381 protein-coding genes, 7 pseudogenes and 1 riboswitch (1 of these 389 only partly in view) are annotated in these 461,373 nt (G+C 45.0%); of the genes and pseudogenes, 306 read left to right on the top strand and 82 right to left on the bottom strand.

Translation table 11 applies throughout. The features are described 5' to 3' along the window. The 5 genes from rsgA to FE296_RS33115 form a co-directional block, all read left to right on the top strand. Positions 1–28: the end of a ribosome small subunit-dependent GTPase A gene (gene rsgA / locus FE296_RS31965; RefSeq protein ID WP_150367645.1), read on the top strand. Its footprint begins 1,082 nt before the window's first position; only the last 28 of its 1,110 coding nucleotides appear in the window; its start codon lies off the left edge, out of view; its stop codon occupies positions 26–28. Positions 29–84: 56 nt separating this feature from the next. Next, positions 85–423 carry a L,D-transpeptidase gene (locus FE296_RS31960; RefSeq protein ID WP_076318547.1) on the top strand — a complete coding sequence of 113 codons (339 nt, stop codon included), beginning with the start codon at positions 85–87 and terminating at the stop codon, positions 421–423. A gap of 359 nt (positions 424–782) precedes the next feature. Then, positions 783–1,322 carry a GNAT family N-acetyltransferase gene (locus FE296_RS31955; protein ID WP_223869144.1) on the top strand — a complete coding sequence of 180 codons (540 nt, stop codon included), beginning with the start codon at positions 783–785 and terminating at the stop codon, positions 1,320–1,322. 169 nt (positions 1,323–1,491) lie between these two features. Beyond that, positions 1,492–2,967: an aldehyde dehydrogenase family protein gene (locus tag FE296_RS31950; RefSeq protein ID WP_150367643.1), complete on the top strand. Its 1,476-nt coding sequence runs from the start codon at positions 1,492–1,494 to the stop codon at positions 2,965–2,967. A 244-nt stretch (positions 2,968–3,211) separates the two neighbouring features. Continuing rightward, positions 3,212–3,364 (top strand): hypothetical protein, encoded by a 153-nt coding sequence (locus FE296_RS33115; protein ID WP_164783094.1) that lies wholly within the window; start codon positions 3,212–3,214, stop codon positions 3,362–3,364. A gap of 122 nt (positions 3,365–3,486) precedes the next feature. On the opposite strand, the gene FE296_RS33690 is transcribed toward FE296_RS33115, so the two are convergent. Then, positions 3,487–3,726 carry a hypothetical protein gene (locus FE296_RS33690; RefSeq protein ID WP_150367642.1) on the bottom strand — a complete coding sequence of 80 codons (240 nt, stop codon included), beginning with the start codon at positions 3,724–3,726 and terminating at the stop codon, positions 3,487–3,489. 422 nt (positions 3,727–4,148) lie between these two features. On the opposite strand from FE296_RS33690, the gene FE296_RS31940 reads away from it, so the two are divergent. The 11 genes from FE296_RS31940 to FE296_RS31890 all read left to right on the top strand — a co-directional run bounded on the left by FE296_RS31940 (position 4,149) and on the right by FE296_RS31890 (position 19,397). Beyond that, positions 4,149–4,469, top strand: a complete 321-nt coding sequence (locus FE296_RS31940) for a hypothetical protein (RefSeq protein WP_074094613.1) — start codon at positions 4,149–4,151, stop codon at positions 4,467–4,469. A 54-nt stretch (positions 4,470–4,523) separates the two neighbouring features. After that, positions 4,524–8,528 carry a type VII secretion protein EssC gene (gene essC, locus FE296_RS31935; RefSeq protein ID WP_150367641.1) on the top strand — a complete coding sequence of 1,335 codons (4,005 nt, stop codon included), beginning with the start codon at positions 4,524–4,526 and terminating at the stop codon, positions 8,526–8,528. A gap of 16 nt (positions 8,529–8,544) precedes the next feature. After that, complete coding sequence (locus tag FE296_RS31930; RefSeq protein WP_124114118.1) at positions 8,545–9,375, top strand: hypothetical protein; 831 nt, start codon at positions 8,545–8,547, stop codon at positions 9,373–9,375. 6 nt (positions 9,376–9,381) lie between these two features. Then, positions 9,382–9,930: a WXG100 family type VII secretion target gene (locus FE296_RS31925; RefSeq protein WP_017689072.1), complete on the top strand. Its 549-nt coding sequence runs from the start codon at positions 9,382–9,384 to the stop codon at positions 9,928–9,930. Positions 9,931–10,116: 186 nt separating this feature from the next. Beyond that, positions 10,117–10,392 carry a WXG100 family type VII secretion target gene (locus tag FE296_RS31920; RefSeq protein ID WP_017689071.1) on the top strand — a complete coding sequence of 92 codons (276 nt, stop codon included), beginning with the start codon at positions 10,117–10,119 and terminating at the stop codon, positions 10,390–10,392. 158 nt (positions 10,393–10,550) lie between these two features. Then, positions 10,551–12,626 (top strand): protein kinase family protein, encoded by a 2,076-nt coding sequence (locus tag FE296_RS31915; RefSeq protein WP_150367640.1) that lies wholly within the window; start codon positions 10,551–10,553, stop codon positions 12,624–12,626. Between the two features lie 35 nt (positions 12,627–12,661). After that, entirely contained in the window at positions 12,662–13,414 is a 753-nt protein-coding gene (locus FE296_RS31910) for a vWA domain-containing protein (protein WP_124114120.1), read from the top strand. Between the two features lie 10 nt (positions 13,415–13,424). After that, positions 13,425–14,267 (top strand): protein phosphatase 2C domain-containing protein, encoded by an 843-nt coding sequence (locus tag FE296_RS31905; protein WP_036609194.1) that lies wholly within the window; start codon positions 13,425–13,427, stop codon positions 14,265–14,267. 187 nt (positions 14,268–14,454) lie between these two features. Beyond that, complete coding sequence (locus tag FE296_RS31900) at positions 14,455–15,261, top strand: SDR family oxidoreductase (protein ID WP_124114122.1); 807 nt, start codon at positions 14,455–14,457, stop codon at positions 15,259–15,261. A gap of 152 nt (positions 15,262–15,413) precedes the next feature. Beyond that, positions 15,414–17,933, top strand: a complete 2,520-nt coding sequence (hrpB, locus tag FE296_RS31895; protein WP_150367639.1) for an ATP-dependent helicase HrpB — start codon at positions 15,414–15,416, stop codon at positions 17,931–17,933. 858 nt (positions 17,934–18,791) lie between these two features. Beyond that, positions 18,792–19,397: a general stress protein gene (locus FE296_RS31890; RefSeq protein ID WP_017689064.1), complete on the top strand. Its 606-nt coding sequence runs from the start codon at positions 18,792–18,794 to the stop codon at positions 19,395–19,397. Positions 19,398–19,574: 177 nt separating this feature from the next. Here the strand turns inward: FE296_RS31890 and FE296_RS31885 are convergent, their stop codons facing one another. Beyond that, positions 19,575–19,967 (bottom strand): YidH family protein, encoded by a 393-nt coding sequence (locus tag FE296_RS31885; protein WP_223869120.1) that lies wholly within the window; start codon positions 19,965–19,967, stop codon positions 19,575–19,577. Between the two features lie 72 nt (positions 19,968–20,039). Between FE296_RS31885 and FE296_RS31880 the strand changes: the two genes are divergently transcribed. The 7 genes from FE296_RS31880 to FE296_RS31850 all read left to right on the top strand — a co-directional run bounded on the left by FE296_RS31880 (position 20,040) and on the right by FE296_RS31850 (position 26,121). Beyond that, on the top strand, positions 20,040–21,188 hold the full coding sequence (locus tag FE296_RS31880) for an acyltransferase (protein ID WP_190945695.1): 1,149 nt from the start codon (positions 20,040–20,042) through the stop codon (positions 21,186–21,188). Between the two features lie 194 nt (positions 21,189–21,382). After that, positions 21,383–21,757, top strand: a complete 375-nt coding sequence (locus FE296_RS31875) for a replication termination protein (protein WP_036609188.1) — start codon at positions 21,383–21,385, stop codon at positions 21,755–21,757. A gap of 2 nt (positions 21,758–21,759) precedes the next feature. Continuing rightward, positions 21,760–22,767 (top strand): Gfo/Idh/MocA family protein, encoded by a 1,008-nt coding sequence (locus tag FE296_RS31870; RefSeq protein WP_150367637.1) that lies wholly within the window; start codon positions 21,760–21,762, stop codon positions 22,765–22,767. A 261-nt stretch (positions 22,768–23,028) separates the two neighbouring features. Then, positions 23,029–23,469 carry a ribonuclease gene (locus FE296_RS31865; RefSeq protein ID WP_124114126.1) on the top strand — a complete coding sequence of 147 codons (441 nt, stop codon included), beginning with the start codon at positions 23,029–23,031 and terminating at the stop codon, positions 23,467–23,469. A gap of 14 nt (positions 23,470–23,483) precedes the next feature. Further along, complete coding sequence (locus FE296_RS31860) at positions 23,484–23,759, top strand: barstar family protein (protein WP_150367636.1); 276 nt, start codon at positions 23,484–23,486, stop codon at positions 23,757–23,759. A gap of 245 nt (positions 23,760–24,004) precedes the next feature. Then, positions 24,005–25,294, top strand: a complete 1,290-nt coding sequence (locus tag FE296_RS31855) for an MFS transporter (RefSeq protein WP_150367635.1) — start codon at positions 24,005–24,007, stop codon at positions 25,292–25,294. Between the two features lie 32 nt (positions 25,295–25,326). Next, the gene (locus FE296_RS31850) at positions 25,327–26,121 is read left to right on the top strand and encodes an ArsR/SmtB family transcription factor (RefSeq protein WP_223869119.1); all 795 of its coding nucleotides are present in this window, start codon (positions 25,327–25,329) and stop codon (positions 26,119–26,121) included. 188 nt (positions 26,122–26,309) lie between these two features. Here the strand turns inward: FE296_RS31850 and FE296_RS31845 are convergent, their stop codons facing one another. Further along, positions 26,310–26,876 carry a TraR/DksA C4-type zinc finger protein gene (locus FE296_RS31845; RefSeq protein WP_150367633.1) on the bottom strand — a complete coding sequence of 189 codons (567 nt, stop codon included), beginning with the start codon at positions 26,874–26,876 and terminating at the stop codon, positions 26,310–26,312. Between the two features lie 199 nt (positions 26,877–27,075). Here FE296_RS31845 and FE296_RS31840 point away from each other — a divergent pair, with 199 nt between their 5' ends. The 4 genes from FE296_RS31840 (at position 27,076) to FE296_RS31825 (ending at position 29,556) form a co-directional block, all read left to right on the top strand. Further along, the gene (locus FE296_RS31840; protein ID WP_017689054.1) at positions 27,076–27,453 is read left to right on the top strand and encodes a DivIVA domain-containing protein; all 378 of its coding nucleotides are present in this window, start codon (positions 27,076–27,078) and stop codon (positions 27,451–27,453) included. Positions 27,454–27,495: 42 nt separating this feature from the next. Beyond that, positions 27,496–27,930, top strand: a complete 435-nt coding sequence (locus FE296_RS31835) for an Rrf2 family transcriptional regulator (RefSeq protein WP_150367632.1) — start codon at positions 27,496–27,498, stop codon at positions 27,928–27,930. Between the two features lie 36 nt (positions 27,931–27,966). After that, entirely contained in the window at positions 27,967–28,467 is a 501-nt protein-coding gene (locus tag FE296_RS31830) for a metallophosphoesterase family protein (RefSeq protein ID WP_150367631.1), read from the top strand. A gap of 885 nt (positions 28,468–29,352) precedes the next feature. Next, positions 29,353–29,556: an S-layer homology domain-containing protein gene (locus FE296_RS31825; protein ID WP_190945693.1), complete on the top strand. Its 204-nt coding sequence runs from the start codon at positions 29,353–29,355 to the stop codon at positions 29,554–29,556. 862 nt (positions 29,557–30,418) lie between these two features. Here FE296_RS31825 and FE296_RS31820 read toward each other — a convergent pair. The 7 genes from FE296_RS31820 to FE296_RS31790 all read right to left on the bottom strand — a co-directional run bounded on the left by FE296_RS31820 (position 30,419) and on the right by FE296_RS31790 (position 39,145). Beyond that, complete coding sequence (locus tag FE296_RS31820; protein WP_150367629.1) at positions 30,419–30,964, bottom strand: GerMN domain-containing protein; 546 nt, start codon at positions 30,962–30,964, stop codon at positions 30,419–30,421. Positions 30,965–30,995: 31 nt separating this feature from the next. Next, on the bottom strand, positions 30,996–32,333 hold the full coding sequence (locus tag FE296_RS31815; protein ID WP_223869118.1) for an N-acetylmuramoyl-L-alanine amidase family protein: 1,338 nt from the start codon (positions 32,331–32,333) through the stop codon (positions 30,996–30,998). A 691-nt stretch (positions 32,334–33,024) separates the two neighbouring features. Beyond that, a complete protein-coding gene (locus FE296_RS31810; RefSeq protein WP_150367628.1) occupies positions 33,025–33,390 on the bottom strand; it encodes a hypothetical protein in 366 nt (121 codons plus the stop codon). A 1,090-nt stretch (positions 33,391–34,480) separates the two neighbouring features. After that, entirely contained in the window at positions 34,481–34,768 is a 288-nt protein-coding gene (locus FE296_RS33110; RefSeq protein WP_190945691.1) for a hypothetical protein, read from the bottom strand. A 1,566-nt stretch (positions 34,769–36,334) separates the two neighbouring features. Next, entirely contained in the window at positions 36,335–36,712 is a 378-nt protein-coding gene (locus tag FE296_RS31800) for a hypothetical protein (protein ID WP_150367627.1), read from the bottom strand. 1,617 nt (positions 36,713–38,329) lie between these two features. Then, the gene (locus tag FE296_RS31795) at positions 38,330–38,710 is read right to left on the bottom strand and encodes a hypothetical protein (RefSeq protein WP_150367626.1); all 381 of its coding nucleotides are present in this window, start codon (positions 38,708–38,710) and stop codon (positions 38,330–38,332) included. 12 nt (positions 38,711–38,722) lie between these two features. Further along, positions 38,723–39,145 carry a hypothetical protein gene (locus FE296_RS31790; protein ID WP_150367625.1) on the bottom strand — a complete coding sequence of 141 codons (423 nt, stop codon included), beginning with the start codon at positions 39,143–39,145 and terminating at the stop codon, positions 38,723–38,725. A 1,036-nt stretch (positions 39,146–40,181) separates the two neighbouring features. Between FE296_RS31790 and FE296_RS31785 the strand changes: the two genes are divergently transcribed. The 3 genes from FE296_RS31785 (at position 40,182) to FE296_RS31775 (ending at position 43,649) form a co-directional block, all read left to right on the top strand. Next, a complete protein-coding gene (locus FE296_RS31785; protein WP_124115521.1) occupies positions 40,182–41,096 on the top strand; it encodes a sugar phosphate isomerase/epimerase family protein in 915 nt (304 codons plus the stop codon). After that, positions 41,093–42,265: a Gfo/Idh/MocA family protein gene (locus tag FE296_RS31780; RefSeq protein ID WP_150367624.1), complete on the top strand. Its 1,173-nt coding sequence runs from the start codon at positions 41,093–41,095 to the stop codon at positions 42,263–42,265. Before FE296_RS31785 ends, FE296_RS31780 begins: the two co-directional genes overlap by 4 nt. Positions 42,266–42,551: 286 nt before the next feature. After that, positions 42,552–43,649: a Gfo/Idh/MocA family protein gene (locus FE296_RS31775; protein ID WP_150367623.1), complete on the top strand. Its 1,098-nt coding sequence runs from the start codon at positions 42,552–42,554 to the stop codon at positions 43,647–43,649. A 303-nt stretch (positions 43,650–43,952) separates the two neighbouring features. Here the strand turns inward: FE296_RS31775 and FE296_RS33685 are convergent, their stop codons facing one another. Further along, complete coding sequence (locus FE296_RS33685) at positions 43,953–44,240, bottom strand: hypothetical protein (RefSeq protein WP_150367622.1); 288 nt, start codon at positions 44,238–44,240, stop codon at positions 43,953–43,955. 171 nt (positions 44,241–44,411) lie between these two features. Here FE296_RS33685 and FE296_RS31765 point away from each other — a divergent pair, with 171 nt between their 5' ends. Both FE296_RS31765 and FE296_RS31760 read left to right on the top strand, forming a co-directional pair. Continuing rightward, the gene (locus FE296_RS31765) at positions 44,412–44,615 is read left to right on the top strand and encodes a helix-turn-helix domain-containing protein (protein WP_024629424.1); all 204 of its coding nucleotides are present in this window, start codon (positions 44,412–44,414) and stop codon (positions 44,613–44,615) included. Between the two features lie 223 nt (positions 44,616–44,838). Beyond that, entirely contained in the window at positions 44,839–45,618 is a 780-nt protein-coding gene (locus FE296_RS31760; RefSeq protein ID WP_150367621.1) for an alpha/beta fold hydrolase, read from the top strand. 576 nt (positions 45,619–46,194) lie between these two features. On the opposite strand, the pseudogene FE296_RS33680 reads toward FE296_RS31760, so the two are convergent. Both FE296_RS33680 and FE296_RS34180 read right to left on the bottom strand, forming a co-directional pair. Beyond that, a pseudogene (locus FE296_RS33680) lies at positions 46,195–46,347 on the bottom strand (IS30 family transposase); the annotation flags it as partial. 196 nt (positions 46,348–46,543) lie between these two features. Further along, complete coding sequence (locus FE296_RS34180; protein ID WP_411860620.1) at positions 46,544–46,852, bottom strand: HTH domain-containing protein; 309 nt, start codon at positions 46,850–46,852, stop codon at positions 46,544–46,546. A gap of 823 nt (positions 46,853–47,675) precedes the next feature. Between FE296_RS34180 and FE296_RS31750 the strand changes: the two genes are divergently transcribed. From FE296_RS31750 to FE296_RS31635, 26 genes and pseudogenes are all read left to right on the top strand, one after another. Beyond that, positions 47,676–48,560, top strand: a complete 885-nt coding sequence (locus tag FE296_RS31750) for an ABC transporter ATP-binding protein (RefSeq protein WP_150367620.1) — start codon at positions 47,676–47,678, stop codon at positions 48,558–48,560. 3 nt (positions 48,561–48,563) lie between these two features. After that, positions 48,564–49,370, top strand: coding sequence for an ABC transporter permease subunit (locus FE296_RS31745; RefSeq protein ID WP_150367619.1), 807 nt, complete (start codon positions 48,564–48,566; stop codon positions 49,368–49,370). 16 nt (positions 49,371–49,386) lie between these two features. Next, the gene (locus FE296_RS31740) at positions 49,387–50,118 is read left to right on the top strand and encodes a thioesterase II family protein (protein WP_223869117.1); all 732 of its coding nucleotides are present in this window, start codon (positions 49,387–49,389) and stop codon (positions 50,116–50,118) included. Between the two features lie 23 nt (positions 50,119–50,141). Further along, positions 50,142–60,269, top strand: coding sequence for a non-ribosomal peptide synthetase (locus FE296_RS31735; RefSeq protein WP_150367617.1), 10,128 nt, complete (start codon positions 50,142–50,144; stop codon positions 60,267–60,269). A 17-nt stretch (positions 60,270–60,286) separates the two neighbouring features. Beyond that, the gene (locus tag FE296_RS31730; RefSeq protein WP_150367616.1) at positions 60,287–68,437 is read left to right on the top strand and encodes a non-ribosomal peptide synthetase; all 8,151 of its coding nucleotides are present in this window, start codon (positions 60,287–60,289) and stop codon (positions 68,435–68,437) included. A gap of 179 nt (positions 68,438–68,616) precedes the next feature. Further along, positions 68,617–68,787, top strand: coding sequence for a transposase (locus FE296_RS33675; protein ID WP_223869116.1), 171 nt, complete (start codon positions 68,617–68,619; stop codon positions 68,785–68,787). A gap of 27 nt (positions 68,788–68,814) precedes the next feature. Continuing rightward, a complete protein-coding gene (locus tag FE296_RS33670) occupies positions 68,815–69,063 on the top strand; it encodes a hypothetical protein (RefSeq protein ID WP_223869115.1) in 249 nt (82 codons plus the stop codon). After that, positions 69,053–69,163 (top strand): annotated as a pseudogene (locus FE296_RS34175) (hypothetical protein); the annotation flags it as partial. The gene FE296_RS33670 and the pseudogene FE296_RS34175, both read left to right, overlap by 11 nt. A gap of 142 nt (positions 69,164–69,305) precedes the next feature. Then, entirely contained in the window at positions 69,306–69,641 is a 336-nt protein-coding gene (locus tag FE296_RS33095; RefSeq protein WP_190945687.1) for a DDE-type integrase/transposase/recombinase, read from the top strand. Beyond that, the gene (locus FE296_RS34170; protein WP_150367731.1) at positions 69,586–69,765 is read left to right on the top strand and encodes an IS3 family transposase; all 180 of its coding nucleotides are present in this window, start codon (positions 69,586–69,588) and stop codon (positions 69,763–69,765) included. The genes FE296_RS33095 and FE296_RS34170 overlap by 56 nt, the downstream gene beginning before the upstream one ends. A gap of 212 nt (positions 69,766–69,977) precedes the next feature. Then, positions 69,978–71,098: pseudogene (locus tag FE296_RS31710) on the top strand (IS3 family transposase). Between the two features lie 215 nt (positions 71,099–71,313). After that, complete coding sequence (locus tag FE296_RS31705) at positions 71,314–71,958, top strand: HAD hydrolase-like protein (protein WP_124114138.1); 645 nt, start codon at positions 71,314–71,316, stop codon at positions 71,956–71,958. A gap of 204 nt (positions 71,959–72,162) precedes the next feature. Then, the gene (locus FE296_RS31700) at positions 72,163–72,567 is read left to right on the top strand and encodes a DUF4259 domain-containing protein (protein ID WP_124114139.1); all 405 of its coding nucleotides are present in this window, start codon (positions 72,163–72,165) and stop codon (positions 72,565–72,567) included. A 220-nt stretch (positions 72,568–72,787) separates the two neighbouring features. Next, complete coding sequence (locus tag FE296_RS31695) at positions 72,788–73,414, top strand: Type 1 glutamine amidotransferase-like domain-containing protein (RefSeq protein WP_150367613.1); 627 nt, start codon at positions 72,788–72,790, stop codon at positions 73,412–73,414. Positions 73,415–73,602: 188 nt separating this feature from the next. Beyond that, positions 73,603–74,397, top strand: a complete 795-nt coding sequence (locus FE296_RS31690; protein WP_150367612.1) for a Cof-type HAD-IIB family hydrolase — start codon at positions 73,603–73,605, stop codon at positions 74,395–74,397. 199 nt (positions 74,398–74,596) lie between these two features. Beyond that, entirely contained in the window at positions 74,597–75,358 is a 762-nt protein-coding gene (locus FE296_RS31685) for a nucleotidyltransferase domain-containing protein (RefSeq protein WP_150367611.1), read from the top strand. 205 nt (positions 75,359–75,563) lie between these two features. Further along, on the top strand, positions 75,564–76,196 hold the full coding sequence (locus FE296_RS31680) for a hypothetical protein (RefSeq protein WP_150367610.1): 633 nt from the start codon (positions 75,564–75,566) through the stop codon (positions 76,194–76,196). A gap of 112 nt (positions 76,197–76,308) precedes the next feature. Next, on the top strand, positions 76,309–76,710 hold the full coding sequence (locus FE296_RS31675; protein WP_150367609.1) for a GNAT family N-acetyltransferase: 402 nt from the start codon (positions 76,309–76,311) through the stop codon (positions 76,708–76,710). 121 nt (positions 76,711–76,831) lie between these two features. Beyond that, the gene (locus FE296_RS31670; RefSeq protein ID WP_150367608.1) at positions 76,832–77,233 is read left to right on the top strand and encodes an NUDIX hydrolase; all 402 of its coding nucleotides are present in this window, start codon (positions 76,832–76,834) and stop codon (positions 77,231–77,233) included. A gap of 529 nt (positions 77,234–77,762) precedes the next feature. After that, entirely contained in the window at positions 77,763–78,302 is a 540-nt protein-coding gene (locus tag FE296_RS31665) for a helicase (RefSeq protein WP_150367607.1), read from the top strand. Between the two features lie 61 nt (positions 78,303–78,363). Continuing rightward, positions 78,364–79,020 (top strand): DUF4367 domain-containing protein, encoded by a 657-nt coding sequence (locus tag FE296_RS31660; RefSeq protein ID WP_150367606.1) that lies wholly within the window; start codon positions 78,364–78,366, stop codon positions 79,018–79,020. 30 nt (positions 79,021–79,050) lie between these two features. Next, on the top strand, positions 79,051–79,533 hold the full coding sequence (locus tag FE296_RS31655; RefSeq protein ID WP_150367605.1) for a DinB family protein: 483 nt from the start codon (positions 79,051–79,053) through the stop codon (positions 79,531–79,533). A 54-nt stretch (positions 79,534–79,587) separates the two neighbouring features. Then, complete coding sequence (locus tag FE296_RS31650; RefSeq protein WP_124114157.1) at positions 79,588–80,127, top strand: phosphotransferase-like protein; 540 nt, start codon at positions 79,588–79,590, stop codon at positions 80,125–80,127. 115 nt (positions 80,128–80,242) lie between these two features. After that, the gene (locus FE296_RS31645; protein WP_150367604.1) at positions 80,243–80,722 is read left to right on the top strand and encodes a DinB family protein; all 480 of its coding nucleotides are present in this window, start codon (positions 80,243–80,245) and stop codon (positions 80,720–80,722) included. A gap of 87 nt (positions 80,723–80,809) precedes the next feature. Beyond that, positions 80,810–81,745 carry an acetamidase/formamidase family protein gene (locus FE296_RS31640; RefSeq protein WP_150367603.1) on the top strand — a complete coding sequence of 312 codons (936 nt, stop codon included), beginning with the start codon at positions 80,810–80,812 and terminating at the stop codon, positions 81,743–81,745. A 48-nt stretch (positions 81,746–81,793) separates the two neighbouring features. Further along, positions 81,794–82,375, top strand: coding sequence for an HAD-IA family hydrolase (locus FE296_RS31635; RefSeq protein WP_190945685.1), 582 nt, complete (start codon positions 81,794–81,796; stop codon positions 82,373–82,375). Positions 82,376–82,414: 39 nt separating this feature from the next. Here FE296_RS31635 and FE296_RS31630 read toward each other — a convergent pair whose 3' ends face one another. After that, positions 82,415–82,864 carry a DUF1569 domain-containing protein gene (locus tag FE296_RS31630; protein ID WP_150367601.1) on the bottom strand — a complete coding sequence of 150 codons (450 nt, stop codon included), beginning with the start codon at positions 82,862–82,864 and terminating at the stop codon, positions 82,415–82,417. A gap of 157 nt (positions 82,865–83,021) precedes the next feature. On the opposite strand from FE296_RS31630, the gene FE296_RS31625 reads away from it, so the two are divergent. The 8 genes from FE296_RS31625 to FE296_RS31590 all read left to right on the top strand — a co-directional run bounded on the left by FE296_RS31625 (position 83,022) and on the right by FE296_RS31590 (position 87,392). Next, complete coding sequence (locus FE296_RS31625; RefSeq protein ID WP_150367600.1) at positions 83,022–83,279, top strand: hypothetical protein; 258 nt, start codon at positions 83,022–83,024, stop codon at positions 83,277–83,279. Positions 83,280–83,392: 113 nt separating this feature from the next. Beyond that, positions 83,393–83,611, top strand: coding sequence for a hypothetical protein (locus tag FE296_RS31620; RefSeq protein ID WP_150367599.1), 219 nt, complete (start codon positions 83,393–83,395; stop codon positions 83,609–83,611). 2 nt (positions 83,612–83,613) lie between these two features. After that, positions 83,614–84,480, top strand: coding sequence for a methyltransferase domain-containing protein (locus FE296_RS31615; RefSeq protein WP_317889442.1), 867 nt, complete (start codon positions 83,614–83,616; stop codon positions 84,478–84,480). A gap of 90 nt (positions 84,481–84,570) precedes the next feature. Continuing rightward, positions 84,571–85,503, top strand: coding sequence for a hypothetical protein (locus FE296_RS31610; RefSeq protein ID WP_150367597.1), 933 nt, complete (start codon positions 84,571–84,573; stop codon positions 85,501–85,503). A gap of 187 nt (positions 85,504–85,690) precedes the next feature. Further along, a complete protein-coding gene (locus FE296_RS31605) occupies positions 85,691–86,137 on the top strand; it encodes a GNAT family N-acetyltransferase (RefSeq protein WP_150367596.1) in 447 nt (148 codons plus the stop codon). A gap of 44 nt (positions 86,138–86,181) precedes the next feature. Then, positions 86,182–86,505, top strand: a complete 324-nt coding sequence (locus tag FE296_RS31600) for a hypothetical protein (protein ID WP_150367595.1) — start codon at positions 86,182–86,184, stop codon at positions 86,503–86,505. A gap of 38 nt (positions 86,506–86,543) precedes the next feature. Continuing rightward, positions 86,544–87,068, top strand: a complete 525-nt coding sequence (locus FE296_RS31595) for a GNAT family N-acetyltransferase (RefSeq protein ID WP_150367594.1) — start codon at positions 86,544–86,546, stop codon at positions 87,066–87,068. Positions 87,069–87,116: 48 nt separating this feature from the next. After that, positions 87,117–87,392 (top strand): hypothetical protein, encoded by a 276-nt coding sequence (locus FE296_RS31590; protein WP_150367593.1) that lies wholly within the window; start codon positions 87,117–87,119, stop codon positions 87,390–87,392. 129 nt (positions 87,393–87,521) lie between these two features. Here FE296_RS31590 and FE296_RS31585 read toward each other — a convergent pair whose 3' ends face one another. Genes FE296_RS31585 through FE296_RS31575 form a run of 3 tightly spaced genes read right to left on the bottom strand, consistent with a single transcriptional unit; the run spans position 87,522 to position 91,886 of the window. Continuing rightward, positions 87,522–88,487, bottom strand: coding sequence for a sugar ABC transporter substrate-binding protein (locus FE296_RS31585; RefSeq protein WP_150367592.1), 966 nt, complete (start codon positions 88,485–88,487; stop codon positions 87,522–87,524). Beyond that, positions 88,480–90,069, bottom strand: a complete 1,590-nt coding sequence (locus FE296_RS31580) for a response regulator (protein ID WP_223869142.1) — start codon at positions 90,067–90,069, stop codon at positions 88,480–88,482. The genes FE296_RS31585 and FE296_RS31580 overlap by 8 nt, the downstream gene beginning before the upstream one ends. Before the next feature lie 5 nt (positions 90,070–90,074). Further along, positions 90,075–91,886, bottom strand: a complete 1,812-nt coding sequence (locus FE296_RS31575) for a cache domain-containing sensor histidine kinase (protein WP_150367590.1) — start codon at positions 91,884–91,886, stop codon at positions 90,075–90,077. 244 nt (positions 91,887–92,130) lie between these two features. On the opposite strand from FE296_RS31575, the gene FE296_RS31570 reads away from it, so the two are divergent. The 28 genes and pseudogenes from FE296_RS31570 to FE296_RS31435 all read left to right on the top strand — a co-directional run bounded on the left by FE296_RS31570 (position 92,131) and on the right by FE296_RS31435 (position 113,676). Further along, complete coding sequence (locus FE296_RS31570) at positions 92,131–93,153, top strand: ABC transporter substrate-binding protein (protein WP_150367589.1); 1,023 nt, start codon at positions 92,131–92,133, stop codon at positions 93,151–93,153. 85 nt (positions 93,154–93,238) lie between these two features. Continuing rightward, positions 93,239–94,750: a sugar ABC transporter ATP-binding protein gene (locus FE296_RS31565; RefSeq protein ID WP_150367588.1), complete on the top strand. Its 1,512-nt coding sequence runs from the start codon at positions 93,239–93,241 to the stop codon at positions 94,748–94,750. Positions 94,751–94,754: 4 nt separating this feature from the next. After that, complete coding sequence (locus FE296_RS31560; protein WP_083657362.1) at positions 94,755–95,798, top strand: ABC transporter permease; 1,044 nt, start codon at positions 94,755–94,757, stop codon at positions 95,796–95,798. Next, complete coding sequence (gene yjfF / locus FE296_RS31555) at positions 95,788–96,762, top strand: galactofuranose ABC transporter, permease protein YjfF (protein WP_150367587.1); 975 nt, start codon at positions 95,788–95,790, stop codon at positions 96,760–96,762. The genes FE296_RS31560 and yjfF overlap by 11 nt, the downstream gene beginning before the upstream one ends. Positions 96,763–96,870: 108 nt before the next feature. Continuing rightward, on the top strand, positions 96,871–97,926 hold the full coding sequence (locus tag FE296_RS31550; protein WP_150367586.1) for an ABC transporter substrate-binding protein: 1,056 nt from the start codon (positions 96,871–96,873) through the stop codon (positions 97,924–97,926). A 219-nt stretch (positions 97,927–98,145) separates the two neighbouring features. Next, the gene (locus FE296_RS31545; RefSeq protein WP_150367585.1) at positions 98,146–99,210 is read left to right on the top strand and encodes a polysaccharide deacetylase family protein; all 1,065 of its coding nucleotides are present in this window, start codon (positions 98,146–98,148) and stop codon (positions 99,208–99,210) included. Between the two features lie 188 nt (positions 99,211–99,398). Further along, positions 99,399–99,923, top strand: coding sequence for an AAA family ATPase (locus FE296_RS31540; protein WP_150367584.1), 525 nt, complete (start codon positions 99,399–99,401; stop codon positions 99,921–99,923). Positions 99,924–99,948: 25 nt separating this feature from the next. After that, positions 99,949–100,434, top strand: coding sequence for a GNAT family N-acetyltransferase (locus FE296_RS31535; RefSeq protein WP_223869114.1), 486 nt, complete (start codon positions 99,949–99,951; stop codon positions 100,432–100,434). Positions 100,435–100,446: 12 nt separating this feature from the next. Continuing rightward, positions 100,447–100,977, top strand: coding sequence for a P-loop nucleotide/nucleoside kinase family protein (locus FE296_RS31530; protein WP_150367582.1), 531 nt, complete (start codon positions 100,447–100,449; stop codon positions 100,975–100,977). Positions 100,978–101,050: 73 nt separating this feature from the next. Then, positions 101,051–101,593: a GNAT family N-acetyltransferase gene (locus tag FE296_RS31525; protein ID WP_124114179.1), complete on the top strand. Its 543-nt coding sequence runs from the start codon at positions 101,051–101,053 to the stop codon at positions 101,591–101,593. A gap of 138 nt (positions 101,594–101,731) precedes the next feature. Then, the gene (locus FE296_RS31520) at positions 101,732–102,199 is read left to right on the top strand and encodes a DUF2691 family protein (protein ID WP_124114180.1); all 468 of its coding nucleotides are present in this window, start codon (positions 101,732–101,734) and stop codon (positions 102,197–102,199) included. A 392-nt stretch (positions 102,200–102,591) separates the two neighbouring features. Beyond that, a pseudogene (locus FE296_RS31515) lies at positions 102,592–103,107 on the top strand (class I SAM-dependent methyltransferase); the annotation flags it as partial. A gap of 56 nt (positions 103,108–103,163) precedes the next feature. Next, on the top strand, positions 103,164–103,520 hold the full coding sequence (locus FE296_RS31510) for an NIPSNAP family protein (RefSeq protein ID WP_150367730.1): 357 nt from the start codon (positions 103,164–103,166) through the stop codon (positions 103,518–103,520). A gap of 25 nt (positions 103,521–103,545) precedes the next feature. Continuing rightward, the gene (locus FE296_RS31505) at positions 103,546–104,046 is read left to right on the top strand and encodes a GNAT family N-acetyltransferase (protein WP_124114181.1); all 501 of its coding nucleotides are present in this window, start codon (positions 103,546–103,548) and stop codon (positions 104,044–104,046) included. A gap of 33 nt (positions 104,047–104,079) precedes the next feature. Next, on the top strand, positions 104,080–104,589 hold the full coding sequence (locus tag FE296_RS31500) for a GNAT family N-acetyltransferase (protein WP_317889438.1): 510 nt from the start codon (positions 104,080–104,082) through the stop codon (positions 104,587–104,589). Beyond that, positions 104,586–105,113, top strand: coding sequence for a P-loop NTPase family protein (locus tag FE296_RS31495; RefSeq protein ID WP_150367580.1), 528 nt, complete (start codon positions 104,586–104,588; stop codon positions 105,111–105,113). The genes FE296_RS31500 and FE296_RS31495 overlap by 4 nt, the downstream gene beginning before the upstream one ends. 69 nt (positions 105,114–105,182) lie before the next feature. Beyond that, on the top strand, positions 105,183–105,617 hold the full coding sequence (locus tag FE296_RS31490) for a GNAT family N-acetyltransferase (protein WP_124114185.1): 435 nt from the start codon (positions 105,183–105,185) through the stop codon (positions 105,615–105,617). Positions 105,618–105,705: 88 nt separating this feature from the next. Next, the gene (locus tag FE296_RS31485) at positions 105,706–106,605 is read left to right on the top strand and encodes a serine hydrolase domain-containing protein (RefSeq protein ID WP_223869112.1); all 900 of its coding nucleotides are present in this window, start codon (positions 105,706–105,708) and stop codon (positions 106,603–106,605) included. Between the two features lie 20 nt (positions 106,606–106,625). Beyond that, a complete protein-coding gene (locus FE296_RS31480; RefSeq protein ID WP_150367579.1) occupies positions 106,626–107,093 on the top strand; it encodes an NUDIX domain-containing protein in 468 nt (155 codons plus the stop codon). A gap of 51 nt (positions 107,094–107,144) precedes the next feature. Further along, positions 107,145–107,678: a GNAT family N-acetyltransferase gene (locus FE296_RS31475; protein WP_150367578.1), complete on the top strand. Its 534-nt coding sequence runs from the start codon at positions 107,145–107,147 to the stop codon at positions 107,676–107,678. 137 nt (positions 107,679–107,815) lie between these two features. Then, complete coding sequence (locus FE296_RS31470; protein WP_223869111.1) at positions 107,816–108,310, top strand: hypothetical protein; 495 nt, start codon at positions 107,816–107,818, stop codon at positions 108,308–108,310. 48 nt (positions 108,311–108,358) lie between these two features. Further along, complete coding sequence (locus FE296_RS31465) at positions 108,359–109,387, top strand: alpha/beta fold hydrolase (protein ID WP_150367576.1); 1,029 nt, start codon at positions 108,359–108,361, stop codon at positions 109,385–109,387. 26 nt (positions 109,388–109,413) lie between these two features. Next, complete coding sequence (locus tag FE296_RS31460) at positions 109,414–109,830, top strand: hypothetical protein (protein ID WP_124114190.1); 417 nt, start codon at positions 109,414–109,416, stop codon at positions 109,828–109,830. Positions 109,831–110,037: 207 nt separating this feature from the next. Then, positions 110,038–111,225, top strand: a complete 1,188-nt coding sequence (locus FE296_RS31455) for a glycoside hydrolase family 5 protein (protein WP_150367575.1) — start codon at positions 110,038–110,040, stop codon at positions 111,223–111,225. Between the two features lie 203 nt (positions 111,226–111,428). Then, positions 111,429–111,968 carry a GNAT family N-acetyltransferase gene (locus FE296_RS31450; protein WP_124114192.1) on the top strand — a complete coding sequence of 180 codons (540 nt, stop codon included), beginning with the start codon at positions 111,429–111,431 and terminating at the stop codon, positions 111,966–111,968. A 177-nt stretch (positions 111,969–112,145) separates the two neighbouring features. Then, the gene (locus FE296_RS31445; RefSeq protein ID WP_124114193.1) at positions 112,146–112,421 is read left to right on the top strand and encodes a hypothetical protein; all 276 of its coding nucleotides are present in this window, start codon (positions 112,146–112,148) and stop codon (positions 112,419–112,421) included. A 17-nt stretch (positions 112,422–112,438) separates the two neighbouring features. Beyond that, positions 112,439–113,233 (top strand): phosphotransferase, encoded by a 795-nt coding sequence (locus FE296_RS31440; protein WP_124114194.1) that lies wholly within the window; start codon positions 112,439–112,441, stop codon positions 113,231–113,233. A gap of 20 nt (positions 113,234–113,253) precedes the next feature. Beyond that, positions 113,254–113,676 (top strand): DUF1801 domain-containing protein, encoded by a 423-nt coding sequence (locus FE296_RS31435; RefSeq protein WP_150367574.1) that lies wholly within the window; start codon positions 113,254–113,256, stop codon positions 113,674–113,676. A gap of 127 nt (positions 113,677–113,803) precedes the next feature. Here the strand turns inward: FE296_RS31435 and FE296_RS31430 are convergent, their stop codons facing one another. Continuing rightward, positions 113,804–116,068 (bottom strand): FAD-dependent oxidoreductase, encoded by a 2,265-nt coding sequence (locus tag FE296_RS31430; protein WP_150367573.1) that lies wholly within the window; start codon positions 116,066–116,068, stop codon positions 113,804–113,806. A gap of 153 nt (positions 116,069–116,221) precedes the next feature. On the opposite strand from FE296_RS31430, the gene FE296_RS31425 reads away from it, so the two are divergent. The 12 genes from FE296_RS31425 (at position 116,222) to FE296_RS31370 (ending at position 129,185) form a co-directional block, all read left to right on the top strand. Then, complete coding sequence (locus FE296_RS31425; protein ID WP_124114197.1) at positions 116,222–116,989, top strand: helix-turn-helix domain-containing protein; 768 nt, start codon at positions 116,222–116,224, stop codon at positions 116,987–116,989. A 194-nt stretch (positions 116,990–117,183) separates the two neighbouring features. Beyond that, complete coding sequence (locus FE296_RS31420) at positions 117,184–119,004, top strand: cache domain-containing sensor histidine kinase (protein ID WP_150367572.1); 1,821 nt, start codon at positions 117,184–117,186, stop codon at positions 119,002–119,004. A 23-nt stretch (positions 119,005–119,027) separates the two neighbouring features. Further along, positions 119,028–119,879, top strand: coding sequence for a response regulator transcription factor (locus tag FE296_RS31415; protein WP_124114199.1), 852 nt, complete (start codon positions 119,028–119,030; stop codon positions 119,877–119,879). Positions 119,880–120,047: 168 nt separating this feature from the next. Continuing rightward, the gene (locus FE296_RS31410; protein WP_124114200.1) at positions 120,048–121,364 is read left to right on the top strand and encodes an ABC transporter substrate-binding protein; all 1,317 of its coding nucleotides are present in this window, start codon (positions 120,048–120,050) and stop codon (positions 121,362–121,364) included. Positions 121,365–121,653: 289 nt separating this feature from the next. Beyond that, the gene (locus FE296_RS31405; protein WP_076249702.1) at positions 121,654–122,535 is read left to right on the top strand and encodes a carbohydrate ABC transporter permease; all 882 of its coding nucleotides are present in this window, start codon (positions 121,654–121,656) and stop codon (positions 122,533–122,535) included. Positions 122,536–122,608: 73 nt separating this feature from the next. Beyond that, positions 122,609–123,439: a carbohydrate ABC transporter permease gene (locus FE296_RS31400; protein WP_036671041.1), complete on the top strand. Its 831-nt coding sequence runs from the start codon at positions 122,609–122,611 to the stop codon at positions 123,437–123,439. 186 nt (positions 123,440–123,625) lie between these two features. Then, positions 123,626–124,174, top strand: coding sequence for a glutathione peroxidase (locus FE296_RS31395; RefSeq protein WP_124114201.1), 549 nt, complete (start codon positions 123,626–123,628; stop codon positions 124,172–124,174). 80 nt (positions 124,175–124,254) lie between these two features. Beyond that, on the top strand, positions 124,255–125,103 hold the full coding sequence (locus tag FE296_RS31390) for an AraC family transcriptional regulator (RefSeq protein ID WP_124115527.1): 849 nt from the start codon (positions 124,255–124,257) through the stop codon (positions 125,101–125,103). Between the two features lie 136 nt (positions 125,104–125,239). Continuing rightward, the gene (locus FE296_RS31385; protein ID WP_091017016.1) at positions 125,240–125,494 is read left to right on the top strand and encodes a hypothetical protein; all 255 of its coding nucleotides are present in this window, start codon (positions 125,240–125,242) and stop codon (positions 125,492–125,494) included. 146 nt (positions 125,495–125,640) lie between these two features. Beyond that, positions 125,641–126,240 (top strand): nitroreductase family protein, encoded by a 600-nt coding sequence (locus tag FE296_RS31380; protein ID WP_036670536.1) that lies wholly within the window; start codon positions 125,641–125,643, stop codon positions 126,238–126,240. A gap of 214 nt (positions 126,241–126,454) precedes the next feature. Beyond that, positions 126,455–128,086: an S-layer homology domain-containing protein gene (locus tag FE296_RS31375; protein ID WP_223869110.1), complete on the top strand. Its 1,632-nt coding sequence runs from the start codon at positions 126,455–126,457 to the stop codon at positions 128,084–128,086. A gap of 181 nt (positions 128,087–128,267) precedes the next feature. Further along, positions 128,268–129,185 (top strand): NAD(P)/FAD-dependent oxidoreductase, encoded by a 918-nt coding sequence (locus FE296_RS31370; RefSeq protein WP_150367571.1) that lies wholly within the window; start codon positions 128,268–128,270, stop codon positions 129,183–129,185. 120 nt (positions 129,186–129,305) lie between these two features. On the opposite strand, the gene FE296_RS31365 is transcribed toward FE296_RS31370, so the two are convergent. Next, a complete protein-coding gene (locus tag FE296_RS31365; protein ID WP_091017011.1) occupies positions 129,306–129,515 on the bottom strand; it encodes a hypothetical protein in 210 nt (69 codons plus the stop codon). Positions 129,516–129,765: 250 nt separating this feature from the next. Between FE296_RS31365 and FE296_RS31360 the strand changes: the two genes are divergently transcribed. The 5 genes from FE296_RS31360 (at position 129,766) to FE296_RS31340 (ending at position 132,896) form a co-directional block, all read left to right on the top strand. After that, on the top strand, positions 129,766–130,119 hold the full coding sequence (locus FE296_RS31360) for a DUF3243 domain-containing protein (RefSeq protein ID WP_124114203.1): 354 nt from the start codon (positions 129,766–129,768) through the stop codon (positions 130,117–130,119). A gap of 280 nt (positions 130,120–130,399) precedes the next feature. Then, positions 130,400–130,966, top strand: a complete 567-nt coding sequence (locus FE296_RS31355) for a hypothetical protein (protein WP_036609022.1) — start codon at positions 130,400–130,402, stop codon at positions 130,964–130,966. 156 nt (positions 130,967–131,122) lie between these two features. Next, on the top strand, positions 131,123–131,980 hold the full coding sequence (gene cyoE / locus FE296_RS31350; RefSeq protein WP_047842615.1) for a heme o synthase: 858 nt from the start codon (positions 131,123–131,125) through the stop codon (positions 131,978–131,980). Between the two features lie 196 nt (positions 131,981–132,176). Continuing rightward, the gene (locus tag FE296_RS31345; protein ID WP_150367570.1) at positions 132,177–132,659 is read left to right on the top strand and encodes a tetratricopeptide repeat protein; all 483 of its coding nucleotides are present in this window, start codon (positions 132,177–132,179) and stop codon (positions 132,657–132,659) included. Positions 132,660–132,689: 30 nt separating this feature from the next. Beyond that, positions 132,690–132,896 carry a hypothetical protein gene (locus FE296_RS31340; RefSeq protein ID WP_124114205.1) on the top strand — a complete coding sequence of 69 codons (207 nt, stop codon included), beginning with the start codon at positions 132,690–132,692 and terminating at the stop codon, positions 132,894–132,896. A 40-nt stretch (positions 132,897–132,936) separates the two neighbouring features. Here FE296_RS31340 and FE296_RS31335 read toward each other — a convergent pair whose 3' ends face one another. Next, on the bottom strand, positions 132,937–133,812 hold the full coding sequence (locus FE296_RS31335) for a LysR family transcriptional regulator (protein WP_150367569.1): 876 nt from the start codon (positions 133,810–133,812) through the stop codon (positions 132,937–132,939). Between the two features lie 165 nt (positions 133,813–133,977). On the opposite strand from FE296_RS31335, the gene FE296_RS31330 reads away from it, so the two are divergent. From FE296_RS31330 to FE296_RS33090, 5 genes and pseudogenes are all read left to right on the top strand, one after another. Next, entirely contained in the window at positions 133,978–134,925 is a 948-nt protein-coding gene (locus FE296_RS31330) for a DMT family transporter (protein WP_124114207.1), read from the top strand. Positions 134,926–135,131: 206 nt separating this feature from the next. Further along, positions 135,132–136,145 carry a LacI family DNA-binding transcriptional regulator gene (locus tag FE296_RS31325; protein WP_263364283.1) on the top strand — a complete coding sequence of 338 codons (1,014 nt, stop codon included), beginning with the start codon at positions 135,132–135,134 and terminating at the stop codon, positions 136,143–136,145. Positions 136,146–136,392: 247 nt separating this feature from the next. Then, positions 136,393–138,942, top strand: coding sequence for a beta-mannosidase (locus FE296_RS31320; RefSeq protein ID WP_150367567.1), 2,550 nt, complete (start codon positions 136,393–136,395; stop codon positions 138,940–138,942). A gap of 212 nt (positions 138,943–139,154) precedes the next feature. Continuing rightward, positions 139,155–139,307: pseudogene (locus FE296_RS31315) on the top strand (peptide-methionine (R)-S-oxide reductase); the annotation flags it as partial. A 319-nt stretch (positions 139,308–139,626) separates the two neighbouring features. After that, positions 139,627–139,773, top strand: coding sequence for a hypothetical protein (locus FE296_RS33090; protein WP_190945680.1), 147 nt, complete (start codon positions 139,627–139,629; stop codon positions 139,771–139,773). 134 nt (positions 139,774–139,907) lie between these two features. On the opposite strand, the gene FE296_RS31310 is transcribed toward FE296_RS33090, so the two are convergent. Further along, positions 139,908–140,579 carry a hypothetical protein gene (locus tag FE296_RS31310; RefSeq protein ID WP_150367566.1) on the bottom strand — a complete coding sequence of 224 codons (672 nt, stop codon included), beginning with the start codon at positions 140,577–140,579 and terminating at the stop codon, positions 139,908–139,910. Between the two features lie 44 nt (positions 140,580–140,623). After that, positions 140,624–141,145, bottom strand: a complete 522-nt coding sequence (locus tag FE296_RS31305) for a zinc metalloprotease (protein ID WP_124114211.1) — start codon at positions 141,143–141,145, stop codon at positions 140,624–140,626. 228 nt (positions 141,146–141,373) lie between these two features. Between FE296_RS31305 and FE296_RS31300 the strand changes: the two genes are divergently transcribed. The 5 genes from FE296_RS31300 (at position 141,374) to FE296_RS31280 (ending at position 145,420) form a co-directional block, all read left to right on the top strand. Beyond that, positions 141,374–142,051, top strand: a complete 678-nt coding sequence (locus FE296_RS31300; protein ID WP_091016984.1) for an SOS response-associated peptidase — start codon at positions 141,374–141,376, stop codon at positions 142,049–142,051. 205 nt (positions 142,052–142,256) lie between these two features. After that, positions 142,257–143,387, top strand: a complete 1,131-nt coding sequence (locus FE296_RS31295; RefSeq protein ID WP_124114212.1) for an NADH-dependent flavin oxidoreductase — start codon at positions 142,257–142,259, stop codon at positions 143,385–143,387. A gap of 137 nt (positions 143,388–143,524) precedes the next feature. Beyond that, on the top strand, positions 143,525–144,292 hold the full coding sequence (locus FE296_RS31290) for a DeoR/GlpR family DNA-binding transcription regulator (protein ID WP_124114213.1): 768 nt from the start codon (positions 143,525–143,527) through the stop codon (positions 144,290–144,292). A 20-nt stretch (positions 144,293–144,312) separates the two neighbouring features. After that, positions 144,313–144,771 carry an OsmC family protein gene (locus FE296_RS31285; protein WP_150367565.1) on the top strand — a complete coding sequence of 153 codons (459 nt, stop codon included), beginning with the start codon at positions 144,313–144,315 and terminating at the stop codon, positions 144,769–144,771. 58 nt (positions 144,772–144,829) lie between these two features. Then, positions 144,830–145,420: a DUF2062 domain-containing protein gene (locus tag FE296_RS31280; RefSeq protein WP_124114215.1), complete on the top strand. Its 591-nt coding sequence runs from the start codon at positions 144,830–144,832 to the stop codon at positions 145,418–145,420. On the opposite strand, the gene FE296_RS31275 is transcribed toward FE296_RS31280, so the two are convergent. Then, a complete protein-coding gene (locus FE296_RS31275; RefSeq protein ID WP_124114216.1) occupies positions 145,398–146,327 on the bottom strand; it encodes an AEC family transporter in 930 nt (309 codons plus the stop codon). The two genes, FE296_RS31280 and FE296_RS31275, sit on opposite strands and share 23 nt — an antisense overlap. Positions 146,328–146,541: 214 nt before the next feature. Between FE296_RS31275 and FE296_RS31270 the strand changes: the two genes are divergently transcribed. The 13 genes from FE296_RS31270 (at position 146,542) to FE296_RS31210 (ending at position 162,561) form a co-directional block, all read left to right on the top strand. Beyond that, on the top strand, positions 146,542–147,624 hold the full coding sequence (locus FE296_RS31270; protein ID WP_124114217.1) for a lactonase family protein: 1,083 nt from the start codon (positions 146,542–146,544) through the stop codon (positions 147,622–147,624). Between the two features lie 386 nt (positions 147,625–148,010). Further along, entirely contained in the window at positions 148,011–148,643 is a 633-nt protein-coding gene (gene hxlA / locus FE296_RS31265) for a 3-hexulose-6-phosphate synthase (RefSeq protein WP_036670570.1), read from the top strand. Positions 148,644–148,647: 4 nt separating this feature from the next. Further along, on the top strand, positions 148,648–149,211 hold the full coding sequence (gene hxlB, locus FE296_RS31260; RefSeq protein ID WP_124114218.1) for a 6-phospho-3-hexuloisomerase: 564 nt from the start codon (positions 148,648–148,650) through the stop codon (positions 149,209–149,211). Between the two features lie 267 nt (positions 149,212–149,478). Then, positions 149,479–149,838: a winged helix-turn-helix transcriptional regulator gene (locus tag FE296_RS31255; RefSeq protein WP_150367564.1), complete on the top strand. Its 360-nt coding sequence runs from the start codon at positions 149,479–149,481 to the stop codon at positions 149,836–149,838. A gap of 370 nt (positions 149,839–150,208) precedes the next feature. Then, positions 150,209–152,011, top strand: coding sequence for an oligoendopeptidase F (pepF, locus tag FE296_RS31250; RefSeq protein WP_150367563.1), 1,803 nt, complete (start codon positions 150,209–150,211; stop codon positions 152,009–152,011). Between the two features lie 111 nt (positions 152,012–152,122). Continuing rightward, a complete protein-coding gene (locus FE296_RS31245; protein ID WP_223869109.1) occupies positions 152,123–152,638 on the top strand; it encodes a DUF2500 domain-containing protein in 516 nt (171 codons plus the stop codon). Between the two features lie 235 nt (positions 152,639–152,873). After that, a complete protein-coding gene (locus FE296_RS31240; protein ID WP_150367562.1) occupies positions 152,874–154,367 on the top strand; it encodes a rhamnulokinase in 1,494 nt (497 codons plus the stop codon). A 1-nt stretch (position 154,368) separates the two neighbouring features. Then, a complete protein-coding gene (locus tag FE296_RS31235) occupies positions 154,369–155,130 on the top strand; it encodes a DeoR/GlpR family DNA-binding transcription regulator (protein WP_150367561.1) in 762 nt (253 codons plus the stop codon). Positions 155,131–155,359: 229 nt separating this feature from the next. Then, positions 155,360–156,088: a (Fe-S)-binding protein gene (locus FE296_RS31230; RefSeq protein WP_017688927.1), complete on the top strand. Its 729-nt coding sequence runs from the start codon at positions 155,360–155,362 to the stop codon at positions 156,086–156,088. Then, on the top strand, positions 156,085–157,605 hold the full coding sequence (locus tag FE296_RS31225; RefSeq protein ID WP_150367560.1) for a LutB/LldF family L-lactate oxidation iron-sulfur protein: 1,521 nt from the start codon (positions 156,085–156,087) through the stop codon (positions 157,603–157,605). Before FE296_RS31230 ends, FE296_RS31225 begins: the two co-directional genes overlap by 4 nt. Further along, a complete protein-coding gene (locus FE296_RS31220) occupies positions 157,595–158,320 on the top strand; it encodes a LutC/YkgG family protein (protein ID WP_150367559.1) in 726 nt (241 codons plus the stop codon). Before FE296_RS31225 ends, FE296_RS31220 begins: the two co-directional genes overlap by 11 nt. A 215-nt stretch (positions 158,321–158,535) precedes the next feature. Further along, positions 158,536–159,090, top strand: a complete 555-nt coding sequence (locus FE296_RS31215) for a glutathione peroxidase (RefSeq protein ID WP_150367558.1) — start codon at positions 158,536–158,538, stop codon at positions 159,088–159,090. Positions 159,091–159,387: 297 nt separating this feature from the next. Beyond that, positions 159,388–162,561 carry a bifunctional cytochrome P450/NADPH--P450 reductase gene (locus FE296_RS31210; protein ID WP_150367557.1) on the top strand — a complete coding sequence of 1,058 codons (3,174 nt, stop codon included), beginning with the start codon at positions 159,388–159,390 and terminating at the stop codon, positions 162,559–162,561. Positions 162,562–162,758: 197 nt separating this feature from the next. On the opposite strand, the gene FE296_RS31205 is transcribed toward FE296_RS31210, so the two are convergent. Continuing rightward, positions 162,759–163,181, bottom strand: coding sequence for a hypothetical protein (locus FE296_RS31205; protein ID WP_124114226.1), 423 nt, complete (start codon positions 163,179–163,181; stop codon positions 162,759–162,761). A 124-nt stretch (positions 163,182–163,305) separates the two neighbouring features. Here FE296_RS31205 and FE296_RS31200 point away from each other — a divergent pair, with 124 nt between their 5' ends. Further along, positions 163,306–163,650, top strand: coding sequence for a hypothetical protein (locus FE296_RS31200; RefSeq protein ID WP_150367556.1), 345 nt, complete (start codon positions 163,306–163,308; stop codon positions 163,648–163,650). A 165-nt stretch (positions 163,651–163,815) separates the two neighbouring features. Here the strand turns inward: FE296_RS31200 and FE296_RS31195 are convergent, their stop codons facing one another. The 7 genes from FE296_RS31195 to FE296_RS31165 form a co-directional block, all read right to left on the bottom strand. Then, positions 163,816–165,471, bottom strand: a complete 1,656-nt coding sequence (locus tag FE296_RS31195; protein ID WP_124114227.1) for an MGH1-like glycoside hydrolase domain-containing protein — start codon at positions 165,469–165,471, stop codon at positions 163,816–163,818. 29 nt (positions 165,472–165,500) lie between these two features. Beyond that, positions 165,501–166,829, bottom strand: a complete 1,329-nt coding sequence (locus FE296_RS31190) for an ABC transporter substrate-binding protein (protein ID WP_150367555.1) — start codon at positions 166,827–166,829, stop codon at positions 165,501–165,503. 38 nt (positions 166,830–166,867) lie between these two features. Further along, positions 166,868–167,707 carry a carbohydrate ABC transporter permease gene (locus FE296_RS31185; RefSeq protein WP_091017729.1) on the bottom strand — a complete coding sequence of 280 codons (840 nt, stop codon included), beginning with the start codon at positions 167,705–167,707 and terminating at the stop codon, positions 166,868–166,870. 5 nt (positions 167,708–167,712) lie between these two features. After that, a complete protein-coding gene (locus FE296_RS31180) occupies positions 167,713–168,627 on the bottom strand; it encodes a carbohydrate ABC transporter permease (protein ID WP_150367727.1) in 915 nt (304 codons plus the stop codon). 116 nt (positions 168,628–168,743) lie between these two features. Continuing rightward, positions 168,744–170,300, bottom strand: coding sequence for a response regulator (locus FE296_RS31175; RefSeq protein WP_150367554.1), 1,557 nt, complete (start codon positions 170,298–170,300; stop codon positions 168,744–168,746). Continuing rightward, complete coding sequence (locus tag FE296_RS31170; RefSeq protein WP_124114232.1) at positions 170,275–172,092, bottom strand: sensor histidine kinase; 1,818 nt, start codon at positions 172,090–172,092, stop codon at positions 170,275–170,277. Before FE296_RS31170 ends, FE296_RS31175 begins: the two co-directional genes overlap by 26 nt. Before the next feature lie 117 nt (positions 172,093–172,209). Continuing rightward, positions 172,210–173,499, bottom strand: coding sequence for a Gfo/Idh/MocA family oxidoreductase (locus FE296_RS31165; RefSeq protein ID WP_124114233.1), 1,290 nt, complete (start codon positions 173,497–173,499; stop codon positions 172,210–172,212). Between the two features lie 127 nt (positions 173,500–173,626). Between FE296_RS31165 and FE296_RS31160 the strand changes: the two genes are divergently transcribed. From FE296_RS31160 to infC, 17 genes are all read left to right on the top strand, one after another. Next, positions 173,627–174,529: an AraC family transcriptional regulator gene (locus FE296_RS31160; protein WP_150367553.1), complete on the top strand. Its 903-nt coding sequence runs from the start codon at positions 173,627–173,629 to the stop codon at positions 174,527–174,529. Further along, a complete protein-coding gene (locus FE296_RS31155; protein WP_124114235.1) occupies positions 174,526–174,972 on the top strand; it encodes a RidA family protein in 447 nt (148 codons plus the stop codon). Before FE296_RS31160 ends, FE296_RS31155 begins: the two co-directional genes overlap by 4 nt. A gap of 8 nt (positions 174,973–174,980) precedes the next feature. Beyond that, entirely contained in the window at positions 174,981–175,571 is a 591-nt protein-coding gene (locus FE296_RS31150; protein WP_124114236.1) for a GNAT family N-acetyltransferase, read from the top strand. A gap of 116 nt (positions 175,572–175,687) precedes the next feature. Further along, positions 175,688–175,840 (top strand): phosphotransferase family protein, encoded by a 153-nt coding sequence (locus FE296_RS34165; protein ID WP_150367552.1) that lies wholly within the window; start codon positions 175,688–175,690, stop codon positions 175,838–175,840. Positions 175,841–175,849: 9 nt separating this feature from the next. Continuing rightward, positions 175,850–176,107: a hypothetical protein gene (locus tag FE296_RS31140; RefSeq protein WP_150367551.1), complete on the top strand. Its 258-nt coding sequence runs from the start codon at positions 175,850–175,852 to the stop codon at positions 176,105–176,107. Between the two features lie 28 nt (positions 176,108–176,135). After that, on the top strand, positions 176,136–178,355 hold the full coding sequence (locus FE296_RS31135; protein WP_150367550.1) for a class I SAM-dependent methyltransferase: 2,220 nt from the start codon (positions 176,136–176,138) through the stop codon (positions 178,353–178,355). Continuing rightward, on the top strand, positions 178,355–178,930 hold the full coding sequence (locus tag FE296_RS31130; RefSeq protein ID WP_124114239.1) for a histidine phosphatase family protein: 576 nt from the start codon (positions 178,355–178,357) through the stop codon (positions 178,928–178,930). The genes FE296_RS31135 and FE296_RS31130 overlap by 1 nt, the downstream gene beginning before the upstream one ends. Before the next feature lie 130 nt (positions 178,931–179,060). Continuing rightward, positions 179,061–179,654 carry a 3'-5' exonuclease gene (locus FE296_RS31125; RefSeq protein ID WP_190945678.1) on the top strand — a complete coding sequence of 198 codons (594 nt, stop codon included), beginning with the start codon at positions 179,061–179,063 and terminating at the stop codon, positions 179,652–179,654. A 22-nt stretch (positions 179,655–179,676) separates the two neighbouring features. Then, complete coding sequence (locus FE296_RS31120) at positions 179,677–180,051, top strand: hypothetical protein (RefSeq protein ID WP_150367548.1); 375 nt, start codon at positions 179,677–179,679, stop codon at positions 180,049–180,051. 185 nt (positions 180,052–180,236) lie between these two features. Continuing rightward, positions 180,237–181,241 (top strand): ABC transporter substrate-binding protein, encoded by a 1,005-nt coding sequence (locus FE296_RS31115; RefSeq protein ID WP_150367547.1) that lies wholly within the window; start codon positions 180,237–180,239, stop codon positions 181,239–181,241. 302 nt (positions 181,242–181,543) lie between these two features. After that, positions 181,544–183,010: an AraC family transcriptional regulator gene (locus FE296_RS31110; protein ID WP_223869108.1), complete on the top strand. Its 1,467-nt coding sequence runs from the start codon at positions 181,544–181,546 to the stop codon at positions 183,008–183,010. A 777-nt stretch (positions 183,011–183,787) separates the two neighbouring features. Next, entirely contained in the window at positions 183,788–186,160 is a 2,373-nt protein-coding gene (locus FE296_RS31105; protein ID WP_190945676.1) for a putative PEP-binding protein, read from the top strand. Positions 186,161–186,275: 115 nt separating this feature from the next. Then, complete coding sequence (locus tag FE296_RS31100) at positions 186,276–188,213, top strand: LTA synthase family protein (protein ID WP_150367545.1); 1,938 nt, start codon at positions 186,276–186,278, stop codon at positions 188,211–188,213. Between the two features lie 235 nt (positions 188,214–188,448). Beyond that, a complete protein-coding gene (locus tag FE296_RS31095; protein WP_036670607.1) occupies positions 188,449–189,456 on the top strand; it encodes an LLM class flavin-dependent oxidoreductase in 1,008 nt (335 codons plus the stop codon). Between the two features lie 99 nt (positions 189,457–189,555). After that, the gene (locus FE296_RS31090; protein ID WP_150367544.1) at positions 189,556–190,308 is read left to right on the top strand and encodes a metallophosphoesterase family protein; all 753 of its coding nucleotides are present in this window, start codon (positions 189,556–189,558) and stop codon (positions 190,306–190,308) included. A gap of 484 nt (positions 190,309–190,792) precedes the next feature. After that, positions 190,793–191,725 carry a manganese-dependent inorganic pyrophosphatase gene (locus FE296_RS31085; RefSeq protein ID WP_076330830.1) on the top strand — a complete coding sequence of 311 codons (933 nt, stop codon included), beginning with the start codon at positions 190,793–190,795 and terminating at the stop codon, positions 191,723–191,725. Between the two features lie 119 nt (positions 191,726–191,844). Continuing rightward, entirely contained in the window at positions 191,845–192,336 is a 492-nt protein-coding gene (infC, locus tag FE296_RS31080) for a translation initiation factor IF-3 (RefSeq protein WP_124114248.1), read from the top strand. Positions 192,337–192,516: 180 nt separating this feature from the next. On the opposite strand, the gene FE296_RS31075 is transcribed toward infC, so the two are convergent. Beyond that, positions 192,517–193,341: a protein-glutamine gamma-glutamyltransferase gene (locus FE296_RS31075; protein ID WP_150367543.1), complete on the bottom strand. Its 825-nt coding sequence runs from the start codon at positions 193,339–193,341 to the stop codon at positions 192,517–192,519. Positions 193,342–193,613: 272 nt separating this feature from the next. Between FE296_RS31075 and FE296_RS31070 the strand changes: the two genes are divergently transcribed. Further along, the gene (locus tag FE296_RS31070) at positions 193,614–196,361 is read left to right on the top strand and encodes a PAS domain-containing hybrid sensor histidine kinase/response regulator (RefSeq protein WP_167483544.1); all 2,748 of its coding nucleotides are present in this window, start codon (positions 193,614–193,616) and stop codon (positions 196,359–196,361) included. A gap of 49 nt (positions 196,362–196,410) precedes the next feature. Here FE296_RS31070 and FE296_RS31065 read toward each other — a convergent pair whose 3' ends face one another. After that, complete coding sequence (locus FE296_RS31065) at positions 196,411–196,623, bottom strand: cation:proton antiporter regulatory subunit (protein WP_017688899.1); 213 nt, start codon at positions 196,621–196,623, stop codon at positions 196,411–196,413. A 118-nt stretch (positions 196,624–196,741) separates the two neighbouring features. Further along, positions 196,742–197,389 (bottom strand): DUF3153 domain-containing protein, encoded by a 648-nt coding sequence (locus FE296_RS31060; RefSeq protein WP_190945674.1) that lies wholly within the window; start codon positions 197,387–197,389, stop codon positions 196,742–196,744. A gap of 711 nt (positions 197,390–198,100) precedes the next feature. Here FE296_RS31060 and FE296_RS31055 point away from each other — a divergent pair. The 15 genes from FE296_RS31055 to FE296_RS30985 all read left to right on the top strand — a co-directional run bounded on the left by FE296_RS31055 (position 198,101) and on the right by FE296_RS30985 (position 218,750). Further along, on the top strand, positions 198,101–199,795 hold the full coding sequence (locus FE296_RS31055) for a M3 family oligoendopeptidase (protein ID WP_124114252.1): 1,695 nt from the start codon (positions 198,101–198,103) through the stop codon (positions 199,793–199,795). A 246-nt stretch (positions 199,796–200,041) separates the two neighbouring features. Further along, positions 200,042–201,193 carry an iron-containing alcohol dehydrogenase gene (locus FE296_RS31050; RefSeq protein WP_150367542.1) on the top strand — a complete coding sequence of 384 codons (1,152 nt, stop codon included), beginning with the start codon at positions 200,042–200,044 and terminating at the stop codon, positions 201,191–201,193. A gap of 564 nt (positions 201,194–201,757) precedes the next feature. After that, positions 201,758–202,927 carry a glucose-1-phosphate adenylyltransferase gene (locus FE296_RS31045; RefSeq protein ID WP_150367725.1) on the top strand — a complete coding sequence of 390 codons (1,170 nt, stop codon included), beginning with the start codon at positions 201,758–201,760 and terminating at the stop codon, positions 202,925–202,927. Between the two features lie 26 nt (positions 202,928–202,953). Next, positions 202,954–204,057: a glucose-1-phosphate adenylyltransferase subunit GlgD gene (glgD, locus tag FE296_RS31040; RefSeq protein WP_150367541.1), complete on the top strand. Its 1,104-nt coding sequence runs from the start codon at positions 202,954–202,956 to the stop codon at positions 204,055–204,057. 358 nt (positions 204,058–204,415) lie between these two features. Next, a complete protein-coding gene (locus FE296_RS31035) occupies positions 204,416–206,848 on the top strand; it encodes a glycogen/starch/alpha-glucan phosphorylase (RefSeq protein ID WP_124114255.1) in 2,433 nt (810 codons plus the stop codon). A gap of 264 nt (positions 206,849–207,112) precedes the next feature. Continuing rightward, complete coding sequence (locus tag FE296_RS31030; protein ID WP_150367540.1) at positions 207,113–207,982, top strand: effector binding domain-containing protein; 870 nt, start codon at positions 207,113–207,115, stop codon at positions 207,980–207,982. 42 nt (positions 207,983–208,024) lie between these two features. Beyond that, entirely contained in the window at positions 208,025–208,483 is a 459-nt protein-coding gene (locus FE296_RS31025; RefSeq protein WP_150367539.1) for a VanZ family protein, read from the top strand. Between the two features lie 308 nt (positions 208,484–208,791). Further along, entirely contained in the window at positions 208,792–210,504 is a 1,713-nt protein-coding gene (locus tag FE296_RS31020) for a glycoside hydrolase family 13 protein (RefSeq protein ID WP_411860612.1), read from the top strand. Between the two features lie 97 nt (positions 210,505–210,601). After that, complete coding sequence (locus FE296_RS31015; RefSeq protein WP_124114258.1) at positions 210,602–211,294, top strand: metal-dependent hydrolase; 693 nt, start codon at positions 210,602–210,604, stop codon at positions 211,292–211,294. A gap of 238 nt (positions 211,295–211,532) precedes the next feature. Then, positions 211,533–212,888 carry a C4-dicarboxylate transporter DctA gene (gene dctA, locus FE296_RS31010; protein ID WP_150367537.1) on the top strand — a complete coding sequence of 452 codons (1,356 nt, stop codon included), beginning with the start codon at positions 211,533–211,535 and terminating at the stop codon, positions 212,886–212,888. A 374-nt stretch (positions 212,889–213,262) separates the two neighbouring features. Continuing rightward, complete coding sequence (gene treC, locus FE296_RS31005; protein ID WP_150367536.1) at positions 213,263–214,984, top strand: alpha,alpha-phosphotrehalase; 1,722 nt, start codon at positions 213,263–213,265, stop codon at positions 214,982–214,984. Between the two features lie 28 nt (positions 214,985–215,012). Continuing rightward, positions 215,013–217,034, top strand: a complete 2,022-nt coding sequence (treP, locus tag FE296_RS31000) for a PTS system trehalose-specific EIIBC component (RefSeq protein WP_150367535.1) — start codon at positions 215,013–215,015, stop codon at positions 217,032–217,034. A gap of 224 nt (positions 217,035–217,258) precedes the next feature. Then, entirely contained in the window at positions 217,259–218,107 is an 849-nt protein-coding gene (locus FE296_RS30995) for a chemotaxis protein (protein WP_124114262.1), read from the top strand. An 84-nt stretch (positions 218,108–218,191) separates the two neighbouring features. Next, positions 218,192–218,470 carry a YkgJ family cysteine cluster protein gene (locus tag FE296_RS30990; protein ID WP_124114263.1) on the top strand — a complete coding sequence of 93 codons (279 nt, stop codon included), beginning with the start codon at positions 218,192–218,194 and terminating at the stop codon, positions 218,468–218,470. Positions 218,471–218,546: 76 nt separating this feature from the next. Then, positions 218,547–218,750, top strand: coding sequence for a hypothetical protein (locus tag FE296_RS30985; RefSeq protein WP_017688872.1), 204 nt, complete (start codon positions 218,547–218,549; stop codon positions 218,748–218,750). An 85-nt stretch (positions 218,751–218,835) separates the two neighbouring features. Here the strand turns inward: FE296_RS30985 and FE296_RS30980 are convergent, their stop codons facing one another. From FE296_RS30980 to FE296_RS30970, 3 genes are all read right to left on the bottom strand, one after another. Next, positions 218,836–219,195, bottom strand: coding sequence for an AbrB family transcriptional regulator (locus FE296_RS30980; protein ID WP_124114264.1), 360 nt, complete (start codon positions 219,193–219,195; stop codon positions 218,836–218,838). A 4-nt stretch (positions 219,196–219,199) separates the two neighbouring features. Next, entirely contained in the window at positions 219,200–220,510 is a 1,311-nt protein-coding gene (locus tag FE296_RS30975; RefSeq protein WP_150367534.1) for an MFS transporter, read from the bottom strand. A 77-nt stretch (positions 220,511–220,587) separates the two neighbouring features. Further along, positions 220,588–221,292 (bottom strand): O-methyltransferase, encoded by a 705-nt coding sequence (locus FE296_RS30970; RefSeq protein ID WP_124114266.1) that lies wholly within the window; start codon positions 221,290–221,292, stop codon positions 220,588–220,590. Positions 221,293–221,430: 138 nt separating this feature from the next. On the opposite strand from FE296_RS30970, the gene FE296_RS30965 reads away from it, so the two are divergent. Beyond that, on the top strand, positions 221,431–222,327 hold the full coding sequence (locus FE296_RS30965) for a LysR family transcriptional regulator (protein ID WP_124114267.1): 897 nt from the start codon (positions 221,431–221,433) through the stop codon (positions 222,325–222,327). Between the two features lie 116 nt (positions 222,328–222,443). On the opposite strand, the gene FE296_RS30960 is transcribed toward FE296_RS30965, so the two are convergent. Beyond that, on the bottom strand, positions 222,444–223,160 hold the full coding sequence (locus FE296_RS30960) for a YoaK family protein (protein ID WP_150367533.1): 717 nt from the start codon (positions 223,158–223,160) through the stop codon (positions 222,444–222,446). 84 nt (positions 223,161–223,244) lie between these two features. Then, the gene (locus FE296_RS30955; protein ID WP_150367724.1) at positions 223,245–224,123 is read right to left on the bottom strand and encodes an alpha/beta hydrolase family protein; all 879 of its coding nucleotides are present in this window, start codon (positions 224,121–224,123) and stop codon (positions 223,245–223,247) included. Positions 224,124–224,367: 244 nt separating this feature from the next. Between FE296_RS30955 and FE296_RS30950 the strand changes: the two genes are divergently transcribed. Both FE296_RS30950 and FE296_RS30945 read left to right on the top strand, forming a co-directional pair. Further along, positions 224,368–225,111, top strand: coding sequence for a GTP pyrophosphokinase (locus tag FE296_RS30950; RefSeq protein WP_124114270.1), 744 nt, complete (start codon positions 224,368–224,370; stop codon positions 225,109–225,111). 6 nt (positions 225,112–225,117) lie between these two features. Then, positions 225,118–226,353, top strand: a complete 1,236-nt coding sequence (locus FE296_RS30945) for a multidrug effflux MFS transporter (protein ID WP_124114271.1) — start codon at positions 225,118–225,120, stop codon at positions 226,351–226,353. Positions 226,354–226,445: 92 nt separating this feature from the next. On the opposite strand, the gene FE296_RS33085 is transcribed toward FE296_RS30945, so the two are convergent. Continuing rightward, positions 226,446–227,096, bottom strand: a complete 651-nt coding sequence (locus FE296_RS33085; protein WP_167483546.1) for a hypothetical protein — start codon at positions 227,094–227,096, stop codon at positions 226,446–226,448. A gap of 445 nt (positions 227,097–227,541) precedes the next feature. Between FE296_RS33085 and FE296_RS30935 the strand changes: the two genes are divergently transcribed. The 6 genes from FE296_RS30935 (at position 227,542) to FE296_RS30910 (ending at position 235,507) form a co-directional block, all read left to right on the top strand. Then, complete coding sequence (locus tag FE296_RS30935) at positions 227,542–228,534, top strand: iron-hydroxamate ABC transporter substrate-binding protein (protein WP_223869107.1); 993 nt, start codon at positions 227,542–227,544, stop codon at positions 228,532–228,534. 166 nt (positions 228,535–228,700) lie between these two features. After that, positions 228,701–229,321, top strand: a complete 621-nt coding sequence (locus FE296_RS30930) for a flavin reductase family protein (protein ID WP_124114273.1) — start codon at positions 228,701–228,703, stop codon at positions 229,319–229,321. Positions 229,322–229,560: 239 nt separating this feature from the next. Next, positions 229,561–230,715 carry a type III polyketide synthase gene (locus FE296_RS30925; RefSeq protein ID WP_124114274.1) on the top strand — a complete coding sequence of 385 codons (1,155 nt, stop codon included), beginning with the start codon at positions 229,561–229,563 and terminating at the stop codon, positions 230,713–230,715. 114 nt (positions 230,716–230,829) lie between these two features. After that, entirely contained in the window at positions 230,830–233,061 is a 2,232-nt protein-coding gene (locus FE296_RS30920; protein ID WP_150367532.1) for an MMPL family transporter, read from the top strand. Between the two features lie 191 nt (positions 233,062–233,252). Further along, positions 233,253–234,272, top strand: a complete 1,020-nt coding sequence (locus tag FE296_RS30915; protein ID WP_150367531.1) for a dienelactone hydrolase family protein — start codon at positions 233,253–233,255, stop codon at positions 234,270–234,272. Between the two features lie 62 nt (positions 234,273–234,334). Next, positions 234,335–235,507: a rhamnogalacturonan acetylesterase gene (locus FE296_RS30910; RefSeq protein ID WP_150367530.1), complete on the top strand. Its 1,173-nt coding sequence runs from the start codon at positions 234,335–234,337 to the stop codon at positions 235,505–235,507. Between the two features lie 129 nt (positions 235,508–235,636). Here FE296_RS30910 and mnhG read toward each other — a convergent pair whose 3' ends face one another. From mnhG to FE296_RS30880, 6 genes are read right to left on the bottom strand one after another with little or no spacing between them, the layout of a single operon-like run. Beyond that, entirely contained in the window at positions 235,637–236,029 is a 393-nt protein-coding gene (mnhG, locus tag FE296_RS30905) for a monovalent cation/H(+) antiporter subunit G (RefSeq protein ID WP_074094788.1), read from the bottom strand. After that, positions 236,013–236,297, bottom strand: coding sequence for a Na(+)/H(+) antiporter subunit F1 (locus FE296_RS30900; protein ID WP_017688855.1), 285 nt, complete (start codon positions 236,295–236,297; stop codon positions 236,013–236,015). Before FE296_RS30900 ends, mnhG begins: the two co-directional genes overlap by 17 nt. Continuing rightward, a complete protein-coding gene (locus tag FE296_RS30895; protein ID WP_124114279.1) occupies positions 236,297–236,773 on the bottom strand; it encodes a Na+/H+ antiporter subunit E in 477 nt (158 codons plus the stop codon). Before FE296_RS30895 ends, FE296_RS30900 begins: the two co-directional genes overlap by 1 nt. Positions 236,774–236,779: 6 nt before the next feature. Further along, the gene (locus FE296_RS30890) at positions 236,780–238,258 is read right to left on the bottom strand and encodes a Na+/H+ antiporter subunit D (RefSeq protein WP_124114280.1); all 1,479 of its coding nucleotides are present in this window, start codon (positions 238,256–238,258) and stop codon (positions 236,780–236,782) included. Beyond that, positions 238,251–238,589: a Na(+)/H(+) antiporter subunit C gene (locus FE296_RS30885; RefSeq protein WP_036670645.1), complete on the bottom strand. Its 339-nt coding sequence runs from the start codon at positions 238,587–238,589 to the stop codon at positions 238,251–238,253. Before FE296_RS30885 ends, FE296_RS30890 begins: the two co-directional genes overlap by 8 nt. A gap of 1 nt (position 238,590) precedes the next feature. Next, complete coding sequence (locus FE296_RS30880) at positions 238,591–241,545, bottom strand: Na+/H+ antiporter subunit A (protein ID WP_150367722.1); 2,955 nt, start codon at positions 241,543–241,545, stop codon at positions 238,591–238,593. A 301-nt stretch (positions 241,546–241,846) separates the two neighbouring features. On the opposite strand from FE296_RS30880, the gene FE296_RS33665 reads away from it, so the two are divergent. The 3 genes from FE296_RS33665 (at position 241,847) to FE296_RS30870 (ending at position 244,079) form a co-directional block, all read left to right on the top strand. After that, positions 241,847–242,350: a PDC sensor domain-containing protein gene (locus tag FE296_RS33665; protein ID WP_223869106.1), complete on the top strand. Its 504-nt coding sequence runs from the start codon at positions 241,847–241,849 to the stop codon at positions 242,348–242,350. Further along, the gene (locus FE296_RS30875) at positions 242,320–243,486 is read left to right on the top strand and encodes a GGDEF domain-containing protein (protein WP_223869105.1); all 1,167 of its coding nucleotides are present in this window, start codon (positions 242,320–242,322) and stop codon (positions 243,484–243,486) included. Before FE296_RS33665 ends, FE296_RS30875 begins: the two co-directional genes overlap by 31 nt. A gap of 71 nt (positions 243,487–243,557) precedes the next feature. Then, positions 243,558–244,079, top strand: coding sequence for a hypothetical protein (locus tag FE296_RS30870; protein WP_124114283.1), 522 nt, complete (start codon positions 243,558–243,560; stop codon positions 244,077–244,079). A gap of 102 nt (positions 244,080–244,181) precedes the next feature. Here the strand turns inward: FE296_RS30870 and FE296_RS30865 are convergent, their stop codons facing one another. After that, positions 244,182–245,321 (bottom strand): GGDEF domain-containing protein, encoded by a 1,140-nt coding sequence (locus FE296_RS30865; protein WP_150367529.1) that lies wholly within the window; start codon positions 245,319–245,321, stop codon positions 244,182–244,184. Between the two features lie 232 nt (positions 245,322–245,553). Between FE296_RS30865 and FE296_RS30860 the strand changes: the two genes are divergently transcribed. The 7 genes from FE296_RS30860 to FE296_RS30830 all read left to right on the top strand — a co-directional run bounded on the left by FE296_RS30860 (position 245,554) and on the right by FE296_RS30830 (position 257,409). Beyond that, positions 245,554–252,264, top strand: a complete 6,711-nt coding sequence (locus tag FE296_RS30860) for a DUF7507 domain-containing protein (RefSeq protein WP_150367528.1) — start codon at positions 245,554–245,556, stop codon at positions 252,262–252,264. Further along, entirely contained in the window at positions 252,261–253,952 is a 1,692-nt protein-coding gene (locus FE296_RS30855; protein ID WP_150367527.1) for a DUF11 domain-containing protein, read from the top strand. Before FE296_RS30860 ends, FE296_RS30855 begins: the two co-directional genes overlap by 4 nt. A 153-nt stretch (positions 253,953–254,105) precedes the next feature. Further along, positions 254,106–254,363 carry a YolD-like family protein gene (locus FE296_RS30850; protein ID WP_036608707.1) on the top strand — a complete coding sequence of 86 codons (258 nt, stop codon included), beginning with the start codon at positions 254,106–254,108 and terminating at the stop codon, positions 254,361–254,363. A 99-nt stretch (positions 254,364–254,462) separates the two neighbouring features. Then, positions 254,463–254,582 carry a hypothetical protein gene (locus tag FE296_RS30845; protein WP_017688846.1) on the top strand — a complete coding sequence of 40 codons (120 nt, stop codon included), beginning with the start codon at positions 254,463–254,465 and terminating at the stop codon, positions 254,580–254,582. A 156-nt stretch (positions 254,583–254,738) separates the two neighbouring features. Then, positions 254,739–255,242 (top strand): ferritin, encoded by a 504-nt coding sequence (locus FE296_RS30840; protein WP_017688845.1) that lies wholly within the window; start codon positions 254,739–254,741, stop codon positions 255,240–255,242. A gap of 470 nt (positions 255,243–255,712) precedes the next feature. Further along, complete coding sequence (locus FE296_RS30835) at positions 255,713–256,453, top strand: polysaccharide deacetylase family protein (RefSeq protein WP_124114291.1); 741 nt, start codon at positions 255,713–255,715, stop codon at positions 256,451–256,453. A 44-nt stretch (positions 256,454–256,497) separates the two neighbouring features. After that, positions 256,498–257,409, top strand: a complete 912-nt coding sequence (locus FE296_RS30830) for a hypothetical protein (protein WP_150367526.1) — start codon at positions 256,498–256,500, stop codon at positions 257,407–257,409. A 181-nt stretch (positions 257,410–257,590) separates the two neighbouring features. On the opposite strand, the gene FE296_RS30825 is transcribed toward FE296_RS30830, so the two are convergent. The 3 genes from FE296_RS30825 to desA all read right to left on the bottom strand — a co-directional run bounded on the left by FE296_RS30825 (position 257,591) and on the right by desA (position 260,481). Then, the gene (locus FE296_RS30825) at positions 257,591–258,190 is read right to left on the bottom strand and encodes a response regulator transcription factor (RefSeq protein ID WP_036608692.1); all 600 of its coding nucleotides are present in this window, start codon (positions 258,188–258,190) and stop codon (positions 257,591–257,593) included. Next, positions 258,187–259,335, bottom strand: a complete 1,149-nt coding sequence (locus tag FE296_RS30820) for a sensor histidine kinase (protein ID WP_124114294.1) — start codon at positions 259,333–259,335, stop codon at positions 258,187–258,189. The genes FE296_RS30825 and FE296_RS30820 overlap by 4 nt, the downstream gene beginning before the upstream one ends. An 87-nt stretch (positions 259,336–259,422) precedes the next feature. Further along, positions 259,423–260,481 carry a Delta(5) desaturase DesA gene (gene desA / locus FE296_RS30815; RefSeq protein WP_091016855.1) on the bottom strand — a complete coding sequence of 353 codons (1,059 nt, stop codon included), beginning with the start codon at positions 260,479–260,481 and terminating at the stop codon, positions 259,423–259,425. 372 nt (positions 260,482–260,853) lie between these two features. Between desA and FE296_RS30810 the strand changes: the two genes are divergently transcribed. The 10 genes from FE296_RS30810 to FE296_RS30765 all read left to right on the top strand — a co-directional run bounded on the left by FE296_RS30810 (position 260,854) and on the right by FE296_RS30765 (position 275,368). Then, positions 260,854–261,693 carry a YitT family protein gene (locus FE296_RS30810; RefSeq protein ID WP_062834072.1) on the top strand — a complete coding sequence of 280 codons (840 nt, stop codon included), beginning with the start codon at positions 260,854–260,856 and terminating at the stop codon, positions 261,691–261,693. A gap of 540 nt (positions 261,694–262,233) precedes the next feature. Beyond that, entirely contained in the window at positions 262,234–263,463 is a 1,230-nt protein-coding gene (locus tag FE296_RS30805; protein WP_150367525.1) for an ROK family transcriptional regulator, read from the top strand. 36 nt (positions 263,464–263,499) lie between these two features. Further along, positions 263,500–264,552, top strand: coding sequence for an ROK family protein (locus tag FE296_RS30800; protein ID WP_150367524.1), 1,053 nt, complete (start codon positions 263,500–263,502; stop codon positions 264,550–264,552). A 49-nt stretch (positions 264,553–264,601) separates the two neighbouring features. After that, complete coding sequence (locus tag FE296_RS30795; RefSeq protein WP_223869104.1) at positions 264,602–265,825, top strand: MFS transporter; 1,224 nt, start codon at positions 264,602–264,604, stop codon at positions 265,823–265,825. A gap of 20 nt (positions 265,826–265,845) precedes the next feature. Further along, a complete protein-coding gene (locus tag FE296_RS30790) occupies positions 265,846–268,089 on the top strand; it encodes a helix-turn-helix domain-containing protein (RefSeq protein ID WP_150367523.1) in 2,244 nt (747 codons plus the stop codon). A 574-nt stretch (positions 268,090–268,663) separates the two neighbouring features. Beyond that, positions 268,664–270,265 (top strand): extracellular solute-binding protein, encoded by a 1,602-nt coding sequence (locus FE296_RS30785; RefSeq protein ID WP_150367522.1) that lies wholly within the window; start codon positions 268,664–268,666, stop codon positions 270,263–270,265. Between the two features lie 111 nt (positions 270,266–270,376). Further along, entirely contained in the window at positions 270,377–271,279 is a 903-nt protein-coding gene (locus FE296_RS30780; protein ID WP_017688833.1) for an ABC transporter permease, read from the top strand. A 38-nt stretch (positions 271,280–271,317) separates the two neighbouring features. Further along, the gene (locus FE296_RS30775) at positions 271,318–272,190 is read left to right on the top strand and encodes a carbohydrate ABC transporter permease (RefSeq protein WP_124114304.1); all 873 of its coding nucleotides are present in this window, start codon (positions 271,318–271,320) and stop codon (positions 272,188–272,190) included. A gap of 204 nt (positions 272,191–272,394) precedes the next feature. Then, positions 272,395–274,113, top strand: coding sequence for a hypothetical protein (locus FE296_RS30770; protein ID WP_150367521.1), 1,719 nt, complete (start codon positions 272,395–272,397; stop codon positions 274,111–274,113). A 289-nt stretch (positions 274,114–274,402) separates the two neighbouring features. Next, a complete protein-coding gene (locus FE296_RS30765) occupies positions 274,403–275,368 on the top strand; it encodes a sugar phosphate isomerase/epimerase family protein (RefSeq protein WP_150367520.1) in 966 nt (321 codons plus the stop codon). Positions 275,369–275,501: 133 nt separating this feature from the next. On the opposite strand, the gene FE296_RS30760 is transcribed toward FE296_RS30765, so the two are convergent. The 4 genes from FE296_RS30760 to FE296_RS30745 all read right to left on the bottom strand — a co-directional run bounded on the left by FE296_RS30760 (position 275,502) and on the right by FE296_RS30745 (position 281,536). Continuing rightward, entirely contained in the window at positions 275,502–276,137 is a 636-nt protein-coding gene (locus FE296_RS30760; protein ID WP_105598402.1) for a response regulator, read from the bottom strand. Beyond that, complete coding sequence (locus FE296_RS30755) at positions 276,134–278,215, bottom strand: sensor histidine kinase (protein ID WP_190945667.1); 2,082 nt, start codon at positions 278,213–278,215, stop codon at positions 276,134–276,136. Before FE296_RS30755 ends, FE296_RS30760 begins: the two co-directional genes overlap by 4 nt. 387 nt (positions 278,216–278,602) lie before the next feature. Next, complete coding sequence (locus tag FE296_RS30750) at positions 278,603–280,642, bottom strand: serine hydrolase domain-containing protein (RefSeq protein ID WP_190945665.1); 2,040 nt, start codon at positions 280,640–280,642, stop codon at positions 278,603–278,605. Between the two features lie 309 nt (positions 280,643–280,951). Beyond that, on the bottom strand, positions 280,952–281,536 hold the full coding sequence (locus FE296_RS30745) for a P-loop nucleotide/nucleoside kinase family protein (protein WP_150367517.1): 585 nt from the start codon (positions 281,534–281,536) through the stop codon (positions 280,952–280,954). Between the two features lie 250 nt (positions 281,537–281,786). Between FE296_RS30745 and FE296_RS30740 the strand changes: the two genes are divergently transcribed. Both FE296_RS30740 and FE296_RS30735 read left to right on the top strand, forming a co-directional pair. After that, entirely contained in the window at positions 281,787–282,122 is a 336-nt protein-coding gene (locus tag FE296_RS30740; protein ID WP_190945664.1) for a PadR family transcriptional regulator, read from the top strand. Further along, positions 282,119–283,456: an FtsW/RodA/SpoVE family cell cycle protein gene (locus FE296_RS30735; RefSeq protein WP_190945662.1), complete on the top strand. Its 1,338-nt coding sequence runs from the start codon at positions 282,119–282,121 to the stop codon at positions 283,454–283,456. Before FE296_RS30740 ends, FE296_RS30735 begins: the two co-directional genes overlap by 4 nt. 43 nt (positions 283,457–283,499) lie before the next feature. Here FE296_RS30735 and FE296_RS30730 read toward each other — a convergent pair whose 3' ends face one another. Further along, positions 283,500–285,317 (bottom strand): ABC transporter substrate-binding protein, encoded by a 1,818-nt coding sequence (locus FE296_RS30730; protein ID WP_150367515.1) that lies wholly within the window; start codon positions 285,315–285,317, stop codon positions 283,500–283,502. A 135-nt stretch (positions 285,318–285,452) separates the two neighbouring features. Here FE296_RS30730 and FE296_RS30725 point away from each other — a divergent pair, with 135 nt between their 5' ends. The 3 genes from FE296_RS30725 (at position 285,453) to yidC (ending at position 288,339) form a co-directional block, all read left to right on the top strand. Then, entirely contained in the window at positions 285,453–287,072 is a 1,620-nt protein-coding gene (locus tag FE296_RS30725; RefSeq protein WP_150367514.1) for a DUF4153 domain-containing protein, read from the top strand. A gap of 92 nt (positions 287,073–287,164) precedes the next feature. Beyond that, positions 287,165–287,515: a hypothetical protein gene (locus tag FE296_RS30720; protein WP_190945660.1), complete on the top strand. Its 351-nt coding sequence runs from the start codon at positions 287,165–287,167 to the stop codon at positions 287,513–287,515. Continuing rightward, positions 287,452–288,339, top strand: coding sequence for a membrane protein insertase YidC (gene yidC / locus FE296_RS30715; protein WP_150367513.1), 888 nt, complete (start codon positions 287,452–287,454; stop codon positions 288,337–288,339). The genes FE296_RS30720 and yidC overlap by 64 nt, the downstream gene beginning before the upstream one ends. A 176-nt stretch (positions 288,340–288,515) precedes the next feature. Here the strand turns inward: yidC and FE296_RS30710 are convergent, their stop codons facing one another. Then, positions 288,516–289,625 carry a helix-turn-helix transcriptional regulator gene (locus FE296_RS30710; protein ID WP_150367512.1) on the bottom strand — a complete coding sequence of 370 codons (1,110 nt, stop codon included), beginning with the start codon at positions 289,623–289,625 and terminating at the stop codon, positions 288,516–288,518. 129 nt (positions 289,626–289,754) lie between these two features. Between FE296_RS30710 and FE296_RS30705 the strand changes: the two genes are divergently transcribed. The 13 genes from FE296_RS30705 to FE296_RS33080 all read left to right on the top strand — a co-directional run bounded on the left by FE296_RS30705 (position 289,755) and on the right by FE296_RS33080 (position 305,325). Further along, positions 289,755–290,462 (top strand): class I SAM-dependent methyltransferase, encoded by a 708-nt coding sequence (locus tag FE296_RS30705; protein ID WP_150367511.1) that lies wholly within the window; start codon positions 289,755–289,757, stop codon positions 290,460–290,462. Further along, a complete protein-coding gene (locus FE296_RS30700; protein WP_124114329.1) occupies positions 290,446–291,549 on the top strand; it encodes a saccharopine dehydrogenase family protein in 1,104 nt (367 codons plus the stop codon). The genes FE296_RS30705 and FE296_RS30700 overlap by 17 nt, the downstream gene beginning before the upstream one ends. Before the next feature lie 77 nt (positions 291,550–291,626). Continuing rightward, the gene (locus FE296_RS30695) at positions 291,627–291,920 is read left to right on the top strand and encodes a hypothetical protein (RefSeq protein WP_124114331.1); all 294 of its coding nucleotides are present in this window, start codon (positions 291,627–291,629) and stop codon (positions 291,918–291,920) included. Between the two features lie 78 nt (positions 291,921–291,998). After that, positions 291,999–293,291 carry an amidohydrolase gene (locus tag FE296_RS30690; protein ID WP_150367510.1) on the top strand — a complete coding sequence of 431 codons (1,293 nt, stop codon included), beginning with the start codon at positions 291,999–292,001 and terminating at the stop codon, positions 293,289–293,291. A gap of 192 nt (positions 293,292–293,483) precedes the next feature. Further along, positions 293,484–294,884, top strand: a complete 1,401-nt coding sequence (locus FE296_RS30685; RefSeq protein ID WP_150367509.1) for an Ig-like domain-containing protein — start codon at positions 293,484–293,486, stop codon at positions 294,882–294,884. A gap of 77 nt (positions 294,885–294,961) precedes the next feature. Then, entirely contained in the window at positions 294,962–296,899 is a 1,938-nt protein-coding gene (locus FE296_RS30680; RefSeq protein ID WP_150367508.1) for an S-layer homology domain-containing protein, read from the top strand. A gap of 196 nt (positions 296,900–297,095) precedes the next feature. Beyond that, positions 297,096–299,060 carry an ABC transporter ATP-binding protein/permease gene (locus tag FE296_RS30675; protein ID WP_150367507.1) on the top strand — a complete coding sequence of 655 codons (1,965 nt, stop codon included), beginning with the start codon at positions 297,096–297,098 and terminating at the stop codon, positions 299,058–299,060. 27 nt (positions 299,061–299,087) lie between these two features. Next, on the top strand, positions 299,088–299,756 hold the full coding sequence (locus FE296_RS30670; RefSeq protein ID WP_124114341.1) for a response regulator transcription factor: 669 nt from the start codon (positions 299,088–299,090) through the stop codon (positions 299,754–299,756). Next, positions 299,753–301,090 (top strand): sensor histidine kinase, encoded by a 1,338-nt coding sequence (locus FE296_RS30665; RefSeq protein WP_124114343.1) that lies wholly within the window; start codon positions 299,753–299,755, stop codon positions 301,088–301,090. Before FE296_RS30670 ends, FE296_RS30665 begins: the two co-directional genes overlap by 4 nt. 213 nt (positions 301,091–301,303) lie before the next feature. After that, positions 301,304–303,139: a UbiD family decarboxylase gene (locus FE296_RS30660; RefSeq protein WP_150367506.1), complete on the top strand. Its 1,836-nt coding sequence runs from the start codon at positions 301,304–301,306 to the stop codon at positions 303,137–303,139. Positions 303,140–303,422: 283 nt separating this feature from the next. Next, complete coding sequence (locus tag FE296_RS30655; protein WP_124114347.1) at positions 303,423–304,514, top strand: HD-GYP domain-containing protein; 1,092 nt, start codon at positions 303,423–303,425, stop codon at positions 304,512–304,514. Between the two features lie 161 nt (positions 304,515–304,675). Further along, on the top strand, positions 304,676–305,131 hold the full coding sequence (locus FE296_RS30650) for an SRPBCC family protein (protein ID WP_150367505.1): 456 nt from the start codon (positions 304,676–304,678) through the stop codon (positions 305,129–305,131). A 35-nt stretch (positions 305,132–305,166) separates the two neighbouring features. Continuing rightward, positions 305,167–305,325, top strand: a complete 159-nt coding sequence (locus FE296_RS33080) for a hypothetical protein (RefSeq protein ID WP_017688805.1) — start codon at positions 305,167–305,169, stop codon at positions 305,323–305,325. A gap of 1 nt (position 305,326) precedes the next feature. Here the strand turns inward: FE296_RS33080 and FE296_RS30645 are convergent, their stop codons facing one another. Further along, a complete protein-coding gene (locus FE296_RS30645; protein ID WP_150367504.1) occupies positions 305,327–306,547 on the bottom strand; it encodes an MFS transporter in 1,221 nt (406 codons plus the stop codon). 240 nt (positions 306,548–306,787) lie between these two features. Between FE296_RS30645 and FE296_RS30640 the strand changes: the two genes are divergently transcribed. Next, the gene (locus FE296_RS30640; protein ID WP_150367503.1) at positions 306,788–307,375 is read left to right on the top strand and encodes a TetR/AcrR family transcriptional regulator; all 588 of its coding nucleotides are present in this window, start codon (positions 306,788–306,790) and stop codon (positions 307,373–307,375) included. A 342-nt stretch (positions 307,376–307,717) separates the two neighbouring features. On the opposite strand, the gene FE296_RS34160 is transcribed toward FE296_RS30640, so the two are convergent. The 3 genes from FE296_RS34160 to FE296_RS30620 all read right to left on the bottom strand — a co-directional run bounded on the left by FE296_RS34160 (position 307,718) and on the right by FE296_RS30620 (position 309,197). Further along, positions 307,718–307,885 (bottom strand): transposase, encoded by a 168-nt coding sequence (locus FE296_RS34160; RefSeq protein WP_150367502.1) that lies wholly within the window; start codon positions 307,883–307,885, stop codon positions 307,718–307,720. Between the two features lie 31 nt (positions 307,886–307,916). After that, a complete protein-coding gene (locus FE296_RS30630) occupies positions 307,917–308,162 on the bottom strand; it encodes a transposase (protein WP_150367501.1) in 246 nt (81 codons plus the stop codon). Between the two features lie 198 nt (positions 308,163–308,360). After that, positions 308,361–309,197 (bottom strand): helix-turn-helix transcriptional regulator, encoded by an 837-nt coding sequence (locus FE296_RS30620; RefSeq protein WP_150367500.1) that lies wholly within the window; start codon positions 309,195–309,197, stop codon positions 308,361–308,363. A 140-nt stretch (positions 309,198–309,337) separates the two neighbouring features. Here FE296_RS30620 and FE296_RS30615 point away from each other — a divergent pair, with 140 nt between their 5' ends. Beyond that, positions 309,338–310,933 (top strand): GH35 family beta-galactosidase, encoded by a 1,596-nt coding sequence (locus tag FE296_RS30615; RefSeq protein ID WP_150367499.1) that lies wholly within the window; start codon positions 309,338–309,340, stop codon positions 310,931–310,933. Positions 310,934–311,001: 68 nt separating this feature from the next. Next, positions 311,002–312,900 carry a beta-glucoside-specific PTS transporter subunit IIABC gene (locus FE296_RS30610; RefSeq protein WP_150367498.1) on the top strand — a complete coding sequence of 633 codons (1,899 nt, stop codon included), beginning with the start codon at positions 311,002–311,004 and terminating at the stop codon, positions 312,898–312,900. A gap of 258 nt (positions 312,901–313,158) precedes the next feature. Here the strand turns inward: FE296_RS30610 and FE296_RS30605 are convergent, their stop codons facing one another. Continuing rightward, the gene (locus FE296_RS30605) at positions 313,159–314,388 is read right to left on the bottom strand and encodes a cytochrome P450 (protein WP_150367497.1); all 1,230 of its coding nucleotides are present in this window, start codon (positions 314,386–314,388) and stop codon (positions 313,159–313,161) included. A 638-nt stretch (positions 314,389–315,026) separates the two neighbouring features. On the opposite strand from FE296_RS30605, the gene FE296_RS30600 reads away from it, so the two are divergent. The 6 genes from FE296_RS30600 (at position 315,027) to FE296_RS30575 (ending at position 321,889) form a co-directional block, all read left to right on the top strand. Further along, complete coding sequence (locus tag FE296_RS30600; RefSeq protein ID WP_190945658.1) at positions 315,027–316,385, top strand: MFS transporter; 1,359 nt, start codon at positions 315,027–315,029, stop codon at positions 316,383–316,385. Between the two features lie 398 nt (positions 316,386–316,783). After that, positions 316,784–318,385 carry a response regulator transcription factor gene (locus FE296_RS30595; protein WP_150367495.1) on the top strand — a complete coding sequence of 534 codons (1,602 nt, stop codon included), beginning with the start codon at positions 316,784–316,786 and terminating at the stop codon, positions 318,383–318,385. Between the two features lie 758 nt (positions 318,386–319,143). Further along, positions 319,144–319,875, top strand: coding sequence for a sensor histidine kinase (locus FE296_RS33660; RefSeq protein WP_223869103.1), 732 nt, complete (start codon positions 319,144–319,146; stop codon positions 319,873–319,875). Between the two features lie 16 nt (positions 319,876–319,891). Beyond that, positions 319,892–320,542: a response regulator gene (locus tag FE296_RS30585; RefSeq protein ID WP_150367493.1), complete on the top strand. Its 651-nt coding sequence runs from the start codon at positions 319,892–319,894 to the stop codon at positions 320,540–320,542. 233 nt (positions 320,543–320,775) lie between these two features. Beyond that, the gene (locus FE296_RS30580; protein ID WP_150367492.1) at positions 320,776–321,000 is read left to right on the top strand and encodes a hypothetical protein; all 225 of its coding nucleotides are present in this window, start codon (positions 320,776–320,778) and stop codon (positions 320,998–321,000) included. Positions 321,001–321,013: 13 nt separating this feature from the next. Then, complete coding sequence (locus FE296_RS30575) at positions 321,014–321,889, top strand: DegV family protein (RefSeq protein ID WP_150367491.1); 876 nt, start codon at positions 321,014–321,016, stop codon at positions 321,887–321,889. Here FE296_RS30575 and FE296_RS30570 read toward each other — a convergent pair. Continuing rightward, positions 321,874–322,479, bottom strand: coding sequence for a TetR/AcrR family transcriptional regulator (locus tag FE296_RS30570; RefSeq protein ID WP_190945656.1), 606 nt, complete (start codon positions 322,477–322,479; stop codon positions 321,874–321,876). The two genes, FE296_RS30575 and FE296_RS30570, sit on opposite strands and share 16 nt — an antisense overlap. Positions 322,480–322,648: 169 nt before the next feature. Then, the gene (locus FE296_RS30565) at positions 322,649–324,331 is read right to left on the bottom strand and encodes a sensor histidine kinase (protein WP_190945654.1); all 1,683 of its coding nucleotides are present in this window, start codon (positions 324,329–324,331) and stop codon (positions 322,649–322,651) included. Between the two features lie 190 nt (positions 324,332–324,521). On the opposite strand from FE296_RS30565, the gene FE296_RS30560 reads away from it, so the two are divergent. From FE296_RS30560 to FE296_RS30530, 7 genes are all read left to right on the top strand, one after another. Further along, positions 324,522–326,165, top strand: coding sequence for a type 2 periplasmic-binding domain-containing protein (locus FE296_RS30560; RefSeq protein WP_150367488.1), 1,644 nt, complete (start codon positions 324,522–324,524; stop codon positions 326,163–326,165). A gap of 199 nt (positions 326,166–326,364) precedes the next feature. Beyond that, positions 326,365–326,940, top strand: coding sequence for an alpha-L-rhamnosidase C-terminal domain-containing protein (locus FE296_RS30555; RefSeq protein ID WP_190945652.1), 576 nt, complete (start codon positions 326,365–326,367; stop codon positions 326,938–326,940). 96 nt (positions 326,941–327,036) lie between these two features. Further along, positions 327,037–328,653, top strand: coding sequence for a methyl-accepting chemotaxis protein (locus FE296_RS30550; protein WP_150367486.1), 1,617 nt, complete (start codon positions 327,037–327,039; stop codon positions 328,651–328,653). Positions 328,654–328,932: 279 nt separating this feature from the next. Then, complete coding sequence (locus FE296_RS30545) at positions 328,933–329,235, top strand: cytochrome P450 (RefSeq protein WP_223869102.1); 303 nt, start codon at positions 328,933–328,935, stop codon at positions 329,233–329,235. A gap of 75 nt (positions 329,236–329,310) precedes the next feature. After that, a complete protein-coding gene (locus FE296_RS30540) occupies positions 329,311–329,565 on the top strand; it encodes an alpha-L-rhamnosidase N-terminal domain-containing protein (protein WP_150367484.1) in 255 nt (84 codons plus the stop codon). 494 nt (positions 329,566–330,059) lie between these two features. Continuing rightward, on the top strand, positions 330,060–331,043 hold the full coding sequence (locus tag FE296_RS30535) for an alpha/beta hydrolase (RefSeq protein WP_150367483.1): 984 nt from the start codon (positions 330,060–330,062) through the stop codon (positions 331,041–331,043). Between the two features lie 339 nt (positions 331,044–331,382). Further along, entirely contained in the window at positions 331,383–332,195 is an 813-nt protein-coding gene (locus FE296_RS30530; protein WP_263364309.1) for an SDR family NAD(P)-dependent oxidoreductase, read from the top strand. 93 nt (positions 332,196–332,288) lie between these two features. Here the strand turns inward: FE296_RS30530 and FE296_RS30525 are convergent, their stop codons facing one another. From FE296_RS30525 to FE296_RS30515, 3 genes are all read right to left on the bottom strand, one after another. Beyond that, positions 332,289–333,077 (bottom strand): nucleotidyltransferase domain-containing protein, encoded by a 789-nt coding sequence (locus FE296_RS30525; protein ID WP_150367481.1) that lies wholly within the window; start codon positions 333,075–333,077, stop codon positions 332,289–332,291. Between the two features lie 71 nt (positions 333,078–333,148). Continuing rightward, the gene (locus FE296_RS30520; protein WP_150367480.1) at positions 333,149–334,129 is read right to left on the bottom strand and encodes a cysteine peptidase family C39 domain-containing protein; all 981 of its coding nucleotides are present in this window, start codon (positions 334,127–334,129) and stop codon (positions 333,149–333,151) included. After that, complete coding sequence (locus tag FE296_RS30515) at positions 334,126–334,977, bottom strand: AraC family transcriptional regulator (protein WP_150367479.1); 852 nt, start codon at positions 334,975–334,977, stop codon at positions 334,126–334,128. Before FE296_RS30515 ends, FE296_RS30520 begins: the two co-directional genes overlap by 4 nt. 376 nt (positions 334,978–335,353) lie before the next feature. Here FE296_RS30515 and FE296_RS30510 point away from each other — a divergent pair, with 376 nt between their 5' ends. The 18 genes from FE296_RS30510 to FE296_RS33875 all read left to right on the top strand — a co-directional run bounded on the left by FE296_RS30510 (position 335,354) and on the right by FE296_RS33875 (position 356,116). After that, a complete protein-coding gene (locus tag FE296_RS30510) occupies positions 335,354–335,983 on the top strand; it encodes a class I SAM-dependent methyltransferase (protein ID WP_190945650.1) in 630 nt (209 codons plus the stop codon). After that, entirely contained in the window at positions 335,973–336,215 is a 243-nt protein-coding gene (locus FE296_RS30505) for an acyl carrier protein (protein WP_150367477.1), read from the top strand. Before FE296_RS30510 ends, FE296_RS30505 begins: the two co-directional genes overlap by 11 nt. Beyond that, positions 336,212–337,558, top strand: coding sequence for a hypothetical protein (locus tag FE296_RS30500; protein ID WP_150367476.1), 1,347 nt, complete (start codon positions 336,212–336,214; stop codon positions 337,556–337,558). Before FE296_RS30505 ends, FE296_RS30500 begins: the two co-directional genes overlap by 4 nt. 52 nt (positions 337,559–337,610) lie before the next feature. Then, positions 337,611–338,738, top strand: a complete 1,128-nt coding sequence (locus tag FE296_RS30495; protein ID WP_150367475.1) for a UDP-glucuronosyltransferase — start codon at positions 337,611–337,613, stop codon at positions 338,736–338,738. Between the two features lies 1 nt (position 338,739). After that, positions 338,740–339,843, top strand: coding sequence for a radical SAM protein (locus tag FE296_RS30490; RefSeq protein WP_150367474.1), 1,104 nt, complete (start codon positions 338,740–338,742; stop codon positions 339,841–339,843). A gap of 46 nt (positions 339,844–339,889) precedes the next feature. After that, positions 339,890–341,080 carry a radical SAM/SPASM domain-containing protein gene (locus FE296_RS30485; RefSeq protein ID WP_150367473.1) on the top strand — a complete coding sequence of 397 codons (1,191 nt, stop codon included), beginning with the start codon at positions 339,890–339,892 and terminating at the stop codon, positions 341,078–341,080. Further along, the gene (locus FE296_RS30480) at positions 341,077–342,117 is read left to right on the top strand and encodes a Gfo/Idh/MocA family protein (protein ID WP_150367472.1); all 1,041 of its coding nucleotides are present in this window, start codon (positions 341,077–341,079) and stop codon (positions 342,115–342,117) included. The genes FE296_RS30485 and FE296_RS30480 overlap by 4 nt, the downstream gene beginning before the upstream one ends. Further along, positions 342,114–342,884 carry a glucose-1-phosphate cytidylyltransferase gene (rfbF, locus tag FE296_RS30475; RefSeq protein WP_150367471.1) on the top strand — a complete coding sequence of 257 codons (771 nt, stop codon included), beginning with the start codon at positions 342,114–342,116 and terminating at the stop codon, positions 342,882–342,884. Before FE296_RS30480 ends, rfbF begins: the two co-directional genes overlap by 4 nt. 47 nt (positions 342,885–342,931) lie before the next feature. Then, on the top strand, positions 342,932–344,002 hold the full coding sequence (locus FE296_RS30470; protein ID WP_223869101.1) for an NAD-dependent epimerase/dehydratase family protein: 1,071 nt from the start codon (positions 342,932–342,934) through the stop codon (positions 344,000–344,002). Next, positions 343,999–345,321 (top strand): UDP-glucose dehydrogenase family protein, encoded by a 1,323-nt coding sequence (locus FE296_RS30465; protein ID WP_150367469.1) that lies wholly within the window; start codon positions 343,999–344,001, stop codon positions 345,319–345,321. The genes FE296_RS30470 and FE296_RS30465 overlap by 4 nt, the downstream gene beginning before the upstream one ends. Before the next feature lie 20 nt (positions 345,322–345,341). Beyond that, positions 345,342–345,551: a hypothetical protein gene (locus FE296_RS30460; protein WP_150367468.1), complete on the top strand. Its 210-nt coding sequence runs from the start codon at positions 345,342–345,344 to the stop codon at positions 345,549–345,551. Positions 345,552–346,184: 633 nt separating this feature from the next. Continuing rightward, positions 346,185–347,042 carry an ABC transporter permease gene (locus FE296_RS30455; protein ID WP_411860619.1) on the top strand — a complete coding sequence of 286 codons (858 nt, stop codon included), beginning with the start codon at positions 346,185–346,187 and terminating at the stop codon, positions 347,040–347,042. A gap of 16 nt (positions 347,043–347,058) precedes the next feature. Next, complete coding sequence (locus tag FE296_RS30450; protein ID WP_150367466.1) at positions 347,059–347,934, top strand: carbohydrate ABC transporter permease; 876 nt, start codon at positions 347,059–347,061, stop codon at positions 347,932–347,934. Between the two features lie 126 nt (positions 347,935–348,060). After that, positions 348,061–349,797: a type 2 periplasmic-binding domain-containing protein gene (locus tag FE296_RS30445; RefSeq protein WP_150367465.1), complete on the top strand. Its 1,737-nt coding sequence runs from the start codon at positions 348,061–348,063 to the stop codon at positions 349,795–349,797. A 904-nt stretch (positions 349,798–350,701) separates the two neighbouring features. Continuing rightward, on the top strand, positions 350,702–353,539 hold the full coding sequence (locus FE296_RS30440) for an alpha-L-rhamnosidase (RefSeq protein ID WP_190945648.1): 2,838 nt from the start codon (positions 350,702–350,704) through the stop codon (positions 353,537–353,539). A gap of 5 nt (positions 353,540–353,544) precedes the next feature. Next, on the top strand, positions 353,545–353,691 hold the full coding sequence (locus FE296_RS33075; RefSeq protein WP_190945646.1) for a hypothetical protein: 147 nt from the start codon (positions 353,545–353,547) through the stop codon (positions 353,689–353,691). Further along, complete coding sequence (locus FE296_RS30435) at positions 353,691–355,991, top strand: beta-glucosidase family protein (RefSeq protein WP_150367463.1); 2,301 nt, start codon at positions 353,691–353,693, stop codon at positions 355,989–355,991. The genes FE296_RS33075 and FE296_RS30435 overlap by 1 nt, the downstream gene beginning before the upstream one ends. Beyond that, complete coding sequence (locus FE296_RS33875; RefSeq protein WP_263364282.1) at positions 355,988–356,116, top strand: hypothetical protein; 129 nt, start codon at positions 355,988–355,990, stop codon at positions 356,114–356,116. Before FE296_RS30435 ends, FE296_RS33875 begins: the two co-directional genes overlap by 4 nt. A 456-nt stretch (positions 356,117–356,572) precedes the next feature. Here the strand turns inward: FE296_RS33875 and FE296_RS30430 are convergent, their stop codons facing one another. Then, on the bottom strand, positions 356,573–356,806 hold the full coding sequence (locus FE296_RS30430) for a hypothetical protein (RefSeq protein WP_150367462.1): 234 nt from the start codon (positions 356,804–356,806) through the stop codon (positions 356,573–356,575). A 443-nt stretch (positions 356,807–357,249) separates the two neighbouring features. Between FE296_RS30430 and FE296_RS30425 the strand changes: the two genes are divergently transcribed. Further along, the gene (locus FE296_RS30425; protein ID WP_150367461.1) at positions 357,250–359,679 is read left to right on the top strand and encodes a glycoside hydrolase family 2 TIM barrel-domain containing protein; all 2,430 of its coding nucleotides are present in this window, start codon (positions 357,250–357,252) and stop codon (positions 359,677–359,679) included. Between the two features lie 761 nt (positions 359,680–360,440). Further along, complete coding sequence (locus FE296_RS30420) at positions 360,441–363,083, top strand: beta-glucosidase (RefSeq protein ID WP_223869100.1); 2,643 nt, start codon at positions 360,441–360,443, stop codon at positions 363,081–363,083. 1,062 nt (positions 363,084–364,145) lie between these two features. Here FE296_RS30420 and FE296_RS30410 read toward each other — a convergent pair. Next, positions 364,146–364,717, bottom strand: a pseudogene (locus FE296_RS30410) (SDR family NAD(P)-dependent oxidoreductase); the annotation flags it as partial. 110 nt (positions 364,718–364,827) lie between these two features. Between FE296_RS30410 and FE296_RS30405 the strand changes: the two are divergent. The 3 genes from FE296_RS30405 (at position 364,828) to FE296_RS30395 (ending at position 366,730) form a co-directional block, all read left to right on the top strand. Next, positions 364,828–365,127 (top strand): TetR/AcrR family transcriptional regulator, encoded by a 300-nt coding sequence (locus FE296_RS30405; protein ID WP_150367459.1) that lies wholly within the window; start codon positions 364,828–364,830, stop codon positions 365,125–365,127. Positions 365,128–365,139: 12 nt separating this feature from the next. Beyond that, on the top strand, positions 365,140–365,499 hold the full coding sequence (locus FE296_RS30400) for a hypothetical protein (RefSeq protein WP_190945644.1): 360 nt from the start codon (positions 365,140–365,142) through the stop codon (positions 365,497–365,499). 262 nt (positions 365,500–365,761) lie between these two features. Then, positions 365,762–366,730, top strand: coding sequence for a D-2-hydroxyacid dehydrogenase family protein (locus FE296_RS30395; RefSeq protein ID WP_150367457.1), 969 nt, complete (start codon positions 365,762–365,764; stop codon positions 366,728–366,730). Between the two features lie 181 nt (positions 366,731–366,911). Here the strand turns inward: FE296_RS30395 and FE296_RS30390 are convergent, their stop codons facing one another. Beyond that, entirely contained in the window at positions 366,912–367,949 is a 1,038-nt protein-coding gene (locus FE296_RS30390) for a LacI family DNA-binding transcriptional regulator (RefSeq protein WP_150367456.1), read from the bottom strand. A 387-nt stretch (positions 367,950–368,336) separates the two neighbouring features. On the opposite strand from FE296_RS30390, the gene FE296_RS30385 reads away from it, so the two are divergent. The 13 genes from FE296_RS30385 to FE296_RS30325 all read left to right on the top strand — a co-directional run bounded on the left by FE296_RS30385 (position 368,337) and on the right by FE296_RS30325 (position 384,324). Then, positions 368,337–369,386, top strand: coding sequence for a 2,3-butanediol dehydrogenase (locus FE296_RS30385; RefSeq protein WP_124114359.1), 1,050 nt, complete (start codon positions 368,337–368,339; stop codon positions 369,384–369,386). Between the two features lie 181 nt (positions 369,387–369,567). Continuing rightward, positions 369,568–370,881 (top strand): hypothetical protein, encoded by a 1,314-nt coding sequence (locus FE296_RS30380; RefSeq protein ID WP_150367455.1) that lies wholly within the window; start codon positions 369,568–369,570, stop codon positions 370,879–370,881. A gap of 336 nt (positions 370,882–371,217) precedes the next feature. Continuing rightward, positions 371,218–372,321 carry an NADH:flavin oxidoreductase gene (locus tag FE296_RS30375; protein ID WP_150367454.1) on the top strand — a complete coding sequence of 368 codons (1,104 nt, stop codon included), beginning with the start codon at positions 371,218–371,220 and terminating at the stop codon, positions 372,319–372,321. Positions 372,322–372,722: 401 nt separating this feature from the next. Then, a complete protein-coding gene (gene nagZ, locus FE296_RS30370) occupies positions 372,723–374,051 on the top strand; it encodes a beta-N-acetylhexosaminidase (RefSeq protein ID WP_223869099.1) in 1,329 nt (442 codons plus the stop codon). 41 nt (positions 374,052–374,092) lie between these two features. Then, positions 374,093–374,797 (top strand): response regulator transcription factor, encoded by a 705-nt coding sequence (locus tag FE296_RS30365; protein WP_124114365.1) that lies wholly within the window; start codon positions 374,093–374,095, stop codon positions 374,795–374,797. After that, entirely contained in the window at positions 374,794–375,777 is a 984-nt protein-coding gene (locus tag FE296_RS30360; RefSeq protein ID WP_124114367.1) for a sensor histidine kinase, read from the top strand. The genes FE296_RS30365 and FE296_RS30360 overlap by 4 nt, the downstream gene beginning before the upstream one ends. 305 nt (positions 375,778–376,082) lie before the next feature. Further along, positions 376,083–376,853: an ABC transporter ATP-binding protein gene (locus tag FE296_RS30355; RefSeq protein ID WP_124114369.1), complete on the top strand. Its 771-nt coding sequence runs from the start codon at positions 376,083–376,085 to the stop codon at positions 376,851–376,853. Beyond that, positions 376,828–378,786, top strand: coding sequence for an FtsX-like permease family protein (locus FE296_RS30350; RefSeq protein ID WP_150367453.1), 1,959 nt, complete (start codon positions 376,828–376,830; stop codon positions 378,784–378,786). Before FE296_RS30355 ends, FE296_RS30350 begins: the two co-directional genes overlap by 26 nt. A gap of 173 nt (positions 378,787–378,959) precedes the next feature. Next, entirely contained in the window at positions 378,960–380,405 is a 1,446-nt protein-coding gene (locus FE296_RS30345) for a 4-hydroxyphenylacetate 3-hydroxylase family protein (RefSeq protein WP_150367452.1), read from the top strand. 234 nt (positions 380,406–380,639) lie between these two features. Next, entirely contained in the window at positions 380,640–381,347 is a 708-nt protein-coding gene (locus FE296_RS30340) for a response regulator transcription factor (protein WP_124114375.1), read from the top strand. Beyond that, positions 381,325–382,782: a sensor histidine kinase gene (locus tag FE296_RS30335; RefSeq protein ID WP_150367451.1), complete on the top strand. Its 1,458-nt coding sequence runs from the start codon at positions 381,325–381,327 to the stop codon at positions 382,780–382,782. Before FE296_RS30340 ends, FE296_RS30335 begins: the two co-directional genes overlap by 23 nt. Before the next feature lie 35 nt (positions 382,783–382,817). Continuing rightward, positions 382,818–383,897, top strand: coding sequence for an AI-2E family transporter (locus FE296_RS30330; RefSeq protein ID WP_124114378.1), 1,080 nt, complete (start codon positions 382,818–382,820; stop codon positions 383,895–383,897). A 28-nt stretch (positions 383,898–383,925) separates the two neighbouring features. After that, on the top strand, positions 383,926–384,324 hold the full coding sequence (locus tag FE296_RS30325) for an Asp23/Gls24 family envelope stress response protein (protein WP_124114380.1): 399 nt from the start codon (positions 383,926–383,928) through the stop codon (positions 384,322–384,324). Positions 384,325–384,402: 78 nt separating this feature from the next. Here FE296_RS30325 and FE296_RS30320 read toward each other — a convergent pair whose 3' ends face one another. After that, the gene (locus FE296_RS30320) at positions 384,403–385,242 is read right to left on the bottom strand and encodes an AraC family transcriptional regulator (RefSeq protein WP_223869098.1); all 840 of its coding nucleotides are present in this window, start codon (positions 385,240–385,242) and stop codon (positions 384,403–384,405) included. Between the two features lie 206 nt (positions 385,243–385,448). Here FE296_RS30320 and FE296_RS30315 point away from each other — a divergent pair, with 206 nt between their 5' ends. The 3 genes from FE296_RS30315 (at position 385,449) to FE296_RS30305 (ending at position 389,671) form a co-directional block, all read left to right on the top strand. Next, a complete protein-coding gene (locus FE296_RS30315) occupies positions 385,449–386,453 on the top strand; it encodes an aldo/keto reductase (RefSeq protein WP_150367449.1) in 1,005 nt (334 codons plus the stop codon). Positions 386,454–386,770: 317 nt separating this feature from the next. Further along, positions 386,771–388,312, top strand: coding sequence for an acetate--CoA ligase (locus FE296_RS30310; protein ID WP_150367718.1), 1,542 nt, complete (start codon positions 386,771–386,773; stop codon positions 388,310–388,312). A 114-nt stretch (positions 388,313–388,426) separates the two neighbouring features. Next, on the top strand, positions 388,427–389,671 hold the full coding sequence (locus FE296_RS30305; protein ID WP_150367448.1) for an aminopeptidase: 1,245 nt from the start codon (positions 388,427–388,429) through the stop codon (positions 389,669–389,671). A 308-nt stretch (positions 389,672–389,979) separates the two neighbouring features. Here FE296_RS30305 and FE296_RS30300 read toward each other — a convergent pair whose 3' ends face one another. Beyond that, positions 389,980–390,438, bottom strand: coding sequence for an AraC family transcriptional regulator (locus FE296_RS30300; RefSeq protein WP_150367447.1), 459 nt, complete (start codon positions 390,436–390,438; stop codon positions 389,980–389,982). Between the two features lie 165 nt (positions 390,439–390,603). On the opposite strand from FE296_RS30300, the gene FE296_RS30295 reads away from it, so the two are divergent. Then, positions 390,604–391,764, top strand: coding sequence for a leucine-rich repeat domain-containing protein (locus FE296_RS30295; RefSeq protein WP_150367446.1), 1,161 nt, complete (start codon positions 390,604–390,606; stop codon positions 391,762–391,764). 48 nt (positions 391,765–391,812) lie between these two features. Here FE296_RS30295 and FE296_RS30290 read toward each other — a convergent pair whose 3' ends face one another. Beyond that, a complete protein-coding gene (locus FE296_RS30290; RefSeq protein ID WP_091016769.1) occupies positions 391,813–392,445 on the bottom strand; it encodes a nitroreductase family protein in 633 nt (210 codons plus the stop codon). Positions 392,446–392,575: 130 nt separating this feature from the next. Between FE296_RS30290 and FE296_RS30285 the strand changes: the two genes are divergently transcribed. Then, positions 392,576–392,815, top strand: a complete 240-nt coding sequence (locus FE296_RS30285; protein WP_223869097.1) for a hypothetical protein — start codon at positions 392,576–392,578, stop codon at positions 392,813–392,815. 135 nt (positions 392,816–392,950) lie between these two features. Here FE296_RS30285 and FE296_RS30280 read toward each other — a convergent pair whose 3' ends face one another. Both FE296_RS30280 and FE296_RS30275 read right to left on the bottom strand, forming a co-directional pair. Continuing rightward, positions 392,951–393,724, bottom strand: a complete 774-nt coding sequence (locus FE296_RS30280; protein WP_150367445.1) for a M15 family metallopeptidase — start codon at positions 393,722–393,724, stop codon at positions 392,951–392,953. A gap of 462 nt (positions 393,725–394,186) precedes the next feature. Then, on the bottom strand, positions 394,187–394,549 hold the full coding sequence (locus FE296_RS30275) for an iron-sulfur cluster biosynthesis family protein (RefSeq protein ID WP_017688778.1): 363 nt from the start codon (positions 394,547–394,549) through the stop codon (positions 394,187–394,189). 168 nt (positions 394,550–394,717) lie between these two features. Between FE296_RS30275 and FE296_RS30270 the strand changes: the two genes are divergently transcribed. From FE296_RS30270 to FE296_RS30240, 8 genes and pseudogenes are all read left to right on the top strand, one after another. After that, complete coding sequence (locus tag FE296_RS30270; protein WP_124114392.1) at positions 394,718–395,302, top strand: TetR/AcrR family transcriptional regulator; 585 nt, start codon at positions 394,718–394,720, stop codon at positions 395,300–395,302. A gap of 131 nt (positions 395,303–395,433) precedes the next feature. Next, the gene (locus tag FE296_RS30265; protein WP_124114394.1) at positions 395,434–395,880 is read left to right on the top strand and encodes a nuclear transport factor 2 family protein; all 447 of its coding nucleotides are present in this window, start codon (positions 395,434–395,436) and stop codon (positions 395,878–395,880) included. After that, the gene (locus tag FE296_RS30260; RefSeq protein WP_190945642.1) at positions 395,870–396,730 is read left to right on the top strand and encodes an ergot alkaloid biosynthesis protein; all 861 of its coding nucleotides are present in this window, start codon (positions 395,870–395,872) and stop codon (positions 396,728–396,730) included. The genes FE296_RS30265 and FE296_RS30260 overlap by 11 nt, the downstream gene beginning before the upstream one ends. Before the next feature lie 221 nt (positions 396,731–396,951). Further along, the gene (locus FE296_RS30255; protein WP_150367444.1) at positions 396,952–397,926 is read left to right on the top strand and encodes an ABC transporter ATP-binding protein; all 975 of its coding nucleotides are present in this window, start codon (positions 396,952–396,954) and stop codon (positions 397,924–397,926) included. Further along, positions 397,919–399,433 (top strand): osmoprotectant update ABC transporter permease/substrate-binding subunit OpuFB, encoded by a 1,515-nt coding sequence (gene opuFB, locus FE296_RS30250; protein WP_150367443.1) that lies wholly within the window; start codon positions 397,919–397,921, stop codon positions 399,431–399,433. The genes FE296_RS30255 and opuFB overlap by 8 nt, the downstream gene beginning before the upstream one ends. A gap of 50 nt (positions 399,434–399,483) precedes the next feature. Beyond that, positions 399,484–400,830 (top strand): dihydrolipoyl dehydrogenase family protein, encoded by a 1,347-nt coding sequence (locus FE296_RS30245; RefSeq protein ID WP_150367717.1) that lies wholly within the window; start codon positions 399,484–399,486, stop codon positions 400,828–400,830. A 37-nt stretch (positions 400,831–400,867) separates the two neighbouring features. Further along, complete coding sequence (locus tag FE296_RS34000; protein ID WP_317889437.1) at positions 400,868–400,993, top strand: hypothetical protein; 126 nt, start codon at positions 400,868–400,870, stop codon at positions 400,991–400,993. 15 nt (positions 400,994–401,008) lie between these two features. Beyond that, a pseudogene (locus tag FE296_RS30240) lies at positions 401,009–401,488 on the top strand (DUF1349 domain-containing protein); the annotation flags it as partial. Positions 401,489–401,718: 230 nt separating this feature from the next. On the opposite strand, the gene FE296_RS30235 reads toward FE296_RS30240, so the two are convergent. Then, positions 401,719–402,192 carry an SET domain-containing protein gene (locus tag FE296_RS30235; RefSeq protein WP_150367442.1) on the bottom strand — a complete coding sequence of 158 codons (474 nt, stop codon included), beginning with the start codon at positions 402,190–402,192 and terminating at the stop codon, positions 401,719–401,721. A gap of 197 nt (positions 402,193–402,389) precedes the next feature. Here FE296_RS30235 and FE296_RS30230 point away from each other — a divergent pair, with 197 nt between their 5' ends. Then, positions 402,390–403,946 carry an ABC-F family ATP-binding cassette domain-containing protein gene (locus FE296_RS30230; protein WP_017688769.1) on the top strand — a complete coding sequence of 519 codons (1,557 nt, stop codon included), beginning with the start codon at positions 402,390–402,392 and terminating at the stop codon, positions 403,944–403,946. 449 nt (positions 403,947–404,395) lie between these two features. After that, entirely contained in the window at positions 404,396–409,621 is a 5,226-nt protein-coding gene (locus FE296_RS30225) for an S-layer homology domain-containing protein (RefSeq protein ID WP_150367441.1), read from the top strand. Positions 409,622–409,787: 166 nt separating this feature from the next. Here the strand turns inward: FE296_RS30225 and FE296_RS30220 are convergent, their stop codons facing one another. Further along, the gene (locus tag FE296_RS30220) at positions 409,788–410,348 is read right to left on the bottom strand and encodes an NAD(P)H oxidoreductase (RefSeq protein WP_150367440.1); all 561 of its coding nucleotides are present in this window, start codon (positions 410,346–410,348) and stop codon (positions 409,788–409,790) included. 194 nt (positions 410,349–410,542) lie between these two features. Between FE296_RS30220 and FE296_RS30215 the strand changes: the two genes are divergently transcribed. The 4 genes from FE296_RS30215 to FE296_RS30200 all read left to right on the top strand — a co-directional run bounded on the left by FE296_RS30215 (position 410,543) and on the right by FE296_RS30200 (position 415,746). Beyond that, a complete protein-coding gene (locus tag FE296_RS30215; protein ID WP_150367716.1) occupies positions 410,543–410,920 on the top strand; it encodes a winged helix-turn-helix transcriptional regulator in 378 nt (125 codons plus the stop codon). A gap of 219 nt (positions 410,921–411,139) precedes the next feature. Further along, positions 411,140–412,975, top strand: coding sequence for an assimilatory sulfite reductase (NADPH) flavoprotein subunit (locus FE296_RS30210; RefSeq protein ID WP_150367439.1), 1,836 nt, complete (start codon positions 411,140–411,142; stop codon positions 412,973–412,975). A gap of 53 nt (positions 412,976–413,028) precedes the next feature. Next, on the top strand, positions 413,029–414,750 hold the full coding sequence (gene cysI / locus FE296_RS30205) for an assimilatory sulfite reductase (NADPH) hemoprotein subunit (RefSeq protein WP_150367438.1): 1,722 nt from the start codon (positions 413,029–413,031) through the stop codon (positions 414,748–414,750). Between the two features lie 279 nt (positions 414,751–415,029). Continuing rightward, on the top strand, positions 415,030–415,746 hold the full coding sequence (locus FE296_RS30200; RefSeq protein ID WP_036608916.1) for a YebC/PmpR family DNA-binding transcriptional regulator: 717 nt from the start codon (positions 415,030–415,032) through the stop codon (positions 415,744–415,746). A gap of 86 nt (positions 415,747–415,832) precedes the next feature. On the opposite strand, the gene FE296_RS30195 is transcribed toward FE296_RS30200, so the two are convergent. The 4 genes from FE296_RS30195 to FE296_RS30180 all read right to left on the bottom strand — a co-directional run bounded on the left by FE296_RS30195 (position 415,833) and on the right by FE296_RS30180 (position 418,631). Next, positions 415,833–416,321 carry a DMT family transporter gene (locus tag FE296_RS30195; protein WP_150367437.1) on the bottom strand — a complete coding sequence of 163 codons (489 nt, stop codon included), beginning with the start codon at positions 416,319–416,321 and terminating at the stop codon, positions 415,833–415,835. 14 nt (positions 416,322–416,335) lie between these two features. Further along, positions 416,336–417,034 carry a Crp/Fnr family transcriptional regulator gene (locus tag FE296_RS30190; protein WP_124114410.1) on the bottom strand — a complete coding sequence of 233 codons (699 nt, stop codon included), beginning with the start codon at positions 417,032–417,034 and terminating at the stop codon, positions 416,336–416,338. Positions 417,035–417,079: 45 nt separating this feature from the next. Then, positions 417,080–417,505 (bottom strand): DMT family transporter, encoded by a 426-nt coding sequence (locus tag FE296_RS30185; protein WP_124114412.1) that lies wholly within the window; start codon positions 417,503–417,505, stop codon positions 417,080–417,082. A 328-nt stretch (positions 417,506–417,833) separates the two neighbouring features. Next, positions 417,834–418,631 (bottom strand): Nif3-like dinuclear metal center hexameric protein, encoded by a 798-nt coding sequence (locus tag FE296_RS30180; protein ID WP_124114414.1) that lies wholly within the window; start codon positions 418,629–418,631, stop codon positions 417,834–417,836. 259 nt (positions 418,632–418,890) lie between these two features. On the opposite strand from FE296_RS30180, the gene FE296_RS30175 reads away from it, so the two are divergent. The 19 genes from FE296_RS30175 to FE296_RS30085 all read left to right on the top strand — a co-directional run bounded on the left by FE296_RS30175 (position 418,891) and on the right by FE296_RS30085 (position 457,133). Next, the gene (locus FE296_RS30175; protein ID WP_150367436.1) at positions 418,891–419,487 is read left to right on the top strand and encodes a biliverdin-producing heme oxygenase; all 597 of its coding nucleotides are present in this window, start codon (positions 418,891–418,893) and stop codon (positions 419,485–419,487) included. Between the two features lie 278 nt (positions 419,488–419,765). Next, a complete protein-coding gene (locus FE296_RS30170) occupies positions 419,766–422,306 on the top strand; it encodes a diguanylate cyclase domain-containing protein (protein ID WP_150367435.1) in 2,541 nt (846 codons plus the stop codon). 210 nt (positions 422,307–422,516) lie between these two features. After that, positions 422,517–424,094, top strand: a complete 1,578-nt coding sequence (locus tag FE296_RS30165) for a TerB N-terminal domain-containing protein (protein ID WP_150367434.1) — start codon at positions 422,517–422,519, stop codon at positions 424,092–424,094. A 6-nt stretch (positions 424,095–424,100) separates the two neighbouring features. Next, entirely contained in the window at positions 424,101–425,444 is a 1,344-nt protein-coding gene (locus tag FE296_RS30160) for an ATP-binding protein (protein ID WP_150367433.1), read from the top strand. Continuing rightward, a complete protein-coding gene (locus tag FE296_RS30155) occupies positions 425,441–427,654 on the top strand; it encodes a DEAD/DEAH box helicase (RefSeq protein WP_124114423.1) in 2,214 nt (737 codons plus the stop codon). The genes FE296_RS30160 and FE296_RS30155 overlap by 4 nt, the downstream gene beginning before the upstream one ends. An 83-nt stretch (positions 427,655–427,737) precedes the next feature. Further along, positions 427,738–427,848, top strand: a riboswitch (purine riboswitch). A gap of 106 nt (positions 427,849–427,954) precedes the next feature. After that, positions 427,955–428,908 (top strand): EamA family transporter, encoded by a 954-nt coding sequence (locus tag FE296_RS30150; protein WP_150367432.1) that lies wholly within the window; start codon positions 427,955–427,957, stop codon positions 428,906–428,908. Between the two features lie 429 nt (positions 428,909–429,337). Further along, complete coding sequence (locus FE296_RS30145; protein ID WP_190945640.1) at positions 429,338–429,763, top strand: cupredoxin domain-containing protein; 426 nt, start codon at positions 429,338–429,340, stop codon at positions 429,761–429,763. A 96-nt stretch (positions 429,764–429,859) separates the two neighbouring features. Then, entirely contained in the window at positions 429,860–430,882 is a 1,023-nt protein-coding gene (locus FE296_RS30140) for an SDR family oxidoreductase (protein WP_150367430.1), read from the top strand. Between the two features lie 158 nt (positions 430,883–431,040). After that, positions 431,041–438,546 (top strand): fibronectin type III domain-containing protein, encoded by a 7,506-nt coding sequence (locus FE296_RS30135; RefSeq protein ID WP_150367429.1) that lies wholly within the window; start codon positions 431,041–431,043, stop codon positions 438,544–438,546. Positions 438,547–438,673: 127 nt separating this feature from the next. After that, entirely contained in the window at positions 438,674–439,384 is a 711-nt protein-coding gene (gene treR / locus FE296_RS30130; RefSeq protein ID WP_076249494.1) for a trehalose operon repressor, read from the top strand. Positions 439,385–439,557: 173 nt separating this feature from the next. Further along, complete coding sequence (locus FE296_RS30125; protein ID WP_150367428.1) at positions 439,558–442,896, top strand: DUF5107 domain-containing protein; 3,339 nt, start codon at positions 439,558–439,560, stop codon at positions 442,894–442,896. A 52-nt stretch (positions 442,897–442,948) separates the two neighbouring features. Then, positions 442,949–445,315, top strand: coding sequence for a beta-galactosidase (locus FE296_RS30120; RefSeq protein ID WP_150367427.1), 2,367 nt, complete (start codon positions 442,949–442,951; stop codon positions 445,313–445,315). A 356-nt stretch (positions 445,316–445,671) separates the two neighbouring features. Beyond that, positions 445,672–446,604 (top strand): glycoside hydrolase family 5 protein, encoded by a 933-nt coding sequence (locus FE296_RS30115; RefSeq protein WP_370739085.1) that lies wholly within the window; start codon positions 445,672–445,674, stop codon positions 446,602–446,604. A 179-nt stretch (positions 446,605–446,783) separates the two neighbouring features. Next, a complete protein-coding gene (locus FE296_RS30110) occupies positions 446,784–448,853 on the top strand; it encodes a bifunctional aldolase/short-chain dehydrogenase (protein ID WP_150367426.1) in 2,070 nt (689 codons plus the stop codon). A 19-nt stretch (positions 448,854–448,872) separates the two neighbouring features. Continuing rightward, positions 448,873–450,144 carry an L-rhamnose isomerase gene (gene rhaA / locus FE296_RS30105; protein WP_124114434.1) on the top strand — a complete coding sequence of 424 codons (1,272 nt, stop codon included), beginning with the start codon at positions 448,873–448,875 and terminating at the stop codon, positions 450,142–450,144. Between the two features lie 216 nt (positions 450,145–450,360). Beyond that, a complete protein-coding gene (locus FE296_RS30100; RefSeq protein WP_150367425.1) occupies positions 450,361–452,034 on the top strand; it encodes a ribonuclease J in 1,674 nt (557 codons plus the stop codon). 246 nt (positions 452,035–452,280) lie between these two features. Next, positions 452,281–453,264 (top strand): LacI family DNA-binding transcriptional regulator, encoded by a 984-nt coding sequence (locus FE296_RS30095; RefSeq protein ID WP_150367424.1) that lies wholly within the window; start codon positions 452,281–452,283, stop codon positions 453,262–453,264. A 384-nt stretch (positions 453,265–453,648) separates the two neighbouring features. After that, on the top strand, positions 453,649–455,124 hold the full coding sequence (locus FE296_RS30090; protein ID WP_150367423.1) for a glycoside hydrolase family 32 protein: 1,476 nt from the start codon (positions 453,649–453,651) through the stop codon (positions 455,122–455,124). A gap of 26 nt (positions 455,125–455,150) precedes the next feature. Continuing rightward, positions 455,151–457,133 carry a sucrose-specific PTS transporter subunit IIBC gene (locus FE296_RS30085; RefSeq protein ID WP_150367422.1) on the top strand — a complete coding sequence of 661 codons (1,983 nt, stop codon included), beginning with the start codon at positions 455,151–455,153 and terminating at the stop codon, positions 457,131–457,133. 184 nt (positions 457,134–457,317) lie between these two features. On the opposite strand, the gene FE296_RS30080 is transcribed toward FE296_RS30085, so the two are convergent. Both FE296_RS30080 and FE296_RS30075 read right to left on the bottom strand, forming a co-directional pair. Further along, entirely contained in the window at positions 457,318–458,217 is a 900-nt protein-coding gene (locus FE296_RS30080) for a manganese catalase family protein (RefSeq protein WP_076214846.1), read from the bottom strand. A gap of 131 nt (positions 458,218–458,348) precedes the next feature. Next, positions 458,349–460,076: a cellulase family glycosylhydrolase gene (locus FE296_RS30075; RefSeq protein WP_150367421.1), complete on the bottom strand. Its 1,728-nt coding sequence runs from the start codon at positions 460,074–460,076 to the stop codon at positions 458,349–458,351. A gap of 260 nt (positions 460,077–460,336) precedes the next feature. Here FE296_RS30075 and FE296_RS30070 point away from each other — a divergent pair, with 260 nt between their 5' ends. After that, entirely contained in the window at positions 460,337–461,167 is an 831-nt protein-coding gene (locus FE296_RS30070) for an amidohydrolase family protein (protein ID WP_150367420.1), read from the top strand. The last annotated feature ends 206 nt before the right edge of the window (positions 461,168–461,373 follow it).

The following is a 461,373-nucleotide window of genomic DNA, read 5'->3' as shown; positions in this document are numbered from 1 at the left end:
TAGTGTGAAAGAATGGGAGGAAGCCTGAAATCAGGCGGGCATCATCCGGTATCTTGCATAAGATAGGTCAGGAGGGATGTCATTATGCCAGATTACAGGATTATTGTAGATCTGTCTGACCACATGTTATATCTTCTGGATGGCAATCAGGTGATTAAGGGTTATCCCGTAGCCACCGGCAAGATGCTCACGCAGACTCCAAACGGGGAGTTCACTATTATTAACAAACAATCCAATCCAGGTGGGCCATTTGGTGTGTTGTGGATGGGGCTGTCTGCTCCCCATTATGGCATACACGGAACCAATGAGCCGTGGTCTATTGGCAAATCCGTCTCCCATGGTTGTATACGCATGTACAACTCGGATGTACTGGATTTGTCTTCCAAGGTATCTGTAGGCACTAGAGTAACGATCCGGCCGTAGGGCCGGATTTTACTTTATAAGAGGTAGTTCAAAAAGTCCACTTTTGATTACGAATCATGCATAGCGGCATCATCAGCATCGAATATGAAATTCAGCCGAAATAAGCGGGTGGCTTTCGAAGTATGTTTCCGAAGGAAACATTGTGGTTGCTCACGTAGCTCTATCTACGCTCCGCTACTCCATTTCTAGCTTCATTCCATCTTCACGGTACTGAAAACCAGACTTTTTGAACACGCATTATAAGGTCAAGAGTAACCGGGTAGCAAATAAGTTCATAATGGATGAATTTGGAATTATAGAAAGAAGAACATATAATATGGTAAAGTTGCGGCAGTTACGAGAGAAAGTGAGTGATAGCTATGCTGATCAGGCGGGCGCGTGAAGGGGATGCGCAAGGAATAGCCCATGTACATACAGAGAGTTGGAAAACAACGTATCAGGGAATTGTGCCCGACGATTTTTTGGATCATTTGACTATAGAATCAAGATTGTCCCAGTGGGAGAAGACCATTCGTTCTGGCGAAAAGGATCAGATCCTGGTGATAGCTGAACAGGATGATGGGAACATTGTCGGATTTGCTTGTGGGGGTAAGGAGCGTGAAGGCAAATTACCTTATGATGGAGAGTTGTACGCTATATATTTGCTGAAGGAAGTGCAGCAAACGGGGATAGGTGGGCAACTGGCGACACATGTCGTTCATCATCTGCAGACCCACAATATGAAACGTTTGATCATATGGGCTTTGGAGCGTAATTCAGCTTGTCGCTTCTATGAAAAGATGGGAGGCACTCCGGTCCAGACGCAGTCCATCCGCATTGGTGGTCTAGATCTGATCGAAGTTGGCTACGGATGGGAAGACTTGAGCCTCTTTGGAGAGAAGAGCCTGCCCGACTGTTGAAAGACGTCCAGATGGCGAGAGAATAGTGTGGGTTGTGTTGTTTCCTTAAGCTTAAAGAATGGAATAGCTAATTCAGGTCTGCACGTTTGCGTAATTCTGAACAAGGTTAATGATGTATTACACCGTTGTGCAAATGTGACATTTAATTTTGATCAGGAGGCGTATTCACATGACTTTAATGAACACTGAACATACAACATGGACGAAACAATATATTAATGGCCAATGGGTAGATGGCTCCGGTGAGAAAACAATGGAGAATATCAATCCTTATACGGGAGAAGTTATTGCCACATGGCGCTCTTCCAATAAAAAAGACATAGATAAGGCTTATGAGTCAGCTCAGAAAAATTCGATTGAATGGGCGAAGTCATTACCTGCTGCGAAAGAAGAGGTATTGCGTAAAGTTTCATCCCTGATGGCAGAGCGGAAAGATGAGATCATTCAACTGTTGATCACGGAATCCGGGAGTACCCGAATCAAATCGGAGGCGGAGTTTGCAGCGGCTAAACGGATTGTGGATGAAGCAGCATCTTTTCCTTATCGCATGAAAGGTGAGATTATTCCGTCAAATACTCCTGGCAAAGAGAACCGTGTGGTTCGAGAGCCGAAGGGAGTGATTGGTGTTATCGGGCCATGGAACTTCCCTTTGCATCTATGCCTGCGATCTGTAGCTCCAGCGATTGCTCTTGGTAATGGTGTAGTGATTAAACCAGCATCAGACACTCCAATTACGGCAGGTTGGCTCATTGCCGATTTGTTTGAACAGGCCGGTCTGCCTGAGGGCGTGCTGAATGTCGTTGCGGGAAGTGGCAGCGAGATCGGGGATTACTTTGTCGCTCATCCGGTTCCCAAAGTAATTTCATTTACGGGTTCCACCGAAGTTGGACAAGGGATCGGTAAACTGGCGGGTGAACATTTAAAAGAAACGGCACTGGAACTTGGCGGCAACAACGCCATGGTTGTGCTGGAAGATGCGGACATTGAACGTGCTGCCGAAGCGGCAGTCTTTGGCAAGTTTCTGCATCAGGGACAGATCTGCATGGCTCTGAATCGTATCATCGTGCATGCCGATATTTACGACCAATTCGTAGATTCATTTGTTGCCAAAACGAAGAATGTCCAGGCAGGTGATCCAGCGGATGCTAAAACACTCGTGGGTCCTCTCATTCGGGAAAAAGAGGTAGAACGATTGCTGGAGCTTGTGAACAAAACCAAGGCCGAAGGCGCACGGGTAATGCTCGGGGGGAACAGTAAAGGCAGCGTGCTGTCTCCTACTGTACTTGCCGATGTTAAACCTGAACAGGATATCGTGCAGCAGGAATTGTTTGGCCCAGTAGCAGTGATCATGAAGGCTCATGATGAGCAGGAAGCTGTACGTTTGGCGAATGATACTCCTTATGGACTTAGTGGTTCCGTATTCACTAAAGATCTGAATCGGGGATATCAGGTTGCCCAGCGCATTGAATCGGGTATGGTGCATGTAAATGATCAGTCTGTGAACGATGAAGCGCATGTGATGTTTGGCGGTGAAAAAGCTTCAGGGATTGGACGTTTCGGTGGTGATTGGGCCATTGAGAAGTTTACACGTACTCGTTGGATCAGCATTCAGCACCAATATCGGGAATATCCGGGAGTGAAATAAGTCGAAAAAGAGTGAACTAACAGGTGCATTTATGAATGAATAGAATGGGTAACAAAAAGATCGACAAATCATGCGAAAGTCCGTCTCCAGCTTGGTGGACGGGCTTTTTGCACAATTTTACACCTCAGCAAAATACGGCTTAATATAAGAACGGAAAAGCTGTTTGGGGCTGACGCTATCTGGTTATTTATGGATACACGGAAGAATCGATCCGTAAATCCAATGGCAAAGGGGCTTTAATTTCATGTCCATTGACCGCTTTATTCTGAGGAAACTGAATACCTGTCAGGAAGAACATACACGTGCCAATTTGGTTCGGCTGTTTGTCATTCGTATTCGTAAAGCCGAGATTGCGGAAGAACATGATGCCGCCTATGTCCTGAGCAAACTGCACTGAGTGATGGCCGATAATGATTGTGAGCCGCTGTTAACGTGTATACAACTCAAAAAAGGAAGCTTGTCTATAACGACAGCTTCCTTTTTCATGTCTTGTAATAAATGTGTCTGGGTTGACTCCTTTTAATATAAGGATAAAGCAAGGGAGTCGTTTTCACTTCGACTATGGAGAATGGCTTCTCCATTAATAATCTCAATACTAATTAAAGAATGCAGACATTTTTGAATGGCGCGTTTACCGTTGCTAATTTTATGCTCAAGAGCACTGCTAAGCAATCTTAATGTCTTCTGCATAGGTTGTTTGTTTTCTTGATTAAAATATACAGGGATTGATTTGTTTTGAAAGGTTATTAGGGTTCTCACTTGAAATCACCTCACGGTTGTTATTTCATACAGCTAATATTAAATTCCAATGCTTAAAATTACCTTAAAATCAGCTTATGAAAACATAAAGGTGGGTAATGTTTGAAAAGTGTTCACAATTCAATTGTGGGCGAAGGAATAAAAGTCCTGAAAAACGTAACTTAATTACCATTTAAATGGAACAAAAAACGATAATTTTCGTATCCTCGCAATATTTAATTGCATACCTGCCACGAAAGTTCTGAGTCGAATGTACGATATTTTAATATATACGTGGGTCATATGTAACAAAATTACAGGTGGTACATTGCAAACAGGGTGTTTATGTAAGAAAATAGGGATGATATAACGATTCATTCTCTTTTTTTTGATTTAATCTGACATTAGGACAATTTACATATGAGACCATGGGAGGGATTCGGATGATTCTAACCGTGTATTCCGGCCGCGAGGAAGGAGAATGGTTCGACATCGATGTTCCGGACGAATGTACCATTGAACATTTGAAGACATTACTCGGCGTTCGCATTTTTGGACAGGCACCGGGAGACGGCATTCAGTACATCCTTGAAGCCAAGTTTCCGGAAGGTCTGTGGTTCTCTCCGCAGAACGCACAGCAGTTAATGGAAACAGGGCTGCGACAAGGCAGTTGCGTACGTGTCCAGCGGGCTTTTTCAACGACTTCGGAAGAAGCGCCTGTATATGGAAGACGTTCATTGTTTCAACAGGACAGCAACGAATAGGGCTTTTGAACGTATACATTCATTATTGAACGAACTAAAGGAGGTCTTCTCTTCGTGAATGTGTTATATCAGCGTTCTCCAAGAATGACACCGGTTCTCAAGGAAGAGAGACTCGAAATACTCAGGCCTCCAACAGAACCGAGTAAACCCACGTTTTCCATGATATCCATTATTGTGCCGATCATGATGACCATGGTTAGCATTGGTTTCTACGTATATATCAATATGACCGGCAAAATGAATAACAGCAATTATATGATGTTTCAGATGATGACGGTCATGATGATGCTTACTTCTTACACCATTCCATTCTTCGTGTATCTGAGCAACAAGAAATCATATCGCAAAAAATTGGAAGAACGAAAAACAATGTATCTTGCCCAACTGGACAAACACCGGGAAGAACTGAAAGAAGCTCAGGCGGAGCAAGTGAAGAGCCTGTACGAGATTCATGGTGATCCGGGTGTGTGTCTTCAAGTGGTGAAGAACCGGAACAGTTCCTTGTGGGAGCGTTCACCAGAGGATGATGATTTCCTTCAGGTGCGCATTGGTACAGGGGAGATTCCATTCCGCATCAAACTTCAGGTTCCGCGGATTGATGGTTACGAGAAGGATGAGCTGATTGAAGCGGCCCATGAACTTGCGGCTGAATTCCAGACGGTACCGGATGCTTCCATTACATTGCCTTTGTTCCAATCGAAGGTTATGGGACTGGTCGGTGATCGGGAGGAAGTGCTTGCTTCCCTGCGAGTCATCATCTCACAACTGACGGTACGCCATTCCCCGGATGAACTGAAGCTTGCTGCTTTCTATGAAGAAAAGGACAGTAAGGAATGGGACTGGCTTCGCTGGATGCCCCATATCTGGGATGAAGACCAGGGACAACGCTATATGGCCGACAGGCACAGCGGTGCGCATCAATTGGCGGACAGCTTGTTTTCCGTGTTGAACCGGCGCCGTAACAATAAGGAAGACCGTTATAAGAAAAGCGTACAAACGCCATGTTACGTTGTGATTCTCTCCGATACGCAATTGATTGAAGAAGAACCGTTACTTCCGCTGCTGTTGGAGTCGGCTCAGGACATTGATGTATGCACCATCATACTGGCTAATCGCAAGGAGTCTCTACCGATGCATTGTCAGTTGATTATGGATGCCTCCAAAGGCAAAGGGGTGTATATCAAAAAAACAGAAGATGCGGATGTTATTCAACAAACGTACAAGCCTGATGTGATCTCGAAGGAGATGGCAGAGGCGCTTTCCCGTTATATGTCACCGATCCGGTTAAAGCGGTCATCTGCTTCAGATATCCCGCAAGTGCTTCCGTTATTCGATATGCTGAGTACATCACGCGTGGAAGATCTGGATGTGGTGTCCAGGTGGGGACAGACGAGATATCCTGACACGCTGCCCGTACCCATGGGTGTACGAGCTGGCGGCAAAAAAATAGCGATAAATCTGCATGACAAAATCGAACGTCAGGGTCATGGTCCACATGGTCTGATTGCAGGTACAACCGGTTCAGGTAAAAGTGAGGTCATCCAGTCCATCGTTGCTTCACTCGCTGCTGAATTCCATCCACATGATCTGGCCTTCATGTTGATTGACTATAAAGGTGGCGGAATGTCCAATACATTTGTTGATCTGCCTCATGTGGTAGGGACGATCACCAATCTGGATGGGAATCTGATCGAGCGGGCGAATATCTCACTTCGTGCCGAACTGGTCAGAAGGCAAAAAATATTAAATGATGCGGGAAACCTCCAGCATATTGATGAATATTACAAGATTTTGCGTTCCAGACATGAACAGCCACTTCCACATCTGGTTATTATCATTGACGAGTTTGCTCAATTGAAGCGGGATCAGCCGGAGTTCATGGATGAATTGATCAGTATAGCGGCGATTGGCCGGACACTTGGGGTTCATCTAATTCTGGCAACCCAAAAGCCGGCTGGTGTTGTGGATGATAAAATATGGAGTAATTCGCGCTTCCGGATCTGCCTTCGCGTACAGAGTGAGGGAGATAGCAGGGATATGATCAAGATTCCAAATGCTGCCTGGATTACAAAGCCTGGTCGTGGATATTTCCAGGTTGGTAGTGATGAAGTGTTTGAAGAAATGCAATTTGCCTGGAGTGGTGCACCTTATAACCAGCAAGAGGATTCAACAACGGTATTGCCTGTTATGGAAGTGCGCCTGAACGGTAAGCGGGAGCCTCTGTTAACTGGAGAGCGCAGAGCCGTTCTCAAAGGTGAAGATGTTCCGAAACAGCTTCAGGTATTTATTGATTATGTTGCGCAGTCTGCAGCGGATGCGGGTATCCGTCGTTTGCCAGGCCCATGGTTGCCACCTCTACCAGAGACACTGGAATGGGAAGGTCTTCAGGAATGGCAGGAAGAAGAGAAACGGGATCTGCTGCTTGATGGCGGGGCGAGTGGTCTGAAACCACTGGTTGGTTTGCTGGATGATCTCCCTAATCAGCGCCAACAGCCGCTCGCATTGCCTGTGGATCAAGGCCATTTGGTCGTGTACGGCATGCCAGGACTGGGCAAAACAACATTTGTTCAGACCTTGCTTATGTCTCTGGCCCGTTCCCACAGAACTGAGCCTTGGCATGGTTACATTATCGACATGGGTCGCATGATGAAGGACTTTGCAGCACTACCTCAGATCGGTGGCGTGATGATGGCTGAAGAGGAAGACCGGATCAAGCGGTTATTCCGCTATATTCTCAAGCTGTCAGCACAACGCAAAGATATCATCTCGGAGGCGGGTGTTAAAACGATTTCGGCGTACCGCCGTTCAGCTCACGCGGCAGTCCCGCAGGTTGTGGTCGTTATTGATGGTTATCTTTCATTCCGCAATGCCTATCCGGAAGAAAATGAACTTCTGGAGACGATCCTGCGTGAAGGCGGAAGTCTGGGTATCACCTTTGTGCTTACTGCGAATCGGGTAACAGATGTATTTGAAAAATTCAGAAGTAATATTCCCAATGCGGTTTCATTTGAGTTATCCGATCCAAGCGATTATTATTATGCCGTGGGGAGACCTTCCAAGGCACCAAGCCAACTTCCGCCAGGAAGAGGTCTGGTCAAAGGGCAAGTGCCCCCATTAATGTTCCAGGCGGCATTACCTTCTTCAGGGGCAGATGAGGGCAAGCGTTCATCGGCACTGCGCCGTACGATTGCTGAGATTCGCCAAGGCTGGACAGGGGAAGAAGCACCGCAGATTGCTCCACTTCCGGAAGAGATCAAACTGAAAGATCTGCTCATTCGGACAGGATCATATGGTCAAGCTTGGGATACATCGTCTGTAACTGTCCCTGTGGGATTGCTTACGGATGATCTGGAACCATTCGAGCTTAATCTGCGTGAAGGTCCGCATTTCATGGTAACGAGTCCGATGGAAGGCGGCAAAACGACATTTTTATTAACATGGATGTTATCACTGGCTTATCATGCTTCTCCGGAAGATGTGCAAATATACACAGTAGATATGCGTTATGGCTCAGGTGGGCTGGGGGAAATCAGCAGTTTGCCCCATGTCCGTGGACATGTATCGCGAGAAGAACAGCTTGCACCTGTCATTCAACAGTTGTACGATGAAGTTCTGAAAAGAGGCGAGATTTCCGGTGGACCGGAACTTGTGCTCGTCATCGACGATGCGGACACCTTGTCCAAGCAGCTAAACGATTTTAATGTAAAAGATCAATTGGGAGCGATTGTTCGTCAAGGAAGGGATCGCGGTGTACACGTGATTCTATCCGGGGTTCCAGCAGACTTCCCAACCTTTGGTTCTGACTGGGTAACGGATGTGAAGGCTTCCCAGAGCGGAATGCTGTTCGGGACTTTAGACCCTAACGATCTCTCGTTCTTCCGTATACCTTATTCCGAATCTGGAGGTAGTTCAGGTGGGCTGAAGGTACTGCCTCCGGGTCAAGGTTATTATGTAAAACGTAAATATTCCAGGGTTAAAGGTGCAGTTCCATGTGATGACAGCTGGAAAATGACCGATTGGATTTCTGAAATTCGTGACCGATGGCATGTTGTAGTTTGAGGGGAGGTGGCTCATAATGTTGACGGTTCATGATTCTAAGCAAAAGGTAGTCACGTTGCAAACAAAGGAACTTTTTTTCCTGGCTGGTATTCTCGGTTCAGACCGACTGCTTGGTGTGGAAGATCCGTTTCGCGGCTATATGGCGGAGGATATCGCGATGGAGTGGGAGCGTGTCAAAACCTCCCTGCTTGACAAAGGATATCTGATTCGGGATCAGGATACCGATGAGCTGATCATGACACCGACCGTTTTCTCCAGGGTAGCCATTGCCGGATTGTCCGACAGAGCTTGTTGGATTCGCTACACGATCAACGGCAAGTCGTATGAGAGTTATATACATTGCACGGATGAGCGGGTCGTTGAAGTTTCCCGTGTTGACGACGTACCGGACTCGTTCCGGCTCAGCGATCTGGGAAGTGTTCGTGAAGCCATTGATGTTCTGATAGAGCGGATGAAATGGAGCGGCCATTCTCCTGCGGAGAAACCGGCCCTAATGTGCTCCAAGAAAAAATTTTATGATGTCATGAATGAGCTCGAAAACAGCGGAGTACAGACCGTAGCAGCGGAACTCGAACAGGAGACAAGTGATCCTGAGGGCTCACTAGCACTGGCACGCTGTTTGGTGGGTAAGGAGTCAGACGGGGAGCTTAGGTTGCTTGTATGGAATGAAGACGGGTGGAAGTCGCAGTCGGCAGCATTTGCTGCTAGTTCGGTATCCAACTGGTTGTTCCGAATGAGCACTGCGGCTTCAGATGATTGGCTTGTTGCAGCACTGACGACTAGAGAACAGTTTCACGAGATGCTGCTGGACTGGCTTAAACAGCCTGCAGGGGAAGAGGAAAGGTGATGGTAAATGCGCATTCGTGTGGAACCGGATGTGCTTCGGGCACTGAGCAAGCAGATTCAGTATGCAGCGGAGCAAATACAGCAAAAGATGACAGTGTTGGATCAGGCGATTCATTCGCTGGAGTGGGAGGTTGAATCCCGCGCAGCGGTGATGAATGAATGGAATCACAGTAAACGACTGGGCGAGGATGCGCTGCGTCGATTAATGGACTTAAGCGTACAGCTGGGACGCAAAGCGTTGTTATTCCAGCAGGCAGACATGGAGTATCGTTCCGTGCTGAGTCATGTGAACACAGCCTATGGTAATGCGGTCAATATGCTGAATGTTCTTCAGAACAATCGTACAGGAGAAATCATGCCTGCACATTCTGCAACTGTAGCTGTAGTATCCGATCCCCTTTCCGCAATGGCGGCCGTATATCGTGTTCAGGATGCCGCTCCGCCTGATGGCTCCCCGGCTACACTGGTGCAGGCTATGCAGCCTGAGCCTGTAGCATGGAGATTCACAGATCCTTCCTTTCGGGGAAGAAGAGGGACCGAGCCTGTGGTTTCCTGAACAGCATGAATAAAAGTAACAGCAGAAAGTGAATCTTTTTTTGTAAATAGGCTGTTAGGAGAAGTTTCAAGTGCTGAAAATGGGGTAAATAGGATTAGGTCCTTCGGCTTTTGTCCGATTGATCCTGGTATAGTACAATTTGAACAAGTAAAAATTTAATTGCACAAACCAAGGAGGAATTTACAAATGGCAGGACGTATTTTAGTTACCCCAGAGCAGCTTGATCAGGTTTCCAACCAATTTAAACAAAGCGGTGAGCAAAGTCAGCAAATCGTATCTACATTGACTCAATCCATCACAAGTATGGAAGGACAATGGGAAGGTATGACAAAGCAACGCTTCTTCCAGGAGTTCCAAGAAGCTAGCAAACAAATGCAATCATTTGTTCAAACGCTGAACAGCATCAGCGCTGAACTTACAGCTATTGCTAACAAATTCCGTACAGCTGACCAAGCTCGTTAATCTGCTTTACATAGATCAGGCCGATGTGAAGTCTGAATTCGTCCTGAGTTATAGGTGGATAGCAAGCTGAAGATGTACAACTACAGCAAAAACCGGGCGTTGTCACAACACCCGGTTTTTGCTGCAACTATGACACTAGGACAGAGAGAGGGATAAGCATGTCTTTTCAACCAAATCCCGGGGATGAAGTGGTGATTAACGACATTGCCTATACGATTGGGCAACATCCGGCTGCGCCGGGTCTGGCTTATGCCCAAGCCGGAAGGCAGGGGATTGTTTATCAGTTGATACCCCGTAATGGTTCCATTCATGGGGCTAAAGCACTAAAAGTATTTTTTCCTAAATTCCGTATTCCGGCTATGGTATATCAGTCTGAGCATATGGAGTCTTATAGTGAACTGCCAGGTTTGCAGGTATGCAAGCGTGATGTGCTCACTCCGGAAAGAAACGGAGCGCTCATTGGAAAACATCCCGATCTGTTATATGCGGTGTTGATGCCATGGGTGCAAGGTCAGACCTGGTTCGATGTGATCAGTGATCAGAGACAGTTGACGGCTGAGGAGAGCCTGAAGCTGGCTAGAGCGCTTGCAGGAACGGGTTCGGCTATGGAACAACGTGGACTGGCTCACTGTGATATGTCCGCTCCCAATGTAATGATTCCGTTTTTTTCCGAAGTGGAGAACCTGGGGAAGACGTCTGCGGTAGAACTTGTGGATGTCGAGCAGATGTACGGTTCCAAGATGGATCGTCCGGATGCCTTGCTTGCCGGGTCACCCGGTTATGCAGCCCATCGAACAGTGCACAGCGGTTTGTGGAGTTCATATGCTGACCGATTTGCCGGAGCTGTTATCATTGCTGAAATGTTAAGTTGGTCGGACCCTGTGATTGTAGAGAAAGCGTGGGGCGAAAGTTATTTTGACCAGCATGAAATGCAAACGGTGAGTGAACGGTATTATGCGATGCGGGAGTCCCTTGAGAAGCGTTGGGGTTCCAAACTGTCCGATCTGTTCATTCGAGCTTGGGAAAGTCACGATCTGAGCAGCTGTCCGACGTTTGGTGAGTGGTATGTTGCATTGGCTGCGGTAGACGTGGATCAGGCCAATGCGGCGGCTGCTGCGACATCGGAAGAAGAAGCTGCCAATCCGTCGGAAGCTGATGTGAATCTGAAAAAGAGCTCAGAACCAGTAAGTGAACCGGTGAATAAGCAAGACGGGAACCGTCCCCAAACGCCGCACTCTCCCGATCAGGAAGCGGTTGTGAACCGTCTGTTCCTGCAAGCAAGAGCCCTGGAGGATGAAGATAAACCGGCTGCAGCACTGGAAGTGTACCGCTCGCTTTATCATTTTATTCCTCATAACAGCGCGATGCAGATGGAAGTGGAGGCTGCAATCAAGGAACTGGATGCCAAGCTTAATCCAAAAGAAGACACAGACAAACCTGTACCTGTGCCATTCTACAGATCCAAAAAGTTCATGATATCCTCCGCTGTGCTTATTGTATTGCTGGCAGGTGGCGTGCCAACGGTCAAAATACTCGCCGATCAGGCAGAGGTGAAACAGAAAGAACAGCAGGAAGCCACACGACTGGCAGAGTTCAAAGCTGCGGAAGAGGCTGAAGCAGCAAAGGCAGCTGCACTCAAACAGCAGGAAGAAAAAGAGAAGCAAAAGGCCGCAGATGCTGCAAAACTGGACGCAGAGGAAAAGAAAAAGCTCGCTGAAGCCAAGCAGAAGGAAGCTGAAGCAAAGAAAAAAGAAGATGAACGCAAGGCGTTACAGGCCAAGTACGACAAACAGGCGAAATATGAGGCCTATCTGGTGAAGCAGGAGCAGCAGAAGAAAGAAGCCGCCAAGAGAGCGCAGCAGGAGAAGTACGATAAACAGGCAAAATATGAAGCTTATCTGGTCTGGAAAAAAGAGAATGATGCCAAGCTTGCAAAACAGGAAGCGGAGCGTAAAGCGGCAGCTGAAGTTAAACGTCAACAGGAGATTGCTCAGAAAGCAGCTCTGAAGAAAAAACGTGCCCAGAATGTGGTCACGCTGATTGCTCATTACAATAAGACGTATAACGCGCAAAAAGGCAGAAAAATTGAAAATGCGGAAGCATATGCCCGTGATTTCAAAAATCTTTACAATACCGATGCTTCCTATTTCAAAGGTGTCGGCAAAGTGGCGGCTCGAATGAGTGCCATTAACAAATTCCTGAGCAACAACAGCTACACGTTGCCCAACTTATAAAATAACACGTGAACGATGGAGGTGACTCACCCTAGATGAACTACACGATTCAAGCATCACAGCGTACACCTGCACTTATTATATATTTAATTGATATTAGCGCCTCCATGAACATGGTTCTGGAAAATCGTCGACGGATTGACGTCGTCTATGATGCCCTATCTCTCGCGATCCGCCAAATGGTATTTCGCTCTACTAAGGGAAATCGTCTGACACCTCGCTATCGTATAGCCATATTGGCTTACAGCGATGATGTATATGACTTGTTGAACGGAATCAAAGGGATTGACGAGATCGCTGCCGTTGGTTCTTTGCCTGACCTGACTCCGAGACGGTTTTCAGATTCTGCGAAGGCTTTCCTACAGGCGGAAAAGATTCTACAGGCCGAAATTCCGAATATGCAGGACTGTCCTGCGCCACTTGTATGCCACATGACCGATGGGGTAGCCACAGGTGAAGATCCCGAACCTATTGCAAAAAGAATCATGGGGATGAGTGTACCTGACGGCAATGTACTGGTGGAGAACATTTTTATATCGGATCATCTGCTGGATGGGCCAATTGCTGAACCTAGAAGATGGAAGGGAATCTCTTCGGAAACGAATCTACAGGATGAGCATGGAGAGAAGCTGCGGAATATGTCATCCGTCCTGCCCGAAAGTTATCGGGAAATGCTTGTTGAAGCTGATTATTTGCTTGCACCCGGTGCACTCATGATGCTGCCAGGTACATGTGCAGAATTAGTATCAATCGGATTCCAGATGTCCGCTGCTACGCCTGTGAGATAGGAGGGGAATCATGAGAGCGATGCGTTTGGCAACATTGTCTGCTGGAGATAAGGGGGGCCATGCCGAGCAACGGCATGGCAACTTTCGCTATGTGAGTGTACAGACCGGGGAACAGCCGCTAACTCGCTATCAGGGCACATTTAAGTGCAGATATGGTTATGGTAGAGCGGCTGAGACGGTACATCAGGGAGATACCGGACAGGACTTTGCTGCGGTACGTATGAAAGGGAATATTTGCAATTTTGTTTTGTGTGATGGCGTAGGCATGAGTTACCTGGGCGATTTTGCAGCGCGTTTTCTGGGGAATGCTTTGCTGGATTGGTTGGAAACGACGCAACACACAACGGTAGAGGGTGTTGAGCGTCTTCTCCATGATCTTACCCTTCCCGCATCTGAGCAATTGGAGAAATTACAGCCACTGGAAAGTTCCCCTTTGTTGCTGCGTGAAGTGTTGATGGAAAAGCGAAGTCGGGGCAGTCAGGCCATGTATGTGTGTGGGCGGATCGAGCTCACGGGAGGCGGCCGCAAAAGCCGTGTATGGTTAGCGTGGCAAGGAGATTCCCGTATTCGTCTGTGGCGTAATGGCCAGGAACAGTCTGAATTATTTCAGACTCACTGCAAGACAAATGAGCGTTGGTCTACACTTGAAGGACCTGTTGGTGGTAAGCCGCACATCTGCGAGATGAAAGGGTCGGCAGGGGATTCACTGCGTCTTCAGTTATATACGGATGGACTGAACGACCTGGATGCCATTCAAGCTTATGTCCCGGATGAACACATTCAGGTATTGCTGGATGCTACACATACCGGTGGACTTGAAGATGATGCCGCTTTCATTGAGCTGGAATGGTGAGCGCCGGATAGCAAGTTGTGGATCCGATCCGAATGATGCTGTAACTTTGTTGAAGTCCAAACGTGAAAAAACTTGCTGGTGTTGATTTAAAAGACACTCTTTTTGGGTAATCTTGTGAAGAATTGGCTAATGAAAGCTTGAACGTACATTCTTACATAATTGCTAAAATGAAGGAGTGGAATGGATAATGACACAACATAACGGCAAGTCACGGTTTCAAGGCAAGGTTGCGATTATTACCGGAGCAGGTTCCGGTATTGGGAAGGCTGCTGCAGTCAAGCTGGCTAAAGAGGGTGCACATGTTGCATTGTTTGATCTGGTGAATGATCGGATCTCGGAAACGGAAACAGAGATTAATGCGCAGCACCCGGGTACGGCAAGAGCGTTTGATGTAGACATTTCCGACCCGGCCCGTGTGGAAAAGGCCGTACTTGAAACCGTTGAGTTATTCGGCGGTCTAGATATTGTTTTTGCCAATGCGGGCATTAACGGTGTCTCGGCACCCATTGAGGAAATTCAGGTTGAAGATTGGCAGCAGATTATTACAACCAACCTGAATGGTACATTTTTCACCATTAAATATGCATTGCCTCACGTGAAAAAACGGGGTGGCGGCAGTATCATCATCACGAGTTCGATCAACGGCAATCAACGCTTCTCAAGCTTTGGCATGTCGGCGTACAGCACGTCCAAGGCAGGACAGGTTGCTTTTGCCAAGATGGCTGCGCTTGAACTGGCGAAGTTCAAGATACGTGTGAACGTAATCTGCCCAGGAGCGATTGCGACAAATATCGATCAAAGTACGGTCAAAACGGATGATCTGCAGCAGATCATTATTCCGATGGAGTTCCCGGAAGGACAGCAACCACTTGCGGACGGGCCGGGTCAGCCGGAACATGTTGCCGATCTGGTAAGTTTCCTTGCATCGTCCGAATCCAGACATATTACCGGAGCAGAGATCGTCATTGATGGTGCCGAGTCATTGCTCAGCTAAGTGAGCATTCTGGATAATTTTCATTTTACTAAGGCGTGTCTTAGAGTGTGTCTGCGATAGTCGTTCCTCTGGAACGGCTTTTTTTGTTATAATGCTAACATTCGAATAGAGATACTGAAGAGCAGTAGGGTACATTCATTAGGAGCGATTATATGCATATAGAGTTACCGATACAAGAAGTTATTCCGGAGTTAAGACAATTATTTCGGGATCAAGATACAGGGGTGTTAATTGCAGAGCCGGGGGCGGGAAAAACAACTGTTGTACCGCTGGCTTTGATGGAGGAGCCGTGGGTTGCGGGACGGAAAATCATTATGCTGGAACCCCGAAGGCTGGCTGCGCGTTCGGCTGCATCGAGAATGGCGGCTACGCTAGGGGAAAAAGCGGGTCAGACCGTAGGATATCGTGTACGCATGGATACCCGGGTGAGTCAGGGGACACGCATTGAAGTTGTGACGGAAGGGGTATTGACCCGGATGTTGCAGCAGGACCAGGGTCTTGAGGATACGGCGATGATTATATTTGATGAATTCCATGAGCGGCATTTACACGGGGATTTGGGCTTGGCCCTGGCATTGGAATCCCGAGCGATGTTACGTCCAGATCTGAAATTGCTGGTGATGTCGGCGACCCTTGATCCTGTTCCCGTCTGTGGGTTGCTTGGCGAAGGTACAAAATCAATTCACTGTCCCGGGCGCACTTTTCCGGTGGAAACACGATATGTGCCAAGACCGGCAGCTATGCAGTTGGAACAATTCACGGCTCAGACGGTGACCAGGGCATTAGCTGAACAGGAGGGAGACGTGCTTGTTTTCCTTCCTGGCGCAAGAGAGATACACCGTACAGAGCGAGAGTTATTAAACGGTTCTCTTCCTGCGCATGTGAAAGTTCATTCCCTGTATGGCAGTATGCCGGTGGAACAACAGGATGAAGCCATACGGCCGGCCCCTGAGGGGTCGCGCAAAGTTGTGCTGTCCACTTCCATTGCGGAATCCAGCCTCACACTCGCTGGAGTCAAGATTGTGGTAGACGCAGGGCTGAGTCGTGCATCGGCATTCTCGCCGCGGACGGGCATGAGCCGGCTTGTCACCCTGCCGGTGTCCAAGGCGTCAGCCGACCAACGGCGGGGACGTGCAGGGCGAATTGCCCCGGGGGTGTGTTACCGGCTATGGAGCGAAGAGGTTCATGGGGGACTGCCTGAGGCCTCTCGCCCGGAGATCACTTCCGCGGATCTTGCGCCGCTGGCGCTGGAGCTTGCCGTCTGGGGTGTCCAGTCCCCAGCAGAGCTGCAATGGCTGGACACCCCGCCTGACGCCGCCTACGGCCAGGCACAGGCGCTGCTGCGCCAGCTGGGCGGCCTGGACGACGCAGGCCGCATCACGCCCTTCGGGCGGCGGATGAACACGCTGGGCGTGCATCCGCGACTGGCCAGCATGCTGCTCCGCGCGGCGGAGCTTGGGCTGGCCAGCTACGCCAGCATGCTGGCGGCACTGCTGCAGGAGCCTGCCGGCCTCCGCAGCAATGGCAGTGCAGGCGCGGGCACGGACCTTCGCCCGCGCGTAGAGGCGCTGCTGACCGCGGACAGCAGCGGCATGCCGCAAGCGGCAGCGGCTGCCCTAGACGGCGCGGCCGTGCGGCGCATGCTCCAGGAGAGCCGCCAGCTGCGCTCGGCGCTCGGCCCGGCGGCCGATCCGGTGCGGCCGGATGAGGACAGCTGCGGATTGCTGCTGGCCTTCGCCTATCCGGACCGGATCGGGCAACGCCGGGAGGACGGTCGCTATCTGCTGAGTAGCGGCCGCGGCGTACGGCTCGCAGCGACAGAATCGCTGAGCCGTTCAGCGTATCTGGTCGCAGCCGAGGCAGACGACCAGGGCGCAGATGCGCGCATCCTGCTGGCTGCGCCGTTGCAGGAGCAGACATTGGTGCAGGCAGCTCAGCACCTGCTGCAAGATGAAGTGCAAGTGGCCTGGGATTCTAATACCCGCAGCGTGCGAGCACATAAGAGACTTCGTATTGGAGCCCTTGTGATGAAAGAGAGCAGTATTGCACAGCCACCTGAAGATCAGGTGCTGGAAGCACTATTAACCGGAATTCGAATGGAAGGGCTGGATTGTCTGCCCTGGACAAAAACATCCAGACAACTTGCGGACAGGCTGCGGTTCCTGCATCTCCATCTACCTGAGTGGCCCGACCTGATCGAAGATGATCTGACCGAAGAGTTGGCAGAACATCTTACCCCTTATCTGACAGGCATGCGTTCGGCAGCCGACCTCAAGAGATTGTCGATGCAGGATGTATTACTGGGTGGATTGAGCTGGGCGCAACGACAACAACTGGACGATGAAGCGCCGACGCATATACAGGTGCCCAGTGGATCGCGTATTCCTGTGGACTACAGTCGTCCAGAGGACCCTGCGCTGGCGGTAAGATTACAGGAGATGTTTGGACAACAGGAGACACCGCGTATAGCGGGTGGGCGAGTCCCGTTGACGATCCATTTGTTATCGCCGGCTCAGCGACCTGTACAGGTTACACGAGACTTGGCCAATTTTTGGCGAGAGACGTACTTTGACGTCAAAAAAGATCTGAAAGGTCGGTATCCGAAGCACTACTGGCCGGATAATCCACTTGAAGCGGTCGCCACAAATCGGGCCAAACCAAGGGGGAAATAGATGAATTATTCCGTTTTTTCAGATATCAACGATGTGGTTCCCAAAGGGCGCGCTCTTCATCAGGGTTAGAATCTGCTGAACAATTCTCAGTTTTGTAACTGATCGAATCATTCTCTACCTTAAAGCATCATCCTCTAACCAGGACATGTCTCAAAACTCGCTAACATGCAGATTTTACGGCCTTTTCGACCCATGTTACGTCACTTTGCCTTTTCGCTCCATGCTGCGTTACTTTCCATTGACGTGCCCTTGCACGCCTACCGAAAACTTACGGCATGGAACGAGAATTCAGCAAAATCTGCTTGTTTAGAGGTTGAAGGCACACCCAGAGCGTATCTTCATACCTGCCGAAGTCGAAGCGTAACTGAACGTGCCTGGAACTGAACATGGAGCGGAGCGCTAACGAACTTGTGTCGTCTTTTTCAGCGACTTAAAAGCGCCCGCAGCAATCTAAGGAATCTGAAACACGTTATATTCGAATAACCAGCCGTTTACAACGGGTTTGTCAGGTGATTTTGGTAAATAACGTGTCTCATGTTCCTTAAAAAATAAAATGAGGACCCGAAGGGCTAAATAAGACGTCCTCGCTTCCTTAGAAAATCGTCTGGGACAATCCGCCAGGATCAGCGAGTATGGACTTCAAGATGTTTTGGACGCCGACGTCCTTCAACGTAGAGCTTGCCTGACAACGTATCACATGCCTGAGTTTGAACGCATACCCTGATGAGGAATAAAAAGGAATGAACCTCAGCAATTCATTGCTATTAACACATACGATATTGACTTGCAAGCGTTTGAAAGAAACGAAGGCGGGTAATAACATAACGAACCACTCAATCAGATGAGGAGGGATTCATTATGCAAAAGAAAATCGTAGGTGTGTTTAATACAGAACGTGAAGCATCGCAAGCTATCGAGGGTCTGAAGGCACAAGGATTCACTTCAGACGAAATCTCCGTTGTTACACAAGATCGGGATGAACTGAAGGCAATTCGGGAAGAGACAGGTACCAAAGCCCCTGAAGGCGTGGCTGCAGGTGCAGCAACAGGTGGTGTACTTGGTGGCGTAGCCGGTCTGCTCGCAGGTATCGGTGCACTGGCCATACCCGGCATAGGACCCATTCTGGCCGCAGGCCCTATCGCAGCAGCATTTACCGGTGCAGCTGTGGGTGCAGGAGCTGGTGGACTGGTGGGTGGACTTGTGGGTCTTGGTATTCCGGAAGAGGACGCTAAACAGTATGAGGAGTATGTACAGAATGGTAAGATCCTGCTACTCGTAGATTCTACGGATCGGGACTCCGATGTGTACGATGTATTCAGTGGCAACAGCCAGCTTAACCGGGACAGAGCCGAAGCAGCTCATCGCGGAGATGTGCCAGCCGAACGGCCGGATCTGGATATGGAAGAACGCAGATTGGAAGCCCAAAACAAGGCAGCGCGATTCGGTAACAATACATTCCTGTAATCTTGCCGCAAATATAATCGATATGAAATAAAACCCAATGACTTAATATCTGTAAAATGGAATGACATATATGATCCACCAGATGGTCATTAGCCGGTTTCCTTAAGGGAAGCCGGCTTTTGTCCCTGTGTTGCATATGGGTGGGTGTCAGTAATGCCGGATGGTGTTTTTACCCAGTCAAGCAGGGAATAACAATACATATAACAGTACAGCTAAAGCGAGTCCAATCACCAGTAGCATCCATGTGAGAAACCGAATTAAACCGGTCGATGCCTGAAACGTCTGTTCATTGATTTGTGTACGCTTCCGATGATAGGCTGTTGCCGAATACACAATGATGGATATGCCGCCAATCAGAGAAGTGATACCAGTTATAATCGCCGCAATATGTGCAAGCCGATCATACGCCGACGAATTGAAGCCAAATCCGGCAGCAAGAAAGCCGATGCCCGCCATGGCAATACCAGTGCGTACCCAGGCCAGAAAAGTTCGCTCGTTAGCCAGATGTTGTTGGACATACTTGGATTCGGTAGTGGTTACGTCTTTGTCTGTTAAAGAAATGTGAATCAACTCCGTTCATTAAATATACGGATTCATTGTACTTTGTTTTTATCGCAAAACCAAGAAAGGATGGCTGAATGCATGCCTCACAAAGAACGAATTACAGAAATAGAGAGCTTAAGGGGAATCGCCTTTGCCGCAGTGGTTCTCCAGCATTCCATCGCACATTACTCTCTGGTCCCGGAAACGAGACTGGAGGATGGGGTGTTACTGGCCATACTGCTGATGCTCTCCAAATTTGCCGTTCCTTTATTCATATTCATAACAGGGATGGTGCTTTTTTATAACACGGGAGACAAGCTGCATTACGACAAGTTTATGAGAAAAAGAGTAAACGACGTGATCGTGCCTTATCTGATCTGGTCACTCCTTTATTTTACACTTGCACCGCGTGGTTGGACCGGATTCGGATGGAATGACATCCCAGACCTAGGCCTGAAGTTGCTTACGGGCAAAACGACTTCACACTTTTGGTACATCATTATGTTGATTCAGTTTTATCTGTTATTTCCGCTCTTTTTGCGAGCCATTCGTTATGTATATAACCGATATGAGGCCAAGGGGCGCTTGATCGCATTATTGATTTCTGGTGTGGTGTATCTTGTACTTGCGGATCAATTAAGAAACATCGCCAAGTTCATGGAACGGGTGAATATCCCGGTGCTGACAGATGCTTTTACAACGTATGCAGACCGCAATTTCCTCTATTTCTTTATTTATTTTGTACTTGGTGCAGCAGCGGGGTTATCCGTCCAGCACTGGAATGACTGGATTCATCGATTGCGCTGGATATACTGGACAGTGTTTATTGTTCTGGGTCTGCGGTTTACTTATTTATTAATGCTGGAGTTTCAGAAGCCTGAGGGAATCAAAATTACATTCTACACGGTCAGCTTGATCCGCCCTGATATGGCACTCTTTCTGATCGCTTCCATTATGGTCATGTACCAGCTGGCCGGGAAACTGCATAACCTCAGGGCTACACGATTGCTGGGATGGATTGGTGGTGTATCGTATGGCGGTTATCTGATGCATATGTTGATGCTGCGGTATAGCTACATTCCGGATGAGTTATTTTACGTTGCTATAGGCTGGAACCCTGTCGTTCGAATGATCATCACCTGGTTGCTCGCTCTTACATTATCCTGTGTACTGACATGGCTTATCTCGCGTGTAAGCTGGGGCAAATGGATTGTGGGGACTGTGCCCAAGCCTGCCCGCAATAAATGAATATATCAACATATGAAAAATTCACAACAGAAAACCTTTTTCCGTGCTTCCCCCAGCTTAACGCGTATTCACACGATTTCTTTCTACCTTCTTTGAAGATGGATAAAAGGCAGACCAAGCGGAGAAAGATGGCAGAACCCGAACATAAGTTTTATAATACTAGATATATAGGTTCTGACAGGAGGGGAATGAACGTGGCTTTTATGATTGCACAGCGGGCATTTATCAAGCTGTATCTGATTACGATGGTTGAACAGCACAGGGGGTATGGTTACGAGATGCTGGAGGCGATGAAGCAGGAATTCAAAGACTACGGTTATGTACCACCCCAGAGCGAAGTATATCGGGCACTGCATGAATTGGTACAGCAAGGTGTTTTTTATCGCACGAAGAAGCTGAAGGGCAATGATCCAAAGGTCGATTTCCAGGAAATCGTTCTATATCATTTCACAGATGATGGTGCGGAAAAAGCTGAGTTATATAAGAAACAGGTCAAAACGGATCTGGATCGTTGTCTCGGCATGTTACACAAGGCAGAAGAGGACAATTACGGTACGAAAGGAAGATGAGCATGAACAGACACTTACAGTGGGGAGTACTCGGTACGTCAACCATTGCCAAAAATGCAGTCATTCCGGCGATCCAGCAGTCTGAACGTGGTGAGGTGTTGGCGATTGCCAGCCGTAGCAAGGAAAAAGCGGAAACCCTTGCCGAAGAACTCGACATTGCCAGATCATATGGCAGTTATGAAGAGCTCATCGCTGATCCGGACATTGAAGCCGTCTATATTCCTTTGCCTAACCATATGCACAAAGAATGGACCATCAAAGCGGCACAGGCTGGCAAACATGTGTTGTGTGAGAAACCAGCTGCCCTGAATGCAGATGAATCAGCAGAAATGATCGAGGTGTGTGAGCAGCATGGTGTTCTTTTTGCAGAGGCGATTATGTATCGATATCATCCCAAGCACAGACGTGTGCAAGAGATTATAGCTAGTGGAGAGATTGGCATCGTTAGAGCCATCCATGGTAACTTTACCTGTAATACCGCTGATGACAAGGAAAATGTAAGGTTCAAAAGAGAAATGGGCGGCGGATCATTATTTGATCTTGGCGTGTATCCGATCTCGGCAGCCCGAATGTATCTGGGACAGGAACCGGAAGCGGTGACCGTACACGCTCTATTCTCGGACAAGCATGATGGCGTGGATATGATGGCGTCGGGACTGGTAGAATTTCCGAATTCGGTCGCTTTAACTTTTGACTGCGGCATGTGGGCTTCAGGACGGGCGGAAATGGAGATTCTCGGGACGGAAGGGCGGATTGAACTGCCAAAAGTATTTGGCTGGGAGAATAGTGATATTCCACCTCAGATTATTGTGCACACCGATTCGGTCAGCCGTGAGGAGCGTGTATCCGTGTCGAATTCCTATGTGCTTCAGGTAGAGACGTTTGCAACGGCTGTGCTTGAAGGAGAAGCCTTGCCTTTCAGTCCGGAAAATACCATTCAAAACATGCGCGTTATTGATGCGTGCCTGGAATCGGCTCGAACTCGTCAACGTGTGCAACTGATCGATTAGGTCAGCTCAGTTTAAACATACTAGAAAAGTAGACTCCATCTTCAGGGATGAGAGTCTTTTTTTGTATTAAAATGTTAAAATTATAATATTTTACAATTCAAACGTCTTCATTTGATATTTCTACCAAAATGATGTGATATAAATAGTAATGAGATGACTTGTTTACTATAATCTAGCAGAACATCCAACTAGAGCGTTGCGGCTTGCAGAACGTATATCGTGACAGGTTCATCTACTTTGAAGGATCGGGAGGCTGAATTAATGAAAAGATTACTATCAACCGCTGTACTGGCATTGTTGTTAACGTTTGTTTTCCTCACAGGCTCACAGCTCACTCCAGTTCCACAGCAGAAGGCGTCTGCTGCAACATGTACCATAATCAATACGTTTACAGGTGTAGCAAATTATTTGAGTGCAAACGGAACGTTGCCATGTAACTTTATTACCAAATCACAGGCAACAGGACTTGGCTGGGTAGCGTCAAAAGGAAACTTGGCTGTAGTTGCTCCTGGGAAAAGCATCGGTGGGGACACATTTGGCAATCGGGAGGGACTGCTGCCTTCGGCCAGCGGACGTACATGGCGCGAAGCGGATATTAACTATACTTCCGGCTTCCGTAATTCGGATCGGATTGTGTACTCCAATGATGGACTCATCTACAAAACGACAGATCACTATGCATCATTTACACGCATGAAGTAGAGGAAGGAGCAGCCATGATTACCGTGATTCTGGATGGAGAAGACTTTGCTAGTAGCGCTGAACTTCATCAACAATTAAAGGACAAGCTGAAGCTACCGGATTTTTATGGCGGTAATCTCGACGCTCTGTGGGATTGCCTGACGGGTACGATTGAACTTCCACTAGAGCTAAAATGGACCAACTACCAAATCAGCGAAGAACGACTGGGGAATGAAGCAGGCCGGGTACGTGATTTGATGTTGGAGGTACAGGCTGAACAGGCTGGATTTCAATTGCGTGTTGAGAAGTAGCAGCAAATAAAGGCAGTTCAAATATGCAATCCAGCCGAGCAGACCACATGTGGTCTGTTTTTTTGTGTGTTATAGGAGATTGTTCAAAATTCCGCTGTTAATTACGAATCTTCTGAAAGCAGAGCGAGATTTTACTTTGCCTACTTATCGTTAAAATTATTTTCACGGAGGTGTTGATTTCTGCATGATTTACGTTAAAATAAAATTAACATGAAAAATATTTTAACGTTGAGGAGAGAAAAAGAATGAATGATAACTCAGCAGTTGGCAAGCAAGGTATGGGTGAGTTAATACGAATCAGACCGTACATGCAATTTATGCTTAGTAAAGTGGTATCCAGATTTGGTGATTCGATTGACTCGATTGCCTACAGTTGGATGGTTTACATTCTAACTGGTTCGAAAGTGTTGATGGGTACGTTGCTGGCGGTGAATTTTTTGCCCAATATCCTTCTGGGTCTGTTCGCCGGGGCTTTGGTTGATCGCATGTCTCCCAAAAGAGTGATCGTGATTACGAATACTGGTCGCGGATTATTTGTTGGTATTACAGCTCTGCTGTTTGGATTGGGCCAACTTGAAGTCTGGCATCTGTTTGTCATGACAATTCTGAATTCTTTGCTGGAATGCTTCACTAGTCCTGCGGAAGTATCAAGTGTCCCCCGATTGCTTCCCCCATCGATGCTGCTTTCGGGTAATGCGATGTCCTCTTCCGCAACCAGAGTGGCCGAACTCGCAGGACTTGCAGTGGCTGGTGCCCTTATTGCTACAATAGGCATTGCCTGGACGATCCTGATTGATGCGGGGTTGTTTGCGCTAAGTGCTTTAATTATGAGCCGAGTGGGCTATCCTGAAGTATCAACATCTGCTAACAATGAAGATAAAACAACAATGGAAATAGATTATCTTCCATCCGACAAAAGTAGCATATTCTCCGAAATGGCGGAAGCTTTTCATTTTCTCCGTAAACATGCCTTATTGTTAATTGTCTCCATCCTGTTTGCCTTCGTTAATTTCTGCCTGATGCCGTTCAATGTTCTCCGTACACCCTATGTCATTGAAACGTTGCATGCTGGCGCTGGGGGATTAAGTCTGCTCAGTGGGCTGATGGTGGGAGGTATGCTGCTTAGCGGTGTATGGTTGACACAAAGGGGAGCGAATTATCGTAAAAGTGTGCTGGTCATCAGCGGTATTGTCATGCTGGGTCTCAGTTATGCCATGACGGCACTACCAGCCTATATGACTTCCTTCCAATTGCCAGTTGCGGCTGCCTTTTGTCTTCTGATGGGGATGGGGATTCCACTGGCTACAACCCCGCTAGGTACCTATCTAATGGAAGTTACCCCTTCGGAGATGCTGGGCAGGGTGTATGCCCTTCAGACTATGCTCGTCTTGAGTGTTGCACCACTTGGGAGTCTGGTTTCGGGAGCACTTGCAGATTGGATGACCATGCCTGTTCTGTTTATCGTTTTTGGTATTATGCTTGCCATGTCAGCAGGTATGCTATTATTTAGCAAAAGTTTTCGAAGTGCGATGTGAAGGATATTTAGAAAGAAGCATGATCTGATTTTTTGATAACATGTCATCGCCGGCTTGCTTTGACCGAAGTCCTGACGCAGCGGTATAATAGAGATATCGATGGACAACAGGTACCCGGAAATGAGGCTACAGGGATGCAGCACAAAGTTCTTTCAACAATTGAAGAAATTAAGATCTACTCCGATCCGTATCGGATACAGATTATGAATATGTTTAACAAGCAAGGCAGACCATCCACTGTCAAAGAGATCGCCGACCAGATGGGTGAGGTGCCAGCCAAAGTTCACTATCATGTAAAAAAGCTGGAGAGAATTGGTCTGCTGACGATCGTTTCCACACGTGAGATTAATGGGATTATCGCAAAATACTATGAACCATTCACCGGAGAGATCCATCTCCGTCACGAAGATGAAGACAAGGAAAACTCACCATTGAAGCAGGTGTTTCGGTCCGAGACGCTCAAATTATTAAATGAGATGTTCGAACAAAGTCGTCAGCGATTCATGCATCAGGCGGAAAACGAAGATCGGATGTTTCTCTCGGACATTACGCTGTATGCAACCCGTGAGGAAGTAGAGCAGTTGTATAAAAACATCATAAAACTCTGTGAACCCTATACTACAAAAGAGAATCAGCAAGGGGAACAGGAGGTTTTTCAGTTATTCTCTGCTCTCTCCAAACCTATAGTGAAAATACCTGTTTCCAAGACAGATGCAAAAGAGAAAAAGAAAGCTACGTCTGATAAGGGCAAATCAACTTCGAAAACGTCTCGATCTGTGTCGAAGCGGCAGGGATCTGCATCATCTGGTAGTGAATCGAAAGAATAAATGGATCGAATCCATGGGTTCAGCGTTATCGCTGGAAGGAAGTGGAAATCGTGAGAGACTGCTTAGGAGAAAACTAGAAAAAGCCGCCCAATGGCGGCTTTTTAATGCGTGATAAGGAAGGCTAATGGTGGAGCAGCCTATTGAATCCAATTCAATTTTGACGCCTACCGTTTCAGTTCATAACGAAGTTACATGTTCTCATCGTAGCCCTTCACATCACGTTTGGCTGCGGTTGCGGGGGAATTAGATGTGCCATATTCTTGAACCGCTTCCCAGGCATCTGCGTTGTCGAACTTGCCGGCCCGCTGCTGTCTTCCTTCCCCAGCACCACTTGGTGGCATGGTCATTACTTCTTCTTCAACGGGTCGATCGTTGCTGATGTCCCGGTTAGGCGTGTCATCTATACAGTAAGCGGTATAAGGGATAGCTTCGAGGCGTTCAAAGGGAATATCTTTTCCACACGTTACACAGGCTCCGTATGTACCTTGTTCCATACGTTCCAATGCATCATTCACTTGATTGAATTCGTCTGTTAATGTATCGTCGATCGCCAGATCACGGCTGCGTTCAAATGTTTCCGTACCGGCATCTGCCGGATGATTATCGTAGGAGGACAGCTCACCGGTTGAATCTTTCAGCGACTCGACTGGAGCACCGTCTTCCATGCTGGATTCAAAATGACGCTGCAAGTTTTCACGTTGCTCCAAAAGGGCGTTTTTCAGTATTTGATGTTGATCTTTAGTTAATGTACTCATAAGGGCATGCTCCTTTCCCGTTGTGGGGTGTAGTGTGTCTTTACCCGAAATGGATGAAAAGCAATCATTTTCGTGAGGAATAGGGCTGTATCGTTTTATATCTGACGGATTATGTGTTATAAAAAATAGAGAGAGAAAATGCCGTATGTTCTTCACAGGAAATAGAACCACGGCTTGGCCTATAATGGAGGTTGTCAATATGGATGAACATATGAAACGAAGATTGGATAAACAGAGACAATTGTTCAAACAATTGGGAGTGCAGCTAGATGCGTTATCGATTCATGAAAAACAATTTAATTATAAACTTCGTGGTTATGATCCGGATGAGGTAGATGCTTATCTTGACCTGGTCATCAAAGATTACGAACGTTTTTATGCCAATATTGCAGATCTGATGGACAAATGGCAAGAGCAGCAGTTAACGATCCGAGATCTCAAGTCGTCCGCGAAACCGGTGGAAGATCCAACCAAGATTGATCGCAAACAGCTGGATGATATTGTGAAACAACTGGAATATAGTGTGCGACAGCTCAAGATCAGAGCACGTCCCGAGAAGGATCTGTTCTCTGAATAAAATCAGCATGACTAGGATTATATTAAATAAAGGTGGTTAATCATGAGTACTCATTTTTCGGTCAGTGTGCATTGTTTGTTGTTATTGTCACTCAGCGCGCCTGAACGAATCACGTCTGCACATATTGCAGGTAGCGTGAATACCAACCCTGTCGTCGTCAGACGTATACTGGGCGGGCTGAAAAAGGCAGGATTAGTGAACTCTTCTCCTGGAACAAGAGGTTTCTACCTGGCGAAGCCATCAAGTGAAATCACATTAGACATGATCTATCAGGCTGCGAAGGACGAAGGTCCATTGTTCCCGATTCACGGCAACTGTAACCCGGATTGTGAAGTGGGCTTGCATATAGACAGCTTGCTGACCAATCTGTATCAGGTTGCCGAGGCGAAGGTGGAGCAGTTCTTCGCATCCATTACCCTTGAAGATATGGAACGTTCCAGTTCCCAGATGTTAGCTGTCCCATCGCAGTCAGAGTAGATTGTAATCAGAGGTAACGGAAAGGTGGGTTGTGATATGAAAAAAATTGTAGTCATTTCCGATACGCATTGTTCACGTAAATCACAGAAGTTACCTGCCAGGCTCGTTGATGTACTTGCGAGTGCCGATCTCATTCTTCACGCTGGTGACTGGTCGGATTGGAGTGTATACCCATTGCTTAGTGAGTATGCACCAGTTGAAGGGGTAGCTGGTAATACGGACCCGTCCGAAATCGCTGAAAAACTAGGATATTCCCGTATTGTTGAAGTGGAAGGACTTCGTCTGGGTCTTGTACACGGTCATCTGGGATCAAAGGGTACGGAGCAGAATGCAATTCATACCTTTGCAGGCCAGCATGTGGATGCTGTGATCTACGGACACTCACACATCCCGGTGATGCATACTGTTGACAACACGCTGGTATTTAATCCGGGGTCGCCTACGGATAAACGTTTTCAGAAGCAATACTCATTTGGTATCATGACAGTAGAGCAAGGTAAGATACAGGCTGAACACGTTTTTTTTGATCGGGAGTAGAGAGATATGGGCGCTGGTTACAAGTTGAACAAGTACAAGAACCAGCTACTGAAGTGGCGACTTGATAACTGATAGGGCACCTTTTCCTCAAATTTAAACCTATATATCATATTTTTATCTAATTCAGGGAAGGGTTAAAGAAGTTTATAATTCCTTTGAAACAACATGTGAGTCTTCTCTAGTATTATACTTGAGAAGAGGGTGCTTAAAATCTACAAGAGAAAAATGTATATATTGATGAAAAAGGTTATGATGGTGACGAGCTAGAAATGAATAAAGTAGTAATCTATCAACAAAGTACAGAAATGAAGGAAACTAAGAGGAATAATTAAGGCTGTTTAATCCGGAACATATGAAGAATCGATAGTATCCCAACTAGAATCAATTAATTTCATGTCTGAGAATGTGTGGAAACAACGACAAAAATATGATGCAGAACAAGATCCTGGAATAGCATTATTTGTTTTTGAGTAAGCGAAGGCAGGTGGAGTTTTTCCGGAACAGACTAAAGAATGGTTTAGGAAGAAGCAGTCACCGTTTAATGGAGAGAAGTTCTGTTTCTACTAAGAAACGTCATATATACTGAATCTTCTTGCAAATAGCCACAAATGATTATTTAGATGAGCACTTAAGCATAATGAGTATGGCGATAAAGCTAGGAGATGTAGCGTCGAAAACTTCCGCTCAGGTATCAACGATGTAGTTTAACATGTATAAGGTGATTTTCGGGGATGTTTCTCTCCGGATTTAATACATGAAGTATTAAATGTACAAAGAAACCGCCTCCTTTAAAATGATGGTTGTACTCCCATTTTTCCGAGGAATGGTATATTTTCTTAACAAAGAGACTTTTTATAATTTGTTTACAAAATGTGGTATATATTGTTGAACAATGGTGCTGTAGTATCCTCATATACTCCATACCAAGATAATAATGAGGTTTCTCTTTGGGAATGTGCAGGTGTGGATTTGGTATCTCAAGAATCGATTATGAAGGGATATCCTAATCAAAAGTTTATGACGAAAAGAGAACTAACTCGCGAAGAAGCAGCAATGATTATCTATAATTTAATTCAATGGAATAAATAATTTTGTAGCGAGGAGCTAAAATAAATTGAATTAGGTCAGTTAGCGCATAATAAGAGAAATTGATCTAGTTGTTTTTATACCAAGTGAACAATGTATTCAAGGATCTTGTTAGGTAATGTAACATTTGAAGCGAGGGTGGATGGAATATAAAATTAAAGAGAGTAGTGGAATAGACTTGGATTTCTTTCATCCTACAAACAATGATATATAATCTTCCTCTTGCTGTTTTACACAAATATGGGAACTTCCAGTTCTATTTTCTCGCAGAGCACTAGAAGTTCGTCATGAAGTAATAGCATACTAAATTTTTATACTGTAACCACCTACACCTGAGGGAATTGAGAAATTATTCAACACATATGCCCCTAAAAAAATTAGTGTGTATAGCTTGTAAAGAGCAAAAGTACTTCCTATTCTATAGTATGTAATTGGGTATAATATAAGTAAAAACCAGACTTTTATGGTTATAGTCAAATCATAGCTACAATATTTTTTATCTTCTAACGACTTTAATTTTTGTTAACTATAGAGGTAATAGAGTAAATTGTTGTGGAGTTAAGTGACCTCTTTAAACGAATCTTTGGCAGTGCAATAACGAAGATGTGTTTGAATGCATTAGTGTAATTACCTCAACAGATATAAGAATGGATTCATAAACTAGTCAGTTGACAGTCTTAATATACAATTCCAAAAAGTAGATTAGTTTCTGCTAGTGATAATCAGCAGGTCATCTCTGTTTTCATTCGTGAAATTCCTAAATATCGTGCTAATAGTTGACGATATTTTAAGCAAAATAATATTCTGTGTGAAGAAAAACAGCCGTTTCTAATAGAGATTCGGCTGTTTTTTCATTCGTCAAAAGTTATTCACGGGTTAATGGGTTTTCTAATTCAACATGCCCCATTAAACTTTCAGTTGCATTTCCGTTAACAAGCAGTTCAATGCTTGTTACTTCATCAAACTGAAAAAATGTCTTTCTTAATGCATCAATTGCTAAAAGTTCTCCACCAGATCCTAATCTTGCTTCATCCGGAATATTTACATCTAATGTCAATTTTCCTTGATCAAAAGTTGATGAAAGTAAATCAATATTTTTCCACAGAGGGATTAGTTCCATCTGATCGGTACTTTGAAGGGATGCGTAAGTTTTGCTATATTTATCGGATTCATCTTCGAATGTAATTTCCTTCTTTCGTTGATCGAGTTGTAATAGCTGATCATCAGCGTAATAAACATTAATTTCTTTAGATTCCTCGCTATTTTCGTCCTGATTAGCTATTGGAGCTGGTGTAGTAATTGTAGGATCAGAACCCTGCACTGGACTTGAAGAAGTAGGTTTACTACCACAACCCACCGCTAGTAAGCTTATGGCACAAATTGCGATAGCAACATAGATTCGTTTTTTCATAGAAGCACATCCTCTTAAAGTATTCGCTGTCCTATAACTTTAGATACTCTTTTATTCCATCCACAATGGCTTGGGCGGCTTTATTTAGATTGGTTTCTGACATCATGGCCTCTTCCTCAGACTTGTTACTTAAGAATCCGATTTCTAAGAGAACAGCCGACATTGTAGTTTCGCGGATGACCTGATAGTTTCCGTTCTTAACGCCACGATCTTTAAATCCCAAGGCCTTAATTAAATTTTTATGAATAATGGTCGCGAGTTCTTTACTACTTTCACGTTGGTAATAATAAGTTTCGGTTCCCGATACTTGAGGGGCAGCGGTTACGCTGTTGCCGTGTATAGATACAAACACATCTGCCTTAAGATCGTTTGCAAGCTTCACACGTTCCGAACGTGTAGGGTAAATATCCGTTTCACGAGTCATAATTAACTCTATATCAGGTTCTTTTTCTAGAAGAGCCTGCACTTTCAGCCCTAAAGCAAGGGCAAAAATCTTCTCAGGTTTTTTGGTGAAACTTATTGTACCTGGATCACTTCCTCCATGTCCTGGATCAATAACGACTATTTTTTTGCCACTGCTGACAGGAGTGGCAGGTGCAGGTTGATTTACCATACTTAAGTCTAGGATGAATTTTCCAGATGTAGTCTCTTGCGTATAATTAACCGAACTTACATTGTTTAATTCAACGACGATTCGAACTTGAGCAGGATCATTTTTGAAAAGCGAATATCGTACCTCAGTAACACCTGGAAAGTCGCTAGTATCCAACCTTCCCATGGAGCCTCCAGAGGGTACTTGTCCCATATTACCAAAGTTGGTAGATGGGAAATCCACAATAATTCGTTCTGGATTTTTTAGTGTTGATATGACTGGAGTAACTTCACGTTCTAATGAAACGACCAATTGATTATTAGTATAATTTATATCATGAATCAGGTTAGTGGTTGCTTCATTTACATTCCCATTAGAGGGAGGAGATGGGATTGATGTATTATTGCTAGTTAGAGTAACGATCTTGGTTTGGTTATTCCAGCCAACTCTGAGACCCATCTCTTCACTAACAAAACGTATGGGAACAACAACTGTATTTTTGATCATTTGCGGAGCAATGTTAAGAGATACGGTGTTATTTTGAACATTTGCTTGATCTTTTCCAACGGTTAAAGAAACTGCATTAGAACCTTGTTGGATATTCACGTTTTGTGTTTTTTGGTCCCAGTTCACATTGAATTTTAAATTCTCTGCAACTACTCGGATTGGGATCATAATATTGTTTCGGACATTAACTACTTCAACATCATTAGGTAAAATTAGTTCTTGACCATCTAAAATAATTTTGGTCTGATTTGTAGCTGCTTGAGTATGCATAGGAATCAGAAAGAGTAGAAACGCACTAAACAGTAACATGATTATAGATTTCTTCATTTTACACCTCGGTTTAAATTTACGTAGTATTAAACTTAAAGCTGAATGACAAGGTTACAATAAGGTCTTCATCTATAAAAAGGAATCACAGGAAAATAACCTATTATTTGAAGTGACCAACCCAGAGAAAGTTGAACTGATACTATAAAACTGAAAGGAATCAAAATCACGGGAAAACCAATCACCTCCTACAACCCGCAAGTTAGTTTAGAAATCTGAAATACTAACTATTCTTAATTATGACATCATCCTACAGTTATACATATTTATCCTGAGAATCCGTACAAAAAAATGGAAATATATGTAACTATCCCGATATTTAATGTTTACTATAGTTTCCTCAAGATGTAATTTTGGGAGAAAAAAATTCCAAATTTTCTGCACATTAATAAGAACGCTATAACCTGTACAAAAGTTGCGCAAAAATTGGTTTTGATACAAAATTATTCAAATTATGGGTCACAGAGCTCATGGGGATGTTGAACTTAGTTAGCCGTCAGCTATAAGTGAAGGAAGATTATATAAGGTTTTTAGGAGGGATTTAAGTTAGGGAGAAATATACACCCCAAATTCTCCAACTGAAGAGTTTGGGGTGCTTTAAACCATATTAGTAGGAATTAGACATTAGATTTAATCAACCGTATTCTACCAAATAGGATGCTTGGATCCAACCCCATTGTTGAAATTTGTAGCTGTATACATTTACCCAAGTAACTCCGTTCACAACTCGTGTTTCATTACCGTTCACCAAGTCCCCAGCGTAGTGAGAGCCGATATACTCACCAGTAGGGGAAGGCGTTTTTCTAAAATTGGAAGATGCATTAACCTGCCATGTTGTCGACATAATTGTAACAACATCAGATCCGGGTTGTGTAGTAATTTGAACATCTGGACTAGAAGAAACGGCACGATCAGTTATTCCTTCAGATGCAAATGCGCCTGTTGCAGGGAGAAGCACTGTTGCGGACACTAGGGAAACAGCAATAAATTTTTTCAACATCTTCACAACACTCCTTGTTCATGATTGTAGTTATCTTATATAGAAGTATAACAAGAAAAATTGTTAAAAAATAAATATATAACTATCACCTTACTTATATCCTTGTATATTCCATATAAGATATATACACAATATACCATATAATCTCATATTGTGGAAACATTTTTACTTGATTTCAATAAGGTAACCACACGAATTTCACAAAATTTGTCTATATGAAAAATAATGAAACAATGGCGCGTAAGGGGAAATAATGAGTCATTCCAAATTGAGTCAGTCGATATTATGTTTGTGGCTATTCAAGATAATCATTGTCCGAAGGCTAGGATACGTACTTTTTCAAAATAACGATTAGATTACTAATTTTCCTCATTAAGTTAACGGAACGGTAGTCCAGCTTAAGTTAGTATAGGAACTGATCTATATTAGACTGTAGAATATTTTATGGAGACTGTGCCTTCAATAACTTTGTTGTTTTGAAGTCATGCTTGTTTCAAACAATGGACCAAAACTTACTTTAAAAAAATTCTTAATAAATTATTTAAAGAAAACTCAGTAAATGGTTGTTATTTGATGTTTGAATACACCTTAAATACATACAAAGTAAGAATGTGGAGCCATTCAGGTGTTTGTAAACTCCATCTTGTTCGCTTAAAAACTACTTATGGAGGCGTTTAACAATGGGCTATCATATTATAGCAAATTTTCCAACTAATCGTGACAAAAAGAGATACGTTGAAAGTGTATTCTGATAATGGTGATTTGGTTTTTGGTCCAAAGGATGCTCTAGGCAGAGGTTAAAATGATCAGGAAAAAATGGTAAAAATATTACAAGCTGGAATATACAAAATGCAGATATTCCCACGGGTGTGGCTAAAACTGTCGTATATGACAAGGGGAGTTCTGAATCGTGTTATGGACCTCATAAGCGTGTATGGTTAAATCAAGCTGTCAGCGGTAATTTCCTCAACGCAGAAAAAAATGGTCGCAGCGAAATTATGATTCACGAAGGTTCTCCTGCCACCGACTTATCACTTTCTTGGTACCCACTTCGTCCAAATTATGGTTGTATCAGACTTTCTAATGCGGATCAAAAAGCATTGATTGATATATTGGTAAGATATGGAGGTATTTTTTTTTTAACAGGCTTAACTTTTTTGCTCTCTGTATTATATCTGAAAAGAATCCATTGATCTGAAGGATACTCACTAATGAAATCAATACTTTTTCCGTTCTTATGCCATAAAATTAAACCTGTACTAATATAGTTGGTTGCCCGAGGGAGATAAACAAAACGCTCTTTTTTAGTATCGTATATTGCTAAAGTGCTTTTCTCCGTATTTCCATAAGAAAATGCGAATGAGGTTGCTACCTGCACTGTGTTCTGCTTGAATAGTAATCCACCCGTTAGAGGGGGATCCAACTACAGTAGTGATATTAAGTAATTTAACTTCAAAATCTCCCGTTTGTAGAGTGTGCTATTTTTTACCATGAGTAACTACAATGGTGTCAATGATGTTTTGTTCGAAATCTGAAGCAACATCTTGCATTAAGGTTTTCGCGGTTAGTGTGATGTTGTTACCTTTCCAAACAATTTGTTTGCCTTTCGTTTTTTTAAACTTAGTTATACTCTGGTATGTTGAAGAGTTCACAGAAGTTGATTTAGCAGTAATTGGAGCTACTTACTTATAAAGAGTATGGAAGGAAGCTGATGATAATGTGCCTACGCTTCCTAAGACAATGACGCTTAACAATAAAACATTGGTGTATTTCATTAGAAACCTCTCCTTCTGTTGGGGAGGCGGATATGTGATGTGGTTCCTTCAGATCGTTATCTGCATAATATAAACGCAATCCAAATGTAAAATATTTCTTTTTTAGAAATGCTTATAACTATAAACAAGCTGCACTGTGTATAACAAAATCTCTGCATAGTGTTAAATATAGTTGGACTGAATAGGAAATTACCCAATTCATTGCTGTTAATAATGTTTTCGTAAACTGTGATAAGAACTATGATAATGAATTACGTGAATATATTTTGTCTTTCAGTAGTCCAGAATCTTACGCTTTCGGATGATTATAATGGATGGATTTAGGCACCATTATGGGTGAGACCTCGAGAGGCTTAGAAGCTGATTCTAAGAAAATGTCTAAGATATTTTTGATCGATTGTAGGTAGTTAGCTGGACATTTAACTACACCAATATGTGTAGGGACACAGATGGAGCTGATGATAAAGTTAACGCTTTGTCGGATCCACTAAGTGTATACTACTCAACCCCATGTTCAGAGTCGATATACTATGTGGATGAAATCCGATAGCTGAGAGAGAGTATGACGGCTTTAAAGAGGAGGACACGGCAAGATGAATGGTGTGCTGGCTAGAGCACAAGGTTAAAACAGCTTTGACCCTACTGAAGAAAAAGCATGTCCTGCTGTAACGCTTCGGCTAAATACATTTACAGTGAATTGAGCTAGTGGAAAAGATTAATCAAGCTAAAGGCTTAATTGCTCTTTTGGTGTTTAAAAAAAACAATAAACCTTTGTTAAAAAGTAGCCTGCTAGAAAACTGATGGCTTGGAATCCACTCTGAAAAAGTAAATATTAAAAATTCTCCAATTGTAGCTATGGCCGGTGCATAGCTGGAGTCTATAAAATAGCGCCATTAGATCTAATACGTATTTATTGAATTCACTTCTAAGTAGCTCATAAGAGTTTTCGAAAGACAGAGCGATAGAAATTTATAATAAAATTTTGACTGGGTTACTTTAATTGATTAGGATTTAGCTTTTACCGCGTTATTTCAAGTTTTTATTCGCGGATATATTTTCACTAAAAAAAGATCCAATCGCTTAGTTACATCGCGAAGGATCTTTTTAGTAAATATTTTATTTAGTAATTAAAATTTCACGTCCAAATTTTGACATATTCCCAGTAATTATTAACCAGTCTCTTCAAGAGCTGAGAGCAAAATGTAGCCCGCTACACCTGAATTGTTCCAGACATAAACCCATTCTTGTCCGTTCACAACAAAAACTTCACCGCCATGCTGACCGGTTAAAGTATATCCTGGATATACTGTGAGTACATGTGCCCCAGTTGGCGATGGAGTTTTTCTAATATTTGCTACAGTTCTGACAGTCCATGTATAAGCCATAATGGTAATTTCATCTTTTCCTGGCTCAACTGTGATTGTTGAGTCAATAACATTTGGTGTATTAGGTCTGATCCTATCCGTTGGATTATCCGATGCAAAAGCTCCAGTTACTGGAAGTGCCATTGCGGCGACTACAGAAACAGCAATTATTTTTTTTAACATTTTCAAGTCTCCTTTTTAGTGGTTTTTTGATATGTAAAAATAATATTATCACCCTTTATATTTACTATTTAACTTATATATGTAAATAAAAGAGATATACATAATATACCATATAATCTCACAAAAAGGAAATGTCAGTTTTGTAACATTTATAATAAGTCAAACAATTAAGAACTTATTTTCTAAACACGACTTAAGTTCTTTATAATGTGTTAGAAGTTTCGAGCGATAATTACTTATCGTGGAGCAGTGCTATCTGTTTGAATCTGGTCCAACTATTCTACCAGTAACTCTGCTTACTTTTTGGATAATGGAAGCACGTTTTAGCATAATGATGTTTGAACCCGATTATTGTGGTAAGTTATGAATCCTTGATCTAATCCCTTAGAATATTTTGTTTGAGTATACGTGAATGAATGTTATGATTTGGACGAAGCGTTATATGTATAGCGAATTAAGGGTTGGATACCAATATAAGGAATATGAGGTTCTTTACTTACAATCTTAATGGTATCTGTATAAATAAATAAAATAAAAATAATCGGTATCCAAAGTGATGTTTTAAGTGCGGGAAACAAGGCAACACAAAATGAAACGGGAATTATAAAAGAGACATTAGAAGACGGTCCTTACACGATACGTTACCGGCACCATGGGAAACTGAAAGAAGTCACTGAAGAATATCGTGATAACAAGCTCCGGATCAAACTGATCATCTAAGATGGGGGAGAAAAATCACTTCATACGGTCGCGATATTGAATCAGAAAAGTTGCTTCAGATTTTGACTGTTGAAAGATGTGAAAAAGAAGCACGCCAAAGAAGATCCAGGACTTTGCTCCAGAAGAATCAACCGAGTTTAAAGAAAACCCAGCACCAATTGTTGATGATATGTTCCTAAGACTTTAACTGGAATAGAGCATAACATAGATGGAATATACAAGAGGTTTACAGCATTAATTAGTGTAGAGGATTGGTTCAAAAATGCCAAAAGTGAGTATTCAGTCACTTTCTAGTGATGGTGAAGTGATCCACTTTCGAGGGTTTAAAAGGTGGGGATCGTGCACTTCCAGTAGATATCAAAGTAAATTTAGTTCGTAAGTTTAAATCGAATTTAAAGTAGGAGATGGCACTGCTTATGTTTTATTTGCAGAACCGAAATTTTATCAATAATGATGAATAAATCCTAATAAAAGGCTTCAATGATACACAATCCACCGTTTACCAGAGAGAAATTAATACATCATTATTCCTAATAAAGTAAAGGAGATTTTAGAAAAAAAATTATTAATTTGGATAATATTTACTACATTATAGAGATTAACAGAATTGATTGTTTTAATTTTGAAGGTAAACTTGAGGAGTTGTACTTTGATAAAATTGAAATGCGTGAAATTTATTCCTTATAATTATATGTGTTTATCTATTAACTTGTTTGTTTGACTAATTTGTAAGGGGTTCTCACATATCAGCTTAGAAGGGCGTAACAAGGAGCTAGAGAAAACAGGATAACCCTTCTCAAAAATGAGTTGGGGTATCCTGTTTATAAATGTTGAGATTTTAAAGTGCCCTCAATCATTATGGGGAGCCTTTTTTTGGGGGAGTAGTGTAGTTTAGTGTTAATCTTCTGAACTCTCGATTAGAAATTTTCCGATAATATTCTCGTTGCTATCATACAAATTTATATACTTATCGACTTTTGGTTCGTTCATACTCTGAATTGCTTCTTCAGGAGTTCGTGGCAAATCTTGATTCATATCTGAAGTCTTGATGTAACCTTCAGTTCCGTCTACACCAAAAGCCTTAACAAGATCTAATTCTGTTTCATCATGATAAAGAAGTGAACCATACGTTTTACCTTTATCATTGATTTTTATTTCCATTTGATCTTTAGAGGGACTAGTTTCAGCAGAGGCAGCCCCCCAGCCATAAACACCTATTCCAACCCCTAAAGCAAAAGTCACTCCAACTGTAATTAATTTTAGTGATATTGTTTTCATTGGAAAATCCTCCTAATGTTGAATGACTGGTGTTTTAGAACTAGCGTAATATTCATACTTACCAGACTGCCAAACGGCAAATATTGCCTCAGTTTGGTAATCGCCTGACCCGTAATTAATAGTCATGGAGTTATTTGCATATGAAGATACAGATTTATTATAGGTGTAGGTTCCTCCATTTACCATGCCACCATTTTTATACAATATTGCCTTCGCTCCTAAATACCCTACATCAACTGAACTACCATTAGTGGTTTGAACCAAAGCACCTGCTGTCATAGGGCTTGAATCATCAAGGGATGCGAAGCCCTTAGTACCGTAGCCGGAAGACCAGCTACTGGATGTATACGCTGCAAATACGGATGGTGTTAAAGAACCGAAAATAATACCAGCAATTAAGAAAATACTTAAAAATTTAATACGTTTAAGCAACATATACTCATCTCCTCTATTATACTCTTTTCACTTTAACTCCCCCAATTGCAGTAACTCTATTAAATTACTCAATTTCAAATTATTGTAACGTTGCACTTGGTGATTGTCAACCATTATTTAGGTTATTTAGAGGCTTATGTAACTTACGGATGAATTGATTGAAAATAACCCTGAGCATAAACTTCTCGTAATCCATTTTAATAACTAAAATTATTGCTAATATTTTTATAATTGACATACCTATTGCTGATGAGGTGAATGTTTAAACATTGAGCACTTGTATTAATGGGGCTCTGCTGGACAGAGCTAATAAATACGCAAAAAATCCACATCATTATATTACGGGCTTAGTATCTGTGCTGTTCTTTATGATCAAATATCAGTGATGGTTAAAGAACGGAGTCTGTAATTCTACTCGAGGCGAATGTCAGAAACAAATCTTTTCTATTTCTTTACTTTCAATACCAACTATATAAAATGAGGTATCAAAATTCCACAAATTATATATGCACGCCATCGGTTGTCCGCTGCGGGAGCCCTCCTTCTTAAAGACACATACTAGTCGAGTGTTATTCGAAACGTCACAGTGACTGTTCAGCCAGTTGGAATTGTAATGAGAATTACTTTAAATAGGGGAATTTTGGGATGAATATAAGAAATGCATTGTTGTCTAGCAGCCACCTTTTAATTTATTTCTAATGGGAGGTTGAGAATCGATATTAGCTGTTTCATCGCTAGCATTTCTGAATTTATTAGAAAGATAATTTTACTAACTCTTGTTCTACGTCTCATAATTTCCTATGCAGCATACTTGTTGTACCTTTTTGACTTGATCTTTTCCGTTGTATATAAAATTATTGCTGTATGATTTGAGATCTTATCATTCTCTGGAGAAGTTATCTCTGAATGGGGAATATGCTCTGTTCGTTATCTGTCATTCATCTGTTGGCGTTTTCCCCTATGGTGACGTTCAGTGGAGTGATACAATGCTTTTACGACATAAAATGAATACGTTTACATAAGGAGATGGAGCATGATGAAACTGTCTGTATTCACTGTGGCTACCCCTGATCTGAATGCAGAAGAATTGGCATCGGCTGCGGTAGCAGCGGGGATTGACGGAATAGAGTGGCGTTTCCGCGGAATTCCTGAAGATGCGATATCTGAGAAGCCTTCTTACTGGAGAAATAATCGATGCTCGGTAGATCCGGGCCGTTGGCAGGAACAGATTCCTGTTTTTCGTGAAGCAGCGTTAGGGCAAGGTCGGAAATCCATTGCACTTGTGCCGTATCTGAACTGTGGAGATCTAGCTGCCACCGAGCAGGCGTTTCAGGCTGCGGCTGGGTTGGAAGCATCTATGATGCGTGTGGGTGTTCCTGGATATGATCGCAAGACCAGTTATCCTGAGTTGTATCGTAAAGCCGTTGATTACCTGAGTGAAGTACAGGATCTGGCCAAACAGTACAACATCAAGGCGATTGTAGAGACACATCATCAGACGATTGCACCGACCGCATCGCTGGCCTATCGGCTTGTGCAATCGCTCGATCCGCAGCATGTTGGTGTATTGTACGATCCAGGCAATATGGTACATGAAGGATATGAGAATCATCGGATGGGACTTGAGTTGTTAGGCCCTTACCTGGCTCATGTACATGTAAAAAATGCCGGGTGGTTTGAACCAGAAGGGAAAGATTCGCAAAAGGCTAATGTGACTGGGAAGAGCAGCGGAGTGGCTCTGAATACAGCCTGGAAATGTCACTGGACACCGCTGACTGAAGGCATGGTGGATTGGGTACAGATGGTGCGGGATCTTCGTGCCGTCGGGTATGACGGATATTACGGGATTGAGGACTTTAGCGGTGCTTTGGAATCCAAGGCGATGTTACAGCATTTTGCAGACGTTTTTGCCGAAATTGAGCGTCGTGTGGACGAGGAGGAGCAGTCATGAGTATCGTACGAGTAGCGGTGATTGGTATTGGAAACATGGGAGCAGCTCATGCCAGAACATTGGTTGCCGGAGAAGTACCGGGTGCAGAATTGGTCGCCGTATGTGATGTAAGAAGAGAAATGGAGAGCTGGGTATCCAGTCATCTTCCGGCTACGGTCACCTATTGGCAGGATGCAGAGCAGATGATGGCTTCGGGTACGATTGATGCGGTCATTATTGCAACGCCGCACTATGACCACCCGGAACAGGCGATTCAGGCTTTCCAGCATGGCTTGCATGTCATGATCGAGAAGCCAGCAGGCGTGTATACGAAACAGGTACGCAAGATGAATGAAGCGGCCGCAGCCAGCGGTAAAGTCTTTTCCATGATGTACAACCAGCGTACCAACCCGCTCTACATTAAACTGAGAGACTTGATTGCTTCGGGAGAACTAGGAGAGGTACGGCGCACCAACTGGATTATTACGAACTGGTATCGGTCCCAAAGTTACTATGATTCCGGCGGCTGGCGGGCAACCTGGGCAGGTGAAGGCGGTGGTGTGCTGATTAATCAGGACCCGCATCAACTGGATCTATGGCAGTGGACGATCGGCATGATGCCGGTGCGAATGCGTGCTTTCTGTTCGTTTGGCAAGTATCGGAACATTGAAGTGGAAGATGATGTAACCGCTTATGTGGAGTATGAAAATGGAGCGACAGGTGTCTTTGTAACGACTACTGGTGAAGCACCAGGTACGAACCGATTTGAGGTCAACGGAGACCGGGGTAAAATTGTCATCGAAGATGGAAAGCTTACGTTCTGGCGACTTCGCGAATCAGAGCCTGAATTCAATCAGCGGTTTACCGGAGGTTTTGGACAGCCGGAATGCTGGAAGTGTGAGGTTCCGATTACAGGTGTGGAAACGGGTCACCCGGGTCTGATTCGTAACTGGGTGGATGCGATTCGTACAGGCGCACCCCTCATTGCTCCCGGTGAAGATGGTATACACGGATTAACATTGTCGAACGCTATGTTGCTGTCCACCTGGACGGATAACTGGGTGGATCTGCCGATCGATGAGGATCTGTTCTACGAGCATTTGCAGGAACGCATTGCCGGTTCAACGACTAAGAAAGACAAGGCATTCAGTGGCAGTCAACCTGCTGATCTGAGTCAGACGTTTAAATGAAGACGATTTGTTATATAAGTTAAACTAATCATTTACACGTAACGGAGAGGACAGAAAATACCTGAAAAAGCGAAGCGTTCGCCTAAAAGCTTTCTGGAAGAAAGCTACATCGGAAGCATACGCTTATCTCCGGATTTTCCCCTCTGGAAAAGGGAATCGAAAAATCTGGGGATAACAGCGATTGGAAGGTAATTCTGTCATCGTAGTATCAGTGTAGATAATCTTTAGTTCAGCTTATATAGGCGAGTTCATTGTAATCAAAATTTTATAATAAGGATGGGATGACATGGCTAAAGACGGAATGTTTTATGCACCAAAAAGTGTTACAAAAGAAGTCGTATGTGGTCCGGGTGAATTCACCATTGCTGCTGTTGCGCTGGATCATGGACACATCTACGGCATGGTTGGGGGATTGTTGGAGGCAGGGGCTACCCTCAAGTGGGTATATGATCCGGACCCGGCGAAGGTAGAGGCATTTCAGAAGCACTTCCCACAGGCTCAAGTCGCTGGATCTGAAGCAGAGGTGCTTGCAGATGATGAGGTGTTATTGGTGGCAAGTGCAGCAATCACTTCAGATCGCGCGCCGCTTGGCATGAGAGTTCTGGCCGCAGGCAAAGATTATTTTACAGACAAAGCCCCATTTACGACGCTGGAGCAATTAAAGCTTGCACGAGAAGAAGTGAAGCGAACAGGCAAAAAGTACATGGTGTATTACAGTGAACGACTGCATGTAGAAAGTGCGATCTACGCAGGACAGCTCATTGAACAAGGGGCAATCGGCAAGGTAGTGCAAGTTATGGGTACTGGTCCGCATCGCTTAAATGCCGGAGGAAGACCCGACTGGTTCTTCAATCATGAGCAGTATGGCGGCATTCTCTGCGATATCGGAAGTCACCAGATCGAACAATTTCTGACGTTTGCATCATGTACGGACGCTGAGGTAGGGTTCAGCCGGGTGCATAACTTCAATCACCCACAGTTCCCGGAATTGGAAGACTTCGGCGAAGCTTCGCTGATTGGTGATAACGGTGCTTCCGGTTACTTCCGAGTGGACTGGTTCACACCGGATGGTCTGGGCACATGGGGCGATGGGCGTACAGTTATTCTGGGAACGGACGGTTATATTGAACTACGGAAGTATATCGACATCGCAAGGGAGCCAGAAGGTGATCAGGTGTACCTGGTCAATCATGAAGGGGAATACCGCTACAATGTAAAAGGCAAGGTCGGTTACCCGTTCTTCGGCCAACTCATTCGCGATTGCCTGGATCGCACCGAGACAGCCATGACACAGGAACATGCATTCAAAGCGGCAGAACTCTGTCTGATTGCACAGCATAAAGCGATGAGCGAACGCGTGGTATGGAGTAGCGGAGCGAAGTAAATGTTTTAGGTGAAGGGAAGAAGGCGAGGGATGATCACTAAAAGTTATCGGTAATTCTCCTATTGTTGAGTAAAAAAAGAGCAGCCCAAATGTTAAACTGCATCCAACAGGTTAGTCTATTCTAACGAATGGAGCAGTTCGCACTGGGGCTGCTTTTTTTGAGTATGTTCGTGACTTCGCAGATGGATTAATATGGGTTATATTATATGTAGTTCGGATATTTGTTAAAAAGAGAGGTATTTACGAAGTTCGTAGATATGATGTTATACGACAAAATCAAGTGAAAAGAGAGCCGTTTGGCTCTCAATTAGAAGTTATATTTAATTCATTATGTAATTGAAGAGCATCTTTAAAACCTTGCAAGTATATTTCACGTTCTAGTATTGTTTGAACTGAGAGGTCTGCATCATCGTAAAGAAACAGAGTTTTATGCATATCCTGAGGTAGAAGTTCATATAACTGTTTGAAGTAAAAATTTCGATCAGCTGAGAATTGATTATAAATGGTGTTGTTCTTGAGAAGATTGCTATATAAGGCTTCAATTCGATTACGAATCAACGAATCAATTAAGACTTCTAAAGAATTGTGCATAAATGATCACCTTCCGTTATGTTTTATTTTACGAACAAAAATTTAACTTATTGAATATTATTTTATCATAATGAAAATTATAGTCAAGACATATCAAAGATATTTTTGATTAAGGAAATATATTTTCATATAATTAAAGAAAAATTCAATTCGGATACGAAGGAGTACCATATGATAAGTTATAAACCATTTCAAAAATTATTGATTGACAGGGAGATTAAGAAACAAGATTTATTGAAAATGACGGGGATTTCATCGGCAACGATGGCAAAGCTCAACACAAATGAGTATGTATCTTTAGAAGTCATTGATAAATTATGTACGGCATTGGAATGCCAACCTGGAGATCTTTTGGAACATCTAACAGACCAATGAGAGAATAGATAAGAGGATGTTGGTTAACTCGAAGATGTGATTCCGTCGTATAACATAATATTCAAGTAGCGGCTTCTTCGGAGCCTTGGTCTGCGAGGTGGATTCCGAAGAGGCATTTCCGAAGACAACCCCTTCGGGGTTCATGAATACAGGAACGTTAACTGAAATCAACGGAGAGATATATAAGATAAGATTAATCGAAAAAGTAAAGGTGTGAGTTCCATTGAAGTTATATTATAAGGAGTCGGGAAATATAGAAGCTTCTCTCATTGTTTTCTTACATGGGGGAGGAGTAAGTGGTTGGATGTGGAAGAAACAAATTGAATACTTTAGTGATTACCATTGTTTAGTTCCGGACTTACCTGGACATGGCTTGAGTTCTAGTACGGATTTTTCTATTAATAATTGTGCTGAAGAAATATTAAGTTTGATTGTAACTAGGGCACAAAGTAAAAAAGTTGTTCTAATCGGATTTTCCTTAGGTGCTCAAGTCGCTATTAAAATACTTAGTATGAACCCGAATATAATAGATTACGCAATAATAAATAGTGCACTTGTTAGACCTACACCATTAGCTACTAAAATTATTAAACCTGCTATCCGGTTAACTTATAGGATAACAAAAAATCGAACCTTTTCGAAGCTTCAAGCAAAACAGTTATACATTGGTGAACAAATGTTCGAGACTTACTATAAAGAAACCAGTAACATGGATCTTAACACTCTTATTAAGATTCTAGAAGAAAACATGTCTTTTAGTATACCAAGAGACTTCAGTATTTCTAAATCAAAAAAATTAATTACTGTTGGAGATAAAGAGAAAAAAATCATGAAAAAATCGGTATTAGACATATTAGACAAAACTATTAACTGTAAAGGTATTATCATACCGAGTGTTGGTCATGGAGTATCCCTCGCCCAACCTGAGTTATTTAACAAGATTGTTGATGCTTGGATTAATGACAGAGAACTACCGAGTGGACTTACCGATATAAAAAAGTAATGGATTGAAAATATTCGAGGAAGCCGTTGACACCAGTTAACAGAGTAACTCCACTGCGGGGCATTCACCCCTTGGTTGTCAGGTGTTTAATTAGGGAAGTCAACTCAGACAACATATTACTGGCCTTAGATAAGAGCTACCTAAATTCGGGACACGTCGTAGATGGGGAAACGTTAACTGGAATCAACGGAATTGTGGGAAGTCTATTCAGTTGAATAGGTTGAAGACGATATTATGAAGGTAATTCAGAGACAAGTTGAAAGAGGATTTTTTGAGTCATTCGAAGAGATCGTTGACTTCAGTTAACATCGTTTTCCTGCTGCTTTGCGTTCGCTCCTTGATCTGCCCGATGTTTTTCGAGGAAGTGGATTCCGGCAGACAACTCTGCGAGACTAAGTCGTATTATGCTGTGGGACAAGTATTTTTATAAGAAGGCTATTGAGAAGATTTAACTTGAAGAACCTGTGACAGCCAGGCATTTGAACTTTGATGAATTTAATGCTAATGCTAGGGAATATGCAAAAAACTCAATCCAGGGATTCAATGATTGCCCAATTTCTTGAATATGACAGATTGTCAAACCAATTGCGACAGTTCCTCTGTAAAAGATTCGTGAGCGGTTCTCCAACCCAAGCATTTTCGTGGTCTGTGGTTAATTAGATCTAGTGAACTGGCGAGATCTTCATCTTCCACTTGAGCGAGATCGGTACCTATCGGGAAAAACTCTCGGTTTTATACTGATTTTCAGTGAGGTAATTGTAATAGCCCGAACATGACACTTCCATAACGTCCATAAATAGCGAACGAACCGCTTCAAGTTGTACGTTTTAATCGTGTGATGAATGAATTGAAATTTCAGTTCTATTGCAATGTTTATTTCTTTTTCAACATCCGCCTTTCGAGTAGATCGAGCTTTTTTAGCAGTTCACTCTCCAGTTGCAACAATTGATTTTTTTGCTTCTAACCGTTTAATCTTTTCCTCTAATGTCAATTCACGTTTTAATGGGCGGCTTGAATGGATTTTGCGTGTATCCTGTAAGCCCTTTACGCCTGCTTCACGATACGAGGCACGCCAACGTTTTCCACAAGAATGGATACGTTCCAAACCAGTTAAATCGACATCTAAGCCGGCTTCTTCAAAAATGTCCCGTGGCAGTTTACCCTGTTCATTTTGTGTAATAAAATGGCGCTTAAATTCAACTGTGTATGTATTCGCCTTTTCACTAACAGCAATTACATTTAAATTTCGTTTTAGTTGTTCTTGTTCTTTCTTCGTCAGTAATCTTTTCGTCTAATATTTCCGCTCCAACATCGTTTTTTTTCATTATAAACAAATACCCACAAAAACTGATCTCAAGATTTTGTGTTTGATATGACGCTAAGTGAGTTACCTTATAAAGGAAAACAGGCAGAACAGTTTCAAGTGTATTTGCGGTCGTTTAACCAATGGAGCTTGTTCGACAACCTTTCACAATTTGTTGTAAATTAGAGCGCACAGCTTCGGCTGAGGCCTACAAAGCAGAACAAGCTCAGCAGGCATATTAGGAAAGTTATAAGGCTTCTGTATCCAAAGGCAAATGGTCCGCGACCTTAGCTGCTTCGCTAGAGAAAAAGCTGATTGACACTTGGTCTCCAGGCCAGATTAACGCACGTTTTCGCAGGGATGGCTCGTCTATGACCTCCTTCAAAACCAACCACTGCTGGATTTATACAGGAAAATTGGTTCGTGGCTCGCTACACGTCTCTCGGCACAAAGGGAAGCACCAGAAACCCGCTGAAACTCGCTGTAAATTATCATTGGGAAGCTCATTTCCCACCGTCCGAATGAAGTTCGTTCTCGGGAAATCTTTTGACACTGGGAGCTGGACGTAAAGCCGTGGAAAAAGTAAGGGATACATCGCCATGCTCTAGCATAGATAATGATAGTTTTCTTGACAATTATAGGAATTATATCCCATAATAAGTTACTGGAGGGAGGTAGATGGTTAAAAGTCGTAAATGTAGGTTTTACTTTAGCTGATTTATTCACTCATGAATTCAAAAAGGAAGGTGCATGCATGATTCAAATTGATCATTTAACCAAAAAATTTCCAAATCAAAAAGGTTTATTTGATGTTAGCATTCAAGTTGATAAGGGGCAGATATTTGGTTATCTTGGACCGAATGGAGCTGGGAAATCTACCACCATCCGTCATTTAATGGGCTATATGCAACCTGACATCGGCAAAGCAACGATCAACGGATATGATTGCTGGAAAGAACCAGACAAGATACATAGTTTATTAGGGTATGTACCAGGTGAAATCTCTTTTGTAGAAGGCATGACTGCGGTGGGGTTTTTGGATGCCATGGCAGGCATGAGAAATCTAAAGTCAACCACGCGGCGTAAGGAATTGATTGAAACGTTTGATTTAGATATGAGAGTGCCTATCCGGAAAATGTCCAAAGGAATGAAACAGAAATTGGCAATTGTTAATGCTTTTATGCACGACCCAGAGGTTATTATTCTTGATGAACCCAGCTCAGGTCTGGACCCTCTGATGCAAAAAACATTTGTAGATTTGTTGCATGAGGAGAAGAGTAAAGGGAAAACAATTCTCATTTCCTCTCATATTTTCAGTGAACTGGAGGATACTGCGGATACTATTGCTATTATCCGTAAAGGTCAAATTATAACCGTTCAGGAGCTGTCTCTCTTAAAAGGTGAGATGACTGCTAATAGTTATGAGGTTGAGTTTTACCGTCAGGAAGATCTTCAGACGATTGTTCACTCCGGGCTTGTCGTACAAAGCCACTCCGGGAATAAGGCGGTTATTTCTGTCGATAGGGAGATTAGCGAGATTTTGAAACAAATTAGTCAATATCCGATTAAAGCTTTGGACATCCCACGACAGCGCTTGGAAGATGTATTTATGAAATATTATTATAACGAGGAGGCTTAAGTCATGAACTTCTCCCTATATAAAGCGATGATTAAAGGGCACGGGAAGTTTCTCTTTACTTGTGCTTTCTCCAGCTTTCTCTGCTTGTACTTACTCGTTATGAGTTTTCCATTGCTGTCCGATTCGCAGCAATTCAATGACGTTATCAACAGCTTGCCCCCAAGTCTAATGGAGGCATTCGGAATCCAGGGAAATTTGACCAATGCAGTGGAATACATGGCTATGAATTTTTATAATTCTCTTTACTTGTATATACTGATGGCCTACACAATTCTGACGGCTTGCCAATTAGTCAGCAGATTTGTGGATCGAGGATCAATGGCATATCTATTATCAACTCCAGTAACGAGAAGAAAGGTGATTAATACACAAGCATTAGTTCTTATAACAGGGCTTATTGTATTGTGTCTACTCACCTATCTTGGAGGGTATTTTGGAGTGCTTTCATTCGTTAATAACGATTCATTTGATTTAGGTGTTTTTACTGAATTAAATATTATAGTCATGCTGATATTTCTTGTAATTGGATCTTATTCTTTTTTGTTCTCCTGTATTTACAATGAAGAGAAGACAGCGCTCGGAGCAGGTTTTGGGGTTACGCTATTATTCTATGGACTTGATATGGCCAGCAAATTGTCTGATAAACTGTCATGGATCAAATATTTTACCATATTCACTTTGTATCAGCCTGAGAGAATTATGCAAGGAACGTATAATACGGTAAGCATAAGCCTTATGCTCATTGTTGTATCCGTTATTTTTTTTACAGCTGCATCCTTTATATTCCAAAAAAGGGATTTGTCTTTGTGATTGAATCAATTCATTTGTGAACGGGGAGAGAAGACAGTTGAAATTATTCTGTATACCGTATGCAGGAGGTTCTGCAACTTACTATTTAAAGTGGAGGAGACATTTGGATCAAGATATTAAATTGGTCCCGTTGGAACTCTCGGGCCGGGGAGCACGGTTTGAAGAACCTCTACACCGAAACTTTCAAGATGCGGTAGATGATCTTTACAACCACTTATTGAGAGAACTCGACACAGAGGAGCCCTACGCTATTTTTGGCCATAGTATGGGGGCATTATTTGGTTTTGAATTGTATCAGAAACTGCATTTTAACCAGAAGGCTCTTCCTAGACATATGTTTTTTTCAGGTAAACAGGCTCCACATATTAACCTGTTTATGACCCGTAGGGAAAAAATCCATGGGCTGCCGGATGAGCAACTTTTGGAGAAGTTAAAAGAATACAATGGGGTTACACAGGAATTTCTCAATAATCATGAGCTCATCAAGATGTTTTTGCCTGTAATTCGGGCTGATTTCCGTATGGTTGAGACCTACCAATTCATTGCTGATCGGTACAGAATGAATTGCCCGATAACGATTTTAAACGGCAGCCATGATTATATGACAGAGGAGGAAGTTAAAGCATGGGAGATGCACACTACGAACACCTGTGCTGTAATTTCTTTTAAAGGTGGACATTTTTTTATTGATGAGCATTTATCTCAGGTAATTCATATTATTCATTCCAGTATAAAGGTTGAGCATTGACTAATATTATAGCGAGGTGAACAATGAATTCTTCCATTAATGAAGAGATACAAACGGTTGTCCAGGAACTGGAAAAAGCGATTCAGAGTATTCCCTTGATCAAGAAATCTGGAATCATCGTAACTGAAGCTGAAAACTCGATTCCCCCCTTACATTTGAACGATCTTTTCCCCGATGGCAGTATAGAAACGATACGCACTCCTTACATTCCAGACAACATTCTTCCAAAGGCTTCGGTTATTGAGCAAGAAGCCATTAATCTACAAAAATCAGCAATAAGTTATGGGGCTCCTCTGAACACGGAGCCTAACTCTCCTAAAACCTTGCAGCAGTTGTTGAAAAATGCGGCTGAGCAGCATGGAACTCAAGGAATTACCTTTTTAGATAAGGATGGAGGAGAGAGCTTCTGTAGTTATACCGAACTTTTCCATGAAGCCCAGTGTCTTCTGACAGGATTGAAAAGGCTTGCCCTGCAGCCTGGAGACTCTGTGATCTTCCAGTTTAGAGACAACAAAAAGATTATTATTTCCTTCTGGGCATGTATATTAGGCGGATTTTTGCCAACTCCGATTGCTATAGCCCCTATTTATTCCGAGATGAACGCCTTGCTGACTAAAATTTATAATTCATGGAGTTTGTTGGGTCATCCTGTCATTTTATCTGAGCTTGAACTTGAAGCCAAGCTGGCAGGCCTTGAAGCTCTCTGGAATGAAAGTGAAGTGCGAGTCGCCTGTTATGAAAAGATAAAGTCAGAGACGCCTGACACAAATTGGTTTGAAGCAACAGAGGACAGCTTTGTTCTCAACCTGCTTACTTCTGGAAGTACCGGTAAGCCTAAATGTGTACAGCATCGTAACAGCTCGATTATTTGGAGATCAATTGCTACTTCCGTACACAATCAGTTTAATCATCAGGATATTTCGCTTAACTGGATGCCCCTGGATCACGTGGGCGGTATTGTAATGTTTCACGTAAGAGATGTTTACTTGGGCTGTCAACAAGTCATAGGCCACATAGACAGTGTTGTGAATAACCCATTAATCTGGTTGGACTGGATAGATTATTATAAAGCAACGTTGACTTGGGCACCAAACTTTGCCTTTTCCATGTTAAATGATGCAGTAGCGGCAGCTGGAGAACGAAAATGGGACTTGTCTTCGATGCGCTATGTGTTGAACGGGGGAGAAGCTGTTGTAGGTAAGGTGGCACACCGTTTTCTCAATCTGTTAAAGCCATTTCATCTTCCATCCAACGCGCTTGTTCCAGCTTACGGAATGTCTGAAACTTCATCAGGCATTGTTGAATCCCATCTGCTAAAGCGAGATACTTCTTCAGGGATCCATTACATAGACAAAAACTCGCTGAATCATACCATAAGACACGTTTCTGCCGATGATCCGAATCATGTCGTGTTCACAGAATCAGGTGAGCCGATTCCAGGTGTAGCATTACGAATTGTTGACAGTGCTAACGCCATTCTGAATGAGGGGAATATTGGCCGTTTGCAAGTTAAAAGTCCTTCCGTTATGAATGGATATTACAAAAATGACGAAGCTAATCAAGAATCTTTTATTGATGGGTGGTTTGAAACTGGAGACTTGGGATTTTTGATTGACGGGAGACTTACGGTTACCGGCAGGGCAAAGGACGTTATCATCATAAACGGAAACAATCATTATAACTACGATATTGAAGCAGCTATTGAGGAGATTGACGGAATTGAGGTTACCTATGTAGCCGCATGTGCCATTCCGGATGATCAGAATGTGGACCAACTCGCAATATTTTTTGTACCGGATGAACATTCGGGTTGCCGTCTGCCGCACATGATAGACAAAATCAAAAATGACGTCAGCAGAAAATTCGGTCTCTATCCCGCGATCATCATACCCGTATCTAAGGAAGAGTTTCCTAAAACCAACAGTGGGAAAATTCAACGTAATGAGCTGATTCAAAAGTATAAAAACGGTGATTTCGTTCCGATCAAAAAACAAATCGATATATTGCTAGGAAATGAACATACGCTTCCGGACTGGAGCTATAAACAGAAGTGGATAAGCTGCGAACTTGATGAAACGGAAAATAGCGGAATTAATGCCATGAATACAGTTGTTTTTGCCAAGTCGCTAGAAGAAACACCTTTAGAACTTCAGGAAGGGATACTTGTTTTGAAAGGTGAGCAATTCCACAAAATCGATTCCAGGCATTATTATATCAGTCCTACTAATCCGGACGATTATCAAAATCTTATGGAATGCTTAGCGGAAGAAGCCTTGTGGGTGGAGTGCGTAGTTCATTTGTGGAACATGGGTCCGGGGAAAGAGATTAGCTCGGTCCATGACATGAAAGAAGCTCAACTAGATGCAAGTATTAGTCTGCTGTATTTAACCAAAGCGCTGAAGAGATGCGCTGATCGAGATATTCATCTTTTCATGGTGACCTTCCAGGCATTAGGGGCATTAGAGAATGAGGCTGTTCATTATGAACAGGCAACCATCCCAGGCTTAATTAAAACTATTCCCCATGAATTGCCCCATATTTATTCTAAGCAAATAGATATAGCAGGTAATGAAAATTTTGAATTAGTGAAAATTTTGAACAGAGAATATGTTGCACAGGATCAATATCGGGTTGTTGCCTACAGAAATCACTGCCGATTGGTTCCTGTCATCGAAAAGATGGATATGCTTACTACAGCGAGTCGCCAAACTCCTTTGAAGAAGCACGGATTATACATAGTGACTGGTGGATTAGGCGGAATAGGCACGCTTGTATGCGAGCAGCTTCTGGAGCAATATGCAGCTCACATTTTGGTTATCGGCAGGACGCCATTGAATGTTGCTCAGAAAAGAGAAACTTTCGAGCGATTGAAAAATAAAGAAGCAGCTGGTGGAACGATCCGATATGAGACAGCTCCTCTGACAGATTACAATCGAATATCCAACCTGATTGCCCAATTTGAAGCAGAGCAACAGCAATCTTTAAGTGGCGTTATTCATTTTGCAGGTATTATTCAGGAATACCTCATGGAAGACCAGACCCAGGAGCAGTTGCATGAAATGTATGAAGCCAAGGTTTACGGTACTTGGGTCCTGCACCAACTTGTTAAGGATAAGAAAGATATCCTGTTTATTTCGTCGTCATCGGCAAGAACCTTACATTCCGGGATGACAGTAGGAGCATATTGCTCTGCCAATCAATTCATGGAAATCTTTGCAACTTATCAGAATCAATCTCCTCTTATGCAGGCTTACTGCTTTTCCTGGAGCCTGTGGGATGAACTCGGTATGGGAAGCGGCTTAATCATTAAAAACCAATTAGGCAGCAGAGGGTACAGTCCTATTAACAAACAGAATGGGATTTTGTCCTTATGGGCTGGGTTGAGGTCTGGGGAACCTCTACAATTTATTGGTCTGAATGGTGCTAAGAAAGAAATCCAGGAATTAAGCCATGCAGAGATCACACCTATCCATCGAATAACGATATTTATTCAAGCAACGGCTGAACTGAACCAGCTTGATGAGGTTAACGATGTTTTTACAGAAATAGCTGCAGCATCCACGGAGACGAAAGCCGCTCTAATTGAACTGAAGCTGATGGAACAGATGCCTCTTGATGAATTTGGAGAGGTTGATCTAGGAATGCTCGCTGAGCTTTCTGCGCCAGCTAAAGCAGCGGAAAGCAGCCCTAGAAATCATTTGGACCAAACCCTTATCACGTGCTGGAAGAAAATTCTCAGAGCTTCCCGTATCACAACTGATGATCATTTTTTTGAACTGGGCGGGAATTCATTACAAGCGACTCAATTGGTCTCGATGTTGCGCAGCGAAATTAATGCTCAGGTAGAGCTTGAAGACTTATTTAACTTCCCTGAATTGAAGAAGTTATCTGATGTATTGAATGAAAGACTGTTTAAAGAAGAAAAAAGCATGGGAGAACCTATCGTGTCCAGAGTTCACGGTTCAAAGGTTCCCATGTCTTCTGCACAGAAACGGCAATGGGTTTTATACGAACTCGAACCGGAAAATCCCTTCTACAACAATACTGTATTAATTCAAATAAAAGGCCGTATTCACATAAAATATTTAGAGCAGGCATTCCAAGAAGTTATTCGGCGGCATGAAACGTTGAGAACAACCTTTGACGTTCTTGAAGATGAACCTGTTCAGATTATTCAAGGTATATCACCTATTGAGCATGTAATCCGTGACCTCACTTCACTGAAAGAGAATCTACTGAAAGAGACTGTGGAAACTCTTATAAGAGAGGAGTCTATGAATCCGTTTGATCTGGTAAATGGTCCGGTTTGCAGATTTCAGATTCTTAGAACAGGAGAAGATCAATGTACTCTGATTGTCTCCATTCATCACATTATTTCCGATGGATGGTCCGTTGGCGTATTGCTTAACGAATTCTCTCATTATTACTTCACCCTGCTGGACGGACACCCTCTCCCGGAAGAAGAATTGGAGATTCAATATTCCGATTTTGCACTTTGGCAAGAGAACTGGTTTCAAAGTGATGAGCATCACCAGCAGATGATTTACTGGGAAAAGCAATTGGAGGGCCAGCTTCCGGTTCTGGACTTGCCGACGGACAAGCCCCGTCCTGATATCCAAACCTATCGCGGTACAGTAGAGGTGCTTCAGATCAGCAAGAACCTGACAGCTGATTTAAAAAGGATGGCACAGGAAGAAGGAGCCACCCTTTACATGGTTTTATTGACAGGATTCGCAACTCTCCTTAAGCGTTATTCCAACCAAGATGAACTCTTGCTTGGCTCCTTGTTTGCCAACCGGAATCGCAGAGAGTTAGAACCGCTTATTGGTTTTTTCACGAATACACTGCCTTTAAGGCTAACCTGCAGAGGAACATTCCGTGAATTTCTAAAAAAAGTGAAATCAACGGTGCTGGATGCACAAAAGAATCAGGATATTCAGTTTGAAGAAATTATAGAGCACTTAAATGTCGAGCGCGATCCATCCAGACATCCGTTATTTCAAACTATGTTTGTTCTGCAAAATGCACCTATGGAGCCGGTATCCCATGCAGATGCACGAATGGAAGCGGATATTTATTACAATGAGACCTCCAAATTTGATTTGTCCATGCAGGTTTTTGAAGATCAAGGCGAATTGAAGGTTATTTTGGAGTACAGTACCGATCTTTATGTTCAATCTTCAATGCAGAGGATGCTGAACCATTACAGAACACTTCTGGAGGGGGCGGTATCCACTCCTTCCAGACCAGTCGATTCTTATGAGATCATTACTCATGAAGAGCGACTGCAGATTCTTGAAGATTGGCAAACACCGTTAGTCATGCAGGAAGCTGCCCACGGAGAAACACTGGTTTCGTTATTTGAACGAGCGGTGAAAGAAACGCCTGATTCTTATGCATTAGTACACGATGGCGAGCGGATGACCTACAGTGAATTGAATGAGCGGTCCAACAAACTTGCATTGTTTTTGCTGCAGCAAGGTTTGGAACAAGAAGAAGTCGTCGGCATTTTGACAGAGCGATCCTTCATGATGATTGTTGGTATTTTGGCTGTGCTCAAAGCCGGATGCGCTTATATGCCAATTGATCCTGCTTTTCCTGCGGAGCGTATCCACTACATGATTGATGACAGCCGTGCTCGGAAGGTTTTGGTTCAGAATAGCCTGGCTGACCTGGTATGCGCAGTTGCAGAGGTCGTAGATCTTGACAGTCCGGGGATTTATGCAGGCGATGGTGAGAATTTACAGCTGAGCCCCGATTCCAAGCAATTAGCATATGTTATTTACACATCTGGCACTACCGGTAAACCCAAAGGAGTAATGATTGAGCATTCAAGTGTTGCGAACATCATTATTGACCTTCAGGAGAAGTATCCCCTGAAGAAGACGGATGCTTATTTGTTCAAAACACCTGTAACCTTCGATGTGTCTGTTGCGGAATTGTTCGGATGGTTTCATGGGGGAGGGCGCCTGGTCATTCTCAATCAAGGAGAGGAGAAGGAACCTCTTTCTATTCTTAAAGCCATATATAAGTACGGGATTACACACATTAATTTTGTACCTTCCATGCTTAATGCATTTATGAACTCCCTAGAGACTGCAGAATACAGCCAGCTATGCTCTCTAAAATATGTATTTGCTGCAGGAGAGGCAATCTCCCGAGATACCGTCCGGCAGTTCTATAGCATGACAGACAAGGCGCGACTGGAAAATATTTATGGCCCTACAGAATCGACAATTTATGCTACCCGATATTCTTTAAACAATACGCAAGAGTCAGGACTGGTTCCGATAGGATCACCCATGCGTAATATTGGCATCTTAATCGTGAACTCCTGTAATCAACTACAGCCTGTGGGTGTTATTGGAGAATTGTGTATTGGCGGGGCGGGACTGGCGAGAGGCTACATTAATAATGAAAAGTTAAGCAGGGAAAAGTTCACGGACCACCCACTTAAGACTGGAAGTAAGTTATATCGTACCGGGGATTTAGCACGATGGAATGAAGATGGTCAGATTGAATACTTAGGCCGTATAGACCATCAAGTGAAAATCAGGGGGATCCGGATTGAGCTAAGCGAGATTGAAACAACGATTCTTCAGCATGAAGAGATCCAGGAATGCGTAGTAAATGCGATAAGTGATTCTCACGGAAACAAACGTCTTGCTGCTTATCTTGTGCTGTCACGGGAGATAAGCATGGATTGGTCTGAGTATCTGAGAGGTCGGCTACCTGAATATATGATTCCCCACTTCTTCATTACGCTGGAAAGTTTGCCTATCAATGCTAGCGGGAAAATAGACAGAAAAGCTCTGCCACAACCGAAAGCTAATGTAATGAAGGACAGTGAGAATTATGTCGAACCCGCTAACGAGGCAGAACGGGTGCTGGCAGCAGTTTGGGAAGAGTTACTGGGAGTAACCTGTGTCGGCAGAACAGATGATTTTTTTAAGCTGGGTGGCGATTCTATCGCTATCATTCAGATGATCTCGCGGTTACGCAAGCAAGGTTACCAGCTTGAACCGAAAGCCGTCTATCTGAACAAAACACTTGCACTGCTTGGTCGAAAAATAACTAAGTCAAGTCTAAATAGGGTCCAATCTCAAATTGAAGTGACTGGAGAAATTAAGCTTACGCCTATTCAGCAGTGGTTCTTCAAGGAAAATTTCACTAATGCTGAACATTGGAATTTACCTGCTTTCTTCTCGTTTTCAGTCCCATATCCAGAGCATATGATCAAAAAAGCCCTGTTAGGCGTTATAAATCACCATGATGGACTAAGAATTCAATTTTTCGGTGGCACCGGGGATATTCAACAAATCAACCAGCCAATGATCCATGACATATCCATTCATACGGTGGACTGTACGGGAATGTCCTTGGAAGCACAAAACGCAGTTATTCTGGAAGAATCCAACCTTGCCCAAAGATCAATGAAATGGGATACCGGGCTTTTGATCGCACCTGTGCTGTTTAAATGTCATGACGGAACGCAAAAACTTCTGCTGGCGATCCATCATTTAATTGTTGATGGTGTATCCTGGAGAATCATTGCTGAAGACCTACAACTTTTGCTGGATGCACAGATGAATAATAAACAGGCTGAGCTCATGGCCAAAACAACGTCATTCAAGGAATGGGCTGAAGCACAGCATAACTATGCTCAAGGTACAGAAATACAGGCTGAGCTGCCTTATTGGAAGAAAACGGCTCTAAATATCAGTTGTTTTGCGGAAGATTTGTTCCAGGACCCGGGTATGGAAAATGATAGTATCCTTATTCCTATTGTGATTAATAAGGTTTGCACTGACCATCTGCTTAGGGCTGCCAACTACCCTTACAATACGGATATTAACGACTTGCTGCTAACCGCTCTCTATCGGGCAACCAAAGCTTGCATCGGTAGTGACACCTTATCCGTTATGCTGGAGGGTCACGGCCGTGAGAACATTATGAAGGATCTGGATGTTACCAGAACCGTAGGTTGGTTCACAAGTGCTTACCCGGTTGTGCTGGAAGAGTATAGCGAGACAATCAGTGAGCAAATCAAAGGGGTCAAAGAGACTCTTCGGGCTGTCCCAAACAAAGGTATTGGATATGGAATCCTAAAATATTTAACCAAGGATGCAGAGCTTCGTGCTGGCAAACAGCCTTCTGTACTCTTTAATTATCTCGGTCAGGTAGATGGAAATTCCTCCATGAATATGGAGCTGGCAAGTGCATCTAACGGGGACTTCCATAGCCCTGCTGCCAAACGTTCTTACTTGCTGGAATTGAACAGCATGGTCATTCATGAGGAACTCATTGTTCATATCTCTGTGACAAAGGCTATGGTGAAGCACGGAATGGCCGCGGCACTAGCATTGTCTATAGAGCAGGAGATCATGGCTATTTACAATCATTGTGTGAATGAGGCTCCCAGAGAGTTTACGGCTTCGGATTTTCCATTAATAGGCCTATCCTCATATGAGCTTTCCAATCTTCCTGCATCAACCGAGGATGCGTATCCACTCTCTCCAATGCAACAGGGGATGTTATATCATGCGCTGTCGGATGAGATGTCATCTTCTTACAGCGGCAGAATATATGCCTACTTGAATGGCCGGCTTGTCCCTTCCTTGATGCAAAAAGCATGGGAGGAAATTGCGGACAGGCATCCTATTCTGCGGACAACTTATCTATGGGAGGGTAGAACAGAGCCTGTTCAGCTTGTACTTAAAAGCCTTAGTCACCCTGTTGAATATAGACTTGTTGATGGAGAAGAAGAACGTGAGCAAATAATTCACGCTTTTACGAACAGAGCCTTTAATTTGGAAAATGAGGCACCCGTACGGATCATGCTTTTGAGCAATACATCTGATCAGAATAAAAATCAGTTGATATGCAGCTTTCATCATATCGCCCTAGACGGATGGAGTGTATTTGCCTTACTTAGCGAACTTCTCGGCATATATGATGCTCTCTATAACAAACGGAAGATCGGACTATCACATGTGCCCCACTATAAGGAGTACATTCAGTGGTATTTGACTCAAGACCAACACAAGGCAAAGGGATTTTGGAAGGAATACCTTAAGGGCATAAAAGTGGCAACTCCGCTGCCAGGGGTTTCACCGAACAGTGATAGAGAATCTTCAGCGCAGAGTAGAGATATCACTAAATATACCTGCACAATTCAGGCTGAAACTACTGAACTTATTCAAAAATTCATCAAAGAGCAACCTTTCACGCTGAATACTTTGCTTCAAGCTGCTTGGGGATTGCTTTTAAGCCGATACACTGGCAAAGAAGACGTATTATTCGGTTGTACCGTCTCAGGGAGACCGCATACGCTTCCGGATGTAGAAAAGATGATCGGTCTCTTTATCAATTCCCTGCCGCTAAGGGTTAATTTAGCACAATGCACTACAACTACTGAGCTGCTGGAGAACCTTCAAACGTCCACCTTAGACATTAAGGAATATGAGTACAGCTTATTGCCAGATATTCAGGAAGTCAGTAACATCCCGTTTGGAGAGGCTTTGTTCCACTCTTTACTGATATACCAGAACTATCCTGTAGATGCTGACATGACTAATTCAAATAGAGTACTGAAGCTTAATCATGTGCAAGGCTCAGTTGACATTAATTATGACCTTATTGTGGAGATAGCACCACGGGATAAAACCATTTTGTTAGAAGTTTACTACAACCGTGCTTTGTGGGAGCAAGAATCCATAGAACGAATGTCCTATCATTTTCAAAGTCTACTGAGGTCTCTAGTTATGGGCTCTGATAAGGCCATAGCGAATATCTCGATCCTGTCCACGGAGGAGAGCGAAACCATTCTTCGGCATTTGGCCAAGACTGTTAAAGTGGAAGTGTTATATGAGGACCAGGAAGAAATTTATAAGGGTGTTAACGATCCCGAAATCAGCACAGAGGTGTATATACTTGATCGATGGCAGCAGCCCGTCCCAATAGGGGTTCCAGGAGAAATATGCGTAGCCAGTGATAATCTGTACCGGGATTGCGGAAGCTGGGCGGAATGGATGACAGAGCATGAAGTAAAGGATTTTCTGGCGCCTACCAGTGGTAAGCGATTGTATAAGACTGGTGATATCGGAATGTGGCAAGGGAATGGCACGATAAAAATACTAGATCTGGTATAGGGAGAGAGGTACATTTAATGAATTATTCCAACAGTCGTGTGATGAACCTGGTAAGAATTAATGGCAAACGAGTGGATCTTTCGCAATTGGAAAAGGAATGGAGCAAGCATCCGGCAGTAATGCAATGTTCTATTGTGGCTGTTAAAGGGGATTCCTCCGACTTACGTTTGGTTGCTTTTGTATCAAGTCAAGACAGGTTGGACTGCCGGAAACTTCGGTCCGAAATCAATCTTCCTGAAGGCAGCGATAATGTTGTTTGTATTCAGATATCCTCTTTTCCTCTTTTACCAGAAGGCAAGATCGACAAAGAAACACTCTTTTTATACGCTGAAAAAAATGCAGAATTACTCCATTGGGAGGCGACTATTCAGTCGCTTCCTGATATTGGCCAAGCCGCAATTGTTGCAGAAGAAATACTTCCGGAGATCGAACATGTTCATATCGATGATTTAATCCATATTGGATATACAAAGAAGGAGCCATCCTTGCCGCAAGGAAAGGTATTCGAGGAACGTACTAACACAGAGATGAGAACCGGACCGCTAGCCATTATTCATGGAGGTACTCCAACGTATTCATCCGATGAGCCTGCAACCTTAACGGATGTACTAGAGAAAGCTGCCCGGAACTATCCTGAGCATGGAATTCACTATATTAATGATGAGGGGCAAAACCAATATCAGTCATACTCCGCTTTGCTTCAGCAGGCTAGAGAGATATTAACGGGACTAGAGAAACATGGCTTGAAGCCACAGGATAAGGTCATCTTCCAGTTGGAAGAAAAAAAGGACTTCGTTCTCGCTTTTTGGGCCTGCATATTAGGAGGATTTGTTCCTGTTCCCGTTACGGTGCCGCGTTCGTTTGCACAATCAGGTACGGAATTGAACACGCTCAGCTACATTATAAATACATTGGATCAGCCATATATCATAACAAATAATAATCGTTTTGATGAGGTTAGAGGCCTGCTTTCAAGTGCTGGCCAATCGTTAAAACTTCTGAAGCTGGAAGAACTGCATGGATATCCCGCTTCAGAAATCACTCATCGTGCTACTCCAGAAGATCTCGCAATCATTTTGTTTACATCTGGAAGCACAGGTTCACCCAAAGGCGTGTTGCAAACACACCAAACCATTATTAGCCGGGAGCGAGGAACCACTCTCTTAAACCGGTTTAATGCAGAAGATGTTTCTTTAAACTGGATGCCTTTGGAACATGTAGGCGGAATCGTGATGTTTCACATCAAGGAAATTTACGTAGGCTGTACGCAAGTGCAAGTACAGACTAACTTTATTTTGGCAGAGCCCTTACATTGGCTTGACCTTATGGATCGGTATAAGGCTACGCTAACCTGGGCGCCTAATTTTGCCTATTCTCTGGTTGCCGAGAGATTAGAACAAACCGTGAACAGAACATGGGATTTTTCCACCATGAGATTTATTCTCAATGCCGGTGAGGCGATCACCGCCAAAAGCTGCAAACTGTTTCTGAACAAGCTTCAACCTTTCCGGCTGCGTTCAAATGCCATGTTCCCCACATGGGGGATGTCTGAAACATGCTCGGGGGTTATCTACTCTAATACTTTTGACGCAGAACCCTTTACAGGTATACGTGTACTTGAAACTGATGCGTTAACCGGAACGTTTAGATTGTCAAACCGGATGGAAGACGGCATAACCTTTACCGAGCTTGGTCAGCCAATTCCAGGAGTTGATGCAAGAATTGTAAACTCGAAGAATGAGCTGATTCATGAAGGGGAAATTGGCAGAATTCAAATCCGAGGTCTCACCACGACTCCAGGTTATTACAATAATCCAGAGGAAAATGAAAAAGCCTTTACTCCAGATGGCTGGTTTAATACTGGTGATCAGGGTTTCATTTGGAACGGCTCTCTGACCATTACAGGACGCTTAAAAGATCTGCTAATAATTAATGGAGTCAACTACAGCAATGTGGAACTAGAGGGGCTGGTTGAGGAAATAGATGGAATCGCACTCTCTTTTACCGCAGTTTGTGCCATACGGGGTCAAAACAGCGACACAGATAAAATTGCAGTATTTTTTGTCTCAGAGCTAGAGCATCGTGAAGAGATCCTAAGTCAGGTTCGCACAGTACGGAAGAAGTTAAGTGATGCTTTAGGCTTAAAGATTGATTTTATCCTCCCTGTGACAAAGAATGACATTCCAAAGACTAACATAGGTAAAATACAGCGTTCCAAGCTTGCGTCACAGTTTCTGGCCGGAGAATTCAGTGGGATCCAGCGGGAAGTGGATGTATTCGAGAAAAATGACCGAACGGTGCCTAACTGGTTCTTTGAAAAGAAGTGGAGTCATGTCCAACCATCTGCAACTGCTCCCGATTTATCAGGCCGATCATTTTGGATTGTTGATGATGGGGATAACCGTTTTCTGGCTAATGCGATTTTGTCTCAAGGTGGACAAGTATTGCTGTCTGCTCATCCAGAAGAGCTTACCCCGTTTAGCCCGCTACCTACTGATATTCTGTATATCTCCAATTCCCGGTTTGACGGTGAAATGTTATCGGGAGCCGAAATGAAATCTTTTCAACGTAGAGGCCTGTTTGGATTGCTATCTCTCATGCAGACATTGCATAAAGTAAAACCTGAGAAAATTCAGCTCTATGTTGTGACTAAAAACAGCCAGCAATGCATGGACGAGCCGTCGCTGAATTACGGTGATGTACCTATCCAAGGTTTCCTGAAGAGTGCTGTATTGGAGAATCCTTGGCTGTCCTGTAGCCATTTGGACTTTGATTGCAAGGATAAGGAATATAGCGGTCTGATCGAAGAACTTAAAAACGTAAAGCCCCAAAACGAAGTCGCTTACCGTCAAAACAGGAGGCTGCTGCCTCAGCTTGTTCCAATGGATATCCAGCAGAGCGGCAAGCAAACAGTCAATCTCCAGGCAGAAGGCGTGTACCTGATAACCGGCGGGCTAGGTGGCATAGGTACTGAAGTAATTAAAGAGTTAGCTGAGCGGCTCAATATCAAATTTATTGTAGTAGGCCGAACAAATCTGGAGGACGAAAAGCAGCACGGGAAGAGTAGCGCTACCAGCGAACAGGCACTCCTCAGATTAAAGGCCTACAAGGATTTAGAGAAAAACAACGTGGATTTTCTCTATCTGCACGGTGATTTGACAGATGCTGATTTTCTAAAAAACGCGATTGCTCAAGGCCAGGCACAATGGAATAAGCCACTAGCAGGCGCACTACATTTGGCGGGTGAGGGAAATTTAGAGGAACACTGGAGAAGTTTCGAGGAACGTTTTGTTCATGCAACGGATACAAGCATCTACGAGCGTATGTTTACAGCAAAGGTAAGCGGAACGTTAGCATTGCATGAGGCGCTCTTTGATAATCCAGAGGCTTCCCTGATACTTTTCTCTTCTGTAAATGGCTATTTCGGTGCTTCGTCATTTAGTGCATATGCTGCAGCCAACAGTTTTGTTGATCAGTTTAGTATCTATAGGGCGAATAACGGCTATCCCAATACTTACTGTTTCGCCTGGAGTCAATGGGAAAACTTAGGCATGAGCCGTAATAATCTGGCTACCCAGGCCACTTCAAGTCGTGGGTTTCTTCCATTGTCCCGGGAGCAGGGCATTCATTCCTTGCTATACGGACTTACAGCCAGCACTCCACTTGTCTTGGTAGGTCTGGATCGCAATCACCAGGAAATCAGAAGTGGGATGAGCTATAGCCAAAGCACCGAAATTAAGCCTATCATATATTATACTTCTACAGATATGGAACGATCTTCACGGGCCATCATGGAGAAGCTCGCTGAACACACAGTGGACGATTACAGGCTGGTTGAGCTGGTAGAAATGCCAGAAACACAAGAGGGGACAATTGATTATGCCCGTTTAAGCCTTATGCAGGGGAATTATCAAACGTTACCTGAAGATGAAGAGCCATTGTCGGCAACGGAAGCTGCCATCGTTAACATCTTTAAAGAGATACTGCAAATTAGTCAGGTTAACCGAAATGACAGTTTTTTTGAACTAGGAGGTCATTCACTTAAAGCAACTTTGGTGCTGTCGAGAATGCAGCAAGAGTTAAACATCAAGCTTCCTGTTCAGATGATTTTCAAACATCCTGTAGTTAAACAATTGGCAACGATTATTGATGAAACTCGCGAGTCTCATCAAAGCGCAGAGATCCATATTCCGAAACTCCCGGAACAGCGTTATTACGAGCTGTCACATGCGCAAAAAAGAGTGTACATTCTAACTGAAATGGATTCGCAAAGCAATAACTACAATATTCTGGGGACTTGGGAGCTGCAAGGTGTTTTACACCCAGAGGTACTGAAGGAGGCATTCCAGCAGATCATTAACCGTCACCAGGGGCTGAGAGCTACGTTTGTATTGGTGGATGGAACGCCTGTACAGCAAATTGCCGAGAAGGCAGCTCTCGATTACAGTTACCTGGATGTTTCGGCTATGCAAGAGAAGGAAAGAAAAGATGCCATACAGAGCATTGTGAGACATGAGGCGGAAAAAAGCTATGATCTGGAGAACGGTCCGTTGATGCAGCTTACTCTCGTAAAAATCGCACCTCAACGACATATGCTTCTCGTTGCACAACATCATATTATCTCGGATGGCTGGTCATTAGGTCTTCTGATGAAAGAACTGGGTGATATCTATGAAACGTTACTTCAAGGAAAAGTTCCCGAGACTATGCAGACAGAGCTTGATCCAACGGATTACTTCGCCTGGCATAACCGGATGGTTGAACTGAATCAGAAGAGCCGTAAGTATTGGCTGGACAAGCTCGCAGGGGAACTTCCCGCTCTGGAGCTTCCAACTGATTTCATTAGGCCCGTCATGCAAACCTACCATGGAGATACCAAACTATTAACCATCTCTCCTGAGATGACCCGTCTGCTGGAGGGCATGAGCCAAAAACACGGTGTTTCACTGTTTATGACACTGCTAGCCGTTTTTAAGGTGTTGTTGTACAAGCTTACTGGAACTCGGGATATTATTGTTGGATCTCCGATTGCGGGACGAAATCATGCTACAGAGAAAATGATAGGTATGTTTGTGAACACACTCGCTCTCAGGACGCAATTAGATTCAACTGAGAGTTTTACTGATCTTTTGGAAAAGGTAAAAGAAACCGCTCTGGAGGGCTATGAGCATCAGGAATACCCTTTTGACAGACTTGTTGACGAACTTCATCCTGAAAGGGACATCAGCCGAACTCCTATTTTTCAAGTTATGATGGGCATGGCAAATCTCCCACTGGAGCTGCAGTTAAAGGATCTGAAGATTCAGGAAATGATCCAGGAGCATACTGTAGCTAAATTTGATTTAACACTTCATGTTTTTGAACGAAGCGAAGCTCTGCTGGTTTATTTTGAGTACAATACCGATCTGTTTCGGCTGGAAACTATTCAGCGTTTCATGAAATATTTCGAACGTTTGCTGGAAGTCCTAAGCTTAAATCCTTCCCGCAAGTTAAACGAAGTTGACTTTCTTGATGAAGCTGAACGTTCTTACCTTATTCATGAGGTAAACAAGACCCATAATCCGTATCCGCGTGATCGCAGTATCCATGAGCTGTTTGAGGCGCAGGTAAAGGCTACTCCAGGCCAAACAGCGTTGTGCTGGAATGGACAGAAACTGACCTATGCTGAATTAAATCAGCGAGCTAACATCATTGCGAATAAATTGCGCCAATTGGAAGTACAGCGTGATGAGGTTGTGGGTATTATGGTTGAGCGTTCTTTCAACGCCATTGCGGGTATTATGGGCATCATAAAATCTGGAGCTGCTTATATGCCTATTCATCCGGATTATCCAGCGGAACGCATAACAAGTATGCTGAATGACTCCGGAGTAAGGGTGGTACTTACGCTGCAAGATTGCGAAAGTCTCGCTGGAAAAGCTGCATATTGCATTCCTCTGGACCGTTTGCAATGGTTGGAAGATGATAATATCAACAACCCGTTACCTGTAAATCAGGCTACAGATTTGGCTTATGTTCTATACACTTCGGGCTCTACCGGCAAGCCCAAAGGAGTTATGGTAGAACAGCGGAATGTAGTCCGATTGGTTCGAAACAATCAGTCGTTGTCATTACATCAGAAGGATTGCATTTTACTGACAGGGGCTCTGACATTTGACGCCTCAACTTTTGAAATATGGGGCGCTCTATTAAACGGATCGACGCTGTATATGGTGGATGACCATGTATTATTGGATGCTTTGGAATTATCTCAACATCTATCAGACCATAGCATTACTGTCATGTGGCTCAGTTCACCCTTATTCAATCAATTGGCGCAAGACAATCCGGCTATGTTCTTACCTCTTAATACCCTGATCATAGGCGGAGATGTCTTATCAGTCAACCATATCAACAGAGTGAAACAGGCCTGTTCTGAATTGACTATCATAAACGGGTATGGTCCCACGGAGAATACAACCTTTACAACTACTTTTCCGATTATACGGGAGCATGCTCAAACGGTTCCTATCGGAAAACCGATCAGCAACACCACTATTTACATCCTGGATCAAGACTCGCAGTTATGTCCGATCGGGGTTCCTGGGGAACTTTACACCGGCGGCGATGGAGTTGCGAGAGGATATATGAATGATCCGGCAAGGACCGCGGAGAGATTCCTTCCTCATTCCTTTACTGGTGAGGGCAGACTGTATCGCACTGGAGATATCGTCCGCTTAAACAGCGAAGGTTTTGTTGAGTACATCGGAAGAACAGACAATCAAGTTAAAATACGAGGTTTCCGTATTGAACCTGAAGAGATTCGAAATGCAATTCTGGCCAAGGGTCTGGCCAAGGATACTGTAGTCGTTGTCAAAAGTGATCTTAGTGGCCATAAATATTTAGTTGCGTACGCCGTTCCTGAAGACAGCGGTTTGACAGCAGGTTCATTCAGAAATGAACTGCTGCATATTTTGCCGGAGTATATGGTGCCAAGCTTGATTGTACTCTTAGATCAATTGCCATTGCTTAATAACGGTAAGGTGGATTATAAGGCTCTGCCGGAGCCAGACAGCGTAGAAGATCTAGATGATAACTATATGGAACCCACGAATCATATTGAAAAGGATATTGTTGAAGTCTATCAGCGGGTTATGGGCTTGTCCAAAATTGGGATTATGGATTCCTTCTTTGAGCTTGGTGGGGACTCGCTGTTAAGCATCAAGGTGGTATCTCAACTTAGGGAAAGAGGATACAAAGTTGATCCAAAAAGTATATTTATGTTCTCAACCCCAATGTCCTTAGCAGAAAAGATTGCAGCAAGCGGCGAGCCCGATGAGATTGGGCAGAGAGGGCCTAAGGACTATCTTATCGACTTGAATTCCAAAGAGAATAAAGGTACAAGATTGATCCTTGCTCCTCCTGCCGGCGGTACCGTTATGGGCTATGTTCATTTAGCCCAGCAGTTGAACTACCCGGTATATGGACTGCAAAGTCCCGGACTATATGAGGATGAGGTGCCCCAATATTTAAGCTACGAGGAAATGATCAGCTGTTTCTTAGAGTCTATTAACGATACCTATGACCCGGAAACAGATTATCTGGGTGGTCATTCCGTAGGTGGCCATATCGCTTTCGGGATGTGTCAGGAATTAATACGCCAAGGAAGGCCGCCGCGAGGCTTAATTATTTTGGATACAACTCCCTCTCTTGAGCTGGTACAAGGCGCAGACGACGGGGAAGAGTTATCAGAAGAAGAATTGAAGCTGATGCTGTTGGTTTTAGGCATGGGGAACATGGTTGGACTTCCTAATGACCAAATCAAAGCTTTGGGATATGAGAAGGCTAAACAAGCCATCATTGAAGCAGCGAAACAGGATGAGCTTGTCCAGGATTTCATGACAGCAGACTACCTCAATAAATATTTACAGATTCAGCTTCATAATGTAATGATGTCAAGAGTGCTGGAACTGGAAGCTACAAAGCTGTCGATCCCTATTATTGTCATGAAAACGCTGGAGCATCCAGATGAGATTGATAAGCGTTTTGAGGCATGGAACAATTACAGCTTAAGAGACGTACGTTTTATTGATGTTCCCGGAAATCACGTTACGATGATGAGACAGCCTTATGTCACGCAGCTTGCATCTCTAATTGATGAGGCTACCAAGGAAGTAAGCATCTATTGATACATGAAAAGAGGGTTTATACCGTTTAAGTTTAACTCAAAAGCCACCCTTTCAGGTGGTTTTTGTCGAGGGACAAGAACATATTCCCATTGAAGTGGTATTATCCCCTTTAAGTAGACACTTAAAAAAACCTTCATGTTATCATGGGGGTTCAAGTGACACTTGGAGGGGATATTTTTATGGCGAAAAAAGGGCAAATATTTCAGACGTATACCGAAGAATTCAAATTGAATGCAGTTAGAGCGTATGTCGAAGGTTCTTCAAGTTATAAGGTGGTCGCTGAGCGCAAGGGGATTCGAAATTGTTCACAACTGAAGGTGTGGGTGAAAAAGTGGGGAAGCGTTCGATGAGCGAGAAAAAGTAGCGAAACGAATCCAATGAAGGGACGCCCTCGTACAAACTTTGGCAGCGTAGAGGAAGAGCGAGACTATCTTAAAGCACAGGTGGATTATTTAAAAAAGCGGTATCCAGCACTGAGCCAATGCGAGAACTACGACATCATAGATGAACTGCGCTGTCTACATGGTATTACACGCCTATTAACCATTGCAGGGATACCTCGAGCGAGTTACACATGGCGAGCTACACAGCCACAGCGAGACACAAGACAAGACCATGGATCGTGAGATCAAAGAACACATGATGGACATTCATTTTACAAACCCGGAGTTTGGTTATCCTCGCATGACAACGGCGTTGTGGGAGGCCGGTCTGAACGTTAATCACAAGAAAGTATGGCGAATCATGCGGGAGCTATCGATCCAATCGGTGATCCGCAGGAAGCGGAAGAAGTCTAGCTATACGCCTTCTGTCATCTATCCGAATCGCATAAAAGCGGAAATTCCATGCTACAGCACTCCAGCAAAAAATGGTGACGGATATTACCTGTATTTGGGATGGAAGCACATTTGTTTACATCTCTGTGATTCAAGACCTGTTCAACAACGAGACTGTAGCTTGGCAGTTGTACAAACGAAACGATGTTCAGCTCGTATTGGATACGCTGGAGCAGTGGACACGAAAAAGAGACGTGTCGAAAGCCGTGCTCCATTCGGATCAAAGCTTTCAATACACGTCTCAGGCGTACAACACACGATTAGAAGCATTCGGCGTGAAAGGCAGCCACTCTTACAAAGCTACCTGCCTCGATAACATGCATCGAATCCTTCTTTTCGCATCTCAAAACCGAGAAGCTGTACCTTAACCAGGGTAATTCAGAAGAGGAGATTCGACAAGCGATTGAAGATTACATTTACAACTACCGACGCTTTCAAGCCAAACTCAAACAACGCGCACCGATTGAATATCGATGCGCGCTGGCAGCATAGCTTTTTTCATCTGTCTACTTGACAGGGGTATGACCAATCGGGCAAAGCATCACGAAGTGTTTTGAAATGTTGATCTGTCTCCGAAGAAAGCTGAGTGTACTCCTTATGATACTCCAGAAGCTCAGTATAGAGTGGATCGGCTACACTTAGTTGGACAGAAAAAATAAGGGCTTGTAGAATAAAACTATCATGTTAAGGAGCGGATCTCTACAATGCCTAAACAACAACGACGCACATTCACAACCGAGTTCAAAAAGCAAATGGTGCAACTCTTTGAAAACGGCAAATCCAGAGCTGCAATTGTGGAGGAATACGACCTCACTGCTTCGGCTCTAGACCGCTGGATCAAGCAATCGCAGGCAACGGGCTCTTTCAAAGAGAAAGACAACCGTTCACCTGAAGAAAACGAATTAATGGCTATGCGTAAAGAACTCCAACGTTTACGGATGGAGAACGACATTTTAAAGCAAGCCGCGCTGATCATGGGACGAAATTAACTATCATCCAGAATAACCGTGATAAATACTCAGTATCAGCAATGTGTAACGTCCTCGAAATCGCCAAAAGCACCTTCTATCATGAAGCGAAGGAAAAGTTAAATGAAGATGAGCTCACGGAAGCTATTGTGGAGATATTCCATAAAAATCGAAAAGTCTATGGTACACGAAAGATAAAAGCCAAGCTTCAGGGACGAGGACTCATCTTATCTAGACGTCGCATTGGTCGAATCATGCAAGAGCAGAGTCTCGTCTCCACGTAAACCGTTGCGCAATTTAAGCCTCATAAAATGGCCTATAATGAGGAGGAAACAGTGAATGAACTGGGGCGGGAGTTTAATCAAACGGAAGCAAAGCGCTTCGTGGTCAGCGATCTCACATATGTGAAGGTCGGTCATCGGTGGCATTACATTTGTGTGCTCATGGACCTGTTCAATCGAGAAATTATTGGCCACAGTGCAGGTCCACATAAGGACGCTGCTCTGGTTTCGCGAGCCTTTGCAACGGTAGAAGGCGACTTGAGCCAAATCCAGTGGTTTCATACGGATCGTGGGAGTGAGTTTAAGAACCACGCGATGGACCAGCTTCTAGGCACGTTTGGTATTGGTCGATTACTCAGCAAGAAAGGATGTCCCTACGATAACGCTGTGGCCGAAGCCACCTACAAGGTCATGAAAACGGAGTTTATTTACCAAATGGGATTCCGAAACCTCCGTCATTTGGAATTGGAATTATACGACTACGTTAACTGGTTTAACAGGCACAGAGTTCATGGATCACTGGGGTATTTGACGCCTGTTCAGTATCGCCAAGAAGCCCTTAAAAAAGTTGTCTGATTTAATGTTGACAATCCAGACGCTCCCTCGGTCAGCCCGAAGGGAATTGGCAGGGAAGTGGAATCTGGCTGACACATCTGCACCGACTAACCGCATCGCGGCCGTCTTTTGACGGAGCCTTAATTCGGTAGGATGTCGTGGATACAGTAACGTTATAGAAAATCAGCGTATAAAAATACAAAATAAATTATTCAAACTCTGATAGGAGTGAAATCATGCTGGAAGCGGTTATTTTCGATATGGATGGTACACTATTTCAAACAAACAAAATCTTAGAGTTATCGTTAGAAGAAACGTTTTCTATCTTGAGGTCTCGTAATGAATGGTCGAGTGAAACTCCAACTCAAAAATATCGTGAAATTATGGGAGTTCCTCTACCAGTAGTTTGGGAAACGTTACTACCGAACCATTCAAACGAAATCAGACGAATGGTAGACGAAATCTTCTTGGAGAAGTTAATTGCAAATATTAATAATGGCAATGGCGCCTTATATCCACATGTCAACGAAATCTTTGATTACTTGAAACATGAAGGCTATTTCATTTTTATTGCAAGTAATGGACTAAACGAATACCTCAATGCCATCGTTAACTGCTACAAATTAGATAAGTGGGTGGCAGAAACTTATAGCATCCAACAAATAGGAACTCAAAATAAGGATGACTTAGTCGGTCATATTCTTAAAAAACATCACATCAGCAATGCAACTGTAGTTGGGGACAGGATTTCTGATTTCAATGCCGCAAAAAACAATGGGTTGAAAGCTATTGGTTGTCGATTTGATTTTGCCCAAGAAAGAGAGCTTAAACAAGCGGATTATATTATTGATGATTTACTTGAATTGAAAAAATATATTTAACATCATGGGAAGTGGAATATTTGTGTAAGTATTTTCGAATAAGCCGCTGACATCATATTCAAGCAGCGGCTCCTCACTGAGCCTTAGTCTGCAAGGATTTCGGAGAGGAAATTTCGACAGACAACCCCTTCGGAGTTCATGAATACGGGAACGTTATGTCCATAAGAGCTTTAAAACATAATGACACTTTTTGGAGGTTAATTGATGGGAGCATGGGGAACTGGAATTTTCGAGAACGATGATGTATTAGATTGGAAGGCAGATTTACTTGATTCTGATGACATCGAATTAATTGAAGAGACGATTGAAGAAGTACTAGAAGAAGATTATATTGAGTCAGATTTAGCTTCCAATGCTTTAGGCGCAATTGAGATCCTTGTAGCATTACAAGGTAATCCTGGGAAAGAAATTTTGAATAATCAAAGTAATACAGAGGATCTATATGACTGGATCAATAGACATAAAGGAAAAGGAAAAAAACTCATCTCAAAAGCTAAACGAGCAGTTAAGAAAATTAAGAAAGATTCAGAACTAAAAGAGCTATGGGAAGAATCAGAAGAATACCCAATCTGGTTAAATACAATAAATGACTTAGAAAATCGATTGTAATGAAATGGATAGCTTTTCGAGAAGAGGGAACTTCACATAACAAATATTGAAGTTGCAGCTCCGTAGGAGCCTTGGTCTGCTGGAAGGATTCCGATGAGGCAATTTCGGCAGACAACCTCTTTTGGGGTTCATTAATAAAAGGAACGTTGGCAGAAATCAGGGGAATGCTTAATTAAATTATAAAGATTAGATTAACTATTAGTTAAGGACGGTGATTTCAATGAGTAGCTTGTTACTAACCTCTTGTGGTTTTTATACTGAAGATATTAAAAATCAATTTCTGGATTTTATTGATGGAGATATTTCTCAATTAAAAGTCTCAATTATTACAACAGCATCCCCTAGAAAAGAAACTAATAGATATGCACAAAGAGCAATGCAAGAATTTAAGGACATGGGATTTCAACATATCAATTTTGTAGATATAGAATTTGATGACCCGCAAACTCTCTTACATAGAGATGTTATATATATCAATGGTGGAAATCCTTTTACATTATTGTATTACGCGAAGAAAAGTGGTGCTGATGAAATTATCAGAACACTGGCTGCACAGAATGTAATTATAGTTGGAGTAAGTGCTGGAACGTTATTACTGGGGCCGAATATTAACATTGTGGATTTCTTTACTCCACAGATGAACACAATGAATTTAACGGATTTTAAGGCATTAGGTGTAACCGACAAGCTTATTTTTCCTCACTATGATCGAGAGGACATATTTAAAGATAGCACTAATAAAACAATTGAAGAGAGAATAGTAGAATTTGAACGCAATGAGAACTGTAAGGTGACAAGGCTTAAAGATGAAGAATATATCTCAATCTTAATTAAGCAAGCACATTGAATCGAAGAAGCCCCTGAAATCTTGCCAACACTGTATCCACGCTGCTGTGCTACGCCCCTTAGGCTCCCAGTGGGATTTCGAGGAAGTAGCGTCCCGCAGACACAACACTCCTGCGAGGTTAAGTCTTCGACCCAGTCTCTCGGGTTCGTGAATACAACAACGGTAGATAAAATAACGAAGAAGTCTATATGGGAGTTGATTCATTGAAGTATTCAACTGTAGTTCTTGACTTGGACGGAACATTATTAAATTCAAAAAAAGAAGTATCTAAGAGAAACGTAGATGCGGTCTTATCATGTTATCAGAAAGGAATGAGAATAATATTTGCAACAGCTCGACCGCCCAGAGCGGTTAATTGGTTGCTTCCACAAGGATTAGTAGATATCGGGGCTTTTGTATATTACAACGGAGCTCAAGTGATATGTAAGGAAACCAAGATAGAAATTAATGAATCAATCCCTGCTAATGTAACTACAGAAATTCTTGATTACTGTTTGAAGTGTGACCCTCAAATTGAGCTGACTATGGAAGTGAAGGATGAGTGGTTTAGTTTAAGAGTGCTTGATTATATTAGCTCAATGAACACACAATCAAACCCCGTAGTAAAACCCTTAAAAGAACTAAAGCAATATGATGCTACGAAGATACTTCTGACTGGCAATAATCACAATTCTGGATTGTTTGAAAAATTCGAGGGTAGAGTGAATATACTAATTACGGATAATAATAACTTAGTACAAATCATGCCTCTTCTGGCATCTAAGGAAATGGCAATTACTAAACTCTGTGAATTATATAATGTAGAATTGGATTCCGTTATTGTATTTGGTGATGATCATAATGATGTAGGCCTCTTTAAGATGGCAGGATATTCTATTGCTATGGGAAATGCGATTAGGGAATTGAAGGAAATCGCTCATGAAATAACCGTTAATAATGATGAAAACGGTGTTGCTGTAAGTCTAGAAAGATTTTGTGGGTAACTCAAGGTTACTTTATCTAACAGTACATTCATACACAGTTGCACTTGCTCCTCGGTCGCCAAGAAGGATATCGGAGAAGTTGATTAAGGCGACACATTCAATCAGCTAAGTCTATTGCCCGTTCCCTACGGTAAGCTGCTTGAACGTCAGGAATACAACAACGTTAGCCGAAAGAAGTTCTATTTTAGGAGGAGTCTATGTGATATTAGAAAAAGTTATAAATAGAATTGCAATACAAAGTGAATATAAGGATTTGGTTGATAAGTATATAGATCATATACTTAACGAATTTAAAGGTAAGATTCATAGCATTTATATGTGTGGCTCGATTCCAAAAGGAACGGCTCAACCTTTTAAGTCAGATGCAGACTTTACTATTGTATGTGCAAATCCCGAAGATATTGATTACGAAAGATTGTCAATGATTAAAGACAGGCTTTTGGAAGAATATCCATTCGTCACTAAGATGGATACGATCATTTGCTCGATTGATGATGTATTAAGTAGACCGAATGATTGGGGTTTTTGGATTAAGATCATTTGTGTTTGCATACATGGGGAGGACATTGGTGAAAAAGTACCCCCGATCATAATTTCTCCAGAATTCATTTTAGACTTAAATACAGATACCAAGGAGGAAGTAGATCGTGTACATCGTTCACTTTCTAATGTTAGTGATCACTCAATGAAAACTAGATATATTAAAGGTTACTCTAAGAGATTAATTCGTGCATTATACTCTTTGGTTTTAGAAGATACAGGGGTATGGGAAGATGAAATCATTAAGATGAAGAATGCCATATTAAACTATTGTGAGATTGACTCCGCTTTAGTTGAGTATCTATATGCTTGTTACTTGGATAGTAGCAATGTACTTGTTGAAGAGTTTCTGAGAATCGCAGATGAAGTATATAGCTATTTTGAGAACGCTCTAAATACAATGGCTTCTTCCAGAAATTAATTTGGCTAACAACATTTTGACGATATTGGTCACTCTGAGAGACGATTTCGTCTTATCACATAATATTCAAGCAGCGGCTCCTGACGGAGCCATGGTCTGCTAGACGTATTTTGTGGAAGCGCTTCATCGGAATCATTCAACTAATGTTGAACGTTATGATTACAGGAACGTTAAGTAAAATAATGGTTAGTGAGAGGAGAATTAAATGCATATTAGAGGAGTAATTCTTGAGGGGTACTCAAATGCCGGGAAGACTTCAGTATTAAAAGCGATTAAACGGTATCAATCACAAGAAGAATACTCAGAACGGAGTGTAGTTATTCTTGGAGAACATTATTCTCAAATTTTGAATAATAAACATGGAGAATATGTGAGTCTAACGCGAGAAGAACACATTGAGTTACTTAAAGAGCGGGTTGAAATGCTAAAGAAACTTAACGATTGGGCAATTCAACTTGGTCCTGCATCTAGAGGATCTAGGGGACTATTTTATGTGCTGGAGAGGTTTCACTTAAATCATAGAGCTGCATTTGTAGATTCGGATTTGGATGAGATAAATAAAATAGAAGAACAGCTTGAGTCTTTAAACGCCAGGTGTATTTTGCTTACAATCTCGCCCGAAGTTGTAGAAGAAAGAATTAAAAGCAGACAACCCGAAGAATGGATCTATAAAACAGAAGCAGAAGTAAGATCGTCGGTAAATGAATTATTAAAAGTCCAAAATGTATTAAGATATGAAGCTCAAATCTCAAGAGTGCCAACAATCGAAATCAATACAGACGGTAAGGATTGGGATGAGTATGTAAGGGTAATCATGGAGGGCAACGACATCGCCTAACCAGATGTTCAAGCATCGTCGCTAGTGCTCTTCGGTTTGGTAGAAGTTATAAGCAGAAGGATGTATCCAGCCAGACGTATCAGATCAAAACAACAAGCATAGGAGCAATATTATGACAATCATTTTCAAAGAAATAAAAGACATTGATACACAAGCAATTCAAGAACTGTTTCACTCGGTGGACTGGAAATCAGGAGATTTCCCAGAAGATCTTAGACAAGCAATAAACAACTCGCATACGGTTATAACAGCGTGGGATGATACCAAATTAGTTGGCTTGATAAATGCATTGTCTGACGGCGTGATGACAGTATATTTTCATTACATGTTAGTACACAAAGAATATCAATCATTAGGAATTGGAAAGAGAATGATGGAACAAATGCTTAGTCGTTATTCTAATATCAAAACAAAAGTGCTTATATCCTATGATAGTGCAGAAAAATTCTATGGATTATTTGGATTTAAGCCAGAAGAAGGCACAAAAGCCATGTTTATTTCAGATATGGTATAGCATTTCGGGAGTTTATCAAAGAAGTTGGGATCATCAGATAACAACACTTTTCACTTCTAGGGATTTTAGCTATAGTGATTAGAGAAGAGTGGATATATAAACCAACATAGGAGGAATTAGAATGAAATTTATCGTTTCTGCAAGTGTAATCGTTCTCAATGAACATAATGAGATTTTACTCATGAAAGGTCGAAGAGGCTGGGAAATGCCTCAAGGTTGTGTTGAAGAAGGAGAGACTATTAGGCAGGCAGCAGTTCGAGAAGTGAAAGAGGAAACAGGGATTGACATTGAATTAATTAAATTTTGTGGTCTGTATCAGAACATAACGCGAGGCGTATGCAACAATATATTTACTGGAAAACCGATTGGTGGAGCTTTAACTACCAGTGATGAAAGTGAAGAGGTGGGCTACTTTACTTTAGAAGAAGCTGGGCAAATGATAACATGGGGAAATTTCTATAACAGAATTCATAATGCATTAGATGAGAAAATCCATCCTTTTTTGATTGAATTTTCAGAATAAGGTCACTCATTAGATAAAGACAAATTAACGCATTGGGTTTGCTACCTCGGCCCGAAGAGAAGATCTGGATAGATTTGAGTCACTCCTCTCTTGGTTGGTGATGTTCTTGACAAACACCATTCTACCCAAGATAGGGCGCTTTCTTATATTATTGTACCTTCGTAACTCAGGTTTAATTTCGCTAGTTTCTAATCAAAATACAGATATGAGAGTAGTTTAATATAAGGAGCAGACCGGGAACAAAGGTTGCTTCTTTTTTCGCTTTTACCCTTCGCAAATGGAACATTGTGGGTTATATTGGATATGATTTGGTTCTATAGTAGAGAAATGGAGAGGTGGTCAACTTTGGATGAGAATATACGTTTTCCGATCGGACACTTTGAGCCAAGTCTTAAATTCTCTAATGAGGAGCCTTGGTCAACTGCTATCATTTACCTAGGATTTGTATGTAAACGGATTCAGATTTAGATGAGAGACTCCGTTTGAAATATAAAGTCAAATATAAGAAAACTAGATTGGGGGGATGCAGATGTTGGTTGAAGACGAGAAAATATATCCTGACTGTTCAGTTGAAATAAGAATAGTAAACGTTGGCGGCTTAACAAAGCCACAGCTTATTCAGAAACTGGACCAACACTCTATTTTATTGAATAAATATGGAGAACAGTTGATAAATGATGAGAGATTTATAGTCTCCAATACAAAGCAAAGCTTGCAAACGGTTGAGTTGACCGTCAGGCAACTTGGATTTTCTGAGGGTGCTACGACTCTCCAGTTATTTCGAAGAGCAAATGAGCTTGGGTTGGAATGTTGTCCGGTTGAGTTAGGACCTTATTTAAGACTGCAATATTTGGATCAGCCTGAGATAGGTTCTACCCATATTTCAGAGGAGAAGAAAGCTCCGTCCGGCTCCATTACTATAGCATCTGCAGCCCTTACGGAGGATATTGATTTTCCAAAAGGTTTTTATCTCAGACGAAAAAACGACAAGTTATGGTTACGGGGATATCTTGCGGACCATTTACATACTTGGAGTCCTCATGATCGCTTTATCTTCTGTCGCGCTTAGCTACTATTGTATGAAGAACGAAAGGTATTTTGGTATTTGAAAGGGAAGGAGTTCAACACCAATGGATATCAAAAACAAAAGCGGAGATGTGCTTGGAAAAATTCAAATTGAATCTTTACGCAAAGATAGTGCGATTGACCGGATCGTCATTGACTTAAAGCCTGGTGAGGGGAAGGCGATTTACACCGCAAATGCTACAGAGAACCAATTCACGCAACAGACCAATTATGCAGCCATTCCATGGGAAGACGGGTTCGAACAATTGCAGAAACTTTATTCTCCATGGCAGCCGAAATTTCCGATTGACTCTGATATCGATGCCATTCATGTATTTTATGGATTTGATAATGTAACTCCGCAAGAAATCGAAGAAATGATTGAAGAAAGTAACAGGTCAGGCAGCAATGTAGTGATACGAGATCTGAAGCCAAATAAGAGGGTTGTGGGTATCAGCATCACGTATCAAGAATACGGTGGTTATAAACTTAATATTTTTGGAACAACAAAGAGCCGAATCACGTTGCCTGATCATGTTGGTACTACGGTTAAGCAAATAGCCATACGTGGCGTCCAAACATTTTATGTTGTCAATAACGAAGCTTCCCAACTGATATGGATCGAAGAGGATGTGCATGGGAAGGCACTTCAATACGAGATTATTGGCAGAAACATGTCAGAAGATCTTGTGATGAAGATTGCGAATTCAATGAACGGATAAATTTTATATTAATCTGAGTGAGGTGCAACGATGAGTTACAAAGCTATTCTCATAGACCAATTAAATGCTTGTTATCATGACAAGAGCTGGTTTATACCGCTGCATGATATTTTGACAGACCTCAATGCTGCGGAAGCCGCTTATGTAAAGAATGAGGGAGAGCATTCCATTTGGGCGATCGTCAATCATCTTATTTTCTGGAATGAGAGGTGGCTTGAGAGATATGTTGCCGAACAGGTCGACGGGCTGCATTCAGTGAATAATGAGGATACATTTGACATAGATCCGTCTAACCTGAACGATGTGGAGTGGTGCAAGACACTACATAGACTGAAAACCGTTTTTAGTGATTGGAACAGGGCACTCGAAGATAGCGATGAACATAAACTGACCCGTGAAATTCCTTCTTATTTCAACGCGCCTTGGTGGGGAGTTGTATCGAATCTATGTATTCATAATGCCTATCATATTGGCCAGATCATGCTGCTCAAAAAATCAATGAAACACACGTAATACACGCTGAATTAGGTTTATAAAATTATACTTAAGCAAAGGAAGATGACTTTCATGGAAAAAGGCAAAATTATATTTTTGAACGGTGTAACGAGCTCTGGTAAAACTTCAATTGTAGAGGCGATGCAATCATACGATGATCCGTTTTTCTATGTGGTCGCTAATGATCTTTTTGAAAATACGATCGGGGATAAACATCTTCAGACGGATTACTGGAAGTATCTGAGTGAAGCGATTGTAATGATGTATCATACGGCAAAAGTATTCTCAGACCATGGCAAGCATGTACTGATTGATGGCATACTTGTGGAAAGACCGGAGCTTGCGCCGCATTATGAACAAGTCAAACAGATTTTTGAAGGGTATCCACTGGATATCGTTGAGTTATATTGCCCTCTCGATATCTGTCGTCAGCGTAACATTGAGCGTGGTGATCGCAGAGAAGAGCAATCGGATGAGCAACATCAAATCATGGCTAAACACATCAACTATAGCTATTCGATTGATACAAGTATGAACAAACCGGAAGAATGTGCGGAGAGGATTATTGCAGCACTGTTCAAGACCCATCATGAACCATTGAAAAATATGTAAAAATGATACAACGAAGCTGGACATTCATGAGCATGTTGTTCCAGCTTCCTGGCTATCTGAGAGAACATATAGAGCAGTGAATCATTTCAAAAAGAAAGAATGGGGAAATGTAATCATGACCAAAGAGATTGAGCATTTGCTTCAAGCTTTTGAAGAGTGGGCGTTGTTTGTCAAGACGATGACTCATCTCGAGGAGAGGATATGGAATTCCAGCATGGAAGAAGGGAAATGGACGATAAAATCAATAGTAAGTCATATCATGTTATGGGACCGATATTTTTACAAGGAAGCGATTGAGAAGATTGCGCTGAAGCAGGAAGTTACGTTGAAACATATGAATTTTGAAGAGTTTAATCGCAAAGCTATTGAGTATGGTTCCCGCACAGAGACGTCGGAAATTGTAAATAAGGCTATCACGTACCGCCATAAAATTATGAATGATATTCGAGGGCTACCGGAAAAGCAGCTTCATCAGACGTATTTGGACGCAGAGGGTAACGTATTTTATATTCCCCAATACCTGAAAGATTTTATATGGCATGACCAGCATCATATGGAACCGTTGAAGAAATATCTTGCCAGTCTTGAAGCGTAAAGGATTTAGCATGTAGGAGGCGGCACGGAATGCAGCATGTGGCTTGCTTTGAATATAATATGTATCCCAAACCAGGGAGGGATTGTAGTGAGTACTCATACAATTGAATTAACTCAGGCAAATCTGATCGGTTCATTTACCAATGAGGTAACTCCCATTTTGAGCGTGAAATCTGGTGACACCATTCGTTTTCAGACGCTGGATGCGGGCTGGGGCACGGGTGTGACTTATGCGAAACGCATGAAACCTTTTGATCGACAAGGTGAAAAAGATGGAGGTCATGCCTTAATCGGTCCGATCTATATCGAAGAGGCGAAGCAAGGACAGACGTTGGAGATTGTTTTCAATGAGATCGTACCGGGGAGATACGGGTTTACTTCTGCTGGCGGATATCCGAACTGGCAGAACCAGAAGTTACATCTAACAGAGGTTGAAGAACTGTCGCTGAATTGGACACTTGATCGTCAAACGATGAGTGGAACCTGTGAAATACACGGGAAGTCCTTTACGGTGTCTCTCTCGCCGTTTATGGGAGTAGTGGGAATGCCACCAGAGTCACGAGGGATTCATACAACATGGCCGCCCCGCTATTGCGGAGGGAATATCGACTGCAAGGAACTGGTACAGGGAAGTAAATTATATTTACCTATTCCCGTAGACGGAGGTTATCTCGCAATTGGTGATGGTCATGCACGGCAGGGGGACGGTGAAGTCAGCTGTCAGGCCATTGAATGTCCGATGGAGCTTGTCGATATCACGATCAACGTGATTGATGATATGATTTTAACCAATCCTCGTGCACATACGCCGTCAGGCTGGATTACCTTCGGTTTTCATGAAGATCTGAATGAGGCTACGGTTCAAGCATTAGACGGGATGCTCCATCTGATGGGGGAGTTATACGGCTTGCAGCGTGTGGAAGCGATTGCACTTGGAAGCGCGGTAATTGACCTGCGTATCACTCAAATTGTGAATGGCGTTAAGGGTGTGCATGCTGTCCTTCCCCATGATGCCTTTAAGTAACTTGTGGCCTGTTATACGTCGTATTAGATGAACTTGGGGGTCGATAAAATGAAAGGCAGACCACAGATCGTTTTAGATATCGCAGGGGTTTTGTTAAGTAATATGTCATTGACGTGCTGGAAAGATATGAGTGAGGAAACCAACCTATCGGCAGAATCTTTGAAAGTACATTTTGCAGGAATCAAACGAAAGCTCTGGACAGGAATGATGAGGGAAGAAGAGTTCTGGCAATCGTTGAAGGAGATGTATCCCGAATTATCAATAAGCCGAGCGAAAGACATCTTGTACCATTCAATTGTTCCCTTACCAGCCGCTCAATACCTTGAGCGATGGAGTGAGTCCGCCGATATCCATCTACTCAGCAATCATTGCAAGGAATGGATTGAGCCGAATCTGAGCCGTTTAAGCTCATTTACCAAAAGTATAACAATCTCTAATCAAGTGGGTCTATGCAAGCCTGAGATTGAGATATACCAACGGGTCGAAACCTTCCTGGTAGCTGGAGAAGAGGTTCTATTTATAGATGATCAAGAGAAAAATTTACATTCTGCTAAGCTGCTTGGCTGGGAGACTTTACTGGCTGACAAAGAAGGAGATTGGGTTAATGAAGTTGAGTCATTGCTAATTTAGAATGAAATCCAGAAAACAATAAGGATCGGATATTACCTGCTAAACTCCAAATTGCTTTAGATGATGATCTAAATGCTTGTATATGCCTTTACCCCATTGCTCGGCTGTTAATTTTCCGAAGAAGGGATGGGGGTGGCGCGAGAATTTTTCTGAAGCACCTTGTTGAAAGATATTAATCTGCTGCTCGAGTTTTTCTTTTTCTGCTATAAACTGTCGATGGTCATCAATAATGATTGTCGGGATCGTAGACATATTATGGGGCAAGGGCTTGTCATTATAAAACATTGGTTTTGCGAACCGTCCGATAAGTCTCCCAAGTAATCCTCTAGGTGGAAAAGCATTTCCTAAGGGGATATCATGAAATGCTGAACAGTGAGCCAGCATTTGAGAGACCTGCATCGTGCCCCATTTAGGGATGGAATTTTCACTAAGTTGATCCATGCGCTCTGTAATTTCAGCAGCATTTATCGTATCAAATATACTTTTCACAAGAACACCTCAGTCCTCCAGGATATATAATTTGAACTTGAACTATCATCATTCTATTATTGAAAGGTTTATCCTCTTACTATCAAGAATAATAAGATATGGTAAGTTTAGTCAATGCATTATGGGAAAATCACGAATAAAATCGGAGGATGCGTACTTGGAAAATAAGGAAACGTTTAATCTCGTAACAAATCAATATGAACGATATAGACCCCTTTATCCGAGTGAAATGTTTCATGATATTTTTACATACCTGAATCTTAATAAAGAGGATTCCATTCTTGAGATTGGCTCTGGAACCGCCTTTCACTTCATTGATCCGGAAGTGGGTTACCGCCGGGCTTGGGAATTGTTAGAGAATACAGGCGGCATGGACTTTTCTGGACGATTCATGTACCGGTCTATGACCAGCTGAACAATGAAATTCGTTCCCACTACATAGCATTAGCCCCTCATGTGGATGATTCTCACTAACCTTCGCCAGATGAAGTTATCCAGGAGCGTAAAGAATTAACTGAGCGATCCTGCTTGTTCGCGGATATTACGGTTAAGGAGTATAACTGGATACAGTCCTGTTCCAGCGAAGAGTATGTCTCGCTGTTAAATACCAATTCCAAACATCAGCAGCTGTCTGATGATGTTCGGCGTTCACTTCTGGAGCGAGTCAAAGATTCGATCGATGCTGCAGGTGGAACGATAGAGAAACAACATAAGGTTGCTCTTTTTCTAGGGAAGAAAAAGGTCTAAGGATATATGTTTTCATTATTTCACAGAAGAACAGGAGGGAATATATGAGTGATCCGCGTTCAACATACAGTATCCAAACGGCAGTGTTAAGTTTACAAGAGGAATTAGAGAGGTTAAAGATGCAGGCGGTCATGGGGTGGTCCAAAGAATTCCGAAATCTAGAGTGGTATGGTTTGAAAAATGGAATGCGTGTATTGGAGGTCGGAAGCGGACCAGGTTACATTACAGAGCAATTATTAAACAGTCTGCCGGACAGCGAGCTTACCTCGCTTGAGATTGATCGTTCACTGCAAGCACAAGCCAAAGAACGGCTGAAAGATATTCCTTCCAAGCGATTACAATTTGTAGAGTCTTCCATCTACCAGATGGATCTGCCTGATGATTCTTTTGATTTTGTCGTGGCAAGACTTATCTTTCTTCATTTGAACAATCCTGATGAAGCTGCACGAGAGATATATCGTGTGCTTAAGCCTGGCGGTCGTCTTGCCATTATAGATGTGGATGATGGTGTTTTTGGAGCGGTGAATCCTGACGTTCCTGTTTTGCATACGGTATTAATGAAAATCTCGGACTATGTGGCACAACACAGCGGTAATCGCTTAATTGGCAGAAGTCTGCCACGTCTCCTTTCTGAGAGCGGATACATCGATGTTGACATTGATTCTGTCCTTCAACATAGTGATCTTTTAGGCATAGAAGGGTTTAAGCAGCAGTTTAACTCTAATCGCTTTGTACATTTTGCTGAAAAAGGTGTGATCAGTTCAGAGGAGTTTGCTCAGCTGCAACAAGCCTCTGATGCGATAAATCATTCGCCGGAAGCCTATGCCATGATGAATTTCATTACAGCTTGCGGCACGAAGCCCTTGTAAGAGCTGTGTACGTTTGAAATAAGCTGTACTTGCTCAGTGCTCGGACATTATCTATGACAGACTAAGCTTCCTAAGAGACGGAGGATGGGAATGAATATCGCTCAAGCTTTCCAGGAAACTGTAGTGCGAGGAGATCATCAGGGTATGATTGATTTGCTCAAAAAATATGAACAATCCAGCAAGCTATCTGTCAATGAACGAGGTTGGGTCTACTGGAATGTTTCCGATGGTTACGCCTTGTTAAGAGAGCCGGAACTGCTTTATGCCAATCACCGGGCATTCTTCGAATGGGGGAAAGAAAACCTCTCCCCCGAGCAGTTACACTGGATCGTTTCGGATTCGACACAAGCGTTGTCATTATCTCTGGGGAACTACTTTGATCATTGGATTGATTGGTACCAATATGCTAGTGATCATGCCCCGAAGTTGGATACCAACCGAGGTGCTCGATTCGAGAGCCATCGGGCTTTGGGTGGTTCGCTTTGGGTTTTGGAGAGGTACAGCGAAATGGACAGTGTGCTTGAAAATTTGAACCAGCTCATACAAGAAGATGATTCATGGTCCAATATTCTTTTTGCCCGGATTACATACAACAAACAGCGTTTGGTCTATCTGTATCATGCCGGGGATTTTGCGGGAGTCGAAGCTCTTGTAAACGAAACGATGGACTGGATTGATGAAATCAATGATGGAGCACTACGCATTTCAAGAAAAGATGAAGTGGTGGGCAGCTGGGAGGATATTAATGTCTCCAGAAATTCGCAGAGAGATATCAACATTGCGTTAAACAATTTGGCCTGTATTTTAACGGATATCGAAAGGTATGAGGAAAGTGTGAATTTGTTTATCCAGATACAGGAACGTGGTCACCACATGAATGCATATGGTTTTTCCAAATGGATATATTCGATCTGGAAGACAAGAGGGACTGAGGCAGTTAAAGATGCATTAGCAGTTAATGCCTCTTATGAAATAGCTGACCTTGTGAAACATACTCCTAAACTATTAGAGATCAAAGGTTAGCATGAGGTGATTTAAGTTGCCAGAGGTTTGCACAAAAACGTGAAAGGAGTGATGTGATATGAGAAAAAATACAAATCTGAGTAGAAGAAATAAAGTTGTCAGAGGTGTTTTTGTCTAACGCAGAGGACCCAAGGAAGGGTTCCGAGGAATGCCTCTGTGTAATTTTTACGAGGAGGAATTTCAAACTATGATTCATTTAAAACGTGTGTCAGTGGATAATTGGTATGCATGTACTCAACTGGAAGTATCTGAAGAGCAGAAAAAGAGTTTTCCCGCGCCGGTAGTATATTGGATTGCTGAATCCAAGGTTGTGACCAATTTTCGACCCATGGCCATCTATTATGATTCGGATCTGGTTGGTTTTGCTGTGTACTCAGATAAGCCCGATCATGAGGATAACTATTGGCTTCTTGCTCTAATGATAGATACCAAATATCAGGGCAGAGGTTATGGAAGAGAAGCCCTTAGGAAGTTGATTGATCTAATGAAAGAATCGCTGAAATGCAAACGCATCATGATTGGACACAGGCCGGAGAATGGTATCGCCGGGAATCTGTATGAATCCATTGGTTTTCACCGAGTAAGTGAAGGGTTGATTGATGGCGAAGTTGTTCGGCTTCTAAGGTGCGAGTAGTGCCGAAACACATGCGATTCGGATCGTAGGAGAGGTTGGTTGATTTGAAGCATTTACACATTATTTTCTCATGGCTCTTTATCATGTTAGGCATTGTGATTATTACAATCTCGAAGATGATTGAAGAGGTGATTCCGAAGCTAGGGTATGCAGCATTCCAGTCAGCAGCAGCTGGCAGTTATACACCGAGTGATTATCAAGTGAATTTTGAACTGAATTATTGGATAGGTGCGATATGTATTTTGGGTGGAGTTATCTGTTTATTAGCTAGAATAAATTGGGTTCAGAGCTCCATTCGTGAGATGAATGCAAGAAACAAAGAGTTTGATGAAACTCATCATTATGATGACACAAGAGAACTGAAATAAGTTATGATATGACATAAAAAAAGAAAGGGCAGATCAACATGATTACATTCCAATACTTTGAACCGGAAGATTTTGATCAACTAATCGAATGGAGTGGAGATGAAGCGTTTCTGCTCCAGTGGGCTGGCCCGCAGTTCCATTATCCACTTTCTAAGGAACAGCTGGCGGATTATTTGCAAGGTGCGAATGATAAGAACACTTCGAATAAGTTCATTTATAAAGTGATGGATGAATCAACTCAGGAGATTGTGGGCCATATTGCTCTTGGCGGTATCGATCGATATAATCGTACAGGACGTATCGGTAAGGTGCTTCTTGGTAAGCCATATCAGGGTAAAGGCTATGGAAAGCAAATGATCGATGAAGCACTTCGAATTGGATTTGAAGAGGAGAAGTTACACCGGATCAGTCTGGGTGTATTTGATTTTAATGTCTCAGCCATCCGATGTTATGAAAAAGCGGGCTTTGTACAAGAAGGACTTATTCGTGATGCGAGAAGACATGAAGATACATTCTGGAATCTTATCGAGATGAGCATATTAGAAAACGAATGGAAGAAATAGCTTCTCAAAAGGGCTCATCATACTTGAGAGGAGGTTCACCCACCCGTCATGCTGAACATACTGAAAAAGCTGACTTTTTGGTTTGTTATTTTCTCGCTAACCGTATGTTTCATTAATCTATCAGGAAACGATGATAAGAATATTCTGATTTATCTAACGAATCCTATAAATCCGTTGCTGAATGACTGGTTGACCAAAATAAATACAAATCCAGAGACGAACTCATTGTTCAGGCCGTTAATATACTTGTTCCATTTGATTTTTTGGGGCGGTGTGGGGTTCATTCTGGATCGGCTCATTATGAAGCTTAAACGTGAAGAGTAGATAGGAGCAACTCTCAGAAAAAGTTCATCTTTCTTGAGAAGCACTTCGATGAACGGATGTAATAACTACGTGTACGAAAATTTAAAAGGTGCTGTCCTCCTGTCATTTTCATGACAGGAGGACAGCACCTTATTTACTTCCTTCCTGATTGATTACAATGATCCCCGTATCAATAAATTCCTGCACGGGCAAACCGTCGCTTGCCAGTAACAAGGTCTCCATCATTTTGGTACCCCAGACTCCTTCATTCTGCGAAATAACGGCAGACAGTTGACCGTTGAGCAACCCGTTTTCACTGGTCGGGCTGTCACCGAACGCGATCAAATGCCGGTTAAGGCCTTTTGCTTTCCAGATCAGGGTAGAAGCAGAGACGGAAACAAAATCGAGTCCGATAATCGCATTGAAGTGAGGGTGAGCTTGAATCATGTTCTCCATATCGGACATGGCGCGATCTTCATTCCCTTGATGATAACGAACCTCCAAGATTTCGATGTCTGTTTCACTGCGGATGTAGTCAATGAATCCATTAAGCCGCTGCTGCAAACCTTGCATCTCCTCCAAACCATTCTCGACAAGAATCATGCCTTGATTATTCAGAAGCCCTGTAGTCGTCATTGCGAACTGCTGACCAGTGCGATAGTTATCAGCGCCCACATAAGCGATTCGATGACTGGATGGGGCATCTGATTCAAATGTAATGACAGGAATACCCGCAGCTTGGGCTGCATCAATAACGGGTGTAAGTGCAGCAGCATCCACAGGAGATATAGCTATCCCGTCCACATGCTGTTTGATCATATTCTCCATGATACGGATCTGTTGTTCGGTATTGGCTTCATCAGGTGCGTTTACAATTAATGTGATATTGTGTTTGCCTGCATACTCCGTTGCATCCTTCGTGATCATCTCATAGGTTGGATACGTCATTGGATAGATAATACCGAAAGTTTTGCTCGCTGCAGATTTCTCTACAGGTGAAGTCGCAGGAAGTGTTGCAGCCATCTGCTGTGGACGAATGTTTGCCGAACCGAATGAAATGATCATCGGGAACACGAGTATTAGTGTAAGTAAAAGTGCAAATCTGGCTTTATTCATACATTGGCTCTTTTCTCATATCTGATGGTCTGGTCTGCGATGCCTCGGTCCCTTGAGTTCGGTATTCTCTTGGTGTAAAACCTGTTGTTTTCTTGAATATATTAGAAAAATAGTGAGAGTCATTGTAACCAACTTTGTAAGCAACCTCAAAGGTTTTGTTGTTGGTTGTTTTCAGCAGCTCCTTGGCTTTGCCGATTCGAATCTGGGTTAGATACTCCGTTATCGTTTGACCAGTTTCCTGACTGAAAATCTTGCTTAGATGACTTGGACTGATTCTGACGTGTGCAGAAATCATCTTCAACGAGACCTGTTCGTTATTATATTCACGGGATACATAAGCTTTCACCTGATCAATGACGTCACTGTATTTCCCGGAGCATGCTGCTCTTCTCTGCCATAACAGGTTAAGTAGGGAGCACAGATATTGAGTGCAATCCTCCAAACACGTAATCTTCCGAATTGTCTGCTGTAAGGAAGTAATGTTCTCATCCGAATGATCACTCATGCGGAACAACTGATTCGCCAGCCGAAACGACTCCAGCGTAAGATCATTCAACAGATAGAAGCCATACGAGGAGGACTTCCAGTCGAAGGACTGTAATGGAGCGGCAAACTCCTGCACAAAATGGTCACGCAGATTGGGGCTGCCGATTTTGAGGAATTCAAGAAAAGAATTCCTGTCGAGAAAAAGAGTCGTGTGCTCATCCGGGTTGATTTCACGTAGAGAAGCTCTGTTCTGAAGGGTGAGCCGGGTAATATATTTATCCTCCTCCGCTTCCAGATACGAGACATGAATTCCTTGCAGACGCTCCTGCTGACTGCCAATGCCCAGAATAATATTACATTTGAACGTATGTTCAAGTTCCATACGAACCCGCCCGCGAAGCTGCTCCAGATATACGGATATGCTGTCATCGGAGTGATACTTGAGCAGAAGCACCAACTCGGTTCGGCTTCGAATATAAGGAAGAAGTTCAACGTGGGGATCACGAGTTTCCTCCAGTATGGGAAGTAGCTTCTTCATCAGGGATTCCGGGTCCCGGGAATCATCTGTTAATCGAACGTCGATAATGACAATGGTATAATACCTGGCCGAGAGAGGAAGTGAGAGTTGTTTGGCTGATTCAATTGCATCGGTTGTACCGATGAGTCCTCCGCACAGATCGGCCAGCAGTTTTTCTTTGGTGATCGTCCGGTTTGTCATGCGTTGATGTTCTTCATCCATTTGTTTGCTGACCTTATGCAGCATTTGGATTAGCTCTGCTGCACTAATGGGCTTTAGACAGTACTCGGTCACCCCAAGTCGGATGGCCTCCTGGGCATAGCTGAATTCGTCATGACCACTCATGATAATGATTTTGATATCAGGTTGTTGAGTGCGAACGATGGAGGTCAGTTCCAATCCGTTCATAAATGGCATTTTGATATCTGTAATCAAAATATCCGGAGCCCACTCATGAATTAAAGGTAACGCAAGCTCGCCGTCGGGTGCATCCCCGCAGTAGTGAAAACCTTCCTTTTCCCAATCGATGCAGCTCCGTATATTCTCCCGAATTCCAATTTCGTCATCCACGATCATCACCTTTTTCAACGGTTAACCTCCTTGCTTTTGGGGATACGAATCATAAATGTGCTGCCTTCCATATACGTACTTTCCATTTCAACACCATAAGATGGTCCAAAATATAGTCGAATCCGGTGATGTACATTGAGCAGACCGAATCCGCCTTCCTGCTCGTCATCTTGGGGTGAACGGGAAGCGGCCGGCTTCTCCAGCTCTTCACGTAATTGTGCCAATCGATCCGCAGACATGCCAATTCCGTTGTCCTGTACGGTGAGAATGATGCTATTGTCCTCTACATATCCGTGTATGGATATCAGCCCTTGACCGCGTTTGTTCTTGATCCCATGATAGAGCGCGTTTTCAATCAGGGGCTGCAGCGTCATTTTCAAAATGGGATAATCCTGAAGCTCACGATCAACGCTGATCTCGTAGGTGAGAATATCGTGGTACCTCATCTGTTGAATAACCAAGTAACTTCGCGCATGTTCTAGCTCGGCTTGAATGGATACCCAGTCGAATCCTTTGTTCAGACTCAAACGAAAGAATTTCGAAAGGGCCTGCACAAGTTTGATTACATTTTCTTTTTTCTCTGCTTCAGCCATCCATAGGATGGATTCCAACGTGTTATAGAGGAAATGAGGGTTGATCTGAGCTTGCAGCGTACGTAGTTCAGCAATTTTCACCTGTTCATTCTCTCGAATGCTCTTTTCGATTAGCATTTTGAGCTTATCCAGCATCACATTGAAGCTTTTGCCCAGATCAGCAATTTCGTCCGAGCCGTGTGGTGTGACTTTGGCTTCCAAGTAACCGTTTGCAGCTTTACGCATCTTGTTCATCAGAATCCGGATGGGAAGAATCAGTCGATTATTCAGGAAGAAATATAACGATATCGCAAAGAAAGCACTTAACAAAACCGTAATGATGATCAATTGGCGAATGCTATTGGCCTCTGCAATGATTTCCTGATAAGGAGCTACGCCAATCATTTTCCATCCGGTCTGTTTTGAGGTGCTGTATACAACAAACTGGGGCTTGGATCCTGCAGACAGGATAAAGCTGTCGTGCTGTAGATGTAAAGGAACCGATCGGATCTGATCCATCATGGTTATGGATGCCGGGGTGGCATCCGGCCTGAAGAGTGTATTTCCGTATTGATCACTAATATAGAAAAAACCGGAATCCTTAATAGGGGTATTCATCAAAAAATCATCAATGAACGAATCATTCAAATCAATTACTATGAACCCGATGACCTCATGCGTAATTCGCTCTTTGACCGTGGTTATAATTGAAAGCGCATTCTGTTTAGGGTAAGCAAACCCATCCAGCCTGTTATATTCGGCATAGGCTGCAGAATGAGGGATGCGCAGAATGGCATCCGGATACTGTATCAGATACTTGAAGTACGGGTTACGCAGCGGATTTCGTTCCAGCTTGAACACGCCTTTTCGTTCACTTATGCCTTTTCCGTAAAAATTCACGAACGAGATATTAAGTACCTTGTCATACTTGTAAGTTTCCCGATATAGATTGTATGTCTGAAGGATGGCTTTGGCTTCCGGGTAGGACTCCGATTGAGAATACAGATATTGAAGCACTTGCGGGTTCTTGCCCAGTTCGAGCAGCCGTTCCGTATCCTCAAACAAGATGTCAATGTTCCTGGCAAGCTGGTCGGCAACCAGCTGTGTCGAGGCCTTGTTATGATTGGATACGACCGTATAGGATTTGTGGTAAGAAATCAATCCAACCACGATCAGTGGTACTGAACTGAGGATGATAAACATGCTGAGTAATTTAAGCCTGAGGCTTGAAGCAATCCATTGAATGAGTTTCAACGTATTCCACTCCATCTGAAGGGATCAAAAATGTATCATTAGTATAACATGATTTTCTAATATGTAAGAGAATCGCTAAATACTACACAATTAAACAAAGAAATTACACTTTTTAAACTCCATTTTTTTAAATTACTTAAATTATTACATAAATAAAGTATGAGACTCCATATAAGCTCGGAATGAAAGCGTTCTATAATGTGGTCACACCACAAGGTGAAACGAAAAAAGGGAGGATCACAACATGCGAACCAAAAAAAAGTGGGGACTTGCCATAACATTGGCTATGGTGATGCTGGTCAGCACGGCATGTAGCAGTACGAATGGAGGAGCAGGCTCCAATAATGAAACTTCAACGAGTGGGAATGGCAGTACACCTGCCAGCGCCAAAACAATTACGCTTGGTTTTTCGCAGGTTGGTGCGGAGAGTGGCTGGCGTTCGGCGAATACCAAGTCGATTCAGGATTCAGCCAAAGAAGCGGGTTATGATTTGAAATTCTCCGATGCGCAGCAGAAGCAGGAAAATCAAATTAAAGCTTTGCGATCCTTCATCCAGCAGAAGGTGACGGTGATCGCTTTTTCCCCTGTTGTAGAATCCGGTTGGGATACCGTATTGAAGGAAGCGAAGGATGCAGGCATTCCCGTGATTTTGACGGACCGTGCTGTGGATTCGCCGGATAAAACCCTCTACAAAACCTTTATTGGCTCCGACTTTGTAGAAGAAGGACGCAAAGCAGGTCAGTGGCTTAGTGACCAATACAAGGACACACAAGACGAGATCAACATTGTTGAGCTGCAGGGTACAACAGGCTCCGCACCCGCGAATGACCGTCAAGAGGGCTTTATGGAATTGATTGCTTCCAATTCGAAGCTTAAAGTGATTGCTTCACAATCGGGTGACTTTACACGTGCCAAAGGCAAAGAAGTCATGCAAGCTTTCCTCAAAGCACATAAAAAAATAGATGTTCTCTATGCACATAATGACGATATGGCACTTGGTGCAATTCAGGCCATTGAAGCGGCAGGATTGAAACCAGGCGTAGATATTACCATTATCTCTGTGGATGCCGTGAAGGATGGGATGCAGGCTGCTGCTGATGGCAAAATCAACTTTATCGTTGAATGTAATCCGTTGCTAGGACCTCAATTAATGGAAGCGGTTCAATCGGTAGTAGACGGGAAAGACATCGAACCCCGAATCGTTACGGATGAGACGACCTTCACATCGGAGCAAGCCAAAGAAGCATTGCCAACACGTGAATATTAAAAGCAGATTCGTATAACACCGAAAAGTCATTTTTCGACCAGGCTGTCGCTAAATGACTTTTTTCCATAACAAAGGAGAGGGTTATATGGCCGAGCAAGCACCCATTTTGCAAATGACAGGTATCACCAAACAATTTCCCGGGGTTAAAGCGTTATCCAGCGTCAGCTTTCGCTTGTTTCCGGGCGAGATTCATGCCTTGATGGGTGAGAACGGAGCGGGGAAGTCAACGCTTATTAAAGTTCTGACCGGCGTTTATTCCATTGACGAAGGAACGGTAACTATGGATAACCGTGACCTCTCGATCTCCGGCCCGCTTGAAGCGCAAAAGGCGGGAATCAGTACCGTTTACCAGGAGGTTAATCTCTGTCCGAACTTAACGGTCGCTGAGAATATTTTCATCGGGCGGGAGCCGATGCGATTTGGCAAAATCAATTGGAAGCAAATGAACAAAGATGCGGAGAACATTCTGCGAGACAGATTACATCTGTCCATCGACGTTAAGGCTTCTTTACAGACCTACTCGGTCGCGATGCAACAACTGATTGCAATTGCAAGAGCACTCAGCATCTCGGCAAAAGTGCTCATATTGGATGAACCCACATCCAGTCTGGACAAAAACGAGGTTCAGCAACTGTTTCGTATTATGCACAAATTAAAGAGTGAAGGTCTCGCAATTCTTTTTGTTACTCATTTTCTTGATCAGGTATACGAAATGTCGGATCGTCTAACGGTGCTCCGTAACGGGGAATTGGAAGGAGAGTACATAGCCGCAGAGCTTCCACGCATGGAACTGGTGCTCAAGATGATCGGCAAGGAGCTCGAGGTGCTTGAGGAGCTTCCGAAGGAAGCGGATGCTGCCCAGGCGGATTCGGGAGAACTGTTAATTACCGCTAAGGCACTTGGACGCAAAGGAGCAATTGAGCCTTTTGATCTGGACATTCGCAAGGGAGAAGTCGTGGGCTTGGCTGGGTTATTGGGGTCTGGTCGTACCGAGATCGCTCGCCTTTTCTTTGGTGCAGATCGTTCAGATGTAGGCAAGCTGCTCGTTGTAGATACAGGAAGTACGGTCAAGTCGCCGCGTCATGCAATTGATCAGAATATTGCTTTTTGCTCCGAGAACCGTAAAACCGAAGGCATAATCGATGATCTGACCATCCGGGAGAACATTATTCTGGCTTTACAAGCGACACGAGGTTGGTCCAAACCAATCTCACGCAAGAAACAGGATGAGATCGCCGAAAAGTACATCAACCTGTTAAATATCCATCCGAAAAACCCGGAGCATTTAATTAAAAATCTGAGTGGCGGTAATCAGCAAAAGGTGTTGCTTGCACGGTGGCTGCTGATGAACCCCGATCTGTTGATTCTCGATGAACCTACGCGTGGAATTGATATCGGTGCCAAGACTGAAATACAGAAGCTGGTGCTCTCTCTGTCGAAGCAGGGCATGGCCGTGCTGTTCATTTCGTCCGAGCTGGAAGAAGTGATTCGTGTCAGCCACCGGATTGCCGTAATCCGGGACCGCAAAAAAGTGAAAGAACTTAGCGGGGATCAGATCCATCAACAGCAAATCATGAAAGCAATGGCAGGAGGTTAAAGAGATGGCGGGCAAGATGCGTAAACATCATTTGTTTTGGCCGTTATGTATGCTTGGTTTACTTTTAATCTTTAATTTGCTGTACTCTCCGGATTTCTTCTCCCTCGTCATGCGTGAAGGGAATCTGTATGGCAGCTTGATTGATATTCTCAATTTTGGAGCGCCTTTAATTCTGGTATCGATCGGTATGACACTGGTGATTGCGACCGGAGGTATCGACTTGTCCGTGGGCTCCATTGTAGCGATCTCCGGTGCTGTGGCTTGTATGAGCATCAGCAGAGGAGTGGATCAGAGTTCGCTCTGGCTTGTGTTGGGTGCACTTGGATTATCTATAGGTCTCTCACTGATCTTGGGCATATGGAACGGGGCGCTGGTTTCGGTTGCCCGAATCCAGCCCATTATTGCAACGCTTATCCTGATGGTAGCCGGACGTGGGATTGCGCAATTAATTACGAGTGGACAGATTATTACTGTATCCAACGCGAACTACGCCTATATCGGGGCAGGTTCGCTTGCAGCATTGCCTTTCTCCATCTTCATCGTATTAACTGTGCTGCTTGTTGCCTCATTGCTGACGAGAAAAACGGCACTGGGACTGTTTATTGAATCGGTTGGAAGTAACGCAAACGCGAGCCAACTGGCAGGTATTCGTTCAAAAACAGTTATTCTCACGGTATATGTCTTCTGTGGTCTGTGTGCCGGCATTGCCGGGCTTATTCTCAGCTCAAATGTATCCAGTGCGGATGGAAATAACGCAGGTCTGTGGTATGAACTCGATGCCATTCTTGCTGTAGTGATCGGGGGTACTTCGCTCAATGGTGGACGTTTCTATCTCATGGGTACCGTCGTTGGAGCGCTGATTATTCAAACCTTAACAACGACGATCTATATGATTGGCGTTCCACCAGAAGTTACGTTGGTTGTCAAAGCCTTCGTTGTATTAGCCGTATGTTTGATTCAATCTGATTCCTTCCGCAATTCCATGGTGATCCGTTGGAAAAAACGGAAGTTTCCAGCCGAACAGGGGGTTAACCGCCATGTTTCTTAATCGTAAGTATCTCCCGGTCTTTGTCACCTTCGGTTTGCTGGCTGTGATGTTTGCTATAGGCTCTTTCAGGTATACGGGGTTCTTCTCCACACAGGTCCTGCTTAATCTTCTCATTGATAACGCATTTCTGATTATCACTGCGATTGGCATGACTTTTGTGATTGTATCGGGAGGAATCGACCTGTCGGTAGGTTCTGTCATTGCGCTGACGACTATCATTAGCGCAAGTCTGGTCGAGAAGCAAGGGTGGTCGCCTGCGATCGTTATACCGATGGTGCTTGTCATGGGTGCGTTGTTTGGCACAGTCATGGGGGCTATCATCCACTATTTTAAAATCCAGCCCTTCATCGTGACACTGGCCGGTATGTTTTTGGCGAGGGGGCTGTGTTATGTCATCAGTCTCGACACCATTACCATTACGAATCCATTTTACACACAGGTTGCGCAGGCGAAAATTTCCCTGCCAGGGGGCAGCTTTGTCTCCATTAATGTGATTATTGCTCTGGTCATTGTACTGCTCGCAATCTACCTGGCACATTACACCCGGTTCGGGCGCAACGTTTACGCCATCGGCGGAAGCGAGCAATCCGCGCTGCTGATGGGACTGTCGGTTGCACGTACCAAAATCCTGGTGTACACGTTCAGCGGTTTGTGCTCCGCGCTTGCCGGTGTTGTCTTCACCTTCTATATGTTATCCGGTTATGGATTACACGCCATGGGTCTTGAACTCGATACCATCGCTGCTGTTGTAATCGGAGGCACCTTGTTAACAGGTGGTGTGGGGTATGTGGCGGGAACCTTTATTGGTGTATTGATCCAGGGGGCTATCCAAACTATAATTAGCTTCGAAGGCACGCTAAGCTCATGGTGGACCAAGATTGTGATTGGCCTAATGTTGTTTGTTTTTATTTTATTCCAACGACTGCTTAGCGGGCGGAGAGTATCCTCGAAATCACTGCATTAAGTTGATCGAATTAAATGATATTGAATAAGGATACCGACACAACGATATAACAATATGCGCTCTGCATTGGGGAATGCTGAGACTAACATGGAGATGGGAGATGCGTGAATGAGAAGACATGTGATCGGGTTGTGTTTGTTCATACTGCTGCTGCTGCTTGTCGGTTGTACAACACCTGAGTCTGAATCTGTGTCTCCTCCCATCTCGTCTAACAACTTGGAAACTTTCCCCTCTGTTGAGGAATGGATGGAATCAGCGGTAGCAAGGGATACCTCTACCAAACCGATTGTCTTGGGTTTTTCACAACTGGGCAGAGAGAGTGCCTGGCGTCTGGCAAACTCCACGTCTATTCGAAACGCTGCGGCTGAATCGGGAATCTCCCTTGTAATAAAAAATGCAGAACAGTCTCAGACGAAACAGTTCGAGGCTGTTCGGTCGTTCATCAGGCAAAAGGTGGATGTCATTGCCATTGCACCGGTCGTTGAATCGGGCTGGGATGGTATTCTTCAGGAGGCCAGGGATGCAGGTATACCTGTGATCATCGTAGACCGGTCAGTTGATGTCAAAGACACTTCACTTTTTGTGACAACGATTGGATCGGACTTTTATGAGGAAGGTGTGAAGGCCGGGAAGTACATTCAGGATCGGATGCGAAATCATCCGGGTATGATACGGATTGCCGAACTGCAAGGCACGAGTGGTTCTACACCCTCTATCCAGCGTGGCGAGGGCTTTAGAAGCATTTTGGAAACCAGAGCAGATATCATCTTCTCACAAAGTGCTCCTGCCGATTTTACGGAGGACAACGGCAAACAAGTCATGAAAGAATTCCTTCAGGTCCCGGAAGACGAACGGCCGCAGGTCCTTTTTGCCCATAATGATGAAATGGCTTTTGGCGCCATACAAGCGATAGAAGAAGTTGGACTGAAGCCGGGAGAGGACATTATCATTGTTTCGGTGGACGGCTCCCGCAAAGCACTTGAAATTCTGGCGAGTGGGAAAATCAACGCTGTGGTGGAATGTAACCCGTTGCTTGGTCCCCAGCTTATGCAGGCTACAAAAGAAATTATTGCAGGGCGCACACTCCCGAAGCGCATGGTACCCCCGGAGGACATTTTTACACAGGAGAGTGCTAGACGGGAGATGTACAACAGGCGATTCTAGAACACATAAAAAATAGAACATTTTGGATAAAATTCAATTTACTTTAAATAATCCTTTCGTTTATACTTAATTTACCTTGAACTAAAAGTTCTTATCTAAGAGAAAGCACGCAGCAGATTGCGTGCATTTGAAAGCGCTTTTATTGGAGGGATGAAAGTCCGATAAAGAGAGGGAGTGTAGAAGGTATTATGCTGTGAATATAATATGAGGAGGTATTTTATGTTCAAAGTAAAGCTAGCAAAGGCGGTAATATCTCTCGCACTTTTCGGTACCTTGTTTTCTATTCCGGCGGTGCCCGATGCTCGTGCTGCAGAGGTAAGTTGTCCGAATGGTTATGTAGGTCTGACGTTTGATGATGGCCCATCTGGAAATACAACAAACATGCTTAACGCGTTGAAGCAGGCCGGTTTACGGGCAACGATGTTCAATGTTGGACAAAATGCGCAAAATAATCAATCTCTGGTTACTGCACAAGTAGCAGCTGGTATGTGGATTGGCAATCATTCCTATACACATCCGAATATGACTACATTAAACAGTTCTCAGATGTCGTCAGAGATTACTCGGACACAGCAGACGATCCAGTCCATTACCGGAAGTTCACCTAAACTGTTCAGACCTCCTTACGGTGCGACAAATGCGACCTTGAAATCCGTTGTGAGCCAAAACGGCCTGAAGGAAGTACTGTGGAACGTGGATTCCCAAGACTGGAATGGTGCCAGCGCAGCCCAGATCGTGGCGGCTGTGAACACGATGAAAAGTGGTGATGTCATACTAATGCATGATCAGTACCAGACGACACTTCAGGCCATTCCGCAGATTGCACAAAATCTGAAGAATCGTGGCCTTTGCTCCGGCATGATCTCACCGGCGACAGGTCGGGCAGTCGCGCCTGATGGAGGCACCACCAATCCTCCAGGTACTTCAACAAAAGTGGAAGCTGAGAATATGACCAAAGGTGGCCAGTACACAGGGAATATAAGCTCTCCTTTCAATGGAGTAGTGCTGTACGCTAACAATGATTTGGTTAAATACACGCAGTATTTTGCAACGGGCACTCACAATTTTTCACTTCGGGGGGCTTCAAACAATGCCAATATGGCTAGAGTGGATTTGAAGATTGGCGGACAGACCAAGGGGACCTTTTACTTCGGAGGAAACAGCCCTGCGGTGTATACGCTCAATAATGTTAGTCACGGTACCGGAAACCAGGAGATTCAGCTGGTTGTAACTGCAGATGATGGAACATGGGACGTGTATATTGATTACTTGGAAATAAATTAATTATCGCAGGGTTAATTGAAAAATGTACAGAGATGAAATCCCATTGGAAGCCCAATGGGATTTCATCGTGTTTTTGGACATTTTGTAATACAAAAGTTGAAGGGAAACATTTATAATGGATGAAAATGTGGACAGGGAAAATTTGGTGTGTATTGAAACCATTTGTTTATTAGGAGTGGATTGATCCAATGATCATTATGATTAACGGCGCGTTTGGTTCGGGGAAAACTTCGGCAGCAAAAGCACTTCAACCTTTAATTTCCAACAGTATGATCTATGATCCTGAAGAAATTGGTTATATGCTCAGAAAACTTCTCCCGGAGAATTATAGAGAGGAGAATGAACGGACGGATGATTTTCAAGATATCGAGTTGTGGAGAATCCTAACCGTAAAGACGGCTAAAGAAGTAAAGCAGAAATACAACAAACACTTAATTGTCCCCATGACCATCTATAAAGAGGAAAACTTTAATTACATCTATAATGGGTTGAAAGAGATCGATCAGGACATTTATCATTTTTGCTTAACGGCTACAGAAGAGACGATATATCATCGTTTGGCGAAACGAGGAGATGAATATGGAGGCTGGCAGTATCAACAAGCGCCCAAGTGTGTTGAAGCTTTCAAGGATGAACAATTTCAAACCCACATTGTTACCGATCATCTGGAGACCAGTGAAATCATCGAAATTATTTTGAAGCAAATGAACTGAAGAGGATGGAACCTAATTGACGACTGTGACGTTTGAAGAAGTAACCGAACAGCACCTCCCTGAAATTAGAGAGATTTATAACTATTATGTAATGAATACAACGATTTCGTTTCATACGGAGGAATTGGACCTTGATCAGATTAAATCCTCTGTGATGAACAAGGATACGCGGTATAAAACTTACGTAATTCTCGAAAACAATCAAATGATGGGCTATGTTCTGATCACCCAATATAAGAGTAAACAGGCTTATGACATATGCGGAGAAGTCACCATATATTTGAAGCCCGATATTTTGGGAAAAGGCTTGGGCAAACAAGCACTTCGTTTTATTGAGAAGGTTGCAAAAGAACAAGGGTTCCATACCTTAATTGCGACGATTTGCATGGAGAATACCAGAAGTAAATCATTATTCGAGAGAAATGGTTATGAACAATGTGCTCTGTTCAAAGAGATCGGATATAAATTTGATAGAAAACTGGATATTGGAAGTTTTCAAAAGATATTGTAAGGGGAATACGAAATGAGTAAAAACCTATATATTGTATCTGGACCGCCAGGAGTAGGGAAATCTACAACTTCCAAGCTGTTAGTTCAGACTTTAGAGAAAAGTGCATACATCTCTGGAGATGCGGTTAGTCACTTTCCGGTTAAAGGGCGAGGTAAACCCTGGCTTGATAAGGATACAAACGACTTAACGTGGAAAAACATATCTAGTCTGGTGAAAAACTTATTGGATTATAAATACGATGTAGTTTTGGACTATGTGTCCTTTCCGGAAGACATTGATGGATTAATGACAGAATTGGCAGACTATCATGTTCGCGTAATCTATGTTGTATTGATGGTGGATCGTCAAACCGTTATTCATAGAGACCTTCTAAGAGCAGAGGAACATCAAATGAAAGAAAGAAGTGTGCTTTTGCTGGATGCGTTTGAAAATCATCTGGATCTGAGAGTAGATAACAAGCTGTATACTAATCATTTTACAGAAGAACAATTACCTGAAATAGTAAGTGAAATTATAAATAATGAGAAATATCGAGTGAAGTAATTACTTTGTTACTATGCTACGAATTGTAAAAATGCAAGAGAGTTGAATAACCAATTCGTTGGGGGGATTATCGATGTCTCGTATTTATGGAGAAAGAATTGTGTTAAGAGAATACCAGGACTCTGATGTGGATTACATCAAACAATGGGTGAACGACCCAGAGATCACAGGGACATTATCAGATAATTTTTTGTATCCTCATTCGAGTTATGAGACAGAAGTCTTTTTCAGGACAATGGTTGAAGGCAAGTCTTCAAATAGAAGTTTTATTATCGGATTAAAGGATTCGCTAGATTATATAGGTCAGATTGATTTGTACAAAATTGATTATAAAAACCGCTTTGCATGTTTAGCAATTGTAATAGGGAGAAAAGAATTTTTAGGTAAAGGTTATGGGAGTGAAGCAATCCGTGTACTACAGAAGTTTGTCTTCGAAGAGCTGAATTTAAACAGATTAGAACTTGAAGTGTACGAGTATAATGAGACTGCTTACAAATGTTATTTAAAATGTGGCTTTAAAGAAGAAGGAAGATACAGAAAGAAGATATATAAAAAGGGGAAATACTGGGATAGTGTTTGCATGAGTATCTTAAAAACTGAATATGAGCAGTCATAGTCTCCAGAGGCATAAAATTGGAATGTCAATATCAATAGCTTTGTGCAGTTGTATTCTTTATTAATTTCGATTACGTTTGTAATCCAAAAATCAAAAATATTAATGTACTAATTATATATGCGTAAAAAGGGTGAGTTGATGAACAGAGGAATACGTTTTGAAATACCAAATACCTATGGCCGCTTTCTTGGGGAGACTTTAAAACCAATGGAGGTATCTAATTTCGATTGGTTTATTGGTGGAGAAGAATCCTATTTCATTGAGGGTGATTCGTTAGGGGATGATCTTTTTCCGGATATGATTATTGGTATGAATGGAGAAGAATTACAGAAGATTATTGATAACAACGAGTATTATTTAATATTTGCGAATTTAAAAGCATTTCCAAAAGGCACACAAATAACAGATGTAATCACCTATGAAGATTATGTGGAGAGTGAGTGTCAGATGGTTCTTCTTGTGATCGATAGTATCTACGTCACGGTTTATTGTAAAGATCTAGAAAAAGTCGAGGAATTATATAATCATATAAATAGACAGGGATTTGAATCTCTCGAATATTTAACGGATGAGAATGATACGAGGTCAAAACTATCGGTCTGGTGATAAAGGAGCATGGGATTAACTGTTAAGGTTTGATAGACCTCCCCATGCTTTCGTTGATATGCATTAACATAGGATTAAGTTTAGTGTTAGGTGTTAAACTCTAACGAACCTGACACCTCTTATTCGGGGATTTGAAACGCCTTTCGAAATCTAAGGAATCTGAGACACGCTATACCAGAAAAAATATCCTTTTGTAGCGTTTTTGTCAGATGATTTTGGGAAATAAGATGTCTCATGTTCCTTACAATTTTAAAAGAGGACGTGAAGGCCGAATAAGATGTCCTGTGTTCCTTAGAAAATCGCCTGAGTTTGAAGACAGACTCTAGTCCGCTTCCCCATGATATGTGAATGTTTATGAATACGATTACATCTTATGAAGGAGGGATTTCACCTTGTCTGATTACTATTGGGACGACCAAATTGAATATCTGAGAAATACGCGGTGGCTTTACTATAACGATGATTATCTTGAGTTTTTGGTTCAACGTGTATGGAAGATTGAAAAGTCAGTAGATCTTATCGATTATGGATGTGGTTATGGCTATCTCGGGTTGAAGCTGCTTCCTATATTACCCGAAGGATCAACCTATACCGGATTAGATAAGGGGGAGGAATTGATTAAGCAGGCCAAAGAGATTTTCTCAAAGACTTCTTATCAAACAACTTTTATAGTAGATGACATTGAAACGGTGCAAGTGAAACGTCAATACGATATTGCGATAAGTCATGCCTTCTTATTACATATGACAGAGCCTATCACCGTTCTTCAGAAGATGATCGACAGTGTAGTACATGAGGGTAGAATCATATGTTTTGAACCTCATTGGATCGCTAATATGTCAAACTATGAATTACAAGGACTTAAACAATCCAAGATTATTCAGCTAGGTATTCTCCAAAAATTGTTCGGGAATTGTGACGAGATAGGTGTACTGTTTCTATTACACATAAGGAGGTACACATGATGATATATAGGAGAAAAACCTATATTATTGCGACTTCTTTTGTAGAAGAGTTTAATGCTTTATTTAATGATATTTTGCTGCCATCCCAATTGAAATACGGATCAAGACTAATTGGGAGATGGCACACACCAATCGATGATGAAACCAGTGAAATTTTTGCGATGTGGGAATACGATAACCTTGAACAATACGAAGAGATTGAGAAAAAGATAAAGTCAGATACAGAACACGTAAAGCGAGTTCAAGCGCGTTTTGATCAGATCGGAAGACACCGTTATCAAGAAGTATTTCGCGAAGAAATTAGGCAAGCATTTTTCACATCGACAGTAGATCGCGAACAAACGATTTTGAAGTGAAATATAAGAAAAGGGAGATGAGAGTATGGTAGAGACAGAGCGACTTAATTTTAGGAAATATACCAAAAATGATTTTGATTTACTTTTTGAGATGACACGTGAGCCAAATATGATGAGATTTATAAGACATGGCGGACCCTGGACGAAGGAAGAAACCATGCAAAGCCTGGAAAAGTTCATCAACTGGAACAAAGATGATAAGGGGCTGTTCCTCGCATTCAATAAAGAGGATAACAAGTGCATTGGAACCTCTGGACTGATTCCTCAAATTATTGAAGGCACTGATGAGCTTGAAGTTGGTTACTGGGTTATCGAACAATACTGGGGAATGGGTTACGGATATGAACAAGCAAAAGCGTGGAAAGAATATGGCATGGATCACTTGAAACAGAAAAGATTAATATCTTTAATTCAACATGGCAATGTGGGTTCTATGAAAGTCGCGCAAAAAAATGGCATGAAACACGAGAAGGACGTAGATATAATTGGGAAAAATGTAGCAGTATACTCGATTGAGGTGAAGTGAATATGACTCGATTTCCTGCTAGAAACCAAAAGATTGCTGTTAAGAGAGATTAAACAGAGTGATTCCCAAGACATATTTCAATATTTTTCGTCAGATGAAGTTACAAAATTCTACGATGTACAAAGTTTTACGAATATAAAACAAGCAGAAGAACTCATACAAAGATGGACTGAACGATTCGTGAATGGTCAGGTTATCCGCTGGGGAATTGCTTTGAAATCGGACAACAGAATTATTGGAACATGCGGCTTTCATGGTTGGATGAAACAACATTATAAAGCTGTGCTGGGATATGAGTTAGCACCGGAGTTCTGGCAGCAGGGTTACATGACCGAGGTCGCTCAGAAGATTGTTGAATATGGATTTAACAACCTTGATTTAAACCGAATTGAAGCTTTTGTAGAGCCAGAGAACGAGGGATCAAGAACGTTGCTTGAGAAAATTGGCTTCAGTGAAGAAGGCATATTGAAAGAAAACTATTATTGGAAAAATCGATTTGTTGATAATGTCATCTATGCATTGTTGAAGAAAGATTATGTATGAAAATTCGAATTATCGGATCTTGCGGGAGTGGGAAATCAACATTAGCCAAAGAATTGTCGGATCAATACGGTATTCCTTCCTATGAATTAGACAATCTCATATGGGACAGAAGCGCCGAAAATCTGAGATATCCTGAAAGTATGAGGGATGAATCCGTCCAATCTATTGTCAGTTCAGAAGCGTGGATCATAGAAGGAGTACAGTGCAAAGATTGGACAATAAAGTCCATCCAGGAAGCGGATTTGATTTTTGTATTAGCTCCAAATGTTTTCATTAGAGATTATCGGATTATAAAGAGGTTTGTATTGTCCAGAATGGGCTTGCAACCGTGGAATTACAAGCAGTCATTCAAGGATTTATGCAAGATGATTGTGAAGTGGAATCATCAATATAATATAGAAGAAGTTATATGTACAATTAACAAAAACCGTAAGACTGCAACAATCATTAAGAATAAAAAACAAGTTATACAGTTGATTGAACATCATTTGGAAGTAGTTAGTGACAGGTTGGCAATAAGGTGAAAAATTCTAATAGTGTTAAAGATTACATGTGATGATTTTCTAAATGAGGTGACCTAAACATTGAATAGTATGAATCATGAGGAAGAATTACAAATCGCATTTGATGATAATGAAGAAGACTATAAAACCGTTTGTAATAACTTATATAACTATAATGTCTCTGAAACAAATGGTTTATTAAACAAGCCTGGACAAACTATAAATCTTTTTTTACGGGACAAGACAGGTAAGGCAGTTGGTGGGATCTTCTGTGCTACATATTGTGAAACGTTATATATTGATAATTTTTGGATAGATGTGGAACACAGAAAGAAAGGATATGGAAAATCTTTAATCATGCAAGCAGAAAGCATGGCTTCTGAATTAGGATGTAAGCTTGCACACACAAGCACATTTTCATATCAATCTCCTGAATTCTACAAGATGATGGGATATAAAGTCTTTGGATTAATTGATGAGTATCCCGATGGAATCGTTCAATATTTCTTGAAGAAAAGATTATAAGACGAATACTTAACGTCGCACTGGACGTAACGTCAGGTGATTTTTGTAGAAACAAAAGGATGGCGGAGAGTATGGGAGCCACAAGGGAGTGTTAGATATCAGCGAATTTAATGATCTTGAAAGAGAGATAAAACGAAATAAAGCGGAGAGCTGCATATTATACCGAGAAAACTCAATTCAATATGAATATTATCGAAATCGAAAAACGAAAGAAAAACAACATAAAGTGAATTCAATTACCAAAAGTGTGCTCTCCGCATTGATGGGAATTGCTATAGAACAAGGCTACATTGAGCACGAGGATATTCCAATTGTAAATTATTTTAACGATTTGGGTGATAGCAAAAAGGGGATTACGATTAAGCATCTTTTAACGATGTCTTCGGGCCTGCATTATCCGGGGAATGAAGCGATGATTCCATCTAGGAATTGGACAAAATTTGTTCTTGAACAACCTGTTGAATTCGAACCTGGAATTCAAATGAAATATAGTTGTGGGAGTTCTCATATACTCAGCGCTATATTACAGAGGGCTACTGGTATGAACACAGCTGATTTTGCTAAAAAGCTCTTATTTGCACCTTTAGGTATTGACGATTTTCATTGGTATCAGGATACACAAGGGATTGCTGTAGGGGGCTTTGGTTTGCGAATGAAGATCGAAGATATGCTGAAGTTTGGGGTGTTATACGCTCAGAATGGGGAGTGGAATTCGAAACAACTCATCTCTGCTGACTGGATTGCTAGAAGTGTAAGTCCTTCTCTTACTTCCAACACCTTATATAGCTACCACTGGCGCTTAATGAAAAGCATCAAGCAAGAAGAAGCTGAAAATAAAACGTTTTATGCTATGGGTATGGGCGGTGGACGAGGACAGTATATCTTTGTTAACCAAAAGCGAGGTTTGGTTGCGGTATTCACAACAATTATATCCGATGATAGTTTGTTACCACTTCAGTGGTTTAACGATTATATTTTGAGAGAATAGTTGTTTATGGGAGAGATAACATGAGCCAATGGTTTGTTCTAGATGAACTTGATCCAGAGTTAATCAAATTTGCAGTTGTGATCGCTAAATACAACAATAAATTCATCATTATCAAAAATAGGAAAAGAGGAGGTTGGGAGATCCCAGGAGGCAACAAAGAAATAGGGGAAACAATTTTACACACGGCAAGTCGAGAACTCTATGAAGAGACAGGGGCAGTACGCTTCGAATTAATACCTTATGGTGTATATGAATGGAATGGGAGCTTTGGTATGGTTTCTTATGCTGAGGTTAAATTGCTGGAGAGTTTACCGGAGTCTGAAATTGATGAAATAAAGCTTGTGGATGTATTACCTGAAGGGATGAACTTCGGAGATATGTTTTATCGTTTCTCAGACAGATGGGATGGACTTGAGAACCATAAGCTTAAGAAATACACTATCGAAATAAATCATTTGAATGAGTTACCTGAAATTAAAATAAGCTGATTTAACTTGGAGGACATCTGTTTTGAAACTAAAGGAGAGATGGCAACGACCATGATAACGTATAGAACGTTGACCCTGGATGATGTGAATCAGTTGCAGGCAATAGATCGCTCGGAACATATTGATCTCATCTATGAAATGAGAGAGAATCGATTGGTTGAGCTTGAACAAAATCATGAGTGCTCCAACTGGGATGAAAAGCTTTTGGAGGAGATTCAAAATCGATACGTCTACGAATTAGAACAAGGTGGCATGGCATATGGCGCGTTTGCTGACGATCAATTAATTGGATTTGGAGTGCTGGCACATCAACTTAGAGGAAAAGAACAAAATCAATTACAAGTTGACTTGATGTATGTCTCACGCGGGTACAGAAGACAAGGCGTTGGAAAACGTATTCTAAACCAATTAGGTGAAGAGGCTAAGAAACGTGGCGCACAGTATCTGTATATCTCCTCCACAGAGACGAGATCGGCAGTATCCTTTTACAGAAGCCAGGGCAGCCAGATTACTAGTGAAATTGATCATGAACTTTATGACAAAGAGCCGAAAGATATACACATGATAAAGGAGCTGGGCACATGACAACGGTTGGCATAATTGGCACCATTCATAATCCAGAACTCAGGGAGCGATATCATTGTTCTCTTTCTCTTTACAAGAATGTGATAACTGAGTTTAAGCCAGATCTCATTTGTGGTGAAGTTCATCCACAGAGTTGGTTGAGATATCTGAAGGACCAAAATGATAGAGGATACTGGGGAGAACCGGCAAGTGAGTTTTGGGATATGGTATTCCCTTTATGCGAGGAGCATAACATCCCATTTGTCCCTATTGACTGGTTTGAATTGGATGTGTGGAATGCTTTTGATCCATTCAACGGTTATTCGGGCGTGGAACGCAAAGAACTTGAACAACGGGATGATCATTGGTTTGCGGAGCAAATGGAGACGTATCAGTTTGGCGAGATTCCTTTTAATTCAAAGGAGTTCGATCGTGTAACCAGACAAAAGTATGAATGGTTGCATCAGGTAAACGCGAAGGCGCAGAACTTTCGATGGGTGGTCCGTAATCAGATTATGGTTCAACGAGTCAAAAATACCATTGAAGCTCATCCAGGCAAAAGAATCCTCTGTATCGTTGGAGCCGATCACAATTACATCTTCCAAGAAGAGCTGATGTTAGAACCCGTTGAATTGTTGTATCCGTTACGATAGAGGAACCGTTGGTAGAATTACAAATGAAACTTATATTAAGGAGCATACATGCGCAAAAAAATACGTAAAACACTCAAGTACAGCATATTCAGTATTATTTTAATAGTTATAGTAGCTCTGATATTTCCCACATGGACACCGAAAATTAAAGGTGAAAACAGCATCAGCATGTTAGAGCAGGTCGAAATTAACGGTACAGGACATGAAGTCATGATCAGGGGTGTTGATCGGACTAACCCTATCCTGATTTTTGTGCATGGTGGGCCGGGATGCTCGGAGATTCCATACGTAAGGAAGTATCAGAAAGAGCTTGAGCAACACTTCACGGTGGTGCATTATGATCAACGTGGGAGTGGGAAGTCCTATCACTTTTTTGAGGATTACTCGAATCTGACAACAGATGTATTAGTAGATGATTTGTTAGCGTTAAGGGATTATGTATCTAAAGAGTTAGGTCAAGAGAAGGTTATATTAATTGGTCATTCATTTGGTACATACATCGGGATGAAAGCTGCGGCTAAAGCACCCACTCAGTTTCACGCTTATATAGGCATTGGACAGATGGCTAATACACTTCAGAGCGAACTGGAAAGTTTGGAGTACACATACGAGCAAGCGAAACAAGCGGATAATGCAGAGGACGTTAAAAAACTGGAGTTAATTCGCAGCTCGATCGAGCAAGGAAAGGACCTGACGCCTAGAATTTTGTTGCAAAAGTACGGTGGTGCAGCCAGGCTCATCCATGAGAATAGAGATTATATTTCAGGATTCCTTTTAAATCCCGAATACAATGGGCTGGATATGATTCGCTTTTATTCAGGGATGTTCAGTTCACAAGACATCTTACTGAAGGAAGCATTTGATCAAAATTTACCTGATATTGTTGATCATCTGGAGATGCCTACCTATTTTGTAACGGGTAAATATGATTATATGACCACTGCGAATGCAGCACGTGATTATTTTGACGTATTGGATGCACCGATCAAAGACTTCATTATATTCAACGAGTCGGCGCATTACCCACAGTTTGAGGAGAAAGAAAAATTCGTAAAGTGGTTAAACGAGCTATTTTAATATACATGGAGAGGAGCAAGATCATATTGTTAAGTGAATTCATTGAGCTTGAAGAAGAGAGTGATGAGAGGTACCGATGTTACACTCTGTCAAATACTGTGCAAATCTTTAAACATTGCATACAGGATGAGGATTTAAATGACGTCCGAATATATGTGTCCACTAATACACCGTTAGTTTCAATTGATGATAAAATAGAAGACTACATTAAGTGGTTTTCAACTTGTGAGACTGTCTTTCGAGAATATTATGAAAATGAACTTCATGAAAAGGTACATAAGAATTGGTTTAATGAGATTGAAGTCTATCGCGTAGATATCACATTTAATAGTATAGCCGACTACGGTGCAACAATATCTTGCGGGGATAATATCCTGCACGATCACATCATGATGATTGATTTTGATCGAGAACAAATTCAAGCAATCCACTTTAATGGATAGTTGGATTATTTTGTAGTAAATCGTCAAAAAACAGCAATAAAGATATCGCTTTATTTTCCATATATGTGTTATTATGTTGGTGCGAGACGGAATTTTCATTTGTTTGATCGACAGGAAAGGAGGCGCGAATTCTCGAATCATTCAATCTGTATCAATAGATTAACTGCACTGCTTGTTAAAAATAATAGAATAAGCGGAGGTATGGTTATGTTCAAAAAATGGAAGAAATTCAGCATCAGCAGCTTGGCGCTTGTGTTAGTGGCTGCCGTAGCCTTTACCGGATGGAGCCCTAAAGCATCAGCAGCAGACGCTTCGCAAGTGGTGGCTGAGATGGGTGCAGGTTGGAATCTGGGCAATCAGCTGGAAGCAGCGGTGAACGGCACACCGAGTGAGACTGCTTGGGGCAATCCTACGGTGACTCCGGCGCTGATCCAAAAAGTGAAAGCTGCGGGCTTCAAGTCTATTCGTATTCCCATCTCCTATTTGAATAACATTGGAAGCGCTCCCAATTATACGATTAATGCGGCATGGTTGAATCGAATTCAGCAAGTTGTGGACTATGCGTACAATGAAGGTATGTATGTCATCATCAATATTCATGGCGATGGGTACAATTCCGTACAGGGTGGATGGCTGCTTGTGAATGGTGGCAATCAGACTGCCATTAAGGAAAAATATAAGAAAGTGTGGCAGCAGATTGCCACCAAGTTTAGCAACTACAATGATCGCCTTATTTTCGAATCCATGAACGAAGTTTTTGATGGCAACTATGGCAATCCGAACTCGACGTATTACGCCAACCTGAATGCCTACAACCAAATCTTTGTGGATACGGTTCGTCAAACTGGAGGCAACAACAATGCCAGATGGTTGCTGATTCCAGGTTGGAATACCAATATTGACTTCACCGTTGGTAATTATGGATTCGTGCTCCCGACGGATAATTTCCGATCCTCCGCAATTCCTAGTTCGCAGAAGAGAATCATGATCTCGGCACACTATTACTCACCGTGGGATTTTGCAGGTGAGGAAAACGGTAATATCACGCAGTGGGGTGCAACAGCAACGAATCCTGCCAAAAAGTCTACTTGGGGACAAGAGGATTACCTGGAATCGCAGTTCAAGTCCATGTACGATAAATTTGTGACTCAAGGCTATCCTGTAGTGATTGGTGAATTCGGTTCGATTGATAAAACGACGTACGATTCAACCAACAATGTATATCGCGCCGCTTATGCCAAAGCAGTTACAGCAAAAGCCAAGAAATACAAAATGGTTCCTGTTTATTGGGATAACGGACACAACGGTCAACATGGATTCGCATTGTTTAACCGCTCGAACAATACCGTGACTCAGCAAAGTATCATCAATGCGATCATGCAAGGTATGCAATAGTTTACTGTCTATCTGTATCCGTGTAAACGGCGTGTTCCTTCAAAAGGGACATGCCGTTTTTATGCTACCCGGAGATAAATTTGAACAACATTTACCAATGCATTTTACATAAGCGACATACAGAATTCATTAAATCCCACAATAGCTTTTATATACTTAATTTGCTTGATATAGCGAACTAAAAGGACTAGGTGGTAGACAGAATGTTAAAAAAACGTGATTTGCAGGAATGCCATTCACTGCACAGCTTAATGATGGACCCCGCAGTTTTTCCCTACGTTCGTTATGCATGCCAATCGTATGAGGAATATCTATTCCTGACTAAACAATTGATGGCTGAAGAAGAACAAAAAACAGTGATTTCCCGAACGATTTTGAATGAAACAGGGCAGCCTATTGGAACCATTGATTTATATCATATTGAGCATCAAACCGGTTTTTTAGCCACTTGGATTGGATCACCGTTTTTTGGAAATGGGTATAGCCAAAGAGCCAAATCAGCCTTTTTTGTTGAATTGTTTCTGGAACATGGGATTGAAACGGTATTTATGAAGATACGCAAGCAGAATATAAGATCCAGAAAAGCGGTACAAAAACTGCCTTATGTGAAGTTAGCCAATGATGTGTGTCCAGATGTATATCAATTCATTAATGCCAAGGAACAGATCTATGATCTGTATCATGTGGAACGAGCAGTTTTTTTTGAATATCGTATGGATCTGCATCATGTGGTTGCTACGTAACATATTCAGAGAGTTTACAACAGCGGCGTCAGTGATGGCGGTGCTATTTGCTATGATGAGAGTGTATTTGGAAAACATTTGAATGTAAAATGCAGGAATATGAAATGGAGAATCGAAAGACATGAAGTAGATCGTGCTGATGTAACATGGTGGATGGATCATAAAAGGAGGCATGAAATGAACAATATCAATAAGATTCTGGGTGTAATCCTCATGCTTGGCAGTGTGTTTATTTCGACGATGGAGAGAATTTCAATACGAGTCTCTTTCGCTATAGTAGAAGCAGGATACGCTTCAGGAGGGACCAACGTACCCCAGTTTGCTCAGATGAACGAGCATCCAACAGGTTTACTCGTATACTTCATGTTTTTAGTTGGTTTTATACTATTAGTCGCGGGATTTCCGGGGAGTTATAAGAAGAGTCGAAACCACAACCATACCCAAGAAAGATAGTATAAGGAGGGATTAGAGTGGCCGAACAGGAGGAAGTGTTATCGGGAGGTAATGTGAATCAGGTTGTCAGAATCGGAGAGACGGTTCGCCGGAGTGCCAAACCTGATCCTTATGTGGTTAAATTGCTTTTACATCTCGAAAAAGTTGGTTATAATCATGCTCCTCGATTTTTGGGAATAGATGAACAGGGGCGAGAAATACTTTCTTATCTAGAAGGCATCGTTCCAGGTAATGATTATCCTGGTTTCGAAGAGTATATGTGGTCAGATGAATCTTTGATTGAAGTCGCGAAACTGTTGAGAAGTTACCATGATGCGACAGTTGAATTTACAACAACATCAGTATCAACGAACAGATATCCAGGCATAACTGAAGATGAAGTTGTATGTCATAACGATTTTGCGCCGTATAATGTGGTGTACAAGGATGGCCGTCCTCAAGGCATTATTGATTTTGATATGGCGGGTCCGGGTCCTCGAATGTGGGATATCGCCTATACCTTGTATACATCCGTTCCACTTGCAGGTTTCTCACCAGAGATGGGTGGAAAAGGTGTTATTCCTTACGCCAGAGAGGTGCATGGAGCTATTCGAAAGAATCGCATTGCATTATTCATGACTAATTACGGTCTGGGTATTCCGGCAGATTTGAAGGAGTGGGTTGTAAACCGCATTCGTTTTATGTGTCAAACACTGTCTGAACGAGCGGCTGCGGGGGAATTCGCTTTTTTAAAAATGGTAGAGGAAGGTCATCTCTCACACTATGAGAAGGAGCTTACCTTTCTTGAAAAGCATTTTGATGACTGGACTTAAGTTAGGGAGTGAATTCCTCAATGTACAAACCAAAAACAACCGTAACAGACCAAAGTATCGTTGAATTTATTGAACAGATCGAACATCCGCAAAAAAGGGAGGATGCCTATCAATTATTGGATATCTTCACGGAGACGACTGGTTATGAAGCAAAGATGTGGGGACCAAGTATTATTGGATTCGGCAAATATCATTACAAGTATGATTCAGGTCACGAAGGCGATGCACCACTGGTGGGTTTTTCACCCCGAAAGGCAAAGATCAGTTTATATTTTGCCACAGGTGATAGTGAACGAGAGCATCTCCTTAAGGACTTTGGCAAACATACAACAGGCAAAGCGTGTGTGTACATCAACAAGGTAGCAGACATTGATGTGGATGTATTGAAAGCACTAATCGTGCAGTCTGTTGAATTCTTAAAAAAAACCTATCCGGATCACTGACTCAGCAGGCTACCACGAGTACTGAATCATTGGAGAAAATAAAACGCTTCATATCACATAAACATGATGACGCATAAACAGGCTGTCTTGATGATCAAGACAACCTGTCTTTTTTGCTTGAGTCTTCCTACCGTGTACCTTCCCCATAGGCACGAATCTCGATTAACTCCGCGTACTTGCTTCCATTGGTGGCATCCATGTTCACTCTAAGCGCCTGTGAATATACAGGTGTATCCAGGGTATGAATGACTTTTCTTTTGCGATTTTCCGCTGCACTTATGATCTCAAGCCACTCTCCAGACTGACTCAACATTTCTACCCGATAATTACGTACAAGTTCAGGCATGACGCGGAATGTCGTGTGATGGTGATGCAGATTAACCAGATCCTCGTTCACATCATCATTGAAGGTCAAATGCAGTTCAGCCAAGGATTGTGGCTCTTCCCATGTCAGTTGGACCCATTCCGGTTGGCCAGACTGCATCGGTTGGGACATCCACTGCTGTGGCCCACCGTAAGGGCGATGGTAGCCGTTGACTGTGTTTTCTGGTGAATAAGCCGTCGTCTCAGAAAGGGTACGACAGCAGAATGGCTGACGCGCCAACCCTTGCATGGACCATAATACAACGGGCTGATCCGTGGCATGATCCTCCAGATTTTTGGACACGTGGTTTTCTTCTGTTTTGAAGAAGATCAGCACCCCGCTGTGTGCTTCTGTCGAATGGTAGAGTGAGACGGCTTTATTGGAGCGGATGATAATAAAAGCATTCTGCGGTTCTTCCGGTCGCCATTCGAGCGGAAGCTTCACCCACTGCGCAGTTCCTGTTGTAACGTTAACATTCGCCGTAACTTGTAACGAATGCGGGACGTAGTTCTCCTTACGCCCCGTATCCCACAGCTCTACCGTCAGCGCGGTATCGCTGGATGCATCCAGCAGTAGCTCCAGGCCGCTGAGCACTGGATGCACAGGCAGCAGCAGGGCAACATCCGTACCCAGCGGGTACGTCTCGCCGGGCTGCTCAAGAGCGATGCCCGTCAGCGTGCTGGAGGCTGTAACCTTGGCACGCCGGGCCAGGTCCAGCTCATCGTGGCTGCGCACCCCGATGATGGAAGCGTCCTGCCGCAGCAACGTCTGCTGCAGGACCGCCAAATGCCTCGCGTACAGCTCGCGCGGCGACACCCCCATGGCTGCGCAGAGCGCCGCGCCCGTACCCGCGGCTTCGCCGATGACCGCGCATGTTGCCATGACGCGGGTCGTGCCGAAGGCGACATGTGATGCACTGATGTCGCGCCCGGCCATGAGCATATTCCGCACATTCGCGGAATACAACGAGCGGAACGGCACGTGATACACGCCATCGGCATGCATATGCTTCGAGCCGCTCGCTTCGGCGTACATGCCCTGCGGGGGATGCAGGTCAATGGACCAGCCGCCAAAGGCAACGGCATCCGGGAACTCCCGCTGGCTGATAATATCGTTCTGGGTGAGCACATAGTCACCCGTGAAGCGGCGGTACTCCCTTTTGCCAGGCAGAGAACCAATCCACTCCAGCGTCATATTGTCCGCATCAAACTTGCCGGAATTCTTGATATAGTCCCAGATCCCGTAGATCACGGACCACAGTTCATCACGGATCAACTCATTATCGTGTACGGTGTCATGTTCACCGCCCCATTCAATCCACCAGTAATGACAACCGGAATCCCCGCTGCGAATAACCCGGCGAATGGGAATACTCGTCTGCGTGATATCCTTGGCAAAAGAAGGCGGGATATAACGGACAGGCGCACCAGCATCCTTGGTATAGAAGAGAAGTGTACTGCCCAGCGTGATCTCATCGGCAACCTCCGGTGCCCATTCTTCACCGTATTCGCTGCGGGCTTCCCGGCCGAGCGCAAACTTGGCACCAGCCAAAAAGCCAACCAGTCCATCACCTGTACAGTCCAGATAGATCTGACTTTCGAATCGGATTTTGCGCTCAGAACCCATCATCCATCCGGTAACGGAGGTGATCATGCGTTCATCTCCATCCCCAGTGGCCTCGACTTCATGTACATCCGTGTTCAGATACAGGCTAATGTTGGATTCAGTTCGAACGGCTTCCAGAATGATCAAGTCCCAGAGATAAGGATTGCCCTCTGGATTACGATACTGATTCTCTACAAACAGTTCCCCCATGATGCCCGTCTCGCGGGCATAGCGGTTAATTCCGTGGGCGGTAGCGCCGCAGACCCATACGCGTACTTCACTGCTGGAATTGCCGCCGAGTACAGGACGATTCTGCACCAGCGCGACCTGTTGGCCCAGTCGGGCAGCAGATATGGCAGCGCATACCCCAGCAAGCCCGCCCCCGATGACGGTGATATCCGGTTTAACGAGTTCGTGCTTCATATGAACACCTCTCTCATTGAATATGGATGAGCCTAAGCTCAGATTTTAATATTTCATATCTATAATTTCATATTAGTTCTATATATTTACTTTTCAAATACACTATATTATCATCGAGCATATACTTTATTTCACAACAAAGGCAGGTGTGTCATGGACCTCCTTAATCACATCTACTGGAAGAAGAAAGCTGAATTTGCTCTGGCAGAAGATATCTACGACGCTTGGGTGGTCTTTGCAGTTGAAGAGGGCATATTTCGTTATGAGATTGATGGGCAGAGCGGAGAGGCGGGTTTTGCTGATCTGGTGTTATGTCCGCCCCACGTTCCTTTTCGCAGAGAGACGGTAACACCGCTGACGTTTCACTATATGCTGTTCCGTTGTAACTCCGCAGAGGGTGAGAGTCTCCTGCCGCCAATCGGAAAATCCCTCATTAATGATACGAAGCGTCTGGCTTCAACATATGCCTACCTGCGTCAGGCGAGCGAGGACAACGATGAGGCTACAACAGGATGGAAAACTCATCTGATGTTGGATTTGTGGCGGCTGTATCAATGGGAGCGCAGACAGAGCAGGCTAATGGAAACCAAGTTTACGGAGGATGCTCTGATGGCTGAAGCGGCAGTGTTGTTGGAGGAGTGGGCAGGAGAGGCGGTCAGTCTCCGAATGTTGGCCGAACATTTGGCTTTGAGTCCAGTCCAGCTCACCCGAAGGTTCCGGGAGGCCTTTCAAGAGACACCATCTGATTATTTAAAAGCGATTCGTCTCAAAAAGGCAAAAGCCTTGCTGGCAGATAGCCGTCTGACCCTTACGCAGATCGCCGAGAGATGTGGATATGAGAACGGATTTTATCTGAGCCGTGTATTTTCGTCCACCATAGGAATCAGTCCCTCGGAGTATCGGAGAAGACATCAAGTATGATAAAAGGCTACCATCCATCCATGCATTCATGCATTCATTCATTTCTTTCTTACACGAATAGAACATATCTGTGTAGTTCACATGGATGCAGGCAACGGATATCACAAATCCATGCAAATCATCCGACTCCGGCTGTGAATGGCAGGTAAATGCTATAATGGGGTCATTAATTGTAGGGGAGCGAGCACTAAGGAATGAAGAAGCCAAATTGGAAAAGTTGGTTGCCACAGCGGCTCAGGTACCGTCTGTTCGGTGCATTTGTGGTGTTGATTCTTTTGCCGTTCAGTGCATTGAATGTCTACAATTATCAGCAGATTGAATCGCTGGTCGAGCAGAAAATCAGTGAGCAGAGCCATGAGCAACTAGTCCAGATGTACCGCTCCTTGGAGGACCAGATGAGCATTGCCTTCAAAACGCTCATTTTTCTTGAACAGGATTCCGCGGTAAGAAGTGTACTAACCTCCCCGGACAGTCGTACGCCGCTTGAGAACAAGTCGCTGGTAGAAGAAAAGTTCAAGATGATCAACAACAGCTTTTTCCTATATAATCCTTCGGTGTATTTTACCTTGCTGGATTTTAATGATAGCGTTTACACTTCGTATTTGCCCAAAAAAGCACTGACGTATGGCCCCTATCTGGAACAATTCCGCGAACGTTTGGGGGAAATAACCATTCCAAAAGGCGGTACGGATTCACACTCGCTTCAACCGGAAGAACTTTTCTATCGCTGGGATGCACGGGATTCCAACCCTGTGCTCAGAGAGTTATCCTCCAGCCCATATCTGTTGTCGCTGTATGCTTACATGAAAGATAGCGGCGGCAAGCGATACGGGCTGGCACGAATTAGCATTGATTATTCCTACTGGTTCCAGACCATGCTGAAGGATTCCCAGAGTAACCAGGAGTATTACCTTATTACAGGTAGCGGAGAGACCATAGCCAGTTCATCCAAAACAGCGGTGCTTTCCCCGGAGGTTACGCGTGAAATAGCTCTTCATCCGGCACAGGCTTATCTGACCGATCCAGCCTCGGATACACTGATTAACTACGTGTATATCGAATCACTGGATTGGTATATGGTAAATCGTATTCCACTTTCCATCCTCTTTACAGAGATATCCGAGCTTAAACAGCGTTACTTTCTGACCTTTTTTGGTTTCACAGGAGCATTTGTAGTGATGGCTTTTATGATCTCGGCAACGTTTACGCGCCCTTTGTCGCACTTACAGAATAAGATGAAGGAGGTTGTACGCAAAAACCTCAAGATTCGTATTCCCGAAGGCCGCAGTCGTGGGGAAGTACTGGAACTAACACGTACGTTTAATACGATGCTGGATGATGCCAATCAGATGATCAACAGACTCAAGGCGGAGGAACGCCAGAAGGAAGCGGTACATTTTCATATGCTCCTTGCCCAGATGAATCCGCACTTTCTCCTGAATACATTGAATACAATGAAATGGAGCGCGATCCGCAGCGGGAATGAGGAGATCTCCGAGATGTGTGTTTCCTTGGGTAAATTACTGGAGGTCAGCCTGAATTCACAGGTTGAATTGGTATACCTGAAGGACGAGATTGAGTTGGTTCAAGCCTACCTTCATATCCAGCGGATTCGTTACCGCGATAGCTTTGAGGTGACTTGTGAATTTGACGATAAACTGGAATATGCGCTCGTGCCCAAGCTAAGTTTGCAGCCACTGGTGGAGAATGCCATTCACCACGGTGTTGGGCCACTGGAAAAGCTTGGTCAGATCCGCATCGGAATTTATAGGCAAGACACAGGCATGTTGATGCTGGAGGTGGCAGACAACGGAATTGGAATGGAGGAATCCCGGCGTTTGCAAATGACCCGCACACGTCCGGGGATCGGCCTGTCTAACCTTAAGGAACGATTGCGGTTATTGTTCAAAGGCCAAAGTGAACTTGAAGTGATTGATACCAAGCCGGGGACATTAGTGAGGTTCAGCATTCCTTTTTTATTGTCGACGCCTTACGTACAGAAGCGATCTCACTAGACGACTGGAGAGGGGAATCTGGCATGTGGAAAGTTTTACTTGTGGAAGATGAAGTATTTGTACGTGAGTCGGTGCGAGAGATTATTTCCTGGGAAGAGCTGGGCTTCACGGTCATCGGAGAATCCGGTAACGGGACCGAAGCACTGGCGATGATTATACAGGATACACCGGATCTGGTACTGACCGATATTGTCATGCCAGGTATGGATGGTCTGGAATTACTCAAACAGACCCGTCAGGCCGGGTTAAAAACCAAGTTTGTGATGCTCACCTGTATGGGGGAGTTCGAATATGTACGCCAGGCAATGGAATACGGGGCTTCCAATTATATTCTGAAGCTGTCGATGAGTGTGAATTCACTGCGTGATACACTACGTAAAGTAAGTGCGGAACTGGGAGCTTCGACTGAAGCCCGGACAGAGACAGATCATCATGAAGTGCGACCTTCCACACCGGTTCTAACATCAACGCCTGATTTGCCTAATTCTCTTACGGTCTCTTCTGCGCCCTCGCCTGAAACTGATCTTCCGTTCACACCTGTTCGGGAGCCGGTTGTGAAGCATCCGGAAATTAGCAAAATAATTGAGTACATCGGACAGCATTACGACCAGGACATTACCGTCAAATCCATGTCACGATATGTGATGATGGGCGAGAATTATGTGAGTGCTTTGTTTAAAAAGAAAACCGGCCATACCCTGATTCATTACCTGCATGGGGTACGGATGGAGAAAGCGGCTGAATATTTGCGCGAGACGGATCTTCCCGTACAGGAGATTGGTTACCGGGTGGGGTTCGGAAGTGATAATTATTTCATCAAAATATTCAAGCGTTGGACCGGTTGCACACCCAGCCAGTATCGCCATCGTTCGTGACTCATAGGTTGAGTAGAAGGAATATGTGTACCGAGTGCTCAGGCAAGCACAAGTAAATCCGTATTTTTGTTCAATCCGAATCATGGATATGTATCTTATGAACCCAGCAAGGTCCCTGCTACGATGTAACGGAAGGTACACTTCAATTCAGGGAGGTCATGTGACCAGATGAGAATCAAAAAAGGATTAACGGGATTAATCGTAGGTGCGCTGATGCTGGGCTTGCTTGCCGGCTGTGTAGGTAAAAATGAGACGAACGGTGGAGATAACGGAGGTGGAGCGGCAGGGGGGAAAGTGAAGCTCACCATGTGGGGTGCGGTGCCGCCTGAGAATGGTCCACAGGAAGTCGTGGATACCTGGAATGCGGAGCATCCTGATATTCAGGTGGAATATGTGCGGTTTGTGAATGATGATGATGGCAACCTGAAGCTGGATACGGCGCTGTCCACCGGGCAGAACGTCGATCTGTATGTCAACTATACCCTCACAAATCTGGATAAACGCATCAAGGGTGGGACGGCACTGGATCTGGGTGAGTTCACTGATTACAACATTGATGAGAAAATGGGTGAAGATGCGGCTTCCTGGAAAGTGGACGGAAAATATTACGGGATGCCAACCAAGAAAAACGCTGCCTTTTTCGCACTAAATATGAAAGCGCTTGATCAGGCCGGACTGAGTGTTCCAAAAGCCTGGACTTGGGATGAAGCCCGTGAATATGCACTTAAGCTGAAGTCCGCTGGCTTCAAGTACGGATTGGTGCAGCATACCGCTTCCTATGTAGACCCGCTCGATTCCGTTCTGGTGAAGAACGGCTATGTTAAGGCAGACGGCACTTCCAACCTCGATGATCCACTTGTTACCAAATGGCTGGAGACATTGAACGGAATGATGAAGGAGGATGCAACCACCCCTCCGCTCGGAGAGCAGCTGACTTCCAAAATGCCGGTGGAAAACATGTTCCTTGGCGGTGAGTCTGCCATGATTAACATCGGCGAATGGCTGATCCGTACATCAAACAATATGACCGAGTTCCCGCGGGATTGGAAAATCGCCTTTGCCCCTGTACCGAGACTGGCTGCACAAGAAGCAGATATGGTGAAGAGTGGAGGACTTGGTGACTTTATTGCGATCAATTCCAAGTCAAAAAATAAAGAAGCCGCATGGGAGTTCCTGAAATGGTACGCCGATGGGGGAATGATGCCGATGGCTGCGGGTGGACGTTTGCCTTCGTCTAATGCGGTTGATCAACAGACTGCCATTGATCATCTGCTGGGCGATTATGCCGATTCTTATGATAAAGAGTCACTGGAATTTGTGTTGTATGGTGACGAGACACCTACGTTTGTCCGCAGCATTGCGCAGGAAGTGGTTGATCTGCGTGCACAGGAGTATGAAAAGTTCTTCCTTGGTAACCAGACTGCCGAAGTTACGGTAGAGAACATGGTTAAACGCCATAATGACTGGCTGAAGCAGAATCAATAGAAGGCAAAAGCAATGAGTCCGAAGACCGTCCCCAATGGGACGGTTTTTTTCTTCTCAATATAAGCAATAGACCAATAGATGAATAGACCAAAAAGAGCATTAGAGGTATGACATGAGCCAGGGATATCCGGACTAAAGTAATAGAACAATTCCATGTTATTTTCATCTCGAAGGTCACTGCCAAAATACATAGTTCTGTGATACCAGGAAAGAGGTTATGTTCCTTAAAAGTGAAAGGACATCTTGTTATGCTTAGTTCCAGAACAGATGTTAAGGAGTGGGGGAGCATATGCATAAATCCTGGATGAAACGGCAGAGCAGGCTCGGGTATCTGTTTATTGGGCCCAATATGATTGGCGTGCTGTTGTTTTTTATTATACCGGCTGTCTATTCGTTCTATCTCATGTTCACTGATTACAAGTTCATGAGCCCGGAGACGAATTTCGTCGGGCTGGACAATATCCGCCGGATGTTGAACGATGATCTGTTTGGCGTGGCGCTGCGAAATACTTTTGTATTTCTGTTGGCGGTTCCGGTATCGATGGGGTTGGCATTTATCGTAGCTGTGGCGCTGAACAAGTCGGTGTATTGGCAAAAAACGCTGCGTGCCCTCTATTTCATGCCCTATATCACCAGCGGTGTTGCCATCGCCTTTGTCTGGATGCTGCTGTTCCAGCCAACGTCGGGGCCGATTAATGGTTTCTTGCGCGGGATTGGTATTACGAATCCACCCGGCTGGTTATCAACAACTGAATGGTCCATGTATGCGATTGATATCATCTGGATCTGGTTCATGTTGGGTTACAACATGATTATTTATCTGGCCGCTTTGCAGGAAATTCCGGAGGAATTGATTGAGGCTGCACGGATTGATGGAGCCCGTCCTTGGCAGACGATACGCCAAGTGATTTGGCCTCTTGTGAGTCCAACGACCTTTTTACTGCTGATCACGGGGCTGATTATGACCATCAAGAACTTTGGTATCATTCAAGCGATTACCCAGGGTGGGCCGGGGAACAGTACAACCGTCCTGTCGCTGTTTATCTACCAGAATGCCTTCCGCTACTACGAGATGGGCTACGCTGCTGCCATTAGCTGGGCGCTCTTTGCCATCATCATGGTCTTCACAGTATTGCAGTGGCTTGGTCAGAAACGTTGGGTTCACTACTAGGAGAGGAGGGATCGTTATGGAGAAACAGATTGCCGCGAATGCGAAGCCCACAGCTCCACATGTTAAAGTCCGCATGGAGTCCTTGAGCCAGATTCGAAAAATCATATTGACACTTCTGATGTCCGGGTTTGCCCTGCTGATGATTATGCCGTTCATCTGGATGATTAGCACATCGTTTAAATCTCCTGCGGACGTATTCACCTATCCCATCCAGTGGATACCCTCCAGCCTGAACTGGGAGCATCATATTAAGGTCTGGAGCGGAGCGGATACCTTTGCCACCTATTATCTGAACTCGTTGAAAATATCACTAATTAGCACGATCGGAGCTGTATTTCTCTCGGCTTTTGCAGCCTATGGCTTCGCACGGATTCAATTCAAAGGTCGGGAGACATTGTTCCTAATCTATCTCTCGATGATGATGGTGCCACCGCAGGTGCTCTTTGTACCGAAGTTCCTGATGTTTGAATGGGTCGGCATATATAATACGCATTGGGCATTGATCCTGCCGGGAATGTTCACGATCTTTGGGGTGTTTATGCTGCGGCAATTCTTCCTGTCGGTGCCTTCAGAGATCTCGGAAGCGGCGTTCATCGACGGTGCCGGTCACCTGCGCATATTTTTCAGGCTGATTCTGCCCTTGGCGAAGCCAGCGCTGGCTACACTTGCGATCATTGATTTCTCCTGGCACTGGAATGACTATGAGAATGCGCTTGTGTTCCTCATCGACAAAGACCTGTATACCGTGCCGCTTGGTCTGCAGAACTTTATTCTGGAGAACAACGTGGATTACAACGGCATGATGGCCGCTGCCACGGCAGGCATTATTCCGATGATCATTGTTTTCCTGGTGGGGCAACATTACATTATCCAGGGCGTGGCCGGAAGTGCCGTGAAGGGCTGAAGCTGTTACCACTGCAATCCATCAAATAACCCTTTTGCTGAACGAGGAAATCTTCGCGGCAGAAGGGTTTTCTGTTGAAAGGGAGAATAACGATCTTTCCGCAATACAATAGTTCAAACTTCGTATATAATATAAAATCATATGATGCTGTATGACTACATAACTATCGCGAGGTGCACTAGACTTATGCCAACTATCTACGACTTTACCGTAACCAGAACCAGTGGAGAGCGTTTCCCGCTCTATCAATATGAAGGAAAACCTGTGCTCATCGTAAACACGGCAAGTAAATGTAAATATACGCACCAGTTTGATGACATGCAGAAGCTGTATGACCAGTACAAGGATCAAGGGCTTCAGATTATTGGTTTCCCGTGCAACCAGTTTGCAGAGCAAGAGCCTGGAAGTAGTTCGGAAGCGGAATCCTTTTGTCAGATTAACTATGGTGTGAAATTTCCGATGTTCTCCAAACTGGATGTGAATGGAGAAGCGGCGCACCCGCTCTACGACTTTTTGAAAAGATCAGGGCCTTTTACTGGTTTTGATGAAACAGATATACAGGCCAAATTATTGAAATTAATGGTGGCCGAGAAGGCACCGGAATGGTTACACGGCGATGCAATCAAATGGAATTTCACAAAGTTCCTGATTGATGCAGAGGGTCGTGTGGTCAGACGCTTCGAACCTATCGATTCCATCGACGAGATTCAAGAGAGTATTAAACAGCTTCTATAATTTCACTTTCATATATCTTACAGGGGCATGACACAAATCGTTTCCCTCTTCCGAACAGGAGGTGCATGAATGTGCCGAGCATGATGCAATTTAGTGCTTCACTGGAGTATAGTTACCGATCCACCAGCACGTTTAACCCAGGCAAGTCAGATGGATTCCATTCACATCCACATTATGAGATTTATTATTTTCATGATGGAGAATGTACCTATATCATAGGAGACCGTGTATATAATCTGGAGCCAGGTGATCTGGTGTTAATGCATGGCTTGACTCTTCATCGACCACATCCGAAGCCAGGCAGTGCTTACGAGCGAAGCACACTGCATTTTGATCCGTCTGCCATTCGCAGCAGCCTGCATCCCGACCGTATGGCTGAGGTTTTGAGGCCATTTGAAGAACTCAGAAATTGCCGGGTCAATCTGAAGGGGGATAGCCGCTCTGAATTCGAAGCTCTATTGCATGATCTTCATCGTCTGTCTCAAAGTCAGAGCAATTTCAGGCAAGAGCGAATGAATGTCAGACTGTGTGATCTGTTGTATTTTGTAGCAGAGATCTGCCAGGGTGATGTCCAGGAACAACTTCCCTCATCGGAGAGGGAGCGGCATGTCCAACACATTATTCGTTATGTGGATACCCATTATATGAAGGACATTGGTCTGGATGATCTGGCACTGGAATTACATCTATCCAAGCCATATCTGGCAGGTATGTTCAAGGAAATGACAGGTTTGACGATATTCAAATACCTGTATGACCGTCGCATCAATCAGGCGAAGCTTTTGTTTCAGTTCCAGCCCGAGATCACCGTGACAGAAGCAAGTCGATTGTCCGGTTTCAAACGCCTTTCGCATTTTAGTCGGATGTTCAAACAAAGTGTGGGATGTTCGCCTGATCTGTACCGTACCCAATTGCATCGCCAATCATAGAAGTCGTCTTTGAGCTGACCAGCTTGTCTGGTTGGCTTTTTTTGTTGATTTTCGTTTGAGGAATGCATACCACTGTGTTTAGAGGACACGCAGAACAGGTAAAGAAAGGTAATGAACCCAGAGGAGGCGAATATGAATGAAACAGCGCACACCGGATCAGAATAACAGCGATACCCAACAGGAACAATCCCGTGACAATCCTGAACAATATAAGACAGAGCACGAAAGTCTGCTTGACCGACATGAAGAAGAACAGACTGTAGATCCAATTCCGATGGAAGATCTGAATATGGAGGCTCAGGAAGAGAAGAATAAAGATCAGACAAAAAGTAACTCTTCTACGGAAGAGAAATACCGGGCGGATTATCGCAAAAAGACGGGCGAAGGATAATTCCAATTGTTGTTTTGGGCAAACATGTTGAAATATTTTCGGTGAATGTATATTTAGTGAAAATAAATTAGTTTGTTGACTAATGTATGTTACTATATTATAGTTACTATGTTGGCAGTTGAAAAAAATTTGGGAGGCGAATAAGAATGACAACTTTTTTTGATGCGTTGAAAAACAGAAGATCTTATTATGGAATCAGCAAGGAATCTACAATTTCGGATGCTAAAATCCAGGAAATCGTAGAAGAAGCGGTGAAATATACACCCACTTCCTTTAACTCACAAACATCCCGTGCCGTTGTACTGCTCGGTGAACAACATGATAAATTGTGGAATCACACAGAAGAAATTTTGCGTGAAGTAGTAGGCAATGAAGAAGCCTTCAAATCCACAGCAGAAAAAATGACTGGATTCCGCAGCGGATATGGTACGGTTCTCTTCTTCGAAGATAACAATGCGATCGCACAGCTACAACAAAACTTTGCAGCTTATGCAGATAACTTCCCAATCTGGGCTAACCAATCCAACGGTATGTTGCAACTGGTAATCTGGACTGCTCTGGAACAAGAAGGTCTGGGTGCATCTTTGCAGCACTACAACCCGTTGATTGACGAGAAAGTGAAGCAAGAATGGAATATTCCTGAGAACTGGAGATTGATCGCTCAAATGCCATTTGGTAAACCAACGGCAGCACCGGGTGAGAAAGAATTCCAACCAATTGAAGAGCGCGTAAAAGTACACAAGTAAATCAATTTCATAATACCTTTAGCTGCTTCAATCAAGGCTAGATATAGATCAAAACGTTTCAATTTGTCTATATCTAGTTACATAAATTCATCTTAATGAGTTATGAAATTGATTTAAGTAAGCTTCGCATTCCCAACATTTAACCACATACGGCCTCGCTTCAATTTGATACGATGATAGTTGATCGTAATCCAATGAAGCGAGGCTTTTTAATGTGAATAATAGATTAAAAGACATAACGAACCAACGAATATGGAAAATGGCTTTATGCGGGTTATTAACACTTGGATCGGTGGCTGGATACGGCGCTACTGTTCAGGCTGCAACCGTGCAGCAACAGTTTCAGGATACGCACACCAGTTACGCCAAGGATGCCATTACACATCTGGTGGCCAAAGGTATTGCTGCCGGTACGTCAGAGACTACGTTTGAACCGAAGAAAGCCGTTACTCGTGCAGAATTTGCGACGTTTGCGGTGAGATTACTAGGTTTGAAGCCCGTTAAAAATAATATAAATCCCTATCAGGATATAAGCATGAATGCTTGGTATTACGGCAATGTTGCCGCCATGACGAATCTTTTTATTTTGGAAGGAAAGGGTCAGGGAACGTTCCAGCCTAATGCTTCCATTACGCGCGAAGAAGCGGCTGCCCTTCTTGTTCGAATGTTAAAACAACAACCCGTGGAGACATCACTCTTATCTTCAACGTATTTTGACGCAGCGGATATCTCGGACTGGGCACGTCCTTATGTGCAGACGGTATATCAACTTGGACTAATGCGGGGAAGCGGAGGCGTGTTTCGACCACATGACCAGGTAACGCGAGAAGAAGCAGCCGTAATGCTTGATGCCATTTTACAAAAGAAAACATGGTCTGAGCAATTAAAACGTGGGGATGAACTTGGCGTTCAGTTGGGCTGGCAATATAACTCCACTACAGCTGAATTCAAGAAGCAAGTGGAACAGTCTGTAGTGAATACGCTCGTCCCACGCTGGTTTTTCCTGAACAGCAGTATGAAAGTAACAGATCACGCGGACCCGGCATTGATCTCCTGGGCATCCGCCACCGACAGGCAGCTATGGCCATTACTTGGGAATCGTTCCGATTCGGCACTTACCCATCAGATGTTATCCAGCTCAGCCAACCGAGCGGCAGTGATCTCACAGGTAGCCGCTTATGTCAAAACCTATAAACTGGACGGCATTAATGTGGACTTCGAGAATGTTGATCCAGCGGACCGTGAAGGTCTGACGGCATTTGTCACCTCCTTGACGGCTACGTTGCACGCACTGGGTGCAGTTGTTTCTGTGGATGTATCGCCAGACCTGGGTACTGATTGGACGGATGCATTTGATTATGCCAAACTGGGTGCTGTATCGGATTATATGGTGCTGATGGGATACGAGGAACACTGGAACGGTGATCCGAAAGCAGGATCAGTGGCTTCTCTTCCATGGGTGGAAAAGGCTTTGGATACCATGCTCTCCGAGGTGGTACGTGCCAAAACAATTTTGGCCCTTCCGCTGTATACACGAGACTGGTCTTCAGTGAATCCAGCAACCAGCTCTTGGGACATTACATTGGCAGACCAGGGAATGCGTGCGCATGCTACGGGATCTGTAAGACGATGGGATGCAAGTCTGGTTCAATATATTATCGGGTACAACAGTAATGGTAAGCCAAGATATATATGGGCAGAGGATAGTCGTTCGTTATCAGCCAAAGTGTTAATGAGTGAGCAACGGCAAATCGCTGGACTGGCTTACTGGTATATGGGCGGCGAAACAGCCGATGTATGGAACGCCATTTCGAATGCTTCGCGATTTGAATCGTATAACTTCTAAATATTCATGAATTGGATAGACTCAAGCGAACCGGGATGTTGCCGGATGGTTTGGGTCTGTTTGTTTTGGTATAAGATAAGGAATATGAGGAATCGTTTAAGCTTGGCTGAACGGTTTAATGTATAGAAGGACAAACAATTTAATTAAATTAGATAAATGGAAGTTCAGGAGGAGAAGGAGCATGCGAGAGGTTGATTGCATAATTGTAGGTGGAGGGCTCGCAGGGCTTCAGGCAGCCATTCAGCTTGGACGTTATTCAGCTCATCAGGTGTTGGTAATCGACGCGGGAGAAGGCAGATCGACGTTGTGCCGGACTTATCATAATATCCTCGGTTTCCCCGATGGGGTATCCGGTGAAGAGCTTAGAGAACGAGGCAGGATGCAGGCAGAGCGGACCGGTGTATCTTTTGAGAAAGACCGAATTGTTAAAGCAGGTCGTCATGGAGAGAAGATCCAATTGTTCGGTACTTCAGGAACTGAATATAGGAGCAAAACCGTGTTATTGGCAACGGGGCTCACGGATAGAGTTCCAGATATTCCGGGATTAACTCCGACGCTGGGCCGTACAGTCTATGTCTGCCCTGATTGTGATGGTTATGAGATTCAGGATCAACGTACGGTACTATTGGGATCTGGCGAACCAGGTGCCAATATGGCGATGATTTTAATTCAGCGTACGAATGATCTATTATATATCAATCATGAGCAGGCTCCCATATCTGCAGAGCTGCATCGCAGCATGAAAGAGGCGGGAGTTCGTTATCTGGAAGCGGCTGTTCAGGAAGTACAACAGATTGAGGATGGCCATATCACCGGTGTTCTGACCGAAGATGGACAGATATTTGAGTCGGAGCGTGGATTTATCGCATTTGGAGGCAACCGGGTACACTATGAACTGGCGGAGCAGCTTGGAGCTGTAATCGCAGATAATAAACATGTAGAAGCTGATCCACGCAGCTTGCAGGCAGCGACAAATGTGTGGATTGCCGGGGATCTGGGCCTGCACGCAGAACAAGCAACCGTTGCGATGGGTGAAGGTTCCATTGCCGCGATCTGGATTCATAAGGCGTTACAGCAGATGACAAAGGATTCACTTTGAATTCACCTCCAAATATGAGGTTGATTATTTAATTGTCCATTACCAAAAAGTCCTCCCAAGCCATACATGTGGCAGGAGGACTTTTTGAGCTGTCTTTTGCTAGGGAGAAAAGGATTACACTTATTTGTCTGATGAATCCGTTGACTTGGAAGAAGACGTCTTGTCCTTCGAGTCATGGGAGAAGTCTTTGCGAATGTTGTCCACGATATCGCCAACCACGCCTTCAATCATATCGGTTGGTCCGGGATTATTTTTGTCTGGATGGATAACGGTATTCACTCCTGGTTCAAGTTCATCGTTTTTCTTCTCATGTTTGGTTTTATCACGCATGGGATATTCCTCCTGGTTCAATATTGTATAAGGTGTTTATTAACAACATGTCCAAACACCGTTACGTATATGTAAACGATTAACCGCTGTAGTTCTTTTGAAACGCGTACTTGCTCATATATAGAAGATATATACAGAATTGAACGTACTGATTAAACTTCTGCAATACGTTTATATTATAGATAACCAATGAGTATTAAGTTTAAAGCTTAAAACCAATTAACAAACTATTATACAGGAGGTTATTCAAATGAATGAAGAAAATCATGTAATCCATAAAGATGGTCAAGTTTCAACTGACAAGGTGGACAATGCAATCGAGAAGATTGCGCCGGAAGAAAGAGAACAGATTCTACAGAATTTTGATGCGTTCAAAGAATACCTGGGTAAACGAATTGCGATGGGCGAGTCTATCGGATTAAGCGAAGAACAGATGGCTAAAATTGCCCAGAAAGTAGCTGACCATCTGGCTGCGAACGAAGAGCCTCGTAACCGTGAAGAAAAGTTGCTTCAGGAACTGTGGAATGTCGGCAAGGAAGATGAACGTCACATGCTGGCTCATATGCTCGTTCGTTTGGCGCAAGACGCCAACACTAATCATTAAGATTAACATTTAAGCGTAAGGTTCATGAACAGACATTATACTAGACAAGAACCCCCCTGGGTGACGAGACTTCAGGGGTTCTTATCTTTTCCGGAAACTACAGACAGAAGTGATGACGCACTTTGTAACTATTTTTAATCTGGCTGATACTTTTATAATCCCTGTTCCAAGTATGATAGGAAAAGAAAGAACATTGCAATCGATAGTTCACATGAGCGTTTGAGAAGGAAGACTTCCGGTTAAGGAATAGTAACGTTCATATTAAGGAGAGATGTTACCTATGAAGAACGCGACAAAACAATGGAAACTAGGAATGATCGGTGCAGTTGTTGCTTTACTTGGCATGATTGTGCTGACTACATATTTACTTACCCCTGCGAATGCTCAAGGTAGTACGGACGCTCAACAACCTTCTGCGAAAGAAGCTCAGGTTGCAAACTCCGAGATGTTTACAGCCTATGTTGAAGGTATGCATATAGAAGACGGCAAATTGTTTATGACAGTGGACAAGATTGGCTGGTATCAGGGTGAAGAAGCCGATGCGATTTTTGCACAGCGCAATCCGGAAGCAGGTATAGACGGTGCTCCAGATGGTTACTATATTGTCAATGACAGCAAAGAGCAGGAGCAGGTTGAGGTTAGTGCCAATGCTGAAGTATTGATGCAGTTGTATGATCGGGATGGTACGATGCAGGGCGCAGACATTCAGTGGAATGAACCCGTGACATTATCCAAGTTCGAATCGTTGTATGAGAATACCCGTATTCTTGATCTGTCCGTATTCCCGTATCATCTGACGGTGCAGGACGGAAAAGTTACTAAAATTGTACAACAATACATCCCATAAATAAGATGAAATTCATCATTCAAGCATTCCTCCTGTTCATTGGAACGGTGAGGGATGCTTTTTGGTTATGACAAATTCATGAAAGCGATTGTAATTAATGGTAGGTACATGTATCATTATTGGAATGGCGTTTTTACATAGTTCAGGAGGAGCCTCATGCTTAAAGACATGATTGCATTAACTAAGCCCGGACTTCTAAGGTTAAATGTGTTTGCGGTGGCGGTAGGATTCTGGGTAGCTTCAAAATGGGATATCAACTGGTTATCTCTGCTCATGGTCGTGATTGGATCAACCTTGGTTATTGCTTCAGCTTGTGTAATCAACAATTATTGGGATCGTGAATTGGACCAAAAGATGGAGCGCACCAAAAAAAGGATGGATTACATTAACCATCTGAAGCCAGGGTTTGTACTTGGCTATGGCATTATCCTTGGTGTTGTGGGACTAGCAGTACTATATCTCCTGGTGAATCCGTTATCAGGCTGGATGGCACTGCTTGGGTGGTTCGCTTACATCGTGATTTACACGATGTGGTTGAAACGCAGTTCAACGTGGAGCACGTCGCTGGGTGGAATTGCGGGAGCGATGCCTCCTGTCATCGGTTATACGTCTGTAACCAATGAGATTGATGCAGGTGCCTGGTTGCTGTTCGCGCTTTTGTTCTTGTGGCAACCACCACACTTCTGGTCATTGGGTATTCGCCGGGTAGAGGAGTATCGTGCTGCGGGCTTCCCGTTATTGCCAGTGGTTAAAGGGGTGAAACGCACCAAGTTTCAGATGATTCCTTATGTTTTTCTGCTGCTTCCTGCTGTATTTCTGTTGTATTATTACGACTACGTAGGTCTGGTATTTCTGATTGTATCTCTGGTCGGTGGACTGATCTGGTTCGTGCATACACTTAGCGGACTGAAGACACAGGATGATGAGAAGTGGGCAAAAGTGAACTTTCTGATCTCAGTTAATTATCTCATGCTCGTATTTATTGTCATGGTAGCGAATACGGTATGGTCTTAGTTAAGTGATGAACAGATCTTTTTCAGAGAGATTTCAGCATAAGCTAGTTGGCTGCATCGAATGAAAAAGCACACTATGGAATAGCGTTTGGACAACCTTGAGTTGTTACAACATATTCTCCGGTGTGCTTTTTTGGTATAATCAAACAATTAAATAATATATGTGGGAATTATAATGCAAGATGGGAAGTGACAGCATGAGTAATTTGGAACAGGCCGTACAATGGAGACAAGAAGGTAAGGTGCAGGAGGCGATTAAACTACTGCAAGAGATTACAGTCCAGGAACCCGAGAATGCGAATGTCTGGTATCAGCTGGCTTGGGCGCATGATTCGCTTGGGTTAGAGCGAGAAGCTGTTCCGCATTATGAGAAGGCACTGAGTCTTGGACTTTCTGATGAGGACAGAGCAGGTGCAATACTTGGACTGGGCAGTACATATCGAACGCTTGGACAGTATGAGCAGGCAAAGGCTTGGTTTGAAACGGGCATGAAAGAATTCCCGGCGTACCGGGAATTTGAGGTTTTCTATGCCATGGTGCTCTATAATCTGGGTGAACATGCAGAAGCGATGCAAAGACTACTCGTACAGCTCGCGGACACATCAAGTGATAAGAGAATAAACGACTATAACCGAGCAATCCGTTACTACGCAGATCAGCTGGATCGGGTGTGGGAATAGATCGAATACACAGAAAAGGGAGATGGATGAATGAGCTCCAATCAAGATCTGAAACAGGTGAATGAAAGGTTGAATCAAATTGAGAAAAAGCTGGATAGACTGGGAGATAGCCAGCAGGGCAAACGCTCACCTGGCGTGCGCTTCCTAATTGGTTTTGGCATCACGATTGCGGTTATATTTATACTGCTGCTGACTCTTGGTGTTATACAATTTGTGAGTAACGTGAGTAACGGATAGAAAAAGTTGATCATGACGACAGGTAGTGAGTTCTCCAAAGTTACATAGCCGGGCCGAGCCACTGTTGCACCTCTTCAATGAAACGCCGCGTAGCTGGCGATAGATTAACCAAAGACGGGCAGGCCATGCCAATCGTACGATAAGGATCTCCAGTGAGTGGCACGAGCGCGAGCGAATCAGTATGATTTTGAAGTACCATTTCCGGCAGCAAACTGATTCCGAGACCATTCCGGACCATCGCCATGATAGCTTGATCTTCGGCTACTTCATAGACGACATTAAGCTTGGCCGCATGCTGCCGGATCAGTCGTTCAATCTCGTTATCTCCGCCCCACTTGGGCAGAATAAAGGGTTGCTCCAGCAGAATATCAAATGAAACAGACTCCTCTGAGGCGAGAGGATGATCCAGAGGCAGGATGCACATCATCCTGTCTTTTTGTAATGGAATCGTCTCAAAAGGTGATGAATCGCCGAGGGACAGAAATCCGAGATCGATGGCGCCTCCAGCCAGCCAGCCCTCAATCTCAGCATAATCGCCTTCCCACAGCTTGATCTCAATTCCAGGGTGACGCAGGCGAAATTGTTTCAGGATGCCCGGCAACCATTGTGTGGAGACACTTGCGAACGTACCAATACGCACCGTACCAATCTCTGCGCCGCGAATGAGGGAGATTTCCTGGTTCATCAGTTCCGTCCAGCGCAGAACCTCACGTGTGTATCCCAGAATGCGTTCCCCTTCAGCAGTAACCCGCACACCGGAGCGGCCGCGATGGAGCAGGGAGAAACCACATTCTGTCTCAAGACTTGCGATGGCATGGCTGACTGCGGATTGGGTGATGTTTAATGCTTCAGCTGCTTTGGTGAGACTGCCATATTCCACAACGGTATTCAATATTTCGTATTTGATCAGTGACATGAATGGTCCCGTTCCTTCCCATTTTCGATGCATGAGTTTATTTCATATAATCTATTATAAATATTCATTTTTATAATGCAAGGAGATCGTTTATACTTGCCAAGGCGAGTTAGTTCGACGCACGATCACACAGATCAGAATACATAGAATGAAGGTTGAAGCAAGATGAATGGTGTACAGGTTAATCAAGGTCAGGCAACAAGAAGAGCGGACATACAGATGTTGCTCGCAACGGTCATATGGGGATCTTCCTATCTGTTTATGAAATCGGGCCTAGAGTCCATGCAAGAATTGAATCTGGTCGCATTTCGTTTTGGAATTGCCTTTATTGCGGCAGGACTTCTTTTTCATCGGCGGTTGTTTAAGATGGATCGCAGAACACTTGTGGCCGGAGCGATTATGGGGACAGCTTTATTTGCTGCCTTTGTATTTATCACCTATGGTGTGCAACGAACAACAACATCCCAAGCGGGATTCTTGATAAGTTTGGCCGTTATTTTTGTACCGATCCTGACGACCATCCAGCATCGTCGAATGCCGGACAAACGATTGACGCTCAGTATCCTGGTTGCAGTTACCGGGCTTGGCTTGTTGACGCTTCAACATGAGCTTAGTCTGCACACGGGAGATATTCTGTGCATACTAGCAGCACTTGTGTATGCCATCTATATAATGATTGCTGGCAAGTTCACACCGAAACATGATCCACTAACATTGGGAACAGTTCAATTAGGTGTTGCAGCGATGTGGGGAATTGCAGCTACATTCATGCTGGAAACGCCACGTATGCCCGATACGGCTGAATCCTGGGCAGCCATTCTCGGGTTAGGTGTTTTGTGTAGTGGCTTGGGGTATATTCTGCAGACACTCGCGCAGCGTCATGCCTCTCCTACAAGAACAAGTCTGATTTTTTCACTCGAACCACTGTTTGCAGCAGCATTTGCATTTACCTTTCAAGGGGAATCGCTAACGTTGCAAGGGTATGCGGGAGCAGCTTTGATGTTGGTTGGTGTTCTCATCACAGAGATCAAACTTCCACAGTCTATCTTCTGGCGCAGAAAACGCCCGGTTTTACAGTCGGAACTCGGCGATCAGGGAGCACCAGGCGTATAATTGGCGGACAAAGGGTCCTTTCGTCATCTTCTATGGAAGGTGGGAGAGGACCTTTTTTGGCTATGTCGCACACCTTGTGAAACAGATAAACAACTACCTAACAAAAACAGAATAACATAACCTTGTTTTGTTGATTTTTGTTTTTTATGCTACACTGAATGGAAAATTAGGAAAAACGGGTGAGTAGGATGGCCAAAAGAGTAACGATGCAGCAAATTGCGGATGCTGCGGGGGTGTCCAAATTCGCAGTCTCCCGTGCGCTGACGGGCAAGCCTGGTGTGAGTGAGCATACACGCGAGATGATTGTCAGAACGGCGGGGCAGCTTGGGTATTTCAGAACTGAGCCTAAGCGTTATCCGGGGGAGACACAGATATCAACGGAGATGAAGCCAGAAGCAGAGCGACAAGGCACCATATTGATTTTGTTTCCCAACATTCGTTCTCAGAATCGAGCTTCCTTATACTGGGGGCCTGTGTTTGATGGCATTTCTGAGAGGCTGAATGAGAAGGGGATGGATATTTTAACGCTGACAGAGCCCTCTTCAGATCGGATGTTCTCGGTCCTTAATCCCGAAGCAATCAGCGGAGTCATTACCGTGGGAACCATCTCGACATCGGTATTACTGGAGATTTACAGACTGCGTATTCCGCTTGTCATGGTGGATCATGAAGACCCAGCCATATACGCAGACTCGGTTTTTACGGACAATATGAAATGTATGAAAGAACTGGTTCTCATGCTCGTTGGAAAAGGGTATAGAAGGTTCCAGTTTGCCGGGCAACTGCCCGATGCAGCAAGTTTCAGAGAACGCTGGCTTGGATATCGTACGGTGCTGGAAGAGAAACAGTTGGAGGGGGAACAGCTAGAAGGCTTGCTGGGACCAGAGTATGATCATATTCGGAGATCCATTGCTGAAATGGAGCTGGAGGATATCCCTGAAGTTATCGTGTGTGCAAATGACCATACAGCTGTCATTGTCATTCAGGCACTCCAAAGTCGAGGCATTCAGGTGCCCGAACGCTGTGCCGTAACCGGATTTGACAATACGCAGACGGATGAACCCATTCTTGCTTCCGTACATATTAACAAAGAGAATCTGGGAACGAGAGCAGTAGATCAGCTGTTGTGGCGGATCAAACACCTGGATGAACCTTATGAACGCAAGCTGATCTATTCGGAATTAATTATTCGTGATGAATATAACGCCAGTATACAGTAATGGGATATGAACTTGCGGGCTCATTTTAACAATGATCATACGGGTAAATGAAATGAGGTGAAAGACATGGAGAGGTTAGAGCTTCATGTCTTTTTGTTATGTAGAAACTATTTAACAAATTAAATTACAAAACAGATTGACTATAAGAAGCATATCGTGTTAATTTTGTTTTGTAAGTTATTTGTTTTTATACTAACAAAACCTAACAAAATATTGGTTAACAACTCTAACAACAATGGAGGCTGTCATGAGCACAATACAATCACAGGTTTTTCAGAATTGGACGTTCAAGGCTTGCGAAGATCAAGAATGGATGCCGGCTCAGGTGCCCGGCTGTGTGCATACAGATTTGCTGAAGCTGGGCAAGATTCCAGATCCTTTTTATGGAACAAACGAGAAGGAAGTACAGTGGATTGATAAGATAGATTGGGAATATCAGACGGAATTTGACGTTGCCGATGCGTTGTTCTCGCAGGAACATCTGGAACTGGTGTTTGACGGTCTGGATACATATGCGGATGTGTATGTGAATGATGTGCATGTGTTATCAGCAGATAATATGTTCCGAGTATGGAAGGCAGATGTAAAGGCTGTATTGAAGGGAAACGGTAACATTCTCCGAATACGATTTCGGTCACCGATTCAAGAAGATCTGCCTAAGCTGGAGAAGCTCGGATATGCATTACCGGCATCCAATGATCAGTCCGATGTTGGCGGACTTGGCGACAAGAGAGTAAGTATTTTTGCACGTAAAGCCCCGTATCACTATGGTTGGGACTGGGGTCCGCGTTTTGTAACCAGTGGGATCTGGCGTGAAGCACGTCTTGAAGGTTGGACACAGGTACGAATCAATGATGTGTATATCCAGCAAAACGAAGTAAGCGCTACCTCAGCTTCATTAACTGCTGTTGTGGAAGTCGAGACATCACAAGCGGTAGATACGATTATTCGTATCGGCGCAGATGGACAGAGATGGGAAAGATCCGTATCGCTACAACCCGGAACTCAGACTGTGGAGATTCCAATCTCCATTGATGAACCGAAACTGTGGTGGAGCCGTGGGCTTGGTGATCCGCATATGTACACCTTCCTTACCGAGGTGCTTCAAGGTGAGCGAGCTGTGGCTGAATCTACAGTGAAGACTGGGCTTCGTTCCATTCGCTTGGTACGTGAGAAAGATGAAGCAGGAGCATCCTTTTATTTTGAATTAAATGGTGTTGCGGTCTTTGCCAAAGGGGCCAACCACATTCCAAATGATAGCTTCATCACTGAAATTACTCATGAACGTTATCGTCATGAGATCGTATCCGCAGCCGAATCCAATATGAATATGTTGCGTGTGTGGGGTGGTGGAATCTATGAACAGGATGTGTTCTACGAACTGTGTGATGAATACGGAATTCTGGTATGGCAAGACTTCATGTTTGCATGTAGCATGTATCCAGGAGATGAAGCGTTCCTGAACAGTGTGAGACATGAGGCGATTGATAATGTGAAACGTCTGCGCAACCATCCAAGTATTGCACTCTGGTGTGGGAACAACGAGATTGATTCGGCTTGGGCTCACTATGTTGAGAATGGTGGATGGGGTTGGAAAAAAGAATTTACTGCCGACCAGCGTGAGAGCATCTGGGCCGATTACGAAGCCATCTTCCATGATCTGCTGCCAGAAGTGGTTGAAGCGTATGCTCCAGGTGTGGATTACTGGCCTTCCTCACCACTGGTATCCCTGACAGGGGATGAGACGCAGCATGCGCACCCATCCACAGCTGAAGGGGATATTCACTACTGGGGCGTTTGGCACAATGTAGAACCATTCGAGAACTACAACGTGCATGTGGGTCGTTTCATGAGTGAATACGGATTCCAGTCTTTCCCGGAGTACAAGTCAGTACGCACTTACGCGGAAGAAGAAGATCTGGCTCTGGAATCGGAAGTCATGCTGGCTCATCAAAAGAATGGGGCAGGTAATCGTCTGATCAAACAGTACATGGATATGTACATGCATGAATCGAAGGACTTCCCATCGTTCCTGTACATGAGCCAGGTGCTTCAAGCGGAAGCGATGAAGACAGCCATTGAAGCGCACCGTCGCCGCAAACCATTCTGCATGGGCACACTTTACTGGCAAATGAATGACTGCTGGCCGGTGGCTTCATGGGCAGGTATGGACTACCTTGGTCGCTGGAAAGCATTGCAATATTATGCGAAACGCAGCTTCAGCGATGTGTTGGTATCGGTAGATGGAACAAAAGAAGATACAACAGATATATATATCATCTCGGATCAATTACAACCTGTAAAAGGGCAGTTACAGATTCGTTTGCTCGGGTTCGATGGAACGGTGCATCGTGATGAAACACATGACGTGACCTTGGCACCTAATACAGGTGATCGAGTGTTGTCATTACGTAACGCGGAATGGCTTGAAGGTCATGATACAGCTAACACGCTGCTGCGCCTGGATCTGAAACAGGAAGGTGCGGCGAATATCGTACAGGAACACTATTTTGTACCGTCCAAAGACCTTGCTCTGCAGCCTGCAAACATCAATGTAAGCGGAGGAGCGGATGAGAACGGCGTTCATCTGGTACTGGAAAGTGATGTGCTTGCTAAACAGGTATGGCTATCTTCGGATGTGGAGGGTGTCTTCTCGGATAACTTCTTCGACTTGATTCCTGGCATTCCGGTGAAGGTGCAGTTCACTTCCAGAGAGGGTTTGCAGTCTCATGATGTGATATCAAATCCGGGACCGATCGAGGTTCGATCCATGATTGATTTTATTCGTTTGACCTAGAAGAAACGGTTGGAGTCTCTCGTAAGAGAGATTTCAACCGTTTTTTTATTGAAACCTGACTCCATTTGTATATCGTAATGTTTCGTAATACTTCGCTTAGAGAATCGTAAGCTGTCTTGCTTATTGTAATCCATGTAAGTAATAAACGAATGGAGAGTGATAAGAATGATGAAAACGAATAAGAGCAAAAAAGTGATGATAGCAGCGGTATTGATGATGACATCCACCTCGGTCATGTGTTCGATGATGGTCCCAAAGATCGCGGCGGCAAACGTTACTGTATTACCAGTGCATCGATTCGGTTTATTCCGTTAGACAAGATGGAGGAAGAAAGATACGGGTATTTACTGTCATTTATCGAGTAGAGAAGGGCAGTAGCAGATGAAAGTGCAGTTCAATTCCAGAAAAGGCTTGCAATATGCCGATGTGGGTTCCAATACAGGACGCATTCAGGTTTGTTCCATGGCTGACTTTATCAAAAGAATAAGGCCATAATTTTAGAACGGTTGAGATCTCTCTATGAGGGGTTCGACCGTTTTTTATTTTGCGGCATCTAACAAAAACGGAGGTCGGCTTCAAAGATGGTTCCATCATTGTTATAATTGATAATTATCAATTATAGATGGGTTTTTAGTCACAATGCCAAGGTATTGTGTGTTTGATCGCTTAGGAGAGGGAGTTTATATGGGGGGTTCATTACCTGCTATCAAAAATGGAAATGTGTACATATGGACGGAAGAACAATCCTGGTTCCGTGACCCTATCGGCTTGTTGAAACAGACACAGGATCTGGCTGAATGGATTATTGGACTTAATACACCGCCTAAGTAAGGAACTTCAGAAAAACCGTGCTTCCCAGTTTGCTGAGCAGCACGGTTTTCATATTTCTATGTAGGACTGAACAGTAGAAGGAGATTAGCTGCCTGTAGGGAGATGAAGTAGCAGTGTGATTACCGTATAAGAGTTTATTCGCTCTTTTGTTCGGTTTGAATTTCTTGCAGATCCTCCAGTTGCAGTGTGAGGTCATTCTCGGGGTTTGCACTCACAATGACTTCTGACTGTGATTGTTGCTGACCTGGCTGATTCGACTTGGCGGCAGGTTTGATCACGTAGAGACTTTGAACGGAGTTGAGCAGGCTGGCAGGGGTGTCATCATACGTTTCCAGGAAGAGTACATAGTCTTTGGTAGGAATCAGCTTGAGGTTGTCATCATTAATAATCTCGTTGTTGCCAAGTTGTCCGCCAAGTTGCTTCACTTCAAGTTTTTCCCCGGCAGTGTAACCGCCCTTATAGGATTCAGCGACCTGAATCGTGTGGATCGTATAGATTTTCTCAAAAGAAGATGGCTCTCCGCCCGGATTGGACGCGGGGTTTAACTCGTTTTCATTGGCAGCATCAGTAACTTGTACGATATCGTTTAAAGCTTCCACACGAGTCTCGACAACACTGCCTTTCACAATTGTATTTGCTCTCTCGGACAGGTCGCCAATGCTGGCATAACTCGGGTAATCTTCAGAAGCAATAATGGTCATGGGTGCATCGGATGGGGACGCAGTAGGTGTAACAGAAGAACATCCAACAGCAGATAAAATGAAAATGGAAGAGAGAAGCAGCGTTAATACTCGATTTTTGTTCATGGATAGGAATCCTCCTTGGATTTTTGGGATAAGTTCGTAGCAGATTAGTACTTGGATCTTACGTTATTGATATCAAAGGTTTGAGGTTGGGTCATGGAATTGCGGTTGCGGGAGTAAGACATAATGGAAGGACTGCTTGTTGTCGGGTTGTCACCGAGCCAGATGGAGTGTCCGAGTTCGTGGACAAATACGCTTTGAATGAAGTTGGATAAGTTGGTTGCGTCAGGGGTGATTGTGGATGCATTGAGTTCGATGCGGAAGCTTACGACTTGACTGCCGGATACGGAGGCGTAGTTGACACCATATGCTGTATTATTGAAGTTTCCTGCGGTGATGGTGTTTGGGGAGTTACTTGTTTTGGTGAATTTAACTTTGGCACCTGCATTGTTCCAGTTGGTAAGGGAAGCGTCCATGGGAGTCTGCCATGCGGAGGCGTAATTATACGTACGAATGGGGATGGTGGTGCTGGGATAACCGTAGGTTAGAAAGGTTGCCGCATAAATGGTACTGCCAAACATCGCAATCGCTGAGAACAACATGATGCTCATCAAAAACTTCCTTTTCATACTTAAAACCTCCAATAAATGTATTTTATTCTCTATTATAGTAACAAGTAATATTTGAGTTGAAATGAGTCCGAGGTCGTTGTTTTTGTCGTGAAAAACATGAAATATATCATGATCAGACCCTAATGGTGTAAAAATAAGTCATTTTCTGTTCAATGTTCATGCATAATTTCCCTGAAATTACAAACAATACGTTCAACTTCTCATAGGGAAAGGTAGTGCTTGAGCATGTGTAACCGTTTTTCATTGGCAGCCGATTTGGACGAAGTCAGAGATCATTTCAAGATTCAGCGAGTGATGTATTATTACAAAAACCGATACAATATCAGCCCAACCCAGCATACGCCGATTATTTTGCATCAGGATGGTGAGCGTGTATTGGATGAGTTCCGGTGGGGGTTCATTCCATTCTGGGGTCGTGATGCTGTTAACGCAAATCTTATGACGGTGCATGAGAATCCTTCCTATTACAAACTGGTAGAGACCAAGCGCTGCGTCATTCCCTGCAATGGATTATATTACTGGCGGCAAGAGGGCAAGAAAAGTTATGCAGTTCGTGTTGTCATGCCAGATCGCGGTCTGTTCGGCATTGCTGGGTTATACGAGGTGTGGAGAGATACACGGAAAGAGCCGCTTCGTACCTGCACGATGCTTATGACAGGCGCAAACATGGTTACACGCGAGTTTGGCAGTAAAATGCCAGCGATCCTCTCTGAAGAAGAGATCAACACCTGGCTTGATCCGGCTAATACACGGGTGACTCAGTTGTTACCGCTATTGAAATCGTATAACAGTACAGAGATGAATCTGTATCCAGTCACCCCAATGGTCGCCAATGATGAACACGACTGTTACGAGTGCGTAGAAGAGATGGATCAGAAGCTGGCTTACGTTCGGAGTTTCTGAATATCCTTTGGATAGAGTGAAGGACTTTGGATAGAATGAAGAAGATTAAGGGGCTGAGAGTCTGGAGACACTCTGCTCTTTTTTTCCTTTCTGAAAATGAAAAGTTGCAATTGCAAAGAAACGTAACTATAATCATTACAGTAAGTGAACGCATATATTCATATATCTATTAAAAGAGATGTTTATAATCAGGAGGGAACCACGAATGAATCCAAAGTTTAACCAGATGTTTGAACAAGTTTCACTGCCGACTGGTATTACACTGAAAAACCGTATCGTGCTCGCTCCCATGACTCATATGTCCTCGAATGCGGATGGTACCATATCCGACGCTGAACTCGCTTATTATGCACGACGCACCGGTGGGGCTGGCATGTCGATTACGGCTGTAGGGCATGTAACCGAGCATGGCATTGGTTTCCCCGCTCAATTTGGTGTCTATGATGATCGCTTCATTCCTGGTCTGAAAAAATTGGCTGATACCATGAAACAACAGGGCTCCGTTGCCGTATTGCAAATTTTCCATGCGGGCCGTCTGACACCTGAACAAGCTGTACCTGCGGGTCAAGTAGTTGCTCCTAGTGCGGTTGCAAGTGAGCGTCCGGGATCTCCTGAACCAAGAGAATTGACGGATGCCGAGATTACTTCCATTATCAAAGACTTTGGTGAAGCGACACGTCGTGCAATTGAAGCTGGTTTTGATGGTGTTGAGATTCACGGTGCTAACGGTTATCTGATCCAGCAATTCTTCTCCCCTCATTCCAACCGACGTGAAGATCGTTGGGGCGGAAGTGTAGAGAAACGTCTGACATTCCCGCTTGCTGTAGTGGATGAGATTCAGAAAGTGGTTGCCGAACATACGAAACTGCCGTTCATCATTGGTTACCGTTTCTCCCCGGAAGAGCCGGAAACACCGGGACTCACGATGGAAGATACGTATGCACTGGTGGATGCGCTTAAAGATAAAAAACTGGATTACCTGCACGTTTCCTTGAACGAATTCTGGTCCAAGCCAAGACGTGGCGAAGCAGATACACGTTCAAGAATGGAATTCATCCTGGATCGTGTGAACGGTAAATTGCCTGTGATTGGCGTAGGTTCAATTCATACGGCTGATCAGGCCGCTGAGGCGCTCCAAACGGGAGTACCACTACTTGCCATTGGACGTGAGCTGATTATTGAACCGGATTGGGTTGAGAAAATCGAGAGCGGACGGGAAGAAGATATTGAAACGATTCTGACCAAATCGGATCAGGAACGTCTGGTTATCCCTGACGGATTGTGGAATGCAATCATCCACACGCCGGGCTGGTTCCCTATGGCAGAAGATAAATAATATACACTTCAGAACTGGAATGGAGGGGGCGAAAGCTCCCTCTTTTTGCACATGGTCCAGATTCTTCTTGTCATCGCTCTGTGGTATGATGGATGAACAGGATCAACTGGATAATCAACGGTTTGGAGTGAAGGAATATGCTCGTAGCTGAACGGTATGAGAAAATAGTGGAATGGGTGGATACGCAAGGCAGTATACGTGTGACCGAACTTAGTGAGCGCTGCGGGGTGACGGAAGAGACGATACGTCGTGATCTGGACAAGCTCGAACAGGCAGGCAGGCTCAGAAGGTCCCATGGCGGGGCGGTCAGCGTAAAATACAAGGAAGAGTTACAGTCGGAGATTCCGTATCCGGAACGTGCTGTAGCCCATGCAGAAGAGAAGCGCAGAATTGCAAGCGAAGCGGTGAAAATGGTGGAACCCGGCGACCGGATTGCTCTGGATGCAAGTACAACCGCGTGGTATATGGCGGCAGGATTGCCGAACATTCCACTGACCGTATTAACCAATTCGATAAAAGTGGCCGCAGAGCTGAGTAACAAGGAGCAGATTCGTGTGATTGCCACAGGTGGGCAATTGGCTTCGAAGTCACTGTCTTTTGTAGGACCGCTGGCGGAACGTTCGTTGGATGCGTATCATGTCGATAAAGTGTTTTTGTCTTGCAAAGGGGTGCATCTGACCAAAGGCATCAGTGAGTCAAATGAATTACAGGCCTTGGTGAAGCAGAAAATGATCCAGATTGCGGATGAAGTCATATTACTTGCAGATTCCAGCAAATTTAATATACAAGCATTTACCAGAGTCGCTGAGATGAGCAGTGTGGCAAAAGTGATTACAGATCAGGGTGTAGATGAAGAGCAAGTTAGCGCATTGATTGAGCAGAATATTACGTGTATACGTGTGTAAATAAGAAAGGAATGAATGTCATGAAACATCCTTTTCATCTGAAAGCGGTATGGAATGGTGGGCGTAACAGTGAGGGAACAATCGATGCAGGTGGATTAAAAACGGTCATATCGATTCCGAAGGAGATGGGCGGACCCGGTACGGGAACTAACCCGGACGAGATGCTGCTGGGTGCAGCCTCCACCTGTTACCTGATCACACTGGCCGCGATGCTGGAGCGTTCGGATATTACGCCGGATGAATTGACGCTTGAATCGGAAGCAACGGTAGATGTTACGAATAACGTATTTACGTACGAACGGATCGTACATAGACCCCGGATTGTACTCAGCCAAGATGCCTCAGAGGCGGATCTGACCAAGGCTGAGCGCCTGGCGCATAAGGCTGAATCCTCCTGTATGATCTCCCGAGCGGTGGCAGGTAATGTCCAGATGGAGACACAACCGGTCATTGTTACTACAGGAGCTAACGCGGTGTGATATACTGAAGAATAGACGATTCAAGTTGTCATTTGTGTAAAATAAGGAGTAATACGGTATGAACACACAGAAGCGCAAGACTAACCGCTGGGTACGTTTAACACGTGCTATGAAGCTGAATTTTCTCAAATTGTTACGTGCTCCCGGAGGTGCCCATAAAGTATCTACCGGATTTGCCATAGGGTTCGGACTGGAACTGATCGTGATCTCGACCGCTTCCCTGATATATCTCGTATTTTATCCAATTGTGCGATTGTCTGGGGGGTCGGTGCCAGCAGCGATTGTTGGTAATGTGATCGGGAAACTTACGTTTTTACCTATTATCCTGATGCCGCTCGCGAAACAAATTGGCTCATGGATATTGCCTGCTCACAGCATGGGACAGGGACCGGTACATGAGAGTGCATTCATGGAGTTGTTTCGCGGGAACTGGTCGGCCGTGAGTGAATTGTTGCTTGGTGGACTGGATATTCTGGCAGGCATGTCCGTGTTTGGTGCTATTCTGGGTGTGATTTCGTACTTTGTCGTGAAATTCTTCTACGTCAGAGCGCTCAACCGGCGTTATGAACGCCGGTTGGAGAAACGCCGACAAGCGGATATCGCTTCGGTATCACCTCCGGTGTTAATCAGGAAGCCATCACAATCATAATGGGCAGCATGAACATGGATGCAGCAGTTGTCCACAGAATGCAGCGGGATACAAACTGCGGAGAAGCATTGAACTGTTCAGCCAAAATAACGGCGTTCACTGCGGTCGGCATCGATGCGAGGATCAGCAGCACACTGAACAAGGTACCCTCGACCTGAAGTGCGGTCAAAATCAGCCAGGAGAGGATCGGCGCAGCTGCGAGACGCACCACAAGTCCGGTCCAGAAGGCTCGGCGTACATTGGGCAACCAAGGTACCATTGCCCCTTTGTGTCTGAGCATCTGTGCCCCAAGAATGGCGAGAACGACAGGAGAGTAGCCCGCAGCCAGCATGGAGATTCCTCCATCCAGCGCTTCAGGCAGGCTCAGATTGGACGCACGCAGCGCAATGGCGATGCCAGCAGCATAAATGGATGGCATGCGGAAAACGGACAGGATCGCATCTTTCACCGTGAATTCGGATCTCGCGGCAAAAAAGATACCTACCGTATTAACAATAATCATCTGTCCAATAACGTAGACAGAAGCCTTGTCCAGTCCAAGCTGACCAAAGGCAAGCAGTACAAGCGGGAGCCCGTAATTCACGCAGTTCGTAAACGTGGAGACGAGGGTGAGACCCGCTTTTTCGCTTGCACCCAGACGGAAAATCCGGCTTAACAGCTCGGCGAGTGCCCACAGGGCAATCAGATTAATAATAGAGAACCAGAACGTGCTGGTGACGTCCGTCCAGGTAATCTCTGCATGCAGCAATGTATTGAAGATGAGCGCAGGGCTCAAAATATAAAGGGAAAAGGTCGAGAGCGACCGGGTATCCCAATTTTTGAAGCGTTTTAACAGAATACCTCCAATCACGGGAAGTGATATCGGCAAGAATACATGGTATAACGTGAGTAAAAATGAGTGTAGCAATGCAATTCAGTCCCTTCTGGATGAAAAACCTATTTTATCATAGCAGAAGATGCATCTCATATGAATGGATATCAGTATGATGATGTGTAGTAATCGCCTTGTTTAACTAAGGATTTCCCTGCTGGGCAACGACAGCAGATTGCTATTTTGATATGGCAGATTTATTATAGAAGAGGTGCAACAAGATTACATACACATAGAGGAGGAAACTGTAATGAGTGAATCAAAACGCTTGCTCGTACTTGCTGGCTCTTACGCTGAAGCGGAAAATGAGGGCATTTATGCATATGAATTGAATGAGGATACAGGCAGCTTGTCCAAGCTTGACGGCATCGCGGGCGTGAAAAACCCAACGTTTGTCAACGTGGATGCTGAAGGAAACAAACTGTATGCGATTGGTGAAACAGCGTCAGCTGAAGGCAACAAAATGTCTGAAGCTGTAGCTCTGAGCATTGATCCTTCTACAGGAAAATTAACGTTGCTGAACCGGAATAACTCCATTTCAGCTCCGCCATGTCACATCCAGCGTGACCCTTCCGGCAAATACTTGATTCTCTCCAGCTACCACGGTGGTCTGGTAGGTCTGCAAGCCTTGACGGATAACGGTGAAGTTGGAGCGCTTCTGGACGAGAAGAAACATGAAGGACAAGGTGCGCATCCGGAGCGCCAGGACAAGCCACATGTGCACTCCGCATTCTTCAGCCCGGATGGTAAATATATGATGGTACAGGATCTGGGCGCGGATAACATTGCGATCTATTCCATTGATACAGACAAAAATGAACTTGTGCTGCACAGTGAAACCAAAACGCATCCGGGAGCTGGCCCACGTCACTTGGCGTTCCACCCGAATGGTCAATTCGCTTATGTGATCAACGAAGTGGATTCTTCCATTACTTCGTTCCAATATGATGCAGTAGCGGGTACGTTGACTGAATTGTCTACCGTATCTACATTGCCTGATGGATATGATGGCAAAGAGAATACAACAGCGGAAATCACAGTTTCCAATGATGGACGTTATGTATATGGTTCTAACCGTGGACATGACAGCATCGTTGTATTTGCAGTAGATGCAGACAAAGGTCACCTGACACTGGTTGAACATGTATCTGCTGAAGGTGAGCATCCGCGTCATTTTGCTCTGACACCTAACGGCAAATTGCTGATCGCAGCTAACCGCGATACGAACAACCTCGTAACATTCACGGTGGATCAGGAGAGCGGCCGTCTGAAATACACAGGTCACAGCACAGGTGTATCCAAGCCGGTATGCGTGAAACCAGTATATCTGTAAAAATAATAAATTTCTAAACCAGCCCTGGCTGGATTGAAAATGATAACGATGATAAAGATAAAGACTCTGCCATGTGGCGGGGTCTTTTCTATTGAATATCTTATTGGATGATTAGCCTGCTGCTCTGCTGTAAGCGGGTGGATTGGAATAGAGGATTAATTCTATATTTGATTCACCTAACAACGGAAAATTATCAATAGTATCGCCCAAGTAACTACCCCACTTCAAAGTGCGTACTTCCTGAATGGATAGTCAGGGTCTACAATGAGTGAGTAGCCAAAACAAACACTGCATGCATCTGAACAGACAAATTGGTGCAGGCTAAATATCTGATTATTATTTTTACAGGAACGAATCATACTTGAACAACAAAGGAGAAATAAATGATGAAATTGCAATTGGCGCTCGACTTGGTAAATATCCCTGAAGGTATCGCACTGGTTAAAGAGGTTGAACAATATATTGATATCGTTGAGATTGGTACTCCAATCGTTATTAATGAAGGTTTGCACGCGGTAAAAGCGATGAAAGAAGCATTCCCTAATCTGCAAGTTCTTGCAGACCTTAAAATCATGGACGCAGGCGGTTATGAAATCATGAAAGCAGCTGAGGCTGGTGCGGATCTGATCACTGTGCTTGGGGCAACCAATGACAGTACGATCAAAGGTGCAGTAGCAGAAGCGAAGAAACAAAACAAACAAGTTCTTGTGGACATGATCAACGTGCCTAACCTTGAACAACGTGCCCGTGAAATTGATGCGCTTGGCGTAGATTACATCTGTGTACACACAGGTTATGACCTGCAAGCTGAAGGACAAAGCCCGTTCGAAGATCTGCAAACGATCAAAGCTGCTGTGAAAAATGCTAAAACGGCTGTCGCTGGTGGAATCAAGCTGGAAACATTGCCAGAAGTAATCAAAGCACAACCGGATCTGGTTATTGTAGGCGGCGGTATCACAGGACAAGCCGACAAAGCGGCAGTTGCAGCTGAAATGCAACGTCTTGTTAAACAAGGGTAAGCGAATGAGCAAAACACAATACGCAGCGGACATCTTGAAGGAGCTGGAACGTACGTTAAGCCAGATCGACGATGCAGAGATGCAAGCGATGGCTGAACACATTCTGGCTGCGGAACAGATTTTTGTAGCAGGAGCAGGCCGGTCAGGACTTATGGGAAAGGCTTTTGCCATGAGACTGATGCAGATGGGGCTTCGTGTATATGTGGTGGGCGAGACCGTAACACCTGGGATCAGCTCGAAGGATTTCCTCTTGCTGTGCTCTGGTTCAGGAGAGACAGGCAGTCTGGTAGCGATGGCTCAAAAGGCTAGTCAAGCTGGTGCACCTGTCGGCCTGATTACGATCAAGCCAGAGTCCACGATCGGTCAATTGGCAACTACGGTAGTGCGTCTTCCGGCTTCAGCCAAAGAGGACACAGCGACTTCCGGAGCGGAAGTAACCATCCAGCCAATGGGCTCGCTGTTTGAACAGGGACTGTTAATCGGCATGGATGCTCTCATCCTTACGATGATGGAAATGAAGGGTATGACCGGAGCGGATATGTTTGGCCGCCACGCGAACCTGGAATAGTGAATAGATGAAAGACCGGAATCCTTTGATTATGAAGGGTTCTGGTCTTTTCTGCGATACATAGTCATTCATCTGTATAGATTTTATCCGTGATTTTCAGTTAAACTTTGCATCCCGACCAGGCTGTAGTAGAATTAATAGATAGCTGTATCGAATGAATGTACTTATTACATCATGCATGGAGCGGAAAGCTTACCTCGTGTGAAGTGTCCCCGTGATATGTGTAATATACGCGATATAAGATTGAAGATGAGGGGGCTCGGAGCCATGGCAGCCGAAGTCAAGGAACGGATTAATCTGAAAGAAATCAACTGTGAGAAGGAATTGACCCTTGCGGTGATCGGTGGCAAATGGAAACTGATCATTTTGTGGCATTTGGGTCTGGAAGGCACCAAACGTTTTAGTGAGCTGAAACGCCTAATCCCTCATATTACCCAGAAGATGCTGACCAACCAGCTTCGTGAGCTGGAGGAAGACAAACTGATTGAGCGCAAGGTGTATGCAGAGGTACCCCCTCGGGTGGAATATACGTTGACAGATCACGGTCAGAGCCTGATGCCCGTCCTGCACGCGATGTATAACTGGGGTAAAAATTACGGCGAAAATGTAATCTGGAAAGAAAACTAAATAAGTAAGTTCTATAATGAACCGCCGGGTAGATGGATTCTTCCATAACCTGGCGGTTTTTTAGTTACTTTCAGACCATGGTCACATGATCAATAGTTTATACGAAACGTAGAGGACAGAAATAGACCTAAGAAGCGAAGCGTTCGCCTTTATCACCGGATTTTCACCTTTTAAAAGTGAATCAAAAAATCCGGGGATAACAGCGATCGAAAGGCTATTCTGCCAGCGGGGTAATTATGGAGTAACCCGTTTGTCTGCTCTACCATAAATCTATACCAAAAGTCTCATTGTTCGCAGATGTCATGTATAGATAAGCGTATTATGATACGATGAGAGATATTGGAAAATGCAAGGAGGATGACAACTAAAGATGGAAAAAATACGTACACGTGCTGAGGTAAACCCGGAAACCACTTGGGATCTGAAAGACTTGTTTGTAACCGATGTAGAGTGGGAGCAGGAGCTTCGATCACTTCCACTGGCTGCTGTCCAGATCGAAACGTTCAAAGGACGTCTGGGCGAAGGCGCTGAACAATTGCTGGCTTGTCTGGATGCGCGTGAAGCTTTGCAGGAGCGGATCGCCAAGACGGCTTCTTATGCCCGCTTGAAGCAGTCAGAGGACAGCACCAATCCGGTCAATATTGAGAATTCAGCTAAAGCAGGAGATATCCTATCGAATCTGTCGTCGTCCTTGTCTTTTGTCAATTCGGAGATCGTTGATCTGCCGGAGGGAACCGTTGAACGTTACCTTGAAGAACTTCCGGGATTGGAGCCGTATGCTCGGAGTTTGGAGCGTTTGATTCGAGAAAAAGCACATCGGCTTACCCCAGAGACCGAGAAGGTACTCGCTTCACTAGGAGAGGTACTGGATTCGCCATACCGTATCTATCTGCGCGGTAAACTGGCAGACATGACGTTTGACGATGCTCTCGATGGAGAAGACAATAATCGGCCACTGTCTTGGTCATTCTATGAAAATAATTATGAGATGTCATCTGATACCAAGCTGCGCCGTTCTGCTTATGCTGCGTTCAGCTCGACATTAAATGATTACAAAAATACGTTTGCAGAAGGTTATGCAACCGAAGTGAAGAAACAAGTTGTGTTATCCAGGCTGCGTGGTTACGACGATGTTACAGATATGCTTCTCAGCCCACAACAAGTGAGCAAAGAGATGTACAATAATATTCTGGATATTATCCAGCAGGAATTCGCACCTCATATGCGCAGACTGGCGGCTCTCAAGAAACGTGAGCTGGGTCTGGACAAGCTGATGTTCTGTGATCTGAAGGCTCCGCTTGATCCAGAATTTAGTCCCGCCATTACATATGATGAGGCGTGCACACTCATCCGAGAAGCACTTGATGTGCTTGGGCCAGAGTATGGCGAGATCGTAGAGCGCGCATTCAGTGAACGCTGGGTGGATTACGCAGATAATGCAGGCAAATCCACAGGGGCATTTTGTTCCTCTATATATGGTTCACACTCCTATATCTTGATCTCATGGGCGAACAATATGCGCGGAGCATTTACACTTGCCCATGAAGTGGGACATGCAGGCCACTTTATGCTTGCGGGACGTTACCAACGGCTCACGAATACAAGACCATCGCTTTATTTCATTGAGGCACCATCGACCATGAATGAAATGCTGCTGGCAGATCATCTATTGAAGCGTTCCGATAATCCGAGAATGCGTCGTTGGGTTATTTTGCAACTGTTGAATACGTATTACCATAACTTCGTTACGCATCTACTGGAAGGTGAATTGCAGCGCAGGGTATATGCACTCGCAACTAATGATGAGCCGATTACGGCGAAGACGTTAAGTCAGCTCAAAGGGGACATCCTCTCTGAATTCTGGGGACCTGATCTGGTAATTGATGAAGGGGCCAAACTCACGTGGATGAGACAACCTCATTATTATATGGGACTATATCCATATACCTATGCGGCAGGTTTGACGGCTTCCACAGCGGCAGCACAGAAGATTCGGGAAGAAGGACAGCCTGCGGTAGATCGCTGGCTTGATGCACTCAAAGCTGGTGGAAGTCTCACTCCACAGGAGTTAATGAAGCTTGCGGGTGTGGATATGTCCGGACCTGAACCAATTCGTTCTGCGGTTGCTTATGTCGGTAGTCTGGTCGACGAACTTGAACGTCTGTATTCCTGATCTGGTTCATATAGTATACGGACAAGGCAGAACGGGTTGTCTGCATGCACCGCCTTCCTTGCGTGGGGGGCGGTGCATCTTATTTTTGCAAGGGGAAAGGAACGATGATGAATGGCGTTAACGAGCGTGTCCTCATCGCTGGGCCGATTAAGCGTAGATGGCTTTGGTGTGTTTGACGACATGAATGGAGTACCAGGTTTTGAAGGCAATCAGGGTGGTTTTTTTTCGGGATTTAATGAGTTTGCTACAATGAATGCATTTGCTTCGATTTTCATTGGCGCGATATTTCTCATCATTGCAGGAGTTATTGTTTTTGTTATTATTTCAGGCATACGCTCAGCGGCATCAAATAACGCGGCAGCCTTGTTAACCCTGCACTCAACGGTGGTGGCCAAACGAACGGAAGTGTCAGGTGGCAGCGGGGATAGCAGTGCAACGACCCGTTATTATGTTACATTTGAATTTGACAATGGTGAGCGCATTGAACTGATTGTTGGTGGAAACCATTATGGCATGCTGGCTGAACATGATCGAGGGATGCTGACGTATCAAGGGACACGTTTCAAGCATTTTGAGAGAGATGTACAGCCCCAGTCGGGAGTAAACAAAGGTCAATTTTATACGTAAAAAAAGAACTGCGGCTCCTCCCAAGTGGGAGAGAGTCGTTTTTGGTATACCCAAAAGAAAGAAAAACCGAAGGGTATTCAAACGCTTACAATGGTGATATACTCGTAAAATAAAGTAAAACAGTATTAAACAAAAACAAACAAACAATAAATACAGCATAAAGTACAGGATTACGGACTGAAATAAGAGATGCCATTTGGAAAATAGGATGGGTTCGAAAGGTTGGTGAAGCACGGTGAGTGTGCTGGCTTATGATTTGGGCGCTGGGAGCGGGAGAGCGCTACTGGGACATCTGAATAATCGTGGGATCGAAACGAGCGAAATTCATCGGTTCAAGAATGAACCGGTGAAGGTTGGCGAGCGGATGCACTGGGATATTCTGCGATTGCATCATGAATTGTTGCAAGGGCTTACTCTTGTGAAACAGCAAGGAGAAAAGCCAGAGAGTCTGGGGATCGATTCCTGGGGCGTTGATTTTGGTCTGCTTGGCAGTAATGGTGAGCTTCTGGGTAACCCGTATCATTACCGTGATACACAGTTTAACGGCATGATGGATCAGGTACGCCAAGAACTGAGCTCTCAGCGAATCTTTGAACGTACAGGGATTCAGTTTCTTAGCTTTAATACCCTGTATCAGTTGGCAACCCTTCAACGTAGCGGTTCTCCGCTTCTTCATGAAGCAGAGCGGTTTCTCATGATTCCGGATCTGCTTCGATATTTCCTGACGGGAGAAGCCGTGAATGAGTTCACCAATGCCACGACAACACAATTATATAATCCATCGGAGGGTCAATGGGACGGTGAGTTGCTGAAGCATATTCGCATTTCGGAGAAACTCTTTGGTGAAGTGGTGATGCCAGGCACCCGTGTTGGACAGTTGCGCAGCAGCATCTGTAACGACCTTGGTCTTTCTCCTATACCTGTGATCGCAGTTGCGGAGCATGATACGGGTTCAGCCGTTGTGGCTGTTCCTGCAACGGAACGTTCATTTGCTTACTTGAGCTGTGGAACCTGGTCCCTGATGGGGACGGAGATAGATCATCCTGCGATTAGTGCCGAGAGTCTGGCTTTGAACTTCACGAATGAAGGCGGGGCGGGTGGAACATTCCGTCTGCTGAAGAACATTATGGGCTTATGGATTTTGCAGGAAAGCATGCGAGAGTGGGACCGCCAAGGGCAGGGAATTAGCTATGATGCGTTATTAGCAAAGGCTGAACAGGCACCTCCATTTGCCAGTTTGTTTGATCCGGATGATGAACTGTTTATGCCAGCAGGAGATATGACGACGCGTATACGTCAGTATTGCCGTGATACAGGGCAGGTGATACCAGAGAATCAGGGGGCTATTGCCCGGGCAATTCTGGAGAGTCTGGCATTGAAGTATAGGAGAGTCCTGGAATGGACGGAACAATTATCGGGACAGACGTTCAACGGATTGCATATGGTCGGAGGAGGTATCCAGAACCGCCTGTTATGTCAGTGGACTGCAAATTCCATTGGCAAGCCGGTATGGGCAGGTCCGGCAGAGGGAAGTGCCATCGGGAATATGGCTGTGCAATGGATGGCGAGTGGAGCTTTTAAAGATATCTGGGAGGCCCGTAAGGCCATTCGAGATTCATTTCCGGTAACTACGTATGAGCCGCAAGACAGGTCAATCTGGGAAGATGCTTACGGCAGATTTCTGCGTGTGACGGCTTCATCTAATTCACAAGCGGGGAGTGAGGTGTAAAATGCTGGCAGCCGAGCGGTATGACCGAATTGTGGAGATGGTGAATGTAAAGGGCAGTATGCGTGTATCCGAGCTTAGTGAGCGCTGCCGGGTGACGGAGGAAACCATACGGCGTGACCTGGATCGGCTGGAACAGGCAGGCCGACTACGCCGATCTCACGGTGGTGCAGTGAGTGTGAAGGAAGATCAACCGGAGATCCCTTACCGGATCAGGGAGACAACCCATGCGGAAGAGAAAAAGCGGATTGCACAAGCGGCTCTGGCGATGATTAATCCGGGTGATCGCATTCTGTTGGATGCGAGCACAACGGCAGGTTATATGGCAGCGAACATGCCGGATTTCCCGCTGACGGTTTTAACCAACTCGATTCAAATCGCCACTGAACTTAGCAGCCGTGACAAGGTTGAGGTCATCTCAACAGGGGGCCAGTTGGCATCTCGCTCGTTGTCTTTTGTTGGGCCGCTCGCGGAGCGTTCTCTGGAAACATATCACGTGGATAAAATGTTCATGTCGTGCAAAGGTGTACATCTCGAAGGTGGCGGAATCAGTGAATCCAATGAACTCCAGGCAAGGCTGAAGCAGAAGATGGTTGGCATATCCGATCAAGTCATCTTACTTGCAGATGCCAGTAAATTTGGTGTCCGTGCTTTTGCTCGGGTATCCGGGTTAAATGCAGTCCATAAGATCGTTACCGATCAGCCATTGGAGGCTGAACAGACAGAACGTTTGAGCGGATACGACATCGAGATCATCACAGTTTAAGCTTTGAATTTATTAATATAAATTGAACTAAACATTTACACGAAACGGAGAGGACAGAAATAACTTGAAGAAGCGAAGCGTGCGCCTTTATCCCCGGATTTTATCCTTTAAAAAGTAATTAAAAAATCTGGGGATAACAGCGATCGGAAGGTTATTCTGTCATCGGAGTGTTCAGTGTAAATATTCTTTAGTTATTCATCTACTAATCAGTTAATAGGAGCGTGTAATTATGAAGGTCTCCTTATTCATTACCTGCCTCAGCGATGCCATCTATCCCCGAGTGGGGGAAGCCATGGTCAGATTGCTCGCCGCTCATGGCGTTCGGCTGGATTTTCCACCGGTTCAGACCTGCTGCGGTCAGCCTTCCTACAATAGCGGGTACTGGGATGAGACTCGGGTAGCGGCCAAAACGATTCTTGAAGCATTTGACGACAGTGATTTTGTGGTATGTCCTTCCGGATCGTGTACGTATATGATTCATCATTATCCCGAACTGTTCGCGGATGAACCGGTGTGGCTGGAGAAGGCAAAACGATTGGAAGCGAAAGCCTATGAGTTTACTCAATTCCTCGTTCAGGTACTCGGGATAACCGATCTGGGCGCACATTTTCCACACAAAGTAACCTATCATCCATCCTGCCATGGCAGTCGTCTGCTGGGTGTAAAGGATGAACCGATGGCATTGTTATCCCAAGTAAAGGGACTGGAATTGGTTCCACTGCCGTTTGCTGAGGACTGCTGCGGGTTTGGGGGTACGTTTGCCATTAAAATGTCTGATATTTCGGGAGCGATGGTGACGGAGAAGGTTGATCATGTCAAAGAGACACAAGCTGAAGTGCTGGTTGGTCTGGACATGGCCTGTCTGATGAATATCGCAGGTAATCTGCGTTATCGGAATGAACCGGTGCGTGTGATGCATCTGGCGGAACTACTGTATGAGGGGGTGCGAACAGGATGAGCCAACCGGGAGTGATGGATACTACGGTCAAAGAACGTGCCGGACTGGCCTTGAATGATGATTTTCTGCGTAAAGCAGTCAAATTCACGACAGAACGATTGCGTAACGGAAAGAAGTCTGCCTCAGAAGAACATGGAAATTGGGATGAATGGCGGGAGCGTGGCCGTCAGATTCGTCTGCATACGATTGCGTATCTTGATTATTATCTGAATGAATTTGTGAATAATGCCCGTGCGAACGGGGTTCATATTCATTTTGCAGATACATCGGTGGAAGCAGCGGCTATTGCGCTGGATATTGCGGCTCACAAGCAGGCGTCTACAGTGGTAAAGTCCAAATCGATGGTGTCGGAGGAAGTACATCTGAATCATGTGCTGGAGTCGGCGGGCATTGAAGCCATCGAGACCGACCTGGGTGAATACATCATACAGTTGGCAGGCGAGGCCCCATCTCATATTGTCATTCCAGCCATCCATAAGAACCGCTATCAGATTGCAGAGTTGTTATCGAAGGAAGCGGGTGAAATTCTGGAGCCGGACACAACGGTACTTGCCGGATTTGTTCGCAAAAAGCTGCGCGAGAAATTCCTTGAAGCAGATATCGGCATGACCGGCTGCAATTTTGCGATTGCAGAGACAGGTTCCATGGTTTTGTTCGAAAATGAAGGTAATGCCCGTATGGTATCCACTGTTCCAAAAACGCAGATTACACTGATGGGCATGGAGCGGATCATCCCCTCGTGGACGGATCTGGAGGTCATGGCAACCTTGTTGCCACGCTCCGCAACAGGTCAGAAACTAACGATGTACATGTCAGGCATCACAGGTCCTCGCCGCACAACGGATGGAGATGGACCCGATGAAATGCACATTATTATCGTGGACAACGGTCGATCCTTACAGCTCGGTGATCCTGAATTCCAGGAGTTGCTGAATTGTATTCGCTGTGGTGCTTGTCTGAATGCTTGCCCGGTATATCGTCATATTGGAGGTCATGCCTATGGCGGCACCTATAGTGGTCCGATTGGCGCGGTACTGACACCTGCACTCAATGGCAACATTGATGAATGGAACGATATTGCGGGTGCTTCGAGTCTGTGCGGAGCCTGTTATGAAGCATGTCCAGTTAAAATTCCATTGCATGATATGCTCGTTTATCTACGCAGGCGTAAAGTGGAAGATGGCCATGGAAACAAAATGGAAAGCATGGGCATGAAGGGATTTGCTGCCGTTGTATCCAATTCCAAACGTTTCAGTGCGGCCATACGTCTGGGACAGATCGGGCAGAAGGCAGTTGTACGCAACAACGGCATTACTCTCAAGCTGGGTCCACTCAAAGGCTGGAACAATTATCGGGTTGCGCCAAGTCTCGCCAAGAAATCCTTCCGGCAGCAATGGAACAAGCTGGATCAGGAACTGAACGAGGAGCAACAAGCCATGGATTCTTCCGTTCGCAGCCGTATGGAGCAGATTATTCGTGAACGAGAAGAAGGGGAGGGGAAGAAGCATGGTCACTGAACATCAGCAATGGCTTGCACAATTGGAGAAGAAGTCCATTGAGAAACAGGAGCAGTTTATGAATGACATTGCTTCGAAATTGAGAAGACCAAGGCAACGCCAAGCGCCGACCCAACCCTTTCGGGGAGCACCCGACTTTTGGACTGAATTGGAATGGGATGAAGAGAAGCGTATTCAAGCATTTACTGATAACTTTGTAAGTGTAGGCGCCCACATTGCCCGGGTTCAGAACATGGAAGAAGTATCTCAATTTATAGCCAACAAATCTCATGAGCTGAGTGCCAAATATATCATTCGTCAGAATGAACAGGCGCTAAAGGATCTCGGATTGGAAGAGCAGTTAACGGATGTGCAGATCTCAGTCTGGAATAGTCAGGCGGATGAGAACTGGAGGGCTCGTGCAGCTGAGGCTGATATCGGTGTGGTAATGGCGGATTATGCGACAGCATACACAGGCTCGGTTACTGTACTTTCTTCACCGGAAAAAGGTCGCTCGGTTAGTCTGTTGCCTACGGTACTCATCATCATTATTCCAGTGGATCGACTGTACACCAGACTGGGTGAGACGCTGGATCGATTTGACGAAGCGGGAAGAGAGAATCTTCCGGCAGGTATCCACTTTATTTCAGGGCCAAGCCGCTCTTCCGATATTGAAAATGATTTAACCATTGGCGTACACGGACCAGGGATTGTATATGGTTTAATCATGGGTTAACGGTGTGCTAAGCGTGATGTCAAATCATGATTTTAATAACTGTCCAAGATGCAGTATTTGAATGCTGAGGGCAGTTTTTTATTTGGTTTACTATAGTTAAAAACTATTAAAACTATATTAATTATATATTTTACCTATTAATAATGGAGGTGTATAATCCATCTCAAGATAGAATTCATATGAGATACAAAAGTGAAAGAGGAGGATGAATACAGATGAGTATATTTTCTTACCAAGTTCCGTTTATGGAGGCACACAACGGTGATTTTGCTGCTTTTAAAGGGAAGGTTCTGCTTATTGTGAATACAGCAAGTCGGTGCAGCTACTCCCGGCAATTCAGTGAACTTCAGCAGATGTATGAGAAATATGGTGATCAGGGGCTGGAGATTCTGGCGTTCCCTTGTAATCAGTTTAACGACAAAGAACCTGGCAGTAGCTTTGAGATTGCCGAGTATTGCAGGAGTCAGTTTCAGATCTCCTTTCTGATCCTCGAGAAGGTTGAGGTCGTTGGGCAATTCATGCATCCTTTGTTCCGTTATCTGATTGAAGAAGCGCCATTTCAAGGTTATGATCTGGACACGAAGGAAGGACAGTGGATGGACACCTTTGTGAAGGAGAAGCATCCAGAATTGTATCAAGGGGACGGGATCAAATGGAATTTCACCAAATTCCTGATTGACCGCAGTGGGAACGTCCATGGCCGTTATGAAACGACAGTTGCTCCATTAGAGATGGAGTCGGCTATTCAGTTTCTGTTAAAGAAATCATAAGTATACCTTAATCCCTGTCCTGAGGTCCTATGACTTTGGGACTGTTGAAGATTGGAACTGGAAATGTTAGGGTAAAAGAAGATAACGAAGTCCTCCATTTTTTTTAATCAAAAATGACCAATATACCATTTCAGTCAGTTAGTTCTTTGTTGGTTTTATCGTTATCTGGATGAAATATGAAAATGTGCAAAAAATAACTTGAATCTGTTGATCTGAAGAGCAAGTGTATCGCGTCTGTAAATCAAGTCATTATTTTGTAGTTGTAGAACTCTTAACTTGGAAAAAAGGAGTGAGTGTATGCCACCAATTTCAGTGCCTCAACCGAAAACATTTGGCCCACTGGGCAATTTGCCGCAATTAAACTTTGAAGAGCCGGTGCAGTCCCTGGTGAAACTGGCTGAAGAATATGGACCGATCTTTCGTATGGAGTACCCCGGGCGAAGTGAATTGTATATTTCCGGTCACAAACTGGTCGCCGAGGTAACGGATGAATCCAAATTCGACAAACGTGTGTGGGCACCCCTTGCAAAGGTTCGTGCTTTTGCAGGAGATGGGCTATTTACGAGTTGGACCGAGGAGCCGAATTGGAAAAAAGCCCATAACGTACTGCTGCCAAGTTTCAGTCAACGTGCCATGCAGGGATATCACAACAAAATGATTGATCTGGCTGTGCAGCTGGTTCAGAAATGGTCACGATTGAACCCGGATGAGACGGTTAACGTTCCGGATGATATGACACGTCTTACGCTCGACACGATTGGACTCTGTGGGTTCAACTATCGGTTTAATAGCTTCTACCGGGAAGAACCACATCCATTCATTACGAGTATGGTCCGTGCATTGGATGAATCCATGAGTTCATTGCAGCGACTGCGTCTGCAAGACAAGCTGATGATCACCAAAAAGAAACAGTTTGAACAGGATATCCGTTCCATGTTCTCTTTGGTGGATCACATTATTGCCGAGCGTAAAGAGAAACCGCAGGAAGGCGCAGATGATCTGTTGTCCCACATGCTCAGCGGCAAGGACCCGGAGACAGGAGAAACGCTGGATGATGAGAACATCCGTTATCAGATTATTACATTCCTGATTGCTGGACATGAGACCACAAGTGGACTGTTATCCTTCGCCGTTTATTATCTGATGAAGAATCCGGATACGCTGGCTAAAGCCCAAGCTGAGGTGGATCAGATTCTGAAAGATCCGGTTCCCACGTACAACCAGGTTCGCAATCTGAAGTACGTCCGCATGGTTTTGAACGAAGCATTGCGGTTATGGCCAACGGCCCCGGCATTTTCCCTGTATGCAAAAGAGGACACGGTACTTGCGGGTCAATATCCTTTGCAAAAAGGAGACAGCGTCAGTGTACTTATTCCCAAGCTGCATCGCGACCGCGAAGCCTGGGGAGACGACGTAGAGGAATTCCGTCCGGAACGGTTCGAAGATCCGAGCAAAGTGCCGCATGATGCCTATAAACCTTTTGGTAACGGCCAACGGGCCTGCATTGGTCAGCAGTTTGCACTTCAGGAAGCAACGCTGGTACTGGGCATGGTGCTGAAGCATTTTGACTTCATCGATCATTCTGATTATCAGTTAAAGGTGAAAGAAACGCTGACGCTCAAACCGGATAACTTCACCATTCGTGTACGTGCGCGTGGGGGGCAGCCAGTCATGGCCGTTCCAGGTGTAGCGGTCGAAGAACCGAAGCCGGTTGCCAAAAGAACGGAGCCGGATGCAGCGAATGCCCACCACACACCGATGCTTGTTCTGTACGGTTCCAATCTGGGTACAGCCGAAGGCATTGCACGTGAAATTGCGGATACCGCCAGATACCAGGGTTTCCGCAGTGAGGTCGCTGCGCTGGATGATCGTGTTGGCAAACTGCCAAAGGATGGTGCCGTCATTATTGTCAGTGCATCCTATAACGGTCAGCCGCCAAGTAATGCCAAGATGTTTGTCGAGTGGATTGAACACGCCGATGCCAATGAATTCAAAGGGGTGCGTTTCGCCGTTCTTGGATGTGGTGACCACAACTGGGCCAGCACCTATCAGCGTATTCCGCGTCTAATCGATGAACAGTTATCTTCCAGAGGAGCAGAGCGGTTATCACCGCTGGGTGAGTCAGATGCTAGCGGAGATTTCGAGAAACAGGTGGGGGATTGGACAGAGCAATTATGGCCTGATCTCGCACGAACAATGGGACTGAAGCTAAACACAAGCTCCAATAGCGAACGCAGTTCACTATCTGTACAATTTGTCAGTGGGCTCGCAGTAACACCGCTTGCGGATACGTATGATGCTCATGTGGCAGAAGTGCTCGAGAACAGGGAGCTTCACGACGCGGGCAGTGAACGCAGCACACGTCACCTGGAGATTAAATTGCCTGAAGGCATAACCTACAAGGAAGGGGATCACCTGGGCATTCTGCCGCAGAATCCACCGGAACTTGTGGAACGTGTACTTCGTCGATACGGGTTTACCGGTACTGAGCATCTGGTTCTGGATGCATCCGGTCGGAGTGCCGCACATCTACCACTGCATCAACCGGTTAACCTGTATGATCTGCTCAGTCATAGCGTCGAGCTTCAGGAGGCGGCAACTCGTGCGCAGTTGAGAGAAATGGCAGCATACACCGTATGTCCACCGCATAAGAAGGAACTTGAAGCGCTGCTTGATGAATCTGTGTATATGGATGAAGTGCGGAATAAACGGATCTCCATGCTGGATTATCTGGTGAAATATGAGGCATGTGAACTGCCGTTTGAGCGTTTCCTTGAATTACTGCCTTCATTAAAAGCCAGATATTATTCGATCTCCAGTTCACCGCGTGTGCAACCCGATCAAGCGAGTATTACGGTCAGTGTTGTGCGTGCCCCGGCATGGAGTGGACAGGGAGAATACAGAGGTATTGCGTCCAACTATCTGGCTAACCTGAAGTCGGGTGACGAGATCGTGATGTTCACGCGGACACCGGAATCCGGGTTTCAACTGCCGGAGGATACACAGGTTCCCGTCATCATGGTAGGCCCGGGTACAGGTGTTGCTCCATTCCGAGGTTTCTTGCAGGCAAGGCATGTATTGAAGGAACAAGGTCAAGAGGTTGGCGAAGCCCACCTGTACTTTGGGTGCCGGAATCCCGAGCATGATTATCTGTACAAAAATGAATTGCAAGCAGCCCAGCAAGAAGGGCTTGTGAAGCTTCATACGGCCTTCTCCCGTGTAAACGGGGAGGAGAAATGTTATGTACAGCATCTGATGAGAGACGATGCTCAGCATCTGATTCCTTTGTTTGAAGAGGGTGCGCATCTGTATATCTGTGGTGATGGCAGCAAGATGGCACCTGATGTGGAAGCTACACTCCAGCAGGCATACGCTGATATTCATGGCAAGTCCGCGAAGGAAGCAGAAGATTGGCTCAATCAGCTTCAGCAGGAAGGTCGTTATGCCAAGGATGTATGGACAGGAATCTGATGTACACATGAAGGGTCAGCTTGATCCGTAACTGGCTGAGCGGTGAGATACAGAAGCAGTTCTGTTCTCACCGCTTTTTGACATAAAATGATTCTTCAGCAGATGAGTGGTTGCATGGGTTATAATTATATATTGGAAGGGAGCACCCGTATGCAGACATTTGGGAACCATTGTATGGCTTGCGAAAAGAACCAGCTTTACTTCCGGGTACACGGCCGTTTCAGTTTTTTTCTTCCGGCGGTTGGCCGATAGATCGACTCGATGCTGGAAAGAGGAAATAAAATACGGGAAGGGACTCTGCCTTTTCCCTGAAGTTCAAGATAATCCAGTCCCACGCCCACAAGTCTGATATTGTTAAATGCATTCCTGGAAGGGAAAGTCGTGCGGATTCCCACTCTGACGCCTCGCCGCGTTCGAGGAATATCAAATACCCGAATGGAGTTCAGACTGAGAGGAATGAATAACTGACGGTTTACTTTGATAAACTGCCTTGGATAGACACGACGAATACGTCCCGGTTCCAACCCGGAGAGTGGAGTATTCAGTTCTGCAAGGTGCCCCTGGAGTTGTGCCAGGCGCTGCTGAAGTGTTTTTCCAGTATGGAGATGCTGCCAGCTCATAAGTATTCCTCCGTTCGCCATTTGTACCTAGTATATGAAGGAACGGGGTAGGAAGGTGTACGTTTGATAGCCCATGTTCGTTACGGCTAACGGAGTTTCATTTTATAATAGAGGAGTGATTCAAATGATCGTAAAGATGTATAAAGACCTCATTCAGGATGAGCGTGGCAATTATTATCTGGCAGTACAGATGGATGGTAATGAGCTTACACTCGTTAATGCATTCGTTGAAGCGGCATTCACACCTGAACTGATCTACAATGAAGAGTTCCGTGCCAAGCATAAGGAGATGGAAGGCGGGTTTGTAGGCAAAATTGCGATGGACCTGCTAAGGCACGATGTGGTCATGGGGATGAAGCAAATCGACCGTAAACTGTTGAACTTGTCGGATGTGGAACAGCAGTTCACGGTAAATTATATTGATACGATTGAATTTTATCGTCATCCGGCGTGGAACCGGAAGATGTAAGTCGAAACTCATCTCCTTGTAACCAGAGAGAGAATGATTTCCGCAGTGGCAGTCAATTTCTATCTTGTGTCCTTATAAATAAGAAATGTAAACGCGCAAAAGGGGAAAAGCGCAAGTACAGGGGCAGTAAACCTCTGCAACTTGCGCTTTTTTGCATACAAACAATTAACGATACGTAGGATAGATGATGCCAATATCGCGTTCAGTTTTCAAATTTCCATCAGCATAACGCTGCATTTCATTTCCTTTGATCTGAATCGGAATACGCTCTCCTTGATAGTAAAGCTCTCCCTCGACGGTGCGGACGCTCATTCCAATAACGCCTTCCAGATGTCCACTATGATCCGTCACCAGTCGAATCCCCGACGGGCCATCCAGATGAACCTTGCCTTCCAGATATACCGTCATGCTATCAGGGGTGTTGACCAATTCATATCCTACTCCGTTGACTTTTCGGCTATAAGCCGTGTTGCCAGATACGACCTCGCCATGATCCATATCGATAGGGAGTAGACCGGTAAACCAGAGCTGATTCGATCCAACAGGCATAATTCCACATAATCGCTCCACATAATCGAGAAGACAGAGGATGGAAGGGGAGTATGTCTCGGTAAAACCTTGTTCGCCGGTCCATGGGCTGAGTACCTGACCAAAACGCTTATCTTTGGATAGAGCGGACAAGATAGGCTGCATTACCCAGGTTAGCTCCACATATCGATGATGATACTCAAATGCGTGTGGTGCCCGAATCAGACTCAGAAAATTGGATGTCCCTCCCCAGCTGTTATAGGAGGAAAAGGGATCAAATCTGGGATCATCCATTGAAATTGATGTAAATGGGTATTTTGCGAAAAACTTGCTTGTATTCAACAAGTACCGACGCAGTAGATTATCGAACAATTCACGGTTGCCCACCTCGCAGGCCATCACGCGGAGCAGCACATCGGATTGCACTCTGACGAATTCGTCATTGCGATCCCGATCATAGAAGAACATATCCTGTTCGTCGTAACAATAACGGAAGAGACGTTCCAGGCTGGACTCGGCTTTGGCTTTCCAATCCGTTCCCGACTCCTCCAACTCCTCAGCCATGCGGGACAGATACATGCGCTGACAATAGATATTGGCAGTCAGATCTGGTGCCAGAAAAGGCAGACTCGGAGAATCCGGGTGGTAGGCAGAAGCATCATTCATATAAGGTGTATCCGGAACATGCCAGAATCGGGGGGATAAGTCATGTCCAGTGTCAAACGTACTGAAAGCTTCTACACAGCCGGTCCCTCGGGTATTACGGTTTCGTGCAATCCATTCATCGTAACGAACCATAGCCTTGTACATGGTGCTCAGGAAAGGCGACTGCTTGCCATGATTGTCATGAAGCTGATAGTGGTTCCATACACTGCGTGCCAGTGGAGTGACCAACTGGATTTGCCGGAAAGAGGGCCCGTTTGCCGTAAGTTTATACGGAAGCAATCCATCATCTCTTTGCTGCTCGGCTAATGCGAGGTACGTTGTTTCGGACACGGAGGGAAGCAGGCGAGACAGCAACTCCGCATTGATGGTCCCTGTACTCTCTAACCAACACCCCAGATAGATGCCACCTTCTTGTAAAATGGGATCGCTGTCTCCCATGGGCAGGATGCAGGCAAGCAATTTTTCCACTGCCGCATAATACGTAGCTTCCATTCGTCCGCCCGATGCTGCAAACCGGATACCCGACGCATGCCATTCCTGTAATAACTGCTGATCTTCCGGTTTAATGGGCTGAACTTGATCCATAATCGAAATGTTGCGCAGCCGATTCAGTATCTCTTCTGTCATATGTTCCTCCTCACAGATTCTGTTTCTGGTTATTGATTCGATTCAAAAATACGAACGGTTCCGTTATAGAAGTCGGAGACAGCTTGCTCTACACTTTTTCGTCCAAATCCGATCTCTTGATTTGTCGTCTGAGCTAACTTGGAGAACTCTGCAAATCCCGGAGGATTGTAACTCACCTCAAAAGGTTCAGTCTTCGTAGCTTCAGAGACAAGATTTGTATAGTTATAGACAATCTCCTCCACAGGGCCTGCACCTTCCTGAAGAAGAGTACGATTGGCTTCCGTAACGGGCACGCCGCGGTCATTACCGAGGATTTTGGCTGCTTCCGGATCATGAATCCAGAAGTCCATTAACATTGCCACTTCCTTCGGATGTTTGGTATTCGCGTAACCTGATAATCCCTGACTGGATTCAAATACAACACCCGTTCCCTTAGGACCTCGTGGTACAGGGAGAAGAACCAAAGGATCTTCCGTCAAGCTCTGGAATGCAGCGAGTTGGTTGGATGGTAGTAGAGTCATGGCTGCTTTGCCTGTGATCAACAGGGATTTACTGGTATCATCATGCGGGTTGGATACCTGCAATTCCGGTGTGACTACACCGCCGGATGCCGAAGTCTTTTCCCAATACTGGAACCATTCCAGAATGTCTTCCTTGGCGAATCCAAGTGTGCCATTTTTCATGTCATACAGTTGTTTACCCCGTTGTTTTAGATAAATATCCATCCCGTCGACGGTAAAATTGTACGTTCCATAGAAGCCGTCTCCGAGCTTGTCGGACAACTCTTTGCTGATGGTGGCATAGTCCGCCCAGTCCCAATCGGAAGCTGGCAAAGGCACGCCGGCTTTCTCAAAGAGTGCCTTGTTAACAATAATTCCTCGTGCGTTCGCACCGGCAGAAATATGTTGCAGCTTCCCGTCGAGACGTCCGTATTCGATCATCGTTTCATCCATACCATCCAGATTCAGTTCGTTTCCGACATACGGGTCCAGGTTAAGGAGGACATCTTTTTTGGCATAATCAACGACATTTCCCCCGAGGAAAAAGATATCCGGTGCTGTACCTGATGCCAGCTGGGTATTCAGCTTGTCGAAATATCCGGAGGAAGGTGCAAATTCTCCTGAAATTTTAATATCCGGATGTTTCGCCTGAAAGATCTTCAGGGCTTCATTCGTAATATCTGCCCGTTTCTGGTCACCCCACCACATGATGCGAAGTTCGACCTGTCCGCCTTCGGTAGTTCCATTATCATTACCATTGCCTGCATTATCATTAGCCCCTGTATGGTCTGTTCCAGAGCAAGCTGTTACGAATAACAAAAGTGAAGTAATCATACCAATCAAGAAACGTTTGAACATGATAAATCCCCCTGTCTATTGATATGAGAAGCGTGTTGTTACTTCAGACCTGTTGTTGCAATGCCCTCAAGGAAATATCGCTGAAACAATAAAAAGATGATGGTCACGGGAAGCAGGGACAGGGTGGACATGGCGAGTAGTGCGCCCCAATCGGATTGTCCTGACGGATCGAAGAGAGAGCGAATGCCCAGTTGCACGGTGAACAGATCAATTTTGCTCAGATAGATCATCTGACTGAAAAAGTCATCCCAGCTCCACAGGAAGGTGAATATCGCTGTTGTAATCAGTGCCGGAACGAGCAGAGGCACTACGATTCGGAAAAAGATCTGTGATTGCCCACAGCCGTCAATGGTTGCACTCTCGTCCAGCTCCCGCGGTATACCGCGTATGAATTGAACCATAAGCAAGATGAAGAAGGAATCCTGCGCAAGCCATTTAGGCAGAATCAATGGGAAATACGTATTAATCCATTGAAGCTCATTATAGAGAATGTACTGTGGCACCAGAGTAACATGGTAAGGCAACATAATCGTGATCAACATCATGCTGAACCACAGGCCTTTGAATCTGAACTTCAATCTGGAGAAAGCAAAGGCTGCAAGGGAACAGGAGATCACATTACCAAGCACACTCATGACTGAGATCAAAACGGAGTTGCCGAAAAAACGGCCGAAGGAGATGCCCTGCAGACCTTTCCAGCCATTAATATAGTGCTCCAGCGTGAAACTGGTTGGGAATAGACTTCCACTGGTGAAAATGAGATGGTTCGGTTTAAACGAACTGAGAATCAACCATAGTACTGGATATAACATGAGCAGACCGAAGAGTATAATGGCGGCATGCCTCCCGGCCTGAACCAGTTGTCGTTTGATTGGCATATGCACTACCTCCCCTCCTGATTGTCCCCGTAAAACACCCAAAATCGGGATGTAACAAAGACGATTGCGGTGAATACCCCGATAATGACCAACATGATCCAAGCCAGAGCCGAAGCATAACCCATATCAAAGAACGAGAAACCTTTTAGATACAGATACAAGGTATAGAACATTGTTGCGTCGAGTGGACCCCCGCGGCCATCTCCAATCACGTAAGCGGGTGTAAACGCCTGGAATGAATTGATCATGCTCATGATCAGGTTAAAAAAGATAACGGGGGAGAGCATGGGCAGTGTAATTCCGAAAAATTGACGTATCTTTCCCGCTCCATCGACATCGGACGCTTCATATAAGTCTGCCGGGATCTGTTTCAGGCCAGCAAGAAAGATGACCATGGCAGACCCGAATTGCCAGACGGATAGTGTGATGATGGTATAGACCACATAATCCGGATGCGCAATCCAGGATGGACCTGAGATACCAAACCAGCTTAAAAACTGGTTGACCAGTCCGTTCCCCTCAAAAAGTTGCCGCCAGACGATTGCAATAGCGACGCTGCCGCCCAAGAGGGAGGGGATGTAATATACAGTCCGGTAGATGCCAAGGGCTCGAATTCCTTTGTTCAGCGCCATTGCCACCAGTAGAGCAAAGGCAAGCCTTAGAGGAACGGATAAAAAGACATAATAAAATGTCAGCCCCAGGGACCTGCGAAAGGTATCGTCCTCGGTAAAGATGTGAACATAGTTGCTAAGTCCGATCCAAGTCGGTGATGACAGCAGATTGAATTTGGTCATGGATAAGTATAAGGACGCAATCATTGGTCCCAGTGTCAGACAGAAGAGTCCGATCAGCCAGGGCAGAAGAAACAAGTAGGCTGTGGTATTCTGCTGACCGTATAAGGGCTTGGTCTGTTTTTTCATCATGTGCCTCCCTTCTGAATCGATAAAATTCATGGTTACCCACTGTGAATCCGCTTACAACATGCGGCGTTCTCTTGGTAACCACATCATACCGGGGAAGGGGAGAAGCTTGAATCTTATTTCTTCGGATCATGGCTATCGATTTTTTCGGAATGCTGCAAGCGATATTCTGAAGGACTCAAGTTGAACATTCTTTTGAATTTCGAACTGAAATAACTTGGCGAACTGAAACCTGTCAGCTCAGTAATATCCCATACGGTTAATTGGGTATCCTTCAGCAGTTGCAAGGCATGATTCATCCGAACGCCCGTCACATATTGAACAAAAGAGGTACCTGCCCCTTCCTTAAACAATTCGGAGAAATAGGTAGGGTAATAGTTGAATCGTTCAGCGAGTAACGTCAACGTGAGCTCCTGCATGTAATTCTCTTCGATATATCGCTTGGCTAACTCTATAACCGTCCCATCCCCATTTTCCGAAGGAAGTTGTCGACCCAGGAAGTCTTGAGCCCATTGCATTAATAAGCGTTCTGCTTGATCTGGCGTCTTAAGCCACAGTATCCATTCCGGGGCTATAGGAAAATCCATCAACAGTGAAATTTGAAAAATACTTCGCGTCATTCGGGAGGGAGAAAGCTGGAATGCCTCGTGAAGTTCCTTGTGGATGATGCTGCGGAAGGAGTCCAATTCCCCTCGAATGAGGCAACGATGCAGCTTGCGTGTCGTTTCTTCAGGTAGTAATGGACTATAGTCCGTTCCTGGCTGAGTGTTAGGCCCGCTGACAGCCCGTTCAGCTGAATTCCATGCCAAAAGGGAATGGATATAACCTTCTTTCCAGTGCTCAAGTCCGGATACAGAAAGTCCCATCCCAATCTTGAGTCCCATGGAAAAAACGGATGCCGTATGTTCCGTGAGCTGTTGGATGAATTCATGCTGCATACCATCTTGTACCATGAAATGCATGATGCCTGCGTGTGCCGAATCATGAAAAACCTGGACATTGTCTGAATCAGACTGGGCGATTTCATAACATACCATCTCGAAAGGAAGATGCATCTGCTCGGGTAATCGATCTTTTCGAATATCCGGCTTGTCCGAGTGACTTATACTGGCGGTGATGAAACAGACCTTCTGATCCTGCCATGATTCGAGATGGAACAATCGGAGTCGTTCTGGCATGGAGGAAGGCGGTAGGCGATTGCCTTTGACGAGATCAAGAAGGAAACGTTCCTTCATTTCCCGGTAATACTGAGAGAGTCGCCATTGCAGCAATTCAGAGTCACCTCGAACTTTACGTTGTTCATCCAGATCCGCTTTGATTTTGCCTAATGTGGCTTTCAATTCATCCCGGGTTACAGGTTTCAGTAAATAATCCATCACTTGGCTGCGGACCCCCGCTCTGGCATATTGAAAATCCTCATAACCCGTGATAATGATAATCTGAATGGAAGGGTTATAACTGCGGCAGACATCCAATAGTCTGATGCCATCCATGACAGGCATATTCATATCGGTAATCAGCAAGTCAAAATGTTCAGATTTCAAAAGTTCATCCGCTTCGATCCCGTTAGAGGCTTCTCCTATTATGGCAAAGCCCATGCCATGCCAATCGACTTTCAATTTCAACCCTTCGCGAACTTCGATCTCGTCATCTGCGATTAATACGTTGTACATCATATTCCTCCTGTACGGGTAGAATCAGTTCAATACATGCGCCTCCGTTTTCAACGTTCTCCATGTGGACCGTGAACAAGCCACCATAATGCAGACGGCAACGAGCAATAACATTGCCCAGTCCAATATGCCAGCCTTCATTATGCAATATGGATTCCAATGAGGAGGGAGCAACCGGATGTTGCAACTTTTGGATAATTTCTGCTGGAATACCCGGTCCGTTGTCTGAAACGCTGATGTGCAGACGATCATAGATCCGGTTGATCCGTATTTGTACCTGAGCTGTCGTCTGATGCTGGAAGCTGTATTTCACTGCATTTTCAATAAGTGGTTGAAGAATAAACTTGATGATGACCATGGACTTCAGTGTGCCTTCTAACGTTACCGAAATGTCGAGCTTATGACCGAAACGAGTCTGCAAAATGGAGATATAACGCTGCACATAATCCAGCTCTTCGGTTAGGGGAACACGGTCGTCATTGGTGTTGATAGAAAAGCGCATCATTTTACCCAAATCCTCAATGACCTGAACCGTATCATCCGTTCGGCGCTGAATGGCAAGACTGCTTACCAGCTCCAGGGTATTAAACATAAAATGAGGATTAATCTGTATGAGAAGTGCCTTGTACTCTGCTTGCTGGCGAAGAAGTTTCAGTTCAAATTCATTCTGGATATGCTGCCGCAGCTGACTGATCATATAACGGAAGGTAAAGATGACATAACTGATCTCGCTCTTTACATTTTTATCTGGAGGCAGAAGTGAATCCGCTTGGTCAAAAGCACCTCGTTGAACCTGTCTCATCGCCAGTACCAGTCTGGTCAAAGGTTTGGTTACGCCGTGGGATAACCATGCAGCAGCCAAGAGGGAGACCAGAATCAGGGCAATCGTTACCACCACAATTGTGCTTTGGAGCTTATGGAGAGAGAGATACATTTCCTCTTCAGGTGCCAGACCCGCCAACATCCAGCCGGTACGCCCCAGTTTCTTGAAAACAAGGATGTCTCGCTGTCCTTCATGGTTGGTGAGGTATGCCACACCAGATTTGAGCGGGCTGTTTCGAAACCGATCGATCTCTGCCGTAGCTACAGCACCTAACGCGTCTACCTGCTGTGAAAGAATGGGATTCCCTTGCTCACCCAGTAGAAAAATAGTGCTATTCTCCGCCAGATGGATGCGCCGGAGCGGTTCCAGAAAATAGGATTCACTGACATTCACCTTCATAACATTCTGCGCTGTAGCATGATGAAAGGTGCCAATAGGCATCAGCAGACTGACCACCGGGTTACCATGATCTCTGACACGTTCATGTTGATCGGTGTGTGCAGGTAACCAGCGTTCCCCCAACGTGTAGAAATTTGTATACCAGGATTCTTGTACAAAGGCAGGGTCATATGTCACCTGATTCTCGCTGCCAATTCGCAGTCCATTCCGTCGATAGATGGATACATCCGAGATACTGGTGTAACTGTTGGTTGCCTGAGTGAGAAAACGGCTCATCGCAAGGTTGACCAGCATCTTTTCTCCTTCGGGAAGGTTCGGATCACCGATCGCGTTATCCCAGTTTTTGCCCATATCACTATTGAAAACAAGAGAAGCGGCATCATAGATCTGCATCTGCACCATGTCTACGTATGAACCGTACTCCTCCATTTTCTCAAGAGCAGAGGATTCGATGTAAGAGCGAATGACCGTGCGTGATTCCTTGAAGAGCAGGTAGGAAAGTGTACCAAAAGCGAGGACAAACAGGACAACGATAAAGGCAATCAGGCGGTTTTTTAAAGAGAAGAACATGGATTTCCTCCTTCTACCGAGTCAACTTGTGTGCAGGTTAATTATAAAAATATAAAAAAGACTGCGTGATATGCGCAGCCTTTAAAAAATTAATAATGTAGTGAAGACCTGGGAGACTTAGAAACGAACCAGATTATTGACGTTGACAGGCAAGCCTGTGGCAATGGCACGATTGGCCGCAATCCCAGTCAGAATGGATCTGGCTCCGTCCACGTGGTTAGCAGCACGATGGAACGGATCTTCTACAGGCTCTCCAAACAGATCATTCAGCAGAACCGGGTCACCTCCGCCATGTCCACCTGCTTTTTCTTCCACTTCAACCTCATATGGCGCATCGAACATCGGGAGAACCCGCAATGTTTTACCGATCAATGCACCTTCTTTACTTTTGTCACCCAATGAATTGACATAGGATTGCTCCACAATGTTCATTTCAATCCGGCCTTTGGTGCCATTAATGGCAATGCGGTAACCTTCCCATGGCTGGTAGGCAACGAGAGAGTAGGTCAGAATCGCTTTGTTCCGATACTTCACAAGAACACCCATCGTATCCTCAATGTTGATGCCATCCCCAAATACACTCTGATCCCGCTGATAACCATCTTCTGATTCGGCATCCAGATACATGGACTTCATATGTGCGTCTGAATCCAAATGCAGTGCAAAAGGATCATCCTTTGCGATCGGGTTGCCAGTTGCTCGATTGTAGAACTGCGTTACACCGCGTTCTTCTGCGTTTTCTCTCCCGTAATACATCAGATCACCAAATGCAAACACGGTATCCGGTTGCGAACCAATCCAGAAATTCACCAAATCGAAGTGATGGGTGGATTTGTGAACGAGCAGTCCGCCGCTATTACGCTTGTCCCGATGCCAACGGCGGAAATAATCTGCGCCGTGGCGGGTATTCAGCAGCCATTCAAAGTGAACGGACGTGACTTTTCCGATGGTATCATTCAGAATAAGTTCCCGAATCTTCGTATGGTGCGGCGCATAACGGTAGTTAAAGGTAACTCTGACGTTCTGGCCAGTGCGCTTGACTGCATCCAGAATGTCCTGGCATTTCTCCTCATCGATCGTCATCGGTTTCTCGGTGACAACGTCACAACCAAGTTCCATCGCGCGAATGATGTACTTGTGATGGGTGCGGTCAACGCTCGTTACGATGACATAGTCAGGCTTCTCGTTCTCAATCATCTGATCAAACTGATCCGCAGGATAGGTGGGTACCTCGGGATAATCGTACTTTTCCTTCAGTAATTGATTCGCGTAATTCATACGGACTTGATTTATATCACAAAAGCCGACAAGCTCGGAAGTATCCCTGTAATCCCGGGTTAGAGCACCATAAAAAAATTCGGCGCGGCCGCCGGTTCCAACTAATACATAACGTTTCTTGTTACTCATGTCTATCGCCTCCTTGAATATAGCTTTAGACTATAACAAGGGAGTACTTCTTTCGCCGCATTTTATGCGTAACCGCTTTCAAATGCCGCATATTTTGCTATAATTTATGGAAAGGAGAGAGGGCGCCATGACAGAACCTTTCAGTGCGGATTTTCATGATCCCACGGATTTACTGCACATCGAATATGATCGTCGCATTGGATATTTCTCGATGACGGATGACCATCTGCATGATCATTATGAGTTGTATTACCTGTTGTCTGGCGAGCGTATCTATTTTATCAAGGACCGGACTTATCGGGTAAAGGCTGGCGATCTGGTGTTTGTTGATCGAAATACGGTTCATAAAACATTGGAGAGTGGCATGCCTGACCATGAACGAATGGTGCTGTATTTGAAGCCTGAGCTTTTTGCAGCCATAGCTATTTCCGCGGAGTTAGTTGAAGGCTTAAAGGAACCCTTCTGCTGGGACATTCCTATTGTAAGGTTTCCATCTCAAGTGACGGAGGTTTTGGGGCGGATGGTGAGCGAAATGGTCAATGAAATGCTTTGTCCTCAACCTGGAAGCAACCTGTTGCTCCGTCACCGGGCTATTGAATTGTTGCTGCATGCCTATCGTAATCAACACCTGGGCAGGTTAAGCTCCGATGATCGTGAGCCGGTTCTTCATCCCAAGACACAGGCAGTTGTACGTTACCTGAATGAGAACTATCAGAAGCCACTGACATTACCGGAGGTGGCGGGCATGTTTCGCATTAGTCCGCATTATCTGAGTCGATTGTTCAAACAAACGACGGGATTTACCTTCAGTGATTATCTGAATCTGTTACGAGTGAAGGAAGCACAGCGTTTGCTGCGGGAAAGTGAGGAATCCATTACGGATATCGCCTGGCTTGCGGGATTCAGTAACTTCTCTCATTTTGGCAAGATGTTCAAGCGTACCGTTCAGGTATCACCAAGAGTCTATAGGCAGGAATATAAGGAATCAGGTTCCGTGAGGACCATAAAAGAGGGAGAGAATATACGATGATTGAAGCGAGATTGAATGAACTGGGGATCATTTTGCCACAGGCCAGCGCCCCCGCAGCGAAATATGCGAATGCCGTTATTGTCAATGGAATCATGTATGTATCCGGGAAAGGACCAGATACCTCCGAACGTGGCAAACTGGGATCAGACTTCACAACAGAGCAGGGATATGATTTTGCCCGGAACGCTGGACTGGAGGTGCTTGCTGTCGTTCGGGATGTGTTGGGTTCACTGGATCGGGTGAAGAGAGTAGTTAAAGTACAGGGCTTTATCAATGCGTCCGCTTCGTATCAGGAGCATCATAAAGTGCTGAATGGATTCTCGGATCTGATGATGGAGGTATTCGGGGAACAAGGAGTGCACGCCCGTTCAGTATTCGGTGCAGTGTCCGTGAGGGACAACTTGCCCCTGATCATTGATTCCATATTTCAGGTGGAGGAGTAGGTATAACCATGACAGAGTCGTCTTCATTTAATCCGATGATGTTAACGATCCCCGAGAGCTTTCACACGGAACGTCTCACGATTCGTGCACCGCAGTGGGGGGATGGCCAGGCCGTGAATGAAGCGGTCTGTGAGAGTGCAGAGCAGCTGAGGTTGTGGTTGCCTTTTGCCGAGAAGATCCCTTCATTGGAAGAGTCTGAAGTGACTGTTCGCAAAGCAAGACTGCAATATCTGGAGCGTACCGACATGATGTTACTTTTGCGTGATAGGCATACCGATGAATTCGTAGGCAGCAGCGGGTTACATCGTATTGACTGGAATGCACGCTGTTTTGAGATCGGTTACTGGATTCGAACATCGCGAACTGGTGAGGGTTTGATGACAGAAGCGGTGAAAGGCATTGAGCAATTTGCCATTACTCATCTGGAGGCGAACCGACTGGAGATCCGCTGTGATGCCCGCAATGTGCGAAGTGCCAAAGTAGCCGAACGAGCGGGTTATACGCTGGAAGGTATACTGCGCAAGATGCGGCGGGACAGTACTGGTACGCTGGTTGATTGTATGGTTTTCTCCAAAGTCAGAGGCAGTGAGTTCGAGTAAAGGGAAGGTAGATATGGAGCGAATCGGTCAAGGAAGAACTGCGGAGATCTATACGTATTCGAACGAGCACATTATGAAGTTATATCGAATGGATTTTCCTCTCGTAGCAGTCTAGAATGAATACAACATTGCCTGATCAACAGCAGATCTGTCATGGCGATTTTCACCCCGATAATGTTATGCTCAGTGAGGCCGGCGACCAATACTGGGTCACCGATTGGATGACTGGTATGTCGGGGGATCCTGCGGGTGATGTGGCTCGAAGCTGAGTAATATTAATGAGCGGCACTTTGCCGGAGGATACAGAGCTTGTTATACGAATGGGTTTTGAAACGGCTCGTGAATCACTGGTCGAATATTACATCCATCATTATATGCAACTTTCCGGGATTACACGCGAATCAATTGAATTATGGATGCTGCCCGATGCTGCCGCGCGTCTTGACGAGGATTTGCCTGCTCAAGAGGTGGAACAGCTGCTCAAGTTTGTTCAGAAACATATTCGTCGGTTAGACGAATCTAACTATATTATATAAAAGGTAGAGAAAGAGAGGGGACATATTCATGCTGCATTCATTAAAGGCTATACAATCATACAAGTCAGGTAACACGCCGGAAGCCCAGCAGCAATGGCTGCAACTGCTGGCAGCAGCGGAGAAGCCCCATATTAACCTCGAGCGCATTCATTCCATTGCCGAACTTGAGGGAACAAATCCGGTGCTGGAATACACCGAGCGTACACTTCACGTACTGGAAAAGCTTCAGGTTTCTTTTTGGGTGCGAGAAATTCTGGAGGACGTATTAATCTGGTCAGAGACGGCGAAGGCCGGATCACGGGAGCAGAGGCGGGTATGGCAAAAGCAGGGCGTTAACTTGTTTGTACACAATGTGGGGTCGGCTCAGTTATATGATCTATACGCAGGCGCAGAGCACCTGGATAATGACATCGGTAAGACCAAGGAGACGAGTATAAATCAACCTGGTTCTCCGGGCGATTCCTTAAGTAAGAATGCGGATATAAGCGAGCATGATACGCTGAATACACACACTCCAAGGCATGAGATTATACGTACTCTAATTGCTACGCATGGACTTATTGGTCAATACATACGCGGAGAGATTCCATTTGCCGAGAATGCTTCGCTCCACGCCTTGATCGTCAAAGGATGGCTTAGTACAGATGAACTGCACACCATACTGATGGCATTAAATGAGTGCATTATTGCAGGTGTTGATCCAGCTTTATGGAATCAGGTTCAGGCTGAGGTGCAGCGCATTATAGGCTGGATTATCGTTGGACCGGATCATGAAGACTGGAGCGTGAAGGAACGGTTAGCCCGCTTAAGAAGTTCATCCATTCGGCAGGGAGAAGCTATGGATACGGCTTACGCCAAGCTCCAAACGGAACTGGATGTAGAACAGGCGCTGGCTCCGCTGGCTCATCGCACATTATGGTATGTGGAGTCGGCCATGCAGGATTTTTCGTTGCAGGAGATGGTGAAAGTGTTACTGTTGACGCTTCGCAGCGAGAGTATGAATCCCACATCCATGGAGAGTCGATCTGAAATCGTTCGTCATATCAGCTTTGAACCATTGATGAATACGATGTATTACGACTACAGGGGTGTCAAGAAGCTCAATATTTACAAGAAACGAATGATTGAAAAATATTTGGAACAGTATTCGTGGGAACAGATTGCGGCAGGGGAGCAGATCGTCTATCCCCATCTAACACATCGCATGGAGCGTCATGCGGATCTGCCGGATACACTGTTTGTGACCTTTGAATTTTCTCCAGCGGCGGAGAAACTGATTGCATTCTGTATTGAAGCGGAAAAGTCACCGTTATACGAGAAGGCTGTACTGCTGTTATTTGACCTGTTCGGATTGCGGCGGGATGCCTATGACCGGTTCCACAACGAAGAAACGTATTTGTCCGATATGAACAGCTCTGGTGATTACAAAAAAGTACTGCTCGACTATATCGTCGGTAAACGGGTACTTGATATCGGTCCAGGTGGAGGGATTCTACTGGATTTGATTGAGCAGGAAAAACCGGAAGTGGAGCCGATCGGTATCGATATCTCAGCCAATGTCATTGAAGCGCTGGAACGCAAAAAACAACGTGAAGGACATCGCTGGCAAGTGATGAAGGGCGATGCCCTGCAACTGGAGCAATATGTGCAGCCGGGCACAGTGGATACGGTTATTTTTTCATCCATTCTGCATGAATTATATTCTTATATTGAACTGGACGGTCAAAGATTTAATTCCGATACGGTTGTGGCAGCGCTGAGAAGTTCATTCCGTGTACTGTCACCTGGAGGAAGAATTCTGATTCGGGATGGTATCATGAGTGAACCGGAGGCACAAAAGCGCCGGATTCGTTTCCTGGAACCGGATGGGATGCGCTGGCTGGAGCGGTATGCAGAGGATTTTCAGGGACGTGCAATTCAATATGATCGGATCTCCGACAATGAGGTCGTATTGCCGATCAACGATGCGATGGAATTTCTCTACACCTATACGTGGGGGGAAGAGGCATATGTGCATGAGATACAGGAACAGTTCGGTATCTTTACTCCGACCGACTATAAGAACTGTATTCTAGAAGCGCTGGGCGAACAAGCCGAGATGATCACCTTCGAACATTTCCTTCAGGAGGGTTATACGGAAGCACTTGGAGAACGAATGATCTTCATGAAGGAAGATGGCTCCCCTGCGCCTTTGCCAGACAGTACCTGCCTGATTGTTATTGAGAAGAAGGGGTTGGCGGACGGATGATGAGTGAGGCCAGTACGTTTTTGTATTTTGTCAGACATGCGGAGTCGCAGTATATTGCAGGACAAGAGCGCGAGCGTGGGCTGACAGAACAAGGTCATCAAGATGCAAGGACGGTTGCCAGTCTGCTCCAAGGGGAGCAGATTCAACTGTTCTATTCCAGCCCTTACAGGCGAGCGGTGGATACAATTCAGATTCTGGCAGATCGGTCAGGTGGAATTGTGGTGACAGAGGAAGATCTGCGTGAACGCCAGTTGTCGAGTTCGGATGTAAAGCATGAGAGTTTTCGTGAAGCCAAGCAGCGATTGTACCGCGACCCTACGTATGCATATCCTGGAGGAGAATCTGGTGAACAGGCTCGCTCAAGGGCGGTAGCGGTGATCGATAGAATTCTGGATAAACATGCGGGTCACAAGGTAGTCATCGGAACCCATGGAGACGTGATGACGCTTATTTTTCAACACTATGATGCTTCCTACGGTTATAATTTCTGGGAGAAGACTACGATGCCGGATATCTATAAGTTGCAGTTTGATGGAACGCACAAGTTTGTCCAAGTAACAAGATTGTGGGAGTGACAGGTTAATATATGAGAAATGCATTAAGCGTGATGAGAGTAGAGAGGTGTGAGTTGAACGGATGAAAATGACGCCGTTACCTGATACATACTTTGTTGAAAATCTAAGCGTATCCCCATTACAGGATAGGATGTACTGCATATTTGATTTAGAAGGTACGGGCATTAATCCTGTGATGGAGAGTGTGACACAATTTGGTGCGATGCATTACCAAAGAGGTCAACAATGTAATACAACATTTTCTTCACTTACACGGGCGAGCAAACCTATACCAGAAGCTGTGGCGAAATTAACAGGCATTTCGAATGAGGATATGGTAGAGGCTCCGTCGTTCGTAGAAGCATTTCAGTCCTTTCAGGAATTCATTGGTGATAGCGTTCTTGTGACCCAAGCCGGATATGAATATGATCTGCCCATCTTGAAGCGACATTGTGATGAGTATGGTCTCCCGATGTTGAGTAACCCAGTGCTGGATACAAAAGCGATGTTCACGTACATTCATCCTGAGATTACCGAGGTCGTCTCTACGGATTTTCTGATTCGATATTACGATCTCAATACAGATGGAGTTCACAGGCACAACGCTTTGGCAGATTGTGGAGTGATCGCTCGTATTTTCGAATGTATTCTTAGCGAATATGAGGAACTTCAATTAGATCATTTTACAGCCGATCCCAAGCGCATGATGAAGCGTTTTGTTATACCGGAGATGTATCTGACATGATGAGGAACTGGAGGGGAGATCAATGAGCAGAACATATGTGGAGAAGCTACTGGCGGAACTTAACGAAGGACGGATTCTGACTCAGCAGACATTCGAAGGATTGGATGTGGAAGGTTATCTGAATGACAGGGATGCCTCGACGTTTGCTGACGAGTGGATGCAATCCTTTAAACGATGGGCTCAAGCTACTGCTGTGGCTGAAGAAGAGGTGCTGCGCGCATGCAGGGAACAGGCGTTCAAACAGACCTTGGCTCTCACCGGCGAACCTGAGTTAGCGGGGTATGTAAGTGATGATATTGGTTTAATTGGTGCTGCACTGTTACAGGGTACGGCGAACGATTCCTTTGTGGATCAACTGTTGGAAAGTTATCGACAAGGTAGGTTGCCCCTGCGATAGCGGGGGTAGAGCCATGTTGGCTCTTCTCGTTTGTATAAAAAAATAGCATCAAATGTACATTGTGAGTCGGTTGAAGCATGAGTTACAATTCACCTAAGCAATAGATGAGAATGATAATCATTATACGTTATGTGTATATCATTCTCACGATTGTATCAACAGATCATATAGGGGTGAAGGGTATCATGGTAGGTTTTATTAAAGGTATAAAAGGGTGGACGATCACATTACTGCTCATGGGTCTGGTGATTTCAGGATGTAGTACAAATACCGCTACGAATGCGGAACAGACTCCTGCAACTGAAACTGAAAGTGCAGCTTCTGGAGAAAATACTTCTGGAAACGAGACAGAGCCTGCGACACGGGTTGTACAGGATGAATTTGGAGATGTGACGATTCCGGTTCAACCACAGCGGATTGCTGGAATATATGTGGAAGATTATCTGAAGGCGCTCGATATTACACCTGTAGTGCAGTGGTATAACCCGATGTGGGGTGTACAGGATTATTTAGGACTGGATGTTCCGAAATTTGATACTACGGGGAGTATTGAAGCTTTGTTGGAGTATGATCCGGATCTCATCATTGTAGATGGTGGGGCAGATATGGAGAAATATGAGATGTACTCCAAGGTGGCACCGACGTATCGTCTGCCTGAGAGCGTACTGCAGGATTCGAACCAAATTTTGAAAACCATTGCCGATGTTGTAGGTAAACCGGACAAGGGTGAAGGAGTTGCAGCGGCATTTGAGGCCAAGATTGCAGATGCTAAGGCGAAGCTGCAGGAAGCAGTTGGAGACGAGACCGTCGCAGTTGTCCGGTTGAATGTTAACGATGACACACTGGCGTTGTTCGGTGTGAAGAATCGATTTACCGGATTTATTTATTCCGAGCTTGGTTTAACACCTCATCCTCTGGTTAACAAGATGGAAGAATATCAGGAAATTCTGTCTGAAGAGGCCGTGCCGCAACTTGATGCAGATCATCTTATTGTGTTCCCCTCCAATGGTGAATGGTCTTCTCCTGAGAACAAGGAAGCCTTGAAGGTACTTGACAGCAAATTGTGGAAATCTCTTCCGGCCGTTAAAAACAATCAGGTGTACATCATGGAAAGATCACATTGGCAATCAGGTGCAATTACAGCGAATTCCATGAAAATTGATGATCTCTTGGAAAAGATGACTCCATAGTATAATCCTATAAGAAAGAAAGTTCTTCAGCGAGGGTTGAAGAGCTTTCTTTTTTCGTATACACTATTTTAAATGATAATAATTCTCAGTTAAGGACGATGAACATGTACCCCACGATAATACAATGGATTCCCAAGCCCTGGCTGTGCACGATTCAGCAGATGGAATATATAAACCACGGTAAATCTGAGATCGATAAACGTTTGCTACATAAAAAATCGTCTTCACACTCCATATTTGTTGTTACGTCTGGAAAGGGTTTGATGGTTTACACCGATCGGGAATCTCATTTGGAAAAAGGAATGATTATGTTCGTTCCAGCGGGAACACCGATTAAGATAGAAGGCTCTCCTTGGACAGAAAGTAATTTGCAATACTATAAGCTTGATCTGGTGGTGGCTGAGGTGAAAGAAGATATTTCAGACCATTCGCCTACGATAATCACGACTGAGCAGCAAGAGTTTCTTAAAGGGATTGAAGCTCAAGAAGCGCTCCCTCTTATTCAACTGAGTTACAGTCCGTGGAGTTCCTGTCTGGAAGCCTTGGAACAAATGCTGCGTCAACAGGTCACTGGCGATTGGCTGGAGCAATGGGAGGTACAGCTTCATTTTCAGGAGTGGTTCCGTGCCTTGCTTCAACAGAGTGCCCCCGAAACAGAATTACCCGATGACCGTGCCCGTCTTCAAAGTTCAATTCGTTATATTGGCGACCACTATGATCAGACGATAACCGTGGATGAGCTCGCAGCAGATATTGGTCTAACAAGAGCCAGCTACACTCGGCAATTCAAAAAAATCACGGGTAAGCTCCCGCTTGAATATGTAAATGCGGTTCGGCTGGAGCGCTCGAAGCAACTATTGCAGCTCACGGATGATCGCATCCATGAAATTGCACAGAATGTGGGATTTAGCAGCGAGTATTATTTTGGCCGCCGATTTAAGCAATATGCTGGTATTTCACCTGGGTTATACCGCCGTCATCACCGTCAAGAGGTTCGTGTCTTTGCTCCGTATCTGGAGGACTTTGTGTTGGCTCTTGGCGTAAAACCTGTACTGCAATGCTCCCATCATTCTTGGGGGAGACAGCATTATTTGGGATTGGATGATGTACCTGAATTTGATGTGAGCCAGATGGACGCGCAGTTTAATCTGAGTAATGTCCCGGATTTTATCATGCTGAATAAGGGATATGATCGATGGAATCTGGACCGCTTTGAGCAGGTAGCACCTACATTTTACGTAGATCATCTGGGAGAGGACTGGCGCTCCATTTTAAGATCGACAGCCGATGTTTTAGGGAAGGTGAATCGGGTTCAAGATGTAATTGGTGCGTATGAGGACAAGGCAATGGAAGCTAAGAGTCGGTTAGCACGTTATATGCGTGGTCAGACGGTAGCCTTTTTGCGCATATCTGCTTCTGATATTACTCTCTATGGGGATCAGCAGGGCTACGTCGGCCCTGTAATTTATCAGGATCTTGGTCTGACTCCGCACTCCCGTGTACAGCAATGGACAAGACACGAGCGGAGGATTCCCATTGGATTGGACCAGTTAAGTCAGCTTAATGCGGATCACTTGTTGATTACATTTGACACTGGAAATTCTGCCAAGCCTGGAGATGAGCGCGAACTGCTCGACAGGGACGAATGGAAACGCCTGCCTGCGGTGAAGAGTGGCAATGTGTACGAAGTGGATTTCATGTCGTGGATGAATTACGGTGTGATCTCTCATGGGAAAAAGATTGAGGATGTACTGAGGTTTATGGCTTGAACAATGCATGGTCTGTGAGATGTTTTTCGAAAGCATCAAGAAAACCATATAACTTTCAAAGCCATCAAAATTTTGTGTTGTAATTCACGGGCACTCTATGAATCTACTGGTATTATCCTTTTTTAATCAATAATCTGTTTGTTTAATAGACTAAATAAAGGAATTTCAATTAGATTGAGGAATATCATCTAACAGATAGGATATAACCTAAAGGAGCAGATTAATGATTAAGGATAAAATTCCAATTTGGTTCTGGTGTACCTCGGTAGTAGTTGTCATTATGCTAGTATATAACTTGTTTCAAGTAGATTCTCGTATTAACATGCTTGCACTAGGCATTCTAAATATTGCTAATGCCATTCGGATGTGGAAGAAATATCGGAACTCAGCAATTATATTTTTGATAATAGGTGTTCTTTGTGCAGTTTTATTTTTCAAATATCTATTTCAATAATTAATTTGAAGCCTGACCGTCATTTATATGGCGGTCTTTTTCGTTTCAGAGATTAGAACAATGAAGGAATCATAATGAGCGACAAACTACAAAAATATCATTGCGCCACGTGTGTGATGAATGAGGCAATACAATTACCAGAAAGGCTTGTTTCATCTTATTTTAGTGTAGCGTTTACAAAAAAACAGGATAACGAGCACAAAATGCAAAAGCGGATGTCCTTGACTGAACGATTGTGACATACCATTAGAATGAAGGCTGATCTGTAACGCAGGGATTGAAGTCTTCAAGCATAGCCATGAATGGCGGATGGGAGAGCTGTAATGACAAAACGGGTAATTCTGTTGGAAGAAGGTACGGCAGAGATGAAAGGGCTAATGGGCAGTAAAGGGGCTGATCTTGCAGAACTAATCCTTGCAGGGTGGTCTGTTCCAGCCGGATTTGTAGTCACAACGGAATGCTGTCGCGAGTTCTGTACCCGTCTTGGACATCTTTCCGGTGAAGGAGAGGAAGAGATTATTAACGCGATCCGGCATCTGGAACAGCAAACCGGGAAGTTCTTCGGACATTCGGAGAACCCGCTACTACTCGCGGTACGTACGGACCAGGATCGAGCATCAGCAACTGCGACACGATCACTGCTCAATGTTGGTCTGAATGATGTTACTGTGGAAGGACTCGCACGTCAAACCGGTGATCGGGTGTATGCACTCCAATGTTATTTAGATTACTTAGAGGAATATGGACAGCTGGTATATGCAATTCCGTCTGAATTTTTCACAGAAATATCGAGTCATGTCAAGGGTCGGGATGAAACGGAACTTGAATTAACCATTACACAATTTAAATATTTAATTGAAGCGAAGGGGCCTAACCCTTTTCCTCAAGATATTCAAATTCAATTCAAAGAAGCAGTACGTGCGCTATATCATTCACAGCGTATTAAAGCATCCAGTTCACAGGACGAGATCGTGCGTAAATCATATTACATCTCTTCGGAGCAAAGCGCTCCTGTTCTTATACAGACGATGATACATGGGAAATGTGGAGAATCAAGTGGTACCGGAACAATGTATACGCGCAGTCCACTTACAGGAGAAAGGGGGATCACTGGACAATACGTCCCAACCGGGAACGCGAGCCAAACAGATCATGGTCTGGAGCGTTTACGGAATGACGAACCTGAGCTGTACACAAGTTTGCAGGAGATTGGAGACCAGTTGGAGACGCGTAATGGAGAAGTGCAGGAAATCACCTTTGTTATTGTTGCCGGCGCGTTGTATGTTGTGCAGACCCAGCCCGCCCGATTATCCTCCACAGCCACACTGAGGAGTACCGTGGATTTTGTCCATGAAGGATTCATCACCAAAGAGGATGCATTGTTACGCATTGAAACTGGGCATATCACGGAAGTGTTGAAGCAATACTACACAGATTCTAACAGAGAAGTGAGCAATGGACATCTGCCCATAAAGATCCAGCCAGTAACTAATGATGAATGTCCAGCTTATAACAACTCAAATCCACTTTTATCAGCAGATCTGCAACTACTGCTCAATTGGGCTGATGAAGTGAAAGAGTTGAAGGTACTGGCCAATGTAGATCATCCACAGGATGCCATGACATCAAGGCTACTAGGGGCTGAGGGAATAGGTCTGTGCCAGACGGAGAACATGCTGTTATCACCTGCGCGGTTACCATTTGTACAAAAAATGATCTTGGCAGACAGTGAATCTGAACGCAGTCGTGGTTTGGAGCGTCTGTTGCCGATGCAACAGTCTGATTTTGAACAAATATTCGAAGCGATGGATGGATACCCGGTAACGATACGTTTGCTCGATTCGCCGTTGCATGAACTGCTACCGGATCTGGGAGTGTTGGAGAAACGGCGCGAGTGGTTACAAGCAGAGGAGTGGCAGGAGCAAAAAGACCATCAGGTTGAACTGGAGGAACTGGAGCGCGTAATTCGCAGAGTCAGTGAATTGCATGAACATAATCCGACATTGGGGCAACATTCTTGTCGTCTGAGTACGGTGTTCCCGGAAATCGTTGATATGCAGCTGGAAGCGATTTTCCGCGCAGCGGTGAAAGGCATCCGGCAAGGCTGGTGGGTTCGTCCCGAGATTATGATCCCACAGATCGGTCATGTGCATGAACTTCAGGTGATGAGAGATCTGGTGGATCATGTGGCTGACCAAGTGCTTGGTGAGGAGAAGCGGCATTGTCTCTATAGAGTGGGGGCGATGATCGAAGCTCCGAGAGAGGCGCTGACGGCGACTCACATTGCTCGCCAGGCAGACTTTTTCTCGTTTGGCACGGATGAGCTGACAGAGATGACATTTGGATATAGTCGTCATGAAGCTGAGAAGCGGCTCCTTCTCCTTCAACGTGATACGGACTCCCGTACGGTAACGAATAACCCATTTCATGTGCTGGACATTGAGGGAGTCGGACAACTGATCGAGATGGCGGTAGTCCAAGGTCGAATTCGAAAACCTCATCTGAAGACAGGGATCTGTGGAGAAAATGTTATAGATCTGGAGTCGATTACGTTCTGCCACCGCATTGGTCTGGATTACGTAAGCTGTTTGCCTGAACAGATCCCTTATGCACGAATTGCTGCTGCACAAGCAGCCATTAAGGCACAGAGAGAGGGAGCAGACACGCAGAACACGGATATATCTACAATTGCGTAACGCTCACCCTGTCCTACACGGAACTTCCATGGAATAGCAACCAGAAAACTGTTATACTGAAATATGCGTTTTGTAAAATGAACGTAAAATTTCAGAGTAAGGGTTGAAAGCGACCATGTATAATTCCAAAAATGAACGAACTTCATCACGGACTTTATTTGCCGTGTTATTCATTCTTATGCTGTTGAAGCTATCACTGCTGCGGTATTTCTTTTTCCAGGGTCTGTCCGGCATCGGTCTGTTAACTGACGCATTAGGTGCACTAACTGTGGTATGCCTGCTGGATCTGATCGTGCCCAAAGGCTGGAAGCGAGCAGTATACGGAGGATTTAATGTTCTGTTTTCTCTGGTGCTGTTCGCGGCTACGCTGTATAACGTTCATTTTAGTTCGGTGCCCACCTATACCGCGCTAAGTGAGCTGGGGCAAGTTGCCCAAGTACGGGGAAGTATCGGACCACTGGTACGACCGGAGCACTTTCTGTTTTTTGCAGACATCGTACTGGCATTGCCAATATGGTTGATTATGCGCAGACGTGCTGGTGGGCGTAACCACAGCAGTTACCGCGATAGCGGTTTGACGTTTGGTAGAATTCGCAGACGTTACTGGGGCAAGCTCGGCGTTGCGCTTACCGCTGCATTCTGCATCGTGCTGTCTGGCAGTTTTATTGTCAAAGGTGAAACGATTGATAATGAGCTGGTTCGGGCCGAGAATCTCGGTTTCCTGAACTATCAGGTATCGTCTGCCATTCTGACGAGCAAAGAGAATGAGGCCATTGCGAATGGCAACATTAACGAAACAATTGCCAAGATCAATGAGCTGGTTAGCAAGTATCCGTATCAGGATAAACCAAATAACGGCTCAGCCGTGAAAGCCAAATATTTTGGTCAGGCCAAAGGCAGTAACCTGATTGTACTGCAACTGGAGTCCTTTCAGAATTTCCCGATTAATGCTTCATTAGACGGTCAGGAGTTAACACCGGTACTGAATGATCTGGCCAAAGAAAGCTATTATTTCTCTCATTTTTTCCAACAGATCGGACAGGGAAACACATCAGACGCGGAGTTCATGTCGAACACGTCTATCTATCCAACCGGAGTTGTTCCCATGTCAGCAGGGTATAGTGACCGCGAACTGCCGAGTCTTCCCAAGTTATTAGGAAAAGAGGGATATGAGTCGGAGACGTATCACGTCAATGACGTCACCTTCTGGAACCGGAACAAGATGTATCCGGCACTCGGATTCACTCGTTACTTCGACAAGCCCAGCTTCGAGAACGACAGATTCAATGACTTTGGACCATCGGATGAAGAGTTGTACCGTGTAGGTATGGAAAAAATGACTGCGCATCAGGCTGCGAATCAGCCGTTCTATGCTCAGTTCATAACGGCATCGAGCCACTCACCGTTTACGGTTCCCACTGATCGTGCACGGATCACGATTCCTGCGACCATCACGAACAAACTGCTTCACGATTATCTGCAAGCGATCAACTATACGGACTATGCCATCGGTCAACTTATCAATGAATTGAAGGCGAACGGATTGTGGGATAACACTACTTTAGTGCTCTACGGAGACCACTTTGGTCTCCCAGCTGACGAAGAGATTACACAGCAGATTCAGGCCAATCTGGGTGTCCCTTATGACGGTAAAGTAAGTCGATTCAACATTCCGTTAATGATTCATACGCCGAAACAGACCAAAGGGCAAGTGATTGAGCAGCCAGGGGGTCAGTTGGATATGTTGCCAACGATTATGAACTTGATGGGTGTTTCGCTTCAGGATGAGAAATTTACTGCCTTCGGACATGATTTGCTCAACATGGACCACAATGCCTTCGGTATCCGGTATTACTTGCCGACAGGTTCATTTGTCAACGATGACATTATGTTTATTCCGGGTGCGGGCTTTGATGATGGAACGGCCTACTCCCTAAAAACATATGAACCGGTAACGAATTTGGAACCGTATCGTTCCGATTATGAACATGTGCTCAGCCTGATGAAACTGTCTGACGAATATGTGAAGTTGTTACCGAAACGTGCACCATAAATCAATTTTTCTGCAATAGGTCAGATCAAAAACGTCACCAGTTCAAAAGCTGGTGGCGTTTTTTTGCATGTTTCTTGCACAAGTGTGGTAATAAAAAGAATAACTAAAGTTTGAAACTGTAATAATTAATGTTACAATGGAATGAGCAAGAATGAAGTGAGCAAAAGCGCGTAATATTCGCAGATCTCATATTCACAGTTCTTATGAACCTAACAGACGAGAGGATTGAATATATATGAAACTGAGTGTACTAGAACATGGACATATCAATGAAGGACGAAGTGTACAGGATACGTTGCAGGAAACGGTGAAACTCGCACAACATGCGGATCAATTGGGGTACTCCCGTTTCTGGATGTCGGAGCATCACGGTAGTGGTGCGCTGTCTTTCTCCAGTCCTGAAGTTATGATTGCACATGTGGCTGCACATACGGATCGAATTCGCGTAGGTTCCGGTGGCGTTATGCTACCTCACTATAGTGCCTATAAGGTTGCAGAGAATTTCCGTCTGCTGGAAGCTCTACATCCGGGACGGATTGACCTTGGGATTGGCAGAGCACCGGGAGGCATGCCAATTGCCAGCAGAGCACTGAATGAAGGCAAATCATCGAATGTACAATTTTTTCCGCAACAGATCGCGGATCTGGGCGGATACTTCCACGAGCAGTTGCCCGAGGATCATCGGTTTGCATCTCTGGTAGCCGGACCATCGGTTCCCACTGTACCAGAAGTGTGGTTGCTGGGTTCCAGCTCTGAAGGTGCAAGAATTGCTGCGGCACAAGGGACATCGTATGCGTTTGCCCAATTCTTCGGAACACCAGGCGGCGAAGAAGCGATGAAACATTACCGCAGACATTTCAAGCCGTCCATCCTGAATGACAAACCACATTCAATGATTGCTGTTTCGGCATTCTGCGCAGAGACAGAGGAAGAAGCCGCTGAACTTGCGCGTAGCAATGAACTTTTCTTCTTACGCCTTGGACGAGGCCTTGAACAAAGTTCATTCCCATCTCTGGAGACGGTGAACAACTATCCATACACAGCGATGGAGATGGAACAGATTCGTCAACGTCGTTCATTTTCCATCGTGGGAACACCGGATCAGGTGAAAGACAAAATTACCGCAATGGCTGAACGCCATGAAGCAGATGAAGTCATTATTGCATCAGCGGTCCATTCGTTTGAAGCACGTCTGCGCTCATTCGGCTTGATTGCAGAAGCCTTTGGACTCAAGCAGGACTAATGGTAAGCAAGCGGGAATAACTACTCTAAACTGACTGGAATCTTGCTCATGCAAGGTTCCGGTTATACTCTTGCGTGATCAGGGAGAGGAGAGATTCACATGCGCAGATGTGTCATTAGTGATATTCATGGCTGTTACGATGAATTTAATGCATTGCTTAAGCTCGCAGATTATAATCCGCAGCAGGATGAATTGATTTTACTCGGTGATTATGTGGATCGCGGTCCAAGCAGCAAACAGGTCATCGAACAGATTATGCAGCTTCAGCAACAGCACCATATTATGGTGATCAAAGGCAATCACGATGCCATGATGGTGAAGGCGCTTACCCAGGATGTTGAGCAATATGATCAACACTGGATTCGTAATGGCGGACTACAGACGATGGCAAGTTATCTGGATCTGGAGCTTACTTATGATGAGCAACAGATAGATTGGGAAGCTTATGCTGAAGCCAAAAAGTGGATACGTACACACTATGAACACCATCTTCGTTTTCTGGAACAGCTTCCGCTGGTGTACGAAATTCCGGGTTATATTTTTGTGCATGCCGGGATCAACCCGGATATCGAGGATTGGAGAAGCCAGTCCGAGCGGGACTTTATTTGGATTCGTGAATCATTCTATTCCAGACCAACGACGATTAGAGAGACGGTCGTATTTGGACACACCCCCGTAAAGCATTTGCATGATGAGACAGGCATTTGGTTTGACTCGAGCGGAGACAAAATTGGCATTGATGGTGGTTGTGCCTACGGAGCGCAATTGAACCTGCTGGAGATTAGTGAAGACGGCAGTCTACAGACCTTTTTTGTACGGCAAGGGCAGAGCGCGGAAGAGCCTGAGATTTAATGTTTTCGTTGCGTATCAGAGTTTCGTATGCTAATTTATAAGGTTGTACGATGGAATAAATAGGATACATATCATATCGACTTGAGGGGAATGAACCAAGTTTAGCTATTTTTCCAAAATGACTTGCCTGAGAATGATTGCAATTAATTCGCTGTAAAGGGATTGGAATTTAGCCTTATTAGCGCTATAATCAGTAGGGTATGATTAAAATATGACATATATTTTCTATATAAGTTCAACTAAACTTTTTACACGAGAACGGAGAGGACAGAAAAAAGCTGGAGAAGCGGAGCGTTGGCCTGAAAGCTTTCTGAAAGAAAGCTGCATCGGAAGCGTATGCTTATCACTGGATTTTCCCTTTAACAAGGGAATCAAAAAATCTGGGGATAACAGCGATCGGAAGGTTATTCTGTCATCGGAGTGGCAAGTGTAAACATTCTTTGGTTAAACTTATATAAATCAGAATTGACGGAGGGCTATGAATATGGAAAAAGCGTTAATCTTCGGTCACAAAAATCCCGACACGGATACGATCTGTTCGGCAATCGCCTATGCGGATCTCAAAACAAAATTGGGTCAGGACGTTGAAGCAGTTCGTCTCGGCGAAGTCAATGGTGAAACCCAGTTTGCACTGGATCAATTCAAAATTGCAGCACCACGTCTGATTAAAACCGCTGCAAATGAAGTAAACAAGGTTATTCTGGTTGACCACAACGAGCGTCAGCAAAGTGTAAGCGATATTGAGGAAGTAACTGTTGTTGAAGTTATCGACCATCACCGTATTGCTAACTTTGAGACAAGCGGACCTCTGTATTTCCGTGCAGAGCCTGTAGGTTGTACCGCAACCATTTTGAATAAAATGTACAAAGAAAATGGCATCGAAGTGAGTGCGCCGATTGCTGGCCTGATGTTGTCTGCCATTATCTCCGATTCCCTGTTGTTCAAATCCCCGACTTGCACAGAGCAGGACGTAGCCGCTGCGCGTGAACTGGCTGCCATTGCTGGTGTAGATGCAGACAGCTATGGTCTGGACATGCTGAAAGCCGGAGCGGATCTGAGCCAAAAAACAATTGCTGAACTAATCTCCTTGGATGCCAAAGAATTCGTAATGGGTCAATCCAAAGTGGAAATTGCACAGGTTAATGCCGTTGACGTGAATGATGTTCTCGTGAAGCAACCTGAGCTTGAAGCAGCCATTGAAGCAATCATTTCCAGCAAAGGTCTCGACCTGTTTGTATTTGTCGTAACAGACATTCTGAACAACGATTCCGTAGCTCTGGCATATGGTACATCCACTAAAGCTGTGGAGAAAGCCTACAATGTGACGCTGTCTGATAGCAGAGCGCTCTTGAAAGGCGTAGTATCACGCAAATCACAAATTGTACCGGTTCTGACGGAAGCATTCAACACGCTGTAAATCAAACCGATTGGCGTATTTGTTCGCTGATAAGTATTACAATAAGTAGCAACACCATCCTAGCCTGCTCTGATCCGTAAATGGTCAGGACAGGCTTTTGATGTAGAGGAGGAAGAACCATGATCAAAAATGAAAAGATCAAAGCAGCCGAAGTGCAGCTGACCGGCCTGAATGGTGAAGATCTGGGTGTCATGTCCACGCAGGAAGCACTTCTACTTGCGAAGCAGCATAAAGTAGATCTGGTGTGCTTGTCCTTGATGACAAGTCCACCGCCATGCAAGCTGATTGGAGCTGGAGCGGCCAAAGCGGAAGCGCAGCAGGCGAAGAAAAAAGCGAGTAAATCCCCCGATAAACGTAAAGTAAAGGAAATTCGCTTGAACCTTGCGATGGAGGATCATGACCGGGATACGAAGCAATCTCAAGCGGAGCGCATTCTGAAGAAGGGTGATTCGGTAAAACTCGTCATCCAGGTGCATGGAGCCAAAGAAGGAGTTGCAGGCAAGGAGTGGGCTGAACAACTGAGCAAATCGCTGGCTGAATTCGGTAGCAAAACGACAGGTGTTCAGGTAAGTGGTAAACAGGTTGTTGTGCAACTGGACCCTAATGAGTAAACTGCTTGGTGCGATCCTCGATGTAGCACAAAGGTAAGGCGAATGTCGATACAGTAATGATCTTTTGGATGTAAAGAAAGCCCAATGACGTGGCAGGCTAACTGCTGCTGTATTGGGCTTGTTTGTCATCACTTGGATTGAGGTGCAATTTAATGCAAAAGCCGTTTCTGTTCCAGTAGTTCAGCTGCGTAAATAACGGCTGCCACCAAGACGTACATATAACTGCCCAGGTAATACAGGCGTGGAACCAGCGGCCATATTATTCTGGCTGTTTTTGGCGAATCGGGATAAATAAAAGAAGTCCGGATAGATCACCATATCCATTAAGTAGGCGGAGACCCGGCTACCTGGAACGCGGAACTGATTCAGGGTACGTATAATTTCTTCGCCGCGTGCAATACCAATGCCATGACCATAATACCAGTTCTCACGCAGCATGAACGTATTCTCTCCCTGCCACTCGGGGGTTTCCGGAGAAACATCCGGATTTTTGAAATACAGCACATCTCCTGGCAGGGCGGTTTCGCTACCGTTTTTTTCGGTTAATCGCAGGTCACTGTCATAATGCCAGTCAAAGAGTAACAGATTTCGAAACAGGGAATTAAAGGCGTCTTCGCGAATGCTTCCCAGCACGCCACCATACAGCACAATGACAGTGGCTGTTGCACATTCAAAGGCATATAAGTGCCCATTCCTCCAGATATCCCGGATGCCGTCGGCGGGTGTCACATTCGATTTTAGCTCGAACCCACCCTCTGCATTACGATTCCAGTAGGCAGGATTACATCTGGATTTTTCAAAGGATGCAAAACTCACCCCGCTTCGATCCAATCCTTCCGCTGCATCCACGAGAGAGCCCCTCAAGTCCCACTCAAAACGAAGATGATCCATGGATTGGTACACATACCTTGTAGGACGATCCTGTAGTTGCTGTAACCAATACCATTCAAAATCAGACCATTCCGAGCGGTTCAGCTGGACGGGTTGATTTGCGACAATGATCATGATCCATAACCTCCGTTCCTATTCGAATATTCAACATTGTATAATCGGGAGAGCACGGGTATTGTGTAGTATATGACGTGATGTGTTCGAATTGGTATGTACATAATGAAAGTTGTCAGCATCCAAAATTAAAAATGTCGATACATGCAGCAATTTTATCCGATCTCGTTTATCAATCATGGCATTTGGGGTAGTACTCTATAGATGAAGTTATGTTCAGGTCGATCTATTCATACGGAATACATTCAGATTCTTATAAAGGAGGACATGTAATGTCGAAATCCATTACAGAGAGCCGATCTCTGTTCGAACAATTGTATACGCACGCACCAATCGGCATTGCTGTCGCATCGCATGTAAATGGACGGTGGTTGCAGCTTAATCCTGCATTTTGCGAGATGCTTGCATACAGTGAAGATGAACTGATCGATACTTCGGTCATACATATGATCTACGAAGAAGATCTGCATATGGAGGAATTCCGCAGCAAGTTCTGGGAAATGACTCATGAAACAAGTCCGATGTACGAGACGGAGGTTCGTCTGAAACGAAAGGACGGTTCGTTATTATGGGCAACCATTAGAGCATGCATTGTTAGGGATGAAACGAATGGTGAGCCCTTGTATTTGCTGGTACAAGCTGCTGATATTACGAAACAAAAAGATGCAGAGCAAATACTCATCGTGCAACGTAAGCAATTGGAAGAGAGCAGTCGCATCTCTCGCCTGCTGGCGGAGTCTTCACTAGACCTGGTTGCAATACATGATGCTGATTCTAGTCGTACATTTAAATATGTATCGAATGCATGTAAAAGCATGTTGGGCTATGAGCCAGAAGAAATTATAGGTAAGCCAGGAACATTCGTTATTTATCCGGAGGATGTGACTTTGGTTGAAGCGTACGTAGAAGAGCAGAGAAAGGGTCTGGCTCCCGAACGGATCAATTATCGCCTGTTACATAAGGATGGATCTACGGTATGGGCAGATACGATTACGCACTATGTATATGACAATTCAGGTGAATTAATGGAGATGGTCGCTGTAACCCGGGATATCACAGCCAGCCAGCAACAACAGTTAAGCATGCAGGAGTACAGATCGTTATTTGATTGTAATCCCCTAGGTGTGGCTTCTCTTGATCTGGAAGGCAATCTGCTGAAAGCCAATATGGGTCAGGAACAGTTGACAGGACACACCAAGGAGGAACTGCTGAGTCGGCCTTTTGATCACCTCATTGATCCTGTGGATCTGGAGAAGACTCGCTATCATTTTGAGGAAACGGTGAAGGGCAATGCGCAGAGCTACGAGATAGGTTTAATTCACAAAAATGGGCAGCGAATTGAAACAAATGTGATTAATGTTCCTATTATACTTGAGGACAAAGTTGTTGGGGTCTACGGGATTACCAGTGACATAACAGAGTCCAAACGTTACGTAGAGGAAATCGAGAATCTTAGTTATGAACGGGCATTGATTTTGAATGGCATGTCTGAGGGGGTTATTGGACTGGATCTGGAAGGGAATCTGAACTTTGCCAATCCGGCCGCTGCGGAGATCATGAACTTCTGTCCAAGTGAAATGAACGGCAAACCCCTTGAACAGATGATGATCCAAATGCAGAGCGAAGGCATCCCCTATCCATCCAAGGATACACCAATTCTACAGGCTGTTCGTGAGGGACGAGGTCTGCCGCGTACCGAATCAGTATTTTGGAGACCGGATGGTTCCAGTTTCCTGGCGGAGTTCCAATTGAAGCCGATTATGGATCAGGGTAGAACCCGCGGGGCAGTTTTGGTTTTCCGTGATATGACATCTGTTAAGGACATCATACGTGCCAAGGAAGCAGCAGAGCATGCAGACCGAGCAAAGTCCGAGTTTCTCGCCATCATGAGTCATGAGCTTCGTACGCCATTGAACGGCATCATGGGCATGGCAAATCTGTTAATGGAAACCGAGCTGGATGATGAGCAGAAAGGCTTTGCGGAAATCATGATTGATAGCGGCGAATCCCTTTTGTACATTTTGAACGAAATTTTGGATTTCAGCAAAATCGAAGCAGGCAAAATGGATCTTGAGCGCGCACCTGTAGATATTAAGGCGATGCTGAGTGGGGTGATCGAGCTGTTTGCACTGAAGGCATCAGAGAAAAATATTGAACTCTATTGTGAAATGTCGGATCACATTCCTGAGCGAATTCGGGGGGATGAGACACGAATCCGGCAGATTTTGATTAATTTGGTGGGTAATGCCGTTAAATTCACAGAGCAGGGTCGTATTCAGGTGAGCGTTGGTGTTGATTTTTCAGATGAGCATGGTCGGGACAATCTGATGTTGACCTTTAAAGTAAGAGATACAGGAATCGGTATTCCAACAGAAAAGCAGCATCAGTTGTTCCAATCCTTCTCACAGCTTGATCCGGCCATCAATCGCAAGTTTGGCGGGACAGGTCTGGGCCTTGCGATCAGCAAGAAACTGGTGGAATTAATGGGTGGAGCGATTGGCGTACAGAGTGAGATCGGTGAGGGAGCAGAGTTCCAGTTCACCCTCGTAGTGGAGCGCTGGCAAGAAGAAAGTAGTGACCCGATCGAAATTACTGAGAATAATGAACTGCAATTGGATCGAGCCAGTCTTGCCCATGACATCAAAATTTTGATTGCTGAGGATCAAGCGGTCAACAGTCATCTGTTGGAGGAGATGCTGCGCAAGTTTGGCGGAGTCTGTGATATCGTTGAGAATGGTGCACAGGCCGTCGATTCATTGAACAAGGTTCAATATGACCTGGTGTTTATGGATATTCAAATGCCAGTTATGGATGGGATTGAAGCGACCTGTCGAATCAGACAGAGCCACCCAGACATACCGGTTATTGCAGCGATTACAGCTTTTGCAGGCGCCGGTGACCGTGAGGAGTGTCTGAAATGCGGGATGCAGGACTTTATCAGCAAACCGTTTCATTCCACGGAGATTAGCCGCGTATTAAATACATGGGTTCCGTATATTCGCTCTCAAAGGGTAACGTAACGAAAAATAACCTGCGCCTTGAAATTCAAGGTACAGGTTATTCTGTAATTTACGACCAACCTCCGATTAAACCGGAGAGAGTCACACATTCGTCATCTTCCAAATCTGCAATCAGAGTGAGTTCTTCGTTGTCTTGTGGATCAACGGAGAATAATTCACGGCGTCCGTCCTCATGCACAATAATGACTAACTGATGGCCGCCCTTTGTATCAAACTGGTACTTAACTCCGATACCAGGTAGTGGGCATTCGCGGATATTCATGAAACCTGTCACCTCTTTAGCTTTGCTTAATAAAAAATTAACCGTTCACACAGTACGGATGTATTCTACTATCCATAACACCGTTTGGCAAGTCACAAATAAAATTGGTGTGAAGGAATTAATTTTTTCCGTGATGTGATCTTGCACTATGGCGCTGTCTGGCCCGTTTGCGACGAACAAAAAACCAAATGAGCAGAGCAACGATTAATAATAGGCCAATGACTGCAATGATGATGATATTCCGGATATTGGGAACCTGTACAGTCAGATCCAGTTTATTCATCTGGAGGGGTGAAACGTGCCAAATGAGCGTTTTTCCGCCATCCTCCACCTGATCTGCATTGGAATCGGCTGCTTTGATGGGCAAAGACAACTTAAAGTCAAAATTAACATCTTTTAACAAGAGGTTTTTAAGAAAGCTTGGCACCTTGTTAATTTGATTTTTGATCTCACCATCGGGCATGGACTCCATGAGATCGGCTTCTGCTGTAATGTGCATCTTGGAGGTGAAGAAGCCGGGTGAAGTTGATTGTTCAACCTTGATCCCTTGTGGTAACTTGGACGTATCAAAGCTGGTTTTATTGCTTTTTTCGTAATGGGTAGTCGCTGTGAGCTGCTTCTGATCTCCCTGTTCCGAAACCTCTGCCTGGAAGTTATTTCGATTCAATGCATCTGCGATCAGAGGCATGAGATTGTCTTGTCCAATTTTTCCAAGAGCGGAGTTCTTTACGTTGAGATTGAGACCCAGATCCGTTGATCCATCCATATTCACCGTAAGATGGGCTTCTCCATCAGCACAGGCGGATAAAATACATAACATAAGGGCTAATAGAACAGTAAGAAATAGCTGACGTAAGGGGATGCGAGTTGACATGTCTTTCAACCTTTCTGCGTAAAAATCCAAATTCCATTTCATAGAAGTATAGTATACACCGTAAGCATGGCGGATGAAACTTTGAACCGTGCAGTGAGGTACGTATGATTTAGTGTGATCGGGGAAATAATCCATTTATTAAAATTAAAGATTTCGTATTTTTGTCAATGTTCGGTCAATTCAAACGGCGCTTCACCGTGTACACTAGTAGTAGTGTGATGAATATACGGAAGCAGGGAGGTTACATTCATGACATATATCATTATTATGGCTGTTATTATGGTCGTGGGCATGGTCGGAATGGGCTGGTTCTATCAGATTATGGATAAAGACCAAAGCTAGTATTGTTTAAATGTGAAAAGAAGAGAGACAACCTATAAGCTGGCTTCGCTAACGCGAGGCGGGCTTATTTGTGTAGAAAATTTTGAGGCACTGACCTTACATAAGTACGTAATATATGTAATCGTTCATGTTGTACAATTTGACCGATGGACAAATATTTTTCGTAAAGATGGGATTTTTTAGCTGCTCTTTTGTATAATAGGGGGTAGTTTAACTCGGGATACTCCCGAAATTCTGCCAAACAGGAAAGGGTGTACATAAATGAAATTTAGTGAGTATACGTATACACGTCCGAATCTGGAACACATCAAGACATCTTTCCGTGAGCTGTTGAGCGGTTTTGAAGCTGCTGCAACGGTTGAAGAACAGAGTGGGTTCATGGATCAGATTAACGCGCTGCGCAGTGATTTTGAGACACAAGCCCAATTGGTCTACATCCGTCATTCCATTGATACCAATGATGAGTTTTACAAGGCGGAGAACGAATTTCTGGACGAGAATGCACCCATTGTGCAGGAATATATTACGGATTTTTACCGTGCACTGGTTAACTCCAAATTCCGCAATGAGTTGGAACAAAAATGGGGTTCACAGCTGTTCCAACTGGCGGATCTTTCACTGAAAACATTCAGCCCGGAGATTATTGAAGAACTCCAGAAGGAGAACAAACTTTCCACAGAATACAATCAATTGATCGCATCCGCCAAAATTCCGTTCGAAGGTGAAGAGCGTACGTTGCCACAGCTTCATCCATTTGAACTGTCCACGGATCGCTCCATGCGGGAGCGTGCTTCGGAAGCCAGATACACTTTCATGGCTGAACATGAAGCTGAATTCGATCGCATTTACGATGAATTGGTTAAAGTGCGTACACAGATCGCGAAGAAACTGGGTTATCCAAGCTATGTGGAACTCGGCTATGATCGCATGAACCGCACGGATTACAACGCAGAGATGGTTGCTAACTTCCGGGCACAAGTTCGTGATTATATTGTACCTGTGGCGACCAAGCTCAGAGAGCGCCAGCGTAATCGGATTGATGTGGATACGCTGTATTATTACGATCAGGGCTTCAGCTTCAAGACGGGTAACCCGACACCTAAAGGTGATGCGGACTGGATTATCGCTAATGGTAAAAAAATGTACGCTGAATTATCACCAGAGACAGATGCATTTTTCCAGATGATGACCGAAAACGAGCTTATGGATCTGGTAAGCAAAAAAGGTAAACAGGGCGGCGGATATTGTACGTTCCTGAACGATTACAAAGTGCCGTTTATCTTCTCCAACTTCAACGGTACATCCGGTGATATCGATGTATTGACGCATGAAGCAGGTCATGCTTTCCAAGTGTATGAGAGCCGTGATTTTGCAGTGCCTGAATACAACTGGCCGACATATGAATCGGCTGAGATTCACTCCATGAGTATGGAGTTCTTCACATGGCCGTGGATGCAGTTGTTCTTCAAGGAAGATACGGACAAGTACAAGTTTGATCACCTGTCTTCCGGTCTGTTGTTCATTCCGTATGGTGTAGCTGTGGATGAATTCCAGCATTTTGTGTATGCGAACCCGGATGCAACACCAACGGAGCGTAAGCAGGCATGGCGCAACATTGAGAAGACCTATCTGCCACACATCAATTACAAAGATAATGCGTATCTGGAGCAGGGCGGTTTCTGGCATAAGCAAGGTCACATTTTCTCATCGCCATTCTATTACATTGACTATACGTTGGCACAAATCTGTGCATTCCAGTTCTGGAAACGCAGCAATGAGGACATGAAGTCCGCATGGGCCGACTATCTGACATTGTGCAAAGCGGGAGGAAGCTTGTCCTTCACGGGATTGGTTGAACTGGCTGGACTGAACTCACCATTCGAGGATGGCTGTGTATCCTCCGTAATTGGCGATATTGAGGCATGGCTTGACGGCGTGAACGATAAGGCGCTGTAAGCCTCCATAAGGATGCTTTTAGTGAAAGTACCTTCTGTAAGGTATAAGTAGTGGATAAAGCTTTAAGATAGATCAGTAAGACGGCTTGGATACCTTCGGGTGTCTGGGTCGTCTTTTTCATTACGGGTAAAAATCAACCTCCAGTGTAACATTTATCGTGTTCATTGTGATTTATTTCACTATATCTGAAAACGGATTCAGTTACAATGGAGATAGTAAATCAGGGGTTACAGGAGGCTGGTTCAAATGGCAACACATGCATATTATGTTCCGCCCGTGAACTTGATGGGTAGAGGATGTTTACAGGAAGCAGGTCAGATGATTGAACAGATGGGTATCCGCAAGGCGCTGGTTGTAAGTGATCGTCAATTGATTACTTCAGGCGTTGCTGAACAGGTACTGTCTATACTAAGAAAATCAGGGTTAGACTATGTAGTATATGATGAGGTTCAGGCTAATCCAACATGTCAGAATGTACATGATGGACTGCAAGTATTCCAGGATCATGGCTGTGACGCCATTATATCGATAGGCGGAGGTTCACCGCAGGATGCTGCCAAAGGCATTGGCATTGTAGCTACCAACGGTGGGCATATCCGTGAATATGAAGGATTTCATCAATCGAAACATAAGTCCGTGCCACTTGTGGCTGTAAACACAACGGCTGGCACATCGAGCGAGGTGACAATAAACTACGTGATTACAGATGAGGAACGTAAAGTGAAGATGGTAATGGTGGACCGCAATAGTCTGGTCTCCCTGTCGGTTAATGATCCGGAGCTGATGCTCAGCAAACCTGCAAGTCTCACAGCGGCCACAGGAATGGATGCGTTGACACATGCCGTAGAAGCGATGGTTACACCGGGTGGATTTACAGTGACAAGTGCGACAGCTGCAGCAGCTGTTGAACTGATCTTTGAATATTTGCCAAGAGCCGTGAGAGACGGCAGTGATCTGGAAGCGCGGGAACATATGACGTATGCGTGTTTCCTTGGCGGGATTGCTTTTAATAATGCGGGTCTGGGTTATGTTCATGCGATGGCGCATCAACTGGGTGGCGTATATGATCTGCCGCACGGTGTGTGTAACGCAATGTTACTCCCCTACGTGGAAGAGTTAAACGCCAAGCATGTACCCGGCAAATTCCGTCATATTGCTAAGGCAATTGGTATGGATGTGAAAGGCAGAAGCGATGAGGAGTGCTCAGATTACGTCATTGAGGCCATACGTCAGCTATCAAAGGAAGTCGGGATCCCTGAGAAACTGTCTGAACTGGGTGTAAAAGATCCCGATGTGGAACTGCTTGCCGATAACGCGATGAAAGATGCATGTGCACCCGGCAATCCCTATCAACCGTCCAAGGATGAAGTGATGGAGCTGTTTCGCAAAATTATATAGACTGATTCAGAAACGGATACACCAAAGTACGATCCTGTTGAAGCTAGAGGATCATGGACCAAGCAGGGTCAGAAAATAACAGACAAAATGAGCCGGGATCGAAAGTCGGCTTTTTTGTCATGTGAACTCATACCTTTTACTTATTTTTCCACTTAATGATTGCACAAAAACTAAAGGATTTTGCTTCCCTTTTATCGAATACAATATAAATAACAGCGGCACGAGAAAGGGTAATTTCACCCGCAACTTGATGTCGATGTTTTCCAGTAAGATTCCCCAGTCCGTTTCGTGTTTAATGTTAAATAGGAGTAGTCTATTACATTGTTCACGAGCTACACCTTAAGTTCTGCATCTAACATTCACCTCTGTAAGACAGTCAAATTCTACACAAGCATCATCTCTATTTCAGGCTTTACAATCCAAGAAATTCTACTGCAACAAGATTCACCGGTTACACATCTGTACAGCATGCTCCTAATCAAGACAACAGTGTCCACACAACAGAATATCGATTATGGGCTCTGAAATGAATCAGAACGAATGCACGTGGAGGAGGCTGTAATGATGGCGAAAAAAGAAGTTGTAGCGATGCTACTTGCCGGAGGGCAAGGTAAGAGGTTAAAAGGATTAACGAAATCACTGGCTAAGCCAGCAGTATATTTTGGCGGTACGTACCGAATTATTGATTTTCCGCTAAGTAACTGCTCTAACTCGGGTATTGATACAGTGGGCGTATTAACTCAATATGAACCACTTGTCCTGCACTCCTATATTGGTATCGGCAGTGACTGGGATCTGGACCGTAAAAATGGCGGAGTATACGTACTTCCTCCCCATGAACGTGAAGACGGAAGCAGTTGGTACCGTGGCACAGCAGATGCCATCTTCCGTAACCTGAACTTTATTGAACAATTCGATCCTGAACATGTGCTCATTCTGTCAGGGGATCATATCTATAAGATGGATTACGAAAAAATGCTCCAGTATCACAAAGAAAAAGATGCGGATTGTACCATATCGGTCATTGATGTCTCCTTGGAAGAAGCCAGCCGGTTCGGGGTGCTGAACACCAACGATGACTATAGCATCTATGAATTTGAAGAAAAACCTCCTGAGCCCAAGAGCACACTGGCTTCCATGGGTATCTATCTCTTCAAGTGGGATGTACTGAAACGTTTCCTGATCCAGGATGAACAACAGGCATCCACCTCCTATGATTTTGGTAAAGATATTATTCCTTTGTTACTTGAAAACGAAAAATCCTTATATGCATATCCATTCGAAGGTTATTGGAAAGACGTTGGTACCATTCGCAGTCTGTGGGAATCCAATATGGACCTGTTGGACGAAGACACACCGTTTAATCTGAATGATCCGGACTGGCGTATTTTCACACGTAATCCGAACCAACCTGCACAATATATCTCACCTTCGGGCAAGGTACGGAATTGTATTATTAGTGAAGGCACTGTAGTGCATGGTGAGGTCAATCATTCTGTTCTGTTCTATGGAATTGAAGTTGGCGAGAACAGTGCTGTCATCGATTCGGTGATCATGCCAAGAGTGAAAATCGGGCAAAATGTGCGCATTTACCGAGCTATTATCGCAGAAGGATTGGTTATTCCCGATGGAACACAGATATCGCCTGCACCGGAAGATGAGAGTGATATATTGCTCGTGGATCAGGAAGAACTGGAACGTCAACTTCGCCAAGGAATAACCAGCAAGGCCTAATTGAAGTCAAAAGGACGGTGCATGCGATGAAACCATTGATCGGAGTTATTAACCTTGACCATGAACTTGAAGAATTGAAGGAATTGACATATTTTCGCTGCGGAGCCGCGGTGCCTTATGCCGGGCGTTACCGTCTGATCGATTTTGTTCTATCCAATATGATGAATGCAGGAATCGAGAGTATTGGTGTATTTGTACGGCGAAAATATCGCTCGTTGATGGACCATCTTGGTGACGGTAAACCTTGGGATTTGGATCGCAAGCATGGGGGTATGTTTATTTTGCCACCAGACTGGAACGATCCAACAGATACATCACAAGGGGATTTGCAGCATTTCCATAACAATTTGGACTTTTTCCACAGAGGGGCAGGACAATATGTTGTGCATGCGGGCAGTCGCCATGTGACCAAAGCAGACCTCCAGGATGTCTACAGGTATCACATCAGTAAGGGAGCTGACGTTACACTGGTCTGCAAAAAGGTAGATCAGCTGCTGCCTGAGCATGACGCCTGTGTCAAAGTTGATCATGACGGTGACGGTAACGTGGTGGACATTCACCAAAGCGCTAATCACCCGAATATATATACAGAAATTTTTATCATGGAAAAGGAATTGTTCTTGCGCCAGGTGCAACGCTGCATTGATCATGGCGAGAGCCATTTCTTCCGGGATGTGATTCAAAAAAATCCGGATGGATTGAATATCGCTGCGTATGCATATGATGGCTATCACGCAGTCATCAATTCCATTGACAGTTATTATCGCAACAGTATGGATCTGTTGAACACAGGGCAATATGAACAACTGTTCAAGGAAGATCCGATTCAGACCAAAATTAAATACGAAGCGCCTGCCAAATACCTGGATACCGCCGATGTTAAACATTCACTTCTTGCGAATGGCTGCATCGTAGGTGGAGAGGTGGAGGACAGCATTCTGTTCCGTGGTGTACAGGTGGCCAAGGGTGCCAAAATAAAAGGTTCCATCATCATGCAGAAATGTTACATTGGTGAAGGGACGGTACTTGAGAATGTCATTCTCGATAAAGACGTGAAGCTGACCGGAGGACAGACGCTGATCGGCGACCCGTCGAATCCATACATTTTAGCGAAAAGTACTATTATCTAATGCCCACACGTAACCGATATCTTCTATAAATATATATAAAATAAAAATCCTGTAGGATGGATTTAAGGTTCATACACTTTCTAAGCATCGGGCCACTGCTAGAGCTCCCTCATACGTGCAAACGTAGTGGAGGAGACGAAATCGATTCTGAAGAAGCGAAGCGTTCGCCTTTATCCCCGGATTTCCCCTTTTAAAAAAGGAATCAAAAAAATCTGGGGATAACAGCGATCATAAGAACGATTCGTCACCGGAACGGGCTTTTAGCCGAAAGTGTAGCACTTAAAGGTTTGGCACTCATGTGCAACTGAGTGTATGAACCGCCACCATCCTACAGGATTTCCCCGGGAGGAACCTACTTTTGTTTGACAACAAGGAAACGTTCAAGAGTATATTTACACGGAATCTGGTCAGCAAATTGGGCAAACCGATTGAAGAAGCAACACAGGAAGACGTGTACCACGTACTGGGAAGCATGATTCGTGAATATGCAGGCCAGGATTGGGCAGCGTCGAATCAGGGGTTCAAGCAGCGCCAGGATAAACAGGTCTATTACTTCTCGCTGGAATTCCTGATTGGACGTCTGCTCGGGAACAATCTGCTGAATGTGAATGAATTGGAATTGGTGCGTGACAGTTTAGCTGAGCTAGGCTTCTCCTTGGAAGAGATAGAAGAACAGGAGGCGGATGCAGGACTTGGTAACGGAGGTCTGGGACGACTCGCTGCCTGTTTCCTGGATTCACTCGCATCACTCCGATATGCAGGACATGGTTGCGGGATTCGTTATAAATACGGTTTGTTTGAGCAAAAAATCATCAATGGTAATCAGGTAGAGTTACCCGACAATTGGCTGGATAAGGGCAATGAATGGGAAGTCCGCCGTCCAGACAAAAAGGTGGAAGTACAGTTCTGGGGCCGGGTAGAAGCTCATGAGCAGGATGGAGAATATCAGTTTGTTACAAAAGATGCCGAATCGGTTGTCGCCATTCCCTATGACGTGCCTGTCATCGGTTATGGTCAAACCCATGTGAACACATTGCGTCTCTGGAGTGCCGAGCCAAAGCGCGAGACTTCACTCGACACCCCTTCGAACTACTACGGTTATCTGGATTATAGCCGTTCGGTTGAATCAATCTCGGAATTTCTGTATCCGGATGATTCCCAGTACGAAGGAAAGCTGCTGCGATTGAAGCAGCAATACTTCATGTGCTCGGCAGGTGTACAGAGCGCGTTGCGTACGTTCAACAAGCTGGAGCTACCATATGATCGTTTACCTGATAAAGTGGCCTTCCACATTAATGACACACATCCAACCTTGGTTATCCCAGAACTGATGCGCATCCTGATTGATGTGAAGGGGTATGGCTGGGATGAAGCATGGGATATTACAACCCGTACTGTATCGTATACCAATCATACAACGCTTAGTGAGGCGCTTGAGAAGTGGCCTGTATCCATGATCAGCAGGCTGCTGCCACGAATCTACATGATTATTGAAGAGATCAACAAACGCTTCTGTGGCATGCTGCTGGACCGGTATCCGGGAGATCAGGATCGCATAGGGCATCTGGCGATTGTTGCAAACGATCAGGTACGGATGGCGCATCTGGCGATTGTAGGCAGTCATAGCGTGAATGGTGTTGCTGCTCTGCACACCGAGATTCTGAAAGAGCGCGAGATGGCTCCGTTCTATGCACTGTATCCAGAGCGTTTCAATAACAAAACGAATGGTATCACCCATCGCCGCTGGTTGATGCATGCCAATCCGAAACTGTCGGATCTGATTACGGATACAATCGGTAACGATTGGATAACAGAGCCGGGCAAGCTGGACCAGTTGGCTGGCTTTGCGGATAATACATCATTTCAGGAGCAGTTCCGTTTGATTAAGCGGGATAACAAAGAGCGGCTTGCTGCGTATATTCTGGATCATACCGGGACAGCAGTGAATCCGGATTCCATCTTTGATGTACAGGTGAAGAGGCTGCACGGGTACAAACGTCAACTGTTGAACATTCTGCATGTTATGCATCTGTATAACCGGCTTAAGAATGATGCTTCGTTTGATATGGTGCCACGTACGTTCATCTTTGGTGCCAAGGCAGCGCCGAGTTATTATTTTGCCAAGAAAATTATTAAGCTGATCAACACCGTGGCTGACACAGTGAATCGGGATGCGGCCGTAAATGACCGCTTGAAGGTATTTTTCCTCGAAAATTATTCCGTCTCTCTCGCAGAGAAGATCATTCCCGCTGCGGATGTTAGTGAACAGATCTCAACCGCAGGTAAGGAAGCTTCCGGTACGGGCAACATGAAGTTTATGATGAACGGTGCTTTAACGATTGGCACGATGGATGGAGCCAACGTGGAGATGGCGGAGCAGGTTGGGGAAGAAAATATGTTCATCTATGGTCTGCGTGCAGACGAAGTGCTTGAGTATTATCGCTCAGGCAGCTATCGTCCGAATGAGATTGTGCATCACGATGAACGCATTCGCGAGGTTGTGGAGCAACTGGTGCATCTAGGTGCATTCTGTTATCGTGACGGGGAGTTCTGGGATATTTATGACTCCTTGCTGGCCCATGGTGACGAATACTTTGTATTGCGTGATTTTGCTGCTTATGCTGACGCGCATGCTGCGATTGACCAGGCGTATCGGGATATTCCGGGCTGGACCCGGAAAGCGATATTAAACACGGCTCATTCCGGCATATTCTCCAGTGACCGTACCATTAGTGAGTATGCGACAGATATCTGGGGTATTCATCCCGTGTCCGGGAACTGGAAAGGTTAAGAATAGATTGTTAAACAAACAAGTCCCCTTGTTCACAAGAGCCATCTCTACTGGTTGATCAACTAGAGTAGAGAGTGTCTCCTTGTAGAACAAGGGGATTTTGGCATAGATTGTATCATAGTGTCATTCAGCATGAAGAGAACCGCAACTCGCGTATCTTTCATCATACAAGTTCGCACACAAAATCAAAAAAAAGATCGGGATCTCAGTCATACTACATAAGAAATCGTTTGATATTTTGAATTAGATAGGGGAGCCGTCACTATGGATCACTACACACGAATTCAACTTGCTATTGAGTATTTGGAGCAGCATTTGCAAGATGATTTTAATATCAGAGAGACGTCCGCTGCTGCGAACTTTTCGGCGTTTCATTTTCAGCGTTTATTCCAGGCGATCACCGGATTTACGGTACTTGAATATGTGCGCAGACGAAGATTAACGGAAGCTGCTGGGATGCTGCGGGGCACATCGGAAGGCATATTGGACATTGCGATGAGCTTTGGCTATCAATCCCAGGAGGCCTTCACCCGTGCATTTTCAACCTACTTTGGAATGACACCCGCGAAGCTGCGTAAGCTGGAAGCGGAGCAGTTGTCTCTTTTGAAGATGCAAAGGAGCATTGATTTTAATGATTATCGAACTTCACTTGGTGGAACATTCCACATGAACACACCCCGTCTGGTCACATTGGCATCGAACTGGATCATCGGCTATGAGTATAAGACCAACCTGAATGACAATCAGCATTATGCTGAAATACCCGGATTTTATCACGATTTTGGCATGGAACAAAAATTCAGGGCGATTCCGGAGAGGACTCGCCCTGATATGGCTTACGGTGTGGCCTGTCATTTTGAAGAGGATGGGGCATTTTCTTTTATTGTGGGTGAAGAAAGCAGTGGAGCATCCCAGGTACTTGAACCCGGTTTTACTTCGTTTGAAATTCCGGGCGGCTTGTATGCAGAGTTCACCGTGGAAGGTTCCGGGCAGGATATTCGTAAAATGATCTATGGCAGCTGGCTGCCGCAGTCCAACTATGAACGGAGGGAAGGACCAGACTTTGAAGTGACGGATGTCTGGAAATCGACCCCTGAACAACTGGACATGAAGATCTATATCCCGTTAAAATAGACCTTACCGCTTCGCGGAATTCAAGGTCGGAGGACTGGATGAATGAGCGAAAAGTCATGGCTTCACTCTAAGTGGATGTTATTAATTGTTGCTTTCATGGCAGCGCTCTACATACTGATTATGGGCAATTTACTGTTTGTTAGTGGCCGAACACCAGGCATGTATTATCAATATAATCTCGTACCCTTCGAGACGATTCGTCCACTTCTTATGGAGAGGGAGAGGTACAATACAGATACCTGGGTCAAAAACCTGTTTGGAAATATCGTATTGTTCATTCCGCTGGGCATTTGGATCCCATGGTTGTTTCGGAGGTGCCGCACATTCCTGACATTTACATCTACAGTTGTTTTGCTTCTGCTGGGTGTCGAGGTCACACAATTGATTACACGTGTAGGTTCGTTTGATGTGGATGACATTATTCTGAACACGATCGGTGCCTGGATAGGTTACGCCGGATATAAGTTAGTCTTATGTTCACAAAAAAGGACTCGGAATTGAACTGCAGATCGCGGTCCATGACCGGGTCTTTTTGCATAAGAAGCCTTTCTAATGTTTACAAGGGAATCATTTCGGATAAAACATATTAACGGCTTAATATAGTGAACAGAGATTATATATAAATTGAACTAAACATTTACACGAAACGGAGAGGACAGAAATAACCTGAAGAAGCAATCAGCGTTCGCCTTTATACCCGGATTTTCCCCTTATAAGGGGAATTCATAAAATCTGGGGATAACAGCGATCGGAAGGTTATTCTGTCATCGGAGTATCCAGTGTAAATATGCTTTAGTTCAATTTATATATTGGATAAAGATGAGAGCGAGGTGGGCGATATCGTTTGGTGGAAAGAGAGCGTGGTATACCAGATTTACCCGAGCAGCTTTAAAGATTCGGACGGAGATGGATATGGCGACTTGCAGGGAATCTATGAGAAGCTCGATTATTTGGAGAATTTGGGCATAGATGTGATCTGGCTCTGTCCCATTTATGATTCACCAGGACATGATAACGGATATGATATCCGGGATTACTACGGCATTTTACGCAAGTATGGCACGATGGAGGATTTTGATCGATTATTGGCAGAGGCCCACAAACGTGGTCTCAAGATCATGATGGATCTGGTGCTGAATCATACGTCAGATGAACATGCGTGGTTTGCTGAATCACGTTCATCAAAGATGAATCCGAAGCGGGATTATTATATTTGGCGTTCAGGTAAAAATGGGCAGGTGCCGAATAATTGGGAGTCCTATTTTGGGGGTTCGGTGTGGAAGCATGATCCCGAGACAAATGAATATTATCTGCATCTGTATTCGGAACAGCAACCCGATCTCAACTGGAACAATGCACAGATGGCAGAAGAGATGTATGAGATGGTGCATTGGTGGCTGGAAAAAGGGGTCGACGGATTTCGTTTCGATGCAGTAGCGCATATCGCCAAGGCAGAGGGTCTGCCAAGTGCCCACAATCCGGATAATCTGCCGGTAGTTCCAGCGTATCAGCTCTTTTCCAACTTGGAACAGGTACATTCCATCCTGAAGAAACTGAATAACATGATCCTGAAACCTTACGGCCCCATGACAGTTGGCGAGACTTCGGGACTTGGACCTGAGCAGGCCTTGGCTTATGTCGGGACGGATCGTGACGAACTTAATATGGTATTCCAGTTTGAGCATATGTTTATCGATGCTAAATCCTCCGGAATTGGTAAATGGAACTATAAGGAATGGAAATTGACAGATCTCAAAGAAATCATGAGCCGGTGGCAAACGGTTTTGCATGGTAGAGGCTGGAACGCCAATTATATGGGCAACCATGATCAGCCACGTCCGGTTTCCCGTTTTGGTGATGACGGTAAATATAGGGTGCGTTCTGCTCAGATGCTGGCGACGTGGATGCTTACACTTGAAGGAACACCCTACATCTATCAGGGAGAAGAGATCGGCATGACCAATGTCGCTTTCCCGGATATCGAGCAATATCGGGACATCGAGACCAAAAATTATTACAATCATTACATTGGTCAAGGTAAGTCGAAGCATGAAGTCATGCAGGCGATCTGGCTGAAGAGCCGTGATAATGCCCGCACGCCGATGCAATGGGATGAGACGGAACACGCAGGATTTACCAAGGGTCAGCCGTGGATACAGGTGAATGATAACTATCCCGAGATTAATGTGGCTGACGCCGAAAGTGATCCGCAATCCATTTTGCATTATTACCGTAAGTTAATTGCGCTTCGCAAACAACATAAAGTGCTTATTTATGGTGCGTATGAACTGTTACTGCCGGATGATCCGGATATCTATGCCTATACACGAACGCTGGATGATGAGCAGATGTTGGTCATTCTGAATTTCCGTGGGCATGAGCCTGAGATGGAGTGGCCTGAAGGGTGGAATGCCGAGCATGCCAAGCTGATCATCAGCAATGTAAGCAGACGTTATTCTACCGATGAAGGTGCCATTCAGCTTCAGCCGTATGAAGCAAGGGTATATCGTAAACAGCGGTGACACGGAGGCTAGCGTAATTTTGCGTTGGTGAAGAGCTATGATTTATAATAAATAGTGGTTTCAAAATAATCAAAACATATGTCGGGAGGAATCCAAGTTGTTGAATATTACGTTCCACGGTCACTCCAGTGTACAGCTGGGCACAGAAGAAAAGTCTCTGATCATTGATCCCTTCCTGCGTGGCAACGAGCTTGCCGTCACGAAGCCTGAAGATATCAAGACCGATGTTGTGTTGCTGACACATGCACATATGGATCACATCCTCGATGCTGAGCCTATTGCCAAAGCGAATAACGCCAAAGTTGTGGCTATTGTGGAATTGGCTACATATATGTCCTGGAAAGGTCTGGATACACTCGGCATGAACATGGGCGGCACGGTAGATCTTGACTTTGCTCAAGCCAAAATGATTCAGGCGTTCCATACTTCCGGGATTGTGCTCGAAGAAGAACAACGGATCATGTATGCAGGGTTGCCTGCTGGATATATCATTAATATTGGTGGTAAAACGATTTTGCATGCCGGAGACACAAGTCTCTTCGGGGATATGAAAATGATCGGTGATCGTCATGATATCGATGTTGCCTTCTTGCCGATTGGTGGACATTTCACCATGGGACCTGAGGATGCACTGCAAGCGGCCGAATGGTTTAATGCCAAACTGACGATTCCGGTTCATTATGATACGTTCCCGGTGATTCGTCAGGATGCGGAACACTTCGTGCAACAACTGGCTGCAAGAGGGTTGGAAGGACGTGTGCTGGCCCCGGGAGAATCTATTACCCTGTGATGCACATTTAACCCCTGTTCAATAAAAAATGGATTTATGGATAAAGACGAATATCACGTCAAGATAACTGACGTGGTATTCGTCTTTTTTCAGTTCCAGGTTCAATTTTCACAGATAGAGTTGGTACAAATGACAAAAACATTGAAATTCCATTGTTGAACTCCCGTTTAGAATGATATAAAAAGTTACACGGAAACCAAACGGAAATCCGAATTGACCGCAAACAGGGGGAGCGTTCATGTCATTTATGAAATCATTATTTTTTCAAATTATTGTAGCGGTAATCATCGGGAGTGGCGTTGGCATTCTGTGGCCGGATCTGGGTAGCTTGCTGCAACCGCTCGGAACAGGTTTCATCAAATTGATCAAGATGATCATCGCACCACTGATTTTCATGGTGATTGTAACAGGCATTGCCAAAATCGGTGATCTGAAGTCGGTAGGTCGCATCGGGCTGAAAGCCATCGTGTGGTTCGAGATTGCAACTACAGTGGCGCTGGTACTTGGATTGGGAACAGCCAATCTGCTTCGCCCCGGTGCCGGAATGAACGTGGACCCTTCAACCATAGACGCAAGCGGCATTGAAGCGAAAACCAATGGTTCCGAGTTACCGCATACGGTAGACTTTATCATGAATATTATTCCGACAAGTGTTGTAGATGCCTTTGCACAAAATGCACTTCTGCAAGTATTGCTGGTGGCATGCCTGTTCGGGGTTGCACTGGCAGCAACCGAGATTAAGGCAAAAGAGAATGTACTGACGCTGATTGAGAACTTGCTCGGCATTGTGTTCCGTATCATTGGTTATATCATGAAACTCGCGCCGATTGGTGCATTTGGGGCCATGGCCTACACAGTAGGTGCCTATGGGGCTTCCACATTATCGTCCTTTGGTCTGTTGATTCTGGCCTGTTACGGCGCAGCACTGCTGTTTCTGGTCATGCTGGCATTGGCTGCCTGGTGGATTACCGGGCTAAATTTCCTGCAATTTGTGAAATATACCCGTTCTGAAGTGATGCTGGCGATTGGAACCGGATCATCGGAAGTGGTGATGCCACGTATGATGGACAAACTAACCAAGGCGGGTTGTGATCGTGCGGTTGTGGGGCTTGTGGTACCGACGGGGTACTCGTTTAATCTGGATGGCGCTTCAATCTATTTATCGTTGGCCACGGTTTTTGTTGCTCAGGCCGTAGGGATTGAACTGACATTGATGCAGCAAATTACGATTTTACTGGTGTTGATGTTAAGTTCCAAAGGCATGGCAGGAGTACCTGGCTCCGCATTCTTGGCCCTGTCTGCAACGGCAGTGGCTGTCAATGCTTTTCCGGTAGCAGCGGTTGCTCTACTGCTTGGTGCAGATCGATTCATGGATACAATGCGTGTATTCACCAACCTGATGAGCAACTGTGTTGCAGCATTTGTGGTTGCAAAATGGGAAGGCTTGTTGGATCAAAAGCGAATGCGTGCCGTACTCTCTGGTGAGATCAGTGTTGCTGAACTGGAAAGGGAAGAGCAAGCTGAACTATCTCTATTGAAGTTGAATATGCAGGAAAAACAAGGGAAAGCCGTAGTTTCACCGGAGATGTCGTAAGAGGCGTGGCTCCGCTGTGGTGATTAAGTAAGACAACAACTTTATAATAACAATCCATTACAACAGTAAAAAAACAGTAGAATACATTTAAGAAGTTCAACCAAGTTCAACCAAATTAGACCTTCTGTTGCCCGCACCAATGGTGGGAAGAACAGACGGTTTTTTGTTGTTCCAATACAGATATCATTGGGTTCACGAACGCAGGTTCCAAAATAAATGTTACAGAGGAAAGATTTATGGGGAATGTGTAGAAGAGGCGAAGAATATACATATTATAGATTCAACTTGTATATACATGTTTACTTATGTAATATAGATATGAAGTTAGCCGAGAACATCACATAAGAGCATTACAATTTATTGGAGGCGTTAACATGAGTTCTAACAATACAACTCCGTCATCTTGGTGGAAGACATCAACGGTGTATCAGGTATATCCGAAGAGTTTTAATGACACAACCGGATCGGGTACCGGAGATATTCGTGGATTAACCGAGAAGCTTGATTATTTGCAGCATCTGGGTATCGATATTGTGTGGTTGCAGCCGGTATATGTATCCCCGCAGCATGATAATGGATATGACGTAGCGGACTATTACCGGATTAATCCGGATTATGGGACGATGGAGGATTTTGACGAGCTGTTGAAAGGTCTGAAGGCTCGTGATATGAAACTGATGATTGATATCGTGGTGAATCACTCCTCGACCGATCATGAGTGGTTCCAGCAATCCCGTTCTTCCAAGCATAATCCGTATCGGGATTATTATATTTGGAAAGATCCTGCCCCGGATGGTGGTGTGCCGAACAACTGGCAATCCAAGTTCGGTGGACCTGCTTGGCAGTTCGATGAACAGACGGGACAATATTTCCTGACTTTATTTGATAAAACGCAGGCAGATCTGAATTGGGAGAATGAAGAAGTACGCAAAGCTGTACGGGATATGATCAAGTTCTGGGCCGAAAAAGGTGTGGATGGTTTCCGTATGGACGTGATTAACCTGATCTCCAAAGATCAGCGTTTCCCTGATGATGATGGCAGCGTGTCACCGGGTGATGGACGCAAGTACTACACGGATGGACCGCGTGTGCATGAGTACATCACCGAGATGTACGATGAAGTATTCGGGCCTCACAACATGGTGACTGTAGGGGAAATGTCTTCCACAACACTGGAACATTGTATCCAATATTCGAACCCGGCTTCCCGGGAGTTTTCGATGACGTTTAACTTCCATCACCTGAAAGTGGATTATCCGAATGGTCAGAAGTGGGAACTGATGCCTTATGATTTCGAAGCGATGAAACAGCTCTTCAGTGAGTGGCAGACAGGCATGCAGGCCGGTGGAGGTTGGAACGCGCTGTTCCTGAATAACCATGATCAGCCGCGAGCACTGTCCCGATTTGCTGATGATGGTGACTATCGTGCCGAGAGTGCGAAGATGCTCGCGACAACGATACACGGAATGCAAGGTACGCCTTATGTGTACCAGGGTGAAGAGATCGGAATGCCGAATCCAGTCTGGAATGACGTTAGCGAATTCCGCGATATCGAATCGACGAACATGTACCGCTTGCTTCAGGAAGAACGAGGGAAATCAGCGGAGGAAGCGTTCGAAATCGTGAAGGAGCGTTCCCGGGATAACTCCCGCACACCGATGCAGTGGAATGGAAGTCAGAACGCCGGCTTCACTACGGGAACACCTTGGCTGAAGGTGGATGAGCGGTATCCTTCGATTCACGTGGAACAGCAGCTGGCTGACCCGGATTCGATCTACTACCATTACCGCAAATTGATTGCCCTGCGTAAACAGGTAAACGTGCTGATCGACGGTCTGTATGAACGCTTGGATGATGCACACCCGGATGTATTTGCGTACGCACGGACCAATGGAAGTGAAACCCTGATTGTTGTATCCAACTTCAGTACACGGGACGTCACGTTCTCGCTTCCGGAAGTGGTCTGGAATGATCACATTGCAGGCAAATCAGCTGAATTACTCATTGGTAATACAGAGGCGGCCCCTGCGCTGACGCAGGAAATCTCGCTCAGTCCGTATGCATCCTATATGTGGCTTGTACCACAACAGGACTAATCATATTTTATAAATAGGAAGTGACACTATGGCAATTGATAAAAAACAGGTTGAGGAGATCGTCCGGGCAGTCGGCGGCAAAGAGAATATTGAAGCTGCAACACACTGTGTTACACGACTCCGGTTTGCCTTGTATGATGAGAGTAAAGTGGATACTGAAAGTCTGGATCAGAATGATCTGGTTAAAGGTCAGTTCTCTTCCCAGGGACAATTCCAGGTCGTTATTGGGCCTGGTCTGGTGGATAAAGTCTATGATGAGATGATTCAGATTACCGGGGGAGATCGTTCTTCCAAAGATGATGTGAAGGCGGTTGCTGGTAAAAAGCAAAATCCAATTCAGCGAGCGATTAAAACACTCTCGGATATTTTCATTCCAATCTTGCCAGCGATCATCACAGCAGGTCTTTTGCTCGGGATTAACAACATTCTGACAGGTCCAGGCATTTTCTTTGATGGAAAATCACTGGTGGATGTCTACCCAGCCTGGAAGGATCTTGCGTCCATTATTAATACGATTGCAAGTACAGCCTTCACATTCCTGCCGGCTCTAATTGGTTGGGCAGCTGTAAAAAGGTTCGGCGGCAGTCCGCTGCTCGGGATCGTGCTGGGTCTCATTCTGGTACATCCCGATCTGCTGAGTGCATATGGTTATGCTGATGCCGTGAATAATGGCACAGTACCAACATGGAATTTGTTTGGTTGGGAGATTGAGAAGATCGGTTATCAAGGGCAGGTTTTGCCGGTACTGGTATCGGCCTATCTGCTTGCGAAGATGGAAATTTTCCTGAACAAGAGAGTTCATGATTCAATTAAACTGCTGGTCGTTGCACCAGTCACGTTGCTGATTACCGGATTCCTTGCATTTACGATTATTGGACCGGTTACATTCGCCATTGCGAATGCAATTACATCCGGCTTGATCTATGTATACGATTCATACGCGGCGCTGGGTGGTCTGATCTACGGTGGTCTATATGCTCTGCTCGTTATCACCGGTATGCATCACACATTCCTCGCGGTGGATGTTCAGCTCATTGGTAGTCAGGGCGGTACGTTCCTGTGGCCGATGCTGGCATTGTCCAACATCGCACAGGGTTCAGCGGCACTTGCGATGATGCTTGTCCTGCGTGAGAAGAAAATGAGAGGACTTGCGGCAACGTCCTCGGTGTCGGCCTTCCTCGGGGTAACCGAGCCGGCGATCTTCGGAGTGAATATCCGTTACCGTTATCCGTTTATCTTTGGTATGGTCGGTTCCGCGATTGGTGGTGTGTTGCTGACGATGAATAATGTTCAGGCAACCTCCATCGGTGTAGGTGGTGTACCGGGATTCCTGTCGATTTTCCCTAACAAGTGGGGCGTCTTCTTCATCGGCATGGCGATCGTATTGGTTGTACCGTTTGTACTGACCGTCCTTTTTGGCAGAGCCAAACTGAAAAAAGAAGATCGTAATGCAAGCAACGGAACGGATGCTGAGCCTACAGCGGCTACATCGCAATCTGCTGCTTCGGGTGTTACCTCTTCAACTGGAAAAACAGATCCAAACCAGCGCACACGTGGTGCAGCTCAAGTAGGGGACGAAGCAGTGAATACACTGGAAATCATGGCGCCATTAACAGGCCAGGCCGTATCACTGGAGCAAGTACCAGATCCGGCTTTTGCCGAGAAACAGATGGGTGAAGGTGTAGCGATTGAACCTTCCGGTAACGTTGTTGTTGCCCCGTTTGATGCTCAGGTAGCTCATGTGATTAAAAGTAAACATGCGGTGATTCTTGAACACGCGAGTGGATTACAAGTTCTGATTCATGTCGGGATTAATACAGTATCCCTCAAGGGTGAAGGCTTCAACATGCATGTGGAAGCTGGCGAGCATGTAAAGGCTGGACAAAAACTGTTGGAGTTTGATCGTAAGGTCATTGAAGATGCGGGATACCCGCTGATTACACCGATTATCATTCCAGATGGTCAGGATATGGTTGAACGGGTGGAAGTCACGACAGGTGATGTTACATCTAATCAAAATGGTGTGTTGAAGGTTCATCTGAAAGGTTAATTGAATACAACAACAAGAAGGGGCTGCATGTACGCAGCTCCTTTTTGCTGTATGATCGTTATTTTCATGACGATCATGGTAAACTGTATATAAAATGGAAGAATCACATTTTTAAAATAATAGTGGTTGGAAAGGTTCTTGTAACAAAGCAAGCTTCAGGCATGTTCGAGTCGTGGCGTTCATATGGTGGAGAAAGAGATCCTAGATCGATGAGGAGGAGAGCCATGACACGTATTGCGGTGATGGTCATTCATGGGCTGGGTATGCGAAAGGATGGGTACGCGGACAAGCTGATTACTTGTTTGCATAAGGAATTGGACAAGGTGATGGTCTTGCCTGGAGCCTCCGAACAGATGGTGGATATCGAACCTGTATATTGGGCGGATGTATTTGAGGATCGGGAAGAGGCGCTCTTTCAACAGCTCGTCAGCTCTCCGGGATTGAACTTTCAGGCGTTGCGCCGATTTGTCATCCATTACCTGGCTGATGCGGTAGCTTATCAACCTGTGGAAAATCAAGGCCATAACTATGATGCCGTACATCGAACGTTGAATCAGGCGATGCATACCCTTGCACAGCGTAATGGACCGGAAGCTCCGCTCTGTGTGGTTGCCCATAGTTTGGGTGCCGTAATCGCCAGTAACTTCTTCTACGATCTGCAATATCCGTCCAGTCGTGTTCCTGAAGTTGTGGATGTGAACTCGGCTTTGGAGCGGGGCGACACCCTGACCAATTTTTACTCGTTTGGTACAACCCTTCCCTTATGGAGTTTGCGTTACCATGACTTTAGTTGCCCAATTCAGGTGCCCTCTTCCCATGTGAATCACTATTATGCCGGGCTGGAAGGGGAATGGGTGAACTTCTACGATCGGGATGATATTCTGGGTTATCCATTACGCCCCATTGATCCCGCTTATGAGAAAGCGGTTAAAGAAGACATTGAAGTGAACTCTGGCGGCGTGGCTATGAGTTGGAATCCGCTAAGTCATGGGGGGTATTTTTCGAATCGAAGCATGAATCGGAGAATGGCTCAGGGGCTCGCTCGAACCTGGACCTGGATAAATCGCTCATAATTAAGAGGTAGTTCAAAAACTGAAAACCGGTCTTTTTGAACATGTATTATAAGTACTATAAGTTTTAATTAGGAGGGTATATGTATGGAATGCAGGACAGGCTGTGCCGCATGTTGTATCGCGATTTCCATATCATCACCGATACCGGGCATGGCTCATGGCAAGCCGGCAGGTGTACGTTGTGTGCAGCTTACGGATGATAATCGCTGCGGAATTTTTGGCCAAAAAGATCGTCCTGCGGTATGCAGTGGATTGCAAGCTGAGGAAGAGATGTGTGGTAGCACCAATCAGGAAGCATTTGATATCCTAACCTGGTTGGAGCAAGAAACTGCACCGACCGTGATTGCGCCGAAAGTAGTTTAAGTGACTTGTTTTAATTAATCAGGATAATTATACTTAATATGGAAGATGGTCGATCTAGAGAGGAGATGCGAATATAATGGGGCTTGTTAAACGCTTTGTATTGGTTGTTGTGAATATGATCGGAGAGTTATGGATGGGCTTTTACCGACGTAACTCGGATTATTATGATCATCAGACTTCGGAGTCCAAAAGTAAGATTGGCTATTATGCATTCATTATTGGGGCAACAGTGGTTACGGTGGGCATTGTAGGCTGGATGTACAACCGAATTTATTCATAAGTAGTCATTATACTTAAAATTGAATGAGGCCAAATGCTGAAGAGGAGTCTGTACAAATAAAAGAGAGTATCCGCAGGATGTGACATCAAATGGATACTCTTTTTGGCATGGAATCAGGTAGGAATATGATCATACTCATCACGTTTAAGAGGGAGGCTGGCAGGCTGGGTGTGTGCATCGTTGTGCTTAATTGAACGACACACATGACAATCATGGGACCCAGCATAAAGGCCGTCGGAAATCGGAGTTTGCGTGCAACCCATGCACCCGCTACACAGAGCGGAGCATAGAGAAGAATCTCGGGGAATAGGGTATCCAACGTTGCTACGTCAAGAGATTCAGGTATGCATTCAGGTTTAATGAAGGATTCATGTTCATGTGTGACCACTCCTGATGATGAGATACGTTGCGTTATCTGCGGAACTACCAGACTGCTACTGTTCAACTCATTAAGATCCTGCGAGAGCCCTAGCGGAAGGTTTGGGTTCTCTGAACATTACAAAGTACATCAGTGATGAAATAACGTATAGACAGCCTGTGATGCTGAAAGTGATCGCGTAACCCCAGTACGTTCCATATGTGGTGACCAGATGGGATTGAACAGGTCCCATGGTCGCCCAACCAATCATGAACGAGGTCTGCATCAGTGAATTGGCAATGCCGCGGCGTTTGTCCGAGATCCGATCCACCAGTATGGCTGAATGAATGGGATTGGCTGCGTTCATCAATGCTTGTCTGAACAAGAAACTGAGCGAAGCGATGAACAACAGATTGGTGAAGCCTGTTAATAGAAGGAAGGGCAGCGACATGACCTGGAAAATGACAACGGCTCTTACGCTTCCGACCTTTGCTGCCAGGGTAGGACCAATCAGCATGGATACAATTGTCATAATCTGACCAAGTGCAATCAGTAAGCTCATGCCGCTCAGAGAAACCGAGAACCGATTGGTGAAATACAGATTCAGATACGGTACAACCAGTCCGGAACCTAACCCAATTAACAACTGAGTCACTATAAACTGACCAATCAGTCGGGAATCTTTTTTCTTCGTGATCGAATCATCCGTGCTTGGGGTATTCGTTGAAATTTCTTTTCGATCCGCATTGGATTGAAGAACGGGTTGCCCCGGAATTGTTGTCTGCGGAGCGGCCTTGCCTTCGGTTACAAATAACAGTGGAATAAATGCAGCCAGTGTTGCTGCACCCCCGACAAATAAAACCGTCTGCAATCCGGTCACTTTGGCGAGTCCTGCCGTATGTAACAAATCTGCGAATACACCGCCGCCCAGGCTACCAAGCACCTGGGAAGCGAGCACAAGAGATGAATAATAACTGAACATCTTCAGCCGCTGGCTTTTCTTGACGTTTTCCGCCAGATAAGGAATGGCCAGTACTTGGAATACCCCAGCGAAAAGGCCAGAAAATACCGCGAACCAAATCAGTCCTGTAGCCGAATAATCGAAGGAGCGTCCGATTAGAAAGATTCCGCTGAATAACGCCCCGGTAATGAGTAATCGCTTGCGGCTGAACAGATCACCGCATAGACCGATAGGAACAAACATAATGGCTGTTGCGAGTGATTGAATACTTACAATCTGGCCGTTCATTGTATCATTATAGCCCAGCCCCTGAATATACAGATTGTACAAGACAGAGAACATGCCATTTCCGATCTGATACAGAATGCTAGCTAGGAAAAACAGTTGAATATTGCGGGACCAGCCGCGAATTTCATCATTAATATGTTGTAAAACTCTCAAGTGGTTCCCCCCAGTCTGCCTGTGCAGTGATTCCAGTTTAACAGGAAAGGGGAATTTGCGGAAGAATTGACCACTGTTTATTTTGGTTCAGGGGCATCAATCACACGAGCAATGACGAATCCATCGTAGCCTTTGCTACCGACGGTTTGCAGTGCTGTAGCTTCAAGCCGAGGGTGATCCGCGATCAACTGTAGGAATGATCGAACGCCTTGAACTCTAGGGTCTGTGCTGTCTGTGCGGATCACTTCACCGTCCCTGACGATATTATCACCAATAATAAGACTCCCCGGCCGAGTCAGTCGCAGTGCCCATCTCAGATAATCGGGATTACTCGGTTTGTCAGCATCGATGAAGATCATATCAAACGGTTCCCTGTATTCTTCCTGAACATCGGGAAGGGTGGTTAGGGCAGGACCAACTCTCAGGTCTACCTTGTGCATCAGTCCTGCTCGTGTGAGATTGGCTCGAGCCAAGTCTGCATGGTGAGATTCCGATTCCAGTGAGACGATACGTCCGTGTTCAGGCAGCGCTCTTGCCATCCAGATGGTACTGTATCCACCTAATGTGCCGATTTCAAGTACACGGGATGCGCCTTGGATTTGCAGCAGGAGATGAAGTAACTTTCCTTGATTCGGTGTTACGTCATGTGCAGGGAGTCCAGCTTCGGCATTGCTTTGCAGTGTATGTTCCAGCAGGGAATCTGATGGAATCAGCAGATCATTCATGTAGTCGTCGACTTGAGTCCAGGTATGCTGTAGGTTGGTCGTATTTATATTTTTCATCTTCACATGTTCCTTTCCTTGTTTCATGTATTGGATTTCATATTTCAACTATAGATGGAGTAGATATATAAATAAAATATATATTATGTATGTTAATATAACTTTAGATTATGTAATTGGCGTGGAAAGGGTGTAAACATGAATCTGCATGGATTACGATTATTTCATGCCATTGTGAGATATGGCGGGGTCACTCGTGCCGCAGAGGAACTAAATATTAGTCAGCCTGCGGTATCTTCTCAGGTGAAGAAATTTGAACGTGAATTAGGAATCCAGCTTTTTGTTTCGGAGGGAAGAAGACTGGTGCTTACGGATGCGGGGATACAGTTAACAGGATATGCGGAACGTCTGTTCATGCTGGAGCAGGATGTCGAGAATTTTGTGCAGGATTTTCGGGAGGGCAAGAAAGGACTAATCCGTCTTACGGCAACCTACTTACCTTCGAATTTTCTGTTGCCTGGCTGGATTGCGCGGTTTAAGCAAATGCACGAGGATGTGGAGATTGTTGTGAGCACAACCAACACCCGGATGGCCTTTGACCAGTTGCTTCGTTATGAGGCAGAGATTGCAGTGTATGGTGGAAGTGGCATTACACATACGGGTGTCCAATGGGATGAATTGTTTAACGATGAGATGTGGTTTGTTGTGCACCCTGACCATCCGTATGCGGGAAAAGAAATCGAGCTGCATGAGATGATGGCAGAACCGTTCATCATGCGCGAAGAAGGCAGTGCCACGCGTGAGAGACTCGTTTCCCTTTGCACTACAAATAACCTGGCCGCTCCCCGCATTGCGCTTCAGTTCAACGGGCTGAACGAAACGATTAGTGCGGTGAAGGCAGGTTATGGGGCCAACTTTATATCTTCTTTGGTTGTGAACGAAGATGTGCAGCAAGGCAGGCTGGCACGTGTGTTTGTTCGAGGTGTACAGCTGAGAAATACGGTTGCTGTATGTACACGAGCCGGGGAGGTATTATCACCTGCTGCACAGCATCTTGTCAAGCTTTTCCGCCAAGAGGCGTCTTTGATGAAATAAATAGCGTGATTGTACTTAAAATAACTTAAAATATGTGTTTAAAAAGACCAGTTTTCAGTAACCTAAAGCGGACTTTGAACAGCCTTTTGAAAATGAATGGGTTGCTTCTTCAGCTATTAACTTTCGCTTTGTTGTGATGTTCCCCATGCATGGAATCGGGCGTAAAGGGTTACGCCGCCAATGATCAGGACAGGAATCCAGACTGCAATCATGGGCACACGGTGGAATAACAATGCGGCTGCAATGACGCCGATCAAATAGATGACAACAGCACCTGCACGAAGGTAGGAGTCTGTGGACAAGGCTTTGGCTAACGATCGGATATTGGCATGTCGCAGCTTTTTGAGGATGCTTACGGTATCCTCAACCACAGCGGCCAAATTATTGGTGAGCACGGTTGTTGAGATGCCAGCAATTCCAATGCGGCGTGCCGCAGTTGTTTGCATCCCCATTGCAACGGCTAGGATGACAATTAACAGATAAGACAGTTGTTCTGAAAATGGACTAATCATGGCGATGGCGAACAGCAGGAGCAATATGCTTTCAACAGTTAATACAGCTGTGACCTTGGAGGACCAGCCATTTTTGGTCTGCACATGTCCAACCATATGTGCTGCAATGGCATTGCCAGCAATAAAACCAATGAGAGCAAGCAATGACCGAATTACAACAAATTCCTGAGCACGGGCAATGGCAATACCCAACAAAACAATATTTCCCGTCATATTGGCTGTGAGCACATGCCCCAGTCCCAGATATCCGATCAGATCCACCATTCCGGCAGACATGCAGAGAAGCAGCATGGCGTATTTTTGGAGGGTGCTTTGATTCATCCTATCCGTCCTTTCAAAAAACGTAGCCCCTATAGTATACAGCCATAACCCATGCTTCTTCAAAATGAATTCATAGTGCAAGATTTAAGGTGCAGCGAGCCAATCAAACATATTGTTCACCGCTGACTCATGTATTTTCTCGAGAAAATGATGATCCTGCCCGCCATAAGCGTGAAATGTGACATCCGCACCTCTCCGCTTAAGCCAGTGATACATTCGGGTTCCGTGACTATAATTCACCTGTGTATCTGATGTACCATGCATGATTAGCACAGGACAAGATAATTTGTTCGCTTTCGACAAGGGAGAACGGGCGAGATAAGCTTCCGGCACTGCGCGTGGTGAGCCACCCAGCACCCGTTTCAATGTGCGCCTCAGGTCGGTTCGCTCATGGTAAGTGCGTTCCACATCGGCGACACCGCTCCAAAGAACTAACTTATGTACTTTGTCCGGTCCCTCATTATAGGCAGTTGCGGTATGTACAGCATTAATGGCTCCACGGGAGAACCCCATTAACGATATCCGAGTTGGGTCGACAAAAGGTAAACGCTGCATCAACCGATAAGCGGCATGCACATCTTCGGCATCTCTTCCGCCATACTCGTCACGCCCCTCACCGCCTTCGTTGCCACGATAGGATGGGGCTAACACGATATAACCTTTATGTACAAATTGCTCAAGCCAAACAGTATTTACCCCGCCATAGCTGCCAAGTCCGCCGCGACAATAGATCAGCACAGGCCACTGTTCCTGTGTGTGTGCGATATCATGCATTTTTGCAGCAGGGTAATGGCTGGCGAGTGGTTGCAAATGTAGAGATGTATGTATGGAAGCGAATTCCGGAAAGGCAGAGGAGATAGAGCCGGGATGAGAAGTTTCATATGTCGTGATATCTGGTAATGAACAACCTTGTGGCAGGTATAAATAAGCTTTAACCCGAAGTGTATCGGATGAATACGTCACTTGATAGAGCAGGAAAATCAACCTCTTTCATCGGTTATAACAGGCCAAATGACAGGGATGCTTCTATAGGATGCGCGTAAAATAAGTTCCCATACCTTCCAGGCAGAATAGCCAGCCCGAATGTGAGAAATTCGTTTATTGGCTCCATATGATTTATAATGGTTCAGGAGGCATATGCATTGACCGCTGTCCTCATTTTTATAAAACTAATTTTAGTGTGCAGAAAGAAAGGGAGAAAGCTATGATGAACGCTCCACATCCAATTGATCAATTCAAGAAATTCAAATATGAAATTACCAGATTTATGATGATCTATAAATTTGCTCTGGATCAAATGGAGACCAAGATTGAAGTCCTGAAGGAAGAATTCCAGTCTCTGCATGATTACAGTCCAATTGAGCATACAAAGTCCAGACTGAAATCACCTGAGAGCATTATGAACAAGATGTTCCGCAAAAATCATGAGTTAACATTTGAGAGCATCAAGCAAAATATTAAGGATATCGCCGGGGTACGGATTACATGTTCCTTTATCTCGGACATCTATCGTATTAAGGATATGCTGTGCAACCAGAGTGATCTGCGTGTACTGGAGGTCAAAGACTACATCGAGAATCCAAAGCCAAACGGCTACCAAAGCCTTCACCTTCTGGTGGAAGTGCCTGTATACATGTCCAATGGTGAGGAACGAGCATGTGTGGAGATCCAGATCCGTACAATCGCGATGGATTTCTGGGCAAGTCTGGAGCATAAGATTTTTTATAAATACAATAAGGATGTTCCCGAGCATTTGACCAAGGAACTGAAAAGTGCGGCAGACTCCGCAAATGCACTGGATCAACAGATGGAACGACTTCACCGTGAAATTCAGGAGATCAAAGATGCAGAGAACGAGCGGGATGAAGAAGAACTGCGCCGTATTATTATTAACAATCAACAGTTCACACTGCCGTCCAATCTGCTCAAGCTGCTGGGTAGCGGGGAGTAGTATTTGATGAAAAGTACAACAGCTTCATTGAACACAAACTCCACATCTCGTGTACGGATGGCTTTAATTCTGGGGACATTGTCGGCCTTCGGGCCGTTGTCCCTGGATATGTATTTACCCGCATTGCCCACGCTGGCTGATGAGTTTGGTTCATCTACTTCGTATGCTCAACTCAGTCTGACGGCGTGTATGATTGGACTTGCGGTTGGACAGTTGCTTGCCGGACCTTTAAGTGATGTACGTGGTCGGCGAACACCACTCATTGCAGGGCTTGTGCTCTATACTATCGCCTCCATACTTTGCCTGGTCAGCCCTACGATGGGCTCTTTTGTTGTGCTGCGGTTTATTCAAGGTGTAGCTGGAGCGGCAGGGATTGTCATCTCGCGCGCAATCGTCAGAGACGTATATTCGGGCCCGGAACTGACACGGTTCTTCTCTCTGTTAATGCTGATAAACGGCGTAGCCCCGATTGCTGCACCGATCATTGGTGGACAATTGTTGACGTATACGTCGTGGCGCGGAGTATTTATTTTGCTTAGCCTCATCGGAATACTGACGCTGTTGGCTGTCATTTTCGGTCTTGGAGAGACATTACCTTCCAGTCGCAGATCAAGCGGGGGATTGAAGCAGACCCTGATTACGTTTCGTCAAATCGCAGGGGATCGTCAGTTTATGGGTTATGCGTTGACCCAGGGGTTTGTAGCGGCTGGCATGTTTGCCTACATATCCGGTTCACCGTTTGTGCTTCAGAAGATATACGGGGTGTCCCCACAAATGTTTAGTGTTTGCTTTGCCATAAACGGGCTTGGCATTATTTTGGCTAGTCAGGTTGCCGGCAGACTTGCAGGTAAGGTATCTGAAACCCGGCTGTTAATCGCGGGGTTGCTAACCGCGGCGCTCGGAGGAACTTCACTGCTCATCGCCATTCTGGCTGGAGGTAATCTAATCTCTGTACTGATTCCGTTATTTCTGGTGGTATCCAGTGTTGGGTTGGTCAATACCGCGTCCTTCGCCTTGGCGATGGCCAATCAGGAGAAATCGGCAGGCAGTGCGTCTGCGCTTATTGGAGTGATGACGTTCCTGTTCGGAGGTATTGTCGCTCCCCTCGTAGGTCTCGGGGGAGAAGGCACAGCTGTGCCAATGGGAATCGTTATTGCGTGTGCTGATCTCGGTGCCTTGGTGATTTACTTCCTAATGGTCAGTAGAGGCAGGAAGCGTCAGAACGATCAGGTGTTGAGTTAAATGTACTGGTTCTGGTTAAAAGAACGAAAAAGAGCCTCATTTGGAAGGAATCATGCTTCCAAGTGAGGCTCTTGCTGTAGGTAAGGACAGGTTTAACAGAGCGCAAACAAAATCTGTGTATTGGACAGTATACCTGGCGTGAGGAATGGATAAAAGTACCCCACCACAAAACCAAACAGATTAATGGCAGGCCACATCAGGTAGACATCATTGTATGTGAAGACAAGGGACCATCGGTTGTAGCAAAAGTTGGGCAGCACACGTTCTTCGTTATCTCGTGGTGCCGCTGCACCAGTCTGTGCAAATTGCACCGCTTGAGTGAGGCTTTGCGGTTGTTGCTGGAGGAAGAGCGGAAGCAGACCCGGGCTGCTTTTGATCAGGTTATACAGAAAAAGCATTTCTGCCGGAGGCTGACCTACCGGACGAGGATAGGCACTAAGCAGGGTGGGCAGATTGCCTTGAGTCAGCTGCGCAGGTACGCCCGGTGCTGTACCCGGGATTGTACCTGGAATGCCTCCAGGGATATATGGACCGGGTCCTCCACCTGGAATGTATGGAGGATAGGAGCCTTGACCGCCAGGTATACCAGGAAACGTCGGACCACCCGGTGTGCCGCCACCGCCACCTCCTGGGAACAGTGGAGGCAATTGAAAGGAACGGTCTTCTCCATAACTTAGATAAGGGTTATATTCGTAATACATGTACAGAACATCCTTCCTGTCGTCGTATTCTGCATTCAGCATATGGCGGCATCCGCCTATATGTGAGTGCCGCCAAGAAGATTTTATATAATCTATATAGTTGAACTAATCATTTACACAAAACAGAGAGAATAGAAAAAACTGAAAAAGCGAAGCTAAAAGCTTTCTGAAAGAAAGCTGCATCGGAAGCATACGCTATCCCCGGTTTTTCCCTTAGAGAAAAGGGAATCGAAAAAAATCTGGGGATAACTGCGATTGGAAGGTTGTTCTATCATCGTAGTGTCAGTGTAAATAATTCTTAGTTCGACTTTATAGTGCAGAGCAAAATCGAATTGACAACTGGACTGATAACAATTATCATTGTCAATGGAATCGGAAAAGTGTACATACGGATATTATATGTATCAATAATAGTATCATTTTTTTGAACGTAGATATCTGTCACAATAACGAGGACTACGTTTCCATATTGAAAGGGGATAACAAATTGCTTAAGAATAATAGAAAGATGATCATACTTCTGATTACGGTGATGGTCATGTCCATCTGGTTGGCCGCGTGTGGAACAAAGACGGCAGAGAATGGAGCAGCAGGAGAGAACGATACAACAACGGAAACAGAGACACAAACAGAAGCCGCTACAGAGCGCACATTAACAGATGCAATGGGACACGAGGTTACCATCCCGGCTAATCCGGAGCGTGTCATCGCGTCTTATCTGGAAGACAATTTGGTAACACTAGGTGTTAAGCCAGTTGCACAGTGGTCGGTAGCCAACGGAATCCAGGAATATTTGCAAAAAGATCTGAATGGTATCCCGACGATTGCTTTTGATCTGCCTTTTGAAGCGGTAACAAGTTTTAACCCGGATCTGATTATTGTTGGTTCTGAAAGTGTGGTTGAAGGAGAAAAATACGAACAGTACAGTAAAATTGCACCTACTTATGTACTTGGCGATGAGATCAATAGCGACTGGCGTAAAACGTTACTGAAAATCGGTGAGATTTTGAATAAGAGTGATGAAGCGCAAAAAGCGCTGGATGATTACGAAGTTAAAGCTAGAGAAATCAAGGAAAAGATCAACAACATTACAGGTGGAACAAAATCAGCAGCGGCCATTTGGTTGGTTAGCGGCAAGTTTTTTATTGTAAGTGACAACGTATCAAGTGGAGAAGTAATGTACAAAGAACTTGGACTTCTAGAGCCTGAAGTTGTAAAAGAAATCTCTGCTAATGCAACAGGTAACTGGTCTTCCATCTCTATGGAGAAGCTGGCGGAAATGGATGTAGACTACTTGTTCTTTGTTAATAGTGATGCAGGTACTGGAGCGGAAGCACTGAAAGATCCAGTGTGGCAAAGTATCCCGGCTGTGAAAAATGGCAATTTGTTTGAATTCACCCGGTCCAGCAGCTGGTTGTACAGCGGAGTTCAAGCGAACCTTCAAATTATGGAAGACATTCAGAACAGCATTGTTAAATAAGAAATCGTCGATATGAAAAAGCATGTTTCTACTTCCTGGTGCAATAGGCACCAGGGAGTTTTTTTGTTAATTCAGCATTTTACGTTATATAATAAATATGAGTGTGTGATCGTGTCTTGAAGTGAAATTGACACTTGTTACACGAGCAGGGAAGGGGATATTACATATGTATACATTGGATCCACGTGAATTAACGGGAAGAGACAACTATAAACTGATGAGTGGTTCGGTGGTGCCACGTCCAATTGCTTTTGTGACGACACGTTCAGATGAGAATGGTGCGATCAATGCAGCGCCTTTCAGTTTCTTCAATGTGGTTAGTTCGGACCCACCGCTGTTATCCATATCCATTGCACGTAAAGACGGCATTATGAAAGATACTGCGCGTAATGTACTTGCTCATAAAGAGCTGGTCGTGCACATATGTGATGAAGCAATCATAGCAGAAGTAAATGAGACAGCAGCTATCCTTGAACCCCATGAAAGTGAGCTTGAGCGGACGAAACTGACCCCTGTGCCAAGTACAAAGGTTGCTGTGCCAGGAATAAAGGAAGCACTTATCCGGATGGAGTGTGAGCTGTATCAGCACATTCCCATTACCAACGATGATGGCAAACCGATGAGTGATCTGTTGCTGGTACGCATAGTGCAATATCATTTCAGCCAAGAAGTCTACAATCCGGACAAGGGGTATATCCTGATGGATCATTTGAAACCAGTCAGCCGACTTGCGGGTAATGATTATGCCAAGCTCGGAGAGAGATTCACCATAATTCGACCTGAATAGTTATGAAAGATCCTATATGTAATTTGTGAAAGGGTTTAACCCTGTTGATAAAGGCGGACAACATGCGAAACTCGCATAGGTTGTCCGCCTTTTGTTGTGATATGAACATAAACGGGACAGGGAGTGAATAGACTTGTACTATATCCTGCACATTTCTATATGAACCTATTTGATATATAGGATGTTTAAAAAGCCCACTTTTGATTACGAAAGACAAGACTATATAGGGGGTTAAGCCGATGAACCAGCTTGAGGAAAGTACAGGGGCAAGTATTATGGGAATAGGAACGGCGTGGCCTGCCCACCGTATTGAGCAAAAGGATGTATCTGCCCGTCTCGCACAAGCGCTGGAACATGAGCCGGATGCGAGAAGGTGGGCCAAACGAATCTTTAATCAGTGCGGTGTGGAAACTCGGTATACGTGTGAACCGAATCTGCTTGAGCCTGTTGATTCTTGCAGATATTTACCCTTAACCAATGCGGAGGAGGTCCCGACTACAGCCGAGCGTATGGCAAAATACAAAGCTGCTGCTGTTCCACTTGGTCTGGAAGCGGCCGGACAGGCCCTTCAGGATGCAGACATATCCTCAACGGAACTTACACATCTCATTACGGTGAGTTGCACGGGGCAATTCCTGCCCGGACTTGATGTTCGGTTGATCCAGCAGCTTGAACTTTCACCGCAGATCAACCGGATTCCACTGGTGTTTCAAGGATGTGCAGCCGGTCTGAAGGCGATCCAACTGGCGAATTCAATCGTAACGACAGATCAGAAGGCTACGGTTCTCATCGTGTGTGTGGAACTATGTACACTTCACTTTCAGCCATCTGCCAAACGGGACGACCTGTATGCTGCATCGTTCTTCGGAGATGGCGCCTCTGCCTGTGTTATTGGTGCGTCTGGAACAGACCGCAATGAATGTTTTCGACTGGGCCGAGGGCACTCAACGCTGCTCCCGGATTGTGCAGAAGAAATGATCTGGGAAGTGGGCAATACAGGCTTTGATCTCTACCTGTCACCACAGATTCCGAAGCTGCTTGGTTTGCATCTCGGTCCAGAGGTAGAGCGGTTGCTGGAGAGTAGCAGTTTACCGGAAATATGGGCGATCCATCCGGGAGGCAGAGGCATCGTGGATGCCGTTCAGAAGCTGTATCAGTTGACAGATGAGCAGGTCTCCTACAGCCGAAACATCCTGCGGGATTATGGCAACCTGTCGTCCGTGACGATTCTTTTTGTTCTTCAAGCCATCCGCGAGGATTATAGACAGAAGGAAGAACGTTCCAGTGGGATAGCGCTGGCTTTTGGCCCGGGACTGACAGCAGAGTTACTTCCTTTTACATACATCCCTGCCCCCATAGCGAACAGAACACCTGTGAATCATGGTATCCAATAGTTCATGAACCCGAGTGAAGGAGATATGCACCGCAGGTGGTTGAATGTGCTTATGATCTTACCCTTACCGATGAATATAATCGAATGACTAATCTGATCGCAGAGGAGCTTAGGTATGGGTTATCGCAGACTTGCTGCCTTCATCAGCCGATATCCGCGGTTCATTATTCTCTGCTGGGTATTTATCATCGGGATGTCAGCGGTCTGGGCGTGGAAGTTACCTGACATGGTTCAAGATCACGGATTGAAACAAGTTCACGGGGATGCGCAAGCGGTTGAACTTGTTCTGGAGGACGAATTCGGTTCTCCTGCTGATCCGGTTATTCTGGTTTTTGAGAAAAAGGAAAATACCTCACCGTTACAGTTCCGGCAGTGGATCAAGGATCGTCTGACACAGGTTCAAGTGTTGCCTGCGGTAACTTCTATCACATCCCCTCTGGATGTTAGCGAAAGGGGGACGTTTCAAGACCATAGGGCATATGCCCTTGTGAAAATGGATGTACCTGCACATCAGATGGGTCCCCCACTGGAGCAGTTGCGCGCCGTGCTGGCAACAGACGGTCCAGGTACGGTGCAATTGACGGGAAAGACAGTCGTCCAGCAGGATGTCAATCATCTGAGCTTTCGTGATCTGGAACGGGCAGAGATGGTGGGACTGCCGATTGTCCTGATCGTTTTATGTTTTGCATTCAGGGGGCTATATGCCGCGTTGATTGCTGTCATGATGGGGATCAGTGCTGTGATTACCGCTATGGGAGTCACGTCACTCCTTGGTTACCATCTGGAATTGTCCAACTTTATCATTAATGTGATTCCCATGGTGGGCATGGCACTGAGTATAGACTTTGCTCTGATCATTCTGAGCAGGTACAGGGAAGAAGTTCAGCGGGCCTATGAAGATGAAGGCAAAGCTAACGTTACGGGCAGAAGCCTGGATATGCAGAGCGAGATTCTTCAGCGAACATTGCGCACAGCAGGCAGAGCAGTGTTGTTCTCGGCAGCTTGCGTATTCCTTGGGCTGCTGGGTCTACTCTGGATCAGGCTGCCGATGTTTCTGAGTGTCTCCTTGGGGGCTGTCATTGTTCTGCTCCTATCGCTACTGTTAAATGTTACGCTCCTGCCAGCTCTGCTATCACTGTCTGCGGATCGGGTCTTCAGGCGAAAGTTAGTCCATTCGTTACCCAGAAGATCGGTCTGGCATAGATGGTCAGCAATGGTCATGAAACGACCCGTCAGTATGGCCATTGGAGGCACGGTTGTGCTGCTCCTGTGTGTTTATCCAGTGACCCGGTTGGAGCTGTCCGTCCCGGATGCTTCTTCACTGCCAGAGAGAATGGAGTCCCGCCAGGCAGCAGAGCAGTTGCAACATGATTTTGGGCAAAAGAATACCTCCGCCATCGAGATCGTGATTGGCGGACAGCAGGAACGGTTGACTGCCTCACACTGGCAGATGGCCCACCACAAAGCCCGTCAACTACTGCAGGACTCGGACGTATTGAGCATTGTTTCACCATGGGGCCTATTTCAGTCGAATCAAAACGGCTCGCAAAGCCTTTTTCAAATTCCACCGCTGGCGCTAACTCCTTCCATAGAAAGTAAAGAATCAACAAGGACAGCATGGCTGCGTTCAACGGTCTCTGATCATTCCATACGATTGGTAGCCACCGTACACGGGGAGCCCGGGTCGGAGCAGGTCGCAGACTGGCTGGAACAAATGAGGAATAGCGATCATGCACCAGGTTCCAACAACGTGAAACTACGTTATGGTGGGGAAGCTGCCAAGCAATATGAAATAATGCAGGAAGTCACAAGTCAACTGCCCAAAGTGCTGTTATTTGTGGTGGTCACCAATTATCTTGTGTTACTGGCGGCATTCCGATCGATGCTCATTCCAATCAAAGCGATTGTGATGAATCTGCTCAGCTTAGCTGCTTCATTTGGCATATTGGTGTGGGTGTTCAATGAAGGACATCTGGGTATGGAGCCGTCGGCCATTGCCATTATGATTCCTGTATTCATTGCAGGATTGGTGTTTGGCATATCCATGGATTATGGAGTGTTTATGCTGAGCCGTATTCAGGAAGTGTATAAACGAACCGGAGACAGTGATGTGGCTGTCCAACAGGGACTGGCTTCTACAGGCCGTCTGGTCACCTCCGCAGCGGCCATTCTGCTTGTGGTGACTGTGCCGTTTGCTTTTGCTGAAGTCGCAGGTGTGAGGCAGTTAGGGATCGGAATCACGGCAGCAGTGTTGATTGACGTTACGTTGATCCGGCTAATACTGGTACCTGCATTGATGAAATTAATGGGCAGGTGGAACTGGTGGCTGCCAGGTCAGATGAAATGAAGGGTATTTCCGTAACCTGTCTTCAGGTTGGAGATATCCTTTTTTTGGCTAGAAATCGTGTGATTCCATTGAAAACAGGCAAACATGTTCAATTCATGGGTGACATCGATGTTCTATAATGGATGGGATTAATTCCATATGATAGTCTTTTATCTACGTTATCCTACGAAAAACAGGAGGGACACAGGCCCATGTCTGATATTGAAGCCTATCTACAACAACAAACGAATCTTCGTGGTCGTTCCGCGTATCATGCAGATCAACCATTGGAGTTATGGCGCAATCAGTTGCGTACTCGCGTGAAAGAACGGCTGGGCGGTTTTCCAACGATGGCGGCAGCACTGAATCCTGTCTTACTGGAGCGTATTATGTGTGACGGCTATATTCGGGAGCGGATTGAAATCACGACCTATGCAGGACTTCGTATGCCTGTATATTTATTAATTCCAGGTGATGGAAGCATTACTGATACAAAGAGACCTGCTATCGTTGCTTGTCATGGGCATGGCTACGGTAGCCGAGAGATATCGGGTATGGAACCGGATGGGTCACTACGGACAGGCGAGCCCGGATTACACAAGGACTTTGCAGTAGCACTTGTGAAGCGTGGATATGTGGTTGCGGCTCCAGAATTGCTCGGATTTGGTGATCGAAGATTGGTAGAGGACCGCGAAGCGCCACCAGGGGTAAGTTCCTGTACGAAGATTGCTGCGCATCTGCTCATGGTGGGGAAGACCCTAGCCGGTCATAGGGTGTATGAAACAACACGTGTACTGGATTATGTATCGACTCGGCCAGAAGTGGATTCGGAGCGAATTGGAAGCATGGGTATCTCGGGTGGTGGGCTGGTGACTGCATTTACAGCCGCGTTGGATGAACGGTTCCGGGCAACTGTAGTAAGTGGTTATGCAAGTACATTCCAGGGCAGCATACTGGATCGGAACCATTGTCTGGACAACTATGTGCCAGGTATCCTGCGTGAAGCGGAGTTGCCGGATCTCATCGGCCTGATTGTGCCTAGGCCACTTTTTATTGAAGCCGGAAGTGATGACCGGGTGTTCCCGATCCATGCAGCGAGAGAGGCGTATGCGCGTTTGACACACATATATGAGCAGGCGGGAGCATCAGAATCACTGGATGCGGATTTCTTTACAGGTGGACATGAGATTAGCGGAGCGAAGGCTTATGACTGGCTTGATCAAGTTTTGTGAAGTGTGGATCGTGCACCAATTTAATTCTGATTCTGATTCTGATTCGAGAGGAGAACTCAGTGATGAAATGGTCAATAACGGTAAAGCTTCTGCTCTGTTTTGTTCTGTTTGCGAGTACAATGGGCATCGGTCTGGGAAGCAATGAAGGGCAAGTCGCCGAAGCGGCAACGGACAATTACAGATTTGATTTTGGTTCGGGTGCTGTTGAGAGCGGTTACACAGGCGTGTCCGCAGGAGATGCCTATACGCCTACGAAAGGTTATGGCTTCAACACACCTGCACAGATGAGAAATGTGTCTGCCTCAGGAAGCGGGGTTAAGAGTGACGCTGTGCAGTTTTTAACTTTTGGGACCAAGAGCACCAATACCTTCAATGTGAATCTGTCCAATGGCCTATATGAGGTCAAAGTGGCTCTGGGCAATACAGCCAGAGCGAGTGTGGCTGCAGAAGGTGTCTACCAGATCATTAATATGACAGGTAACGGGGCAACGGACCAATTTCAAATTCCGGTGACTGACGGGCAATTAAACCTGCTGGTTACGGAAGGAAAGACAGGCACCGCCTTCACACTTAGTGCACTCGAAATCCGGAAGTTATCCAATCAGACCGTTACCAACCGCACAATCTACATTGGTGGTGACTCAACAGTTTGTAATTACTATCCGCTGGGCAGCAGTGTACAAGGAGGTTGGGGACAGCTGTTTCCGTCCTATGTGAACAATTCCACCTTCCAGGTTCGAAATATGGCGTCAAGTGGTCAATTTGCGAGAGGTTTCCGCGATGATGGTCAGATGGAAGCGATTCTGAAGTATATCAAGCCGGGAGACTATTTTATTCTGCAATTCGGAATTAACGATACCAATGCCAAGAATAATACAACGGAGGCGCAGTTCAAAGAGATTATGCGGGATATGGTGCGTCTGGCGAAGAACAAAGGAGCAACGGTTATCCTCTCCACGCCTCAGGGCCGGGCAACAGACTTTAATACAGCGAATGTGCATCAAGCGGAGAACCGCTGGTACAATCAATCAACCCGTGCACTTGCTCAGGAAGAGGGAGTCACCCTGGTTGAACTGAATAAGTTAAGTTCTGCCTATTTCACTTCAATTGGTCCTGCGGCAACACTTGCTCTGTATATGACAGGGGATAGTCTGCATCCGAATCGTCAAGGTGCTTCACAGCTTGCGCGCATTGTGGCTGCGGATCTGAGAAGACAGGGACTGAATGGATTCTGACTTTACTACTTAATCAGTCTGCATAATCAGTGTTGATCCGTGTATGAAAAATAAAAAAATACCCCCGGGAACAATCCGCGAAACGGGCGGCTGATCCTCGGGGGTATTCGCTATGCCTGAGATGGAGGATTACTCCATCATGTCCTTGGCTTCATGGTTCACCTTTTTACCTTTTAACAAGGGTTCCAGTTCATCTTGAACGCTCTGCTCCCAGAGTGGCACATCTGTGCGATAGGCGGCCCGTCCGTTCAGATGTCCGGCGACAGGAGCCGTAATGAATACAAACAGAATACCTAGCAACAAGCGGGCACTGATATAGTTATCGAAGTACCAGAAGTAGAAAAATGTAGCGCTTAGTACACAGAACACTCCAAGTGTCATACTTTTGGTTGCGGCATGGGCACGTAGATATACATCAGGCAGACGGATAAGTCCGAATGCACTGAGTGCACTGAGTAGTGCTCCGAGCAGTACGAGTAAACCTATAGCGGTTTCAGTGGTTACCTTAACGATCTCCATCATTTTTGAATACCGCCCCCCGTTCAATATAACGTGCAAATGCCACTGTACTTAGAAAAGCCAGAATGCCAATCAGCAAGATGATATCCAGATAGGCCTGGGTTTGCAACATCATCGACAGTACGGCAACGATAGCAATCACATTGATACCAATGGTATCCAATGCTGTAATCCGATCAGCCATGGATGGTCCCCGAAGCACCCTGTACAAGCACCCTAGTATGGCTAAGGAGAGAATGAGCAATGAGATGAACAACAGTGAGGATAACATTAACGCGTCACCTCCATAATTGCTTTTTCGAATGTGTTTTGAATATTATCTCTCATTTTCTGTTCATCCTTGATATCCAGCGCGTGGATAAACAGTTTGCGTTGATTACCCGAGATCTCAAGTGGCAGAGAACCTGGTGTTAATGAAATAAGCAGACAGAGCAGGGTGACCTCCCAATCCGAGGACAATTGAGTTTTATACGTAAAAATACCGGGCCTTATGTCGAGATTGGGCTTGATAATCTGGCGTATAACCTCAATGCTGGCTCGCACCAGTTCCTTGAACAGCAGTGCAATCAGTTTGAAGATGGCCCAGACTCGAACAATATAGAAGCGCTGGGGGAAGAATCTGCGCATCCCCCCGATGAGAAGCAGTCCGAGCAGGTAACCTATGAGAAAACCAACACCATTCCAGGCGTTGTTCAGAAACATCCATACAAAAGCAATGATAAGATTCAGTACAATCTGAAAGGCCATAGACATCTACTCCTTCAATACGGCATCAATATAAATATTGGGATGCAGTAGAATATCGCCTGCGCGGGAGGTCAATTGGAACATGCCTTCAGCCCCCACACCCATTACGATGATGAATACAAACAGAATTCCGGCAGGAATCAGCAGGCCGTTCACCGCGTAAGGGCGTCTTACAACCCCGGCAGGCGGTTCACCCCAGAACGCTTGTATGAAGATGCGCAGTACCGAATATAACATTAATAAGCTGGAGAGCACCGCAATGCCGGTCAGACCATACAAGCCTGCCTGCAAGCCACCTTCAAAGAGAAGCAACTTCCCCGGAAAACCACTGAATGGAGGCAAGCCCGCCAAGGCAAGTGCACTAATGAAAAACATCCAGCCGAGCAGCGGATAGCGATGGATCAGCCCGCCCATGTTGTCCAGTTTGGATGTTCCGGCAACCGCAATCAAGGCTCCGCCGAGAAGGAAGAGCAATGTTTTGATCAACATGTCATGCAGCATGTAGAAGAGCAGACCTTCCAGCGCAGGACGACTGGCCGAAGCCATACCAAAAGCGACAAAACCTACACCTGCGACCACGTTATAGATGAGAATTTTGTTCACATCACGGTATGAGATCGCACCGATGACACCCAGGACCATCGTTGCACCAGCCATCCAACCGATCAGTGCATGGAAGAAATCAGGATCATGATAGAAGATTAGTGTGAATGTTCGCACAATGGCGTACAAGCCAACCTTGGTGAGCAATCCTGCGAACAATGCAGTGACAACAGCAGGTGGTGCCTCATAAGAGCCAGACAGCCAGAAGAACAGGAACAGTCCGGCCTTGATGCTAAAAACGATCAGGAAGAGTACGGCAATTAAGGTAATGACCCCGCTCTGTCCCACTTCAGCAATTTTTACGGATAAATCTGCCATGTTCAGTGTGCCAGTAATGGAGTAGAGGAAGCCAATAGAAGCGACAAACAGTGCTGAAGAAACGATGTTAATCAAGACATATTTGATCGTTTCACGAAGCTGTCTTTCCGTACTTCCCAATACGATCAGTGCATAGGAAGAGATGAGCATCAGTTCAAAGCAAACAAATAGGTTGAACAAATCTCCTGTTAAGAATGAACCGTTAACTCCTGCAATCAGAAAATGGAAGAACGGATAGAAGTGATGTTCTTCTCGCTCCTTGTTCACACTGCGGAACGCATACAGCAGACACGCCAGTGCAATGATGGAAGCGGCGACGACAAGTAGCGCCGATACCATGTCAGCTACTAGCACAATGCCATAGGGAGGTGCCCATCCGCCCATATTAAGCGTTAGAACTCCAGTCTGAGCTACCCGCGTAATAAGTATCGTTGAGACCGCTGCTGTAAACAACAGTCCGATGACACTAATGATCCGCTGGATATTTGTTTTTCGGAAAAAGAGCAAAGCCAGAACACCTGTAACCAAAGGCAACAGAAGAGGCAGAACGACGAGATTATTCATATGGTCGCCCCCTTACTTCTTCCATATCGTCTGTTTTTAACTTCAGATAAGAACGATATGAGAGAACAAAGAAGAACGCAGTGAGTCCGAAATTAATTACAATTGAAGTTAGTATCAAAGCCTGAGGAAGAGGATCGACATAACGTTCAGCCATCTCCCCCAGCAGGGGTGGGGCCCCGGTTTTGAGACGTGACATGGTGATCAAGAGCAGATGCACACCATGGGTTAGTATGGACATGCCAAGTACGATTCGGAGCAGGCTCCGCGACAAGATTAAAAAGACGGCAACCGCAAACAGAATGCCAACGGCTACACACATCAATATTTCCATATCAGCGATCCTCCCCGATCTGTAGAATGATGGTCATGGTGACACCCAGGACAGCGAGATACACGCCAAGATCAAACAGCATGGCTGTGGCGAGTTCTGTTTCTCCCAGCAAAGGAAGTTCGAAATAACCGAAGGTTTGGCTTAAGAATGGAACTCCGAATATAAATGAACCTGCACCTGTCAGTAACGCTATACCCAATCCGATCCCTGTTAGAACACGGAAGTCAACGGGTAACGCTTTGCGTATCGTATCCGTACTGAATGCCAGGGCAATCAATACGAGTGCTGCCGCTGTTACCAAGCCGCCGATAAAACCTCCGCCCGGATTGTGGTGTCCTGCAAAGAACAGGTGCATGGCAAATGTCAGAATGATGAACACAACGACCTTGGTGGTCGTTTGCAGCAATACATCATTACTCTGCAAGGGTACAGTATCCCAGGAGGATGAGCTCCGTTCCCGGTTACCATACTTTTTCGTATTGTCCGCTTCATCATCCAGAGCAGGTTCGGAATCCTGACTTTCGTCCTTCTTACGGAACTTCAAGCGAGCTCCCAGATCTTTGGCTTCGAGGTTCAGATTAATCATGGAGTAGATGGATAATGAAGCAACGCCGAGCACCATAATCTCCAATAATGTATCGAATCCACGGAAATCAACCAATAAGACGTTCACGACATTTTTACCACCAGCAGACTCATACGCTTCCTGAAGGAAAAAGGTAGAAATGCTGTCCAGTGATGCTGTTCCGCTTGCAGCTAGAGCTACAAAGGTCATCACAACACCGACTGCAATCGCTACGATCATATTTACCGTGAGATAACTGCGGCTTGATTTGCCACGTTGCAATTCAGGCAGATGGTAGAAGCAGAGCAGGAACAATGCAACGGATACGGTCTCAACAATCATCTGTGTCAATGCCAGATCCGGCGCCCGGAAGAGTACAAACAGCAGGGTTACGATGTAACCAACCGCACCGGTCATAATGACTGCCGACAGTCTGTTTTTGGCAAAAGGAATCGAAACCGCAGCACCGATGAGCGTGACCAGCAGAACGACCTCATAAAATGAGAAAGGTGCATTGCCCTGCAGATTCCAGGTGATATTCTCTCCTGAACGGAAGAAGGCATAGACCAACAAGGCGACCGTGAATGAAAAAATGTAAACCAGATAATTACGGACCGAGCCATTCATATAGGCTTCCGTCCATTTGCGTGCATAATGCTGGAGATTATCCAATACAACATGGTACATATTGTTAATGGTTAATCCTTGTGGATAGTGCTCATAAATATTCCTCCATCGTGGCAACAGCTTGTAGAGAGTGATTCCGAGAATCACAACTCCGATCGTCATAATCAGTTCCGGAGTCCATCCATGCCACAGGGAGAAATGTACATCGAAGCGCTCATTCCCATCTAAGAGCGATGGAAGCACAGCAGCCATTGCCGGTTCAATCAGTGATCCGGCCAGCAGATTCGGGAAAAGTCCGAATACAACGACAAGAACACCTAGAACAACGGGCGGAATGAGCATACCAGCGGGCGCTTCGTGCAGCTTCTCGGCAGGGATCTCGCTTTGGCTACGACCGAGGAATGTTTTGAACACGATAATAAGCGCATAGATCAGGGTAAACACACTTGCAAGCCAAGCCAATATTGGCAATAGAACACTCCAGGACCCAAGTCCAAAGATTCGCAGATGCGTGACTTCGACCATCGCCTGGAAGAATAACTCCTTGCTCAGGAATCCGTTGAACGGCGGTATACCTGCCATAGCAAGTGATCCGATCAATGCTACGGTGAATGTAATTGGAAGGAATGAAGCAAGTCCACCAAGCTTTCGGATGTCACGTGTACCCGTTTCGTGATCGACAATGCCTACGACCATGAACAGAGCGGCCTTGAAGGTCGCGTGATTAAACAGGTGAAGCAGTGCAGCGGTTATTGCCACGGTGTACATTGCAGAGGATTCGCCATATCCGAAGTAGAGAGCAGCAGATCCGACCCCTAAGAGGGACATGATCAGACCAAGTTGAGAGATGGTCGAATAGGCGAGAATCGCTTTGAGATCGTTTTTTTTCACCGCCAGGAATGATCCATAACACAAAGTTAGAAGACCAACGCCGGTTACGAGCCAGAACCAGAGTCCCTGTCCACCAAAGATCGGTGTAAACCGGGCAACAACATACAGTCCGGCCTTGACCATTGTGGCAGAATGCAGATAGGCACTGACAGGTGTAGGAGCTTCCATGGCATCCGGCAACCAGATATGGAACGGGAATTGAGCTGACTTGGTGAAAGCCCCAATCAGGATCAAGACAAGTGCAGGCAGAAACAGTGCGCTTTCCTGAAACTGACCCAATCCTGTAATGGTTGCACGAATACTGAATGTGCCGGTAATGAGATACATCATCATGAAACCGGTAAGCATGGCGAAACCGCCAAATACCGTAATCAGGAAAGATTTTTGTGCTCCTGAAGTGGAAGCTTTACGTTTGTAATTAAATGCAATCAACAGGAATGACGTAATACTGGTCAATTCCCAGAATCCGTAGAGCACGATCATATTATCAGACAGCACCACGCCCAACATGGCTCCCATGAACATCAACAGATACAGGTAGAAACGGTTCAGCGCTTCTTTCATATCCATGTAGAAGATGGAGTAGAGAACAACGAGGACACCGATTCCGGTGATTAGCAGTGTCAACATGAGGCTCAGACCGTCCAGATACAGGTTAAATCCAATGTCCAGTGAAGGAATCCATGGGATATTTCCGGCTACGGTATTGCGCTGTGACACAGCGGGTATGAGACTCGCAAAGTATACAAATAATAGTGCCGGGACAAGGAGAACCGGCCATCCCAAATGTAATTTACGGAAGAAACGATGCAGCATGGCAAGAAGAATGCCAGCGGCAAAAGGCAGAATAACAGCAACATGAAGCAGGCTCAACATTACACCCCCAATGTTTAGTATTTCGATTACTCTCTCTGTGACATACAGGCGCATGATCCTTTGAAGGTTATGCTTGCTCTCTATATTCATAACCCAAGTATGTATATACAGAATCGTGTCTATTCTTTGAATGGAAGAAACACGGTGAAGATTTCAGTGTAATATTGTATGGGCATGTATAATAAAAAAACACACAAGTTCCGATAAATATGAAAACGATTAGGTGACATTCCGTGTACTCTTTACAGCATAGTTATGTTGAAAAGCAAGATGGTTTCACCGTGTAATGGAGGAAGTAATGTCATTCAAAATTAGAACTGTGCTTACAGTCATCTTTGCTGTGTTATCCTTGCTGGTTACCCTGACGATTGGGTCTATTTTTAGCCAAAAGTCATTTGTTGCTGTAGAGACTGAGATTGGTCACTCGCTTACAGGCACGGCCTCACAGGCTTCGGACAAGCTGGATCGATTCATGTCCGCTCGCGCGGGTGAACTGGACCTGCTGGGCCGAATGGCTTCGTTGGAAGATGGATTTCAACCTGATGAGATTCAGATGCTGCTGGATCAGTTACAAGATAGCTTTCCCTCATTCTCATGGGTTGGATTCATGGACCCGAAGGGAAAAGTGTTAGCTGCCACGAATGGTATCTTGCTTGGGGAAAATTTATCAGAGCGACCTGTGTATCAGGAGGGAATCAAGGGTAAATTCATTGGAGATGTGCATAATGCAGTACTGCTTGCCAAGCTGCTCCGAATCCAACGGAAGAGCCGTTGCAATTTGTCGATATCAGTTTTCCGCTGAAGGATAGCAAGGGACATATTCAGGGTGTGCTCGCTGCACATTTAAGTTGGGAATGGGCGAAGGAAGTCGAAGAGTCCGTGCTTGCCCCATTAAAAAGAGAAGAAAAAGACATTGAGTTCTTTATCGTAAGCAAAAAGGAACGTACAGTGCTGCTGGGGCCGAAGGAATGGATCGGTAAACCGTTGGCATTGCCCGGCATCGAAGAGGCCCAGCGTAACAAAAGCAGCTGGTCCATTGAAGAGTGGCCAGATGGTAAGGAATATGTGACAGGATTTGCCTACAGCCAGGGTCATCAGGATTATCCCGGATTAGGCTGGACCGTAATCATTCGTCAAGTCAAGTCGACTGCTTTTGCTTCTGTATTTGACCTGATGTGGTTTAATGTGTGGACGGGACTTGCCGTTACCGTGCTATTTGCACTGATTGGCTGGTTTGTCTCACGTCTGATCTCTGCCCCACTTGTGCGTCTTACCAGAGTGGCCAATCGACTGCGTGCAGGGGAAGAGCTTGAAATTCCTGCGATTAAGGGGATAAAGGAGATTGAAGTGTTGTCCCGTTCGCTTCGGGATATGCTGACCTCTCTTATGAATAAAAACTCGGAGCTGGTCGTGATGCAGAATCTGGCGCATTTTGATCAGTTGACTAGTCTGCCGAATCGCACTGCCCTAGAAGTGTATCTGGAGGAGTCTCTGGAGACTGAAAGTGAAAATCACACGCTGACTTTTCTCTATCTGGATCTCGATGGATTCAAACGGGTCAACGATACACTTGGACATCAGACTGGTGATGTGCTGCTACAGAAAGTGGCCCAACGACTGTCTGCTCTTGGTCAGGAGAAGGGTATAACGGTCCGATTGGGCGGAGATGAATTCCTGATCGTACTTCAGTCTGTTGGAAGTCATCCGAGGGAAGAAGCCATGGCTTATGCAGAAGCCATCATTCAAAGTCTGAATAAGCCGTTTATTATCGAATACGAGCGAATTCGAATTGGATGTAGCATTGGAGGTGCTGAATATCCAACCAACAGCGACAATCCAAGTGAGATTATCCGGATGGCGGACGAAGCTTTGTATGAGTCCAAACGTGCAGGCAAGAACAGAATGACATTTTATTCCGAGTTGAAGCAGGATCGTTAGCGTATAATAACATTAGCTGGGTTATCCCAATCACCTTTGTACGAATGTGCGTATAGACAAGGAGGGGTGAAATGTCTGGAAAATATACATCTGTACCTTATGGTTATGAGCCACCTGCGGCCAGCCACAGAGGGACACTGACTTTTTATGACTCGTTTGAACATGTGACTGATGAGCAACTTGAACGCGCCGCTGCAACGGCGGACACCCGTTCATTCATACAGCTTGTGCTGTATCCTTTACACGAGAGCACGTTTAAACGAATGAGCAAGGATACGATACAGGCATATTACAAAAGAGAAGACCGCCTGCATGATTGGCGGCGGGAACATCCAACTTCACGTATACGTGTGGAGGGGCTTGAGGGCAAGAGAAAGAAATATACGCCTGTGGATAGCGCGCTGCGCCATATCACTGCGGAATATCCAGCCCCTCATTTTCTTTATTTGACGATAGAGATGGCGAATATGTTTGCTTCATTTGATTCCTTCAAGGATTGGATCAAAGAGCTGCGTCTCATCATTGACGGATCGTCCGAATACCTGCATCCGATGCTGGAGCAAAATCGTCATCGCTGGGAATGGGCGGAATGAAAACATAACGTATGAAGAGCATCATCCTGCTGATGCTATGCAAACCCAAAAAAAGTTGTGTTGTACAAACCGGGATTCCGGTGTACAGCACAACTTTTTTATTTATATTTTCTCTGCCAAGGACGAAGTCAGGTCAAGTGATGTTACGGTTTTATTTTTACCTGTTCGTTTGGCGGCATACAGACAGGCATCCACTTCCTCAAACAATTTGTCTTTGGTTAGATTGGGACTGTAGCTTTTGAGACCGATACTCACTGTGATGGAAGCTCCTTCAAGTTCCAGATGGCCCATCAGGGCAATCTTCTGACGAATCTGTTCCACCAAGGCATAGGTCTGCTTGAAAGATTGCTCAAACATCAATAAGGCGAACTCTTCGCCCCCGTACCGTGCTGCAATATCACTTGAGGTAATGGTTTCCTGAATGATCAGGGACACTTTCTCCAGAATGATGTCTCCAACCCGATGACCATACGTATCATTAATGGATTTGAAGTCATCAATGTCGATCAGGGCCAGATGCAGACTCATGCCACTGTTGGCATACTCAAATGCTTTTTCATAATAATCCTTGAATGAGCTTTGGTTATATAAGTTGGTTAAACCGTCTGTTTTGGACTGTTTGGTCATAATGGCATTTCGCACAATAAGGTCCTGCTTGGCAAGCATGCTGGCCTGAAGATCATCGAGCACCTCAACGCCGCTGGTTACGATAACCTGTGCTACATATGTACCTAGGATTAGAAAAGCAGGAATGGATACCATGTCAAATGAAGACAGGTACAACCGGTAGGCCGGATCGAACAAAACTAGAAGGTAACCAGCCATCTGCATCAGAAAGACAATCCAGACTCTCTTTTTACTGAAGAACAGCACCGAAGCAAAGATGGGCAACAGACAGATTGCTAATATAATCCGGATGTCATAATTGACATGAATAATCGTCCAGGCGATAACCGTGCTGGCTATAGACATGGTGTAAAAGGAATATGAACTGAAGCGCCGATCAACCCAACTTGCGAACAAAATGCACGAACTGCTGACGGCCGTAGGCCAGAAAAGCACATTCATCAAGAAATCTATCGGTGTGCGATCATACTCCAGAAACAGGAAACAGCCAATCTGAATGGCGAAATGTGCAATGATGACAATCCAGTAGGCATGGAGCATTTTTTGAATCCATTTGGAATGTTTGAACTCGTACTCTGTTGGAATGTGGCTATTGTGCGTTTGGAAACCTTTCATATATCACCGCTGACTGCATCATAATGGTACGACAGAATTACTCTCGTATAGGATAATTATAAATCACAATGAACAAAACGCAAATGTATTTAACTGTTATGTGAGAACAAGACTCACATAAGTTTCGAGTTGTCTCAAACTTTTTATGGAGGACAAACAAAACTCAATAATACACTCATAGACTATATATATGGCTCCGTTCCATATGTAGGTAATCATTGATGAAGGGGAGGTGATCTTCATTCCTCTTGTCGTTCGTTCAACCGTTAATGCTACGGGAGCAATTACATTTACAGGAAATACGCTTGGACTGAGTCGTTCGGAAACAGCGGGGGTACCTGGAACACAGGACAGTATTGGCGGTTTTATCACAACGAACACCAGCCTCCAGTACGGCACCTACCCACTGGGAACTACAAGCTTGTATCAGAGCAACAGTTCAGCAGCTATTCTTACACTGCCTGCTGGAAGTTCCGTTCTGTATGCAGAATTGATCTGGGGCGGCAGTTACATCAATGGTACGGTCAATCTGAGTGCTGCCATCAACAATCCGGTAACGTTCACCACCCCTGCAGGTTCATTCAGTGTTACACCTGACCCGGTGACTTACAATCAGTTTGATCTGGGTAACAACGCCGCAGGTTATGTACGTTCAGCCAATGTGACGACACTTGTACAAAACGGGGGAGCAGGTACATATATCACCGGAGCAGTCGTGGGAACGATTGTGATTACGAATGATGCTACAGCCAATCATGCCGGGTGGACGCTTGGCGTTATTTATCAGAATCCCAATCTCCCTTTTCGCAATATGTCTTTGCGTGCAGGCGGCGTACTTGTGCAATCCACTTCACCACCGGTCGTAACAACATTGACTGGATTCGCAACCCCCCTCTCCGGTGTACTCGGAGGAAGAGCGCTGTTCAGTGCCCAGGAAGGTGACGCGAATCGAACAGGTGATCAGGCATTATTCGGGCCGACCTCTTCGACTTCAGTGGCCTTATCCGGGCCGAACAATCTGGCTGCGAACTTCTTTGCATCCCAAATCAATGGGGATACGGGAGCGCTTAACACAGCGGGCACCTTCGGAACTCGAAATCAGATCAACGGAGCTCCGGGTTCCAACATTGTCGGTGGTCGTCAAGGCTGGGATATCACCAATGTGGATGTGTCAGCCAGGCTGATTAACAATCAATCCTCGGCAGTGCTCACGCTAACGACTTCAGGCGATGCATACATCGTTAATGGCAATGCTATTCAGGTCGATATTAACGCACCAAGAATTACTGTATCTAAGGGGTCAACGGCTACCGGTGCGGTAGCGGGGGATAGCATTCTCTATACGGTTACGGTTGCCAATGCAGGTACAGCCAGTGCCGCCAGTGTAGTTCTATCCGACTCATTGCCTGCAGGACTTACTTTTATTCCTGGGAGCGTCACAGTTGCTGGGATACCCCGCCCAACACTGGATATAACCGCAGGTATTCCGCTGGGTGCATTAAACCTGTCCAGCAGTATTGTTGTAACCTACCGGGCACTTATCGGACAGGATGCAAGCATCTTGCAGCTTGTAAATTCGGCAAATGCAGCTTTTACATTCCAGAGTGTGGCAGGAGGGCCGACGATTACTGGCGTAATTCCCTCCAACAACTCCACACTTCCTGTATATTCACCGAACCTGTCCATTGTGAAGTCGGGGAGTAGCACCAATGCCACAGTGGGTGACACGGTAACGTACACGCTTCAGGTAAACAATGGAGGGAATGTTGCGGCTAGCGTCACATTGACAGATAACATCCCAAGTGGCAGTTCGTATGTAGCAGGCAGCTTCCGTCTGAACGGAAATGTCATTGCAGGCGCCAATCCCGCGACTGGTGTGAATTTGGGCAGCCTAGCTGCGGGCAGCGCGAATACCGTCACCTTTCAAGTGCTTGTCACAAGCTTGCCTACACCGCCAACCCTTGTGGATCAGGCTACTGCTTCGTTTTCGTATAACTCGCCTGACGGAAGGACCATAACAGGAACAGTAGCGTCTAACACCTTGACGATTCCGGTGACATTGCCCAATGTAACTGCGGTAAAATCCGCTTCTGTCAGTGACGTAGCCGTAGGGGAGACATTCACCTACACCGTAGTTACCACGAACGGTGGCATTCAGCCGATTAACAATGTGATTCTTACGGATGCTCTCCCTGCAGGAACTATATTTGTTCCGGGGAGCGTGACCGTAAGGGGAGCAGTCGTTGCATCGGCTAATCCGAACAGTGGTATATCAGTTGGAACATTGACTGCGGGAAGTTCCGCGACGGTGACGTTTCAGGTTACGGTTCAATCCTTGCCTGCATCAGGCTCGCTGCTTAATCGGGCTTCTGTGTCCTATAGTTCAGGTACCTTTACGGGCATTTCCAACTCCAATTCGATTACTACTCTTGTGTACCAGCCGGTCATTGCAATCAATAAATCGGCGAGTCAAACGAATGCGACGCTGGGAGATCAGCTTGCATATACACTTGTGGTGACAAACAGCGGAAACATAGCAGCTCAAGTTACGATAACCGATACGATTCCGGCAGGATTGACGTTTGTTCCGAATTCGGTAACAGTGAATGGTACTGCGCGTCCGGGAACCAGCCCCTTAACCGGTATAACGCTGGGCAATCTCTCACCAGGTGCTACGGCAACGGTCGTATTTCGCGCAACACTGAGTACACTTCCATCTCCGCCAACACTGGAGAATCAGGGTACCGCAACTTATACGTACCAGCTTCCCAGCGGCCGGAATCTCTCAGGGTCAAGTCAATCCAATATCGTTCGAATACCTGCATCGGCCCCTAATATTTCGATTAGCAAAACGGTAAACACACCTGATGCGACTGTAGGTGACATCCTTACCTATACCGTTATTGCAACCAATGCAGGAATTAGTGCGGTCCAAAATCTGGTGATTTCGGATACGCCGACTGGCTCGGAGTTTGTGCCGGGCAGTGTCACCATTAACGGAACAGCTTCTGCAAGTGCAAGTCCGGTCTCAGGCATTGTTGTCGGAACCTTAAACAGCTCAAGCAGCGTCACCGTGACATACCAGACCAGATTGAAGTCTGTTCCTTCCACAGGATCAGTTACCAACCGTGCCAGCGCAGCCTTTACGTCGGGAAGTTTTAATGGTGTCTCTTCATCGATTACGGTTAGTACACCCATATTTCAGCCCGTCATTCAAGTGGTGAAATCAGCAAGTACAACGAATCTGACGGTAGGAGATACCTTTAATTACAGCATTCAGATTAACAACACAGGTAACATTGCAGCTTCGGTTACCTTGACGGATCCGATTCCTGCGGGAGCTGTTTTCAATACGAACAGTGTCATTATTAACGGCGTACCTACACCAGGTGTAAGCCCAGCAGCAGGTATTAGTTTGGGCTCAATTCCAGCCAACTCAAGCACAACAGTTACTTTTGTTACAACGGTCACAAGTTTGCCTGATTCAAGACAGTTGACTAACCAGGCGGTTGCTTCATTCTCATACACACTTCCAAGTGGAAGAGCGATTGCCGGATTCTCGTCATCCAACACCATCACTATTCCTGTCTCTCTACCCAATGTAACGATTGTTAACAGTGACAATGTAGAGTACGGCGTAGTCGGGGATGTCATCAGGTACACATCTGTTATTCGCAACAACGGAACCGTAGCCGTTAATAATGTGGTATATGTCAATCCTCTTCCTTCGAATACCCCATTTGTACCCGGAAGTGTCATTGTGAACGGGACTTCGTTCCCGCTCTCCAATCCGACCGCCGGCATTCCAATCGGTACGTTGGCTCCAGGAGCCGAGGTTACCGTAACTTTTGAGGTGACGATTACCATGCCGATTCCTTCGCAGATTAACAATCAGTCGACGGTCAGCTTCACATCCGGTTCATTTTCAGGGTCAACATCGTCCAATACCACTCAGACTCCGGTCATACAACCGCAGATTTCACTTGTCAAAACGGCAAATACCGTAAATGCGACCGTAGGTGATACGGTTGTATACACAGTAACGGTCAGCAACACAGGCAATCTGGAGGCAAATGTTACTGTGACAGATACCATTCCTGCCGCGACTACTTTAGTAGCTAACAGTGTTGTGGTATCTGGTGTACCACAACCTGGAGCGACGCCCGGAACAGGTATTCCAGTAGGCATTATTGCAGCTGGAGCCACAGCGGTTGTCACGTTTGCTGTGGTTGTGGATACACTTCCATCTCCGCAGCAGCTTAGCAACTTTGCTACATCTTCCTTTACCTTCACACCACCGGACGGACGTACGTTGACAGGAACAGCCACTTCAAATACGCTGACGTTTCCGGTCTCTTCTCCAAACGTTGCTGTCGTTAAAAGTACACCTTCAACTGCGGCAGCGGTAGGTGATACCGTCACTTACTCCGTTCAGGTAACAAACAGTGGTATAGCCCCTGTGAACAATATCCAGTTTTCGGACCCGGTTCCTGCAGGGGCTTCCTTTGTCACAGGCAGTGTGACCGTGAATGGAGTAGCGCAACCTGCAGCCAATCCGGCAGGCGGGATATCACTCGGCACACTTGCTCCAGGAGCGTCCGCAACTGTAACTTTTACCTTCCGTGTGGATGCGATACCGCCAAGCGGCCAGCTGAGTAATCGATCCACAGTCAGTTTTACATCAGGGACTTTCTCGAGCACAACGTTTTCCAATACGGTGGTCACACCGGTATTCCAACCCATTCTCACTGCAACAAAGGCGGCAAGCACACAGAACGCTACTGTAGGTGACACGGTTAGCTACACGATTACTGTATCCAACACAGGTAACTATGGGGCCCAGATTAACCTGACGGACAATATCCCAACGGGAACCATTCTCGTTCCGAACAGTGTCATTGTGAATGGCCAGCCGCTGCCTGCAGCCAATCCAGCCACAGGTATTTCGGCAGGTACTGTTGCTGCCGGTGCGACAACAACCATTACTTTTTCTGTGGTTATCGATACTTTGCCGTCTCCGCAACAGCTGGTGAATCAGGCTTCGGCGGCTCTTTCCTTCACATTGCCGGACGGTAGGACGATTACAGGTTCTGTTCTGTCCAATGTACTTACCATCACCGTGTCGGCTCCGGATGTCGATGTAGTGAAATCGACGACATCAACGTCGGTCTCGGTTGGCGATATTGTGACATACAGCGTAGCAGTGACAAATAACGGAATTGCGACGGTCAATAATGTAGTCTTCACAGACGCGGTACCGGCAAGCACCGTTCTTGCGCCAACTGGCGTATTTGTTGATGGGGTTCTTCGCCCAGGTGCCAACCCCTCAACCGGGATCACCATTGGTTCCATTGCCCCTGGGGCTACCGTGACGGTAGTATTTAGTGTTCAAGTTACTTCGCTCCCGGCAAGTGCCGTTTTGAACAATCAATCCACGGTCAGCTTTACATCAGGCGCGTTCTCAGCCACCACGTTCTCCAATACGGTTACAACGCCGGTGTTCCAGCCGATCCTGACGGCGGTCAAAACGGGGGATCAGGCGATAGCCACGGTAGGGGATACCGTTGTGTACAGCATCGCCATCTCTAATGCCGGGAACTACGGAGCCTCTGTTACGTTGACGGATACGATCCCTGCCGGAACGGAGCTTGTGCCCAATAGTGTGATCGTCAATGGTGCATCTGTACCGGGTGCCGATCCGGCTTCGGGTATTCCGCTGGGCGTCGTGTCAACAACAACTATGGTTATGTTCTCGGTTGTCATTGCCACTCTTCCTTTGAGCCAATCGATAACGAATCAGGCTTCTGCAACCTTTACGTATACGCTGCCAGACGGAAGAACACTGGGAGGCAGTCTAACATCCAATTCGCTCAACATTCAGGTATCTGCACCGGATGTCAGTGTAACGAAAACAACAACGTCGGTAGATGCAGTGGTCGGCGACACGATTGTGTACCAGATGGTTGTGACCAATAATGGAATTGATCCCGTTAACAATGTGGTACTAACCGATCCGATCGATCCAGCTACCACATTTGTCGCTGGAAGTGTTCTGGTGGATGGTGTTCCGCGTACCTCGGCTAACCCAGCACTTGGCATCGCCATTGGATCACTGGCTCCAGGAGCCTCAGCAGCAATATCCTATGCAGTGCGAGTCAATACACTGCCTACACCACCTGTTGTGAGCAGTCAGTCAGCCGTAAGTTTCACATCGGGTGTCTTCTCGGGTGCTTCATACTCGAATATCGTAGTCACACCGATTTATCAACCAATCATTGCCGTGACCAAGACGGCAAATACATCTAATGCTACGATCGGTGACACCATCGTTTACTCTTTTACTATTAACAACAGCGGAAATCTGGCAGCTGATCTGACCTTGACAGATAACATTCCGGATGGAACTGTGCTTCTTCCGAACAGTGTATTAATTGATGGTGTTCCGCAGCCAGGAGCCAATCCGGAAACAGGCATTGTTGTAGGCACCATACCGCCAGGGGGATCCGTTAATGTGACTGTCACCCTTGAAGTTACCGTGGATTCGCTGCCGCAAGATCAGCGGTTGACTAACCAAGCCGTGGCCAATTATACATTTAGTCCGCCGGATGGCCGTCAGTTAACGGGTACGGTGTCTTCCAACGTCCTTGTCATTCCAGTATCTGCACCTAACGTGACGGTTGTCAAAAGCACTGATGCCATTGATGCTGTTGTCGGTGATGTGATCACTTATACGGTTGTTGTTACAAACGCTGGTATTGAAGTGGTGAATAATGTGGTCATGGTTGACCCGGTTCCTGTCGGTACAGTATTTGTGCCAGGAAGTGTTACGGTGGATGGTGTGCCAAGACCAACGGGGAATCCGAATACAGGCATCACGCTTGGTTCGATTGCTGCGGGTGCTTCCGTTACGGTTACATTCAGAGTAGAGGTTGTGGTGATATGAGCCAATCTTCCGGTCCGTTGTCCCACTGGCTAAAGAATCAGTCCCTGGTTCGATTCAGCTCGGGTGCGACTGAACTGGAACAGGTATCCTATTCGAATACGGTTGTAACACCATGGATCGGCCCCAGGCTTGAAGTCAGAAAAGTGTGCAATGTCACAGAGGCTGCCTTGGGGCAGTCTCTTATCTACCATGTTGAAATTGTTAACACCGGAAATCTTCCGGCCCTAGTGCACCTATTGGATCAGCTATCTGCAGAGACGGCACTGCTTCCCAACAGTGTATTGCGTGATGGTATTCCATTACCGGGAGCATCACCGGAGAGAGGATTGCCTCCAGCTGAAATCGCGCCCGGAGCCACGTTGCGATATCACTTCCAAGTTGTAATCTTGCGTTTACCTGAGGCACTGAAGCTGCTGAATCAGGCACAGGTAAACTATGAGTTTTTGACACCGGAAGGCAGAACGGTTACGGGTATGGAACAATCTAATATCGTGGAGGTCAATCTGGTCTCATCCCGGCTGGAGATCTCCCTTCAGGCGGATCACATCTATACCTTCTCAGGGGATATTGTCATGTACACCGTCATCGTGAGCAATCCGGGTTTTATTGCAGCCACGAATGCCGCAGTAACGATTTCTTTGCCACAAGGTATTGTTTTTATACCTGCGAGTGTCATCGTAGATGACATGTTTGCGCCACAAGTAACGCCTGATACGGGCATACAACTTGGAGAGATTTTGCCCGGAATCTCAATTCGGATACAATATCGGGTTCAGGTTATGGGGGGGAGCGATGCAAACGGAATATCAAGTGTAGCTGTACTGGCGTATATCTCGGCAGGACAGCAGGAGACGGTCTACTCCAATCAGGTTACTTTGGAAGTTATTCAGCCCCAGGTCTCTGTGTTGAAAAGTGTGCTCCCGGTAACGGCCACATTGGGTGATGCCGTCCAATATAATATTACCGTCTCCAATGCAAGCAGTTATGCGGTGGATGGAACTCTCCTGGATGTACTGCCAACAGGCGTGACATTTGTCGAAGGCAGTCTGGGCTGGAATGGGGTTAAACGTCCCGGAACCAATCTGGCTAAAGGGCTTAATCTGGGGACGTTGACAGCCCGGTCGGTTCTGAATATTCAGTTCGAAGCGAAACTTCCAGATCGAGATGAATCGATGCCTGATGACTACAGGTATGTGAATCATGCTAGCCTGATGTATACATTTCGATTACCGGATTCACGGTCAGTGCAGCGAATGATTACATCCAATGAAGCTGTGGTCGAATTGAAAGCGCCGATAATTCAGGCTTATGTTCAAGTGACACCCACTTTGGTCGAGCAAGGAGGTACCGTCACATTTCAGGTACGTGTGGGGAATACAGGTAATTTGCCGGCACGTGTACAACTTGGGAGCATTTTACCTGAGGGTGCCAGATGGCTTGGGCAAGCTACGGGTGAGATCCAATTGAACTTACCAGAGTATTCCACACCACGGGTTCTGCATGTGGGCGTGATTGAGCCTGGAACGGAAAAGAACATCTCCTATGTAGCGAAGTTAGCTTCTGAGAAGACGGGGACGTTGCAAGGAGCCTTGATTGCTAGGTACACGTATGAATGGAATGGACAAAAACGGGCTGGCGAAACCCGATCGAATGAGTACAGCATCATTGTGGAGTATGGAGAAGAATAGGAGGTATCACGGTTAACGGTCACTTGACTGAGGAATTTGTTCATTCTGGATGCCATGAGATTACACGAACGTAAATGAATGGTATACTAATTGAATATGAACTCGGCAATCAACCCGTGGAATCGGGACGTCGGAGTAGAGGAGGCAGCCACATTGGCAAAAGCAAAAGTAGCAAAAAGACCTACACGGGATGAGTTTGAACTTGAAGAGTTGGGAAACCAGCTGGTTGAAGCCTTTCGGGAACGTTCGGAAGTACTGTTGACGGTCTGGGGCAAGGAAGATCAGGTGCAAGGAGTCATCGTCAAAATGGACTCCCGGACACGACTTGTGCATGTAGAGTATACCGAAGAAGAGTTCACAGCGAAGGTACCTTTTCTGGATATCATGCGAGTGCAATCTCCACGGTACTGAACGAAAAAAACAGCTTTTGAATAATTAGGGCATCCGCCCTGTCAAAGTCGTTCTTCCTGCATAAGATAACCCATACCTGTTGCAGAGGAGGTACGGTCAATGAGCGAAGTATTAGGTGGAGAAACAAGAGGCTACGGCTACGGAGGTTTCACTTCTGTAGGTGCCATTCTGGTTCTGTTCATCCTGTTGGTTATCATCTCCAAAGCGTTCTTGGTATAATTGCATATCTCTAAAGAATGAAAGAAGCTCTGCCATCGCGGCAGAGCTTTTTAGTTCGTTCAGTCCTTGGCGAATTTTGTAGAAAATCGGTGTAAGTCCTGCTTACGTTATGTTAGAATATAACCATCCCTAGAGAAAGAAAGAGGTGTTTTGATTATGAGCCAAGCGTTAACAGAATCTTTAAATGAACAGATGAATTTTGAGTTTTATTCCGCTCATGTATATCTGGCTATGGCAGCCTATTGTTCCAGCAAAAGTCTGGATGGATTTGCGAACTTCTTTATCGTGCAAGCGGAAGAAGAGCGATTCCATGGCATGAAAATATACAAATTCTTGAACGATCGTGGACAACGTGCCACACTTGCGGCTTTGCCAGAACCGAAGAATGAATATGCTTCGATGCTTGATGTATTTGAGCATGGTTATGCTCATGAACAGCAAAACACGAAAAAATTCTACAATCTGGCTGACATCGCTCTGAATGAACGTGAACATGCAACGATGTATTTCCTGAAATGGTTCATTGATGAGCAGGTTGAAGAGGAAGCTTTGTTTGACAACATTATTCAGAAGCTGCGCCGCATTGAAAAAGACAGCAATGCCTTCTACATGCTGGATGCCGAGTTTGGCAAACGTTCGTTCACTGCTCCTGCTGAATAAATACACGTGGGAGTCAATAAGATTCCAGCGTCAAAACACCATTTACATACAGCATGAGCAAGTCACCCTCAAAGCAATAGGAGATAGATATCCTCGCAAGGGATGACGTTGATGCCATATGCTGATTGAAGACAAAGAAGCCTGCACGTGTGCAGGCTTTTTTGCATGCAACGATATTTAATGATTGTATTGATTTGCTTAAATTGGAGTAAAGGTCTATCAAAATTCTGAATGTGGGTAATAGAGGATATGTCACAATTGTTCTATCCTGACGGGACCTTAATTTGCGCAAATCTATCAAATTCGTATTAAATTTTAGGTTTATCTGACAAAAGTGTAACTCTACCGTAGCCTTTGGAGCGAGAACAGGAGCCACTATCTTTGATAGTATTAGGATTAATCGCCAAGGGATGAAGGTAGAAAAACATGGACACCCGGGGAAATATAACACATAAGGGAGACTTTTAATTATGCTACATATTCGTAAATCTATCATGGTCACACTTGCTATTTTACTAATCATACCACTATTATTGCCGCAGTCCGTATCTGCCAAATCAGCTGCATCCAAGGATGGTGCAAGCAAAGCAAATTCCAAAATCATATACCTGACGTTTGATGATGGGCCAACCGCTCATACGGGTCAGTTACTGGATATTCTGGATCAGTATCATGCGAAGGCAACGTTTTTCATGCTGGGTCCTCAGATGGAGAAATTTCAGAAGGCTACCAAACGAATCGTAGCTGACGGGCATGGATTGGGTCTGCATGGTGTGACTCACGTTCCAGGCAAATTCTATAAATCTGCATATAGCGGATTAAAAGAGATGCAACAGGCCAATGTAAGTCTGAATAAGGTTGCTGGAGTTAAAACAAGTCTCGTGCGGACGCCATATGGTAGTAAACCTTATCTCAAACCGGCATTCCGTAATGTACTGCTGGGCCAGGGTGGATTTCATCTATGGGATTGGAATGTGGATTCGGAAGACTGGAAATACCAGAAAGATCACCAGAAAGTCTATAACAGTGTAATGAAACAGATCCACAATGTGCAAAAGAGCGGAACAACACCAGTTGTGCTTATGCACGACCAGGAAGCAACGCTGAAAGTATTACCGCAAGTATTGAAAACTTTGAAGGCAGAAGGGTATCGTTTTGAAGTATTAAGCAAAAAAGTGCAGCCGGTTAACTTCTGGAACGACAAGCGTTAATCTTTTGAATTTTTAGATTGGCTACAACGAAGGAGGTACACATCATGAAGAAACAACCATTATGGATCACCATTCCAGTAACGACAGCCGTTTTACTTGCTCTGGCAGGATGTGGCGGACCGGATTCAAATGCAGCATCATCAGAGAATAGTTCTTCACCAACGACAACAGTGGGTGAGCAGACCGAGACTGGCAGTGGTGGTGCTGATTTCTCTAATGAAAATGAAACAGGAACTAAGGAGAATACGGGCACAACAGATAATGAAGACACATCAGGATCGAAGGCAAATGACAACCAAGTTGCCACTGGTCAATCAGGTGTGAATGATGTGATCAAGCAAATTCGCAACCAGTTGAAGATGAAGGATGCAGCGTTACCCACTTCATTCACATTGGACAAGGGTACATCTTTGGGTGCGGCAATACTGTCCAATACTGCTGATGCATTTAAGGTGAAGTTCTACGCTACCACTCAGTCTGTTGCCATTAATGATCCATCTTTAACTGCATCGGACAGTAAGATACCTGTACTGGCTTCCTATGAAGTGAAGACCTATAAGGACCCGAATCAGTCAGAAATTTTCCCTGAGACGGACCTGAAAGATATTCCAGCAGATATGGCTGTGGATCTGGGACATGGCATCAAAGGCATGAGTGAAGGTGCCGCAGGCAGTCAATATCTGACTTGGCAAGAAGGTAGATGGACGCTGGAAATTCGTTCGGTTTCCGAGGATGAAATGAATAATCCGGGCATAGCGAAGAAAATGGTGGAGTACCTGGAGTCACATACCTTGCCTGTACCCAAAGATAAAGGGTACATCAAGGTTGAATATCCAAGTGGTGGAAAGTCTGTTCATGTAACAATCTCATGGCAGGACGGTAACAAAATTCATCAGCTAATGACCGATCAAGTACCATTAGAAGCTCTTGGTATGGTTGTATCTGTGAAATCTTGAGTATTCTACGGATATTCTGCAATGTAGAAGAGATAAGTGTGGGGTTGTTACGATACACCTAAAAAAAAGCTTGGCCCAGCAATTTCTTCCTGGGCCAAGCTTTTTATTGTGAGCATGTTATCGCAGCTTATGCAGCCGGGGTACATGCTTATTTTTGTTTCAATGGGTTAAAGCGGTACTTTCATTTGAACCACCCTTTTTCCTTGGAGCGAGTGATGGCCTCAATGCGGTTACTGGCATTTAACTTGTTGAGAATAATGGAGATGTAGTTACGCACCGTTCCCGTTGTGATGAACAGATGCCCGGCGATTTCCTTGGTGTTTTTCCCATCTGCCATGAGGCCTAGTACGGCGTTCTCCCGTTCTGTCAGGGGGTTTTCTTCTACATAAGCTTCATCTACCAAGTCGGGAGCGAAGATGCGTCTGCCATTCATAACTTGGCGGATCGACTCGGCAAGTTCTTCAATTGGACTGTCTTTGAGCAGGTAACCACGGACACCGCCCTTCAGGGCACGTTCGAAATATCCGGTCCGGGCAAAAGTGGTCAGGATAATGACCTTACAGCTCATTCCTTTGAGTTCTTCTGCGGCTTCAAGGCCGCTTTTCACGGGCATTTCTATGTCCATCAGACAGATGTCTGGTGCAAGCTCCTGGACAAGGGCAAGGGCTTCCTGGCCGTTGCTGGCACGTCCGACGACTTCCATATCTTCCTCCAGATTGAGGAGGGAGGACAAGGCGCCGAGCATCATGCGCTGATCTTCCGCGATTACAATTCTAATCATGATTCTGCCTCCTTTATCGGTTTGCGAACGAGTTTCGGAACATGAATAATGATCGCTGTACCCGGGATGTCTGTCGCAGAGCGAATATCCAGACAACCGTTCACAAATTCAAGTCGTTCCTTCATGCCCAAAATTCCTGTTCCGCGCCGATCCTGTTTGCGAGTTCGTTCTATTCCAACACCGTTATCTTGAACGGTTAATACATTCTCCGCTAGAGTTTCCTTAATGATGATGGTACAAGTTGTTGCCTGACTGTGTTTGACGACATTGGTGACAGCTTCTTTCAAGCACATACCGAGCACATTTTCATTCAATTGTGATGTATCCTGTAACTTCGGATTACCTTCCAGCACAAATTCAATTGAAGCAGCCTTCAGAATTTGCTCCGCCCGGAACAGTTCATCGACCAATTGTGTACCACGCATGGTGGTGACCATTTCCCGGACCTCTTTCAGAGCTGTGCTTGCCGTTTGTCTAAGGTCGTTCAATTCGATCTCGGCCTGATCGGGATTATTGCGGAGCAGCCGTCTCGCCAGATCGGTTTTCAGACCGATCAGAGAGAGTTTCTGTCCAAGTGTATCGTGCAGGTCACGAGCGATACGCTGGCGTTCTTCCATTTTTACGAGATCATCAAGTCGCTTGTTCGCATTCTCCAATTGGCCTTCCAAATGTTCAGTTTTGTTTTTGTTATACGTACTGATTGGAAGCAGGATGGAGGCCATTAAGCTGATGAATACAAACGGGAACTGACTCACGAGCAATGAACTCTGATTGAGAAAACCATAATTAATGGTTAGGAAGCTGGCTCCCAAGTTCACCGAGTATAGGGTGAAGAAACCGGCTTTATTTTTAATATTCCCAATAAAAAAAGCAAGAAACAATGAGAAATAGGCATAATCATAGGCAATAGTCATCGTAATGGATATGGCAATAAGTAGCCCAATCCACATGTAAACCTGCCAGCCCTTGGTGATGAAGGCGAGCAGATAACAGACGAAGAAAACGAGGATGATGATGATGCCAGTTACCAACGTCCATAATTTGGAATATTGTGAAATGAAATAGAAGGGCAGGATGAAAAAGGCGAGCCACACATAAAGATTCAATCCTGTCTTTTTATAAAAATTTTGCATCCACTTTTGAATGTAATTCTCCTCCTTGCACTTGTACTCAACTTTAGCATGACTGTAGCATGACTATAGCTTGAACACAAGAAAACGAATCCGACAGAGTTAAGGCTTCTCTGTCAGACCCGCTGGATTGGTTACTCGGATAGGCGGTTGAACATACGGCTTGCGGGACAAGTTTTTGAGCTGTCTGAAGCTAATAAACTGTTTAGAATCTTCATCCCACAGACGGAAGCGCAGGGCAACCAGACTTGAACGTAGTGTAATAGTAGTTGCTTTTTGCAAAGGTGGTGTTGCGTTATGTGCTTCTTCCAAGAAATAGTTAGGTACACGTGGGCTCAAGTGATGCACATGGTGAAACCCAATATTACCACTGATCCATTGCAATAATTTTGGCAATTTGTAATAAGAACTGCCTTCAACAGCTGCTTTTACATAACTCCACTCATCTTCATGTTCAAAATACGTCTCTTCGAACTGATGTTGAACGTAGAACAGCCAGATACCAAAGAAACCGGAGAAGAAGAAGATAGGTGCCTGCACCATTACAAAAGCCTGCCATCCGACTAACCAGGACATGAATGCATAGAGCACTACGATCAAGACGGTAGTCAGGTGTGTATTGATACGTTCTTTACGTCTAGCACCTTTGCGGTTAAAACGGTAAGCCAACAGAAACACGTAAATGGGTCCGATACAAAACAATACAAACGGGTTACGATAAATCCGATAGAAGAGACGTCCCCAAGGAGAAGCTGCTTTATATTCGTCAACCGTCATAACCCAGATATCACCTACACCACGTTTGTCAAGATTACTGCTTGTTGCGTGATGGATAGAATGCTCGTTTTTCCACTGCTGATAGGGTGTAACTGTCAATACACCAGTAATCGTACCGAGAATATCATTGGCGCGTTTGCTCTTGAAGAATGAACCATGACAGCAGTCATGGAAAATAATAAAGGTCCGCAGTACAAATCCGGATGCCACCAAGGCAATCGGGAAGGTCAGCCAGTAGGAAACCGATAAGCTAAAGTAAGCTGCAGCCCATAACAAGAAGAGCGGGAGCAATGTATTGATTAACTGACGGATACTTAATCTGAGATCATTTTTTTCGTAAGGGGTAACTTCTTTTTTTAAGGCCATTTCTTTTGATCTGTTCATAAAATTGTCCTCCTTCAATCGTTATAACTGTAATCAGCTACAACTTGGCGTTTCCCGCTAGACTTTCCTGTAGGAAGCGTTTTTATCATTGTAAAACAATCCGAACATGACAGTAAGTCATAAACGTCAGCCTTCTGTAATGATGAATATCAATGATGGACCATGACATTTGTCATGGGTGTATGATACTCAATAACTCTGTAGAAGACAGAAGAGCAGGTGTTACTAATTCCTTTGCACAAATTACGCAACAATTTGTATTATGTATACAAATTTTGTTGAGAGCATGGTAAAATCTATCCTTGAGTGATTATGACAACTTATGAGACGGGTCGATTAGGTTGATTTCTGATGGATTGGATGGAATGCATAATGAAGAAACGAATTACGGATATCCTATTTATTATGGCAGGTGCATTTCTGTTTGCACTGGCGGTGAACCTGTTTGTCATCCCGAACGATTTGGCTGAAGGCGGCGTCACGGGTATCACGATTATTTTGTATTACCTGTTTGAATGGTCCCCTGGACTGATGAACTTGATCCTGAACGGTATTTTGTTAATTGTGGGATATCGGTTTCTTGATAAAACGACTACGGTATATACGATTATTGCGGTGGTATTCAACTCGTTGTTCCTGCATCTGACGGAGAGTTGGACGATTGCATCGGATGAACTCTGGATCAATACCATTTTTGCTGGAGTATTTGCCGGTCTTGGTATTGGCTTAATTGTTAGGGTGGGAGGCACAACGGCGGGAACAGTGATCCTGGCCCGACTTGCCAACAAATATCTGGATTGGAATATCAGTTACGGACTTCTGTTCTTCGATCTGATTGTGGCTTTCTCCTCATATTTCATCATTGGACCACAAGGATTAATGTGTACAATTGTCTTGCTGTTTGTTGGAACCAAAACAATGGAGTTCATTATTGAAGGGCTCAATCCGAAAAAAGCAGTCATGATTATCTCTTCCAAACAGGATGAAATCGCGAAGCAAGTCATTGAGAAAATGGATCGTGGAGTAACCGTCCTGTCCGGTCATGGCTATTACACGAAAAATAAGAAAGAAATTCTATACATTGTGATTAGCAAGCAAGAAGTTTCTATGCTGAAGAAGATTGTACGAGCAGAAGATGAGATTGCTTTTATCACCATTCATGACGTGCGTGATGTTTTCGGTGAAGGATTTATTGAACTCTCCAAAACTTGATGAATATGTATATAAGGAAGAAAGGAGTTGCGGTGAAATATCACCGCAACTTTTTTGATAGGTTAATGGTAATCGGTATTAATCTAGTTCAATAAGAAAGAACCCTTCTCCATAGAGAAGGGCAAAAAAGTATTAATAATGTCTTCTTTTTTTGACTCCACAATATTCAACAGTGACATGACAGTGTTTTTTACACTTTGTAGGGACATATTTAACTTTGGTAACACAAGTTTTCGTAATTTTTTTGTAAAAACACTTTGGTCTTGGATGATGACATTTATGATGCTTTCTATACATATTAAAACCTCCCTGATCGTGATAAGGTATTCTATGAGCGTGGCACTGTTTCGGAAATGTATAAACGTCTATTATTGTATAATAATTCCTTTATTAGGCTTTTGTGTTACAGGTGAAGGTTGGTTCTTTCTAGTAAAAGAGTGCAATGACAAAAAGCTGTACACCTATCAAGTACGATGATATATTGAATTTAATTAATTTGTTTGTTAATAAACTTAACTAACTATAAAGGGAGGCGATAACATGGCTGGCACACCGCAATTTATCCGCAATCTGAATGAAAATCTCATCATGGATGCCCTCATAACTCAGGGAACCATGTCGAGAGCGGATATCAGCCGCCAGACCGGACTTAGTAAACCAACGGTGTCTTTGGCGGTCGAACATCTGATTGACCGTAATCTGGTGAGGGAAATGGGGCGAGCTGACAACGCTCAGGGTCGCAAAGCAACCCTCATTCGTTTCAATGAAACGGCTTATTATGTCTGTGGTATAGATATCGGCGCAACACGTATTCGGATTGCATTATCCGATCTGAATGGAGAGATCATTGCCTATCGAACATATCCCATGGTTGTTCAAAAAGCTTATGAGCGAGCAGAAGCGACGATGCTGGAGCTTCTTCGAAGCCATATGAACGAATTGCTTGATGAGAATCATCTGAACTGGGATCAGATTCAGTGCATCGGGTTTGGTATACCAGGCGTAGTGCTGCCTGATTCAGGACGTATCCATCGTATTGTGGACCCGTTAGCGGGCCTGGAAGAAGCTTTCTCTCTAGAGTCGTTGTCAGGAGCTTTTCCTTGTGAAGTAATTTTGGAAAATGATGTGAACCTTGCGGCCCTTGGGGAGTATCGGAGTGGTGCAGCAGCAGAATATCCCTTGTTTGTTTTTTTCTCCATCGGTACAGGGACGGGTGCTGGCATCATGGTACATGGCCAATTGCTTCGAGGTTTAGGTGGCTTAACTGGAGAGATCGCAGAGATGCTGGTGGACGATGGCCGGCGTCTGGAGGAAGTGCTGTCCGCTGATGGTCTGATGCAACTGGCGAAAGAGTATCTAGATCAGCATGATGAACTATTATTGGAGGCTGCTGATTCGGGTGCAGATATAAATGTAGATGTAGTTGCAAATGATCTTCACAGACACCTTACTCCCGAGAAGTTATTTGAAGCTGCACGCAATGGAGAAGTAGAGGCGTTAGACATTCTACAACAATACAGCCAGAAGATTGCTTCAGCTCTGCGTCAGATTAGCGTTGTGCTTGCTCCAGATCTCATTGTGCTTGGCGGAGGTGTAGGAGGAAACGGTGATGTGTTATTGCCTTTACTGAGGCAGATCATCTCTGAGCAATTCCCGGTGCAACCACAGTTAATCTGTTCCAAGCTTGGTGAGCAGGCTGTTGTCACTGGCGCGGTACAAGTAGCCATACAACAAACGATGGTGAACCTTAAGCAGGAAGGCATGGAATAAGAGATTGGATATACAACATGTGAGGAGGGAAAAGGGATGACAGAATCCGTGAAAAACGCAAGTAATAATTATCAGCCCAATCAGAATGGTACGGTTAGAGGTGATCCATCCGGCTGGATTGCAGGTATTGACATTGGAGGCACCAAAACATTAATGCTCTTGTCATCACAACAGGCTGGAAATGAAGTTCATGAACGTATCTTGCCTACTCTTGCCAGTGATCAGCCGGATGAGTTCTTCCGATGGTTATTCGCTGAATTGGAAACATTCTGCCGCGAAGTTGGATGCAGTCTGGATCAACTTAACGGTGCAGGCTTGGGATTCCCTGGTGTGATTTTGCAGGAGGAGGGAATACTGCGAAATGCTCCAGCTTTTCAGTGGCCAGAGCATGATATTCGCCCTGTGATTGCAAAGTATTATAGCGGAAATATCATGTTGGACAATGATGTGAATCTGGCCGCAATGGGAGAATATGATCAAGGGGCAGCGCAGGGACATCAACACTGTGTGATGGTCACGGTTGGAACGGGCATTGGAGCTGCTCTTATCCTGAATGGACAGCTCTACAGCGGTCAGAATGGAGCAGCAGGTGAGATTGGGCATTTCATTGCAGGAGACGAAGGGCTTCATACCGGTTACGTTGCTAATGCGGATTCCTTTGGCGTATTTGAGCAAGTGACTTCAGGTACGGGAATTACCGAACAGGCGAGGCGTTATTTTGCTGCTGGAAAGGGAAGTTCCTTATCCCTTATCATGAGTCTGGCAGGAGGGGAAGCGGAACAGATTGAAGCCAGGCATGTATTCAAAGCAGCCGAGTCGGGTGATTTTGCAGCCCTGGAGATTCTGGAACTACCCATGCGTTATATGGCTAGAGGTCTGGCGAATATTACGGCTTTACTCAATCCTTCCATTATAGTGATCGGTGGTGGCGTGGCTGCATCCAACCCATCCTATTATCTAAATGAAGTGCGCACACGCCTCCAACGTTACAGCGTCCTGCCTACACTTTTAGCTGTAGCTGAACTGGGGAACAAAGCAGGAGCAATCGGGGCATTGGCTGCAATCAAGTCGAGTCTGACACGCACATAAAAATAGAGAATAGGCGAAGCAACTACAGAAATAAAGGATGGAGATCCGGATGAGAAGTAGACATATGAAGGCTTACACAGAGAAAACAAAAGCCGATTCCAATGATGCAAAACGTGTTTTACTCCAATTGCAGGGCCTATATCTGTTTATGGGGCTTGCCGGGGGGATGTTTAACCCGTACATTAATCCCATATTGGTTGCACAAGGTTTTTCAAGTAAAGAAACCGGATTTATTATGGCGTTTGGCACACTTGTATCTATTATTCTTCAACCTATATGGGGAATTCTGGTAGATAAGTTTAAAAAGACACGGTTCGTACTGGTGATAAGCCTGCTTGTTCCTGCATCGTTAGCGTACTTCTACAATATTCAAGTGTACTTTATATTAATATTGATTTATACTTTATGCACTATATTCCAAGTGACTCAAATACCCGTGGCTGACTCCTATGCGGTTACCGCCGCGAGAGCAGCCAATACCTCATATGGCATGATTCGACTCTTCGGCAGCATAGGAACGGGAGTTGGTGGATTTGCCGCAGGGATGTATCTCTCCCAATTTTCCATTCACATGTTATGGCTGCCATTTCTTCTGTTTAACATTCTGAGCGCTATACTGGCAAGTACACTTCCCCGGCAGACGAGCATATCCTCGTCCTCGGTAACCTTCTCCGTAGGTTTGGCAAGATTGCTCCGAAACCGGACATTCCTTCTATTTCTAACAGGTTGTTTCCTGGTTAACCAAACGCTCACTGCGTTTAACTCCTTTTTTGTCATTTCATTTCAGATGGCTGGCGGTTCTGTGACCATGACGGGTACAGCACTGTTGCTGGCGTCAATTACCAATGTTCCATCCATGTTGGCAGCGGCATTCATACTCCGAAAATGGGGACATGAACGGACGATGCTGCTTGCGGCGGGGGCGTATATGTTACGTTGGGGAATCCAATGGCTATGGCCGACGCCTGAGGTCATGATTGGCGTTCAGGTGCTGCATGGATTATCCTTTGGTTTCTTCTATATTGCAGCAGTGGAATATGTGGCATCAGTTACGGGACGGGAAATGCAGGCCACGGGACAAAGTTTATTTAACATGGTGCTTGCTGGCCTGGGCGGAATCGTTGGTAATATGCTTAACGGATATTTACTCGATTCCGGCGGTCCATCACTGATGTATCTGGCTTGCACGATCAGTGCGGCACTAGGATCAGTGATTCTGTATATCGTCAGCAGGCAGGCCAAAGAACAGAGAAGAGCATACTCATTAGAATAGGATGGAAGGAGTTGGAGCCTATGAAAGTAAATCTGAAGCGGAATTGGCACACCAAGTTGATGTATTCGTATTTCCCCATTTTTCTGCTTACGATTTCCATTCTGATCTTTCTCTCCTTCCTGATTGTCAACGAACTCTCACGTAACGAAACGCAAAAAGCCGACATGATCTCCACCCGTTATATCGTGGATACACTGGAGCGCTCGCTAAGCGACATTGAACTTCGGTTGCTTGAAGACATTGGTGCAAACAAGGCATATAGTCGCTTTCTGGAAGCTGAACAGGGACAATTATCGAGTCAGTTCATCTATGATGCGGCAAGTGGGCTGGGACGTATGCTGGATCAGCAGGATATGATTCAATCGATTTATCTCTATCGCATGTCCGATTCCCAGATACTTACGCCCAGAGGCATGATGCGTTTGGAAGATTTCGAAGATCGTGCCTATATTGAGCAAGCCTTGAAAGATCGGGAGAACCTCGGTTGGAACCTGCCACGTGATTATAAGGAACGTTCCTTTGACATACCTTCACAGGTAATTAGCATGAATAAGTGGCTTCCTTTACCGTGGGGCGGGGAAGGACTGCTCGTCATTACCATCCGCATGTATGCAGTGGAACGGCAGATTGATAACATGACCAATGAAAAGTTATCTGTTCTTCAGGTTCGGGATAAGAGCGACAATCTGATTTATACCGCGCATCAAATGGACCCTTCAGCAGATGAAATCCTTAATCGTGTGACTTCGGACAAGCTTGGTCTTGTCTTCGAGAGTGGTATTCAATCCGGACAGCTGTATTCATGGGTATCCCTTGTTTCTTATGTGTGGATCGGTATTGGTTTATTAACGATTGTTGGTGCAGTGGCGGGACTAATCTACATTACTCGCAGAAATACACGCCCCATCCAGCTGATCATGAATCGAATTCAGGCGTTACAGCCACGTGCCGAGGAGGATGAAGCAGCTCCATCCGTCAAAGATGAACTGGCCCTCATCGACCGTGCGCTGGAACATCTGATTGCTCAGACGGTTGACTATGAGAAACAACATCATGAAAACTTGCTGATTCATCGCAGACAGTTGCTTGTTGATCTGATGGAAGGGGAGCGAATGGATTCGTTCCGTCAGCGACTTCGCCATCTGCAACCGCTAGAGGAACGATTCATGGAACCGAAGAGTGTTGCTGTCCTCATTGCGGAGATGAATGGTGACGATCTCTCGACCAATCAGAATATTCTGAAGATTGCGCTCATGAACGTAGTGGAAGAACTTGTGCAGAATGAGACCCAGTTCGGCGGTTGGGCTGAATGGTTTGGGAACCGCAGGCTTATTGTGCTGATTGCATCGGATGAGCAGGAAGGACTGGACCGTGAATTGCTTATGGATCTGGCTAAGCAGATGCATATGTGGATTGCGGAAAACTTCCGCCTCCGGTTTACGTTTGGGATTGGACGAACCGTATCGGGCTGGGAGGAGATTACTCGATCCTATGCGAGTGCAGATGCGGGTTTGCAGCATAGACTTACCCTTGGTAAAGATGCCATCGTTCTCAGTGAGCAACTGCCGGATCGTATTGAGCTGCAATCGTACAAGTATTTGCAGATGCTCGCAGACTTTGTCCGTGAATTCAGATTAACCGGTGATGGTTGGCGAACGCAGCTGGATCAGATGTTTGTTGCGTTCAGCGAAGATCAGATTACAGATCACGATATTCGCATGTTGCTGCAGGCATTAATCCAGATGTTGTCCCGTGAATTCGGAGAGCTGTCTGAGCGGTTACAGAGCCAATTTGCAGAGGAAATCCTGACTCGTCTTCGCAGTGATATCCAGCAGGCGGAGACACTGGAGGGCATTCAGGAGATTTTGCAGGAGTGGCTGAAAGAGGTGTATCGCAATTATGTATCTGTAAATGAAACGAAAAGCCATCGCGCGATGATCAACGAGCTGCGGATCTATATTGAAGAGCATTTTGATGATCCGGATCTGTCGCTAAAACATCTAAGCGATCGGTTCCAGATCTCGGGCAAATATGCGAGTTATCTATTCAAGGAAGAGTTTGAGATGAAGTTTGTTGATTTTCTGGTGAAACTGAGGGTTGAAAAGGCCTGTCGTCTGTTGTCTGCATCCGATATGGCTATACAGGATATTGCTCTGCAAGTGGGTTATGCCAATGCCATCTCCTTCGGCAGAGTATTTAAACGGATTATGGGCGTGACACCAGGGGACTACCGCAAGCAGGGTGGAAAACAAGGGGAACAATAACGGAATTACATCCGAGTATCGGGTGAAATCCAATAATCTTAGAGATATCTATGAAATCTCCTGTATGAGGGAATAAGGTTCGTACCTTATCGTCCTTTGCAGGAGATTTTTTACATGCGGGAAATGCCATCGATACGTTGTATGGTCAAATGAAGTTTAATCTTCCGCCAAGGAATTAGTGCGTCGAATCGTTCTACACGTGTTGCTAAACAAGGAGATCACATAAGATGTGGTCTCTTTTTCATTTTTTGAAGAGAGATTTAATGGAAAAAGGATTATTGCAAGCTGGGTGATGCCAGATTAGGTAGGAAAAATCGATCTTAATGCAACATAATATGTTATTATAGTTAACATATAAGGTGTGAAAATTGTATATTGTCAGGAAATATGTTTATATATCGCGGTATTTAACGTGAAAAACGTGAAATTTACATTTTGAAAATAGTTTATTGTCTAAATCTCAGATCTTATGTAATGATTAGTGACATTCACAGGTGCAACAAAATGGGATGAACAAAGTGGAGTGGCAATCATGTGAATCCATTCAGAGAGTGTGCGAAAGGGGAAAGGTCAAATGAGATTATTTCAAAGACGTAAAGCAGGCAAGGCAAGTTCAATCCTCGCAGTGGTAACAGCATTCACTCTATTATTATCTGCATGTTCGTCAGGAAGCGAATCAACATCTTCATCAGGAGAGTCGGGTGCGGGGGAAAAAACGACTTTGAAAGTAGAAATCTTCGATCGGGGCAACACACCGGCGGGCTACACCATTTCGGACAGTTATCTGACTCGCTTCATTCAAGAGAAGTTTGGTGATCCAAACAACATCGATGTTCAATTTGTTCCGGTACCACGCTCGGAGGAAGTACAGAAACTTAACGTTCTGATGGCGAGTGGCTCTGAAGTACCTGATATCGTCTTTACCTACGATTCGGGAACATTCAACCGATATGCAGAGCAAGGAGGTCTGACCGAACTTACGGATCTAATCAATCAAAGTGGTCCTAACCTGAAGAAGTTCCTCGGAGATGAAACGCTGGCCTACGGTCAATATGATGGTCAACAGTTTGCGATTCCAGGTAAACGTCTTGTACTTGGCAAGTACGCATCCTATGTTCGTCAGGACTGGCTGGATGCACTCGGATTGCCTTCCCCTGAGACAGCTGAGGAGCTGCATACAACACTGAAGGCCTTTAAGGAAAAAGATCCGGGTAAGGTCGGCACAGGACTTATCCCGATGGGGATGTCGATTGCCTCGGCTCAATATGAACCCCTGATCTGGTCATTCATTGAACCGCTGACGGAAGAACAGAAATATACATTAACGCAGCAACTGGGTTCCAATGACTATCCAACGTTGTTGCCTGGTTTCAAGGACGCTCTGAAATATATGAACACACTATATAATGAAGGATTAATGAGCAAGGACTTTGGACTCGATAAAGACAAGAAAAAGCTGTGGGAAGATGTATCTAACGGCAAAGTTGGATTCTACACCGAGGATGCAGGGGAGATTTATATCTCCGGTACGTACAAAAACCTGCAAACCAATCAACCTGGTGCAGTGATGACACCGATTGATGCATTCAAAAACTCGGAGGGCAAATTCGCCAAACCGGCATACGCACCCAATGCAATGTATGTCATGATTCCGAAATCGAGCAAAAATGCGGAAGCAGCGATGAAGTATCTGGATTGGATGGCTTCAGGCAACAACCTGTTCGACCTGCAATTCGGTGTTGAAAATGAGAACTATGAACTTGTGGATGGTGTACCACTGATCAAGGATGATGCTTCTCCTGAAATCGCGGGCCGTATCTATAATTCCGGTGACATTGCCATTATCGTCAATGGTAAATATGTTGGGGAGGACAAGAAAAATGAAGAGGCTTATGTCGTTCAGGTAGAGTCGAAGTATCGGGATGATATGCGCAAGTCGGTAGCGATCTCTAACACGGACACCATTCAACCGGTACGTTTCTCCAAACCGATTGACGCAGAAGCACGTTACGGTAACGGCTTGAAAGACAAGTTTATGGAGTTTTTCGTGAAAACAACCATTTCCAAACCCGCTGATTTTGAAGCCACGTATGACAGCATGATGAAGGACTACATGGCGAGCGGCGGCCAAGCAATCCTGGATGAACGTACAGAAGCTTACAAAGCGATGAAATAAGTAGAGTAGAGATCACATCTAATGTGTATGACAACAAAGGACAGGGATTTCATTAGGGCGATGGCAACATCGCCTTGATGAAGAATCCTGAATGACATGGGGGGAAGGTTTATGAAAACAAGCATCTATTTCCGCAGAAACTGGCAACTATATGCGTTGCTCCTACTGCCCATGATCTACTTCATTATTTTTAAGTATGGGCCAATGTATGGCGTGCAGATTGCCTTCAAGGACTTTAACTTCTTTCAAGGGATCGCCGGTAGTGAGTGGATTGGCTTGGATGCATTCAGAGAAGTGTTTCAAAATCAGGGATTCTACACGGCATTGCGTAACACGTTAGTGCTTAATATGCTGGATTTACTGGTTTCCTTCCCGGCACCACTTATATTAGCCATCTTATTGTTTGAGCTGAAAAAGGCCTGGTTCAAAAAGTTGGCACAGACTTTACTGTACATTCCTCACTTTATTTCGTGGGTCATTATTGGAGGGATCGTACTTCAGGTATTCGGTACACAATCCGGTTTCATTAACAATATTTTGATGAGCATGGGATTTGATCCATTGCCATTCCTTTCAGACAAAAACTATTGGCTCTTTACGTATCTTGCGGTAGGCGTGTGGCAGAGTGCAGGCTGGGGTACGATTCTGTATCTGGCATCCCTGACAGGGATTAACCGGGAGCTGTATGAAGCGGCAGAAGTAGATGGAGCAAGTCGGCTACGGAGAATCTGGCACATCTCCTTGCCAGGCATCAAAACAACGATTGTTACCTTATTGATCATCAATGTCGGCAACATGATCTCTATCGGCTTTGACCGACCGTTTATTATCGGTAACGTGGCTGTACGTGAATACTCGGATGTGCTCAGCACGTTTGTCTATCGTGTTGGTTTACAATCTGGTCAGGTTACGCTCGCAACAGCTGTAGGTTTGTTCCAGGCTTTAGTTGGACTTGTCTTCATACTCGGAGCAAATTATACGTCCAAGAAATTAACCGATGAGAGCATTATGTAGTGGATTGAATCACATATGATCTGTAAGGAGTGAGTGAGATGTCTGAAAACACGGCGAATCGAATATTCAACTCGGTAAACGTCATTCTTATTATCATTACGATGGTGCTGTGTCTTGCACCATTCATTCATATTATTGCGATCTCGCTCAGCTCAAACCGGGCGATTGGTTCAGGAGAAGTTTCCTTTTTCCCCAAAGAATTATCCTTTGAGGCGTATACCAAAGTATTTGCAGATGGATCGATGATTCGTTCACTCATCTATACGATTTGGCTGACCGTCCTGAGTACGGTGCTGAGCATGGTGATGACCATTGCAGCGGCATATCCACTGGCGAAGAGTAATCTGAAAGGGCGCAAGTGGTTCATGCTTGTCATTGTGGTGACAATGTTCTTCAGTGGCGGCATTATTCCTGAGTACATTCTGATCAAAAATCTGCATCTACTCGACAGCACATGGGGACTTATTCTGCCTGGATTGATTAGTCCGTTCTATATGATCATTCTCATTACCTTCTTCCGAGGTATTCCCGAAAGTCTGGAAGAAGCGGCGGGCATTGACGGTAGCAGTCACTTCGGAACACTTATGCGCATTATTTTGCCACTCTCTCTTCCGGTTATGGCAACACTGAGCCTATTCTACGCGGTAGGACGCTGGAATGGTTTCCAGGATGCACTCATGTATATTACGAAGCCTGAGCTATACCCTTTACAATTGAAATTGTATCAGATGATTCAGCAAAACCAGATTACAGAACTGATGCAGAACGAAGGCATTGGTGCTGTTCAGGTCCTGCCTGAGAGTCTGAAAGCAGCCAGCGTTATATTCTCAACGTTACCGATCCTGCTTGTGTATCCGTGGTTGCAGCGGTACTTTATCAGTGGCGTAATGGTAGGTGCTGTAAAAGGTTAATAAAGGTTGTTCAAAAAGTTCACTTTTGATTGCGAATGATGCCTAGTGGCATCATCAGCATCGAATATGAAATTCAGCCGAAATGTCCGTTGCTCACGTAGTTGTCCTACGCTCCGCTACTCCATTTCTGGCTTAATTCCATCTTCTTGGTACTGAAAACTGATCTTTTTGAACATGCACCTATAGTCTCGGGAGGTCCATGACATGACACAACGAATGGTAGAAAAGATGTCGAAAGAGCAGCAGTATCTTATAAATCAGTCCATGTTGATGATGGATAGCTTCTATGACAAGGAACTGGATCTGCTACGTAGTTTCGAAGAAGAGGATTCATCGCAGCACAGCACACGAGCCAGTGCACATTATGCGCTAGGGTTGTTGATTCGAAATGAGCCTGGTGATGTGGAACGCGCGATACGGGTGTTCCACAAGGTGCTCGATGTTCAATATGACGCTCCGGATGAGATCTATCACGGAACCTTCGCGACCCGGCCCAATGATGTGCATCCACCAGCGGGTCACTATGCTTGGAAATCTTTTGCGCCAGGCACGGCCTATTTCCTGGAACGCACCTTTGAGAAGGTGTCTGCGCAGTTTATCCATAAACTACAGGAAGAGGGTTCTCTGCTCACAGAGTCCGCAGATCCCAAACAACTGAAACACTTGTTTCATTCGGCGGTGAATCAGGTTTTGCCACCAGTCTGGATCAGCTATGATCCCAACTGGCGCGAGTTTATCGCTTGTGTCTGTGTGGTTGTAACTGCCGAATTCGCCCAACTTATGCCGGAGACACTCATGAAACGGATAGACCATGCGATGGAACTGGCTGTACAAGGGTCAATAGAACGCAGGTTATCCGACGTAATCCCAATGAACACCAATATTGAGTTAATGCATATTTTCATCACCCACTACTACGGCCATCGCTTGAACCGAACAGAATGGATTCAGCATTCGGATGAACAGGCAGAGGGATTCATGAAGGAGTTTGAACAGTACGATGGTACATTCGCTGAATTCAATACAACAACGTATTACGGGGTGGATCTGTCCGTGCTTGGCATGTATCGAAAGTATGGACTCACCGAACGTTTGATCGAAATTGGACACCGGATTGAACATGGGCTGTGGAATAACATTGTGCTATATTACAATGCCAACCTGGAGAATCTCTCCGGCCCATTCTCTCGGGCGTACGACATGGAAATGCGAGAGCATAGTTCAATGGGCGTGTTTATCTATCTCTTGCTTGGAGAAGGGTATGAATATCTGGCAGGAATCAACTGTGAGTCAGGTCATGATCCACTGATTGCGCTTCTTGGGGTGGATGTGCCCGCAGAAGCCGTGCCGTATTTCAGGGCTCATCAAGAAGATCGACTTGTGCAGAAACAGTTCATGGAACTGTGTGAGCGCAATGATCCAACCTCCAATCGGAATTTGTGTACAGCCAAAGCTTGGATCGGTGAGGATCGGATGATCGGGGCCATGTCGGGAAGTGTGAATACGAATGGACAGATGCATCCAGCTACGATCCACTGGCAGACAGAGACGGGGGAGCGTTATTATCTTCGTTTGATCCGCCGTGAGGTAGACGAGGGGTGGAACAGTCATCTGCGCGGAATAACGTTCGATGCGGATCTCACGCCAGATTCGTTAACCATTGATGTGGAACTGGATACGGCGGAAGAGATCGATGTTTATTTTGAAATCAGAGGCCCATCCCTTCGTCAGCAGGATATTACATCAGCGTTATGGCAGCTCCCTGGACTTACGTGTACCGTGAGGGCTGAGGCGCCTGAACCATCCGTGTTAATGTACGTGAATCATGCGGAGATCATCTATCGTTATGTACCTGGAAAGACTGCGAACAAGATGAGATTTGAATTGACTCTCCGTGAAAACAACAGTATGAGGAATAAATAGGTATATAAGATGAACTGAACATTTACACGAGAACGGAGAGTGCAGAACCGATCTGAAGAAGCGGAGCGTTCGCCTGAAAGCTTTCTGCAAGAAAGCTGCATCGGAAGCATAAGCTATCTCCGGATTTTTCCGTTTGGAGCAGGGGATCAAAAAAATCTGGGGATAACAGCGATCGGAAGATGGTACTGCAAATGGAGTGATCTAGTGTAAAGTTTATTGGTTCAACTTATATAGATAGAGATAAATGGAATATGAATGGGCGATAGAATGAGAGACAGGAGGACCAGTCATGTACACGGACAAGCAGGAATATTCGTTTTCTACATGTTGGAATATCAAACGTCATACGACCGGACAAGGCATGATTGAAGAGATCAAATCTCTTGGATTCAGACAGGTGGAGCTTAATTATAACGTTACGGAAGAGATGCTGCAGACGATAGAACCGATGATTGAACGGGGCGAAATCGGTGTATCCAGTGTGCATAATACATTCCCGCATGTGGCTGATCCGGATTATGGGACGGATTCCGTCCTGCTCGGATTCGCTGATGAGCCGCGCCGCAAACGAGCGATTGAACTGTTACTCCGCTCTGCCGAGTATGCACATCGTTATGGAGCCAAGGCTGTTGTTATACATCCGGGTGAGGTTCCGTTTGAATACAATATAGATGAAGCGTTGAAAAAGATATACCACGATCAGGGGCCGGACTCCCCGGCGTATCAATCTTTATGGCAAGAGATGCTGGAGAAACGGGAAGATGGCAGCGCACATTACCTGAGCCGGATTCAGGAGAGTCTGGAAGAGGTATGTGACTTGTCGGAGCAGCGGGGATATGGAGTGAATTTTGGTATTGAAACCCGTTCACGCTGTTATCAGATGCCTACTTTGCACGAAGCGGGAACGATTATTGGACGCATGAAGGGCGCGCCGCTTGGTCTTTGGTACGATATTGGTCACGGCATGATGATGGATCGAATGGGGCTATATGACAATGTACATGAGGCTAATGCGTTGATTGATCACGTGGTTGGCGTGCATATTCATGAAACCGTAGGGTTATCAGATCATTGGTGTCCATACATTCATAGCAAAGACATGACATTTTTTGATTCATTTTTGGATATTATCGACCGTTCTCCGGTGAAAGTATATGAATTAAAAGCCGCGTGTACACCGGAAGAAATCAATGAGAGTCATGGAATAATCACGGCTCGTATTACTGAGCGTCATGCGGCACGTCAGCGCGGATAGGGAGCACACGCATCAAGCATGAATGCCCCTATAGGAAAGTAATTAACAAATAGAGCGGTTAAGAACAAACCTCAGGTTGCATTACAAGGGTGTTCTGCCGCTCTTTTGTTGTTCTTTTAAAAGGTGAATGTTTTTAGCGTTTCTCAGGGAGTGTTACGTCACCGAGAATACCTGCCTGATAGCCTTTGACTACAGCCCCGATTCTGGATTTAACACCAAATTTCTGTGTAATAGACGTGATATGATACTCCACTGTACGTTGGCTGATCGCCAGATCCTGTGCAATTTCCTTATTGGTCATCTCCAGTGCAATACGGTTAAGCACTTCGCGTTCTGTTGCAGTGAGTGATTCCTCCAGATTAGAGGATAACATGGTCTCTGGAACAAGCACATGACCCAACATACTTTGGTGAATGGCGTTGATAATCTGTCCATACGTTGCTTGTTTTGACAAGTAGGCATGGACGCCCAGATCATAAGCTTTTAACTGGAATTCATGATAGTTGTATCCAGATAGCAATATAATTTTGACGGATAACCCGTATTGATCTTTCAATCTTCTCACAACCTCGAACCCATCAAGCTGGGGCATGCGGATATCCATCACAACAACATCTGGTCGCAACGCCTCTACTTCGGATAAAAAAAGCAATGGATCGCTGAATGTCTTCAGTACCTGTATGCCGGGTTCGCGGTTTAAGCGGTTGTTGAGACCTTCCATGACCAGGGGGTGATCATCAAGCAGTACGACTGTAATGGGTTCGCTCATTGTTCAGTTGCTCCTTTGGTTAAAGGCAAACGGATGTTGATTGAGGTTCCTTTGCCAAGGCTGGAATGTATGGTGAATTCTCCACCGAGATGTTGAATGCTGTTTTGTATGGATATCAAACCGAAGTGCCCTGTTGCAGTATCAAATGTGGTATGAACATTAAACCCCAAGCCGTCATCCTCTATTTGGAGAAACAGGTCATTAGCCCTTGTATGTACCTGAATGGAGCAAAACGACGCCTGTGCGTGCTTCATCACATTCATAATGAGTTCACGGATCGTCCGAAAGACGGTGGACTTCAGAGGTTCTTGCTTCAACTCTCCAGAGAGGGCGTTGTAGTTTAGTTCCATTCTGATACCACTTTGTATTTGAAGTGTTCGGATGAGCCATTGCAACGCTTCCTCAAGATCACTTCGATCCATAATATGAGGGTAGAGATCATCACACAATTGGCGTATATCTCTCTGGGAAGCATACAGGCACTCCAGCCAAACAGCCGTTTGATCCTTATGCGTCTCTCCGGTATCGTGTAATTCCTCCAAATCACGAGACAGAAAAATCAGGTTTTGTAGCAGTTGGTCATGCAGGAAATAAGAGGTTTTCATACGCTCTGCCTGTTGGGCTTCCATCATAATATCATTGAACTGCCGATGGCGGCGTATCTGGTGTTCATGAAGATCTGTCTGGTCTACACGGTATTCATATCGCTTCTGCAGATCGGATAAGAGTTTGCCATTGACGAGCATTCGAATCGCTTCCAGCCTGCCTTTATCAATGATCTCCTGCTCTTCTGCTGAAAAAAGGGTGCGATTTTCTTTGTGGCCAATGCCCAGGAATCCTGCCATCTCCGTAGTGTGTTCACCTGAAAGCTCCCAAACCTGTGCCAAGTCATATTTCTGTCGTAAAACTTCAATATCCAACGCCTCGTTATCGATATTCTGAATGGAAGCAAAAACCCCTGTACCTTCCTGAGAATATCTGTGCTTATCATCAATCCATATGACAATTACGCCTTCAATATCCAGCATCTTGTGGAACATCTCGGCAAACACGTGAATCATGTCCCGCATGTTTTGCTGCTCAGCCATTCGCATAGTCAACCGCAGTTGCTGGTGTTCCAACCAGTCTTTGTTAAGTTTGTTTTTCTTGCGTGATCGGGTGAGCATGTACTTATACACCCAAGTAATCAGCAAAAACGAGACAAACAGTAAGCTGATATGAATTAACGAATGCAGGTGAGAAGCAGCCAGAAACAGTAAAAATACGATTAAAGCATATAGTCCATGAATCATCAATCTTGGCATAACCAGTTTGAGGTCAAGCATACTCCGTTGTACAAGTACATAAGTGAACATCCATGATAAAGGAAGAAATCCAATTAATGTGTACTCTACAGGCAATAATGGTTCACCTTGAAGCAGGGTTGGAATAGCAAAACAGATGATGAAGGGAATCAGGCTAAAAATAATTCCTGTTAACATGAGCAATAGCTGGTTCTGCTCCTTGCGATTGTAGCTTGTACGATTAACCCATGTCATCCAGATTAAGATCAGAAGGGTTGCACAAAGAATAAAGTTAAGCAGATTAGTTGGACCAGACGGCGCAACAGGAGTACTGACGGTGGTAATGCCTTGATTGATCTGAACATCGGTCATCATCCACTGCTTGATGTACAGAAATACTAGGCCTGCAGAATAAGCAACTGCAATACCTCTGCTGATGAATAGTAACCACCGGAAACGATGCAGGCGGGTACGGAATACAAAAGACACATAAAAAGCAGTTAAACAGTAAGGTAACCATGCCGCACAAAAGGCCAAAATATAATTGGATAAAGGCAACTGGGATGTGTATATCGTCAGTATACATATGGCCATGGACAGGTTAAGGAGGTAGAACAGACGCATCACTCGTGAACCGGGTTGGCTAAACAAGGCATAGGTTCCGGTCAGCAACAGCAATAATTCTACAATGGATGAGAAGCCGATGTTAAACCATTCACGTGGTCCAGGCTTCATTGTATGTTCGGATGTCTGACCGCGAAAATTCTCAACGCCGATGGTGTAGGCTTCAGTCACTAAGAATTCACCTTTTTGATGGAGTAACCGGACTTCTCTTTTGGGTGCCAAGGAGATAACGGTGTCACCCGATCTAATTCCGGATGTAAAAGCTAACCCTTGCGGATCTATATCATGTACTGCCCAAGAATTGGAGGCATTTGGTGTCAACGAAAGTCCGATATAAGGATTTAAAAATGAAGAGATATGGATATATGTGGCTGTTAGTATAAAGCACAACATCGTGACAAACCAAACAGAACTAAATTTATATGTGGTGACTCTATGTAATGAATTTCTTAATCCCATGCGAGTAATCATCCGTTCTAATAAAATGCATCATTGGTAAAATGAAGTGGAAAAACAAGCCATGTAGCAATGACATGGCTTGCCAAGCAGCACTCTATGTTAATGTAGCAGAGTGCCTAACATTTTGTACATCAAAACTGCTGATTCCTGTCTGAGCATAGGCTGCTTCGATCTATAATCCACAGCACCGCTGCTGGATATGGACACTTCTGGACCGTAGAGACCTAAAGCGACTACAAATTGAACCCCTTCTTGAGCCCAACGATCCTGTGAACCGGCAAGATTGGCAGTTACGGCAGGTGCACCAAGTAGTTGTTGAGCCGTTCTGGAAATAATCACTGCGGCCTCTTGCCTTGTGATGGCTTGGTCAGGATGGAACAATCCATGGGTATTTCCTTGCACAATACCCAATTCAAGGGCGGTTTGAATGAAGGCGGCATAGGGGCTTAACTGGGTGTCTTTAAATTTTGGTGATTGAGTCGAAATTGACATCCCGCTTATACCCACGACCTGTGTTACAAATTCTCCACGACTAACAGGCTTCTCTGGTTCAAATAGGGATTGATCCTGTGGATACAGGCCAATCTGTGTTAAGCGATAGATGTACGGAGCATAGGGATGGTCTTCTGGCACATCCTCATAAGGCTTGGCTTCTGGCAATTTCTCGGACCAGCTATCTGACTTGTTGTAATAGAAATACGTGATTTCACCTGACTGATTTTTTTTGAAACCAGCAAGCTTACCGTCCTCATCCATGAACAACATGTCCTTAACGGGTGTTAAAGTGTGAGTGCCATAAGCATCTATAACCTGAAGAAATTTCTCTGTTGCTGAAATATCATACAACCATGCGGGCAAGCGGATATCCCGATATAGTCCCTCATAGGTACGGAGTGAAGACTTGGGTACGCTATAATCACTATAATGCGTCTTGTTGTTTGGATAAAAATGATCCATAAATGCATGAAAAAGCGCTTCTCGCACATCTGGTCCATCACTGTTGGAGACGATAAATAGTCCAGTCTTCTCGTTAGGTAACAGCCACAGATTGGAGTGGAATCCGTCCAGATCGCCTGCTTTACTCACGACTTTCCGTCCATGATTATACTGCGAATAGGTGGATTCGAATCCGTAACCTGTACCAGGTATATCCGGGTGTATGGAGACATCCAACGTTTGCATCGCTTGGACGGATGAAGGTTCTAGTATACGTGCACCCTGGTACGAACCTTGATTGAGCTGCGCAAGCATAAAATGAGCCATATCCCGTCCAGTCGTAATTAATCCACCCTCAGGTGAGCTATCCGGTACATTGGAATATTGCGGTAATGCCTGCCCTTCAGCGCCATAAGGAGTCGCGAGTTTACTGAGCGAGTCTTTGCTTAGTGTAAAATGGCTATTCGACATACCGAGTGGCTGGAAAATATGCTGTTGTACATAAGTCTCAAACGGAAGTTTGGACTGTTTCTGAACAATGTAGCCCAAGAGTGCATAGCCGTAGTTGTCGTAACGGAAAACTTCTCCTGGCGTGCGGACAATGGACGGTTGGTGGTCTTTGATGAATTGCTCAAGCGGATAAGAACTTCCCAGCCCTCTGTCTGTAGCTGCTGCATCTGTGAAATCAAACCCGCTGGTGTGGGTCATCAGATGTTCTAATGTTAACGCTGTTCCGGTATGGTTGGTCAGATCAAGACCATCTGTGTATGTGCTGACATCCTCATTAAGCTTTAATTTTCCTTGCTCAGCCAATTGCATAATGGCGGTTGCTGTCAGCGTTTTGGATATGGAGGCTACACGAAATAGAGTGGAGTCGGCATCGACTGGGATTTGTTTTTCCACATTGGCATAACCATATCCTTTATTCAACACAATCTGTTGATTGTGAACAACGGTGACTACCGCACCTTTCAGAGCAGACTTCACTTCAGGCTGGGCGAAGAACTGACTGATGAACGATTCCGTTTCCTGAGGGGTTACCTGGTGAAGGGGGAGACTATTCTCTGCCGATACACTGGTCATTGTAGTGAAACTTAGAGATGCAACCAGGAGGATGTTGGCCACAGCACGTTTCCAATTAGGATTTGATTTGTAGCTGTGTTGTTGTTGTCGAGTTGGACATGTTGCTACGTGAGATTTCATGAAATTCTCCTTTGAGTTGAGGTATGTTCGTTCTCTTACATTTAGGTACATCTATAATCTATCAGTTCGAATGTAATGACGATTCCGTAGTACGCACTTATTACTGCAGGACTTCCGCAAACCTTTTTGCGTGATCCCGCAATCGCAGAAGGTGAATAGTGAGTTGCGAATGATCTTGAACATATGAAAAGAGGTATTTGTCATGATGGACCCAATGGGGTCTCGACAAATACCTCTTTTTGTTTCGTCTTTATACTTTCCATGCGAAGCGACATAGTGCAAAGGAATTGTGATGTGAATTTTATAATGCTACTTGTACATCCGTCGTTCAAGTTCAGCATAGGCAATGGCAGGATCATCACTGGAATTATCAATATAAGCGATGGATGAAGCAGGGAGGGGCCAAGCTATTTCTTTACGGACGAGAGAAGTTGTGAAGGCATCCCAGTTGGCTAACTTCCATTCATCTAGTGGGGATTGTCTCGCTGTGATCCGTTTGTGATACAACGCTTCATTCTCCAGATAAATATAGGCTACACGCACATCCGTATCATCTAGGGTATGTCCAATTCGTGCAAGTTCCTGAGCAATCCAATCCGGTGAACCGATTTCTTTGGTAAATGGCCCCACAACGATCGTATCGATACCCAACTGAACGTTATCCAGAGCGGCATCCATCGTAATGCGGTACCCAAGATCACGGCACAACCTTTTGTATTCAGGCGAATCTCGGTCGGAGGGATCAAGTCCCTGAAGGGTCATGATCGCCTCAGCCGCGGGACGAAGCAGAATATCCATATCAAAGAAAGCCGCTTTATGTTTACGGGAAAGGGCTTTGGCAAGGGTGGTCTTGCCACTTCCGGCCCCGCCGAGAAAAAAAATTAGTTTGCTCATGAATGTAATGCCTCCTTTAATTAGATTCAAAAAATAGGATATGTAATTGAAAAAATACACGTGTATATAGATTTATCATTAGAGTTCGTGAATGAAAGGACTTGTTTATTTTAACATAAATAAAGAAGCTTGTTGGCTAGACAGAAAAGGAAGGATAAGGTAAAATCATACCTAGTTGTTCTATGCATAGGTTTCCGATGTATATGATCAGAAGAGATTTAAAAGTATGAAAAGGAAGGAGTGAGCCGCGTTGCAGGTTAACAAACAAATGATTAAAGGCAGTACCGAGACACTAATCCTAACTTTATTGAAGGAACGACCGTTGTACGGTTATGAATTAATTAAGGAATTACATCGTCAATCCGAGGGTGTGTTTAATCTGAAAGAGGGCACGTTATATCCTATTTTGCATGCCATGGAGATTGAAGGATGGGTAGAGTCGTACTGGATGGAGGTTGAAGGCCGTAAACGTAAATATTATTCGATTCGTGACAAGGGCATGGAGGCCTTACAAAGTAAAAAAGCAGAATGGAATTTGTTCCGCAGAGCTGTGGATCGGGTGCTTGGGGAAGGAGGCCTGACATGACGAATCGAGATGAACGAATTCAGCATTATCTTGATCACATGTGTGTTCAGGTTAAAGCTCGCGAAGTACATAACGACTTGCGTGATGAGTTGGGAAACCACATGGAAGAGATCATTTTGGACAAAGAACAAGAAGGTTATACAGAGGAAGAAGCAATTGCATATGCCATTGAACAGATGGGTGATCCTGCAGTGGTAGGCAAAAGCATGCACCGATTGCATCGACATCGAATGCACTGGGGGCTGTTAACGGGACTTTCCAGTTTGCTAATCATAAGTCTGCTGCTGACGTGGATTTATACGACAAATATCTCAGTTGAAACCTTTCAGTTCTTATATAAAAGTCATTTGATCTACACTATTTTTGGTTTAGTACTGATGGTGTTTTTGATTTATTTTGATTATCGAAAATGGAAAAAAGCTGCCTGGTGGATCTATATTTTGTTAAGTGGTATGTTGTGGATTAATCCGTTGGTATCACCGTTTGATTATGGTGTGCAACGGTTCTGGAGCATATTTGGGTTAACCATTGATCTCACGACGATATCCATGTGGGTATTGCCCCTCGCCATAGGTGCGATTATGCTGGATAAGCTGCGTACTAAGTGTGACGTACAATCCATCTCAACTTATATTCTTCTTGTGGCTTTGCCGTCTTTTAGCCTGTTACAAGCTTCAGATTGGGTACGATTGTTTCCATTCGGAACGGCAACTATTATCTTGTTTGCCTGGATTACACGAAAATGGCTTTATACGTTTGTAGGTGCTGCAATTGCGGGACTTGTCACTATGATGCAATTGTTTTTGAGTGGTGAGTACAGGCGGTTTGAGAGACTCACTGCCGTGTTTAATCCCCAAAATGACCCGCTAGGACATGGTAGCTATAACCAATCAATTATGAGTATTCTTCATTCCGCCGGATGGCGGGGAAACGGTTTTGACACGTCTTTTGACCACTTTAAAGGATTTTATATGGACTATCCCGGTGTAATGCTTATTGATGTATTTGGTTGGCTAGCAGGCATAGTGCTGTTGCTTGGAATCGTATGGTTTCTTGCTAGTATGCTGAAAATGCTACCTCGTGTACTCGATGAATTTGGTCGTATGATCGTGTTCAGTATTACAATGATGTTTGTATTGCAAATGCTTTACTCGCTGGCGATGACTACCGGAAAGGTTCCGATTGTTAGCGTTACATTCCCTTTTATTGGATTTGGTTCTCATCTGATCTTAGAATACGCCATGATGGGTTTACTGCTTGGAGTATATCGACGTAAAGATACCATTTCATTAAGAAGCCAACCGAGACAGCCGATCAGGACCTTATCAAAATAAAGTAGACACGTGATCGGATGGTATAAGTAATACAATACGATGTTTAATCAAACGGATGTGCTCGTGCGTCAGACGGAAACCAGATATGACGCAGGTTCACCCAGCCCTGGCTGTTGAAAGATAGGCCGCGCACCGAAGGCAGATAAGCGGTTTCAACTGGTTTTTCGGATAAATGGAATAGTAAATTCTGACCGACCAAGAATTGTTCAATTCGGTCTAATTCAGAAGTTCGATCTGCTGCAATCGGAGAAGCAATAATGGTTTGCAACATCTCATGAATCGTTATACGAGCCGAATCTTCCAGGTGCTCGGACAACGTGGAGTAAAGATCATACCTGCGCAGTTCTTCGTCTCTGTCCCGAATGAGAGAGAAGAGAATCAGATCAGATTCCAGCCGGAGATTTCCTTTGAACTGCTCCATCGTAGCGGTACGGACGGTACAGGAGAAACCGTACTGCTCCAGTATGGACGCCAGATGTTTAGCATCCCTGCGATATTGTGGAATGGTTGCAATATGCAAGGAGATGGGACTGGAGGATATCGAACTTATCGATACATGGCTAAATCCCTCCGAGTGGACCTGGACTTTCTTGGTATTTACCGCACTAAAATCAGTCTCCACGACCTCAGAGTCATCTGCATGTTGTTCATCTCTATACATTCCAGCAAGACATGACTGAAGGTGTGCTCTTACTTCCGGATCGTTTAACGGTCCGGCTTTTTGCGTATTACATGTGAGTAATTTATGAACCATCACACCTGCACTAATCTGAGTCCAATCTGCACCTGTAGACGAAGACGGATTATGAACAAGATGGAAGAACGGAGTTTCGATATCTTGACTATCATCCATTTTGGCCGAGGCACTCCACGGAATTTGCAGGATATCTACCCGGTCCATATGTGCTCTACCCTGAAAATACGATGAAAAGGCTTCAAGTCTGCACAAGTGATCATCCCAGGCGGTGACCTTGAACGGCCCCGTCCCAACAGGTTTTTGCATCCCATGCACATCACTCGAATGCTTCATCTTATGTTCGTTTGTTCCTGGTGAGGGTACAATCGCCGCACGACTTGTTGTCAGGAAGGATAAAAACAATTCATGAGGATATTTAAGCTGGAAACACACGGTTAAGGAATCGACCGCTTCGATAGATAGAATCTGTTTACTTACATCACGGTACAGTGTCCGGCGATCTGTAGATTGCAGCCGTTCAAACGTATGTACAATATCATGGGCCGTCAACAACTGACCATCGTGAAATGTAATACCTTTTCGCAAATAAAAGATCCAAGTCTTTCGGTCTGCACTGACATCCCAGGTATGAGCGAGACAGGGGAGAATCTCTCCCTGTTCACCACGTTGAACCAACCCGTCAAAGACATGGCTGGTAACAAAGGATTCAGCTAATAGATTAATGTACAGCGGATCAAGCGCATGAAGCTGTTGGCGCAGGGGCAACCGAAGCGTATCAATCTGCTCATTATTGGTGCCGGCTTCCGTATGATGTCCTGAATACCCTAGCAACCACTGGTTTAGATGATCCTGCATGATTGTTGAACTGGAGAATGCGCTCACCTGCTCGGCAGCTTCCTGCAACTCCCGGCGATTCATGGCCTGCATCATATATTCTGCGGCGATTTGATCAGCCGGAACAAGTAAAGTCAGTGAAGAACGCCGACCCCGGCCACGCTGGGAAACCCAACGAATCCAATCATGGGCAACCATCTTTTTGACAATCGTTAACGTATTGCGGTGTGTACAATTTAGCAATTCAGCGAGGTCGGCAAGCGTAAGTTCATGTTCTGTATGGTGACCGTAATGACGATGCAACAGCAGATATTGCTGATGTAATTTCAAAGTGATGATTCCCTCCTGGAGGTGAACACTGACGTATTCCTCTAAAATAAGAAGTTTTGTCGATTTTAATTTCTATTTATATACCTATTTTATCATCTAGAATATAGCATAGAAAGGTTAATGGAGGTTTTTCCCATGATTGATAAAATAATGGCTTCACCGCATCGTGCTCTAATCACGCTACTGTCTGCATGGATACTTGCTATCATTCACCAGTATTTATTCTATGGTAATGATTTGGGCGTATCGTATCCGATCTTTGTCATTCTCTTATACGTGTTTATGTATCTGTTTGCACGGGATCGTATGAGGTCTTTCCAGTGGATTGATGCATTTGTGGCGGGTATTGTGCTGTTATTGTCGCTAACGTTCCTGTTATACGACAATGAACTGTTCCGTGTTCTTAATTTCCTGGTTGTACCCGGCGTAATTATCTTACATATGACCTATCTAATGGGCAGAAAACGGAAGCAGTGGTGGGAGGTCGGTTTGATTGGTACGGCGATTGACCATTTACTGCCTCAAGCCATACGTCATTGGGGGACTGTTGGGGCCATTGCTGTGAGAGCAGGCGGGCGTGGCATGGGCAAATCACAGAAAACGGTTGTTTTCAAAGTACTCATTGGTCTTGTGGCGTCCTTGCCTATCCTCATTGTAGTCGTTGCATTACTGTCCTCCGCTGACGGGGTCTTTGATCAGTATTTAGCCGGTTTTCCGGAGTGGCTGAATCAATTGGCTTTTACTCCAGGGATACCGAGAATCATCTGGATTGTCATTGCAGGTGTAGGTCTGTTCGGTTATGTATGGGGATTTGTACAGCCAATGCAATATGAGGCAGAGAAGAGAGCGAACGCACATTGGAAAAATGGCGCAGCAACCACGCTTGATAAGCGTGATCACACTTATATATTCTCTCCTGTGGATCCACTCCCTAAGGGTCAGGTTACGAATAAAATTACACCCGAGCCCGAACATGTTCCGGTTCTTCGGGGACCATTCAGATTGGACCCCATCATTGTGGGGACTATGCTGATCGTCATCAACTGTGTGTACGTTATGTTCGTACTTGTACAGTTTTCGTATCTGTTTGGTGCGGGAGAGGGACATCTTCCGGTAGATCTGTCATACGCTGAGTATGCGAGAAGTGGATTCGCAGAGTTGATTCTCGTTACGGGTATTAATTTCTTTATTCTTATTGTTGCATTGCAATTCACACGTCCGAGTGGAAAAGTAGGCATGATCGTGCATCAGGCACTTCTCCTGATTCTGGTCAGCTGTTCAGCAATCATGTTGTATTCCGCTTTTATGCGCCTAAATCTGTATGAACAGGCATATGGATATACGTACATCCGGTTCCTGGTACACGCATTCATGATCTTCCTGGCACTTCTGTTACTGATTGCCGGCCTTCGTATACGCTACACGTCCATACCGCTGATCCGTTGGTATATTGTACTTGCACTCACTGCATATGTTGCAGTCAACTATGTGGGCATGGATAATCGGATAGCAGCGCTGAATATTGAACGTTATCATCAGACTGGCAATATTGATGCATCCTACCTGGCAAGTCTATCGGCAGATGCGACTCCGTTACTTCGAGAGTTTGCTTTGAAGGAGTACCCGGATCTCAAGAGAGAAATGCTGGAACGTCAAGCCTATCTGGAGAGGGATACATCCAATCGTTCCTGGCCTTCTTATAACGTTGCAAAACACAGAGCTGAGCTAGAAATGTCCAAATTGAGAACGGAATAGTTGAATACTGGCTATTTTCACGAACGGATTTATGCAAAAACAATATGTAAGTGTTATAATATAAAAACTAACCTATAAAGGGGGTGAATCCCTTGTTTGAACTGCAGGAGTTATTACCATATTTATTCTCGATTGGACTCATCTTCACCGTCAGTTATGCCTATATTGCCCATCTTCATTGTGGCATGACGGAGTACTGGGTGGAAGGTGGCGTCGGTGGTGGACTTGAACCTGTACTTCCCGCCCTGTGTTTGGACAGACAGCACAGACAGGAAGACTGGAGCCGCATGATTAGACGAAGAGAAGCGCCCGATGAAGATGAACCAGATTGTCATTCCTCGTTGAACGATTGGTCAACAAATCAACGAGGAGGATATATATGGAACATAAGACGAACAAGGGATTCACTTTTACATCGGGCAAGGGACGAATCTATGGCCTGATTGCTATTTTGTTTGCAGTCATGCTGCTTGCCGGATGCAGCAACAACGTGTCGGAGATTACCTCATCGACACCGGGATTTTTTAACCATTACATTGTATTTCCACTGTCGTATCTGATTCAGCATATTGCCACCATATTTAATGGAAGCTACGGGGTGGCGATTATTGTGATCACGCTGGTCATTCGTCTGGCACTGTTACCGTTGATGATGCGTCAAGCGAAGTCCCAGCAGGGAACACGAGTCATCATGAATGCCATGAAACCCGAGATGGATGCGCTCAAGAAAAAATATGAAGGCAAAAATGACCCTGCTGATAAGCAAAAGCTGTCTCAGGAAACGATGGAGCTATACAAGAAACATAAGTTCAATCCGCTGAATATTGGTTGCTTGCCGATGCTCATTCAGTTGCCTATACTTTCTGGTATTTACACGGCTATCCGACTTACACCGGAGTTGTCCTCCCATTCGTTCCTGTGGTTCAAACTGGGTGCACCGGATTACGTGCTCGCTGTGGTGGTCGCGGTCATTTATCTGATTCAAGCGAAGGTATCCCAAGCCAATATGGCGCCTGAACAGCGAAAACAGTTTGCCATTATGGGATATCTCTCCCCATTAATGATGGCATTCTTTTCTCTAACAGCCCCTGCAGCCATGCCGCTCTACTGGACGGTTGGGGGTTCGTTCCTGGTGCTACAGACATTATTATTCCGCAAGATGTACCCTGTAGAACACCCGCAGGAGCCTGTAATTGTGGAAGTGAGTCAGAAGAAGAAGAAAAAATCTGGTTCATCCAAATCTACTCGGAAACCTGCAAAGTCGTAGGAAAAGATATGGACGTAATCATGGCATCGTGAAGATATTTAGTATAAACGTGTTATACGTTGCAAAAGCCTAAGAAAGAAGCCGATCCTTTAGGATCGGCTTCTTTGTATTCAAGAAACGATGTAGATTAAATGTACTCGCATTCTATTGAGCAGATATTCTTCTGTTCTGTCACGTCATATCTCCGGTTCATCCGACAGTTGGAAACGGGAAACAAAATACCAGATGAGCTCGCGACGTGAGGATACCTTGGTTTTGGCGAAAATCGATTTCAAATGATCCTGAACGGTGTACACAGAGATATGCATCGCTGCAGCAATCTCTTTGGACGAATAGCTGCGCAGCACATAACCCAGCAGTTCCCGTTCTCGACTGGATAATCCATGGCTCTCGGCAAGCAAGGGCAGCAAATCCTGTGGCATCGCCTGCTCCAAACGGATGGCAATCTGATCCGGTCCCACGAGCTGTTGCATGAGACTGGCATGAAGTATGAGGTAACGCCCATCCGGAAGTTGAATGCAAACTTTGGAGGGCGAGTCGAGAGTGAGTTGAGTATCGTCAGCCCGTTCTGCCCGATTCTTGCGCTGCAAGTGCGAACTGACTGCACGTACCGGACGGGGCAGAACATCCGGCCCTATATGTTCCAGCATACGCAATTGGGACAACCAATACTCCGCCGGGGCGTTCAGGGATAAGAGCTGAAACGTATCCGAGGTGATCAAAATCCCAGGTTCTTCGGGACTTCCACTCGTGATCTCATCCACAAGTGTCAGACTTGTGGACCGCAGCATCGATGCAATCGAAGCAGTCCAGGTCTGAATCAGCAACCGTTCTTCTTCTGTAAAAAAAGAATTCTCAGTCTTGCGATACAGGGTCAGATATCCCCAACAAGCGTCTCCACTGACGAATACGGCGCGCAGTTCATCACCGAACCCCGCTGGCTGAAGAATGTTGATATAACGTGGGCTTTGTTCATGCTGTGCGTTTATGGCCGTGTGAAGTGTCGCTGTATGTTCACCGCTGCGAATTAATTCAGCGTATTTATGTATATCTTCTTCCATGTATTCATTGATGAATAACCGATCATGAATAGCTTCAATGCCTTCTTCTGTCACAGCTCCAGTGGAGAGAAGAGTCAAAGGATCAACGGTGGTGAAACAGTATGCGTCGTACGGTATAACCGAATGGATCTGTTTGAGAACAGATTCCCGGTAGGTACGTGAGGTCCAGGTTCCTTTTTCAAGAGAAGTGATAAGTCTGTGGCTCCGGTCAATAGGTGATGTCAACAAGGTTTCTCCTCTCTCTATGCGAATATCCCAATGTTCTGGGATTGTAGGCTCAGCGTATCCTTCTATAATGAAATTAGACGAACAACGAGTCAAGTCTAACTTCAATTCAAGAGGAGCGCGGTGCCCATGAATCACAATCCATCACCGATGAGCTGGGAAACAGCAGATGTTCATCGTTACGAACAATCGATAGCCTTGAAAATTCCGGGTTATTCTCATATGCATGATCTAATGGAACGGCTGCTTGCAGCATATTTTGCGGATAACAACGATATTCATATACTTGTTGCTGGAGCTGGAGGGGGAAAAGAATTAGCTCTGCTTGGTTCACGCCATTCCAACTGGATGTTCACGGGAGTAGATCCTTCGCTGCCGATGCTGCAACTTGCTGAGAAACGAGTCGCGGAAGCAGGCATCGGTTCCAGAGTGACGCTGCAACCTGTCACGGTTGAAGAATTGCCGGAGGATATTGTATATGATGGGGCGACAAGTATGCTCATGTTGCATTTTCTTCAAGGGATGGAGGCCAAAAGAGCACTCGTGACAAGTCTGGCAGCGAGGCTTAAACCGGGTGCACCACTGATCATTGCGGCTGTAAATGCCGATCTTCGTTCTCCTGCACATTCAATCATGATGCAAGCTTGGCAGGATCACATGTTGAGTGTGGGAGTGCTTCCTGAAGAGTGGGAGCGCTTTGCTGCTTCCCTAGGCCGTGAATCCGATCCAATATGCTCTGAAGAGATGACTAAGCTACTGACCGAATGCGATTTCTCACATATTACACGTTACTTCGGGGCGTTCTGGGTGGAGGGGTATTATGCAATTCGAAACTAACGTGAAGCCTATGAAAGATCAGATCTGGGTCGTTGGCGGTTATGGTCAAGTAGGGCGGATGATATGTACTCAACTGGGGAAATTGTTCCCGGGTAAAGTATGGGCTGCGGGTACACGCATGAACCGTGCGGAAGAATTCAGCCGATCTACAGGTGGTGCAGTACTGCCGCTACAACTGGATGTGACCAAACCTGTGGAGCCGTCCATGTTACGGTCTGTTAAGTTGGTCGTCATGTGTGTCGATCAGAGTGATACCCGGTTTGTTGAATCCTGTGCACAAGCCGGAACCGATTATATTGATATTTCTGCAAAGTATGATTTTCTCGCTCAGGTTGAACAGCTACACACCACAATGCAACGTTCCAAATCGACCGCAATACTCAGCGTTGGACTATCACCGGGAGTAACGAACTTGCTTGTACGCGAAGCGACCATGCATATGGATCAGGTGGAGGAAGCAGACATTAACGTGATGCTGGGACTTGGAGAGAAACACGGAAAAGCAGCCGTGGAGTGGACGGTTGATCAGATGAATGCCACCTACCAGGTGATGCAAAAGGGGAAGCCTACGGAGGTGCAAAGTTTCGGAGATGGCAAAAGGATCGATTTTGGAGCGGAATTGGGGAACCGGAAGGCGTATCGATTTAACTTTTCAGACCAACACGTGGTTGCTCGGACCTTACGTATTCCAACCGTATCGACCAGACTATGCCTGGATTCCCGCTGGATCACAACATCCATGGCAATCTCCAAACGTACAGGGTTGTTTTCCTTGCTCCGTATCCCGTCTATTCGGAATGGAACAGTGAAGGCCTTTGGTCTTATTCCTGGAGGAAAGCCGATGTATGCGGTCAAGGTCGATGCCATTGGATGGGAGAATGGGGAACAAATCTGCGTCGAACAATTGCTTGTTGGCGATAAGGAAGCAGATGCAACAGCAGCCGTAGCAGCAGCTGTGGCCGAACACGTATATAAAATAGAGTCAGCGTTGCCGCATGGTGTGTTTCATATCGAACAGGTTCTCTCGTTGCAGGACATTCAGGATGCACTTCATACGCCACTAAAGGTGACGACCAGGATCAAATAGTTTCATGTTCTTTTGCTGGCACCCTCCGATCTGCTATGATGGAACAATAATCATGGCATGATGGAGGGAGGGAGATCATGAACTGCGTTGCTGAATTACCTTATTACAAAGTGCAGAGAAAAGTGACGGGTCTCGCCCAAGAGATTGAGATGAATGCCCGCTCCATGATTCTGTATTCCGATAAAATCGTGACCAAATACCGCGAGTTCAACATCACGGAAGTGTTTGATATGTCATTTCGCCGTATGGGTGATGAAGGTGGGTTTTTCTATCTTCACACGAGCACTGGAGTATATCCATATATGGTCGAAATCGATCCCAAACCTTTTATACAAAGTTTCAGAAAGATGACGATTCAAAAATTAAAATGACTTGACCTTGCCGTTACGTGAAGGCTTAACCTCGGATATGGAAGGAACGATAACCAATCCAGAGGAGCCGTGAACGTAATGAGTATATTGATTCAGCAAGCTACAATTCTAACGATGAAAGATGCCGATGCCCCCTTTATGGGGGATATTCGTGTTGAAGGAGATCGCATTACGCAGATTGCTGACCACATTTTGCCTCAACCGCAAGATGAGATTATCGATGGCCGCCATAAGATTGCCATGCCGGGTCTGATTAATGCCCACCAACATACGCCAATGAGCCTGCTCCGGGGATTTTCGGATGATCTGAAGCTGATGGACTGGCTCGAACGTAAAATGTTGCCTGCCGAAGCACGGATGAACACGGAAGACATCTATTGGGGGGCCAAGTTATCCATCGCCGAGATGATCCGCTCAGGTACCACTGCCTTTGCAGATATGTACATTCATATGAACGAGATTGCAGAAGTCGTGAAGCAAACAGGTATCCGGGCATCGCTGACACGCGGGATGGTATTCCTGGAGGATGATGGCGGACGCAGGTTGCAAGAGGCGATTGATCTTGTGCAACGCTGGTCTGGAGCCGCCGATGGGCGAATTACAACCATGTATGGACCCCACTCCCCTTACACATGTCCCGTAGAGCCACTCCGTGAAGTCATTGCCATGGCTGTCAAGGAGGATATCCCATTGCATATTCATCTGGCTGAGACGAAGGAAGAAGTCGTGAAGATTCGAGAGCGTTATGGCATGACACCGACGGAGTATTTGGAAGAGGCGGGGATGTTCGAACAGGCACATGTGTTGCTTGCGCATGGTGTGCACCTCAATCGAAGAGACATCAGCAGATTGAAGGGTATGCGTGGTGGTGTAGCACACAATCCGGTCAGCAATCTGAAGCTGGGGTGTGGAATCGCTCCGATTACCGAGATGTTGGCCCAGGGGATTAACGTGGGGATCGGAACCGATGGAGCGGGTAGTGCCACAACCGTGGATATGTTCGAGGAGATCAAAGCGGCGACCTGGTTGCAAAAGCTGGACTATGGCGATCCCACACGCTTGCCAGCCAAGAACGTTCTACACATGGCTACACGCGGAAGTGCTATTCTGCTTGGTTTACAGGATGAAGTGGGTGTACTTGAGGTCGGGCGCAAAGCAGATCTGATCCTGATCGATCTGGTGAAACCACATCTTCAACCGGTACATGAAGTAGAATCGTTACTGTCTTATAGTGTAAACGGTGCGGATGTGGATACCACGATTGTGAACGGTCAGATCCTCATGCAAGGCAGAAAGTTGTTAACGATTGATGAGGATGAACTTTACCGTGAGGTGAAGGTTAGAGCCAAAAGGATTGTTGAGGGAATTTAATTTTTAGTGAATTTAATCCAAACTGGAAAAATATTTGTGTTCAAAACGCTATGGAGGCTTACTCCATGGCGTTTTTTGTCGAATTTAAACTGGGAATAGTTCCATGGTCCTGTTCAGAATTGGTTCAGAATGACTCGTTATACTGAGCGTGTAGTTGTTCAAATTTGAAATGTACACGAGGAGGAACATGAATTGAAGGGGAAACAAAACAAAAAACGGCTTAAGCCAATATTGAAAAAAAGCATGTTGACTGCGCTCGGATTGGGCATTGCATTGCCTATAGGTGGAACGCTCCCGCAGGCTGACGCAGGTGCAATTGGTCCGGAGATTAAGATTTCACAACCTGTACTGAGCGAGTACATTCGATGGCTGAGTCGTTCATCGGAAGATTCAAATCAGCATTCTCTCGTGTCGTATACGCCAATCGAGGCACTTGATGAGACAGTTGAAATTGATTTAAACAACCATTTTTCACTCGCCACATACGATTCGGTCAAGGCCAGTTCAGACAATCCTAGTGTGGCATATGTATATGTAAACAATGAAAATAAGCTGGTAGTTATTCCCTATAGAGACGGTAAAATCAACATTGAGTTGAAAGCCAATTATACTTTATCTGGAGAAACTGTTACGGATAATTTCGAACTATATATTAGTAAACAAGGCGATGTGAATAATGATGGCCAAGTGAATGCTGCGGATGCAGTAGCGCTATTGAAACATCTTCGTAATGAATTTAACCGTCGTTCCTATTCTGCTGTTGAGATGAATCGGATGGATGTTGACCGTGATAGTGAAGTTAATTGGTCAGATGCAAATGCTTTATTATATGGTTATGCCGAGAACAAGCTCGGCAAGAAGGACAACCGTTATGTGCTAACTTTTAAAGAAGTACAGGATGCACCATTTGCATTGAATGCTAAAATAACGGGTGAGATGAAAGTGGGAAGCACGATCACTGGTACATACGATCAGTTGGATGTCGATGAAGATATGTCGAATGAACCTCTCTACCAATGGTATAGAACTTCAGATTCATGGGGAACTGAAAAGCAAATTATCACGGGAGAAACGTCAAAAAATTATAATATTACAGCTGATGACCTAGGGAAATATCTTTTCCTTGAAGTCACACCTCGATCTATTTCGGATGAGCCATTCCTTGGTAGATCCTTAATGTTTTCTGGAAGAGAGGTCGTTACTTCAGCGGAAAATGCTCAAGGAGCAATCCAGAGTTTGTCTCCGTCTAATGGTTCTACAGATGTTAAGGTAAACGAACCGTTGGTTATTACTTTTAATCAACCTATTAAAATGAATACAGAAATGGGCTATAGCATTATCATTAGGAATCTTACGAGCAATAGTGTCGAAGCTACCTACTTTACATTGTTCCAAATTGGATTTTCTGTAAACGAAAGTACAGTCACAATTAATAATCCAACCCTACAATATAACTCGAATTACTCTATTGAAATCTCGGAAGGTGCTTTTATGGCGATCTCTGATAATGCTTTGATGCCAGGGACAATAGTGGAACAAAATGGGGAACAATGGACATTCACTACCAAAGAAGGACCACCACCACCACCTTAATCGTTGTCTGTAATATAGAGTAACAAACTTTCTCTATCGTACCATCTATTAAAGAATATAGACACGGAGGTTATCACATGTTTCAACCGAAAAAGAAACGTCCAAGAATCAGAAAAACAATGTCAGGTCTTATCGCACTGACGTTACTCTCGTCACTCGTATTACCGAGTATAGCGGAGGCTAGACCAACGGAACCATCGCAAGTGAAGTTTGCGGATGTGAGCGTACAGGCTGGTCAGAGCGTCCATGTTCCTGTGACGTTAAAACAACCCGATTACAGTGCAGTCACCGCGTATAGTATGCAGATTGATTATGATTCGTCTGCACTGGAGATCGTACGTATCACCCCTAAATATGTCGGGGACAATTTTCCATCCATAGTGGAAAACATTGAAAAAAACTTCCATTATAAGATTGATAATGAAGCTGGCTGGGTGCGGATCATCTGGGCCGATTTCACTGCAGGTCATTATCCAATTCCTGTGGAACAGCAGCTGTTTGATATTGAGGTAAAAGCCAAAAGTAACGCGGCTCCAGGAACGAAAAAACTAACGGTAAATCGTGAAGATGCAGAACACTGGAATTTCACGAACTTAGATTATGAAAATTACACTGAATTGTCCGGTGGAACGATCACAATTACAGCAGCGAGTTCAGGTGGTAACTCGGGTTCAACGCCTACTCCCGGTTCCTCTTCGGGAGGTAGCGTATCGCCAACTTCACCAGTAGTTACACCTGTTCCCTCTACTCCGGCGGTAACCAAAGGTGTAGACATCTATGTGAACGGACAGAAACAGGAACAATCTGCCACGGCTACCTCATCAACAGTTAACAATCAGGTTACCACCACGGTTCACGTGGATAATGACAAAGTCATCAATCAGATTGGAAGTGGACTAAGAAAGCTTCTGCTGCCGATTACAGGTACTGGCAAGGATGTGGTCGTTGGTGAACTGAACGGAAAACTGGTAAAAACGATGGAAGGAAGTAATGCCGAAGTTGTCATTCAGACAGACAGTGGTACGTACACCCTACCGGCAAATCAGATTCAGATTGATCAGGTTCTGAACCAATTCGGTAGCACTGTTCCACTCGAAGATATCACCATTCAAATCGCTATTGCACCTAGTGCTGCATCCAAGCAATCAGCCATTCAGGCCGCAGCGGATAAGATGCAGAACACTTCGGTCGTTGCAGCTCCAGTTGATTTTGAAGTAAAAGCCATCTGGAATGGACAACAAGTTAATGTGGATCGTTTCAATTCTTATGTAGAGCGCTCCATCACATTGCCGGAGGGAGTGGATGGTTCAAAGATCACGACAGGCGTTGTGCTTCAGCCAGATGGCAGCCTTCTGCATGTACCGACCAAGGTTATCAAAGGTAATGGACAAGATTCTGCTATTATTAACAGCTTGACGAACAGTACCTATGCGCTGATCTATCATCCGGCAACATTCAGCGATGTATCAAGTCACTGGAGTCGGGATGACGTACAGGATCTGGCATCCCGTCTGATCGTACAAGGTACTGGTGAGAACGTGTTTGCGCCAGACCGGAGTATTACGCGGGCAGAGTTTACGGCTGTTCTGTTAAGAGGTTTGGGACTGCACGCACCGCGTAGTACAGAAGCGGCATCGTTCACAGATGTGAAAACTGGCAGCTGGTATGAGGATGAGGTTCAGACGGCCGTGTCCTACGGACTGATCTCAGGTTATGCTGACGACAGCTTCCGTCCGAACAGCGAAATTTCTCGTGCTGAAGCGTTGACGATTGTGTCACGTGCGATGAAACTGGTCGGTCTTGCACAGGCCGACGCGTCAGAGACAACAAGTCTGCTGAGCACGTACAGCGATAGTGCTAAAGTACAGGCTTGGGCAGCAGAGCCGGTTGCATCGGCTATTAAACAAGAGCTGGTACAAGGTGCTGATGGCAAGCTGATGTCAGATGCAGACATTAGTCGTGCACAGTCAGCTGCGATTGTGAAAAGGTTACTTGCAAAAGCGGGATTAATCTAATCAAATTTCTGGACACCTACACTTGCTTGAAATGATTTATTTCAAGCAAGTTGTAGGTGTTTTTTTGTATATAGTTCTTTTGAACAACCTCTTATAGGTGCAATGGTCCAGTTCATTATCAGTTCATACTGATTTGTTACGATATGAACATCAAATAGATAGATATCGTGCATGATCAGGAGAGGAAGAGATCCTTATGAAAATATTGGAAGTTAAAAATGTGAAGAAATCATACACCTTATATGGAAAAGAAAAAGTCCCGGTACTCCACGGTTTGAATCTGGGTTTTGAGACGGGGGAATTTGTCTCCATCCTTGGCGAATCTGGCTGTGGTAAGTCGACACTGATGAATATCATTGGTGGGATGGACTCCGATTATGAAGGAGACGTCGTTGTTCGTGGCAAGAACTTAAGTGCCATGACAGAGAAGGAAATGGATGATTATCGGAAGAATAATATCGGCTTTGTCTTTCAAAATTTCAATCTGATTCCGCATCTGTCTGTCCTCGAAAATGTGACGATTGCGATGCAAATGACGGATATAAATGAAAAGGAGCGAAATCAACGTGCCGTTGATATATTAACAGAGGTTGGACTGAAGGATCATCTGAACAAACGTCCCAACCAGTTATCTGGAGGTCAGAAGCAACGGGTTTCCATCGCACGGGCGTTATCCAACAATCCGGATATTATTCTTGCAGATGAACCGACGGGTGCTCTGGATAGGGAAAACGGAGATCAAATCCTCGCTCTGCTCGACAGTATAGCCAAAAAGGGAATGCTGGTGATTGCTGTAACTCACTCGCAGAAGGTCGCTGACTCCGGTACACGTATTGTGAAGGTTGAAGAGGGGCGCATTAGTGACGATATTCATCTGAAAGATCCTTCTACGGCTGTTTACGAGAGTGGTCAGGATTCTTCCCGGAGCCTAAGCTTGCTTGCTTCATTCAAGATGGCACTTAAAAATATGAAACTCAACGGCAAGCGTAATGTATTGGTAGCATTGGGTGGATCTATAGGTATATTAAGTGTACTCCTGATGCTCTCCTTGGGGAATGGAATAACGACATATATGAATGACGAAATCAATTCAAGTATGGACCCTTTGCTTGTGGATATAACCAAGCCGAGTGAAGAAGCCAAAGACATGCAAGGTCCCGAAGCCTTGATGGCACCAGGTGAACCGTTCACCGAAGCTGATATCGAGAGAATTCGCAATTTTCCTAATGTGGATCATGTAGAGACAATTACGACCATTACAGGCCAATCAACGATGGTGAATGAAAAACAAAGTGTGGGACTTACGCAGTTAACGACATTAACGGATGCTTTTGATCCCGCACTGATGACAACGGGAGTTCTCCCGGCAGAAAACGAGATGTTGTTACCCCTCGATACGGTGAAACAATTAAGCGGAAATGACCAAGCTGATTCCATGATCGGCAAGTCCGTGCTTCTATATATCAATGAGATGGATAGTAATAATAAACCAGTGACTTTGGAGAAAGAAGTAACCATCTCAGGGATCTATGAAGCGGCAGATCAACGATCTCCAATGCAACAATCCCCGGGATACATCTTATCAGAGACGTTAGAGCAAATGTACTCGGACAAAGGAATAACGATTGGACCGATTCAGATTAACGCCTATGCAACCGATATGAAATATGTAAATGATATCAATGAAGCTGCTGTTGACGCTGGCTTCGCAGGCTCCCAGATGGCCAAAGTCATGGAGAATATTACGACTTACGTAAGTATGGCTTCCATTGTACTCGCGGGTATTGCAGGCATTTCGTTGATCGTATCCGGTATTATGATATTGGTCGTACTCTATATTAGTGTCGTGGAACGGACGAAAGAGATTGGAATACTGCGGGCGATTGGAGCAAGAAAGAAGGATATCAAACGAATATTCTTCTCGGAATCTGCCTTATTAGGCGTATTTAGTGGTATTATTGCGGTAATCTTTGCAGTGATCATAAGTTATGTGTTAAATATTCTACTGGACAATGCGTTTGGAGCAAAACTGATTAATCTCTCGGGATATTACATCTTGTTTGGTCTCGTGGTAAGTACAGCGATTAGTATCGTGGCCGGTTTGATGCCATCATCAAAAGCGGCGAAGCTGGACCCGATGGAATCCTTGCGATACGAATAAAACCAATGGCGGAAAGGGTATGGTTACATGAACACGATTCTGGTGGTGGACGACGATTCCCATATCCGCAAATTAATCCGAATCTATCTTGAAAAGAATCAATTTTCCGTACTGGAAGCAGCAGACGGTCAAGAGGCGTTAGATATTCTTTCTCATACGAAAGTTGACCTGGCGATTGTGGATGTGATGATGCCTCGAATAGACGGTATTGAATTAACGGAAGATATTCGGTCTTATCTGGATATTCCAATCCTGATGGTCACCGCCAAGGGAGAATCCAAGGACAAAGTCAGAGGATTTAATGCCGGGTCAGACGATTACCTGGTTAAACCTTTTGATCCTGTGGAGTTAATCCTGCGTGTGAAATCGTTACTGAAACGATATAACAAAAGTTCATCAAACCTGATTCAGATCAGCGGTGTTACGATTGATTTGGGCAACCTGATGGTCATTGCGGATGGACAAACTATCGAATTGAAAAAGAAGGAATGTGAATTGTTATTTTCTTTGGCGAGTTCGCCAGGGAAAATATTCACACGTACACAGCTTATAGATGACATATGGGGCATCGATTATGAAGGCGATGAGCGTACGGTGGACGTGCATATCAAGCGGTTAAGGGAACGGCTTGAACCTGTACCTGAACTGGTGATCTCAACGATAAGAGGACTTGGATATCGGCTGGAGCGGACATGAAGATGCTGAGGAAGAGCCTGCGACTTCGAATTGTAGCTACGTTTATCGGGATTGTTCTGGTGAGTTTAATTCTCTCCTTTATGATCAATAACGGGTCCCACGAAAAGACTCCGAATCGTTTTATGGTTACCTTTGCTGAAGACATCGCTACAATGATTAACCTGATTGATGATCCGGAAAAAGTGAAATCTAGCTTGGGTATCTTTGCCCGCTACGGCTTGAATATTACTCCCGTGAATCAACAAAGTGAAGTGTTGTCTTCCTTGCCAGAGGATAAAGTTCATTCGTTATTTGAGGCGGGGACAACCGATGCAATGTTTATGTCCAGTAAAGATGGAATTGCGACCATAGGTGTTCCTGGCACAAACGAGGGGATCGGCACATTTCTGATTCAAAGTGATTTCTCCTCTCTTTTTCACACACTGCGAAACACGCTCTTAACCTCCCTATTAACGGTACTGGTCATTGGTAGCCTACTAATCCTGTTCATGTCCGGGTACATTGTGAAACCGATTAAGAGGTTAACGGTCGCTGCGAAGGAGATGTCATCGGGTGACCTGTCGGTTCGGTTGAAGCATAATAATCAGGATGAGTTTGGGGAACTGATGGAGAGCTTTAATCATATGGCCAGGGAGTTGCAGAAAATTGATTCGGTTCGTGATGACTTTGTCAGCAACGTCTCTCATGAAATGCAGTCTCCGCTCACATCGATAAGAGGATTCACCAGAGCACTACAAGATGGTGTTATTCCATTAGAAGAGCAGAAAGAACATTTGGATATTATCTATGAGGAAACGCTGCGCTTATCAAGGCTCAGTGATAATCTGCTTCGGCTAGCCTCGCTGGACTCGGAGCATCATCCGGTTCATTTCACCACATTCCAGTTGGATGAACAATTAAGAAGGGCGATCTTACTGGCGGAGCCGCAGTGGTCACAGAAGGATATACAGATCGAATTGGACTTGTTGCCCTGCGAGATCACTGTGGACAAAGATTTGTTTGATCAGGTCTGGCAAAATTTAATAAACAATGCGATCAAATACACCGGTCCACAAGGTACCATTCATGTCGAAATTGAGACGTCATCTTCATTTGTGAAGGTATGGATTAGAGATTCTGGACAAGGAATACCTGAGGAAGCTCTCCCGTATATCTTTGATCGATTCTACATGGTGGACAAAGCGCGAAGCAGCTCGCTTCGAGGGAATGGATTGGGTTTGTCCATTGTGATTAAAATTTTGAAATTGCATCAATGTACAATTGATGTCGAGAGCGAAGTGGGAAAAGGCACGCAGTTTATTGTCACGATTCCCAGATCGGTTAGTACATCTTAAGCAAGCCAGAAAAGAAAGCAGCAATATGGAAAACAATCAATTCCTGTGCGCTCAGGATTCAGATTGCTTCATATTGCTTTTTTTGATATTAGGATACTCGACAAAATTTCATATATAGTTTTGTTTAGCAGTGAATCATTTGATAAAATAGAAGAGACGTTATGTGAATCTATGAACTTAATCAATTTATCATACACAGAATGGAGCCATTCAATGAACTATCGCAATATGGAAGATTGTATTAACGATCTGGAGCAGCACGGTCATTTGATTCGGGTCAAAGAAGAGGTTGATCCTCATCTGGAAATGGCAGCCATCCATATGAAAGTGCACGAGGCTAAAGGCCCGGCATTGTTATTCGAAAATGTAAAAGGCTCGAAGTTCCAGGCCGTATCGAATCTCTTCGGCACGGTGGAACGAAGTAAGTTCATGTTCCGCGGTACACTCGAAGGCGTACAACGGGTCATGGCAGTTCGTGATGATCCCATGAAGGCGCTTAAGACGCCATTCCAGCATGTCCGTACAGGTCTAGCTGCATGGCAGGCACTGCCAAAACAGAAGTCTATTAGCCTGCCGGTGTCCGCGCAAGAGATTCAAATCTCGGATCTGCCGCTCATCAAACACTGGCCTATGGACGGCGGGGCATTTGTGACGCTACCACAGGTTTATTCGGAAGATCCGGACAAACCAGGAATCATGAATTCGAACTTGGGGATGTACCGGGTTCAACTGGATGGCAATGATTTTGAAATGAACAAGGAAATAGGGCTACACTATCAGATTCATCGCGGAATTGGTATACATCAAGCCAAAGCGGTCAAAAAGGGAGAACCACTGAAAGTGAGTATTTTCATTGGCGGTCCACCTGCACATACACTTTCAGCGGTTATGCCGTTGCCTGAAGGACTAAGTGAGATGACATTTGCCGGCCTGCTCGCTGGACGTCGCTTCCGGTACAGCTACAAGGACGGATATTGCATCAGCAATGATGCTGATTTTGTCATCACGGGTGATATCTACCCAGGAGAGACAAAACCCGAAGGTCCGTTCGGGGATCATCTGGGTTATTACAGTCTGACACATGAATTCCCGCTAATGCGTGTGCATAAAGTCTATGCCAAACCTAATGCTATCTGGCCGTTTACGGTTGTTGGTCGTCCGCCGCAAGAGGATACGGCTTTTGGCGATTTGATTCATGAGATTACTGGAGATGCGATCAAACAGGAGATTCCAGGTGTCAAAGAAGTACATGCGGTTGATGCGGCAGGGGTCCATCCATTACTGTTTGCAATCGGCAGTGAACGTTACACGCCGTATCAGGCGGTGAAGCAGCCGACAGAGTTGCTTACGATTGCCAATCGTATTTTGGGTACGGGTCAGCTCAGTCTGGCGAAGTACCTGTTTATTACTGCTGAGGATCAGCAGCCTCTGGACACCCATAAGGAAGTTGAATTCCTGACCTATATCTTGGAGCGTATGGATATGCAGCGGGATATTCATTTCCATACCCATACAACGATTGATACACTCGATTATTCGGGTACAGGATTGAACAGTGGCAGCAAAGTTGTTTTTGCAGCATATGGCGACAAGGTTCGAGAGTTGTGCACGGAAGTTCCGGAGTCTTTGAAAAACATTCGTGGTTATGAGAATCCGCAGCTCATCATGCCGGGTATCGTTTCGATCCAGACATCGACCTTCACGAGTTATGCAGATACAGCACAGGAGATGCAAGCATTCACGTCTCTATTGAAAGAACAGGGAGGTCTGGACTCGTGTCCGATGATCATTCTATGTGACGACAGTTCTTTCCTGAGTGCTAACCTCAGCAACTTCTTATGGGCAACCTTTACTCGCAGCAACCCTTCACATGACATGTACGGGGTTAATAGCGGATATGACCACAAGCATTGGGGCTGTGATCAGGTGATCATTGATGCACGTACCAAACCTCACCAGGCACCGCCACTGATTCCCGATCCTTCGGTGGAGAAGAGCATTGAACGTTTATTTGTTAAAGGTGCTAGTCTGGGTTCGATCAAAATCTAATTTGAGATGTCTTGAAGAAGTTCAAACGGAGCGTTTGAACTTCTTTGGCATACTCTGATGCGGAAATGAGGCACAAAAGTGTGTAAAAGTTTAAAACCGGGACTAATTTGGATATTGGAGTGAGGATAAAGTCTTAGGTGTTCGTATTTACCATTGTGATTAAGGTCGTTTGAACTATGTATGAAATGAAGAATTATAACGATATAAAGAAGTATAGGTATTTTTGTGGCCCCGTTCCGTTGGGTGCTGTTACTATAATGAATTGTTCAGGGGGAATACCGATTTGAGAATCCATATTATGAACCTGCAAGACGGAGACCGTCTAACTGCGGATACATTCAGCGATGCAGGATTACATGTTCTCGGGAAGGGAACTGTGATCAAAGGTGAGGATATCACCTTGCTTATGCAGCACCGTGTAGATTATGTAGATATTGAATCACGCGAAGAGGAAATCACTGAAGCAGAATTTTTTGCTGCAGCCGCCAAGCACGCTTCCGGGTTAAGTACAAGCACGAAGGAAGAAGCGCCTGAAGAAGAGATGAAGTCTCAGTTTATTCAGACTGTACATAATTATCAAAATGCTTTTCTCGAAGCTCTAACCGTTGGCAAGTTCAACGCCACCATGGTGGATGATGCACTGCAACCGATGGTTGAGGGACTGGATGAGCAGAAAGATGTCGTTCATCTCCTGATGATGCTGGAGCGGGATGACGTCAATAACTATACACATTCAATCCAGGTAGGATTATTGTCCTTCTACCTTGCGAACTGGCTTGGATATTCTCAGAAGGAGAGTTATCAGATTAGTCGCGGTGGTTATCTGCATGACATCGGAAAGTGCAAAGTATCCCACCGGATTCGGAACAAAACAGAACCGTTGACGGCTGATGAGCAGCTTGAGATGCAGCGTCACACCATATATGGCCATGAAATTATCAAAAACTCGATGACGGATGAAGCGACAGCACTGGTCGCTCTGCAGCATCACGAACGGGAAGATGGGTCGGGTTATCCGATGCAACTTGAGAAAAGTGAAATTCATCCATATACACAGATTGTATCTGTAGCGGATATCTATATCGGCATGAGATCAGGGAATCACGGAGGAAGCAATCCAAACCTGATCAACAACCTTAGAGATATCTATGGAATGGGATTTGGTAAATTGAATGAAAAACCGGTTCAGGCATTGATGCAACATTTGCTTCCTAATTTCATCGGGAAACAGGTACTGCTCAGCAATGGAGAAAAAGGTGTTATTGTTATGAACAATACATCTGATATTTTCAAACCGCTCATCAAAGTGGAGTCTGAAGAATATCGCGATCTCTCTAAAGAGCGTACGCTTGCCATTGATGAATTGCTTATTTAATCTAAATATGATCTGTGTTCCTTACTTATATTGAGGACGGGCCTCCTGTACGAAGACAGGGGACCCGTTTTTTGTTATATCATCCTAGATGTGTTGTTCGACCAAGGAAGCAAGCGTATACTTTGCAAAGACCTTATTTTTCCTGCCAAGGAGCGATCGCCATGATTGAAGTGACAACCGAGATTACGATACATGCCTCGATTGAACGATGCTTTGACTATGCCCGGGATATTGATATACATACTCAGACCGTCTGGCAACATACGAGAGAGCGAGCAGTCGCAGGAGTAACCACAGGAAGAATTGGAGCAGGGGATACAGTTACATTTCAGGCTACTCATTTTGGGGTCAGACAGAAGCTGAAGTCCCGAATTGTGCAGTTTGAACGACCTTTCCTCTTTGTGGATCAGATGGAGAAAGGGGCTTTCAAGAGCATGCGACATGAACATCATTTCAGCGTAATTGGGGATCAGATGACTTGCATGAGAGACACACTTCGATTCGAAGCTCCACTTGGATTGCTGGGATGGGCAACGGAGCGACTTGTGCTGAAGAGATACATGCAGGCATTTCTAGAGGATCGTAATCGTAAGCTCAAAGATATGCTTGAGCAGTAGCCAGAATTGAAGGGATAGAGTAGAGAAGACGTTTGATGGATAATGAATATTTTGTAGGTTGGGGCACACTTGCCTTGATTAATGCCGGACTGGCTCAGGGAAAAAACAGAAGTGGTCGGAACTGGTTTCTGATTTCCCTGTTATTTGGTCCGTTGGCAACCCTCTTTATTGTAGTGTGGAATAAACTGGACTAATTCAACGATCGAGATTCCGATGCATATAACGATCGATCATCCAAAACACAAGGGCTGATGCACTAACGCCAGCACCTAACCAGCAAACGGCTGTCCAGCCCGCCCATGCATACACTTGGGTAGAAACGATGGAGCCGGTTGCACTGCCGATGGAATAAAAGATCATATAAGCTGCCGTCAGGCGGCTCTGTGCTTCGGGGCGAACTTCGTAGATCAGGCTCTGGTTGGTAACATGTACGGCCTGCACGGCGAGATCGAGCAGGATAACACCCAGGATCAGGAACCAGAGGGAATGATGGACATAACCGATGGGCAGCCAGGACAAGAGCAGAATGACAAGGGCGACACCGGTTGTTTTCTGCCCAAGGCCCCGATCGGCGAGTTTACCTGCACGGGCGGCAGCCAGTGCTCCAGCCGCTCCAGCCAGACCAAATGCACCTATGACCGTATGAGACAGGGACAGTGGAGGGCTACTTAGTGGCAGAACCATGGAAGTCCACAAGATGCTGAAGGCTGTAAAAATCAGCATGGCCAGCACACCTCGTACTCGTAACACACGCAACTCACGGTACAGTTGCAAGACGGAACCGAGTAATTGGATATAATTTTGTTTCACTTGTGGGGATTGCTGCCTTGGGAGAATAAAAAATAAGGCGACAATTCCGAGTAATGTAAGGCTGGCAGAGAAGAGATATACCGATCTCCACCCGAGCCAATCGTTCAGCGTACCTGCAACCGTTCGTGCAAGTAAAATGCCAATGACGATTCCGCTGGTTACCTGACCGACAATGCGACCACGTTCGGAAGGGGCTGCCAAGTGTGCAGCAAAGGCAACGAGCGTTTGCGTAATGACGGCTAATAAACCAACGACAGCCATGCCCGCGAATAAAAGTGAGCTGGATTGTGCGGTTCCTACGAGAACCAGTGCAAGCACGGATAAGAGCATTTGAATGATGATCAGCTTGCGGCGATTTAAGAGGTCACCAAGCGGAACGAGAAGGAACAGCCCCAAGGCATAACATATTTGAGTCACTGTGATGACAATCCCTATGGATGATGGAGAGAGGCCAAACTCATGAGCAATGGAGTCCAGCAAAGGCTGAGCATAATAGATATTGGCGACCGCAAGTCCGCTGCACACGGCAAAGAGAAGAGCAACTAACGGTGACATGGCAGGACGATCCTTATTGGATAATTGTGCATCTGGAGAAGAAGTTTGCATGAGTAGTTGTCACCTTTCTGTTATGTACTGATCGGTATGTTATGTTTCGAGATAACCATACTTTATTTGCGTGAATTCTGTCAACAGAGAATTGGGTGGGAGTTTCAATTTGGTTAAAAACGCTTTACAGATGAGTTTTTTTTAATTTTAATAATTTTAAGTGAGTGATCTTTGACTTATTCATTGTTATGAGGTTAAAATATATAAACATACTGATCGATACATAAAGAGGTGAATTGTATGGTTAGACAAAGGGAATTTGATACGGATAAAGCACTTGATGCAGCTATGCATACGTTTTGGGACAAGGGATTCGAAGCGACATCTTTGAGTGATTTGACGACCGCAATGGGTATTCAACGTCCCAGTCTGTACGCGGCTTTTGGCGATAAAAAGGAATTATTTGAAACAGCACTTCGCAGGTATACCACTCAGCATGCGGCTCAAGTCAGAGCCAGACTTCAACAGGGTTCCTCTGTGCGGGAAGCCTTTCGTGGATTGTTTGAACATATAGGAGCAGAGGGAGGTATAAACGAGCCTAGTCACGGCTGTTTTTGCATTAATACGATGGTTGAGCTGGCTCCACATGATCCCAAATTCGCTGTTCTTACACGGGAGCATCAGATGTACCTGGGTGTTCTTTTCAAAGAAACGATAGAACGAGGGCAACAGAGCGGGGAGTTGTCTTTTGACCTGAACGCGAGTGCGGTTGCGCACGCTTTGGTTGTTTCAATGATTGGCTTGACTGTGATGATGAAATCAGGGCCGGAGCGCTTGTTTGTGCAGCAGAGCATCCAGGTTACGTTATTGTTGCTCGGGGAAGAGTAGACAACGTTCATAACGTAAATTATGTCGCAGGATAAAAGTTTTAAGTTGGGACATATTCTCCACATTCTGAGTGAATCCCTGATGAATGTTGCTCGTCACGTAGAAGCAGACCATGTCAATATTAAGATTAGAGAACATAGGGACGTGCCCGCATGATTGGCGAACAAATTCATATTGAGAGCAATAGTAAAGCTGGTCGGGTTACAGTGGTAGATTAATTGAATGTATCCGCTGGAAGTAACACATGGAAGAGTCGTATCCGGCGTGAAATACCGTGGTAACAAGGATAGTGTATCTGAATGTGATTCTTGATGAATTTTCGTTAAGGGCGTGTCTTCAAACTCAAGCAAGCCACACCATAATGAATGCCAAGGCTAAAAAAGACTTGAACGTAAACGCTAATTTATCATAACGAGTCGCCAAACGACGATAATTCTTTACTTTATTAAAGAAGCATTCCACCAAATGGCGCTCTTTGTAGACATCCCGAATTTTAGGGTCTTTCGGCAATTTTCTTACCGGGAATCACCGGTATGGCCTGTTATTCCTTCAAAAAGGCCCGAATGGCATTCGTATCATAGGCTCGGTCGGCTAGGACTTGCTTCCGGGTCAGTTTCATACTTTTAAGGATGTTGAAACCTTGGACGGAGTCATGTGCTTCACCTCCGGTCAAGTCGAAGCGCAGTGGATTCCGTAACGCGTCAACTACCGCATGAATTTTTGTGCTTAATCCACCTCGGGAACATCCGATCGCTTGTTTGCTTTGCCCCTTTTGCGCCTGATCCATGCTGGTGAACTCGCACAATCGTGGCGTCGATCATCACGCTTTCCTCGTCAGGATCTAGGGAAACTATGCTTTAACACTTCATCCAAAATACCCGCTTTCTGCCAGCGTCAGGTGGCAGGAGAAAGGTACCCCAGCGAGCTTTTGCAAAATGATACTACGACTTCAGCAAGTTGACTTAGGAACTGTCTTTGAAGCAAATTATGCTAGCCTGTACATTTCTCGAAAAACCTTTGGAGATAAACCGGTGTGTTCTTTAAACACTTTGATAAAATAACTGGTCTGCGAGAACCCGGTTTGCTCAGCCACCTCATAAACAGTCATTTCGCTAGAAATTAGCAGGTTTTTGGCAGCAGCAATTCGACATTCCTTAACATACTCATTGGGTTTAATTCCCATTATTTTGTGGAAGATTCGAATGAAGTGATACAAGCTGTAACCCGACATTTCAGCCAAGTATGCTGTAGTCCACATGAATTCAGGCTTATCATGAATGCTGTCTGCGATTTGACGAATCATTCCCATCTGATCTAATGTATTAGTTTTTTTGAGAGGTTCGGAATTTTGAATCAATAAAAGCAACAGTTCATAAACCAAAGCGGCTAGATGAGGCTCATTTCCCATTTTAAAGGTATCGGTTAACTCAAACATACTTGAGAAGATCTGTTGGACCTGTCGTATACCCGTAAATCGAAAAAACCAGTTTTCTGACAAATCCAGTTTCCAAATGGAAAATAAAGGAGTTATGGCTGTGAAATGGATGAAACATACTTCCCAGGGGTCGTCTTGATCAGTTCCATAGTGCTGCTTGGCCCCTCGGGTATACAAAAATCCGCACCCTCCGTTCATTTCGATTTTTTCGCCCTCATGAATAATATAACCCTTCCCCCCAAGTACAAGATGAAGATTATATTCTGTTAAAATACTACTGGCACGGTTCTCATGATGATTTACAAAATCGTAATAGTGACCGATACCTACCGGGTAGAGAATATGATGCTTAAAAGTAGGCGGCGGAATAATGATGTTTCTTCTCAATATCTACACCCCATTAGCAATTTTTTTATATATTATAAAGCAAACATATATTATTTACTATGTATTACGTAGGATTTATTATTGAAATATATTATTAGTTTAGCAAATTATTATTATCCTAACACGAAGGAGACAGTCAGATGACAACATCTAATAAAAATAATATCCCATATCTTGAAAAAAAAGAACGCGCTTTCAAGTTGATGGTAGATGGAAAGCCATTTATTTCCCTGGCCGGTGAGGTTCACAATTCAAGTTCTTCAAGTCTCAAATACATGGATGAGCATGTCTGGGAGCGGTTGGTATATTTCAACTGCAACACAGCCGTGGTTCCGGTGAGTTGGGAGTTAATTGAACCCATTGAGGGCCAGTTCGACTTTACACTGGTAGACGGGCTGATCGAAGGAGCCAGAAGACACAACCTGAAGCTCGTTCTGATCTGGTTTGGAATGTGGAAAAATTCCCATTCAACCTACGTACCGGGATGGGTGAAGCGTGATCAGACTCGATTTCCCAGAGTTCAGTCGTCAGGTGGAGGGAAATTGCCGATCGTTTCCTGCCATTCCAATGAGGCGTTACAGTCTGATAGTAATGCTTTCAGGGCATTAATGAAACATATCGCAGATGTAGATCATACTGATCGTACGGTTATAATGATGCAAGTCGAAAATGAAGTGGGCTTTCTAGGTACAGACCGGGATTACTCGCCACATGCCAATGCTTTATTTGAGCACGATGTTCCAGATGAGTTAATCGAATATCTTAAGCAACATTCAAATCAACTGAGTCCTGAACTAAAAAAACAATGGAATGCGGAATTAACGGTCTCTTCCAGTTGGAAGGAACATTTCGGAAAATCTGCTGGAGTTATCTTTACATCTTGGCATATGGCACGCTTCCTTGATCAGGTGACAGCAGCCGGGAAGGCTGAATATAATCTACCGATGTTCGTTAATGTGTGGTTGAAACAATATGAAGAACAGGAGCCAGGTCAATATCCGAGTGGTGGACCGATTCAGGATATGATAGATATCTGGAAGGCAGGCGGGCCGCATATTGATATCATTGCACCAGATATCTACCTCAATGAGTTTGCTGAAGTTTGTGAGGTATATGCACGACCGGATAATGCGCTTTTCATTCCGGAAACTCGTCGAGACAAGGTTACGGCTGCAAATGTGTTTTATGCGGTAGGGGAACATAACGCTTTAGGCTATACCCCATTTGGTATAGAGACGATGGATAATGGTATTGATCCATTTGGCGCAGGTTTTTTGCCACCAACCCACTTTATGGTAATGGATAGCGTCGGCATAGGCCCGTTGTTATCTAAAAGCTTTGAGTTAATTCACCATATGACTCCGCTTATTTCCAAATACGCTGGCACAGGAAAAATGCGTGGTGTTCTTCAAGATAAGGCTTATCCTTCTGCAATCAGATTAGGTGCATACCGATTGCCTATCCGGTTCAAAAATCGTATACACAGTGAGGATGCTCCGGCAGGTGGATTAATCATCGCCGTTTCTGATTTCGAATTTATCATTGTGGGTCACAGCTTCTCGGTGGAATTTATATCTCTTGATCCTGCGGGTGTGCGTACAGATTTTCTCTCCATTGATGAGGGCTCCTTCCGGGATGGGATGTGGATTCCTGGAAGAAGGCTCAATGGAGACGAATATCGCGTTTCACTTGGGAGTGAGCCTCAGGCACTCAAAGTCTCTTTGTACAATTATTAATTCATTTGGAGCGTGCCCTATGAGAGTACGCTCCCTATCGTAAGATATAATCGAGGGAGCGAGTTAAGATGAACAACAAAGATTTGGCTAGCATGATCATACTCAAAGTCGGCGGGAAAGAAAACGTAGACAGTCTCACACATTGTGCCACACGTTTGCGATTTCGATTGAAAGATACAAAAATTGCCCAAAAAGATGAACTCAAAAAAATGAATGGTGTTATGACCGTTGTTGAGAGCGGGGGAGAGTTTCAGGTTGTAATTGGCAGCAATGTAGATAATGTTTATAACGTGATAATGTCTTCCAATACATTTGGTCCTTCCAACGAGGAATTATCCAGTGCCGAGAAGTCTAAACCACTGGACAAACTTTTTAATATTATTTCAGGAACATTTACCCCTTTGTTACCTGCAATTGTAGGATCAGGAATGTTGAAAGCGCTTTTGATTATACTAAGTTCACTTGGTTGGGTTACTGCCGAGGATGGTGCATATGCAATATGGAGTGCAGCCTCGAATGCGGTCTTCTATTTCTTGCCAATACTAGTTGCTGTGACACTAGCGATGAAACTCAAAGCCAACCCCTATGTGGCTGCTATCATAGCAGCGGCTTTGATGGAACCTAACTTTACTTCGTTGATGCCAAAAAACGAGAGTATTGACTTTCTGGGAATTCCAGTAATATTAGTAGACTACGCTTCACAGATTTTTCCGGTGTTTATTTCCATTTTTGTTTTCTCGGTCTTTGAACGCTGGTTAAAGAAAATTACACCTCAGACGGTACGACTGTTTTTGGTTCCTATGCTCTCCATTACAATCATTGTTCCCGTAACAGCTTTGGTTTTTGGACCATTCGGTGTTTACGTAGGGAATGGTATTGCTTCCGTTATTAGTATGCTCATGGATACAAGCGGGATTTTGAGTGGAGCTGTCATTGGTGCAGGTTTTACTTTCATGGTTGTACTTGGACTTCACTGGGGCCTGTTTCCAATTGTTATGGCTAACTTTGCTGCAAGCGGTTATGATAGCATTCTGGCCATGACTGCTGCTGCTAACATGGCGCAAATCGGCGTAGCATTGGGCGTATACTTCAAAACTAAAAACCGTGATCTTAAACAAGTCGCAGGCCCTGGAACCTTGTCAGGTATACTGGCAGGAGTGACTGAGCCGATCGTATATGGCATTATCCTTCGTTATAAACGTACGATTCCTATCGTCATTATCGCAGGAGCAGTAGGCGGCGCTATTAACGGATTCTTCGGTGCACGTATGTACGGATTTGTGCTTACCAATATATTCTCTGTGTCTGCGTTTTCGCCGCTCGTTCCAGTCCTCATTTCATTTGTTATTACGATTGTACTGGCCACTGTGTTGGTTATGCTATTCGGCTATGAGAACAAGAAAGCGACAATTGCAACAGATACAGTCAACAACGTAGGATCAACGGAATCTGAACATTTAAGTCAACATACGGAAATTGTTACAGGAACGCTTTCCGAACCAGCTTTGTCTGAAGAACTGGTGGTAAGTCCGCTTGCTGGAAAAATTGTTCCACTAACCGATGTACCGGATGAAGTATTTTCTACCGAAGCTATGGGTGAAGGTATTGCAATCAAACCCGGTGAAGGGAAACTGTACTCCCCGGTAGATGGAATTGTAAGTCGTGTGTTTCCTACTCTGCATGCGCTAGTGATTACTACCAATACGGGTGCTGAATTATTGATTCACATCGGGCTGAATACTGTTAAACTGAAAGGCCAGCATTTCACTTCAAGAATTCAGGAAAACGCCAGAGTTTCCCAAGGTGAATTGTTGCTTGAATTTGACATTGAAGCTATTAAAGCGTCGGGTTATACGGTGGTTACACCAATTGTTGTAACCAATACCAGCGAATTTGATACGATTGAAGTTCTGAAAGATACGGGTTCTGTAGAACAAGGCAATCCTATTCTGTTTATTCAGCATTAATCACTTTCTCCAGTCGTTCCTGTAGAAATTTTGGAAGTGCGGAAGTTTTGATAGAGGGTAACAGAGGCTGTTTCAAAAGTCATGAAAATGACAGTTGAAACAGCCTTTTAGATGTTTACGAAGAAACACGTACTAATATGGGTGAAATTTTACATATGCCGAATAGACCAACGGAGTCCGGAAAGTCCCGTCAAATATGCTTTATAAAAGGCGAATTCTAACGGGGAAAGCTCGTGCAGCTTCTTGCTGCAAGGAGTATTAAGTGGGACTGTTATGACCCATTTTCAATCCAACAGGCAGAGTGCTCAAATTTTGCGTACCCTTGTGAATATGCAGAGCGGGATCGAATACTTCAATCGCATAAATTTCGTTAAAGGTGTTAACGAAACACTCCAACGCTATCTGAGCTTCAAGACGTGCCAAAGGGGCTCCAAGACAAAAATGAGGACCTTTGCCAAAGCTGAGATGCTTGTTATTATTCGCCCGGTGGATATCAAACTTGTGCGGATCCGGAAACTGTCCGGCATCATTATTAGCTGCTCCGAGCCAAGTAACTATGACGTCACCTTTTTTCATAGGAACACCAAACAAGTTATAATCCATAGTCAATACACGATCTAACGTGATGGGAAAACGATAGCGCAAAGTTTCTTCAATTGTATTTGGGATAAGGTTATGATTAGAGCGAATTTCCTGATAAATTCCTTTTTGATCGTGTAGAAAAGTGTAGAACATATTTGCGAGCAAATTGGTTGTTGTTTCATTTCCAGCTGCCAGCAGCCCCAGACTGAAAGTTATCACTTCCTCATCTGTCAGGCGTTGCCCCTCATATTCTGCAACAGTTAGATCAGATATGATGTCCTCTCCAGGTTTCTGGCGTTTATACTGGACAATAGGAAGCAAATATTCGTTGAAATCAGACATAGCTCGGTATTTTCTTTCAGCCTGTTCTGATATATTAACCCCTGAATTGGGAAGAAACAAAATATCGGACCACTCTTTGATATAATGAAGGTCCTGTCTTGGTGTACCCAATAAATCAGAAATCACTGTAATAGGAAGAGGAACGGCAAGATCTTCTACAATATCGGGTTTGTTCTTCTTTTGTATATCTTTCATTAATTCTTTAGCGATGGTTGTAATTCGTGGCTCCCACTCTTTAAGACTTCGTGGCGTAAATGCACTGGATACTAGCTTACGTATATCACGTTGAATAGGCGGATCGGTAGAATTAATATCTACACGCGTAATGACAGGGGGAACAGGAGACACACCACGTTTGCGTCTACTCGAGAAAATCTTGAAATCACTAAGTACGAGGTTAACATCATCATAACGAAATACATTCCAGACTTTTTGCTGCTCATCATAATAAACGGGGTTATTGACGAGCATATCTTGATACCAATCATAGGGATTCCATAACTCTTCGGGGGTTTGTAATTTTGATATCTCATGAATAACGATTTTATTTTCTTGGGAATTCACCTGTTCAACACCACCTTTGAGTTTGATATAAATAATATCTACTTGAAAGTTATACTATCGCTGAGTTTGAATATATCACATAATTATGTATTATTTCAAATAATTCCTTTTTATTTTTTTTGTGAATTCTTCATCTCTTGATTTAGAACCGAAACGAGTCGAGTCAGGATTGATGCTTCAATGGAACATAGATGGATGAGAAGTCTCCTCTATCCAGCGTTAAGACGTTTTGCTAATAATGGAGATGTCACAAAAGAAATAAAAGAACAAGAAGGAAAACCAGATCAACAACTCGCAATGCCATCTCTTCTACGATACTGAAAAACCTCGTCCTAAGGCTACCGCGCTTGGATGTGACGGCGGTACTAGACTATTTCCCTGTTTCGCTTTCGCCCCCCATACCTGTACTTGAGATTTATTATGAATATTGATGACATCACCAAGGAAAAGTTATTGAAATGGAAGACACAGGGAATTAAGACTGTGTCTTCTTTTTATTTTAATTTACCAGCGAAAGCGGCCTTTTCGCTAAATCTTTATATTGCGTTACTCAAAGTTCGCAACGCGTTATATCGGCACGGTCGCTCTAGTTTTACACTTATCATATGCAATCAGTCAGAATTATAGGGGGAATAGAAATGGCGAGAGAACGAACGAACCGCAGTCTGGTAGGAGACGCAATGGGACAGTTTGGTTTAAACATTAGCACGGGCCTGGTAGGTATTATGATGTACTATTATACAGATGTTGTAGGTGTTTCAGCAGCTGTTGTCGGAACAATTTTGATGCTGACCAAAATATTGGATGCCTTTGCGGACGTTGGGATGGGCGTTTTAGTGGATCGAACCAATTCCAAGCATGGCCAAGCGAAGCCTTGGCTGCTTTGGATGACTTTACCAATGTTAGCTTCCATAATTCTTCTCTTCAGTGTGCCTGATTTGAGCTCTGGAGCCAAAATAGCTTATGCAGTAGTAACGAATCTGCTCTTTTTTGTATGTGTGTATACCCCGACGTCCATTCCTTACAACAGCCTTATGGCTTTAACCACTCGCAGTCAACAAGATCGGTCATTGATGGGGCTTTACCGGGCTGCTTTAGGCTATTTGGCTGGGATGGCTGTTGCGGTTGGTTTTATTCCGGTTGTAAACGCCATGGGGGGAGGACGGCTTCAATGGACGCTTCTGGCCTCCATATATGGACTGATTGCAGCCTTAGGCATATACATCGCATTCAGATCAACCAAGGAAAAATACAATACAACTCAGTTAAAAGAGCTGGGTGAACTTAAAAAATCGTACTCGTTTATGACTGCTTTAAGGCTTCTCTCGACGAATAAATATTGGATCATTATCGTAACTGTAGGCTTGTTGGGCAACGTGTTGTTTGCCTTATCTACAACATCAGGAATGTATTATGCCAAATATGTCTGGGGTGACGTGAATCTCGTGGGCGTAATGGGGGCAATCGGGTTCATTCCAGTTGTTGTGATATTCCTGTGCTCAGGTCCGGTTATTAAACGAATTGGCAAGCGAAATACTGCGATTGTAGGGCTTATTATTGGGACGGGAGGGGCACTGCTTCGCCTGCTGGATGTAGAAAGCGTACCCCTGGGGCTGGTTGGATCGATTCTGCAATCCTTTGGTATCGTTCCTCTAATGATTGTACTTATGCCACTGTTAACAGACACCATTGAATACGGAGAATGGAAGTACGGACAACGTATTGTTGGCCTTACCAATAGCATCAACAGCTTTGCCCAAAAGATTGGTACGGCGCTCGGAACCGCCTTCATCGGCTGGATGTTGGCATGGGGAAACTATAAAGAAGGCGCTGATGAACAAGGTCAGTCAGCCATCCAGATGATAATTGGTTTTGAGATTTACATTCCGATTATTGTATATATACTCATAGTTATTCTTCTATTTAACTTTTCGCTGGACAAACAATATGTCCAGATCTTAAATGATTTGGAGAAAAGAAGAGACCCTAAAGCCTAGTTCTGATTCTGTTTCTTATCAAAGACTGGAAACGCTTATCGAAATGCTTGTATGATCGAATATCCATTATACAAGTGAGAATTTTCTTGAGATCGCGTTGATTTTACGAGGGTTTAATCGTCCGTTTGTCCGTTTAAGGCCAGCCAATAGGCTGGTCTTTCTAAGGTATTAAGAATATCGTCTATACTGATTTGATTTATCATTCACTACGTTGAGGACAAAATGATTGAAATAACTCTTTCTTAAGATTGCATAACGTAATCTGAATGATAAGGATATCTTAAGATAAGTATCGTAATCTTAAGATCGGAGGTGATTGGGGTGGTCATCCATTGAAATGTGTCCACCTCCAATCTACAATAGTGGTACAGTCAACTTTGCTACGGGGGGAACTAGCCATGTATGATTTATTAATAGTTGATGACGAGAAATCGGTAGTTGATAGTCTTGCGCTGACCATCCCCTGGGAAGAACACGGTATCCAGGAAGTACACAGAGCATACTCGGCCTCTGAAGCTTTGGATATTGCATCCAGACATGCTATCGATATTATGATTACTGATATTCGTATGCCTGAGATGGATGGTCTCGAGCTGATTTTGGAGATTAGACGGTTTTCTCATAAAATACGTTGTATTATATTATCGGGTCACGATGAATTTGAATATGCACAAAAAGCGATCCAATATCAGGCAACCAATTATCTTCTCAAGCCGATCGATACCGGTGAATTGATTAATTCCGTCACGGCTGCGATTCAAGATATTGAGAATGAATGGGAGAAAGTTAGCTCTTTTCAACAAATACAGCATGTACTTCACGCCAATTTACCGCTGCTTCGGAACCAGTTTCTCAATGATCTTATTCAGAACAAAGCCATGAGCAATCACATTCTTGCAGAGCGACTGGGTATGCTCAAGCTACCATTTAGGTCGTCAGATCCGTTTAAGATGATGGTCATCCGAATGGAAGAAGAATTTTCGGGTTATGATCTCCGATCTTTATCGCTGTTAGAGTACGCCGTAACCAATATAACGGAAGAGGTATTTAAGATTCCTTTTAAACTATGGCACTGTATTACGGATCAGGGTTATCTCGTGTTCCTGATAAAAAATAATGACCGTAACGCACTTGATTCAGTAGACTCCTTCGCGGTCAGACTGCAAAATAATGTACAAAAGTTCCTGAAAGGGGCTGTATCGATATGCTTGAGTAAAGAACATACTTTTCCTGACCAATTATCAGACTTGTATATGGCCTCCGTATCTGCCATCAACCGCAATGTTGGCGAAAACAAAAGCTATTTCATTACTTTAGACAAAAAGGATGCAGAATCTCATGAACAACAAAATTTGATTAATCTGTATGAACCACCTTTGTTACCCAATCTATTGGAGTCGGGGAACTGGGACGAAGCGATCAGCAAAATTGCCAGAATATTATTTTTGAATGATATCAAGAAAGAACTTTCTAATGATCAGTTGTTTACGGTTCTACTGTATCTTTCTTCTACATTTACCATATCATTTAAGCCCCAGGAAACCACAATTGAGGAGTTACTTGGCCAAGAATTTGATTTTCTAATAAGAAAGAAAAGCCAGTTATCTAGCCAACGAATATATAAATGGGCAGAGAAAATGATTACTCTGCGTCAAAAAAAAGCCACTCATCAATTGAAGAATGCACATGAGCAAATCACTTCAAATGTCAGGACCTACATCCAGGATCACCTGGCAGAGGGAATTTCACTACAGATGATTGCAGACCATGTTGGTCTGCATCCTGTTTATCTTTCCAAGGTTTACAAAACGGTAACCGGAGAAACCATAGGCGATTATTTGTATCGTTTACGCATGAAGCGAGCTTCATATCTTCTGATGAACACAGACTTAAAAATTGCAGATGTAAGCAAGGAACTGGGATTTTTGGCCCCTCCACATTTTATTAAAATTTTCAAAAAGCACTATGGGTGTACTCCACAAGAATTCCGCACGAGGTAAATCTATATATTAAATCTTACACGCGCGGAGGGACCTTACAAGGAGCTGTTTGCTGTTTCATGAGGAAACCTGCCTCGGGTTACAACATAGACTCTGTTAAGAGCGTAGTGGAAGTAGATGAACTAAAAAGCAGTAGACAAAGTGAAATCGTCCATAAGAATGACTTATGGACGATTTTCTTATACTATATATTACACAGCAAGCTATCGATGTACGAAAGGGCATGCACTAAAGTACATATAACCTACGAGCAATCGTAATATAATGATTGGATGAGAGGTGATTCCATGAAAAATATGTCTAACCACCCCCGCTTCCTTCAATCAAGTATGGATGAGGATTATGACAAGATCACTTCCTCACGTCTTCCCATTATCATTTGGATCATACTGATGACCATCGTCACAGTCGGGTTACAAACCATGTCTGTTCCCCTATTGGTGCCCACCTTGTTTTTTATAATGATTATGGTTATTCACATGTATCTATACTGGCGTGTAAACGATGTTATCAACCGCTCCAGATCACTGTATCTGATTATCCAGGGAAGCCTTATTTTTGGAAGTTCGATCATGATGCCCGATGGACTTCCGGTCATACTAATTGGCCTGATCCCAGTTTTAATAGGACAAACTGTAGCGATTTTTTTTGAAACTAGAAAAGTGGTTTTTGTAGCTTTTGTTCTATATATCTTTTTTTGTCTCGTCACCTTGTGGACAAAGGGTGTAGATGAACTTATATTTTTCATCCCGTTGATTATGCTCATAATTATCCTTGTTATGGCTTATGCGCTACTTTACTACCGTCAGGTTAACGCAAGAGTTCGTACACAGACATTTCTACGTGATCTGGAACTGACCCACCAGAAGGTAGAAGAACTGACGCTGGCCAACGAGCGTCAACGAATGGCGAGGGATCTGCATGATACATTGGCTCAGGGACAAGCTGGACTCATCATGCAACTGGAGGCGGTAAACGCATACCTTAACCGAGGGAACATCGAAAAAGCTCATGAGATTGTTCTGTCATCCATGGCTCAGGCGAGACAGACATTGGGTGATGCGAGAAAAGCGATTGACGATCTAAGAACTAGAGCCACACCTGCCGTCAACTTTAACGAAGCGATTCAAGATCAGCTGCAACGTTTCAGGCTAGCGACAGGGGTTAATGTCAAGTTGGAGTTTGAAATAAAATCTGTTCTGTCTGGAGCCAAAATGGAGCATATATTGCATATTTTGAGTGAAACACTGACCAACGTAGCACGTCATGCCCAGGCCAACCATATATCCATAAATGTTTGGGATAATCAGCAACAATTTCATATGGTTATTAAGGATAATGGGAGAGGCTTTAACATTGGAAAAATCGGAAAGGAGACAGGACATTACGGTCTGATCGGCATTCATGAACGGGCTCGGCTTATAGGTGGGCAAATTCATATTGAGAGCAACAGTGAAGGTACTACAATAGAGCTATCTGTACCAGTATAGTATGGGAGGAAATAAAATGAAGCATAAAGTTCTGATTGTAGATGATCATTGGGTTGTACGTGAGGGGATGAAAATGATTCTAGGGACCGATGACAATTACCATGTTGTCGGAGAAGCTGAAGAAGGCAACGCTGCCCTGGAACAGATGGAAGAGCTGAAGCCAGATGTCATTTTGATGGATCTGAATATGCCCGGAGGATTGAGTGGACTGGATACATTGAAAATAATGAACGAAAAACAGATTCAGATTCCCGTTATTATTCTGACCACATACAATGAAGACGAGCTTATGATCAATGGGCTGGGACTGGGAGCCAAAGGATATTTACTTAAGGATACGAGCAGGGAAAATCTATTCCGCACATTAGAGTCCGCTCTTCGCGGAGAGACACTGCTGCAGCCCGAAATAACAGCCAGGGTATTTGCTTATCGGGAAAAGCCAGTGGTTGAAGCAAGGCCGAAAAATTCACTATCCTTGACTGAGAAAGAATTAATCATTCTTCAGGCAGTGGCCCGAGGACTTCGTAGTAAAGAGATAGCTTTTGATATGGGAATTGCGGAACGAACCGTTAAGGCTCAGTTGACCAATATATATAACAAACTGGGAGTAGATTCCCGTTCAGAAGCCGTCGCCGTCTCAGTGGAAAGAGGCATATTACATTTATAAAAGGACTGTTTATAAAAACACTGATTTCCAAATCAAGGGGCAGCGTTTTCTGAAACCGCCCTTTAGTCCTTCCCAAACGTACATCAAGGGGCATGCCCTTATGTACGTTTTTTCTTGTTCACTTTTAGATATGATGAATACATGAGGTTGTCCTGCATCAAGATGGCCCAGATAGGTAGCAACGAAGGGAGACGTCAAAAAAATATGGCAAAATTATTATTTTGACTCGGTGAGTGGTCGGTAAGAAAAAGGAAAATGGTGATCGCAGGAGGGTTGATACTTCTATTGCTCGAGCCAATGCGACAGCAGGAATTTCAGTCGTATTTGCAGGTATTACCGTCATTAACGCACTGGTAGGCATGAAAGATACTCATTCTGTCAACACCTCGATTACAAATAACGAAGAAAAAGAAGAATCGGAAAGTTCATCTTTGATGAGTAAAGAGAAATCAGGTTAGGGGGAAAGACCGCATGTCAAAAGTGCGCATTTTTGCTGATAGCACCTCAGATGTCCCACAGGATTGGATTGACAAATACAATATCGGAATTGTACCTTTATATATTGTTTTTCAGGACAAGTCCTATCTTGATCAAAAAGAAATCAATATACAAGACATGTACAACTTGGTTGAGATATACGGCCATTTGCCAAAGACTGCTGCACCCCCGCCCGCTGATTTCATTCAAGTGTTCCGTCCGGTCATCGAGGACGGAGAGGATGTACTGTATATCAGTATGTCCTCTCAACTATCATCGACGTATCAAAACGCCCTGGCAGCGGCAAGAGAGTTCCCCGTGGGGCGGATAACGATTGTAGATTCGCTGAATGTTTCCGCCGGGACGGCCATGAATGTACTTTTAGCAGCGGAAATGGCTTCAGAAGGAAAAAGTGCCCTTGCGATCGCCGAATGGCTTGAGACAGCGAGGCATGAAATCCATTTAAATGTGCTCGTTGATAATTTGAATTATCTTCATAAAGGAGGAAGGGTTAGCAATCTTCAACATATGCTAGGAAGCATGCTCCGAATTCGTCCCATTTTATATGTTAGACATGGAAGGGTACTCTCCGGAGTGAAATACAGAGGAAGCAAGGAGAGAATTGTAAAGAAACTTTTGCAAGACATCTTGAGCCATATTCATCGCATTGATCATGACCAGATTATTATTGCGCACACGCTGGAGGAGGAAACGGCAGAGTGGATGCGTAACTTTATCCTGGAGGAGACCTCCATTCGCACTGTACACATTATCGAAGGAGGCTGCTCCATATGCTCTCACAGTGGTCCTCATAGTCTGGCAATCAGTTTTATCCTGAAGTCGGAACCTTTAGTTCAGGCTCTCAAATGATCAAGGAATAGTTTTTTTAGGATGGTGAACTGCTGCAATTCATTCACTTGAGTCTGGAATGCATCAATACCGTTCAACATTGCCATCTTCTTGGAAAAATTTCCAAAAACACTCATCATGGTAATAATGGTTTCACGAGTATTACTATCCGCCCGTAAGGATCCGTCCTGTTCACCAAGTTCTGCAAGTTCGGAAAACAGGGTAATAAGCTTGTTATAATTGGCCTGATAGATTTCCATATCCTCCAAAGGGAGTTTCGACATAGAGACGTAACATTCGAATGCCTCGATTAATTTTGAGCTACGTTGATGTTCCGCCTGTTGGAAGAAAATGAGTGTATCAAAGATTCTATTCAGCTTGTCATAACAGGTTCCTTGACCTTGTATAATGTCCATGAACACTTCGATCTCAGATTGAACAATATCGGAAGCTACCGCAACGATTAATTGTTCCTTTTTGGGGAAATAACGGAATATGGTAGCTACACCCAAGCTCGCCTCAGCGGCGACCTCCTGCATCGTGGCTTGTTCGAAACCTTTATTGGAAAAAACAATTTGCGCTGCTTCAATAATACTTGTGCGCCGCTTCAACTTTAGATCGCTGCGCTCGTGCTCAAGCCTTTGACGGGGTTCTATTGGAAAAACCTCCTTGTTGGATTTAACTCAGACTATGCTAACAAACATGACACTTTTCTGTCAATTATCAATAATGCCACGTACATCAACATTCAAGTGATGTACGTGGCATTTTGTATAGACTTTAATATTGATGTTCTCGATCATTTGTTGGAAGGGACCAGTGTATCCTTACCCTCATACCGCCGAGTGGACTCTGATCAAATTGGATACCTGAGTTTTCAGAGTCATGAATACGCAGACGTTCAGAGATGTTCCACAGGGCGCAGCCTACGGTGTCAACGGGAGGTTCGGCTAGTCGAATCATAAGGGAGTTGATCTCGTCCGGTGTCATGCCCTTCCCGTCATCTTCAACAGTAAGACAGATATCTTGTTCAGTCCGTTCTACCTTAACATGTATATAACCTGAATCACGCTTCTTTTCAATACCGTGGATAATGCTGTTTTCCACGAGAGGCTGGATGAGCAGCTTGGGAACCTGAACAGAACTGAGATCAGCTGGAAGCTCGATATGATAGGAGAGTCGATCCATACGCAGACATTGAATTTCAAGGTAATTGCGGACAATCCCCAATTCTTTTTCCAAGCGGGTCATCGGTTCATCCAGCCGTGTCGTATATCTGAAATATTCCGCAAGATTCTGGGTCATGGCTGTGACTGCTTCCTCGTTGCCCAGTCGTGTCATATTATTGATAAAAAACAGGCAATTATAAAGGAAATGCGGATTTATTTGAGCTTGCAACTGCTTAAGCACAGCCTCTCGTGCTACGATCTGCTCCTTGTATACTTTTTCAATCAAGTCTTCGATTTGTTCGGCCATGTCATTGAACTGTCCGTACAAATAATCGAATTCGTTTCCACTCTGTCTTTGAATGCGATAAGAGAAGTCTGTATGCTTCAGTAGTCGAACCCCCTTCAGAAGCACCAGTATAGGAATCTGAACTTTGCGAAAGAGGACAACGATAATCGTTGACCCTGCCATAAATAGCATAACACAGGCGGAGTAGAACCAGATTTGGCTGGTTTTAATCGGTTTCAACGCCTTATCTAGAGGCATAAAGTCAATAAGATACCATTCAAGCTGCTGGGAATACACATAGTTGACGATATAGTCAGAACCGTTAACGGAGACTGTCTCGGTACCCGAATCAGGCTTAAGATTAGGGATGACCTGTTCAAGAATGAGAGATGTCAATGGATTCGCGTCTTTGCGAGTAATGGATTCCTGATTCGGATGATAGAATACGGCCTCATTCTCTCCCTGATGCGAGTTTTTAACAATTTCTTCTAAATTTCTGCGTGGAAATTCAAGTCGCATAATCTGCTCAGCATTAGTCTTGTATTTATAAAATTTTTTTGTGACAGGATCATATTTCCATCCGGGCTGTAGTGAATAAGAATCAGGAGGCTGCATATGAATTTCCGACGATACAATCCATTGATCTAGAAGGACTGAATAGATAGATATTTTGTTATTCCATCCTTCTGAAAGACTTTGAAGATTCACTCTGGCCGCAACGTTCTGAATGAGCTGAACCTGCTCATATGAACTCATAACGTCTATGGATCGAAGGAGAGCAATGGTATTATCCGTTTCCATTGTAATCGCAAGCATATCTAACCTATCTATGTTCTGGTCAAGTGTATTAACTACAAATTGAACCCGGTTTAGGTTGTTGGCTTCAATATCTTTTTGAACCGTATCCAGGCTAGATTGGACAGAAAAGGTATACATTATTAGTACTGCCGCAAGCATTAATAGAATAATTGCCACCATGTTCAGGAATGTTCTGTACTTATATTTCACACTGCTATTCCCCCTGCCGATGATGTAAATATATCTCATTGTAGGGCGACTACAGGAGAAACACAAGCGAAACGGAAAGCAATAGAAGCGTAAGTTAAGATTGAGTTATGGAATGTTGAAAAAGCGTTATTTCTATCGCATACTTGTCACTATAAGATTAACATGAACTAGATGAAGGAGAAAATTAAACATGAGCTGGAGGAAAATATACCTGCTTCTGACCGTCCTGTGTTTGACCCTGTTCACCGCATGTGATGAAACATCTCCTCAACCTAATCCTACTGAACAAGTAGTCGTCCTGACCACCGTTAAGATGGATGAACCTACCATCGTATACAAAAACGGCGAAACAGCGTCTGATAACGTACATATCCGTTGGGCTAAGAATAAGTTGGGCGTAGATATTCACACTCAATGGAGTGCTCCAGAGGATGATTACGATATAAAGCTTAGATTAATGTTATCTTCCGATGATCCACTTCCCGATGTATTTTCATCCACTTTAATGGATACAACCAATAAGTTTCTGACTTCTGGAAAGGTATTGGATATCGGAAAAGCCTTTGACAAATATGCTTCTCCAACATGGAAAGCGGCCATGGCTGAAGTTCCTGAAGCCTGGCAACCGTTTACGGTAAATGGAAAAAGAATGGCGATTCCCATCATTACCGAACAAGGTTCACAAGCTGTACTGTGGATCCGTCAAGATTGGCTGGATAAATTGCACCTTGAAGCTCCAAATAATCTGGATGAACTGGAAACGATTATGAGAGCCTTTACTTATGATGATCCGGATGGGAATGGAATTAACGATACCTACGGCATTAATTTCTCCATCAAGGATCAATATCTCTCTTCTCCTACAGGAGATATCTCATGGGTGTTCGGAGCTTTTGGGGTCATTCCCGAAATATGGAGTAAAGATGAGAGGGGACAATTGGTATATGGAAGCATTCAACCGGAGATCAAAAAGGCACTATTGAGACTGAGATCATGGCAAAACAAAGGGTTCATGGGAAGCGATATTGCATTACAAGATTTCAGCCAAGTTAATGAAAACGTGATTGCTGGTAAAGTCGGAATTGTTGCAGCACCGAGCTGGTTTGCCGACTATCCTGTGAAGCAGCTCAAAGCCAGAGATTCTCAGGCAGAATTCATTCCTTATCCCATACCGACTGGACCGGATGGTACAGCTGGAAGACTGGCCGGCAATTCTTACAGTTCTGCTCTTATTATCAGCAAAGACATTTCTGAAGAAGCGCTGCAGGCCTTTTTTAAATACCAGAACTATTTATATGAAGCAACTGTGACGGATAATCCGTTCTTTCTTAGCGCCTATCAAAACGGGTATGACTATATTCTAAATCAGGATGGATCTGTTAGCAGTCAGAATAGTATAGTCCCTGGTGGAACAGTGACCACGTTCAAATATACATTATTTAATCAGTACGCAAGTTATCCCTCACGAATTAAAACAGCCATTCTAAAATTAGGTAAAGGAGACAAACTGAGTTCTCATGACCGAGCCATCTTGTTTAGTATGGGTGTAGACCCGAACAACCCGGATGAGATTCCTGTTACGGAAGCTGATGTTATTGAGGCAACTCAGGAAGAAGTGGATCAACGAAACCTATTTCAAGGTCCTTCCACGAAAACAATGCAATCAAGGAACAGTTATCTTCAAAAGATTGAGTTGGATACATTTAATTCTATTATTTATGGGGATCAGCCTATAGAGTCATTTGATGAATTTGTAAATAAATGGCTTGAATCAGGCGGGAAACAAATTACGGACGAAGTGAATGAGTGGTACCGCTCAATCCAACCTCAATAATACTGAGCAAGATATAAGAAATGATTTAACTTATATTTGGAGGGGGAAATTATGAAAATCACAAATTTAAAAACAAACCATGTATCGAATCTGTTGGGATCCGCAATGGACTATCCATGTTTGTCTTATGTTGTCACGGAGACTACGGCTATCAAACAGATCGCTGCACAAATTGAAATCGCACTGGATGTATCGGAATATGGCAGGAATCAACCCCGTCGAAGACAATCCGGGATTCCGTCATGCGTTACTCGCGCCACTTCCTGATTTCAGAATCCAATGGGTAAAAGCCCATGTAGATACGCCAGCCGGGCGGTATAAGAGTGAATGGAAATTCAACGATCAAGGAAATCTGTTCTTCAGCTTTTCCATTCCATTCAACGCTACGGCTAATATAAAACTGCCGCATGCCAAAATGGAAAATGTGACCATGAATGGTATAACTCTTACCAATTCCGGGTTTCATGTCACCCAGGAAGAGGAAAATACTCTGATTGAGGTAACTAGTGGTACTTATGAAATGAGCTATGTCCCGTCCAAGCCATACAAGAAAAGCCTCAGCACTCATAAACTACTCAATGACTTGCTTCGCCATGACGGGGGGGCGTGCCGCTTTAAGCGAGTTCTCTCCAGTTTTTGCTGCATTAAATGCAGATACAATTGGGCAAAGGGGGGAGCAAGCATACGTGAATTGGCCAGTTATCCGTCCTTCAGCGCTCCTGAAGAAAAGCTCGATGAACTCGATCGCAAATTAGCGACGATTCTACTTGATTAAGTTACAAAATAATAAATGAAAATGCACATATGGGTAGCCTTATGTGCATTTTCGTTTCGAATTGAACCAGTACTTATGCCAAAGGTGGAGTGTTAAATGAGCATTCGGATAAAAAGCATAATCTCTTTTGGAGTCGTTATTTTTCTTTTTGTACTTATCGTCTCTTATCAGAATTACAATATGAAACTGCAAAGCTCCAAATTACAAGAATTGAATCAGGTTACGCTCCAGTCTGCGTTAACAGCTCAAGAGCTGTTACAGACATTGACCGATTATCAAATTCAGATCATGCTCCCAGCGACGGGGTATTCTACTCAGGCTAATATTCAACCTGCTGTTGAAGATTTACTTAAAAAATTTAATGTCTTTTTGAACAAATACGCTGTTTTGAATCCTCAATCTTCCGATCAAATTGAACAAATCAAGACAGCTTATGATGCCTTCATCAATGAAGGAGATACCGATAGCGGAGAAAGGCTGAGTGAACTCATGCTTGAACTTAAGCAGAGTCATGTTCGTCAAATCAATAACAACGTACAGGGAATGATATCGGAAAATGAGACGAGGTATAGGCAATCGTTTTATTTTCAAATAGGTGTGGTGGTTGCTGTTATTATGCTATCACTGCTTTTTGCCAGATCACTCACTCGTCCTATCCAGCAGCTTGTTACAGGTGCAACAACGATTTCTAAGGGAGATCTGAGCCAACCCATGAAATTGAAATCCAAAGATGAGATGGGTAAACTGGCGTCCATTTTTGAGACGATGCGATCAGGTCTTGCCCAATTCATTCATTCTGCACAGAATACTGCAAACACGGTCGCTCATTCCAGTCAAAGCCTATCGGATCATATGAAAAAAAACACAATTTCAATAGAAAAAATTAAAGACTCGGCCAGAAGAGTGTCTGAGGGAACTCAGCACCAGTTGAAATCTGCAGAAGAAACAGCGCTCGCTATGGAAGAAGTAACCAGAGGTATTACGGTGATCACGGATTCCAATGCGCATGCTGCTCATCAAGCCACAGTAGCAGAACGTGAAGCCCGGCGAGGAAAAATATTTTTAGAAGAAGTCAATTTACATATTCGTTCTCTCAGCAGGACCATGGTGGATGTCACCTCATCCGTACAGACGCTGGAGAAACATTCAATAACGATTCATCAAATTGTTTTACTTATACAGAGCGTAGCCAAACAAACCAATCTCCTTGCCCTGAATGCCAGCATAGAAGCTGCCAGATCCGGTGAACAGGGGCGAGGATTCGCTGTGGTTGCACAGGAGATACGTACACTTGCTGATCAGACCCAAAATTCATTGAACCATATATCTGAGATAGTAGATAACATACAGAAAGATACAGCCACCACTGTAAATGTTGTGGAAGAGGGAAGGAACGGAGTGCATCAAACAGAGAGAAAACTGGAGATGACTCGCAGTATCTTTGAAGCGATCACACTTTCGACGAAAGAAATGGCGGATCAAATGCAGGAAGTATCTTCCGCATCAGAGCAGATATCCGCAGGCTGTGAGCAGGTGGATGCATCTATTAACGAGCTTGCTGATACTGCCAGAATGGCACATACGGAGAGTCGCGAGATGGTTAGTATCGTTGAGGAGCAGATACAGATTGTACAACAGGTTACAGATTCGACTACCTCGATGCAGGAAGTGACTTTGGATTTAAAGGGGCGTATTTCTGAGTATAAAGTGTAGTCCGGTTGCAAAATTTAAAAGCCATATTCTGAGATGATAGAAATGATATTGTATGTTTTCTTTTGCCCAGTGGTCACTTTGCATGGATGATTTCTGGCTATGAAGATGCGGTTAAGATTCTGCAGGATAAACGCTTTGTCACGAACCCTCCGTTCATGGGAGAAGATGAGGGTTCAGCTCCGCCACATCAAGAGATTATTTCTCGTAATTTGCTTAGTGTGAATCCGGAAGATCACCGCCGGCTACGGAGATAAGCAATTACTTCTGAATGAACCTGAATTGATTCATCCTGCCATTGAAGAAATCTTACGTTATAACGGACCGGCTGAGATGAGTAACATACGCTGGGCAACTGAGGATGTAGAGTATGGGGATAGACATATTCGACAAGGTGATATGCTCTTTGTTTCGTTTTCATCCGCAAATCGTGATCCACAGCAGTTCCCGGAGCCGGATACGTTTGATATCACACGTAAGGTGAATAAACATATTGCTTTTGGAAAGGGCGTTCATTTCTGTCTCGGAGCACCTCTAGCCAGACTTGAAGGGGAGATTGCTATAACTGCGTTACTGCGTATATGACCACACATGGGGTTTATGATACTCAGGTTAACGGCAAGACGAATACCAAACGTATGATGTTACCAATCAACCCAGCTGGACATCACTCTTGAGGATGGCTCGATTGAAACGATCAACTCAGCTGAGACGTTCAAATTTTCGTATGATGGGCCTTATCGCTATACAGATTTATTTACTGGCGTCAAATATGATGCAAGGATGGAAAAGGATGATTATTCTGTTGCAGGCTTTGATGATTCAACATGGATTAACGTTCAGGTGAAGGATTATGACAAACAACGACTGTTTGCGCAGTCCCATCCAATAAAGCGACCGATTACCAATGTATAGCTGAACGAATTCGGCAAGCCTATGAAGAGGTGAAGGAAGTGAAGCTTCATATTCCGGTTAATACGCAGGCAACGCTCCAACTAAATGGTGCGGAACCGATGACCTAGGTAATGGGGAATATGAATTTACTGTTAAACGGAATCTGGGTCAATAACTCTTACAGGTAAGAGCCGCAAGCTTGCGGCTCTTATTTTTTCATGGGCTTCAGATTAGCTTTCGATACAGCATCAGACATTTAACAAAAAATCATAAAGACAATAGAAGCCTTTGCCTCGGATGATGTATTTGGATTACGTTATTTCATCTTAACAACGCGTTATATCAGTATTCCTCTGTGAATCTTACAATAAAAATATGGAATCGAATTGAGCAATCATCAAGAATGAATTTTAGTGATCAGTAGTATCATCGTTCCCCCAACCACTGCTGCAGTAACTTATTATGCTAATTACATCTGGGGAAATGTGAATCTGATTGACATTATGGGAGGAAACATGAATTTAATAACCATTGATCTCACTAATACCAACGTTACTTTAACTGCTTATGTATTGGATTCATCTCATGAAATGCCTAACACCCATGATCGACCCGCTGTTCTCATTTTACCTGGTGGGGCATACCGAGCTTGCTCTGACCGAGAGGCAGAACCGATTGCAATGGCTTTTCTAGCGGAGGGTTATCAGGCCTTTACATTACAGTATTCGATTAATCAGCACGCTGTATTTCCAAAACCACTTAACGATGCAGAAGAAGCTCTGGAATTGATCCGGGAGAACAGTTCGAAATGGGGTATTGATCCAGACAAAATAGCTGTATGCGGGTTCTCGGCTGGTGGACATTTGACCGCCTCGTTAGGAACGATGGGGAAAATCAGGCCAAATGCCATGATTCTTGGTTATCCATGCATTCTGGAATCAATGAGCAGTATTTTTCCTGCTCCGGTACCAGGCGTTGATAACGCTGTAGATGCGTTAACGCCACCAACGTTCATATTTCACACGTACGAGGATCAGCTGGTTCCAGTCAGTAACGCTCTAACATTTGCAGATGCCCTTAACCGTGCAAAGGTTCCGTTCGAAATGCATATCTTTACAAAAGGCGTACATGGCTTATCGCTTGCAAGACCACATACTTCAGGAGGGTTAAGAAGTATGGTCGATCCGGCAGTTGCACAGTGGTTTCGTCTTTGTATAACCTGGCTCAGTAACATATTTGGTGAGTTCTCCTCGGAGCGAGAGCGTATTCTAAATGATTCTAGTCATGAATACAGTCTGGAAGTACAACTGGGCGTATTATGGAAAAATGAAACTTGCAAAAAGTTAATTCTAGCGGCAATACCTGTTCTTGGAGAATCTCCGATTCAAGATGCAATGGAAGTACCTCTAAGAATCATTCTGGAATTTGGAGGGGATCTTATATCGGAGGAAGCGGCGATTCGATTGGATCATGACTTGCGACTTATTCCCGTTGCATAGCGATAATTTACCAAGTATTCATATACGTGTTTGCATACTATAATAATAAATGATATGATGTGTATCATAGTGATAGTCTTACTGTCATTTAAAAATCATACATTATGAATCGGAGGATGAAGAAAAATGGCATACAACGAAAATATTAAAATTAGGGAATTATTGAACAATACAGAAGCGGTGGGGATTCTCACCACCCATTTACCGGAATTTATTAACGCTCCTACATTAAAAATTGCTTACGATTTCACATTAAATCAGTTGGCTGCTATTCGTCTAGTAGATATTTCTGAAGATACATTGGTAGCGTTAAAGAATGATTTGGCTGGAATTACACTTGTGTCAGGAGAAACTCCGAAAGACAAACCTACTGTTTCTGCAAATAAGAAATCTGACTCCCTTGCAGGTAAAGTAATTACAATTACAGGTGCAGGAAGTGGAATAGGAAGAGCAAGCGCTGTGCTGATGGCAGCCAGAGGGGCCAAGCTGGTTCTGGTTGACTATAATTCTACAACAGGACAAGAGACATTAGAGCTTGTAAAGGAACAAGATGGCGAAGCCATCTTTGTACAAGCCGATGTTTCCAAAGAAGATGATGTTGAGAATTATATTCAACAAGCAATTAATACTTACGGAAAAATTGATGTAGCCTTTAATAACGCCGGGATCCTACAACAGTTCCAAAGTTTTCATAGCATGACCTTGGAAGACTTTAGTCGAATCATTGATGTCAATCTGAAGGGGATATTCCTTGGGATGAAACATGCACTTCGAGTTATGGATGAACAAGGATACGGTCATGTCATTAATACTGCATCTACGACAGCAATTCGTGCTGAACATAGCCTGGCTGCTTATACTGCCAGCAAACATGGTGTTGCGGGTTTAACCAAGGCAGCTGCTCTTGAATACGTCAGAAAAGGAATCCGTGTGAACGCAATCTGTCCTGGAGGTGTGGCTACAACCTTAACGGCAGCTGTTCCTCAAATGCTGCAAGAAAGTGAATATATGCCGGAAGAGTTCCCTAATATGAGAATTGGTCGGTTTGCCGAACCAGAAGAACTCGCTGAAGTCGTTGCATTCCTGGCTTCGGATGGATCAAGCTATATGACAGGTTCTATTATTGTGGTTGATGGTGGCCTTACTCTTTAAAGATTATTAATTCAAATATAAGGCCCCCGGTTCCCAATATCCAATGGGAACCGGGGGCCTTATATTTTATTGCTGGGGCAAAAAAAATCTCATTTATCGATCTGCCAATGGTGGCTCATGATCTATCCAATTCCACTCGTTATTGGAAACGAACAGACTTACAGCCTGTTCAAATGAAATACCTGGGTCATGAAAACCAAGCATTACTTTTGCTAGATCCATACACTTCTCATAATTAGGGGCCGACAATAGATCATTGGCCATTTGTATAAAATTTTCGGGTTTGTTTGAAGCATCTTGAACTGCGTCCATTAACCCCTTATGACATGGGAATAGCTGTCGGTTGATTGCTAGAATGGCGCGTCCTGAGAATAAAACGAGATTGCTTACGGAGTGGGAGAGTAGATAAGGGTTGTCTTTTTTGGCAGCTTCACCCGCAAAATAAAACGCATACAAATAAATTTGAGAGTAAAAATCGATTAGATTTTGTTCGCGATTCTGTTCGGGGTATGTTGAAATTGTTTGGAGAAGATCGTCCAAATCTGAAATCTGCGAATACACGGCCGTGGAACCGAGGAAAGAATACCTTGTAGGCTCACTCCCTTGTAGCGCAGCAAGTTCCAGGAAACGTTGATTAATTATTTTACCGTCAATGTACCCATCGGGATAATCACACACGTCATGGTTGGTATAAGCTAACTGATGCTGTTGCTGCCGCTCTTTGAAGGAATCATCTGTAACTACGATATAGACGTCGACATCGGAACCTTCCCGGGCTTTACCTTGGGCTATAGAGCCAGCAGTAACAATGGCAAGAATGGTAGGATCCGGTTTTAATAACTTCACTAAATTGTCTAAGGCATTCTGGTGATGCTCATACATTGATATCACTCCTGTTCATAGGTTTACTTCTCCTAACATAGCAGGGTGATGAACTCTTCTGATATAGTTGATTACGCCAAATTTTCAAGGCCCCGAAATAATTCTTCCTCTTTGGCTATTATTCCAAGCATTTTCTGATTTATTTTCTCTCGTTGGGTTATAGAATTGCCAGAGAAAAAACACTTCATTACCTGGTGCATCATGGCCTCCCATCTTTTTGCCAGCTCCGAAAATTGAAATGACAGTACATGAAGCCTCTGTTCTCCCGAGATTTCATACATATACAACAAAAAAGAAGAGTATCTCATTCTGGCTAGTGGGAATTTCATAAACTGATGCATAAAAGGAATCATGTAAGCTTCCGGATCTGCTGTTTCAATGCCCTTCTGCAAATATGCTAATGCAAATGTACGCAAATCCTGCAAGACATCCTGCGGGGTTAGCCCGTTATCAGTATTAAACAAGCTAGTAGATAATAGCGTTCTCCATTCCGGAGTTAATCTGGAAGACTGGTCTGAACTAAAACATGCATAGTATGGAGACGCAGCCAAAAATACATCCAGTTCAAACGCGGTGCTGGTTATACCATAATAGGAATCCACTAGATTAATTTCGTGCCGCAGTCGGTCTAATCCAACAGCTAGGCTGGAGTGGCGGGCATGAGATTTAAGGTAAGTTTCAGACCATGGACAGTAAAATACGTCGATCCCCACTAACACAGGTATTCCGGAATCAAGCTCCTTTTCCAGTAGGTTAAGATAATCCTCTTCATCATGGTTGCTGTTCAGTGTTGTACCTGTAAAGTCCCTCTCTGTAAAAGAAACCTTTAATCCATGATATTGCTCCAAAAGTTCCAAATTCAGTTTGGGGTAGGAGACACGATTCATAAGCAACTCTTGTGGATTCTCCTGATATTCAAATCTCCACGCATCCGCGTACATGGCCCTTGTCTCTTTACCTACCCAAGCAGCGACAGTTGTAATATGGTCATCAATACAGGAAGTAACAAGGACGGAACTGGAGAAGCTTTTTATTGGCTGAACATTCATCATGACATTCCCCCCCGAAGCATCAAATTTGAATTTCCCTGTTGCTGCCGATATTCTCCAGGTGTTTTACCGCAGCGTTCTCCAAAGAGTCGGTAGAAGTACTTCATATCATGAATACCAATCATGTTAGCAATCGTCTGGATGCTCCATTCTGAATATTTTAGAAGGTTACAGCTGTATAAAATGCGAATATTCTGCAGCATTTGAATATAGCTTATGCCAGTAGAGTTTTTGAACAGCCTTTGAAAGTTTCGTGTACTCATGGAGACTAACTGACTTATTTTCTCCAACGGTAAGGAATCTTTAAAGTGCGCACCCATATATTGAATTGCCTTATGTATTGCATATTCATTCATCTCTGTTTGATTATAGTCCACTAGTTGCTCGCTACAGTAAAGAATGTAAAATAATTTATTCAGCAGAGTATATTGGGCGGATATCAATTGAGGAGACCCGTTTCGTTGGTTACATTTCATTTCTTCAAATACGTTTCGAAATTCATGATGTCGTTCATGAAATAGTGACCATGCCGAAATGTGATCTCTACAAATTTGCTTGTCCAGATAAGGCTTATAAAGGCAATTCATAATGTACAAGGGGGATTGATCCGTCAGATCGAGAGGTTGAAACACATGTGAAACCCCCGGAGGGATGACAAAAAGATCTCCCTTGGATACGAGAATGCACGTATCGTCAATGTGATGAATTCCTTCACCCTCATAGACATAAGCAATCTCAAAAAAATCATGTTCATGGCGTACAGTAAAAGGCATTTCTTTTGTTAGTTCCATACGAACGGGTATGTAAGAATCAAAAAAATAATTACCTTCAAATACGATTGATTTCTGCATATTGATTCATCCTCCAATTCGTAATTCAAGTCAAAGTTGGGAAGACAACTGCTTTTCGCCAGTATATCTATATTTCTTGGCGCATTCAACCATATATTGGATTATTCCGAATTGATATAATTGGGTTCTACACCATTTTGTAACATTTAAGGAGGGGGACGAGACTATCTTAAGAACTTCTGAACATATGATTGGGGGCACACCCAAAGACCGTTCGAGGAATATGGCTATCTTTTGTGTCAAAGGAGCTTTTGCTATTTTTTTCGCAATTTTAAGTCCCGTTTATTATGCTAACAAATGGGATTTTAAAAAAAACAAAAAACGTAATCCTTTTTACACCAGTAAACTGGTTCGATTACAGGAGCGTTATCCACTGTTGTATGAACTTGCGATGTTTGTACAGAACTTCCCGATTCCCCGAAATGTGTATAGAATTCTACCCCCTCTAACGGGAGATGTGCTTCAGGTAGGCTGCGGCACAGGTCTGTTGAACAAATTTTTGAGTGAAAAAAAGGATATCCGCTGGATCAATATGGATCCAAATTTGAACGCATTGAAGCTCGGTCAGCGTCTGAGACGTTACGATTCATACGTACAGGCTTACATCGACAAACCGACACCATTACCCGATCAGTGCTGCAACACAATTTTGTTTGCAAGAAGCTTTCATCATATCCGGAATCATAAAAAGGCATTTAAGGAGTGCAGTAGACTCCTTCGTGAAGAAGGTACTGTTATTATCGCTGATCCAGTGGTTCTACATCCAGTGCCTAGTCAGTCGGAAGAGAAAGGATATATGGCTAACTCATCGATTGATGGCGTAATCTGGAGGTTTACAAAACGATCTTTTATTGCTCATATCGAAAAATGTCTGCCCGAGGAACTTATTATTGAGTCTGTATCGGACACAAGGCAGATTCATATCACGAATTACAATTTGTTTGTTCCACAAACCGATATGGTTGTTGTGCTAAGAAAAAAGGAGGTAGCGAAAGATGAACAATAAAATTATAGAGATCATTGCCGAAATTAAGGAAGATCCAAGCCTACTTCACAAGCTTGATGGATCATCTGATCTAAGTCAGGATGCTGGAATGGATTCACTACAAATCATTAATTTTATATTACGCATTGAGGAGGAGTTTGACATCGAAGTAGACTTTGATCACTTTGATCTTGAACATTTGCAGTCGATTGACCGTTTTTCGCAGTTTATTGGACAGATGGCGAATGTATGACCCCAACCATTCATTGCGGTTCTTTCGAAGCGGAGCGATACTGGCGAGACCCAAACCTGGCAGTTCTTCCATCGTTGTCTGATCGCCAGGCAATGGCCGTTACAGAAGCTATGGATGAACTTTTGTTTGTATTCTGCAATGACGGAGATATTTTGCTCACACGTAACGTCATGGACTCAGCGCAGCTCGACTATATCAGATCAATCGGATTCGATATTGGTACGAATCGAAAGCCATGGCTCGAAAATGTAGAGCAAATAACAGAGTGTCAACAGCTCAATGTCTTTGAATTATTTAATGCGTGCACTTCAAAAAAGTTGTTGTTACAAACATTTCCGGAAAGATCGAAAATTGAGGCATTCGCTGTGTTACCAGGTGTTGTGGAAATCATCCAACGATGCCGGCTGGCTTCAAGGGTCCCCGAGCAAAGTATTGTTCAAAAAATAAATGCTAAATCCTATTCGCTCGCTATGCGTGACAAGTTAGATATCAGGAACGTTGGCGTAATCGTAGAAGGAATCCCTCGTTTGATTGAGGAGGGATCACGGATGCTTCGTGCAGGATCGATATTGCTGAAAGATGAATATGGCGTATCGGGAAAAGGTAATTTGTCTATCGATTCCACCAAGTCATTGCTTCGGATTGCAAAATATCTTGAGACTCAGGTTGCCAAAGGGAAAACGGTCCGTTTTATTCTCGAACCCTTGCTTGATCGTAAAACTGATTTTTCATGTCAGTTTCGAATAAGTGAAGAAGGCAAAGTGACTATTCTATCTATTCAGCAGCTTCAGAATAATGGTTATGCATTTGGAGCTTCGTTTACGATGGGAGCAGCCAGTGTGGATCGTCTCCTTCATTTGGGTTATATGGATCAAATGCAGCAGATTGGTGCCTCCCTTTATCAGGAGGGTTACTTTGGAGATGTGTGTGTAGATTCGATGATCTTGCAGGATGAGACAGTTGAACCGATTGTTGAGATCAATGCACGAAAGTCGATGAGCTTGATTAAACATGCAGTGGATTGTTCCATGGTCGCGAACAAGCTTTATAGCTGCCTGACACAATTCACTTTGTTGCTCCCCTCGGACTTCAATTACGAAGCTTTCTTGGACAATCTCCGAAATAGACAGCTTTTATATGATCTGGGAAGAATGACGGGCATTGTCCCCCTCTCTTCAGGTACTCTTTTATCTTCTAAGCGTGGAAGTACAAGTACATCCTCCAAAAGCACGAAAGGGAGGTTATACGTGGCAGTAATTTACGAAAATGAGGCACAAATGGATGGGTTGATCACTGGACTGAAAAAGTCTCTGTCAAAAGCAGGTTTAGCAATCATTGCTTAACGGTAGTTCATGTATTAATTAGGTTAGGATTAATTCTTGGGAGATGGAGCATATGACCGGAAAGGTAATGATACTGTGTTCAGGTTTCGGACTGGGTTTCTACATTCCGGGGTTGTTAATTTCCAACAAACTACAATCTATGGGAATAGATGCCCGTGTAGAAGTATTTGAAAGCTTAATGAACAAGGATAAGCAGTTGCAAACCGACAAGAGCAGACATGCTTACCGGGATAATTTCGCGGTTGCTTTGGCTTCGCAAAAAATACCAGGAGACATCAGGGGAAGTCTGGATTCGGAGCTGGCAGAAGGCTTGATCCAGCGTTGGCTTCAGGAAGGAATCTCGCAATTCATTGTCTTGTCGGGTCACTGGGTTCATATACTGGACATGCTTCGCAAGCGCAGTAACAGGAAGATCGAAGCTGATTTGTTATATGTAGATTCCAGTCTGTCGCCATCCTGGAAGCAATTATGGAAGCTTAACCCTCATTATGCAGCCTCATATCAGGAGATCGGATTATACAGTGATCGGCAGTTGAACATTCAATACCGATTAGATGTGGATGACAAAGAACCTGTTCCGTATGAAGTACGCCCGAAAAGACTCGTCATTCATGGTGGAGGCTGGGGGATCGGCACATTCAGAGAGAAGCACGGGGAGCTGGAGAGTGCAAATACCGGATACGAAATCGATATTGTGGCGTATTCTTCTGAAGAAATTAGCGAACCTTTTTCCTCGGGTATACGTTATGCCATCAATGATCCTGAGTGGCGTGCATGGCATCGCAATAAGAGTGGCTTCCATACGTTTCCACCATTCGATGTTGTTTCTTCAGGCAAGGAACCGAAGTACCAAACACCTGTTGATCACCATGGATTATATTCGCTCATAAGGGATGCTGCTGCAGTTGTGTCCAAGCCGGGAGCAGGTGCGCTTATTGATTCGCTGGCTTCCGGAACGCCACTTGTGATGTTAGAACCCTTTGGTGAGCATGAAAAGAGAAATGCGAGTATTTGGAAAACTCATGGTTTGGGTATCGATTACAGTGAATGGGAACAACGAGGTTATTCCATGGATGTGTTGCAGCAGATTTCTGATAACCTGATGGCGAAGCGGGCACAAACACAAGATTATACAACCGAGTATGCCGATCGCCTAGTGCAATCCGAAAGGGGAACATAACATGCAGAACAATTTGGCAGTAGAGGCACCCAAGCTTGATCTGTCGCTACCTAAATGGGTTTTTCTTCAACTACTCGAAAGTTGCAATCTTCGCTGCCGGATGTGTTATGAGTGGGGAGAGAACGGACCCTACAGAGAATACAAAATATTGAATCAGCTGAGTATTGATGTCATCCGTGACATTATTAAGACCTGTCAGCCTGTGCAACCATATTATGAGTTATATGGAGGGGAACCTTTATTACATCCCCAGATTGGAGAAGTACTTCAGGCCATACATGAAGCAGGAAGCAAGGTCCATTTTCCAACCAACGGTACACTGCTCGAGAAACATGCTGAAATGCTGATTAAATATCCGCCCGAGCGAATTTGGGTTTCTCTGGACGGACCCGAGGAAATTAATGACGAACAACGAGGAAAAGGGGTGTTTAAAAAGGCCATTCGAGGCATCAACAAACTTCTTGCCTTACGAGAAAAAACTGGAAGTCCATATCCGCAAATTGGAATTAGTACCGTCGTCACCCCGACGAATTACAGGCATTTAGAACGATTTTTCTTTGAAGCTGTTGATATCTCAAAGCTGGATTGTGTGAGCCTTGAGTTGCAAGCCTATATTACTGAACAGAATCATGAACAATATAGCGGGATTCTGCGCAAGGAATTCGGGGTAGAAAAGGCTCCTTTATCCAAAGGATTTGTCTGTGACCCTGCTATCTTTGCTGATATTGATGCTGCGCTGATTGCAAAGCAAATCCAGAACATCACAGATTATTGTAATATAAACAACAAATATATCAATACGTATCCCAAAGTGATGTCTGAAGACAATATACGAAAATATTTTTCCGCTGACTGGTTCTCCATGACCAATATCAAAAAACGCTGCCCTTTCCCATGGATTAGCACGGAGATTAATGCCAGAGGAGATGTAACCTCCTGCCATGCCTTTTATGATCTCACACTTGGAAATGTAAATGAAGAAAGTATCGCCGATATCTGGAAAGGCGAAAAGTACAAACAATACCGGCGTTACCTGCGCAAGCATCTATTGCCGATCTGCCAGGGTTGCTGTCTTTTTTACAATGAAAAACCACAAATGGTCTGACTTCTAGAAACGTTAACCAAGCCCATTCTCGAAAGGAAGGGATATTATGCAGCCCAGCAGTAAAGTCGCACTGGACGCCAAAGCGTTTGAAGTGTTAAAGCGAACAATGAAGAATGTAGTCATTCCGCACAGAAAGCGCAAACTGGACCCTGCGTTTAAGACTGAAATGCCAGAAGTGGTGGCCTTGAAGCTGACCAACCGTTGTAATTTGCGCTGCAAGCATTGTTATCAGTGGAATGAGTCGGGTTATCATCATGATATGGACAAAACGGAACAAAATTTGGATATGGACACCGCAATTTTTCAACGAGTATTGAACGAAACACGCGCAACTAAATCCAGACTGTACCTGTGGGGAGGAGAGCCTCTGTTCCACCGGGATATCCGGGAAATCCTCGCTATGCTTGAAGAAGATCCAAGAGAGACCACTATATGTACTAACGCATATCTGATTCAAAAATATGAAGAGGAGCTGTGCCGGATTTCACCCGACCTGGAGCTTCTGATTGCAATCGAGGGATTCGAGAAAGAACATGATCTCATTCGTGGTAAAGGTTCATTCAACAAAGTGATGGAGCAGATTGACAAACTACTCCTGTTGAGAGAACAGGGGAAGTTCCAGGGAAAAATATCGGTACACAGTGTGATTAATGACAGCATGATTGGCAGACTGCACGAACTGATGAATTTCTTTGAAAAGAAAGGGATTGATCTTGTATTGCTTTGTTTTCCATGGTTCATCTCACATGAGACATCAGAGCAAATGGATACTTTTTTCCAGGAAGAGTTCCAATGGCTGAATCCATCCGAAGACCATCGACGTAGTAGCTGGCATGCGTTCAAATATCATATCAAGCCCGAAAATGTTCCTGCATTAATGGAGGATTTAAGGCAGATCAATGCTCGTACCTGGAAGACACGCATACGCTATCAGCCTGGCCTTGATTTTGACGAAATAGAGGACTTCGTCAGTGGGAATTCAATGACCTCACGCTGTGCCACAACCTGTCTCGCTTTGAGCACACGTGCCGATATCACTCCAACAGGCAATGTTAGCGCTTGTAAATTTTTCTCTGAATTTTCGGTTGGTAACCTGCAGGCGCAGTCACTGTCTGAAATCTGGAATTCGGATACCTATGATCGTATTCGTCGTTCTTTGGGCAAAGAGCTCTCTCCTGCATGCTCAAAGTGTAATGTGTTATACCTGCATGGTTCTTCTTCACTGGCACATATATGAACCATCCCAGGAAAGGCATCTACAGACTCGGCATACTGGGGTGTGCAAGTATTGTTAGCAAGGCCATACTCGATGCCAGTCTGTACGTTCCTCAAGTGCAGTTGGCTGCAATAGCCAACCGCACTCGTTCCAAGGCGTTGCAGCTCGCAGAAAAATACTCGATACCACGGGTTATGGATCATCTGCAGGACTTACTGGATGATCAGGATATCGACGCTGTATACATCGCTTTAAGCAATGATCTTCACACGGAGTGGGCAATCAAGGCCCTTGAAGCGGGAAAGCATGTATTGGTCGAAAAGCCGGCAGGCTTAAACGCGACTGATGCGCGGCAACTTGCAAATGCAATGAGCAATCACGGTTGCCTTGTATTTATGGAAGGAATCATGACCGCGCATCATCCATGGCAGTCTTCACTGAAAGCTATTGCAGATTCCGGGCAATTCGGACGGTTGTACAAAACGGAAACTCGAATTTCCATTCCATCACGACATAAGCATATGGGGAATTATCGCAGTGTAAAGTCAAAGGGAGGAGGCTGCTTTAATGATTTGGGCTGTTATTGGCTCCAATGGATACAACAATTGATTGGATTAGAGGCATGTAAAGTTACCGGTGCTTCCGATTATGCGGGTCCGGACGGCTGTGACTGGACATTCTCTGCCGGTCTTCGTTACGCTAGCGGACTAGAATCAGAATGTATTACCTCATTTGAAATGCCGTATAAGGCTACGCACACGTTGTATTTTGAACAAGCATCAGTAATAGTACCTGATTTTTTCAGACCGATTAACGGTTTTTACAAGATGAAAATACGACTACTGAATTCAAAAACCAATTCCGTGCTGCATGAATTCGCGCCAATGAATTATTATGTGAACCAACTTGCAACTTTTATTAATAAGTGCGACAGTGCAGTCACTTCGCACGTTGATTTTCAACAGAGCATTCAACGAATAGCATGGCATCGTGCAATTATGAATGAGGCAGAGTTATTTGCACGCAAACAGACGAGCCAAGGGGGCCAAACACAATGAAAACAGTAATACTTTGTGGTGGTTTGGGTACAAGGCTATCGGAGGAAACGCAGCTTCGCCCCAAACCTATGGTTGAAATAGGTGATATGCCTATTCTATGTCACATCCTTCATATGTACAGTGCACACGGATTTCATGATTTCGTATTAGCTCTTGGGTATAAGGCCTCCTATATCAAGGACTATTTTCTGAAATATCCGTTTCTTTATAACGATTATTCAATAGATATGACTCAAAATAAGACTCACATGCATACGTCAAAAATATTAAACTGGAAAATGGATCTCCTAGATACCGGAAATAAAACCATGACTGGTGGCAGAATTGCACGACTTAAGCCCTATCTGGGAAACCAAACGTTTATGTTGACCTATGGAGATGGGGTCGGAGATGTTGATCTGACTGAGTTATTACGCTTTCACCGTAGTCATGGAAAACTTGTGACCGTTACAGCCGTGCGACCAAAAAGTCGTTTCGGGATAATCCGATGTGCGGAGGATAGGGTAACATCTTTTCAGGAGAAAGGATATCATCCCGAGGAATGGATTAATGCCGGTTTTTTCATTATGGAGCCAGAGGTACTTCGTTACATTAAAGGAGACGATACGGAGCTGGAAAGTGAAGTACTGGTACGATTGGCTGAAATGGGGCAATTAATGGCCTATAGACATGAAGGGTTTTGGGCATGCATGGATACGCTACGAGATAAACAGGAACTCGAACTACTATGGAAAGAAGGGAATGCGCCATGGAAGATATGGGATTAACACATCCTTTAAAAAGCCCTACTGAGTTTCCTTTGGATCAGCGGGACATGTTACATAGGATCGTGAAAGACGATATGGACTATATTGTCAATAAATTCACAAAGGCTCATTTGTTCGACGGACAAACGATACTCATTACTGGCGGAGGGGGATTCATCGGTTTTTATCTTGTTCTGAGTATTCTTAACATGAGAAGAAAAGGGGGGGAGGTTAAACAGATTAATATACTCGATCGTTTTCCGAGAGGCGTTCCACAATGGCTTCGGGATCTGGAAGCAGAGGGCTTGCCCATAACGGCGATTCAATTCGATGTTACTCAGGATGAATTCACTCCTTATACACAAGATGCAGATTACATCTTTCACATGGCTTCAATCGCATCCCCCACCCATTATCGAAAATATCCGCTAGATACGCTGGAGGCCAATGTATTTGGATTAAAGCGACTGCTCGATAGTTGCCTACCTGCTGCACCAAAGGGTATATTATTTTTTTCGAGCAGCGAGGTGTACGGAAATCCCGATTCCCAGTTCATTCCAACACCTGAAACATACAACGGTAATGTGGCTACAGTCGGGCCGCGTGCTTGTTATGATGAATCCAAGAGGTTTGGGGAGACGCTGTGCTCGCTGTATCACAGCGAGTACAATCTACCTATTCGAATCGTGCGGCCTTTCAACAATTTCGGACCAGGGCTTGATCTGAATGACCGTAGAATTGCATCGGATTTTGCCAAGGCTATTACAACGCGGTCTGATATCGAAGTTCTTTCGGACGGAAAACCTACACGAACTTATTGTTATATCGCTGATGCAGTTATCGGTTATTTATTGGTATTGACTCACAACAGATTCGATATATTTAATATTGGCTCGGATATTAATGAGGTCAGTGTAACTGATTTGGCCCATCTTTTTGCGGATTGCTCACTCCAATTGACAGGAGAAAAGCCGAAAATTACGTATTCCAAATCAGTTGATCCCCACTATTTGACTAACAGTCCGGAACGGCGCTGCGCCAATATTAACAAAGCAAGAAAAGAACTTGGCTTTAATCCTGAGATCTCGCTTGAAGAGGGAATAAGACGTTATCTTGTGAGTTGTGGGGTGGGGATATGACTGACATCAAACAACCAGTGATAGCCGTAATTGGACTTGGGTTCGTTGGATTGGCTGCTGCACTTGGTTTTACTGAAAAAGGCTATAAGGTCTATGCATTTGATATAGATGAAAGAAAACGAACCAGCTTACAGCAAGGGAAAATCCCATTCTATGAGCCAGATATGGAAGAAGCGCTGTCTACACATTTGAATCTAGACTTTGACATATGCGAAAGTATGGAAGAAGCCATATTCGAAGCTGATTTAATCTTTATATGTGTTGGCACACCTTATGAAGAAGAAAAAGGTCTCGATATGTCCAGTCTGATCTCGGTAATCCATGATATTTCGAGATTGATGAACTGTAATGATTTTAAAGGCATTGTTGTTAAATCGACGATTCCTCCGGGAACCATGCGCAGTACACTCAAGCCTCTGTTGGAGAGCCATGGACTTGAGGTAGGACGTGATGTCGGGCTTGCCTATAATCCTGAATTTCTGAGAGAAGGGAGTGCGTGGGAGGATTTTCTGAAGCCGGATCGCATAATCATAGGTGAAGTAGATTCTCGAACTGCCAGATTAATAGAACAAGTATATAGTCCGTTCGAAAGTCCTTGTGTGCGCGTTTCTCCTGAGACGGCTGAATACCTCAAATATGCTTCAAATGCACTACTCGCGACTCTGATCAGTTTTGCCAATGAACAAGCCATGATTGCTGAAAGTATAGGAGATATTGACATCCCTCAAATGTTTAATCTCTTACATATGGACAAGAGATGGTCAGGCTCACCTGCCGGAATGTCAAACTATGTGTATCCTGGCTGCGGTTTCGGCGGTTACTGTCTCCCCAAAGACACACTCGCTCTTACGCATACCGCAATTCAATATGGCCATAAGGCGAAGTTACTGGAGGCAGTTATGGAATTAAATCAAGACATCGCCGATTTTACTGCGGAGCAAATCATTGGATTATTAAAACATCGTGACGAACAGATAGGTATACTAGGCCTTTCTTTTAAACCTGGAAGCGATGATGTAAGAAATTCGCCTGCTGCCCGTATAATTCAACTGTTGCTTGACGAAGGTTGTACCAACTTGACTGCATATGACCCTATCGCTATGTCCACTTTCAGAAATCATTACGATTTTCCGATCCGTATGATGAACTCGCTCAATGAGATCACCGTTGGCAGTGATATTTGCGTCATTGTTACAGCGTGGCCGGAATTTCAATCTCTCGCTTACAATACATCTGTAATCCAAATTGTTGACGCCAGATATATGCTTGACATTAATAAAACCTATTTCAAGGAGAATTATACTAGGAAGAATGGATAACAAAGTAGGTAATATTACTGGTGCTGCCGGTGGCATGTGAAAAGCGCGTTTTAATTGAGACAACAAGTAATTACAAAGTTATTCTTGGAATATTATTGAAGAAGTTATTCGTCAGGCAGGAGACTTTTCTTCCAAGGGGGCAGCTCAAATTCTTCGCCGAGCTGCTCTTCAGCATCCCCTCAGATGACGAAAAAAACATGGTGAAAAAAGAAAAGGGATCAAAGGGGTAAAACTTCCTCAGCAATTGGTAACAGCATACTCAAGCAGTGAAAACGACTGTATACATATCCCCAAAAATCTTCTTCAAAGCGTTTTACTATCATCATATAAGCCATAATCAATAATTGACATATGAAGCTAGTCCTCCTGCATTTTTCATTTCCGCCAGAACAGTTTAATCGACAATCCTCTTAGCGGACTTTGACCAACTTCGAAGCCGACAGAAGAGTTGAAATGGACGAGCATCCGCTGATTTTTGTTCCATAGCGCACAGCTCATATTTTCATTAAGAGGTTACTGTTTAAGCATCTCAAACATTTCTTTAGTTCGTTTTCGTGAATTGATTCCATTGTAGGGCGCTGGACATCCATTGACAACCTGGTGGCGACGCAAGGACAGCCGAAATTAAGAATGCGATATTCATCTTTAGATTGCGTTATATCGGTGTGTGATACCTCAGCTCTAAAATGAGAGCAAGAATAAAAGTAAACGCTTTCACAGAAACTTTTGAGTAATCTTGCTCTAAAGCTTAGCTACAACACAGTGGAGGGATGCTTATGGACACCGTCATTCATGAAGAGACAGAAATCTTAAGAGAAACAAAAAAGTTAGTACGAAGGAAAGACAGTTGGCAGTTATATGCAATGTTGGTTCCCGCCATCCTCCTCACGATTATTTTTGTGTACATGCCTTTCGGAGGAATAGTGATGGCATTCCAAGAATACAAGCCCTACCTCGGTATTCGTGGATCAGAGTGGGTGGGGCTGGATCAGTTTAGGTTATTATTCGAATATCCCGATAGTGTGCAAGTAATTTGGAACACGCTGCGAATCGCCGTGTTAAAACTGATCTTTGGTATGGTTGCTACCCTATCGTTCGCGTTGCTGCTGAATGAGGTACAGAAAAAGGTGATTCGCAATTCGGTTCAATCTTTCGTCTTCTTGCCGCATTTTCTATCTTGGGTTGTACTGGGCGGTATCTTTATTGAAATTCTCGACCCGGAGACTGGATTGTTAAATCAAATGTTAATCGCGCTCGGCATGGAGGCGATCTTCTTCCTTGGCGATAATAACTGGTTTTTGGTAACGGTTGTGGCAAGTGACGTATGGAAAGAATTTGGTTATGGTTCGATTATTTTCTTAGCGGCATTGGCGGGAATTAATCCTGCGCTATATGAAGCGGCCCAGTTGGACGGCGCCGGAAGGTGGAAGCAAACGCTGCATGTCACGATTCCATCCATACTACCTACAATTACTGTCGTTTTGACATTATCACTCAGCCAAGTATTGAATGCCGGCTTCGACCAAATTTTTAACTTATATAATCCCCTCGTCTATGAGAAAGGCGACATTATCGATACTTTCGTTTATCGCATCGGTCTAATTGATGGGAATTACAGCTTCTCCACTGCGATCGGATTGTTCAAATCGGTTGTGAGTTTAGTCTTAATTGTGGTTGGCTACCGAATTGCTTACAAAGTAGCCGGGCATCGGATTTTCTAAATAAGGAGGGCAAAAGATGAAGACGATGACTGTATCTCAGCGAAGGTTTCAATCATTTAACAATATCCTTATGATCTTCCTCGCACTAATCTGTATCCTCCCTTTGATTCATGTGGTGTCTCTATCCTTGAGTTCAAGCGCCGCTATAATGTCCAATAAGGTTATCTTTTGGCCGGTAGGATTTAACTTTTTTGCATATGAGAAGGCACTGGAAAACTCACAACTGCTTCACTCTGTATGGATATCCATACAACGTACTTTTTTGAGCCTAGTCCTTGGGCTTATGGTAAATTGCATGGCTGCTTATACGATGTCAAAGGGTGGAGGAAGCAATGGCATAGCGGGATACAAAGGCTTTGTTGGATTCTTCATACTCGCTATGCTATTTAATGGCGGTTTGATTCCGACTTATCTAGTCGTCACCTCAATTGGTCTATACAATTCCATTTGGGCTCTGGTACTACCAGGGCTGGTCAACGTTTTTTATCTCATTCTCATCATGAACTTCTTCAAGGCACTGCCGAACGAGCTTGAAGAGGCGGCTTTTATGGATGGTGCTAATCATTGGCAGGTCTTCATCCGTATGTTCTTGCCGCTGTCATTGCCAGTACTTGCAACTGTAGGCATGTTTATGGTCGTAAATGACTGGAATGAGTGGTTGGCCGGCTCGATTTATATGAAATCGGGCAATGTGCCGCTCAGTACATTTTTGAAGTCAATTATTGCTGTACCCATTATAGATGGCAGTAATGCTGAGGAGGTTGCAAAGCTAAACAATCGTGCTATTGGAGCGGCCCAAATTATTATTGGCGCCTTGCCAATCTTGTTGATCTATCCTGTTCTCCAAAAGTTTTTTACACAGGGAATCGTTATCGGTGCAGTAAAAGAATAAACCGATTTGCATGCGAGGAATGTTAATATTACGCTATTTGATATTAAGGAAGCGCTTTTTCAACTAATATGTAAGCGCTTCTATAATATAAGGGTAACAACAAACTGACATGATGGGGGTTAGTCGATGCATAAGAGAAAAAAATGGGTTCCTGCTATCTTGGCCGCTGTAGTGCTCACTGGAACATTGGTTGCTTGCAGCAATGGGGGAGGCAATAACGGCAGTTCAAATGAAAGTAATGGAGAATCCTCCACGCAAACAAGCGAAGCTAAGCTAAATATTGTGAATGGCAAGATCGAGCCTCCTGTTACGATTACGATGATAAGAGCTGAGGATCCAACCGTGAAATTCAAGAACGGAGAAACATATAGCGATAATGTGCACACACATTGGGCAAACGAAACACTTGGAGTCAATATCGAGACGTTGTGGAGTTCTCCTTCTGCGGATACTTCCTATGATACGAAGCTGAAATTAATGCTCTCATCAGGTGACAAGCTTCCGGATGTTTTCGTATCTAGTCAACCGAATACTACAAATATGTTTCTCGAGTCCGGAAAGGTATTGGATGTGACTGAAGCTTTCGAAAAGTACGCTTCGGAGACGTACAAATCAGCGATGAACGAAGTGCCAGAAGCTTGGCAGCCGTTTATGATGAATGGGAAGAAATTAGCCTTGCCAGTATTGCGACCGACGATGGGCACACAATCGCCTCTATGGATTCGGCAGGACTGGCTAGATAAGCTGGGTCTGAAGGAGCCGACGAACCTCGAGGAATTGGAGCATGTAATGGATGCCTTTGTGAACAAGGATCCAGACGGAAACGGAAAGAAAGACACCTACGCGCTTGACTTTGGCATGAAGGATACATTTACCGGATATCCTGTAGGCGACGCTTCTTGGATTTTCGGAATGTTCGGTGCCATTCCGGAAAGATGGTATCCCGATTCTGATGGTAAGTTACAATACGGATCCACACAGCCGGGAATAAAGGCAGCACTCGAAAAAATTGCGGAGTGGAAATCAAAAGGTTATATCGCACAAGATATCGCGCTGCACGATTTCAATAAAGTCGCCGAGAACGTGGCATCGGTCAAGGTTGGCATGCTAGGCGGCGAGAACTGGGTCATGGTCTACCCGGGTTCCATGATGTTGGCTTCCAATCCAACCGCGATGTATACGCCATATCCGCTTCCAAAGGGGATCGACGGAAAGAATATGCGAACGGTCGCCAGCTTGTATACGAATGCGATTTTGATTAGCAAGGATATTTCCAAGGAGGCGTTGCTGGCGTTCTTCCATTACCAAAACTCTCTCTACGAATCTTACAACAGCGAAGATCCGTTCCTCTTTAAAGGATTCCAAGAAGGCTACGATTATGTCATTAAAGATGGCAAAGCGGTTATGGACGAAAAACAAATTCCAGGTGGAAAAGTCGCAACGATGAAATATACGATATCCGGCTCGCAAACGGTGTATACATCCAAGTTGTTGGAGTCGACGCTTAAAAGAGCGAAGGGTGAGACGTTGGAAAACAAAGATTTAGCCGCTTTTGCAACGTCGGCCATCTTCTCGACGGACAGTAACCCACTTGAGAAAATTACGGATCAAGCGACCCTCGTTATCGCGGCGCAGACGGACTCCGACGTTAGGGAGTACTTCCAAGGACCTGCAACTTCAACGATGTCAACCCGTAATGAACTGCTTAAGAAAATGCAGATGGATACATTTACGGATATTATTTATAGCAAGCAGCCAGCTGGAGCGTTCGATGATTTCGTGAAGAAATGGAAGTCATCAGGAGGCGACAAGATCACGGACGAAGTAAATGATTGGTATGATTCGGTGAAAGAAGTGAAATAACTGTAAAAGCCGGTTGCTTGGTCATAACCCTGTCAAGTAGACAGTATAAAAAAAGACAAGATTTAAGCTGCGGCCGTTTTCCGGTATTCTACCGGGGAACGGTCGTTTAGTTTTTTCTGAGATCGGTTTTGGTTGTAAAGCAGAATGAGAATGCCACGCTATACCTGTCTACTTTTTCTCCACTTGTAATAGCCCGAACGTGAAACCGCAGCTAACTTCAAGAGCCGACAAGACTATGACGTACTCTCAAGTCCTCTATGATCTGAAATCAGCTTACTCGTCACTCCTTGTGTAGATTCGGATACTACCTTATTACGTATTAAATCTCCGCTCGCAAGTATGCCATTTCTTCTTCCATACTGGAAATTCGGAGCCCCTTCAACCTCATGTTAAGATTCAATCATCCCACCTTTGGAATGCGATATATAATGTCCGCTCCCGGTTTTGTACACTTGAACTATACAGCTAGCTTTTCTGAATGGAGGGAGTTAAAGAACAAAGCGCTATTGGAAGATGTAATGGGGGATTAGTTGACCGAACCCGCTTCCAAACATGGCCAGGCTCGTCCATGGCTGCTTTGGATAATTGCAGCATCTTATGTCCGGCACAATCGAATATGGGGAATGGAAACATGGGTTGCGATCCAGCCGGACTCAGTTAAACAGATGATCATTCTATTCAACATCTACATCCCTCTCATCATTAATGCTGGAATCGCCATTTTACTTTACTTTCTTTCGTGTGGAAAAACAATATACGCAGATAATGGACGAATTGGATCGCCGTAAAGATATTAGTCTCTAGTTTTGGCTCTTATGTGGAAGATGGCGCAATCGCACATAGTCTTATGCACGGATGTCTGATATTTTTTAGTGAGAACCACATCAATTGGAGGAAGAGAACTATGATAATCACTCGTTTGAAAACGAATCGCATCGTAAATCCGCTTGGTTTTTCCCTGGATAAGCCAAGATTATCTTATGTAGTGGAAGGTACGGAAGCAAAGAGTCAACTTGAGGCTAGATATCAGGTCGCATTAGATCAAGACCTAAAAGTTGTAGTATACGATTCCGGCGTACGAGAGGATATCGATAGTTTAGCTTTTGAACTACCGCTCGATCTGACACCAAGAACACGCTACTATTGGCGAGTCGAAGTGTGGGCGGATAACGGCGATCACGCAGTCAGCCAAACGGCCTGGTTTGAAACCGCCAAGCTGGATGAGCCTTGGGTAGGCAAGTGGATTGTTCCCGAACTGGACAAGGATACTCACCCGGTTCTGAACAAATCGTTTGTGTTAAATAAGCAAATCATGTCAGCACGAGCGTATGTTTGCGGTCTTGGTTTGTACGAGATACAAATCAACGGTGCGAAGGCAGGGGATGAGTATTTAGCCCCCCATTTCAATGCATATCAGAAATGGCTTCAATATCAGACTTATGATGTAACAGCGTTGCTGAGAGAAGGAGAGAATCAAGTTTCGGTAAGTCTGGGCAATGGTTTGTTCAAAGGGCGCTTCGGGTTTGAAGGACATTCCGCGGAGCTGTATGGCAATGAGTTCGCGCTATTGAGCGAAATTGCCGTAACCTATGCCGACGGATCGACCGACGTAATTGCTTCCGATTTAAGCTGGACAGCATTAAAAAGCAAGGTAATGGGCGGCAATCTGTACGACGGTGAGATTTATGATGCAACCTACCAGTTATCCGAGACCTTCCCGGTCCGTGAAGGTGAACTGGGGTATGATCGATTGAAAGCTCGGCTTAGCTTACCTGTAATCGTGAAAGAGGAGCTTAAACCAATCAAGATTATTCATACGCCTGCAGGCGAAATCGTACTCGACATGGGCCAAAACATGGTCGGATGGATGCGTTTCCGCACGGATGCACCAAGAGGAACGGTCATTCGACTATACTATGGTGAATTGCTGCAGGATGGTAATTTCTATCGCGATAATCTTCGTACGGCAAAGGCGGAGTATCAGTATATTGCTGACGGAACGGAAGCCGTCGTACGCCCTTACTTTACGTTTTACGGTTTCCGTTACGTAAAAGTCGAAGGATGGCCGGGCGAGCTTAACGTAGATGACTTCACAGGCTGCGTCCTGTATTCCGATCTGGAGCAAACCGGCAGCTTTGAGACGAGCGATCCACTTGTCAATCGACTATTCCTCAATGCGTTGTGGGGGCAGAAGGGCAACTTCCTAGATGTTCCAACGGACTGTCCGCAACGGGACGAGCGAATGGGGTGGACAGGAGATGCACAGGTGTTCTCCGGTACGGCATGTTTTAATATGGATTCCTATGCATTCTTCAGTAAGTATGGTTATGACATGGGCAAGGAGCAGGAAGAACGAGGCGGCATGGTTCCAATGGTCGTTCCCGCAGCGAATGTAGAAGGCGGTGGTTCAAGTGCTTGGGCAGATGCTGCGACCATAATTCCATGGAATGTCTACCTTCACTATGGAGACAAAGCGATTCTTGAGCAACAGTTTGAAAGCATGAAAAGCTGGGTGGATTTCATCATTCGTGCAGATGAAGAATCCGGCAATCGGCGCCTCTGGACTGTTGGCTTTCACTTTGGCGATTGGCTGGCCCTTGACGGCAGCAACCTGGATTCTCCAATGGGCGGTACGGACACGGACTTTATTGCTTCGGCCTATTACCGATATTCTGCACAGTTGGTCGCAAAAGCAGCGAAGGTGCTCGGCAAAGAAGAGCTCGCCGCTCATTATGGACGCATCTCAGATGAGGTTAAGTCAGCGATCGAAGATGAGTTCTTTTCGAAGAACGGCCGTCTTGGACTGGACACACAAACGGCTTATGCAGTGGCTTTATTCATGGACCTTGTTCCAGAAGCTTTCAAGGCAAGAGTGGTAGAGGCGCTCCGCAAACGGCTTAAGAGCGATCGTAATCATCTGAAGACAGGTTTTGTCGGTACGCCTTATTTGAACCCTGCATTGTCAAACAACGGAAGCAATGATCTAGCGTACACACTATTGCTTAATGATGACTACCCAAGCTGGTTGTATGCGGTCAAGCTGGGTGCAACGACCATCTGGGAGCGTTGGAATTCGGTAATGCCGGATGGCAAAATGAGCAGTACGGGCATGAATTCGCTCAATCATTACGCTTATGGTGCGATTGCAGAATGGATGTATCGTTCTGTTGCAGGGATCAATCCAGTTGAAGAAGCGCCAGGATTCCGACGTGCCCTTCTAGCTCCACAACCGGATTATCGGCTCAAATGGGTTAAAGCTACAGTTGAAACGGCGGTAGGAACGTATAAGAGTGAGTGGTCATTTAACGAGCAGGGAAAACTCACATTCCGCTTTGTTATCCCGTTCAATACGTCCGCATCGGTTGTACTCCCCTTTGCAGATCTGAACGCTGTAACAGTAAATAGCCAGAATTTGAGCGAGAAAGGGTTTTCCTGTTCACAAGATGGTGAGAACATCAGGCTTGAGTTGTTATGCGGAAGCTATACTATTGAGTATATGCCGACTAAAAGCTATATCAAACAGCTAACAACGCAGACCCCGCTTGTTGAACTGCTCAGCAATAAGGCGGCAAGCTCGATTATAGAGAGCTCCCTCCCGCCTGGCATGAAGTCTCTAAACCCGGATACATTAAGCGTATCGATTGGCGATGCTTCACTTAGAGAGCTGGCAGCTTATTATCCGATGGAAGCGAGCGTGCTCGATCAGCTGGATGAACAGCTTAAAGGGCTCCCTGTGGGCTAGCTTCGATGAGCAGCATCCTTCCCGCTCCTATTCCAGGCGTTGACGAAGTACCAGTGACATCAAGTGGGGTAAAATCGATGGCGCTAAATGATTTGAATGAAGCGTTAAAAATGATGCCTGTAAGTAATGGTTATGATGAAGGAGGCTCCTAATGGAAAGAAATCTTGATCATTTAATAGCAACTATGACACTTGAGGAAAAGGCTGGACTTTGTTCAGGGGCAACGTTCTGGTCTACAAAAGCAATCGAACGTTTGGGTATTCCATCGATCCTCATGGCGGACGGTCCCCACGGCTTGCGTAAGCAGGCCGGGGACGCAGACCATTTGGGCTTGAACGAGAGCGTACCTGCAACATGCTTTCCCTCCGCAGTAGGATTGGCTAGCTCTTGGGACCTGGATCTGATTCTGCGTGTAGGAGAAGCCCTAGGTCGGGAGAGTCAAGCAGAAGGTGTTTCGATTCTACTAGGACCGGGTGCTAATATAAAACGTTCGCCTTTATGTGGCCGTAATTTTGAATATTTCTCCGAAGACCCATACTTGACTGGAGAGCTAGCGGCCGCTCATATTGCGGGCGTCCAGAGTCAAGGAGTAGGAACATCACTTAAGCATTTTGCGGTCAACAACCAGGAGCACCGGAGGATGACAACGAATGCTATCGTGGATGAGCGTACACTGCGGGAGATCTATCTTACAGGCTTTGAAACCGCTGTGAAAAAATCACAGCCATGGACCGTGATGTCTGCATATAACCGCTTAAACGGCACATATTGCTCCGAAAACGAAACGCTGCTCACGCACATTTTGAAGGAAGAATGGGGTCACGAAGGGTTTGTTGTATCCGACTGGGGAGCGGTGAATGAGGCGGCGGATAGCGTTGCTGCGGGCATGGAACTTGAGATGCCTTCCAGCAACGGAGTAGGGCAAGCCAAGATTATGAGCGCCATTGAAAGCGGACAATTAACGGATGATGCGCTTGATCGGGCTGTCAAACGGCTACTTACAATCATATTCAAAGCCGTTGATAACAAGCAAACGGATGCAAGCTACGATAAAGAAGCTCATCATCAGCTTGCGCGCGAGACTGCCCGCGAAACGATGGTGCTGCTGAAAAACGAAGACCAACTGCTGCCGCTGTCGAAGTCGGGCAGTATCGCCATCATCGGCGCGCTTGCAGAACGTGTACGTTATCAAGGCGGAGGCAGCTCCCATATTCACCCGACGAAATTGGACGATGTCCGGGCGGAGTTCGAGATTAAAGCTGCCGAAGATCGTGGTACCGTCTCTTATGCGATGGGCTACGATCTGGACAGCGATGAAACGTCTGCGGAACTGTTGGAAGAGGCGAAACGTCTTGCCTCCCAGTGCGATACCGCCATACTGTTCGTCGGTTTGCCTGATCGTTATGAATCGGAAGGCTATGATCGAACACATCTAAACTTGCCGGCTAATCAATTGGCATTGATTGATCAATTGGCGTCCATTCAACCGAATCTTGTCGTCGTATTGAGTAACGGAGCACCGGTTGTCATGCCTTGGCTGAATAAGGTAAAGGCTGTCTTGGAAGCGTATTTGGGTGGACAAGCAGTAGGTGGGGCTATCGCGGATATTTTGTACGGGGATGCCAATCCTTCCGGCAAGCTAGCAGAAACCTTCCCACAAAGTATGAAGCAGAATCCGTCCCATCCATACTTCCCGGGAGAAGGGGACACGGTTGATTATCGTGAAGGGATCTTCGTAGGATATCGTTACTATGATGCCAAGGAGATCGAACCACTTTTCCCATTTGGCTATGGGCTAAGTTACACGAAGTTTGCTTATTCCGACCTCATGGTGGATAAAGCCGAGATTACGGATCAAGAATGTGTCCATGTACATGTCACTGTTCAAAACACAGGCAGCCGACCGGGTAAGGAGATCGTACAATTGTACGTTCGGAGTGCTGTCTCGAGTGTTATTCGACCGGAGAAGGAATTGAAGGGGTTTGTCAAGATCGCCCTAGAGCCAGGTGAGCAAAAGACGGTCACATTCAAGCTGAACAAACGGAGCTTCGCTTATTACAACACAGAATTGAATGATTGGCATGTTGAAGCTGGTGAATATGAGCTGTTGATCGGCAGCTCATCACGAGATCTTCCGCTTTCGTCGACTATATATGTTCAATCCACAACTGAAGTTATACCTACGTTCCACCGTAATACCACGTTGGGGGAGTTGATGGAGAATCCGAAGACTCGCCCCATTCTCGACTACTTTCAGAGCGCCTTCAGCCAGTCGGATACGCCTTCCGAGGCCGTTTCTTCGGATATGATGATGGCGATGATGCGGTATATGCCAATGCGTGCGCTTATGGCATTCTCGAATGGTGAGATGACGGAAGAAGCGTTGTCCACCCTTTTGGACCAATTGAATCAAGCGGTGGGGCATCCCATTGCTATGCCAAACTCTCAATGAGGAAAAACAGAGATGGCATCGCAAGATTCCAAGATATTCCGGAAGATGCGTTCAGCCGTGTCGTTGTTAGTTCCAGTTATATGACCGGTTCTATCGTCGTTGTCGATGGCGGTCTCACACTTTAAATTAATTCGAATCTTGGGGTGCTCCTTATTGGGAGCACCTTGTTTCGTACCGTCTTGTTTTCAAATTGTTAGCTTGAATATCGGATTGTATATTATTCAGGATTGTGTATCAATGCTGTACGTGTACATAACCAAGACGATGTTTGTTGTTAGCAGGATAGAAAGCAGCTTACTTTAGAATGTCCGATATTGTTTTACCATCATATCGTGTCCTTTACCATGATCGGAATGGCTTTCATTGTATGGTGTTCGACGTCTGATTACAATGGCGCAGAGCCAGCAACGAGCGGAATTAAGATTGCGCTATCGATCTTTGGATTGAGTTATATCGGTTCATATGCAGGTAACCATATAATTAGATCAGTGCCTACATAATCGCTTGCGCAGCTGTTGTGTTCCCACGGCCGCGAAAAAGCGTGGTTCTAACATCCCCTTGGAGGCGAAATATAGACATCGTCATTCATGAACAGATAACGATCCGACGAAAAATGAAAAACGCATGAGGCGCTGGATCTGGCAGTCAAGCGGCTTTTGACTGTCATCTTCAAAGCAGTTGATAATAAGCAGCCCGATGCCAGCTGCGATCGAGCGGCTCATCATCAGCTTAACCGCGAAACGACAAGAGCGACGATGGTACTGCTGAAGGACGAAGACTACTTCGCTGCCAAAGTCGGGAAGCATCGCAGTCATTGGCGCGCTTGCTGAGCATGTGATCGGACACATCTGAACTTACCATCGAATCAAATTGAACTGATGGAGCAGCTGGCATCCGTTCAACAGAATCTAATACAGGGACGATTAAAGGTGAGGAAACAGTCCAGTTGTATATTCAGGACCTTTATGGGAGCGGCGTCTGTGCTTATAGGATTTAAGATAGTAAATTAGCCAGTGGAGAAGCGCAAAAAAACCGATTCACCATTACTGATGCGGATTTGGGTTATTGGAACGCGGATATGATATATGCAGCCGAACCGGAGATTTCAAGGTTTATATCTAAGCGAGTTCCAGAGAAGCAAAGGAAATGGCATTGGAGCTTCTGGCTTAACTTTTTGCAGGTGCAGGAAGGTACTTCTCTACAATAATACCGGTACGTTTTAGCAGGGAAATTTTAGTGAAGGTGAAGGTGCTCTACTATGATTAGGAATTCCTTTAATGCCGATTGGACGGTTGGCCCACGGACAACATATTTTGCGGAGTTGACACCAGGTAATCAACCTCCAAAGTCGGTCACTCTGCCACACGATGCCATGTGGGAGAATAAGAGATTAGAAGAGGGCGAAAGCAATATTGCCTGTTACCCGGATGGTGTGTACGAATACAGAAAGAAATTTTTCATACCTGCCGAGTACAGAGACAAGCGGGTTACGATTGAATTCGAAGGCGTATACAACCAAGCCATGGTTTATATCAACGGGGATTTTGCCTGCCAGCATCCCTTTGGCTACAGCCAATTTTATGTGAAGGCCGATCGTTTCCTCAAGTACGGAGAGGAGAATGAGATCAAGGTCGTTGCCGTGACGCATAAAGATTCTCGGTGGTATTCCGGTGCGGGTATCTACCGTAATACCAAGCTAATCGTCGGTAATCTTACGCATATCGCGCTTGATGGCGTGAAGGTTAGTACGCCTGAGATTCATGACGACCGTGCCTTGGTGTCCGTGGCAACTGTCATCGAGAACGAAGGTCTAGGAACGTTAACTGCAAAAGTGCTAACCGAGATTGTAGATGCACATGGTACGGTAGTTGCCCGTGACGAAGCGCCTATAACTACATTCGCCGGGGAGTCGGCAACATTACGTCAACGTATGCTGGTGCAAACACCAAAGCTCTGGAGCGTGGATCATCCGAACCTATATATCTGCAGAACGACGGTGACTGCAGGTGAGAACCTTCTGGACGAAGAGTCGACGAACTTCGGGATTCGTTCGCTTACCTTAGATACGGAGCAGGGCCTGTGCATCAACGGGGAATCCATCAAGCTGCGCGGCGCTTGCATCCATCACGACAATGGTGTAATAGGTGCAGTCACCTTCGATAGAGCTGAAGAGCGGCGTGTCGAAATCTTGAAAGAGGCAGGCTTCAATGCGCTGCGAAGCTCTCATCATCCGATGAGCAAGGCAATGCTTGATGCATGTGATCGTCTTGGCATGCTAGTTATGGACGAGAGCTTCGACATGTGGACCTCTACAAAATCGGAGTATGATTATGCCATGCATTTCCCACTTTGGTGGGAAAAAGACATCCAAGCTATGGTCGATAAGGACTACAACCATCCTAGCGTTATCATGTATTCGATCGGCAATGAAATTCCAGAAACCGGCAGTTCGATCGGCGCGACATGGGGACGGAAGCTGGCGGAAAAGATCCGATCTCTTGATTCCACGCGATTTGTAACGAACTCGGTGAACTTTATGCTCGCGATAATGAGTGATATTGCGAAGCAGACCGCAGAGGCTCAATCCCAAGGTGGTGAAGCCGGCGGCATTAATACAATGATGAACGATTTAGGGGACTACATGTCACAGATCGTTGCAAGCGATTTAAGCACGACCAAGACGGCTGAGTCTTTCGCCTATGTAGATATTGCGGGCTACAATTATGGAGAATCAAGGTATTTGATGGACAAGGAGTTGTTTTCCAACCGTATTATTGTCGGGAGCGAGACTTTCGCGAACAGAATCGACAAGAACTGGAAGTTAGTAAAGGAAAACACCCATTTAATTGGCGATTTTACCTGGACAGGTTGGGATTACTTGGGCGAGGCTGGCGTGGGAAGAGTGCACTATGATTTGGACGGGCCATCAACCTATATTCAGAGTACCTATCCCTGGATTACAGCTTGGGTTGGCGACATTGATATTATTGGCGACCGCAGACCGAGTTCCTATTACCGAGAAATCGTGTTTGGCCTTCGGAAAGAGCCATACATCGCGGTTCAGCGTCCTGAGCATTATTCCAAAAAAGCTACTTTATCGAGCTGGGGCTGGAGCGATTCCATCTCTAGCTGGTCGTGGAACGGGCACGAAGGTGAACCAATCAAAGTGGAAGTGTATGCCGATGCCGAAGAGGTTGAGCTGCTGGTCAATGGGCAATTGGTTGGGAAAGCCGCTGCAGGGGAGGCGAACGGTTTCAAAGCCGAGTTTGATACGGTCTATGAGGCAGGAGAGGTGACGGCTGTGGCGTACATCGGGGGAGAAGAAACGAGCCGGACGATACTTTATTCAGCAAATGGTACGGTCATACTTAAAGCTGAGGCTGACAGGATGGAAATTGCTGCATCCGAGAACGACCTGGCCTTCGTAATGATAAGCCTAGTAGATGGACAGGGGAGCCTCTATAACACCGCTGACAGGAAGGTTTCGGTCAAGGTTGAAGGGCCTGGAGTGCTTCAGGGATTGGGAAGTGCTAAACCCGATTCGATGGAACATTTTTTTGACGATGAACATACAACCTTCGACGGTAAAGCATTAGCGGTTGTTCGTCCAACCGGTGCAGGTACGATCAACGTGACGGTTACGGCGGAAAATTGCGCCAGTCAGACCGTGTCCATCCGCACGATTTAATGTTTGAGGAGATCCTATGTAATATTTATCGGAAGAGCTACAAACAACTTTGAGCGAAATCGGTATATGGCATGTGGAAATCGCTAAGAAGGTTGAACGTATACGCCTCAAGCTTTTGCTCAACAGTTTTCGTTGCTGTGATCCAATAGTGCTTAAGTGTCCAGTACCATAATCAAATACAGAATCAGAAGCGAGGCGGGTTAGGTTCCTGCCTCTCTGTTTGTGATGCATGCCAAAAAAATGTCGTGATAGTGCAAGTTAGTCGGTCCGCAAACACAGACTTATTCGATCAGATCGAAGTTTGCGGGTGGAGCCAGGCTACTACCTGCCCGTTGGATCAAACTCTGATACTGTTCGGAGTAGCATTTGAACGGGTAAGAGGGGAGTGATTTCATGACGATTGATGCAGGCATTAAATTGTTCTCGGTCCATCACAAAATGGGAAAGAATCGTTCTACCATCTGTATGGATTAAGGACCACGAGGGTACAATGCGGGCGGCCGAGCGTCGGCAAATGGATTTGTGGAGAATGAAGGGGCTTCTCCAGATAAACTGAGAAGCATCGCAAGCGATCTGCGGGTATTGAAGCGATTTATTTAAACTCAATTATATGGAGGCCATTTTCATGAAATTAGCCGGAAAAGTAGCAGCTTCGGTTATGGGCAAGTCGATCGCAGAGGGAGTGAAAGTCATCCCTTCGGATCTTAATCTGGAGAGTGCCAATAAAGTGGGATATTGAAGCGTAAAAGGAGCGATATGTTATGGAGAATACCACAATTAAAAACCCAAATAGGCCGATGCTGATCCCCCTCCTGCCAGGAAATGTATTTATGTATGACTTAGATGAGATCGACGGTCAGTTGGCAATGCTGCACCGCGATTTTTCTGGATGTGTTGTGGGGAATTTTACGAAACTGATGGACGAGAACGTGTATGGAACCATCACCATTAAAGGCAAAGTTTTGAGAAAGGGCTCTTTCTTCACATACAAAATCATGAATCTTCAATTCTTTGGATTCCCGGTGCTGGACATCGTAACAGAATATGATACGACGTACACTGCCTTGGTTGAAGGGTTCGTGGACAATGAAGGGAACGTAATGGACCCGCAGGAGATTACGATTCAAACGCTGCCAAAGCGAAATCCCGTTGCCAGCTATGAAGAGCATGACCGAATTGCGTTGGAAACCGCCAGGGAAGGGATTCTGCTGCTGAAAAATGAATCAAACGTGTTGCCGCTCCAAAAAGAAGAATTGTTGAACGTATTCGGAAAAGCGCAGCATGAATTCCGTACTGGCGCATTGGGAGCTGGTAAAATCAATCCACGGTATCAGGTCAGGTTCCAAAGAGCCGTGGAAGAATGCAGCGACTTCAAACTTAATGGCGAGCTGACGGATCTATACCGTTCGGCTGCGGATGTCTGTCCTTCTACTGATGTGCTCGATCGTGCTTTTGAACAATCAGACGTAGCCATTATTATGATTACCCGAGCATCGGGCGAGAATATGGATAACAATCCTATACCTGGAGAATATTATTTGTCCACGGACGAAGAAATGATGATTCAGGCGGTAACGAGCAAGTTCGATAAGACCATTGCGGTTGTGAACAGCGGATATCCGATCGATGTCAGATGGGTAGAGCGTTACAAGATTAAAGGCTTGATTATCAGCGGCTTCGTGGGCATGCTTGGCGGCCAAGCGCTTGTCGAGATCATGGATGGCCGTGTGAATCCGTCAGCCAAACTTCCGGACACTTGGAGCGTGGATTATGGAGAAATTCCCGCAAGCAAAAACTTTTATACGATGGCAGAAGGGGAAGCTCTTCTCGATACGGAATCGCCGACTTTCATTGATACTTGCTATGAAGAAGATATTTATGTCGGATACCGCTATTTCGAAACATTCGGTAAATCCGTCGCATATCCTTTCGGTTACGGATTAAGCTATACGAATTTCTCGATTACGCCGATCTGTTTTGAACGTGACAACGAGACGGTAAAGCTTTCGGTAGAGGTCATCAATGCAGGTGCGGTAACAGGCAAAGAAGTCGTACAGATTTATGTCGAAGAGCCGGATGGCTTGCTCGAAAAGCCTGCGCGAAAACTCGTCGGTTTTTCCAAGACGGATGCATTAGAGCCGGGAGCCAAGCAGGTCCTCGAATTCAACATTACGGAGGATCGGCTCGTTTCCTACCATACCGAAATGGCTTCTTGGATTATGGAAGCAGGCCCATACACGTTCTATGCAGGCGCATCGATTAAGCACCTAGAGAAGTCAGGAGGCTTTGTACTTGAAGAGACGCGGACGGTCCGAACCGTAAAGAATCGCATGATTCCGCCGATAGCCATTCAAGTATTGTCCAAATATGACCCGGAAGGTACCTATCCAACAGGCGAACGTTCGGGCATCAAGCATGGCGTAACCGAACTCTCGCCTAAAGCCGATCGTTCGGTGATGAAGGAAAGCAATCCGATTAAAGCAGATGCTCCTTCGCGATTGATTATGTATCCGGACGTCGTGGCCAATCCGGAACTGCTGGACGCATTTATTAAGCAGCTTACCGTGGAGGAATTGGCGAGACTCTCGGTCTGCAAAGCAGCCGGGTGGGGAATGACGGAGATAGGCGAAGCAGGGCGCCTGTTCTCACTTGATCAATATGAGATGGAAGACTTTATCGTGGCCGATGGGAACAGCGGCGTCAACGTCAACAAGCCAAATATCGGTCTACCTTCCAGCGTCACGTTATGCGCGACATTTAATACAAAGCTGGCCTACGATTCCGGCAAGGTTCTTGCTGAAGAAGCTATTGAAGCTGGTGTCCAAATGATACTCGCTCCAGGTATGAATATTCACCGTAATCCGCTCAATGGCAGGCATCCGGAATATTTCTCTGAGGATCCGTATCTGGCAGGTATTATGGCCGGACAGTTGAGTAAAGGACTTGAAGAAAACGGCGTGTCCAGCTGTTTAAAGCATACGGTCGCCAACAATTGCGAAACCGCACGCAAAAGAAATAACAGCCTCATGACGGAGCGGGCATTGCGCGAAATCTATCTGAAAGCTTTTGAAGTCGCGATTCAGGTCCACAAGCCTGACTCCATTATGACTGGATATAACGCATGTAATGGTGTATTTACTGCAGCGGATGAGGAAATGATTCAAGGCGTTTTCCGGGAGGAGCTCGGCTTCGAAGGATATGTTATGACCGATTGGACCTCCTACGATACCGTCGATGTGGTAGAAGCAGTTGCGGCAGGCAACTGCTGGTTGACACCAGGATCGCCAGATAATACGTACGTGACCCCACTCGTTGAAGGGGTTCAGAACGGCAGAATTGAGCGGGACCGTCTGGAGAACAACGTTAGGTATTTGCTACGTGTGGCGATAAAGCGGGTAAGGTAACTTCCGTTAGCTCGAACAATTAAAATATAATTCAGGCGAAACGAAGATAGGTTAATAAAATATGTTCTTGCGTCATATTCGAGAGGTTTGCGGCAAGGATGAAGTTTTAATACCCGAACAATCTCATGATCAAGGATGGGACCACCCACCTAAAATGAAACAAATTAATGTCGTATCCTCAAGAACCTGCGGAAGCTGTGGAATTAACGGCACTAAAACTATCATTTATCCCTATTGTCAACGATGAAGGTGCTAATAGAATTAGTACCTTTCTTCATGTCATAGGATAATTCACCGCCCAGGTATCAGCTCAAGCCTGATTTTATCTTCCTCGAATCGACTTGTGAACCTCTCTTGGGTTAAGGTATTATCTACAAACCATTTAACGAGTTGAAGGAAGAATGGCGCAAGAGCCATTCAAGAAAATCGTTCAGTGATTCAATGAACTAGCGAGAGCTGCTTCATTGGTCGGAGAGGTACGCATTTTACGTGAGAAGCAAGCTGATATCGAAGCAGGCTTGAAGCGTGATCTTGGTTCGGAAGCTTTTTTAATCGGGTACAAAGTGTTTCTTTAGAGGATTGTCCTTCGATTTATAATACTTTCTTCATTTCTACTTACCTATAAAGTGAAAAAAATGATGTCCTCCTTATGGAGGATATCATTTTTTTAATTTAAACAAATCCAGTATTCGTAAAGGTATGAATCTTGAGTACCTCCTGTGTATTACGATTCACCAAGCATTTCATTCAGAAGTTCCAGTTCTCATTCCGTGTGTCTGATTGTATAACGGGAGAGTAAGGGGAAATCGGACATATGTATTGAACTGCCTGTCGTCTGAACAAATTCAGGTTGCAGAAGATCTTCCTCTGCCATTAAAGAAACAATCACTGCATGTTTGTAAGATAGATAATCAAACGACCATGCTTTGCATCCTTATAAAGCTTGGTCGTTTGATAGTTTACAAAAGTTATCGCAAAGATAGCTGCTTTCAAGCAGACGCCGAGAGAGAAGGCAGTATATCATCAACTCCATTTCGAAAAATAGGGTATAGATCAACAATTTTATTTAGCAGTAACCCCACCATCAACAGGCAGATCCACTCCGGTAATATAGGAAGAATCGTCTGAAGCCAGGAAAAGGACAGCCTGTGCCACTTCAGGTGCCTCCCCTACCCTTGGCAAAGCAGTCTTGGACAAGAACCATTGCAGCATCTGATCGTCTTGAAACAAGTGTTCACTCATTGGAGTAGTAATGTAGCCTGGATAGATTGAGTTGACCCGGATATTTTGTGGTCCAAAATCGACAGCTGCGGCTTTCGATAACATCCGTACTCCCCTTTGGAAGCTGTATATGCACCTGCGCCACTGCTACCTGTCAGGCCGGCAATGGAGGAGATATTAATAATGGAGCCCGACCCATTCTTTTGCATCTGAGGGATGATGTGTTTCATACCCAGAAATGTTCCTGTCAGATTGATATCAATGGTTCTTTGCCATTGTTCAACGGTAGTTTCCAGCATTGCAACAGGAAGTGAGATGCCGGCGTTATTTACGAGCACATCGATTTTACCAAAACGAGAGATTGTTTCTGAAACGACATGTATCCAATCATCCTCAGAGGCCACACCAAATTTGTGGTTCTGGATACTCAAACAGCCACTAATCGTCAACGTTGGAGCTCTTGCAGGTGACGGGAAGCAGGGGTATAATTTTCACAGTATTAAGCTGGAAAGGAAATAAACCAATGATTCCAAAAGATAGATATCAAAAAGAAAGAGCAGAGGCGAAGAGGCAGAGGCAAGTTCATATTATTCAATCTGCCAAGGCGGTGTTTTTGAGAAAAGGAATTGAACGGTCTACGATGAATGACATTGCTGAAGAAGCGAATATTGGCATTGCTACGTTGTTTCGATATTTCCCTAAGAAAGAACAGCTTGCCAGATTAATCGTTGTTCAGGTTTTGAATGAAACAAGGGACGTGTTTAATCAAATTTCGGAGATGGGAGGAACATGCTTTGAGAAAATGGATGAATTACTAGATTAGTTTATTTCATTCATGAATAAGGACAGCAATTTGGGAGTAATCATTTTTGAAGATCTTTTGAATGGTGCTATGCACTCATCACTGGATGTGTCTCAAATAGAGGAAATCAATGTTGTACAACGCAGTATTTCTGCTGAATTCAACAAGATTATTATACAGGGAGAACGTGATGGAACCGTTAGACACGATATTCAGCCGAGAGAGCTTCTGACAACAGTGGTTAACGCATTTGGGCTATTCTCCAGTAAATTGTCCATTCATCAGAAGATACCCATGCTCGAAGCGGATGTGGAACCTCGTCAACAATTAATGCTGATGAAACAGATGATTCTACATTACATCAAGCCTCCGCTGTGCCAAGAGGGTGAATAGAATTGGCTAAAACTATAATTGCGAAAAGTATCAAAAAACACATTGAATAAGACGTTCAGCAACAACGGCTCATGTTGGAAAGAAGATTCTTACAGTACCAACATTCATGCAGATTAAGTGCACTGCTTCCAATAGTGTAGTACTGTTAGTGAGGGGCGGAAGATGTTTTCCGTCCCTATCTGTGTCTGAGGGCATTGGGCAGATCAGGCCGAAGTTGCTACAATACAGTTAAGACTTGAGCAGATATAGGAGGAGATCAGGAATGGATACAAAGTTGCGCTGTGCCGTTTTGGATGATTATCAGAACGTTGCGCTGACGTCGGCAGACTGGAGTTCGTTGATGGATCGGGTGGAGATTCAAGCATTCAACAACTATATGGGCTCGGAAGAAAAAGTCATTCAAGAATTACAGGATTTTGATATTGTGGTCCTGATGCGGGAACGTACACCATTTCCGGAGAGTGTTATTTCGCAGCTCCCGAAGCTAAAACTTCTGATTACAAGTGGTATGCGTAATGCGTCCATAGACCTTAAGACTGCCGAGAAGAACGGAATCATTGTGTGTGGAACCGAGGGAAGCTCTAATCCGCCGACGGAGCTTACATGGGCGCTAATACTGGGACTGTCCAGACAGCTGGTTACGGAGAATAATGCACTTCGCTCCAATCGAAACTGGCAGAGCACTGTAGGGTTGGATTTGTATGGGAGAACACTTGGATTGCTCGGTTTGGGCAAAATAGGCACTCGCATGGCGGAGATCGCACAAGCATTTGGCATGAATGTGATGGCCTGGAGTGAGAATCTGACACGAGAGAGAGCCGAAAAACATGGTGTGATCTGGTCGGAGACCAAGGAGCAACTGCTTGCACAAAGCGACATCGTATCCATTCATCTGGTATTAAGTGATCGTACCCGCAATCTGATTGGACAAGCCGAATTTCAACAAATGAAATCAAGTGCGCTATTCATTAATACGTCGCGAGCGGGCATTGTCGATCAGGAAGCTATGGTGGAGGCATTGCAGAGTGGTGTGATTGCTGGTGCAGGTTTGGATGTATATGAGCTGGAACCGCTGCCAGTTAACCATGTGATGCGAACATTGCCCAACGTTCTGGCCACACCGCATCTGGGTTATGTAACTCGTGGCAATTATGAGATCTATTATAATCATGCCGTGGGAAATATAGAGATGTTCTTGAAGGGAACACCGATCAGGCAACTGCTTTCTTAGAATAAACGTATGCGGAGTATGACTCTGCTATAGTTATATAGAATCAACGACAAATAAGGTGCTGCCAGGAAAGAGTTAGACCTGAGCAACACCTTTTTAGTATATCTATGTAGCAGGACACTGCATAAAGGGATATTCGTAAAATATATTCTATCCTAATGCCCCATCCCCCTCACCAAACTTAACTGTGTGGTCCTCGCTGGGAAGAATGAATCATGGCTACGCTTGATTCACGAACGATTAAGCGCGGTTCAAATTGGATGTGTTCGTAATCGTTCGTATTCATCTCTCGAATTCGTTTTAACAACAGCTCGGTAGCAAGTCTGGCAACTTCTTCGCCCATTATGGAGACGGAACTAATCTGAGGAGACGTGACAGTTGTCCATTGATTGTTATCGACACCCACAACAGCCACATCTTCAGGTACACGAACTCCTAACTCCTTGAACCGATTAACCAATCCGATGGCAACCATATCATTAATGGCATAGACGGCATCAGGCATATGCGTAAGTCCATAGAAATAATCTGCAGCATTGGCGCCTGTATTTAATGAAAAGTCCTCACCAAAGTAGACGAGAGAAATGTCCACATGGCCTACAGCTTGCTCATAAGCACGGAAGCGCTCTTCAATAATGTCCTTCGGTGCTCCTGCATAAGCGATTCGAGTCCGGCCGATTTTGAACAGATGTTCCATCACCAGTTTGCCTTCAGGTTGAGACAGAGAGACGATATCTGCCCTCATTCCCGGTTCCAGTTTCTTGCCGTAGTTAATCATTGAGATGGGGAGCGGCGCTTTATCAATCAGTCCGGGTAACGTTTTGGGATATGCCAGAGGCATGAAGATCAATCCATCCACATGCAATTTTTTCACATTACGTATCGTTTCCAGCTCGGTTCGGGCATTGCCTGCCGTATTGATCTGCACGACATGGTAACCATGCTGCTTCGCCGTCTGCTCAACAGACCAGGAAATTTCTGGAATGATGGCGTTACGTATGTCGGGTACAACAAGCGCGATCTGGTGCGTTTGCCGGATTTTCAGACTCTGTGCGGACGTGTTGGGGACAAATCCCAGTTCTTCAATAGCCTGCATCACCTTATCTCGTGTTTTACTGCTTATGCCTTCTGAATTGTTGATGGCCCGGGATACGGTAGCGATGCCCACGCCGGCACGCTCAGCCACATCTTTGATCGTCAGTTTCTGTTCTTTCCTCAATGTATGGTTACCTCACTTTATCGGAAACGATTCCGAATATTTAGGGATATGTATGCACTTCACGATAAGTATATAACTTAATTATAACATTTGAGCCATGAAGTATCCCGTGATTGGACCACATTTATGCCGAAGTATGATTATATTTCATTCAATCTGCAATATTATTTGTCAGGATATATCTTAATAACTTGGATTACACCGGTTACACAATACCGCTAAAATACTTTAATAAAAGTGTAAGCGTTCTTAATTAAACTTGATATGATCACGAAATAGACATATTAGTGGAGAAATATGTTTGACAGCGTATCTATAATGTGACATATTTAATTTACGGAAACGTTTCCGATTATGTCACAAATTATGATCTGGGAGATGAAATGAATGAAAGCATTACGTTGGCATGGAGTCAAAGATTTACGTCTCGAAAATATTAATGAACCTCAGCCTGAAGAAGGAAAGGTCAAAATAAAAGTGGAATGGTGCGGTATCTGCGGCAGTGATTTGCACGAGTACACAGCAGGTCCAATCTTCATTCCCGCTCAAGCACCGCATCCGCTAACAGGGGAACAAGCGCCTATAGTTATGGGGCATGAATTCTCAGGACAGGTTGTTGAAGTAGGGGAAGGTGTTACACGTTTCAAGGCGGGCGATCGTGTTGTGGTAGAACCCATCTATGCATGTGGACACTGCGAAGCTTGTAAACAGGGCAAATACAATCTGTGCGATAAAATGGGTTTCCTAGGACTCGCTGGTGGCGGAGGCGGATTTTCCGAATATGTAACTGCTGCAGAAAACATGGTACATGCCATTCCGGATTCAATCTCGTATGAGCAAGGTGCGTTGGTTGAACCTTCAGCTGTAGCACTTCACGCTGTGCGCCAAAGCAAGCTGAAAGTGGGAGATACGGCAGCCGTGTTTGGTGCAGGCCCAATCGGACTACTGGTCATCGAAGCGCTTAAAGCTTCGGGAGCATCGGATATTTATGTTGTGGAGTTATCAGATGAACGGAAAGCAAAAGCCGAAGAGCTCGGTGCCATTGTGATTGATCCGATGCAGTTTAATGTCGTGGAAGAGATCCATCAGCGTACACAAGGTGGCGTTAACGTAGCTTATGAAGTAACCGGTGTTCCACGTGTTCTGCAACAAGCCATCGATTCAACACGTATTGGTGGAGAGTTGATGATCGTCAGTATTTTTGAACAGGAAGCGCCGATTCACCCGAACTCAATTGTCATGAAAGAACGTACAGTTAATGGCATTATTGGTTATCGCGATGTGTTCCCGGCGGTTATCAGTCTGATGGATAAAGGTTTCTTCCCGGCTGACAAGCTGGTGACCAAACGAATTTCGTTGGATGAAGTGGTAGAGCATGGATTTGAAGCACTGTTGAAAGAGAAAAATCAGGTTAAGATATTGGTAAAAGCTGAATAGAAATCACAGACAGTAAGAACAAGTAGACAGCACATCAACAGATGTGATTGTCTACTTTTTTTGTATAAATAGGGCGGAATTTGTTGCATGTGCGGGTGGTTTTACATAGTATAAAAAGATACAAATTGTATCATCTTGGTGTGAAGGTAATGATGATGAAAAAATGAAGGAGGAAGCGGACATGCAGAGACATACAAAATGGACAGCCGTAATTTTGACCATTGTCGCAGGAATGAGCTGGATGCTTATGGGGAACTCCAAACCGAAAAACACCACGTCAACGAGTCAACCCCCTGCGACGGAACGTGGGCTTGCCAAGGTGTCGAATGCACCGATCAGTTCAGCGGATGTAACTTCGAAGATCGAACTGCTAGGCAGACCTTTTACCAAAACACCATATGCTAATAACGTCTGGGACATGCAACTGTACAACGGCAAAATATATTTGGGCCACGGAAATAGCAGCAATCTGGGGGTAGCTCCAAATTCAGGCCCTATTCCAGTCATTTATTATGATACAGCGAATGCAAAATTTAAGACCCAGTCGGTGACTAACAGCAACCCGGGCATCTTGCCATCAACGAAGATGTATGTGGATGAGGAACAGATTGATATCTACAGAGTACTAAACGATAAGTTATATATTCCTGGCAATGATTCGGATAGTGAGAAGTGGGAACTGGGCAATTTCTATCGTCTGGATGGAGAGGTATGGACCAAATATCGTAATCTTCCACTCGGTGTACACGTATACGATTTAGCATCTTATCAGGGTAAGATGTTTGCCGCGCTGGGGACAGATTCCAAACCAACGATATTAATCTCTCATAATGAAGGTGAAACTTGGCAGAAATATGCGACCATTAACACGTTTGGTTTCCGGGCCTATACCATGTTCCATCTTAATGGCAAGTTATATGCATCTGGCATGATGTATCCTGCCAATAAAATATGGAATGACAAAACTAATATTCTGGAGATTAACGAAAAGCTTGAGAAGCGGGATGTTGTCATCTATGGTAGCAAAATGCTGCCTGGACTAACCTATCAAACGGGCACGATTCCTTATAATAAAATAGGCAAAAATGTTAACTTCAATAACAAGTTGCTCTATATAGCGGGAGGGGTGTTCAATGATGGGCAGCTGCTGCCCAAATCTTTGAATGTCATGACCGACATTAATCAGGCAAGACGTGTTAATCTGCCAGATGCCAAGGCGCTCCCAACCGATGTGCTGTTGCGTGATGGCAAGGTGTATGTGCTTACGTATACTCGCCAAAGTGCCAATCTGTACATCAATCGGGTCTACCAATCCACGGATCTGACAACATGGAATGAGATTTTACGTTTTAATCAGGACACGTATGCCAAGTCATTTGAAGAGAACGAGGGTGACTTCTACTTTGGTCTTGGTACTGATCCCGATGTGTTATCGACTTCGTCAGGGAAATTGCTTCGAGTGAATCGCAATGATATCCCCGTGAATGCTAATTGAATTGGAAGGAAGATTATGGATTATATACTATGCTACATCCACATTATTGGTGACCGGGAAAATACCTTAAGATGCAGTAGAGTGCATGTCAGACTGCTTCGGTAGTGTGATCAAACAGAGGCTGCCGTTAAGGTAGCTTTCTTTTTTTATGTAAAAAGATTAGTATGAACGACTAACTTCGAAAATTTGAAAATAAAATTAAGAAACTATAAAATGGATAGAGAAATAACCTTAAACGAGTCAACTGGATTACAAATGTTATGATATACAAAAGCATGTCGCATTTCACATGAATGCGAAAGTTCCATACTTCCAATTGCAAAGGAGCAATATACGATGAACGTACCTTCAGCATTATTTAAACCTTTCACCTCGGACAAGCTAACCTTGTCTAATCGAATCGTTATGGCCCCTATGACTCGCGGATTCTCACCAGAGGGCGTACCTGGACCGGAAGTTGCTGAATACTACCGTCGAAGAGCAGCAGGCGGAGTGGGACTTATCATTACGGAAGGTACAGGCATCAATCATCCTTCTTCGGTCAGCGGAGCGAGTATACCTTTGTTCCATGGTGAAGATTCGTTGCAAGGATGGGCTAATGTAGTGAAAGCAGTGCATGAAGCGGGTGGCAAAATCATGCCACAATTGTGGCATGTGGGTACAGCACGTCGTTCCGGTGACTTGCCTAACGCAGAAGCTGAGCCTGTAAGTCCGTCAGGGGTTAGCATGGCGGGTGAACCATCACGCGAACCATTAATGGAAGAGGAGATTCAAGGTCTTGTACAGGCATATGCCCAAGCGGCAGCGGATGCACAGCGAATCGGGTTTGACGGCATTGAACTGCACGGAGCCCATGGATACCTGATTGACCAATTCTTCTGGGAGCAGACGAATCGACGGACCGACAATTATGGTGGTGATTTGGTACGGCGAACCCAATTTGCGGTTGAAGTGATTGAAGCTTGTCGTGCGGCGGTTGGTCCTGATTTCCCAATTGTGCTCCGGTTCTCCCAATGGAAGATGGGGAATTATGAGGCACGTCTGGTGGAGACGCCAGAACAATTAGAGCAATTCTTGGTACCACTCAGTGCTGCTGGCGTGGATATATTCCATTGCTCTACACGACGGTTCTGGTTACCGGAATTCGAAGGATCTGAGCTGAATCTCGCGGGTTGGACGCAAAAAATTACTGGCAAACCAGCTATTTCAGTTGGATCGGTAGGTCTTGAAGCTGAATTTGTAGATAGAGCAACCGAGAACCAGGGAACAGGCGATGCCCATTTGGATCTATTAAATGAGAAGTTGGAGAACAATGAATTTGACTTGATCGCCTTGGGTCGTGTTCTGCTCAGTGATCCCGAATGGCCTGCCAAAGTTCGTGAAGGTCGCATATCCGAAATCATTCCATTTACAACGGAAGTGTTGCAAACACTCCATTAATAGAAGCCTAAGAACGTTTGGTGAAAGGTGAACCAACACTGAACGGCAAGGATTTACAACGAAAAGTAAAACAAAAACGAACAAATAGGCCGCCTTTGGGCGGCTTTTTGAGCTACCTATACTAATAAATTCAACATATGAAAAATTCACAATAGAAAAGCATTTTCCGCACCGCTGCACCTGTTTATTAATCCCATACATCACACACACGCGCATAGTCACAACACCATTGAAGTTCCACATCTCAGGTTCTATAGCAACCATTTTTTTCGCTGCATATATGTCAGCACAACGATTCAATCCTCAGAAGCGCTCATTTTGAAAATCATTCACCTTGTGATAAGGTTAGGCCTGAACCTTTGAATTGCCAAGATGACATTACATAAGGAGGATGAATATCCTTGCACAACTATAGGTACAACTCGAACAATAAATGGAGAAAACCACTGCATATGATGTGTCTTCTGCTGGGGATCGTTCTGCTTATATCGGCATGTGGCCAAGCACAGAAACCTTCCTCCGCAACGGATTCGAATGCCGGCTCCAATGCTGGCTCTAACTCAGGGCAATCTTCCTCATCGCCGGAGCAGAATACCGCTCCACTGCAGGAGGAAGTGCAAGAAGAAGTTGATCCGGTGCAGGAGCAGCTCAGTTCATTAACGTTAGAAGAGAAGATTGGACAGATGATACTGGCCGGTGTTCAGGGGACAATGTTGGATGATCAAGCCAAACAGATGATTACGAATCAAAAGGTAGGGGGCATTATTTTCTATGCCAACAATGTATCAACACTAGAGGGAACAGCCAAGTTTGTGCAATCCATCAAGGAAGCGAATCAGTCCAACCCGGTACCGATCTTCATGAGTGTGGATCAGGAGGGCGGCAAAGTGAGTCGTATGCCGGAGACGGTGGAATCCATTCCTTCCAGTAGAAAAGTAGGGGAGACGAAAGACAGCGTGCTTGCTGAAAAAATGGGCGAATTGCTGGCCAGACAAGTTCAGCTTGCGGGTTTTAATGTGGACTTTGCTCCTGTGCTGGATGTGAACAGTAACCCGAAGAACCCGGTGATTGGAGATCGTTCATTCGGCAGCTCGGCAGAACTGGTGTCACGTATGGGGATTGCAGAGATGAAGGGACTACGTAGTGAAGGCATTATTCCGGTAGTGAAACATTTTCCGGGTCATGGGGATACGTCCGTGGACTCCCATCTCGATCTGCCTGTCGTGAATAAAACGGAAAAACAACTGGCCGAGCTTGAATGGATTCCATTCCAGGCCGCAGTGAAGGAGCAGGTAGAGGCGGTCATGGTTGCACACATTTTGTTCCCGAAGCTGGATCCGGATCATCCAGCCTCCTTGTCGGATGTCATTATTGGTGAACATTTGCGTGGGAAGTTCAAATATGATGGTGTGGTCATCACAGATGACCTGAGTATGGGTGCAATCGCGAAGAACTTCAAGTTGGACCAGGCAGCCCTGGCAACGGTTAAAGCAGGAAGTGACATTCTGTTGGTAGCTCACAGTTATGAGAGTGCCAAGACGATTTTTGATACGCTAATAAGTGCAGTCAAGTCAGAAGAGATCTCTGAGTCTCGAATTGATGAAAGTGTATATCGTATCCTGGCGTTGAAGCAACAATACAAGTTATCCGATAATCAGAAAGCTTCTGGAGACCTGAAGCAATTGAATGCAGATATTGTGGATTGGCGTAAGCAAATCGATGCTAGATAATAAATCCTGTGTTATGATTTTGCCAGAGGTGAGATCCAATAATGTATACCATTATGATAATAGAGGACGATCCCAAGATTGCGGGATTATTGAAATCACATATTGAACGCTACGGAGACCGGGCCGTTCTGGTCGAGGATTTTGAGATGATTGTGCAACAGTTTGAGCAGGTACAGCCACATGTGGTACTTCTGGATATCAACTTGCCCAGTTACGATGGTTTCTATTGGTGCCGCCAGATTCGTACGCTGTCCACATGCCCCATTTTGTTTATCTCCGCGCGGAGTGGGAAGATGGATCAGGTCATGGCACTGGAGAATGGGGCGGATGATTATATCACGAAGCCATTTGAGCATGAGATTGTTATAGCAAAAATTCGAAGTCAGCTGCGCCGGGTATATGGGGACTATGCTGCACGTGATGAAGAACGCAAGGTGGAACTGGACGGCTTGGTCGTGTACTTGGAAAGACTGGAGATTCAGCTTGGTGATCGCAAAGTGCAGCTGACGAAGAAGGAAACGATTCTGCTGGAAACGTTACTGCGCCGCAGTCCAAAGCTTGTGAGCAGAGAGACAATCTTGGAGAAGCTGTGGGATGACTCTTTTGTGGATGACAACACACTCAGCGTTAACGTTACTCGGGTGCGTAAACGCTTAGCCGAACTTGGTATTACGGACGCACTGGAAACGGTCAGAGGTTCTGGTTACCGATTGAACAATACCTGGAAGGCCTCTTCACCAGCATGAGATTGTTTATACGTGAACATCTCGCTTTAACTTGCTGGGTTGTTGTCATCTTGTTCACCGTTGTTGCAGTGTTCTGGTATGACGGTTACAACGATTGGGTCACGGCTGCTTATGCCGTAACGTTGGGATTATTTTTATACATCGGATATTTGGTGTATCGTTATTATTCACATCGCTCCTTTTATACCCGGATGTCACGATCGATGGATTCGCTGAAGGAATTTGTACCATTGAACGAAACAAGTCCTTTATCACTGGCGCTGGAGAAGCTGCTGGATTCACAATACGGACAGTACCATGCTCATCTCCATCGGCTGGAACAACGGCAGCAAGAATATCTGACATTCATGAACCAGTGGGTCCATCAGATGAAGACACCATTATCCGTCATTGAGTTGACGGTGGAGGATCAGGAAGATGATGATCCCAGGCTTATAAGCATTCGCGAGGAAGCGGACCAGATGAGACGGGGATTGGAAACGGTGTTGTATGTGGCACGCTTGGATACTTTCGAGCAGGATTTCAGTGTTGAACCAGTGGTATTGAAGAACGCTGGCGAAGAGGCGATCCATGAACTGAAGCGATTCTTCATCCGCAATCACGTCTATCCAGAGATGCATATTGATTCTACGCTGGTTGTGCAGTCCGACGCCAAGTGGATTCGTTTTGTCTTGGTACAGTTACTGTCGAACGCAATCAAGTACTCCGCGGGCAGCGGGCAAAAGATCTATGTGCGTGCATATGAAGAAGAACGCTCTATCATGCTGGAAGTGCAGGATCAGGGCATCGGAATTCCGAAGTCTGATCTAAACCGGGTATTCCAACCTTTCTTCACCGGGGAGAACGGGCGGCATTTCAAAGAGTCCACAGGCATGGGGCTGTATATTGCCAAAGAAGTGTTAACGCGGATGAATCATCGGATTGATCTTGAATCTGTGTACGGCGAAGGAACGACCGTCCGAATCACATTCAGCTCCTGAAGTGACAGATTGAGGTAAGATTGGGCCGTGAGGTGTGTATTTTTGTTGGAAAAGTGTGAGTGGGACATGAATTACAGTGTAAGTCTAGACGTCTATTGCCTGATCGGGGCGAAGGCGTCTTTTTGATTTTCATGATGCAACCTTACAACATTGTCATGTTGGTGAAAGGTTAAACCATAGGAGAATGGCCGAAACTTCGATAGACTGTAGTCATTAGAGTACAGGAAAGGCCACGCATCATACGCATGCACACAGCATGAATGTAACTTGATTTTGAATTTATTCATCACTAAGGAGTTGTAACCATGGAGATTTGTTCTGTGAAACAGATCAGCAAAATCTATAAAGGGATCGTATCGTATGAAGCATTATCAGGTATTGACCTCAGTATCCAGGAAGGAGAGTTTGTCGGTATTATGGGACCATCCGGCAGTGGTAAAACCACCTTGCTGAACATGATCTCTACCATTGATCATCCAACATCAGGAGAAATACGGATTGCAGGAAAGAATCCGTTTGAATTGAATCAGGATGAACTCGCGCTGTTCCGGCGTAAAGAACTGGGATTTGTATTCCAGTCCTTCAATCTGTTGAACACACTGACGGTCAAGGAAAACATCGTATTACCACTTACGCTTGACGGCGTTTCACTGACAGAGATGAACACACGTGTGGAACGACTTGCGGGCAAGCTCGGAATCGAAAGCATTTTGAACAAACGGACATATGAGATATCAGGAGGACAGGCACAGCGTACGGCCATTGCCAGAGCGCTGATTCATTCACCCAAGCTGATTCTGGCTGATGAACCAACAGGTAATCTGGATTCGAAAGCGGCAAGAGATGTGATGGAGATCCTGGAAACCCGCAATCAGGAAGACCGGGCAACGATGCTGCTGGTTACCCATGATGCAGTGGCAGCAAGTTATTGCAGTCGGGTTGTCTTTATCAAGGATGGCAAACTCTACAACGAAATTCACTACGGCGATAATCGAGCAGCCTTTTACCAGAAGATTATTAATGTATTATCCCTAATGGGAGGGTCCGGACATGAATTTTCGCCAGTTCGCCATTAATAACGTTGTTCGCAACAAACGAATTTATCTGGCTCATTTTCTGAGCAGTACGTTTTCCGTCATGATCTTTTTCATCTATGCATTGCTCCTGTTCCATCCCGATCTCAAAGACGGTTTGAAGGGATCAAGTGGTACAGTTACTTTGCTTGCTAATCAGGGGTTTATGATTGCAGAGGTTATTATATTCATCTTTTCATTCCTGTTCCTTCTCTATTCCGTGGGTTCATTTCTCAAGACGCGTAAGAAGGAATTTGGTATTTTCCTGATCATTGGCATGACACGCAAACAGATGAACAGACTTCTGTTTATGGAGAACATGTGTATTGGAGTCGCTTCTATTATTACTGGTATCGGACTCGGGCTTATTTTCGGCAAATTGATTCTGCTCATCTGTGGCTCCATGCTGGCTGTCGAGGACAGCCTTCGGTTCTATTTTCCGCTGAAAGGCATTGCCCTGACGGTTGGCGCCTTTCTGCTGCTGTTCGTTGTCATTGCAATGTCGTCATCCTTGCTCATACGCAAAGGTTCACTTATTGATCTTGTGAAATCGGAAGAAAAGCCAAAACCGGAACCAAAAGCATCGCGTTTGCTCGCCTTGCTATCCGTGCTGTTCATTGGCGGTGGTTATGCAGGAGTATTCACTTTTGTATGGGTAAGCTTCTCGTTTCCGTTATTACTCGCAAGTGTCGTGGTTGTTATTGCAGGTACGTACTTCCTGTTCACACAGCTTAGTGTATATATCATTCGGGCACTCAAAAGAAATCCAAGATTGTTTTTCCGCAAAACCAATCTGCTCTTCCTATCGGAACTTACGTATCGAATGAAAGATAACGCGATTATGTTTTTCATGGTAAGTATCATCTCAGCTTCTTCATTTACGGGAATTGGCACCATGCTCGCAATAGCTGACCCGGGGTTGTCGTCCATGTCGAATCCGTACGCATTCAGCTATATGAATTCATGGGATACTCCCCAGTCAGAGCGACATATTCGGCAGATTGAAGAAACGTTGATTGATCATCAAGTTCCCTACGTGAAGGGCAGTTATGCTCCTATATATGAAAATAATAATGGAAGTATTATCAAGCTAAGTGATTATAACCGTCTGGCGAAGGCACTGGGGTATGAAGAACGTACGTTGAAACAGGTCGATGAGTCATTTATGACACCAAGCAATTTGGCGGTTCGCAAGAAGTACCGTGAACAGGCTGAACAAGGATTCTCCGGAGGGGAGATCAATCTGGAGGTGGATAGTCAACGCGTACCTGTTCAGCTATCGACACCTGGCACCGAGATTGTGATTCCTTTTCAAAATGAAATTAATCTCTACATCGTAACTGATGAATTGTTTAATCAGATGAGACCAGCGTACAACGAGGAAGTAGGCATGCCTGAAGGTTTCTATTCGAGTCGAACGATACAATTTATCGTTAAAGATTGGATGGGCACACGCAGCTTTGCTCCTGACTTGATCAAATCGATTCAAGATGATCATTCCGACAAAGGTTATTACGAGGTCAGCGCACTTGTGGTGGATTGGCTTAATTCCAAGCAGACCAATGGCATCATTCTAATTTTGAGCGGCCTGATCGGCATTGTTTTCTTCACCTTTGCAGCAAGCTTCACGTATTTCAGACTCTACGCAGACCTTGAACGAGATGAAGCACAGTATCGTATGATTGGCAAGATGGGACTCAGCCGTCCTGAACTCCGCCAGATTGTAACAAGGCAGCTATTGCTTATGTTCTTCCTGCCGATTCTGATTGCCGTCATCCACAGTTCAGTGGCCTTTGTAGCGTTGCAACAGTTGGTTGATTTCTCAGTCTTCGGATACAGCCTGCGCATCTTCTTGGTGTTTGCTTCCATGCAGATTTTGTATTTTGCACTCGTGCGCTGGCGGTATCTGCGTCACATGTATTCCAAATTAGTCTAAAATAGCATGGCCCAACAGACACCGGACTCATCGCTCGGTGTCTGTTGACTTTTCTAGCTAAGGCACAGTACTATTTTATTAGATACAGAATGTATCATTACATAGTTTCTCAAGCAGTTAGAAGGATGGGGTTACAGAAATGTCAGGCAGATGCCTGAGAGGGAGGACATATCATGAGCATCACGATGTCTCGTGGACAAGCATACATTCAACGATCGAATGATGAGCGCAATGTATGGCTGGACGGAGAGCGTATCCAGGTAACTGGGCATCAGGACTTTCAGGGAACACTTCAAACCATAGAAGGTTTGTTCAATCTGGTGGATGACCCGGAGACAAGGGAAACCGTGGCCTATTGGGACGAACAGACGGGAAGTTACGTGCATCGCTCTTTTCTAGTACCCCGTTCACTTCCTGACGTGAAGAGCAGGGCGGATGCTTTTCGGCTGTGGGCCGATCGGACGTATGGGGTGATGAGCCGATTGTCTGATTATGCTCGATCCCGGCTGACCGGTTGGTATGCAACACGACATGAGATGACATCACATGACCCGGCATTTGCAGACAAAATATCGGATTATTTTGCACAAGCCAAACGAAAAGATGCATTCCTGACAATTGTCCAGCGGGACCCACAGATTAATCGTTCCTTGCCTGTTGGAGAAGATGAGGATGCCATGCTGCGAATTGTCAAAAGGAATACGGAGGGCGTAGTGATCCGCGGGGCCAAAATGGTGGCAACAGCAGCGCCTTATGCCGATGATATCATTGCTTATCCTGTTCAACGAATTCCGGGCCACCTGCCAGAGCTGGCCCATATGGTCATTGTAGCCGCGGACAGTCCGGGCTTACACATGATGTGTCGTGAATCTTTTGCCACAAAAGATTCAGATAAATCACATCCACTCAGTGCGCAGTATGATGAGATGGATGCTGTATTATTTTTTGACGATGTATTTGTGCCCTGGGAACGTGTATTGCTGCACAATAACCCTGAAGCCGTATGGCAGATTCGCTGCAATACAGCATCGGCCAGTCTGGCCTACCATCAGAGTGTCATTCGATTACACTCGAAACTGGAATTCATTACAGCTGTGACCTCAGCCATTGCCAAGGAGATCGGGGTGGACTCCTTCCTGAATGTGCAGGAACAACTCGGAGAGCTGATCAGTCAGATACAGACTATCGAGGGACTGATTATTGCTGCTGAAGCACAGTCCAAGCCGGACGCATTTGGCAACTGGCTGCCAGAATTCAAATATATTGAAACCGCACGTAATCTGGGCAATCGTTATTACCCTCGCGCGGTGGAGATTTTGAAGACCATTGCTGCGGGTGGTCTGATTCAGATTCCTTCAGGTACGTTTGAGATGAATGAAATGATGGGTTCTATGGTAGGCAAATATCTTGGTGGAGTAACGATGCAAGCCCCGGAGAAGATTCGACTCTTTCAACTCGCATGGGAACTGACCGGAAGTCCACTCGGAGCAAGGCATGATCTATATGAACGTTTCTACGCGGGTGATCCCGTGCGCAATCGGGCGAACCAATATGTGCAGTATGACAAGGAACGTTTATTGGGAAAAGTTGAGCCGTGGCTTCGTTTGCTTAAGGACTAGTCTGATGATCTAATACAAATGGTCCGAATGAAGATTGAAAAGCCTGAATGAAGAACGAAAAGCTTGAATGAAGGCTGAAAACAGCTCTATTTTAGTTAATGCCTTGGCCTAAGCCAGGGCTCTATTTCTATTTATTTAGATTATCTTTAGAAATGATTTAGGTTGAATTAAGAGACGTAGTATATAGTAATAATGTAGAGATAGGCATACAGTATAGGAAATGAGAGGAATAAGATGAGATACACCGTATTAATTGCAGATGACGAACCAGAGATTGTTGAACTGCTTCAACTATATCTGGAGAAGGATTATACCATTAAGACTGCCGCGAATGGAGCCGAGGCGCTACAATGTATACGTTCAACACAGATCGATCTGGTCATACTGGACATCATGATGCCTGTAATGGATGGATTGCAGTTAATTAAACAGATCAGGGCCACACATCACATGCCTGTACTGTTCCTATCCGCTAAAAGTCAGGATCACGATAAAATCCTTGGACTTGGACTTGGGGCAGACGATTATATAGCGAAGCCGTTCAACCCGCTTGAGATTGTTGCCAGAGTAGAGGCGTTGCTCAGGAGAGTTAATCAATTTGATGCGGCGGAGATCCCCAGTGCGAAAGAACAAAATCTGGTATTGGGTGATCTGACGCTGGATCGATCCCAATGTATCCTTTTTCGTTCAGGAACACCTGTAACATTGACCTCTACAGAGTATAAAATTATGGAATTGTTGCTTGATCAACCTGGCCGAGTGTTCACCCGTAAAAAAATATACGAAGCGGTCTGGGGCGATTATTATGCGCACGAGGACAGCACCATCATGGTACATATCAGCAACATTCGGGAGAAGATCGAGCGTGACTCCAGACAACCGGAATATCTCAAAACGATAAGGGGACTGGGATACAAAATTGAAGCGCCCATGGAAAGCTAGAGAAAAGAGACTGTTGCAGACATCCCTGACACTGGACTTCTTGCTGTTCAACTTCTTTTTACTGTTACTGGTACTGATCGTGTACCTTATGGTTTCACTTGATGTCGTGGATTTCCGCATTTCGGATCAGGTCGTTGATCCAGATCTGAATGTTGAAGCCCACGTGTATGTGGCAGAGCTGGAGAACGAATTTTACTCCGGTGGAGGTTCGGTGTCGAAAGGCAAAGACACAGAGATTCAACGTCTCAAGGATAGCGGCGGCTGGATTGAGATTCTGGATGCGAATCGCAACGTCATTCGTCATGTGGGAGACAAGCAAGATGCGTTCACCCAATACAGTGAAGCCGATCTGTATGATGGACTGGAAAATCGGAGTGACCAGGAATACTATTATTCGATCACTCCTCTCTCGACAGAAGGAGCGGCAGCGTATGTATTGCTCAAAATCCCGCGTGAACTGGTCAGCGTGCGAATTAATGATAATCAGTTGATTACCAATCTGAAACATCCATTATCCTTTTACATTATGATTGGCATCGGTTTGGTTTTATTGTTGATCTTTGTCTACAGCTATTGGGTCGCACGGAGAATCAAAAAACCACTCAGCATCCTCTCCTCTGGTCTTACGCAGATGATCCAGGGAAATTATAGTACACGGATGTCGATCTCTGCCGAGAGGGAGTTTGTCCAGATTGGTGAGACCTTCAACTACATGGCGGACGTCATTGAGAACACCTCTGCGGAGAAACGTTACGCCGAAGAGAGCAAACAGCGACTGATTGTAGATTTATCACATGATCTGAAGACACCGATAACATCCATACAGGGATATGCGCAGGCATTGGTGGAAGGACGTGGAGAGGACAAGGACAGGCAGCAAAGATATCTGGGATACATCTATAACAAGTCTGTTCAAGTTGCACGCATGATACAGAATATGCTGGAGCTGCTCAAGGTGGATTCGCCCGATTTTCGCATGCATATTCAGAGAAGAGAGATTGGAGAATTCGTGCGTGAGATTATGGCAGATACGTATGGGGAGATTGAGCAGAAACAGTTTGTCCTTCATGTGCTTGTTCCTGATGAGGAGATCTATGCAAGGTATGATCCGGAGCTGCTATCCAGAGTCATCCAGAATCTGATTACCAATGCTCTGTCTTATAATCCAATCGGGACCGAACTGCGCGTAGAACTCATTCCGCTTCATACCCATGTGGTGATTGAAGTGGCAGATAACGGAGTGGGCATACCCCAAGAACTGTGGTCAACGATCTTTGACCCGTTTGTACGAGGGGATGAGGCGCGGACAGCGACCGGAGGCACCGGTCTGGGATTGTCCATCGCACGGCGTAATACGGAAAAAATGGGTGGACGGCTGATCCTTTCCCGGCGTGGGCGAGAGACTACCGTGTTTACCATCCAGATTCCAAATTAAATTAGAGAAGAAATGTCCATGTGGAGGGAAATATTTTGTTCAAAGTAAATACGTTTGTCCGGTTCAGTATTGCACTGGCGCTGATATTGGTTAATATCTATTTATTATCACGTGTGAGCTTCATCTTTCAGCCGCTCGTCACCATGATCACGGTCATTACCGTGCCAATGATGTTGTCGGTGTTCTTTTATTATCTGCTAAGGCCGCTTGTGAATTATATGGAGAAAAAGAAAATAAATCGCACGCTAAGTATTTTGCTAATCTATCTGGTTATTGCTATTCTGGGAGTGTTCTTCATCATTGGTTTATGGCCATCGTTACGTGAGCAACTGTTCAATCTGGTTGATAACGCACCAAATCTAATTAATTCATTAAGTGAACAGCTGAGAGAGCTGGAGCAAAATGGTGCCATTCAGGCCTTGTTCCCTGAGGGCTCGACACCTTTCTCCCAGATCACGGAGTATATCAACAAAGGATTTAACTTTGTAACTAACTATGTAAGTGGATTTTTCTCACTCGTTTCCAGTTTTGCGATCATCTTGTTTACACTACCAATCCTTTTGTTCTATATGCTGTTACAAGGCGAGAAATTTGGTCGTAAATTGGCACATATCGCTCCAAAACGTTTCCAAAATGACAGCCGTGAAGTCGTAATTGAGATTGATCAGGCGTTGAGTGGTTTTATTGTGGGAAGAGTTTTGGTCAATCTGGCATTGGGTGTACTGATGTATATCGGTTTCTTGATCATTGGACTGCCGTACGCATTACTGCTCACGGTAATTGCGGTCATCATGAACTTTGTTCCGTTTATCGGAGCGATTGTGTCGTCTGTGCCTATTGTGATCATGGGTCTCGTGGTATCACCATCAGTTGCCATCTGGTCTCTGATTATTATTCTTGTCGCTCAGCAGATTCAGGACAACCTGGTAGCACCGTACGTATTCGGCAAAAAGCTGGATATTCACCCGCTCACGACCATCATTCTGGTGTTGGGTGCAGGCGACCTGGGTGGAATTATTGCCATCCTGATTATTATCCCGGTGTATATGATCGTTAAAATTCTTTTGGTTCGAATCTATAACATGTTCTTCAAGGACAAATGGCAGAATGCATAGAATTTAATTATTCGAAGGAGTGGAGCACATGTCTGAAATTATCGAAAAACAATACAATGAACCTGAATATATCGCACCTCAATCTGTTCAAATGGGTACCATTCACATCTCAAACGATGTGTTATCCAAGATCGTGGGAATGGCCGCTCAATCAACGGCTGGGGTATCCTCCATGTCCGTTGGACTGACTGAAGGCATTGCCAAGAGCATCAGCGGCAAGAGTCTGCAAAAAGGGATTGACGTACACGTTAAAGACGATCAGGCAACCATCCAGCTGCGCATCAACATTCAATATGGCAACAAGATGCACGAGGTCTGCCGTGAACTTCAACATAATGTTCAACAGGCTGTAGAGCAATTAGCTGGTGTTATGGTCAATGAAATTAAAGTGCAAGTTGTTGGCATATCCATGCCGGAGACGCTATAACCGGATGTAAGGAATAAACGAATGTAAGTATTGAACAAATGCAAGTGATATCGATTGGCAAAAACAGCACCTTCCCAATTAGCAACTTAATTGGGAGGGTGCTGTTTTATGTCTGCGGTAATAGGTTGGCGCTTCGCCCATCACTTTTTTGAACATTTTGGAGAAAAGCAATTGATCCGTATAGCCCACAGAACGGGCAATATCACCAATGGTCAGACCTGGATCAAGGGTCAGTTCGGCTGCCCTGCGCATCCGATAATGGACCAGATACGACTGAATACTGCTTCCCATCTTATCCTTGAAGAGAGAGCATAGGTAACTGCGCTGCAAACCGACATGGGCCGCGATGGATTGAACGGTAATGGCATTGGCATAGTTCATTTCAATGAAGTCCATTACCTGCGTAACGTACGTTTCCTTCGAATAATCCGGCATGGGTTGAAGATGCTCTGAATTAGCCTGATCAATCAAAATGGAGAAGAATTGATACAGCAAACCAGTCATGCTGATCTCCCAGCCTTTGTGGGTATGGCGCGAATTAATCATTCGATGCAGACAGGATCGCATCTCGTCATCCTCATTGCGCAGCTCAAAAATCGGGTGATGCTCCGACAGACAAGCTTGCTGTAAAAAGGTTTGGCTATTGCTGCCTTGAAAAGCAACCCAGCTGTATTCCCAGGGATCATCCTGATCTGCTTCGTAATGAACAACAGAATGCGGAACGATCAGAAAACCTTGACCTTTGTGCAGGGTGTACGTTTTGCCACCCACTTCGAAGGTGCCTTTGCCATTCAAAATATAATGAATTTTGTAATAGTCTCTCATGGCAGGGCCAAAGTGATGACCTGGTGTACAGGCTTCCGTGCCATAATGAAGGAGCTGAAGCTCCTGAAAATGATTGCTTTTAAACATATACATAATCAAGGGTATTCACTCCTGTATGATTCGTCTCATCTTGCATTTTAACATATTTATTAGCTAAAAAGACCAATGATTTAACATTAGTTTGTATAGATAACAGTCATTTTTCCATATGGTTATAGTGAAATGCCATATCGTTTTGTCCGAGAAATGTCTAAGATTAGAAGCAGCAAGGCAAACCCTACAGGAAAGTGAGAATAACAATGCCCTATACTGCAAGTGAACAACGATATGATGAGATGAAATATGTACGTTCTGGTAAATCCGGAATCAGACTGCCGCAAATTGCACTGGGTTTATGGCAGAACTTCGGTGGCAACCGTACGTTGGATATTAAGGAAGAGATGATTTTGCGTGCCTTTGACCTCGGAATTAACCACTTCGATCTGGCGAATAACTATGGTCCACCTCCAGGTTCTGCGGAAGAAAACTTTGGTGTGATCTACAAAAAACATCTGCGCCCTTACCGGGATGAATTGCTCATCTCCTCGAAGGCAGGCTACCATATGTGGAATGGACCTTATGGCGAATGGGGTTCTCGCAAAAATCTGATTGCAAGTCTCGATCAAAGTCTCAGCCGGATGGGACTGGATTATGTGGACATTTTCTATCATCACCGTCCAGATCCGGATACGCCATTGGAAGAAACGATGACGGCGCTGGATCATATCGTGCGGCAAGGTAAAGCACTGTATGTGGGCTTGTCCAATTATAATGCAGAACAGACACAAGAAGCGGTAACCATTCTTCGTCGTCTGGGTACGCCATGTCTGGTTCATCAACCAAACTACTCGATGCTGAATCGCTGGATTGAAGACGGTTTGCAGGACGTACTGGATGAGCAGGGCGTAGGTTCCATTGCGTTCTGTCCACTCGGCCGCGGTCAGTTGACCAATAAATATGTCGACAAGATCAAGGAAGAACGCGCCAATCCAACAGGCAATTTGAAAAAAGAAGCATACACAGACGAACGGATTGCCAAGTTCGATGCGCTTCAGGCAGTTGCCGAGCGAAGAGGGCAGACGATCTCCCAACTGGCTCTGAACTGGATCTTGCGTGGTAACCGTGTAACCTCCGCACTAATTGGTGCAAGCCGTGTGTCCCAGATTGAAGAAAACGTGGCTGCACTCCAGGCACCGGATCTGACAACGGAAGAGTTGAATGAGATCGAAAGCATTCTGGACGGAATGGGCAATTATCCGTGGTAATATACACAGTATAGCGGTGTGAAAATTATAGTTAGCTAAAACTAATTTATTATAAATTAAGAATGAAATGGCGCCTACCTGATCAATCAGGAAGGCGCCATTTTGTATATGTCATTTTCTTTATAGAATAAGATCTATTATAATAGTTCATTAATTGACCTATGTTTATTTTTTTTAGAATGAACCTAGTTCATAGCACCTGGTCCTAGGATTTAGGGTATAATATATAGAAGCTTTACAATTGAACTACGAAGGAGAGGCTCCATTTGAACTTTGAACAGTGGATTTCGCCTGAAAGCTATAACCTGACATCCGAGATGGAGAATCATCCATCAGACCGGATTGCACTTAGATGGCTCAGCGATCAACGAGAATTGGAAGAGATCACGTATGGTGATTTATTCAAGCAGGCGAATCGTCTTGCTGGAGGTTTGCGTGAACTTGGACTAGAGAAGGGCGATCGGGTGTTGGTCATGGTACCACGCCGTATTATTGCCTATGTCATTTATATTGCTTGTCTGAAACTGGGGATTGCCGTTATTCCTTCCTCCGAGATGTTGCGGGCAAAAGATCTGGAATATCGTCTGCGTCACTCTGAGGCGCGGGCTGTTATTGTATGGTCCGAGACGACCTCGGAAGTGGAAAAGATGGACGCGGATCTGCCGTCACTGGCACATCGCATCGTGGCATCACCGAATGAAGAAGTTGGCGTACCTGCTGAAGGTTGGGTGAGTGTGCATCAGTTAATGCAGAATCAACCCGATGAGATGGCTGCGGTGGAGACTCATCGTGATGATACGGCTATCCTTGCTTATACTTCGGGCACAACAGGTAATCCCAAAGGAGTTGTACATAGCCACGGTTGGGGATATGCCCACCTGCGGATCGCTTCTTCATTATGGCTGGATATTCAACCTTCAGATACCGTATGGGCAACGGCTGCACCTGGCTGGCAAAAATGGATCTGGAGCCCGTTCCTGTCGGTACTCGGAAGAGGCGCGACTGGACTGGTCTACAATGGATCTTTCCAGCCCAAGCGTTACCTGGAACTGATGCAGGAACATCAAATTAATGTCCTTTGCTGTACACCAACGGAATATCGGTTGATGGCCAAAGCCGATGATCTTGGACATTATGACCTGTCTCATCTGCGCAGTGCTGTTTCAGCGGGTGAACCGCTCAATCAGGAAGTCATTGAAATCTTCCAGCGTCACTTTGATCTGACTATTCGAGACGGATATGGACAGACCGAGAGCACGTTGTTAATCGGCAGTCTCAAAGACGCTCCTGTACGCATTGGCTCCATGGGTCAGTCCATCACACCTGGATTGATTGAAATCATTGACGAAGACGGACAGCCTGTTCCTGCCGGTGAAGTAGGAGATATCGCGGTACACAAAGAGATGCCAGCTTTGTTCCGGTCCTATTATCAGGATGAGGGACGGAAGGAAGCGAGTCAGCGTGGCGATTATTTTGTAACAGGGGACCGTGCACGTAAAGACGAAGAAGGTTACTTCTGGTTTGAAGGGCGCAGTGACGACATCATCATCAGTTCGGGCTACACGATTGGACCATTCGAAGTGGAAGAAGCACTCATGAAACACGCCAGCGTGAAGGAATGCGCGGTGGTTGCAAGTCCGGATGAGATCCGCGGCAATATTGTCAAAGCTTTTGTCGTGTTGAGAGACGATTCACTGGCTTCACCAGAACTGATTCGTGAATTGCAGCACCATGTCAAAGAAATTACAGCACCTTATAAATATCCACGCAAGATCGAATTTGTTACGGATCTGCCAAAGACCAACTCTGGTAAAATCCGCCGGATCGAACTGCGCGAACAAGAAAAACGTAATGGTTAAATCGTTTTGTATAAATGGATTTTAGATATTAAGCCTGCGTAGTGAAAGAGAAGGAATCGATTCTGCAGAAGCGAAAGCGTTCGTATAATATATGAAACAGGAGTGAACACAACCATGAGTCAATTTGAACAAACCTTTGAAAAGTCATTGGAACAATACGCAGAACTAGTTGTTAAAGTTGGCGTGAATATTCAAAAAGGACAGGACTTGCTCGTCACTGCCCCCATCGAAACGCTTGAATTCACACGTTTGATTGTTCAAAAAGCGTATGCAGCCGGAGCGAAGTACGTGCAAGTGGAATTCGATGATGACAACATTACCCGCAGTCGCTTCGAGCATGGCTCGGATGACAGCTTCGATTATTATCCGGCCTGGAAAGGCGACATGATGGAGAAGTTCGCTGAAGCCGGCGGAGCAACATTGACGATCAAAGTACCTGACCCGGATCTGTACAATGGGATTAATTCGGACAACGTCTCCCGTGCGACTAAGGCTGCTGCTCAAGCACGTAAAGGATATTCCAAATATACACGTAATCATGAAATTAGCTGGTGTTTGATCAAAGCACCGACCAAGGCTTGGGCGAACAAAGTGTTTGCCGACATCCCGGAAGAAGACCGAATCAACGTGATGTGGGAAACCATCTTCAAAATGAACCGTGTTGATGGCGGAGACGCCGTACAAAATTGGAGAGAACATCTGGATACCCTGAATACCATGAGTGATCTCCTGAACCAAAAGAACTATAAGAGCCTGCATTACCGTGCGCCAGGTACAGACCTGAAAATCGAATTGGTTAACAATCATATCTGGGGCGGTGGTGGCAGCGAAAATAAACAAGGCGTGTACACGGTCGCCAATATGCCAACTGAAGAAGTATTCACCATGCCTAAGCGCAGTGGAGTGAATGGATATGTCAGCAGTACCATGCCTTTGAACCTGAACGGGCAATTGGTAGACCAGATGAGAATCACATTCAAGGATGGACAGGTTGTAGCGTTTACGGCAGCATCCGGTGAAGAACATTTGAAGAACCTGTTTGCCACCGATGAAGGTGCACGTTATCTGGGAGAGGTCGCACTAGTACCACATGACTCCCCAATCTCCAACTTGAATCGTATTTTCTATAATACGGGCATTGATGAAAATGCATCTTGCCATTTGGCTGTGGGAAGTGCGTATCCATTCAACATGAAAGATGGCACAACGATGTCTAACGATGAATTGTTGAAGCATGAGTGCAATGTGAGTCTGACCCACGTCGATTTCATGATCGGTTCCGCAGAGCTGGATATCGATGGTGAGTTACAGGATGGCACAATCGAGCCGGTATTCCGTAAAGGCAACTGGGCATTTTAATTTAGTTTTATAAGTTGAACTAAAGGTTATTTACCAGACACTACGATGACAGAATAACCTTCCAATCGCTGTTATTCCCAGATTTTTTTGATTCCTTTTCTGAAGGGGAAAATCCGGGGATAGCGTATGCTTCCGATGCAGCTTTCTTTCAGAAAGCTTTTAGGCGAACGCTTCGCTTTTTCAGGTTGTTTCTGTCCTCTCCGTTATCGTGTAAATGATTAGTTCAATTTATATAGTAGCAGTAATAGTGCTTAACGAGAAAGTGACTTCAATTTGAAGACACTTTTTTTGTTTGCTCGTAACGCGGATTAAACAGGTCTCACAGGCACACATATCTCGCAATAATGCTGATTGAGCAGTTCCCAACGATATCTTTCTATAACCGGCTTGTTGTCCATCTGATAATCACTTGTTTGTAAATGAGGGATGATCACATTCCATGCCTGCTGAATAGCTTCTTCCGTATGTCTCACTTTACATATGAGATAATCTCCGCCTGATAACTCGCCAATCTCAACCAACTCATCTTCAAGACGTTCAGATTCAGTAATAACAATACAAGCATCATATCTACATTTTTCGGGCGTTGTGGTAGTTGGGTCATCCTGGGGAATACCGAATAAAATTGCTGATTCATGAAGCAGTTGGTTTTTGTCTGCCCATTGTTTCAGCGTATTCATCGCTTGAGCATTGGCTGGACCGTAAGGACCGACTTGTCGAACATAGGCGATACGATATGACGGGAGGTTTTCGATATGCATTTCCATGAAAATCTTCCTCTCTGTACGATTTCTCTTACATGTTGGATGTTAACATGGTATAAAAGAATTTGCTTAGGTAATTGTTGAATCCCGGCGATGAAACTCATAGAATAGTGATAATATGTTGGAAGACTGTTCCAATAGAGCAAAACGAGAGGGGAGGCGTTAGACATGGATATTACTTATGCTTTCACGGATGAACGTTTCAGGCAAGTTGTGTTGGATCGTTTTTGTGATCAGCGGGATTTCATTCAGGAGAGTGACGTTTGTGAGGTTGAGATATTGCAACTTTCCAATCACAATATTAGCAATCTTAATGGAATCGAGTATTTCAGGGGGCTTCAAGAGTTGGATTGTGCCTATAATCAATTGACAAGTCTGGATCTAGCTCAGAACCACAAGCTAAGGACGTTACGTTGCAGAGAGAATCAGCTTCTTACACTGGACCTCCGTTCCAATTCGGGATTGCAAGTGTTGGATTGCAGTTTTAATCGACTTCGAAAATTAGATCTTTCTCATAATTCCAAACTTATAACGGTGGAGTGTCATTGGAATATGTTGTCGGAGCTGGCTTCGGAGCACCTACAGCAGTTGGAGGAACTTAGTTGCAGTTATAATGCTCTTTTTTCACTTGAACTTGAACACAATAAGCAACTGCGGCGACTTGATTGCGCCAACAATTACATGTTGGAACTTGATGTAACCGGTTGTCCAAACTTGATTGAACTTCGTTGTAACCACAACCATATCAAACAGTTGGACTTTCGTTCAAATATGGTTTTAGAGAGTGTCCGTTGTTTTAACAACCATATTAGCAAGCTGGATATTCGCCATAACGTACAACTAAGAGAGTTGTACTGTTCCGAGAACAAATTAACCGAGTTGGATTATAGCGCTAATCCCAAGCTGGAGAGACTGCAATATGCAGACAATCTGATTTTTGAATCCAATCATGAAGTTCAGGGGATGGGTGTGTTTCAGTATGACACATCGATGTCCAACTATCAGATGCGCTTACATATTCAGGATAAAGAACTGGTAGTCACTGCACAGGTTTCAACCAAGACAGAGATGGAAGCCCTATCTCCATATATGGAAGCGACGTGGAAACGATGGGACATGCTTGGTGAGCAGGCGCTTAAAACCATTGCCGAGGCTCATCCGGACGAAGATATCAGTGCATTGATTTTGGCTGATGTAGAATTTCAGGGAGATCAATATTTCCGATTGGGTTATGATGCGGGGGATACACCTGCTGGTCGACTGTACATATATGCGGAGTTTGACGATGAATTTCACATGTTGGATACATTGATCTATGAAACGTATTAAAGCCACGAGAACGTGGCTTTTTTGCTGTGTCATTTAACTACTTTTATGTTATTCAGCGTGCATTTTGTTGAAGCTAACATATTCGTTAATTGGTTTACGGTAACCGCGTGGGCGTTGTTTGGCTTCTGACTTTTTGCCGATGGTGATCAGCATAACCGGTACATAATGGTTAGGGATTTCCAAACTTCGTTGCAATTCTTCCGAGTCAAAGCCAATCATTGGACAAGTATCCCAACCGCGATCCTGAGCGATCAGCATCAATTGCATGGCAGACAGGCTGGCATTGCGAATCGCATCCTCACGTTGGAAGAATCTGCCGCGAGATTCGTAAAATTCAGTGACACTTTGGGATTCTTGCTCATATTGGAACGGAGTGAGGGCGCCCAGGTTCAGCAAGCCTTCGTTAATGGTGCGGATATGATGGTGTGCGTTGACATCGCCCAGAACCACGATGACCGCAGAAGCTGTTTTTACTTTATATTGCTGGGAAGCTTCATAGACTTTCTCTTTCTGTTCCTCGTCTTTAATCACAAGATAGTGCGTGTGTTGCAGGTTAAAGGCAGATGGTGCAAATTTGTTCAGGGCAAACATCTCTTGCAGTTCCGAATCTGAAATTTCAATTCCTTCTTCAAAAATAACGGCCGATCTACGGTTTTTGACTAGATTCTCGAACTCACTCATGGTAGTTTCCCTCGCTTATGTATGATTTATAAACTGACTATAACACACTTAGTTACTTTATGTAAGTGTTATTTTAGAATAAGACAAGGATTGTCTGCCATACGCTAAAATAAAACACTAGAGGTGATTCATGAAAGCATTGATCGCAAGGTTTATGGGAGGACATGACCCTCATGAATTTCGGGTATATGTGATCCAATCTTCGACGTTAAAACGTTTTGTAGTAGTGGAGATTATCCTAGGCCCTATCGTGTACAATGTCGCACTTTATTTGTTCCATAATGCAATACTTGCTGGAGTAGGCTCTTGGGCTGGAACAGAAGGTCTGAAGAGACTGCCACTCGTCTTTAGAAAAATCGTGGGGACATGATGAAGTGTGTAAATGAAAGATCGAAGCAGAAGAGGGCCAGTTGCGGCCCCATTTTCTCCTTCAGCCATGTTATCTATGGTCACGCTTCTTTTTATCTAATCAGATAACTGTCTACGCTCTGGGTTCCAACCTGCCTTATTTGGCACGTTCCAAATACTGCTCGAGCGTAAGTTTCTGGTTGGTAATCTCACCAGCAATATATACTCCGACATAACGTACATGCCATGGCTCATAGGAGTAACCAGTCAATTTCTCTTGGTCTTTGCCATAACGGATGATGAATCCGTATTTGTGGGCATTGGCTTTTAGCCATTTGCCTTCTTTGGTGTTGCCAAAGCTTTGCTGAAGATCATAACCAGCCGAAGCGCTGGAGATATCCATGGCTAGACCCGTTTGATGTTCGCTTTGTCCTGGCCGAGCACTTGTTTTATTGGCAACAGCTTCACCTTTGATGCTGGCATTACGGTCAAAGATCGATTTCTGGGTCGCATAAGAGCGATAGCCAGACACCGCTTTGATATCAATGCCGTCTTTTTTGGCAGCCGTAAATAATTTTTCAATAGCGGTTGCAGCTACTTTACGCATTTGTTTCTTCGGACTGGAACCTGAGAAGCTAAAAGGAATATTAGGTACAACCAAATCTTGTGGTGCATAAGTTGAAGGCAGATTTCTCTTTTTATTGACAAGTACAACCGTACTGGACATATTGGTCACAGTTGCCACATTTTTAATCGTTTTGATCGTACGACCAGGTGCATTATCATGCAGAAATTGAGTGAAGCTAGAGCTTGCCGCAGACGCGACGGGATTCAGGCTAGAAGTGATGGGAAGCGTAGTAAAGGCAGAACCTGCTACAACAGAGCCTACGAGAATTGTAGATATGATGGATTTACGAGTAAAAGATTTCATGATGTGTGTTCCTCCTCGGAATATATGAATCTATATACCGAGTATACTAGAGGATTATATCCATAGGTTCTCCAATTGTTTCCGAGTTGTAAACAAAGTTTGCTATATAAGTTGAACTAAAGAATATTACACTGGACACTACGATGACAGAACAACCTTCCAATCGCTGTTATCCCCTGATTTTTTTGATTCAATTTTATAATGGTGAAAATCTTGTGATAGCGTATGCTTCCGATGCAGCTTTCTTGCAGAAAGCTTTTAGGCGAACGCTTCGCTTCTTCAGGTTCTTTCTGTCCTCTCCGTTTTGTGTAAATGGTTAGTTCATCCTTTATAGAGTCTTTTTGCAACGCTGATAGAGGCATATAAAGAAAAGAACGTTAAAAAAGCCGTTGCATTAGATGCAACGGCTTTTGATGTAAAGAGAGATAATACTAGATTACTTCGAGTATGCTGTAGACTGGGTTACAACATGCAGGCGTCAGATCCACCGGAGCTTCCCACAGTTACGGCACGGGTATCACGAACGCGAACGTTGGCGCTGAGCACACCAGAATCACTGCTTAATTTGAAAGAAGGATAATTCTCTTCTGTATCCAGCTTCATGTGTTGTTCCAGGTTCAGCTGCTGCTTCGGATCAACATAGAACGGAACCAGATTGGTTTCAATCTGCGCGTCGAGAGCCGCAAGTTCATCAACAATGATAATAGCGATAACTCCGTTACATCCGCAACCTTCCAAGTCATAGATCACTTTGAAATATCCGGGTTGGTCATTCAGGCTTTCCGTCAATCGTTTTGCAGCCAAATCTGTAATTTGAATATACATATAGGTACACTCCTTTATATGTTGTCATGGTTGGTAAATGGTAAAAGAATTCATTCAGCTTCTATTCACATTATACCACTTTGTCATAAATCAAAGCATTTATTTTCTTGACTGATCAGTCTGGAAAGGGTATTCTTTATTTAATGAAGAGGGAGGTGAGGTCTGAAATTGGGAAGAGCCAAGGAGTTTGACACGGAGACCGTTCTAAGAAAAGCAACGTCTGTATTTGGAGCGTACGGTTATGAAGGTACATCTTTGAGCTTACTGCTAAGTGAACTTGGTATTGCGCGGCAAAGCCTGTATGATACCTACGGAACTAAACATGATTTATTTGTCTCTGCTCTTAAATTCTATATTCAGCAGAAGACAGAGGCGGGGATCAGACTATTAAACGAATGTACAAGTGTGAGACAGGGCGTGACCGAGTTATTCAACGAAGCGGTTAACGTGTTGACAGACAACGAACGTCGTAATGAATGTTTCATCATTAATAGCGCGGTTGAACAGGCACCACAAAATCACGAAATCGCAGCTTTTATTCAAACCACTAATCAACAAATGGAAGATGTTTTTCATACTGCGCTATTACGAGGCCAGAAGAGTGGCGAATTGAGGCACGCAGAGGAAGAATTGCCCGGGCTTGCCCGTTTTCTGAATTATTCCCGACTCTCATTGACCTTTACGGCGAAGAGCGGTGCAAGCGCAGAAGCGCTGCGAGATTTTGTACAGATGACCCTAAGGGCTATGGATTAATGTTTTACATGATTTGAGCAAGAATTCTTAATGTTTTTTTGAAATGAACGCTTATGGCGTTTATTTTTTGACTATTATAGACCGATTGGTCTGGAAAAAGAACACCAAACAAACTGAAGGAGGAAATAAGGATGACGCAATCTCAGCAGATGGAAGCGGGCAATAGTATACCGCATCGGATCATGCATGGATTTACTCAATTGCTACTGGATGGCCAACTAGAACAATGGTTGGAGCTATATACATCTGAAGCTATCTTTGAATTCCCATATGCACCAGCAGGATATCCTCAGAAACTGGAAGGCAAAGCCGCAATTACGAATCATCTTCATAATCTACTGAGGATGATTGAAATCCAGCAGTTTTCTGAACCGGTGATCTTGGCTGATTCCACGAAACAACAGTTTGTGGCTGAATTTACTTGTAAAGGGCGTTCATTAGTTACAGGCAAGCCATACAACCAAACTTACATCTCTGTTGTGAGCCACTCTAATGGGAAAATTACACATTATAAAGACTATTGGAATCCAATGGTCGTACTCGAATCGGACTTAGGAGGTAACAAGCATGATCAATGATAAACCGTTGACACTTATTATAGGGGCTAATGGAAAAACGGGAAGCCGTGTTGCGGCCATACTTCAAAAGCATCATTATCCGGTGCGTTTGGCACGAAGAACTAAACCATCTCTTTCTGATTCTGCCGATAACTATGTCTATTTTGATTGGTATGATTCCGAGACATATGCGCTAGCGCTGAAAAATGTGAATCAGGTGTACCTTGTCGTGCCAGTCATGGACATGACCCCAGAAGACGTCATGATTCCGTTCATCAAGGAAGCATTGTGGAACGGAGTTAAGCGATTCGTTTTACTTGGCAGTGCTTCGATCGATGAGAATGGTCCTATATTTGGCAAAGTACATCAGTATTTAAAAGCGCATGCTCCTGAGTGGGCCGTATTACAGCCTTCCTACTTTATGGAGAACTTTACGGAAGGGCCGCATCGAGAGACGACGAAACAACCCGGGAAAATTTACAGTGCTACGGGTGAAGGGAAAATTGGATTTGTTAGTGCAGATGATATCGCGGCGGTGGCCTTCCATGCTCTGACAGATATAGTTTCTCATAATACGGAGCATATCATTACAGGGCCGGAGTCGTTGTCCTATGGACAGGTTGCCGACGTCTTGAGCCGTGTACTGGGTCAGTCCATCCAGCATGAATCTTTGTCCGATGATGAATTGAAAAACAGCATGATTCGCGCAGGAATGTCAGAAGAATACGCTGCTGCCTTGGCAGGACTGGATGTGCCTATCCGGGAGGAGGGGAGAGAAGATCAAACGACGGATACGGTGACAAAAATAACGGGGAATAACCCAATTTCATTCGAGCAATTTATTCAAAATCATATGGAAGTATGGAAATAATGGAAGAAATATTTTCATATTATGAGAAGACGGTGCCTAGTGCCCGTCTTTTTGCATGTCTACCAGCATGTTGACATCGTTGATTCAAATATGGATCTCTCCCTAACCAGGGACACTACGGAAAGCAGTGATTATACGAACACACTTTTGGGGAAATAGATGAGGATGAATGTTAGGGCGAGTTTTGAGACACGCCCTAGATAAAGGGGCGAAGAGAGCGAATGATTCAGTTCGAAAATGTATCGAAACAATATCCTGATGGAACAACGGCTTTGCGTCAGGTTAACCTCAACATTAACAAGGGAGAACTGTTCGTCATGATTGGTCCGAGTGGATGTGGCAAAACCACCATGCTCAAAATGATCAATCGCCTGATTGAGCGAACAGATGGAATAGTGCGCATTAATAAACGCCCAATCGATGAATACAACATTCACGAATTGCGCTGGAATATCGGATATGTACTGCAACAGATTGCACTATTCCCGCATATGACAATTGCCGAAAATATTGCGGTTGTTCCTGAACTGCGAAAATGGAAGTCAGATCAAATCAAGGAGCGTATACATACGTTGCTGGACATGGTTGGTTTGCACGGAGATACGTACAGTGAGCGCAAACCTGCCGAACTATCAGGTGGACAACAGCAGAGAATAGGTGTGTTGCGTGCACTCGCTGCCGATCCCGAGATTGTATTGATGGATGAACCATTCAGTGCACTCGATCCGATGAGTCGGGAGAAATTACAGGACGATATTCTGGATATCCAGCGTCAGATGAAAAAAACAATTGTGTTTGTCACCCATGATATTCAGGAAGCGATGAAGCTGGGGGATCGCATCTGCATTATGAAGGATGGACAGGTTTTGCAGGTAGGCACCCCGGAAGAACTGATCCGACAGCCAGCTAATGATTTCGTACGTGAATTTGTTGGAGGTCCTAACACCGATACGAGTTCACAATCTGTTTTTGATCTTGAATCCATCATGTCACCACTCTCACCGGGTCATGTGCCAAAATCAGCTAAAACTGCCGTTCCTGTATCCATTACGTTGACGGAGTTAGTTGATATCATGGCTTCCCATGACCATCTGCTGGTTGAGCGTAACCGCCAGATTATTGGCGAGATCAGTCGAGTTGATCTGATGAAATACTGGTCTGGTCAGTTACAGGAACGAGGTGAAGGACATGAGTAGATTCACGGAGGTGTTCAGTGAGCGCAAAGGTCAGTTGTTGTCTGCCCTGCTGGAACATATTCAGATCTCATTTATCGCATTGTTCTTTGCTGTCCTCATTGCTATTCCGCTTGGTATATACCTTACTCGCAAACCAAGAGTGGCTGAACCAATTATCGGGGTCACAGCTGTGTTGCAGACGATACCTTCCTTGGCGCTTCTCGGATTGCTAATCCCGTTATTCGGCATAGGTACCCTTCCTGCAATCATTGCACTGGTAGTGTATGCGCTGCTTCCGGTACTCCGGAACACGTACACAGGCATATCCGAAGTTGATCCTTCCATGGTGGAAGCGGCGAATGCGATGGGCATGAATAGTTGGCAACGCCTAATCAAAGTGGAACTGCCACTGGCGATGCCTGTTATTATGGCCGGAATTCGGACTGCTATGGTTCTTATTGTAGGAACGGCGACACTTGCTGCCTTGATCGGCGCAGGAGGTTTGGGTGCATTAATTTTGCTGGGCATTGATCGGAATGATACGGCACTGATCATCCTTGGAGCTATTCCGGCCGCCTTGTTGGCTATTTTGTTTGATGTACTATTGCGTCAATTCCAGCGTTTATCCTTCAAGAAAACCCTGGTTACCCTTGGTTCGCTGGCAATAATCGCGATACTTGTGATTACCATTCCCTTCGTGGCACGTGGTGGACAGAAGGATCTCGTCATTTCCGGGAAATTGGGAGCGGAACCGGAGATTCTGATTAACATGTACAAATTGTTGATTGAAAAAGACACAGACCTGACCGTTGAACTAAAACCCGGATTAGGCAAAACACCATTCCTTTTCAATGCACTCAAGTCGGGTGATATTGACATCTACCCCGAATTTACCGGGACAGCGATCTCCGAATTCATGAAGGAAACAGCAGTCAGCACCGATCGGACCGAGGTGTACGAACAGGCAAGAGATGGAATGCTGAGCCAGTTCAACATGGTGCTACTGAACCCTATGGATTACAACAATACGTATACGTTGGCCGTTCCAAAGAGCATCGCAGATCAATACAATCTCAAGACCATTTCGGATCTCAAACTGGTAGAACAGCAAATGAAGGCAGGATTCACGCTGGAATTTTCGGATCGGGAAGACGGTTACCTTGGCATTCAGAAGAAGTATGGGATTGAATTCCCGAACGTTGCAACAATGGAACCGAAGCTTCGCTATGGTGCTGTTCAACGCGGCGATATCAATCTGGTAGATGCCTACTCCACAGATAGTGAGTTGAGACAATATGAACTCGTTGTGCTGGAGGATGATCAGGAGTTATTCCCACCGTATCAAGGCGCGCCGATGCTTCGTCAAGAAACGGCAGATCAATATCCACAACTGGTTGAGGTGCTGAATCAGCTTGCTGGCAAAATTACGGATGATGAGATGCGTCAGATGAACTATGACGTGAACGTAGAGGGAGCGAATCCTGAACAGGTTGCAGCAGAGTACCTTAAACAGGCTGGATTGCTGTAACTTCAGGCATCCCTGCAATAGATGTACCAAAAGGATGAGGAGGAACCATGATGACACAAGAAACTTATGACTTGATTGCAATTGGAACAGGAAGCGCGGCAAGCTCTGTAATCACCCGTTGCGCTGAAGCTGGCTGGAGAGTTGCTGTAATTGATGAACGTGAGTTCGGCGGAACGTGTGCACTGCGTGGCTGTGATCCCAAGAAAGTGCTGGCTGGAGCGGCTGAGCTGATTGACTGGAATGAACGGATGCAAGGGAAAGGTATTCAGGGACAGGCGACCATCAACTGGTCTGAACTTATGGCCTTTAAACGCACCTTTACCGAAAGCATACCTAGAGCAAGTGAAGATCAATTCAAACAGGCCGGAATGGATACGTTCCATGGTAAAGCTTCATTTGTCGATGAAAACCATATTCAAGTGGGAGAAGAAGTGCTCCATGGCAAACACATTCTGATTGCTACTGGTGCAAGACCTGCGCCACTTGAGATTGAGGGATCAGAGCATCTGATATATAGTGATGACTTTCTGGATCTGGAACGGCTGCCGGATCGATTAGTTCTGGTAGGCGGTGGATACATTGCATTTGAGTTTGCGCATATTGCGGCCAGAGCCGGGACGGAAGTCCATATCCTGCATCGGAGTGAACAGCCTCTGAAATCGTTTGATGTGGAGCTGGTCGAATCTTTGTTGCATAAATCAAAAGAGATCGGCATTCATGTTCACTTGAACGCGGAGGTGAAGTCCATACGGCAAGAGGGGAACGCCTATGTCGTTCATGGCACGCGCAATGGTGCAGATCACCAGTGGCAGTGCGGACTTGTCGTTCATGGAGCCGGGCGTGTTCCTAATGTGGATGGGCTGGAATTGGAGAAAGCCAACGTCAACTACAGCAAAAAGGGGATCACGGTGAACGAGTATTTGCAAAGTGAAAGTAATCCGAGAGTGTATGCTGCTGGCGATGTAACGGATACAAAAGGGTTGCCTTTAACCCCGTTAGCAGGTCAGGAATCCCGGGCTGTGTCGTTCAATTTGTTGGAGGGAAATCAACACAAACCTAATTATAAAGTGATGCCTTCCATTGTGTTTACTGTCCCTGCCCTTGGAGCTGTAGGTATGAGCACGGAGCAAGCCAAGAAAGAGGGCTATGAGGTGCAGGTAAATGATATGTCGAAATGGTATACTTACAAGCGAACTCATGAAAAATTTGCCATGGCCAAAGTAGTGATCGATAAATCAACTGGGCGTATTCTGGGCGCGCATGTGCTCGGGAGCAAAACAGAAGAATTGATCAACCTTTTTGCAATGGCGATTCAGTTCAATCTGACTATCGATCAGTTAAACACCATGAATTTTGCATATCCTACTGCTGCATCGGACCTGGGTTCTTTAATTTAGAAGTGATGATGAACTCCCCTTTGGGACGGAAGGAAGGATGAAAACAACGATGTCATCGGATTTTATTGGGCTTCTTGAAGGCAAGTGGACGAAGGAACCCGTTGCTGCACGGATGGTTGGGGATCGTTTCGTTGTGGAAGCTCGGGAAGGCAGTGACTTCTAGGAGAACACATTCTACGGGTTCTGTCATCGGGATGGACACGCCATGCTTGCTCCATGGGACGGAACGAAAGCGATTGAGGTATCGTTTGATCTAAGCTCATTCACCGAATTATATGATCAGGCGGGGTTGATGTTATGGCACGGAGAGGATCAATGGATCAAGGCCGGAGTTGAGGTTAATGACGGTGTTGCTCATGTTGGAGCTGTCGTGACGGATACATATTCGGATTGGTCACTCTCTCCTGTGCCAGAGTGGGGTGGACGAATCGTAACAATCAGAGCCTCCTACAGTAATGAGGCTGTTGTCATTCGTGCTCGCACAGATGAGCATCCTTGGCGTACGATTCGCGTTGCACGGTTTGCCTATCCGACGAACAAACACGCTGGTCCATTTCTGTGTTCACCGAAGCGTGCAGGGTTTGAGGTAGCCTTTACCAAGTGGAGATCCACGACACCCGATCAAGACTTGCATACAGATCCGCCGATTACGGATTAAAACAAGTTAAGATGCACGATAAACAATGAAACATGAACAGGTGTATCTCGCTTAGAAAGCAAGACAACACAAATAAGCAAGTCTTCCATTGACGGAGGACTTGCTTATTTGTGTGTTTAAACTTTGGACTGTGAAGAGTCTCCAGTTACACATTTCATCATTCACCGGAGTCAGTGAGTTCTTTTCGAACATACAATAGAGTGCTTGCGAACTTTACTTGAGTTTAACGTTTATTTACTCGTGCCCGTATCCAGGGACTGGGGTTCAGTCTCTTTTTCACCCTCATCATCATCGGACTTATTGAACTCCAGCATACGCTCCTCGTAATCGTCCAGGAACCATAACGGGTCCATGCTGTCTTCCTCACCGTTGTAATTGATCACGATTTCTTCGCCAGCTTTGATGTCTGTATACGCGTAGAAGTCAAAGGTGTGGTTATCAAAATTGATATCGTAAGTAGCGTTAGGTTCATAGGAGTGGTTGATGAGACTGCCGTAGCCGAGCAGAATAGCGGTATGATTTGCCCCGTATTCGAACACGTAATCCTCCAGGATTGTTTTCTCGACATGCTCATGATCTTCATTTGGGTAAGGCACAACGGGTGCCTGATGGATAAGCGTTCCTTTGGCAATATCAACAGTAGCAAATACCCCGCGGTTAAACTCACCACCATCACCCAACTTGGATTGTTTCACTTCAATCATATTTTTCACCTGATGCTCTTCGAAGAGCTCCGTTCTATATAGTAATAATTCGTTAAGGCAAAATTTTAACCCATACTTTCATATAAGGCAAATTTCAGACAAAAAGGTGTAATATTTTTTAATAGGGCGTTGAGTTGTGCAGGAGATAACGCTTATAATATACAAAGAATTAAGTCTATATAGAAAAGGTGTCATGAATGAGCATATTAAATGTAGAAAAATTAAGTCACGGTTTTGGTGACCGTGCTATCTTTAACGACGTTTCATTCCGCCTGTTGAAGGGCGAACATATTGGTCTGATCGGGGCTAATGGTGAAGGTAAATCCACCTTCATGAACATTATTACAGGAAAGCTTCAGCCGGATGAAGGCAAGGTGGAGTGGTCCAAACGGATGCGTGTTGGTTATCTGGATCAGCATGCTGTATTGAACAAAGGCCAATCGATCCGTGACGTACTTCGCGGCGCGTTCCAGTACTTGTTTGACATGGAACAGGAAATGAATGATATGTATGGCAAAATGGGCGATGTGACTCCCGAGGAGCTTGAACAACTTCTTGAAGATGTGGGTACGATTCAGGATACGCTGACTAATCAGGATTTCTACATGATTGACGCCAAAGTGGATGAAACCGCACGTGGTCTGGGTCTGACAGATATTGGTCTGGATAAAGACGTCAATGATCTGAGTGGTGGACAGCGTACCAAAGTACTGCTTGCCAAGCTGCTGTTGGAAAAACCCGATATTTTGCTCCTCGATGAGCCTACGAACTATTTGGATGAATTGCATATCGAATGGCTGAAACGTTATCTGCAGGAATATGAGAATGCATTTATCCTCATTTCTCACGATATTCCGTTCCTGAACAGTGTAATCAACTTGATCTATCACATGGAGAACCAGAATCTAACTCGTTATGTGGGCGATTATGATCATTTCCAGGAAGTGCATGAGATGAGAAAACAGCAGTTGGAGTCGGCTTACAAGCGCCAACAACAAGAAATTGCTGACCTCAAGGATTTTGTAGCGCGTAACAAAGCAAGTGTAGCTACACGCAATATGGCGATGTCCAGACAGAAGAAACTCGACAAGATGGATGTCATCGAGATCGCGAAGGAGAAACCGAAACCGCAGTTCAACTTCCGTGATGCAAGAACATCCGGCAAGCTCATTTTCGAAACCAAAGGTCTTGTAATTGGATACAACGAACCGTTGTCCAGACCACTGGATCTGCGTATGGAGCGCGGACAGAAAATCGCCCTTGTTGGTGCGAACGGAATTGGTAAAACAACTCTGATGCGCAGTATTCTGGGTGAAATTCAGGCTCTGGAAGGAACCGTTCAACGTGGTGAACATCTGGAGATTGGTTACTTCCAGCAAGAGATGAAGGATGCCAACTACAATACATGTATTGAAGAGATCTGGCAGGAGTTCCCTTCCTATACCCAATTCGAAGTGCGTGCTGCACTTGCAAAATGTGGTTTGACTACAAAACACATTGAGAGCAAGGTAGCTGTACTAAGTGGTGGGGAGAAAGCCAAAGTGCGTCTCTGTAAGCTGATCAATAACGAAACCAACCTGCTTGTACTCGATGAGCCGACGAACCATCTGGACGTTGATGCCAAGGAAGAGTTGAAACGTGCACTCAAGGCTTACAAAGGCAGTATTCTTCTAATCTCCCACGAACCGGAATTCTACCGTGATGTAGTTACGGAGACATGGAATTGTGAGTCGTGGACAACGAAAGTTTTCTAAATAAAGGTTGTTCAAAAGTCACGCACTAATAATACGAGAGAGCTTGCGTACAAGCTCGAACGGTGAGAAAAGGCGCGAATTTTGCTTGCAAAACAGGCAGAACTCGCGCTTTTTTTGCTTGGTTTTAACGAAAAATGTTTGAGCCCAATTCACAGTTGACAGCTTGAATAAGGCAATAATATAATTCAGGAAAGCGATTACATTTATATATTAGTAACCTGTTTCACTGCATAGGGGCGAAGAAGACACGGTATTCCGTATGGGTACCAGTTTGCACTTAGAAGGGAAGACGGGTCTTTTTTTGCACTCTAATGAAACCGGTTTCATTAAAATAAGGAGGTGGACCCCGCTTTTGTATTGACCGCCGGCTGCTGAGGATAGGTTGAACAACAACACCGCGCGATCAAGAACCATGCTTTCATCTTTCACGCCAAAGGAGAGAATGAACATTGGATAAACTCAGGAAACCCATGATATTCATGTTATCTGCAACACTTGCGCTGTCTTCGGGACCGTTGATGCTACCAAGTAAGGCGTATGCCGATCTGGGGAGTATACCCGCCACGTTGCTGCAGGACGATTTTTCGGATGGGGATTACACGGAATCACCTGCTTGGAACGTAAGTTCAGGCAACTGGGAAGTGATCACGGACCCGACAGATGCGTCCAACTTCACACTTTTCCAGAGCGATACCAATGAAGGCATCATCTCTACTGGAGAATCCATGTCGGACATGACCGTGTCCATGCGCTTTTATACAGGAGAAGGTAAAGGATTTCCGGGCATTTTGCCGCGGTTCCAAGATAAGAGCAACTTTTACTATTTTCAAATGCAGGTACCCAACAACAAACTCGTTTTCTCCAAACGGGTGAACGGAACAGATACTACTTTGAAAACGGTGGACTATGCGTTTGCCAAAAACACATGGTACACACTCAAAGTGGTGTTATCAGGTACCACCATTCGCGGGTATATCGCGGAAAACGGCTCCGATCGGTTGGTATTTGATCTGGTCGATCCTACATACGGGTCAGGTACCGTGGGCATTCGGAATAAGTGGCAGTCGGTACATGCAGATGACGTGATCATTGCGGAGCATCCGCCTGAGAACGATATTCAGCTCTCTATTGCTGAGCAGACAGCGTCTTCGGTTTCACTGCAATGGTCTGAAATCGTGGGTGCATCAGCCTATCGCTTGTATCGTTCCTCTACGCCTGAAGGCGGCTATTCCCTGGTAACCAATACCGGGACTTTAGGACACACGGATGAAGGATTAAGTGGGGATACGGTGTATTATTACAGGCTCGCTTATGAATACGGAGGCCTAACCGAATCATTATGGACTGCTCCGCTGGAAGTTCGGACGACTGCGTCGGCACCACAGGCTCCTGGCGAATTAAAGGCCGAAGCACTCAATGCTACAAGCGTGAAGCTATCTTGGTCCGCCGTGGACAAGTCAACGGGTTATCGCGTGGTTCGGGCCGAAGCTGGCAGTGAGCAATACGAGCAAATCTATGAAGGTAAAGGGCTCACATTCACGGATAATGCACTTGAGCCGGGCACCAGCTACAGCTATCGCGTAACAGCCTATAACGCAGCTGGTGAGTCAGCGGCTGCTGTTGCTGAAGCTACGACATACTCCATTGACTCTCCAGCAGAGTTCGCTACCACAGCTGTGACGGACACATCAATCTCTCTGGGGTGGAATGTCCTGCCTGGATCTGATGTAACGTATACCGTGTCCCGTGCAACCAGTGCTACGGGTACGTATCAGCAGGTCTATAGTGGCAATGAAAACACGTTTAACGATAGTGGTCTGACGATGGGCACAGGATATTTTTACATCATTCAGGCGACCGTGGACAGCGTAACTTCTCCAGCATCCGCACCGTTGGGTGTTGCCACAGTTCGCACAAGCATTACACCAGGGCAATTGTGGCCAGATCTGGACGGGAAACCGATCGATGCACATGGGGCTGGTTTTTTCTATGATGAACAGACGGAGACTTATTACTGGTATGGCGAATATCATAAGGGCGGCTGGCCAGCAGTTGGTGTGCGTGTGTATTCATCCAAGGATCTGATGAATTGGACGGATGAAGGCATGGCTTTAACAACACTTCAATCCATGGATGATTTTGACCATGACCCGTTGATCTCCAAATTGTATGCGGGGCGTGAAGACCGCGTGGATATCTGGGCAGATATCCGCAAAGGACGGATCATTGAACGACCAAAGGTCATCTACAACGACAAAACAAAGAAATACGTGATGTGGGCCCACATGGACGGCGACAAAGACCCCTATAACGATAATGCGAATTACGGTAAGGCGAGGGCCGGTTATGCGATCAGTGACTCTCCAACAGGGCCTTTTGTGTATCAGAAGAGTTACCGGATGGACAGAGCTCCCGAAGGGGAGAAAGATTACTTCCCAAGCGATAAGGGCATGGCCCGTGACATGACGTTGTTCAAGGACGATGACGGTACCGGTTATCTGATCTACTCCAGCGAAGAAAACCTGACGTTATATATCTCCAAACTGAATGAAGACTATAGTGACGTAACAGGGTGGCATAAGGAAGGACGAACGGATGAAAAAGGCAATCCGGTACGAGATTCCACCTATCAGGCGGAATACGGCGTAGATTACGTGCGTGTGTTCCCGGGAGGGCAACGTGAAGCACCGGCGATGTTCAAGTATCAGGGGAAATATTATATTTTGACTTCCGGAGCTTCCGGTTGGGCCCCTAACGAAAACAAAGTGACGGTGGCGGATAACATTTTTGGCCCGTGGTCAACGCAGACCAATCCGTTCGTGCGTACGTTGCCAACCGATCCCGATCCAGGCAAGGCATTTGGCACACAGACCACTTCCGTCATTCCGGTCGATCCGGAAAAAGGCAAATTCATTTACGTAGGGGATACGTGGAATGGTGGCAATTTCTCGAATGATGCTGCAAAATACGTGTTCTTGCCCATTGAGTTTGGAATAGGCTCCGACATCGCGATCAAGTGGTATAACAGTTGGACACCGGATCTGCTGAATTCGATGGGCAAGGTTGATATTGCTGATCCGTTGCCAGAAGCCGTGGCGCTAGGCAAAGTACCATCCTTGCCAACAACATTGAATGTGCGCGAGGGTGGAGCACTGGTATCAACGCCAGCAATATGGACGATTGATAACCGGGCCATGACGGCAGAAGATTTTGCCAAGCCAGGACCGCTCACGTTACAGGTAACGACACCGGAATTTAACAACAAAAAGCAGGCAGTTCGCTTAAATGTCATTCCGGAGAATACACTATATTTTGTGAACAGCGGGGGTTACGAAACGGCTGATTACAGTCTTATGGGTGCGTATATGAAAGGAACACTTGCGAACCCAGGAACGGCGGACCAGATGTACGTTCCGGCAGAGGGTCGCAATTGGGGATACACCAGCGCAGATGCACTGTCATCCGGCTCAAATGGCGGAGATATTTTCTCGACCGTACGTTATCTGAACGGTGGCAATATCAGCAATTCTCCTAAAGGCACAGACTTATCCTACAGATTTGATGTACCGAACGGAACATATGATGTGTACGCAGGATTCAACGATCCTTGGACGAATGCATCGCGCAGAGCCAATTTCATCATCAATGGCACCAATACCGGTGCAGTTACGTTTACGCCTGCCAGTGTTAGAGCCCATAAAGGCATCAGCGTGTCGGACAATAAGCTGGAGTTGACCGTGCGCAATACGGCATCGCAGGACCCGATGATTAGCTGGATTATGATCGTTAAACCTGACGCCGCGCCACCTGCAAATGATAGTGCTGGCCTTAATGCTGATGGGTTGGATTCAACGAGCGCAACGCTTCACTGGGATGCTCATCTTGGTGCAGCAAGCTACAAGCTCTACCGCTCAGATCTTGAGCAAGGTGAGTACAAGGTGGTCTATAGTGGCAATGGGCGGGAGTACACGGACAGTGAACTGAATCCCGGCACAGAATATTATTACAAAGTGGAAGCTTTGGATGCCACGGGGCAATCCTTGAGAGGTGTATCTTCCGCTTATCAGGTGCACACGGCTCAGCAGAGCGCTGTTGATGTAGCTACAAGTATTACAGCGTTGGAACAGCCTTCCGCAGGTGCGAAAAAACTGAAGTTACCATCCGTGCCGCAAGGTTTCACGGTGAAGATTGCTTCCAGTTCGGTACCGTCCGTCATTCAAACCGATGGAACGATTGTCCCACCATCCAAGGAAACAACAGTAACACTGGAGTTGGAAATCACTCGAACTTCTGACGACACAAGAGCCTTGACTGTACCGTTGACGGTGAAGGTGCAGGCATCTGCTCCTTCACCTGGAGGCACGGACCCTGGTTCGGGCGGTAATCCAGGCGGCAGTTCCGGTGGAAATCCAGGAAATGGTTCTGGTTCATCCAGCAATGGCGGACAATCCGGAAGTGGTAACCCAAGTGCAGAGAATTCGGTACCACAACCTAAACCGGAGAAAGACCGTTCCGTTCTGGAGTTGCAGGGAAAGCCTGACCAGAAGGGTGTAGTGCAGTCCAACGTGGATGCTTCAACGATCAAAGATGCTTTTAAAGTTGCCCCCTTAACAGATGCGGGTCGGCGCTTGGTCGAACTACGGTTGAAGCCGGTTTCGGGAGCAACGGCATATGAAGTATCTCTCCCTGCCTCTGCGTTAATAGATCAGGGTGAGTCAAATGTGTTCAACATTGTTACAGAGCTGGGCATGTTGGAGCTTCCTGCGACACTGTTAACGAAGGACATCGTTGGTGATGGGATGGCATCCATCCGATTGGTCAGAACGGAGTTACCAAAAACAGTTGCAGATCAGCTTGGCACGCAATATGGAGTCCAGCTTGAACTTCAACTGGATGGTCAACCATGGCCAGCGGAAAGCGAGTTGAACCTTCGTCTGCCTTACCCTTCATCACAAAATGCTCAGCAGGATCGGATTGTAGCATTTGTAATTGGCGTGAACGGTGTGGCAAGCCCCTTGCCGCAAAGTTACTACGATCCAAAGAGCGGGCAGCTTGTATTTTCCGTAACATCACTCACAGGAAATTATGCTGTTATGCCTGTGGAGCAGACATTCGCAGATCTTGCAGAAGTGCAGTGGGCCAAGAAGGCAATGGAGGCTTTGGCTGTCAGAGGTGTAATTGATGCCGAAACAAGTGGGGATTCCACCCGGTTGCATCCAAAACAGGAGATGAGTCGCGGTCAATACATGCAATGGTTGATGACTGCGCTCGGCTTGAATGCTTCTTCCGGGAATGCATTCACTGATGTAAACGAAAAGGCTCCATATTACGAAGCAGTTACAGCTGCGCGTTCACTAGGTATCACCAGTGGTACCGGTGACGGGCGCTTCCTGCCAGAGTCGACGATCACTCGTCAGGAGATGATGACGTTGACAGTTAGAGCACTTGCAGCGGCTGGTCTGGTTGACGCCGAGACGGCTGCAACGGATAACCTTACTCGTTTCCATGATGCTTCCGAGATTCGTTCCTATGCCCGGGATAGTGTGGCCTTACTTGTGGATTTGGGCATCGCCCACGGGTACAACGGTGAGGTGAAACCACTTGCCGAAGCGACTCGAGCCGAATCGGCTACGTTGTTATATGCGATGATGAGCAAACTGGTATGGAATAAATGATGTTACACCAGAATCGTAACGTATGAAAAAGAAGGCTTACTTTGACCTGGAACTTAGGTTGGAGTAAGTCTTCATGATTGTGCGCCCTTCATGTGCGAAAAGTCGGATACTCAACGCACGAACTTCCTATCGTATTGCAGTTGTTATGTGTAAAGTCTGCGAATTGTTAATTGTAATGTTTGCCGATTTGATAGGCTTGATCCAACAAGCCTTCGATATGTTCTTTGGATTCTGAGATCGTTTCATAGAGAAATTCGACTCGGGATTCCTGCATTCTTGCATAACCTGCGATCCCATTATTCAGATAATTGGAAATCATGTTGTAATAGTCGTATTTATGGAATGAAGCCTCCGTTCCTCCAGCTAGTGCAATCCACAGTGCCTTTTTGGAGTTAGCCTTGTTCAGCAGCCCCATGTTCCATACCTTGTCCAGATAAGCTTTGAGCATGGAGGGAACGTTGTACCACCAGATCGGGAAAACAAATACAATGGCATCAGCCGCAAGCACACGATCCAGTTCTTTGCGAATCACAGGGGCATGCTGTTTATCGGGATTTTGCCAGTCTCGTTCATCTTCTACACCATATAGTGGATCAAATCCGTCATGATATAGATCGAGGATATCGATTTCATGGGAATTCTCCTGCATACCTTCTATAAAACGATTCATCACGGCAAATGTTAGGGAATCCTGTCTTGGGTGAGTAACGACCAGTTTAACTTTCATGTAGGAGTAACCATCCTTTTTTCTTTTTTTTGGTTAAACATTCTGACCAATGTTATTATAAGATTCATGACATCGTATTGAGAAGTACGCACCTTCGAGTGCTGTAGATACCTTGAGGTTCTTCGGTTACTTTTAATAATAGGTATACATATATGTGAATTGTGAATTATGGGGGAGTACAAGTGGAACAAGAAATGAAAAAATATGAGAGTGGTGTGCAGGCGATGCTGGAACTGGTCGGTGGAAAATGGAGGATTCTTATTCTGCATCAGCTGATATCAGGTGAAAAACGAACAAGCGAACTTCGCAGAGCCATTCCTGGCATTACCCAGAAGGTCTTAACCCAGCAGCTGCGTGAACTGGAAAAGAATGAAATCATCCATCGAATCATCTATCCCCAGATTCCGCCCAAGGTAGAGTATGAGCTGACAGAGTACGGCTTGACACTACAGGAAATCATTGACCGCATATGTCTGTGGGGAGAGAATCACTTGGACGGAGTATACGGAGATAAGAGCAGAGTGCTTGGAAATCATTTTAGTGACTATATTCCACTTTCAACTTCAACTTGAGATGGCCGCCAAATTTAAAAATAAAACAAAACCGTCCTTGATTTGAAAAGGAGGGTTTTTGTTGTTTTTTGTCCTTTATCAGCGAAACTGATAAATGCTATAAAATCATTGAAATTGACCCTCAACACCCGGTGTGTTAGGTTTTAGAGAGAAGAAATTAAATTAATGTGATGATTTTAGTCGGAATTAAAATCGAAGCAATGCGCGAGGTGGCAAACAGTGGAACTTCAAGTGACAAACAGCCCTTTTAATCAAGAACAAGTTGAACTGCTTAATCGTCTTATTCCTACATTGACCGATGGACAACGTACTTGGTTGAGCGGATATATTGCAGCAATTCAGGCAAGCGCGACAATAGAGGCTCCAGCTAACCTGGTACAGGCTGCACCAACTACAGGTATTGCACCTGTCAGTGCTCCGCCAGTATCCCGGGAAGTTACCGTGCTCTTCGGTTCACAAACGGGGAATTCCAGCGGCCTATCGAAGAAGCTGGCCAAGAAACTTGAAGAGCAAGGTCTTCAGGTAACGTTGTCATCGATGGGAGACTTCAAACCGAACGGACTCAAGAAAATTGAAAATCTCCTCATCATCGTCAGTACGCATGGCGAAGGCGAACCACCAGATAATGCGATTCCGCTGCATGAATTCCTGAACAGCAAACGGGCTCCGAAGCTTGAAGGACTTCGTTACTCGGTGTTGGCTCTGGGAGATACCTCCTATGAGTTCTTTTGTCAAACAGGTAAGGACTTCGATAAACGATTGCAGGAGTTGGGTGGTACAGCCCTTGTACCGCGCGTGGACTGTGATGTTGATTTTGATGAAGCAGCTGCGGAGTGGATGAATGAAGTATTGGCATCCTTGAGCAGTACATCTGCTGCTTCGAGTACGGTAACCACTGAGGCAGTTACAGCTGCGGTGAACGGCGGGGAATCCGAATATGATCGCACTAATCCATTCAAGGCGGAAGTATTGGAGAATCTCAATCTGAACGGCAGAGGATCGGACCGTGAAACACGCCACATTGAGTTGTCTTTGGAAGGCTCCAGCCTGGACTACGAGCCAGGTGACAGCCTTGGGGTATTCCCTGAAAATCATCCGCGCCTTGTGGAGGAATTGATTGCAGCTATGGGATGGAATGCCGATGAACGCGTGACCGTGAATAAAAACGGGGATCAGGCATCTGTGCACGAAGCGTTGCTGCGTTATTTTGAAATTACAGCTGTGACGAAACCGGTCGTGGAACAACTTGCGAAACTGAATCCTGGGAGTGGCCTGACGGCGTTACTCGCAGATGATTCCGAATTCCGTACAGTCATGAATAGCTGTGATCTGCTGGATCTGGTTCATGATTATAATCTGAAAGGGATTCCTGCTGCAGAATTCGTCGCTGCTCTTCGCAAAATTCCGGCACGTCTGTACTCCATAGCGAGTAGTTCGAAGTCTTTCCCGGATGAAGTTCATCTTACCGTTCGCTCGGTACGTTATGAAGCGCGTGGCAGAGAACGTTATGGTGTGTGCTCGGTACATCTGGCTGAACGAATCGAAGCTGGCGACACCCTGCCTGTATATATACAGCATAACCCGAATTTCAAGCTGCCTGAGAACCCGGATACACCGATCATCATGGTTGGCCCAGGTACAGGTGTAGCGCCGTTCAGATCTTTCCTTGGTGAGCGTGAAGAAACAGGAGCAGAGGGCAAGACATGGCTGTTCTACGGAGATCAGCATTTCGCCACTGACTTCTTGTACCAGACGGAATGGCAACGTTGGCTCAAAGATGGTGTGCTCACGAAAATGGATGTAGCCTTCTCACGTGATACGGAACAGAAAGTGTATGTACAACATCGTATGCTGGAACACAGCAAAGAGTTGTACCAGTGGCTTCAGGAAGGTGCAAGCATATATATCTGTGGTGACGAGAAAAAAATGGCACATGATGTGCATGCTGCGCTCACCACGATTCTTGAACAAGAAGGCGGTTTATCGCCTGAGCAGGCATCGGAATATCTGACACGGTTACAGCAGGAGAAACGTTATCAGCGGGACGTCTATTAATTACCGGCCCAGCCGGATTGCACCATCCCGCAGAGACGAGAGGAGAAAGCAGCATGGTTTATAATAACTTACTTAACCCACAGCGCACGAATAGCGATGTGGAAGATATAAAGATCAAAAGTGATTACTTGCGCGGAAGTCTGACTGAAACGTTGGCTGATCGCATCACGGGTGCAATTCCAGAGGACGACAACCGTCTGATGAAACACCACGGCAGTTATATGCAGGACGATCGCGACCTGCGTAATGAGCGTCACAAATCCAAGCTGGAGCCTGCGTACCAATTCATGTTGCGTGTGCGTGCTTCCGGTGGAATTGTAACCCCGGAGCAATGGTTGATGATGGACAGAGTGGCACATAAATATGCGAATGAGACCATTCGTCTGACCACACGTCAGTCTTTCCAACTGCATGGCGTACTGAAGTGGGATCTTAAGAACACCATTCGCGAAGTAAACGATTCGTTGCTAAGCACACTGGCTGCATGTGGGGACGTAAACCGAAACGTGATGTGTAACCCGAATCCAAATCAATCCGATGTGCATGCTGAAGTGTATGAGTGGGCATGTCAGGTGAGTAATCATTTGGACCCTCGCACGCGGGCTTATCATGAGCTGTGGCTGGACGGAGAGAAAGTGATTGATTCCCAGGACTCCGACGAAGAAGTTGAACCAATCTATGGCAAAGTGTATTTGCCACGGAAGTTCAAGATCGGTATTGCTGTACCACCATCCAATGATGTGGACGTCTATTCACAGGATCTTGGCTTTATTGCTATTGTGGAGAACGGCAAGCTGCAAGGTTTCAACGTTTCCGTTGGTGGCGGCATGGGGATGTCTCATGGTGACGCCAAAACCTATCCTCAGGTGTCCAAAGTCATTGGTTTCTGTACGCCGGAGCAAATGATTGATGTTGCAGAGAAAACAGTTATGATTCAGCGTGATTATGGAGATCGTGCAGTTCGTAAACATGCTCGTTTCAAATATACGCTGGATGATCGTGGTGTGGAGTGGTTTATCGATGAGCTGACCAGCCGTCTGGGATGGAAACTGGATGCGGTACGCCCGTATCATTTTGAGACTAACGGAGATCGATACGGTTGGGTAAAAGGTAATAATGGCAAATGGCACTACACGCTGTTCATTCAGAATGGTCGTGTAAAAGATGTAGACGGCTATCCGCTCATGACGGGTCTACGTGAAATTGCCAAAGTGCATACGGGTGATTTCCGTCTGACTGCGAACCAAAATCTAATCATCGGTAATATTAGCAGCCAGAAGAAGAAAAAGATCGAAGCACTCATTCAACAGTACAACCTGACCGATGGTGCACATTATTCTGCGCTGCGCAGAAGTTCGATGGCTTGTGTTGCGCTTCCAACCTGCGGCCTTGCGATGGCTGAGTCCGAACGTTACTTGCCGTCCCTGATCGACAAACTGGAGCCTGTACTCGACGAAGCCGGGCTGAGAGACGAAGAGATTGTCATTCGTATGACCGGCTGCCCGAACGGATGTGCAAGACCGATGCTGGCAGAGATTTCATTTATCGGTAAAGCACCTGGGAAATACAATATGTATCTCGGTGGCAGCTTCACCGGACATCGCTTGAATAAGCTGTATAAAGAAAACATTGGTGAAACCGAGATTCTGGACACGTTAACGCCAATGGTGAACCAGTATGCCAAAGAGCGCAATGAAGGGGAACATTTCGGAGACTTTGTCATTCGTGCGGGTTATGTTCCTGAAGTGTTGGATGGTCGACAATTTCACGCTTAATTGACCGGGTAAGATGAACTGAAATTAGGATTGATTTAGGGCAGAAGCATTCCTTTATGGGGTGCTTCTTGTCTGCTATATATGGAGATAATAGAGGTAACGTTAGTTACTGCTGAGAGATATATGAGAGAAAAAACTGTGGCTAAACTTCAAGCGGAGATGGATAATCACCGCAGTTATTCCCATTATTTCGTGTGTATTAACTTGTTGAAGTACGCTCAACAAGATATAATGGCATAGTAGAAAGCAGATTACATGTTGAAAGTGAGCGGAAACGATATGGGTCGTAAGTGGAATAATATCAAGGAAAAGAAAGCTTCAAAAGATGCAAACACGAGCCGGGTCTACGCTAAATTCGGCGTTGAGATCTATGTAGCTGCCAAGAAGGGCGAACCGGACCCGGAAGCGAACCGTGCACTGAAAGTCGTGCTGGAACGTGCCAAAACGTATAATGTACCCAAAGCCATCATTGATCGTGCGATGGAAAAAGCAAAAGGCAGCGGGGATGAGAACTATGAAGAGCTGCGTTATGAAGGCTTCGGACCGAATGGTGCGATGGTCATCGTTGATGCACTCACCAACAATGTAAATCGTACAGCGCCGGAAGTGCGCTCAGCGTTTAACAAAAACGCGGGTAACATGGGTGTCAGCGGTTCTGTTGCCTACATGTTTGATCCAACAGCGGTTATCGGTATAGAAGGCAAAAACTCCGAGGAAGTACTGGAACTTTTGCTCGAAGCAGATGTGGATGTTCGTGATATCGTGGACGAAGACGATGCTGTAATTGTATATGCAGAACCGGATCAATTCCACGCTGTACAAGAAGCATTCAAAGCAGCCGGAATTACGGAGTTCACTGTAGCCGAGCTGACCATGCTTGCGCAAAATCATATTGAACTTCCAGAGGATGCACAAGCTCAGTTCGAGAAACTGATCGATGCGCTTGAAGACCTTGAAGATGTTCAGCAGGTCTACCATAACGTGGAGTTCGTGTAAGAGAACGAGGCGATACGTGGTTTGATTGTATAAAAAGAGTGTCTGACCAATCTACGGGATTGGACGGACACTCTTTTTTTGTTCGTTTATGAGTCAGACTGTAGTGTTCCAGGGGACTGCTCTGATTTTTTCGATTTCCCCCCACCGAACTTGAATAACACAATTCCGCCGACAATGACAAGCACACCGAGCAGTTGATTCCACGAAAAAGGAATTTGCTCCAGACCGAGCCACCCCATGGAATCAAACAATAGCGCAAAGCTCAGTTGGGACGTCAGCACGATGGAGATGGCATATGTGGGGCCAAGCAGCTTCATGCCTTGTACGAGACAGAAGACCACACCAACACCAATGGCTCCACTGAGCCAGTACCAGAGTTGCATATGCTGAAAGCTGAATGTATTCTTGCCCTCCACTAGCAGAGAGATGAGGAACGAAGCAATGAATCCGGTGAAAAGCACCAACGTTGTTGTGGACCATGAACCGGTGCGTTCATTGACTTTGCTATTAAAAATCGTTTGCAGACTGACAAGTGCACCTGCCAGTAGTGCAAGCGAAATACCTGTGATTAACATGGTTGTTGAACTCCTTACTCATAAATATTGTGACCTGCTATTTCGCGCAGACCCGCACGGTTTTTAATCATAATCAATCCCTGATGTCGTTCAATTAATCCGTCTGCACAGAGCTTTTGGATGACCCTGTTCAGGTGTCGGTAACTGGTGCCGATCAGATTCGCAATGTCGGTCAGATTGAATGCGTCCAGCTCTTCGTGAACGATACTGCCCGCTTCTTCTGTCGAGATGGAGAGCAGGTAGCTGGCTAGACGAACCTCAACGGGATACATCAGGTTGAAATTGGAAAAGTTCGAGTCAATGTAGAATTTGTGAGAGATAATTTTGAGCAAAAATTTAAGTAAAGGTGCATAATCGCTGGCAAGCTCAGCAAGCCATTGATAATGAATGCGAAGCATCACCACAGGTGACACGGCCTGAACCGTATTAACAATATCGCTTTCACGGACATACTCTATGTCACCGACAACTTCAAGCGGTGTTTTGAAGCAAAGCACCAGCGTTTTGTCCTGTGCGGAGGTGGTGAAAATCTTGATTTTACCCTCAACCAGTACGTACAAATAGTCGGAAGTTTCCCCTTCACGACAGATCAGTTCACACTTCTCAAAGTGGCATAACGTCATATGTGTACGCAGGGGCTCGTGAAATATCTTTTCGAGTTGATATTGCTTCAGATACTGCATTAATTGTTGCTCGTTATGGATCTCTTGCACGCTGTTATTCACCCCCGACGATATGTTTCAATTCTTCTCCAAAATCTATAGTTTCATAATAATGACACCAGTCACCATTAAGGCAATGCCCAGAAATTGCGGCAGTTTCATCTTTTGTTTCACCACGCCGAACCATCCGTTGCTATCCACCAGAAAAGTCAGGAACAGCTGAGCAATGAGCAGGGCCGAGATCGTGAATGTAACCCCAATTTGCTGAATGGCCGTCACTTCACTGAAAATAATGACGGCGCCAAAAGCACCTCCAGCCAAGTACATGGGTTTTACTTGTTTGAGTCCTTGAAGGTTGGTGTCTCTAACAAACATGAGGATCAGCGTTGCTAATATGAATCCTGTCAGTTGTGTAATCGTAGCGGCCTGCCATGTGCCCATGTCGGTGCTAATCCGAGTATTGGCAACCCCTTGGAGCGTGATACACGCGCCGCCCAGTAATGCAAAAATAATTCCTCTCATATGTACGCTCCTTATTCAATCACTTCGACTTCTATTTAATGATAAACTCACCCCAAACGCCAAGGACAAATGTCCTGAGCTTTGAAGTCACAGCATCTAGAGTACAATAAAGAACCCGGGAAATCCAGATGGGGCATGAAGAGATGCGTGGCATATATGCTCAGTACTCATTTTTCATCATAGCTAGCTATCCAGGAAATGAAACGAGAGTCTGCCGAGCGTACCCCGGAGCATAGTAAGTATCCAAAGCTCCAGGGTAGGACAGGCAATGAGATTAGATGCAATACAATCAGCTAGAAAATCCTCTCCGTACAAATCAATGATTCTATTAGATCACAGTGTACACAGGCTTCTCGCCTACAAAACGAACAGACAATTCGGGAAAACGTTCTGCCAACCTGTCTGCCAATAGCTTCATTCCCGGAGCCTCGCTCTCAGCATGTCCCAGCATGATCAGTGCCTTGGACTTGCCTTGTTGTACGGTATCACGGATATATTCCGGTGTCTCCCACTCGAATCCTTCCCCAGCAATGATGAGGTCCAATTGCTCATTCTGAATCAAGGGAATCGTCACATGTCCATTACCACGAAAACCTACCAGTACCGCTGCGCGTCTACAGACTATTTCCGCATTGCCTGCAACGCGTACATAATCGATCCCTAGGGAACTTTTCACATGGTGAGCAATAGCTTCGACGGTTTGTCCTTCCGGAAAAGAAAGGACGTCTGCTTCCGGTAGTCGTTGCTCCACATAAGAGGACCACCTCAAGGCCTGAATCAGTCCTTCGGTAATGCCATCCGGTTGGAAGCGGTGGATGATATCATGACATCGATAGATGGAAATGCCTGCTTCGTCGATCAACTTTCTTTTGTCCATATAAACCGAATCATTTGCAAGCCAATCCGTATGACTGTGATGGTTATAAAACGGAGATTCATGCGCAATGATCAAGTTCGCACCGTGCTGTATGGCTTGTTCAATAACATAATGTGTGGGCATAAAAGCAAAGATAATACCTTTGACCTTACAATCAAATGAGCCCGTAATGAGCTGATCTACCGTGTTTTCCGGCAATTCAATGTTATCTGTGAGGTGAAGCACAACGTCTTGAACAGTAAGATCCATAGAATGCATTCCTCCAGTGACAGGATATAAAGTTAGTGTACCATGTTGACATCTGAAATCTACTGCCTTCCAGATTATAGGGTCGTTTTTATTGTTTTCGGTTAATACTACAACATACGGATTACAGTCAGTTAAGATAACAACGGAGGAATGTATTGGGCTGTACACGGATGTTGGATTCATATAGTTTTCTCAAACAAGAATAAGTATACTTACATAGAGTCTTTAACAGAACAGATTGTGAAAGGGGATAACTACGATGACAGCAACAACTATTATGGAACGTCTGAAGAGCGAGACAGCTCATTATCACAGACAAGTAGAACAGAACCCTTATGCAAAAGCCATTATGAATCAAACTGTGACTATAGAAGAATATAGAACTTATTTAGAAAAATTTTATGGATTCCTGAAACCGCTGGAGGATCAGGCTGTGCAGCAGTCTTTCTGGGAAAGTACGGGACTGGATATTGAGATTAGAGGCAAGGCTGGACTCTTGGAAAAGGATTTACGAAATCTGGGTGCCAGTGAAGAAGAGATCACTCAACTTCCGCTCTGTGAAGAATTGCCGGATATTTCAACACCTGCCCGTTTGTTCGGATATCTGTATGTAATTGAGGGGTCCACGAACGGTGGACAGATTATGACCAAACGTTTGTCGCAGTTCCTGCCCATTGAAGCTGATCGTGGATTGGAATATTTCAATGCTTACGGCTCAGATACAAGAACAAGATGGAGCGAGTTTACAGGTTTGCTGCAGCAGTCCATCAGCACGCCAGAAGATCATGACAACATGGTACACAGTGCATCAGAGACATTCCGACTACTGGATCAATGGATTAATACGGACAAGTAACATCCCATTTCATCAACCCAAACGCCTGCAGGGCAAACTTTTTTTCATTATTTTAAAGGTATATATATAAGTTGATTTAATCATTTACACCTAACGGAGAGGACAGAAAAAAGCTGGAAAAGCGAAGCGCTCGCATTTATAACCGGATTTTTCCCTTTTTAGAAATTCGAGAAAATCTGGGGATAACAGCGTTTGGAAGGTTATTCTGTCATCGTAGTATCGTGTAAATAATCATTAATTCAACTTATATAACATCATGAGAGGGGATTTTCCTGGCCATGGCCGAACCGAAGTCCAAGAAAGAACAAAATTTGTTAAACCGCACATTGCTTCATCAGGGAACATACACAAATGATCCGATAGATCTGAATAACTGTGACAAAGAACCCATTCATATCCCCGGCTTTATTCAACCTCATGGTGTTCTCTTGGCCATCAATACCAGTCCTACGCCAACCATTGTTCAGTGTAGCCAAAATACGGAGGACCATCTGGGTATTGCCTATGAAGACGTTTTGGGCATGCCATTGGAAAAACTGATCGGCGAGGAAGATGTACGCAAACTGTTGGCTAGCAGCTTCAATGCAGATGTAACCTCTGATTTGCATTACATGGATCTGACCATTAAGGTATCCGGTGAGAACCGGGTCTTCTCCTCTGTTCTTCATGAAAGTGAAGGTCTGCTTATTCTGGAGATCGAACCTTTTTATGAAAAAGAGGAAATGGAGACTACCGACTTTGAGTGGATATCCCGATTCTTCGGTCGAATCAAAAGTACAGATAGTCGCGTGGAAGCAAGTCAGATTGCGGCTGAACAGGTGAAGGAAATGCTCGGTTACGACCGGGTGATGATCTATGAGTTTGACGAGCAATGGAACGGTAAAGTTATTGCTGAAGCGCGTGAACAAGAACTCGAACCATTCCTGGGACATCACTATCCGGCTTCGGATATTCCCAAGCAGGCTCGCGAATTATATCTTCGTAATTGGTTGCGCACCATTGTGAATGTCAATTATAAACCTGTGGAAATTGTGCCTACATTACAACCGCTCACTAACAAACCGCTAAATTTGAGTCTTTCGGTCCTGCGCAGTGTATCTCCACTTCACATCGAATATTTGCATAATATGGGTGTAGGTGCGACTGTAACGATCTCGCTCATTCATAACAATCAACTGTGGGGACTCATTACATGCCATCATTATAAGTCCAGATATGTACCCCATCGCGTACGGAATCTGTGCAATTTCCTGGGCGCGTTTTTCTCGAATGAATTGTTTCAGCGTCAGCAACTCGATGATTATCAATCAGAGATTCAATCACGTGAAGCCGCTTCACGAATTGCCAACATTTTTATCGGTAATACAAGTCCTGCCCGAGTGCTTGAGGAATTACAGGGAGAAGAAGAGACGGTGTTAAATCTGATGGGTGCTGCCGGAGCAGCAATCTGTTACCAGGACAAGTTGTTGTTGTATGGTGAAACGCCAAACAGTGGACAGATTCGTGAACTGGCAGGTTGGCTTGCAGGAAAGTCCGAGGATTATAGTTATCATACGTCGAAGCTGAGTGCAGAGTATGAAACATCCAAAGCTTATCAGGATAAGGCTTCCGGGGTTATTTATGTTGCCATTTCGCCTGGACAGCATAACTACATGCTCTGGTTCCGACCTGAGGTTGTCCAGGTTGTCGATTGGGCGGGTGACCCAGCCAAAGCGGTGCTCAAGACGGATGACGGCATGCGTCTGTCGCCTCGTAAATCATTCGAGAAATGGCGTGAGTTTGTAAAATCAACTTCGTATCCTTGGACATCCAAAGAGCTTAGCGTGTTACCTTTACTCAAAACCATTGTACGTCGGCAGACAGAGAACCAGTTGGTTCAGGCCGAAGAACAGGCGCTGCAGAATGCTCGTATTTTGCGACAAAATGAACAGCGTTATTTGCAGTTAATGGATTACTCGCCCGTGGCATTTTTTACTTTGACTGACGGCCAGATTATCTACTGTAATACGAAGGCTGCCGAGTTGCTCGGGTTCGAGAGTTCCAAAGACCTGATGGGCAAGGACTTCAGGGCGTTTGTACCTGAGCAAACGAGAGTGACGTTGCAACAGAATTTTGAGGAATTAAAGCACAATAACACAAGTTTGATTACCAGCCAGTCGTATTTCACCACAGCAGCAGGTACCTCATTGTTGCTTGAAATTACACTTGCTTCGGTTACCCACGCGGGTAAACCTTCTGTGATGGTCCTATTGCACAGCGGCGCTTCCCACCATGAACAGGACAATTACACTGAAACGACAAGCCAGCTGCAAAATTACTTGAACACAGATCCGTTAACAGATATGCCAATTCAAACGGTATTCAAGTCTCAGCTTCAGGATGACTGGGATGATTGTTTGCAGGAGAAATGCAGTCTGGGGTTGCTCATTATAGATATCGATGATTTCCGTTCATATAACGCGGCATACGGACTTCAGGGAGGCGATCTGTGTCTCCAATGGATCGGTGAGGTACTCACCGTGGTCAGTGAGCAGCACAATGCACTAATTTCCCGTCTTCGCGGAGGTACATTCATGTTGAAAATGAAGAGCACTACTTCTGAAGATTCAGCACAGCTTGCGGAAGAGATTAGACAACATGTTCTGGCTCTACAGATCCAGCGAGAATCATCGGGTCCGAGTGGAATCGTCACGGTTAGTGTCGGGGGTGCAGTACTGGTACCTGATGAGCAGTTAAGTGTATCCGAACTGATTGAAAAGGCTACTCAAGCGCTGGCCCAAGCGAAGAGTGATGGGAAGAATCGAGCAATTGTAGTCTGATTTTAGGGCGTGTAACCTTACTTCTTAACGGAATACATCTGGATTATCAATATCATATGAATATGAACTAAAAGAGAGAGCAGAAATGCTCTCTTTTTGGTCTTAATAATGTGTTAATTTCATCACCGCAGACGCAGGACAAGTGATATAATGATCCCTATGGATACACTTGTTCGTATTCTCTCTTGGAGGAGGGTGAGATAACGTTCTATGAAAGACAACTCAAGACAATTGGAATTTATGGAGATAGATCTGAGTGAAGAACCTGAAACAGCAGCAGTTCCGGTTCCTGATCGTTCAACCATTGTGCAGTCTGCACATGATACGATGCAGCATCGTGGAGGCATATTGTCCTCAGAGAAACGTTTTGTGGAGGAAGCAAAGCAGTGGGTAGAGATGGAGGGGGATGTATCCCCGTGGGTTCCCTTTATGAGTTACTGGCCAACGTATGGCGTGATGAACGAAGCCCAGCGCAAGTGGTATATGTTTTGGAGAAAGGAAGTACGTCAGGGGAGATACCCGGATACCGATCTGTCCTATCTATTTGTTCATATCTACGAGTTAATTAACGGCATTGGCTGGCAGAATGCTCAGGATGGTTATGATCAATTGAAGCAGCTATGGGTGAACTACCGTGAACGGCTGCCCCAATTAAATATATATATGCAAGAATGGATGGTCGATTATGTGCTGGTCCACCAGATGGAGATGTCCTTATCCGAGGTCATGGGCCTTTCGGGTGGATATCTGCCAGCCGAGATGCTGGATAGGGAGCTGCAACGTATTTTACAGGAGAAGGTATCGGATATTTCGCTGAATATGCTGCAAAGATACTATGATTACGATATTACACTCAGTAAGTTCTATAGAGATGGCGGCAAAGAAGTGATGGAGCAGTATGTTCCACGGGTCATGGCCTTGGTTCATTCGTACCTGGAACGTACGCGACAAGTTGGACTGTTGTCTGAGACTGAACCCAACGATGAACGCACGGTGGAGCGCGTACTGTTTCGCAAAGCGGTCTATGATGATTCGATCTATGGAAGATCGGTATCATTCAGATATATGCCCATAGGTGAACAAGCTGAGTTTGTACAGATGGTTACGCGGATCTATCGATGTACTGAAAATAAACTTCGAGAACTGCTCGGATTCAGAGGCCGATTGCGTGGACAGGCATTAGAGCCTGAACTTGCAAATCTCATTGAACGTTACCTGGACAAAGCATATGCGACTGAGCAGGCCGAGACGGTGGAACAACCGGTGATTCGTATTGATACGGAAAAATTGGCATCGTTACAGCAAGAAAGTGAGTACGTGCGATTGGCGCTTACAATTGAGGATGATCACCCTTCTGAAGTGAAGGATGAAGAGGTTAACAACGCAAATGTAGCAAGTAATTCATTCGATATACTGGAAGCAAGGAATGAGATCGCTCCAACTGAAGGTTCCATGGAGTCGGAGCCATCCGCAGTAGAGATTGCAACAGGAGCGCAAGTAGAATCTATTAGGTTGCAGTGGGATGAGTCTGCTGAGGCTGATCTGGATGAAGAATGGCTGCTCTTTGCCAAGGAACTCTCCCCTCAGCAGGTGCAAACGATTCATGTTCTACTTGGTGCAAGTCCAGATACGGAGCTGATGCGTCTGGCTGAGCAATATGGAACGATGCCTACGCTTCTGCTGGATGAAATTAATGATGTGGCTATGGAAACGATCGGTGATCTTCTGATTGATGGTGATCGGATTGTTCCTGATTATATAGATGTGTTCGAACATGTGAAGAGGTGATACGCAGTGACAGAACTTAAAATACCGAAGCGGCTGACCACCGCACTTGTAAATTCATTGACAGCTGGTGTTGCCCCGCGCATAGGACTGGAGCAGATTGCTGTTGGTAGGAAACCGGAAGTGGAAGCCATCTTGCGGGATATGGACAATATCGCCGAGGGAGGCGCAGCGTTTAAACTCATTACGGGTCGTTACGGCAGCGGTAAAAGCTTTCTTTTGCAGATGATTCGTAACTATGCGATGGATCGTGATTTCGTTGTGGCAGATGCCGATCTTTCACCAGAGCGTCGATTGGTGGGAACCAAAGGTCAGGGACTTGCCACATACCGCGAACTGATGACTCGTCTGTCTACACGCACACGCCCGGATGGGGGAGCGTTGGAGCCGATTTTGCAAAAATGGATCGCAGGGCTGCAACAATCCACGATGCAGAGTCAGAACTTGCGCCCGGATGATCCCGCTCTGCCGCTTGAGGTAGAGAAACAGATTTATGCGGTGACGGGGGAAATGCAGAATCTGGTTCACGGCTTTGATTTTGCCAAAGTACTGGCGTCATACTGGAACGGGTACAAGCTCGCTGATGATGATCGCAAACAGGCGGCTCTACGCTGGCTTCGAGGAGAATTTGCAACCAAAACGGAAGCGAAAAAAGAACTGGCTGTTGGCGTTATCATTGACGATGACAACTGGTATGACTACTTCAAATTGTGGTCTGAATTCACAGCGCGCATTGGTTACAAAGGATTGCTGTTGTTCATTGATGAAGCGGTGAATCTGTACAAAATTACAAACAGTGTCTCCCGTCAAAGCAACTATGAGAAATTGCTGACCATGTTCAATGATACGATGCAGGGCAAGGCAGAGCACCTGGGCATATTTGTAGGTGGTACGCCGCAATTTGTGGAGGATGAACGGCGCGGACTATACAGCTATGAAGCGCTTCGCTCCAGGCTTATTGATGGTCGTTATGCAGTTAAAGCGTATGCGAATTACACAGGTCCGATCCTGAAGCTGGCGATGTTATCACATGAAGAGATTCTGATTCTGCTCCAGAAGCTGCGACAGATTCATGCCCTGCATTTTGGATACAGTGCAAGTCTGACGGATGAACAATTGGTTGATTTTATGCAAACGGCGGTGAATCGACTGGGGGCGGATGAATTGCTGACCACGCGTGAAGTGGTACGGGACTTTATGGATGTACTGCATACGCTCCACCAGAATCCCGAAGTGACTTATACTCAATTACTTGGTGAGCGGGCTGCCAAACCTCAGGAAACGGGCAAAGGGGCGGATACTGCCGCAAATTCGGATGATCTGGACGACTTTCTGGCGGAGTTTGAATTATGAGTGATAATCCATTCTATCGGCTGGCGCCATTCGTGCAGGAATTTATTTATAAAAAAAGATGGGAATCGCTTCGGCCTGCTCAGATCGAGGCCTGCAATATCTGTTTTCATACCCCGCATCATATGCTGATTGCGGCAGGCACGGCCTCCGGCAAAACGGAGGCGGCTTTTTTTCCAGCATTGACCGAGCTGCATGAACGGCCTTCCAAATCAGTGGGCATTTTGTACATCGGACCTCTGAAAGCCCTGATTAACGACCAATTCGAACGTCTTAAGGATCTGTTAACCGAAGGAAATATTCCGGTTTGGCATTGGCATGGGGATGTGCCTCAGGCGGAGAAAACAAAACTGATGAAAAATCCGTCCGGTGTGCTTCAGATTACGCCAGAATCGCTGGAAGGTCTGCTCATGAATCGACCGAATGCGATCCCGGCGCTGTTTCATGATCTGCGCTATGTCATCATTGATGAGGTACATGCCTTCATGGGAGCGGATCGGGGGATTCAAGTACTCAGCGAGCTTGCCAGAATCGAGCGTATGGCTGGCTGTGCACCTCGAAGAGTTGGATTGTCGGCTACACTTAGTGACTATGATGCGGCTACATCTTGGCTTGCTGCCGGAACGCAGCAGGGAGTGGATGTGGTCTCTTCTCCAGGTGGTCGCAAGCTGCGACTGCGGGTGGAACATTTCTCTTTTCCAGATGCGCAGGATGAGGAGCAGGCGGAGCAGCTTCATAACGCACGCAAAGCGTACTACGACTTCATCTATGAGAGCACACATCGTAAAAAAGCGTTGATCTTCACCAATAGCCGTACCGACGCCGAGGTCACTATACTTGAGATGCGGCGGGTCGCGGCTCGCAGGCAAGAGCGTGATGTGTTCCATGTGCATCATGGAAGTATCTCCGCCATGCTGAGGGAGGAAACGGAAGCTGCCCTGCGCACCGGATCGGGGCCTGCGGTTGCTGCGGCAACGGTCACGCTTGAACTGGGTATCGATCTGGGCGAACTGGAGCGTGTGGTTCAGCTCGGTGCACCGTATAGTGCTTCCAGCTTTGTACAGCGTCTGGGACGTTCGGGGAGACGAGAGGACATGGCATCGGAGATGCTTTTTGTATGTCCTGAGGAAGAGGATGAGGAAGCCCAATTGCCAGCACGTATGCCGTGGACGTTGATGCGTGCGATTGCTGTTATCGAACTATATGTAAAAACAAAGTGGGTCGAGCCGCTTGAAGCCCGCAAAATGCCCATAGGTGTGCTCTACCATCAGACGATGAGCATGTTGAAAAGTATGGGAGAGGCGGAGCCGAGAGATCTTGCAGAAGCCATCCTTTCGCTTGCTCCATTTGCGTTGATTAGACCTGATCAATATCAGGTTTTCCTGAATTACCTCATTGAGACGGATCATCTGCAATGGACAGAGGATCGAACATTGATCATCGGTCTGACAGGTGAGAAAATTGTGAATAATTATCGCTTCTACGCCGTGTTTAAAGACGATGAGGAACATAAAGTACTAAACGGTTCGGAAGAGATTGGTTCCATTACAACCGTGCCCCCGCCTGGTTATTGCTTCTCGCTCGCAGGAAAACTGTGGAAAGTGGAAGAGGTCGATCACAAGCACAAGGCTGTGTATGTGAAGTCTGCAAAAGGTAAGGTAGATACGTTATGGCTTGGAGCGGGAGGAGATATTCATACGTCGGTGGTACAGAAAATGCGTGAAGTGTTGTCCGACTCAGTGATCTATCCTTACCTGTCACCACAAGCCGTCAATCGACTTGAACGGGCGCGCCGCCTAGCTCGTGAAAGCGGACTGTTGAAGCAGGTTGTCATTCCGGCAGGGGGAGATTCGATGTATGTTCTTCCTTGGGTGGGAAGTAAATCATTCCGTACATTGGAGCGCCTGATGAAGCATAATCTGTCCAAGAAACTTGCCTTGCGGTCCGTTGTGCCCATGGAGCCATATTATTTTGTGGTGTCCGGCAAGGTCGATGAACGAACATTATTAGCCGAGATCATGAGTGAGTGTCGGACGGCTGAAGACGCATCTGCGTTGCTGGCTGAAGATGAAGCTCCTTATCTGGGCAAGTATGATGAATTTGTCGCGCCGCCTTTGATTCGTGAGGCTTTTGCCGTGGATGGGCTGGATCTGGATGGATTGAAGGAAGGTTTACAGCAAACATTGGAGTGGGACTCCTCAGGCTCTAATTGAACCTGACGTTTTTTTATGCGGAATAGGGTTGACACCATCTCACCTCCCATGTAATATATGAAAAGTCGTCACACACGAAATACATCAAATTGCATATATCATTTCGTATAACCTCGCAGGCCGAAAGTGTACACAGGGCGAGGGTCTCTACGGGAAGCCTATACTTCCTAACTACGATGCCAAGGAATCAATGTATTCCTTGCTCGTAGTTAGGATTTTTTGCATTTAGATGGTGTCTGTGACCTTGGCATGAACCAACATGCGGGCGTATTTTTCTTATCATCAGGAGGTTTATTCACAATGAAATATTATCTGTCCGTTCTCGCGGGAGCGATGAGCTATGGCATATTATCCACGATTGTGGTTCTGGCGTATGGCGAAGGATATAAACTTGGAGAGGTTGTGGGAACACAGCTGATTACGGGTTTTCTTCTTTCCTGGATGCTGGCGCTATACACAAAATTTAGAACAAAACGCAAGTCACAGGCAAATGGCAAAACATCAGGAGCCGTGGCACAGGTATTCAAGCGGTTGACGTGGAAACAACGTCTATTATTGATGGCTGCCGGAACACCAACGGTAATTACAGGACTCGTGTATTATCAGTCTTTGCGTTATATCCCGGCTTCACTTGCCATTATCCTGTTGTTCCAGTTCACATGGATTAGCGTATTGATTCAGGCGATAAGCAAACGTCAACGTCCAGACAAAGTCACGTTCCTGACGTTGATCATTCTGTTTGGTGGAACCTTGCTGGCAGCGGGTTTCCTGGAACAAGGATTGGGTGAGTTTAACGGTCTGGGTATTGCTCTTGGACTAATGGCAGCCGTAAGTTATTCCCTGTTTGTCTTGTTCAGCGGCAAAGCGGTTCCTTCAGCGCATCCAGCCTTCCGTAGTGCGTGGATGGTTACAGGCGGATTGATCCTATTGTGCATTTTGTTCCCGCCGACATTCCTCTTTAACGGATTGATCTGGAGCCAGTTGCTTGTATTTGGATTGCTGCTTGGATTCTTCGGGGCATTCATTCCACCCGTACTGTTCGCTATCGGCGTTCCGCATATTGGTGGTGATATGGCCGGAATCCTGGGTGCAGTTGAGCTTCCAATTGCAGTACTGTTATCCTCAATCGTGCTCCATGAGCATGTCAGCGGATTGCAATGGTTCGGAGTTATCATTGTGCTCATTGGTGTAGCCCTGCCAGAGTTGTATAAATTAAGTATGAGACGAAGTCGGAATACACCGATATATTCCTGAGTTATACAAAAAGGGATATGTCGAAGCATGAACGGGAATACCCGTAGATAAGCCTGAGAAATCAGGCTTTTTTTATTTAAATATTCTATATAAATTGAACTAAACATTTACACGAAACGGAGAGGACAGAAAGGACCTGAAGAAGCGGAGCGTTCGCCTAAAAGCTTTCTGAAAGAAAGCTGCATCGGAAGCATAAGCTATCCCCGGATTTCCCCTTTATAAAAGGAATCAAAAAATCTGGGGATAACAGCGATCGGAAGGTTGTTCTGTCATCGGAGTTTGCATTGTAAATATTCTTTAGTTCAATTTATATGGCTCAACCACAATAGCCCAGAGGGGTCATTTTCATTATCATGCGAATCAGGTATGCTTAAGGAATACATCCGTCTGTGATGAATATTGATGGGACATCGAATGAGGAGTGTTTATATGAAAAGCTGGTTTGGAAAAACATGGCCTTGGTTAACGCTGGGTCTGACCGTTGTTGTATTGCTTGGATCATTTTTGGTTTATTTTATGGGCAAAGACGTATCCCCCGGATCGGGAAGTGCAGTAACAGCACAAGCCGAGACTCCAGAGGATTTGAAGGGATATGAAGTCATTGATGTGGACGTGAGCAACGATGGTTTTGGACCAGACGTTATCGAGGTGAAAGCTGGCGTACCGACCAAAATTAACTTTATTCTGACCCGGTCGGTGACACATGTGAAATCAGTGGGATCACAAAAGCTTGCTATGGATCTATACATGCAAAAGGGACCCAATTATTATACGGTAGACAAAGATCTGCCCAAGGGAGAATATGAGATCCATTGCGGCATGTACATGATATATGCAACGATTAAGGTCGTATAAGTTGAAGGAGCAAGGTTTCGGGTCACCGAGCTTTGCTCCTTTTTTTGGTGCGTGATATCATGGGAAAGTGGGTAAAATCGATCAGGAGGTGGCGAAATGAAAGCGCTATTTATTGGAGGGACAGGCACCATCAGTACGGCCATTACGGAGATGCTTGCACAGCAAGGCTGTGAACTGTATTTGATTAATCGAGGCAATCATAACGATGACTTACCTAGTGAGGTCAACGTACTTCAAGCGGACATTAATGACGAGACACGTGTAGCGGAACTGATCGCTGATCTGGAATTTGATGTTGTGGCAGACTTTATCGCTTTTGTACCGTCTCAATTGGAGAGAGATTACCGTTTGTTCAAGGATAAAACAAAGCAGTTTATTTTTATAAGTTCAGCATCAGCGTATCAGACTCCTCTGGCTGATTACCGGATCACTGAAGGTACGCCTTTATCGAATCCATACTGGGAGTATTCTCGCAACAAGATTGCATGTGAAGACTATCTGATGAAACAATACCGCGAGCATGGATTTCCAGTGACCATCGTGCGTCCGAGCCATACGTATGGCGACAAATCGGTACCTCTTGGTGTTCATGGTGCTCAAGGCAGCTGGCAGGTTCTCAAGCGCATACGTGAAGGCAAACCCGTTATCATCCATGGAGATGGTACCTCACTGTGGACCATTACGCACAATACTGATTTTGCCAAAGGGTTTATCGGGCTTATGGGAAATATCCATGCCATTGGTGAATCGGTACATATCACCTCAGATGAATCCGTCACCTGGAATCAGATTCATGAGATTATAGCTGGCGTGTTGGGCGTTAAGCTTCATGCGGTACATGTACCCTCTGAGTTCTTAGCTGCATGCAGTGACCAGGATCTTCGAGGCGGATTGCTGGGTGACAAAGCCAATACCGTTGTATTTGACAACAGTAAGCTGAAGCGGCTTGTTCCGGAATTTGTAGCAACGACAAGAGCCGATCAGGGCATTCGACGTACGATTGAGCACATTCTGGAGCATCCTGAATTACAGACCGAAGATCCGGAATTTGATGGTTGGTGTGACAAGGTCGTTGGCGCATTGGACGAAGCGTTATTAAAGATCAGAGATGAGAAATGAGAAGTATAAGGCGATCATGATCAAGTGTTTACATTCATGCGCTTAATCGTTATAATCAAGAAAAAATGACACTTGTTAGGGGAGGCACCCCAACTTAGGACATCGTTCCTTTGTTGGGGTGCCTTCCTTTTTTTGTGTGCCAAAAAGGAGAGTAGACGTTGAAGAAATCAGGAAAACGTGTGCAGAAACAAGCGGAACAGCTAACCAAGGTGGTGCTGGCATTTGCATTATTATCACCTCAAGCCCTGTTGCTTGAATGGGGCGCAACGACGGTAATGGCTGAAACGGTTGAAACAATCGGGATTGTATCCGACACGTCCAGCATGAAGGCTGTACAGTCATCCAAGGTGAAAGTAGAGATGAACAGTGATGGCAAATACAGAATTGTATTACTACCAAACACAAATGTATTTTACGGTGGTGATACAGGGAATGTATCCACCATTATCGACCACAACGGATCCCCTGTGAACTTCAAAACATTGCCGCTGAATTATTACCGAATTAACAATAATGTGATTGAAATGTCCCGGCAAAAGGACAATGTGGAATATATTTTGCGTGTATCTATCGTTAATGCTACCTCACAAGGTGGTTACATGAAGGTTGAACTGGAAGCTATTAACCGAAGTGGAACGGCACTGAATTTGGGTGGAACGTTTTATTGGGATACGATGGTGAATGGCAATGATGCATCTCCGTTTGAAGTCATAGAGAATGGATGGCGCAATTATAGCGGTGGTGTTCAGGTAACGGCTTTTTATGCCAATACGTACAATGTTGTGAATGCAGATCGCATATATCTGGGCCAGTACAGCAGCCCAGACAGCGCCCAACTCACAGGAGGGTCTTCACCTTCAGCGTTCACTCCAGGCCAGACCGTTACGGCGAGTGATACAGCTGCACAATTTTGGTGGGACGCCAAGACAACAGCGAATCAGGCTTCACGTAAATTTTCAACCATTGTGGGGATTGGCCCCAAAAATGCTCCACCTTCATTTACCTTGACAGCACCCTCTTCGGGTCAAACCTATTACAAAGGCGAGCAACTTCAGATCTCTGGTAAAACGCGAGATACGGATGTAGGCGACCTGTTGACCGTGAAATGGTCCATTGATGGTGGGTCCGAGAACATTCTTACCCAGATGACCGCAACGGGTTCAAATCAGGCTTTCAACACCAATTACACATTGCCTGATACCCTGCCAGATGGCACACACACATTGCAAGTATGGGTCATGGATGACAAAGGTGGGGTATCCTCCGCAGGAACCGTTAACTTTACGGTAAGAAGTTTTGTTGTGCCCGGAACGCCGACATATTCATTGGTTAATTCTAATAACTTGACGGTAAATTGGGATAAGAAGGCGAATGATGTATCCGTTACGTATGAACTGAAGAATATGACCACGAATCAGATCGTGGATACAGGTGCGTCAAACAGTCGGCAAGTGACAGGGCTCACTCCGAATACCAGTTATTCTTTTGCTGTACGTGCCAAAAATTCAAGTGGTTCCTTCACAGGGTACTCCAGTCCATCCACCAAATATACATTGGCCAATCCACCCGCTGCTGCGGCTGTGACACAATCAGGCAACTCTGTTACAGCGAGTTGGAATAATAATAGTAACCCTGCGGGCACTCATTACAAAACCGAAATACGCACAGGTGGGCAAGTCCTCGCAACGGGAACAACAACTTCCACACGTTCAGCGTTTGCCCTGACCGGACTCGCGGACGGAAAATATGAAGTATTTGTGGCGGCACTGAATGGAGAAGGGATACAGACCCCATTTATATCCGCTGGAGAGATGATGAAAGATACGACGGGCCCAACTGCTCCTTCTGTTACACTCACGCCATCCTCATGGACCAAGGAAGATGTTCTCGTCACGGTTGAAGAGGGGAAAGATGCCTTAAGCGGAACTCAGAAGACTGAAGTGAAAGTTGGTCCGGCAGGAGAATGGCGTGAATACAGCGCTCCGTTTACCGTAAGCAGTGAAGGCAACACAACGGTTATGGCACGCAGTATTGATGCGTTTGGTAATACAGGACAGGAAACGGCTGTGACAGCCAGAGTAGATCGGACGGCACCAACGCCTCCCGTCATATCGTTGAACCCGCCGGAATGGACAAAAGCGCTGGTAATCGTGACATTAACGGAGGGTACGGACGAAGCAAGTGGCATTGGTCTGACACAGTATAAGCTGGGAAGTGAGGGAGAATGGATCGACTACAAGGCTCCTTTTACATTGAATGAAGAAGGGATAACCGAGATTTACGCACGAAGTGTTGACTGGGCCGCCAATGTCAGTGCTTCCACTTCAGCAACAGCCAGAATCGACAAGACTGGGCCTGAGCAACCAACGATTACGTTAAGTGAAGAGGATTGGACGAATCAGGATGTAACTTTTGCAATAAACAGTGGTGAAGATTCTGGCAGTGGGCTTGCCAAGAGCCAATATCGACTTAACAAAGAAGGTCCTTGGATCGATTACAAGGGCGAAGTGAAGGTTGCCGATGAGGGAGAAACGATCATATATGCACGCTCACTTGACCGTGTAGGCAATATAAGCACGTCCGCTCAGGCTACAGTTCGAATTGACACGACAGCTCCAACCGAGCCGGTGATTCGTTTAAGTTCTTCTGGATGGAGTAAAGAACATGTGCAATTCACGATCGCTGATAGTGTCGATGAACGAGCGATATCCTATGAATACAGCATGAATGATGCCCCGTATATGACAGGAAGTAGCGGTACAGTTAGTACAAACGGTGCTACCACCATTCGAGCCCGAGCAAGAGATACCGTTGGTAATGTGAGCAAGGAAGTGAGTAGAATCGCCTATGTGGATCAGATGGCTCCAACGATTACATTTGCATCGAACGGACATGGCTGGACGGACATGGATATATCCACTACCATTCAGTATGCCGACGCCCACTCAGGCATTCGAGAACTGGAACGATTCTATCAAGTTACGAACAGTGCAGAATCACCGGATCATTGGCTTGAAGCTCGCTCTGACGAGCATAAAATATCCATCGAATCGGAAGGCATATGGTACATCCATGCCAAAACCATGGACAGAGCAGGCAATACATATGAGACAACATCATCACCTTACCATATTCAACGCAAGCCCGAGCAACCGAGTCATGTGAGAATGACACAGATTGCTGAGACATCAGCTGAACTTACAGTGGATTTGCCAACAGGGGGAAGGTATACCAATGGATATCAGTATGAGATAACGAATAAAACGACAGGACAGTCATGGACACTGGACTACCCTAACCACAGTATAATCGATCACTCTCTAAGCGGTGGTCAAGTCTATGAATATGAAGTTAGAGTGAGAAGCCATACCGGAGTAAGTGATGCAGTTAGCGCTCAAGTATTAACGATCCCGGCAGCTCCCGGAACGTTGCATGTTCGAAAATTAGATTCCCAGCCCAATTTGGCCGAAATCCAATTTGATTCAGTACAGGGAGCAGATGCTTACCGCATCATTGCTGCAACTGCGGACGGTGTGACCGTGTTTGATCAGACGGTATCTGATCTGAGTAGCCTTCCCTATGTCAGCAACCTCGTTCCAGGAACCATTCATAACATTTCGGTAACGGCAATGAATGAAAGTGGAGCAGGTGGAAGCAGTAGAACCGGATTCCTCACACTGCCGGCAATGCCCGGTGAGTTTATGGCCGTTCAAATTCAGGAGCATGATATTTCATTAGAATGGGAGACAGTGACTTCTGCAACGTATTATGGTCTTTCACGCGATGGAATAGCCATATATGAAGGAGAACAGACGGAGTATCTGGACTCGGGTCTGGATAGCGGAACGGAGTACAGCTATACGTTAATTGCCGGAAATGAGACAGGAACAGGACCGTTGGCAGGATTACCTTTGCTCAGGACGTTACCTGGACAGGTGTCCGGCTTACAGGTATCAGATGCTTCTACAGCGAGCCTTCGTCTGAATTGGGAAGCAGTACGAGGAGCAGATCGTTATGAATTATGGTTGAATGGAGAGAAGTCGGGAACGGTTCCTGCTGGAACCCAGGAATGGGTCTTTGCGGGACTGAGTTCAGGAACATCTTATCAACTGGATGTACAAGCAGTGAACGGGAGTGGACAAGGTATACGAAGCTCAGTATCAGGAACAACACTACCAGAGAGCCCGTCGGGACTTCACGTTGTTCAAGTAACTGAACAGGGAGCAATTTTGAGCTGGGAACCTGTAGCTGGGGCAACGAAATATCGGGTGAACATCGATGGACAGAGCCATGAAATATCAGATACACAACTCGCAGTTCACCACCTGTCAAGCAGTCGTGAGTATACCTATGAAGTGCAGGCGGGCAATGCTGCCGGGTACGGTGCATCCACCGGTAGTACAATCCTTACGCTACCTAGCAGGCCGGAAGGACTGAATGTCACATCGACTGATGAGACAAGTATGGGACTTGCATGGCAAGCTGTAGATACGGCGAATCTCTATATTGTGAAAATCAATGGAACAGAAGTGGGCAGAACATCAGAACTGGCCTACACGGTTGAGGGATTATTGCCAGGTACAGAGTACGCTTTAGAAGTTCAGGCTACGAATGCTACTGGTCTAGGTGAGACAGCGCAGCTCATACGATTGTCCAAACCTGTGTCGCCTGCCGAAGTACTTGTTGATCCAGGAGTACATCATGCAAAAGTTTCCTGGTTTGTCGTGGAAGGTGCCGCTGAATACGTGATTGAGCAGAAGGGCAAGGAGATCTATAGAGGAATGGAGAATGAAGCAATGATTACAGGGCTCCAGGATGGAACCTGGCATCATTATCAACTATGGGCAGTCAACAGACAGGGAACCCGTTCTGAAGCCACGGATGTATCTCTGCTGACTTTGCCTGAGAAACCCGTTAAGGTTGCAGTATATGATGTAGCAAAAAACAGCCTGGGTCTGGATTTCAGTAACACTGGCGTCCAAGGGGCAGATCATTACGTCATTGAACGGGATGGAAGAGAGATCGCTCAGATGGATTCAAGTGAAACCCAATTTGTAGACAAGCATCTGTCGCCAGGAACAAAATACACTTATGTAATTCGGGCAGTTAATGCGAGTGGAACGAGTGGGCCGCTTACTTTCAGTGTAATGACTCAAACGTTGCCATTGATTGCAGAAAGTATAACAGTGAAAGCCGGAACACATGCGGTGGATCTGGCTTGGGATGTTGTTAAGGGAGCGGCTGCATATGAAATTCATAATCGGGTAACGGGAGATGTACAGAGCGTCTCTGAACCGTCTGTACATCTCAATAGCATGCTGGATGGCACAGCGTATGAATTCGAACTCGTCGCGATTAATGAAGATGGTCATCGGTCAGAGTCTATTCAGATTCAGGTTTTAACAAAACCTATATCACCTCAGACGGCAGGCATAACATACATCACAGATCAGACTGCGGTGCTGGATCTGACTGGAAGCTCTACACGGGGAGCAGAGCAATTGATCATTATGCGGGATGGTGTTGAAGTCGCTAAGGTTCCAGCAGATCAAGATTCATTTGAAGATCATGGACTGACACCAGGAGAGCATTACATGTATACCATCAAAACATCGAATGCAACGGGTGAGAGTGACACAGGTTTCGAAGTTCACGTGCGTACGTTGCCTGCGACCATTAAAGAACCTTTACATGCAAGCATGATTGGGGAAAAGGAGGGATTGATCTCTTGGCCAAAGATACAAGGTGCGGAGGGATATACCATACGTATCGGAGATCAGATGATCACCACTATTGAAGAAGGGGATATCACAGAGGTGAGATTAACTCATCTGGAGAGTGCAACCCGATATGATCAGGTACAGATTATTCCTTATAATACGGCTGGTTCAGGAAGCCCAATGACCGTGACTCCCTTTTACACCTTGCCTCATGTTGATTCACTGGAAATAAAGATATACCCCGAGACTGATCACGCCAAACTGGAATGGGACTTTCCTTATGGGAACGAAACATTCGTTGTATTGCTAAATGGTACTGAAGTATATAGAGGCAAAACAAAAGAGTTTATTGTTGATCAACTGGATGCAGGCAAGCAGTACCAGATTGAAATTTACACAGAGAATGATCAGGGAGATGTATCGGAGATGAAGGCGTATTCTGTCCTGACCAAGCCAGCCGCTCCTGTCAAAGTGGAGTATCATTCGGCGAAGGACCACATTCGTCTTCTATTGGAACAGAGCCGGGTTGAAGGTGCCGAGCAGTTCATCATTGAGCGTGACGGTGTGGAGGTTGCTCGTGTTCCTGCTGACGAAATGTTCTATGACGACAAGGAACTTGAACCGGGCGTGAACTACAGCTATACAGTCAAGACCATGAATGCTTCGGGCAGTAGTGATGGTGGTTATTACCTTCATGCAATGACTTTGCCCGGTAGTGCTGCTTCACCTCCTGTAATAGAGGGGCGTTCAATGGTTGGTGCAGACATTGTGTGGGAACTGATTCCTGGTGCTGCGGGTTATCGAGTCTATCGAAATGAAGAGCTTGTGGGAACGACCGCGGAGACATCCATACATGTGTCTGAATTAAACAGTGCAGAGCGTTATACTGACTTTGCAATTATTCCATTTAATGAGGCAGGGGAGGGTGAGGCGTTAAAGGTTCCGGAATTCGAGACGTTGCCTTCCGAGGAACTGACAGTAGCAGCCATAGCGCAAGGTACTAATACGATTAAGCTAACTTGGGAACTGGATTCAATGAATGAGGTGATTGTGATCACCCATAAAGATCGTGAGATCTACCGTGGCACCGAGCGTAGTCATGTATGGACAGGACTGAATGCCGAGCAGCATTATGAGGTGGTTGTATGGACGGAGAATTCAGCAGGTGAGAAAAGTGAAAGCAAACGGGCCGCAGCCATGACTTTTCCGTATCCACCATCCGCCTGGAGCGGTAGTGGTGCAACCCCAAGTCCAAACGTTACATCGGAACAAGCCGATGAGGTGAGTTCACAACCTGAACCTTCTGATGAGCAACCTGAGTTACCTGCGAAAAAAAGTATCAAATTTATCGATATCAGTCAAACATTCAATAAAGATCAGATTACCTGGCTTGCGGAACAAAATATCATTCAAGGTGTAAGTGAAACTCGCTTCGAGCCACGCCGTCCGATCACGCGTGCAGAATTTACTGCATTAATCGTGCGTCTGATGGGTGTGGATACAGCGGTTAATGAACAACAACATGGATTTCAGGATGTAAACGACGATGATTGGTTTGCTCCTGAGATTAAGGCAGCCGTTCACCATGAGATGGTCCAAGGTATGGGGAATAGGAAATTCGCTCCACATGCGCTGGTGACACGGGAACAGGCATCCAAGATTATAGCCAATGTTGTCCGTAAAATCAGACCGGAACCGCTGACTTCCCCAAGAGCGTTTACCGACCAGACTGATGTATCTGATTGGGCCAAAGAAGAAGTACAGGAACTTGCAGGTTTGTACATGATTACTGGATATGAAGACGGCAGCTTCCGTCCCATGCAGCACTTAAGCAGATCCGAAGCTGCAGCGCTGATCTTCCGTTTAAATAAGCTGATTCAAGTTATGGATGAGAAGCGTACAGATCAAGTGGAGAAAGCGTCAGCGTTCGATCGTCATATCTAGATTGAATTGATTCTTACATGTGATACTGTAATCATCGGCAGTAAGGACATTACCGCTTGATTGGTTTTTAATGTTATAATAGGTTGCCAATATGATAAAAAAGGGTAATGAACAATGGTGATGAATAATGAATAATAAATTTATCCGGATATATGAAGATATTGCAGATCGTATTCGGACCGGAGAGATTGAGGCAGGGACGCTGCTTCAATCGGAACTGGATCTATCGGAAAGTTATCAAACGTCTCGAGAGACTATTCGCAAAGCATTGAAAATGTTGTACGAAGAAGGTTATATTCAGAAGATTCAAGGCAAGGGCTCGATTGTACTGGACATACGCAAGATCGATTTTCCCATCTCAGGTCTGGTTAGCTTCAAGGAATTAGCCAAAAAAATGGGACATCGCGCTCAAACGTATGTGAAGGTTTTCGAGGAGCAACAAGTGGATCAGGCGTTGCACAAGAAAATTAACTTTGGTCTGAATGAACAGGTCTGGGAGATCAGACGTGTGCGCAAAGTGGATGGAGAGCATGTCATACTGGACAAAGATTACATTAGCCAGCGGCTTGTTCCTGGGCTCAGCAAAGAGATCTGTAATGATTCCATCTATCAGTACATTGAGCAAGAGCTGGGGCTTTCCATTTCGTTTGCCAAAAAAGAGATTTTGGTGGAAGAACCCACCGCTGAGGACAGGGAATTACTTGACCTTGAAGGTTTCCACAATGTAGTTGTGGTGAGGAGCCAAGTCTACCTGGAGGATGCCAGCCAATTTCAGTATACGGAGTCGAGGCATCGACCGGACAAGTTCAGATTTGTGGATTTTGCACGTCGCAGATAAGTTAATCAAGATCGATCAGAGAGTACCTTTCACTGCATTATTCAGTGGATAGGTACTCTCTTTGGTTATGTGGGAATCCGAAGATCGTCCATCAAGAACCGCTTAATGTCAATGTTCTTCCTGCATGTCGGAGCGTATGATCACAATATATACGAGGCCGAGGAGTGAGCGAATTGAATCACGTGACAGCAAAATCAAATGTTCGCATATGGGAAGAAACCAGAGATATTCCAACCTATGGTACAGGTAAACCGGACAAAAATCCGATGTTTCTTGAAAAGCGAATCTATCAGGGAAGTTCGGGTAAGGTGTACCCGCATCCCGTGATCGACAGCATTGAAGATGAAGCAAAAATGAAGTCGTATCGATTAATTATTCTCGAAAATGAATATGTACGTATTGAGATGATGCCCGAACTGGGTGGACGGATCTATCGCGCGCTGGATCGGACCAACAACTACGATTTTGTATATTATAACCGGGTAATTAAACCTGCACTTGTGGGTCTGGCAGGACCATGGATTTCTGGGGGAATCGAATTCAACTGGCCACAGCATCATCGGCCCAACACGTTTGGTCCAGTCGATTATACATTTGGCAGTAATGAAGATGGAAGCGCTACCGTGTGGGTGGGTGAGATTGATCGCATGTATGGTACCAAAATGACCGCTGGCTTCACATTACATCCCGGCAAAGCCTATCTTGAAATCCATGCCGAGGTATACAATCGCACCAGCACACCTCAAACTTTTCTATGGTGGGCCAATCCCGCTGTAGCTGTCAACGATCATACGCAATCCGTCTTTCCACCTGATGTAACGGCTGTGCTGGACCACGGAAAACGGGACGTATCCCGCTTCCCAATCGCAACCGGCACCTATTACAAGATGGACTATTCCGAAGGTGTGGATATCTCGCGCTACAAAAACATACCGGTTCCAACATCCTATATGGCGTATAAGTCGGATTATAATTTTGTAGGGGGTTATGACCATGGGATCCAGGCAGGCCTGCTGCATGTAGCCAATCATCATATTTCTCCGGGCAAGAAGCAATGGACTTGGGGGAATGGGGAATTCGGGCAAGCCTGGGATCGTCAGTTAACGGACGAGGATGGACCTTATATTGAATTAATGACCGGGATCTATACCGATAATCAGCCTGATTTTACGTGGTTACAGCCCTATGAAGCGAAATCATTTTCGCAGTATTTTATGCCGTATAAAGGAATTGGCATGGTCAAAAATGCAACGATTGATGCAGCAGTTAATCTGGAAATGGACGAAACGACCGGAATGGTAACCGTGATGGTATATGCGACGTCGGTTTTTGAACAAGTGACCGTTGAAGTGATAGGATCAACCACGGTATATCTCCATGAGAGATGTAATATCTCACCTACGGAACTATATAAGTCTTCATTCCCGTCGAGCGGACAAGATGAATGGCATCAGTTGAAGTTAAGTGTTCGAACTGCGGAAGGTAAAGTACTTGTGACCTATCAGCCTGAAAGGTCTGAGATACAGGAAGTGCCCGATCCGGCGAAACCACTTCCCTTACCATCCGAGATTCGTACGAATGAACAACTATATCTGGCTGGTCTTCATTTGGAGCAATATCGGCATGCCACGTATGAACCGGAACCTTACTATCTGGAAGGTTTGAAGCGTGATGCAACGGATATCCGTCTAAACATTGCGTATGGCACATTGCTGCTACGTAGAGGGCTGTTTCAAGATGCAGAGAAGCATTTCAGACATGCCGTACAATCGCTGACATGGAAAAATACGAATCCATATGATAGTGAAACATTTTACCAACTCGGTCTGAGTTTGAAACTACAGGGGAAACAGGAAGAAGCCTACGCAGCACTGTATAAAGCCGTATGGTCTGCACAGTATCAGGATACAGGTTATTACATGCTTGCTCAGATCGATACGGCGTTACATCGGGACATCGAAGCGTTGGATCACATCGAACGTTCGCTGATTCGCAACACCCGAAATTATAAGGCTCGGCATCTGAAGGTGGCTCTGTTACGCAGAATGGGTCAAGATAAACAGGCGATCCAATATGCGCGTGAGACATTGGAACTGGACCCGGTTGAATTTGGAGCCGCACATGAATTAGTCCTGATCTACAGCGGAGTAACTGCACCTTCAGAGAGAGAACAAGCGGAGCAAGCACGTGAGCATTTCCATCGTCTGATGCGAGGAGACGTTTATAATTATCTGAATGTAGCCGCGGATTATGCGGATAGTGGGTTGTGTGAAGAAGCACTTACGGTACTCTCCTATGTTGATTCCGAAAATTCACGGGCGTATCCTATGGTTGGTTATGCTCAGGCCTACTTGTATCGTCAGCTGGGGGATGTTGAGCAGGCCCGGGAATGTCTAAGACAAGGGAAAGCTGCTCCAACGGATTATTGTTTTCCTAATACGTTATTTGAATTCATGGTGCTTCAGGATGCATTGGCAGTGGATTCGAATGATGCGCGTGCTCACTATTACCTGGGAAATTGGTTATATGATCATAAACGATACGAGGAAGCAATCACCCATTGGGAAACTTCACGCGAGGTGGATGCTGCATATTCGACTGTACATCGGAATCTGGGACTGGCTTATTATAACAAGTCGAATCGGCCCGATCTTGCACTGGCATCATTGGAGGAAGCTTTCCGGTTGGATTCGCAAGATGCACGGATCTTCTACGAGTTGGATCAGCTGCGCAAGAAGATGGGGTATTCCTGCGAGCATCGAATCAAACAGCTGGAAGATCACATGGAGCTGGTTCATCATCGTGACGATCTGTACATTGAGTGGGTAACTTTATTGAATATGCAGGGTAGTCATCAGGAAGCATGGAATGCCCTTCAGACCCGGCGGTTTCATCCATGGGAGGGTGGAGAAGGCAAGGTAACAGGACAATATGTTACGGCACTGACGGAACTGGCGAAGCGAAATCTGGAGAAACAACAACCTGAACTGGCATTGGAGCTGTTGAAGAAGGCTTTGGTTTACCCGGAGAACTTAGGTGAAGGCAAATTGGAGGGAGCCGGAGACAACCCAGTTTACTTTTATCTTGGCTGTGCCTACCAGCAACTGAAGAATAATCAGGCGGCAGAGGAGAATTTCCACAGAGCATCCATCGGTTTGAATGAACCGGCAAGCGCGATGTTTTATAATGATCAACCGCCGGAATCCATCTATTATCAGGGTCTGGCCTGGCAGAAGCTTGGCAATGTGAAGGAAGCCAACCGACGGTTTAACAAACTCATTGACTATGCGGAAAGACATATGCATGATCACATCCGAATGGATTATTTTGCGGTATCTCTGCCCGATTTCCTGGTGTTTGACGATGATCTCAACCAGCGTAATGAAGAACATTGCCGATACATGCGAGCATTAGGTCTTCTTGGCCTTGGTCGGACAAATGAAGCCGAACTTGAGTTGGAGCGGGTTCTGGAGAAGAACCCCAATCATCAAGGGGCAGTCATCCATAGATAATTGCTAATCGATTCAACCCTATCCCATATATACCGAAGGAGTTATATAATCCATGAACGATAGTATAGCAGGAAGCCAGATTCGTTTTATACTGGATGCAAAAGATAAAGAAATTCGTGCGGGTCGTATGACGGGTAGTAGCGGCAAGAATCCACGAGGGGAGTCTTATGACTTTACCAACTATTATATGCTTCGTAATGATAAACCTCATATTCCCGTGGTAGGTGAATTTCATTTCTCCAGATTCGCTTACTTACAGTGGGAAGAAGAATTACTGAAGATGAAGGCCGGAGGGGTGAACATCGTTGCTTCTTATGTGTTCTGGAATTTTCATGAGGAGCAGGAAGGCGAGTTTAATTGGTCAGGAAATCTGAATTTGCGGCACTTTGTGGATCTGTGTGGCAAACATGAGCTGCCTCTGATCGTGCGAATTGGTCCATTCTGTCATGGGGAAGTTCGTAATGGAGGGATGCCGGATTGGTTATTCAGTTATCCATTTGAAGTAAGATCGAATGATGAAGGCTATCTGCATTACGCCAAGCGATTATATCGGGAGATTGCCCGTCAGCTCAACGGCTGTTTTTATCAGGAGGGTGGCCCTATTATCGGGGTACAGTTGGAAAATGAGTATATGCATGCTGGCGCACCCATGGATGCCTGGGGATATACCCGCGAAAAATACATTTCCTCTGGCAGGGATGGACGAGAACATCTGAAGATGCTTCGCCATATTGCCGAAGAAGTCGGTATGAAGCCGATGTTCTATACTGCCACGGCCTGGGGTAATGCTGCGGTGCCTGAAGAAGGAACGCTGCCTATGCTTGCGGGGTATGCCTATACACCATGGATTCCCAATCAGCCTCCAAGCCGAGAGTATTTATTCCAGGATCTGCATATGAATCCTGTTGAAGAAGTGGATTATGACAGTCTGGAGTATCCTGCGGCGTATTGCGAACTAGCTGGTGGCATGCAGGTCAGTTATCATGCTCGGCCGGTTGTAGATGCGGACAGTGTTGAGGCGATGACCATTGTGAAGCTGGCAAATGGCAGTAATCTGATTGGATATTATATGTATCACGGTGGAACCAATCCGGTAGGGCAAAAAACGTATATGAACGAACAGGCATTGCCTAAAATGACGTATGATTACCAAGCCCCGCTCGGGGAGTTTGGACGTATTGGTGAATCGTATGACCGCATTCGAACCTTGTCAATGTTTCTGGAAGCATACGGTGAGCTGCTTGCGCCAATGGGCAGTGTTATACCGGAAGAGCAACATTCGATAACACCGGAGAACATGATGGATCTGCGCTGGTCTGTTCGTCAACAAGAAGGCTCAGGATTCCTGTTCATGAATAATTATCAGGATCATGTTGCGTTGCCTGATCGAGATATACAATTGGAGCTGCATACCGGCAAAGGGACTGCTTTTTATCCAAGAGAAGGCACGATGCAGCTAAAATCCGGCATGGCAGCCATTCTGCCTTTCCATATGAATCTGAATGGAATGAAGATCATTAGTGCTACCGTTCAGCCACTGACCCGATTTATGGTAAATCAGGAGCTCACGGCTGTGTTTTATGCTCATGAAGGCATGGCGCCTGAGTATGTTATTGATGCAACATCTGTTACAAATGTGGATATGTCCGAAGGTCCCGTTTCCGAGCAGGGTAATGAAGTTATTATTCACCCGATGGCTGGCATGGACCATCATCTGAGTATCACAACATCGGACGGTACGGTCATACGAATCATTACGTTGACCCGTGAAGAGGCATTACATGCCTACCGTTTCCATGTGGGCGGAGAAGAAAGGCTTGTAATTAGCAGCAGTCATCTGTATGTGCAGAATGAGATGCTCATATGCAACTCCCTGGAGCAAACAGAGTTTGAGGTATCCTTCTATCCGGCTCCAGAGCATGTTTCACCTTCTAAATATGCTGTGTCATCCCAGTCAAAGCGAGGAATATTCGATACGTACACATTCCAGGTTTCGCCTTACGAGCCGGCTGTAGAGGTTGATTATCCGAAAGAGTATGCAGCAACATTGAGATTGGATACAGCGTGGCCGGAACAAGTAGATGACGTATGGGTTGAGATTGATTATGAAGGAGACGTTGCAGCAGCGCATATTCATCATCAGATTTTAACAGATCATATTCAATATGGGCATAGCTGGATGCTTGGTTTGAAGCAATCCCGTCATTTGCTAGCCGATCACGAGCTTCGTCTTTCCATAACTCCAATTCGAAGAGGAACGATTAAGAGTTATGTGAATCAGGCTTATGTGGAGCGGTTTGAGGGCGTGGAGATCGGGAAGTTTAATGAGATTCGGGTAAGACCACATTATCGGGTTGGGTTGATAATAGCAGGTAGGGAAGACACTTCATCAAAATCAAAGAGTACAAGAGTTGACTGACATTTAAAATAAAGAGGGTTCTTTCTCCGAACGGGTGTGAGGGGAAAGAGCCTTTTTGATGTGTGGTGTAAAAAGAAAAGATTGCTATTCAATGGTAAAAAAGACTTGCTTAGTAAGCGTTTTCATTTTATTATTAATTCATAACCTTATCGATAAAGTTTATTTATGGATAATAACATAACTTAATAAGGTTATATGTTGTTTGTTTACTACCAAAAAAACTTCTATTACCACCGATTTTAGTTAACTTATTGCCTAGAGCAGGGTTAATTGAAATAAAAAAAACAAATACAGGAGGTTCCAAACGAATGGTTAATCTGAAAAAGTGTACCATCTTCACGGTTATTGCTGCTCTTATGTTCATGGTATTAGGTAGTGCAGCACCCAAAGCATCTGCTGCCACAGGATTTTATGTAAGCGGTAACAAGTTATACGATTCCACAGGCAAGGCTTTTGTCATGAGAGGTGTTAATCACGGACATTCCTGGTTCAAAAATGATCTGAATACCGCTATTCCTGCAATCGCCAAAACAGGTGCCAATACGGTACGCATTGTTCTTTCGAATGGTAGCCTGTACACCAAAGATGATCTGAACGCTGTTAAAAATATTATTAATGTGGTTAACCAAAATAAAATGATAGCTGTACTTGAAGTGCATGACGCCACAGGGAAAGATGATTATAATTCGTTGGATGCGGCAGTGAACTACTGGATTAGTATTAAGGAAGCTTTGATAGGCAAAGAAGATCGGGTAATCGTCAACATCGCCAATGAATGGTATGGAACGTGGAATGGAAGTGCGTGGGCTGATGGTTACAAAAAAGCTATTCCGAAACTCCGTAATGCGGGAATCAAAAATACGCTAATTGTGGATGCAGCCGGATGGGGACAGTTCCCTCAATCCATCGTGGATTATGGACAAAGTGTATTTGCAGCCGATTCTCAAAAGAATACCGTCTTCTCCATTCATATGTATGAGTATGCTGGCAAAGATGCTGCAACGGTCAAAGCCAATATGGAGAATGTGCTGAACAAAGGATTGGCTCTGATCATTGGTGAATTCGGGGGATATCACACAAACGGTGATGTGGACGAGTATGCCATCATGAGGTATGGTCAGGAAAAAGGGGTAGGCTGGCTGGCTTGGTCTTGGTACGGAAACAGCTCTGGTCTGAACTATCTGGACATGGCCACAGGTCCGAACGGAAGCTTAACGAGCTTTGGCAACACCGTAGTTAATGATACCTATGGTATTAAAAACACTTCCCAAAAAGCGGGGATTTTCTAATCCACCAATGAAACAGGAACACTCTGACGGTTACGTCAGGGTGTTTTTTTAATAAAAAAGCTTAATCTATGATGGCTTTTGAATATTTCCGTTTTGTTTTAAAATATTTTGTTTTCAAAATAAAACAAAGATGTTAAACTCGGATTAGGAATAAAACAAACATTATCGGAGGGAAACAAATGGTACAGAGTTTATGGAATGCATCGCAGGCATCTGAGAAAACAACAGGACTTGAGCAGTTGGTTTACCGATCCAATCTGATTGGATCTGATCGCAGTGTATGTAACATCTACGGTGGTAATACGTCTACCAAAACGACAGTGAAGGATTTTCGTGGTCGTGATGTAGAAGTAATGTATGTGAAGGGAAGCGGCTCTGATCTGGGTTCCATGGAAGCGAAACATTTTACCGGACTTGGGCTTGAAGACATTCGACCATTAATTGAACGTGAATCCATGTCGGATGAAGAGATGGTAGAATATCTGGGACATTGCATGATTGATGCCAAGCACCCGCGTGCCTCCATCGAGACTCTGCTGCATGCGTTCCTTCCATATAAACATGTGGATCATACGCACCCGGATGCGATTATCAGCCTGTGTTGTGCGCATAACGGCAAGGAATTGGCGAAAGAGATCTACGGTGATCGATTTGTATGGGTGCCTTACGTACGTCCAGGGTTTACGTTATCTAAAATGATTGCTGAAAGCGTATTCTCGAACCCCAATGCCGAACTCGTACTGATGGAAAAACACGGACTTGTCACTTGGGGTGAAACATCCGAGGAATGTTACGCTCAAACGATCAAGATTATCAATGAAGCAGAAGCTTTCATCGAAGCACGAGTGAACGAAGAAAGTTTGTTTGGTGGTGTGAAGCACCCGGCACTTGCCGCTGATGTTCGTCGTCAGATCGTATCACGTGTGATGCCAACGATTCGTGGAGCGGTATCGGATAGTAAAAAAATGATTTTATCCTTTGATGATCAAGAGGACGTACTTGCTTTTGTAGGCGGAGCAGATTCCCCGGAATTGTCTCAGGTGGGTGCAGCTTGCCCGGATCATCTGGTACATACCAAAGTGGTACCTCTGTTCATCGATTGGACACCGAATGCCGAAGATATCGAAGGCTTAAAAGCCAAGCTGGTAGAAGGTGTGGCTGCTTACAAAGAGCAATATCAACAGTATTTTGAGAGCAACAAAAACGAAGGTGATGTCATGTTCGAAGCGGCACCGCGCGTTATCCTCATTCCAGGTGTGGGCATGATCAACACAGGCAAGAGCTGGGCGCTTTCCCAAGTAAGCGGAGCGTTGTATCACAGAGCGATTGCTGTTATGCGTGGAGCTACTAGCTTGGGTCAATTTGTATCACTCAGCGCAAACGAATCTTACAATGTGGAGTACTGGCCGCTGGAATTGTATAAATTGTCTTTGGCTCCGGCCGAAACCGAATTCTCCCGTAAAGTAGCGTTTATCACAGGCGGCGCAGGTGGTATCGGAAGTGAAACAGCGCGGAGATTGGTATCTGAAGGCGCACATGTGGTGCTTGCTGATCTCAATCTGGAGGGCGCACAGAAGGTAGCACAGGAAATCAATGATCAGTACGGTGCGAATCGTGCTTATGCGCTGAAAATGGACGTAACCGATGAGGAAGCCGTTCAATCTGCGTATGCAGATGTTGCGGTGCAATATGGCGGAGTGGATATCATCGTGAACAATGCGGGACTAGCGACATCAAGCCCATTTGACGAAACATCCTTGAAAGAATGGAACCTGAACATGAATGTATTGGGAACAGGGTATTTCCTCGTCGCTCGTGAAGCGTTCAAGCTGATGAAACAACAGGGTATTGGGGGAAGCATGGTATTTATCGGTTCCAAGAACTCGGTGTATGCAGGTAAAAGTGCTTCTGCTTACAGCTCAGCGAAAGCGCTGGAAGCACATCTGGCACGTTGTATTGCAGCAGAAGGTGGAGAGTATGGCATTCGTGTCAACACGATTCTTCCAGATGCCATTCTACAGGGTTCAGCAATCTGGAACGGTTCCTGGAGAAATGAACGAGCAGCTGCATATGGAATTGAACCGGATCAATTGGAAGAGTATTATCGCAAACGGACGACATTGCTTGTGAATATCTATCCAAGAGATATTGCGGAAGGAATTGCATTCTTTGCTTCTTCGAAATCCGAAAAAACAACCGGTTGCATGATGACCATTGATGGCGGTGTACCGGCAGCATTTACACGTTAAAATAGGAGGGTTCTTGCGGATGGATAACCAAGTCAAGCAAGCGTATGAAGCAGCCAAGGCATTGTATGCCCAGCACGGAATAGATACGGACGAGGTGCTGAATAAACTCGCGGAGATCAAAGTATCCGTACACTGCTGGCAAGGCGATGATGTCAAAGGTTTTCTGAATAAAGATGGGGAGTTAACAGGGGGGATTTCCGTTACAGGTCAATATCCGGGGGCTGCGACCACACCAGCAGAACTTCGTAACGATCTGGAACAAGCTTTTGCTCTGATTCCCGGCAAACATAAGGTCAATCTACACGCGATTTACACGGATACCGACGAGCAGGTTGAACTGGATCAGATTGAGCCAAAGCATTATGAGAACTGGGTGAAGTGGGCCAAAGAACAAGGACTCGGTCTGGACTTCAACCCAACATGTTTTTCCCATGAAAAATCAAGTGACGGGTTCACGCTCAGTCATCCAGACCCTGAAATTCGCAGGTTCTGGATTGATCACTGCAAGGCATCCCGCCGGATTGGTGCTTACTTCGGGGAACAGCTTGGTCAGACTTGTGTAACCAATGTATGGGTACCAGACGGGTTCAAGGATAATCCGGTTGATCGGTTGACACCACGCAAACGTCTCAAAGAATCGCTGGATGAAGTATTCGCCGAATCACTTAACCCGGAGCACAACCTGGACGCGGTAGAGAGTAAGCTGTTTGGTCTGGGCTCGGAAGCATATGTGGTGGGTTCTCATGAATTTTATATGGGTTACGGTTTGCAAAATGATACGTTAATCTGTCTGGATGCAGGCCATTTTCATCCAACAGAGGTTATTTCCAATAAACTGTCGTCCCTATCTTTGTTTACAAGTGGCATTCTGCTTCACGTAAGCCGCCCGATGCGCTGGGACAGTGACCACGTGGTAATCATGGACGATGAGTTGCTGGAAATTGCCCGTGAACTGGTTCGACATGATCTGCTTGCGACCACACATATTGGACTGGATTTCTTCGATGCAAGTATTAACCGTGTAGCTGCATGGGTTGTGGGTACTCGCAACACGATCAAAGCCCTTCTCCGAGCGATGCTCGAACCGGTGGATGCCTTGAAACAAGCCGAGTTGGAAGGGGATTACACGTTGCGCCTTGCCTTAACGGAAGAGTTCAAATCGTATCCGTTTGGCGCGATCTGGGACTACTATTGTGCTCAGCAAGGCGTTCCAGTCCGTGAAAAGTGGATCACCGATATCAAAACCTATGAACAAGACGTATTACTACAGCGTGATAAATCATTGGTGTAAGCGCATTTAATTTTCGTATACGAAATAGTCGTGAAATAAACATTGCATGCTTCATAATTTAAAGGCAACATTTTATTAACCACTGCGGAACGAAATTTCCGTGGTGGTTTTTTTGGCATAAATAATCTGAAATGAATTAAGTAAGGCGATTACTTCCATACTAGGAACATTGAATCCGTATTGCAAAAGTGTGCACGCAGAGGAGGAGTAATAGCGTTGAATCTAGCCCATAACAAACTGTACATTGCTGCACTTGGCGGCGTGAATGAAATAGGAAAGAATATGTATTTTATTCAGTATAATCAGGATATTATCGTGATTGACTGTGGTTCGAAATTTCCGGATGAGACCTTGCCGGGGATTGATCTGATCATCCCGGATGTAACCTATCTGTTGGAGAATCTGGATAAAGTGAAGGCTCTTGTAGTTACTCACGGACATGAAGATCATATCGGAGGCATTCCCTATTTATTAAAACAAATGAACATCCCTGTATATGCTTCCAGACTTACACGCGGATTAATTGAACTTAAACTGAAAGAGCATGGCCTGCTGCGCAAGGCTGACTTGAATACGATCGATGCCAAGTCTATCATTACGCTGGGAAGTATCGAGGTTTCCTTCTTTGCAACCAGTCATAGTATTCCGGACTGTCTAGGGATTTTCTTCCAGACACCAGTTGGCAATGTGGTACATACCGGGGATTTCAAATTTGATATGTCTCCGGTTAGCGGACCATTCCCGGATCTCCATCGGATGGCAGAGATAGGAAAACAGGGTGTTCATGTTTTGCTCTCCGAGAGTACCAACGCCGAACGACCTGGATTCACACCATCCGAACGTGTAGTTGGAGATCACATTCTGGATGCTTTCATTCGCGCAAAAGAAAAAGTGTTTATTTCCACCTTTGCATCAAATGTCAGCAGGGTACAACAGATTGTCAATGCAGCATTCGAGACAGGGCGCAAACTTGCACTGCTGGGTCGAAGTATGGTGAACGTGGTATCGGTTGCGAGTGAATTGGGTTATTTGCAAGTTCCCGACGGATTGTTAATTGATGCCATAGACGCCAATCAGTATCCACCTGATCAAGTGGTTATATTATGTACTGGAAGTCAAGGTGAGGCCATGGCTGCACTGTCTCGATTGGCAACAGGCAAACATCCTCATGTAAGAGTGGAGGCTGGAGATACCGTTATTATTGCAGCTGGTGCGATTCCGGGCAATGAACGCAATTTGGCTCATGTCATTGATAATCTGTATGTTCTGGGTGCACGCGTAATTTACGGTTCAAGTGGTGCAGCAGGGATGCACGTGTCTGGGCACGGGAGTCAGGAAGAACTTAAATTGATGCTGACACTCATGAAACCGGATTATCTGATACCCATCCATGGGGAGTTCCGCATGTTGTACCAGCACAGACTGCTTGCCGAGTCCGTAGGTATAGAGCGTGATCATGTCTTTATTGTGAATAACGGAGATATGGTTCAATACAAAGACGGCGTGGCTGCTCATGGTCCCAAAATAACATCGGGGAACAGTCTCGTGGATGGTCTGATCATCGGCGACGTAGGTAATATTGTACTGCGTGATCGCAGGCAATTATCCTCAGATGGGATGCTGGTGATTGTCACTACACTGAGCAAGACGGAGAAACAGATGGTGGCATCACCCGAAATCATCTCCAGGGGGTTTGTGTTTGTGAAGGATTCGGAAGAATTTATGAAGGAAATCCATGGATTGGTTCTAAGCAGGATGGATGAGTTAACCGGTGCGGGTGTGAATCAGTGGAATGTGATGAAAAGAAAGCTGAAGGATGATATCGGCCACTATATCTATGCTCAAACAAAGCGAAGACCCATGATTTTGCCGATCATTATCGAAGTCTAGTTCAGCAGTGTACAGTTTTTTTGCTCGTCTAATCTGGACGAACGTGTATATGGAAGTAAGTTTAACAGCCTGAGGCATGTCGGATCATACTTCTGTATGAACGTCACATTGCCATCGGGCTTTTGCTATTTCATCGGAGTTAAACAACACGATGTACAATACACGGAGTTGAATCAAATTCGCCATGGGTTTGCGATCGAAGTATAATAAAAGGTAAAACAGTTAATGAAAATAAGAGGAGTCTTTATGAATAAAACGATTTCTGATATCGCTCAGATGGCAGGTGTGGCAAAAAGCACCGTCTCTCGCTTTCTGAATGGCGGATCGGTTAGTGAGGATACACGCCAGAAAATTGAGCGCATTATCAAACAATACAATTATGTTCCCAACACATTTGCACAGAGTTTAAAGGCCAAGAAAACCAGTATTATCGGCACGGTTGTGCCACGACTCGATTCTTTTGCGACATCCCAGACATTGATCGGGATTGATGAAGAACTGCGAAGTAATCAGTATCAGATGCTGATCGCTAATACGAGTCAGGATATGCAGCGCGAGATTGACGCCATATATGATTTTGCTAGACAGAAGGTATCGGGTATTATTCTGCTGGCTGCTGAAGTGACAGAAGCACATCTGAAAGCAGTGGAGGACATCGGTATTCCGGTGTTATTGGTGGGACAGCAGCATGAACAACTACATAGTCTGGTTCACAATGATGATCAGGCAGGTTATGAGATGGGCAGATATGTCGTCGAACAGGGTCATCGCAAGATCGTGTATATGGGGGTTAGCGAAAAGGATCGGGCGGTAGGGATCTATCGTAAACAAGGGTTCCAGCGAGCAATCGCAGAGTGTGGTGGATGTGAAGTGAAGTATTATGAGACGAGCTTTAAGATGTCTGAAGCCATCGTTACCGCTGAAGCCATCCTGAAAGAAATCACACCAACGATCATTGTAGGGGCCACGGATAATATCGCACTGGGTGTGATGAAGATTGCGTTCTCCAATAAAATCCGCATACCGCAAGATTTGTCCGTTACCGGATTTGGCGGATATGATATTACGGAGATGATTCACCCCACGCTGACGACTGTGAAATATCATTATTTGCAGGCGGGCAAAGTAGCGGCGAATCACATTATTCGTCTGGTGAAAGGCGAGTCGGTGGAGGAACGAACAACACTGGACGTAGAACTAATTCCTCGAGAAAGCGTTGACAAATTATAAAAACATCCTTTATGATAATTCCATCGAACCGGTTCCATTATGAATATCCAATGCGGATATGCGAACACGGGCAGGCATTAATGCCATATGGAGTTATTTTTTTGCGACTATTGGAACCGGTTCCTATAATTGATTTTCGTATAAGTTAAATAAGAAATAAACATTTACGGAGAGGACAGAAAAAATCTGAAGAAACGTAGTGTTCGCTTAAAGCTTTCTGTAAGAAAAGCTGCTTCGGAAGCATAGGCTATCACCGGATTTCACCCTTTAGAAAAGGGATCAGGAAATCTGGGGATAACAGCGATCGGAGGATTGTTCTGCCATCGTAGTCCCAGTGTGAAATTTCTTGGTCTAACTTATATAAGTAAGGAATGGAGAACAGCTATGAAAATGACTAGAGAGCAACGCTACAGACGAATTGAGCAAGCAGAGCCTGAAGAGATTGCGAAGCTTGAAGCACAGATATCCAAGTGTCCATGGAGACAGAGTTATCACATTCAGCCGATAACAGGTCTGCTTAATGATCCTAACGGCTTTGCATATTATCAAGGCTATTATCATCTGTTCTATCAGTGGTTTCCACTTGGAACAGAACATGGCATGAAATACTGGTATCATACCCGCTCGAAGAATCTGGTGAACTGGGAAAATGTCGGGATTGGAATCGAACCGGGTGGCAGGTATGACTCACACGGGGCTTATTCCGGCAGTGCGATTGAAAAAGACGGCAAGCTGCACTTGCTGTACACGGGCAATACCAGAGATGAGGATTGGGTCAGACACCCGTATCAATGCCTGGCAGTTATGGATGAAAGCGGTTCAGTAATCAAACTGAATGATCCCGTGATCTCGTCTGTGCCAGCCGGATACACGGAACACTTCAGAGATCCCAAGGTGTGGCAACAAGGAGACACGTATTATTGTGTAATCGGTGCGCAGAGAACAGACGAGACGGGATGTACGGTGCTGTATCGCTCAATTGATCTGAATAACTGGGGGTTTCTGGGTGAAATCCGTACGCAATTAACCTCCTTTGGTTACATGTGGGAGTGCCCGGATTATATGGAGCTGGACGGGAAAGGTGTACTTGTCTTTTCCCCACAAGGCTTAGATGCTGCGGGAGATCAATATCAGAATATTTTTCAATCCGGTTATCTGATCGGTGAGCCGCTCAATCTTCAGACGAGAGAGTTCAAACATGGTGAATTTCAGGAGATGGATCGTGGATTCGACTTCTATGCTCCGCAGACGATGCAGGCTCCGGACGGAAGACGTATTCTGGTTGGATGGATGGGACTTCCCGATCTAGCGTATCCGACAGACGATAACGGTTGGGCTCATTGCCTGACCATTCCTCGGCAATTGTCACTCCGAGACGGCAAGTTAATCCAACAACCTGTTACAGAGATGGAGCAATTGCGCCAGCAGGAGGAAGGCACGCATATTCGCGCAACGATTGACCATGAGAGTCGATCTTTCACTGGTTTGAATGGAATTTCCTTTGAGCTGATCTGTGAGATAAGCCAAGTAGATGCAGAGATGGTGGGCATCGAATTCCGTGCAAGTCGAACTGAGAAAACGATTCTTCTGTATGATCGGATTCAGCAGAAAGTTATTCTGGATCGGACGATGTCTGGTGCCGAGCTGGCAGAGCAGAATGGCGTTGTACGACAGTGCACACTTACTGCGGAAGTGATTAAGTTCCATCTGTTCGTAGATGCATCTTCAGTCGAGGTTTTTGTGAACGATGGGGAAGAGGTCTTTACCAGCCGGATTTTCCCAAGCCGGGACAGCGTGGATATTCGTTTCTTTGCACGCGGAGGCAAAGCTGATTTTGAAGCAACAAAATGGCATTATTAAGTATTACGTGAGAGGAATGAGATAACATGTCGGAGAATCAACGGATTGCCCAGGAAGTCATTCATGCCATCGGGGGCAAAGAGAATATCGCATCATTTGCACATTGTGCAACACGTCTTCGCATCATGGTGAAAGATAAAGAAATGATTGATCAGAAAACGGTCGAGAACATCGAGAAGGTGAAAGGCGCCTTTTTCAACTCGGGTCAATATCAGATTATCTTTGGTACGGGAACAGTGAATCGAATCTTTGAAGAGGTTGAGAAGCTGGGCATCGAAGGATCGTCCAAGGATGATGTGAAGAGTCAGGGGAAAAAGGAAGGAAATGCTTTTCAACGGGCTATCCGCACGTTTGGTGACGTATTTGTACCCATCATTCCCGTTCTGGTAGCTACAGGACTGTTCATGGGATTGCGCGGATTACTTACTCAAAATGAAATTCTGGCGTTGTTCGGTGCAACACCGGATGATATTTCGGCCAATTTCTTGTTATTCACTCAAATCCTGACGGATACGGCCTTTGCATTTCTACCTGCACTTGTAGCGTGGTCCGCATTCCGCGTATTTGGCGGAAGTCCGGTACTAGGTATCGTACTGGGGCTAATGCTGGTCAATCCCGCATTACCCAATGCTTACGCGGTGGCAGATGGATCAGCACAGCCGCTGCATATGTTCGGTTTTATACCTGTCGTGGGTTATCAGGGATCGGTTCTGCCTGCGTTCTTTGTAGGTTTGATTGGAGCCAAGTTTGAAAAGGTCTTAAGAAGACGTGTACCTGAGGCACTGGACTTAATTCTGACTCCTTTTATTACGTTAACAGTCATGATTACGCTTGGACTTTTCGCGATTGGTCCCGTATTCCATTCCCTAGAAGAGTGGGTACTGCATGGAACAACTGCCGTATTGGATCTTCCGTTTGGCATCGCAGGTATTATCATTGGATTCTTCCATCAGATTATTGTCGTTACCGGTGTACATCACATCTTTAATTTCCTGGAGATTCAACTACTGGAAAAAACGGGATTTAATCCGTTCAACGCCATCATTACCTGCGCCATGGCAGCACAAGGAGCGGCTTGTCTCGCAGTCGGTCTGAAGACCAAAAATATGAAACTCAAAGCACTCGCATTACCTTCTTCCTTGTCCGCATTTCTAGGCATTACTGAGCCAGCCATCTTCGGAGTTAACTTGCGTTACATGAAACCATTTATTATGGGACTGGTTGGTGGTGGTGTAGGTGGTTTCATCGCTTCCCTGTTCCATCTGCAAGGTACAGGCATGGCAGTAACGGTTATTCCGGGAACATTGCTCTATCTGAACAGCCAACTGCCGTTGTATATCTTGTCCAACGTGGTTGCCATGGCCATTGCTTTTGCACTTACCTGGTTCTTCGGATATAAGGACCAACCGGTTGCAGAGGAATCGGTGAGCCATGAAAACAGTGGAGTAACATCAACTGAAGTTATAGCAGAGGAATCTAATGCGCGTATTAATTCAGTTACCGATGCCGTTACAAGCAATCGTCCTAAGGTAGATTTTCTCGAAATAGCTTCGCCAATGAACGGTACCGTCGTTGCTCTGGAGCAGGTTCCTGACCCGGCGTTCTCAGAAAAACACATGGGTGAGGGCATTGCCATTGAGCCATCAGAAGGAAAAGTGTATGCACCATTTGATGGAGTCATCGCACATGTGATGCACAAGAGTAAACATGCGGTGATTCTGGAGCATGAAACAGGTGTACAGATGTTGGTTCATATCGGAATTAATACCGTTGGACTAAAAGGAAACGGTTTTAACGCACATGTGAATAGCGGTGATCGTGTAACTGCAGGACAGTTGTTGATTGAATTTGACATGGACGTCATTCAGGCTGCGGGTCTGCCGGTGATTACACCTGTCTTGATCCCAAGTGGAAACGAAGCGATAGCAACTGTTACAGCAACCTCAACCGGTCGTGTGCAAGCCAATGGGGAAGCGGTACTTGTAGTGAATTTTACTGAGCCACAATAGAGGCGTGTAAAGTGGGAAGCGGAGAGAGATTCATCTCACCCGTTTCCCTTTTTGTGTGCGCCATAAGAAATCAAAGAAATAGATCATCGGTGATCTAAGGATCCAAGTGAGTTAGTATGCAAGAGAGCACCAGTTTACGGTTATCCAATCGACGCCCTATGAAAAACAAACGTTAATCGTGATCCTACAGACCAGCGTGACGTTTCAGTCGCTCTGCAATCTGCATTAGATCTTCTGCGGATATCCCTGGCGCAAATTCTTCCGGCAGATCAGGCAGCTCAGGTACTGGCCCTCCATACCCCGGCAAGCCTGCAAAAGCCTCCAGTTTACCGCCATCGGTTGGGTGTGTCCCTTTCCAAATCTGAGCAATCCCCTGATAATCCTTGTCACTGAACGTGTACAGCCTGCGATGTTCTCCCATCGCTTCCCACTTACGTGTCGTTTCAAAAGCTTTGTTATCCAGTCTTGGAATAGGAAACATCTTTGTTACATCAACACCCGTTGCAATTTCCAGTGCCTTGGCATACGCAAGAACATGCACACCGCCGCGTACAAGCAGGTATCCTGTCATTTCTCGGGCTGTTTTGTTGTCTGTCATTTCGTAGACTCTCATTTTGTGAGTTCTGGCTCCGCATTCAAGAAAGAAATTATGCAGCAGATCAAAGATCAGATTGCCACTGCTCACGACATATGAACCATTCCAGGGTCTTCCCATTGAGTCATAAGGGAGCGCTGTCTGGGCAGATTCGATAAAGTGTGACGTCATCCGTGCGTCTTTACCAACACGCAGTGGTGTGGAGTCTGGAGCACCTGGCGATGTTGAACCTTCAAGCATAAGGTTAATCGTATTGGCGACAAGTTCGACATGGCCGAATTCTTCCGCGGTAATACTTGCAACAATGTCATAAAAAGGACGCAGCTTGGATCTGCCTCTGAAATTAAATGACTGAAACATATAGTTATTTAATGTTGACATTTCCCCGAACTTTCCACCAAGCAACTCCTGAACTGCACTAGCTCCATTAGGGTCCGGATTATTGGATATGGGTAGTTCGATGGCAAGACGGTCTACACGTTTAAACATGACATTTCCCCCTCAATCCTAGTTAGTGTAAAGGTATGAAGGGGCACTTGTACGTTATTCGATCATTTGTGAAACAAAAACAAAACGTTCTGCCAGAGCTTTCAGCTCTGAACAGAACGTTAGATGAGTTCTTATTTGGAAGCTACGCCCACAACGCTGGTTCCATTTTTCGTGATTTTGTACGTCAGCACATCTCCGTTCCAGAAATGGAACTTAAGTGTGACTTCGCCATCATTGGTTTCATTGAAGAAGTTAGGTTTCAGCTCAATCACATTACGTTCGTAATCTGGGCTAAATGTGTAGGAGAATTCTTTGAACGAAGTCCAGTTCTGTGGACCGGCGTTCTCTCCGTTTGCATATGTTGCTTCCATCGTGGCCAGCTGATTGCCGTTAAACGTAGTCGGAATGGCAAATGCACTGGTTGTACCAGTTGCATCGTTCAACTTAGGTGTGTCATATTTAATGATATTGAAGTTCCAGTCAGCACCTTCGTTGAATCCAGCTGTGAGTGTGGCATTTACGCCCAAATCACCAGAGGCTGTCAATTTGGTTAACAGATTGGATTTTAACGTAAGTACATCTTTTTTGATCGTATAGTCTTTACCTCTGACAAGAGGAGTAGTACCATTTTTCAACGAATTGAATTTGTTCCCATTCAGATTGAGTTTTACCTTTTTATCTTGAACGGTTTCATTTTGTTTAAGGTATACGAGGTCCGTTTCAGCTGTGGATGAGCGACCAGTCCAGCTGGCTTGCATGGTATTGAATAGTTCCTGATCAGACCAAGTAAAGTTTGTGCGCCCGAAGTGCTGTCCGTTGTCCCACAACATCGTTGTCATCTGTTTTTGACGCAGATATTGTCCAACAAATTCGAAGAATTTCAGTTTTTCGCCTTGCTCAATGACACCTGTGTGCTGGTCAAAACCAAGCAAGCCATACTCACCGACGATAACCGGAATGCCTTTCGCTGTAAAAGCATTGTATACCCGATCAAATGTGTCGGTAACGTCCTTCTGTACTTCCTCGTTATACTTGGTGTAACCTGCGATGTTCACACTGAATGGCCAGAACCCGTAGTAGTGAACGGTTGCAATAATATTGCTGTCATTCAATTTTTGAATGGTCTTATTCAGTTCATCCAGATCAGGTTGAGCGGAAGAGGTATGCATCGTTGGAAGCACAAGTGGACGTGTCTCGTTGTTTCCACCCGAAGTTCTTACGATCTTGTGAAAAGAAGTATTCAACTCGTCCAGCATGCGATATCCAGTCGCTGCATCTGTTGTGCCGCCTTCGGAGAAACGTGGTTCGTTAACACTTTCGAACATAAGTTTATCGGATGCATCTTTGAATTTGTCCGCAATCTGAGTCCAAGCGGCGTTGTAACGTGCAAGCACGTTGTCATGGTCTTTCTCCATGTAACTGATCCAGCGCCAGGAATCATGGTGAAGATTGATCATGACGTAGAGATCCGCATCGAGGGCCCAGTTTACTACTTCTTGAACCCGATTCATGTAAGCGGAATCAATTATGTAGTCGGGTGCGTCACCGATGTGGGCTTCCCAGGTCACAGGAATACGGATACTGTTGTAGCCCTCAGCTGCGATCGATTGAATTAGTTCCTTCGTAATGCGTGGGTTGCCCCAGGCTGTCTCATCCTCACCAACGGCGTCCAGAGAGTTACCCAGATTCCAGCCAGGCTCCATGGCGTTCACATAGGTCTGCATTTTGCTTGGAGGGGGTGAGGCACTGGCCTGTTCGCTGTTGTCAGTCGCAGCTGAAGCCATAGCGGAGGAGAATAGAGATAGAATCAGGGCAGTCACAAGTGTAAGAGATAGGACTGATTTGCGGTTTTTTTTCATTAATATAGTCTCCTTCGAATAGAGAATGGTTGAACGTGAATAGCGGTTAAGCAGGGTGAAAATAAAGCTCAACGCAAACAAAAATCCACTTGTTTAATACTGGAATCACCACCGATTTATGTTCTGAAAGCGTTTTCGTAATTTACTATATCATGATTTAATATTGGACAATACCTGCACAATTGGAATAAAAATCATGTGAAAATCAGTGATTGCTTTTTAATGATAATTAGATTTAAATACCCTGGGAGGGATCTAATATGAAGCTGGATGCACATCAACATTTCTGGGAATACAATGTCGCCGAGTACGGATGGATTGGCGAAGAGATGAAAACGATTCGTCAATCTTTTCTTCCGGAAGATCTTGAAGCTTTATTGGTCCAATCAGGACTGGAGGGATGTATTGCGGTACAAGCCAGACAATCACTGGCAGAAACCGAGTGGCTTCTGCAGCTGGCAGATCGGCACGAGTTTATCAAAGGTGTTGTCGGATGGGTAGATCTTTGTTCAAATGAAGTTCGGGATCAGCTTGAACTGTTCGCGTCCAATCCATATCTGAAGGGCGTACGTCATGTCATACAGGATGAACCTGATCTGAAGTATGTATTGAGAGAAGACTTTCAGCGCGGAATTTCATTGCTAAAAGAGTATGATTTGGCCTATGATCTGTTGGTATCCAAGGAGCAACTACCTTATGCGGTGGAACTGGTTAAGACGTTTCCTGAGCAGCGATTTGTACTTGATCATCTAGCCAAACCCGACATAAAATCAGGCATAATCTCACCCTGGAAAGAAACACTTGAGTCATTGGCCGCACAACCTAATGCGTACTGTAAACTTTCAGGAATGGTGACGGAAGCAGACTGGGGAAAATGGACTCCAAAGGATTTTACAGCCTATCTGAATATCGCCATAGAAGCCTTTGGTGCGGAAAGGTTGATGTTCGGGTCCGACTGGCCCGTAAGCAACGTTTCAGCTACGTATTTTGAAGTATACGGTCTCATTAACTCGCACATTAATGCCTTACCTATACTAGATCAACAGATGATTCTTGGCGGCACATGTGCTGCGTTCTATCAAATATCGTAGTGGGCAATCCGAAGCTAAACCGGTTTCAAGAAGTTGACAACTGTTCTGATTCTTGCTAAAGTTTTATCCAATCCGCATAATCATGATCTGGGAATGTTACCGATATGGGCATAACCTGAGCTGGCTTGTTTACACGTAATCGTGTACCCAGGCTGGTTCGGGTTTTTTCTATTTAAGTTGAACAACCGATTTACACGAGACGACTG

It is taken from the genome of Paenibacillus sp. UASWS1643 (genome assembly GCF_008693195.1).
Classification (GTDB): Bacteria; Bacillota; Bacilli; order Paenibacillales; family Paenibacillaceae; genus Paenibacillus; species Paenibacillus amylolyticus_B.
Note: the sequence above shows the minus strand (reverse complement) of the source record. Positions and strands in the feature narration are given on the sequence as shown.

Bases quoted from the DNA above. Each gene is read 5' to 3' on its own strand.
- FE296_RS31960 (WP_076318547.1), top strand. From the start codon at position 85: ATGCCAGATTACAGGATTATTGTAGATCTGTCTGACCACATGTTATAT.
- FE296_RS31955 (WP_223869144.1), top strand. From the start codon at position 783: ATGCTGATCAGGCGGGCGCGTGAAGGGGATGCGCAAGGAATAGCCCAT.
- FE296_RS31950 (WP_150367643.1), top strand. From the start codon at position 1,492: ATGACTTTAATGAACACTGAACATACAACATGGACGAAACAATATATT.
- FE296_RS33115 (WP_164783094.1), top strand. From the start codon at position 3,212: ATGTCCATTGACCGCTTTATTCTGAGGAAACTGAATACCTGTCAGGAA.
- FE296_RS31940 (WP_074094613.1), top strand. From the start codon at position 4,149: ATGATTCTAACCGTGTATTCCGGCCGCGAGGAAGGAGAATGGTTCGAC.
- FE296_RS31930 (WP_124114118.1), top strand. From the start codon at position 8,545: ATGTTGACGGTTCATGATTCTAAGCAAAAGGTAGTCACGTTGCAAACA.
- FE296_RS31925 (WP_017689072.1), top strand. From the start codon at position 9,382: ATGCGCATTCGTGTGGAACCGGATGTGCTTCGGGCACTGAGCAAGCAG.
- FE296_RS31920 (WP_017689071.1), top strand. From the start codon at position 10,117: ATGGCAGGACGTATTTTAGTTACCCCAGAGCAGCTTGATCAGGTTTCC.
- FE296_RS31915 (WP_150367640.1), top strand. From the start codon at position 10,551: ATGTCTTTTCAACCAAATCCCGGGGATGAAGTGGTGATTAACGACATT.
- FE296_RS31910 (WP_124114120.1), top strand. From the start codon at position 12,662: ATGAACTACACGATTCAAGCATCACAGCGTACACCTGCACTTATTATA.
- FE296_RS31905 (WP_036609194.1), top strand. From the start codon at position 13,425: ATGAGAGCGATGCGTTTGGCAACATTGTCTGCTGGAGATAAGGGGGGC.
- FE296_RS31900 (WP_124114122.1), top strand. From the start codon at position 14,455: ATGACACAACATAACGGCAAGTCACGGTTTCAAGGCAAGGTTGCGATT.
- hrpB (WP_150367639.1), top strand. From the start codon at position 15,414: ATGCATATAGAGTTACCGATACAAGAAGTTATTCCGGAGTTAAGACAA.
- FE296_RS31890 (WP_017689064.1), top strand. From the start codon at position 18,792: ATGCAAAAGAAAATCGTAGGTGTGTTTAATACAGAACGTGAAGCATCG.
- FE296_RS31880 (WP_190945695.1), top strand. From the start codon at position 20,040: ATGCCTCACAAAGAACGAATTACAGAAATAGAGAGCTTAAGGGGAATC.
- FE296_RS31870 (WP_150367637.1), top strand. From the start codon at position 21,760: ATGAACAGACACTTACAGTGGGGAGTACTCGGTACGTCAACCATTGCC.
- FE296_RS31865 (WP_124114126.1), top strand. From the start codon at position 23,029: ATGAAAAGATTACTATCAACCGCTGTACTGGCATTGTTGTTAACGTTT.
- FE296_RS31860 (WP_150367636.1), top strand. From the start codon at position 23,484: ATGATTACCGTGATTCTGGATGGAGAAGACTTTGCTAGTAGCGCTGAA.
- FE296_RS31855 (WP_150367635.1), top strand. From the start codon at position 24,005: ATGAATGATAACTCAGCAGTTGGCAAGCAAGGTATGGGTGAGTTAATA.
- FE296_RS31845 (WP_150367633.1), bottom strand. From the start codon at position 26,876: ATGAGTACATTAACTAAAGATCAACATCAAATACTGAAAAACGCCCTT.
- FE296_RS31840 (WP_017689054.1), top strand. From the start codon at position 27,076: ATGGATGAACATATGAAACGAAGATTGGATAAACAGAGACAATTGTTC.
- FE296_RS31835 (WP_150367632.1), top strand. From the start codon at position 27,496: ATGAGTACTCATTTTTCGGTCAGTGTGCATTGTTTGTTGTTATTGTCA.
- FE296_RS31830 (WP_150367631.1), top strand. From the start codon at position 27,967: ATGAAAAAAATTGTAGTCATTTCCGATACGCATTGTTCACGTAAATCA.
- FE296_RS31820 (WP_150367629.1), bottom strand. From the start codon at position 30,964: ATGAAAAAACGAATCTATGTTGCTATCGCAATTTGTGCCATAAGCTTA.
- FE296_RS31815 (WP_223869118.1), bottom strand. From the start codon at position 32,333: ATGCATACTCAAGCAGCTACAAATCAGACCAAAATTATTTTAGATGGT.
- FE296_RS31810 (WP_150367628.1), bottom strand. From the start codon at position 33,390: ATGTTGAAAAAATTTATTGCTGTTTCCCTAGTGTCCGCAACAGTGCTT.
- FE296_RS31800 (WP_150367627.1), bottom strand. From the start codon at position 36,712: ATGTTAAAAAAAATAATTGCTGTTTCTGTAGTCGCCGCAATGGCACTT.
- FE296_RS31795 (WP_150367626.1), bottom strand. From the start codon at position 38,710: ATGAAAACAATATCACTAAAATTAATTACAGTTGGAGTGACTTTTGCT.
- FE296_RS31790 (WP_150367625.1), bottom strand. From the start codon at position 39,145: ATGTTGCTTAAACGTATTAAATTTTTAAGTATTTTCTTAATTGCTGGT.
- FE296_RS31785 (WP_124115521.1), top strand. From the start codon at position 40,182: ATGAAACTGTCTGTATTCACTGTGGCTACCCCTGATCTGAATGCAGAA.
- FE296_RS31780 (WP_150367624.1), top strand. From the start codon at position 41,093: ATGAGTATCGTACGAGTAGCGGTGATTGGTATTGGAAACATGGGAGCA.
- FE296_RS31775 (WP_150367623.1), top strand. From the start codon at position 42,552: ATGGCTAAAGACGGAATGTTTTATGCACCAAAAAGTGTTACAAAAGAA.
- FE296_RS33685 (WP_150367622.1), bottom strand. From the start codon at position 44,240: ATGCACAATTCTTTAGAAGTCTTAATTGATTCGTTGATTCGTAATCGA.
- FE296_RS31765 (WP_024629424.1), top strand. From the start codon at position 44,412: ATGATAAGTTATAAACCATTTCAAAAATTATTGATTGACAGGGAGATT.
- FE296_RS31750 (WP_150367620.1), top strand. From the start codon at position 47,676: ATGATTCAAATTGATCATTTAACCAAAAAATTTCCAAATCAAAAAGGT.
- FE296_RS31745 (WP_150367619.1), top strand. From the start codon at position 48,564: ATGAACTTCTCCCTATATAAAGCGATGATTAAAGGGCACGGGAAGTTT.
- FE296_RS31735 (WP_150367617.1), top strand. From the start codon at position 50,142: ATGAATTCTTCCATTAATGAAGAGATACAAACGGTTGTCCAGGAACTG.
- FE296_RS31730 (WP_150367616.1), top strand. From the start codon at position 60,287: ATGAATTATTCCAACAGTCGTGTGATGAACCTGGTAAGAATTAATGGC.
- FE296_RS33675 (WP_223869116.1), top strand. From the start codon at position 68,617: ATGGCGAAAAAAGGGCAAATATTTCAGACGTATACCGAAGAATTCAAA.
- FE296_RS33670 (WP_223869115.1), top strand. From the start codon at position 68,815: ATGAAGGGACGCCCTCGTACAAACTTTGGCAGCGTAGAGGAAGAGCGA.
- FE296_RS33095 (WP_190945687.1), top strand. From the start codon at position 69,306: ATGGTGACGGATATTACCTGTATTTGGGATGGAAGCACATTTGTTTAC.
- FE296_RS31705 (WP_124114138.1), top strand. From the start codon at position 71,314: ATGCTGGAAGCGGTTATTTTCGATATGGATGGTACACTATTTCAAACA.
- FE296_RS31700 (WP_124114139.1), top strand. From the start codon at position 72,163: ATGGGAGCATGGGGAACTGGAATTTTCGAGAACGATGATGTATTAGAT.
- FE296_RS31695 (WP_150367613.1), top strand. From the start codon at position 72,788: ATGAGTAGCTTGTTACTAACCTCTTGTGGTTTTTATACTGAAGATATT.
- FE296_RS31690 (WP_150367612.1), top strand. From the start codon at position 73,603: ATGGGAGTTGATTCATTGAAGTATTCAACTGTAGTTCTTGACTTGGAC.
- FE296_RS31680 (WP_150367610.1), top strand. From the start codon at position 75,564: ATGCATATTAGAGGAGTAATTCTTGAGGGGTACTCAAATGCCGGGAAG.
- FE296_RS31675 (WP_150367609.1), top strand. From the start codon at position 76,309: ATGACAATCATTTTCAAAGAAATAAAAGACATTGATACACAAGCAATT.
- FE296_RS31670 (WP_150367608.1), top strand. From the start codon at position 76,832: ATGAAATTTATCGTTTCTGCAAGTGTAATCGTTCTCAATGAACATAAT.
- FE296_RS31665 (WP_150367607.1), top strand. From the start codon at position 77,763: ATGTTGGTTGAAGACGAGAAAATATATCCTGACTGTTCAGTTGAAATA.
- FE296_RS31660 (WP_150367606.1), top strand. From the start codon at position 78,364: ATGGATATCAAAAACAAAAGCGGAGATGTGCTTGGAAAAATTCAAATT.
- FE296_RS31655 (WP_150367605.1), top strand. From the start codon at position 79,051: ATGAGTTACAAAGCTATTCTCATAGACCAATTAAATGCTTGTTATCAT.
- FE296_RS31650 (WP_124114157.1), top strand. From the start codon at position 79,588: ATGGAAAAAGGCAAAATTATATTTTTGAACGGTGTAACGAGCTCTGGT.
- FE296_RS31645 (WP_150367604.1), top strand. From the start codon at position 80,243: ATGACCAAAGAGATTGAGCATTTGCTTCAAGCTTTTGAAGAGTGGGCG.
- FE296_RS31635 (WP_190945685.1), top strand. From the start codon at position 81,794: ATGAAAGGCAGACCACAGATCGTTTTAGATATCGCAGGGGTTTTGTTA.
- FE296_RS31610 (WP_150367597.1), top strand. From the start codon at position 84,571: ATGAATATCGCTCAAGCTTTCCAGGAAACTGTAGTGCGAGGAGATCAT.
- FE296_RS31605 (WP_150367596.1), top strand. From the start codon at position 85,691: ATGATTCATTTAAAACGTGTGTCAGTGGATAATTGGTATGCATGTACT.
- FE296_RS31595 (WP_150367594.1), top strand. From the start codon at position 86,544: ATGATTACATTCCAATACTTTGAACCGGAAGATTTTGATCAACTAATC.
- FE296_RS31590 (WP_150367593.1), top strand. From the start codon at position 87,117: ATGCTGAACATACTGAAAAAGCTGACTTTTTGGTTTGTTATTTTCTCG.
- FE296_RS31585 (WP_150367592.1), bottom strand. From the start codon at position 88,487: ATGAATAAAGCCAGATTTGCACTTTTACTTACACTAATACTCGTGTTC.
- FE296_RS31570 (WP_150367589.1), top strand. From the start codon at position 92,131: ATGCGAACCAAAAAAAAGTGGGGACTTGCCATAACATTGGCTATGGTG.
- FE296_RS31565 (WP_150367588.1), top strand. From the start codon at position 93,239: ATGGCCGAGCAAGCACCCATTTTGCAAATGACAGGTATCACCAAACAA.
- FE296_RS31560 (WP_083657362.1), top strand. From the start codon at position 94,755: ATGGCGGGCAAGATGCGTAAACATCATTTGTTTTGGCCGTTATGTATG.
- yjfF (WP_150367587.1), top strand. From the start codon at position 95,788: ATGTTTCTTAATCGTAAGTATCTCCCGGTCTTTGTCACCTTCGGTTTG.
- FE296_RS31550 (WP_150367586.1), top strand. From the start codon at position 96,871: ATGAGAAGACATGTGATCGGGTTGTGTTTGTTCATACTGCTGCTGCTG.
- FE296_RS31545 (WP_150367585.1), top strand. From the start codon at position 98,146: ATGTTCAAAGTAAAGCTAGCAAAGGCGGTAATATCTCTCGCACTTTTC.
- FE296_RS31540 (WP_150367584.1), top strand. From the start codon at position 99,399: ATGATCATTATGATTAACGGCGCGTTTGGTTCGGGGAAAACTTCGGCA.
- FE296_RS31530 (WP_150367582.1), top strand. From the start codon at position 100,447: ATGAGTAAAAACCTATATATTGTATCTGGACCGCCAGGAGTAGGGAAA.
- FE296_RS31525 (WP_124114179.1), top strand. From the start codon at position 101,051: ATGTCTCGTATTTATGGAGAAAGAATTGTGTTAAGAGAATACCAGGAC.
- FE296_RS31520 (WP_124114180.1), top strand. From the start codon at position 101,732: ATGAACAGAGGAATACGTTTTGAAATACCAAATACCTATGGCCGCTTT.
- FE296_RS31510 (WP_150367730.1), top strand. From the start codon at position 103,164: ATGATATATAGGAGAAAAACCTATATTATTGCGACTTCTTTTGTAGAA.
- FE296_RS31505 (WP_124114181.1), top strand. From the start codon at position 103,546: ATGGTAGAGACAGAGCGACTTAATTTTAGGAAATATACCAAAAATGAT.
- FE296_RS31495 (WP_150367580.1), top strand. From the start codon at position 104,586: ATGAAAATTCGAATTATCGGATCTTGCGGGAGTGGGAAATCAACATTA.
- FE296_RS31490 (WP_124114185.1), top strand. From the start codon at position 105,183: ATGAATCATGAGGAAGAATTACAAATCGCATTTGATGATAATGAAGAA.
- FE296_RS31480 (WP_150367579.1), top strand. From the start codon at position 106,626: ATGAGCCAATGGTTTGTTCTAGATGAACTTGATCCAGAGTTAATCAAA.
- FE296_RS31475 (WP_150367578.1), top strand. From the start codon at position 107,145: ATGATAACGTATAGAACGTTGACCCTGGATGATGTGAATCAGTTGCAG.
- FE296_RS31465 (WP_150367576.1), top strand. From the start codon at position 108,359: ATGCGCAAAAAAATACGTAAAACACTCAAGTACAGCATATTCAGTATT.
- FE296_RS31455 (WP_150367575.1), top strand. From the start codon at position 110,038: ATGTTCAAAAAATGGAAGAAATTCAGCATCAGCAGCTTGGCGCTTGTG.
- FE296_RS31450 (WP_124114192.1), top strand. From the start codon at position 111,429: ATGTTAAAAAAACGTGATTTGCAGGAATGCCATTCACTGCACAGCTTA.
- FE296_RS31445 (WP_124114193.1), top strand. From the start codon at position 112,146: ATGAACAATATCAATAAGATTCTGGGTGTAATCCTCATGCTTGGCAGT.
- FE296_RS31435 (WP_150367574.1), top strand. From the start codon at position 113,254: ATGTACAAACCAAAAACAACCGTAACAGACCAAAGTATCGTTGAATTT.
- FE296_RS31430 (WP_150367573.1), bottom strand. From the start codon at position 116,068: ATGAAGCACGAACTCGTTAAACCGGATATCACCGTCATCGGGGGCGGG.
- FE296_RS31425 (WP_124114197.1), top strand. From the start codon at position 116,222: ATGGACCTCCTTAATCACATCTACTGGAAGAAGAAAGCTGAATTTGCT.
- FE296_RS31420 (WP_150367572.1), top strand. From the start codon at position 117,184: ATGAAGAAGCCAAATTGGAAAAGTTGGTTGCCACAGCGGCTCAGGTAC.
- FE296_RS31415 (WP_124114199.1), top strand. From the start codon at position 119,028: ATGTGGAAAGTTTTACTTGTGGAAGATGAAGTATTTGTACGTGAGTCG.
- FE296_RS31410 (WP_124114200.1), top strand. From the start codon at position 120,048: ATGAGAATCAAAAAAGGATTAACGGGATTAATCGTAGGTGCGCTGATG.
- FE296_RS31405 (WP_076249702.1), top strand. From the start codon at position 121,654: ATGCATAAATCCTGGATGAAACGGCAGAGCAGGCTCGGGTATCTGTTT.
- FE296_RS31400 (WP_036671041.1), top strand. From the start codon at position 122,609: ATGGAGTCCTTGAGCCAGATTCGAAAAATCATATTGACACTTCTGATG.
- FE296_RS31395 (WP_124114201.1), top strand. From the start codon at position 123,626: ATGCCAACTATCTACGACTTTACCGTAACCAGAACCAGTGGAGAGCGT.
- FE296_RS31390 (WP_124115527.1), top strand. From the start codon at position 124,255: ATGATGCAATTTAGTGCTTCACTGGAGTATAGTTACCGATCCACCAGC.
- FE296_RS31385 (WP_091017016.1), top strand. From the start codon at position 125,240: ATGAAACAGCGCACACCGGATCAGAATAACAGCGATACCCAACAGGAA.
- FE296_RS31380 (WP_036670536.1), top strand. From the start codon at position 125,641: ATGACAACTTTTTTTGATGCGTTGAAAAACAGAAGATCTTATTATGGA.
- FE296_RS31370 (WP_150367571.1), top strand. From the start codon at position 128,268: ATGCGAGAGGTTGATTGCATAATTGTAGGTGGAGGGCTCGCAGGGCTT.
- FE296_RS31365 (WP_091017011.1), bottom strand. From the start codon at position 129,515: ATGCGTGATAAAACCAAACATGAGAAGAAAAACGATGAACTTGAACCA.
- FE296_RS31360 (WP_124114203.1), top strand. From the start codon at position 129,766: ATGAATGAAGAAAATCATGTAATCCATAAAGATGGTCAAGTTTCAACT.
- FE296_RS31355 (WP_036609022.1), top strand. From the start codon at position 130,400: ATGAAGAACGCGACAAAACAATGGAAACTAGGAATGATCGGTGCAGTT.
- cyoE (WP_047842615.1), top strand. From the start codon at position 131,123: ATGCTTAAAGACATGATTGCATTAACTAAGCCCGGACTTCTAAGGTTA.
- FE296_RS31345 (WP_150367570.1), top strand. From the start codon at position 132,177: ATGAGTAATTTGGAACAGGCCGTACAATGGAGACAAGAAGGTAAGGTG.
- FE296_RS31340 (WP_124114205.1), top strand. From the start codon at position 132,690: ATGAGCTCCAATCAAGATCTGAAACAGGTGAATGAAAGGTTGAATCAA.
- FE296_RS31335 (WP_150367569.1), bottom strand. From the start codon at position 133,812: ATGTCACTGATCAAATACGAAATATTGAATACCGTTGTGGAATATGGC.
- FE296_RS31330 (WP_124114207.1), top strand. From the start codon at position 133,978: ATGAATGGTGTACAGGTTAATCAAGGTCAGGCAACAAGAAGAGCGGAC.
- FE296_RS31325 (WP_263364283.1), top strand. From the start codon at position 135,132: ATGCAGCAAATTGCGGATGCTGCGGGGGTGTCCAAATTCGCAGTCTCC.
- FE296_RS31320 (WP_150367567.1), top strand. From the start codon at position 136,393: ATGAGCACAATACAATCACAGGTTTTTCAGAATTGGACGTTCAAGGCT.
- FE296_RS33090 (WP_190945680.1), top strand. From the start codon at position 139,627: ATGGGGGGTTCATTACCTGCTATCAAAAATGGAAATGTGTACATATGG.
- FE296_RS31310 (WP_150367566.1), bottom strand. From the start codon at position 140,579: ATGAACAAAAATCGAGTATTAACGCTGCTTCTCTCTTCCATTTTCATT.
- FE296_RS31305 (WP_124114211.1), bottom strand. From the start codon at position 141,145: ATGAAAAGGAAGTTTTTGATGAGCATCATGTTGTTCTCAGCGATTGCG.
- FE296_RS31300 (WP_091016984.1), top strand. From the start codon at position 141,374: ATGTGTAACCGTTTTTCATTGGCAGCCGATTTGGACGAAGTCAGAGAT.
- FE296_RS31295 (WP_124114212.1), top strand. From the start codon at position 142,257: ATGAATCCAAAGTTTAACCAGATGTTTGAACAAGTTTCACTGCCGACT.
- FE296_RS31290 (WP_124114213.1), top strand. From the start codon at position 143,525: ATGCTCGTAGCTGAACGGTATGAGAAAATAGTGGAATGGGTGGATACG.
- FE296_RS31285 (WP_150367565.1), top strand. From the start codon at position 144,313: ATGAAACATCCTTTTCATCTGAAAGCGGTATGGAATGGTGGGCGTAAC.
- FE296_RS31280 (WP_124114215.1), top strand. From the start codon at position 144,830: ATGAACACACAGAAGCGCAAGACTAACCGCTGGGTACGTTTAACACGT.
- FE296_RS31270 (WP_124114217.1), top strand. From the start codon at position 146,542: ATGAGTGAATCAAAACGCTTGCTCGTACTTGCTGGCTCTTACGCTGAA.
- hxlA (WP_036670570.1), top strand. From the start codon at position 148,011: ATGAAATTGCAATTGGCGCTCGACTTGGTAAATATCCCTGAAGGTATC.
- hxlB (WP_124114218.1), top strand. From the start codon at position 148,648: ATGAGCAAAACACAATACGCAGCGGACATCTTGAAGGAGCTGGAACGT.
- FE296_RS31255 (WP_150367564.1), top strand. From the start codon at position 149,479: ATGGCAGCCGAAGTCAAGGAACGGATTAATCTGAAAGAAATCAACTGT.
- pepF (WP_150367563.1), top strand. From the start codon at position 150,209: ATGGAAAAAATACGTACACGTGCTGAGGTAAACCCGGAAACCACTTGG.
- FE296_RS31245 (WP_223869109.1), top strand. From the start codon at position 152,123: ATGGCGTTAACGAGCGTGTCCTCATCGCTGGGCCGATTAAGCGTAGAT.
- FE296_RS31235 (WP_150367561.1), top strand. From the start codon at position 154,369: ATGCTGGCAGCCGAGCGGTATGACCGAATTGTGGAGATGGTGAATGTA.
- FE296_RS31230 (WP_017688927.1), top strand. From the start codon at position 155,360: ATGAAGGTCTCCTTATTCATTACCTGCCTCAGCGATGCCATCTATCCC.
- FE296_RS31225 (WP_150367560.1), top strand. From the start codon at position 156,085: ATGAGCCAACCGGGAGTGATGGATACTACGGTCAAAGAACGTGCCGGA.
- FE296_RS31220 (WP_150367559.1), top strand. From the start codon at position 157,595: ATGGTCACTGAACATCAGCAATGGCTTGCACAATTGGAGAAGAAGTCC.
- FE296_RS31215 (WP_150367558.1), top strand. From the start codon at position 158,536: ATGAGTATATTTTCTTACCAAGTTCCGTTTATGGAGGCACACAACGGT.
- FE296_RS31210 (WP_150367557.1), top strand. From the start codon at position 159,388: ATGCCACCAATTTCAGTGCCTCAACCGAAAACATTTGGCCCACTGGGC.
- FE296_RS31205 (WP_124114226.1), bottom strand. From the start codon at position 163,181: ATGAGCTGGCAGCATCTCCATACTGGAAAAACACTTCAGCAGCGCCTG.
- FE296_RS31200 (WP_150367556.1), top strand. From the start codon at position 163,306: ATGATCGTAAAGATGTATAAAGACCTCATTCAGGATGAGCGTGGCAAT.
- FE296_RS31195 (WP_124114227.1), bottom strand. From the start codon at position 165,471: ATGACAGAAGAGATACTGAATCGGCTGCGCAACATTTCGATTATGGAT.
- FE296_RS31190 (WP_150367555.1), bottom strand. From the start codon at position 166,829: ATGTTCAAACGTTTCTTGATTGGTATGATTACTTCACTTTTGTTATTC.
- FE296_RS31185 (WP_091017729.1), bottom strand. From the start codon at position 167,707: ATGCCAATCAAACGACAACTGGTTCAGGCCGGGAGGCATGCCGCCATT.
- FE296_RS31180 (WP_150367727.1), bottom strand. From the start codon at position 168,627: ATGAAAAAACAGACCAAGCCCTTATACGGTCAGCAGAATACCACAGCC.
- FE296_RS31175 (WP_150367554.1), bottom strand. From the start codon at position 170,300: ATGTACAACGTATTAATCGCAGATGACGAGATCGAAGTTCGCGAAGGG.
- FE296_RS31170 (WP_124114232.1), bottom strand. From the start codon at position 172,092: ATGTTCTTCTCTTTAAAAAACCGCCTGATTGCCTTTATCGTTGTCCTG.
- FE296_RS31165 (WP_124114233.1), bottom strand. From the start codon at position 173,499: ATGAGTAACAAGAAACGTTATGTATTAGTTGGAACCGGCGGCCGCGCC.
- FE296_RS31160 (WP_150367553.1), top strand. From the start codon at position 173,627: ATGACAGAACCTTTCAGTGCGGATTTTCATGATCCCACGGATTTACTG.
- FE296_RS31155 (WP_124114235.1), top strand. From the start codon at position 174,526: ATGATTGAAGCGAGATTGAATGAACTGGGGATCATTTTGCCACAGGCC.
- FE296_RS31150 (WP_124114236.1), top strand. From the start codon at position 174,981: ATGACAGAGTCGTCTTCATTTAATCCGATGATGTTAACGATCCCCGAG.
- FE296_RS34165 (WP_150367552.1), top strand. From the start codon at position 175,688: ATGAATACAACATTGCCTGATCAACAGCAGATCTGTCATGGCGATTTT.
- FE296_RS31140 (WP_150367551.1), top strand. From the start codon at position 175,850: ATGAGCGGCACTTTGCCGGAGGATACAGAGCTTGTTATACGAATGGGT.
- FE296_RS31135 (WP_150367550.1), top strand. From the start codon at position 176,136: ATGCTGCATTCATTAAAGGCTATACAATCATACAAGTCAGGTAACACG.
- FE296_RS31130 (WP_124114239.1), top strand. From the start codon at position 178,355: ATGAGTGAGGCCAGTACGTTTTTGTATTTTGTCAGACATGCGGAGTCG.
- FE296_RS31125 (WP_190945678.1), top strand. From the start codon at position 179,061: ATGTACTGCATATTTGATTTAGAAGGTACGGGCATTAATCCTGTGATG.
- FE296_RS31120 (WP_150367548.1), top strand. From the start codon at position 179,677: ATGAGCAGAACATATGTGGAGAAGCTACTGGCGGAACTTAACGAAGGA.
- FE296_RS31115 (WP_150367547.1), top strand. From the start codon at position 180,237: ATGGTAGGTTTTATTAAAGGTATAAAAGGGTGGACGATCACATTACTG.
- FE296_RS31110 (WP_223869108.1), top strand. From the start codon at position 181,544: ATGATTATGTTCGTTCCAGCGGGAACACCGATTAAGATAGAAGGCTCT.
- FE296_RS31105 (WP_190945676.1), top strand. From the start codon at position 183,788: ATGACAAAACGGGTAATTCTGTTGGAAGAAGGTACGGCAGAGATGAAA.
- FE296_RS31100 (WP_150367545.1), top strand. From the start codon at position 186,276: ATGTATAATTCCAAAAATGAACGAACTTCATCACGGACTTTATTTGCC.
- FE296_RS31095 (WP_036670607.1), top strand. From the start codon at position 188,449: ATGAAACTGAGTGTACTAGAACATGGACATATCAATGAAGGACGAAGT.
- FE296_RS31090 (WP_150367544.1), top strand. From the start codon at position 189,556: ATGCGCAGATGTGTCATTAGTGATATTCATGGCTGTTACGATGAATTT.
- FE296_RS31085 (WP_076330830.1), top strand. From the start codon at position 190,793: ATGGAAAAAGCGTTAATCTTCGGTCACAAAAATCCCGACACGGATACG.
- infC (WP_124114248.1), top strand. From the start codon at position 191,845: ATGATCAAAAATGAAAAGATCAAAGCAGCCGAAGTGCAGCTGACCGGC.
- FE296_RS31075 (WP_150367543.1), bottom strand. From the start codon at position 193,341: ATGATCATTGTCGCAAATCAACCCGTCCAGCTGAACCGCTCGGAATGG.
- FE296_RS31070 (WP_167483544.1), top strand. From the start codon at position 193,614: ATGTCGAAATCCATTACAGAGAGCCGATCTCTGTTCGAACAATTGTAT.
- FE296_RS31065 (WP_017688899.1), bottom strand. From the start codon at position 196,623: ATGAATATCCGCGAATGCCCACTACCTGGTATCGGAGTTAAGTACCAG.
- FE296_RS31060 (WP_190945674.1), bottom strand. From the start codon at position 197,389: ATGGATGGATCAACGGATCTGGGTCTCAATCTCAACGTAAAGAACTCC.
- FE296_RS31055 (WP_124114252.1), top strand. From the start codon at position 198,101: ATGAAATTTAGTGAGTATACGTATACACGTCCGAATCTGGAACACATC.
- FE296_RS31050 (WP_150367542.1), top strand. From the start codon at position 200,042: ATGGCAACACATGCATATTATGTTCCGCCCGTGAACTTGATGGGTAGA.
- FE296_RS31045 (WP_150367725.1), top strand. From the start codon at position 201,758: ATGGCGAAAAAAGAAGTTGTAGCGATGCTACTTGCCGGAGGGCAAGGT.
- glgD (WP_150367541.1), top strand. From the start codon at position 202,954: ATGAAACCATTGATCGGAGTTATTAACCTTGACCATGAACTTGAAGAA.
- FE296_RS31030 (WP_150367540.1), top strand. From the start codon at position 207,113: ATGGATCACTACACACGAATTCAACTTGCTATTGAGTATTTGGAGCAG.
- FE296_RS31025 (WP_150367539.1), top strand. From the start codon at position 208,025: ATGAGCGAAAAGTCATGGCTTCACTCTAAGTGGATGTTATTAATTGTT.
- dctA (WP_150367537.1), top strand. From the start codon at position 211,533: ATGTCATTTATGAAATCATTATTTTTTCAAATTATTGTAGCGGTAATC.
- treC (WP_150367536.1), top strand. From the start codon at position 213,263: ATGAGTTCTAACAATACAACTCCGTCATCTTGGTGGAAGACATCAACG.
- treP (WP_150367535.1), top strand. From the start codon at position 215,013: ATGGCAATTGATAAAAAACAGGTTGAGGAGATCGTCCGGGCAGTCGGC.
- FE296_RS30995 (WP_124114262.1), top strand. From the start codon at position 217,259: ATGACACGTATTGCGGTGATGGTCATTCATGGGCTGGGTATGCGAAAG.
- FE296_RS30990 (WP_124114263.1), top strand. From the start codon at position 218,192: ATGGAATGCAGGACAGGCTGTGCCGCATGTTGTATCGCGATTTCCATA.
- FE296_RS30985 (WP_017688872.1), top strand. From the start codon at position 218,547: ATGGGGCTTGTTAAACGCTTTGTATTGGTTGTTGTGAATATGATCGGA.
- FE296_RS30970 (WP_124114266.1), bottom strand. From the start codon at position 221,292: ATGAAAAATATAAATACGACCAACCTACAGCATACCTGGACTCAAGTC.
- FE296_RS30965 (WP_124114267.1), top strand. From the start codon at position 221,431: ATGAATCTGCATGGATTACGATTATTTCATGCCATTGTGAGATATGGC.
- FE296_RS30960 (WP_150367533.1), bottom strand. From the start codon at position 223,160: ATGAATCAAAGCACCCTCCAAAAATACGCCATGCTGCTTCTCTGCATG.
- FE296_RS30950 (WP_124114270.1), top strand. From the start codon at position 224,368: ATGAACGCTCCACATCCAATTGATCAATTCAAGAAATTCAAATATGAA.
- FE296_RS30945 (WP_124114271.1), top strand. From the start codon at position 225,118: ATGAAAAGTACAACAGCTTCATTGAACACAAACTCCACATCTCGTGTA.
- FE296_RS33085 (WP_167483546.1), bottom strand. From the start codon at position 227,096: ATGCTGAATGCAGAATACGACGACAGGAAGGATGTTCTGTACATGTAT.
- FE296_RS30930 (WP_124114273.1), top strand. From the start codon at position 228,701: ATGTATACATTGGATCCACGTGAATTAACGGGAAGAGACAACTATAAA.
- FE296_RS30925 (WP_124114274.1), top strand. From the start codon at position 229,561: ATGAACCAGCTTGAGGAAAGTACAGGGGCAAGTATTATGGGAATAGGA.
- FE296_RS30920 (WP_150367532.1), top strand. From the start codon at position 230,830: ATGGGTTATCGCAGACTTGCTGCCTTCATCAGCCGATATCCGCGGTTC.
- FE296_RS30915 (WP_150367531.1), top strand. From the start codon at position 233,253: ATGTCTGATATTGAAGCCTATCTACAACAACAAACGAATCTTCGTGGT.
- FE296_RS30910 (WP_150367530.1), top strand. From the start codon at position 234,335: ATGAAATGGTCAATAACGGTAAAGCTTCTGCTCTGTTTTGTTCTGTTT.
- mnhG (WP_074094788.1), bottom strand. From the start codon at position 236,029: ATGATGGAGATCGTTAAGGTAACCACTGAAACCGCTATAGGTTTACTC.
- FE296_RS30900 (WP_017688855.1), bottom strand. From the start codon at position 236,297: ATGTTATCCTCACTGTTGTTCATCTCATTGCTCATTCTCTCCTTAGCC.
- FE296_RS30895 (WP_124114279.1), bottom strand. From the start codon at position 236,773: ATGGCCTTTCAGATTGTACTGAATCTTATCATTGCTTTTGTATGGATG.
- FE296_RS30890 (WP_124114280.1), bottom strand. From the start codon at position 238,258: ATGAATAATCTCGTCGTTCTGCCTCTTCTGTTGCCTTTGGTTACAGGT.
- FE296_RS30885 (WP_036670645.1), bottom strand. From the start codon at position 238,589: ATGGAAATATTGATGTGTGTAGCCGTTGGCATTCTGTTTGCGGTTGCC.
- FE296_RS33665 (WP_223869106.1), top strand. From the start codon at position 241,847: ATGTCATTCAAAATTAGAACTGTGCTTACAGTCATCTTTGCTGTGTTA.
- FE296_RS30870 (WP_124114283.1), top strand. From the start codon at position 243,558: ATGTCTGGAAAATATACATCTGTACCTTATGGTTATGAGCCACCTGCG.
- FE296_RS30865 (WP_150367529.1), bottom strand. From the start codon at position 245,321: ATGAAAGGTTTCCAAACGCACAATAGCCACATTCCAACAGAGTACGAG.
- FE296_RS30855 (WP_150367527.1), top strand. From the start codon at position 252,261: ATGAGCCAATCTTCCGGTCCGTTGTCCCACTGGCTAAAGAATCAGTCC.
- FE296_RS30845 (WP_017688846.1), top strand. From the start codon at position 254,463: ATGAGCGAAGTATTAGGTGGAGAAACAAGAGGCTACGGCTACGGAGGT.
- FE296_RS30840 (WP_017688845.1), top strand. From the start codon at position 254,739: ATGAGCCAAGCGTTAACAGAATCTTTAAATGAACAGATGAATTTTGAG.
- FE296_RS30835 (WP_124114291.1), top strand. From the start codon at position 255,713: ATGCTACATATTCGTAAATCTATCATGGTCACACTTGCTATTTTACTA.
- FE296_RS30830 (WP_150367526.1), top strand. From the start codon at position 256,498: ATGAAGAAACAACCATTATGGATCACCATTCCAGTAACGACAGCCGTT.
- FE296_RS30825 (WP_036608692.1), bottom strand. From the start codon at position 258,190: ATGATTAGAATTGTAATCGCGGAAGATCAGCGCATGATGCTCGGCGCC.
- desA (WP_091016855.1), bottom strand. From the start codon at position 260,481: ATGAACAGATCAAAAGAAATGGCCTTAAAAAAAGAAGTTACCCCTTAC.
- FE296_RS30810 (WP_062834072.1), top strand. From the start codon at position 260,854: ATGAAGAAACGAATTACGGATATCCTATTTATTATGGCAGGTGCATTT.
- FE296_RS30805 (WP_150367525.1), top strand. From the start codon at position 262,234: ATGGCTGGCACACCGCAATTTATCCGCAATCTGAATGAAAATCTCATC.
- FE296_RS30800 (WP_150367524.1), top strand. From the start codon at position 263,500: ATGACAGAATCCGTGAAAAACGCAAGTAATAATTATCAGCCCAATCAG.
- FE296_RS30795 (WP_223869104.1), top strand. From the start codon at position 264,602: ATGAGAAGTAGACATATGAAGGCTTACACAGAGAAAACAAAAGCCGAT.
- FE296_RS30790 (WP_150367523.1), top strand. From the start codon at position 265,846: ATGAAAGTAAATCTGAAGCGGAATTGGCACACCAAGTTGATGTATTCG.
- FE296_RS30785 (WP_150367522.1), top strand. From the start codon at position 268,664: ATGAGATTATTTCAAAGACGTAAAGCAGGCAAGGCAAGTTCAATCCTC.
- FE296_RS30780 (WP_017688833.1), top strand. From the start codon at position 270,377: ATGAAAACAAGCATCTATTTCCGCAGAAACTGGCAACTATATGCGTTG.
- FE296_RS30775 (WP_124114304.1), top strand. From the start codon at position 271,318: ATGTCTGAAAACACGGCGAATCGAATATTCAACTCGGTAAACGTCATT.
- FE296_RS30770 (WP_150367521.1), top strand. From the start codon at position 272,395: ATGACACAACGAATGGTAGAAAAGATGTCGAAAGAGCAGCAGTATCTT.
- FE296_RS30765 (WP_150367520.1), top strand. From the start codon at position 274,403: ATGTACACGGACAAGCAGGAATATTCGTTTTCTACATGTTGGAATATC.
- FE296_RS30760 (WP_105598402.1), bottom strand. From the start codon at position 276,137: ATGAGCGAACCCATTACAGTCGTACTGCTTGATGATCACCCCCTGGTC.
- FE296_RS30750 (WP_190945665.1), bottom strand. From the start codon at position 280,642: ATGAAATCTCACGTAGCAACATGTCCAACTCGACAACAACAACACAGC.
- FE296_RS30745 (WP_150367517.1), bottom strand. From the start codon at position 281,536: ATGAGCAAACTAATTTTTTTTCTCGGCGGGGCCGGAAGTGGCAAGACC.
- FE296_RS30735 (WP_190945662.1), top strand. From the start codon at position 282,119: ATGACGAATCGAGATGAACGAATTCAGCATTATCTTGATCACATGTGT.
- FE296_RS30725 (WP_150367514.1), top strand. From the start codon at position 285,453: ATGATTGATAAAATAATGGCTTCACCGCATCGTGCTCTAATCACGCTA.
- yidC (WP_150367513.1), top strand. From the start codon at position 287,452: ATGGAACATAAGACGAACAAGGGATTCACTTTTACATCGGGCAAGGGA.
- FE296_RS30705 (WP_150367511.1), top strand. From the start codon at position 289,755: ATGAATCACAATCCATCACCGATGAGCTGGGAAACAGCAGATGTTCAT.
- FE296_RS30700 (WP_124114329.1), top strand. From the start codon at position 290,446: ATGCAATTCGAAACTAACGTGAAGCCTATGAAAGATCAGATCTGGGTC.
- FE296_RS30695 (WP_124114331.1), top strand. From the start codon at position 291,627: ATGAACTGCGTTGCTGAATTACCTTATTACAAAGTGCAGAGAAAAGTG.
- FE296_RS30690 (WP_150367510.1), top strand. From the start codon at position 291,999: ATGAGTATATTGATTCAGCAAGCTACAATTCTAACGATGAAAGATGCC.
- FE296_RS30680 (WP_150367508.1), top strand. From the start codon at position 294,962: ATGTTTCAACCGAAAAAGAAACGTCCAAGAATCAGAAAAACAATGTCA.
- FE296_RS30675 (WP_150367507.1), top strand. From the start codon at position 297,096: ATGAAAATATTGGAAGTTAAAAATGTGAAGAAATCATACACCTTATAT.
- FE296_RS30670 (WP_124114341.1), top strand. From the start codon at position 299,088: ATGAACACGATTCTGGTGGTGGACGACGATTCCCATATCCGCAAATTA.
- FE296_RS30665 (WP_124114343.1), top strand. From the start codon at position 299,753: ATGAAGATGCTGAGGAAGAGCCTGCGACTTCGAATTGTAGCTACGTTT.
- FE296_RS30660 (WP_150367506.1), top strand. From the start codon at position 301,304: ATGAACTATCGCAATATGGAAGATTGTATTAACGATCTGGAGCAGCAC.
- FE296_RS30650 (WP_150367505.1), top strand. From the start codon at position 304,676: ATGATTGAAGTGACAACCGAGATTACGATACATGCCTCGATTGAACGA.
- FE296_RS33080 (WP_017688805.1), top strand. From the start codon at position 305,167: ATGGATAATGAATATTTTGTAGGTTGGGGCACACTTGCCTTGATTAAT.
- FE296_RS30645 (WP_150367504.1), bottom strand. From the start codon at position 306,547: ATGCAAACTTCTTCTCCAGATGCACAATTATCCAATAAGGATCGTCCT.
- FE296_RS30640 (WP_150367503.1), top strand. From the start codon at position 306,788: ATGGTTAGACAAAGGGAATTTGATACGGATAAAGCACTTGATGCAGCT.
- FE296_RS30630 (WP_150367501.1), bottom strand. From the start codon at position 308,162: ATGGATCAGGCGCAAAAGGGGCAAAGCAAACAAGCGATCGGATGTTCC.
- FE296_RS30615 (WP_150367499.1), top strand. From the start codon at position 309,338: ATGACAACATCTAATAAAAATAATATCCCATATCTTGAAAAAAAAGAA.
- FE296_RS30610 (WP_150367498.1), top strand. From the start codon at position 311,002: ATGAACAACAAAGATTTGGCTAGCATGATCATACTCAAAGTCGGCGGG.
- FE296_RS30600 (WP_190945658.1), top strand. From the start codon at position 315,027: ATGGCGAGAGAACGAACGAACCGCAGTCTGGTAGGAGACGCAATGGGA.
- FE296_RS30595 (WP_150367495.1), top strand. From the start codon at position 316,784: ATGTATGATTTATTAATAGTTGATGACGAGAAATCGGTAGTTGATAGT.
- FE296_RS33660 (WP_223869103.1), top strand. From the start codon at position 319,144: ATGCTCATAATTATCCTTGTTATGGCTTATGCGCTACTTTACTACCGT.
- FE296_RS30585 (WP_150367493.1), top strand. From the start codon at position 319,892: ATGAAGCATAAAGTTCTGATTGTAGATGATCATTGGGTTGTACGTGAG.
- FE296_RS30575 (WP_150367491.1), top strand. From the start codon at position 321,014: ATGTCAAAAGTGCGCATTTTTGCTGATAGCACCTCAGATGTCCCACAG.
- FE296_RS30560 (WP_150367488.1), top strand. From the start codon at position 324,522: ATGAGCTGGAGGAAAATATACCTGCTTCTGACCGTCCTGTGTTTGACC.
- FE296_RS30555 (WP_190945652.1), top strand. From the start codon at position 326,365: ATGGCAGGAATCAACCCCGTCGAAGACAATCCGGGATTCCGTCATGCG.
- FE296_RS30550 (WP_150367486.1), top strand. From the start codon at position 327,037: ATGAGCATTCGGATAAAAAGCATAATCTCTTTTGGAGTCGTTATTTTT.
- FE296_RS30535 (WP_150367483.1), top strand. From the start codon at position 330,060: ATGAATTTAATAACCATTGATCTCACTAATACCAACGTTACTTTAACT.
- FE296_RS30525 (WP_150367481.1), bottom strand. From the start codon at position 333,077: ATGTATGAGCATCACCAGAATGCCTTAGACAATTTAGTGAAGTTATTA.
- FE296_RS30520 (WP_150367480.1), bottom strand. From the start codon at position 334,129: ATGATGAATGTTCAGCCAATAAAAAGCTTCTCCAGTTCCGTCCTTGTT.
- FE296_RS30515 (WP_150367479.1), bottom strand. From the start codon at position 334,977: ATGCAGAAATCAATCGTATTTGAAGGTAATTATTTTTTTGATTCTTAC.
- FE296_RS30505 (WP_150367477.1), top strand. From the start codon at position 335,973: ATGAACAATAAAATTATAGAGATCATTGCCGAAATTAAGGAAGATCCA.
- FE296_RS30500 (WP_150367476.1), top strand. From the start codon at position 336,212: ATGACCCCAACCATTCATTGCGGTTCTTTCGAAGCGGAGCGATACTGG.
- FE296_RS30495 (WP_150367475.1), top strand. From the start codon at position 337,611: ATGACCGGAAAGGTAATGATACTGTGTTCAGGTTTCGGACTGGGTTTC.
- FE296_RS30490 (WP_150367474.1), top strand. From the start codon at position 338,740: ATGCAGAACAATTTGGCAGTAGAGGCACCCAAGCTTGATCTGTCGCTA.
- FE296_RS30485 (WP_150367473.1), top strand. From the start codon at position 339,890: ATGCAGCCCAGCAGTAAAGTCGCACTGGACGCCAAAGCGTTTGAAGTG.
- FE296_RS30480 (WP_150367472.1), top strand. From the start codon at position 341,077: ATGAACCATCCCAGGAAAGGCATCTACAGACTCGGCATACTGGGGTGT.
- rfbF (WP_150367471.1), top strand. From the start codon at position 342,114: ATGAAAACAGTAATACTTTGTGGTGGTTTGGGTACAAGGCTATCGGAG.
- FE296_RS30470 (WP_223869101.1), top strand. From the start codon at position 342,932: ATGTTACATAGGATCGTGAAAGACGATATGGACTATATTGTCAATAAA.
- FE296_RS30465 (WP_150367469.1), top strand. From the start codon at position 343,999: ATGACTGACATCAAACAACCAGTGATAGCCGTAATTGGACTTGGGTTC.
- FE296_RS30455 (WP_411860619.1), top strand. From the start codon at position 346,185: ATGTTGGTTCCCGCCATCCTCCTCACGATTATTTTTGTGTACATGCCT.
- FE296_RS30450 (WP_150367466.1), top strand. From the start codon at position 347,059: ATGAAGACGATGACTGTATCTCAGCGAAGGTTTCAATCATTTAACAAT.
- FE296_RS30445 (WP_150367465.1), top strand. From the start codon at position 348,061: ATGCATAAGAGAAAAAAATGGGTTCCTGCTATCTTGGCCGCTGTAGTG.
- FE296_RS30440 (WP_190945648.1), top strand. From the start codon at position 350,702: ATGATAATCACTCGTTTGAAAACGAATCGCATCGTAAATCCGCTTGGT.
- FE296_RS33075 (WP_190945646.1), top strand. From the start codon at position 353,545: ATGAGCAGCATCCTTCCCGCTCCTATTCCAGGCGTTGACGAAGTACCA.
- FE296_RS30435 (WP_150367463.1), top strand. From the start codon at position 353,691: ATGGAAAGAAATCTTGATCATTTAATAGCAACTATGACACTTGAGGAA.
- FE296_RS33875 (WP_263364282.1), top strand. From the start codon at position 355,988: ATGAGGAAAAACAGAGATGGCATCGCAAGATTCCAAGATATTCCGGAA.
- FE296_RS30430 (WP_150367462.1), bottom strand. From the start codon at position 356,806: ATGACTGCGATGCTTCCCGACTTTGGCAGCGAAGTAGTCTTCGTCCTT.
- FE296_RS30425 (WP_150367461.1), top strand. From the start codon at position 357,250: ATGATTAGGAATTCCTTTAATGCCGATTGGACGGTTGGCCCACGGACA.
- FE296_RS30420 (WP_223869100.1), top strand. From the start codon at position 360,441: ATGGAGAATACCACAATTAAAAACCCAAATAGGCCGATGCTGATCCCC.
- FE296_RS30405 (WP_150367459.1), top strand. From the start codon at position 364,828: ATGATTCCAAAAGATAGATATCAAAAAGAAAGAGCAGAGGCGAAGAGG.
- FE296_RS30400 (WP_190945644.1), top strand. From the start codon at position 365,140: ATGAATAAGGACAGCAATTTGGGAGTAATCATTTTTGAAGATCTTTTG.
- FE296_RS30395 (WP_150367457.1), top strand. From the start codon at position 365,762: ATGGATACAAAGTTGCGCTGTGCCGTTTTGGATGATTATCAGAACGTT.
- FE296_RS30385 (WP_124114359.1), top strand. From the start codon at position 368,337: ATGAAAGCATTACGTTGGCATGGAGTCAAAGATTTACGTCTCGAAAAT.
- FE296_RS30380 (WP_150367455.1), top strand. From the start codon at position 369,568: ATGCAGAGACATACAAAATGGACAGCCGTAATTTTGACCATTGTCGCA.
- FE296_RS30375 (WP_150367454.1), top strand. From the start codon at position 371,218: ATGAACGTACCTTCAGCATTATTTAAACCTTTCACCTCGGACAAGCTA.
- FE296_RS30365 (WP_124114365.1), top strand. From the start codon at position 374,093: ATGTATACCATTATGATAATAGAGGACGATCCCAAGATTGCGGGATTA.
- FE296_RS30360 (WP_124114367.1), top strand. From the start codon at position 374,794: ATGAGATTGTTTATACGTGAACATCTCGCTTTAACTTGCTGGGTTGTT.
- FE296_RS30355 (WP_124114369.1), top strand. From the start codon at position 376,083: ATGGAGATTTGTTCTGTGAAACAGATCAGCAAAATCTATAAAGGGATC.
- FE296_RS30350 (WP_150367453.1), top strand. From the start codon at position 376,828: ATGAATTTTCGCCAGTTCGCCATTAATAACGTTGTTCGCAACAAACGA.
- FE296_RS30345 (WP_150367452.1), top strand. From the start codon at position 378,960: ATGAGCATCACGATGTCTCGTGGACAAGCATACATTCAACGATCGAAT.
- FE296_RS30340 (WP_124114375.1), top strand. From the start codon at position 380,640: ATGAGATACACCGTATTAATTGCAGATGACGAACCAGAGATTGTTGAA.
- FE296_RS30325 (WP_124114380.1), top strand. From the start codon at position 383,926: ATGTCTGAAATTATCGAAAAACAATACAATGAACCTGAATATATCGCA.
- FE296_RS30320 (WP_223869098.1), bottom strand. From the start codon at position 385,242: ATGTATATGTTTAAAAGCAATCATTTTCAGGAGCTTCAGCTCCTTCAT.
- FE296_RS30315 (WP_150367449.1), top strand. From the start codon at position 385,449: ATGCCCTATACTGCAAGTGAACAACGATATGATGAGATGAAATATGTA.
- FE296_RS30310 (WP_150367718.1), top strand. From the start codon at position 386,771: ATGGAGAATCATCCATCAGACCGGATTGCACTTAGATGGCTCAGCGAT.
- FE296_RS30305 (WP_150367448.1), top strand. From the start codon at position 388,427: ATGAGTCAATTTGAACAAACCTTTGAAAAGTCATTGGAACAATACGCA.
- FE296_RS30300 (WP_150367447.1), bottom strand. From the start codon at position 390,438: ATGGAAATGCATATCGAAAACCTCCCGTCATATCGTATCGCCTATGTT.
- FE296_RS30295 (WP_150367446.1), top strand. From the start codon at position 390,604: ATGGATATTACTTATGCTTTCACGGATGAACGTTTCAGGCAAGTTGTG.
- FE296_RS30290 (WP_091016769.1), bottom strand. From the start codon at position 392,445: ATGAGTGAGTTCGAGAATCTAGTCAAAAACCGTAGATCGGCCGTTATT.
- FE296_RS30285 (WP_223869097.1), top strand. From the start codon at position 392,576: ATGAAAGCATTGATCGCAAGGTTTATGGGAGGACATGACCCTCATGAA.
- FE296_RS30280 (WP_150367445.1), bottom strand. From the start codon at position 393,724: ATGAAATCTTTTACTCGTAAATCCATCATATCTACAATTCTCGTAGGC.
- FE296_RS30275 (WP_017688778.1), bottom strand. From the start codon at position 394,549: ATGTATATTCAAATTACAGATTTGGCTGCAAAACGATTGACGGAAAGC.
- FE296_RS30265 (WP_124114394.1), top strand. From the start codon at position 395,434: ATGACGCAATCTCAGCAGATGGAAGCGGGCAATAGTATACCGCATCGG.
- FE296_RS30260 (WP_190945642.1), top strand. From the start codon at position 395,870: ATGATCAATGATAAACCGTTGACACTTATTATAGGGGCTAATGGAAAA.
- FE296_RS30255 (WP_150367444.1), top strand. From the start codon at position 396,952: ATGATTCAGTTCGAAAATGTATCGAAACAATATCCTGATGGAACAACG.
- opuFB (WP_150367443.1), top strand. From the start codon at position 397,919: ATGAGTAGATTCACGGAGGTGTTCAGTGAGCGCAAAGGTCAGTTGTTG.
- FE296_RS30245 (WP_150367717.1), top strand. From the start codon at position 399,484: ATGACACAAGAAACTTATGACTTGATTGCAATTGGAACAGGAAGCGCG.
- FE296_RS34000 (WP_317889437.1), top strand. From the start codon at position 400,868: ATGAAAACAACGATGTCATCGGATTTTATTGGGCTTCTTGAAGGCAAG.
- FE296_RS30235 (WP_150367442.1), bottom strand. From the start codon at position 402,192: ATGATTGAAGTGAAACAATCCAAGTTGGGTGATGGTGGTGAGTTTAAC.
- FE296_RS30230 (WP_017688769.1), top strand. From the start codon at position 402,390: ATGAGCATATTAAATGTAGAAAAATTAAGTCACGGTTTTGGTGACCGT.
- FE296_RS30220 (WP_150367440.1), bottom strand. From the start codon at position 410,348: ATGAAAGTTAAACTGGTCGTTACTCACCCAAGACAGGATTCCCTAACA.
- FE296_RS30215 (WP_150367716.1), top strand. From the start codon at position 410,543: ATGAAAAAATATGAGAGTGGTGTGCAGGCGATGCTGGAACTGGTCGGT.
- cysI (WP_150367438.1), top strand. From the start codon at position 413,029: ATGGTTTATAATAACTTACTTAACCCACAGCGCACGAATAGCGATGTG.
- FE296_RS30200 (WP_036608916.1), top strand. From the start codon at position 415,030: ATGGGTCGTAAGTGGAATAATATCAAGGAAAAGAAAGCTTCAAAAGAT.
- FE296_RS30195 (WP_150367437.1), bottom strand. From the start codon at position 416,321: ATGTTAATCACAGGTATTTCGCTTGCACTACTGGCAGGTGCACTTGTC.
- FE296_RS30185 (WP_124114412.1), bottom strand. From the start codon at position 417,505: ATGAGAGGAATTATTTTTGCATTACTGGGCGGCGCGTGTATCACGCTC.
- FE296_RS30180 (WP_124114414.1), bottom strand. From the start codon at position 418,631: ATGGATCTTACTGTTCAAGACGTTGTGCTTCACCTCACAGATAACATT.
- FE296_RS30175 (WP_150367436.1), top strand. From the start codon at position 418,891: ATGACAGCAACAACTATTATGGAACGTCTGAAGAGCGAGACAGCTCAT.
- FE296_RS30170 (WP_150367435.1), top strand. From the start codon at position 419,766: ATGGCCGAACCGAAGTCCAAGAAAGAACAAAATTTGTTAAACCGCACA.
- FE296_RS30165 (WP_150367434.1), top strand. From the start codon at position 422,517: ATGAAAGACAACTCAAGACAATTGGAATTTATGGAGATAGATCTGAGT.
- FE296_RS30155 (WP_124114423.1), top strand. From the start codon at position 425,441: ATGAGTGATAATCCATTCTATCGGCTGGCGCCATTCGTGCAGGAATTT.
- FE296_RS30150 (WP_150367432.1), top strand. From the start codon at position 427,955: ATGAAATATTATCTGTCCGTTCTCGCGGGAGCGATGAGCTATGGCATA.
- FE296_RS30145 (WP_190945640.1), top strand. From the start codon at position 429,338: ATGAAAAGCTGGTTTGGAAAAACATGGCCTTGGTTAACGCTGGGTCTG.
- FE296_RS30140 (WP_150367430.1), top strand. From the start codon at position 429,860: ATGAAAGCGCTATTTATTGGAGGGACAGGCACCATCAGTACGGCCATT.
- treR (WP_076249494.1), top strand. From the start codon at position 438,674: ATGAATAATAAATTTATCCGGATATATGAAGATATTGCAGATCGTATT.
- FE296_RS30120 (WP_150367427.1), top strand. From the start codon at position 442,949: ATGAACGATAGTATAGCAGGAAGCCAGATTCGTTTTATACTGGATGCA.
- FE296_RS30115 (WP_370739085.1), top strand. From the start codon at position 445,672: ATGTTCATGGTATTAGGTAGTGCAGCACCCAAAGCATCTGCTGCCACA.
- FE296_RS30110 (WP_150367426.1), top strand. From the start codon at position 446,784: ATGGTACAGAGTTTATGGAATGCATCGCAGGCATCTGAGAAAACAACA.
- rhaA (WP_124114434.1), top strand. From the start codon at position 448,873: ATGGATAACCAAGTCAAGCAAGCGTATGAAGCAGCCAAGGCATTGTAT.
- FE296_RS30095 (WP_150367424.1), top strand. From the start codon at position 452,281: ATGAATAAAACGATTTCTGATATCGCTCAGATGGCAGGTGTGGCAAAA.
- FE296_RS30090 (WP_150367423.1), top strand. From the start codon at position 453,649: ATGAAAATGACTAGAGAGCAACGCTACAGACGAATTGAGCAAGCAGAG.
- FE296_RS30085 (WP_150367422.1), top strand. From the start codon at position 455,151: ATGTCGGAGAATCAACGGATTGCCCAGGAAGTCATTCATGCCATCGGG.
- FE296_RS30080 (WP_076214846.1), bottom strand. From the start codon at position 458,217: ATGTTTAAACGTGTAGACCGTCTTGCCATCGAACTACCCATATCCAAT.
- FE296_RS30075 (WP_150367421.1), bottom strand. From the start codon at position 460,076: ATGAAAAAAAACCGCAAATCAGTCCTATCTCTTACACTTGTGACTGCC.
- FE296_RS30070 (WP_150367420.1), top strand. From the start codon at position 460,337: ATGAAGCTGGATGCACATCAACATTTCTGGGAATACAATGTCGCCGAG.